A 461,373-nucleotide genomic window follows, 5' to 3' on the forward strand; every position below is an offset into this window, starting at 1 on the left:
GCCGTAGTTATAACGCTAATCAGATTTACCGTGACCCTGCATGGCGAAAAGTAGATGCAGAAGGCGCTTTACGAATTCACCCTGAAGACGCTACAAACCTGAATGTAGCTGTAGGAGATCAACTCAAATGTATCTCACAACACGGAGAAATTCAGGTAACCGTAGATTTTGATGAGGGTATGCGAAAAGGTGTAGTATCACTTCCACATGGCTATGGCATGCGTTTTCAAGGTGGCGAGCCAATAGGGCCACAATTAAATCTTCTGGTGTCTGGTGAACATTGTGATCCTTTATCTAAAACGCCGTACCATAAATATGTACCCATCCGTCTAGAAAAATGCTAGAAATAATGTAGGGCATACAAGAGATTGACGTCGCACTAAATTTGTACAGCTTTAAAATTTAAGACGAAAATTGGACGACGTTAATCTTGCTGATACCCATAAAAAACTATGGATGATAAATAGAATTGGAACAAATTTTGCTTAAACAGCACAGCACTATTGAAGAGCAAATTTCTATTTTAATTGCTCAGAAAAAGTGCCAGCAATATTTGAACTGTTCTCGATATGAGTGCAAATGATGAAACAATATCACTCTGAAAATACACCTTTGGTTCTTCAAGACCAATATGGCCGTATAAAGCGAAAGCTACGTATTTCCGTAACTGATCGCTGTAATTTTAAGTGTGTATATTGCATGCCTGAACATCCTGAATGGTTGAATAAGCAAGATCTGCTTGGTTTTGAGGCACTCTTTCAATTTTGTCATTTTATGGTGCAACATGGTGTTGAAAGTATCCGCATTACAGGCGGCGAACCATTAATGCGTCAAGGCATTGTGCATTTTGTTCGTGAGTTACAAGCTTTGAAAGCGTTAGGCCTAAAACGTGTTTCAATGACTACAAATGGGCATTACCTTGCAAAATACGCTAGGCAGTTAAAAGATGCGGGATTAGATGACCTAAATATTAGTTTAGACAGTCTTGATGCTATTCAGTTTAAAGAGCTAACCAAGAAAAAATTAGAACCCGTTCTCGAGGGTATTCAAGCTGCTAAAAATGTCGGATTACCATTCAAAATTAACTGCGTATTGATGAAAAATAAAAACGATGATCAGATCTTACCGATGGTTAAATGGTCAATCGCCAATCATATTCCTTTACGCTTTATTGAGTTTATGCCACTTGATGGCGATGCGCTTTGGTCAAGTAAAGATGTAGTGAGTGAGGCTGAAATTTTACAAGCTTTGCAACCACATTATTCAGTAGAGGTTGTCGAACAACAGCATGAGCCAGCACGCCAATATCTAATCAATAATAGTTACTCTCTTGGGATTATTTCCACAATTACTCATTCATTTTGCCATCAATGCGACCGTATACGGTTAACTGCACAAGGCGAACTCTACAACTGTTTATTTGCGCCGCAAGGTCTCAATATTAAACCGCAGCTTCAATCATTATTACGTGCACGTACGACAGCTGATCATGCAATGTATATTCAACAGTTAACAGATATGGTTATGCCGTATATTTGGCACAAAGCTAAAGGCTTTCATGCCTTACAACATCAACAAACCCGTAAAATCAGTATGCATATGCTTGGGGGATAAATGCAGCAATCTATCCAAATTAAAATCGAAGCGTTTGGCGCAATTGAAAAATTGCTTCCTCAAAACCTTTCGTTGGTTTGTCCCAATCATATTTTGGTTAAAGATGTATTAGATGAAATTGTTTCATTACATCCAGAATCTACACAAGCCATGGAAAAATGTGCATGTGCGATTGGCGATAATGTCATAACGAGACAATCTGCTTTAAGTGAGCCATGTACTTTGGTTTTATTGTCACCAGTTGCAGGAGGGTGAGTCATGCGAGATTTTGCGCGTATACAAGAGCAGGCTTTAAGTTTAGATACTTTTGATCCGATTCAATCATTTCCTGAATGTGGTGGAATCGATATTTTTATAGGTACGGTTCGTAATCACCATGAGGGTAAAGCTGTTAAAGCGTTGAAATATACGTCATATAAGCCACTTTCTGAAAAAATGATACGTGAAATTGAACTGGAAATTGAGAAAAAGTATCAGGTATCTTATGTGCGGGTCGTTCATCGAATCGGTCATCTGGATGTAGGTGAGACAGCCATTATTGCGATTGCTTATGCAGCCCATCGCCGTGAAGCTTTTCAAGCATGTGAGGAAGCGGTTGAGCGAGTGAAGCATGAAGTGCCAGTTTTTAAAGAAGAGTTCTTTACAGACGGTACGAGTCATTATGTAGAAGGTTGTTGTATTCGCAAAGATGCGCCACAAGAACACAAGCATCACCACCATCATGCCGGCCATGAACATTCACACTGAAATATGCACCACTAGGATAAATAATGAAAAACGTAGGAATGAAGCCGGAAAGTTATCGTGTTGCTGAAGCACAAGCGATTTTATATGCGCCTCCACATTGTATTGAGCTATTAAGACAAGGGAACACCGAAAAAGGCGATGCATTAAAAACCGCACGTGTTGCAGGAATCTTGGCAGCCAAACGTACCGATGAGCTGATTCCTTTGTGTCATCCACTGCCGATTTATCGTGCAGATGTTGAATATGAATTAGAACATGATTTTGTAAAGATTATTACCGTGGTCGAAACGATTGGCCCTACTGGGGTAGAAATGGAAGCCCTCACGGCTGCAAGCCTTGCAGGTTTGACCATTTACGACATGTTAAAACCACATTGTGAACCAGAAGAACTCTGGATGGATCAATGTAAACTGCTTAAGAAAAAGGGTGGTAAATCGCACTTTAAACGCGTACTTCGTCAACCCGTTTCGGCAGCGGTCATTGTGTTATCTGACACCGTTGCAGCCGGTAGAAAACCCGATACAGCCGGAAAGTCTGTGGTAGAAACTTTAACTGAAGCAGGGTTCGATCCGATTCATTATCAAATTTTGCCTGATGAAGCAGATGTTCTAAAAGATTTAGTGCTTGAGCTGAGTAAGTCATATGCTTGTATTATGACGGTGGGTGGAACCGGAATTGGTAAGCGTGACATTACGGTCGATACATTAGAGCCACTTCTTGAGCGTAAGCTAGACGGTTTAATGGAAGCTGCACGATCTTTTGGACAAAAACGCACACCATATGCGGCAATGTCACGTGGGGTAGCTGGTTTTATTGATCGCTCATTGGTGGTGACTTTACCGGGAAGCCGCGGTGGAGCAAGTGAATCAATGGCTGCTATTTTACCAGCCCTCGTTCATATTTTTGATGTGTGCCGTGATTTACCGCATCCGGGAGGATATGAGTAATGTCAGGTTGTGGTACAGAGCGTGGATTAATTAGTGTAGATGAAGCACTTGAGCTGATTGTTAAGCAGCCAAAAAAGTTGGGTTCGATTAACCAAGTTCTTCAAAACAGTCTAAGTAGATATCTCGCTAAAGAAATTTATTCAGAAATTAATCTGCCAAGCTTTTCTCAAAGTGCGGTAGATGGTTACGCACTTTGTAGCCATGCGGAAGATTTAAATAATCAAAAATTTCAGGTTACTGGTGAGATTCGAGCGGGAAGTGAAAGCCATGACAGCCTTAAAGAAGGTCAGGCTATCCGTATATTTACAGGTGGTAAAATTCCTGAAGGAACAACACATGTTGCGAGGCAAGAAATGGTATCGGTTCTTTCGACCCAAGAAATTTGCTTAACTGAGCATATACGTCACCAAGCTGATATTCGATTTACAGGTGAAGAAGTCCAGAAAGAACAATTGTTGGCACAAACAGGGCAATTCCTTAATATTGGAAGCTTAGCTGCCTTAAGTATGGCTGGTGTGCAAACTGTTGAAGTTTATCGTGCACCGAAAGTCGCTGTTTTGGTGACTGGTGATGAAGTTGCAGAAACGGCAGAAGATCTTGTCGACGGCAAAATCTTTGATGCAAATGGGCCATTATTAAAAGCTTGGTTTGAAGATTATGGCTTGGATGTTGAACTGATTCATGTGGCAGATGAGGCAGAGCAAGTCACACATTACTTTAATCAGTTAAAAGACAGCCATGATGTCATTATAACGACAGGTGGAGTCTCTGTAGGTGATTATGACTTTGTACGACCATGTGCTTTTGAGGTTGGTTTTGAACAAATCTTTTGGAAAGTAAAACAGAAACCTGGGAAACCGCTATTCTTTGCTGAATATTCAAACCCAGAAACAGATCATTGTTGTTATTTGCTCGGTTTGCCGGGTAATCCCGCTGCGGTCTATGTGTCTATGCAGGTGTATGGTAAGGTATTACTAGATACCCTACAGGGAAATCAAACAGGGCCGGAGTGGTTTAGTGCGATTTTAGATCATGATTTAAAAGAAGATGCACGTGAACGTTTTTTACGAATGTATGCTTATTTTGAAAATGGACAGCTTAAAATAAAAAGTCTGGCAAAACAGCAATCACATATGCTGAGTAATTTAATGCAGGCCAATTGTCTGGTTCGTATTCCGGCAGGTGTAAAACTAGAAGCAGGCAATATATTAAAGGGCGTATTTATTTCAAATTAATTATAAAAGATGATAAATATGACTCATTATGAAAAATGAGTGGGTTATATTTATTTAGCAATTTTTAATAATAACTTTCTCTTTTTTCATAATGAAAATTTTTTTATAAAGTGGATAAGAAGTTATTTTTATAATGAATCTTGCATAAATCGTAGTAAGTGGTTTAGGATATAAACAATAGGGCCGTTGGGCTAGGAAATATCGAGGAACGCATAAAGATGAAATGGGATGACATCGGTGATCAACCTTGTTCGGTTGCTCGTATGCTATCAGTGATTGGCGATCGATGGACGATGCTAATATTACGTAATGCTTTTATGGGAATACGACGTTTTGACGATTTTCAAAAATCATTAGGCGTAACTCGTCATGTCCTTTCAGATCGTTTAAAGCGTTTGGTTGAATATGAAATATTAGCCAAAGCCCCTTATTTTGATCGTCAAGAACGCTTTGAATACAAACTCACTGATAAGGGCTTTGAACTTTATCCAATTATTTTGTCTATGGCGAATTGGGCAGATAAATGGATGGACCAAGGCTTAGGCAAGCCACTAGAATATCGTCATAAAACTTGTGGACATAAGTTTGAACCAGTTATGGTATGTTCGGTCTGCCGTGAGCCTTTACATGCAAAACAAGTGCAAGTCTCAGCTGGACCGGGCTATTTTGCATATATTGAACAAAAACAGAAACAAGCTTAATTTTTCTCTCTATAAATTATGAAGACTCTTGTTGAATAGCATCAGCAAGAGTCTTATAAATATGTTCATGATTTGACTGTGCTACATTAAATCGTATGAATTGACCTGCATTAGAAGCTTGGCTAAAAGCATTGCCTGGCGCAAGAATAACATTATGATTAATACAATATTTCGCAATTTTTGAAGCTTCAATACCCTCTGGCAAATGACACCAAACAAAAATTCCAGCTTGAGGTTTAATCCATGGCTTTATACCCAGAGGTTCAAGTTTTGTAATCGTATCGTGCATCGCTTTTGCTAAACGAACTTTTAATAGTTCTATATGTTTACGATAAGAGCCATCTGTTAAAGCGGTAAGCAAAACTTCAGCAGAAACACCATTGTGAGAAAAACTTGTGGCAATTTTTAGGTCGGTGAGCTGATCCATCCATTCAGGTTTGGCAATAATATAGCCACAACGAATAGAAGCAGATAACGTTTTAGAAAAGCTTCCAATAAAAATTACGCGTGAAAGATTATCTAAAGCCGCGAGTCTAGGGGCTGGTGTATATTCAAAATCTGAGAAAATATCGTCTTCAACTACTATTAAGTTAGATTGCTCAATCAATTTTAAGAGTTGGTGCGCAGTAGAAAGAGAAAGCGTTGCTCCAGTTGGATTGTGAATTCCTGAGTTGGTGATATAAAGACGTGGATTATAAGTCTCAATTGCTTCTTTAAATACCTCTAAGTTAGGGCCTGTTGGTGTGTAGGGAATACCAATAACCTTGACTTGATGAACTTTAAGCAATGCATGAAAGTTAAAATAACAAGGATCATCAATCAGAACGACGTCATCGGGCTTTAATAAAAAACGGAAAACTAAATCAATTGCTTGAGTGCCAGAATCTGTTAAAAGTACTTGATGTAGATTTGCATCTATTCCTTTTGATTGGGCACGTCTTGCTAACAAATCCCGCAAAGGTGGTAAACCTAACGGGGTTGAATAACCCATTAAACAAGCGTCTGAACTCCTTGCAGCTGCCCTTAATCCTTTACGAATGCTATCTAATGGCATCCAGTCATCGGGTAACCAACCACAACCAGGCTTAAACACATCTGCTTTCGCTTCTAAAGACTGGCGCGAAATCCATAGAGGGTCTACTGATCGTTCTAACTGGGGACTTAATTCACTTAATGATAGTGGTGCGAGCGGGCCGACAATATAAAATCCCGATCCTGTTCTTGATTCAATTTTCCCTAAAGCAATTAATCTTTCATATGCTTCTACGACGGTTGAGACTGAAAAACCTAAATCATTTGCTAATTTACGAACAGAAGGTAAGCGAGCTCCAGGCATTAAAGATCGATTTTTTATTTGTTGCTCAATCTCTGAAATGACAATTTCAATTTTTGTTTTGCTCTGGTTCACGGGCTTATAATCTCAACTGTACTGGTTGTTAGTACATAACAGTTCTTTTAAATTGTACTGCTTTGTATCTGGTTTAATCACCTTAGCACAGCTTAAATTCTTCGTATAGTGACGGAGAAAATTATGAATAGGTTTATGAATGGCTGGGTAAATGGTTTTATTGGCGTGGCTATTTTTGCAGGCTCGCTACCAGCGACACGTGTAGCTGTAATGGGGTTTGAACCGGGCTTTCTAACCGCAGCACGTGCAGCAATTGCTGGTATTTTAGGACTTATTCTTATATTGGTTTTAAAACAAAAGAAACCAGCCAAACAAGATTGGTGGCCTCTTGCTATTGTTGCTATAGGGGTGGTGATTGGTTTTCCGTTATTTACCGCCCTCGCTTTGCAATATATGAATGCAGCTCATTCAATTGTTTTTGTTAGTCTTTTGCCGCTTGCAACTGCAATATTTGCTGTACTGAGAGGTGGAGAAAAGCCGAATCAATTTTTCTGGATATTTGCAGTATTAGGAAGTGCTGTTGTTTTCGCTTATATGTTTTTTATTTCTGGTGATACATCACTTGGAATAGGGGACTTTTATATGTTGATGGCGATTATTTTCTGTGGCTTTGGCTATGCAGAAGGCGGTGTACTTTCGAGAAAAATAGGCGGGTGGTAGGTCATTTGTTGGGCGCTCATTTTATCATTACCCTTCATGCTGTTTCTTACTATTTTTTATATGCCTACTTCTTTCCAGAATATATCAGCATCAGCTGTAGTTGGCCTCATTTATGTGTCTTTGTTCAGCATGCTTATTGGTTTCTTTTTTTGGTATAAAGGACTTGCCCAAGGTGGTATTGCTGCCATTAGTCAACTACAACTCTTACAGCCTTTAATGGGTCTAGCCATTGCGGCAGCCTTATTGCATGAACATGTGAGCTGGTCGATGTTGGTGGTTACAGCAGCAACCCTTTTATGCGTCGCTGCTGCTAAAAAGTTTGCTTAGCTTTATAAACAATTTGCTGGTTTAGGAATACCTGCCAAACGACTTAAATGGCGGGCAACTAAACCAGTATTAAATTGTTGCTGTAAAACGGCATTATTAATATCTGGACTTACGGTTTTCATTAAAAATTTAATCAGTGGGCGAGTTGCTGGGGAGTGCCCAAACTGTTGATAAAACTGACGCACAGCAGCTAAAACTTCGAAATGCCAATCGGTTAGTTCAAGATCAAGTGACTTGGCAAGCTCTTGTGCAACTTCAGGATTCCAAATTGTATAATCAACCAAATGACCATCTTGGTCTAATTCTAAATTCATGAAACTAGCCTAAATCTATTATTTAAGAGAAATACAGCGATTAAACGTTAAAACCAGATCTGCAAATTGATCATAGTCGAGTACATTTATCTGGGCTAAAGTATCTGTATCGAGTAAATCTTTTTCGATACTTAAGCATGAAACAGATTTAAACTGTTGAATAATTTGAGCTGAAAGCCGCGCAACAGAATCACCCATAAAAATAATTTGGTCACCTACCTGATAAAGATGACCTAACTCATCAATAATATTCGGTGTATTGTGATAAGTAGATTGCACGAGATAAAGTGTTGATGGATTCATTAAATTTACACCTTCATCTACCAATATAAGACATGGTCAAAAGACTGAATGAACTCATTATTTAACTGAATGAATTCGAGCTCTTGTTCTGTTTGCTGAACAAAAGGATTTTGTTGATTTTTGCTTTCGATAAGAATGGGGCTTAAATCATAAAATTCAAAGCTTTCGACCATATTTGATGCTACTTTGAAGGTATGATGAAACTGGTTAAAGCTCAGGTCATTTTGCAAGAGACTAAGAGCAGCATCTTTCAATAATACTTTGACTGGTGAGCCAAAGGTTGCTAAAACCATAGTAGCGGAAAGGCTTTCATTGATTTGAAGACTAGTTAAGTTGGCTTGGCTTAAAATGACGAGTACAGATTTCACACAATATACCTTTTAAAAGCAACAATCTAAGCAAACAAAGTAACTTAAAATTGAATAAGACGAGATGCTGACTGTACCGCATCAGCAAGTTCACCTAACCCGACGAGTTGAAAGTCTTTGGCAAGGTTGTAATGAGTAAGGTGATGGCGACTGGCATTTTCTGCATCGGTAATACCACGAGCGAGGGCAGCACTCACACATACAGGAAGTCGAATCGAAAGCTTTTGCCATTCATGCGTTAAATTACGCTGGTCGTCAGGAACCCATTGAAAATCATTAGCAACCTGCACGCCATCTTGGTAAAAGAATACACGAAAGTCTTCATTTTTACTTTTGAGTGCCTGAGCAAGTCCTAACGCATGCCAAGCATGAATGGAAGTAGGAGCAGAGGTAATTAGTAGTAATGTACTCATTAAGAATTCACTATGGTCATACGTCTAAATGGGCGTAGATGCATTAAGAGAAAGGTAAGTATACAATGATTTTAGTGACAGGTGGTTTAGGCTTTATCGGTTCACACATTGCTTTGAGTCTAATGGCCCAAGGGCAAGAAGTGGTAATTGTCGATAATTTGGCTAATTCGACCTTGCAAACGCTGGAACGGCTAGAGTTTATTTCTGGTATGTACGTTCCATTTGTTAAACTTGATGTACGTAATACACCTGCATTGAATAAGGTCTTCGAGCAATATTCAATTGATGCAGTTATTCATACTGCTGGGTTTAAATCAATTGAAGAATCTAATCTTAAACCTCTTGAATATTATAATGATAATGTAAGTTGCATCATGAGTTTACTGCGTGCCATGCAACGCACAGGTGTTCGTCACTTTATTCAGCTGTCAAGCCTTGCAGCTTATGGAAAATCTGGTTTGCAATTAAGCGAAACAGAAGAATTTAATTACACTTATCCTAATCCTTATATTAAGTCTCAACAGATGATTGAAGAAATTATCCGTGATACTTATAAAATTGATCATGAGTGGAAAATTGCAATCTTGCGCTTATCTAATATTGTCGGTGCATTTGAACATGGGGTGCTCGGAGAATATGTCGCACAGCTCCCTAAAAATATTGTACCGCTTGCGATGCAAGTTGCAGCCATGCAACGTGATTTAATTGAATTACAAGATCAAGCTGAAACATCAGACCATACGACTGAACGCAGTTTTCTACACGTTTTAGATGTGTGTGAAGCTGTAACTGCAAGCTTACATTGGCTACGTAATCAAACACATTGTTGTGAGGCATTCAATATTGCCCATGACCAAGTTCACTCTATTCGTCAATTACTAGATGAAATTTCACAGGTAACTCAAGCCGAAATTGCGACTCAACCTGCGATTTATAAGCATGTAGAGTTAGGTCAGGTTGGGGCAAATATAGAAAAAGCAAAAACATTATTGCAATGGACACCTAAACGCTCGTTAAAACAAATGATTGAAGATGAATGGCGCTTTTATCAAAATACATTAAATGGAAGATAAGATAATGATTCTTATTTACAATAATGGAATGCTTGAGTACGATATTAAAAATTAACTAGCCAGAGCAAATACTTGCTTCAGCCCGTAAGTTCTTTAACCAGACAACTGAGGTTTCTATGCAAACACGAATTGAACATGACACTATGGGTGAGATTGAAGTTCCAAATGAAGCATTGTGGGGAGCACAGACTCAACGCAGCTTACAGAACTTTAAAATCGGGCAAGAACGATTACCACGTGCCATGATTCGAGCAATGGGGCTAGTAAAAAAGGCTGCTGCGATAACCAATGCTGAGCTTGAACAGTTACCGCAAGATTTGAGCCAATATATTGTGGGCGCGGCTGAAGAAGTAATTGATGGTAAATGGGATTCACAGTTTCCTTTAGTTGTCTGGCAGACTGGTTCTGGTACGCAAAGTAATATGAACTGCAATGAAGTTATTGCAAATATTGCAAACCAAAAATTAGGTCAAGTGTTAGGTGCCCAAAAACCTGTACATCCAAATGACCATGTCAATCGTGCTCAATCAACGAACGACTCATTTCCAACGGCAATCCATGTTGCTGCAAGTCTGCAAATTAATGAATTACTCATTCCGGCAGTAGAACAACTTAAAGCGACTTTGCAAAAGAAATCTGATGAGTTTCAATCTATTGTTAAAATTGGCCGTACCCATTTACAAGATGCAACGCCATTAACTTTAGGTCAAGAATTCAGCGGCTATGTATCTCAGCTTGAGCATGGTGTAGTGCGCTTACAGCAAGCTTTAAGTGGTTTATATGAATTGCCACTAGGTGGTACTGCAGTAGGTACAGGGTTAAATGCACATCCTGACTATGCAGTGAAATCAGCTGCGCAACTTGCCTTGCTTACAGGCTTACCGTTTGTGACTGCTCCAAACAAATTTGAAGCACTTGCAGGACGTGATGCTGCTGTTTTTGCTTCTGGTGCATTAAAAACGCTTGCAGTGAGTTTAAATAAAATTGCCAATGATATTCGTTGGTTGGCAAGTGGACCACGTTGTGGTTTTGGTGAAATCCGTATCCCAGAAAATGAACCTGGTTCAAGCATTATGCCGGGTAAAGTCAATCCGACACAAAGTGAAGCAATGACAATGGTTGTTGCCCAAGTGCTTGGAAATGATACGACCATTAATGTGGCAGGTGCTTCAGGTAACTTTGAATTAAACGTATTTATGCCAGTGATTGCTTACAACTTATTGCAGTCTATTCAGTTGCTTGGCGATGCTTGTAATAGTTTTAATGATCACTGTGCGGTGGGAATTGAGCCTAATAAGGATAAAATTGATCACTTCTTACATAACTCTCTCATGTTGGTCACTGCTTTAAATCCAGTGATCGGTTATGAAAATTCTGCAAAAGTTGCAAAGACCGCTTATAAAGAAAATAAAACTTTAAAGCAGGTCGCTGTTGAACTTGGTTTGGTTACGGCAGAGCAATTTGATGAAGTGGTTAAACCTGAAAAAATGGTTTCACCAAATAGTAAATAATCTCTTCTGCTGGGCTTTTTTATTGTCAAATACTTCTGTAATATCCGCGAGTTGCTAAGTACAACAAAAGTCCTGAATGATCAGCGCAAAAAATCATAAGGGGAAGGCCTGCTTGAAAAAGTGGGCTTTTTTATACCTTGAAATGTTAGTGTCATATCTAGACTTTATTTTTGCTACGTTATTTTATTTTAAGTTCAAATAAATGAAAAAGACTAAATCAATAGTTGTTTTAGCAATAACAGCTTGTATGTTGTCGGGTTGTCTACAAATGTTTCCACCTACTGTAGCTGAGGTGAATCCTGGTGTTTACCAACTTCATGCTCAAAGTAATGCATTTGGTTCAAGAGAAGCTTTGAGGTCAAAGTTAATCAGGAAAGCAGAAGAAATATGTAAAGATAAAGGTTTTGATGAGTTGGATAGCAATAACAAAATCGTAAATCATCATACTGTCTATAATTCAGGACTGTTTATTCCAGTGAATACCAAAGCAGCCATTTTAAAAGTTAAGTGTAAAGATTAATTTAAATAGAAGTTAGCCCACGTGATAGTCAGTTCTGTCAGACATATGACGGTACAAGAAACCTGAATCAGTATCGACTAATGGCGGGGTTTTTTATTGTTAAGTATTTCTGTAATATTTATATATTAGTTTAGCGCTGAATGATGAGTGCTAGAAATCAAAAGAAGGGCGGATCTTTTTTCACTAGCTTCATTTCTGCTTGAGAAGAGGAAGCGAGCTTTTTTATTATTTAAGAAAAAACATAATTTTTTAGATGGAATTTAAATAGTGATGTACACAATTAGATATGTTCATCGAAACAATACTTGCTATATTGCTTCGAATATCGAAGGGAATTTTATTATTCTTGAGTCAATTGATTCAGAATTCCGTATGGGCCATCAAATTTCTTATGATGGTGAGAAGGTATTTAACCTTACTTTGAATGATGAAACTGATGCAGTCATTAAACTACAGAGTGATGAAAAAACAGCATATGAATACTTACTGTCAGTTAAATAAATTAGTTTTTTATTATGAAGTATTTCTGTAAGAACTAGGTAAGAGTAAAGGTACTTCACAGAATAAAAAAGTTAAAAAGCTTTATTTCTTTTGAAAAAGCTATGGTATGGTTAATCACGCTTTAATTATGGGCAGTTAAAATAAATGAACTGTTTTTTGAATAAAATCACCACAACCACCACGATCTTTAAGGAAGGCTGCGTGTGATTTTTTATTAAAGTGAATTAATAAGATAACCAAACCCAGCCAATAATGGCTGGGTTAATTTTTCTCTGTTCATTATTGGTTTTACAGAGAAAGATTATGAAAGAACTCAGTAGTAACTCAAAATCGGCTTTACTCGTCATTGATATGCAAAATGGCTTATTTAACGGTGAACCTAAGCCACATAATGTCAAACTTGTACTTTCAAATATTCTTAGCCTTATTGAATATTGCCGGTTGAATGATAGACCAATTATCTTTATTCGGCATGTTGGTGAGAAAGGTACGCTATTAGATCCAAACGGCCCGAACACTCAACTAATTACAGATTTACCTTTTAATCCACATAAAGATACAGTCATTGAAAAAATGTACCCTAGCAGCTTTAAAAATACTCTTTTAAAAGAAGTATTAGAGAAACTTGATATTGATGAAATCATAATGACTGGAATGAAAACTGAATATTGTATTGATACTACTGTTAGAGCTGCTTCAGAGTATGGATATAAAGTGACACTAATTTCAGATGCACATACAACAACTGATTCAGCAGCTTTAAATGCTCTGCAAATCATTGATCATCATAATCAAGTTTTAAGAAATGCTTTTGTTCAGTTAAAAACTACAGCAGAGTTTATTTCTTCAGTTTAGTTTAGAACTAGGATGAACAACTTTATTAAAAAGTCTTATTAGCTTTATATCTATTACGGCATAAGATGCCCTGCTAAAGACAAGTTATTGGTGGAGTTTATAGCGATGGCAAGAATTGAGTCTGCATCAACAAAGAGCTCTTTTCGGAGGGCTTTTTGTCAGGAGGGTGTAAGTTTCAGTAATTAATGGCGAATTAGCGTTGTATAAGCTGTCATAATTGCTAGAATACGCAACACTTCAAAATACTGTTTTTCTAAAGTTTTGATAGAATTTTGATAGGTTCTTTTTTAACTTATTAAAAACAGAAACTTACGTTTGGAAATTTTCAATGCTCTCTATTTATTTAACAGATACCGAACAACATGTGCAATTTAATGATTATCCCGGTGATCAGCCTGTTAAGTTTCTGTTAAATCTTAAAAAGATTTTCCCAAGTACAGGTGACCTGTTATTGCCAGTTTTACCTGATGATAATGATCTAGAAAATGTAACATGGGAATCAACTTCAGAAGATTTTGATGTCTTTAAAAAGCTATTAGCTGGATGGGGTGTTATTGAACTTCGTTTAAATGCAATTACGGCTTATAAAGATAAAAACTTTGCGAATGAGTTAGTGAAACAAGCTCAAGCGAAACGCAAAAAAACTGCCCAAAAAAATCATGAACTTTCTTTGGTTGCACTTGATTATATTTTTATGCACGAAGTTCACGCATTGATTGATGCAGAACTGGTCACTATTGGTGAGAAATTTTATTTACCGACCTTGCGTGAGCAATGGAAGGGTACAGTTTCAGACCCAGTGCTCAATGGAAAACTCTAATTAAACACAAAAGGTGAATTCATAAAGATTCACCTTTTTTATTTTTATAATTAAATTAATGATTTATAAATTGCTAATTGCTGGTACAAAAGTTTACAAGAAAAGAATGCGTTTTTTTTAAAGTGGCAGATACATTGCTTATATAAATACAAAATTATTGCGGGAGAGAGGTTCGAAAGAACCCGCCGAAGGAGCAACAAGCCCGGAAACTCTCAGGCAGAAGGACTGTAATAATTAAAAAATCTGGAGAGAAGCTTAGATTTATAAGAATTGAAAATAATAACTTATAAATTATAAACTCACCGAAGGGGAAGATCTAAACGTTAAAAGGTAACGTTGGGGTCGAAACTCTCAGGTACCAATGACAGATGGGCTGTACTGATGAAATGTTTTGCATTTCTGAGGAGTCTGTTATGCCACATGTTATTGTGATAGGTGCGGGAATCACAGGGGTTACCTCTGCCTATGAATTATCGCAACTAGGTTATCAAGTCACAGTGATTGATCGACATCTATATCCTGCAATGGAAACATCATTTGCCAATGGAGGGCAATTATCGGCTTGTAACGCCGAAGTATGGAACCAAAAAGCTACTGTAGTTAAGGGCTTTAAGTGGATGAGACAAAAAGATGCGCCGCTATTACTAAATCCTTCATTTAGTTTGCATAAGTATAGTTGGCTGGTTGAGTTCTTATCCCATATTAAAAACTATGAAGCTAATACGATCGAGACGGTCCGATTGGCATTACTCGCCCGTAAGCGCTTGTTTGAAGTTGCAGAAAAAGAGCAACTTCAGTTTGATTTGGAGAAACGTGGTATTCTTCATATGTATCATAGTAAGGCCGATTACGAGATCGCTAAACAAGTCAATGATGTCTTGAATAAAGGTAAATTGGAGCGTTATTCAGTTTCACTTGATGAAATGAAAACGATAGAGCCATCGTTAACGGGTGAATATTTTGGTGGCTATTACACACCAAGTGATGCAACGGGGGATATTCATAAATATTCAACCTCTTTGGCTGAAAAGACTAAACAATACGGTGTTGAGTATAAATTTGGTTTGGAAGTCACAGATATTAAGTGTCATCCAGACAAAGTGATCGTAAGTTGTCAGCCAAGCGCAGAGCATCCTTATCTTGTTGAATCCGATAACATCCAGATTAAAGGTGACGTGCTTGTGGTTTGTGGTGGTGTAGGGAGTTATCAACTCGCCGATATGATTGGTGAGCGAGTAAATGTTTATCCCGTAAAAGGTTATTCAATTACCGTGCAATTAAAAGATGAGCAAAGTGTAAAGAATGCACCGTGGGTAAGTTTACTAGATGAAAGTGCTAAAATCGTGACTTCTCGTTTAGGTAAAGATCGGTTGCGCGTGGCAGGGACTGCTGAATTTAACGGTTACAACCGCGATATACGGGCTGATCGTATTCAACCATTGGTGAATTGGGTAAACCGTAATTTCGATATTTCAACCGAGCATGTGGTGCCTTGGGCGGGTTTAAGACCTATGATGCCTAATATGCTACCTGTGGTGAAGCAGTCTAAACAACCTCGTATTTTTTATAATACAGGACATGGGCATTTAGGGTGGACTTTGTCTGCGGCGACAGCAGTTTTAGTGGGTCAGGATATTGCTCAAAAATATCCGGTCTAGAAAGTAAAAAGCCAGTGTTTAAACACTGGCTTTTATTTTACGTATTAATCATATAATCGGTAGATTCCGCTAAAGCGTTCACAGCCTTTTTGTTGGGTTTTCACATTAAGTAAAGCTTTTTGAAAATTAAACTGATATTTACAGTTGTGCTCATTGTCTAAAATTTCACTTTTTTGTTCAGGCGAACTATAGGCCATTAAGGAAATCGTTTGAGTTTCTTTACGGTTATTTGGATTGCGGTATGCGATTCCTTCAATCTTGATTTTATCCTTTGCAAGCTGATGGACTTGAATGTGAACAGGTTGTGCAGCTATACGTCCATTTTCAAACTTAAGATAATGTTGGGTAAGCGTTTGCTTAAGTGATGCATAAAAATTTAGGTCATCAGTACGTAAATCAAACTGTTGCTGAACGCATGTATTACTCTTGCATTGCTGAGTATGTTTAGACCATAACTTTTGTGTATCCTGTAAAAGCTGTAAGGGGGCATCAGTAACTAAATATGCGGAAAGATATTTATTATCGAGTTGTTTCTTCGAGTCACTAAATGTTTTTGAGCAGATTTTAAGCTCAGTTCCGGAATTGGAGCAGTCTATTGATTCTGCAAAGACAAGAGATGAACACAAACAACTCAGTGTCACGGCAAAACTTAATCTTTTCAATTGATTCATATCAGTATTAGACAGCATGATCGCTTATACTTTCAGTCTACTTTGCTAGGTGTACTATAGCGAAACAGAAAGGCTGAATACAAGATTTCTTAAGTTTTTATGGAAGGTAATAGTTATGGTTGCTCAAATTCGCATTGGACAAGGAATGGATGTGCATGCCTTTGAGGCGGGGGACTTTGTTACATTGGCTGGCATTCAAATTCCACATACACATGGCTTGAAAGCACACTCTGATGGCGATGTGGTTCTTCATGCTCTGTGTGATGCTTTGTTAGGTGCTTTGGCACTTGGAGATATTGGACAACATTTTCCTGACACCGACCCAGAATACAAAGGCGCAGACAGTCGAGTATTGTTAAAGCATGTTTACCAACTCATATTGGATCGCGGTTATCAGTTAAATAACGCTGATATTACGGTGGCTTGTGAGCGTCCCAAATTAGCTAAGCATAATTTGGAAATGCGTCAAAGCATTGCTGATGTTTTAAATGTAGATGTTAATCAAATCAGTATTAAAGCGACGACAACCGAAAAACTTGGGTTTACCGGTCGTCAAGAAGGTATTTTAGCTACAGCAACTGTTCTAGTCTCTCATCACACTAAGTGATCGACCTGTTGCAAAGACTGTTGAAGCTCTAGAGTTGCCTTACGGCCTTGTAGCTGTAAGGTAATGCTATGAATAAGACCTGTCCAAGTTTCATTAGGTTCCCAAATTTCATGGAGTAAATCTTGAGAAGTAGGCATGTCCATATTCATATAAAACTGTCTATAGACATACATGAGGCAACTAGAGCGATCGTTTTTAGTACAGTGAATCCAGACAATTTCATTCTGGACTAAATGATCAATAAGATCGAGTACTAATAAACATTGCTCGGCAGATGGAGTCTCCCAGTCAATTGGAATATGGATATAATTTAAACCGAGGTCTAAACAAATGCGATCTTCATTTTCAATATGATTTGGTGCGTTACTTAAAGCGAGATTAATGACTGTACTGCAACCATATTCTTTAATCAGTTTCAGTTGTTCGATTGAGGGTTGAGCTGAACTAAATAAGTGCTCATGAATAACAGAAAAAGTAGGGATTTGAGCTAATGATTGTTCAAGAGTGGTCATGATCGTACTCAGCAAGAGTGAGTTTGGCTTATTGTGTTCAATGTTATACACGATTATATATGAGAGATAAAATACGGCTTGCTTATATATTCGTCAGCCTAAACAAGAATATTAAAAAAATTATACTAAACAAAAGAAGTAATTTAGAAAATAAAAAAACAGCACTATAAAAGTGCTGTTTTTAAAGAAAGAAATTAAGCTTATTTCAGGTGCTCATTTAATAAAAATTCCATCAAGGCTTTTTGTGCATGTAGGCGGTTTTCAGCTTCATCCCAGACCACTGCATTTTTATGGTCTAGCATTGTTTCAGAAATTTCTTCACCACGATGGGCAGGTAAACAGTGCATGAACAAACAGTCAGGATGAGCAAGTCCCATTAATTTTTCATTGACCTGAAAAGCAGCAAAGGCTCTTTCACGAAGCTTCTGTTCTTCTTCTTGTCCCATGCTTGCCCATACATCTGTCACAATGAGGTCAGCATTCACAGCAGCGTCTTCTGCATTGTCAAAAACTTCAACACAATGACCAAATTCTGCTAGAAATTCAGGTTTAGGCTCATATCCTTTCGGCGATGCAATTTTGAGTTTAAAGCCCATCATGTGTGCAGCTTCAATATATGAGTTACACATATTATTGCCATCACCAATCCAAGCAACAGTTTTGCCTTTAATGCTACCGCGGTGTTCATTATAAGTCTGTAAATCTGCAAGTAACTGGCAAGGATGATGGTCATCTGTCAAACCGTTAATAACAGGAACTTTTGAATACGATGCAAAACGTTCAACAATGTCATGACCGAAAGTACGAATCATCACAATATCAAGCATACTTGAAATTACACGTGCTGAGTCTTCAATCGGTTCACCACGACCTAATTGTGTGTCGCGAGGCGATAAAAAGATCGCACTACCACCAAATTGATTAATGCCTGCTTCAAAAGAGATACGTGTACGCGTGCTTGATTTCTCAAAAATCATTCCCAATACTTTACCAACAAAAGGTTGGAATACCTGATTGTCATGTTGCATTTTTTTAAGTTCGCTTGCGCGTTCTAAAATGCGGTTAAGTTCTAGAGTGGATAGATCACGTAAAGTCAGGAAATGTCTTAGAGCCATGTAGCTACTCCATAATAATTGTTAGGAAATACAACAATTATCTGTTGTTGGCTGGGTGGATGTGGAAAAAAAGAAGTCTACTATACTATAAGCATTTTAAAATGCAAAAGAATTAGACTTTATGATGGCCTCTTAAGAAAACATCAACACAATAGTTAATATAATCAATTACTTCTTTTTCATTGGGTGGTAGAGGCATCCCCATAATTACGCGCCATTCTATATCGCGTAAAATTCCAAAATACATTAACGAAGAATGATTAGGAGATGTGCAAAGAATTTCTTCAGCCTGATGGGAAATTAGAAGTGCCTGAGCAATTGTGTTTTGTATATGTTGAGCGCATTTTTCATATAGATATTTGCTCAAAGTTGCATTGCATTGTGTTTGTTCAATAACCAAACGTAAAAAAGCGATATGTTCGGGTTGAATAATATGCTTATAAAAGCGAATGAGTGTTTGAATTAAATAGTTGCGTAAAGATGTTTGGGAGGGTTGAAAGGGCACAGAAATATCTTTAAAAAACATTTCACGGCGATAATCGCAAATTGCGGTAAATAAGCCATCTTTATTACCGAAATATTTATAGATAGAAGTTTTTGAACCTCCAGCATGATTAACAATGTCATCAAGAGAAACGGCATCATATCCTTTTTCCAAGAACAGCTCAGTTGCACTTAGCAATAGAGCTAAGCGACGTTCTATACCTCTGCGTGTTTGGGGTTTTTCACATACTAAATGATGTGACTCAAGGACGGAATCGTGCATAAAATTTCATAACAACGGTTAACTTTGCTTGTTTAGTATAGCAAAACTATCTTTAAGGATGGTCATCACTATTTTTTTAGATCATCTGCTGAACAATAATCAACTCATTTAAAAAATAAATGAATAGAAAATATAAGTTTAGAGTGAGTTTTGAAAGGATTTAATGATGTAACCTGATGTTCATTTTTAAATTTAATAAAAAATAAAGCGGCTAAGGATGTGTTAGCCGCTTTTTAATTTAGTTGGTAAGTTGTTTAGGCTTCAGTTTGGGTAATCTTATGTTCATCTTCTTCATCATCGTCAGCAGAATCCATTCCAAGTTCTTTTAACTTGCGAGTTAAGGTATTACGGCCCCAACCCAGTAATTCTGCTGCGTGGCGTTTACGCCCGCGAGTTTGCAGTAAGGCTGCATTAATTAAGGTACGCTCAAACATTGGTGTTGCAATGTCCAGAATCTTCATTTCACCATTTTTAAGTTTTTGAATCGCCCATTGGTTAAGTAGTTCATCCCAATGATGTAGAGAAATGCGTTCAAATGAAGGGGCAGATTGTCCAGCATCAGTATTCTTTTGCAATGGAACCTGTTTGAGTTCAGAAGGTAAATCTTCTGGATACACTTCACGCCCGGTGATCATTACAGTTAACCAGCGGCACGTGTTTTCAAGTTGTCGAACATTGCCGGGCCATGGCAACTGTTGCATATAGTCTGTTGTCTCGGTACGTAAGATTTTTGGACTCACGCCAAGTTCTTTACCAGCACGCGCAAGAAAGTGCTGAGCAAGCATTGGAATATCTTCGCTACGGTGAGCAAGTTTAGGAATGTGAATGCGGATCACATTTAAGCGATGATATAAGTCTTCACGGAAGCGACCTTCATTTACCAGCTTTTCTAAATCCTGATGCGTTGCCGCCACAATTCGAACATCAACTTTGACTGGGATGTGTCCACCTACACGATAGAACTCACCGTCAGCGAGCACACGAAGTAGTCGAGTCTGTGTTTCAAATGGCATGTCGCCAATTTCATCAAGGAATAGTGTTCCGCCATTTGCTTGTTCAAAGCGGCCTTGATGCTGGGTGTTTGCTCCTGTAAAAGCGCCTTTTTCATGACCAAATAACTCGGTTTCAATCAAGTCTTTTGGAATTGCTGCCATATTTAAAGCAATAAAAGGCTTAGCACGGCGTGGGGAGTGCTTGTGTAAAGCATGCGCAACTAGTTCTTTACCTGTACCTGATTCACCATTAATTAAAACGGTAATATGAGATTGAGATAAACGGCCGATGGCGCGGAAAACCTCCTGCATTGCCGGAGATTCACCAATAATTTCTGTTGATTGAACAGGTAAAGCTGTTTTTGTAGCTTCTTGCTGTTGTAGCTTGTTGATATGCAGGATTGCACGATTTACTAAGGCTAAAGCTTCATCAATATCAAATGGCTTTGGTAAATATTCAAAAGCACCCGTCTGATAGCTTGAAACAGCAGACTCTAAATCGGAGTGTGCAGTCATAATAATGACAGGTAAGTCAGGATGAGTGTTTTTGACTTTAGATAAGAAAGTTAATCCATCAATCCCAGGCATGCGGATGTCAGTTAAAATGACATCGGGAGCATCATGATGTAAACGTTCAAGCGCAGTTTGTGCTTCTTCAAAATTGGTAACATCAAAACCCTCTTCTTTAAAGGTCTTTTCCAATACCCATCGCATGGCGCGATCATCATCAATAACCCATATTTTATTTCGCGACACGGTCTGACTCCCAAGGTAAATATAAGCTAAAAATAGTTTTTCCAGGAACAGATTGGCATTCAATCATTCCGTTATGTTGATGCATAATATTCTGTGCAATACTCAGGCCAAGCCCAGTACCTTTTGCTCGTCCAGTAACCAATGGGTAAAACACAGACTCTAAAATACTTTCAGGAATGCCTGGTCCATTATCTTCAATGTCGACCCGAACGGTAGATCGATTCAGTACACCATTAATCGTGACAAGACGCTGTATTCGCGTACGCAGAATTAACGCCGGTTCCTGATCTATAAAAAATGCTTTGTTCTCTGTAATGGCTTGAATTGCATTTACACTAATATTGAGCATGACCTGTATTAACTGATCTCGATCGGCATTAACATCGGGTAATGACAAATCATAGTCACGTATAATTTTAATTTTCTTCTTTGTCTGGTTTGCAATAAGAGAACGTACTCGTTCTAAGGGTTCGTGTACGTTAACATTTTCATAGCTTGGTAGTTGTCTAGAACCTAACATGGTATCAGCCAAGTTAGTTAAACGATCTACCTCATTAATGATGACATCGGTGAATTCTGCATAAGTCTTATCATTTAAACTACGAGCGAGTAACTGGGTTGCTCCCCGAATACCTGCAAGTGGGTTTTTAATTTCATGTGCAACACCACGTACGAGCTGCCTAGCTACCTGATGCTGTTGAACCAGATTTTCTTCTTTTGAAATCTTTAACATGCGATCGATTGGATTAAGCTCAATCAACAGTAATGGATGGTAGCTTTTACCTGCATTTAATTGAGAAACTGTGTAATCCACATGGAGGTCTTTAAAGTTGACATTAATGACAGCTTCTCGACGCGTATAGGGTTGTCCGGTTTTTATAGTGTTCAATAAAGCTTCATGCGTATTAAAAGTATCGTCAGGGGCATGAAGCAAGTTTAAAACGGGCTGTCCTGAAGCACGGAGCAAACTAATGTCAAATAGTGCTTCGCAGGCTGAATTTAAATAAAAAATGTTCAAGTTACTATCGATTAATAAAATCGCAGTAGTTAAATTGTCTACCAATAGGCGATAGTCGATAGGGTTGTGTTGATCCATTAGCGAATCGTTCCTGTCTTAAAATAGCGCAATGGCATCTTCTTGGTTATCGGATTTTCACCGTTATAGAACATGAACGATGCAAAATATACGCCAACTTTGTTTATGGGTTATTTTAAAGTTTTAAGGTACTTAAAAACGCGCTGAAATCGTTCTTTATATCTTTTGATCAAAGCGGATGGCTCAAGTTTAGATAATAACATGATCTAAATTGGTGCAAAGGTGAGTTTTGGTGCAAATGTTGGTTGTATTTTGGTGCATTACACAAAGAGTAGGCTTTCCACCTATGCTTGAGACAAGAAAAGACATACAATACGCGCATTCAAGTGGAGCGCAGATTCATGAAGACCCCCAAAGTCGGTTTTGTTTCTTTAGGTTGTCCTAAGGCATTGGTAGATTCTGAACGAATTTTAACTCAGTTAAAGACTGAAGGTTATCAAGTTGCATCAGATTATGATGGTGCTGATTTAGTAGTTGTTAATACCTGTGGTTTTATTGAATCTGCGGTACAAGAGTCGCTAGATGCAATTGGCGAGGCCATGAGTGAAAATGGTCGAGTGATCGTTACTGGGTGCTTAGGTAAAGATGAAGACAAAATTCGTCAAATGCATCCAAACGTTTTAAAGGTTACTGGTGCAGCAGCTTATCAAGATGTAATGGAAGCTGTACATGAATATGTACCAGCACCACCTAAACATAATCCGTTTATTGATTTGGTTCCTGAACAGGGAATTCGCTTAACACCAAAGCATTATGCCTACTTAAAAATATCTGAAGGATGTAACCATCGTTGTACCTTCTGTATTATCCCGAGTATGCGTGGTGACTTGGTTTCTCGTCCAGTCGGTAGTGTATTAGAAGAAGCTGCTGCGCTTAAAAGAGCGGGTGTTAAAGAAATCTTGGTTATTTCTCAAGATACATCAGCTTATGGCGTAGACACCAAGTACAAACTTGACTTCTGGAATGGTCAGCCTGTTAAGACAAAATTCTTCGACATGTGTGAAGCTCTAGGCCAAATGGGCATCTGGGTGCGTTTACACTATGTGTATCCATATCCACATGTGGATGCGGTGATTGATTTAATGGCACAAGGTAAAATCCTGCCATATCTAGATATTCCATTCCAACACGCAAGCCCACGTATTCTTAAGTTAATGAAGCGTCCGGCTCACAGTGAAAATACACTAGAAAAAATTAAGTTGTGGCGTGAAAAATGTCCTGATCTTGTGATCCGCTCTACTTTCGTGGTCGGTTTCCCAGGTGAAACTGAAGAAGATTTCCAGCTGTTGCTTGATTGGCTCGTAGAAGCTCAACTTGATCGTGTAGGTTGCTTTACCTATTCACCAGTAGAAGGTGCAACGGCAAATGATTTGCCAGATCATGTACCAGAAGAAATTAAACAAGAGCGTTACGAGCGCTTTATGCAAGTTCAGCAACAAATTTCTGCTGCTAGATTGCAAAAACGTATTGGTCAAACGATGACTGTTTTGGTCGATAGTTTAGAAGATGAATATCCTGTTGCCGTTGCACGTTCTTATGCCGATGCTCCGGAAATTGACGGTAATGTGTTTGTAGAAGATATCGATAAGAACACTATTCAACCGGGCGATATGTTGGAAGTCGAAATTACCGATGCGGATGAATACGATTTATTTGCAAAGTTAATTAAAATTAAATCGGTTTAATCGAAATATATTAAAGAGCATTCAGTTTAAGAGGTTTTGGAGCAAAGTCATGGCGGAAACAATTAGCCCTCGTTATTCACGTATTCTATTAAAATTATCTGGTGAGGCATTGTCAGGTAATAAAGACATGGGTATTGATGCCCAAGTTTTAGATCATATGTCCCTTTCAATTGCACACTTGGTTGGCTTGGGTGTACAAGTGGGTATCGTTGTGGGTGGCGGTAATTTGTACCGTGGTAGTCAGTTGCAAAAAGATGGCCTAGTTGGTCGTGTAACAGGCGATCAAATGGGTATGCTTGCAACTGTAATGAATGGCTTAGCTATGCGTGATGCTCTAGTTCGTCGTAATATCAGAACTCGTCTTATGTCTGCATTGCCAATTGGTACAGTGGTAGAGTCTTATTCAAGTCGTGATGCTATCCGTCATTTGAGCCAAGGTGAAGTTTGTGTTTTCGTTGCGGGTACAGGAAATCCATTTTTCACAACGGATACAGCAGCATGTTTACGCGGAATTGAAATTGAAGCGAATTTGATTTTAAAAGCGACTAAAGTAGATGGCGTTTATAACAAAGATCCAAGTAAATTTGAAGATGCTGTTAAATACGATCATTTAACCTTTGATCAGGTGTTAGATGAAAAACTTGGTGTTATGGATTTGACCGCTATTTGTTTATGTCGAGACCATAATGTGCCATTGCAAGTTTTTGATATGAATAAATCAGGTGCGTTATTGTCAGTAGTAATGGGTGAAAAAGAAGGGACACGCGTTACTAAATAATGTACGTGTTACTGAAAGCTCTTTATACTAGCGCTAAATTAAATTTGTTAAATATATCTTTGAATAAATAAGTAAGGTAGATCATATGATTAACGATCTGAAAAAAGACAGCGAACAGCGTATGTTAAAAACTCTAGAGTCTTTGGAACTAGGGTTTGCTAAAGTTCGTACCGGCCGTGCACACCCATCAATCTTAAATGGTGTGATGGTTCCTTACTACGGTTCTGATGTGCCTTTAAATCAAGTAGCAAACGTGGGTATCGAAGACTCTCGTACACTTGTTGTTCAGCCATTTGAACGTACAATGGTTTCAGCTATTGATAAGGCAATCCGTGAAAGTGATCTTGGTTTAAACTCGATTACAGCAGATGCAATTCGTGTACCTTTACCAGCATTAACTGAAGAAACGCGTCGTGATATGCAAAAAGTTGCACGTAATGAAGCTGAAAATGCAAAAGTTGCGATTCGTAATATTCGCCGTGATGTATTAGGTGATATCAAAGCATTACTAAAAGAAAAAGAAATTTCTGAAGATGATGAGCGCCGTGCAGGTGATGATATTCAGAAAATTACTGACAAATATGTTGCAGAAGTAGACAAGCGTCTTGCAGCGAAAGAAGCAGAATTGATGAAGGTCTAATTTTTATGACCGATTCTGAAGAGTATCATCTTCCCAAGCATGTTGCCATCATTATGGATGGCAACAACCGCTTTGCAAAAAAAAATCAAATGCAAAAAGGTGATGGGCATCGGGAGGGTAAAAATGTTCTTGATCCTATCGTTGAACATTGCAAAAAAACTGGTATTCGTGCTCTAACTGTTTTTGCATTTTCAAGTGAAAATTGGAATCGACCGCAGTATGAAGTCGATCTGCTTATGAAGCTTCTGGAAGAAAGTATTCATGAGCAAATACCTCGCATGAAGGAATTTAATATTGCTTTGCGTTTTATCGGTGATCGTTCTCGATTATCCTCACATTTAGTTGCCTTAATGGAAGATGCAGAGCAACAGACAGCACACCATGACACTATGACCCTAACTATTGCAATTAGCTATGGTGGGATGTGGGACATTGCAAATGCAGCAAAACAGGTTGCTCAAGCAGTTTCCCGTGGTGAATTTGGTGCTGATCAAATAAATGTTGATTTGTTCGAAAAATATGTCAGTCTAAACGATCTGCCAGCTGTGGACCTATTAATCCGTACAGGCGGAGATTATCGCATATCTAATTTCTTGTTATGGCAAGCAGCTTATGCGGAACTGTATTTTACGGATACTTTATGGCCAGAATTTACAGTAAAAGAGTTCGATCATGCATTGAATGTTTTTTCAGGGCGTGAGCGTCGTTTTGGCAAAACATCTGAACAAATTCAGCAAGAGAAAATAGAGAATTTATAATGTTAGAGCGGATTGTTACCGCATTGGTACTTGTTGCAGTTGTTTTAGGCTGTATGTTTGCTACGCAATCACATTATCCAATGTTGGTTCTTATGATTGTTGCAGCAGGGGTTGCGGGGTATGAGTGGTATAAGTTAATGCCTCGCGAAACTGCAAATGCTGTTAAACCCAAAGCTTGGTGCTACGGTCTGCTTGTTGCATTTGTTTCAGGTGTTGCCCTATTTTTCCATGATATTGCATTACTTTTGTGGTCTGCTTCAATTTTGACTTGGATTGTAAGTGTATATTGGGTTAAGTCATTTCCAGAATTTGATGGCTGGTATAACGCGACCTTGTATGTGATTGGCATAATTTTAGTCTGTGCTGCGGTAACGTCAATTTTTGTAGTATGGCAGAGTTCACCATGGTGGTTAATGTATCTGTTCTTGCTCGTATGGGGCGCAGATAGTGGTGCTTACTTTGTTGGTCGCAAATTTGGAAAAAGAAAGCTAGCTCCGACCGTAAGCCCTAACAAATCAGTGGAAGGTTTGTACGGTGGTATTATTACGACCGTAGTAATAATGTTGGTTGTGCAATATCATTATCTAAATTTAACTTTAATTCAGCAAATTCTGTTTCTTATATTGTCATTAATTACAGTATTTGGTTCAGTTTTGGGTGACTTATTTGAATCCATGATTAAACGTCGTGCCGGTATTAAAGATTCTGGTCGTGTTCTACCTGGTCATGGTGGTGTTTTAGATCGTATTGATTCTTTACTTGCTGCATCCCCGATCTTTGCAACGGGGATGTATATATTAAAACTTATTGGTGTAGATTTATAGATGACACAATCTGTTTGCATATTGGGTGTAACCGGTTCCATTGGTCAAAGTACCTTAAAAATTTTAAATCAACATCCTGATAAGTATTCAGTGTTCGCAGTTTCAGCTCATAGCCGAATTTCTGAGTTGGTTGAAATTTGTAAACAGTTTCAACCAAAAGTTGTGGTTGTTCCAGAGCAAAAAGTTGTCGAATTAACAGCACTATTTGCAGATAATAAATTACAGAATATTGAAATTCTGGTTGGCCAGCAAGGTCTGGTAAGCATTGCTTCACATCCAGATGTTGATGTGGTTATGGCTGCAATTGTTGGTGCAGCAGGCTTACTGCCCACTCTGGCTGCTGTAAAAGCAGGCAAGCGAGTATTATTAGCGAATAAAGAAGCTTTGGTTATGTCTGGTGAAATCATGATGCAAGCAGCACGTGATCATCAGGCGTTGTTATTGCCAGTAGATTCCGAACACAACGCTATTTTTCAGTCATTACCTCATAATTATTTAGAAGCCGAAAGAAATGGGCAACCACAGCAGGGCGTATCTAGAATTTTATTAACAGCCTCTGGCGGCCCTTTTTTAAACCATTCTTTAGAGCGGTTAAAAGAAGTTACTCCTCAGCAAGCCTGTAAGCATCCTAATTGGTCTATGGGACAGAAAATCTCAGTTGACTCAGCTACTCTTATGAATAAAGGATTAGAGTTGATTGAGGCGTGCCATTTGTTTTCAATATCTGAACATTTTGTTACAGTTGTTGTTCACCCACAAAGTATTATTCATTCTATGGTGCAATATGTTGATGGTTCAACATTAGCACAAATGGGTAATCCAGATATGTGTACGCCAATTGCGCATGCTCTAGCATGGCCTGAGCGTTTACAGACTAATGTTCCTGCTTTAAATTTATTTGAGTATTCTCAGCTTAATTTTCAAGCGCCAGATATTCAAAAATTCCCAGCACTTGATTTGGCACGTCAAGCAATGCGTACGGGAGGATTGGCACCTACGATTTTAAATGCCGCAAATGAAGTTGCTGTTGCTGCATTTTTAAAGGAACAAATTGGATTTACAAATATTCCACAAGTGGTAGAACATACTTTGCAAAAATTGGAAAATTCAGTTGCTGAAAATATTGAGTGCATTTTAGATAAAGATGAAATAGCACGACACGTAGCACAGCAATATATATCAAGTATAGGAGGCTGAAATGAGCGCATTATTTATGATTGCAGCAGCAGCTCTTTTACTTGGTCCTTTAATTGCAATCCATGAGTTCGGTCATTATTGGGTGGCACGAAAACTAGGTGTTAAGGTTTTAGTATATTCGATTGGTTTTGGACCTACCTTACTCAAATGGACATCAAAAAAATCTGGAATCAAATATCAACTTTCAGCTTTACCATTGGGCGGCTATGTCAAAATGCTTGATGAGCGCGAAGGTAATGTTGCAGAGCAGGATTTACCTTATGCATTTAACCGCCAAAAACCATGGAAACGTATAGCAATTGTTGCAGCTGGTCCCTTAATTAACCTGATTTTTGCTGTCTTGCTTTTCTGGATCTTATTTTTACCAGCACAAGAACAACTAAACACTAGAGTTGGTAAAGTCATACCAAACTCACCAGCAGCCACTGCACAAATGCAAGTAGGTGACAAGATTATTGCGGTTGATGGAAAAGAAACGGAAACTTGGGAAAAGCTTAATTTTGCTTTGATTGATCGTGTAGGTGAAACTGGTAGTGTAAATGTTGATATAGACCGTGCGGGTACTGAGAAAAATATTGTTTTACCGATTAAAGACTTCTTAAAAAATCAGAATGAATCGGCTTTAGATGCATTAGGTTTTTTACCATATCGTCCTGTTATTCCAGCTGTTGTCACTGAATTGACTCAAGATGGAGCTGCAATTCGTCAAGGAATGAAAGTAGGCGATCGTATTGTTTCAATTAATGATCAAGCAATGAAAGACTGGTTTGATGTTGTAGAGGTAGTACAACATTCTCCAGAAAAATTACTCAATGTTGATGTTTTACGTAATGGTCAATTAGTTCATTTGCAAGTCATGCCTCAAGGAAAAAGGGACAACATGGGGCAAGTGAGTGGTGTTTTGGGTGTGAAAAGTGATGCAGGAAAAATTACAATTCCTGACGAATATAAGCAAGCAATTCAATATACTCCAATACAAGCTTTCGAGATGTCACTAGATAAAACTGGTCAAATCTCTAGCATGATATTGAGTTCAATAGTAAAAATGGTTAAGGGTTTAATTGGTTTAGAGAATCTTTCTGGACCAATTACAATCGCGAAAGTAGCAGGACAAAGTGCAGAGATGGGATGGCAGACTTTTATCTCATTTATGGCTTTAATGAGCGTAAGTCTTGGAATTTTAAATTTATTACCAATTCCAATGCTAGATGGTGGACATCTTGTTTATTACATTATTGAAGCTATTCGAGGAAAGCCTGTTTCTGAACAAATACAAATGTTTGGTCTAAAAATTGGTATGGTACTGCTCGGTAGTATGATGCTTTTGGCTTTATTTAATGATTTTATGCGTTTGTAAACGTATATGGACTTATAACTTACTGGAAAAACTGGCATGCGGCACACACATTTTTTAATGCCTTTGGCACTTGTTAGCGCTATGGCGGCGGTACAACAAGCATATGCAGCTGATGATTTCGTTGTTCGAGATATTCGTGTAGATGGGTTGGTCCGTCTTACTCCTGCAAATGTTTATACCATGTTGCCAATCAACAGTGGCGATCGCGTTAATGAACCGATGATCGCAGAAGCAATTCGAGCATTGTATGCCACTGGACTTTTTGACGATATTAAAGCATCAAAAGATAACGATACTTTAGTTTTTAATGTCGTAGAGCGCCCAATTATTTCAAAACTTGAATTTAAGGGTAACAAACTTATTCCTAAAGAGGCTTTAGAGCAAGGCCTTAAAAAAATGGGAATTGCTGAAGGCGAAGTTTTTAAGAAATCGGCTTTACAAACAATTGAAACTGAATTAGAGCAGCAATATACCCAGCAAGGTCGTTACGATGCTGATGTAACCGTTGATACGATCGCTCGTCCAAATAACCGTGTTGAACTTAAATTAAATTTTAATGAAGGTACAGCTGCTAAAGTTTTTAATATCAATATTATTGGTAATACTGTTTTTAAAGACAGCGATATTAAACAAGCCTTCGCAGTTAAAGAAAGTGGTTGGGCTTCTGTTGTAACGCGTAATGACCGTTATGCGAGAGAGAAAATGGCAGCGAGCCTTGAAGCTTTGCGCGCTATGTATCTCAATAAAGGTTATATCAATTTTCATATTAATAACTCACAGCTTAATATTAGTGAAGATAAAAAGAACATCTTTATTGAAGTTGCTGTAGAGGAAGGCAGTCAATTTAAATTTGGTCAAACCAAGTTTTTAGGTGATGCACTTTATAAACCTGAAGAATTACAAGCTTTAAAAATCTATAAAGATGGCGATACTTATTCACAAGAAAAAGTGAATGCTGTTAAGCAATTATTATTGCGTAAATACGGTAATGCTGGTTATTACTTTGCAGATGTGAATGTTGTTCCGCAAATTAATAACGAAACGGGTGTGGTTGACTTAAATTACTATGTAAACCCAGGTCAGCAAGTTACCGTACGTCGTATTAATTTTACAGGTAACAGTAAAACTGCCGATGAAGTATTACGTCGCGAAATGCGTCAAATGGAAGGTGCTTTAGCGAGTAATGAAAAAATTGATTTATCCAAGGTGCGTTTAGAGCGTACAGGATTTTTTAAAACTGTTGATGTTAAACCAGCACGTATTCCAAATTCACCAGATCAGGTGGATTTAAATGTAAATGTTGAAGAACAACATTCGGGAACTACAACATTAGCTGTAGGTTACTCACAAAGTGGTGGTATCACATTCCAAGCAGGTTTGAGCCAAACTAACTTTATGGGAACGGGTAATCGTGTTGCGATTGATTTATCTCGTTCTGAAACTCAAGATTACTATAACTTAAGTGTTACCGATCCTTACTTTACTATTGATGGTGTAAGTCGTGGTTATAACGTTTACTATCGTAAAACAAAGCTAAATGACGACTATAACGTTAATAACTACGTTACTGATAGTTTCGGTGGTAGTTTAAGTTTTGGTTATCCAATTGATGAAAATCAAAGTTTAAGTGCTTCAGTTGGTATTGATAATACTAAAGTAACCACAGGTGCCTTTGTTTCTACCTATGTCCGTGACTACTTGAAGGCAAATGGTGGTAAAGCAACAGGTTCAGAGACCTATTGTCCACTTGATAAACAAATTCCTATAAAAGATAGTGAGGGTAATATCACCCGCACTGAATGTGAGGAGGGTGGCGAAAGAACTTATGATAATGCATTTGAAGGTGAGTTCTTTACTTATAACTTAAATTTAGGTTGGTCATATAACACATTAAACCGCCCAATTTTTCCAACATCAGGTATGTCACATCGTGTAGGTCTGGAAATTGGTTTGCCGGGTAGTGATGTTGAATACCAAAAAGCAACTTATGATGCTCAGGCATTCTTCCCTATTGGTACTACAGGTTTTGTACTTCGTGGCTATGGTAAGTTGGGTTATGGTAATGATTTACCATTCTATAAAAACTTCTATGCGGGCGGTTATGGCTCTGTTCGTGGATATGATAACAGTACCTTAGGGCCAAAATATTCAAGTGTAAATTTACAAGAAGAGCAAAAAGATGACACTTCTCCAGAGGAAGTGGGTGGTAATGCTTTAGTACAATTTGGTACAGAGTTAGCTTTACCATTACCTTTCAAAGGAGATTGGACTCGTCAAGTGCGACCAGTTATTTTTGCTGAAGGCGGTCAGGTATTCGATACCAAGTGTGACGTTGGCTCTTACTCTATGATTATGAATGGTCAACAAATTCCAGATGCTAAAAAATACTGTGAAGATAACTATGGCTTCGACTTAGGTAATATGCGTTATAGCGTAGGTGTTGGCTTCACATGGATCACTATGATTGGACCATTATCTCTTAGCTATGCATTCCCTCTAAATGATAAGCCTGGTGATGAAACCAAAGAGATCCAGTTTGAAATCGGTCGTACTTTCTAAGTACGACTGGACTAAACATGAAATAAGGACACAAATTTAAATGAAAAAATTAAATATATTAATGTTAGGACTAGGTCTGACAGTTTCTGCTATGACTAACGCTGCGGGTTATGGTGTTATTGATCTTGCAAAAGTTGTTGAAAACAGTGCTTATTTGAAACAACAAAACGCAAGTTTAAATCAGTCAGTTAAACCTACAACAACTCGTCTTGAGCAGTTAGGTAAAGAATTAGAAGGTCTTCAACGTCAAGCCCAAACTCAAGGGCAAAAAATGAAAGAAGATGATATTAAAAAGCTCCAAGCGCAATATCAGACAAAACTCAATGAATTTAATTCGACTCAACAAGGTTTGCAGTCTAAAGTTCAAACTAGTTTGCAAGGAATGAACTCAACTTTTGAGACTCGCGTGAAGCAAGCAGCTGAACAATTACGAAAAGAAAATAATCTTGACTTCATTTTGAATAAAAATTCAACCGTTGCCTATGACGCTAAATATGATTTAACTGATAAAATGATACAAAAGGTTAATTCAATGAAATAAATTAATGAAAGTGCAACATTATCGTTTAGATGAATTAGCTCACCTCGTAAATGGTGAGCTAGTAGGTACGGGTAGTCTTCAGTTTCTAAACTTAGCAAGTTTAGAAAATGCTGAAACTCATCAAATTTCTTTCGTGAATGGCGAAAAGTATATTGATCAAGCAAAGGCTAGCCGTGCGGGTGCGTACATTGTTACAAGCCTTATTAAAGAACAGCTTACTGACAAACAAAATTTTATTATTGTTGATAATCCTTACTTAGCTTTTGCCATCCTTACTCATGTTTTTGATAAAAAAATCACATCGGTAGGTATAGAAAGTACCGCTCAAATTCATCCTTCGGCGATCATTTCTGAAACAGCATATATTGGTCATTACGTCGTAATTGGCGAGAATTGTATCGTAGGTGATAACACGATTATTCAGTCTCATACTCGACTGGATGATAATGTGGAAATTGGAAAAGATTGTTTTATTGATGCTCATGTCACCATTACTGGTGGATCTAAGTTATCTGATCGTGTGCGAGTTCACGCCAGTACTGTAATTGGTAGTGAAGGCTTTGGCTTTGCGCCATATCAAGGAAAGTGGCATCGCATTGCTCAATTGGGCTCAGTTATTATTGGTAATGATGTTCGTATTGGTTCAAATTGTAGTATTGATCGAGGTGCACTCGACAACACAATTTTGGAAGATGGGGTAATTATTGATAACCTTGTGCAAATCGCGCATAACGTTCATATTGGTTCAAATACAGCTATCGCTGCTAAATGCGGAATTGCTGGTAGCGTTAAAATTGGCAAAAACTGTATTCTAGCAGGGGCTTGCGGTGTATCAGGGCACCTTTCTATTACCGATAATGTGACTCTGACAGGAATGTCAATGGTCACAAAAAATATTTCTGAAGCTGGAACTTACTCTTCAGGAATTGGATTATTTGAAAATAGCCATTGGAAAAAGACAATTGTACGCTTGCGACAATTAGCAGATGTGCCATTGACCCAAATCACTAAACGACTTGATCATATACAAGCTCAAATAGAGTCTCTTGAATCAACCTTTAATTTGCGTAAATAGAATATTATGACCGAGTCAACTACACCTAAATTTGCCATCCCTGAATTACCAATGCAGATTCAAACGATTCGTCAATATTTGCCGCATCGTTACCCATTCTTATTGGTTGATCGTGTGACTGAAGTTACTGACAATAGTATTGTTGGTTATAAAAATGTTTCTATCAATGAAGAGTTCCTACAGGGACATTTCCCAGAATATCCAATTATGCCTGGTGTTCTAATTGTAGAAGCATTAGCTCAAGTTTCAGGTGTTCTTGGATTTATTATGAACAATGAAACGCCAAAACCAGGCTCTTTATTCCTCTTTGCTGGTGCGGAAAGAGTTAGATTTAAAAAACAAGTAGTTGCCGGTGACCAACTTGTATTAAAATCTGAATTAGTAATGCAAAAACGCGGTATCTACAAATATAACTGTACGGCTACCGTTGACGGTATTGTAGCAACAACCGCTGAAATTATGATTTCACACCAAAAAACAGAGCAGGCATGAGCAATCACGACTTAATTCATTCTACGGCCATTATTGATCCATCTGCAGTGATTGCTCCAGATGTCCAGATAGGACCTTATTGCGTTATCGGTCCAAATGTGACGATTGGTGCGGGTACTAAGCTACATTCACATGTCGTAGTGGGTGGTTTTACCAAAATTGGTCAAAATAATGAGATTTTCCAGTTCGCAAGTGTTGGTGAAGTTTGCCAAGACTTGAAATATCAAGGTGAAGAAACCTGGTTAGAGATTGGTGATCATAATTTAATTCGTGAGCATTGCAGTTTACATAGAGGAACTGTGCAAGATAATGCTTTAACTAAAATAGGAAGTCATAACCTATTGATGGTTAACACACATATTGCACATGATTGTATTGTTGGTGATCATAATATTTTCGCGAATAATGTCGGTGTTGCCGGACACGTACATATAGGTGATCACATCATTATTGGTGGTAATTCTGGCATTCATCAATTCTGTAAAATCGATTCTTACAGTATGGTGGGTGGAGCATCACTAATTTTAAAGGATGTACCAGCTTACGTTATGGCTTCTGGTAACCCAGCCCATGCATTTGGTATTAATATTGAAGGAATGCGTAGAAAGGGTTGGTCTAAAAATACAATTCAAGGTCTCAGAGAGGCTTATAAGTTAATTTTTAAATCAGGGCTTACCTCTGTTCAAGCTGTTGAGCAGATTAAAAATGATATTCTTCCGAATGTTCCTGAAGCTCAATTATTAATTGACTCTGTTGAACAGTCAGAACGCGGTATTGTGCGCTAAGACAATATATTAAAAAAAGACACTGCATATTGCAGTGTCTTTTTTTTGCTTAAAATTATTATTTATTAAAAAATTTGGCCTCTTCGGATTTTGGATACTGACTTAAAATTTTAGTTTTATATTGGTTTGCTGAAGCTGTATTTTTATCGACATCTTTAGCAATGCTATAGAGTTGATAAAGAGCACGAGGAGCTTTACTAGAATTTGGATATTGAGTTGCTACTACATTGTAGTTCTTTTTTGCCTCATTGTAGTTTACTGGATCAGTTGCTAAATTAAATTCAGCTAACCAAAAGTAAGCATTTCCCGTATAAACACTATTTGGGTGATTTTTAATAAAGTTTTGCATTGGAGAGATGGCTTTTTTTGCGCCACCTTGCTTATAGGCATCTAAAGCTACAGTGTAAGCAGCCTTTTCAAGCTCTACTGGGTTTGATTGATTTTGTGCTGGTGGTTGAGACGCTTCTGGTTGTGGAGGAGGAGTGGTGGAGGGGCTGCTTGTTGGAGTGGTATTTACTACTTTATTATCTGCTGTGGAGGTTTCTGTGCTTGCCGTAGCTGGAGTATCACTGTTTGCAGGATTATCTGATGGTGCACTTTCAGGATCAACTTTTTGATTAAGGAGTTCTAAGCGCTGATCTAGGTCAGTATAACGATTAGATAAATCTTTTTTCAATTGTTCAATATCGTTTGATTGCTCTTCTAATTGCCCACGTAAGGTACGTATATCATTTTCTAATTGTTGGTTTTTTTGCATTAATTCCCAGTTTAGATTACTAGGTACCGAAACATTATTAGAAGAAGTGTTACTTGGACTACCACCGCTTTGGCTTAAACCGCGAGACTCAATTGGAATGTTGGCATAGAGAGAGGTAGTGCTCATTAAGGCAATAAATAATAAAGAATGCTTCATCAATCGCATGAGTATAGGTCCATAATTTTATGTAAAAGCCAACTTGAGAAAGGAATATATAAACTATTCACTTAACTATCTAAGGTTTTAATTGGTTAATGCAATTAAAACAGCTAACAATATAAATGCAAGAATAGTTTACAATCTTCAAGCATATTTTATCCAAAATAAGATACAAGAAAGAATAAAGGAGAGAGAAGAATAGAAAGTTATGTATTTTTGCTGATGAATTAATCAATCGAAACATAAACTTGCTTAAAACTGGGAAGAAGGCTTGCAACTCTTTTAAAAATCTCTATACTTGGTCTGGCAATGGCAGCCCTGCTGGTGGCTTCGCAATTGTACTCTGTGAACCCCGCCAGGACCGGAAGGTAGCAACGGTAGCAGATCTATGATGTGCCGAAGTTTTGCTAGTGGGGCTGCCACCATTTTTATTAGTCCATTCTCCGCTGGACTGCTTTAATAATTACATCTAAATCAAATCCTCTATATTGTAAAAATCTAATCTGTTTTGCTTTAAGCTTTGGATCTTTTTCCACTTCTTCACCAAATTTTTTCACTTTGAGCTCATACGCTTGCTCTACCCAATCAATATCATGAATTTCATCTGCAATTAAATCATTTTCAAGCTGTTTAGTTTTTAAAGCTTGTTTAATGCGTTTTGGCCCTCTACCTTTACGAATTTGGCTAGCAAGCATTTGTTCAGCAACACGTTGATCACTTTGATAATTTTGTTCAGATAGCTCTTCAACGAGTTGCTTAACCTCTTCTGGGTTCTGAGCATAACGAGTCAATTTTTCAGTAAGCTCTGCTTTGGAATAATCTCGACGAGTCAATAAAGCGAAAGCATAAGAGCGTAAACGCTGGCCAGTAAGCGGGGTTCGTTGTTGAGACTGTTCTTCAGTTCTTTTGAACATATTAGGATTCCCTTGTAAAAAAACGCCCCGAAGGGCGTTTTAAGGCTTATGAATAATTAAGATTCTAATAAAAGATCAGCTTCTTCTTCATCTTCAACTTGAGCAGTATTATTACCTGTTGTTAACAGTTGTTCGCGGATATTACGTTCAATCTCTCCAGCCATTTGAGGGTTCTCTTCAAAGTGGCGAATAACATTGTTCTTACCTTGACCAATTTTATTACCTTGATATGAATACCAAGCACCTGCTTTTTGTACGATATCTTGCTGTACAGCTAAATCTACAAGTTCGCCTAGCTGGTTTGTGCCTTTACCATAGAGAATTTGGAAAAGAGCCTCTCTGAAAGGAGGAGCCATTTTGTTTTTAACAACTTTAACTCGAGTTTCAGAGCCGACGATTTCATCGCCTTCTTTTACTTGCCCAATACGGCGGATATCTAAACGTACAGAAGCGTAGAACTTCAACGCGTTACCACCAGTCGTGGTTTCAGGGCTGCCAAACATTACTCCGATCTTCATACGAATCTGGTTAATGAAAATAACCATACAGTTTGAGCGTTTAGCATTACCAGTAATTTTACGAAGTGCCTGACTCATTAAGCGAGCTTGTAAGCCCATATGAGAGTCACCCATCTCACCTTCAATTTCTGCTTTAGGGGTAAGTGCAGCGACTGAGTCGACAACAATCATATCAATTGCGCCAGAACGAACTAACATATCCGCAATTTCGAGAGCTTGTTCACCGTTATCAGGCTGTGATACAAGCAAGTTATCAATGTCTACACCGAGTTTACGTGCATATTGTGGATCTAATGCATGCTCTGCATCGATAAATGCACAAGTACCGCCAGCTTTTTGACATTGTGCAATCGCTTGTAGAGTCATTGTGGTTTTACCAGAAGATTCTGGACCATAAATCTCGACAATACGGCCTTTTGGTAAACCGCCAATCCCCAATGCAATATCTAAAGTCAAAGAGCCTGTAGATACAGCTTCAACAGCTTGAACAGTGTTGTCACCGAGACGCATCACCGTATTTTTGCCAAATTGTTTCTCAATTTGACTTAGCGCGGCTTGTAATGCTTTGCTTTTATTCTCATCCATCTCAAAAACCTCAATACTCTATGTTCATCACGTTTAACCCAAGTGGATGCATTGAATCTCAACTTGTTTCACTAGGTTAATAGTGACAGATTTTTTCTATAGCTTCTATGTGTTGTATGTGTGTGTGCGACACAACTCGACGTTTTTATTCATCATCGTATGACCAATTTTGATCATTCTCCTGTTTAAACCGAATAATTTGTCGACGATCCTTTTTACCCGGTCTATGGTCAGGTCGAGCTAGATTATGCAATTTTCGTTGGGATGCAATCAACTCCCGTCTAGCAATACTCACTTCTGTTTCTTCATAAAGTTGCTGCGCAACTGGCGCTGAGCCACGTGTATTAGAAAGCGCTTTTATCACAATAGTTTTTTTATCAAACCCTTGCTGGATAATAAGCTCCATTCCAACTCGGATTTCTTTGGAAACTTTTACACGTTCATTATTGTGATGTACTTTACCTCCTTCGATTGCTGCTTTAGCAATTGAACGAGTTTTAAAAAAACGAGCAACCCATAGCCATTTGTCAACACGCATGGTTTCTACGGCATCGTTTTCACGCAATTTTGACATCATTATCCTTTCTATCAATTTGATTCAATATAGACAGCAACTCTGTAAGTCGATCTAGTGCTTTATATTCTAAATCTTGATGCTGTCTTATATGCTTTAGACTTGAGGGCTGTAAGATAGTAAACAAGTGTTTAATACCAAATTTTTCTGCTGTTTTTAATACCGGAGTCGTATCGTCAATAAAAATTGTTTCATCTAGATTGAAGGGATGTAGTCGCTGGAGTTCTTTCCAAAAATTAATATCTTCTTTTGCATACCCTATTTGTTCGCTTGATATGATTACGTCAAAAAAATGTTCGATTGCAATATTATCGAGTTTTAAACGTAAACTGGCGCGATCAGCATTAGTCACTAGCCAACAGGTGTATCCTAGCTCTTTAAGTTGTTGCAGAAGCTCAAGACAACCCGAGCGAGCTTGGATTTTAGATTGAAATTCTTGTTGTAATTTGAGTACATCAACGCCTACTGTTTTATTCCAATAGGTTGATGAATACCAAACAAGAGTGTGCTGATGTGATTGATAAAACTGATATAGCTTTTTTTTGCTCTCGGCGAGGGGAAGTTGATGGGTCTGAGCATGTCGTTCAGGAAGACATTCATTCCAAATGAAGTCATCGAAGGCAAGATCTAATAGTGTTCCATCCATATCAAACATGACAATCTTAGACATGATTCAAAAATCTCCAAAGACTTTCAAAGCACAGTTTTTTAGTTAAAATATTCATATAACCCTTAAAAAATAATAATTTATGAGTGTTTTGTGGCGTTCAAAGAAATTCAAAGTTCAACAACGTAATTCATGCAACAAAAATTAATATGTACATAAATGTGTACATAATATTATAGCTGGCATGGACAGTAGTTAGTCTGGAATTGTACCGTGTAATTTTGCAGAAAAAAAAGAGTAATGACATGGTTTTGAGGAGAAAAGATTTTTCTTTTAGTTAAAGTAAAAAGGAATGGTTTGGATTTTATAAATTAGATATTTAAATCGTGCTGTACGTTTATGTGAACCATATTAAAGATCGTTATTTTTGCTTACATACGATACTTTTTGATAAACAATATATAAATTGAAGAATACTCAATTAGCGCTATATTGAAAATTATCCTAATAAGAATTTAGAGAAGGCAATGAAAATTGGATTTATTGGAGGAGCCAATGATGGCATAGTCATTAATGCTGCTGATGGCCTCGATACTTATAAACTGGAATGGCATTATAAAGCTGAGAAACACTGTGAAAATCAAATAAATGAAGATGAATGGCAGCCTAATTTAGGACTTAATGGTCCTGAATATGATTACTATAATTTATTAATCTTAAGAAAAAATAAAGAGGCTAAACTCTTCTATGTGCTCACCAGTATGGAGAAGGAAGAAATAGCAAATAAAATCAATGAATATTGGGAGTATTCAACCTCTGTTGGTTATGATTTTGATGACTAGGTTTTTCTTTCACAAGATATTTCATAAAGAACATGCGCTCTTAATTGGTGATGGAGAGGGACTTTCGGGTGATCGAAATTTTTCACTCTCTGCATTCCGAGTCTTGCCATTACAGCTTGAGATGGTTTATTAAGAGTAGCTGTGAACGAAACGATTTTATCTAAATTGAGTACATTAAAAGCATAGTCTAAAACTGCTTTTGCTCCTTCGGTAGCGTAACCTTGTTTCCAGAATTCTTTTGCAAGTCTCCAACCAATTTCGACACATGGACAAAAATCAAATTGCTCAGGTTGGTTGTGTAAACCAATAAACCCGATAAATTGATGGCTTTCTTTTAATTCTACTGCCCAAAAGCCCCAACCATTTTCATCAATGAGACGTGAAATTTTTTGGATTAAGTTAAGACTTTCTTGAGGTGTTAGAAGGCTTGGGAAAAATTGCATGACGTCTTGATCTAGGCCCATTTTGATAAAAGGTTCAAAGTCACTTTCTTTCCATTGTCTTAGGATTAGATGTTCAGTTTCAATCATAGAATAACTCTTTAATAAACGATAACTTTTTCATAAGAAGGTTAAAGCGGTTTCTGCACAATCTTCTGTAAAATGATTTTGGAATATAGCCCTATTCATCATAAAGAGAGGATTGATATCCCATGCACAATTTTATGTGGAGAATTTGAACTCGAAGAGTTGAAATGGCAAAGCCAAAACTATTTTGAAAGTAAAAAAGATCAAGAACAGGGGGAGTATCTTTTACACTTATTCCTCACATTAATCACTATACGATTTTAGAGTATTATTTTAGGCATTAAGTATTTGAAAAATAATATATGCCATATTGTTTTATAAAACTCTTAACTTAAGCTGATCATAAAATAACTGTGAGATAAATCACAACTTACCCTGATTTTTACAGAAAGTGCGAGTTGTTCTTGACCTGAATATAGAACTTAATTAGATTAAAAAGATAGTGCTTTCTCACTAAACGACAAAATGTTTAGCTGTTGTTTAGATGAGTTTTTAAGTCCGTAGCTTCCCAAGATACGGACTTTTTTATTTTTTAATTAAAAGTAAAATATAATATTTGTTTATTCTAATTCTAGAACTTATTTAGAATCTATGGGTTTTAAATGTGTGCTTATAAAATCATTTAATAATAAAATTTATGTAAAACATAATTTAAAAAAATCTTCATCAATCTGTAATATCTCTTGGTTAAAGTAAAAGCAGACAAACAAAAAAGAGAAAACTATAACGAATAATTAAATAATAGATAGTGTTCTTACGTGGATAGATTTAGTCGGCTCATATGGGTTGGCTTTTTTATTTAAAAAGGAGCCTTTATGAAAGTACAATATTTTGAGGGTGGGATGTATGTACATATGTGTCCGGCTTGTGGGCATTTCCACTATATTCCGGTAGAGCACCCCTTTTCTAATGGGAATCAGTGGTTCTTTAACGGTAGCCTTGAAAAACCAACATTTAATCCGAGCATAAGTATCATTGGGCGTTGTCATTACTTTATAGAAGAAGGTTTTATTGAATACTCTCTTAATTGTAAACATCATTTAGCGGGCCAGAAATTGGAATTGCCTGAACTAAAAATCAAGAATAATTTGTAATTGGATAATATATTTATTTTTTATTTGTATTTTTTTGAAGTAATATTTTTTTACGTATTTGATACTGAACCTTTATAGTTAAAAAATTTGTAAATCTCTTCTGGTTGCTGATTTATTTAAAGTCTGAAATAATTTTTATAAATAATTGTTTTATTATGTGTTTATGGATATCTGGAAATTTTTTCGAAGTTTTAATACAGTTGGTACCTATCTTGTACTTTCTACTTTTATATTATTGGTAATGATTATATATTTTTATATTGTAGATCCTTCTTGAAACTTTATAGGCAAGAATAATAATTAATCTTTAAACGTAAACCTATAAAGTTCTAAATGGAACATCGATGGCTACGCCACATGTTGCAGGTGTCGTTGCTGAAATACTGCAAAGTACCCCCACTGCGACACCACAAACCATCTCTACTAATCTTTTAAATCAAGCAAGTAGTAATGTGGTAAAAAATCCATCTGGTAGTCCAAATCGTTTGTTGTATAAATCTCCTTAATAAAAAATTTAATCTGTAGATCGTAAAAAGGTCCCGAAGGACCTTTTTTAAATTTTAGCGTGAGTACCATATTTATCAATCATGATTGAACTGGCTTCATTTAAGCCGCGTACAGTAACTTTTATGCCATTTTTTTGAAATTTATTGATAGCCGAATCAAGCATTGCTACTGAAGTTACATCCCAAATATGTGAGTGTGTAAGATCTATAATGACTTCTTTTATATCTTCCTTAAAGTTAAACCCTTGCATGAATTTTTCAGAAGAACTAAAAAATATTTGTCCTCTTAAATCATACAAACGCGTTTCACCTTCAAAGGATGTATTTACATGAATATCATTTTCAAGTTTATTGGCTAAGAATAACGCGGAAAGTAAAACACCGGTTAATACACCTAGTGCTAGGTTATGGGTAGCCACAACAACAATGACAGTTGCAATCATAACAACATTGCTACTTTTAGGATTCGATTTAAAGTGAATCAGCGACTTCCATTCAAAAGTACTGATTGACACCATAATCATGACAGCAACAAGAGCTGCCATAGGAATTACTTTTAGCCAAGCACTTAAGAATACAACTAAAATCAGTAAAAATATGCCTGCACAAAAAGTAGATAAGCGTGTACGACCACCAGATTTTACATTAATCATGGATTGACCAATCATGGCACAACCAGCCATTCCTCCCATAAAGCCTGAGGCAATATTGGCAATCCCTTGACCTTTACACTCTTGAAACTTATCGCTTGGTGTATCCGTCATTTCATCAACAATTGTTGCTGTCATCATTGACTCAAGTAAACCAACAGCAGCAAGGGCTAATGAATAGGGAAGAATAATAAGCAGTGTTTCTAAATTAAAAGGAATATCTGGAATTAAAAATATAGGTAAGGTATCTGGTAATGATCCCATATCACCAACCGTTCGAACATCAATACCTAGAAAAATGGCGAGTAGTGTAATGACGACAATACAAATAAGTGGGGAAGGAAAGAACCTTCCAATTTTGGGTATATAGGGGAATAGGTAAATAATTGCTAAACCAATTGCTACCAATAAGTAGACATGCCACGTCACGTTTACCAATTCTGGTAGTTGAGCCATAAAAATGAGTATAGCTAGGGCATTAACAAACCCAATAACGACTGATTTGGAAACAAAACGCATGAGTTTAGCGAGTTTGAAGTATCCAGCTAAAATCTGTATGCCACCGGTTAAAATAGTGGCTGCAAATAAATATTGAAGCCCATGGTCCTTTACAAGTGTAGTCATAACTAGAGCCATGGCACCTGTAGCCGCCGAAATCATAGCGGGACGCCCGCCTACAAATGAAATAATGACTGCAATACAAAAAGACGCATATAACCCAACTTTCGGGTCTACACCCGCAATAATTGAAAATGCAATTGCTTCAGGAATTAAAGCAAGACCAACAACGAGACCGGAAAGAATATCTGCACGGACATTAGAGAACCATTGTTCTCGGACATTCGTTAACATGAGGGGGATAGCCTATAGTTCTAAATTTTGAAAAGGCTAGTGAAGTGATATATCAACACAAGCGACTACACCACATCACTAAACAATGATGAGTTATTTACAATGAATAAGGGTAAATAAACTTAAGGTGGCGTAAGTGTCATGGTAATAGAGAATTTGAGGCTTTAAAAAGTGGCCGAAGAATAGCATAAGTTTTTAAGGTTGACTAACCTGAGCTTAGGAAGTTTGCATAGCAAAAACCTTATAATTGAATGCTTTTCATCATTGGGGTTATGAAATTTTTTAAGAAAGGATACTGATCTGCATTTATGGTTAATAGCGATATTGTGCTAACTTTAGAAGACCATTTCAAAAAACATTAAGATATAAAATTAATTGAGCATGTATAAAAATAGATCAAAATTAGCTTTAAGTTACTCATCTTAAAAAGACTTTGTAAGATTGTTTATCCATTTTTAATAGCTACTTTTATGCAACAGAGCCTTTCAGAAATTTAGATTTTAATAGATTCGTTATTCATCATAATACAAATCATATAGAGAACTCGTACAAACCCTTGATTAACGGTTTAAAAATTCTCGGAAAATTTTGACAATTTATAAGGTGGACATATGAATAAACATTTATTGGCTAAAATTACTTTATTAGGTGCTGCTCAGCTAGTTACGCTCAATTCAGCATTTGCTGATGTCCCTCTTACTCCATCTCAATTTGCTAAAGCGAAAACAGAAAGCTTTGACAAGAAAGTTCTTATATCTAATTTAAATAAGCCACATGCTTTGTTGTGGGGGCCTGATAATCAAATTTGGTTAACGGAGCGGGCAACAGGTAAGATTCTAAGAGTTAATCCAGAGGCGGGCAGTGTAAAAACAGTTTTTCAGGTTCCTGAGATTGTAAATGATGCTGATGGACAAAACGGTTTATTGGGTTTTGCCTTTCATCCTGACTTTAAAAATAATCCTTATATCTATGTTTCAGGTACATTTAAAAATCCGAAATCTACAGATAAAGAATTACCGAATCAAACTATTATCCGTCGATATACCTATAACAAAGCAACAGATACTCTTGAGAAACCAGTAGATTTATTGGCAGGATTACCTTCATCGAAAGACCATCAGTCGGGTCGCCTTGTCATTGGTCCAGACCAAAAGATTTACTATACGATTGGTGATCAGGGACGTAACCAGCTTGCTTATTTATTCTTACCAAATCAGGCACAACATACGCCGACTCAACAGGAACTGAGCGGAAAAGACTATCATACCTATATGGGTAAAGTATTACGCTTAAATCTGGATGGAAGTATTCCAAAAGATAATCCAAGCTTTAACGGTGTAATTAGTCATATTTATACGCTCGGTCATCGTAATCCACAGGGCTTGGCATTTACTCCAAATGGTAAACTATTGCAATCTGAACAAGGTCCAAACTCTGATGATGAAATTAATCTCATTGTTAAAGGTGGCAACTATGGCTGGCCAAATGTAGCGGGTTATAAAGATGACAGTGGTTATGCCTATGCAAATTATTCGGCAGCAACCAATAAGTCACAAATTAAAGATTTAGGGCAAAATGGAGTAAAAGTAGCGGCAGGTGTACCTGTGATGAAAGAGTCTGAATGGACTGGTAAAAACTTTGTACCGCCGTTAAAAACTTTATATACCGTCCAAGATACCTATAACTATAATGACCCAACCTGTGGGGATATGACCTACATTTGCTGGCCAACAGTTGCACCGTCATCTGCTTATGTCTATAAGGGCGGCAAAAAAGCAATTTCTGGTTGGGAAAATACATTATTGGTTCCATCTTTAAAGCGTGGTGTTATTTTCCGTATTAAGCTAGATCCAACTTACAGTGCTACTTATGATGATGCTGTGCCGATGTTTAAGAGCAACAATCGTTATCGTGACGTGATTGCAAGTCCAGATGGGAATGTTTTATATGTATTGACTGATACTTCCGGAAATGTCCAAAAAGATGATGGTTCTGTAACGAATACATTAGAAAATCCAGGATCTCTGATTAGATTTACATATAAAGCTCAGTAAAACAGGCTATTAAAAAACCGATCTATATAAGATCGGTTTTTTTCAGCTTAAGAAAAACTATTCAGTTACGACTAATACCGGTAAATGAATTTCTCCTAAAAGAGCTTGAGTCACACTTCCTAAGAAGAACTTTTTAAACCCTTTTCGACCATGAGAGCCAATGACTAACAAGTCTGCTTTGAGCTCGGTCGCTGCTTTAATAATTTCTGTGTGAATTGTTTGACCTTCAACAATTTTTGTTTCAACAGAAATTCCATGCTGGCTAAATTGTTCTTTCGCTTGGTCTAAAATACCCTGAATTGATGCTCTAGCTTTATTAAAATAATCCTGTGCTAATTCTGTACTATCAATGAATTCTACAGAAATAAAAGGATCTATAGTAAGCGCATATACTAGAGTCACTTTACTACCAAAGGCCTTAGCAAGTGCTGCTGCATGATTAACAGCAATGAGTGAAGTAGGAGAACCATCGACTGGAACCAAGATATGGTGATAACTCATATATTGCTCCTTATTGTCCTATGACAATGTATGGTGCCAAAACACCGATTTATTATCTTTATGCTTATATTATGAACAATTTTTAAAAATTTATTGTTTATTTTTAGTATGAATAGAGGCGAGAAAGTTTATTAAAGATTTTATCTTAAAGCATTGTAATGACTTTCTAGGTAGGGTTGATTCTGTTTGAGTATTGAAATGACTTGATTGGCATCTATAGCGGACTCAAACAAGAATCCTTGACCTATACTATATCCAAATTGTCGAAGTAGTTCTTCTTGTTCTGGAGTTTCAATTCCTTCTGCAATGAGCCCAAGTGACAGATTAGGGGCGAGTAGTCCAATCGCTTGTACAATGGCATAGATAGATGGGTCATGTTGCATCTTTTGTATAAAACTACAATCCACTTTTAAACTGTCAATTGGATAGTCACGAATATGGGTAAGCGATGAAAAACCTGTACCAAAGTCGTCTAGCGCAATATGTACGCCATGTTGTTTTAATTTATTGAGCGCACGGATCACATATTCTGAACCTCGGTCGCCTAGCATATGTTCAGTGACTTCTACTTCAATATAATGTGTTGGAATTTGAAATTGATTGATCTTTTTCAAAAGCTTTTCAGCATAGTTATCTCTTAAGAACTCAACTGGTGCAGCATTGAGCGAAACAGGAAGAGGTTTAATACCAAGATCTATCCATTTAGCGATGTCACGTAAAACTTGATGTTGCATAGTTTCACCGATCTTACTCGCTAAATTATAATCTTTAAAAGCCTCTGCAATTTGTGCAGGGTAACCTCTTTGAGCTGAAGTAGTATGCCATCGTAATAAAGCTTCAAAACCTACGACACGATGAGTTCTTAAATCTACTTTGGGTTGATAGTAGGGCTGGATGGTATGATGGCGAATAAGCTGGCGTGCTAAATTAAGTTGAGATGCGACTGTTTCGGTCATTTGCATCATGCATGGATCATACATACGGATACCACCACGACCACGCGCTTTTAAGTCATGCAATGCCATATCTGCACAACTTAGTAAACCTGACTGGTCTACGGCATCTTGAGGATAAATTGCACAACCAATACTCATACCACCATTTAGAACATTGCCTAAATAGGTAATAGGTTGATTTAGCTGCTGAAGTAAAATTGCGGCTAGGTCACGCACATCGCTTTCAGATTTTAGGTTATTAATAATAACCGCAAACTCATCTCCACCTAGTCTTGCGACAAAGCATCTTTCATCATCAACACAATGACTAAAGCGTTTGGATAAAACTTTTAAAAGATGATCGCCTGCGCTATGCCCTAAAGTGTCATTAATATGCTTAAAATGATCAAGATCAATTAATAGTAAACCCACACTTGTTTGACTATCTTTTGAATATGCAAGGGTCCGTTTAAGTTGAAATTTAAATGAGCGCCGATTACATAAACCGGTCAGGTCATCTCTTTCACTCATATTTCTAAGCTGATTTTCTGTCAAATGCTGTTGAGTAACGTTACGAGATACACAAAGTATTTGTCCGATTTCACCATTTTCCCGATGAATCGGGGTCAGCATATTATCCCAATATTCGGGGTCCTGATCTGGTAAACAGCTCATTCCAGCAAATCTGGCAACTTTGCCTTGAAGGGCTTTTTTTAAAGCGACGCGTCCACGTTTACGAATATGAGGTGGCAAAAGCTCAAGCCATTTCATTCCAAATTCTGTTTCATCAACAGGAACGCCTAAAGCGAGGCATCCTGATTTATTCATATGAGAAACTGTGCCATCAACATTTAATACTTTAATGCAATCAACACTGATGTCTAACATTTGATTTTGTATTTCAATATTCTTTTGCAAGTTTTGTTGTTCTTGAATATCGTGATCAATATCTAAAAAGCTGACATACCATTCACTGGCTAAAGAAGAGCCGCGATATTTGGAGGCTTGAATAGAAAGTTTGCACCATCTATATTGATTGCCACTTTGTAAAAGTCGGCATTTTAATTCTATTCTTTTTTGCAGGCGAATTGCTTCGAGCCATCTATTTTTGACTTCATCTAAATCGACAGGAGATATAAAATCTAACCATTGCTGAGGTAATGGAGAAAAAGTATCCTGCCAATATTCTGTACACTCTACATTGCAATATAATATCAAGCCATTTTCATCACTTACCCATGTCGGTAGTGGAATTTGCTCAACAATAAAATGCTTTTGGGTGTTGTTCGACATTGAAGTCATAACATGCCTAGAAAGATTGTATGGGGTTAATCTATTTATAAGTCATTATTGTAATCTTTCTGTAGTAATCTAAACAGCAATAAATAAATTTCAATTGTCTTTTTTTTGAACTAAAATTGAGGTGTTAAATATATTATATACTTAATATTTAATTTATGTTTTTGTTATTTATTGATTTTTATCTGTGTTAAGTTAAAAAAAGATTTATGCTTATTTTTGTAAAAAACTTATTAAAACAGAAGCTTATAATTGTCTTTAGAAACCTATCTTAATAAAACTAATGAAAATAAATTATAAAATGATGAGAAGTAAATTGTGATGTTTGAAATTTTAATAACTCAAATTTTAACCATAATATATAGAGAGGGGCAGGTTTTAAAAAGTCTAGATAAATACAATAACCACCATTAAGTTTACAAAAGTAATATAAAATAAAGGCTTATATTATCGTAAAATTCTTTTTATCAAAAAGGATATATATTTCCTTTTTGTGCATTTTATAGCCTACATTTTCCCCAAGATGTAGGTTTTTTTTATTCCTAATTTTTGATTTTATAATTTCAAACTATTAAAAATAAAAAAAAGCCAAATGGCTTTTTTATACAGTTTCAGGTTTTTTCAACTCTTGTTGAATGTAAAGATTCATATAGTATTGTTCAATATAATCATCTGCATAGTTGTTTGCTAAGGTTTTGGTTGCCACTTGTTCATGTTTTAAATAGCAGTTTGATTCGAGGTCTTTTTCAAGTACCCACCATTGACGGTTAATACGGCGCACTTGAAACTTGTCACTTTTGTATTTTCTTTTAGCCATTTTCAAAAATTTGCTATTCAGTTATTGAAAGAGAATTTCTACTGGAGTTAAGAGCTCAAGTCAACAGATGTGAAGTTAATTGATTATTTTATGTAGGGTATTGTTTCTATCAATGCCTTGATGAGGCATTAAAATAGAAAAAGCTCTCCTGAAGAGAGCTTAGTTCTTATTGACGAGTAAAAGATCTATTCCATTTTTAACGAGAAAGATTTTTTAAAAGTAATTTTAAACTTTCCATCATTTTTTCTAATTGCAATGGGGTGATACCTTCGAATGATTGCTCGAGTACTACGCTGGTTAGATCATTAATCTTATTGATCATTTCAGTACCTTTTTCTGTAAGTACCACGCGGGTGATTCGACCATCGGTCTGACAAGAATAAGTTTCAACTAAACCTTCATCTTTTAAACGATAGACAATTTTAGTTGTCGTCGACATTTTTGAAATAATCATGTCTGAAAGTTCAGAAACACTCGCATGGGGCTTACTGCTTAAAGCCAACATAATGCGTCTACGTGAGTTATCTAAACCATATTTTTTTAAAGCATTATCAATATTTTGTACATACTGAGCATGTACTTGAGTAATCCAATAATATGGAAAATCTTCAAGAGTAAAAGATTCTGTTGTAGGTAAAAAACGCGCATACTTCTTTGTCATTGACTTTTCCCCATACCTTGGTGGATCGCATTTCTGGTGAACTATCTTTAATAGTTGAAAAATATAGTTTCATCAAGCAAGTTATATCAGGACTTTACTTGCTGAGCAAAATTTATATAGCTAAATTTAACAATGACATGGTTTAGTTACTCTTGCCTTGATAAACATCCCTATACTTTGCACAAACTACAAATACTTTTCTTCTATAGTCAAAGTTTGTTGAAAATTAATGTGACTTGATAAGTCATAGTCATTAATTCCTTAAAATCTTTGAACAGATATACAAGATTGCATCTAGGCTTGCTTGATCGTTAATTAAACGATATTGACTTGCAAACGCATCGTAGAAAAAAAATTATGATTTGACCGTGGCATTGAACGAGATAGTTTTTGTCTCTAAAGTCATAACTATGAAAAATCAAGATATTTAAATATAAAATATTTATTAATATCAATATCTTAGTTTGTTTTTTTGTTGATGAAATTTACCATACATTTAACATGAATCATCTATTATTTAGCAAAATAAAATGGGTTTATTTAACAACTTATTGATTATTTTATATAAAATTAAAAAACTAGTTGAATGATTAGCATTATAAATTTAGCTTTTTTGTCTATAAATTATATTTTTAACAATTTTTACTCAGGCAGTAGGTCACTCATCTGTTAAATCTCAAAAACACGAAACTTTAACTGTTATGTTGATAGAAGAAGTACCTGCATAGATTATGGCGAGAGCTACTCAGAGTAAGTGATATAAGCATTATTAAAACAGATTGTTGAATAGTATTTAATTTAAAAAGGGAGAATTAATATTCTCCCTTTTTAAAATTTATGAAATGGTTACAATTTTTTCTTCTACTTTTTTCTTAACAATTGCATAGCTTATTCCTGTAACAATACTGCCGGCAGCAATTGCAGCAAGATATAACCAAGCATGATTAATTGCATTGGGAATTAAAAGAACAAATACACCGCCGTGAGGAGTAACTAACTCGCAGTGGAATAGTGCAACAAGTGCGCCAGTTACTGCACCACCTAAAATACAGGTTGGGATAACACGCATTGGGTCTTTTGCTGCAAAAGGAATTGCACCTTCTGAAATAAAACATAAACCTAGTACAAAAGCGGCTTTTCCGGCATCTTTCTCTCCTGTACTAAATTTATTTCTAGCCACGAAAGTCGCAATAGCCATACCAATAGCAGGGACCATACCACCCGCCATTGTTGCTGCCATAGGCATATAGGTATTTGTTGTCAATAATCCGACAGTAAAAGCGTAGGCTGCCTTATTGATTGGACCGCCTAAATCGATACACATCATGCTTGCTAATATAATTCCCATTAACACAGCATTTGTTGTACCCATATTATTTAGGAAGTCTTTCATGAGCTCGAAAATATGTGCTACAGGTTGTCCAACCACATAGAACATAATAAGGCCAACAAATAATGTTCCTAACAAAGGAATAATTAAAATTGGTTTAAGTGCTTCTAGACTAGTAGGAAGTTTGAGTTTTTTTGCAATAAAAAGTGCGATATAGCCCGCAAGGAAACCTGAAACGATGCCGCCTAAAAAGCCTGCTTGTAATTGAGAGGCGAGTAAGCCGCCGATTAAGCCAGGTGCGAGGCCAGGGCGATCAGCAATGGAGTAGGCAATATAACCCGATAACATAGGGACCATGAGCATAAATGCAGCGGCCCCAATTTGTTTTAATATGGCTGGTAAACTGCCTGCTTGCTCAGCAGCATTTAAGCCAAAGCATAGGGATAGGGCAATTAGAAGGCCACCAGCCACCACCATAGGTAACATATAAGAAACACCTGTTAAGAGATGTTTATATACGCCAACTTTTTCGGTTTTATCCTTGTTCTCTGCTGATGTTTGTTGCTTACCTTGATCTAAAACTTGTGCATTACTAATCGCTTCAGCAAAGGCTTTATCTGTTTGCTTTAATGCAAAACCAGTACCGCATCGGTAAACACGCTTGCCCACAAAACGGTCTGTGTTAACTTCAATATCAGTAGCAAGAATCACGATGTCCGCTTCAGCAATAGCTTGGGCTGATAAAATATTTTTTGCACCCACGGAACCTTGTGTTTCTACTTCAATCTCATAACCAAGTTTTTCTGCACCTTGTTGTAATGCTTCAGCAGCCATAAAGGTATGAGCAACACCTGTAGGACACGCAGTGATTGCAACAAATTTAGTCGCTTTATTTGGCGATGGCGTATTAGCACTCTGCCAATCTTGAGCTGGCTTTAAATGATCTAAGCCAGTTTGGAAAGCTGAATAAGCATCATTTTTAATTTCTTCAATGCTAATTAAAGATAAAGGGTGTGTACCAAAAATATTAAGATTTTTCGGACGTTGTCCAATAACAATCACTTGATCAAAGTTTTGATTTTCTTCGAATTCATCGAGCGAAATTATGTTATTTTCGTAACCCCGTTGGGATGCTACCTGTGCAAGCTTTCGAGCTAAAATCAAAGCATTGACTTGCTGTTGCGGACTATTAATGACAAATAATAAATGTTTAGCAGTTGGCATCAGATTCACTCAATGAATTGATTGTAGTTTGGGCTTTTAATTGGTTTAGCGTTTCAGCATTTGGAATACGAAAGCCAATTTGTGTTACAGCATGGCTCGCAATTGCCGTAGCCGTTTTCAATGTTTCTTCGGCAGAGAAGTTATTTATTAGGCCATGAATCATCCCTGCTAAAAGAGAGTCGCCCGCACCAACGGTACTTTTAACGATCACTTTAGGGGCTTGGGCATGTAGTGGATGTGTTTCATGTAGCCAGTTTACACCGTCTTCACCCATCGAAATAATGACATGCTCAATTTTAGCTAAGTTTTTAAAAAGCTTTTTTTGTTCAGTATAGGTTGTGGCAGGAAGCTGATAGCTTTCTACTAACTCATCGGTGTTTGGTTTAATCATCCATGGTTGGCATTCAATTGCAGCGACTAACGCTTTACCACTTGTATCAAGGGCAACTTTTTTACCATGTTTTTGAATGAGCTTAATAAGCTTTTGAAACTCATCAATACTAAAACCTTGTGGAAGACTACCAGCAATAGCAACGACTTCTACTTGCGGCAAAATCATTTCGATTTTTTGGAATAGATTCTTTTTATCTAGTTCAGATACTAAAAATCCTTTTCCATTTAAATCGGTCATACGGCCGGAATGTTCAGCAATTTTTATATTTTGGCGCGTTTCACCCTCAATATAAATAAATTCAGATTGAAATTGAACTTGCTCAAAATGTGTATCAAAAATCTGTCGATTACTAGTGCCTAGAAAACCGGAAACAATAACATCATGTCCTAAATCTTTTAAAACTTGTGCAACATTAAGCCCTTTTCCAGCAGCATGAATCTCTACAGATTCTTGGCGATTTACTTCACCTATCTGCAACTCATTGAGTTGAATGGTCACATCAATTGCAGGATTTAAAGTAATTGTTAAAATTTTAGCCATTACCATTCCTAATCTTTACAGTTCTTGTTCGGATAACTGACGTACAGCAGGGGCGCTATCACATTCAAGTGCACGCTGTGCAAGTATTTGAGCTTGGCTGTAGTTTAGTGTACGAATCTGTGCTTTTACCAAGGCAATACTATTCGGTGACATACTGAGTTCATCTACACCTAATCCCATAAGAATAGGTACAGCTTTGGGATCAGCTGCTAGTTCACCGCATATTCCTACCCATTTGCCATATTTGTGTGCAGCTTTTACTGTTTGATCAATCAATTGCAAAATACTTGGATGAAGACCATCTGCTTCAGCAGACAGGATAGGATGGCCACGGTCAATAGCTAAGGTATATTGAGTTAAGTCATTTGTTCCAATACTGAAAAAGTCCACTTCTTGAGCAAGAATAGGGGTAAGTAATGCGGCAGAAGGAACTTCTATCATAATGCCAACTTGTAAGTTCGCACACGTATATGCAGCTTTTACTTCATCAAGAATTGCTTTAGCTGCACGCCATTCTTCTACACGACCAATCATTGGGAACATGATTCTTAAAGGGCGATCATCTGCGGCTTTAAGCAAAGCAGTAAGTTGTTGACGCAATAGCTCTGGCCGTCTTAAGGTTAAGCGAATGCCTCTTAGTCCTAAAAACGGGTTTTCTTCTTCTGCAATCGGTAGGTAAGGCAGAGGTTTATCACCTCCTACATCTAAAGTGCGTACTACGAGAGGACGACCAGCAAGTGCATCTAAGACAACCCGATAATCTGCTTCTTGGGCTGCCTCATTTGGGGCGCTGCTATGAGCCATAAAAACAAGCTCTGTTCTAAGTAGGCCAATTGCTTCCGCGCCACATTCTACTGCGTGGGCTGTAGCTTGAACTTTTCCTAAATTGGCTGCAATTTCGATTTGGTGTTGATCTAGAGTAATCGCAGGTTCTTGGCAGTGGCGTTCAGCCTCTTCACGAATTTTTTGTTGAAACTCACGTTCCTGTTTTGCGTGTTCGATTTGTTGAGTAGTTGGATCTAAAACAAAAGCTCCCGTGTCTCCATTAATTAGAAGAGAGCTTTTCTGCTCAATATCTAATACTTGATCACCAGCACCAACAATGGCAGGAATACCTAAAGCACGCGCAACAATAGCACTATGGGCACTAGCACCGCCAACAGCTGTTAAAATACCAGCAACACGATCTTTATTAAGGCGAGCGACATCACTTGGCCCGACATCATACATGATCAGGATATAAGGCTCTTTAGGTTCTTCGATGATAACTTCACCACAGAGTTGAGCCAAAACTCGATCACCAATATCACGTAAGTCTGTAGCACGTTCAGCCAGTAAACGGTCTGGTAAAGCCGCTTGCTCTTTAGCTGCTGCTTCAATATGTTCATGCCAAGCAGCAGGGGCAGAAAGATTTAAGTTAATCTTTTGATAAACACCATTAATGAGATCGGGGTCATCAAGCATTTCCAAATGTGCTTGGAATATTTGCTTAATTTCAGAAGCTTCAGATTTCGCAATCACTTGGTGAATATTGTTTTTAACTGCATGAAGAGCAATATCAAGTTTTTCTTTCTCAGCTTTAACACTTAAACCCATACGTTCATATTGATAAACTTTAGGTTTAATGACATGTACTGGGCCAAAAGCTAAACCACTAGAAGCCGGAATACCTGTATTTGTACTCAATGTTTTTGGTAATGATGTTACTGTTTGAGGGGTTTTGTCTTCTTTGGTATCTGAAGAGAGTAGTGGTTCAATTTCTTCCCCTAAGCCTTGTTGTACTGCCAAAATCACTTTATCTAAGGCTTCTACTGCATCTGTTCCTGGTTCAGCAATGAAACGTAAAGTTTGGCCGCGTTTACATCCTAAAGCCAATAAGCGAGTCAAACTCTTAGCTGAAACAAAACTACCTTCATCTACTGCAACTTGAATATCGCCTTGAAAAGTTTTTGTTAAGTTCACTAAATGAGTCGCGGGTCTAGCATGTAATCCATGTGCATTGGCCAATACAACTGAACGGTTTGGCCAATCGGGAATCACTTCCGCACCAATAATTTTAGCAATTTCATTTGGTGCTTGGGTTTGATCTAGTTGTGCAACTTGTTCTGGATTAAATAAAATATCAATCAGCCGATTAAATCTTTGGCTATCTAACTGATCATTTGCAGCAACACAGACTAAAGTATTTAGTTTCTGCCCGTTTAAATCTAAGGGATGACGTGGTTTTACAATACTAATAGCTGGTTGTTGAACAAACTGATTACTAGAAACAGACCAGATCTGGTCTTGCAACTGAATGACTTGCTCTGGAGCTAGAGAACTTAAAAAACCACATTTTACGAAATTCTGTTTTTTAAGCACTTGAGTTGCTGCCCAAAACAAATCTTCAATATCTTGAGCTTCAATTTCAGTTTGAATTAAATTTTCATGTAGTGTTAAAGATAATGGTTGAGCTTGTAATAGTTCAATAATTTGTTCAGGTTGTGATGCATTTTTTACTTGTTCACTTACATCCTGCATTAACGCTCTAGTTAATATTTGTAATACTTGTAAATGTTCATCAGATTTTGCTGCAATAACAACAGCTAAATAAATCGTATTTTCCCCATCCCATATTATTCCTTCTGGAAAATGGGCTAAACGAATACCAGTTTTTAAAATAAATTCTCGTGACTGAGGAGTCCCATGGGGGATTGCAATTCTCTGACCTAAATAGGTCGCACTTTGCTGTTCTCGGTTGATAAGTCCTGTTATATAGTCAGGAGTAACCAACCCATCTTTCACTAATATATCTACTAGACACTGTAATGCATGTTGTTTATCAACAGCATGTTGATTCATATGAATATGTTGAGGCTCTAGTGCTAGCATAATTATCCTTGAACAATTTCTTTGGCTTTAGCTAAAACAGAAAAAAAGAAGCTGTTTGTATTAAAATAGGTTAGTTTAACCGTTTTTAAACAACAGCTTCAGATAAATTACCATAGCAGAACTTTAAAGCTATATCGACGTATTTACGTAAAAAATGCTCGTTTTTAATACAAAGAAGTGAATGTTGAATATATTTTACTTATCTAGTGATAACTATAAATTTAATAAGATTATTTTATAAAAGAGAAGGGAGTTTTAATAATAAAAAAAACCTCTAAACCGGATTACTGGTATAGAGGCAAAAAGTAAATGATGAATTGAAAATTAGTATTGAATTTCTTGCTCTAAAAGAGGCCAGATCTTTTGATGTGATTTTTTAAACATTAGCATGTGTCCGATTGATTTATATCCGAGTTTTAGAGGATTGAGCTCTAGCATTTTAGTAGATGCATTAGGATATAAACTTAATAATTCTTCAACGTTATGTTGAGTGGCAATTTCATCGTCACTTGCCCAAATCGAAGTAATCGGGCAAATAATTTCAGTATGAAAATCCTGAAAGACAGTTTTACCTATGGCATTTTTTACATAGCCTGGGTTGCTACAAAACTCTCTCCATTGTTGAGCAACTTTTTTAGGCAAGTTTTCACCCATCTCAATAAATTGAGTAGCGCCATAACCTTTTAAAGTACTAGAAATTGGAAAGATAACCTTAAACATGACAGGTGCCAGAAACTTGGTTTTTCCTTTTAGGCCTTTTACGTTGCCAGTAGAACCTGCTATCGCAACAACTTTTGCTACTTTGCGAAAATTAGGCACAATTCCTAACAGTTGCCCACCAGCACTATGGCCAAGAAGAGTAACTTGTTCTGCTTGTGTCTTTTCTAATAAAGCATCAATTGCACAAGGAATATCAAGTGTTCCCCAATCATTAATACTTGCTTCACTTTGCTTTAAAGGTCCATGCAATGAGTCTCCAATTCCACGGAAATCAAAACTTAATACTTCATAACCTTGTTGGCTTAACCATGTAGCAAAAGCATGATAAAAATTTTTGGTAATACCAGTGGCTGGGCAAATCAAAACAGGATTGGCCGACTTTTTTGATTGAGCTGGATAAAATTGTGCAGCAAGTTGATAACCATCTTTGCAGGTCATCCAAAATGATTCAAAAGTGTTATCCATAATATTAAGTAATGATTAGCTTGTTGATGACTTTAATTTACATGAGTTCTAAAATGATACTTGATTAAAATGTGACTATAAAGTCAGGATTTATGCTATACAGCTCATAGAAATTTAATAAAACGAATAAAAGGGAAAAAGATGGATTTACCAAAGGCTGTACAGTTGGCCATTGTATTTAGTGGCATATTTTTATGGATAGGTATGTTAACCGGGGTGTGGAAATATTGGCAAATACGCCGTTCGGAATTGAGTCGTGCACATTATTATGTGGATATTGCTCATCGAAGTAGCTTACTTTACGCAGCTGCTAGCTTAATTCTTGCTGTACTAAGTTATTTTACCGTTTTAACTGAAAATATTACTTTGTGGAGTGTGTTAGCAAATCTCTTATTTTTTAGCTTTTCAATTTTAGTTTATATCGTACATGGGTATTTACAGGACACTACAAATCAATTTAAACGACCCCATCGGTTAGGTCGTCTTAACCTGCCTTCATGGTTAATGTCTTTAATGATGGTTGCATTGATTATTGCTGAATTATTAGCAACAGCTATTTTAGTTATGGGAACAATTTTTTTATTTTTAGATATATAAAAAATGGATGATTACTCATCCATTTTTAATCTTACAGTTATTGTTGACTAAGACGTCTTTTAGCTAATTTTCGCATCTTATGATCGACAAAGGCCCACAAACAAAATATGAAAGAAACAACCATCGCATACATAAAGTATTCGGGTTTTAAATTTCCTTTAATCATACCTTGAAACAGTAAGGTCAGCATAAGAGCAAGCGGCGTTACTCCATAAACAACTGAATCTTTGCTGTTCAGAGTGTTAATGAAGACTTGTTTGTTGAAATGTAATGATAACATCTCCATCCCTCCTTGTAGTTGTGCTAAAACCTAATGTTTTAGTCAAGAATAAGTTTTAAGCTTAATGTTTTACTGCTATTTTTAATTCAATTCAAGAGAGAATAGCAATTTTTTTGAGCAGTTTTATAAAAACCTCTATATTTATAAAGGTTTAAGGTATTAAAAAGGTAAATGTTTAATATTTTTGTATGAAATACTTATTCTTTTAGAAAAGAGAAATTATTTAAGTGAAAAGTGGATTAATTTCTCTTTCCTGTCATTTTACTTTAGCTATTATACTTTTTTAAAAAAGCGTCGATTGCATGTTGAGCAATTTCTGCATCTTCAAAAGATTGAACACCTGATACACCAATAGCACCTAAAGTTTGACCTTCATAAAGAATAGGTTTTCCACCTTCTAGCATCCCTTGAGCGCTGGGCATACTTAAAAAACCAAGACGTCCACTTTTTAGAAGTTCTTCGTAAAATTTTGACGGTCTACCTGATATTGAAGAGCATTTTGCTTTTTCTAAGCATAGATGTGAACTTAAAGGAGAGGCGCCATCTAAACGTTTCATGAGTAATAGAGAGCTTGTTTCATCAACAATCGCAATGCTGACTTTAAAGTTGTGTTCAATAGCATATTTTTGAGCTTCTTCCATTAAAAACTCTGCATCTGCTAATGTTAAGTAATATTTAGTTTTCATTGTTGCTCTTCTTTCCTGAGTAAGCTAAAAATTATTTTAGTGTAATTTTACAGTAAAAATTGATTATATCTATTGTTGATTTGTCATTAAAAGCTAGTGTGGAAATAAAATGCTGGCTGGGTAAACACAGCATTTTATTCAATATATAAAATCATGTTTGGATAAAACTCGATTTCAAAAAAGCCACTAAATTAAATGTTTTTGAATTTAACTTTGTCGATAATTACGGTAATTACAAGAACAACTAAAGATGGGATCAACCATGCTAGGTTCTGTTCATTTAATGGTAAATGTTGAAGAAATTTAGGTAAATAATCACTGAAACCTGCCACTTTAAGACCATCAATAATACCGAAAATTAAAGAAATACTCGTTACTGAACCGACAATAAAAGAAGGCTTGTGCCAAAATTTCCAAAAGAAGCTCAGCATAATCACCACAATTGCAGGTGGATAGATTGCACTTAAGACAGGTACTGATATAGCAATCAGTTTAGTTAAGCCAAGATTCGAAATAATGAAAGAGAAACCAACTAAAATAAAGACTAAAAGCTTATATGGTAATTTGGTTAACTGAGCAAAGTACTCACCACACGCACAAGTTAAGCCAATTGCTGTAACCATACATGCTAAAAAGATGAGGCCAGTTAAGAATAATGAACCCATATTTCCAAAAGCATGTTGTACATATGCATGTAAAATTACTGCGCCATTTGCTGCATTTGGTGCTACTTCATGGCTACCTAAACCTAATTTGAATAAGCTTAAATAAACTAAAGTAAGACCAATACCTGAAATGAGACTGGCAATAATTGCATATTTGGTGACTAACTTTTTATCAGTTACACCGCGAGAGTAAATCGCTTGAATAATAACGATACCAAATACGAGTGCACCTAAGGTATCCATGGTGAGATAGCCGTTTACGAAACCTTCGGAAACAGGAGACGCAACGTATTGATTAATCGGAGCAGGTACGTAACCCGCAGGAATCATAACTGCTGCAATGCCTAAAATTGCTAAAGCAATAATTTTTAGCGGGGCAAGTACATGTCCTACTGTATCCAAAAGCTTGTTTGGATAAAGTGAAACTACAGTTACAAATGAAAAATAGATTGCACTATAGATTAGAAGACTGCTACTTGAGGTTCCAAAATAAGAGGAAAAACCAATTTCATAAGAAACAGTAGCTGTACGTGGAGTAGCAAATAGAGGTCCAACTGATAAATAACAAACAACAGTTAAAATCAGGCTTGCTACTCGACCTAAGGGAGAACTAATAATTTCAATGGATCCCTGCATGCGAGAGAGTGCCATAATGGTAATTACAGGTAAGCCGACAGCCGTAATCAAAAAGCCTAGTGCAGCTAACCAGACATGTTCACCAGCTTGTTGAGCGACGATGGGAGGAAAGATAATATTGCCAGCACCAATAAAAAGGGCAAAGGTCATAAAACCTAAGGCAATAATATCTCCAGTACGAAGATGTTGCATAAATTAAAAGTGAATAAAAAAGAAGGAATTTTAGAGCAAAAGTAATCATGTTCAAGCGCTAATTTATGTGAAAAAGCTTTTTTTCGGGTGGTTAAAACGATATATGGTGTTATATGCGATTGTTTGGTTAAAGTATGTGCTTGAAAAGCCATTAAAAGGACAAAAGAACTTCTTTTTAAGTTCTGACTTTTTATAAAAAATATGTAAGAATAAAAAGATAAACTTTTACTATGAATGCTGGATATTTAAGCATTTTAGGCTTTTGGTCTGACTTATATTCATCCTAAAATATTTTGAATTACCTTAGGTTTTGTAGGGACGGGCATGTTTCTTGTCTGCGAGGATAGAATTGAATGAGAGCTTCTACTGTTACCATTAAAACTGAACAAGATCTGGAAAAATTAAGAGTTTCTGGACGCTTGGCCGCGCAAGTTTTAGAAATGATAGAGGCCTATATTAAACCGGGCGTATCTACTGAATATTTAGATAACCTCTGTAATGACTATATTGTAAATAATTTAAAAGTTATTCCCGCTAATGTTGGATATCACGGTTTTACAAAAACGATATGCACTTCAGTAAATGAAGTTGTTTGCCATGGGATACCATCGCCGAATAAAATTTTAAAAGATGGCGATATTATTAATATTGATGTTGCAATTATTAAAGATGGTTATTTTGGCGATACGAGCCGCATGTATTTTGTGGGTAATGTAAACCCACAAGCAAAAAAACTGGTTGATACAACTTATGAAGCGATGGTTGCTGGTATCCATACAGTTAAGCCAGGAGCTACATTGGGTGATATTGGTTATGCTATTCAATCGGTTGCTCACCGAGAAGGCTATAGTATTGTTCGAGAATATTGTGGGCATGGGATCGGTAAGGTCTATCATGAACAACCCAATGTTTTGCACTATGGGCAGCGTGGGCAAGGTTTGGTTTTAAAGAAAGGAATGGTTTTTACCATTGAGCCTATGGTGAATGCAGGTAGGCCGCAAGTGAAAGAGTTAAATGATGGATGGACTGTCATTACTCAAGATCTTTCGTTATCTGCTCAATGGGAACATATGGTTGCAGTAACAGATACTGGCTTTGAACTATTAACACCATGGCCCGAAGGTGTGGGAAATTATCCTGCAATTTAAAAAATATAAAAAAGTTCGATAATTTATCGAACTTTTTTTATTTTAACGCTCAGAAAGATGTTCGACTAAATAGTCAATGAATACTCGAACAGCAGGTAACAACCCTCGGCGTGATGGATATACAGCATGTAATATTCCATGAGGCGCTTTCCAATCTGGCAATATCTGTAGAAGTTGCCCAGACTTCAGGAAATCTTCTGCTGCACTCTCTGGCAATAATGCGATACCGCAGTTCTGACTAGCCAATTGAGCCAACATGTGTATGTTTGTGCCCATTACAATCGGGCTCACTTTGATTTTCTTTTGTTGATTGTCAGGTCCATGCAAAATGAATTGTTGATCAAGATGTTCTTCAGATAAACTTAAAATGCGATGTTCACTGAGCTGCTCAGGGTTTTTTATATCCCCAAACTCATTTAAATATGCCTGACTTGCGAATAAACTTTGTTCTATAAGGGCAAACTGTCTAAGAACTAAACTCGGATCGTCATCTAGTTTTGAGCGAACACGTAAAGCGATATCAATCCCTTCATTAATGACATCCACTCGGCGGTTACTGACCATAAGTTGCAAACGAATTTCAGGATATTTTTTTAAGAAAGCAGGTAGGATTTTAGGAAGTTGGTTTTGAGCAATATCAACAGGCACACTAACCTTCACCACACCTCTAGGTTGAATACTTAAATGATCAACCAAATCATGAGCAGCTTGTGCAGCATTCATCATGACTTGAGCATGTCTATAAATATCCATTCCAATATCTGTAACGGCAAAATGACGAGAGCTACGTTGGATTAAGCGAACGCCTAAGTTTTCTTCTAAGCTGTACACACGACGACTTAATTTTGATTTTGGTATATCCGTTACACGCTCAGCAGCACTAAAGCCGCCATGCTCAACAACGAGAGCAAAACAATAAAAATCATCAAGATCAGTGAGCATTAAAATATCCTATTTCTGCAACAACCATGATTTTACATCATTATTTTTGCAACGATAATTCTTATACTAAATTTTTTGTAAGCAGGAGATAAATTCATTATCTAATTGCTGGAGATAAATTTGAAATTATATTGTAATTACGTTGTAATTTTAATGTGTGTGTTTTAATTGGGTTTATGGGTTGTCTATAGAACTATTAATCAATTTCTTCTACACTATAATTTTTCTCTACTTCAAATCTAATGCCTTATCAATTGATAGAACTTAACGATGCCTCTATGAATATCGAGTGTCCATTTTGCAAACAAGCGATAATTGACTGGACACAAGAGCAATACGTTCAGCCATGTGAACATACTTTATTTATTGCTATGGATTTAGGATTCGAGTTTGTTGCAGATCGATTTGAAGAGTGCATGAATCAGAGCGTGGATGAGTTACACGAAGATCCAAATATGAATATTTTTGAAGCTCTAACTACGACACCTTATGAGAATCTGATTGTTTTAAAATCTGATTTAGGTGTGGAGGGTTTATTCCGCTATGTGGGAGTGAGCGATTTTTAAAGTTGAGAGCATAAAAAAGCCAATCTATTGATTGGCTTTTTTATTATTTACGCTTCTGGAGCTGCGCTATATTGTTCAACTAATGGTTTTAATTCACCATTTTGGAACATTTCAAGCATGATATCGCTACCACCAATAAGTTCGCCATTTACCCAAAGTTGCGGGAATGTAGGCCAATTCGCAATTGCTGGTAAGATTGCACGAATATCAGGATTTTCCAAAATATTTACATATGCAAATGGACGACCAATTTGACTGAGCGCCTCTACAGCACGTGCAGAGAAACCACATTGTGGAAACTGTGGAGTGCCTTTCATGTAAAGTAAAACGGGATGCTTCGCAATTTGATCGCGGATTAACGCTTCAGTATCACGTGCTTGTTCAGTCATAAATAGATCCTCAACTAATCTAGCAGCATTATAGGGGGTGTTTACATCGCTTTGCAAACCACCTGATTACTTAAAGTTGCATTGAATCTTCATATTTTATTGTATAAACCGAAGTGATAGCGAAAAGCGGACGAAATTTTAGATAAATGATTGATGAGACTTTTCATCAGAGCCAGTTTTTGCTTATATAAACCCTTCTTAAAACCTCATACAGACAGAGTTCGTTATGACTGATATTACCCTAGCTCCAATACAACCTGATCAACCATCACACTTAATGGCTACTTATGGTCGCCAAGCGATCAGTTTTGTACGAGGCCGAGGGGCATATCTATATACTGAAGATGGTACAGAATATCTAGATGCCTTAACTGGTATTGCTGTATGTGGTTTGGGTCATGCACATCCAGTCATTGCAGAAGCTATTGCTGAACAAGCTGCAACACTTGTGCACACAAGTAATTTATTTGAAATCCCTTGGCAAACTGCTGCTGCTCAGAAGCTTGCTGAGGTTTCTGGCATGGAAGAGATCTTCTTTTCAAACAGTGGTGCTGAGTCAAATGAAGGTGCGATTAAGATTGCTCGTAAATTTGGTACCCAACAAGGTGTACGTTTGCCAAAGATTATTGTGGCAGAACAATCATTTCATGGTCGTACTTTGGCAACACTTTCAGCAACTGGTAATAAAAAAGTACAAGATGGATTTGCTCCCTTGGTGAATGATTTTATTCGTGTGCCGTTTGGTGATGTGGAAGCAATTCAGGAAGCCGCTTTACAGCATCCAGATATTGTTGCAATTTTGATTGAGCCAATTCAAGGTGAGGGTGGTATTAATACTGCTCCTCAAGGCTTTAGCTATCTTGAAGAAGTTCGCAATATTTGTAATCAGCATAACTGGCTTATGATGCTAGATGAAATTCAAACAGGTAATGGGCGTACTGGTAAATATTTTGCATATCAGCACACCAACATTGTGCCTGATGTCCTGACGACTGCGAAAGGACTCGGAAATGGCTTCCCAGTGGGTGCTGTAATGACACAAGGTAAAGCTGTTGGTTTATTGGGACCTGGTAGTCATGGTTCTACCTATGGCGGTACTGTACTAGGTTCTCGTGTGGTTTATACAGTCATTGATACAATTCAAAAAGAGAATGCTGTAGAAAATGCGGCGGTAGTAGGACGTTATATTGTTGATCAACTTCGTGCAAAATTAGCTGACAAGAATGTTCAAGTGCGTGGTTTTGGTATGATGATTGGTATTCAATTACCTAAAGACTGTGCTGAACTCGTTGCTATTGCTCGTGATCAACATAAGTTTATTATCAACGTTACAGCAGGTTCGGTAGTTCGTCTATTACCGCCTATTAATATGACTCAAGCGCAGGCCGATGACTTGTTAGAGCGTTTAGTTACTTTGATTAATAACTATCTTTAAGTTTTAGTATAAAAATGGGCACTTAATGTGCCCATTTTTTATTTCAAAGCATTACCCAGAGATATACTGCTTTAACTGTTCAATTAAGTTTTTCTGATCTTCCATTGCTGCTTTTACCAAGTCGCCAATAGAGATAAAACCAACTAATTTTTCATTGTCCAATACTGGTAAATGACGTAAGTGACGATCTGTCATTAACTGTAAACACTCTTCAACTGTGTTGTTTAAACTTACAGTAAGTACTTTAGATGTCATAATTTCAGCGACTGTAGTGCTATATGAAGAACGTTCCATAAGCGTCACTTTGCGCGTGTAGTCACGTTCAGATAAAATTCCGACAACTTTTTCACCATCGGCTACGACTAACGCACCAATTCCTTTGTCAGCCATGATTTTAATGGCTTCAAGGACAGTGGCTTCTGGAGAAATTGTAAAAATATCTTGCTCTGATTTGTTTTTGATTACTTGTGCAACGATTGTCATTTCTTCTATCCCGTGTTTTATCATTTTGTTTTAAATTAGCTTGATTTTATAAAAATGCAAAGACTTGATAGTCATTCAAATACAAGTTTTACACTCAAGCGTTCAAAAAGCATTCTAATAGTGGTTAAGAACCTAAAGAAAACTTTAGGCTTCTTGCCAGTGCGGATGTTTAAAAAAGAAATGATGCATTTGCTGAGTAGATAATTTCAACTTCCGGTGAGAAGAGTTAAACAAAGCAGGAGTGACGTTGAGTCGGGTTAATGTTGGCAATAAAGATTCATGAAAATCTTTGGGGGTAATTCTTCTTGGTTTGTAATGTGGCCAATGTTCTTTGGCGTAGCGGTGAGCTTGCAATCCATTGAGCCAGAAAGGAAAGATAAAATCTTCATTATCCGATTTAATTGCCCAACCTTGATGAAATAATCCCCAAAGAACTCCGCAGTACATCATGGTTCTTAAAATATAAATCTTAATCATCAAGTCTTTTGAAACCGGTTGTAGATTGCTTAAACTATTCATTGTCAATTTAATGGTTCTTAACTTGTCTTGCTTATTATAGAAAAAATAGATGACATTTCAGTTTAAACAGGTATCAAATCGTAAACAAATATTCCCAGCTAAAGAAAAGACCACCTGAGTAAGACAAAGCGACTAAAACTTTGGTGAAGCGCAAGACAAACGAAGTGCGTAGTGAATTATATTTATAGAAAGTTTTTACAGGCAAAAAAAACGCCACCTGAGCCAGACAAAGCGATTATAGCTTTGGTTGGTGCAAGACAAACGAAGTGCGTAGTAAATTATATTTATAGAAAGTTTTTACAGGCATAAAAAAACGCCACCTAAGTGACGTTTCTTTATGCTTGCATTGTGGCTAACTTTTGCCAATATTGTGCTTTAAGTGAGTCACGTTCAACACGGAAACCTTGATAATACAATTCTGCTAAGAATAGAGCAGCTTTACCGTGCCCAGCGCGAGCAACTTCTTCTAACTGTGTAACTGCATCTTGAAAGTTCATTTGAGAATGAATTGTGTTTACTGCAGTTGCATATACATGTTCTAAATCATGATGAGAGATACGTTGAATCATAGAAAACTCCTTATTGTAATTATGATTACTTTTTTCTAAAGGCCACTGCCTTTAAATTAATTTAACTTAGAATTATTAAACTAATATTACAAATTGATGGATTTGTCAACTATTAGTGCATATCGCTTAGTTCACTATTAGGATACATGATTAAACATTATTCACAAATAATTTTGATTAAAATCAATATGAGAATAAAAGACAAGGAGAATAAAATATGACAAATACAATCGATGGCTTTGTTTTTGATACTCCGCCTAAAGAGGAACAAATCATAGAACTGGCCCATTATCACCGTAAATTATTAGATGAAGCTATCTTTCATCAGGAAATCCATTTAGGGGATTATTGTCTTGCACAGCGCAAAAGGGTATTTGATTTTGCTGGGCATTTGGAACCGACCCAAAAAAACTGGTTTTATCAAGTCTATGATGGGGAGCTTCGAAAAATTGCCGATGAAGATGAGTTGCATCCAGCTGATGCAGAAGAGGGGTTAAGTATTTTTGCCATGTTTTTAGTCTTGGTTATTATTGCGGCAATTTTATACTTTTCTGTCATTCGTTCACTAATAAGTTAAGCATACTATCCAGTAAGGTACGATTATTAACCTTACTGGATGTTTGATCTTGTGCTTATGTGCATTGAACCCTACACTACACTAATTCGAGGTAGGTCATGCTCATATTCAAACAAAATTTTCTTAAATTAAAGTCTGAGTTAAAAGTTGATCAATGTTTTAACCTATTTGTGGTTATTGTCATTGGCTGTATTTTTGTGCTGTCATATTTAGCATTACTTCGGCCTATTAGTCCGGATCAATATCAACGAATTATCCAACTGTCTCATCAGGCGACTTATCCAAGAACTCAAGACATGGCCGAGTTGCTTATAGCTCAGTCGGAAATTCATCGGGCAGAGTATTTAAAGTTAATGCATGCTTACCAATTTGAAGGTGCTCATGTTAAGCAATATCCAGCTCTAGCTCAGGAAGATACTCAGTAAATGAGTGAATAACAGCAAATCTTGTTTTTTCAAAGGTTTTTGAGTGCTATTGCGACAGGCAAAATTTTGAATTTATGCTAAACTTTCTCTTTTTAAACGCGCTGCTTTTCAAGGAATCGGCATGCAACAACAATCGAATATGCAAAATAAATTCTTGATAGATGCTGAGATCGGTGATGACGATGTCACATTACCTAATTTACCTGCTATCGATGTTCCCATCGTTGAATCTCCTGTTAAATCACAAGAAAACATTGAAGTAGCCAAAGTTGAATCGGCTTCAACAGAAACAGCGGTTGAACAACCAAAATCTGGTTTTTTTGGCCGGATGAAAGAAGGTTTAACCAAAACTCGTCGTAATTTCGCTGATGGAATGGTCAATATCCTGATCGGTGGAAAGGAAATTGACGATGAATTACTCGAAGAAGTCGAAGAGCAATTATTGGTTGCAGACATTGGTGTTGAGGCAACTAAAACGATCATTACCAATTTAACAGAGCGAACTGCTCGTGGTGATTTGATCTATTCCCACTCTCTTTATAAAGCTTTACAAGAAGAGTTGGTTGCTTTGTTGGCTCCACGTGTTAAGCCTTTGCATATTGACCCTAACAAATCACCCTATGTGATTTTAATGGTTGGGGTAAATGGTGTTGGTAAAACCACAACTATTGGTAAATTAGCGAAACGTTTGCAAGGTGAAGGTAAAAAAGTAATGTTGGCTGCTGGTGATACATTCCGTGCCGCAGCGACAGAGCAATTACAAATCTGGGGTGAACGTAACGATATCGCTGTTGTAGCCCAAGGTCACGGAGCTGATAGTGCCTCTGTTATTTTTGATGCCTTTGAGAGTGCTCGTGCTAAAGGAATTGATGTATTAATCGCAGATACAGCAGGTCGTTTACATAATAAAAGCAACCTGATGGAAGAACTTAAAAAAGTTAAGCGCGTTATGCAAAAAATTGATGCGACTGCACCTCATGAAATTATGTTAGTAGTAGATGCAGGTACAGGGCAAAACGCGATTAATCAAGTGCAAGAGTTTGACCAAACTGTGGGTTTAACTGGTATTACAATTACCAAGTTAGATGGAACCGCGAAAGGGGGCGTGCTCTTTAATATTGCAAGCCGTACCCATGTGCCAATTCGTTTTATTGGTGTTGGTGAAAAAATTGATGATTTAAGACCATTCTCGGCTAAATCATTTGTCGCTGCGCTGTTTGAAACTGATAAATAATTGGTTGTCAGCAATAAAAAGCTTCACTAAACGGTGAAGCTTTTTTATATGTATATCTTTTTTTTATTGTTGCGAAAATAAAACGAACTGTCATATTTTTAATGCTGATTATAAAAAATGAGTTCAATACACTGTATTCATTCCCAAACAACGGCCCATGGTCAATCAAATAGGTAGGAAATAACAAAATGTCTACTTTCTTAGATAAAATTAAAAACCGTCGTACTATTTATGCAATTGGTAAAAATGTTGCATTAGATCGCACTAAAATTGAAGAGACAATTCGTGAGGCGGTTAAACATAGCCCTTCAGCTTTTAACTCGCAATCTTCACGTGTGGTGACATTATACGGTGAATCTCATGCTAAATTTTGGAATTTAGTTCGTGAAGCATTACGTAAAATTGTTCCTGCAGAAGCTTTTGCGGGTACAAACACAAAAATTGATAGCTTTGTAGCAGGTGCTGGTACGGTTTTATTTTATGAAGACCAAGCTGTTGTTAAAAATTTACAAGAGCAATTCGAATTATATGCAGATAACTTCCCTGTATGGTCTGAACATTCAAGCGCAATTGCTCAATTTGCAACTTGGACTGCGCTGTCAGAGCTTGGTTTAGGAGCATCTTTGCAGCACTATAACCCGATTGTTGATGCCGAAGCAGCTGAAGCATTTGATGTGCCTGCAACTTGGAAATTGCGTGCTCAATTAGTATTTGGTTCAGTTGAAGCACCAGCAGGCGAAAAAGCATTTATTAATGATGCTGATCGTTTCAAAACTTTCAACTAATTGAAAGTTAAAAAGAGCACCTATTTAGGTGCTCTTTTTTTTTTATGTCTTTAGAATTAATAAAAGGACTAAATAAAACGGAAATTGATGAAATTCAATTATATATTTTAAAAATAATAAATCTGAAAATTAGCCAATAACTGCACTGTCATAAAATAGTCACAATCATATTGCATATTGCTCATGATTTAATAGCTTATCAAATACAGAGAAAGAAACAGATGACTTTAAGATTAGGTGTTGCTGCAATTGGTTTATTACTCAGTGGTTCAGTATTTTCAGCAGTTACAATTACAGCACCAGAGGAAATTGTAATCCTTGCGGTAAATGGTCAAGAAGTCAATTCTGGGTTATTTCGTTCATCTAAAAATAACTATAAAGTCGATGCAGGTGAGACTAGCTTAAGCGTGCGTTACCAAGAATATTTTGAACATTTAAATGGCGAGCATGACATTGTGAAATCTGGTGTAGTCACAATTCAAACACCTGCATTGCAAGATGGGAAAACTTACAAGCTTTCGATGGTAGATGTCCCTAAGGACTTTGAAAATGCGAAGAAATATGCTGAACAACCAACAGTTGCTTTGTACAGTGCAAATAATGAATTAATTGTGAAACAAACGGGTGCAAACAATGAAGCAAAACCATGGTTTGCAACTGGCTTGTTGGGTAAAGTAACTGACTTTACGACTAAATCATCTAAACCACAGCCTGAAGCAGTGTATGCATCGGCTAAACCTACTTCTGCTCAAGTTGTTGTGCCAACTCCAACGTCTATGCCAGTAACAGGGGTAGCACAAACGAATGATCAACGGTTAGTTGAAACTTGGCAGAAAGCCTCAAAAGCTGAGCGTCAAAAATTTATGGCTTGGCTAGCTGAACAATCAAATTAATCAATTGCTATTATTTAAAATAAAGCCGATTTAATATCGGCCTTATTTTTAGAATTTTTATAAATAGCCTAAGTATATTTTATGACTAATTTAAATTTCCGTTTAGCTCAATTCGCTGATATTCCACAGCTTGTAGATTTAATTAATAAGTCTTATCGAGAACAATAAGGTAGAAGTTGGACAACTGAGCTTGAGTTTGTAAAAGGGCAACGTATTACAGAGCACCAATTAGAAGAACAGCTACAACTTTCGAATTCGACATTATTGGTAGGGGAAAGTAACTCTTCCAAAATTGTTGCATGCATTGGACTTACATTTGAAAACAATCAGGTTGAGGTTGGGACGTTCTGTACAGATCCTCATGTTCAAAATATGAGAGTGGGTCGTTCTGTTTTAGAATATGCGGAGCAATATGCATTGAAAGAAGTTCCTTGTCTGGTCAATGCCGTAATGTATGTGCTAGATGTACGTTCAGAGTTGATTGCTTATTATGAACGACGTGGATATGTGAAAACGGGTAATGAATAACCATATCCAGTTGAAGCAAATGTAGGGGTGCCAATGGTACCTATTAAATTGATTGAAATGAAAAAAGACCTCAGATGAGGTCTTTTTTGTTTAGGTTAGAAACCAGATGTAATAGCCTAAAAGCATGAGAGGCCATGCTATCAATGGACTAAATAACCATTTCCATAACCAGAAGTTTGGTACAAAACCCACTCCATAAATAAAGCCACCAGAAATACCGATCATCACCAACATGAGTTGACTATGATTGTAGTGTCCGTTTGCATCTAACATGAGTGAAGGGTAAACCAGCAAAATTGCAGCAAGAGGCAATGCCAACAGAAAGGAAAGGGCCATTGCGAATGCTTGAACTTTTCGATGATTTGATGCTGTCATTGCTTTTGCCATGATTTATTCCTCATCTAGATTTTGATGATGTTCGATATAAAGTGCACTGAGTACACCTGCAAAACATGCCATCAAAATGCCAAGGATCCATGCGAAATACCACATTTGCTTCTCCTTAATACAAGCTATGCGAGTTTGACTCGATGTGTTTGTTGGTAATGACGCCCCACATTTTGTAATAAGACCAACTGGTATAGATCAAAATGAGTGGTACAAAAATGCCAGCAGCTACAGTCATAACGCCTAAAGTAAGGTGGCTTGAGACAGCATCCCACATCGTCAAGCTAGAATTAGGATTAATGCTAGATGGCAGTAAGAACGGGAATAGTGCAAAACCTGCGGTTAAAATTGCTCCTACAATCATTAAACTTGTACCAGTGAAACTTAGACCTGCTTTTGCTTTTGAAGCTGCAATAATTGCAATGATTGCGCCTAAGATTGCAAGAACTGGAGCAACTTTAGTAATTGGATAGGTATTGTAGTTGTTCATCCAACCAGGGTTGCTATTGGTAACTACCTCTTTTGCTAAAGGGTTGAGTGCAGCATTTGGATCAATTGCTACTGCATAGCTATAACCGGGTATTTGACCAAAATACAACCAAGCTCCGATAACAAGAAAACAAGCTAAAAATAGCATTGCCATAATCTGGGTTGCTTTTGCAGAGCGTTGCTTTAAAGCATCGTCTGTACGCAACATGAGCCATGCACCGCCATGGGCACAGAGCATTGAAAGGCTGACAATACCGCAAACTAATGCAAACGGATTTAAAAGAGCAAAAAAGCTGCCAGTATATTCAGAGCGTAAAGTGTCATCTAAACCAAAAGGTAAGCCTAGAAACAAATTACCAAAGGCTACACCGAACACAAGAGCTGGTACAGCGCCTCCAATGCATAGGCCCCAATCCCATGAATTACGCCATTTGGTGTTTTCAAGTTTGGAACGATAATCAAAGCCGACTGGTCGTAAGAAAAGGGCGAATAAAACCAGTAGTAATGCCCAATACATACCAGAGAAAGCTACAGCATATACCATTGGCCATGCAGCAAATAATGCACCGCCTGCTGTAATAAACCAAACCTGATTGCCATCCCAGTGAGGAGCGATCGTGTTAATGGCCGCACGTCGTTCGTTATCGGTTTTTCCAACGAAAGGCATGAGAGCCATGGAACCCATATCGAAACCGTCAGTGAGAGCAAAGCCGATCAGAAGTACACCAACTAACACCCACCAAATGATTTTTAATAGTTCATATTCAATCATGATAAGGCCTCCCCATTAACAGCTGCTTTTGGTTCTTGCTTTTCAAAATGATATTTACCAGTGTGCAGAGAGCTTGGCCCTAGACGAGCAAACTTGATCATTAAGTACATTTCAATAATTAAAAGTGCGGTATAGAACGCTGCTAGTGCAAGAATCGAACCCCATACATCCCCACTACTTAAACTAGACGTAGATAGGTGTGTTGGTAAAATTTCACCAATAGACCAAGGTTGGCGACCACCCTCAGCTACATACCAACCAGTTTGCGCAGCGATCCAAGGAAGTGGCAGAGCAAACAATGCATATTTAAGTAGCCAAGGCTTATTTTCAGCATTTCTTTTTGCTACAGCCCAAGTTGCTAAAATGAAAAGTAATAGCATCAAGAAACCAGAGGCAACCATTGCTCGGAAAGAGAAAAATAGTGCTGTAACATTTGGAACAGTATCTTTTACAGCAGCTTTAATACTTTGCTCATTTGCATCAACTACATTTGGTGCATATTTCTTAAGAAGTAGGCCATAACCTAAATCTTTTTGATTTTTTTCAAATGAAGCTAATAACTCTGGTGAGCGATCACCTGCACGTAGTTTTTCAAGTTCAGCATAGGCAAGCATACCGTTGCGAATACGAACTTCGTGCTGCTGCATGAGATCTTTAAGCCCAGTAACTTCTTTGGTTGTTGAACGGGTTGCAATTAAACCTAATGCATATGGAATTTTAACTGCATAATCTGTCCGCATTTCTTCATGGTTCGGTATACCAAATAAAGTAAATGGAGCTGGAGCAGGGTGAGTATCCCATTCAGCTTCAATTGCAGCCAGTTTGGTTTTTTGAACATCACCTAATTCATAGCCAGATTCATCACCGAGTAAAATTACTGAAAGTGTAGATGCAAGACCGAAAATTGCAGCAATTGCAAATGAACGACGGGCGAAAGGAAGATCACGTTTTTTAAGCAAGTAGTAGCTTGAGATGGCAAGAACAAAAATTGCACCAGTTACATAACCCGCTGATACAGTGTGAACGAATTTAACCTGAGCCACAGGGTTGAAAATAAGTGCGCCGAAATCGACTAATTCCATACGCATCGTTTCAAAGTTAAATGCAGCACCTACCGGGTTTTGCATCCATCCATTCGCCACTAAAATCCAGAGTGCTGACATGTTAGAACCGAGCGCAACTAACCAAGTTACACCTAGATGTTGGACCTTAGTTAAACGGTCCCATCCAAAGAAGAACAAACCAATAAAGGTCGACTCAAGGAAGAATGCCATAAGGCCTTCAATTGCTAATGGCGCACCAAAAATATCACCTACATAATGTGAGTAATAAGCCCAGTTTGTTCCAAACTGAAATTCCATGGTTAAGCCAGTCGTTACCCCTAACGCAAAGTTAATACCAAATAATTTTCCCCAAAATTTAGTCATATCTTTGTAAATTTCTTTACCGGAAATGACATAGGTGGTTTCCATGATGGCAAGGATAAATGCCAAACCTAAAGTTAAAGGGACGAAAAGAAAGTGATACATTGCGGTCATTGCAAATTGAAACCGCGAAAGATCAACCACGCTTTCAGAAATCATCAACGTGTCTCCTTAATGTTGGAAATGTTATCGCCAGCAATATGCTCGGCGACCTGATTGTCAAAATTTTTGGGGATGGTGGGAGCATCAAACCAAATATGTTTAATCGTTAAAAGAAGCACTATTTTTATTATTAAAATAATGGTGATTTCTTTAATTAAACGACTATTAAGATTTTGAAAATTAAGGCTCATTAATTAAACCTCATTTGATATTAATTTTATTATTAATCAAAATATAATAAAAATAAACAATAAATATATTTTAAATGGATATTTAAATAATTAATTAATAAAAAACAAATATTTATTATTTAAAAAATAATACTATACTAAAATAGTTTGAATTGATTATTAATTCCTACTAAAACACTTGTAAATAAAATTATTAAGTTGATTAAAATAGTTTGTTTTAAATTTAATTCCGACTAAAATGGTTGTATATAATATTTGTTCATTTTATTTCTAACTAAAATAGTCGGAATAATAAATAATTAATTAAAAAAGAAAATAATAAAATAAGGCCGTAATAAAGCCTGCAAAAAAGCAATAATGGATTAGAAGAATTATTAAGGATTAATCGGGTGCGAAAAGATCGTTTGAGATAGAGATTTTTTTGGCTACATAATGGCTTTTATGTACTTTGACAAGAATGACTTGGGAATATAATTCGAGTTCACCATATTCTGGTTCTACTTGAACATAGTGAAGTTGACCAAATTCATCACGTACGCGTGCTTGAGCAGAAAAACCTGGTCTGGCATTACCACTGGAAATAGTCGCTAATCGCCCTAAAAGGTTATAGTTGGTATGTGTAAGCTTCGGCTTAATCACTTGGTCAAGGCAGTGAATCATGAACACAGTAAAAAAGATTGCGATTACAAGTGCTGGGACGATTAAATAGAATGGTGAAATAAAATAATGCTGTATTGCGAAGAAAGAGAGTTGTAAAAAGTAACCTGCATAACTGAAATTGATGAGTAAAAAAACGAAAATTAGAGCTTTAGAAAATTTAACATTAAGTAGTGGTGAGTTAGAAAGCCAATCCGGTGCAATTTTTTTAAGTAACTGACTTGGACGCAGTCCAATATACATACCAATGGTTTCTACCACGCTGAGCAATATCAAAGCCACTACACTTAAGTGAAATGGCATAAGATAATAATTGAAAAAGAAATCAGCCATGGCAGAAACTCTAATGTTTATAGCTTCAGTCTACGATATAGATACCGCCATCTGAATGTACTTTAAGCTCAACTTTATTTAAAAAATCACCTAAACATGGTCCTGAAATACATTCGCCTGTTTCCACAGTAAATAAAGCACCATGAGTAGAGCACTGGATGTATTCTTGGTCTTGATCGAGAAATTGATTTTCTAAATATTCAAGCTCAGTTTGTAGGTGAGGGCATAAATTCTGATAAGCATAGAATGCGCCGTCACGTTGCGTAACGAAAATAGTAGTTCCTTGTAAAGTGTCAAAAGCTCTAGCTTCACGCTCAGGAACTTCTTCCGTCATACAGATCCTTTCCATTTTAAGCACATTCCTTCTGAAAATTTTCAAGAAGTTTAGCATAATCATTTACAGCTAAACGTGGTCCGAATTGAGAGACTACTTCACTCGAAATTAAGATGGCTAACTGAGCCGCAGCATTCAAATCTTGGTGATGGTTGAGGGCATAAAGGAACGCGCCTGCAAATGCATCGCCTGCACCATTTGTATCCACTGCTTCAACATGACGTCCCGCAACATGAAAATGTTGAGTTGGGTTAGAAACTAATGCACCTTTGGCACTTTGTGTAATGACTACGGTATGATTTTTAAAACGTAATTGAGCAAGAGCATCTTCTACAGACGTTGTATTTGTATACATTAAGGCTTCTTGTTCATTACAAAATAGTAAATCTACGCCATCATCCATAAGTTCTTCCAAGCCTTCACGAGCGTATTGCACCATGGCAGGATCTGAAAGAGAGAGGGCAATTTTAACGCCATTTGCTTTTGCAATTTCTCTTGCTTGTTTTACAGCTTTACGAGCCGTTTCACTTGTAGAAAGATAACCTTCAATATAAAGCCACTTTGCTGTTTTTAATGGTTCAAAGTCGATTTGATCTTGAGAAAGTTCAGCAGTAATACCCAAATAGGTGTGCATCGTGCGTTCAGAGTCAGGGCTAATTAATACCATACAGGTACCGGTTACGCCTTCACTGATCGATTTGGGGGTAGTCTTAATGCCAGCTTCATTTAGGCCTTGTAGGTAAACTGTCCCTAAATCGTCATGACCAACACGGCAACCATAAAAAGCAGTTCCACCTAATGCACTAAAGGCCACAGTTGTGTTTGCTGCTGAACCACCACTCGCTTGACCCTTGTAGTCTTGATGCTGTTTCAACTCTGAATAAAGAGCAGATTGAGTGTCTCCATCGGACAACTGCATTGTGCCTTTTTGCAAGCCTTGTTGACTAAGAAAATCATCAGACACTTTAAATTCTTGGTCGATTAATGCATTACCAATTGCAAAAAGATCTACAGTTGCCATAAGTGTTGTCACAAAATAAAAAAATCAGGTAGCTAAGTTTACACCATTGCTTGGATTTGCTGTAGTTTGTTGAATAAAATTCAGTTAATTCAAAGATAAGTGGGGAGCTATTGTTGTTTGAGTATTCTTTAGATCAGTTTTTAGTACAAAAAATTGATGAGTTACCAGAGCAAATTATTGAATTAAGTTTAGTTTCTCAGAATGAGGGTTTTAGATTTATCAATAGATTGATAGATGAATATCAATCTGGTAAAAATTGTTTTGATCAAGAAGGAGAGGCTCTATTTGGTATTCAGCAGAATGAAAAAATAATTGCTATTGGCGGAATTAATGCTACTGAAGATATAGGAATAGGTTGCTTAAGGCGTTTTTATGTACATCCTGAATATAGACGACAGGGTGTGGGTGAATTATTACTTAGATCTGTAGAAGAGCATACTAAAAAATATTTTAATGAAATAGTTTTATATACAGACACTCATAGAGCAGCTGCTTTTTATAAGAAAATGGGGTATTCCGAGACAAATATGCCGAATAGTAATTTTTCTAAAAAAATGAAATGATATTTTTGATATTTAAAATCTAATCGTAAGTTAAGTATGCCTTTGAAACTAAATAACCTATTCATCGGAATTACTTTGTTTAGGGGCTTGGTGGGGCAAATGACTCAAATTGATGGGCTTTTTTATTTATTGCATCGCATATACATAGAATTAAGATGTTTTGTTCTGTTAGGATAAACATTCATGGCTATGTGCTTGATATCAAAGCTGTGCCTCTGAAAACTAATACTCAACAAAAACATAGTATTTTACTTGGCTTTTGTTCGCCAATCTCAAGCTGACTCAGGCTATAATGAGACTTATTCACTTATTCGATATTTTAGGAGATCACATGACTGTAGATGTCACTGAAACCATTTCTCAAACTGTTCACCCTGCGTTTCAGTTGCTACGTCAGCACCATGTAGAAGCATTAGATATTTTAGTGTCTGAATATAAGCATAAAGTCACAGGTGCGGTGCATTATCACTTGGCAACTGACTATGATGAAAATGTATTTCTTGTTGCTTTTAGAACACAACCTATGGACTCTAAAGGCACTGCGCATATTTTAGAGCATACAGCTTTGTGTGGATCTGAAAAGTTTCCGGTACGTGATCCGTTCTTTTTAATGATTCGTCGTTCTTTAAATACTTTCATGAACGCATTTACAGCAGCAGATTGGACCGCATATCCATTTGCTACTCAAAATAAAAAAGATTTCCAAAATTTACTTTCTGTTTATCTTGATGCGGCATTTGCTGCCAACTTGAATCCACTTGATTTTGCTCAAGAAGGTATTCGCATTGAACTTGAAAATGAGCAACCTGTTTATAAAGGTGTCGTTTTTAATGAAATGAAGGGTGCAATGAGTGCGCCGTCTGACCAACTTTATCATCAGTTGGCTCATCATTTATTTCCTGAAACGACCTATCATTACAATTCAGGCGGTGACCCGAAAGATATTCCTGATTTAACGTATGAGCAGTTAGTCGATTTTTATAAGGTACATTACCACCCAAGTAATGCGGTGTTTATGACTTTCGGGAATCAAACAGCTTATGAATTACAAGAGCAATTTGAAAAACTAGCTCTAAATAAGTTTTCTGCGGGTACAACTTTATATTCTAAGCCTGAAAAACGTTTAGCTGCGCCAATTGAAGTAACAGAAAATTATGGCGTTGATAGTGATGATTTAAAAGATAAAACTTATCATGTCTTATCTTGGTTATTACCCGAAGCAAATGATGTTAAATTACGTTTGGGAATGCGTTTAGTTGAAGGAATTTTATTAGAAAATTCAGCTTCACCACTGCGCCATTATTTAGAAACGTGTGGATATGCTCAATCCACTGGTCCATTAATGGGTGTAGACGACAGTAACTTTGAAATGACGTTCTATTGTGGTGTTCAAGGTTCAAACCCTGAGCATGCTGAAACCTTTAAAGATGGCGTTTTAAATATTTTAAGTGATGTCGCTGCCAAACCAATTGATAGCGATTTAGTCGATGCAATTTTACATCAAATTGAATTACATCAACGTGAAATCAATGGTGATGGTACACCATATGGTTTAAGTCTAATTCTAAATGGCTTAAGTGGCGCAATTCACCATAATGACCCAATTCAAATTTGGGATGTTGATAGCGCAATTGCACAAGTTAAAGAAGAGTTGAAAGACCCAATGTGGTTATCAAATCTAATTCAAACACATTTGCTAGACAACCCACATCGCGTACAGATGACTCTAGTTCCAGACCCAACTAAGTCTGTAAAAGAGCAAGAGGCAGAAAAAGCACGTTTAGCTGCTATTGGTGAAAAACTAACAGATGCTGATAAGGCTGAAATTATCGCTAATACCAAGGCTCTAGAGGAGCGTCAGGATACTCCAGATAACCTTGAACTATTACCAAAAGTAGGCTTGGAAGATGTACCTGCTGACTTGCATATTGTGCAGGGTCAATTGCGCGAGATTCTTTGCAATCGCATGGATACGCCATTGAATTTGTATCATGCTGGTACGAATGGTATTTACTATCAACAAGTCCTCATTCAGATTCCTGAAGATATTGTAATGTCTCCTTATTTCAATTTGCTCTCTATTTTAATGGGTGAAGTTGGAGCAGGTGAATATGATTATCTTGAACTACAAAACTTACAAACTGCTGTAAGTGGTGGTTTGGGTATGGGTGCTTCTTTACGTAGTAAAGTCGACGATAAAGATAAAATCAGTGCTTGGTTAACATTAACGACTAAATCTTTAACTCAAAAAAATGATGCAATTCATTTATTAAAGTTAGCATTTGAACAGCTTCGTTTTGATGAGAAAGAGCGCATTATTGAGTTATTGCAACAGCGTAAAACACGTTGGCAATCTCGGTTGTCTGGCGCAGGTCATAGTTATGCAATGCAAATTGCATCACGTAATATGAGTGCCTTGGCTCAACGTGACTATCAAAACACTGGTTTGGGTGCATTAAATTGGTTGGGTGAGCTTGTTGCTAAAATTACCCAAGATGATGCAGCTTATGATGAGCTGATTGCGGAATTAAAGCGCATTCATCGTAAATTGTTGCAAGCGCCTAAACAGTTCTTACTTGTATGTGAAGAACATCAGTCTGAGCGTTTGGTTGAAGAAATCCAAAATGTTTGGGATAAACTAAACGTTGATGCAACTGCAACAGAGTTAACTCACGTAGAACAAACAAATGATAATAATCATGAAGCATGGTTAATTCAGGCAAATGTTCAGTTCTGTGCTTCTGCTTATCAGGCTGTCGATGTATCGCATCCAGATGCGGCTCCCTTAATGGTCTTGGCAGCTTATTTACGTAATGGATTCTTACACAGTGCCATTCGTGAAAAAGGCGGTGCATATGGTGGCGGAGCAAGTTATGATGGGAATGCATGTTCATTCCGTTTCTATAGTTACCGTGACCCACGTTTAGCAGAAACTTTCAAAGACTTCGAAGCAAGTGTGCAATGGTTATTAAATACGGAACAACAGCCTTATCAGCTTGAAGAAGCGATTCTTGGACTCGTTGCAAGTATGGATAAACCAGGTTCACCAGCCGGTGAGGCGATTACAGCATGTTATGCATTGTTGCATGCAAGAACACCAACTTTCCGCCGTATCTTACGTGAGAGATTGTTGCATGTAACATTAGAGGATTTACAACGTGTTGCTCGTCAATATTTAGTTGAGCAAACTCCTGTAAAAGCTGTAGTTGCGCCATTTGCAAAACGCGATGAATTGCAGCAATTAGGTTTTACCATTCAACAAGTTAATTAAAATAAAAATTGGAGATGAACATGGCGTTCATACAATTTGAACGCACATCTTTACAGCTAAGCATGGGAATCGTGCTTAGCTGTTTGTGTGCGTCTGTGACATATGCTGACACCTTGGCACCTGTAACCCCTGCGACAGTAGATGCATGTGTTGCTCTTGCTTCGAATGCCGATCGTCTGGCTTGTTATGACTCTGTATTTAAACCAGCAGCTTTACCAGTTACTCAAGCTGCGGCTGTACCAGAGCCTGTTAAAAAAATTGATGCACCTGCTGTTCCACCTGAAACCTTTAAAGAGAAGGTGGTAGATACAGTGAGTAATATCAAAATAATTGGTAAAGCACCAAAACTTGAACCTACTACTTCTTTACTAGATCAACGTTGGGAGTTGTCTGAAAAAAGTAAACTAGGGGTTTGGAATATTCGTGCTTATCAACCAGTCTATTTGTTGCCTGTATTCTGGACCAGTGACAAAAATGAGTTACCACATAGTCCGAACCCAAACAATACGGTGACAGAAGATCAAAATCTGAAGTCAACAGAAAGTAAGTTTCAGATTTCTTTAAAAACTAAAGCTTGGGAAAATATTTTTGGCAACAATGGCGATTTGTGGGTAGGTTATACACAATCTTCACGTTGGCAGACATTCAATGCTGAAGAGTCTCGTCCTTTCCGCGAAACGAATTATGAACCTGAAGCAAGTTTAATGTTTAGAACGAACTATGAATTGCTTGGTCTAGATGGTCGTTTGCTTGGAGTCACTTTAAATCACCAATCAAATGGTCGTTCAGATCCATTATCTCGTAGCTGGAACCGTGTAATCTTTAATGTGGGGTTAGAGCGCGGTAACTTTGCTTTAATGCTTCGTCCGTGGGTGCGCATTGAAGAAGACAGCAAAGACGATAATAACCCGGATATGGAAAATTACATCGGTCGTGGTGATTTAACAGCATTTTATAAGTGGAAGGAAAATGACTTCTCTTTAATGCTGCGTCACTCTTTGAAAGGTGGTGATGATTCTCATGGTGCTGTTCAATTTGATTGGGCTTTTCCAATCAGTGGCAAACTGCGTGGACACTTCCAGCTGTTTAATGGTTATGGTGAAAGTTTAATTGACTATAATCATCGAGCAACTTACGCGGGATTGGGTGTTTCACTCATGAATTGGTACTAAGTCTTTACTTATAAAAATGCCGCTTTTATAGCGGCATTTTTATTATCCAATTTGAATGTTGGCTTGAGGATGTTTGAGTCGACTTTTTTTAGGAGTGGCAATTAAATAGGCCAGAGTTAATGGACCAAGTCGCCCAGCAAACATCAGTAAGCTTAGGACGAATAGACTACCGTTATGTAACTCAGGCGTGATTCCACGAGAAAGCCCCACAGTACAAGCTGCTGAAACAACCTCAAACAGCAAGTTCATAAAGTCTGTTTTAGGTTCTAAAAGCAAAATAATAAAGAATCCCATGAAAATGAGTATGCTCGTAATTGCAGTTACAGCTAAAGCTTTATAAGTGGTTTCATGTGCGACTGAATGATTAAATATTCGAATTTCATCTGTGCGCCGTAAAAATGAAATAACACTGAGCACTAAAATTACAAAGGTTCCAACTTTAATTCCACCTGCTGTACTGAGTGAACCGCCACCAATAAACATAAGCAACATCATGACTAAGGAACTGCTGTTGGTCATTGAACCTGTATCAATGGTATTAAAACCTGAAGATCTCGGAACAGTGGCTTGAAACCAAGCATTTAATGCTTGATCACCAATACTGAGCATTCCTAGGGTATGAGGATTTTGAGCTTCTAAAACCCATATTAAAATAAATGCAATAAGGTTAATAACTGCAATAGTCGTGAGAATAAGCTTGCTATTTGGAGTGAGTTTTTTCCATTTTTTATTTTGTTTAATGTCCATTAAAACCAAAAAGCCAAGGCCACCTAAGGTGTAAAGTATGCTAATGGTTATACAAATCAGGTAGTTACTTTGGAAATTTATTAAGCTATTGGAAAATAATGAAAAACCAGCATTGTTAAATGAAGAAATACTATAAAAAACTGCATAATATAGTCCACGCGCAAAGCCGTAAGTCGGTGTAAAAGCAGTAGTGAGAATAATCGTACCAATAAGCTCAAAAATAAGAGTATAAGTTACAACCCCTTTAGCTACAAAAGTAACTTTCGATAGGCTTGTTTGTCCGAGACTATCTTGTGCCATCATTTGCTGCTTAAGGCCAACTTTAGGTGACAAACTTAGTGCTGCCAATATTGCAAAAGTCATAAAACCCAATCCACCAGATTGAATCAGCAATAAAATAATAGTTTGCCCGAACAGGGTAAAAGACTCATGAATATTTAAAACAGATAGGCCGGTGATTGTGACTGCTGAGGTTGCTGTAAAGAGCGCATCCATCCAGCTCACATCACCTGTATTGGCAAACGGCAGTTTTAGTAATAACGTGCCAAAAATAATAAAGCCCAGAAACCCCAGTGCTAAGAGTGAAGGAGGGCTTAAATTTAATGTTTTATGGGGCTTGGGATATATAGACATATTCTAGATTTCTTTTCTTATATGAAGCAATTAGAAAGTTTCTTTAACTGCGGTAAATGACCTTCTAAAATAAGAATATCATGAGTTTGCAAGGTGAAACTGTCTTCGGTCTCAAACAAAATTTGCTGCTGTCTTTTTAAGAGTAACGTTTTGACTTGTGGTGCTTGCTGCATAATGCCATATAAGTTAATGCCATTAAGTTTTTCAGGAATTTCAATTTTAATAATGTAGTGGTCATCGTCCAGGGACATATAACGACTCACCATTGGATAGTTTAGGGCTTGAGCAACGCGTACCCCCATATCTTCTTCAGGATGAATAATTTTATTGATATTGAGATGCGACAAAATGGTGTGATGAGCTTTGGTTTTTGCTTTTACCCAAATCTTGTCCATACCTAAATTTTTTAAATTCAGGACACATAAGATACTTGCTTCAATATCTTCACCAATTGCTACAACAACTGCATCACAATTTTGAATATTAAGTTCATCAAGTACATGTTCGTCGGTCGCATCGGCAATGACGGCATGGGTTAAAACGTTGGCAAGATTTTCAACATTCTTTTTTACCGTATCAATGCCAATAACATCATGATTTAATTTTGTGAGCTCTTGAGCAACAGTTGCTCCGAAACTCCCTAAGCCAATGACTGCAAACTGTGCCATGTTGGTCCTTGTTTCCTGATTAGACGTTTATTTTTAAGGATATTTTCTTTGAGATAAAGAGAGGCAATGTAAATATGATGCAAATATTAAAATAATTATATGAATAAGCCGACAAATTTGTCGGCTTATTCATCAAAATCAAAGATTATTTTAAGAAACGTTTGTAGCCGACATTATTCGTAATTTCTGCATACGGATAGCTAATCTGCTCAAGAGTTTCAATTAATCCATCTGGATTTTGTTTCGCATCGGTCGCTTGTAAGCCGACTAATACACGTCCTTCTGCCGCACCGTGGTTACGGTAATGGAACAACGTAATATTATGGGTTGGGCCTAAACGAGTTAAGAAGGTTAAGAGGGCACCTGGACGTTCAGGGAACTCAACGCGGAACAATCTTTCATCGTCCAGATTTGCATGACCGCCAATCAAATAACGAATGTGTAATTTGGCAACCTCATCATCAGATAGATCATCTACCACATAATTTTGTTGCTTCAATTGTTCTAAAATTTCATGGCGCTCAGCATCGCCGCCTTTTAAGCTAATACCAACAAAGACTTGCGCTTCTTCTGTGTTGTTTGCTCGGTAGTTGAACTCGGTAATATTACGGCCCTGTAAAGCGCGACAGAAGCCTAAGAATGCGCCTTTTTCTTCTGGTAGTGTCACCGCATAAATGGCTTCACGCTGTTCACCTAACTCGGTACGCTCAGCAATATAACGTAGACGGTCAAAATTCATATTGGCGCCACATACAATCGACACAATATTTTTATTGCTGATTTTATGTTCGGTAATATATTTTTTGATGCCAGCGAGGGCCATCGCACCTGAAGGCTCAACAATACTGCGGTTTTCGTCGAAGGTATCTTTAATTGCCGCACAGATTTCATCTGTATTTACAGTCACAATCGCTGGGTCAACAATAGGACCAGAATTATCAGACTTACGTAGACGAATAATATCAAATGGCAAAGCACCGATTTGTGCAACAGCTGTACCATCTGCAAACAAGCCTACATGCGGCAAGATTACACGTTCATTTGCTTCTAAGGCTGCTTTTAAACACGCAGATTCTTCATATTCAACACCAATAATTTTCACATGAGGTGCAACTTCACCAAGGTAAGCCGCTACGCCTGAAATAAGGCCACCACCACCTACAGCAACAAACACATATTCTACATCACGCCATTGACGTAATATTTCATTTGCAATTGTACCTTGACCAGCAATGACAAGTTCATCGTCATAAGGTGGAATAAATACAAGGCCTTCAACTTCGGCACGTTGTTGCGCATATTTATTTGCTATATCGAAACTATCGCCATGTAATACAACTTGACCGCCTAAGCGCTTAACTGCTTGAACTTTAATGTCAGGAGTCGTGCTTGGCATGACAATAATCGCTGGAATTCCTAAACGTTGACCTGATAATGCTACGCCTTGAGCATGGTTACCAGCAGATGCACAAATTACCCCACGTTCGAGTTGTTCTTTAGGTAATTGGCTAATACGGTTATAGGCACCGCGTAATTTAAAAGAAAAAACAGGCTGTAAATCTTCACGTTTAAAACGAATAATATTATTTAATTTTTGACTAATTCGTGGAGCTGCTTCGAGAGGTGTTTCAATTGCAACATCATAAACCGTTGCTTGTAAAATTTGTCGTACCACACGAGACAGCATGTTCATCTTCCCTATAACAGTTTAAAATAGGAAGTTATTGTAGCAAACCCCTGTGCATTTGCGCCGATTATTGGTGCATAAATGTCAAAAAATAGTTGAGTGATGTCATGAGTCTATATGCAACCCAAGATGAAAAGAAACAAGCTGCTGCGAAAGCTGCTTTAAAACACTTACCCAAAGGTGGCATTTTGGGGGTTGGGACTGGAAGTACAGTAAACTTTCTAATTGATTTATTGCCTGAATTGCAATTAGAAGCTGCTGTGGCAAGTTCTCAAGCAACTGCCGATCGCCTTAAAAAATTAGGCATTGAAGTTGTAGATATGAATCATGTAGGTGGTTTAGATGCCTATGTTGATGGTGCAGATGAGATTGACCGTCATATGCATATGATTAAAGGCGGTGGTGCTGCATTAACACGTGAAAAAATTGTAGCTTCAATTGCTAAGAAATTTGTTTGTATTGTTGATGATTCAAAGTGGGTTGATCAACTTGGTCGTGATTTTCCACTCCCAGTTGAAGTCATTCCAATGGCTCGTTCGGCAGTTGCTCGTAAACTAGTGGCTTTAGGTGGTGATCCGGTTTATCGCGAAGGCGTCGTAACAGATAACGGTAATGTGATTTTGGATGTATTTAATCTTAATATTTTAAATGCGATTGATGTAGAAAAAACCATTAATAACATTCCAGGTGTTGTGACTAATGGTATTTTCGCTTTAAACCCAGCAACGATTGCAATTGTTGCAACAAATAACGGTATTGAAGAGCGTACAGCACAGTAATGTCTGCAAAAATGCCAGAGATTAAAATCGTTCGACACGTAAGGGCAAGAAAATTGCGCTTACGTGTTGAGCCAGCTTCAATACGCCTGACAGTTCCTTTGTTTTGTAGTAAGAATCAAATTCAACTTTTTTTAGCACAATCTGAGCAATGGTTGATCGAAACTTGGAATAAGCAACAACACGTTCAATCTAATTCGCTTGAGATTCCTTCAGAAATTTATTTTTTTAATAAAGAGCAACCATTTCAAGTTATTGTTCAAAAGCAACATCGTGTTTTCCAACTTGATTGGGAAAATAACTGTCTATTTATTAAAGATACGCAGCCATATTTGGCGTTGCAAAGTGCAGTTATTGCTTTTGCAAAACAAGAATTACCAAAGCTTTTAAACGATTTAAGTGAGCAAACTCGTCTAAATTACAGCGAATGTTCAATCCGCCGTCCCAAAACTCGTTGGGGAAGTTGTAGTAGTCAGCATAATATTATGCTGCATGCAGGTTTGGTGCTCATGCCACATGAGATTGCTCGCTATGTTGCTATTCATGAGTTAGCGCATACTAAACATTTTGATCATAGCCCTGCATTTTGGGCAGAAGTTGAAAAATACGATCCATATTTTCAAAGACACCGCAGACAACTTAAATCAAATCCGTTGCCTGCATGGTGGTATGTCTCAAATTAACTAAAACTACATTCTAATTGTGGGGTTTGTAAGTTATCTGGTGCTTTTCGGCTATCTAGACCTGCTTTGGCACTCACAATTTTATTTGCTTTAATCGATAATTGTATAAAGTTGTATTGCTGCGTTGAGTTATTTGGTTCGGCTGAACTTGAGTTCAGTAAATAACTTAAGCTTGCAGCATCTGTTTGCAATAGATTATCTGTACTATCAGCGCTTAAAGCAGAGCGATAAGTCTGTGATCCTTTAATAAGTTCGATTTGACCATTCGCACGGAAATTAAGTTGGCAACCTGTTGCAGTGTCTTCATAGTGACCTACTAAATAGTCTGTAGCTGGTAGTTTGGGGTCGGACAGATTAATGCTAGTCAAACCTTGTTTGCAAGGATATGCAGAACCGTTACAGGTCGCTGTAATACCGCTAAAACCTACAGCACGACGATAATCACCAGCCCCATCTATACGGAAAAAGTCAGTTGTATTTCCGGCAGGTACGACTCCTGAATATAGTTTCTTTTGCAGTAGATCATAGCCTGTTTGATCTAAACTGGATTGGTTTTGGGTATCTGCCAATTTTAAAGTAGCGGCTTTTAAATTGGTTGCAAAAGAATCACGTGTTGTTTTTTGATTAGCTGCGATATCTAACAGTGTATTTTTAACTGGATCAATATTATCTGGAGCAGATGTGAAAATAGGGGTAAAAGTCGTTTGATCCCCATGAAGTTTTTTCCCATCTAAAAAGCCATCTTTTAAATCGGTTGCCAAACTTTTAATGAGTTCTTGGTATGTAGTTACTCCGCTATGAAAAGTTGACCAATGTTGTAAGTAGCCAAAGCTAAGATAACTATCTACATATGTACTAGGTTTTTTAGTTGAGTACTGCAATAAAGTTAAAACCGTAAGGGGATTGGCTGGACTTAAACTTGGAATGTCGGCATCTTTGAACGCATTAAGAAGAGATCTATAAACGTCTTGAGAAGCTAAATCCACATGCAATTGCTCAATGCGTGTTGGGTCAATCGTCTCTTGAGGAAGTTGTCCTGAACGTATAACAGCGCGTTGGTAAATTGCTTCACTGCTTGGACTTACGGATAGGGTTCTGCCACTTACACTGTTCGGTGTAATAAACGCATGATAAATACCAGAGAAATTTTGGTATGTTGAAGTAATTGGATCAAATACTTGAGATGAATTTTGAGTCGTAATTTCTACACGATATAAACGATTCAATTTAGCGGTAGGAATTTTGACATTAAAGCTGTTTAAACTTGCAATTGAAGTATCTACCAAAACAGAGTTAGTGGTGTTGTCATATACTTTGAGTTGAATATTACGCATTTCTACAGGAGATTTAAGAGTAACATCAGTCGTTGCCTCTGGAGTAGGATCAATGGGTGTTGGAGTGCTTGGTGAGTTGCCACTACTACTGCCTCCACCTCCGCAACCTACAAGTAGTGCACTTAAAATTAAGGTGCTCAAGCCAAGGTAAGTGTGTAATTTTGTTTCTTTTGATTGATGAAGCATCCTAGCTCTCCAAAATTAAATCTGATATTTATTTGCTGATATTTGTTTAGTTATGACAGTTGAATAAGTGCTATCTAATTGTCGCTAAAATTAAAAAAATTAAAATTACCAAGCATGAAATGGTTTTGTAAGCTTGGACATCCTGTCATACTACTGCACAAGTATAGATTCAAAAATTGAGGTAATGCACGTGATTTCTGTCGGAATTGTTGGTGGAACGGGTTATACAGGCGTTGAACTATTACGTATTTTATTACGACATCCTAAAGCGCAGGTTCGAGTTCTTACTTCACGTACAGAAGCGGGCAAACCAGTTGCAGACATGTTCCCTAATTTACGTGGACATACTGATCTTCAATTTTCAGATTTAAATATTGATGATTTAAAAAAGTGTGATGTTGTGTTTTTTGCGACTCCTCACGGTGTTGCTATGCAACATGCAAAAGAATTGATTGCGGCTGGCACAAAAGTTATTGATTTGGCTGCTGATTTTCGTTTACAAAATCTTGAGCAGTTTGAGAAATGGTATGGCATGGAACATGCTTGCCCAGACGTTCTGGAAAACTCAGTATATGGTTTGGCTGAACTAAACCGCGAAAAAATTAAACAGGCGCAAGTGATTGGTAACCCTGGTTGCTACCCGACTACTGTTCAATTGGGTTTGGCTCCACTTTTGAAATCAGCACAAGCATTGATTGAAACAAAAAATATTATTATTGATGCGAAATCAGGTGTTTCAGGAGCAGGCCGTAAAGCAAGCTTAGGCATGATCTATAGCGAAAATGCTGATAACTTCAAGGCCTATGGGGTTGCGGGTCACCGTCACCACCCAGAAATTGTTGAAGCATTAGAAAATATTGCGGGGCAAAAAGGTGGCTTTGAAGGGCTCTTGTTTGTTCCTCATTTAGTTCCAATGATTCGCGGTATGCTCAGCACAATCTATGTCGATTTGACAGAAGCTGGAAAACAAACGGATATTCAGGCATTGTATGAGCACTTTTATGCAAATGAAAAATTTGTTGATGTGATGCCTGCTAACAGTTCGCCTGAAACACGTAGTGTGCGCGGTGCGAATGAGCTTCGTATTGCTTTATATAAGCCGCAGCCGAATAAACTTATTATTCTTGCGGTACAAGATAACCTTGTGAAGGGTGCATCTGGTCAAGCTGTACAAAATATGAACCTTATGTTCGGCTTTGATGAAGATGAAGGCTTACAAGGGATTGGTTTATTACCATAAAAAACTCTTTTTTGCTTCACACACATTTAAATTTCGATTTAAATGTGTGTCTTGACTCTGATCTTAAACACTGAGATGACGATGCAAAACTCTGGACAGACGACTTCAGCAGAAAGTTCGTTGCAAAAGAAAAAATTTTTAAATACCAATAAACCTTTGTTTATTGGTGCGGCTATTTTAATGAGTGGTTGTCTTGCGCTCGGCTACACAATTGGTCACCGTCAAGGTCTAACTGTTGTAGGTTACGATGCAGATGCAGAGCAATTAGTTGAAGTGGTGCAAAAGCAAAAAACAGCTTTGGATGCGGTTAATAAAAGCCTGAATGCTGCGGTACAAGAGCGTGATGTTGCTGTAACAAATGCAAATGATCTGTTTGAAGCCCTTAATCAGGCCAATGCTGATAAAACGCAGCAAGAAGGTATGAGTAATATCTACCGTGATATCTTGAGGCAGCGCGGTGGTCTAAGCTTGACGATTCAAAATTTGGCGATCAAACCTCTGCCTGAAAATGCTTATGAATATCAGTTAGATTTAGTGCAGGTGAGCCCAAGCAAGCGCCGTGCTTCAGGATCGATTGAGATAAGACTCATTAAAGATACAGAAGTTTTGGTTGTGCCACTTGAGGCTAAAAACTTTAACTTTACTGATTTTGAGCGTTTAACAGGTCGTTGGACGATGCCTAAAGGTTTTATACCTCAATTTATTGAGGTACGTTTAACAGGCGGTTCTGATACACCAGTTATTAAACGTTTTAGTTGGCAGCGCGGTAAACCTGTCGAAACATCTTCTGCTTTTGTGGCAGAAATTCCTCAAGCTGAAGCAAATTCACAATAGTAACATCCTATGCGAACAAATAAGCGTCAAACAAACTTAAAAGATATCAAGGCTTCTTTTCAGCAGTCTGGTTATGTCGATTGGCACTTCCATCCACGCTTAAGTGATTCGCAAAACGAAGATCATGACGGAGAGGTTGTTGTACAAACAGCACCTCCTGAACTCAAGCGTCCGCCGTTATATGCAGTCGTCTTAATGAATGACGATTACACGCCAATGGACTTTGTAATTGAAATTTTACAACAATACTTTGCAATGAATCTTGACCAAGCAACTCAAGTAATGCTAACAGTACACTATGAAGGTAAAGGTATTGCTGGGGTATATCCAAGAGACATCGCGGAAACCAAAGCAAACCTTGTTAATAATTACGCTCGATCGCAAGGTCATCCATTACTTTGCCAGATTGAGCCTAAAGCATAAGGGGGTTACATGCTCAGTCGTCAATTAGAAGTATCATTACGTTTGGCTGTTAGCATGGCTCGTCAAAAGAGACATGAGTTTCTTACAGTTGAACATTTATTATTAGCGCTACTCGACAACGATTCGGCCGTGAATGCGTTAAAGGCATGTGGGGCTGATATAGTTTCTTTACGTAAAGAATTAGAAGAATATGTAGAACAACATACTCCTAAGCTTGGCGAAAATAGCGAGCAGGCGCCTCATCCAACAGAAAGTTTCGACCGCATTTTGCAACGTGCTATTTTCCATGTGCAATCAAGTGGCGGCGATCGTACTGTTGAAGGTGCGGATGTTTTGGTCGCAATGTATTCAGAGCGTGATTCTTTTGCTGTGTATTTGCTTAAACGTCATCAAATCAATCGATTGACATTGACTCAATACTTGTCTCATGGGACACGTAAAGATGAAGTGCAAGTTGAAGAAGAAGTTGAAGATATTGAGGGTGAAACGAGTACGGGCAATGCAGGGCCATTAGAGCTTTATACGCTGAACTTAAATGTTGAAGCGCAAAAAGGCAAAACTGATCCACTTATTGGTCGTGAAAAAGAAATTGAGCGTACAGCACAAATTCTGTGCCGCCGTCGCAAAAATAATCCATTACTTGTCGGTGATCCGGGCGTTGGTAAAACCTCGATTGCTGAAGGTTTGGCATGGTTAATTGTGAATGGTAAGGCGCCTAAACCTTTGAGTCAGGCTGAAGTTTATAGTTTAGATATTGGTGCATTAGTTGCTGGGACCAAATATCGAGGTGACTTTGAAAAACGTTTAAAACAATTGCTTAATGCTTTGAAGAAAAATCCAAATGCGATTTTATTCATTGATGAAATTCATATGATCATTGGCGCGGGCTCAAGTATGGGCAGCACAATGGATGCTTCGAATCTCATCAAGCCAGCTTTGGCAAATGGTAGTTTGCGTTGTATCGGTTCAACGACGTTCCAAGAATATCGTCAGGTTTTTGAAAAAGACCATGCGTTATCACGTCGTTTCCAGAAAATTGATGTCAATGAGCCAAGTATTTCTGAAACAATTGATATTTTGCGTGGCTTAAAATCTAAATTTGAAGATTTTCACCACGTACAATATGACGATAAAGCATTGGTATCAGCTGTAGAGCTTTCTGCTAAATTCATTAATGATCGTTTCTTGCCAGACAAGGCAATTGATGTGATTGACGAAGCTGGTGCTCAGCGTCGTTTGAAGGCTGAAAGTGATGATAGTTTGATTACGGTAGAGAATATCGAAGATATCGTTTCTAAGATCGCTCGTATTCCACCAAAAACTGTTTCTAAAGACGATAAGTCAGTGCTTGAAAATCTTGAGCGTGATTTAAAACGTGTTGTGTTTGGTCAGGATGAAGCGATTACAGCGTTAGGCTCGGCAATCAAGTTGTCTCGTGCTGGATTGAAATCACCAGATAAGCCAGTAGGTAGTTTTGTTTTTGCTGGCCCAACAGGTGTGGGTAAAACTGAAGTCACTAAACAGCTGGCGAAGTTGTTAGGTGTGGAGCTGGTGCGTTTCGATATGTCTGAATATATGGAACGTCATGCAGTTTCACGTTTGATTGGTGCACCTCCGGGTTATGTGGGTTATGACCAAGGTGGGCTGTTAACTGATGCGATCCATAAGAATCCGCACTGTGTTTTATTGCTAGATGAAATTGAGAAAGCACATCCAGATGTGTTCAATCTCTTGCTGCAAATCATGGATCATGGTGCTTTAACGGATAACAACGGACGTAAGTCAGACTTTAGAAACGTTATTATTGTCCTGACTACGAATGTGGGAGCAGAGAGTATTTCTCGCGCGAGTATTGGTTTTACTGAACAAGATCATAGTTCTGATAACCAAGAAGCAATGAAACGTGCTTTCTCACCAGAGTTCCGTAACCGTCTAGATAGTGTTATTCAATTCAAGTCATTACCAACAACTGTTATTGAGTCTGTGGTTGATAAATTCTTGACAGAGTTACAAGCTCAACTAGATGACAAACAAGTTGTACTTGATGTCGATCAAAGTGCTCGTGATTGGTTGGCAACAAATGGTTATGACCGCTTGATGGGTGCACGTCCAATGCAACGCCTCATTCAAGAACACTTGAAGAAACCATTAGCTGAAATGATTTTGTTTGGTGAACTGGCAGATCATGGTGGTAATGTGGCTGTATCAGTGAAAAATGAAGATGGCAAAGCTGTTGGCTTAAAACTTGAAGTGTTTGAAGATCATCATACGGCAGAACCAGCATAACTCATGTTAATTGATAGTCTTGCTATAACCCGAATACTGAGTGTATTCGGGTTATTTATTATTACAGCAATTGCTGAAATTCTGGGTTGTTATTTCCCTTATCTGATTTTAAGAGAAGGTAAGTCGGCTTGGCTGTGGTTACCTACAGTTTTAAGTTTGGCTGTCTTTGTATGGCTGCTGACCCTACATCCAGCGGCTTCAGGGCGCATTTATGCTGCATATGGCGGTATTTATATTTTTACTGCGTTAATGTGGCTGCGCTTTGTTGATCAGGTCGGATTAACAAGATGGGATATATTAGGTGGTCTAATAGTGTTTTGTGGAGCTGGCTTAATTATTTTACAACCTCAAGGGCTGATTCGTTAAGACAATGAGTGAATCTGAAAATAAGAAGTTTTTCAAAAAAAAGACTTGTCAAAGCCCTCAACAATGCGTATTTTAGATTTAAGGAACATTTTTTTATATTTGAGATAAAGATGTTAAATCTATCTGTGAACACTAACGCATATTATTATTTTTGGCAATTTAGATAGTTGCCTGAGCGTATTCGGGCATGAGAAAGTTGCCCATCACAGTTAATACCTGATCGGCAACCCCGATCAGGTTTTTTTATGCTTTATCTTTTTGAATCGAGGAACTTAAAATGAACAACATGACTTATTCATACTTTAGCAACTTTTATTGGTTTTACTTTTGCTTGCCTTTACCAACGAATAGATCCAAAACGCTCAAATAAATGATCGGACTGAATAGATTGCAGTCCCAAGGAAAAACCAATGAATGCCCTAAATACTTTATTGACACAAAGCAATACAAAAGAAACTCCAGTTAGTTTACCTGTCCAGTTAAAAGCAAAATATCCGCTTGCACACTCTTTCGTGCGTCAAATTGCCGAACACCGTCAAACTATTCAAAATATTCTTATCGGCAAAGATCATCGGTTAATGGTAATTACAGGGCCTTGTTCCATTCATGATCCGGTTGCAGTACTTGAATACGCTGAAAGATTGCAAAAATTACAAGAAAAAGTAAAAGATCAGATTTTTATCGTGATGCGTGCATACATTGAAAAACCACGTACAACTGTGGGTTGGAAGGGTTTTATGTATGATCCAAATTTAGATGGTTCATCAAATTTACAACTTGGCTTAGAAAAGTCTCGCGAACTTTACTTACAAATTATTGAAAAGGGTTTGCCAATTGCGAGTGAAATTTTAAGTCCAATGGCAACTGGTTATTTTGATGATTTATTGGCTTGGGGTGCAATTGGCGCTCGTACAAGTGAGTCTCAAATTCATCGTGAAATCTCAAGTCACATGCCATACAGTATTGGTTTCAAGAATGGTACGGATGGTTCAATTCAGATTGCCTTAGATGCGATTCAGTCAGCACAAAATGAACATCAATTTTTAGGAATGAATCAACAAGGCTTACCTTCAGTGATTCAGAGTGCTGGTAATCCCTTACCACACTTGATTTTGCGCGGAGCGAATCATGGGCCAAATTATGATTTAGCTTCAATTCAGGCTATACGAGAAAAACACAAACAAAATCTTCCTGCATTGGTGATTGACTGTAGTCATGGCAATAGCAGTAAAGATCCGTTACGTCAGCCAGAAGTTTTACAGCAAATCGTTGCTGAACGTTTAAAAACACAAGTAAAGGGTGTCATGATTGAAAGTCATTTGGTTGATGGTAGCCAAAAGATTTCTTGTGATATGACTTATGGGCAGTCAGTAACTGATGGTTGCTTAGGATGGGAAAAAACAGAGCGACTTTTGTTAAGTGTTTCAGAGCAATTAAAAGCAAAAGAGTTAGCTCATTCAGCTTAATGTTTTGCACATTTAAAAAGGGATCTGCGAACAGATCCCTTTATTTTTTAAGAAGCATGTTTTAATTCTGATAAAAATGTTGTGATTTCATGGCCAAATTTTTTCGGCTCGGTCAATAACGGTGTATGGCCTGAACGCTCAAAGTATATTGCTTTTGCATGCTCGACACTCTGTGCAATAAGTGTCTGCCCAGTTTCTGGATAAAGCGTCGAATTACGACCAATAAAGAAAGTGGTTGGGCACTCTAATTGCTGGATAGCTTCACGATAATCTTCATTGTGATAAAGATAATTTTCCACATACCAAAATAAATAATCTAAACGCTGAATAGGTAATAAATATTTTTGTAGAAACGGTTGTTTTAGCGCTGTTTTAAAAACTAAAGGGCTAAATGGATTGCTACTTTGTAAATCAATAAAATCTACCCAAAGGCGAACCAATTCCTGTCGATCTGGAAGTGATAATTCATAAAGATATTTGGCATTTTTGTGCTTTGATAATAATTGATAGATATCATTTAGTAATTGTTTGAACTGAGTATGATGAGAACCAAATAAACCATATTCCCATGTTGAATCTACAGATATTTTGGGTGTTTGGTCGATATGTAAATAAGCTTTTAGTTGCTGTGCGAGATGAGCATGTTTCATACCGTGCATGGCCGTCGTGGCGCCCATTGAATAACCCATCAAGATAAAATTATCGAGTTTTAATTGTTCTATTAAATGAGCAACGTCTTGCCAATGGCTTGATATCGCATCTTGCTCAGGGATTGCACAATTTTTTGAACCGCCAAACCCACGCCAATCTGGAATAATAAACTCATAATCTTTACGATTTGCATAAATAAAAGGTAGCCATTGCCAACTTTGCATACCAAGACCAGATAAAACCAAAACTGGTTCACCACGACCAACACGACGTACAAATAAATTTTCCCGATCGGGCATGGTGTAATATGGCATGGCTATTCTCCGGATACGCTATGTTGGGCAAAGCGTTTTAATTGAGGGATGACTTGTTCCAACCATTTGATCCATTCACTTTCCATCGTAATTCCAAGTTCTAAGATCATTTTATGGATGTATAACACACGGTCATTTAGATCATTGCTATCTTTAAAATCTTTGTCATAAATACTTTGATAAAGTTTAAGCTTTTCCTGATGTAGACCAAGGTGTCGTAACAGCTCAGGTAATATCTGATTATTGCTCAATTGTGCTTCAGCACGCAATCTAACCATCAAGTCATCACGAAGCTGCGCAGGTTCACTTTGTTGCGTCATCCATGAAGCTAGCTCAATACGTCCCAGTTGTTCAACTTGATAGGTCTTTTTTCGACTATTTTCCATTTCATTTTCTAACGTTGAAACCCAACCTTTTTTGAGCATGTTGTTGAGTTCACGATAAATTTGCTGGTGTGTGGCATTCCAGAAAAAGCCCATTGAACGGTCAAAGCGGCGGGCAAGTTCGAACCCTGTGCTTGGTCGTTCAAGCAAGCTGGTCAATAAAACATGAGGAAGTGACATGGCAATCCGGTTTGTAAGCAAAAGTAAAGTGTGACTGATGAGATTATGCAACATGTTGCATAAAAGTCAAAATTTGATTATAAATTAATGCAACAAGTTGCATTAGCAAGCTAATTGCTAGCCAAAGGAGAAAATATGTCAGCTTATCCACATTTATTAAAGCCACTTGATTTGGGCTTTACTACTTTAAAAAACCGTGTGCTTATGGGGTCTATGCATATTGGGTTAGAAGAAGCACCGCAGGGATATGAGCGTATGGCAGCATTTTATGCTGAGCGCGCAAAAGGTGATGTTGGATTGATCGTAACTGGCGGTGTTTCTCCGAATGATGATGGTGTTGTATTTAGCCACGGTACCAAGCTCGATACAGTTGAAGAAGCTGAAAAACATAAAGTAATTACCCAAACTGTGCATGAAGCTGGCGGTAAAATCGCTATGCAGATTTTACATACTGGGCGCTATTCTTATCAGGCAAATAACGTTGCGCCTTCAGCAATTCAAGCACCAATTAACCCGATTAAGCCTAAAGCTTTAAGTTCTGCCGAAGTACAACAGACCATTGACGACTTTGCAAACTGCGCCAAACTTGCTCAGTATGCAGGTTATGATGGCGTAGAAATTATGGGCTCTGAAGGTTATTTAATTAATGAGTTTATTGCTGCACGTACTAATCATCGTGATGATGAATGGGGTGGTAGTTACGAAAATCGTATTCGTTTCCCCATTGAAATTGTAAAACGTACGCGTGCTTTGGTTGGTGAAAATTTTATTATTATTTATCGTCTATCGATGCTTGATTTAGTGGAAGGTGGTTCAAGTTTTGATGAAGTGATTCAGCTTGCAAAAGAAATTGAAAAAGCAGGTGCAACAATTATTAATACAGGCATTGGTTGGCATGAAGCACGTATTCCAACCATTGCAACGAAAGTACCTCGTGCTGCATTTACGTGGGTCACTGAAAAACTCAAAGGTGAAGTATCTATTCCTTTGATTACTTCCAACCGAATTAATACCCCAGAAATGGCTGAGCACGTGTTGGCTTCAGGTCATGCTGATATGGTGTCCATGGCGCGTCCAATGCTAGCCGATGCTGAGTTTGTTTTAAAAGCAAGCCAAGGTCGTAGCGATGAAATTAATACATGTATTGGGTGTAACCAAGCGTGTTTAGATCATATTTTTTCAATGAAAATCGCAACGTGTTTAGTGAATCCTCGCGCATGTTATGAAACTGAACTTATCTTTAAAGAAGCACAGGTTCAAAAGAATATTGCTGTTATTGGTGCGGGTCCGGCAGGTTTAAGTTTTGCAGTATATGCGGCTGATCGCGGGCATAAAGTCAAAGTTTTTGAGGCAAGTCATCAAATTGGTGGTCAGTTTAATATTGCAAAGACTGTTCCTGGAAAAGAAGAGTTTTACGAAACCTTACGTTACTTTGGCCGTCAAATTGAATTGCGACCAAATATTGAGCTTGTATTAAATCATAAAGCAACTTATGAAGAGTTGAGCCAAGCAAATTTTGATGAAATTGTGGTTGCAACAGATGTAACTCCTCGTCAATTACAATTTGATGGGATTGATCATCCTAAAGTACTGAGCTACTTACAAGTTCTAAGAGAACGTGTGCCTGTGGGGCAGCGTGTAGCGATTATTGGTGCGGGTGGTATTGGTTTTGATACGGCGGAATATCTTACTCACGAAGGTGAAAGTGGCAGCTTAAACCCAGAAAAGTTCTATGCTGAATGGGGAATTGATACTCAATATGAGCATGTTGGCGGATTAAAGCAGCCAAAAGTTGAAGATTCGGAACGAGAAATTTATTTACTGCAACGTAAAGCAGCTGCTGTAGGGGGTGATTTAGGTAAAACTACTGGCTGGATTCACCGTACAGGTCTGAAAAATCGTCAAGTCAAAATGCTTGCCGGGGTTCAATACGACAAAGTAGATGATCAAGGACTTCATATAACAGTAGATGGGCAACCAAGCGTACTTGAAGTTGATCATGTTGTGATTTGTGCGGGCCAAGAGTCTTTCACTGCAATGTATGAGCAATTAAAAGAAGACGGAAAAAATGTTCATTTAATTGGTGGAGCTAAAGAGGCCGGAGAGCTAGATGCAAAACGCGCTATACGACAAGGTGCTGAATTAGCAGCGACACTATAAATCTATATGGGCATTTCTTTGAAAAGGAAATGCCCATAATTTCATTAAGTAAATTAAAGGAAAAATAATAATGGCACTTGAAACAACAAAACAGTCTTTAGAAAAATGGCATCACATGATTCAGGCAGGTAACTTGTCTGATCTAAATGATTTATTAGCCGATGAAGTCGTTTTCCGTTCTCCTGTTGCTCATAAACCTTATGAAGGAAGGCAAGTCGTTTTTTTCATTCTGAGCAATGTTATTCAGGTATTCCAAGACTTTACTTATCATCGTGAGTTTTATACGGAAGATGGCGAAAATGTGGTACTTGAGTTCAGTGCAAATGTAAGCGGCAAGTCATTAAAAGGTATTGATATGATACGTTTTAATGAGCAAGGCAAAATTATTGATTTTGAGGTAATGATTCGTCCAATGAGTGGTTTAGCGGCACTAGCTGAACAAATGGGTGAAAGAATCACCAAGTTTCAACCGCAATAATTTTAGCAAATAGCCTAAGTAATATTATTGAGGTCATTAGAATGTGGTTAAAACTTTCAACATTAGTCTTATTGCCTGTATTATTTATACAAGGGGCAAAGGTTCGTAAGAATACACCACGTCTATTAGAGGCCATTGGCGAGCGTGAAGGTCTGTGCGGACACGGAAGACCTTTGTCATTGCTTATTTTAGGTGATTCTGCAGCGGCAGGTGTTGGAGTTGAAACACAAAAAGATGCTTTATCTGGCGTAATTATTTCTGAGTTGCAAGATGAGTATTCTTTATGCTGGAAACTTCATGCAAAAACAGGCGATACAACCAAGCAGGTTTTTCAAGCTCTACAGCATTTAGAGCAACAAAATTACGATGTGGTGGTTACGTCGATTGGTGTTAATGATGTAACAAAATTAATCTCAGCAAATCTATGGTTAAAACAACAAAAGCAATTGTTTCAGCAAATACAGACGCGTTTTCAACCTAAACTCATTATCGTATCTGGTGTGCCGCCAATGCAACATTTTCCAGCTTTGCCGAATCCATTGGCTTGGTTATTTGGAAAATATGCAGAGCAAATGAATCAGTCATTATATAAATGGTTAGAATCACAAAACCAATTTAGATTCATTCAATATGATATTGAAAGTTTTCAAGCGATGAATTTGCCTATGGCAAGTGATGGTTTTCATCCAAGCAAAGAAATTTATGCAATTTGGGGGCAGCAGGTTGCAGCATTAGTGCGGCAATCATTTAACTCATAATCAGAGGTCGTGATTGGAAATGGGCATATCTACTTTAAATAAAATTAAAGCTTTCGGTTCAGAATTGTTCGATTCGGTATTAGGTGCTGAACAGCCAAAAATCTATTATGACCCACAAGGGAAAATAAAAGATATTCTGGAGAAATTGCCCCAGCTCAAGCAAAAATATCGTCCTACGCCATGGTTGAGCAACAATCACGTTCATCTTTTGTATTTTGATATTATTAGAAAAAAAACCATTAAGCTTGAATATGACCGTATTGATCAGCTCACCATGAAAGATGGTGGCGTAACTGCGATCGCGTGGTATGGCTATAATCTTCCAAAAGCTACTCCTACAGTTGTCATCATGCATACCATTACAGGTACACCTGAAAGTATGCGTGAACTGGTGAAAGATTTACATCACTATACGGGGTGGAGAATAGCGCTTTGCTTACGCCGTGGGCATGCTGGTTTACCTATGCCTGTACCACAGATTTCTCTTTTCGGATCAACAAGTGACCTTAAAGAGCAGCTTACGCATATTCAAAATTTGTTTCCTGAATCAGATCTGTACGCTGTCGGCTCCTCTGCTGGCACAGGATTGTTAGTTCGTTATTTGGGGGAGCAAGGCACTGACACGCCATTTAAAGCTGCTTTTGCAATGTGTCCAGGCTATAACACTGAGATTGGCTTTAAAAATGTTCATCCGTTTTATAGCAAAATGATGACCAAAAAGTTATTCAAATATTTTATTCATCCTTATCAAAGTACTTGGAACAAGATTCCTTCTTTAGAAAAAGTTCTAGCGACGACTAGTCTGGAAGAGTTTGAAAAAGAATATTTTGAAATGGCTGGCTTTCAGGATTATCAAAGTTATTGTCAGGCAATTAATCCAATTTATGTATTTGAAAATGTCAAAATTCCATTAATGATTCTTAATGCTGAAGATGATCCAGTATGTTCTATTAAAAATTTAGAACCTTATAAAGAAAAGATCCAGCAAATGAGTAATATTGCAGTTGTAACCACTAAAAAGGGAAGTCATTGTGGCTTTTACGAGGGTTGGAAAAGTACCTCTTGGGCTGCCAAATTAATTTCGAATTATTTTATGGTTAATCATAAACAATGACGGTGTTGCTGTAATAAATTAAATAAAGCCCATCTATTGAATGGGCTTTATGATTTTATCAGGTCAAGATAAAAGCAATTTTGGATCTTTCAGTCCAATTTTGATTTTGGTACTAGCAACGAGGTCTTTTTCATCTGTTTGGTTAGGGTGGAAATCAAAGCGATAATAGTCAAAAAATTTAGGGACTAATGTTCTATATTGTTTGTTAGCAAAACCAAAGAAATTACGCCAAGAGTTAAAGTTTAGAAGTTGGCGATCTCGTTTCATAAGAACGAATTGATAAATTGTTGAGAAGCTTGTAATTAAAAATAGACTTAAAGTAAAGACAGTAATGCGAGGGAGATAGGCGCTCAGTCCACTTCCATATAAGTGTTGATAAAGATCAAAGGCGACAGCTTTATGTTCGGTTTCTTCAATGCTGTGCCATAACCATAAATTACGGATCGTTGAGTCAGTCATGAGTTCATTAACAGATTGCATCATGCTCACTACAAGTACTGCGGTATAGTGCTCTAAGCCAACTGTTACGAGCAAATTCCATTTTTTACTAAAAACTTTTTCAATACTTTTTAAAACGATACCAGTTGCTTTTTCCAAAGATTCGGGATCAAGGCCATGTTGCTGGGCGCTGACATGAAAGGCATGATGCTCTTTTGAATGCATTGCTTCTTGACCAATAAATGCGCTGATTTCGCGATCTAGAATTTCATTCGACTTTGCTTTAGCACGTAACGCTCGAACTGAACGAACAAAATATGATTCACCCTCAGGGAACAATGTAGATAAGCCCGTAAAATAGTGGGTAAGTGAGGGTTCGTTATTACACCAGTAACGAGGTGTATTTTCAAAGTTGTAGTCCATACGACGGACTGGAAATGAGGCGGGTACGCGATTTGATACAGTAGTCATTTTAAGCTCCAATCTTCTTTTAATTAAGGTTCCAAAAAGGAACTTGCTAAAAAACTACATCTCAGCGTGAGTAACGTCAATGCTTTTTCAGAGTGAATAAGTAGATTGTCCTAAATTGATATCTAGGAAAACTTTAAAGACAAATTAGAAAGAGAAAGGTAGAACTGATTATTGAATTGATAATTTTAATAATATTTAAAAAGCCCAAATCAACTGTTCAATTTGGGCATATTCATACGGGAACTTAGTTTTTAAGCGCTGGTGTAGCAGCAGCAATCGCAGCGGCAACAGCATCATCTTCAGTTTGAGATGGTTCTGCTGGCTTAGCTGGTTTTGACTGAGCTTTTTCAGGCTTAGGTTCTGGTTTTGGCTCTGGTTTTGGCTCAGGTTTAGGTTCTGGCTTAGGCTTCGGCTCTGCTTTAGGTTGCTCAGAAGCTGTTGTTTGTGAACTTTGATCAGATTGGGCAGGACGAGTTTCACGGCGAATTTCAGTTGTGGTATTCGCTGTTTCTTCGTGATGAACTTCAACTTGCGTTGGTTCCTGCGTTTGAGCTTCTTCAGTTTTAACGCTTTCTAAAGACTCAAATTTTGCAGGTTCAGCAGGCTTAGGTTCTGAAACAGCAGTTTCAACCTTTTCTTGCTCTTCTTCTGGTGTTTCTTTTTTGACACATGCGGTTAACAATAGTCCAGCTGCAATTGCAGCACAGATTAAAAGTTTTTTATTTGCCATTGTCCTAAACAACATTTAATTGAGGAGCTGGCATTATAACAGCAAAAGAGAATGAAAAAATCATGTGAGATGGACCTAATTTTTATTAAAAATGCTGATAGAATAACCAGTTGTTTAATGATCTTTGAATTGATGCGGTTTGACTTTGCTTTATAGGGGCAGAGTAAAGTAAAATTGCCCAACATTGTAGGCCGATTTCGGCTTGATTGTACGAGAAACTTAATGACCCATTTTATTTTTGTTACTGGTGGTGTGGTTTCATCGCTAGGTAAAGGTATTTCTGCTGCTTCAGTTGCTGCACTTTTGGAAGCCCGTGGCTTAAAAGTCACAATGGTTAAAATGGATCCTTACATTAATGTCGATCCGGGGACAATGAGTCCTTTCCAACATGGTGAAGTTTTTGTCACAGAGGATGGTGCCGAAACTGATCTAGACTTGGGTTATTACGAACGTTTCTTACGTCGTGCGAAAATGACCAAACTGAATAACTTTACCAGTGGCCGTGTATATCAAGATGTTCTAAATAAAGAACGTCGTGGTGACTACTTAGGTGGTACGGTTCAAGTTATTCCACATATTACTGACAATATTAAAGAACGTGTACTTCGCGCAGGTGAAGGTTACGACGTTGCAATCGTTGAGATTGGTGGTACTGTTGGTGATATCGAATCACTTCCATTTATGGAATCAGTCCGTCAGTTAATGGTTGAGCTTGGTCATAAACGTACCATGCTGATGCATTTAACATTGTTACCATATATCAAATCTGCGGCTGAGTTAAAAACCAAGCCAACTCAACATTCAGTGAAAGAGTTACTTTCAATTGGTATTCAGCCAGATATCTTAATCTGCCGTACTGAATATGATGTAGATGTTGATACTAAACGCAAAATTGCATTGTTCACTAACGTGGAAGCGCGTGCCGTTGTGGTATGTAAAGATGCGAAAACAATTTATCAAATTCCACGTACATTCTATGAACAAAACGTTGATGACCTCATTTGTGAACGTTTTGGATTTAATGATCTTCCGGAAGCAAACCTAGAAGATTGGGATAATGTAGTCGAAGCATTACTTAACCCAGAATACACTTTGCGTGTAGCTATGGTTGGTAAATATGTTGAATTACCAGATGCTTATAAATCTGTGAATGAAGCATTGTTACATGCAGGCATCAAAAACCGTGTGAAAGTACAGATTGACTATGTCAATGCTGAAGAGCTTGAAAGCCAAGACGTTTCTATTTTGCAAACAGCTGACGCAATTTTAGTCCCAGGTGGTTTTGGTGAGCGTGGTACTGAAGGCAAAATGAAAGCTATTCAATATGCACGTGAAAACAAAGTTCCATTCTTGGGCATTTGTTTAGGTATGCAATTGGCTGTAATCGAATATGCACGTCATGTTGCAGCTATGCCAGAAGCATCTTCTACAGAGTTTAACCGTTCTACAAAATATCCATTGATTGGTTTAATTACCGAATGGCTAGATGAGCGTGGCGAGTTACAACAACGCAGCGTAGAGTCTGACTTAGGTGGAACTATGCGTTTAGGTGCACAAAAATCTGAATTGGTTGAAGGCACAAAAACACGTGAAGTCTATGGTAAAGCAGAAATCACTGAGCGTCATCGTCACCGTTATGAAATGAATAACCGTTTCATTGAGTCGATTGAACAAGCTGGTATGAAGATTTCTGGTTACTCTTCGGCACAACATTTGGTTGAAACTGTAGAAATTCCTGAACATCCTTGGTTTATTGCTGTACAATTCCACCCGGAATTTACAAGTTCACCACGTGATGGACATCCATTATTTGCTAGTTTTATTGACGCTGCGAAAACTCAGCATCAAAAAAGTAAATAATGCGATTTTAAATAAACTGGGAAAGTTTAAATGTCACAATTAAAACCACAAGAAGTTGTACGTTTAGGCGATATACAAATGGCAAATCATTTGCCATTTGTATTATTTGGCGGAATGAACGTACTTGAATCAAAAGATTTAGCTTTCGAAATTGCAGAAACTTATGTTGATATTTGCAAACGCTTAGACATTCCTTATGTATTTAAAGCGAGTTTCGATAAAGCAAATCGTTCTAGTCTGCATTCGTTTCGCGGTCCTGGACTCGAAAAAGGTATTGAATGGTTAGGCGATATTAAAAAACATTTTAATGTTCCTATCATTACCGATGTCCATGAGCCACACCAAGCTGAAGCAGTTGCAGAAGTAGCTGATATTATTCAGTTACCGGCTTTCTTAAGTCGCCAAACTGATCTTGTTGAAGCGATGGCAAAAACACAGGCTATTATTAACATTAAGAAAGCTCAGTTTTTGGCACCTCATGAAATGCGTCATATCCTGAATAAATGTTTAGAAGCAGGAAACGATAAGCTGATTCTTTGTGAACGTGGTTCAGCATTTGGCTATAACAACCTTGTTGTAGACATGCTTGGATTTGACATCATGAAAGAAATGAATGTTCCTGTTTTCTTCGATGTAACACATGCGTTGCAAACTCCTGGTGGTCGTGCTGACTCGGCAGGTGGTCGTCGTGCTCAAATTACAACTTTAGCACGCGCTGGAATGGCAACAGGCTTGGCTGGATTGTTCTTGGAAGGTCATCCAGACCCAGAACATGCAAAATGCGATGGACCTTGTGCATTACGCATGTCGCAGCTTGAGCCATTCTTGGCACAAATAAAAGAATTGGATACTTTGGTTAAAGGATTCAAAAAGTTAGACACCCATTGAGTTTTTACTCACTTACGCTGCTTTAATCGCAGCCCATATTCATTTAACAGAGGAATTGTTCATGAGCCAAATCGTTGACATCCGTGCACGTGAAATTTTGGACTCTCGTGGTAACCCAACCATCGAAGCAGACGTAATTTTAGAATCTGGGGTTGTTGGTCGTGCATGTGCACCATCTGGTGCTTCAACTGGTTCTCGTGAAGCTCTAGAACTACGTGACGGTGATAAATCGCGTTACTTAGGTAAAGGTGTTAAAACTGCGGTTAACAACGTAAACACGATTATCCGTGACGCTTTAGTGGGCAAATCAGTATTTGAACAAAAAGACATCGATAATACGATGATCGAACTTGATGGTACTGAAAACAAAGAAAAATTGGGTGCCAATGCAACTTTGGCTGTGTCATTGGCTGCTGCACGTGCTGCTGCTGATGAAAAGAAAATTCCTCTTTTCCAATACATCGCTGATTTACGTGGTCAAACAATTTTGACTATGCCTGTGCCAATGATGAACATCATCAATGGTGGTTCGCATGCAGACAACAACGTTGATATTCAAGAGTTTATGATTGAGCCAGTAGGCTTCACTTCATTTGCTGAAGCATTACGTGCTGGTGCTGAAATCTTCCATTCTCTAAAATCAGTTTTAAACAAAAAAGGTTTAAACACTGCTGTGGGTGATGAAGGTGGTTTTGCACCAAACTTGCGTTCAAACGAAGAAGCAATCACTGTTATTCTTGAAGCTATTGGTCAAACTGGTTACAAAGCTGGTTCTGACATTATGTTGGCGCTTGACTGTGCATCTTCAGAATTCTACAAAAATGGTCAATACATCCTTGCAGGTGAAGGCAATAAAGCATTCACAAGCAACCAGTTCTCTGACTATTTAGCGGGTCTTGTAAACCAATATCCAATTATCTCAATTGAAGATGGTTTAGATGAATCAGATTGGGAAGGCTGGTCTTACTTGACATCTATCCTTGGTGACAAAATCCAATTGGTAGGTGATGACTTGTTCGTTACAAACCCTAAGATTTTACAACGTGGTATTAATGAGAAAGTAGGTAACTCTATCTTAATCAAATACAACCAAATTGGTACGTTGACTGAAACTCTGGATGCAATCTATCTTGCTAAAGAAAATGGTTATACGACTGTAATTTCTCACCGTTCTGGTGAAACAGAAGATTCAACTATTGCTGACTTAGCAGTAGGTACAGCGGCTGGCCAAATTAAGACTGGCTCACTTTGCCGTTCTGACCGTGTTTCTAAGTACAACCAATTACTTCGTATTGAAGAATTGACTAAAGCTGCTTACCGCGGTAAAGCTGAGTTTAAAGGTTTAAACTAATCTTTAAATAAAAAGTTAAAATTAGTTTTTTAACATTTTAAGGTGCTATTTCTCTATTTTTAATAGGAAATAGCACCTTTTTTAATGCTTAAAAGATGAGTTACTTTTTCACTTTCTAGTGATTCTTTTATTACACCTCAAAAATGCAAAAAACTGGTAACTACAGCATTTTCAAAAACTTCATGTCAGACATTTATAATACTCAATTCTTTTACTATCCTAGTCGACGGGTTTTTAAAGACTCAGCCCAACTATGATGTTTGCAACGAGAACACTCTTGATCAATTTTATTGAGAATTTTAGTTTCACCACATTTCATACATGAATAAAAAGTATTGATTTTAAGTACGTCAACTTTGCAATAAGCATCGGGGAATAGTGGTAATCCCCATTTTACTTCTTCATCTTCATAGTACAGTAAGCTAAGGATGCCGTCGGATTCCAGTAAAGCTATTCTCACTTGACCTAAATGTTCAACATTTTGTTGGCGCATCTCTGAGAAAAACTCATCATGTGAATATGATTGTTTCTGGAAATCTTTGTAGACTAAAAGTCCATCTTTAACCACGCAAAGCGCTTTTCCTTCTAATAGATCTTCAATTTTCTTATGCTTCACCATGGCCCAAGTTACTAGACGATAGAGAAAAAGAATAACGATAAATACGACTAAAGCATGGGCAATAGGTAAGTCCTTGGTAAACATTGGATCACCAGCAGCCGAGCCTAAACATAAAATAATTGCGAGTTCAAAAAGGGAAAGTTGGCGAACACCATGCTTACCTGATAGTCTTAAAAAACTAATAATAATGATAAACATGAGGAAGCATCGAACCAAAATTTCCAAAATAAAGGTCCAAGTCGTGTCACCTATGAAAATATTAAAAAAATCCATTTTTTTCTCCTTTTTAATAGGTATATGAACTCTTTATAAAATTCTTAGCAAATTAAGAATAAAAAAAATATACTTTTTAAGTAGTTATTGGTTAAAGATTCGAAGTTTATGTGATTTTGTATAAATTTCATTTTCAAACTATGCATTAGAATAAATATATAGCATGGGTTTTAATTGTAGATAAATAGCAAGACAGAATGATTGTTGAAGTTGTCAAATAGGATAAAAATGCTATTTATTAGAATTTTAGTTTTAAATTTATTTTTCTATATTGGCTAGGAATTACGGCACTTCATTTTTACAATATCTAATATTAATAGACATATAATTTGTTTTAATATTATTTTCATTTTATGAGGACTTTTATATCATGAGAAAATAATATCATTTTAGAAAAATTGAAAATGATACTTATATTTGGGATGTAGATAATTTAGTGGAATTAACTAAAAATTTTAAAGTAAAAGAAATTTTACTATCAGAAATAAAAGAATTAGATGAACCGTATTGGTATCCGGATTCTCATCCTACTACTCAAGATATTATTAATCATATGCTATTAATTCAAGAAGCAGATTTGGCCTATCCAATAATAATGTGTTCACAGGGTAGAATAATGGATGGTATGCATAGGGTGGGGAAAGCAAAAAATTTAGGCAAGGTTAAAATATGTGCTGTACAATTTGATAAAGATCCCCAGCCAGATTATATCAATGTTGATGAAAATGATCTTATCTATGATGATTAATTATTTAGTCTCCATAAATTTTATATTTAGAAATATAAAATTTATTAGAAAGTTTTTCTTTGTTTAGAGTTAATTGTGAAAAATTTATTTAGCTATGAATGATACAGAAGATTTTGCTTATGCTGTTTTATTTTTAATCTCAATTATTTAGGTTCTATTACGAGCAAGCCAAAATTTTAAGGAGCATGGTGGCTTAAACATCCATTAATATGCTTTACTGACAATTCGGGATATACGGAATGGCATCTAAACGTTTTTGAAAAGCACTGGCATTCAGTATATTTTCATACATTTGTTGATATGTTTTTTTGTGATCTTCAATGTTGTGATAATCAATAATTTCTTGAAGTTTATCTCTATATTCTATATGGCCGGCATGGAACATTGCTGCATAATGTCCCCACAATGCATATTGATATCGTACAGCTGCCTTCGGAATTAAATTTATTTCGTTTAAATAGCTATGGGCCGTTTTTTCATAACATTCTTTTATTTCATGAGCATCTTTTTTCATTTTTCTTAAGAAAATGCATTGCATCTCTTGTAGTTGTGAACTATCTGTTTTATTTAGAATTTTTTCGGTAACTATATATGCTCCTTTAAGGCAACCTAAGTGAATAAGTACCTTGCGTTTGGTTTTTAAAATATCTAAATTATTATCGCTAGAGGGAATTTTTTTTAATAAGTTTTTAAATTTTAAATGGGCAGTATCTGGATCTTGTCCAGCTTTTAGTGTGTATACAATATCATTATATTCAAATATATAGGGGGTAGCTGATGTATGTTGTGTCTGATTACTCTCCATATTAATTATTTTTGAAGGGCTGTCATCAGTAGGGTTATTACAAGCGCTTAAACCTAAGCTTGCTAAAGAAAATGCTAAAATTTTATGCACTACAGTTTATACCTTTATTCTCTTTTATGAGATTTATGAAGAATAATAAAATATAAAAGAAAATACTGTGTAGTTTTTTATTTCTCTTGTTCTTGAGCAGTTCCATAGTCAATATTAATTTAAAAGTTAATTTATATATTTTAAATCAATAATATAAGCATCATAGTTTGAGTTTCATTAGTCAACAGGATCTGCGTCTAGTTTGTTAGAAATCCAGAGTTTTGGATGGATAGCTATTCTAGACCTAATGCAATATCGATTAACAAGTTACATTAAACAAATAAGAATAATTATTAACTTAAAGTTGATAACAATTATCATTCGTGTTAATTTTTGTGCCGAACTTTTACTACTGTGTAACAAGGAACAAGGTAGTGGAAGGCTAAAAATATGGTACAGCACATTGGTTATTATGGAATTTTCTTATGTACAATCCGCCCTTTAGAAAAGCATTTAGAGTTCACCCTTTAGCACTTTCTATGGCTTTAACGGTCCCTTCATTTGTTTATGCAGAACAAACCGAAACAACCACTTTAGCAACGATAAAAGTACAAGCAGAACAAGAAAATCCGGCTGTTACTGAAGGCTCTGGCAGCTATACAGCAAAAAGTTCAAATACTTCTACAAAACTAAATTTATCTCTTCGTGAAACTCCTCAATCGGTCAAAGTTTTAACCCGTGAATATTTAGATGATCGAAAAATCGATTCCTTTCAAGATTTAATGAACAATATTACGGGTGTTTCGACCTCACGTACTGATGAGCGCCAAAAAGTTTATGCACGTGGTTTTGAGGTGGATTATTACTTAATAGATGGAATGCCGAGTACGATTAATTTAGGTACAGGGGACCTTGATTTAGATATTTATGATCATGTCGAAGTAGTTAAGGGGGCCAGTGGCCTAACCACAGGTGCTGGAAACCCAGCGATGGCGCTGAATATGATTCGGAAACATGCAAACTCAAAAGAACTCACTGGTAATGTCAGCACATCTTTAGGTTCATGGAACTCTTGGAGTAGTTCGGCAGATATTTCTACACCGCTTAATGCAGATGGATCATTGCGTGGCCGCATGTTCGTAAAGCATTCTGATGAAAAATCATTTATGGATTTTTATGAGAAAGAACGGAATGTATTTTATGGTGCGGTTGATTATGACTTGAGTGATAAAACAAGCATGTCGCTTGGAGCTACTTATCAAGAATTACATCGTGATGGTATTCGCTGGGGTGGGACACCGGCTTTTTATACTGATGGGACTCGTACCAATTTTTCTAGAAGCTTAACTGTAAGTGCACCTTGGACCTATTGGGATGTGAATACAACGGCAGTATTTGCAAATTTAAAGCAGAATTTATTTAATGAGGTTAATTTAAATGTTGCTTATACCTTCCGTAAAGAAGATACGGACTCTATGTTGCTATATACAGCTGGAAGAGTAGATAAGGCCACAAATACCAGTCCATTAGAAAATCCAAATGATAATCAGAAGAATAAAACTGATTATGTTTCTGTATATGGCGCAAAAGCTGCAAATGAAGAAAATAATATTGATGTTTTTATCAATGCTCCATTTACGCTTTTTAATCGTCCACAAGAAATCATTATTGGTGGATCTTGGAATAAGAATGAGAAAACAAAGGATATTTTTGGTGGATCTAACACAAACCAAGACATTGAAAAGTATTTAGGTGGACCACTTAACTATAATGATATGGCTCAAGAGTTGCTTCAGCCTATTGTTTTAAACGGCAAAAATGCACTAAATGAAACCACACAAACTGCCGCATATATTGCCGGAAAATTTCAGATTCTGGATCCTTTAAAAATTATTGCAGGGGCACGCTTATCAAATTGGAAATATGAAGCAGAAAATGATAAAGGTAATCGTGAATTTAATAATGAATTAGCACCATATATTGGGGCTATTTATGATTTTGCCCAAGATCATTCTGTATACGCGAGTTATACAGAAATTTTCAAACCTCAAGAACGTAAAGATATAAATGATCAATATATAGATCCGATTACAGGTAAGAGTTATGAGGCTGGCTTAAAGAGCGAATGGTTTGGAGGGCGTTTAAATACAGCATTATCAGTATTCCGGATCGAGCAGTCTAATTTTGCTGAACTCATACCTGACAGGTTCATTATTCGCAATGGTACACAAACTACAGAGCAGGCCTATCGAGCTGTAGATGGGGTTGAAAGTAAAGGTTTTGAGTTTGAAGCTGATGGCGAGATTAACGACAATTGGGCTATTAACTTTGGTATTGCTAATTTTGAAGCAAAAGATGCAAAAGGCACAAAGGTTAATACGACAAACTCTCGAACAACCTCGAATCTATTTGTTAAGTACAAACTTGATCAATGGAGTGCAGGACTTGGCTTAAATTATAAGAGTAAATACTATACAGGTAGCGGAAGCTCCCGTATTGAGCAAGATGCTTATGTTTTAGCAAGTGCGATGCTTGGCTATCAAGTAGATAAAAATATCAAACTTCAATTTAATATCGATAATATTTTTGATGAGAAATATTATGAAGGTATTGGTGCTAACTCAATGAATTGGGGAACACCACGAAATGCAACAGTTAGTGTTCGTTATAATTTCTGATTTAGACCCTCATAAGCAGTCGATTTATAAGAGCCCTTTAATGAGGGCTTTTCTATATTTACTCAGCATAATTTCATCATACTTAGACTGGTGTTTAGGTGCATAGATTGATTTATAAGCAATTGTACTTATAAATATTATTTCCCTTTCAAATTCCATTCATTTTTGACAAAATGAAACATGTCACAATGGTCAATTAAAGTAATATGCCCATTAATAATTTTGCAGGAATTGCGCATGTTTTTTTGTGTAATTAATATGCAATACAAACTCTTAACGAAAGTTTTTAATTAAAAATATTAATGATATGTTGTACATGTAAATATTAATAAGAAATTGATATTTAGAATTTTATAGTGATATTTTTTGTAGGAGAAATAGCACTTTTAGAAATTAATGAAAACAATAACTTAGTTGATAGTTTTTTAGGTAGAGTCTTCCGTCACTTTTGCAAATTGAATTGAAATACCAGTTTCCCATCCTTTCAAATAATCTCATATTTCATCGACGAGTTTTCATTGACTCAGCCCAGCTATGATTTTTACAGCGCGAGCACTCCTTATCGATTCTGTTTAGAATTTTGGTTTCACCACACTTCATACAAGATTAAAAAGTATTAGTTTTAAGGACCTCTGCTTTGCTATAAGCATCCGGAAATAAGGGTAAACCCATTTAATATCATCATCTTCAAAATAAAGCAGATTGAGAATATTGTCTGATTCAAGCAGGGCTGTTCTTACCTGACCTAAGTGTTCAACATTTTACTTATGCATTTCCGAAAAAACTCATCATGAGAATATGACTGTTTTTAGAAATCTTTGTAGACTACATATATAAACCGACGCTAATAAGGTCGGTTTTTTATTACCTAAAGGAAAGTGAAATGAACATTAAACAATATCTTGATGAACTAATTAAACACGAAGGTGGTTATGTAAATAACCCAGCAGGCCGTGGAGGGGCAAATAAGTACAGTATTACTGAAGCAGTAGCATGTGCTAATGGTTTCAAAGGGAATATGTGTGATCTGCCTTCAGACGTGGCGAAGGACATTAATAAAAAGTAGTACTGTACAGCTCTAGTCTTTGACCAGATAAATTTCATTTATTCTGCAGTTGCCGAAGAGCTTTTAGATACGCGTGGAAATTGCGGTACCAGCGTTGCAAAATCTCTTTTGCAACGCGCTTTGAAATTGCAGAACGCAACCCAAGCCAAGAGCAGTTTTTCTATGGTTGGATTGCTAATCGAGAGGTTATTTAAATGGCGAACTGCCCCATGAAATAAAACTTGTAAAAATGATCACGACAAGAAGCAGGTCATTAGGACGGGCTATATAAAAAATAGCTCGTTGCCAGTTAACCCACTTAAGCTTTTAAACGAATAGAAATCTAACTGACAAAAAAACTTTAGCATGTTTTATAACCGATTATACCAATGCTTATAATTAGTTACTTAAGTTTATGGATTTTTTAGGTATCCTTCTTTACTAAATAGCTTTTCACGATATTCAATTTCTAACATTTCTGTTTGCATATGCTGAGGATTAAAATCTTGATCTCTAAGATCAAGCATATCGCAGTAGTTTAAAATCAAGGATTCGTCTTAGTTGTCAGGGATATGAATATGACTGCTGGTGGTTTACATAAGAAAATTAGGGATAATTCAGGAAGTAAAGTGCTTATTGGACTTGTAATACATTTCCTTGAACATGTAAATTTTTTTGGAATTAACCGAGAAGAGCTATTATTACAAGGAGAGCTAATTGACGATAAATTAAGTGATTCAAATCAATGTGTTGCCCTTTATCACTTTGAGAGAATGATTACATATACATATAATACCTGCAAAAATCCTGTAATTGCATTGGATTTTTTTCAAAAAATGGATTCCACTGCATATGGTGTTTTAGGACATCTAGTACCTCTATCTTCAAATTTAAAACAAGCTATAGATACCTTAAAAGAATTCCAACCTTTAATTGGATGTATTGGTGATATTTCACTTCAGCTTAGGTCTGATACTGTTTACTGGAAATGGGATTGTAGGTCAGATGATCCAATTTTTAATCGCTGTGCCAATGAATACAATTTGGCTTGGTGGGTAAGTTTAATCCGTTTGGTTCGAAATGAGCAGTTTTCTGTACTTAAAGCTGTTCATTTCAAACATAGTTTAGCTAAACCAGAATTACAAAATTATTATAATGAGTTTTTTGGGTGTTCAGTCTATTTCGACCAGCCAGAGACAGCTCTGTTGTTATTACCAAAATCTTTAAATATGGCGTTAAGGACTGGAAATGCAGGATTGTATGAAAGTGTTCGAATATTTGCTTCAAAATTATTAGAACAACAAAAAGCTGAAAAAAACTTTACGCAGCAAGTTAAGTCACAAATTTATCTATTACTTCATAAAGATAAGCTTTCTCGTGAAAATGTTGCGGAACAATTAGGGGTGAATGTTAGAACTCTGAGTAGAAAATTACAGCAAGATGGGAATTTATCATATAGTACGCTACTCGATCAGGTTAGATTTGAATTGGCTATAAATTATTTAGAAGTCCATCATGAGCACTCTGTTCTATTTATTTCTAAAGCGCTTGGATTTTATACTAGTCATTCATTTATTTCTTGGTTTAAATCAAAAACAAACTTGACTCCAATGCAATATCGTAAAAATAAGAATACTGAATATCCACAATACTAATAGATATGTCCTATCTGGGAAATTAATTGACCTATAAGCGTTATTTTTTTCTTATTTGTTAAGAATATTATAAAAACGTAATTTAGTTTTACTGGCAGAATTGGTTATGGGGGAAGTCGGCTAATTTGTTCTTGAGTTGTTTTTATTAGCCTATCACCATTTTCTAATAGTAGATGATTTGCATTCAAGGAATTAGAAAGTAGGCACTATTTATAAGTAGTCTCTATAGTAACATCAAGGAAATGATATGAAATTACAAAAAATTTACCCACAGACAATCGGTTTGCTTTTACTTGGATCTTCCATTGCAGGATGTGGTGATAATGATACGGCCTATATTCCCCCTGAAGTGGAGGAATCTTGCCCAGTTGTGATGGACGAAAAACTATTTGCAGACGCCAAAACGCTAGAAAAGCTTGTTCAAGTTGGACCAAATATTGCGCAGCTTCGCTCTACTGGTAGTCAGGCTCATAATCAATTGATTGACTGGATTGAGCTTGAAGCAAAGAAAATACCTGGAATGCAAGTCTATTCAGATCGTTTTGACATTCAGAGATGGCAACCTATTGTTCTGGCTGAAGATGGTAAAGGCCGTAGTTTATTGCGTTCTGGCCAGTTATCAGTAAATGGTAGAGATATTCCTATAGCAGGTGTAGTACCTTATTCTTTAGGAACTCTTTTAGAGGGTAATACAGGACAATTAGTGTTTTTAGCAAGCAATCAACCAATTACAGCTGAACACAAAGGTAAAATTATTGTTCGTGAGATACCTACAGCTAAAGATGCGGTTTTTGCTAATATTGTAGCTCCGCCCTACGCATTTTTATTTCAATTTGCAAAATATTTAAGCCCTTTACTTGATGATCTTAAAACCCAAAGATATGACAAACCATTTTTAGCAGCCCAACTAATGAATAATGATTTAGTTGCTGCTGGAAAAGTTGGAGCTGCAGGACTTATTCTCGGATTTAGTGTCCCTCAAGATCAGGTTAAAGATTATTTTGATCCTCATAACGGGTTACATTATCGTCTTCCAGCAGTGTTCCTTGGTGCTGATGAGTTTGCTGAGGTGAAAGAATTAGCTGAGAATAATACAAGTGGGCGTATTGTTGTTCAGGCAGAGCGAGATATCGCATCTACTCGTAATTTAATAGCAACTCTACCAGGAATGAGTCCTGAGAAGGTAGTATTTGTTGCTAATACAGATGGAAATACTTGGGTACAAGAAAATGGTGTGGCTGGGATTATCGCTTTGGCACAATATTTTGCAAAAATACCATTAAAATGCCGCCCTAAAACATATGAGTTTGCATTTAATACGGCTCACCTCCATATGTCTAAGGAGGGTACGATTCGATATATGAAAGAATTGGATAAAGAATATAAAGAGAAAAAAGTTAGTTTTGTTTTTGCTATTGAGCATCTTGGAACACAAGAGATAGTTGCAAAACCAAGAAAAGATAATGGGCTGGGTCAAAAATTAGAGTTTTCTGGAAGAGCTGAACCACAAGCTTGGTTCGTGCCCGAAGACCATACCTTAATGCAAAATATTGCAATAGAAGCAGCAAAAAGACATAAATTACCTAGTGTGTTGGTTACTACTGGTCAAGATGCTCCAGACCCTGAACGCTTACCTAAACAATGCAGTTTTGGTGGTATTGGTACAGCTTCACATAGAGAATTAATTCCGACAATGGCCACAATTTCAGGTCCGTGGTCTCTATGGGCACCGTCATTTGGAAAAGAAGCAATTGATTTTAATTTAATGCGTAATCAATTGTTAGCAATAGGTGATTCTGTTTTATCACTACAAACACACTCTCGAGCTGAAATTGAAGGACCATACGCTGCTTGGAGAGTTGCACGTGATCAAGGCAAATTGGTGTGTTCACCTGAGGATAATAATGATGGCATAGAAGATGCATCTATTCAGTAATTTGGAATAGCTATTATGGAATATATTTTATAAATTAGGTTTTTAGTATTCTATAGTGCTTATGGAATTGAAAAAATCTAAAAATAGATACTACTTATTTTATACATCAGAATAAATCATTTATTTGTTATTTTAAATAGTGGTTTATTTTGATGTACTCTAATAAATATTACTAATACTAATTTAATGTAAGTATGATTTTATATAATCATCATTATTACAAGGCAATAAATAACTTATTTGTGAAAAATATTGTGAAAATCCATTTTAATTACAATCTTTTGTGATATTGATAAAAGTTATTAAATTTTTTATTCTACTTTCTAAGTGATTATAGATGTGGAATTTATAAAATATTTATGGAGGAGTTATAGATATAGCTATTCATCTGGGTGAATAGAGATGCTAGTAACTCGTCAATTAATATTTTTTAAGAATATTAAATACTTATTTAAATAAGATTATTTAAATAATCAATCGTAGTTTTCAATTCATCATAATGATGAATTTGGCTATCTGTCAAATAATAACTCATAGAAGTATTTGGATGAAAAAAGATAGTTCGCATCCCGACCTTTTTAGCACCTTCGATATCAGCTTTGGGATTGTCTCCTACAAAGATGCATTCGTTTGGAGAGCAACCTAATTCATCACATGCGTATTTAAAAATTCGTGGATCGGGCTTTCTTAAACCTATTGCTTCAGATACGATGATAGTTGAAAAGAACTCGGTTAGACCTAGAGCATGAAAGTTATTTTCCTGAAATGGGGATTTTCCATTTGAAATTAATCCTAATTTATAACCTTGTTGATATAGGTTTTGGATTATTTCAGGTACATGTTCAAACGCTACAGAAAATTTATTGAAATCGGAAATATAAGAGTTAAGAAGATCATTAACATCAAATTTCTCTATATGGAATTCTTTGATTAATTGAGCATAAACTAAGTCTTTCCAAACACTCCCATTATTGTCTAGTTTAATAAATCTTTTGATGAATGCTTTTTTGTTCTTTTGTGGTACCAGTTGGTAATAGTTAACTTGCCATTCAATAAATCTTATAAGTGACGTAGTACGATCAAGTATGGTCTGATCTAAATCAAATAAAATAGCTTTCAACATTTTTACTTTTATTAAATTTCTAGATTTATTAAGTATAGAGACTTAATTGATCAAAATATTTTTAAATTTGTAGCCTAGTCATTGAAGAGAGCAGATCTACGCAAAAGTATAGATGCTCATCCTTGGCATTTACCCCAATGGACAGTTACCTTAACTAAATACAAAATAGTAATTCAGTGGCGATGGAGGGCGTTGAACCTGTGTCTTAAAGAGTTCTCTTCTGAGGGCTTTTCTTATATTTATCCAGCACAATATCCTGATATTTAGAATCGCTTTTATGTGTATAGACTGATTTGTAGGCAATTGTACTTATAAATATTATTTCCCTTTCAAATTCCATTCATTTTTGACAAAATGAAACACGTCACAATGGTCAATTAAAGTAATATGCCCATTAATAATTTTGCTTAAATTTTTGCAGGAATTGCGCATGTTACTTGTTAATTACTATACAATACAAACTCTTAACGAAAGTTTTTAATTAAAAATCTTAATGATATGTTAGAAGTATTTCGATCCACTTCAAGCAAACTGATATTGCTACTTGTTATTGTTTTAGTAGCTATACTGCAATATCAATTTTGGTTAGGTGAGGGTGGCTATATCCCTCATCAAGCTCTCATGCAACAAATTCAGCAACAAGCTGAGGTAAATGAAGAGCTTAAAGAACGAAACCGTATTTTGGCAGCAGAGGTTTTTGACCTGAAAAATGGTACAGAAGCAATAGAAGAACATGCTCGCCTTGATCTTGGTTTGGTTAAGCCTCACGAGACATTTGTTCAAATGAGTACAATCAGTACCCATTACAAGCCTATTTATATTGACCCGAACGCTAAAGTTGATTTGGAAACGAATGAGACACCTGCATCCCCAGATATCCCAGACTAAATTATGGGCAGTTATACCAGCTGCTGGATCAGGAAGTCGATTTTCTAAAACTGAATTGAAGCAGTATCAATATATTCAGGATAGGACTGTTTTAGAACACACTATTCGCCGTATAAGTCAACTTCCGTTAAATGGTTATGTTTTGGCTATTGGTACACAAGACACCTTTGCTCAGACTCTTGCATTTCAAAATATAGATAAGGCTCATTTTTGCACTGGTGGAGCTGAGCGAGTTCATTCGGTATTGAATGCGTTAAATCATCTTTTAAATTTTGCCGATGAAAATGATTGGGTTCTTGTGCATGATGCAGCTCGACCTTGTGTAACAATTGATTGTTTAAATGCACTTGTGGCAAAGGCAATTGAATCAAATAATAGTGCTATTTTAGCAATTCCTGTTCGTGATACTTTAAAGCAAGTTAAGACAGGCGATCATATTGGTAAAACAGTAAGCCGAGACTCATTATGGCAAGCTCAAACGCCTCAAATTACTAAAATTGGTAAACTCAAAAAAGCAATTGAACATGCTTTAGAAAATAACGTCACTATTACAGATGAAGCAAGTGCACTTGAATATATGGGTGAAACTGTACGGGTCGTGATGGGGCGTTCGGATAATATAAAAATTACTTATCCCGATGATTTAGAACTTGCGCGTTTGATTCTCCAATCTCAATCTTAATTCTATTATTTTTAAATTGCTTGGATGATTAAATCGTCTAAGCAAATTTTCTACATATCTATTTATAACAACTCATATTCTTTTACATTTATAAGTTTTACGATTTATCCGGATTATACAACTATCTTAGATAATGTTCGATCATCGAACAAATTTCACTTATACCGAACAAAACCATAGTGGGATAACTAGATCAAATTATAAAAATTATCAAGAATGTTTAAAAGGGAAATCTAAGGGAAACACTCGGGATTGAGTGAAATATTTATCTATTCTTCTCGCCTCAGTGTGCCTAACTCTCTTACCTATCTCTTCTTCAATGAGCACAATGGAGTTGTCTAATGATTGACAAAAGTAAGTCCTCTCTTAGCGAGGTTCTATCGCAGATTAAAGATGGTGCCACCATCCTGATTGGTGGTTTTGGTACCGCAGGACAACCCGCTGAACTCATTGACGGACTGATTGAACTGGGTGTTAAAGGCCTGACTATTGTTAGCAATAACGCCGGTAATGGCGATTACGGTCTGGCTAAACTGCTTAAGGCTGGTTCAGTTAAAAAAGTCATCTGTTCTTTCCCGCGTCAGTCAGACTCTTATGTATTTGATGAACTGTACCGTGCCGGAAAAGTAGAGCTTGAAGTAGTGCCGCAAGGTAATCTGGCTTGTCGTATTCAGGCAGCGGGTATGGGACTTGGGGCTGTATTTACCCCAACAGGCTTTGGAACACTTTTAGCCGAAGGCAAAGAAACCCGTGAGATTGATGGGAAAGATTACGTACTTGAATATCCGATCAAGGCTGACTTTGCCTTGATTAAAGCTTACAAGGGCGATCGCTGGGGCAATCTGGTTTACCGTAAATCTGCACGTAACTTTGGCCCGATTATGGCGATGGCAGCTGATGTCACCATTGTTCAGGTCTCTGAGGTAATTGAGTTAGGTGGATTAGATCCAGAGCACATCATCACCCCAGGTATTTTTGTACAGCACGTTGTACAAGTAGCGCCAGCACAATAAGCAATAAGGAGAAATAACATGAGCTATCAAAAACTCAGCCGTGACCAGATTGCAAAACGTGTGGCACAAGACATTCCTGATGGTGCCTATGTGAACTTGGGTATTGGTTTGCCAACCAAGATCGCAAGCTATTTACCTAATGACAAAGATATTTTCCTTCATTCTGAAAATGGTTTATTGGCTTTTGGCCCACCACCAGTGGAAGGTGAAGAAGACCCTGAACTGATTAATGCAGGTAAAGAATTTGTGACCATGCTTGAAGGTGGTAGCTTTTTTCACCATGGTGACTCATTTGCCATGATGCGTGGTGGACACCTTGATATTGCGGTACTTGGTGCCTTTCAGGTTGCAGCTAATGGTGACTTGGCGAACTGGCATACCAGTGCGCCAAATGCGATTCCTGCAGTGGGTGGTGCAATGGATTTAGCTGTGGGTGCCAAGAAAGTATTTATCACCACAGACCATGTGACCAAACAAGGTGAGCCGAAGATTGTGGCTGAGCTGAGTTATCCAGTTACGGGTAAGCACTGTGTTGACCGTATTTACACCGATCTTTGCGTGATTGATGTGACCAAAGATGGTTTGAAAGTGATTGAGAAAGTAGAAGGTCTTAGCTTTGATGAGTTACAGGCTTTAACGGGTGCAACTTTGATTGATGCGACTCAAGGGTAAGGAAGTAGGAAATGACATTAAAAAATGCTTATATCATCGATGCCATCCGTACTCCGTTTGGTCGTTATGCCGGTGGCCTTGCTCCTGTTCGTGCCGATGATCTTGGCGCTGTGCCGATTAAAGCTTTAATCCAGCGTAACCCGAATGTAGATTGGGAACAGGTCGATGATGTGATCTATGGCTGTGCCAACCAAGCTGGTGAAGACAACCGTAATGTCGGTCGTATGTCGGCTTTACTTGCTGGTTTACCGTATCAGGTTCCAGCAACCACCATTAACCGCTTGTGTGGTTCATCACTCGATGCGATTGCCATTGCAGCTCGTGCTATTAAAGCGGGTGAAGCAAACTTGGTGATTGCAGGTGGTGTAGAAAGCATGAGCCGTGCACCGTATGTGTTGGGTAAGTCGGACAGTGCTTTTGGTCGTAGTCAGAAGATTGAAGACACCACCATGGGCTGGCGTTTCATTAACCCAAAACTTAAAGAATTGTATGGTGTAGACACCATGCCCCAGACTGCCGAAAACGTAGCTGAAAAGTTTAACGTTAATCGTGCAGATCAGGACCAGTTTGCCTTGGCGAGCCAACAACGCACCGCAAGCGCGCAAGCCAAAGGCTTTTTTTCTAAAGAAATCGTGGCAGTTGAAATCCCTCAGCGTAAGGGTGATGCTGTTGTGATCGATACCGATGAACAACCACGCGCTTCAACCCTTGATGGCTTAAGCAAGCTTAAACCTGTGGTTAAAGCAGATGGCACAGTCACTGCGGGTAATGCTTCAGGCATTAACGATGGTGCAGCAGCACTACTGATCGCATCTGATGAGGCAGTTCAAGCTTACAACTTAAAACCACGAGCCAAGATCATTGCTTCAACAGCAGTGGGTGTAGAACCGCGCATTATGGGTTTTGCTCCGGCACCTGCAATCAAAAAGCTTCTTAAACAAGCCAACCTGACTTTAGATCAGATGGATGTGATTGAGCTGAATGAAGCATTTGCTGCGCAAGCATTAGCAGTGACCCGTGATTTAGGTTTGCCAGATGATTCTGAAAAGGTCAATCCAAACGGTGGTGCAATTGCATTGGGTCATCCACTTGGTGCCTCAGGTGCACGCCTAGTGACTACAGCCTTAAACCAGCTTGAGCAAACAGGTGGACGTTATGCCTTATGTTCAATGTGTATTGGTGTAGGCCAAGGTATTGCACTCATTATTGAGAGAGTCTAATCATGAGCCAGTTATATGCTAGCTTGTTTTATCAAAAAGACGTCACTGACATCTTTAGTGACTCATCTTTAATCGCATATATGATTCGGGTTGAAGTTGCGCTAGCTCAAGCACAGGCACAAGTTGGCGTGATTCCTCAAAATGCTGCTCATACAATTGCCCAAGTAGCTGAGCAGGCACTAGAAAAGTTTGATTTTCCAGCGTTGGCTGTAGCAACTGGCTTAGCTGGAAATATCGCAATTCCATTTGTAAAGCAACTTACAGCAATAGTTAAAGATGTTGATGAAGATGCTTCACGCTATGTGCATTGGGGCGCAACGAGTCAAGATATTTTAGACACAGCATGTATTTTGCAATGCCGTGATGCGTTGAACATTGTGGAAGCACAACTTCAACAGTGCTACACCACTGCATTACAACAAGCTAAGCAATATCGCCATCAGGTCATGATTGGGCGTACATGGTTACAGCAAGCTTTGCCAATTACTTTAGGACATAAGCTTGCACGTTGGGCTTCTGCATTTAAACGTGATTTGGACCGTATACAAGCAATGAAACCACGTGTACTCACTGCTCAGTTAGGTGGTGCTGTGGGTTCATTAGCTTCTTTACAAGATCAAGGTTCGTTTGTGGTCAGTGCATTTGCTAAGCAGTTGAATCTGAATGTACCCACAAGCACATGGCATGGTGAGCGTGACCGTATTGTAGAAATCGCAAGTGTGCTCGGCATGATTGTTGGTAACACAGGCAAGATGGCTCGTGATTGGTCACTCATGATGCAAACAGAAATTGCTGAATTGTTTGAGCCAACTGCAAAAGGTCGTGGTGGTTCATCGACCATGCCTCATAAGCGTAATCCAGTGGCAGCAGCTTCAGTACTTGCAGCAGCAAATCGTGTGCCTGCACTTATGTCTAGCATTTATCAAAGTATGGTGCAGGAACATGAGCGTAGCTTAGGTGCGTGGCATGCAGAATGGCTGGCAATCCCTGAAATTTTTCAGCTTTGTGCTGGAGCTTTAAGTCGTACTGGTGAAGTTTTACAAGGTTTTGAAGTTAATGTTGAGCATATGCAACAGAACCTTGAATGTACCAACGGGTTGATTATGGCGGAAGCTGTGATGATGGCACTGGCTCCAAAAATTGGACGTTTAAATGCACATCATGTTGTTGAAGCAGCTTGTAAAACAGCTGTGGCTCAAAAGCAGCATTTATCTGAGGTGGTTAGTCAGTTAGATGAAGTAAAAGAACATTTTTCCCCAACAGAAATTTTGGAAATATTTAAAGCAGAAAACTATTTGGGCAACATTCAGGCTCAAATTGATGCTGTTCTGCAAGAAGCACAAGGAGGAGACATAAAGTGAAACAGCTTATAACCAATCGACAAGGTAAACAGCTCGCTGTATATACCGACGGATTAAAAGATGCTCCTGTGCTTGTGTTTTCTAATTCGTTAGGAACAGACCATGGGATGTGGCAACCACAGTTAAATGAATTAAAAAGTCATTTTAATGTCATTACATATGACACACGAGGCCATGGTGAAAGCGATGTAATTAGCGATACCACATTGCAAAATTTAGCGGAAGATGTTGTTGATATCTTAGATGCCTTAAATATTGAAAAAGCTCATTTTTGTGGAATTTCAATGGGTGGAATTACAGGGCTTTGGTTAGGTATTCATTATCCAGAGCGCTTTCACAGCATTACAGTTGCAAATTCAGCAGCCAAAATTGGGCAGGCTGATGCTTGGTTAAGTCGCGCAGAATCAGTAGAACAAAATGGTTTAGCTGAATTGGTTAAAACCACGCACACACGTTGGTTTAGCGAAAAATTCGACTATCAACATAATGTGGTTGCACAAACGACGATTCAAAGTCTCGCAAACACACCAGCACAAGGTTATGCCAATGCATGTCGTGCTTTAGCACATGCCGATTTAAGAGATGAAATTGCACAAATCCAAATTCCAGTACTGCTGGTTGCAGGGACATATGATCCGGTGACTACAGTAGCAGACGCTGAGTTTATGCAGCGTGCTATTAACAATAGCCAACTTGCAAAACTGGAAGCATCTCATCTTTCTAATATTGAACAACCACAAAGATTTACTCAGGAATTGACTAGGTTTATTCAGCAAATCTAATAGCTTAGTGATTTAAAAGGAATTGGCCTTAAGGAGGCAAATATGGCGTCTCAGGATTACGCTGCACCAAACAAAAGTATCGATGCTCAAGCACTGATTAATGATGCTCCACTCAGTAAGTATCAATGGATGATCGCAATCATCTGTTTCTTAATTATTTTTACTGATGGGATCGATACTGCTGCAATGGGTTTTATTGCTCCAGCTTTGGCTCAGGACTGGGGCGTTGACCGTTCTCAGTTAGGCCCAGTAATGAGTGCTGCACTTGGTGGAATGATTATTGGAGCTTTGGTTTCTGGCCCGACAGCTGACCGTTTTGGTCGCAAAATCGTTTTGGCCGTTTCAATGCTGATTTTTGGTGGTTTTACCTTGGCATCTGCCTATGCAACAAATCTGGATAACCTTGTTGTATTGCGCTTTTTGACAGGTATTGGGCTGGGTGCAGCTATGCCAAATGCCACAACATTATTCTCTGAATATTGTCCAACACGCATTCGTTCCCTACTGGTGACATGTATGTTCTGTGGCTACAACTTAGGTATGGCAACAGGTGGCTTTATTAGTAGTTGGCTCATTCCGACTTACGGTTGGCACAGTCTATTTTTGCTGGGTGGCTGGTCACCTCTGATTTTAATGATTTTAGTGATTTTCGTTTTACCTGAGTCTTACCGCTTTTTAATTGTTAAAGGTAAAGACCCAGAGAAAGTACGCAAAATTTTAAATCATATTGCGCCAACTCAAGTTAAAGACGTAAGCACTTTTTATGTTCCAGAAGAAAAAACTGAAACAGTGCAAAAGAAAAATGTTTTTGGAATTATGTTTTCTAAACCATATGCGAAAGGAACATTTTTGCTTTGGTTGACCTATTTCATGGGATTGGTTGTTGTTTACTTGCTTACAAGCTGGTTACCAACACTCATGCGTGAAACAGGTGCTTCAATGGAGCGTGCTGCATTTATTGGTGGGTTGTTCCAGTTCGGTGGTGTGGTGAGTGCATTATTCATTGGTTGGGCGATGGACAAATTCAACCCGAACCGAGTGATTGCTATTTTCTACTTCGCCGCAGGTCTATTTGCGATTGCTGTAGGTCAAAGCTTAGGAAATTCAACTTTACTTGCTGTATTGGTGCTTTGTGCAGGTATCGCGATTAACGGTGCGCAATCTTCAATGCCAGCTTTAAGTGCACGTTTCTATCCAACCCAATGCCGTGCAACAGGCGTGTCTTGGATGACAGGTATTGGACGTTTCGGTGCAGTATTTGGTGCTTGGATTGGTGCAGTACTACTCGGTAACGATTGGTCGTTTACTGCCATTCTCAGTTTATTACTGATTCCAGCGACTGCTGCGGCTGTTGCTGTATTTGTTAAATCACTTGTTGCGCATACCGATGCAACTTAATGGAGGTCTATCACAATGAATGATGAAGAACGCTATAAACAAGGCATTGAAGTGCGGACTGAAGTTTTAGGTGAAAAGCATGTTGGTCGGTCTTTGCAGAACTTAAATGACTTTAACCAAGATTTTCAAAATTTTATTAGTCGTTACGCATGGGGTGAGGTGTGGTCTCGTCCGGGTTTACCACGTCATACACGTAGTTTAGTGACTATCGCAATTTTATTGGCGCTTGGTCGTGAAGATGAATTACGCATGCATTTACGTGCTTGCTTCAACAATGGTGTAACCAAAGAAGATTTAAAAGAGTTGATCTTACATAGCTCACTCTATGCAGGTTTACCTGCTGCAAACGCTGCAATGCATATGGCTGAAGAAGTCTTTAAAGAATTGGGGATAGAAGTAAGCCCAGTTGCAGCGAAAGAACAGGATTAAGGAGATAAAGATGTCACAACATAGCTGGGGTGCTTACGCCCAACGTAATACAGATGATCATCCACCAGCGTATACGCCAGGTTATAAAACAAGTGTATTACGTTCGCCAAAAAATGCATTGATCTCTATTAACGAGACTTTAACTGAAGTCACTGCACCGCATTTTTCTTCAAATCTGTTTGGCCCAAAAGATAACGATTTGATTTTGAACTATGCCAAAGATGGTTTGCCAATTGGTGAGCGTGTCATTGTTCATGGCTATGTTCGTGATCAATTTGGACGTCCTGTAAAAAATGCGCTTTTAGAAGTATGGCAAGCCAATGCTTCAGGTCGTTACCGTCATCCAAACGATAAATTTATTGGCGCCATGGACCCTAACTTCGGTGGTTGTGGTCGTACCTTAACGGATGAAAATGGTTTTTATATTTTCCGTACCATTAAACCGGGTCCGTACCCATGGCGTAACCGTATTAATGAATGGCGTCCGGCACATATTCATTTCTCTTTAATTGCTGACGGTTGGGCTCAGCGCCTGATTTCACAGTTTTATTTTGAAGGTGATACTTTAATCGATTCTTGTCCGATTTTAAAAACCATTCCTTCTGAAGATCAACGTCGTGCACTAATTGCACTAGAAGATAAAAACAACTTTATCGAAGCTGATAGCCGTTGTTACCGTTTTGACATCACTTTACGTGGACGTCGAGCGACTTACTTCGAAAACGAATTGACTTAATCAGGAGCCTTAGTATGAATAACTGGAATTTTCAGGAATTAAAAGAAACAGCATCTCAAACGGGTGGTCCTTACGTTCACATTGGTTTGTTACCACAACAAGCAAATATCGAAGTTTTTGAAAACAACTTTAATAACCAGCTTGTACAAGACCAGACTCAAGGCCAGCGTATCCGTCTTGAAGGGCAAGTATTTGACGGGTTGGGTTTACCTCTACGCGATGTGCTTATCGAAATTTGGCAGGCCGATGCAAATGGTATTTACCCGAGTCAGGCTGATACACGTGAGCAAAAAGCTGACCCAGCATTTCAAGGTTGGGGCCGTACTGGTGCAGACTTTGAAACGGGTATTTGGAGTTTCAATACAATTAAACCGGGCGCAACTGCGGGGCGTAAAGGTTCAACTCAGGCACCTCATATTGCTTTAGTGATTTTCGCTCGTGGTATTAATTTAGGTCTTAATACGCGTGTTTATTTTGAAGATGAAGCAGAAGCAAATGCCAATGACCCGATTTTAAATAGCATTGAATGGGCACCACGTCGTCAAACACTTATTGCAAAGCGTTTTGAAGAAAACGGTGAAGTTGTTTACCGCTTTGATATTCGTATTCAAGGCGATGACGAAACCGTATTTTTTGATATTTAAGAAACACCCAAGGCTACACATGATCGCCCATGGATGCGTGTAGCCTTTTTCAAGGATGAATGATATGAACATGAAAACATTATTAAGCTTAAGTTTGCTTGCACTTCCATTTTTTACAGCACAGGTGAATGCTGAACCAGTCGCTTTATCTGCTCAAACACAACCTACGAGTACAGCTGTTAAAACGATTGTTCCGATTACAGCAAAAACTAAAGAACAAGCTTTGGCACAAGCTCAAGTCATTGTAAATACAGCAGATGCTGATTTGGCAGAATTCCGTATCGATTTACTCAGTTTTGCTAGTGATACAAAACAAGTAATTGCGTTAGGTCATGAATTAAAAAAGATCTTAGGCAATAAGCCAATGATTGCCACAATTCGTACTAAAAATGAAGGTGGCCAACTTGAAATTAGCGATGTGGATTATGGTAAGACCTATCAGGCTTATTTAAAAAATCCTTTCATGGATTGGTTAGATGTTGAAATGTTCCGTGATCAAAAAGTAGTTTCAGAAATCGTTCAAAAAGCACATCAAAAGAAAGTGCTGATTGTGATGTCTAATCATGACTTCCAAAAAACACCAAGCCAAGATGAAATTGAAAAGCGCTTGTTAAAACAAGATCAGATGGGCGCAGATGTTCTGAAAATTGCAGTAATGCCAAAATCTAAACAAGACGTTTTCACTCTAATGAACGCGACTTTAAAAGTAAGTCAGCAAACCACTAAACCTTTATTGACCATGTCAATGGGGCAGTTAGGGACGATTTCTCGTGTTGCGACAGCCAATATGGGTGGAAGTTATAGCTTTGGCATGATTGGTGAGGCTTCTGCACCAGGGCAAATTGATGTGACCAAGCTCAAACAGATTTTAAAAACCGTTCAACCAACAAACCCATAAATCATAAGGACATGATGAAATGAATACATTACGTTTAACTACTCTTGCATTAGGTTTGATGGTTTCAGGTGTAGCCGCGGCTCAAACTTATGTTGTTGACCGTTATCAGGACGATAGCAATAAAGGTTCTTTACGTTGGGCAATTGAGCAAGCCAATGCTAACCCAGCCGATGCGAGCGAAATCTTGATTCAGGCAGTGGGCAAAGCACCTTATGCAATCAAATTAAACAGCGCGCTTCCTGAGATTAAAGCACCGGTCAAAATCATTGGTACCCAGTGGGATAAAACTGGTGAATATATTGCGATCGATGGTTCAAACTATATTAAAGGCGAAGGTGCGAAAGCTTGCCCAGGCGCAAACCCTGAACAGTACGGAACAAATGTACGTACCATGACTTTACCGGGCTTAGTACTACGCGATGTAAATAATGTCACGTTAAAAGGTCTAGATATTCATCGTTTCTGTATTGGTGTATTGATCAACCGTTCAAGCAATAATCTCATTCAGCACAACCGTATTAGCAATAACTATGGTGGTGCGGGTGTCATGCTTACTGGTGATGATGGGCAAGGTAACCCAACTGCAACCACGACCAATAACAATAAAGTTTTAGACAACATCTTCCAAGACAATGGCGATGGTTTAGAACTAACCCGCGGTGCTGCTTTTAACCTGATTGCAAATAACCATTTTGTTTCAACTAAAGCAAACCCAGAGCCATCACAAGGTATTGAAATTTTGTGGGGTAATGACAATGCCGTAGTCGGTAATAAATTCGAAAACTATTCGGATGGCTTACAGATTAACTGGGGTAAGCGTAACTATATTGCCTACAACGAAATGACCAATAACTCGATTGGTTTTAACATGACTGGCGATGGCAACATTCTCGATAGCAACAAAGTGCATGGTAACCGTATTGGTGTTGCGATTCGCTCTGAAAAAGATGCAACTGCAAAAATTACATTGACTAAAAACCTGATTTGGGACAATGGTAAAGATATCAAGCGCTGTGAAGCGGGTGGTTCATGTGTACCGAATCAGCGTTTAGGTGCAATTGTATTTGGTGTACCTGCACTTGAGCATGAAGGATTCGTAGGTTCTCGTGGTGGTGGTGTAGTTGTTGATCCATCTAAACAACAAAAAACATGTACTCAACCAAATCAACAAGGCTGTAATGCTCAACCTAATCAGGGTATTAAAGCTCCTAAATTAACTGCGAATAAAGGTTCAGTTGCGGTAGAAGTTAATGGTTTACCAAATCAACGTTACCAAGTTGAATTTTTTGGTAATCAAAATGCGGCATCAAAAGAAGCTGAGCAATATTTAGGGGCAATAACAGTTGCTACAGATGCACAAGGAATTGCAAAAGCGAATTGGAAGCCAACTGTAAAAGTTGCCTCAATTACAGCGAATATCACTGATCGTTTTGGTGCAACTTCTGAGCTTGGTTTTACAAGTGTTAAATAACAATAAGGAAAGCGCCTCAAACTGAGGCGCAGCATAGAAATATAGAAATGATAAAAGGGACTTAAGATGCCGAATTTAATGAAACTGAGTGTATTAACAATCGCTGTATTAGGCAGCCAATTTGCGCTTGCGAATGAGCCGTGGTCACAAGACCGTCAATGGTTGCTTGGCGACTGGAATGGTGAGCGCCAGCAGCTAGAGCAACAGGGCTATAAATTTACAGCTTCTATTATGAGCCAAGCTGCCACAAATTTAGATGGTGGTTACAACGACAGCAATACTTTTGAAAATGCTGCACAACTTTCTTTAGGTGCAAACTTCGACTTAGAAAAAATTGCTGGATGGAAAGATACAACAGCGAGCCTAGTCGTGACTAAACGTGACGGGAATGCACTCACTTTAGAGCGTATTAAAGACCCGCGTTCTAGCCAATTGGGCAATGCCCAAGAGATTTATGGTCGCGGTAAAATCTGGCGTCTGTCTCAGGCATGGGTCAAAAAAGGTTTTGTTGATAACACAGTACAGGTCAAAGTGGGCCGTATGGGTATGTCAGAGGACTTTAATAGTTCTCAATGTGAGTTTCAGAACTTATTGCTTTGCGGTGGGCAGTTAGGAAAATCAATCGGTTCAATTTGGTACAACTCACCAGTTGGTGTTTGGGCTACAAATGTTAAATATCAGTTTGCGCCTGAGTGGACATTGGGATTGGGTGTTTATGAGGTAAATCCAGACAACATTAAAACCGAATCAAACAGTGATGGTTTTAATCTGGATATGAATAATGTGAAGGGAGCAACCATACCGGTTGAGCTTGCATGGAAACCAAAACTTGCTGCTTTTAATGGCTTACCGGGTGAATATAAAGTAGGGGCGTTGTACTCAACAGCAGAAGCGAATGACATTAAAACTGCTGGCAAAGTTCGTGATGGGAAACAAAGTTTCTGGATTAATGCTCAGCAACAACTTACCCATAAAGGTGAAGACCCTAAACGTGGTTTATACGTAAGCTTGAACGGTGTTGTAAATGATAAAGCAACCACCTTTGTTCAAAGTACACAACAACTTGCACTTTGGTATAAAGGGCCGTTTGATAGCCGTCCAAATGATTCGATTGGTTTTGGTATTGCCAATTATGTGGTCAATGATCGTGCTAAAGATAAGCAGATCGCAACGAATGAAAGTCGTGGATACTATAGCTATGATGCGATTGCATCTGACTATATTCCAATTCAAGACGACGAACTAAATGTCGAGTTGAACTATACCTATCAATGGTCTCCGGCCGTTATGTTACGTCCAAACATTCAATATATCCATCAACCTGCTGGTGTAAAAGCGGTCGATGATGCTTGGGTGGCTGGTCTTAGCGTAAAAGTCAATTTTTAACAATGTTGATGGCTGGTTAGACATAGTTTAACTGGCCCAAATGCTTGAACTATTGTGTTCAGTATATGTGGAGTAGGATCTATGTCTGAGTCAGATTCTAAGTTTCATATCTTATTCAAAATATGGTGTTTTCTATTAGGCCTAGTTTTATTGGCTACTGGTGTTTTTTACATCGTAGGCGGTGGAAAGCTAGTCTCGTTAGGTGGATCTTGGTATTTCCTCGTCGCAGGGCTGTTGATTACCATTTCTGCATTTAGTATTTTTCGTAAAAAGGCGCTTGGCGTCTGGATTTTTGCGGCTGTTTTCGTTGGCACCGTAATTTGGTCGCTGATTGATGCAGGTTGGGAATTCTGGCCGTTATTCTCGCGGTTAATGTTTCCTGCTGGTCTTTTTGCTGCATTGTTATTTACCTTACCTGCAATTCGACGTTACCAATTCCAAAGCGGTTTGGCATCTTCATCCTATGCGGTAGGTGGATTAGTTGTTGTTGGTATGTTGATTGCGTTCTATCAAATGTTCCAACCACATCCAACAGTAGCAAGTTCAGGTGAAAAACTACCTTTAGTGCCAGTTGATCCTGCAAAAAAACAGGTGAATTGGGAAAACTATGGTAATGATGCAGGTGGTAGTCGCTTTGTTGCTCTCGATCAAATTAACCGAGATAACGTTCATAAACTAAAAGAAGCTTGGCGTTTTAGAACCGGTGATTTTACAACGGGTAGTGGTAATGGTGCGGAAGACCAAATGACCCCACTACAAGTTGGGAATAAAGTCTTTTTATGTACACCGCATAATAATATTTTTGCGATCGATGCTGATTCAGGCAAACAGCTCTGGAAAGCTGAGGTGAACTCTAAAGCCGATGCTTGGGAGCGCTGCCGTGGTGTTGCATACTTTGATTCGACTAAGCCACTTGTACAACCAACTTTAGCTGGTGCAAATGCAGTAACCACAGTTGCAAACAATACGGCATGTCCACGCCGTTTATATACAAATACACCTGATGGTCGTTTAATTGCAGTCAATGCAGATAACGGTCAGCGCTGTGCTGATTTTGGTGTAAATGGAACAGTTGACTTGTTAGAAGGTCTTGGGGCTGGAACCAAAGCTCCACGTTTTGAAGTGACTTCTGCACCGACTATTGCTGGAACAACCATTGTGGTCGGTAGCCGTATTGCTGATAACGTTGCGGCAGATATGCCGGGTGGTGTTATCCGTGGTTATGACGTGATTACCGGTAAACTTCGCTGGGCATTTGACGCACGTAATCCAAACCCTAACTATGTTCTTAAACCGGGTGAAACTTATAAACGTAGTTCGGCAAACTCTTGGGCTGCAATGTCATATGACCCGCAAATGAATACGGTGTTCTTACCTATGGGTAGTTCATCTGTCGACATTTGGGGTGGTAACCGTAATCCATTAGATCATAAATATAACACTTCTGTTTTGGCACTTGATGCAACAACAGGTAAAGAAAAATGGGTATATCAAACTGTTCATAATGATTTATGGGACTTCGATTTACCAATGCAACCAAGTCTAGTTGATTTCCCATTGAAAGATGGTACGACTAAACCTGCTGTTGTCATTGGAACCAAATCAGGCCAATTCTTTGTGCTTGACCGTGTAACAGGTAAACCACTAACTAAAGTGATTGAACAGCCAGTTAAGCCTGCCAATATTCCGGGTGAGCAATACAGCGCAACTCAACCACGTTCAGTTGAAATGCCTCAAATTGGTAATCAGACTTTAACTGAATCAGATATGTGGGGTGCAACGCCGTTTGACCAACTCATGTGCCGTATTAACTTTAAGTCAATGCGTTACGAAGGTCTATTTACTGCACCGGGTACTGATGTTTCACTAAGCTTCCCAGGCTCTTTGGGTGGTATGAACTGGGGTAGCATTGCTTTTGATCCGACACATCGCTATATGTTCGTAAACGATATGCGTCTTGGATTATGGATTCAGTTAATGGAACAGACCCCTGAAGATATTAAGATTCAGGCGAGTGGTGGAGAAAAAGTAAATACGGGTATGGGTGCTGTGCCAATGAAAGGTACACCATATAAAGTGAATAAAAACCGCTTTATGTCGGCTCTTAGCATTCCGTGTCAAAAACCTCCATTTGGTACCATGACTGCAATTGACATGAAAACACGTCAAATCGCATGGCAAGTACCGCTAGGTACAGTACAGGATACTGGACCTATGGGTATCAAAATGGGTTTAAAAGCACCAATTGGTATGCCAACTATTGGTGGACCAATGGCAACACAAGGCGGATTGGTTTTCTTTGCAGCAACACAAGATTACTACTTACGTGCTTTTGATTCATCTACAGGTAAAGAACTGTGGAAATCACGCATGCCAGTAGGTAGCCAAGGAACCCCAATCAGCTATGTTTCACCGAAAACAGGTAAACAATATGTGGTTGTTACGGCAGGCGGTGCTCGTCAGTCTCCTGATCATGGTGATTATGTAGTCGCTTATAGCTTAGAACAGTAATTAAATAAGGCAAAAGAGAGCATTTCTCTTTTGCCTTTAACTTTAATATATTTTTTGTATTAAAGCCTGAGAGTAAGTTCTATTGTTTTATATAGATAGGTTTACCAAATAGTAAAAAAGTGCTTTAACTTATTGCAAAACCTAAAATATTCCTAAGATTGATAGCGCTTGAACAATAGATGTAGTCGAACTGTTAGATATTTTTTTACAATGTTTTACCTATAAATAAATCTTATTTGTTTATTAAGTTTTGTTTAACTTAAAGTTGTGAATTTTAATTAGAAATAAACATTATTAACTTTTTAGTCTTGAAAAGTAGGAAATTTTTGCCGAAAAAACAAGCGTAAATATATATTTATATTATATTTATATAATTTATAGCATTACGTTAGAATGATCGTCGCAGGTTATTACTACCCAGTAATAATTTGTATTTCAGGAATTTAAGCTTTTATTGGCTTAAGGCTCATCGCAAGATGGGCCTTTTTTTATGCGATTTAAACTATAATATTTGATTATTATGAAAATAGCCTAAGCAATGATGTATATCAATTAATGAAAACAATCACAAAAAATAGTCTTTAATGACAAGAAGTGTATGATTTGATAAATTAAAGCCACTTGATAATAATAGGTGATACGATGAGATTTTTGGTTCTTGCAACTTTATCTGGTTTAGCTTTGATGGGTTGTGCATCTGTTCAGCAAGCACCGAATACACAAGAAACTATTCGTTATGCTTCTAGTCCATGCTTTGGTGCATGCCCAATCTATTCTGTAGAAGTAGCACCTACGGGTTTAATTCGTTTTGAAGGCAAGCAATATACTAAAGCTATAGGCGTTAAAGAAATTCAAGGCAGTGTAAAAGACTATCAAAAACTTGCAGATGATTTAAAAACTTATCGCCCAGAAACAGGCACACAAGCGAAAACTGGTGGATGTCAGCAAACTGCAACTGATATGTCTAGCTATTACATTTCATGGATTCAACCAAATGGCACGGAAACAAAATTAAGCCATTACACAGGTTGTATCTCTCCAGCAAATAATAGATTGAATAAAGTCATGGAAAAGTTGCCTGAACAATTAGGCATTAAAGATCTAATTTAATGATGAAAGCCCCAATATTTTGGGGCTTTTTCTTGTTAAGAAGAATTATATATTTGAGAGTTTTATTTTAAGTATTTCTAAAAAAATCAGCGTATAATACATATTATAAAAACATATATTGTTGAGAGTGGTTATATGTCAAATATTGTCTATGCCTTTTTGGGTGGTTTGCTGCTCGGCATCGCAACAGTTGGATATTTATATATAAATGGTCGTGTAGCTGGAATTAGTGGATTGCTTGCTCAAATCATAAATCCCACTAAAGAGACCTTTAAAAGTTCTGCATTTTGGTTCATTGCGGGATTGGTGATTACACCGTTTATATATGGTTATTTTTATCAGCCTGAAATTGAAATTAAAGCCAACACATATGCACTTATTTTAGCAGGTCTAATTGTGGGCTTTGGAACACGGCTAGGATCTGGTTGTACAAGCGGTCATGGTATTTGTGGCATGAGCAGGTTATCAAAACGCTCGATGATAGCGACAGCAGTTTTTATGTTTGCTGGCATGTTAACTGTTTATATCATTCGTCATGTGTTGGGGTAATCCTATGAAAAATATCTTTGCTTTTATATTTGGTAGCTTGTTTTCATTGGGCTTAATGATCTCTGGCATGTCTAATCCTGAAAAAGTTTTAGGGTTTCTAGATATATTTGGACAGTGGGATATCGGCTTAATGTTTGTAATGTTAGGTGCTGTTGCTGTGGCATTTATTCCGTTTCAAAAAGCGATCAAAAATCCAAAAACACTTTTTAATGAACAAATTCAATTACCAATGAATACACAGATTGACCAAAGGTTAATTGCTGGTGCTTTTATTTTTGGTATAGGCTGGGGAATAGCAGGCATATGTCCAGCACCCGCTTTAACACTTATTGGGTTAGGATATTTTGAAGCACTTTATTTTATTGTCGCAATGTTATTAGGAATGTTGATTTACCGAATCTTAAATAAAGGAAATTAAACCTATGCAACAACCTCTAGTAAAAGATTTTTTTGATGAAAATACCAATACTTTTAGCTATGTTGTTGCAGATTTGGTTACGCGTCAATGCGCCATTATTGACAGTGTACTTGACTACGATGCAGCTTCGGCGACTACGAAAATAACCAATGCCGATTTAATTATCGATTATGTCTTGGCTCAAAACTTTAAAGTGCAATGGATTTTAGAAACCCACGTACACGCAGACCATATGACTGCTGCCCAATATTTAAAATCTAAATTGGGTGGCACAATTGCCATTAGTCAAAAAATCTCAGTAGTACAAGAAACTTTTTCTGCTATCTATAATTTTGATTTTAAAAAATTTAATAAAAATCAGCCTTTTGATTATTTATTTGAAGATCATGAGCATTTTAAAATAGGGGATATAGCAGCCTATAACATTCCTACGCCTGGGCATACACCTGCTTGCTTAAGCTATGTAATTGCTGATGCTGTTTTTGTGGGTGATACTTTATTTATGCCTGATTATGGTTCGGCTAGATGTGACTTTCCTAAAGGAAGTGCTGCCGCGCTTTATGATTCGGTACAAAAGCTTTATACACTTCCTGACCACATGCGCATGTTCTTGTGCCATGACTATAAGCCAGAAGGTCGTGATGAATATATCTGTCAAACAGACATAAAAACTCAAAAGCAAAGCAATATTCATTTAAACCGAAAAGTTTCTAAAGAGTCATTCATAAAAATGCGTCAAGAAAGAGATGCAACTTTAGCAATGCCAAAACTAATCTTGCCTTCAATACAAATTAATATGAATGCAGGAAATTTTCCAGAACCTGAAGCGAATGGCATCCGTTATTTAAAAATACCATTTAATTACTTTTAAAAATAGCCTAAGCATATCCATCCAGTCATTACCACTCAATAAAATAGCCTAAGCAAATAATAAAATTTATCCCATAAAAATAGCCTAAGTAAGATTTAAAGAACTTGTCTCAAATCCCGCGAAGTCTCTTGCAATAAAGGCAAAATGTGTTGAATTAAATATTCTTCAGTTGTTTTCATGGTTGGAGAAACAATGTTTAAAGCTGCAACAACTTTAAAGTCTTGCCCATAAATAGGTACGGCGAGTGCGTGAACGCCTAATTCATGTTCTTCACGTGAATAACACCAATCTTGTTCTCGAATCTCTTGTAGTAACTCTAAAAATTTATCGTTTTCAATATGCGTATATTTGGTTAAACGCTGTAGTGGGTATTTTTGAAGCCAGTCCAATTGTTCTTCTTGGCTTAAATGTGCCAGTAAAATTTTACCAGCTGAGGTCGCATGAGCAGGTAAGCGGTTACCCAAGTGTAGGCCGTATGGATTTACGCGGTCGGTTTGTTGGTGTGCGGCACTACGCGCAATGGTAATGGCTTCATAACCGTCAAGTACCATCACTGAATAAATAAGAGAGGTTTGGTTCGTTAATAGGTTTAATAAAGGCTGCGATACTTTTGGAAGTTGAGCAGCGCCCAAATATGCTCCTGAAAATTTCAGGACTTTTGGGGTTAAATAGTAATAGTGGCCATCTGACTCAAGATAACCTAGATATTCTAAGGTTAATAAATGACGTCTTGCTGCCGCTCGGGTAAGCCCAGTTTTTTCAGCGGCCATAGAAATGTTTAGGCGATGTTGATTGCTACTAAAGCTATCTAAAATTGCCATGCCTTTACCGATGCCAGCAATGTAATCTTCATGACGAATAGTTTTCTTGTTGTCCTGATTTTGGATTATTCGTTCATCTTTACTCATGACAGGTCCTTGTACGATGTAGGCGTTAGTAGATCAATTTGCTTTATTGAAAAAGTTTAATAATTTCATGTCGCAAAAATTGATGCCTTAAATTATCCCTTAAATCTTCATGCCAAAACATCCCCATTTTGATATTGGTCATCTCAAATGGGAGTGAATGCAAACGAATTTCCGAACTATAGGATAAATGCTGCAAAATCATTCGGGGCATAGTCAATATTGCGTTGGCTTGAGCTCCCAAAACTTGTAACGCCGTTGAATAGTTTTGACAGCGCATAAATACATTTCTTGAAATTTTTTGATGTTGGTTTAAATAAATATCTTCAAGTAAGGCACCCGTACGGCGTGACGAAACACCGATGTGTCGACCATTGATATAACTAGATAAATCGACTTCTTTAAGTTGGCTGCAAATGACAAACTCATCTGTTACCAGATGGTCAAAGGTAATTTTTGGAGATAAGTATTGTTCCAAATCAATCACGAAATCGAGCTGCTGTGTCGCCAAGTCCGTCATAATATGTTTTCGATCTAGCTTCATACTTACAAACTGCAAATCTAAATTAAGATTTTGAAAATGTTGAGCAAGTCTTGGAAGAATAATAGGCTCAATTTCATCATGCACGGCGATCTTTAAGTTTTTTAAACTGGTTGGGTCAAAGACATGTTTCTGCTGGCTAATATTTTGAATGGTTAAAAGTGCTTGCTTCACAGTAGGGTAAATCTGTTCTGCAAAAGGCGTTGCAGACATTTTATTGCCTACACGTATAAATACATCATCTTCAAGTTGTTGACGTAATCTTTGCAAGGCGTGACTTGCTGCCGATTGCGTAATATTAAGGCTGCTTGCAGCATTGGAAATACTTTTTTGCTCATAAATCGCAATAAAAAGCGGATATAAGTTGATATCTATTCGATGAAAAAAGCTTAAGTCGAGCCCATGTAAGTTATGAATATTATTCATGATGAGTTATTTAATAAAATCATTTCATTCATATTAAGTTTCAAGTTATGTTGATGTAAAGGCAAGATAATGATGTAAAGGAAAAAAATAATGTTTGAACTCTCAAAAACAGCTCAAGATTTTGTCGAGCGGACAAGAAAATTTATTCAAGAAGAAATAGAACCTGTTGAAGCCCAATTTTGGGAAGAAGTTCATGAGCTAAATCCGGATGGAAACTGGAAAAAATGGCAGTGGCCCGAACTTCTAGAAACACTGAAATCTAAAGCAAAGCAAGCTGGCCTTTGGAATATGTTTTTACCAGATGACAAACTCGGTGCAGGGCTAACTGTTCAAGAATATGCTCACATTGCCGAATTAACCGGTCGTAGTTTATTGGCACCCACCGTTTTTAACTGTAACGCACCTGACACAGGGAATATGGAATTGTTATGGCGCTATGGCAGTGAACAGCAAAAACAACAATGGCTACAGCCTTTACTGGACGGAAAAATTCGCTCGGTTTTTTGTATGACTGAACCAGACGTTGCTTCAAGTGATGCAACCAATATGCAAGCGACTGCACTCATCGATGGTAATGAAATTGTTTTAAATGGCAAAAAATGGTGGTCGTCTGGTTTAGGTGACCCAAATGCTAAAGTCATTATTTTTATGGCTCATACCCCAGATGAAAGCAAAGACCGTCATCATCAACACTCCATGGTTTTAGTGCCTATTGATACGGCGGGTGTTGAAATTCAGCGTATGTTACCAGTGTTTGGAGACTACGATGCGCCACATGGACATGGTGAAGTCCATTTTAATAATGTTCGAGTGCCTTTTGATAACTTTATTGGTGGAGCGGGCCAAGGTTTTGAAATTGCTCAAGGCCGCTTAGGGCCGGGACGTATTCACCATTGCATGCGCTGTATTGGGGCTGCTGAAAAAGCTTTAGAACTCATGATTGATAGAGGCATGTCTAGAACGGCGTTTGGCAAAGAAATTTTAAAACTCGGTGGGAACCTCGAACGGGTAGCTGATGCACGGGTAGCGATAGACCAAGCTCGGCTTTTAACCTTGTATGCAGCCTATAAAATGGATACTTTAGGGAATATGGCCGCTTTAACAGAAATATCTGCAATTAAAGTGGTGGCTCCAAGTGTTTTAGAAAAAGTAGTCGACATGGCAATTCAGTTACATGGTGGCGCGGGCGTTTCAAGAGATACACCATTAACAGGTTTCTTTGCTCAAGCACGCAGTTTACGTTTAGCTGATGGTCCAGATGAAGTACATAAAGGCATGATTGCCAAATTAGAGTTAGCCAAACGTGGTTACGGTCGTCATAAGAAAGTATAAGTTTAAAGGAAATTAGAATGTCGGTAATTGATATAGGCGGTGAAGTACGTGAAGGTGAAGAACTTGATATTGGAGCAGTTGAAAGCTGGTTAAAGAACCAAGATGTTGAGTTGGTTGGCCCAGCAATCGTGACCCAATATACAGGTGGTGCTTCAAATTGGACTTATCGTTTAAAGTATGAAAATACCGATTTAATTTTACGACGTCCTCCAAAAGGAACAAAAGCGAAGTCGGCTCATGATATGGCCCGTGAATATATGGTGCAAAAAAATCTTGCGCCTTATTATCCGGTGCTTCCTAAAATGGTGGCACTTTGTCAGGATGAAACAGTCATTGGCTGTGATTTCTATGTCATGGAACGCATTGAAGGTATTATTCCCCGTGCAAAATTGCCGCCCGAGCTTAGATTTAATGAAGAGGATGTTCACCAACTTTGTGTAAATGTGCTTGATAAGCTAATCGAGTTACATCAAGTTCCTTATGAAAACACGCCTTTAGCTGAACTGGGCAAAGGGGGAGGATATTGCCGTAGACAAGTCGAAGGTTGGGATAAGCGTTATGAAAAGGTCCGAACGCTCAACGTTCCTTCATTTAAATATGTTCGAAAATGGTTGAAAGATAATGTCCCTCAAGATTCCACGACTTGCATTATTCATAACGATTGGCGATTTGATAATGTGATTTTAGATCCAGAGCATCCAACTGAAGTGATTGGCGTGCTGGATTGGGAAATGGCAACCTTGGGTGATCCATTAATGGATTTAGGCAGTGCTTTAGCCTATTGGGTTGAACCTACGGATAATATGATTTTCAGATCGACACGCCGTCAGCCTACCCATTTGAAGGGAATGTTTTCTCGTAAAGAAGTTGTTGACTATTACCTGAAAAAAACAGGTTTGAACCCTCAAAATTGGGCTTTTTATGAGGTATTTGGCGTATTCCGTTTAGCAGTGATCGCTCAGCAAATTTACTACCGCTATTACCATAAACAAACCAGAAACCCAGCGTTTAAAGACTTCTGGATCGTCATTCATGCGTTACATATCAGAGCTTTAAAACTTATTGGGCAACAAAAAATTCAAGAATCGGAATTTGCCCAGCAATCTCTACAGAAAATAAAGGGTATTTTAAGAAAATGACCACAATTTATCTGGTAAGACATGGTCAGGCATCATTTGGTAAAAGTAACTATGATGAGTTGTCTGAAAATGGTGAAGCTCAAGCGACTTTATTAGGGCAATACTTTAAACAAATATTGAAAGAACAACCTTATGTTGTGGCCGGAACCATGCAGCGCCATCAACAAACCGCACAACTCGCATTAAATGAATGCTTTCCAGATGCGGTGATTAATCACAATAGTTTATGGAACGAGTTTAATCATCAGCAGGTTTTTGCACGTTATGAACCGCGTTTTGAACAACCGGAATTGTTAAAAGCTGACGTAGCACAAGATAATAATCCGCGTGCCTATCTTGCCAAAATATTTGAAGGCGCAATTGGACGATGGACTGATGGCGATTTTCATCATGAATATGATGAGTCATGGCCGCATTTTAAAGACAGAGTTGAAACAGCACTACAACAACTTTGTGATGAATTGGCAAAAACCAAACCTCGTTATGCAGTCGTTTTTACCTCTGGTGGTGTGATTTCTGTAGCAATTGGCAAATTACTTGAACTGAGTCCAAATCGAACTTTTGCCTTGAACTGGGCAATTACCAATACAAGTCTCACCACTTTACGTTTAGTTGGAAATGAAGCTCAGGTTTTAAGTTTAAATGAACATCATTTTATAAAAGCTGAGCGTCCAGATTTACTGACATGGATTTAAAAATAAGGATAAAAGCATGGCAAAGACAATTTTAATTACAGGTGCAAGTTCTGGGTTGGGTGCGGGTATGGCTCATGAATTTGCAGCCAAAGGCTATAACTTGGCGATTTGTGCACGCCGCTTAGACCGATTAGAGACTTTAAAAACTGAACTTGAAAATGAATATGGCATTCAGGTGATTGCAAAAAGTCTAGATGTGACTCATTACGATCAGGTTTTCGAAGTTTTTCGTGCATTTAAGCAAGAGTTTGGTTATTTGGACCGAATTATTGTCAATGCTGGAGTCGGAAATGGCCGCCGTATTGGCAAAGGCAATTTTGAAATTAATAAAGCCACCGCTGAAACCAACTTTATTTCTGCCTTAGCGCAGTGTGAAGCGGCGGTTGAAATTTTTAGAGACCAAAACGCAGGCCATTTGGTGGTGATGTCATCCATGAGTGCGATGCGTGGATTACCAAAACATTTATCGACTTATGCTGCAAGTAAAGCTGCGGTTGCTCACTTGGCTGAAGGTATTCGTGCTGAATTACTGGATACTCCAATTAAAGTTTCAACCATTTTCCCGGGTTACATTCGCACTGAAATGAATGAAGGTGCTAAACATTTGCCATTTGAAGTCGATGCTAAAACAGGGTGCAAAGCACTTGTCAAAGCTATCGAAAAACAACCCGTGAAAGCTTATGTACCACAGTGGCCATGGTTGCCAATGAGTATTGCAATGAAGGTTTTGCCTTTAAGGTTGGTCAATAAATTAGGATAAAAATTACCCCCTAAATTTTAGGGGGTAATTTTTTATATTTAGAACTTCTTGGTGTAATTGACAAATAAACGGTCTTCACCAAAGTCATTGCCATGTTTGATGTTGTAATCAATACGAATATATTGCAGGGCAACGCCTTTTAAGAATGGCTGCTGAAACGCATAGTTAACAATCACATTTGACTCAGTTTCGTGATTTTTCTCGCCATTGGCTGCCTTGAAGTCATGGCCATAAACATATTTCACCATCGCATTTAAGCCTGGTACATAGTCCTTAAAGTCGTAGCCATACATGACATGGTAAGACTTTTCATCTTCTTTAAAGAATCCGGTTGCGTTCCAGTTAATGAAATAAGTTTCAGGTAAGAAGCCATCTGGTAGTGGATAAGCTGATTCACCAATAATTTGTTGGTAGCCTAAACCAAAGGTATGGTTTCTCACTTTTACAGTTTCAAGTAGGCCGATGTTCTGCGCATCAATATCAAAAGTATTGCCATCATCTTTGGCATTGAAGTATTTAAACTTGGAAGTTAGGGCAAAAGTTGGCTGCTTCCATGTATGCTCAAGCCCTACATAATGCTTGTTATACAGATCCTCTAAATTACCAAAGTAATATTCACCCTTTAAAGACGGCGTAAATTGATAACGTAGGTCCACGTAGTTTAAGCCATCCGATTCTTTGGTAATTCCATTTGCCGTGAAGGAAAACTTTTTAAAATCTTCTTCATTTCGTGGCGAGACTTTTTCAACCCGACCAATTTCGGCATAAAGCTGATCTGAAAGTTGTGACTTAAGATTGGTTCCCCAATATGAAGTGAGTAACTGACGGCTAGCATCGACAGCAGTTACGGGTAAATCCAACCAAAGCTCACCCACACTTAAAAGTGTTTTGTCATAGCCCAGCTTTAAGGTTGCACCGTATTTTAAATAGTCAGATGCCTGAGATTGGGTTTCCTTATTAAAAGGTAAAACGGTGTCGGCGACATGTTTGTCTGAACTTAAACGTACTGCATATTGAACGGAAGCATCGGCACCAATAGTGATTGGCTTATCTGCAATTTGCAGTGGGGTGTCATGCATTTTTGACTTATAAAATAACGACGCTGCTTGCGACCAGCTACCTGTGTCTTTGAGTGCATCGTTATCAAAATCGCGGTTGATATAGGCATTTTTTAAAGTGAATTTCCATTCATCTTCAGTTTGCTGATTCGGATTTGCAGCCCATGAATTGCCACACATCAATACTAAAGTTGCTATAGCTAAAGGCTGCGGTTTAAAGCGGTGTAATAATTCCATAATCCATTTCCAAAATCTATGCGCCAGTCCTAGGCATTACGTATTGTGAAATATTTGTGTAGTACTCCCACGTTCTTAAAGGGAGTACTGTTAAATAGCGGGTGATTTCTTCAATTAATTTAATTTTTCAAGCTTCATGCTTTCACTAAAGAATTTGCAGCCTTTGAAAAGTAAAATTAAAGCCAGTACACAAGAAAACCCACCAACAATAGATAAAGATGAGCCAACCATTAAAGGATTAGCAAAAAATTTATCTGTGATGATTGCAACCAATGTTGTGCCAATACCTAGTCCAATTAAGTTACTGATCAAAAGGAAGAGAGCTGAAAGGCGTGCTCTAAATTGATTTGGCGCTAACATTTGTAAGGCTGTTGCGGAAATCACTAGAGGGAACGATGCAAAGAACATTGCTGGAATGAGTAGGCTCACTGAAAGCCAGAGTTGGTCTGTTTGGGTAAAAAACGAAATTGGAATAATAAGACCAACAATACCAATCACACCCGTAATCATCGGAGCATCTTGGCGTCCTTTTTTGATAAACCAGTCGTTTAACCAACCTGCACAAAACACCCCTAATGTATTTGCAATTAATAGAATGGTACCGAGCATATAGCCTGTTTCAGTCGGTGCAAGTTGAAACTTTCGGATATAAAATGCAGGTGTCCAACTAGTTAGGCTGTAGAGCGCCATAGCATAGAAGGTAAAACCTAAATAGTGACAGGCAAAGGTTTTCGAATGCTTTTTAATAAACTGAAGACATTGTGTGAATTTAACTTGATCAACTTGCCCGTTTTGGTTGAGCTGCTGACCTTTACGTGCTGGGTCTTTAACTGTCAGGATAAATAACAAACCAATAATGATGCCGGGTAAACCCACCACTAAAAAAGCGATTTGCCATGCCTTAAGTGCACCTAATAAAGGAACTTCAATTAAAGTCACACCTTTAAGTAAATTAATGACATAACCGCCGACTAAAAAGGCAATACCACCACCTAAAAATGCTCCAACAGAATAGATTCCAACGGCGCGACCTAGTTTGTCCTTACTGAACATATCGCTAAACATTGAATATGCAGCAGGAGATAAGGCAGCTTCGCCTACACCAACAGCCATACGACTTAAAAATAGTTGAATGAAGTTTTTACTTAAACCACACGTGGCTGTTGCCAAACTCCAGACAATAATGCCGATTGAGATAAGCTTTGGGCGTGAAAAACGGTCGGCAATATAGGCTAAAGGTAAACCCATGACGGCGTAAAACAGTGAAAAGGCAAGGCCATGTAATAGACTAAACTGGGTATCTGAAAGTTGAAGATCGGCTTTGATCGGCTCGATCATAAGTGCCAGAATTTGGCGATCAATGAATGAAAATATATAGGCCAACATACAAAGTATGACCACGTACCATGCATATGCATTGGTTTTCTTTTGTGTCCTTTCAACAGCGATATTACTTTGGTTCATACACTTAATCCTTATGTATAAAACTCTTTTAGAGAAGTTGAATCTCGGCTATCTATGTTTCTTAAAAGATAGTTTGGTGTCCCCCCAATAACTTTTGAAAAATAAATAACCTGTTTGATTGAAGAATTGCCTTACATACAAAATGCATATACAGACAAAGATAGTTAAAGAAGAGGGTTAGAATTTCTACATGATGGAAATATTATTTTCTTTTTATATGTAAAATTCCATTACTTATTAAGTATGTTTGGATACCTAATAGGTATTTAAACAGTCGGAATATTTAGAAATTATTATGATTTGTAGGAAGAAAATGATGTTTTATGATTTTAAGTTTTTGATAAATATTAATAATTTTTAAAAAAGTAAGCAGAAGGTCATATCGGTTTTCTGCTTACTCTTGCATGTTTAAAACAAGATGAATAAGAGACCTAAGTTAGCTTGAAGGCATAAGATCAAATAATTTCTTCAACTGCTTATTTAGATTGTGGAGCTCATCTTCTGAAAAAGCATTCAAAATACCAGCCAAGGTCACAACACTAATCTGATTAATCTGTTCAACCAGCTCAACACCTTTGGCAGTTAATTTCACCATTGAGATCCGTTCATCCGAAGTAGAAGAGTAGACTTCAACAATTTCATCTTCAACTAACCGATATACAGCCTTGGTTGCAGTGGTTAATTTTAACGTCGAAAGATTAGCAATATCGGTAATACTTGCTTCTCCAAGGGCATTGGTACTTAAAATAATTTTACGGCGTGTATTATCGATACCTAGTTTTTTTATTGATTTTTCAATAAGTTGAGAATACTTTCCATTAACTTGGGAAATCCAAAAAAAAGGGAAATTTTGAATACTCGACGGTTCTTTATTAGGAAGAAATTGTTCTAAATGATCAAGCATAGCTAAGCAATAACTTAGTGAAAAAAGGGTAATCCTATTATAAACAAAATTTTGCATATTTCCTTGAGTACAAATTATAAAAAATACTTGACAATTCCATTAAATTTTCCCATATTTTAATCAATAGATAAAAATACATGGAAAAGTGAATGAATATTATTAGCGAAAGCGTGCATAAAGGAAATGGCAAGCTCAAGGTGATGGTCAAAGATACGATTGATATTCAGGGTCTAAAAACCATTGCTGGCAGTCGAGCTTTATTAGATGTTGAACCTGCTCAGGATGATGCTGAGGTCGTTAAAAACATCTTAAAAGCAGATTGTGAAATTATTGCAAAAACGAATTTGCACGAATTGGCTTTTGGCATTACTGGCATTAATCACGCTTTTGGTACACCCATTAATCCAAAATATCCTGAACTTATTCCTGGTGGCTCTTCAAGTGGTTCGGCTGCGGCTATTGCAGCAAAACAAGCTGACTTTACTTTAGGTACCGACACGGGTGGCTCTATTCGTATGCCCGCTGCATGCTGTGGAGTTTTTGGTTTAAAACCGACTTTTGGTCGTGTAAGTCGAAAAGGCGTATATCCGCCGTCAAGTTCTTTAGATTGCGTTGGCCCCTTTGCAAATTCAGTCGAAATGATTGAAAAAGCCATGCAAATTATTGACCCAAGTTTTAAGCCTGCAGAATGTACTAGCGCACCAAAACTTGCTGTTTTAGATGTAAAAGCAGATGACGTTATTTGGAACTGTATTCATCAAGCGCTTCAAAAAGCGAATTTACAGACCACTTCAGAAAAAGTTGAACATTTTGACGCGGCTTATGATGCAGGCATGCAGATTATTAATTATGAAAATTGGCAAGCTTTTGGTGAGTTAACCAAAACGGGTTTAATTGGTCCGGATGTAAATAACCGCCTGTTAAAAGCTGCTGAAACTACCTTAGAGCAAGTAAAACAAGCCGAAGTTGTGAAGCAGCAGCTAACTCAGGAACTCGATGCTTTATTAGAAAAATATGATGCATTGATTTTACCAACACTTCCGCAAATTCCACCCAAAGTTGCTGAAGCTGAAAATACAGTCGCTTTTCTGAATCTGACGGCTTTAGTTCGTCCATTTAATTTATCAAGACATCCAGCCATTTCAGTGCCACTTGAAACCAGTGAAGGTTTACCTGTGGGCTTACAGATCGTATCGAAGCATCAAAACGATGAGAAATTATGCGCAATAGTTAAATTTTGTGTTGATGCAATGCAATAAATTACAAGGAGTTAGATGATGAATAAGTTATCTAAAATGGAGTTTGCTTCTCAAGATAAAGCAATTGACTTAGATGCTTTGTGTCAAGAAATTCGTGAGCGTGCCTGTACAGGCGAATTCGATAATCAGGCGTATGTGAGCCAAGACATTATCGAAAAACTTAAACAGATTGGTGTTTACCGTGCATTAGTTCCTAAACGTTTTGGCGGTGAAGAATGGTCACCACGGCAGTTTTGTGAATTGATTGAAACTTTATCTAAAGCTGACGGTTCAGTGGGTTGGGTGGCAAGTTTCGGTATGAGCCCTGCATATTTGGGAAGTTTGCCAGAAGAAACGCTTAAAGAATTGTACCAAAACGGGCCAGATGTGGTCTTTGCTGGAGGTATTTTTCCACCACAACCTGCTGAAATTACCGATGAAGGTGTAGTGGTTCGTGGACGCTGGAAATTCTCAAGTGGGTGTATGGGAGCTGACATTGTTGGCGTGGGAATTTCACCGCTTAAAAACAATGAAATGCAAGGTTTACCACGCATGGCAGTGATGCCTGCAAAAAAAGCCAAAATTGAAATGACATGGGACACCGTTGGCCTAAAAGGTACTGGAAGTCATGATTTGGTGGTCGAAGATGTATTGGTCGAAAAGAAATGGACCTTTGTACGTGGCGAACCTTCAAAACTGAGTGAGCCATTTTTTAAATATCCGTCACTCTCTTTAGCTACTCAAGTGTTAACGGTGGTGGGTATTGGCGTTGCAGCTGCTGCATTAGAAGAATTTGAAAAATTGGCACCCGGTAAAGCATCTATTACAGGTGGATCAGAAATTGCCAACCGCCCAGTGACTCAATATGAGTTTGCTCAGGCAGATGCAGAGTTTCAGGCTGCAAAGTCTTGGTTTTATCAAACCATGGATATTGTTTGGAATGAAATTATTGCTGGGCGCGAAGCAACTGCTGAACAAATTAGCGATATGCGTCTGGCATGTACCCATGCAGCTCGAGTTTGCGCCAAAGTGACTCGAAAAATGCAAATGCTCGCGGGTATGACAGCGATCTATACCAACAATCCATTTAGCCGTTTTGTAAACGACACCAACGTGGTGACTCAGCATGCCTTTATGGGCGATGCAACATTACAAAATGCAGGCTCAATCAGTTTCGGGTTAAAGCCAACCCCAGGTTATTTATAAGTTTAATTTTTAAAAGGATATTGAGATGGAAGCTAAAAAATCATTACGCGTGTTGTTCTGTATGGGTATTAACCAAAACTTTTTTGATGCAGAACCTGCTGAAGCAAAAGCGGTTTGGGCAGCCTTTGGTGAAATGTGGAATGGCATTCATGACTTACCGGGAGTTCATGTTTTTGGAAATCTCGATGATGACCAAAGTATGGTTGGTCCAAGTGCTGGCTGGCCTTGGACAACATATTTGCTTGCAGATGTTCCGGATATTGAAACCGTACATGCGGCTTGTAACTTGTTTAGAACTACGGTGGTTGGCGAAGGTCCATACAAACTTTGGAAATATTGCAAAGTTGAAGCTCGTGTTGGGCGTGAATTGATTATCCAACGTTAAGGCGACGGCAATGACTGACAAAGTGAATATTGCAGAAATCATAGAGCGGCTAGAACAGTTAGAAGCGCACAACGCTATTCGTAACTGCCTGAACTGTTATATGGAAATCTGTGACGAGCTCAATGCAAATACAGATCTTGATGAACTCATGAATCTTTTTGATCAGGACTGCATTTGGGAAGGTATTGGCGAGAAATATGCCAAATCCTTTGGCCGTTATGATTCTTGGCAGTCGATTTACGACATGTTTAAAAGCTATACCCAAAAAGAATCTCACTTTGTTATAAATGCACACTTTTTAAATTCAGAACAAATTTATGTAAATCAAAACCATGCAAATGCTTCATGGCTGATGTTGCAGACTTCAACGTTTAAAGATGGCCGTAGTCATCTGAACGCTGCAAAGCTCAACGTGAAGTTTCAAAAGCAAGCAGATGGAACATGGAAAATTAAACATTTCCAAACACAGAATATTTTCAGTCGTCCCGTATCGCATTGGCACAGTGAAGCTGAATTGCCGGTACCTTCCCAGGAATGACCCAGGACATATTTAAAAGGACTATTGATATGAACAGTATTATCCCAACGCATAACATTGGCACTGATTACGATGCTTTGGTTCAAAGTGACCGTGCCCATACTTCTCTTTATAAAGATGAACGCATTTTTGATGAAGAAATGGAAAAAATCTTTTATAGCACTTGGGTGTGGGTTGCACATGCTAGCGAAATTCCGGAAGGTGGAAGCTATAAAACCATTAACATTGGTAAACAGCCTGTTGTTGCGGTGCGTGACCGTAAAAAGAAAGTCCATGTACTTTTAAACCGTTGCCGTCACCGTGCAGCAACCGTATGCGAACATAAAAAAGGAAAAACCAATAGCTTTGTATGTCCGTACCACGGTTGGAGTTATGCGCTTGATGGTAGCTTACGTGGTGTGCCATCTCCGGAAAGCTACGGTGATTGTTTAGATAAATCTGAATTACCGTTGGTTAGTCTGCGTGTAGAAGAATATAACGGTATGATCTTCGCTTCATTTAAGGAAGACATTCAACCGCTTGAAGAGTTCCTTGGACCTGCAAAAAAGTGGATTGACCTGTTTATGAAACAAGGTGCGGGTTATCCAATTAAAGTGTTGGGTGAGCATCGTTTCCGTTTCCCGGGCAACTGGAAAATTCAGCTTGAAAATACGACCGATGCATATCACTTTCCGTTGGTACATAAGTCATTCTTAAGTTCTGTCGATGAAAAAACTGAAGAACTCTTTAACTTCGAAAACCAGCCGGGTTTTGTTGAAGATTTAGGAAATGGTCACAGTGTAATGGTGATGATTCCTGAACTGGTCGATCTAGATGAAGAATTAATGGAGCGTCCAATTCAAGAACGTTTTGAAGACTTAGCTCAAGCTTTGCGCGACGAAGGCCATGAAGAATTAGAAGTTCGCCGTATTGTGCGTGCAGTCGGTGGTTCTGGCTTTAACTTAAATTTATTCCCGAATATTGCATGCTCAATGGCTTTCTTCCGTGTTTTGCAGCCAATTTCGGTTGCTGAAACAGAAATTCATCACTCGGTGATTACGATGGACGGCGGTCCGCAAATTGCCAACCAATATCGCTTACGTTTGCATGAGCATTTCCAAGGCCCATTTGGTTTTGGTACGCCAGATGACTCTGAAGCTTGGGAACGCGTACAACACGGCGCCAATGCTGGTAATGATTTATGGATCATGTTGAACCGTGGCTTACCGGGTGAAGTCAAAACTGAAGATGGCTTAAAAAGTGATGTCAGTGCTGAAACAGGTATGCGTGCAGCCTATCAGCAGTGGAAAAAGATGATGACGGCTTAAGGAGAGAGCAATGAATATGAATCTGCAATTATTAAATGAAGTCACTGCTTTCATCTGGGCTGAAGCAGACATGTTAGACCACAGTGAATATCGTGAATGGCTCAATTTATGGAATGAAAAAGGCGTTTATATCATTCCGATTGACCCAAACCTCACTGACTACGAAAACAATCTAAATTATGCCTATGACGATAACCATATGCGTACTTTACGTGTAGAACGTCTTGAAAATGGCGAAGCGATTTCTACAGCACCTAAAGCAAATACGGTACGCAGTGTTTCTCGTGTACGAGTTATTCAAGACCAAGATAATGAAATCGTTTTACGCTGTGCTCAAAACTTACGTGAGTTCCGTAAAGAAAATTTAAAGCATTACACTGCAGATATTACTTACCATTTGGTTCGCGATTCTAATACGGGTTTTAAAATTAATCGTAAAATCATTAATTTGGTTAACTCAACAGATACCTTGGCTGGTATTAGCTACATTCTTTAGGAGCAGCAAATGAAACAAGTTGTTTTAGTGACAGGGGCTGCTTCTGGACTCGGTAATGTTATTGCTGAATATTTTGCGAGCCAAGGCCATCAAGTGATTTTGTCAGCCAGTACGCTTGAAAAGGCGGAAAAAGCCAAGGCGCAAAGCCAGCATGCACAAAATATGTTTCCTGTGAAATTAGATATTTCAGTCGAAGCAGATTTTCATGCCGTGGTGCAATTGATTGAAGAGAAATTTTCTAAACTTGATGTGTTGATTAACAATGCAACTGTCACCAAGGCAACTCCGGTATTAGAAATTACCGCAGCCGATTTTGATTGGGTGACCCAAGTTAACCAACGCGGCACCTTTCAAGCTTGTCAAATTATTGGCCAATATATGGCTAAAAAAGGCTATGGACGCATCATTAATATGGCGTCTTTAGCGGGGCAAAACGGTGGTACTGCAACGGGTGCCCACTATGCGGCAACCAAAGGTGCGATTGTGACTTTAACCAAAATTTTTGCCAAAGAGTTTGCTGCAAAAGGTGTAACAGTCAATGCGATTGCACCGGGACCGATGGAATCACCGATTGTTCATAGTGTGGTGTCAGACGAAAAAATGGAACAGTTCATCCAGAATATTCCTGTTAAAGCCTTAGGTAGCATGCAATTTATTGCTGAAACTTGTGGGCTGCTTGCGAGTCCAAATGCGGGGTTTGTGACTGGTGCAACATGGGATATTAACGGTGGTTTATTCATGCGTTAAGCACTTAGCTTACACATGAAAAGGGAGTTAAATCATGACTACACTTTATGATGTTGTCGTTAAAAATCGCCATGTTGAAGGTGGAAATATTGCAGTCATGGAATTTGAATCTGCAACTTCTGCAATATTGCCAAAAGTTGAAGCTGGTGCACATATTGACGTGCATTTACCAAATGGCATGGTGCGCCAATATTCACTTTGCCAAAATCCGAATGACGAAGGTAAGTTCCGCCTTGGAATTTTACGTGACCCTGAATCACGTGGCGGCTCAGTATCTGCTTTTGATGAAATTAAAGATGGCATGCAAATTCAGGTCAGTGAGCCAAAAAATTTATTTCCACTTTTAAAAGCCAAACACAGCGTATTGATTGGCGGTGGAATTGGGATTACGCCGTTAATCACAATGGCATATCAACTTGCCTCTGAAGGCACATCTTTTGAGCTTCACTACTGTGGTGCTAGCCCTGAAAACTGTGCTTTTGTTGATGAAATTAAAAATGGTGAGTTAGCAAAATACACAACCTTCCATTTTAAATCCGAAGGTGCAAGCCACAGAGCGTTTTTTGAATCTGCCATTAAAGGTATTGACCTTGAGAGCCATATTTACACCTGTGGTCCAGTCGGTTTCATGGACTGGGTGATTAACCTTGCCACGACTCACGACTTTCCTGAGCAGCAAATCCATAAAGAATATTTCCAAGTCGAAACCGACACCTCGGGAGATTCATTTGAGGTGGTGGCTGAGCGTAGCGGAAAAATCATTATGGTCGAAGCTGGCGAAACCATTTTGCAAGCTTTGGCTAAAGAAGGCATCGAGATTGAAATGTCTTGCGAGCAAGGCGTATGCGGAACCTGCATGTGTGATGTGATTGAGGGCGAACCTGATCATCGAGATGTTTATTTTACTGATGAAGAAAAAGCCAGCAATGAGCAAATATTGGTGTGCTGTTCGCGCTCTAAAACACCGAGGTTAGTTTTAGATATCTAATGCTCTCGCGATTTATATGGATGTAAGAGAAGGTTTAGGAGAAAGATGATGAATGTATTACAACAAATAGATGAGTTTACGGTCGATCCATTACAGTTCCGACGGGCATTAGGAAATTTTGCAACAGGCGTTACTATTATTACTGCACAAAATGCACAAGGTGAGAAAGTTGGAGTCACCGCAAATAGTTTTAACTCGGTGTCACTCGATCCACCACTTATTTTGTGGAGTATTGATAAAAAGTCTTCAAGTTTTTCGGTATTTGAAGAAGCGACACATTTTGCAGTCAATATTTTATCGGGCACCCAAATTGAGCTGTCTAATAAGTTTTCGAGACGTAATATTGATAAATTTGCAGACACAAATTTTCAACTTGGTGCTGGACGCGCACCAATTTTAGAAAATTGTTCTGCGGTGTTTGAGTGTGAACGTTATCAAGTTATTGAAGGTGGTGACCACTGGATTATTGTTGGTAAGGTGGTTCGTTTTCATGACCAAGGCCGAAGCCCGTTGGTTTACCACCAAGGCGCATATTCTTGTGTAATGCCGCATCCAAGCCTTCAAGTGAAACAAACTGAAGAAAATGGCGTAGACCAAACACATTATGGGCACTTATATAATAATGTCTGCTACTTGATGAGTCGTGCTTTTAAAGCTTATCAAACCGACTATATTCCTAAGCAAATGGCTTCTGGGTTCCGTACCAGTGAATCACGGCTCTTGCTGGTTTTGGCAAGTGGTACTGCTTCAAGTAAAGAAGATTTACCACGAGATATTGCTATGCCAATGCAAGAGGTAGAAAGATCGGCTGAAATTTTAAAATTTGAAGGATTGCTGGTCGATCACGATAATTTGTATGCACTGACCGAAAAAGGTAAACAAACGGCACAGTATTTATTTGATATTGCCGATAGCCACCAAAATGAAGTGTTTAAAAAGTATTCTGATGAGCAAAAGGATATTTTTATTACCATGCTGCGAGACTTTGCAGGAGTAGCATAAGCCTCATTAAGCTGATAAATTGAATTGATTTATCAGCTTCTTTACATCTAGCTGACTATAATCAAAAGAATTCCAAGGATAAGGAATTTTTTGGCACACAATTTGTTTATCAATAAAACATGATTGCAAATAAGCCAAGACAGTGAACTACAGCGAAAGAAAATGTTTCGCGGTAGCACGTGTATAGAGAGGTAAGGGATGAACCAATATGTAAGTGATGCATTGTTGAATTGGACACACCATATCAAGAATGTTTGCGGAAATTTTGAAACAGATTTTGACGGCACCCGTAATTTATTCATTGGAGAAGTTCAATGTTTCTTATTGGGTGATACCGAAATTGCTTTTATCAGAAATAATGCAAATAAGATTGTCCGAAAAGCCGATGAAATTGATCGAGTCAATAATCGTTTTTGCTTTTTGATTTTGCAGTATTCGGGAAAAATGCTGCTCGAGTATAAAAATGAAACGCTAAGCCTGAATGAAGGCGATATTGTATTGGTAGATCCGGTTGAAACCATTTCGATGTATCCGCAAGGGTTAGTAAGCCAGATTTCAGTACACTTGTCGCGTGAAAAATTACTTAAAGAAAATATTAGTACCGAATATTTTGGAAAGCTCATTACTCAAAATATGAGTGGTTTTTTACTCAAAAATATTTTGAAAAACATGTCTGCTGAAAATATTAAACTCTGGTATGCAACCGAAGATGGTAATGCTTTTGAAGATGCTCTAATAGCTTTAATCAAACCTACAATTAATTATAAAAATATTAATAGCTCTAATAATCTGATGGAAAAAGCCGAGCGTTATATTATAGAAAACTTAGCAAAACCCGATTTGACACCTAAATTAATTGCAGAACATATTGGGGTGTCGTTACGTCATCTCTATCGTCTGTTTCTTCAAGAAAATTTATCTATTAACAAATATATACAGCTCAAGCGCTTAGAAAAAGTCAAAGCAGATTTACTCGATAAAAGAAATAAACAAAGCTCGATTACCCAAATTGCTTTGAAATGGGGCTTTTGGGATGGCGCGCATTTTTCAAAAATCTTTAAGAAGACTTATGGTATTTCTCCTAAAGAATTTAGAGAGGGTGTGTCGGCTTAAACCTTTCATCTTTTAATGTCATTTTTAGACAAGTTCTAGGTCATTCTTAAACAAGCTAGCCCTATGTAACTGTGTTGAAATTAAATTCATTAGAGCAGGTTAGATAAGCTTAATAACTATAGAACTATTAAGTTGATCTAATTAATTTCACTCACAGGGAAGTGCAATTTTAACTGTCTGATTCAGATAGTTCAGGGATAGATGAAAAGGATGAAACCAATGCGTAAACAACGATTATTGAATGACATACAAAAAATATTGGCACTTAACTTATCAATAGCTGCTAGCTTTTGGGGATTAAATACTCAAGCTTATGCTCATGGTGGAAAGGCCGAAATGGTATCGCTTTATCAAAACATGAGTGAGCAGGGCGCCAAAGTTGTAAAAGATGATTTTACCAATACCTATATGATTACCAAGGGTTCTATGGTGGTTAGAGCCAAACCCAATTCAGATCAGGTTTTGGTGAATGGCAAACCTTTCAAACTCAGTGTGCCTTTACTAATTAAAGATGGTAAACCTGTTATTGGAAAAGACTTTTTTAATGAAGTATTCCAGTCTGGTTTAGATCAAACTTTCAAAATTGAAAATACGTTTCATCCACTCAATAGTTTAAATTCTGACGAAATTAAAAAGACATTTGATGCGATTAACCACTCGAAATATGCCTATAAAAATATGCGTTTTGCCGAGTTAAAGCTTAAAGAACCAGAAAAAGCTAAAGTTTGGGATTACTTTATTAATCACAAAGAATTTAAAGAAGATCGTATTGCCTCATTTATTTTGTTAAAGGGCAATCAAGCGATTGAAGGTGAAGTTAATCTTAACACTCAACAAGTCACCAAATGGAATGTACTTAAAGACACTCATGGAATGGTGTTGCTCGATAATTTTGAGGCCGTACAACGCGTAATTGAGACGAGTAAAGAATATCAAGATGCTTTACGCAAACGTGGCATTACCGATGTGAAGAAAGTGATTGCTACACCACTGACCGTTGGATATTTTGGTGGTAAAGATGGACTTGATAAACAACTCAATATATTAAAAGTTGTCGCTTACCTAGACACTGGAGATGGTAACTATTGGGCGCATCCTATTGAGAATTTAGTTGCTGTAGTCGATTTAGATAAAGAAAAAATTATTAAGATTGAAGAAGGCGCGATCATTCCTGTGCCAATGGCAAATCGACCTTATATGTCGAATAAGCCAGTACCAACTAAGCTAAAACCGCTCAATATTACTGAACCAGAGGGCAAAAACTTTAGCATTACAGGTCAAACCATACATTGGGGTAACTGGTGTTTGCATGTAGCGTTAGATTCTCGTGTTGGCTTACAGCTTTCAACCGTGACTTATAAAGACAAAGGCGTAAAGCGTAAAGTCATGTATGAAGGCAACTTGGGTGGAATGGTAGTTCCATATGGTGACCCTGATATTGGATGGTATTTCAAATCTTATTTAGACTCTGGCGAATATGGTATGGGAACACTTACCTCATCTATTATTCCGGGATCAGATGCACCCGACAACGCTGTTTTACTTGATGCCGTGATTGCAGACTATAAAGGCCAGCCACAAGTAATTCCAAATGCCATTGCTGTATTTGAACGTTATGCCGGACCTGAATATAAACATCACGAAATTTTTGGTAATCAAGATGCCAGTGAGGCCCGCCGTGAACTGGTGGTGCGCTGGATTAGTACAGTTGGAAACTATGATTACATGTTTGACTGGGTATTTGCCCAAAACGGTGTGATTGGGATTAATGCGGGTGCTACAGGTATTGAAGCCGTGAAAGGCGTTAAATCACGGACTATGCATGACAGTACCGCTAAAGAAGACACTAAATATGGAACTTTAATTGACCATAATATTGTGGGTACAACGCATCAACACATCTATAACTTCCGCTTAGATATGGATGTAGATGGAGAAAATAATAGCTTTATGCATATGGACCCTGTGGTGAAAGCCAATGACAAAGGTGGTGTCCGTACAAGTTCTATGCAAATTGATAGTAAAGTGATTAGTAATGAGCAAAATGCGGCTGAAAAATTTGATCCATCCACTATTCGCTTACTCACAAACTTCAATAAGGAAAATAAATTAGGTAATCCCGTTTCTTACCAGCTGATTCCGTTTGCAGGTGGAACACACCCTGTTGCGAAAGGTGCTAATTTTTCTAAAGATGAATGGTTATTTAAACGTTTGAACTTCATGGATAAGCAAATTTGGGTGACTCAGTACAATCCAGACGAGCGCTATCCTGAAGGTAAATATTCTAACCGTTCGACTCACGATACGGGGTTAGGGCAGTTTATTAGCAACAATGAAAATATTGAAAATAAAGACCTCGTGGTCTGGATGACAACAGGCACAACTCATGTGGCACGTGCAGAAGAATGGCCAATCATGCCTACAGAGTGGGTCAATACACTCATCAAACCTTGGAACTTCTTTGACAACACCCCGACTTTAAACTTGGGCGAAGAAAAGCAAAACACGCAGCACGACCATCACTAAAAATGTGCATGAGCCAGAATGGGTAAAGAATAAGTTACCCATTCCTGAGCGCTGGTAGGCCGTTCGTAAAAAGGAATTTTGTATGAAAACTCTACTTTCTCAAGTGATGAGAGGGACTCTCTTTGTCTCATTTTTTTCAACTGTACATGCTGGTGAGCTTGAAATTAAACCGACTTTTGAAGCAACTTTTGGGGCTTTTAGCAGTGGTAAAAGTTACAACGGTGAAAACCTAGATGACGAAAGAATAAATTGGCAAGAAGGCCATCTTAAATATGGTGCTAAAGGTCAATATACCTTTAAAAACAATCAGCTCTATGCAAGCTTGAGCGGTATAAGCTCGGCAACATTTGGCGATGGTGACGCAGGCCAAAATAGTAATGGTAAGGAACGCAAAACAGATGTGAATGAATGGATCATTGGCTTTAAAGACGGTACCAATAAAGATGAGTTGGCTACCTATGATTTAAGTATTGGCCGACAAAATATCATGATTGGTGATGGTTTTTTCATTGCGGGTGATGCATTAAATCTCGGCAAACCTCCAGCAGATGGCGCCTTAGACCGGGGCGGAGCATATTATCTGGCAGCACGACGCAGCTTTGATTTTACCAGTCTGCTTCAATACAAACCGCAAGAGAATACAACGCTAAAACTGGCTTATTTAAAATCGAATAATAAAGCACAATTTTCATCTGAACTCTTTGTAAGTGATCTGATGTATCAGCTTAAAGATAAGGGCGTTGGGTTTACTTACTTAAATGTATTAGACCTTGAAGATGCTGAACACGGTTCAGGGCGCGAAGATCTTAAAAACTATGCTTTACGTTTGAATTATCAACCTTTACCAGAGTTACAAGTTAAGTCTGAGTTTGTTATTCAAGATAAAAAAGATAGTCAAGAAAATGCAGGTTACGTAGGGCTGAACTATAACTTTTTATCTTCAAAATATACGCCCTCATTAGGTTACCGTTTTAGTCATTTTTCAGACCAATACGATCCCATGTTTTATGGGAATACGGTCGGTTTTGGCACATGGTTTCAGGGCGAAGTTGCCGGAAACTATGCTGGCCCATTCAATAAGAATGCAGATATTCACCAAGTTTCTTACATGATGAACTTAAAAGAAAATTTTATGTTAGGTGCTTTGGCTTATAAGTTCAAAACAGTAAATAAGTCTTTAACTAATGTAGATGGACATGAGCTGGATGTGTTCTCGGTTTGGTCCGTCAATAAAAAACTTAACGTTATTCCATTGGTTGGACTCTATAAGCCTAAACAGGATATCCAGAGTGGCGGCACTCAAAACTACGATGACAAGACCAATGTGTATGCGCAGTTGATTCTGCAATACATCTATTAATAGATCCTTTTAAATGAATTGAGAGAAATAAAAATGAGTGAAGTACTGATTTTAGCAAGCGTACAGCAATTTATGGCGCGTCAACATGGACATTTTATTGATGGAAAATTAGTTGCTGCTGAGCATTTAGATAAAGTAGATATTGTAAATCCATCGACTGAACAAGTGGTTGCTCAAATTAGTATTGGTAGTCAACACGATGTCGAAAGTGCCGTGAAAAGTGCTGAACATGCTTTTCAAAATGCTTGGGCCGAAACTACGCCGTATGAACGTGGCGTTAAACTGAACAAGTTGGCAGATTTAATTGAGCAATATGGTGAAGAACTTGCTCAGCTCGATACTTTATCTACTGGAAAACTCATCAATATTTCCCGCCATCTTGAAGTGGCACAATCTGTTATTTTCTTAAGATATTTTGCTGGTTGGGCAACCAAAATTAATGGCCAAACCATGCAACCTTCTATTCCATCAATGCAAGGTGAAAAATATACAGCCTTTACTTTAAGGCAACCGATTGGTGTAGTCGCAGGGATTGTGCCTTGGAATTTTTCACTGATGATTGGTGTTTGGAAAATTGGATCAGCTTTAACAACTGGCTGTACCATTGTGCTTAAGCCAAGTGAGTTTGCCAGCTTGTCTTTATTACGTTTAGCCGAACTTGCCATTGAGGCAGGTATTCCAGCTGGCGTGATTAATGTGGTTACGGGTAAAGGGGATACTGGACAATATTTAATTGAATCACCACTCGTTAAGAAAGTCTCATTTACAGGTTCAGTACCAACAGGCATCGCGATTGGTAAGCTCGCGATGAGCAGTGATTTAACTCGGGTAAGTCTGGAGCTGGGCGGTAAAAATGCCATAGCTGTTTTGGCTGATGCGAATATCGATGAGATTTTACCAACTTTGTTGCAAGCAACTTTTGTGCATCAAGGTCAAGTTTGCGCATCTCCAGAGCGTTTTTTTGTACACCACACAAAATATGATGAACTGGTCGAGAAACTTTCTAAAGCACTATCTCAATTCAAAATTGGGTCAGCGATGGATGAGGGAAGTATGTTTGGGCCACTGTCTAATCAGCCACACTTTCATAAAGTGAAACATTATTTAGATATGGCAAAAGCAAACAACCAGATTATTGCAGGGGGTGAGGCTTTAGATCAGACAGGATATTTTGTACAACCGACTTTAATTTCCTTCAAAAATACCGATGATCCTTTATTTTCAGAGGAAACCTTTGGACCAGTGGTCGGAGTAATGCCATTCGAAACTGATGAAGAGCTTATTCAGCTTATGAATCAGTCGCGCTTTGGTTTAACCGCAAGTATTTGGACAAATGACTTATCTAAAGCTTTACGTTTAATTCCTAAAATTGAAGCAGGCACCTTGTGGGTGAATATGCATACTTTCTTAGATCCATCAGTTCCATTTGGCGGGGTAAAAGCTTCAGGAATTGGTAGAGAGTTTTCGGATGCATTTATTGAAGATTACACCGAATTAAAATCGGTCATGATTCGGTATTAATTTAAAAAAGTAAATGCAGATATAAAAAATGGCCTTTATAGGCCATTTTTTTGAATCATTAAATTAACCTAATAAAAAATCTTTTAAGATTTTATTAAAAGCTTCTGGCTGCTCTACATTGGAAATATGAGATGCGTCTATTTCTGCAAGTTTTGACTGCGGAATCTGTTGCTGCATAAATTCACCATCTGCAACAGTTGTTACAGGATCTTGGGTTCCAGCAATCACTAATACTGGAACTTTGATGTCTTTTAACTGTTCTCGGACATCCGCTTTAGCCAAAGCCTCACAACAATTGGCATAACCCATTGCGCTGCCAGCACTTAAGTCGTTACACAGGTTGTTGACAATTGAAGCATGACTTTGGATAAAGGGATCTGTAAACCATCGCGAAGCTGCTGTGGCTGCGATCGGTTGTAAACCTTGCTCTCGTACTAATTTTGCACGGTCAAGCCATGCCTGTTCTTGTCCAATTTTAGCGGCAGTATTTGCCACAACCACATGACTAAAACGGTCAGGGTATTGAATTGCAAGCCATTGACCCGTTAAACCGCCCATAGAAATACCACAAAAAGCAGCTTTAGTAATATTTAGATGGTCAAGTAAACGGACAACGTCTTCACCTAATTGCTCTACAGTGTATGGGCCGTCAGGTGTAGATGATGAACCGTGACCACGTGTGTCATAGCAGATCACAAAAAATTGATCTTTTAACTCGTTAAACTGTTTTTGCCACATGCCATAGTTGGTGCCCAAAGAATTGGAAAACACCAAAGCAGGGGAAGACGGCTCACCAAAAGTTTGATAGTTAATTTGTGCATCGGCAGATTGAAAAGATGGCATTTATTTCTCCTTAATGTGCTTCAACACGTTCAATAATCAAAGCGATCCCTTGACCTACACCAATACACATCGAACATAAGGCATAACGGCCACCTGTTTGTTCAAGCTGGTTTAAGGCTGTAGTGACTAAGCGTGCACCTGAGGCACCAAGTGGATGACCCAAAGCAATTGCCCCACCATTTGGATTGACCTTTTCAGAATCATCTGGCAAACCTAAATCACGGGTCACTGCTAAAGCTTGTGCAGCAAAGGCTTCATTCAACTCAATCACATCCATCTGCTCTAAAGTCAGGTTGGCTTGTTTAAGTAATTTTTTAATGGCTGGTGCAGGAGCAAAACCCATAATACGTGGCTCTACACCTACAGCGGTTGAAGCAATGATCTTGGCACGCGGTTTTAAGTTGTAAGCTTGAACTGCCTCATCAGATGCGATCAGTAGTGCTGCTGCACCATCGTTAATACCCGAAGCATTACCCGCAGTGACTGTGCCATCTGCTTTAACCACAGGTTTAAGCTTGCTTAAAGCTTCAAGTGTAGTTGATGCACGTGGATGTTCATCGGTATCGATCACAACAGCGTCACCCTTACGTTGGGGGATTTCAACTGCTACGATTTCTTTAGAAAAAAAGCCTTTGGCTTGCGCGCTTGCGGTGCGTTGTTGGCTCGCCAAGGCAAACTGGTCCTGATCTGCACGATTAACGTTGAACTTTTCAGCCACGTTTTCGGCAGTCTGGGGCATGGTGTCTACACCATACAATTCTTTAAGTTTTGGGTTAATAAAACGCCAGCCCATGGTGGTGTCTTCAATCTTCTGGCTACGGCCAAAAGCACTGTCTGACTTACCCATCACATATGGTGCACGGCTCATGCTTTCTACACCGCCTGCAATCACCAAGCTTGCTTCACCCGCTTTAATGGCACGGGCAGCAATGGCAATCGCATCGAGTGATGAACCACACAAACGGTTAATGGTGGTTGCTGGAACCTGATACGGTAAACCAGCAAGCAGTGCTGACATACGACCGACATTACGGTTGTCTTCACCGGCTTGGTTGGCACAGCCATAGATCACATCATTGACCTGTTCCCAATCTACATTCGGGTTACGCTGGATTAAAGCTTTAATCGGCACAGCGCCAAGGTCATCGGCACGGACAGGTGCAAGGCCACCGGCATAACGGCCGAATGGAGTACGGATGGCATCGATGATATAAGCGTTTTTCATTCTTACATTTCCATTTTGAAATCTGTTGCTGTCATTGCCACAAATGATGGGTTTATCCATTCTTCCTTTGCATAGGCAATGCCTCACTTTTGACAGGGCAAAAGTGACAAAACCCTTTGTTACTCAGACACAACATCCCTGTTGTGCTGAGCAACGAGGCGACATCCATGTCGCCACCTCGTATCCACTAGCAGTTTGCTATCGTGACAGGTGACATGGATGTCACCCGTTGGACAGGGAGGCAAGGAAGCCTCCTCTGTTCAACATAGATTTTTGTTACTTTTCATCTTTGAAAAGTAAGGTATTGCCTATACAAAAGGCTTTTGAATATCAATGTAATTCAAGGCCATGATGCTATTTATTAAATGTAGCGACTACATCATTCAAAAACTTAAACCGTTGCATCAATCAAAGTTGCACCTGTCAAAGCCTGTAACTCTTCAAAGCTAAGACCTTCTACTTTCTCAATCACTTTCAAACCATCTTTGGTCACATCAATCACACAAAGATCAGTGTAAATACGGTCAACACAGTGCTTACCTGTAACCGGATAGCTCAGCTCAGCCACAATCTTCGGCTCACCTTGCTTGGTCACATGATCTGTGGTGATAAATACTTTCTTGGCGCCCACAGCTAAATCCATTGCACCACCCACCGCAGGAATCGCATTTGGTGCACCGGTGTGCCAGTTCGCCAAATCACCATTCGCTGCAACCTGAAATGCCCCAAGCACTGCAATATCAAGATGACCACCACGCATCATCGCAAATGAGTCACCATGGTGAAAAAAGCTGCCGCCTTCAAGCATGGTCACAAATTCTTTACCCGCATTAATCAGTTCAGGGTCTTCTTCACCTGCTGCTGGTGGTGGCCCAAAAGCCAATAAACCATTTTCAGAATGAAGAAAAATATCTTTATCGTTAGGTAGATAGCTCGCAATCTTGGTTGGCAAACCAATGCCCAAATTCACATAGGCACCATCAGGAATATCTTGTGCCACACGTTTTGCAATCTGGTCACGGCTGAGTTTCTGGTAGCTCATGTTATTTCTCCTTATTGCTTACTGTGCTGGCTGGACTTGTACAACATGCTGTACAAAAATACCTGGGGTGATGATGTGCTCTGGATCTAATCCACCTAACTCAATTACCTCAGAGACCTGAACAATGGTGACATCAGCTGCCATGGCCATGATCGGACCAAAGTTACGGGCAGATTTACGGTAAACCAGATTGCCCCAACGGTCGCCTTTGTAGGCTTTAATGAGTGCGAAATCTGCTTTAATTGGATATTCAAGTACGTAATCTTTACCATCGATCTCGCGTGTTTCTTTGCCTTCAGCTAAAAGTGTTCCAAAGCCTGTTGGGGTAAACACAGCGCCAAGTCCCATACCCGCTGCCTGAATACGGCAAGCCAGATTACCTTGGGGTACCACTTCAAGCTCTACTTTTCCGGCACGGTACAGTTCATCAAACACATAAGAGTCTGACTGACGAGGGAAAGAACAAATCACTTTTTTAACTGAACCGGCTTTCAGCAGTTTAGCCAGACCATAATCGCCATTACCGGCGTTATTGCTAACAATAGTCAGGCCTTTAACACCCAGTTCAATCAGTCCATCAATGAGTTCAGCGGGTTGTCCTGCGGTACCAAAACCACCAATCAGGATGGTGGCACCATCTTTAATCTGCGATAGAACCTCGCTAAGAGAGGACTTACTTTTGTCAATCATGTGAGAAACCTTAGAGCATGAGGTAACGTGATGTATTACTACCGCTAAAAATTTATTTAAATTCTTAATGGTAGTAATAAATGGAATAAATTTTGTGAGTCAAAAGCGAACTTTTAACTCACATACACTTTCAATTAAGCACTAGCGCGACGACGTTCAACTTCAGTTGAAGGTGCAGCAGCGGCATCTTTAACAAGTTCGATGTTAAATGTGATGTGTTTGAAAGCGTGATCTAAACCACGGCGTTGAATTTCAGCAGGGTCAGTTACATCAACTGCTGTTGCAACTAAGCCATCACGAGTTGCGAAGGCAAAATCGTCCCATAAGTACTCATCACCCTCAATGTTGAATTGAGTTGTAAGCTTACGGAAGCCCGGTGCAGACACGAAGTAATGAACGTGCGATGGGCGGTTACCATGACGGCCTAACTTGTTAAGAAGGGCTTGAGTTGTACCTTCCGGAGGGCAACCATAACCCACTGGCATAGTCGTTAATGCAACATATTTACCATCAGCATCAGTCAAAATACTACGGCGTAAGTTGAAGTCAGATTGAGACTTATCAAAGAATGAGTAATTACCCAAGCTGTTAGCATGCCATACTTCAACTTTTGCATTTTCAATGATATTGCCATTGGCATCAGTCACAGTACCTTCAATAATTAAGGTATCGATTTTGCCTGTTTCAGTGCCATCATCCATACGCGAAAAACCAACAGATTCAGGCGCACCAGCTACGTAAAGTGGGCCTTCGATAGTACGAGGTGTGCCACCAGTAACGCCAGCTTTTGCATCTGCTTCATCTGCACGTAAATCAAGATAGTGTTCTAAACCTAAGCCGGCTGCTAAAAGTCCAAGTTCGTTTGCTTGACCTGCATCTGTGAAATATTCCAAACCTTTCCATACTTCTGAAGGTTGGATGTCTAAGTCTTCGATGGCTTGAAATAAATCCCCGAGAAGGCGCACTACAATTTGTTGAACACGTGCATCGACTTCGCCTTTAGCTGTGTCGACATTCATTTGTTTTACAAGCGCATCAATTTGTTGACGGTTCATACTAAAACTCCTTAAGTATGCAATACGGTTTTGGGTGGCAGTGGGGCTGGCATTTTGTTTTGCTAGCGAATAATGACTGCCACGTTCCTTGTTACCTTTTGAATCAATGTATTTAATTTCTAAGTGTGTTTCAGACCACACACTCAAACTATTTTCTTAGATTACGAATCATCATCACGAACAGAAGAAGGGTGACGATTAAGTGCCATTACTTCGATGTTCATGTAAGGATAGAGAGGTAATCCTTGTAAAATGTTGTGCAACTCTTCATTGCTCTCAACATCAAAAATACTGATGTTTGAGTACTGGCCTGTAACTCGCCAGATGTGTCGCCATTTACCTTGACGTTGTAGATCTTGCGAATAGGCTTTTTCAACAGCCTTAATTTCATTTGCTTTGTCGGCTGGCATATCAAGTGGAATATGCACATCCATACGTACATGAAATAACATGGGAAACTCCTTATCCTGTTGCCTTAACGACGTAACTTATCGACTTTATCTTCATCAATTTCAATGCCTAAGCCCGGAGCTGTTGGCAAGTGCAATTCAAAGTTTTCGTAACGTAGCGGTTCTTTCAAAATTTCTTCGGTAAGCAATAACGGACCAAATAATTCAGTACCAAACGCTAATGTTTCAAAGGTTGCAAATGCATGAGCAGAAGCAATGCTACCTACAGGGCCTTCAAGCATGGTGCCGCCATAAAGATCAATTCCAGCCAAACCTGCAACCTTGGCCACTTCACATGCTTCGATCAGACCACCAGATTGTTCAATTTTTACCGCAAATACGTCAGCCCCATGGCTTTTTGCAATACGGTATGCGCTGTCTGGCCCAGTTAAAGCTTCATCCGCCATGATTGCGACATCAAAACGATGTGTTAAACGAGCAAGTGCTTCAGTATTTTGAATAGCACACGGCTGTTCAATTAAATCAATTCCGCCATCTTGCAGCTGTTGAATACCTTGGATACATTCCAGCTCTGACCATGCACGATTTACATCGACACGTACACTAATATCTGCACCTAGTGCTTTTTTAATTGCAATGACATGATCAACATCGTGTTGCAAAGGGCGAGCACCAATTTTGAGCTTGAACGTATTATGACGTTTCAACTCAATCATTTTTTGAGCTTCAGCAATATCTTTTTCTGTGTCGCCAGACGCAAGGGTCCAAAGTACAGGTAAACTATTACGTAGACGTCCACCTAAAACTTCGCTTAATGGCACGCCTAAACGTTTTGCCTGAATATCAAGTAGAGCAGTCTGAATGGCACATTTCGCAAAGCGGTTACCATTAATATTTTTACGAATCAGTTTTAGTGTTTGGGCAACGTTTAAATCTTTAACTGATGCGAGTAATGGTGCAAAGTAAGTATCAATATTGGCTTTGACACTTTCAGGACTTTCTTCACCATAGTTCAGTCCACCAATGGTGGTCGCTTCACCCCAACCGACAATACCATCCATGGTCGTAATTTTAACGAGCACCAAAGTCTGAGTACGCATTGTAGTTACAGACAGCTGGTGAGGACGGATAGTTGGAATATCCACAAGTATGGTTTCTATGGTTCTATACATGAAGTTTCAACTATTTCAAACTTGTTTACATACCATAGAAGAATGTAATAGCCTAAAATAGATATAGAACGGTATTTTAAGATACTAAAAAGGTATATTAATGGAATTAAGACATCTACGTTATTTTGTTACCGTTGTTGAAGAACAAAGTCTGACTAAAGCCGCAGAAAAGCTTTTTATTGCTCAGCCACCACTCACACGTCAAATCAAAAAACTAGAGGAAGAGTTAGGGATTGATTTGTTTGTGAAGGGCTCTCGTCCATTAAAAGCGACAGAAGCAGGTCTGTTTTTTTACCAACATGCTGTGCAGATTTTAACGCATACTGCTCAAGCCGCTTCTATGGCTAAAAAAATGAAGTTGGTCGATAACATTGTCAAAGTGGGCTATGTCAGCTCATTGCTTTACGGACGCTTACCACAGGTCATTTATCTATTTAGGCAGAAAAATCCAGATATCCATGTTGAACTGATTGAATGTGGCACACGAGATCAGGTCGAGGCTTTAAAGTTAGGCAAAATCGATTTAGGTTTTGGTCGACTACCCATTAGTGATCCTGCCATTAAGAGACTTTTACTCAGAAAAGAAAAATTAAAATTAGCGATTCATAAAAAGCATCCATTAAGTGAATTTCAAGATTCAGGAATTTACTTATCTCAAATCATTAATGAGACGATTTTTTCTTATCCCACTACACCTAAGCCAAATTTTTCGACCACCATTCAAGCTTTATTTACCAAGTTGGGTTTAATTCCAGCCAAACTCACCGAAGTCCGCGAAATTCATATGGCATTGGGATTAGTGGCATCGGGTGAGGGTATTTGTATTATTCCGGAAAGTGCCTGTGACATTGGAATGAAGAATCTAACTTACTTAAATATCTTAGACTTAGAAGCTTATAGTCCCATTTCTCTATCCATGCGCAACATGGACCAAAGTTCGTATATTCCTAAAATTTTAGATTGTATTGAAGAGATCTATAGCGAAGAAGAAGTGTCCAGAAATTTGAATTTATAACTTTTTAATACGATTAAGATTGAATTTTCATGTTATTTTAAAACTTTAAACCTATAGGTAATATGTAAAAGGAATTATTGAATGAGAAAAATTTTAGGACTAGCTTCTCTCATTATGTCTACTGGTGTTGTACATGCTGAACAATTAAATGAACAAGAACAAATTTCTCCATACAATGCAAATGTAACCTTCGCGAGTCAATATATATCACGTGGTTTCCAGCAAACATGGGGTAAGCCAGCTTTACAGATTGGTTTAGATTATGCAAATCCAAATGGATTATTTGTGGGTACTTGGGCATCGAATGTGAGTTCTAACTATCTTAGAGATGCTTCAGTTGAGTGGGATTTTTATGCAGGTTATATAAAAACTTTTGATAAGTTTTCGGCTGGTATGACGGTTTTTTATTACTACTATCCGGGAGCTGAAAGCACACCTGAAACGGGTAGTACCAGTTATAACTATGGCGAAATTGTGCCTCAAATTGGTTATGGACCTTTAACGCTTAAATACTTTATTACTTACACGCCAGATTATGCTGGCTATAACTCCAAGACGATGGGCGGCCCTGAGGGTAAACGTTCAAGAGGAACAACATATCTGGATTTAACTTTTACACAGCCAATAAATGACACTTGGACTTTTGGTGCCCATTATGGCTATGAAAGAATTAAAAATTTCTCGGAAGCTAATTTCCAAGATATGAAAGTCGAGCTTATTAAGGATTTAGGCGCTGGCTGGAATACGGGGGTGGCCTATACCAAAGCTTGGGATAGAAATGGGTTCTATAAGAAGTATAGTAATGGTGAACCGGATGCACCTATTTCAAATCCGATTGACTCAACATTTACAGTGTCTGTAAAAAAAATTTTTTAAGTTAAACTTATTAATATTGGTCTGATTAACTACGTTTGAAAGATATCTGTAAACTTTCAAACGTAGTTAAAATGGACTTTTTATTTATGCTTTTAAATTAATTAAGGTAGGCAAATTAAGCACTATCCTAGTGTCTTCAATAATCTCTAAACATGGGATTATCCGCAGTGAAATATAAAATTGGAAATATATAAAATTATTATTTTTTGAACTCTAATAAAATTATTATGGATACTTAATATTAATCTTCAAAGGCATTTGTGGGCTGATTATAAATAAAAACTATTATATGAAACAAAATAAGTATTGGCATTTAGATGGGGATTTTTCCATTCTTAAACTGTTTTATGTACACGTTCCAGTAGGTAGCTGTCTCGGAAAATACAAGGGATTTGTTGTGTCTAACTTTGCCTGAACTTCGTATTCCGTTTTTATACCTTCAGTAACGCAGTATACGTTCAATTTTGCAGTTTAAGGAAATATTGATGTCGAATTCTGCTGTTGTTGATTCAGTTGCTTTTGCCTTAAGACAAGCTGAACTATCACAAACTGCGATTATTCCTATTCGTGCTGAACTCGGTGGTGAACAGGCAAATGTGGATATCGCTTATGCAGTACAGGAAATCAATACTGTACGTGCACTCTCGGAAGGGCGCCGTTTAGTAGGTCGTAAAATTGGCCTCACTTCTAAAGTGGTACAAGCCCAACTCGGCGTAGATCAACCTGACTTTGGGATGTTATTTGCTGATATGGCATATGGCGATGGTGAAGTCATTCCAGCGGGTAAGTTCATTCAGCCAAAAGTTGAAGCTGAAATTGCGCTCGTACTCAAAAAGGATTTAACCCAAGTCCGACATACATATGCAGACATTATTAGTGCAACTGACTATGCCTTACCGGCTATTGAAATAGTCGATAGTCGCATTGAGAACTGGAAAATCTCATTGATTGACACGGTTGCTGACAATGCATCAAGTGCAGCTTTTGTGTTGGGTTCACGTCCAGTACAGCTTAATCAACTTGATTTAGTTAACTGCAAAATGACGATGACTCGTGGTGATGAGGTCGTTTCGCAAGGTGTTGGTAAAGCTTGTTTAGCGAATCCATTGAATGCAGCAGTTTGGTTAGCGGATGAAATGGTACGACGCGGACGTCCATTACAAGCAGGAGATATTGTCCTGACTGGGGCATTGGGTCCAATGGTGGTGGCTCATCCTGGGGATGAGTTTAAAGTTGAAATTGAAGGCTTCAATTCAGTTGTTGCATGCTTTGCTGCTGAATAAAGGATAAGGAAATGAAAAAGATAAAATGTGCCTTAATTGGTCCAGGAAATATTGGAACAGATTTGTTGTATAAATTGCAGCGTAGTGAAGTTTTAGAGCCGGTATGGATGGTTGGAATTGATCCTACTTCTGAAGGCTTAGCTCGTGCTGCAACAATGGGTTTAAAAACCACGGCTGAAGGCGTTGATGGTTTATTACCTCATGTACTTGAAGATGATATCAAAATTGCTTTTGATGCAACTTCAGCATATGTGCATGCAGAGAACAGTCGCAAGCTCAATGAGCTTGGGGTGTTAATGATTGATTTGACTCCTGCGGCAATTGGTCCATTTTGTGTGCCACCAGTGAATTTGGAAGCTTTGTTAGATGCTGGTGAAGTACCCAATGTGAATATGGTGACCTGTGGTGGGCAAGCAACTATTCCAATGGTCGCGGCAATTTCACGGGTACAAACGGTTAGCTATGCTGAAATCATTGCAACGGTTTCGACTAAATCGGTTGGGCCAGGTACGCGTAAAAATATTGATGAATTTACCCGTACAACTGCTGGAGCAATTGAAAAAGTTGGTGGTGCCAAACAAGGTAAAGCCATCATTATTATCAATCCTGCTGAACCACCATTAATGATGCGTGACACAGTACATTGTTTAGTTGAAGGAGAGCCTGACCAAGTTGCAATTACGGAATCAGTCAATGCCATGATTAAAGAGGTACAAAAGTACGTACCCGGCTACAAACTGGTAAATGGACCTGTATTTGATGGTAATCGTGTTTCTATGTTTCTTGAAGTAGAAGGCCTAGGCGATTATTTACCGAAATATGCAGGTAATCTTGACATTATGACTGCGGCAGCTGCACGTACTGCAGAAATGTTTGCAGAACGTGTTTTATCTAATCAAAAAGCTGAAGTTGTTTAAGGAGAAACCGTATGTCTAAGATTATTGTGCATGATATGACTTTACGTGATGGTATGCATCCACAACGTCATCAAACTACAGTTGAGCAAATGATTGCCATTTCAACCGCGTTAGACGAAGCGGGTGTGCCATTAATTGAAGTGACTCATGGTGATGGCTTAGGGGGGAGTTCCGTTAACTACGGTTTCGCTGCTGCAACAGATGAAGAGTATTTATCTGCTGTTGTGCCACGCATGAAAAATGCCAAGGTGTCAGCGTTGTTATTGCCTGGGATTGGAACAGTTGATCATTTAAAAATGGCATATGAGATTGGTGTTTCAACCATTCGTGTCGCAACACACTGTACAGAAGCAGATGTGTCTGAGCAGCATATTACTGCTGCACGAAAATTGGGAATGGACACAGTAGGCTTTCTAATGTTGGCACATATGGCATCGCCACAACATTTGCTAGAAGAAGCAAAAAAAATGGTGTCTTACGGTGCTAACTGTATTTATGTCACTGACTCTGCTGGGTACATGTTGCCACAAGATGTTACCGATCGGGTTGGATTACTCCGTCAAGAACTTGATAGCAGTATTGAGTTAGGTTTCCATGGTCACCATAACTTGGGTATGGGCGTTGCCAATACCGTTGCTGCGGTTGACGCTGGTGCAATTCGGGTCGACTTGGCGGCAGCTGGTCTAGGAGCTGGAGCAGGCAATACACCACTTGAGTTATTTATTGCAGTTGCAAATCGTATGCAAATAGAAACAGGCGTAGACTTGTTTAAAGTACAGGATATTGCAGAAGATCTTGTGATTCCAATGATGCTAAATCCAATTCGTGCAGATCGTGATGCAGCAACGTTAGGTTATGCAGGTGTATATTCTTCTTTCTTGTTGTTTGCAAAACGTGCTGAAGCTAAATATGGTGTCTCTGCACGTGAAATTTTATTAGAGCTTGGTCGCCGTGGTACGGTTGGGGGACAGGAGGATATGATTGAAGATCTTGCCTTGACCATGTCAAAAGCGAAAGTAATGAGCGCATAAGTTTTTTTATAAATGAAAAAGAGCACTCCACGAGAGTGCTTTTTTTCATCTAATGATTTGATCTAGATGAAATAACTTGGGTGTAAGCGTTATTTTCTATAAATGGATGGACATCATTTTTGATTGGATGTGTTTCTATTTAAATAAAAAAACGATTAGAAAATTAAAAATAGCGAATTAAAATAAAGCTATTTTAATAAAATATATATATATAACAAATACTTATTCTGGTTTTTAGGAGGTGATTAATCGTTTTTAGTGATCTGTTAAAAATCTTCATTACTGGAAAAGTAACATTTTTTTAAAGCATTGAGTTTAAAAAGAAAAATATCTTAATACTCTAGTCGAATTTTTCATAAAAATAGAGTTGAGCATGATAGGGCTTGGTTTCATGGATTGATTGAAAGGAAGTACGCAATGCGTCGTCAAACGTTATGGATCGCAATGGCTTGCGCAATAGCAACAATAGGGGTTACTGGCACACATGCTGGTTTTGTTGAAGATAGTCAGGTTCAGCTTAAATTTAAAAACTTCTATTTAGATCGTCAGTATGATGACACCCCTGCAAAAAACTGGGGGAGTTGGTCGCAAGCTGTGACATTGGATGCAAAATCGGGTTATGCACAGTTTGGGGCGTTACAACTCGGTGTTGATGTGTTAGCACAGTACGCTGTGCGTCTGGATGGTCGTGACCGTAATGCCGATTGGGTTCTGCCGTACAGTGGGATTTCTGGTACAGGCACAGGAAAACAAGAGCGCCAGTTTGGAAAAATAGGAGCAACTCTTAAAGCGAAAATCAGCCAAACTGAATTACGAATTGGTGAAATTTTACCTGTAACACCAGTAATTCATTTTGATCCATCACGTCAATTATTGACCACTTATAATGGGGTATGGCTGGAGTCAAAAGATCTTAAAAACACCAAATTAACGTTAGGTTATTTGGATAGTATCAATGCCCGTTATGAAAATCAGCCAATGGATTTTGGTCTATGGCCTAAAGCATTAAATAATGATGGTAAAACTGATGGGATGTATGTTGCGGGCATAGATTACCAATTAAATAAAAACTGGTCTGCAAGTTACTTTTATGGCGATGTGACGAATATCTATCGTCAAAATTACTTGGGTGTGAACTATAAAAACAATTATGACAAGTTAAAAGTCGATTCACACATACGTTTTTTCGACAATACAGAGTCGGGAGATGCCTTGTATGGTGATATTGATAATCAGGCATTGTCTATAGGCTCAACCTTAACTTATGGCTCACACAGCGTAGGTTTATCTTATCAGCAAATGTTTGGTGACCATGGTAGTAACCCGAGTGCAGCAACTGGTGCACCATATTTCCCATCCCTTGCAGGTTGGGTACCTCAGCCTTATTTGGATAACTGGTCAGTTGCGAGCTTTATTCGTAAAGATGAGAAATCGGTGGGTGTGGCTTATAGCTATGATTTTAGTGATCTTGGCATTAAAGGTTTAAAAACCACTGCAAAATATTGGCATGGTTGGGGCATTGATTCAGCTTATGAATCAAGTGCATTAACAGGCAAAGGCAAAGAAGATGAATTCAACTTTATTCTGAATTACGTAGTGCCAGAAGGGAAGTTAAAAGGCTTAGGTTTTCAATGGATGTATATCGATGTGAACTTCGACAATATTGCAGGCCAAGCAAGCGATTTGCAGGAACATCGTATTGCAACGACATACACCTATAAATTTTAAATACTTTTAAATATTTATTTAAATAACAAATGGTTATTAATATTTTTTTTGTATCACCTCATCGTAAACAAGTATCAGTTTAGGCGCTGTGAACAGGTAAGATGGGTGAGTAAAACATTTAAAATTTGGCCTACTAAAAGCAGCTTAATCTTGAGTTGAGCTGTATAAATTGTAAGAGGAATGACATGGGCACAGTACAAATCCCCGAATATAAAACAGATCCATTTTTTGGTTTGGAAGACAAATGGATTGAAACAGCAGCAGGCGAGCTTACTCATTATCATGAGCTTGGAGAAGGTACTCCAATTTTATTTTTACATGGTTCGGGTACTGGTGTTTCAGCAGCAGCAAACTGGTGGTTGAACTTACCACAAATTGCTGAGCAGGCACGCTGTATTGCTATTGATTCGATTGGTTATGGACAAACTGTTGTTGCAGAAGGCACAGCTTACGGTATCCGTGCATGGGTAGATCATGCAGTCCGTGTATTAGATGCTTTAGGAATTGAAAAAACCTGGTTAGTAGGTAATTCTTTAGGTGGTTGGTTAGCATTCCAGTTTATATTGGATTACCCAGAGCGTGTACTAGGTATTGTATCAATGGGAACGGGTGGTGCTAAACAGACGGCAGCACTTAAAGCACATGCTAATCCTGAATTGACAGAAGCTGGTATTCGTAAAACTTTAGAAATGTTTGTGGTCGATAAGTCTTTAGTCACAGATGAATTGGTTAAAGTTCGTTTTGACTCAGCAAAAAATGACTACGCATCAGATCGATTGATGGATGTTGTTGGTGCACGAGACCGTGACCGTTTTGAGTTCCCGCTTGATTTTGAAAAGATGAAAGAGATTCAAGTTCCTGTACTACTCATTCATGGTGTGCAAGATGTAGTTATTCCTGTATCTCGTACATGGGATATTTTGAATATTGTACCTTATGCTGATGCTCATATTTTTAGTCAATGTGGTCATTGGTCGCAAGTTGAAAGAGCACAAGAATTTAACCAGATTATTAAACAATATTTAGCAGTACATGATGTTAAATAAAATATAAAAAGTACAGGAAGGATAAATTATTATTCTTCCTGTATTTAAATTAAAAATTTTGGTTTTTTGCTGAGCCTTGTCATTTTATCTTAGACTTTTGTATTAAATAAGATAAGTTAGATCTGGTTAATATTTAAGTAAAAAACTTTACTTAATAAATCCATGAATTCTTTAACTCCAGAAGATTCTGCGTCTTTGCGATAGCTTACAAATAAATCTAAAAAAGGTAGATCGACATCAAGGGGTCTAGTGACAATATTATTTAAAGTGAGCGGCTCTATATAGCTAGGCAAGATCCCGCAACCTAATCCCATCCCTATTGAATTAATGTTAAATAAAATATTATGAGCAGTTTGCACAATATTAAATTTAATTTTATGAAGTTCAGCAAAATTAAGAATTGTATTATGTAAAATCGACGACTGTTCTGACGATGGGATAATAAAATCAATATTATTTAAAAGCTTCACTGGAATACGCTCGTACTGAGCAAGTGGGTGATCTCGAGGAAGCAATAGCATTAGAGGTTCACGTAATACAAACTGACTCTGAATTTCATCGTTATTTAAGTTATCTCTCATAAAGGCAATGTCAATTTCACCTTTCTTTAAGGCTTCCATTTGTTCGGTATTATTCATGCTCCGTAATTCAATTTTTAAGTTTGGATTTTGTATGCGTAAACTTGGAAGAACACACGGGAAAACTTTCATTTCTACTACTGGAACAAAACCAATGGTCAGTTGTTGTTTTTTAAATTTTGAAACTTGACGAGCCATAGCAATTGCTTTGTCCGCCTGAGCTAAAGTCAGACGGGCTTGTTCAAGAAATACGCTACCTTCTTCAGTGAGTTCAACTTTACGTTTAGTGCGATGTAGTAATGTAACGCCAACCTCATCCTCAAGGTCTTTAATTTGTTGACTTAATGATGGTTGAGCTGTGTAGAGGCGAAGTGCAGCTTTACTAAAGTTGAGTTCTTCAGCCACCATTACAAAGTAGCGTAAATGACGTAATTCCATATCAGTTGTGATCCCAAAATCCTATTATTAACGTTGGATAGTTAATAAAATATGCTAAATGCTTGAAAACCATAAATCCGTTTATAAAACCACTGATCAGTATCAGTCGAACTTAATTTTAATATTTAAAATCTATAATGAATAATTCATAAAAAGTCTAATTTGAAACAAATAAAATATTTCACTTAAAACAGTTAAAAAATCATTATCCATTCAAATTGAATTTTATGTTGTGCGTTTTTGGCGGCAGCAGGAGTGCTTCTCATGAATGGAAAAATTGAAGTGTGTGAAATCGATGCTTTAGTCGATGCACAAAATGGACGTATCTCGCCAACTATCTATACAGATACACAATTATACGAACTAGAGTTAGAGCGTGTTTTTGGACGTTGTTGGTTATTTCTTTGTCACGAAAGCCAGATTCCAAAATCAGGCGACTTTTTCAATACGTATATGGGTGAGGACCCAATTATTGTTACGCGTCAAAAAGACGGTTCGATTAAAGCATTATTAAATCAATGTCGTCACCGTTCTATGCGGGTTAGCTATGCTGACTGTGGTAATACGCGTGCGTTTACCTGCCCATATCATGGCTGGTCTTATGGGATTGACGGTTCTCTTAAAGATATTCCATTGGAAGGTATCGCTTTTCCACATGGGGCTTGTAAAGAACAATGGGGGTTGCAAGAGGTTCCTCGTGTTGCAAGCTATAAAGGTTTGGTTTTTGGTTGTTGGGCAGATGACACACCCGAATTACTCGACTATATGGGTGATATTGCTTGGTATCTGGATGCAATGATTGACCGCCGTGAAGGTGGTTCGGAAGTCATTGGTGGTATTCATAAATGGGAAATTAACTGTAACTGGAAATTTGCAGCAGAACAGTTTGCTTCTGATCAATACCACGCGCCGTACTCGCATGCCTCTGCAGTACAAGTTTTAGGTGGTAAACCTGATGATGCATCAAAAGCATTAGGTGCAGCACAAACGGCACGTCCAGTTTGGGAAACAGCAGAAAGTTGTGTGCAATATGGTCAACGTGGCCATGGTTCAGGTTTCTTTCTGACCGAAAAACCAGATGCCAATTTCTGGGTTGATGGTCAAGTAGCAGATTACTTCCGTGAAACCTATGAGGAAACCAAAGAGCGTTTGGGCGACACTCGTGCTTTACGTTTGGCTGGACATAACACCATGTTCCCAACTTTATCTTGGTTGAATGGTATGACGACGATGCGTATTTGGCATCCACGTGGACCAGATAAAACCGAAGTTTGGGCTTTCTGTATCACGGACAAAGCAGCACCGCAGCACATCAAAGAAGCGATGGAGTTGAATGCTTGCCGAGCATTTGGCCCAGCTGGTTTTGCTGAAGCAGACGATGGTGAAAACTGGATTGAGATCCAGAAAGTGTTACGTGGTTATAAAGCGCGAAAAAGCAAACTCATTATGGAAATGGGTCTTGGTAATGAAAAATACCGTGAAGATGGTATCCCCGGTATTACTAACCATGTTTTTTCTGAAACAGCTGCACGTGGCATGTATCGTCATTGGGCAAACCTGTTGATGCATGAAAAATGGGAAGATGTACAACGGGCAGATGAGGCTTATGAGCAAGAGCTTCTGAAAAAAGCGGCTAAAAAGGATGAGAAGGAGCTTGTGAAATGAACCAGATCATTGACTCGTTAAAACCACAGCCAGTATGGCGTTCTATTGGATTGGAACTTCACCACGACATTAGTCAGTTTCTATATGCAGAAGCACAGTTGTTAGATGATTGGAAATTCCGAGATTGGTTGGACATCTTAAGCGAAGATATTTTATATACGCTCAAAACGACGACAAATGCGCAAACACGTGATCGTCGTAAATGTATTGCACCACCATCAACATGGATTTATCACGACGACAAATTTGTACTAGAGCGCCGTGTAGCAAAGTTAGAAACAGGAATGTCGTGGTCCGAAGAACCGCCATCACGTACTCGTCATTTGATTACTAATATTCGGGTCGAAGCAACTACGCAAGCAAATGAATATCAAGTTTTTAGTAATTATTTGCTTTATCGCTCGCAAAAAGAAAAAGACGTATTGACCTATGTTGGTAAACGAGTTGATCTGATTCGAAAAGATGATAGCAGTGGTTTAGGTTGGAAAATTGCTAAACGCGATATCACCCTCGATCAAGCGACTTTGATTTCTCACAATATTACGGTGTTTTTCTAATGAATAAGATTTTCGTTTGTCAGATTGATGAGTTGGATGAAGGCGAAGCGCTGAAAGTAGATTGTAATGTAGGTGATATTGCTGCACTTGCAGTGTTCAATTTCAATGGTGAATTTTTTGCCATGAATGATAAATGCAGTCATGGTAATGCTTCTATGTCAGAAGGCTACCTAGAGGATGATGGCACGGTTGAATGTCCCCTTCATGCATCACGTTTTTGTTTGAAAACTGGCGTACCACAATGTGTACCAGCAACTGATCCGATTCAGACATTCTCTGTCGTGATTGAAGATGGTGCACTCTATGTCGAAATGGCAGGAGCGTAATGATGGGCTGGCTAGAGGGTGAAGTTGCACTAATTACTGGTGGTGGTTCGGGACTAGGGCTTGCGTTGGTTGAGCGCTTTTTGCAAGAGGGTGCGCATGTTGGTGTGTTGCAACGGTCTCAATCAAAAATAGATGAATTGATTGCACGCTATGGTGACAAAATTGTGGCGATTAATGGAGATGTGGCGAGTTTTCAGGATAACGTTCGTGCTGTGCAGGCTACAGTAGAACGTTTTGGAAAACTGGACTGTTTTATTGGTAACGCTGGTATTTGGGATCATTATGCCGACATCGTTAACATGAGTGGCGAACAGTTAGATAAAGCCTTTGATGAAATCATGAGTATTAACACGAAGGGTTATTTGCTTGGTGCAAAAGCAGCTTTAGATGAGTTACTCAAAACTGAAGGCTCGATGATTTTTACCTTATCTAACTCAGCGTTTTATTCATCTGGTGGTGGTCCAATTTATACTGCATCAAAACATGCTGGTGTAGGTTTAGTGCGTGAACTGGCCTATGAGCTGGCACCGAAAGTGCGTGTGAATGCAGTTGCTCCATCTGGCATGAATGTCAATGTGAAAGGTGCTGCATCCCTTGGGCAGGAAAATCTAGGATTACTTGATGCACGCGATCCCCAAAAAATTGGGCAAGGTATGCCATTGAGATTCTTACCAGAACCAGAAGACATGACTGGTTCTTATGTATTGCTCGCATCTCGTCAAAATAACCGTCCATTATCTGGCGTTTTTATAAATGCTGACTGTGGTTTGGGTATTCGTGGCTTACGCCAAGCGAACGCTGGTTTTTTTGATGCTTAATTTTAATCCGATATTAATGGACTAATAAGACAGCTAAAAACTGTCTTATTTCGGAGCTAATCATGACTGTTAAACTTATTTGTGCTTCTCATAGCCCGCTAATGGAATTTGCGTCTCCAGCAGAAAAACAACAAGAACAAACGGTGCGTCATACTTTTGAAAAACTGGCAGCCGAGGTCAAAGCATATGACCCAACTTTAATTATTGCTTTTGGGCCAGATCATTTTAACGGCTTCTTTTATGACCTGATGCCGAGTTTTTGCGTGGGTGTACGTGCGACGGCGGCAGGTGATTGGAATTATGGTCCGGGTGAGCTTAATGTGCCTGAAAACACAGCATTGGGTTTAATTCGACGTGTACTTGATGAAGGTGTGGATGTTGCATATTCATATCGTATGCAAGCGGATCATGGCGTAACCCAACCGCTGCATTTTTTATGTGATGGTCAACTTAATCGTTACCCAACTATTCCAATATTTATTAATGGTGCTGCTGCGCCAATGCCTACGACAAAACGAACTATTGCTTTAGGACGAGCGGTTGGGGCTTTCATTAATTCAATTAATCTAGAAAATGAACGTATATTGATTTTGGGCACAGGTGGACTTTCACACGATCCACCAACCCCTCAAATGGGCTCTGCACCACCAGAAGTTGAAGAGTTTCTCATTGCTGGGCGTAACCCAACTGTTGAAGCTCGTAATACACGTCAGGCCAAAATCATTTCAGTTGGACAGCGTTTGGCAGCAGGTGACAAGAGCGTATCTGTTCCACTTAATCCAGAGTGGGATGAACAGTTATTGGAAAAATTCAAAAATGCAGACTTTGCTGCGCTTGAAAATATGACTGAAGATGAGATTCGTCGTGAAGGTGGACGTGGTGGGCAAGAAGTTCGTACATGGATGGCTGCTTTTGCGGCATTAGAAGCTGTTGGCGATTATGAGATGACCTTACATTGCTATGAACCTATCAGTGAATGGATTGCTGGTTTTGGCATTGTATCTGCCGAGCTGAAATAAAGGATAAAACGATGAATATTCAAACTATTGTCATCATCGGTGCTGGACAGGCAGGTGCAAGTGCTATTCTGGAACTACGTAATAACAAATACGACGGAAAAATCATTTTGATTGGAGATGAATCACATCTGCCTTATGAGCGCCCCCCTTTATCTAAAGATATGATTTTAAGGCCTGAACAGACCAAAATTGAAATTCTGTCACAACAAAAATTGAAAGATTTAGGTGTCGAAGCTATTCAAGGTAATGCGGTTGTACGCATTGAGCCTGAACAATATCAAGTGATTTTGAAAAATGGTGAAAGTATTCACTATGACAAGTTATTACTCGCGACTGGTGGGGCTCCTCGTCGTCTTCCAATTTTAGATGCAGTCGGTAAACATGTTTATACCCTGCGAAATTTGGAGGATTCACAAGCCTTGGTTCCAGTCTTTCAAGCAGGAAAGCGCATTTTGCTTGTAGGCGGTGGGGTTATTGGTCTTGAATTAGCATCAAGTGCTCGTTTTAAAGATTGTCAGGTGACCTTAATTGAACAAAGCCCAATGATTATGGGACGTTCACCAGCAATTATTAGCCAATTTTTACTTGATGAACACCGCAATCGAGGGGTAGATATTCACTTAAATGTGCAAATTGCCAATGTCACCTTACGTGGGGAAGAAATAGTCGTAATATTGGAAAGTGGTGAAGAGCTGATTGCCGACGCTGTTGTTTATGGCATTGGGATTGTACCGAATGCTCAATTGGCCATAGATGCTGGTTTAGACGTCGACTTTGCCATTAAAGTGAATGAAAACTGCCAAACTTCTCATCCAGATATTTATGCTGCTGGTGATGTAGCAACTCAGTTGCGTGCAGATGGTAATTATGCCCGTATTGAAACTTGGGAAAATGCCAATAATCAAGCAGGCACTTTTGCTCGTCATGTCATGGGATTAGCGCAACCTAAAGCTAATCCATCATGGTTCTGGACAGATCAATATGATATTAACTTTCAATTCGTTGGCGATATGTCTGCAAAAGAATGGCATATACGAGGCAATATGAATCCGCAAGAAGACAAAAATGTTGGATTCACCTTATTTGGCTTAGACCAAGGTATTGTTGTAGCGGGTATTGCAGTCAATCAGGCGCGTGATGTTAGGCATTTAAAAAAATTGGTTTCTAGTTCTAGCGCCTTTGATAAAGAAAAGTTGCTAGATGTGTCTATTGAATTACGCAAATTAATTTAATTAGGGTTGTTATACTAAAAGCCTATTTAATATTGAAAATAAAAACCGTCATGATTATATGGCGGTTTTTTTTATGGGTAATCATAAATATTTTCCATGAGTGGATATTATTAATACTTAATTTGAACTGCATTATAATTTTTAACTATTAATAGATTTTATTTTTGTTGAGTGATTAATATGTTTTTTGGATTTTAAATTTTAAATTTGTAAGTTAAATAATTGAAATGTATATTTATTTTAATTTTATTATAGGTTGTTTCTATAAGACTAAAGTATTTAAGTGAAATGTAGTAAATGTTTTTTAATTTTTTTATGAAATTATAGAACTTAAGGCTAATTTAGAAATAAAAGCAGTTAAGAAATGATGGTGAATGATTTTTTAAACTAGTAGAAAAGGATTTTTCTATGGACCGTGCAGGAAATAAGCACTCTATTATTACGATCGTCATTTGTTTTTTAATTGCTGTGATTGAAGGGATTGATATTCAGGCAGCAGGTATCGCTGCTGTCGGTATTCGAGAATCTTTTGGTCTGGATAGCTCTCAACTCGGTATTTTTTTTAGTGTCGGAATATTGGGGTTATTACCCGGTGCATTAATTGGTGGACGTTATGCAGACCGCATTGGCCGTAAGATGGTGTTAATCGGGGCTGTCGCTATTTTTGCAGTATTTACCCTTTGCACCGTTTGGGTGAATAGTTTCTATATGTTGCTGTTGGTACGTTTTTTAGCAGGAGCTGGATTAGGGGCTGCAATGCCAAATTTAATTGCTCTAGTTTCAGAAGCTGTTTCTAGCGAAAATCGTGGGCGTGCTGTAGGTTTGATGTATTGTGGTATGCCAATAGGAGCCATATTGGTGTCATTACTGGCAGCCTACGATGTAAGTGGACATTGGCAAACAATTTTTTACGTTGGTGGAATCGTTCCTCTTGTTGTACTTCCACTTATGATCAAATTTTTACCGGAGTCACGGGAGTTTTTACAAACTAGATTTCAGGATAAATCTATTACACGCATAGAAAGCTCTTTTAAAAATCTATTTAGAAATAACTATGCAGGGCAGACTCTATTACTTTGGGCAAGCTATTTTTTTACCTTGATGGTTGTATACATCATGTTGAGTTGGTTGCCATCTCTCTTTATGGAGTTAGGATTCTCTCGTCAACAGGGTAGTTTAGCTCAAGTCTTTTTCCAAATGGGCGCTGCACTAGGTACGGTTGTTTTGGGTATTTTGATTGATCGCTGGAATAAAGCTTATGTCATTATATTGATGTACATAGGTATTTTAGCTGGTTTATTTAGTTTAAATGGAGCCGGTAGTCTTACTGCGATGTATGCAGCCGCAGCATTAATGGGAACATTTACAATTGGTGGGCAAGGCGTTTTATATGCATTCGGTAGCATTGTATATCCAACTGAGATTCGGGCAACTGGTGTAGGCAGTGCCGCAGCGGTTGGGCGTATTGGTGCAATGTTAGGACCTGCGATTGCTGGACAATTACTCGCAATGGGAAGCGGTGCTACAGGCGTAATTTCTGCTGCCATCCCTGGAATTATCATTTCGGCATTACTGATGCTTTTGGTGATTCGCAAATTACATCAGGCCCAATAATCTGAATACCACAATGAAAAAAGCTCATATTTAGGAGCTTTTTTCATATTTGGCATTATTTGAGTGAAATTTCAAATTTGATCATCCGAATGTTTTAGTAAGTTCATAACTATATCGAGCATATGAGTCGAATTACGGTTTTACTAATCATCTATATTGAGTAAGAAAAATGTATTCAGTTACCAAGGAAAAGCTTTGGAATCGTTCATTTATTCTGTGTGTATTGAACAATCTTTTTTTATTCATTTATTACTATGCATTACTCACAATATTGCCACTTTATATTTTAAAAGAATTATCCGGTTCAATTAGTCAGGCAGGTTTGGCGTTAACCTTATTTTTGGTTTCATCTATTATCACTCGTCCTTTTTCTGGCTTAATTATTGATCGGTTGGGTAAAAAATATGCCTTACGTGGTTCGGCATTATTATTTGCACTTCTGGCATTAAGTTATCTATGGGCAAATCAGTTATGGCTTTTATTGCTTATTCGTTGTGTGCATGGGATCTGGTTTAGCATTTTGACGACAGTAATAGTGCCTATAGTGAATGATTTTATACCTGAGCATAGAAAGGGCGAGGGTATGGGATATTTCGTAATGTCTACGAATCTGGCTGTTGTTTTTGGGCCAATGATTGCATTAGCTACGATACGGTACACCAGTTTTTATAATTTATTTGCCTTTTTAGCATTCATTGTTTGTTTAGGTTTAATTTTTTGTTTTCTTATTCCCGTTTCTTCCTTAAAAGATAAGGAGATCATCTCTGCAAAGCAGAGTATTACATTTGACGATATCTTTGAAAAAAGGGTGATGTCTATCGGCGTTATTGCTTTATTTACTGCAATGGCTTATTCAAGCATTATGAGCTTTATTAGTGTCTATAGTGAAACAAAAGGCTTATTAGCTGCGACCAGCATATTTTTTATTATATTTGCCATATCAATGATTATAGTGCGCCCTTGGGTAGGTTATTCTTATGATAAAAGAGGGGCTAATTCCGTGGTTTACCCTTCATTTATCCTTTTTTCAATAGGCTTATTTTTAGTTAGTTGGATGCAAACACAGTGGGGCTATTGGTTGGCGGCAGTACTCATAGGAATGGGATATGGATCCCTTTTCCCTATTTTTCAAACCATGGCAATACAATCGGTTGAGAAAAAGAGAATAGGGCATGCTGTTTCAACCTTTTTTACTTTATTTGATTTCGGAATGGCCATTGGTTCAGTTTTGGTAGGATTAATTATTGCCCAAATAGGCTATGAGAAAACTTATCAGTTGTGTGCATTCCTTACGATAATGACTTTAGTTTTATATCGTTGGGTATGTAATAAAGATGGAAAGACAATAATTAGGATATGACATGGAATTACGTCACTTACGCTACTTTGTTGCGGTTGCTGAAGAGCTGAATTTTACTAAGGCAGCAATGCGTATGCATACGGTGCAACCTTCTCTTAGTCAGCAGATTAAAGATTTAGAAGAAGAAGTGGGAGTTCAGCTTTTTATACGAAGTAAGCGAAAAGTTGAACTGACCAAAGCAGGAGAAGTCTTTTTTAAAGAAGCTCTAATCATTTTAGAACATACAGAAAAAGCAATTAGTTTGGCTCAACAAACTGCTAAAGTTGAACAAGAACAATTAAATATTGGTTTTGTTCCAGCGGCAGAAATGAAAATCTTCCCCTATATCATGCCCAATATAAGAGCGCATTTCCCAGAATTAACAATTGATTTTCATAGCCTTACGGATGATGAACAACTAGTAGCGCTTAGAAAAGGCGAAATAGATATCGCTTTTACTCGCTATGGAGCTGATTCAGATGAACTGGTTTCGATTCAGGTATTTCAAGAGCCACTTACCTTAATTATTCCCAAAAATTCGCCAGAGGCTCAGCAGGAACGCATTAGTATAAAAAGTTTTGAACAACATGATTTTGTGATTTGCAATGAAGAGTCATCGCCAGAACTTTATCGAATTATTCATAACTTCTTTAAAAAAACTAAGCTTAACGTCACTGTTGTACAGCACTCAACTAATATCTTACTTAACGTTAATTTAGTCGGAATGGAAATTGGTTGGAGCTTGGTACCACAGTATGTGATTCCTCTATTAGGAGATAAAATTATAGTTAAAAAGACGATAGAACCATTACCGATGATCGGTTTATATGTTTCTTATCGAAAAGATCATGTTAATAAGGCTATAGATTTGATTTTAGATGTACTTAAAAAACAATTTTATCTGGACTTTAGTTAATATAAAAAGCCATTCAAAAGAATGGCTTAAAAAAGTTTAGTTAATTAAATGCATTTTTTCAAAAAGTTCTTCACTTATACTATTCACCGTTTGGGGAATAGCAAGACCTGCTATAAAACGGTCAGGTCTTAATATCACCATAGATTGATTTGTTTGACCGAACCAAGTACGGATTTCACTATCTGCATCACCGATTGTAATGAAATCTGCATTAGAAGTTTGATTGGGTGCATCTAATTGCACGTTAGGGACGACTTGAATAAATTTTATACCTAACTTAATCCATTTTTTCATAATAGTGGGTGAGATGCCCCAAGTTGGATTGACTCCCCAAGCGAGAATGGCAAAGTTATTTCCAATGACATCATCTAATAAAATTTTGTCTTTGTTTCCAAACTGTACATGAGGCTGTATGAACATCTTTCCAACAGGTGTATTTTTTCCTGAAAATGGCGCCAATATTCCCTCATTATATTTTGGCATTGGCTTGAAACGCATTTCTAGTAAATAGCGTTTTATGGGTTGTATGTAGTTCAATACATAAGAAATACTATCGCGAACAACACCTTGCCATTTTTTCGGTGGGGCAAGTACATGACCCGCTAGAACGGATAAATTAATCATTGCTTGCGCGTGGTCTTTCCTTTCTAGTTGATAGCTATCAAGAATTTCAGGGCTTGCCACTTTTTTGATGACCAAAGCCATTTTCCAAGCAAGGTTAAATGCATCACGCATACCACTATTGTAACCTTGGCCCTGCCACACAGGCATAATATGTGCAGCATCGCCTGCCAATAAAATACGGTCTACGCGGAAACGATCTGCAATACGTGCATTATGTGTATATACACGTTGGCGTATGACTTCAATATTATCGGTATGAGGTAAAACTTTTCCTAATAGACGATTAATGTTCTCAGGTTTACTAAGTTCTTCTTGGGTCTCTCCCGGCATTACCATAAATTCAAAACGTCGGATGCCATGTGGTAAAGCTGCTGATACGTAAGGACGAACTGGATCACAGCATAAATATACATGAGGGGTAGCTAATGGATCGTTTGCAAGATCAATAACAATCCATTGGTTAGGTGCTGTTTTTCCTTCAAAATTAATATTGAGATTACGACGTACAAATGAATTTCCGCCGTCACAAGCAATAAGGTACTGTGCTTGAATAATTTCTTGTTTTTTGTCTTTTGTAGTGAGGTTTAAAGTTACGTGATCTTTGTCTTGAGTAAAACTATTTAAGTGGCGTGAAAAAAATACCTGTGTTGTTGGGTATAACGCTAAACCTTCAAGTAAAACACGGTCAACTTGAGGTTGAATAAATGCATTACGACGTGGCCAACCAAATTCGCGAGTCATCGGCTGGATATCTGCAAAGCAACGTCCTTTAGGAGTTAAAAAGCGCATTGCATGATTTGGGGTGGTATGCGGTAAAACTTGTTTAATTAATCCTAAAGATTGGATTGTTCTTAATGATTCATCGTCAATACCAATGGCTCTTGGATAATCAATAAGCTGATCTAATTGTTCAATAACAGTAACTTGTACACCTTGCTTACTTAAGTAATTTGCAATTGTTAATCCAACAGGTCCTGCCCCTAAAATTGCAACTTCCGTGGTGTGATGTTGAGTTTGATTCACAGTAAATATCCCTTACTATCAAGTTTTCTTATTAATATCAAACTTGAAAGAAGGTTGAATTTAATCAATAGTTTAATAAGTGAATTTTAAAAAGCAGGATGTATATTTAATTTTTTTTAATATATTGTATTTAAAAGAGTTTTTATATTCTTGCAATAGTTTTTTTAAATCCAATCATTGTTTTAAATTATAATTGAAGGATGTCGCTTTTAAAGCTAAAAATTTATTCATTGTAAAAATAATAAAACTTTTATTATCAAGGATTTGTCTTACTAAAAATACAAATATTATAAACTTTTATAATGCGTAACAGTTATACAATGCCAAATAAGTTGCCATGATGGAAAATAGTATTTCTGTCACAAATCACTCTAAATGGCAGACATAATCAATCACTTCATTTGTCATAATTTTAAATTTACTATTTTCAGGAACATTAAAAGATTCACCGCTAGAATAAATTGTAGCTTCTGGTTCATCGCCAATTTGAACAGTGCATTTCCCAGAAATAATTTCGATGCGCTCTGGCACATGAGTTTTAAATGTTAAAGCCTTATCTGATGGAAGAATAACTCCTAGAGTCTTTTTTGTTCCATCAGCTAGCTCAATTACATGACTAATAGAATGCCCCTCATAGTAGACATTCGCTTTTTTTGTTATAGAAACAGAATCAAATTGATTTGGCATTTTTTGTATCTCTTTATTGTACTAAATATTATTAAGATAATAATAAAAGTTCCTCTGAATCTTCAAGCTATAAAATTACATTTTAGGTAAGCAATAAAAGTAACTTTTCTCTCAAGTAGGTCACTAACGAGAAATTAGTAAATATCAATTAAATGATTCAAAAATAAAAAGCCCAAAGTGAGAGCTTTCTAATCTATGAAATACCTTTAGGGTCTTGAGCAAAAGGTAAGCTAAATAAGGCAATGGCGTGCAAGATAAACTGATGACTAAAGTCTGGTTAGTAGATTTAATACTACCTGAGCATCTTCAACGACATCTAGTCGAGGCACCTAGTTCATTTAGCAACTTTGTTAAAGGTCCATCGATTTTTTAGTTGAACTTTTTTAGAAACTATAAGGTTGAAGTTAACTTGAAATTCAAGGCCTTAATTTTGGTATGTAAAATCTTTGAAATTAAAAAGAAATAAAATAAAAACAATTAAAGATTAAAAAGATACAAAGTTAATTAGAGTCTTCATATAAATTTTATTTTTAAAAGACGATTAAGATGATTGGCCTTAAAGTTAACTTTAAGCTTGATATAAATATTCAAACCTTAATAACGAACCTATAAGCAGATTTTCAGCAGGAGAATAAAGATGGGATATGTAACCACAAAAGATGGCGTAGACATTTTCTATAAAGATTGGGGACCACAAGATGCCCAAGTTTTATTTTTTCATCACGGTTGGCCTTTAAGTTCAGATGATTGGGACACACAACTACTTTTCTTTTTGGGACAAGGTTATCGTGTTGTAGCTCATGATAGACGGGGACATGGTCGTTCGAGTCAGGTGTGGAATGGTCATGATATGGACCACTATGCAGACGATGTTGCAGAGGTGGTTAAACATCTCAACATTAAAAAAGCAATTCATATTGGTCACTCAACAGGCGGCGGCGAAGTGGTTCACTATATCGCTCGTCATGGCGAAGAAAATGTTGCAAAAGCTGTGCTTGTCAGCGCAGTACCACCATTGATGGTTCAAACTGAAAATAATCCCGAAGGTTTACCAAAAGACGTATTTGATGGCTTACAAAAACAGGTTTTGAATAACCGTGCACAATTTTACCGAGACCTTCCATCTGGGCCGTTCTATGGTTTTAACCGACCTGATGCGAAACCATCTGATGGGATAATTGCCAACTGGTGGCGTCAAGGAATGATGGGGGGAGCAAAAGCGCATTACGATGGGATTGTGGCGTTCTCACAAACTGACTTTACCGAAGATTTAAAGAAAATCACGATTCCTGTTTTAGTATTGCATGGTGATGATGACCAAGTTGTGCCTTATAAAACTTCTGGGGTGAAATCGGCAGAATTGCTTCAAAATAGCCAATTAAAAATCTACCCAGGTTTTTCTCATGGCATGTTAACCGTGAATCATGAAATTATTAATGCCGATTTATTAGCCTTTATCCGTGAATAATTAAAAATAAAAACATCCGATTGTGAAAAGAGGCATGCTGAATGCCTCTTTTTTTAGTTCATAACTTTACTAAGCACACACTTTCAGTAACAGGTTTCTATGCTTTGATAAATCAATGAACAGAATTATAAATATCAAAATGAGGTGAAAAGATGTCTAAACGCATATTACATGTCGTGACCAATGTTTCACGTTATAAAGATGTAGATGAACCCACAGGTCTATGGTTAGGTGAACTTACCCACGCCTATGATGAGTTTGAAAAACAAGGATATATTCAGGATATTGTGAGTCCGAATGGCGGAAAAACACCTATTGAACCAAAGTCACTGGGTGCGTTGGTTGCTGATAAATCGGTAAAAGCGAGAGAAGATGATCAGGCATTTATGACCTTGCTTGCCAACACCCATAAACCGTCAGATATTCATTGGGAAGATTATGACGTGATCTATTACACGGGTGGTCATGGGGTAATGTGGGATTTTCTAGACAACCCTGAACTTCAAGAAATCACCAAAAATATTTATGAAAAAGGCGGTATTGTTTCAAGTGTATGTCATGGCTACTGTGGTCTATTAAATGTAAGGCTTTCCAATGGTAAACGGCTTATAGACGGGAAGAAGTTAACTGGCTTTGCATGGAGTGAAGAAATTTTAGCAGGGGTAGCAAAAAAGGTGCCTTACAATGCCGAAGAGTTAGCAAAAGAGTATGGTGCAGACTATGAAAAGGCTTTAATTCCATTTGCACCCCATGTGGTTCAAGATGGAAATTTAATTACAGGCCAAAATCCATTTTCTGCTAAAAAAACTGCTTTAGAAATTATAGAAGCTTTAGAAAAGACCTAGGTTTTATATATTAAAAATAATCCCCAAAAGAGAAGTCAATCATGACTTACAACTTTTGGGGATTGTTCTATTTTGAAAAGCTAACTTTAAGGAACAATAACAAAATCAGGATTTGCTATGGCAAACACAGCCTCACGGTCTGCCGCAGGTGGATAAATCCAGACAGTATTAATTTCCTGCTTAATTTTTTTGGCTTCTTCACGAACAAATTGAACCTGACGGTCCCAACCTTCGCTATAGAGAGCACCCCAAGGGCCTAAATCAACACAAGTCACATACTTCGGTTGACTATATGCATGAAGTGGTAAATCAACCAATTCTGCCGCAGCATTGTAACCAGCCACACGGCCTAGGCTCATGGCATGTTGGCAAGACATCACGTTAAAATTACCGAACTCGTCGGTTGGAACTTTTACAGTATCTCCCGTCACAAAAACATTTTTTGCTTCAGGTGCATGTAAATAAGCATCCCCAATCAAACGGCCTAAATTGTCTTTTTCACCAGCAATTTGAGAGGTGAGCGAGTTAGCTCTCATGCCAGCTGTCCAAATGACGGTTTCTGTTTCAACTTTTTCGCCATTAGAAAGTGTTACCCCTGATGCATCGAGTGCTGTAACTCGTAGGCCAGCTTTGCCTTCCACACCCAGCTCGCTAAGAGCTTCACGAATAACAGCAGCAGCTTGGTCACCCATCGCTGCACCAATTTCTGTAGATGAGTCTACTAAAACTACACGCACATCAGTTTCACCTAAAATACTACGCAGTCGTTCAGGCATTTCGGTGACTGTTTCAAGTCCAGTTAAACCGCCACCAGCAACCACTACAGTATTACGTGCTGCATTTGCAGGTTTATTGGCTAAGTTTTTAAGATGTTGATCTAGTTTTTCGGCATCTTCTAGTGTACTTACGCTAAAGCCATATTCTGTAAGGCCCGGTATAGGAGGCATAAAAGTGGTACTTCCAGTTGCCAGAATAAAACGATCATAGCTTAAGGTTTGCTTGTTGCCATCGATGGTTGAAAATTCGATTGTCTGTTGGTCGACATCAATTTGATTTACCCAACCTGCTAGATATTTAATCCCAACAACGCCTAGTAACTCTGAAATATCAGGATTCATGTTTTCTAGTACAGCTTCATAAAGACGAGGGCGAATACCAACATTCGGGCTAGGGGAAACCATCACTACTTCAATATTTTGTTCTTGCGAAGCTAGGTGAATTGCTCTTTGTGCAGCAAGTGCAGCCCATAAACCAGCAAAGCCAGAACCTGCAATAATAATACGCTTACTCATTTGATTATCCTTTTGATAGGTTTTTCGGACAACAAATTCCAGCTCATCACAAAATTTAGGGTGAGCGAATCCTTTCTCTGATTGTCCGAAAAATCTGAGAAGGTGTTTAAAACGATTAGGGGAGTTTTATGTCAGGGTTTGAGGCCCTATCAGTTCGTTAGTCGGGGGTATCCCGTGATATTTTATTTTTCCGCATTTTTGCTGTTCTTCCTTCGATGCGTTCATTGATCCAGCCATTTACATCACTAAAAAATACGTCGGGTGCATAACGGCCAAAACGGTCTGCAATATCACCAAGTGTATGAGAACCTAGCGCATCTCGCATGGCTTTTTCGGCCTGTAACATCACGGCGTGCACTGCACACACACCACTGGTTGCCCAATCTGGCGGGGCATGATTAAAGACCGCACATTTCCCACGGACTTCTTGGCACTCAAAAAGCGGTTTTTCACCTTCGATTGCATTCACGATATCTAAAAAACTGATTTCATGAGCCGGTTTGGCCAGTAAATATCCACCGCGAACACCTTCTTGTGCAACAACAAGGCCTGCCTTTTCAAGTTTAGGAAAAATCTTGGCCATAAAACTCGGAGAGACTCCTTGTAATTCAGCAAGATCCTTACTACTCAAAGGTTTATCTTCATTGTTCACAAGAAAAAGAAGACAGTGAATCGCATACTCGACGCTACTAGTGATATAAGCCATTTAATTTCATAATTGATCAATTACAAACACAGACTAATGGAGTCTGTGTTTTAAGTCAATAATAAAACTAAGACAAAGTTAGTCCTAGTTTTAAGTAAACTCTGTTAAATTGTTAATTATGAATTTATCTATTTGAATAATTTAAGTTTTAATAAATAAAAAGATTTTAATAATTTATAAAAAAATTTATTTAGTTCTCTTGAGCGTAGAAATGTCTAATAGATGTTTAATGAGTTGGTTCACAACTTATAAGTAAGATAGAGAAAAGGGGGAAGAGCAAAAGCATTCTTTTACTCTCCAAATAATTTCTTCAAACTTACGAACGCCACCAATAATTTTCGACATTTGGCTCGTTTAGATTGAGTACTTCACCCATTTGTGGTGTGCTAATGCCTAAATCTTTTTGTTTAGCCAAACCGACAATACGTTCAAATGGGTCGTCCCAAGCATGAAGTGCTAAATCAAAAGTACCATTATGCACGGGTAACAAATGACGTCCTTTTAAATCGATATGTGCTTGTAAAGTTTGCTCTGGTTGCATATGAACATCGGGCCATTCAGGATCATAAGCCCCAGTTTCTAACATGGTCAGATCAAATGGACCATAACGATGTCCAATCTCTTTAAAGCCGTCAAAATATCCCGTGTCACCACTAAAAAATACACGTAGATCATTGTCAATAATCACCCATGATGCCCATAAAGTTGCATTACTGTCGCTCAAGCTTCGGCCCGAGAAATGATGAGCAGGGGTAGCAACCAGTTCTAAACCATCAATATGTGTGGTTTCCCACCAGTCGAGCTGTTGAACTTTTTCTGCTGGAACTCCCCATTTAATTAAGGCATCACCCACACCAAGCGGTGTTATGAAATGCTCAACTTTGTCTTTAAGTTGCATTACTGCGTGGTAGTCCAAGTGGTCGTAGTGGTTATGCGACAAAATCACGCCTTTAATTGGCGGTAGTTCGGCAATGCTGATAGGCGGTTGGTGAAAACGTTTTGGTCCAATCCACTGAAAAGGAGAGGCACGCTCCGAAAAAACAGGGTCGGTTAGCCAAAACTCATCGCGAAATTTTAACAATATAGTCGAGTGCCCCAGACGAAAGAGAGAGCGGTCAGGTGCACTAAGAAGTTGTTCTTTCGACAAACTTAAAACCGGAATTTGTTTATTTGGAACTGTGTCTTTCGGTTTGTTAAATAGAAACTTCCACATCAACTGAAGTGACTTACCAAAAGAAGGCTTGTGCTGGTTCGGACGTGTATTTCTAAATTTGCCGTCGTGTTGCTTTGAAGGCATTAAGGGAGAAGGCAAGTCTGTTGTGTTTGAAATAGTCATCTTGTTTTTCCTTTAGTGGAATAAACCTATATGTGCAAATAAGAACTTTAAGAGTACTTATTAATATCTATATAAATGAGTATTTACTCACTCATTAATTGGTTCAAAAATAAGGACGCCGTAGGTCCTTATCTTTTATTTATATTGAAACTGCATGCCAAAATGCTTCAAAACCCGATTTGCGATAACGCTCGGTTTGAGAAGGGTCTTGGGCAATAAAATTCAGTGTGACTTCGGCTAGCGCCCCCAAAATTGAAGCAATAAATAACGGTGGGTAGTCACGTAGTGTTCCACCATTAATATGTTCTTGAATATTTTGGGTCAGATCGCAAAAGGTTTGCATACCAATTTGTTTGCTTTGCTCGGTAATTTGCTCAGAGGTTGAAAGCTGTGCCATTACTTTGCGTTTGAGTGGAGCTTCTAAACTCCAGTCCAAATAGCTTTGCCAAATATGAGACATTTGTGTTTGCAAATCGGAGTGAGCAGGGTAATTGAGTATCATTACCTGACGCAGTTCAGCTTTTAGTGAAAGATAGAGCTGATTAAGCAACTCTTCTTTGCTACTAAAATAGGTAAATAAAGTACCTTCTGCTACACCAGCGACTTTGGCAATTTTTGAGGTCGACGCACGTTCGCCAAGCTCTGCCAATGTTTCTATAGCAGCACTTAAAATTGCATTACGTTTATCTTCACTACGAGGACGAGCCATACACAAATATATTAATTGAGTGATTACTCAATCATACATAAAAATAGCTAGAGTGCAAGAAATGTTTTGTAGAGGAGGTCAAATTTACGAACACGCCAATAAGCTCAGAATTTTAAAAAGATTATAGATTTATTTTATATTGTTAAGCTTACATTTAAGATTTTCCTTAAGTATGTAATTAAATGAAAAACAATAATTAATTAAATATTTTCTAGCCAATTTCACATTGACACCTTAAATATTGCAGATTACCATTTGCGGGCTGGCCTACATTGCCAGTCGGTTTTGACGGACCGATGATCGACCACATCAGATTATTCCTTCTGAGGAATAGTTTCATGTGTGCACACCTCGTTCCCTCCCGTAGCGGTAGGACGGGAGTGGGACACTTTCGAGTGTGCTGGATGTCGAACCCAGTCCGTCAACCCACTTCCGTTCTGCCACCATAATTTATAATGCTTTGGCAGAACTCCATACTTAAAGGAGTTGGCTTTGCACATTCATTATTTCTTGGCAGCCTTTGCCAAAAGCTATATCGACACAACTTAACCCATCTTTAAACGGTTTGATGGCCTTTAGGCTTGTCGAACTTTAAATCATTTCGTTTAAAAACTTAGCAACAATAAAACTTGAGATGTGCCAAGCACAGTCTTTATGGCTTTGTTACGCCTTTTTTCACCCTTAAAAGGGTCAAGGCTTTTTATATCTCATTTATATACAACAAAAATTTATTTTATAACGGTAAAACTATGCCACATTCAGATCTCCCATTTCGTGCTTTAAGCGTGCTTCATTCTGCAAGATATCTTTTTAATAAACATGGCTTTCACAATGTCGGGGTAGACCGAATTATTGAAGCAGCAAAAATCCCGAAAGCCACGTTTTATAATTATTTTCACTCAAAAGAACGTCTTATTGAAATGAGTCTGACCTTTCAAAAAGATGGTTTAAAAGAAGAATTACTTTCAATTATTTATGTTCAAAAAGACTTAACGCTAGTTGAAAAACTTAGGAAAATTTATTTTTTACATGCCGATTTAGAAGGGCTATATCATTTGCCGTTTAAAGCTATTTTTGAAATTGCGAAAACACATCCAAAAGCGTATCAGGTCGTAATTGACTATCGAAACTGGTTGATCAAGGAAATTTATAATCTGCTTTTAACAACTAACGCAAATGCTTCAAAACAAGATGCGCACATGTTTTTGTTTGTGATTGATGGAGCAATGGTTCAGCTTTTAGACCCGAGTAAACCAGATGAACGGGAGAGGTTGCTTGAGTATTTTTTGTTGGGGTTGGGGTGAAAGAAAAGCATTTTAATCTATGAATCTAAAATAAAATTTGTTTTATCAAGTAGTCAATGTAATTTCTATTTTTAGAAATTTAAATAAATGCATCTTTATTAGTCATATATTTTTATCTTCAATTATAAAATTTACAATGAAAGAAAATGTCACATGAAGTAGGTAGCCTTATAATGATAAGTATGTAAATTTAAAAATGAATCATATTAAAGAATGGACAATTAATATGGCTAATCAAAAAAGTGATCAACACCGGCAACAAGAGAGTGATCAAGATCGCCAAAATAAACTGCAAGATCAACAATTCGAGCAAAACCAACAGGATCAACAACAGCAACAAAACCACCAATACCAACACCATATACCAAATCAACAGCGGCAACAAAACGTGAAAGATCAGAAAGATATACAGCGGCAAAAAGATCAGCAAAACTGATAAAACTATCGCAAACGTATAAAAAAACCTCAATATCTCATTGAGGTTTTTTTATACGTATTTAAGCCTATTTCTTGTAGCAGAAAGCATCCTATAAATATCATGATTTTTTATTTAAGGAATATCCTTTACCTATGCCAAATCACTAGAGTTGAATTTGCCTATTGCTGAATTGGTCAGTCAATTATTTCAAAATATGGTGGGAGCTAGAGACGGCGAGCTTGATCATTTTGGTTTAATTCGTGAGTTAGAGAGGATGAATCATTTACCTCTTTGATTTTATAAAGCTACTACGAATGGTCGAGTAATTAAGATCTTTAATGATTTGACCATTCGTAGTGTTTTTTATTTAAATAAATGCTCAAAGTTCAGCAATATTATTTAAAACGACTTTCCCTTTTGCTCGTCCAGTATTTACATATTGGAGCGCTTCTTTAATTTGAATAAAGTCATAGGTTTGGTCAACTACGGGTTTAATTTTTCCAGCTTCGACCAATTCGGAAATTTTTGAGAGCTGCTGACCATTTGGCTGCATAAATAGAAATGAATAGGTAGCGCCACGTTTTTTTGCTTTATGTCGGATTGACCAGCTTAGAAGTGGGATAACACATTTTAGAAAACGGTTCAGATTAAATGCGTCTGTAGTTGCTTGATCGGGTGGACCTGCAAGACTGATAAGTCGCCCACCACGTTTAAGTACATTGACTGATTTCTCTAAGGCTTTTCCACCTTGCGTATCTAAAACCACGTCATAGTCTTTAAGTTCTTGCTCAAAATCTGTCGTTTTATAGTCAACAATGATGTCGGCGCCTAGCTCTCTAACCCAACGAGCGTTTTTACCACTTGTTGTAGTTGCAACAATAGCCCCTAACGATTTGGCAAGTTGAATTGCGATTGAGCCAACACCGCCTGAACCTGCATGAATCAGTACTTTTTGTCCTGGCTGAACTTTTGCCATTTCAACCAGAGCTTGCCATGCTGTTAATGTAACTAAAGGTAAAGAGGCCGCCTGCTCCATAGAAAGATTTTGAGGTTTAAGTGCAAGTGAAGACTGTTGAACCACAGTATATTCAGCAAAAGCACCGTTTAAATCTGTCTTGGCATAGACTTCATCTCCGGCTTTAAACTGAGTAACGTTCGATCCAACTTCTACGACTGTACCTGCAAAATCATTGCCTAATATGAAAGGAAACTTCAGTGGCAGAATTGCTTTAAGTTCACCCTCTAAAACTTTTAAGTCGAGAGGGTTAATACTTGCAGCATGAACTTTAACAAGTACAGCGTCTGCTGTCAGTGGTGGTTGAGATTGTTCATTGAGCTGTACGTCATCAATGTTGCCATAACGGCTAATGTAGGCTGCTTTCATTTGAAACCTCTATTTCTCGAAATTATTTTTAAAGTTTTATAGGCTTGGGTTTGTTCTAAACTTTCAAGCTGCGGTGAATTAATTTGTCAAAGATCTTTGCAGGTGCAAATCGTCTTAACGCTTTTAAGCTTTTTGCAGTTTTTCCTGCTGTGTAGCGTGGTACGACCTGTTGGCTTTGAATGACGGTTAAAATTGTATTGGCAACCACACTTGGGTCATCTGACTTATTAATTGAATTAATCATTTGTTTATGTAGCTTTTCACGCGTTTGATCGTAAAAAGAAATTTTATTATCTGCTTCGAGTAAGTTTACTCCCAAAGACGTATTGGTGTAAGCAGGTTCAATAAGTGACACACGGATGCCTTGTGATCTTAATTCGTGATCTAAAGATTCGGAGTAACCTTCAAGTGCATGTTTTGATGCAGAGTAAAGTGCGCCAAAAGGCAGAGGTAAAAGCCCAAGAATTGAACTGATATTTAAGATCAATCCTGATTTTTTCTGGCGCATATGTGGAATTACTGCACGAGTCATTCGAACCGCACCAAAAAAATTGGTATCAAAAATAACCTGTGCTTGTTGCATTGAGCTTTCTTCGGCACCAGCAGGCGCTATTGCAAACCCAGCATTATTAATTAAGACATCAATTTTTCCTTCGGTTGCTATTACTTTTTCAACGGCTTGGGCAACTGAATCATCTTGATTTACGTCTAACTCAATAAGATGGAATTTGTATTTTGATGAATCTTTTGCTTGTCGGCTTGTGCCATAAACAATAAATCCAGCCTCATGTAAAAGGTTTGCTGTTGCTAAACCAATACCAGAAGATGCACCTGTAATTAGAACTACTTTGCTGGTCATGTCATGTTCCTTACTTAAATTTTGTAGTCAATTAACGAATGAATTTCGACTTGATTTTTTAATCATAATCTAAAAATAAAATAGTTACTACTAAAAAGATAGTGACAATATTTTTTACATGCGTATAGTGGGTATTAAATCGATACTTACTCTGTTTTTATCTTTTCTCCCTTTGGAAGATCACTCATAAAAACAGATGAATCAGATCAATGAATTAAATTTGAGGATCAGAGAAATGAATTTTTTATTAAATACAGTTGCTATGAGTTTGACGGCGATATCTATTTTTAGTGCTCCCTTAACTCAGGCAGAGGTTGTGCCATCGGTTTCTTTTAATCAACCATCAATTCAGGCACATAAAGTGTCATCAAGTGCTGTTAGCAATCCGCAAGCAGGGCAACACGCCGAGCAAGATACAAATTGGAAGAATGTACCAACTCAATTTATTAGTGCAGGTGGCGTTAACTTCGCTTATCGAGAATATGGTCAACAAAACGGTGGAACACCTGTCATTTTCTTAAATCATTTGGCTGCTGTACTAGATAACTGGGACCCACGAATTATTGATGGAATTGCGGCTAAACATCATGTTGTTGTGTTTGATAATCGCGGCGTTGGTGCTTCGACTGGTGAACCAGCAAAGTCAATTGAACAAATGGCAGATGATGCGATTGCTTTCATTCAAGCAAAAGGATTTAAGCAAGTTGATTTATTCGGCTTCTCGATGGGCGGCATGATTTCACAAGAGATTGTGCTAAAACAGCCGAATTTGGTTCGAAAAATGATTTTATCGGGAACTGGCCCTGCGGGTGGTACTGGAATTAGTACCGTAGGGCGAATTTCTAATTGGGATTTAGTCCGTGGAATGGTTACCCGTCAAGACCCTAAGGTTTATCTCTTTTTCACTCGTACAGAAAATGGTAAAGCTTCTGCAAAAGCCTTTATTCAACGTATTAATGAACGTACCGAAAACCGAGATAAAGAAATCACCATTTCTGCCTATCGTGCCCAGCTCAAAGCATTAAAAAAATGGGGAAGTAAAAAACCTGCTGACCTTTCTGTGATTCAACAACCTGTTCTTGTTGCTAATGGTGATCATGACCGAATGGTGCCAACAGTAAATACTTATGATTTAGCAAAGCGTTTACCGAATAGCTCACTTGTTATCTATCCAGATGCAGGTCATGGGGGAATATTTCAGTTTAATGAAGATTTTGTAAAACAATCACTTACATTCTTAGCTAAATAAGAACTTAAATTTAGGACTATGACCATGACAACAATTACACACCAAACAGCCGAGACCCAATTCATTGAAGTAGATGGAGCAAATTTTGCCTATCGTCGATGGGGTAATGCAAATACAGAGCAACCACCGCTATTTTTTCTTCAGCATTTCCGAGGTGGTTTAGACAATTGGGACCCATTGATTACTGATGGTTTAGCACAAGGGCGTGAGGTCATTTTGTTTAACGGTCGCGGCGTTGCTTCATCTACAGGCCAGCCCCGTACTCGCATTGAAGATATGGCAGACGACGCGGCAGCAGTCATTCGTGCATTAGGCTTAAAGCAGGTTGACCTATTAGGCTTTTCACTGGGAGGGTTTCAGGCACAAGATTTAGTACGCCGACATCCTGAACTCGTCAGAAAACTAATGCTTTTAGGTACTGGACCAAGAGGTGGTAAACCACGTGGAGATGATCCAGAAGTCGCCGCTTTGGTATTGAAGCATGCAACAACTGCTGTGCCTTCTGAAGAAAACTTCCTCTTTTTATTTTTTGGCCGATCTGAAGTTGCTATTCAGGCGGGTCATGAATTTTGGCAACGTCGCCATGAGCGTAAAAACCAAGATCCAGCAAGCTCAGTTGAAGTCATGCAGGCACAGATAGAAGCTAATATGCATTTTTTACCTAAACTTGATGAACAAGATCCTTTTGCACATTTACGTGAGATTAAACAACCTACTTTCATTTTAAATGGTGTCGATGATGTGATGATTCCGACCATCAATGCATATCACATGGCACTTAACATTCCAAATGCTCAGCTATTTATTTATCCCGATGCATGACATGGTGCCCAATTTCAGTACCCTGAACGCTTCGTAAAACATGCAATACAGTTTTTAGATGAATAATGCCCATGAGTTCGGTCCATTCAATTTGATGAATCAAGAAGATAAAAATGATGAAATTTAAATTATTGCTGTGGATGCTGACCAAGCTCATGCAGCGTGCTGTAAAAAAGAATCCGAAATGTGCAGCTTATGTGAAAGATAAAAATGTCATCTTTCAGATTCAAACAGCAAGTGGTGAAGGCCGCTATTTCGAAGTGAAAAATGGCAAGATTAACTCTTACTCAGGGCTAACCAAGTCACCAAATTTTACCTTTACGTTTAAAACGGGTAGCAAAGGGTTTGCCGTGTTGTCAGCCAAAGACAGTGTAAACACTTTTTTAACTGCACTTAAAACACAAGACCTTGTCATTACCGGAAATTTTGTGGATGTGATGTGGTTTCAAAGTTTAGTGGACTTTATTCAACCCTATTCAAAACCCTCTTTAACTGTGTGAGATAAGCCATGACTCATCTGCAATTAAAAACGAATCTTTTGAATCAGCCTTTAACTTTACCGAATGGTGTCATCATTCCAAACCGCTTAGCGAAGGCTGCAACCAGTGAAACTTTAGCCAGCTATTCAAATAATCCAAACGAAAAACATGTTCGGCTATATCAGCGTTGGGCAGCATCAGGGATTGGGATGATCATAACTGGCAACATTATGATTGACCGTAAAGCCTTAGGTGAGGCTGGAAATGTGGTGGTTGAGGATGAGCGTGATTTTGCAATTTTACAGAAATGGGCAAAAACCGTGACCGAACAAGGTTCTCAATTATGGGCACAGTTAAATCATCCGGGAAAACAATCACCCAAAGGATTAAATGTACGTAACATTTCTGCATCGGCAGTGCCATTTGGTGCAGAAATGCAGTCTTTATTTGCAACACCTGATGAAGCGACACACGAAGAAATTTTAGAAATTATTCAGCGTTTTGGGCGTAGCGCTGCGATATGTAAAAAGGCTGGATTTAGTGGAGTCGAGATTCACGCTGCGCATGGTTATCTAATTAACCAGTTTTTGTCACCTTTGCACAATTTAAGAAATGACGAGTGGGGTGGTACACCAGAAAAACGTCGCCGTTTCTTGATGGAAGTTTATGCAGAGATCCGAAAACAAGTCCGTAAAGAGTTTCCTATCGCGATTAAGCTTAACTCGGCAGACTTTCAAAAAGGTGGGTTTACCGAGCAAGACTCGTTAGAAACCATTCAGGCATTAGCGAATGCAGGCATTGACCTGATTGAAATATCGGGTGGCACCTACGAATCTGGAGTAGCCAAAGCTCCACAAAAAGCATCGACAATCGTACGCGAAGCTTTCTTTATTGATTTCGCAGAAAAAGTGAGAACACTCGTAAAAATGCCGTTGATGGTAACAGGTGGATTCCGAACTGTAGAAGGTATGGATCAAGCGTTGCAGTCACATGCATGTGATGTCATTGGAATTGCAAGACTTATGGCAATTGAACCTGATGTACCCAAATTTTTACTGGCAGGAAAAAATGGTTTTCAGTCAGTGCAACCCATCAAAACAGGCATTAAGAAAATTGATAGTCTGGGGATTATGGAAGTACTTTGGTATACCCAACAACTCAAACGGATTGGGAAAGGTAAAGAGCCGAAACCTAAAGAAAGTGGTTTATGGGCATTTATTAAATCAGTTTTACTCAGTAGTTGGGGAACCTATGCAACCCAACGTAGCCGAGCAAAATAACCACTTTATTCTGACTAGGATAAATTGCCTGAAACGCTCGGGCAAAAGAGTTTGAGTCCTCAAAAGTCTAATAGAAAAGATATTTCAGCACTAAAAGTGTCAAAACTGCCAAGTAGATACTTAAATATTTACGCAATTTACTCATTCTTTTTTAAGGATATGAAATGAAAAATTACTTATGTAAATGGATCCCACCACGTGCGGATTTTCTCGGAACGATGTCTGACGATGAGAAGAAATGGATGGGACAGCATGGCGATTTTTTAAATAAACTTCTCGATCAAGGCGTTATTGTCGCCCATGGTCCCGTTATTAATGATGGGAATGGGTACGGCCTTTCGCTTTACCAGATTGCAGATGACGAGGATATCGCTAGCTTCACGTCACAAGACCCTATCGTAAAAAATGGTGTCGGCCATTATGAGCATTACGTCATGCTTCATTTGGCTTCACACGTCTAATTTCTTAAATTTATAGAAGATATTATTATGAATATTAACGGTTCAGTCGCACTTGTTACAGGTGCAAATAGAGGGCTGGGTGCAGCTTTTGTACGTGCATTACTCGCTGCTGGTGCCAGCAAAGTCTATGCGGCAGCACGTGATCCATTGAGCATAACAATTGAGTCAGGTGTAGTACCTGTTCGTTTGGATGTGACCAGTCCAGATGAGGCTGAAGAGTTAGCACGAAAACTGGGCGACGTAAATTTATTAATAAACAACGCAGGTATCGGTGGATATGGGGCTATTCTTTCTTCATCATCTATCGATTTACTTCGGGATCAGTTCGAAACAAATGCAGTTGGGCCACTGCGGGTAACTCAGGCATTTGCACCAATTCTGGCTACTCACCATAGCAGTGCTGTAATCAATGTGATCTCAGCGTTAAGTTGGGCTACTTTACCTGGAGTTACGGGTAGTTATAGTGCTTCAAAAGCAGCAGCTTGGGCTTTGAGCAATGCTATGCGACAAGAGTTAAAAGCACAGGGAACAGCGGTTTTGTCGCTGCATGTTGCTTTCATGGACACAGACATGGTTCGTGGATTAGCTGGAAATAAAACTTCACCTGATGTTATTGCACAAATGACAATAGCTGCTTTAGAGAGAGGGGAATCTGAACTCTTAGCAGATGAGATTACCCAAAACGTGCATGCTGGACTGACAGCCGAAACGCCAGTTTATCTAGGCATGCTTGAGTAAATTAATAATGAATGGATATAACAAGCTGTAATCTGTAAAAAGCACTCTAACTGAGTGCTTTTTTATATTTATATTATTCGCTTTTTAGGCGAATAGGGCGAGTGCCAATTTCAGCTCCCGTCATTTGGTCTAACACAATAGGTTTGATTTCAGTACCTTGTTCTGCATCAAGGAAAGTCACCATTTTTTCAGGCTGTTCATAAGGTTTGTATTTTCGACCCCATGCGCCAATCACAAATAAAACAGGTAAGAAGTCTTTGCCTGCTTGAGTTAATACATACTCTTCACGTGGTGGGTGTTCAGAATATTGTCTTTTTTCAAGTAAACCTTCATCTACCAACACAGATAAACGTTTTGTTAGCATTGTAGGTGCAATACCTAAACTTTTACGAAACTGATCAAAACGAGTAGATCCTACATGCGCATCTCGTAAAATCAACATGCTCCACGCATCACCGAGCACAGAAAGGCTTCGGGCGATTGGGCAGACTTCTAGATCGATATTTTTACTCATATAACATTAATCAACTGAATGGTGACTACTAAAAAAATAGTAACACAAAGTAGCGAATTAAGCGAGTTTGAATGCTTAATATACAATAATAAGTCTATGTCCTGAGTCAATTTTGAACTATGTCTGCACTAGGCTGACTTTCTAATAACTTGGATAAATTATTTTCAAGCCAAGTAGTTAAATCAAAAAGTCGTTCGGAAGCCTCTCGTCCAAAGTCTGTTAATTGATAATCTACACGAGGCGGTATTTCTGCATAATCCTGACGTACGATAAAACCATCGTGCTCAAGCGTTTTTAGGGTTTGTGCTAACATCTTTTCACTAATGCCATCAATAATTTTCTTTAACTCATTAAAACGCAGACGTTGATCTCGAAGTGCAACTAAAATCAAAACACTCCAACGGCTAGTGAGAGTTAATAAAATTTTTCGAGAGGGACAATCTGCTGCAAAAACGTATCCTTTCATCGCGCACCACCTTAATTACAAAAGTTTACATTTGTTTCTAAACTTACTTTTAGGTAAGTACTTACTTTTAGTAAGTTAAGGTACTACGATGATTGAAATATATCAACTACATTAGATGGAGATCATCATGCGTATTGCAGTTACTGGTGCATCAGGTCAACTCGGCCAATTGGTTATTTCTCAATTACTCGAACGGACTGACGCAAAAAATATTGTCGTATTAGTTCGCAGTCCAGAAAAAGCATCAGATTTAAGCTCAAAAGGGATCGACGTGCGTGCTTTTGATTATGGCCATGACGCAGATAAACTTTCGGTTCAATTGGCTGGTATTGATAAGCTTTTATTAATCTCATCGAGTGAAGTTGGTCAACGTACAGTACAACACCAAAATGTGATTAATGCGGCAAAACTTGCAGACGTAAAATTTATTGTTTACACGAGTTTATTAAACGCAGATACATCACCGCTTCTATTAGCACAAGAACATGTTGAAACTGAACAATATTTAAAAAAATCGGATATCCCATATACGCTATTACGTAATAACTGGTACAGCGAAAACTATGCAATGGGACTTGCACAAGCAGTTGAGCATGGCAAAATTTTTGGGGCAACGCATCACGGCAAAATTGCTTCTGCTTCACGCTTAGACTATGCGACTGCCGCCGCTGTGGTATTAACGCAAGAAGGGCATGAAAATAAAGTTTATGAACTAGCAGGTGATACGAGTTATACCCTTGATGATGTTGCAAAATGGGCAAGTGAAATTAGCAAAACAGAAGTAATTTACCAAGACCTACCAGAAGAGGAATATAAAGCGCTCTTGGTACAAGTGGGTATACCAGAAGGGTTTGCTGGCATCTTGGCAGATTCAGATGAAGGTGTATCTAAAGGCGGCTTGTATAGTGATAGTAAAGATCTACATCAGTTAATTGGTCGTGCCACTACAAGTATGCAAGAGACGATTAAAGAATTCTTGTCTTAAGTTAACGCTATAACTCTTATCTAAAAACAAAAAGGCTTAAATTGTTCGGATTTAGGCCTTTTGTATATTTTAATAAATACGGCTTTCATAAAGTCGGGATAGACCAAATTATTGAGTCAGTAAATAACAACCAAACCAAATGCTTTGAAGCACGATGCACACGTTTGTTTGTGATAGTTTAGTTTTTATATTTCTTTCTTTCGAAATTGGATTGGCGTCATTCCTGTCCATTTTTTGAAAGCCCGTGTGAAATTTGTAGGCTGTATATAGCCCAAATAAAGCGCAATCTCTTGTATTTCCATATCACTATTAAGTAATAAGTTTTCAGCTTCTTTTTGTTGTGCTTCTTCTAATAATTGCACATATGAAGAACCGACTTGGCTTAAGTGTCGTCTCAGTGTGCGACTAGACATATTTAAGCGATTCGCAATTTCATCAAATGTGGGGTAACCCAGTTGTGGTTTTAAATTTAACTCTGCTTTTACGGTCAGGCATATATCTTTAATTTGTTCGGAAAAGCGGAGTTGCTCAGCTTCACATTGGGCTAGAGCTTGTTTGAAAGCAATTGGATCTGCCATTTTAATAGGTAAATCTAGAAGCTGTTTTTTATACCGAATTTGATTAGTCGGTTGATTAAAATGAATAGTAGGTAATAAATGTTGATAAGCTTTGTGATAGCTGGGTTCTGACCAGTCGACCGATAGCTCAATATCAGCTAAATCATGTTCTCTTAAAAATTGACCAGCTTGAATCACGCCAATCATCAAACACTCATAAAAAAACCGTCTTAGCGTTTCTGCTTGTGCGGCTTGATTGCTGACAACAGGGTGAGTTTCTTTAATTTCAATAATTGAAAATTCATGCTCATCTAGCAGGGCAATACGATAATCTTTTAACCGCATGTTAAAGAATTGTGTTGAAACCTCAATGGCCTGCCGTAAATTGGGGCTGCTCATTAAGGCATATCCCATTGGCCCATGGGCAGTTAAACGCAGTTTTATTCCATACTCATATCCCAAGCCAGAATCTTTCGACAATATTATGCTTTCCCATGCCAGTTTAGACCATTGCATAGGGGTAATTCGGGCGTCTAATTGGTCTAAAAGTGTTAAGGGAATTTTACTTTTTTTCAAAATTTCAAGCGCAGAAAACCCTTTGTCTACCATAATTTCTAATAATAAATGAGCATAAGAAATTGGAATGCTGGCTTTGGATAGCCCATAAGGATCCTTCATATTCTTTTTTTGTTGTGGCCGAAAATGATTATCAGTATGTCTGATCTACATCTCACGCTCAAGTTAAAACTTCGGAATAATCAATTTATTCTATTTTGAGCAAGAATTATGAGCCTACCTATTCCACGAGCCTCATCTCGCGTTGTGATTACAGGTGCTTCATCGGGCATTGGTGAAGAGTTAGCAAAACAGTTCGCTTTACGAGGCTATTCCTTAGTTTTAGTCGCTCGCCGTGTCGAAAAATTAGAAGCACTGGCTGAAAAACTAAAAGCTGAATATCAAATATCTGTAGATTTATATCCATGTGATTTGGGAGATAGACAAGCTAGAGCTAAGTTTCGTCAGTATTTAGAAGGTATTGAGGTTTCAATTCTTTGTAATAACGCAGGTTTTGCGACTTTTGGACGTCTTCAAGAGTTAGATGCAGATCGAGAGCGTGAAGAAGTCGAAGTCAATAGTGTGGCAATTCACGACCTGACTTTAGCCGTGTTGCCACAAATGCTCAAACGAAAATCTGGAGCAATACTGATTGTAGGCTCTACTTCTGGTCATCAACCCACTCCGGCAAATGCCACATATGCGGCAACTAAAGCATTTGCAAACTCATTTGCAGAGTCTTTACATAGCGAACTAGGTGGTACAGGGGTGACCTGTACTTTACTTGCTCCGGGTCCTACTAAAACAAGTTTTAATGAAGTTGCTGGAATTACCAAAATTGATGGAGTCGGTGGCAATTTTGTTTGGGTGACGGCTGAAAGAGTAGCGAAAGAAGCGATTCAAGGCATGGATTGCAATCGCCGTATTGTGATTCCCGGTTTTATTGCGCAGGCGCAAACTTTTGGGGGACGTTATACCCCGCGCATCATCTTGCTCCCAATTCTGAAACAAGTATTTTCGAGATTAAAATCATGAGACAACTCATCAATGACTTACGTGTGCCTGTAGGTTTAGCCAATCTTGGCAATAAGCTTTATCACAATGCGCAGTATTTGACGGCTGTTGTTGAAGTGGATGAAAAAGCGATGGCTCGTTGGTTACCGTCTGGGATGACACTGGTTCAACCTGCCAGAGCTGATTTGTTCTGTGCTTATTTCCCAGAAAACGTCTATACAGGTGCTTACCATGAAGCGGGTTTATTTGTTCATATTAAAGTAGGCAATAAAACAGGAATCTTTTGTCCTTGGATGATTTTAGACGATGACCGCGCCATGATTATTGGACGTGAGTTGCTGGGCTATCCTAAAAAAATGGGTGAGATTAGTTGGGAAAATGACGGCAAACGTATTGTTAGCAATGCTTCACGCCGTGGTACGACACTCATTGAAATGGAAGCTAAGCTTGGTGAAGTCATTGATGATGCACCTCCAATTTTAGGATTACCACATCGTAATATCACAGGTGGATTAGGCCTTGGTTTACCACGAGAGGTTCGATTTACTCCGAAAGAACATCCACTTGAAGTCCGTCGTGTAGAAATGAACTTACGTTTTACGGGTACTGAAAATGATCCTTTACATAATATGGGGCTGGGCAAAGTCATTGAAGCAAGATTGCATCGAGTTGATTTATCAGGTGGGTTAATTCCGCCAATTCAAATACCTCGTCTACGCACGCCGTTATTTTTATTGCGCCAATTTAATCCTCGCGTTTTATAGCTGGAGAATAAAGATGAATACGTTCTTTAAGTCAAAACAAACACAAGATTTTTCTAAAATCTCGGCTTCAATTGATATTCCTGTAAGAACAATGGATTTTAATTTTCCAGATGAAATTCCTGAGTTCTGGTTTAATAACAATGCCTTACTCACAATGTTATTGACTGCATTATCGGGCGCATTTCCAGATGGCGAACGTCAATTTATTCATAGTGTACGTAATTATCAGGCAAAAATCGAAGATCCTGTTCTGCTTAAACAAGTTCGTGCTTTTATTGGTCAAGAAGCACATCACGGTAAAGAACACGACGCGCTCAATGCGGTCATGCTGAAAAAAGGCTATCCCGTAGATCGAATTTATAAGCGCTTTAAAAAGATGAATCGCTTAATGCAAGAGCAATTCTCTACAGCTCATCAGCTTGCATGCACCGTATGTATGGAACACCTCACAGCAATTCTAGCTGACTATTTTATTAGTACCGCGCCCCAAGATTTAGAGTTGTTTAATACTCATGTCAGAAAAATCTGGGCATGGCACGCGATTGAGGAAACAGAACATAAGGCTGTAGCTTTTGATGTATATCAGTCTTTGGTCAATAGACCTTATTTCTTGCGATGGGTGATGATAGAAACCACGCTTTCTTTTCTTGTCATTACCACCAGAGGAACGGCAGAACTGTTACGAGCTTCTGGAAAACAACTAGATTTAAAAGAACTCTATGAAGGTCTTCGTTATTTGTTTGGAGGACAAGGTCTAGTCAGACGTATTGGTAAAAATTATCGCGATTTTTTCTCCGCAGATTTTCATCCTTGGCAGCATGACAATCGGGAGATGATGAACTTATTAAAAAAACAATATTTCAATGAAGAGCTGTTGAAATAATCAAAAGTTGATGCTTATTCAGCACCTACAGAACAAACAATTTTAGGAATAATTACCATGGCACAGTCTACATTTACAAATTCTTCGCTACAGCAACCATTAAAATTGGCATGTGGCATAACCATACCAAACCGTATTGCAAAGTCGGCCATGAGTGAACAATTGGCAGATCGACACGGTTCTCCCACCACAGACTTACAGCAACTTTATGCAGCATGGGCAAGAGGTGGAACTGGGTTGTTAGTTACGGGTAATGTGATGATTGACCATCGTGCTTTTGTTGAGCCACGAAATGTCGTTTTGCAAGATGAGCAATTTTTACAAGCCAATAAGTTATGGGCTCAGGCTGCTAAGGCCAATGGCAGCAAAATTATTATGCAGATTAACCATCCGGGTCGTGTTGCGGTTTTGCCACTTTTGAAAAAGCCGATCGCGCCCTCAGCAGTCGGGCTTGATTTACCTGCTATGAATATTATTCGTATTCCACGAGCGATGACTGAAGCAGATATTTTAGAGCAAATTAAACGCTTTGCTACAACCGCAGAGCTTGCTGTTAAAGCAGGGTTTGATGGCGTACAGGTTCATGCCGCACATGGTTATTTACTCTCGCAATTTTTGTCACCACTCTCAAATGTTCGAAACGATGGGTGGGGAGGAAGTCCTGAAAATCGACAACGTATGTTGATTGAAACTGTACGAGCTGTTCGCCAAGCGATTGGCAAACATAAAATACTAAGCGTAAAACTCAACTCAGCCGATTTTCAAAAGGGCGGTTTAAGTCAGGAAGAGTCTTTAAAAATTGCATTAGCTTTAGAAGCAGAAGGGATCGACCTATTAGAGATTTCAGGTGGGAATTATGAATCTCCTGCCCAGTTAGGCTATGCGCCTGATCGTTCTGCTCAACGTGATGCATATTTTATTGACTATGCCACCGCACTTCGTAAGCAAAGCAAATTACCCCTGATGTTAACAGGCGGACTGCGTGATGTAGATTTTATGAATCACATTGTTGCAAATGGTACGGTTGATTTAGTTGGGTTGGCTCGGCCTTTTGCAATACAGCCCGATTTAGCCAAACAACTGCTAGCCGGAAAATCAGTATTAAAACCAGCAAAAATTCCAGCGGTTGGATATAAACCAGTAGATGCTTATTTGCAACTCGGTTGGCACGCAGCGCAATTTCGCCGTATTAGCAGTGGGCAACAACCGAAAGCAATTAAGGGATTAATCCGTACATTGATTGCCTTTGGTCCACGTATGGGTTTTAACATTTTGACTCAAGATTAGTGGTAAAAGCTTTTGATATAAGGAGTTGTTATCATGAATAGTTTAATCAGACAAAACCATGTCATTGTTCCGCGGCGTCCTGTATTTAATTTTAATGAAACACCATGTCATTGGATTTATGATGATCCAATCGTTTCACAAATATTAAATTCAATTAACCCGATTACACCTGCACCAGAACGTTGGTTTTGTCAGACGTTTAGAGATGCATTGCCTTATATTAAAGATGAAAAACTTAAAGAGGCAGCAATTGCTTTTATTAAACAAGAGGGCGCTCATAGTTATGGGCATACTCTAGGAACACGGCACATAGAGGCGTTAGGGATTGATTTAAGTCGTTATACCAAGATGACGAATTGGATATTTAATGACATGATTGGCCCGAAACCATTAGGCTATGAATTGAAGCATCCGCGCTTAAAGTCGATGTGGCTAACGACCCGATTAGCAATGGTGGCTGCTGCCGAACATCTAACAGGAGTGTTAGGACATTGGGTTCTCAATGCAGAGGGACTACAACAAGCACCTGTCGATGTAGAAATGTTACGTTTATTGCAATGGCACGGAGCTGAAGAAGTAGAGCACCGTGAAGTAGCCGATGCAATGTTTAGATATTTTAGCAATAGCAATATACTTCGGGTTGGGGCGGCTGCTTTCACATTCCCGCTATTTATTGTTTTGGCTTATGTTGCTGTCGAAAATCTAGTAAAACAAGATGTGCAATTACCACATCGTTTTCGTTTTAAAGATTATTTCCGAGCAGCTCGACAAGACCGTGTGCCTAAGGTTGACGATATAATACGTGCCTGTTTGCGGTACTTTAATCCTCATCATAATCCTTTAAATGAGGGATCGACTGAGCAAGCATTGGTATTTTTAAATGATGGTAATTACAAACAAGCCACTTAACTGGCTGTTGTAAAAGTAAATTGTTAAGCCAATATTTAAGGTTTTTCTTAATTGTGTAATTAAATGAAAAATTAATTCTGCCAATATGGTGGCGAGCCGTAGACCTCAGCAAAATAATCAATAATTACCCGAATATTTAAAGGCGGATGACGCACATTAGGATAAATTGCTGCGATGTGCTGGGGTTGCGATTTAATAGATGCTTCATATTCCGGTAAAAGTTTTATTAATTTGCCATCCTTTAAAGCCTCACCAATTAACCAGTCAGGAAATAAAACTATTCCCATCCCATTGAGTGCAGCCGTCATTAAGCTCTCAGCATTATTTGAAGCGAGTAAAGGCACAATTGGATAATGTATCCACTCCTCATTTGGCTTTCTAATTAACCAACGGTTAGGTCCTTCAAACCCTTTATAGACTAAACGTTTATGTTCATTGAGTGCTTTGGGATGATCAAGCGCGCCGTATTTAGCAATGTAAGCAGGAGAGGCTGCCAAATGATATTTTTGTGTGCCGAAAATACGTGCATGAAATGATGAGTCTGTCAGGGTTCCAATACGAAAAATTAAATCGGTACTATCCCGAAGTGGGTCTATAAATTCATCTGTCTGAATCAGTTCTATTAAAAGCCTTGGATAACGCTCTGATAAACCCGCTAACCAAGGCGCAATATGCCTTTGACCAAAAAATACGGGTGCATTAATTCTGACCAGTCCAGTGGGTTCTACAGTTTTATCCTGCAATGCCTTTTGAGCTTCATCAAATTGCTCTGTAATTCTTTTGGCATACTCAAAAAATAATTTACCCGATTCGGTCGGTGTGATTGCTCGTGTATTTCGATAAAAAAGTTGCTGCCCCAATGCATCTTCTAACTGTTGAATGGTCCGAGAAATCATCGATGCCGACACATCTTCTTTTCTCGCCACCATAGAGAAGTTTTGAGCATTGTATACACTGATAAAAAAGCGAAGGGTACGAATATCAATCGAATTAGTTAAATTCATCTGTGCAATTTTTGCAAAAGTGATTCATGAATTATGCTGTTTTTCTGCTGAATTGACTACTCTAAGATTCATTGCCTAAATAAAATGAGGCAATATTTGATGCAAATTCTATTACTGTTCCTAACCATTTTGGGAGGAATGGGTCTATCCGTAGAAGCTGGGCTTTTAGGGCCATTAGGTACAGAAGTTGGGGAGTTGTGGGCCACTTTTAGTATTTTTGGAGTAGGGGCAGCACTTACTTTTTTATTGATGTTGTTTTTTAGTCCACGTAACAGTCCTTCATTTTTTACTCTTCCATCTTGGCAGTTATTGGGAGGCGTTATTGGTCCCATCTACGTCATTATTCTCACCATTACCGCGCCGATTATTGGTATTGCCATGACAATGATTGGAATTTTGGCTGGTCAAGTTTTTAAGAGTCTGATTATTGATCATTATGGATTACTCGGAACTTCGCATAGAAAAGTAGATCGAAAACGTGTGCTTGCGCTTGTTTTTATTGTGGTCGCACTTTCATTAGTCGCAAAAGCATAAGAGGGTAATATGGCGATATTCATGATTTTACTAGCAGTCATCGGCGGTGCTCTTTTAAGTGTTCAAGCCGCAATTAATGGTCAGCTTGGCAGTAAAGTTGGCGTATTTCGTAGTGCATTTTTGACGTTTTCGGTAGGAGCTTTAATTACAGCATTGCTTATATTTTATTTCGAACCAAAACAAACATTAACACTGCTAGATGTACCTAAATGGCAATTGCTCGGAGCAATGTGTGGCGTTCCCTATATTGTAATTATGGTTTTAGCTGTGCAAAGAATAGGGGCGGCAGTTGCTACGGTTGCGGTGATTTTTGGGCAACTTCTCATGAGTATGTTGATTGATAATTTTGGTTGGTTTGGCAATGAAATTCTGCCTTTTTCAACATATAGATTGGGCGCACTTATCTGTTTGGCAATTGCTCTTTATTTTATCTATTCAAGCAGTAAAACAATTCAAATTAAACCTAACAGCTAACTTGCTTATAAAACATAAGGGTTTTATTAAGCCAATATTTAAGGTTTTTCTTAATTGTGTAATTAAATGAAAAACAATAATTAATTAAATAATTTCTAGCCAATTTCACATTGACACCTTAAATATTGAAGATTACCATTTGCAGGCTGGCCACATTGCCAGTCGGTTGTCGCAGACCGCATAATAACTCCCGCATCAGAGCTTTTCCTTCTGAGGAATAGCCTTGTGTGGTGTACCACTCGTTCCCTCCCGTAGCGGTAGGACGGGAGAGGGACACCTTCGGGTGTGCTAGTTTGAGTTATTACTAGTCTGCGAACCCTCTTCCGTTCTGCCACCATAATTTAAAATGTCTGGCAGAACTCCCAATAGAAGGAGTTGGCTTTGCACATTCATTTTTTCTTGGCAGTCTTTGCCAAAAGCTATATCGACACAACTTAAACTTTTAAAACAGTTTGATCGCCATTGGGCTTTTCAGACTTTAATTCGTCACGACTAAAAACTTAGCAACAATAAAACTTGAGATGTGCCAAGCATAGTCTTTACGGCTTTGCTGTGCCTTTTTTTCTCCCAAAAAAGTATCTCTTTTAGAAACAACAAGAATTTATAACGGTAAAACTATGCCAACTTTAGAAACATCTTCCAAAAAACTACAGGTAATTCACACCGCAATAGAGCTGTTTAATATCTATGGATTCCACAATACGGGCGTGGACTTAATTGCCAAAGAATCCAAAATTCCTAAAGCTACTTTTTATAACTACTTTCACTCAAAAGAGCAGCTTATTGAAAGGTGCGTATCTTTTCAAAAAAGCCGATTGAAAGAAGAAGTGCTGGCAATTATTTACTCAAGCCGTTACCGAACCTCAAGCGATAAACTCAAAGAGATTATTGTTTTACATGTCAATTTTAATAGCTTGTACTATCTATTGCTTAAAGCTATTTTTGAAATTAAACAGATTTACTCTCAGGCCTACCACATGGCAATTGAATATAGAAAATGGTTACTTCGAGAGCTTTTTGATCTGGTTTTTAGTTTGGAAAACTGCTCGTTAAAACCAAGTGCTGATATGGTTTTAAACTTAATTGATGGCTTGATGTTCCAGATTTTAAGCTCAAATCGTTTGGATGAAAGGGATGTGGTGGTGGAAAGGTTTTTTGGGGGGAAGTGATGATGTTAAGGATGGGTTAGCTGTGTTGCATTGTCGGTATGGGTTTATTGGGTATAATTAGTCAATTTCATATACTTAGCTTAAGAATATTACAATGGATGCTAGTGGTTTATTTACCGTATTAGGAATTTTTATTGCAATTATTACTTTGATTTCTGAAGAAAGAAGACAAGATTTTTTCTTAAGGGCTTCAATTAAATATTGGCTATTTTTTATAATTTTGAATCTTATAGCGCTAGGCTTAATTTATTCAAGTGTTATCATTTCTGTCTTACAGATAGAACCATTTGAATACATATGGGGATTTGATGAAAAAACTGCAGTTTTGAGCTGTGTCATTTTAATGGGATGTCTTTTTAATTATAAATTGTTTGGTAAAAAATTGCCCTCTACGCAATATAAAAATTGGGTTGATAATTCATATAGCCTGCTAAGAGTAAAAAAATATCATGTTTTGAGTTATCTACTTGAAAAGTATCTTGAACAATTTCTAAATATAATAAATAAGAGAACGAATTATGAAAAGTTTATTAGCATTATTTATAAACATTCAAGGTTAAGTACTCATGAACTGTTACAGTTTCCGGCAATACAGGTTAGCAAGGGGCGTAAGTTAAAGTTTTTAATTTTGGAAAAATTTTTATCAATTCTACCAGAGGAAATTGGAAATAAATCAAAAATATTTAAGTCAATTGAAAGATTGCTAAAATCATCAAGTTTCTTAGATTATTTGATTGAAATACATCCAGTCATTCCAGTTAAATTAACTTCAAGCCCATCTTTTTTGTGTGTAGATGAGTTCACAGATAATTTCTTTAAGGGTCTTATTGCTAATAAACATAGTCAGCTATATCGTGAGCTTAAAGATAATCAGCATTATATGTCTGCAACAGGATATCGTATAGAACCTGAAAACTTTATTTTGAATTATTATTTTTCAGATCCTAATAATGCAATAAAAGCAAATATATGGAAACCAGTAGGTGATTATATTTGTGATTTTATTAAGCAGCAGAAAGGTAAAGATAACTATTATAATAGTTATTGCGAGTCTTACATTTATACCGACGAACTCTGGGAGTGTCCAATTTTTGTGGGAATACAATTCTTTGATGTAATGGTGAAAAGTGCAATTTATAAAAAAATTGATGATAAAATGTGGTTGAAATATTACGAAATCTTTCTTGATGAAATTTTAAAAAATCTTGATAGAACTGAAAACTCTGAGAATTGGCAAGAATTTCCATTGAAATTTGATTATCTAATATACAACTTAGTATCGAATTGTTCTGACTGGGTTAATGCTGCAAATTATCTATACAATGATGAAGTTAAGAGCATTATGGCTGTTCAGTCAGCAAGTGAATGTTTAGGGATGATGATAAGAAAATTACTTTTATCTGATAAGTTTGATGAGAGTAAAAAAGTATACTATTTAGAAATTATTTTGAAGTTAATGAAAGAATTAGATTCTAAAGGTCATGTAAAATTATCTAAAGAAATATATTCTTCAGTGATTGGTGTAACTATGTTTAGTTCAGCGGATCCAGATTTATCGTGGCTGAAAAATATTTATCGTGATGTTGATCACGTCTTAAGGTTGTCAGGCTCAACTTTTGATAATGAAATAAAAAAAGTACCTTAAGGTACTTTTTTTATTTTAGATATATCGATTGGCTTTGTATATTCTTCTGGGAGATATACTATGGCTACCTGTTTATAAGGACTTATTCCATAGCATTTATTATTGCCACATAAGATTGGGTGCATCAAAGTTTTTTTACCATTTCTAGTAATATATCCTAGGTTCTCTATTGGTTGAGTTGAAGTCAGAATATCTAAAACTTCTTTTTCAACGGCTTTAACCCCTTGAGAATAGTGGTATAAAATTAAACCCAAAGTAAAAATTAGCATAAGTATGTAAAAAATACACAAGCCCCAAAAGCTGTTTAAAAAACCTTTTATTTCATTTTTAATTTTAGAAATTTTTGACTTTGTAAAAACTTCTGCTTTACCTAAGAAATCTTTAAAATGTATTTTTTCTTTTTTATATTTTATATACCAAATAAATATAAGAACTAAAAACAAAAATATAATTAATTCACCACCCACTATTATTAATTTTGATAATGTTTCTAAAAGAAGTAAGGCAGTATTTAAATATCCAAATAACATTACTTCTGGATAGTCCAAGCTTAAAGAAAAAATTTCAATATTTAAAGGTTCACAATAACCTGCATAGCGGGCGAATTGACAGGCATATACTAATGCGGGTAAGTAGATAAGAAAAAAAGATATACGTTTTAAAAACTGTTCCATTATTTTTCCATTAAATTTTCTATGAAATGATTATGATTCAAGAGTGGGGTTGTAAATTTCTGGTATTTATTAAAATTTTTTCCCGATCTTTCTCAGCATTCACAATATGCATTTTCTTATGGCAGTTTGGGCAAAGTGCAACAGTATTTTCGACGGTGTCTGGTCCACCATGTGCCAACCATTCAATATGGTGAGTTTCCAGATAGGGCTCACCATTTTGGTCTTCAAAAGGGGCAGGCTGTTCACAGAGTTGACAAATGCCATTTGCTAAACGTTTTGCAAGCTGGGCAATGGCATCTGAACGAATAAAGTATTTCGTCTTTGTATTACGGTAGCTGACTTGCGTTTGTGCGGTAGCATGGGCATCTGCTATCAATTGCTCAATCGATTTCTTCTTATACTTACGCTGCTTTTTCTGACTAGTTCGCTCTATGGTCTCTACGCTAATCGCCATATTTGAATCAGATAATTTAACCGGGAATATCCAGACTAACCGATCTTGTTTATTGGCATCAGGTTGAACTTTTTGATATGGATCTGCTACGAGAGTAACAGGACCTTGATAGATATATTCTTTATCGACAAACACTTCAAAAAGATGGACAGAAACACCATTACTATTACTTTCAGCAAGTGTTCTATTTTGACTTATTAATCCCTGGTCACCGAGCTGGCCCATGCCGGTGTAATGCAGCTCATCACCGATCCATCTATCTTCGTAGATGGACTCGACATGGTTTGAGACAATGATAAGGGTATTGGTCTTTTTGGATCTACGCATTCCGCCCTGAGGTGAGCAAAGGAAGTAATCACGTAATCCAGCATTATCTAAAATGGTACCTGGTTTTAATTGTCTAAAATCTTTCAACATGCTGTAGTCTTATTATCAAGTAAGTATTTCACGATGGGGATATCAGCAGCAGCCCAGTCGAGCTGTTCTAATTCATCGATAGTGCACCATTGTACATCCTGGTGCTCACTTAAAGCCAATTCTTCAATAGTCTTAGTCACGCACATAAAAGTGGCCAGCTCAATATTAAAGTTGGGGTAGCCGTGCTCTACAGTTAATAGATACTCTGTTACTTCTATATCAAGATTAAGCTCTTCTTTAATTTCTCGAATGAGCGCTTGCTCGAGTGTTTCTTCAGCTTCTACTTTGCCACCCGGGAATTCATACTTATTCGATAAATAGGGATACTTATGCTCACCTTTAAGGGCGCATAAAATTTTATCCTGGTGCCAGATGACTGCAGCAACGACGTCTAGAGATTTCATTTTTGTCTCGTGTAATTATCAAAATTCAAATCGAGTTCTATTAAATTTAATCAATGATCGTTAATGGTCTTCTATTAAATTTAAATAAAAACTTCCATTGGCGTAATTCAGGACACTCGATAGGATAGTAATCATTCATAATATCGAGGAAATTTTGATTAAATCCAGCTTCTTTAAAAAGCTTTAGTTTTGAGTTAAAAGACTGTTCTCCATAATGTTCTTTAGTCGCTTGAGTCCCGTAAGCAGGTAACCATTCATAAAACTCTAGCAGGATTTTTACTCGTTGATTAGTCTTCATCCCACATTTAAGTGTTCTCTCATAATTTTTATAATAATTCAAAAGTTTGGCCTGAATCCAATTTCCATTAAAGAAAAGGTGGCCCTCAAATGAACCAGATTCGAAACTACCTTCGATAATGGTATTGTTGTGTGTCCCTTTAAAAGATGTAGCTGGTAAATAAGTACTAAAGCTCATATTATTTATGTTATTCAATGATTTATTTAATCCTAGCACTTATAAAAATATGAGTAAACGTAACTATAGGTAAAATATGATAAAAAGATATTTAATTAGTGGGCTATTTGCTATAAGTCTCAGCATGAATATCCATGCAAATGAGGAGACTCTAAGTGCTCAAACCACTAAACCAGGACCAAAAGATCTAACAGCAGAGGCACGTATAAAACTATATAAAAATGGTTCGTTCGAGGTAGTTCTTACAAAGAGTAGTGGTGATCCAGTGCAAGATGACAAAATTTTAAAAATGATTAGAGCTGCAAACTTTAAGAAATTTCAGGAAAAGCTAAATCTTAGATATAAGAATTTGGATTACCCAGTTTACTTCAGTCAACCATTTATAATTACACCTGGTACAGACAAAGTTAAAACCGAAGAATAAATCTATTTTTTGCGTTATAGTGGGCGAAGTCCAAGAAAATTGCACTATTGTCCTAAGAGAAAGCTCATAAAGATATGGGCTTTTTTATTACACATTGCTTAAAATATATACAGAAACCTCGCTAAAACGAGTTGGAAGGCTACAAACGCGAATGATACTTTAAGTTTCACTCTTCCCAATAAGTGAGGTGAGCAATGAAATTGTTAGCTTTGTTCAGTATGGGAGTTGCAGCGAGTTATTGGTATGAAACTATAAAAAATAGCAAGCCAGCTCTTCTGAAACCAACTTTTGATGAAATAGTAAAAAACTTTGTATTAGCAGAATTTAATGCCTAATACATACCGTTAATTTTAATTAAATAAAAAGCTCATCGGAAGGTGGGTTTTTTTTATTGTTATGGATTTTAGAATTGTCTTTTAGAATAAATACTCAAACTCACTTGTTTATTTAGTTGTGTTGAACTAACAATGCTAAAAAACAGGGGGGTAAAGAATGAAATCAAGAATTGACTACATTCCGAATGAGGACCAAGAAGAAGAATCTTTGCTTACAGCAAAGATTGATTCGGAAATTGAAAAATTAAGGAAAAGAAGTGATGAGCGACTGCTATCCTATATTGATGAGGAGAAAAATATTAACTTTAAAATTCAGATAGAATCTGCAATAAAGAGTTGATATAAAATTTTTATCAATTATTTTGATACTCGATCAATAAAAAATTCTGAATTTTAACCATTACTCATATTTATACAATGCGTTTAAACTTGCTGAATAGATTACAACATTACATAAGGCCCCACTAACTATCGACTATTAGTGGGGCTTTTTATTTTTAAATTATTTCGAATTATAAAAAATCATGGATTAAAAAATGTGACTTAAGTTGCCTTATGAATTATTTTTGTGGATTGCTTTGGCAGATAGTTTCATAGTTTTACATGGGTTGCTTTTTGTTCAATCAATCTTACATATAGCAACGTTATATCCATCATACTTTCTTAAAAATCTGACTAACGGACAAAGTCAGAATAAGAAGGAGAGATAACAATGTCACAATTTTTAATTATTGCTGAGAAGGTTTATAAAAAATTTGAGGATGCAAAATTGTTCTCTGAAAATATTATCGAGCAGTTGAATAATTTAGTAAGTATTATCCGACAAGAGATAAAAGGAACACCTTACAAACTTAAGTATAATTTTATTAACTTTGAAGAGTGTCTCAACAAGCCTTTAAGTGAATGTATGATTAAGCTGGATATCAGTTTAATGCCTTCGTATAAGAATAAGTGTGAATATATTATGTGGTTGGCAAGCTTTATTGAAAGAATAACAACAGGCGGTCAGCGAAAATTCCCTCCTTTGAAAAAGCATAAGCCACATACGGTTTTACAAGACATGGGGAGTGAAGAAGTTAAAGCGCATAAGGTAGATCTCGGAAAAATGATTACGAACTATTTTGATTCACCGGAATTTAAGAAAGTTTTGGAAAAAAATTAAAAAATCCGAAAGTATGGAAAAGATAGGGGTAGTACCGCACTTCTATACTTGATGGAGTGGATCATAACCGCATCTAATGGCGTTTTTTTACAGTTAGAAATTTAGGTCGTAATTTGCACAAGCAGATGAGCCTTACAAAATTTTCTCAGTATTTGAATTTGGAGATATTTTTTCGAAGGATAAAAGTATTCCCAAAGTATTAACACCTCTACTACATCACTTTTTAATTGGCGTGGGTGTGGATCCAATTCATGCGAAAGAAGCTCTTACTAACCATTTTCGGTACTTGGATAATCCTCAAGAAACGCCATGCTTCGGTTAATTTTATTATTTAAATTAATTTGGCTGGGCATTCTATCATCAGGATGCACAGCCCATACGATTAATAGCAATCTAAGTGTTTCAATCTGCGTTAAAGCAATATAAAGAAAGCCCTGAACAATCAGGGCCTTCCAATATAAACTTAACGTGCGTCTTAAAACTTAGAAAGAGATTGTTTCACCATCTAAAGGAATCAATACTTTATCTTGAATACCTTTTTCTTTTATATATTCAGAGAGCTGGGCACGTGATACAGACATATGGTTAATTGCATCCATATGTACAGCAACAATTTTAGCCTTAGGTGCTTTTTGAGTAGCGTGATAAGTATCTTCTTTACCCATGATAATGGATTCTTTATATCCGTCCATCAATGCATTACCTGTATTTAATACAATCACTTCTGGTTTAAATTTCTCTATAGCTTGATCGACCTCGGGACGCCAAATAGTATCACCAGCAACATAAATTGTTTCATGACCAACTGCTTCAAAAACCATACCCATGGCTTCACCTAAAGCGGCTCCTAGCTTAGTATTGCGATACATCTCATCAGTACCATGTTGGCCACCAATTTTAGTTATTTTGACCCCTTCAAATGTCGTCTGAGTTAAGATACGTACATCCTTAAAACCTTGAGACCGAATGGTCTTTTGATCATCTTTATTTTGTACAAAAACAGGCATGTTCTTTGGTATAGCTGCTTGTGCAGCATCATCCCAATGATCTAAATGAGTATGTGTAACGATAATGGCGTCAACACCTTCTAAAATCGTTTCAGGTTTAATAGGCAAATCTACCAAGGGATTACGCAAATAACTCCGGTAAGTATTTGGGAATCCTTCATAAAAACCTTTTTTTGCAAACATTGGATCAACTAAGAAAGTGGTATCTGCATACGTAATTTTTACCGTTGCATTACGAATTTCTTGCAAGTGAGTTATCTTCGAAGTGTCTCTTTGGGTACTGTCATTCGCATATAAACTGAATGAAGCCGTTGCTAAAGTAATAGCGAGTAGAGAACTATTTAAGATTTTTTTCATATCTAATTCCAGATAATTTACTGATATTGGAATTATGAGGAAAGATAAAAATATAGAAAATTGTCCTTAAGGACAACTATCGAAACTATTAGGACAAAATGCTATATTTATACTTTTCACGGTTGAAGAATTTGTATGGAAATACCAGTCATTGGGCTATTTGTTTATCCCAATATAAATCCATTCCATTTTTCTATTCCCCATATTATTTTCAATATAAAAATTGAGGATAAGAGCTTATTTAAGCTAAAAATATTTTCGATTGATGGACAACCTGTAAAAACTGAACAATCAATGGTAATTATTCCTGATGGAGGAATAGAACTAATCCCTGAATTTGATCTTATCGTTATTCCTGGTTGGGATGATTTTAACCATAAGCCAGAACCTTCTCTTATTGAAAGCCTTCAACAAGCGTATCAAAAAGGGAATAAACTTGTTGGTCTTTGCTATGGCACTTATGCACTAGCGTATGCTGGTTTGTTAAACAATAAAAAAGCCACTACGCACTGGTTGGCTGAACAAGATTTTAACGAAAGATTTCCTGATATTAAACTCGATTCAGATGCTCTTTATATAGAAGACCAGAGAATTATTACATCTGCTGGTACAGGAGCAGCTCTTGACTGTTGTCTATATTTAGTTCGTGAAATATATAACGCACAAATTGCGAATAAAGTATCTAGAGTCATGGTCATTCCTCCACATCGAGAAGGGGGACAGGCCCAATTCATTGAACAACCTGTGGCGAATTCAAGTCAAGATGCGCAAATTAATGTCTTGCTCGATTTTCTAAGAAAAAATTTAGCTCAGCAGCATAGTATTGAAGCATTAGCTGAACAATCACATATGACACGTAGGACATTTACAAGGCATTTTAAAAAAGCGACTGGAATGACTTTGGTAGAATGGATCAATGCAGAAAGAATTAGGTATAGCTGTGAATTATTGGAAACAACGAAACTGCCTATTGAACAAATAACCGAGCTCTCTGGTTTCAATAATACGGTTATGTTTAGGAAAAAGTTTCGTGAAAAATATGGCACAAGTCCTCAAGCTTGGAGGAAAGCTTTTGGCAGTATTGAGGAAAAATAATTAATCTCTCAATAATGAATTCATATTTCCCTTAATTTTTTAAGATATCCTATAAATTATTCATAATCTGCAATAGTTGCGCCTTACACCATACTATTTGGTGTTCATGGGACTTTTGCTGATCCCAATATAAATTCATTTGGTATCCAGCTATATCAATGGGGAGTGGATGCACCTTAATTTGAGGATAATTATCTTTAAAATAAGCAATTTGGCATTGAGGAATCGTGAGTAAATGGTCCGTTTGTGTAATTAATCGGATTGCAGTTTCATATTGTTGGCAGCGGAAACTAATTGTTCTTTTGATCCCTTGTTTAGATAAGAAAAAATCTTCGAAGACACGACCTGTGGGACGAGAGGACACAGTAATGTGCTTGGCATCTAAATAAATTCCTTTGGTGAGATCAGTAGAGGATAATAAAGGATGCTGCTTGCGACTTATTACCACAAACTGATCTTTAGTACAGCATTCATAACCAATGCTCTCTTCAACAGAATGTTGAACATCAATCGCAAAATCGATTTTACCCGTAGAAAGCTCATGTCTTAAGTTTTTACGATCAATGCGTACGCTATTTAACTGCAAATTAGGATTAAATTGAGTTAAGTGTTGAATAATAGAGGGTAAAAAAATCCCTTCATATTCATCATTCATAGCGATGGTGAGATGCTTTAAATCTCGTGCTGGCACAAAGTCATAAGTGCTTTGAATTGCTTGATGCATCAGTTGCAATGATTGTTCAATTTTAGGCCATAAACGTTTGGCTAAAGGTGATGGAACAACACCATGCCCATCTCGAATAAAGAGTGGGTCATTAAAATGATCGCGTAAACGAGCCAACGCATGGCTAACAGCAGGTTGACTTAAAAAAAGTTGTTCACTCGCACGTGTTAGATTTTTTTCTTTATAAATTGTGACAAACACCCGAAATAGATTGAGATCAATACGAGCGAGAGAGGCGACATTATTATTCATTTCATTCATGGTTTGTTATTCAAACAATTCATTTTATTCATTGTAGCAAGTTAGGTATGGTCAGGAAATAGCACAACAAATAGAGTGATTAAAACCGTGAATTTTGAACTTAGCGCTCGTGGTAAACAATATTTAGAAAAAGTTAAGCAATTCATGGCAACTGAAATTGAGCCTATTGAAGATGAGTTTTGGGCTGAGGTTCGACGGACTTGCGACCATGAGGATTGGACTACATGGAAATGGCCGACTGCTTTGGAAACATTAAAAAATAAGGCAAAGGAAGCTGGTTTGTGGAATATGTTCTTACCTGATGACACATTAGGCGCGGGTTTGAATATTCAAGAATATGCTCATATCGCAGAACAAACAGGTCGTAGTTTTTTAGCTCCTACCGTTTTTAACTGTAATGCTCCTGATACTGGCAACATGGAAGTTTTATGGCGTTATGGGAATGAAGAGCAGAAAAAACAATGGTTAGCACCATTATTAAAAGGCGAAATTCGTTCAGTTTTTTGTATGACCGAGCCTGAAGTTGCATCAAGTGATGCTACCAATATGCAAACTACAGCAGTTATTGAGGGTGATGAAATCGTTCTCAATGGTCGAAAATGGTGGTCATCAGGTTTAGGTGATCCGAACGCTAAAATATTGATTGTGATGGCACGTACACCCGATGAAAATAAAGGTCAACACCAACAGCATTCGATGGTTTTAGTACCTATCGATACGGCTGGAATCAAGATTGAAAGAATGCTTCCAGTTTTTAATGAAACTGAGGCACCTCATGGTCACGGTGAAATTAGTTTTAATAATGTACGTGTACCCGTGAGTAATTTCATTAGCGAAGCTGGACAAGGTTTTGCAATTGCACAAGGGCGTTTAGGGCCAGGGCGAATACACCATTGTATGCGCTGTGTGGGAGCATCGGAACGTGCCCTAGAGTTGGCAATTGATCGTGGCATGAGCCGTACGGCTTTTGGTCAACCAATTTTAGAATTAGGCGGCAATAAAGAGCGTATTGCAGATGCCCGAATTGCGATTGATCAAGCTCGATTATTGACTTTGTATGCAGCTTGGAAAATGGATACTGTGGGAAATGTTGCGGCTATGACTGAAATTTCAGCCATTAAAGTAGTTGCCCCTAATGTAATGCAACAAGTCATGGACATGGCAATTCAAATTCACGGTGGTATGGGAATATCAAATGATACGCCATTGGTTCGTTTTTTTGCTCTTGCGCGAACTTTACGTTTAGCGGATGGTCCAGATGAAGTTCATAAACGCGTCATTAGTAAAATAGAGTTAAAAAAGCGGGGATATAGCCACCATCGAGCAGAGGGGAAGTAACCATGTCTGTGATTGATGTTGGTGGTCAGGTACGTCAGGGTGAAGAACTCAACATAACTGCTATACAAGACTGGCTGTTTCAACAAGGTATTTGTTTAAAAGGTACACCAAAAATAACTCAATATTCGGGTGGGGCCTCTAATTGGACTTATCGGATTGAATGCGATAATCACGATTTGATTTTACGTCGCCCACCATCAGGCACAAAAGCAAAATCTGCTCATGATATGGTGCGGGAATATCGGGTGCAAAAAGCACTTAAGCCACTTTATCCTATGGTTCCCGAAATGGTGGCATTGTGTACAGATCACACCGTCATTGGTTGTGATTTTTATGTGATGGAACGTATCGAAGGCATAATTCTTCGCGCTGATCTGCCCCAAGATCTAAGTTTAAGTAGAGATCAGCTCAAAGTTCTCTGTACAAATATGCTGGATTCTCTAATTGCCTTACATCAACTCCCTTATCAAGGTACTGATTTAGAAATGCTAGGTAAAGGCGAGGGTTATTGTCGTCGCCAAGTTGAAGGATGGGATAAGCGTTATGAAAAAGCATTAACACCCGATGTACCAAATTTTAGTGCCATAAGACAATGGCTCCATGCGCATATCCCGCAAGACAGTAAAACGTGTGTCATTCATAACGATTGGCGTTTTGATAACCTTATTTTAGATCGACAACAACCTACTTCTATTATTGGGGTTTTGGATTGGGAAATGACGACTCTGGGCGATCCACTTATGGATTTAGGGTGTGCTTTGGCTTATTGGGTACAAGATGACGATAACGCAACATTGAAATCTATGCGTCGTCAGCCAACCTATTTACAAGGTATGTTTTTACGTCAGGAAGTCGTGGACTATTATTTGCAAAAAACAGGTTTACAAACCAACAATTGGACGTTTTACGAGGTATTTGGCTTATTTCGTTTAGCCGCTATTCTTCAGCAGATTTACTATCGTTATTACCATAAAGAAACTCAAAATCCTGAATTTAAAAATTTTGGGATTTTTGTCGAAAATTTATATGAGCGTTGTTTACAACTGACTTTACAAAACCCATGAACATAAGGAAATGATATGGCTACAAATTTATTCGATTTGACTGGAAAAATAGCCTTAGTTACAGGTGCAAGTCGTGGTATTGGTGAGGAAATTGCCAAACTTTTAGCTGAACAAGGCGCACATGTGATTGTATCTAGTCGCAAGGTTGAAGATTGCCAACGCGTTGCTAATGAAATTATTGCAGCAAATGGTAAAGCGGAAGCAGTTGCTTGTCATGTGGGTAAACTAGAAGATATTGCAGAAATTTTTGAATATATTCGTAAAGAACATGGTCGTTTAGATATTTTAGTCAACAATGCAGCTGCCAATCCTTATTTTGGGCATATTTTGGATACGGATATTGCGGCCTATAACAAAACGGTTGAAGTCAACATTCGTGGATATTTCTTTATGTCTGTCGAGGCGGGCAAATTAATGAAAGAACAGGGCGGCGGTGCAATTGTGAATACCGCATCTGTGAATGCCCTACAACCCGGAGACCAACAAGGTATTTATTCTATTACCAAAGCTGCGGTGGTGAATATGACCAAAGCATTTGCAAAAGAATGCGGACCATTAGGCATTCGAGTGAATGCTTTATTGCCGGGTCTTACCAAGACCAAATTTGCATCGGCACTATTTGAAAATGAAGATATTTATACAAGCTGGATGAGTTCAATTCCATTACGCCGTCACGCAGAACCACGTGAAATGGCGGGCACCGTACTGTATCTTGTGTCCGATGCTGCAAGTTACACCAATGGTGAATGTATTGTGGTTGATGGCGGTTTAACTATTTAGGGAGGAATAGCAATGTACGAACATTATTCAGGTCAAGTGGTCTTAATCACAGGTGCGGCGAGTGGATTTGGTGCATTGCTGGCAGAGCAACTGGCAAAGTATGGTGCAAAATTAGTGTTGGGTGACTTGAATATTGAAGGGTTAAATACTGTAGTTGAACCGCTACGCCAAGCAGGAGTGGAGGTGGTTGCGCAAGTGTGTGATGTCAGCTGTGAAGCAGATGTACAGGCTTTGGTGCAAAGTGCAGTTACTCAGTTTGGTAGAATCGATGTCGGGATCAATAATGCAGGTATGAGTCCGCCTATGAAAAGCTTTATTGATACCGATGAAGCAGATCTGGATTTGAGTTTTGCCGTCAATGCCAAAGGTGTGTTCTTTGGAATGAAGCATCAAATTCGTCAGATGTTGCAACAAGGTGGTGGCATTATTCTGAACGTTGCTTCTGTTGCAGGTTTAGGCGCGGCTCCCAAATTGGCTGCCTATGCTGCGGCAAAGCATGCTGTGGTGGGATTAACAAAAACAGCAGCGATTGAATATGCAAATAAAGGCATTCGAGTTAATGCAATTTGTCCATTTTATACAACCACCCCAATGGTGGTCGACAGTGAACTCAAAGAGAAACAAGACTTTTTAGCGCAGGCCTCGCCAATGAAGCGTCTTGGCCATCCAAGCGAAGTGGTGGCAATGATGCTGATGATGTGTGCCAAAGAAAACTCATATCTCACAGGTCAAGCCATTGCAATTGATGGCGGCGTGACAGCTTATTAAAACCTTTATTAAATACATCTTATTCATTTATTTAGGAAAAAATCATGACAATTAATTTAAACAATCGAGTGGCTATTGTTACAGGTGCTGGCGCTGGTCTAGGGCGGGAACATGCGCTGTTACTGGCTCGTTTGGGTGCAAAAGTGGTCGTGAATGATCTGGGTAGTGATGTAAACGGAAAGGGCGGCTCAACCATGGCGGCCCAAAAAGTCGTGGATGAAATTATTGCAGCGGGTGGCGAGGCGATGGCAAATGGCGCTTCAGTCACTGATATTGAACAAGTTCAACAGATGGTAGATGAAACAATTGCCCGCTGGGGTCGTGTGGATATTTTAGTTAATAACGCAGGAATTCTCCGAGATAAAACCTTTAGTAAAATGTCATTAGAAGATTTCCGTACAGTAATTGATGTGCATCTCATGGGGGCCGTAAATTGCACTAAAGCTGTATGGGATATCATGCGTGAGCAAAAATATGGTCGTATTGTCATGACCACTTCATCCTCAGGTTTGTACGGCAATTTTGGGCAGTCAAACTATAGTGCTGCAAAAATGGCCTTGGTTGGGTTAATGCAGACGCTTGCTTTAGAAGGTGAAAAATCTAATGTTCGGGTGAACTGTCTAGCACCAACAGCAGCAACTCGTATGCTTGAGGGATTGTTACCCGAAGAAGCACTCAAAGCCCTTGCACCAAGTGCTGTCAGTCCTGCAATTGCGACTTTGGTTAGCGAAGATGCACCTACCCGTATGATTCTTTGCGCTGGCGCAGGTAGTTTTGAGGTAGCACACATCACCCTCACACAAGGGATTTATTTAGGTACAGATGAACAAGTTCCACATGTTTTAGCACAACGTTTAGCTGATGTTTCGGACCGAACAGATGAGTTTGTGCCTGTCAGAGGAGGCGCTCAGGGTGAGCTTGAGCTGAAAAAGGCTTCATTAATGGCAGGAGAATAATTTTGACAAAAAATACATTAAGCATCGAGCAACTCTTTGAGTTACAAGGCAAGGCACTCGGTAGCTCAGACTGGATTGCAATAGAGCAAACCATGATCAATACCTTTGCTGATGTAACACTGGATCGTCAATTTATTCATGTGGATGAAGAAGCTGCTCGTCAAACTCCCTTTGGTGGCACGATTGCACATGGTTTTTTAACGCTATCTTTACTTTCAGCTATGGCCGCCCAAGTCATTCCGACTGTACAAGGGCAGCAATCTGCCGTGAATTATGGCATCAATAATTTGCGTTTTATCAGCCCTGTACATAGCGGTAAGCGTGTGCGCGGACATTTTCACTTAAAAAATGTTTCCGAAAAAAATAAGGGAGTTTATCAATTGATCATGGAAGTCACGATTGAAATTGAAAACCAAGCCAAGCCAGCACTTGTTACAGAGTGGCTTACACTTGTGAACGTATAGGAATAAACCATGAGCAATGAATTAATTCTCTCTCGCCGTGATGTCGATTTTTTGCTATTCGATTGGCTAAAAGTCGAAGAACTTAGTCAACGCAATTCTTTTGCAGGACAGGACCGTTTTGAATATACGTCTGTTTTAAACGTTTACGAGGCTTTGGCAACCGATTTATTTGCTCCTCATAATAAAAAAAATGACAGTAACGAACCTGTTTTTGATGGTGAGCGTGTGACTGTCAATCCTGAAGTCGGGGTCGCGCTTAAGGCCTTTGCTGATGCGGGTTTGATGAGTGCAGCTTTTCCATCAGATTGGAATGGTATGAACTTACCCAATACCATTGAGCGTGCCGGTATGGCATATCTACTCGGTGCCAATTCAGGAACAGCAGGCTATGCCTTTTTAACCATTGGTAATGCAAATTTATTAATGGCCCATGGTGAACCTGAAAAAGTGAAACCCTATGTCAACGCCATGATGGAAGGTAAATGCTTCGGAACGATGTGTTTATCTGAACCACAAGCAGGTTCAAGTCTTGCTGATATCCGTACACGTGCGATTAAAACAAAAGATGGTCGTTATCGCTTGTTTGGAAACAAAATGTGGATTTCAGGCGGCGAGCACGATATCTCTGACAATATTGTTCATTTAGTTTTGGCAAAAATTCCAGATGAAAATGGACAATTACCAGCAGGTGTGCAAGGCATTTCTCTGTTTACCGTACCGCGTAAATTACTCGATGAAAATGGGCAGCCAAGCGAACGCAACGATGTAGTATTGGCTGGAATTAACCATAAAATGGGCTATCGGGGAACAGTCAACTGCGTGCTGAATTTTGGGGAAGGTCGTTTCACACCCGAAGGAGAAGCAGGTGCAATTGGCGAGCTAGTCGGCGAAGCTGGTAAAGGGCTGGCCTATATGTTCCATATGATGAATGAAGCCCGAATTTCGGTTGGACTTGGGGCGGCAGCATTGGGATATACAGGTTATCTGCATGCTTTAGATTATGCAAAAACCCGAGTACAAGGTCGCTCTCGTAGCGAACGTAATCCGAGTTCTCCACAAATCCCGCTCATTCAACATGCAGATGTCCGCCGTATGCTCTTGGCGCAAAAAGCATATGTCTCAGGTGCGTTGGCACTGTGCCTATATGCAGCCCGATTAACCGATGATATCCACTCACTTGAAGATGCCGAGCAGCGTAATCAAGCCAATCAATTACTTGATTTATTAACGCCGGTGGTGAAAAGCTGGTCTTCTGAATGGGGGCTTGTAGCAAATGATTTAGCAATTCAAGTTCATGGTGGCTACGGTTATACCCGTGAATATAACGTTGAACAGTTTTATCGGGACAATCGACTCAATCCAATCCATGAAGGAACATTTGGTATTCAGGCACTTGATTTATTAGGACGTAAAACTCGTCTTAATCAGGGGCTGTCGATGAAACTATTACATGAAAAAATCATGAATACGATTGCACACGCCAAAGCAGAGCCTTCTTTAAAAGATCATGCAGATCACTTAGCTCAAAAGTGGCAACTCATCCAGAATGTAACAGAGAAATTACATGCCTTAACCGATGTAGAACTCCAACTGGCAAATGCCGCCAATTATCTGGAAGCCTTTGGGCATCTTGTGGTGGGGTGGTTATGGCTTGATCAAGCAGTAGTTATTCATAAACTCATGCCAAATTCAACAGACCCTGATTTTCTGCGTGGGAAGCTTGCAGCTTGTGATTATTTCTTTGGTTGGGAAATGCCAAAAATTATAAGTTGGTTAGCGGTACTTGATCCGGTAGAGACAACTCCACTCACTATGCCAGAAGAATGGTTCTAGTAAGAACCATTCCTTAAACGTGCCGTTGAATAGGCAGGAGAAGGATCTAAGTTTATTGAAGATGCGTTATGTCGCGGTATCAATGGGAGATGTGGAATCAGCCAGTTTATTTGAAGTTGCCTAATAAGAACCACCATGTAGAAACAAACTTCGGGCGTTCGGTATAAGAGCGCCCTAATAAGTAAAAATAAAAATCTAGGACGGATTAAAAGATGAAAAAGAAAACTTTAGTCATGGTAATGGCTTCATTTTGTACGAGCCCAATCTATGCAGCAGCATTTGATCGAACAGGACAATCAATTTCTGCATTTCTACAACCTGATAATTATTTTGAGGCAAGTTTATCTGTTTCAGACACTTCGTTAGAAGGACAAGAAGCGGGTACAAACCCAACGCGTAATGCTATTTCTGATATTGCAAATTCTGATTATCGTCCCAGTGCAGCTTTGAAATTACAGTTAGCCCCGCAGTTTTCATTTGGCTTTCTTTATGATCAGCCATTTACATCCGACTCAGAATATTATGGAAAGAACAGCTTTGTTGCTACCCCGAACGATACGGTTTTAGTACCAGGCATTAATTCTGCAACACTTGCCCAAAAGACAGGTGGACAAGTCGTAACAGGGAACACCAAATCGAATTTTGTTATGCAAAATTTTAGTCTAATTTTTGGTTATCAACCGAATAAAAACTGGAATTTTTATGCAGGTCCTGTTTATCAAACTTTTAAAAGTAACATCAATTTAAGAGGTCAGGTTTTCAGTTTATATAATGGCTATGACTTTGATGCCAAAGAAGTTGGAGATTGGGGATGGTTGGCAGGATTTGGTTATCAAATTCCCGAAAAAGCCATTAAAGCATCATTGACCTATCGTTCAGAAATTCTGCATGAAGTGACTGCCAATGAAAATGCGCCCATGGTTGATATGTTAAGTACGCAACAAGGTCGTGATTTTCTTGATCAGCATTTGGCGTATATGGTTTCTATTGGACAACTCACTGAATCACGTAAAGAAGTATTCAATCGTATTGTTGCGGGCTTACCCGAAGCAGGAACGTCAGGTCCAACTAAATTTAGAGCACCAGAGTCAGTGAATTTGGAATTTCAGACCGGATTACGCAAAGGCACTTTATTGTTTGGTAACGTGCGTTGGGTTAACTGGAATGATTTTGAGTTTAAACCATATCGTTTTGGCGAAATCTCAGAAGTTGTTGGGGTTTTATCAACACCAAGTCGTCCAAATGGTTTTAATCTGGTTCGCTATTATGACGATCAATGGTCTGCCAATCTTGGAATTGGGCAACGTCTAAGTGATAAATGGTCAGGTTCAGTTTCTGTTGGTTGGGATTCGGGTGCAGGAGAACGTGTGTCCACAGGCGGGCCAGCTAAAGGTTATTACAATGTTGGTCTTGGTGCGCAATATAGTCCAACTTCAAAATACTTTATTTCAGGTGGAATGAAGTATCTATGGCTCGGTGATGCCAAAGGCCAGCTTGGTGCTCAGGCAGGCAGTGAATATTATGTCGGTGAATATAAAAATAACTATTCAATTGGTTATGGTTTGAAAATTGGTTATAAATTTTAACTTAACAATAATGACATAGATGACACAGAAGAAAATCGAAATTCCTCTCTATCATAAAGGACGATAAGATGACAAATCAGATCTGGTTAGATGAATATAAGCAATGGAATATTGAAAGTATGATTACTTTGCCTGATGAACAAACTTCACTTCTCGATTTTTGGGACAACAGTTTTAATAAGTTTCAGCAAAGAAATGCGTTCATATTTGCAGATAAATCTTTTTCTTATGCTGAAATCGATTTATATAGCCGACAAGTAGCAACATTCTTGCAAAGTTTAGGGTTAGAAAAAGGTACACGTGTTGCTGTAATGATGCCCAATATTATTCAATACCCGATTATTTCACTTGCCGTGATTCGCGCAGGTTACATTCTGGTCAATATTAATCCACTCTATACCGCACGTGAATTAAAGCATCAATTAAATGATGCAGGCGCAAAAGTCTTATTTATATTGGAACAGTTTTTACCTGTTTATGAGGCTGTCAAAGAGCAGGTGTCGGTTGAGCAGATTATTACCACCACAATGACTGAAATGTTAGTCGAACAACCTGCTGAATTAGACACATCAGATTCAAAAAACTATAGTTTTAAGCAAATCTTATTGAAAGTAGATGCCCAAGACTATATACGTCCTGAACTTGTTCTTGATGATACTGTGCTTTTGCAATATACGGGTGGAACAACAGGTGTATCAAAAGGTGCGGAATTAACCCATAAAAATATTGTCGCCAATTTATTACAAAATAATGTGGTTTTTAAAAGCTACTTTGGTGACCGAGATGCTCTTGAAGATGAAATAGCGATCTGTGCTTTACCGCTTTATCATATTTTTGGTTTTACTGTCTGTTTATTGCATAGCGCAATGAATAAAGGTTATGCCACTGTTTTAGTTCCAAACCCGCGTGATTTAGACGCTCTCGTGCATTGTTTTGAAAAGTATCGCCCTACGGTTTTTCCTGCTGTAAATACTTTATTTAATGCGCTACTTAATCATGAAGGCTTTAATAAATTGGACCATAGCCGTTTGGAAATTACCACAGGCGGCGGTATGGCAATTTTAAAATCTACCGCCGATGGATGGGAAAAACTGACAGGACGTATTATCCGTGAAGGATATGGCTTATCAGAAACCTCACCAGTTGCTACTTTTAACCCGCCCATCTCTAATCTTTTTAGTGGCACGATCGGTATTCCTGTACCGAGTACGGATATTGCTATTTTGAATGATGAAGGTAATCAGTTAGCACCCGGTGAAACTGGAGAAATTGCAATTCGTGGCCCGCAGGTCATGAAAGGTTATTGGAATTTACCTGAAGAAACTAAAGCAGTCATGACGGATGATGGTTTCTTTAGAACGGGTGATATTGGTTTCATGAATGAAAAAGGCTATACCAAAATTATTGACCGTAAGAAAGACATGATTTTAGTTTCAGGTTTTAATGTTTTTCCAAATGAAATTGAAGAGGTTCTAGCTCAACACCCAAAAATTTTGGAAGTCGCTGTGGTTGGCATTGCAGATGAAAAATCGGGTGAAGTGCCTAAAGCCTTTATTGTTAAAAAAGATGACTCTTTATCGGTTGAAGAAATCCAGACTTATGCAAAAGAAAACCTGACAGGCTACAAACAACCACGCTATATTCAATTTATTAATGAATTACCCAAGTCGAATGTGGGTAAAATTTTAAGAAAAGAACTAAAGGTTTAATAAGAATTTTTAATTTTTTAATTAAAAACATAAGCGTATGGAACTAGAAGCTCCATAAATAAATGGAAAAAAAGGAATGAGATTATGGGTTCAGGATTAATTACCGTATTTTTACCAATTGCACTTGCAATTATTATGGCTGGTTTAGGTCTAGAGCTGACCGTAAATGACTTCAAACGCGTACGACAACACCCAAAAGCGGTCTTTATCGCATTATTTTGCCAACTCGTTATTTTAGTCAGTATTGCTTTTATTATTTGTAAGGTTCTTGCTTTACCACCAATGCTTGCTGTTGGATTAATGCTCCTTTCTGCGTCACCGGGCGGGCCAACTGCTAATTTATTTAGTTATCTCTATAAAGGTGATATCGCTTTAAATATTACTTTAACGGCTATAAATTCGGTGATTGCTGCCTTTACACTTCCATTAATTGTGAATTTTGCAATACAACACTTTATGGAAAATGGACAAAATGTAGGTTTGCAATTCTCTAAAATCATACAAGTTTTCCTCATTATTTTAGTGCCCGTGGGTATTGGGATGTTAGTCCGTCATTTTTCACCGCATATGGCTGAAAAGCTTAATAAACCTGTGCGTATTTTTGCTATCGTTTTTCTCGTATCCATCATCATATTGGCAATTGCGCGAGATTACCAAAATCTGATGACGTATATTGGGCAAATTGGATTGGCAACTTTGCTGTTCTGCGTATGTAGTTTAATGGTTGGCTATTTTGTTCCACGATTATTCGGTGTAAATAGCTTTCAGGCAAAAGCTTGTGCGTTTGAAATTGGGATTCATAACAGTACCTTAGCCATGACCATTGCGTTTACAGTAATGGCAAGCAATATGGCCGCTATGCCAGCAGCAGTTTATTCATTATTTATGTACATTGTTGCAGCAATTTTTGGCACATTGTTAAATCGTCTAGAAAAGAAAGAGATGGCACAAATATCAACTACTACCTAAAACGAACTTAATATCTTGCAGATAAAGATATTTAACTACCACCAGATGATTATGATTTGAATTAAAAGAGGAGGCTAGTACCTCCTTTTTTAGTCTCAAAATTTAAAATATTTATGGCTGAGTAAGCGCAGTCACAATAAAAAGACAGCTTTAGAATGCTGTTATAAAAGCAAATTGTTAAGCCAATATTTAAGGTTTTTCTTAATTGTGTAATTAAATGAAAAACAATAATTAATTAAATAATTTCTAGCCAATTTCACATTGACACCTTAATTTTTGAAGATTACCATTTGCGGGCTGGCCACATTGCCAGGCAGTTTTGACAGACTGCTCATGAACTTCCACATCAGAGTTATTCCTTCTGAGGAATACCTTTGTGTGGGGAAACACTCGTTCCCTCCCGTAGCGGTAGGACGGGAGAGGGACACCTTCGGGTGTGCTAGTTTAAGTTCATGCTAGTCTGTCAACCCTCTTTCGTTCTGCCACCATAATTTCTAATGTTTCGGCAGAACTCCAAATAAAAAGGAGTTGGCTTTGTACATTCATCATTTCTTGGCAGCCATTGCCAAATTTTATAACGACACAACTTAATCACTTTAAAGCAGTTTGATTGCCATTAGGCTTATCGGACTTTAAATCGTCACGACCAAAAAACTTAGCAACAATAAAACTTGAGATGTGCCAAGCGCAGTCTTTATGGCTTTGCTATGCCTTTTTTTCTCCCAAAAAGGGTAATGGCTTTTTAATCTCTTTTAGAAACAACAAGAATTTATAACGGTAAAACTATGCCAACTTTAGAAACATCTTCCAAAAAATTACAGGTTATTCATACCGCAATAGAGCTGTTCAATCTCTATGGATTTCACAATACGGGCGTAGACTTAATCGCCAAAGAATCCAAAATTCCTAAAGCCACTTTTTACAACTACTTTCACTCAAAAGAACGCCTTATTGAAACGTGCGTATCCTTTCAAAAAAAACGACTGAAAGAAGAAGTGCTGGCAATTATTTACTCAAGCCGTTACCGAACCTCAACCGATAAACTCAAAGAGATTATTGTTTTACATGGCAATTGAATATAGAAAATGGTTACTTCGAGAGCTTTTTGATTTAGTCTTTAGTTTGGAAACTCATGCGTTAAAACCAAGTGCTGATATGGTTTTAAACTTAATTGATGGCCTGATGTTCCTGATTTTAAGCTCAAATAGTTTGGAGGATAGGGATGTGGTGGTGGGGAGGTTTTGGGGAATGTTTGATAATGATTAATTCTAAATTTTACTAATTAAAGGTAAAATGGTGAGTTTTATACAACAGAAGCAAGAGAACATTATATGACTAATTGGGTTTCTGAAATCAGAGCATAATTTAATTTTTTAAGTAAAGTTATAACTGTAGATCATGAAAACTAAAGAAATAATGAGGTAATTTTAATGCAAGATGTGAGAGTAGGCTTATTAATACTTGAAAATAAAGAAATCGAAAATATTGCTGAAGTCTATTCTTTTGAACAAATTAGAGAAATACTTGTTTTTGCTCTATCTGATAGTACTCCAGAATATTGGACAATATTAGCTCTAAACTTGTTGAATAAAAAACCTGAGTATATTTCTGATGAAATAATATTAATACTTAAAGAAATAGTAGGCATGCCAAAAAAATATACACAAAAAACTAGACATGAGGCATTAAAAATATTTAAAAACTAGCATGGAAATATTAATTAGGGAGGCTATGTGAATTGAATTTTTCAAAGAATATAGTGGTTAATGTAAAATAGAAATGACTATGTATAGATTGGATATACCGCAGTGCAAATTATGATTGAGCCATCAGTTCTTAGAACCAGATCTCCATTTTTTATTATTACTAAAAATTTCTTTATTTTTATATGGGATTTTTGATCCTGACTTTCACTTGGCGCAATAGATGATGTAACAGGTGCATGTCAAGGGTATTATTATGTACTACCGACAAAATTTATGAGAATGGCTTTTCTTTCGTCTACAAATTAAATTCCATAAATGCGAAAGCGTTTTTTTGTAAAAAGTTAAATACAGAATTGTCTGTATGTTTTGCTATACTAAATAATTTTTGGCGGAGCTTTTCTTTTATAGAGTTTTAAATTTTTTAATTTCAGAATAAAAGTAAATATAGATTAGATAAATTATTGACTGTTAGAATTTAAAAATATAGTTTGTCTTTTTTTATTTCAACGAACTAAGAAATTATGAATAAATATCTACTATTAATACTTGCAACATCCACTCTTTCTTTGACGGGTTGCGCACAAATGATTCCAGCTCAAGCTACTAAACTTGAAAATGGAAATTATATGATTCAGACCACTTCTAATATTTTGGGTTCTAATGAAGCAATGGAAAACAAAGTAAACAAAAAGGCTGAAACTGTTTGTGATGGTAAAGGCTTTAGTGAAATAAATAATAATCATCAAACCCATAGCCAACAGATATATACAGCTCAAGTAATTACAACAGGCACCTATAAGACCTTCAATAAGACTATTAAATGTAATTAATCACTTTTATAGATAGCAATTGAACCCACTTCAGTGGGTTTTTTAATAGTTGATTTTAATTTGCCGAACGCTTTACGGCACAGGAAACCCGCTTTGATTTAGTCTTGGTAGTTTTTCTTTTTTTGAACATTCTTGTTCACAGTTGAGAAATTTTAAGATTTTTAAATCTATCATAGTGTTAATATAAGCAAGTTTAATATTAATTAACTGTAATATGGATTATATGAATAAATTGCATAAGAATGAATCTCCGGAAATGATTCTAGCTTTTGAGAAAGCTATAAGTACATTTAAATATTTTTGGCGAGAACTCTATTGGGAATATCGACGAATTGTTCCTGCTCTAGAGCTGGCTTATGTGAAATGTGCATTTATCCAAGAAAACCCTGAGGATAAAAATCAACCTTTGATTGAGTATATGTGGATTGATTAAGTTGATTTTGATGGGAGTACAATTTCAGGAACTTTGTTAAACGAACCTTATATTATTGATAATGTGCAAGCTGGTGAGACCGTAAAGCTTCAATTTGAGTCCATAGTTGATTGGATGTTTTTATCTAATGGCACTGTTCATGGTGGGTTTACGATTCAAGAATATCGTAAAACTTTAGATGCAGTAAATCGTAAAGAATATGATGAGGCATGGGGGATTGATTTTGGCAATCCTGATGAAATTTTTCTAGTTTATGATCAGAAAAATTGTCCCGAAAATCTCGCTGAACATCCCATGTGTAAGAATATTTTGGATCAGTTCATAGACGTTATAAATGCAACCCCTAAAATGATTACTGAAAAAGATGAAAGTGGTAATCAATTGCTACATCGTGAGGTTGTAGCGGGTAATTATTTATTTGTCCAAGAACTTTTAAGGTTGAATACTAATAAGTTAGAAGTGAATAATCAATCAATGACTCCTTTAGATTTGGCTCATAAGATGGGGTGGACCAATATAGTAAATTTACTTAATTAGCATTGACCTAAACCCTCTAATGGAGGGTTTTTTAATGGGTGAAATTTATGAAAAATAAAATCTGCTTTCAAGTACTAATACGGTATATGTTATCAAGGATAAAATTCATCAATGATCTTGAGAATTGACCCAAAAAATTTAAGTTCATCTAATAAAGGTCAGCTTTTCTATTACATATTGCTTTAAGTATATACAGAAACCTCGCTAAAACGAGTTGGAACGCTACAAAGGTGGATGATAAGTTAAATTCCACTCTTCCCAATAAGTGAGGTGAGCAATGAAATTGTTAGCTTTGTTCAGTATGGGAGTTGCAGTGAGTTATTGGTATAAAACTATAAAAAATAGCAAGCCAGCTCTTCTGAAACCAACTTTTGATGAAATAGTAAAAAACTTTGTATTAGCAGAATTTAAAGCCTAATACATACCGTTAATTTTAATTAAATAAAAAGCTCATCGGAAGGTGGGCTTTTTTGTACATAGGAGATATGTGACTTAGCATAAACGTATTTTCATACTTTTATTCTGTATCTTTTTTATTTAACTCCTCAAACATTTTATATTGCTCTTCAAATATTTTTTCATGGTTCTTCACGGTCTGTAAATACTTAACACACTCAGGGCACTTTTCTAAAATTAATGATTGTTCAAGTCTTATAATTATTTCTTTGTTTAGTGAGTGGGAGTTGCTCTTTGCTGCATTTGTAAGTTTTTCGCGAAGTTCTATAGGTAAGCGCAAGCTATATTGAGGCGATATAGGTTCGCCATCATTGATATTTGTCATAGTTATTCCATCCCTGTAATAGATTTTTGTTATAAAGTAAGACTTAAAGATAATTGTAGGACAATTTGAACTAAAAAACAGTACATAGTACTTTTTACTGAATAAAAGATTTCTTAAATGCTGATTTTTTTGAGCTGAATATCTGAAATTGGATGTAACTAAACACGAGTATTAAATATAGAAATGAATTCCAAGGGGTAGGTTATGAAAAAAATTCTATTAAGTTATTTGATTGTTTTAAGTGGCGTTGGGTGTGCAACCAATGAACCTCAAGAAACCCCATTAGAAGTAAAGCCTAAAGATACCTATTGCAATCCCAGTGATGCTAAAAAGCTCATAGGGCAATCTCTTCCGAGTGAGGCAGAGTTAAAGAAAATAACTAATGCAGGCGTTGTGCGGATTTCTCGTAAAGGTGAACCTGTAAGGTCAGACTTACATTATGATCGACTGAGTGTTGTGATTGATAACGAATCGAAGATCATCTATTCAAACTGTAGTTAAGTTGATAAATAAAATCAAAGTATTCATTTAAATTTCATAAATGTGATAGCATTTTTTTTGGGATATATCTGAATACAGAATAGTCTGTACATTAGGTCCTGCTAAATATCGATTATTGGTGGGGCTTTTTATTTTTTATTTGGTATATTTGAGATTCAACATCTTGAGTAATTATTATGACGATTAGAATTGATTTAGTTCAAGGCAGGACAAGCTATCATGATCGTTATGATAGAAATCCTGATTTACTGTTTATCAGTTTACAGACTTACGAAGATATCTTGCATGACCCAAACACCGATTTAAGCAAAAACTTTAATAATTTTTATGGTTGTGAAGTCATTACAGTGAACTCTTTAAATATTGATTATATATTTTTTGAGAAAACCGATTTGGATGCTGCACTTGAAAAGTATATAAGCCAAAGAACCCAATTGATAACTATTCCAAAGCATTTGCCCTCACATAGTACATCAGCTCCTACAAACTCCAAACTACGGTCTATTGAAGATGATTTTACTTTAGAAAATTTACAAATTGAAGAGAAGATAATTGTTGCTTACCGGCAATCTCAAGAAAGTAAAAAATTAGATTTTTAAGAGCCGAAAGGCTCTTTTTTAATGGAAATAATGTACGTCTTCTATGTCCTATATCTTAATTATAAGTACCAGTATTGAACATGTTTTTGCAGAGAAAGCCTCGCTAAATATCGATTATTGGCAGGGCTTTCTATCTTTTAACTCATGATATATTGGTATCAATTGAATAATTAATAAAGTTAATAAGTATGAAAAGATATATTTTTATAGGGCTCGTGATGAGTGTGCTTTCAGCTTGTTCAAATAATGTATTAAACCCTGAAACTCCTAAACAAGTTCAAGCGCAGCCACCAGAGAAACAAGTTAAGCCTCCAGTCCTTGGCACAAGTAAAGAATGGGACTCATCTTTTGACTGTGATCCAATTAAAGTTAAAAATCTTATAGGTAAAACTGGCTTAACCGAAAAACAGGTTCTATCGATGACCAATGCTCGAATTTATCGAAGTGCTTATCCAGGAGAAGCGGTTACTGAAGACTTCCGCCCAGATCGAGTCACTATAGTAATTGATCCAAAAACAAAACGAATAGTAGCTAGTGCGTGTGGCTAACTTAAACAAAAAATAATCGTTCATAATATTTTGTTTTATAAATTGTAATTTTCTAATTTTTCCTTAGAAATATTATATTTAATGGTGAGGTGTTCAAGAAAATCTTAAAGATATGCTGCTCATGATTAAATTTTGGTTGGTTTTTATATAAAGAATATATCGTTATATTTTAACCTTATTTCTGATTAGAAGGTAAAAGTGAAAAAAATATTAGCGCTAACAATTTTAATTTCATCATCTTGTATATTTGCTGCATCAAATGAGGGAGTTGAGCAGGACATCCGTAGTTATTCTTTATTGCATGGTGTTAGCACAGCAGAAGCAAATAAAGCATTGTTTTTAGAAGCTAACCGAGACTCTGCACTTGATGCTATTGAAAAAGAATTTAAAGGCCGTATAGCTGGTATTTATGTTGAAAACTCACCTACATATAAAATTGTGGTTAGGGTCAAAGGGTATGGCCAGAATGAAAAGCGAAATATAGTAGTAGGAAATGCAATTTCTAAAAGTGATTTGCCTATTGATATTCAATATGGGGCAAAAGAAACAAGAGAAATTGCTAAAGGTCAGATAAATAAAGCACAAAAACTAGTAAAAAATTATTTTAATACCATTCAAACTGTTAGCTACAATGAAAAAAATGGGAATATTGTGGTTGAAGTTAAAGGAAAAAGTACTGCTGAAAATTTAAAGAAGGTTGATCAGGTCAAAGCAGCCTGGAATAACCCGAATCTACCATTAGAAATTCATTTAGTTAATTGGTCTATTAAACCACTATAGTTTGTATAATTGATTTTCCTAAACATTGACAAAAATACATGCTAGAACTTAAAGACTTGAAGAAAAAACGGAACATTGCTTTATTGACTGTAATTTTTCTTATTTTTAGTGGGTGTATTTAATTATTAATAATAAGGGAAATGTTCAAAGATTTGAATCAGTTATATATAGATAAAACTATAAGTGAGAAATTTGGAGAAATTAAAAGTTATAGCATTCGAAGTTTTGGATCGGACCCTTATTCTAGTCCTGAAAGACCATTTTACTCTTATTTTGAAATAACAGAATTTAAACAGCAGGCAATGACCTTAAATAGCATGATTAGTTATACTAAAAATTAATTTTTTGTGAAATTTAATATAAATATGAAATTCTTACCTTTTCTATTGATCTGTTGTGCTTTTACTGGTTGTGCAGTGTTTAGTCAAAAAAAACCACAAGAGACTACTGAGTGTATAAGCTATAGAAGCATGATGACTGCTCCAATGGTGCCGCGAGCTTTGGAAGAGCTTAAAGAAAAATGTATTAAATCTAAAGCACATTAAATTTAATTGCCAAGATGAACTAAAAAACTTAGCTATAAAGCTCCCAAACACGGGGCTTTTTCTTTTGATGGGATGAAAAATTAAACTGACTTAAAGGTCGTCGTGATATGGTATAAAAGCACCTCCAATAATAAGGATTATATATGTCAGACAATTCAACAAAATGGCTTTGTGTGGGTGGTGTTCTAAGTGGTGAGTGGAGAGAGCAGCAATTAGAAGCATTTGATGTTGATCCCAATGATTTAAATACTCATAGTTATGAAGCAATGAAACTCATTAATCCTGTTACCAAGGCAGAACAAGATTTCTATGTATATACTGAGCTACAAGAACACGCATATGACAGGGCAATAAATTTTGCCTTATCCAAAAATCAATAAGATCAAGAGAGCACTTAGGTGCTCTTTTTTATCTGAAGACATGACCTGTTAAATAATTTCTTAATTCCCAAGGACTCGCTTCTCAAGCATATCCATAAAAGTTTTTAAAATAATATTGTGGTTTTTGCCTTTGTGAGTAATTAAGCAAATTGGGGTGCTGTAATGCATTTTTTCCTTTGAAACAGCTTGCATAAAACCATCTTCAACCCATTTCTTTGCGTAGTGGTCGGGTAAAAAGCCTAGAAATTTTCCGGTTAAAATCAGAAATGCAATTCCTTCACGGTCACTTGCAGTCGCTTTACAGTCTAAAAGCTGGTGCAACTTTGCTGCTTCTGGAGTGATGGCGTAATTGGGGAGTACGGCTTGCCAGGTTTTTAACTCATCTAAATCCATCTTACTACATTGGCCAAACAAGGGATGGTTTTTACCACAATATAAAAATGAGCTTTCACTATATAAATCAAAATAATCTAGACCAGACAAAGGGGTAACAAGAGGAATTGCTCCAGCATGTAAACGGTTGTCTAGCACACGGCATTCAATATCTGAAAGCGTACTCATACTAATGTTAATAATCACTTCAGAATGTTCTTCGGCAAGTTGTGCCAGCGTATTGGTAATATAGCCACTTGGCATGGTCACAAGGTTATTAATAATACCTATATTAAATTCGCCCTTTAGACGGTTATGCATTTGATTAACTTTAGAGCGAAAGTCTTCGATAGATGCGGTGAGCACTTCTATATATTCTAAAATTTCCCGTCCTTCATCAGTCAATGCAAAGCCTGCGCGTCCACGCTGGCATAGCCGAATGCCCAGACGATTTTCTAAATCACTCATATGCAGACTAATGGCAGAACGGCTAATGCCAAGAATACTTTCGGCAGATGTAAAACTATGGCAGTCACAAACTGTTTTAAATATTTTAAGTAATTTAATATCAAAATCAGTCACTTGATTTAATTTTTTTGGTTTCATTTAGTTTTGTTTTTTTAAATCTAAACTCAAGACAATTTGAATTTATCAAAACTATATCGCTCTGTACACTCAAAAAATAACCTCAAAACAAGAAGAGTGATTATGTTTGATATTGACAAATTAACTGATGGTGATTCTGCATCTGAAACCGTTCAATCAAATGCTCAGATGAGCTTAAATTATCAAGCGCATTGGATGCCATTTTCTGCAAATCGTAATTTCCATAAAGATCCGCGCATGATTGTTGGCGCTAAAGGATCTTATTTAATTGATAGCGCAGGCCGTGAAGTCTACGACTCATTATCAGGTCTGTGGACTTGTGGTGCTGGGCATACGCTTCCTGAAATTCAGCAAGCTGTAAGTACTCAGTTGGCAAAGCTGGATTATTCACCGGCATTTCAGTTCGGCCATCCATTGTCGTTTCAATTAGCTGAACGAATTATTCAACATATGCCTGAAAAATTGCAGCATGTGTTCTTTACCGACTCAGGTTCAGAGTCTGCCGACACCGCAATTAAAATGGCGCGTGCCTATTGGCGCATTAAAGGCAAACCAAGCAAAACCAAGCTGATTGGGCGCGCACGTGGCTACCATGGTGTAAACGTTGCGGGAACGAGTCTTGGCGGTATTGGCGGTAACCGTAAAATGTTTGGTCAGCTCATGGATGTAGACCATTTACCGCATACCTTACAGCCAGATTTAAGTTTTACCAAAGGCTGTGCTGAAACTGGTGGTGTAGAGCTTGCAAATGAAATGCTTAAGTTAATTGAGCTGCACGATGCATCTAATATTGCTGCCGTTATTGTAGAGCCAGTTTCTGGTTCGGCAGGTTGTATTGTGCCGCCGACTGGTTATTTAAAACGCTTGAGAGAAATCTGCGATCAACACGATATCTTGCTGATTTTCGATGAAGTTATTACTGGTTTTGGGCGGATTGGGAAATGGACAGCTTCAGAATATTTTGATGTCACGCCAGATATTTTAAATTTTGCCAAACAAATTACCAATGGTGCTATTCCACTTGGTGGTGTGGTCGCAAGCCATGAAATTTATGACGCCTTTATGCAGCAAGATTTACCAGAACATGCTGTCGAGTTTACCCACGGCTATACCTATTCGGCGCATCCAGTAGCTTGTGCTGCTGCTTTAGCAACGCTTGATGTTTTAGAAAAGAAAAATTTAATTCATCAATCGGCTGCTCTAGCTCCAAGCTTTGAAAAACTTTTACATGAGTTAAAAGGCGCTCCAAACATTCTTGATATACGCAACTGTGGGCTGATTGGCGCTGTGCAATTAGCACCGCGTGATGGCGATGCGACGATTCGTGGTTTTGAAATTGGTATGCAACTTTGGAAAGCAGGTTTCTATGTACGTTTTGGCGGCGACACGCTTCAGTTTGGCCCAATGTTTAATAGCACAGAGGCTGAGTTGCAACGACTCATGAATGCCGTTGGTGAGGCAATTTATCAAGTCAAATAACACTGATCGACTTAAAACTTAATTGGACAAGATGAATAGACACAAGGAATAAAGATGAACACTTTAGAGAATTTTGACAGCAACGCGATTGCCAACACAGACACAGATTCAAGTCAGCAAGCCGTTAAAGTAGTAGGGCATTTTATTGATGGTGGCCTCGTAACCAAAACTACCAAGAAACAGCCAGTTTATAACCCAGCGACTGGTGAAATCACCAAAGAAGTTGCGCTTGCAGATGCAGAGCTGGTCAACCAAGTGGTTCAAATTGCAGAGCAAGCTTTTCCAGCATGGCGTGATACACCAGTGATTAAACGCGCACGTGTGATGTTTAAATTTAAGCAATTACTTGAAGAAAATGCTGACAAGCTTTGCCAGCTGATTGGCGAGGAACACGGGAAAATTTGTCACGATGCAAAAGGTGAATTACAGCGCGGCATTGAAAATGTTGAATATGCATGTGGCGCGCCTGAGTTTTTAAAAGGTGAATATTCAAAAAATGTCGGACCTGATATTGATTCATGGAGCGAGTTTCAACCATTAGGTGTGGTTGCTGGGATTACGCCTTTTAACTTTCCAGCAATGGTTCCGTTGTGGATGTTCCCAATGGCGATTGTTTGCGGTAACTGTTTTATTTTAAAGCCTTCAGAAAAAGCGCCTTCTGCTGCTCTATTTTTAGCGGAGCTATTAAAACAAGCAGGGTTGCCTGATGGTGTTTTCAATGTTGTAAATGGTGATAAAGACGCTGTTGATGCGTTATTGCATCATCCAAAAATTCAAGCGGTTAGTTTTGTCGGATCAACCCCAATTGCAGAGTACATTTACCGTACAGCAACCGCGAGTGGTAAGCGTTGTCAAGCATTAGGCGGAGCCAAAAATCACGCCATTATTATGCCAGATGCAGATATTGATAACGTCGTAACTTCTTTATTAGGCGCGGCTTTTGGTTCATCGGGCGAACGTTGTATGGCGTTATCAGTTGCTGTTGCAATTGGCGATGAAGTTGCAGATGTTGTCATTGAAAAATTAAAACAAGAAATGAAGCAGTTGAAGTTTGGTCACTATGCAGATGAGCGTAATGACTTCGGACCGCTCATTACGCAAGCACATAAAGATAAAGTACAAGCTTTTATTCAAAGTGCAGAGCAACAAGGTGCTAAAATTGTGGTGGATGGTCGTGATGCAAAGCCGACAGGTTACGAAAAAGGTTTTTTTGTTGGGCCAACTTTAATTGATCAAGTTTCACCAGACATGACAAGTTACCAGCAAGAAATATTTGGTCCTGTTTTACAGGTCATTCGTGTACAAACCATGCAAGATGCAATGCAGCTGATTAACGACCATGAATATGGTAATGGAACGTGTATTTACACTCGTGATGGTGAAGCAGCACGCTATTTTACCAGCAATATTCAAGTCGGGATGGTCGGGGTCAATGTGCCATTACCTGTGCCGGTTGCATACCACAGTTTTGGTGGATGGAAACGTTCATTGTTTGGTGATCTATATGCCTATGGTCCAGATGGTGTACGTTTTTATACGCGCCGTAAAACCATTACGCAACGTTGGCCTTCGACGCAAGTCCGTGAATCCAAACAATTCGCTATGCCTACATTAAATTGATGAATAAAAGGGAAAACTCTGATTTTCCCTTTTTTGTTTCGTACCAGTTGGAGAAGTACATTTTTAGACGGTTTTAAAATAAGTTTGTCAATTTGAAGGAATCGAATATGAACAATGATAAAACAACAAAATTAGGTGAAGGACTTTCTAATCGACATGTCACCATGATCAGTATTGGTGGCGTTATTGGTGCGGGTTTATTTGTAGGCTCTTCTGCGGCAATTGCAAAAGCAGGCCCAGCTGCCGTACTCGCTTATATAATTACAAGTATTTTAGTTTTTCTGGTCATGCGCATGCTGGGCGAAATGGCCGTAGCACAACCCGATACAGGTTCATTTTCTACATATGCCCGTAAGGCAATTGGTCCTTGGGCTGGGTTTACCATCGGATGGTTATATTGGTGGTTTTGGGTACTGGTTATTCCAATTGAAGCGATTGCTGGAGCTGAAATTTTGCATGCTTGGTTCCCACAAATTTCCAGTGCAGTTTATGCGTTCGCCTTTATTATTTTACTCAGCTTAGCCAATTTTTTTAGTACCAAAAGTTTTGGTGAGTTTGAGTTTTGGTTTGCACTGATTAAAGTCATTGCGATTGTAGTATTTATTATTATCGGGGCAATGGCTGTATTTGGAATGTGGCCTTTAGCAAAAAATGTCAGTGGTGTTGGTAACCTATTTTCAAATGGTGGTTTTATGCCACATGGAATGGGTGGTGTTTTATCAGCAATTTTAATCTCGGCATTTTCATTTTTTGGAATAGAAATTCTTTCTATTGCAGCGGCAGAATCTAAAAATCCCGAAGAAAAAATTAAACGTGCGACCAATTTGGTGCTCTACCGAATTATTTTATTCTTTGTTGTTTCTATTTTTCTTGCAGTTGCTTTGGTCGATTGGCGTTCGCCAGACTTGCAAAAATTTGGCACCTTCCAGTTTGTGTTAATGAGCCTGAATGTTCCTGAGACTAAACTGATTATGGATGCTGTCGTTTTTATTGCAGTTGCAAGCTGTATGAATGCCGCAGTTTACACCTCGTCTCGCATGTTATTTGCTTTAGGTACACGTCAGGAAGCCCCGAAAGTTGTGACAAAAATTAATGGCGCGGGCGTACCGACTTCGGCTGTATTTTTATCTACGTTGATTGGTGTAGTGTGCTGTGCTGTAAACTACATGTTCCCAGGACAAGTCTTTGGGTTCTTGCTCTCAACCACAGGCTCAATTGCATTACTGGTGTATTTGGTGATTGCATTTTCACAATTATGTTTAAGACATAAATGGGAAAAAGAGGGTACAGCTGTATCTTTTAAAATGTGGTTGTTCCCATGGTTAACTTGGTTTGTGATTTTAGTCATTATGACCGTTTTAGGTTATATGTTTTTATCACCAGCCTATAGTTATGAAACCACTTTATCTTTGGGAGTAACTTTAGTGGTGTTCGTTTGCGGGTTGTTCGTCACGCGAAAGCGTAAAGCAACCAGAGCGGTTGCCATGAATTTGGATTAAATTTAGTTTTCACTTTAGCCATAAATTTACTATTTAGTAAATATAAAAAGAGACCATTTACGGTCTCTTTTTTCTCATGATCCAAGATCTAGACTGTCTATTTTTTAGTTGTATCCACAGAAACTAAAACAGATAAACCAGGACGCAATAACTTAATATCCGGTTGGTTCTCAACGAGTTTAATGCGTAACGGAAGGCGCTGAACGATTTTGGTAAAGTTCCCAGTCGCATTGGTTGCCGAGATTGGAGAGAAAAATGCGCCCGTAGATGGTGAAAAGCTATCTACCACACCTTTTAATTCAACGTTATAAGCATCGACATAGACATTAACAGGTTGCCCGATTTTGATTTGTTTTAACTCAATTTCTCGAAAGTTTGCTTCTACGTAGACTTGATTTAAAGGTACGACAACCATTAATGGATTACCAGCGCCAACAAAGTTACCGACGTTGGCAGACTTCTGACCAATCATGCCATAAATAGGTGCTCGTACTTCTGTATAGCTCAAATTTAGTTTTGCTTTATCAAGGGCAGCCTGTGCCTGTTTAAGGGCAGCTTGTTTGGCTTGTACCTGAATCTTGTATTGGTTTAATTGATATTGTGCATCGATTACTTTTTCTTTGCTGCTGTCTAAGTCGGCATATTGCTCAGTCAATGTGGTTTTTGACTGTTGCGTAATTAATCTCGACTCGGCACCAAGTGCCTGTAATTGCTCATAACGGGCTGTATTATCTTTTGTGAGTTTGATTCCAGCTTCTACTTTTCTAAGCTGAGCTTCTGTTTCCCGAATAACAGTCGGTTGTCTATCAACTGCCAGCATTGCTTCGCTTAAGTCCGCTTGTGCTTTTGCATAATTAGATTCAGCTTCAGCCAAAGCAGCCTGATAATCACGTGCATCAATGCGTACTAAAAGTTGTCCTTTTTTTACCGTTTGATGATCTTTAATATAAATTTCTTCAATATTGCCAGACACTTTAGGGGCAATGGTTGAGTACTCTACATCCACACGCGCATCGTCTGTTTCAACAATCGAAGACGGTAAAAATATAAGTTTTAAAACCCATAAAATGGATGCTAAAACGATGATGAATGCGATAACCATAACCCAATGCTTTTTGAGATATTGCACCTTTGTTAACTTGGGTGGTTCGGTGTTGGTGGTATCTTGGGCTTCGAGAGTACTCATAAAGATTTTCCTGAGTTATGACTATTCATTAACTTAATGAGAGCAATACGTGGTGGATAAGTTCTAACGGGCAAAATCAGCATAACGATCAATAAAAACGCAGCCAATCCCGCTAAAATCAGATATTGATCGCTAATGACTAAAACAGATTGCTGCGCTTGAATCGCAGAATTTAGGGCTGATAACCCACCTGAAACACGTTCTGCGCCATTTTCAGTCAGTACAGGTGGGGTAAGAGGGTTAATAACAGGGCCTTGAATATTTTGGAAAACATGTTGGGCTGTATTTTCAATCAGTCGTGTTGAATGGTATTCACCGCGTACTCGGTTTACCCAATCTAAAATACAAACGCCAAGTACGCCACTAATAGCACGTGGGGTATTAATCATTGGTGAAGCGTAAATCGCCATGGTTGGATGTACGCTGTTTGTACCCATCATGAGCAACGAGAGCACTACACAGGTTTGCCCTAAACATGAAATCGCGTGCCAAAAATAAAATTGATCTTGATTCCATGTGGTGTCGAGTTGACTTGCACCTAAACAGCCTGCGATTACTAGAAGCAAACCAAAGCCATGCACATAGCGGCTGTCGACCCAAGCTTGATTTAAAAGCTTAACGACAATGAGAATATAGATGAATTGCAATGCCGCAATTTGTAAACCAATCCACATGGTTTGGGTAGGTTTATAGCCGTGTACAGCGCTCAGATAATTGAGTGGTAATGTACTTGTCGACATCCCAATAATCACAAAGCAAAACAGTGCAAAGATAGCGTAAGCAAAATTTCGTATTTCGAGCATTTGCGGTTTAATTAATGGGGATGGAGAACGCCATTCATGTATGAAAAATAAAGGTAATGTGATGGTACTGATTAAAGCCAATACACAAATTAATTTAGAGTAGAACCAATCTAGATGATTGCCATGTAATAACATGGTGCTCAGGCTTGCTAAGCTTATAATGGCTAAAATAGCGCCTGTCCAATCGTAAGTCTTTATTCTTGAATAATTTAAAGGGTCTTGAGGAATACCAAAATAAACCAGCGCTGCACTTAAGGCACAAAACGGGATGGTTTGAAAGAAAATCATCTTCCAGCCAATCACATCTAAATAAAAGGCAGAAAGCGCAGCACTTAAGTTGGGAAAGAAAGTCGCAGTTAATGCGTAGCAGGCTAAGCCCCATAGACGAATATCTGGCCCCAAAAATCTAAGCGCACATGCCATAAGCAAAGGAATGGTTAACCCATTAGCAAGACCTTGTAAGGCGCGTAATAAATAAAATATTTCGATATTTGGACTAAAAGGAATTAAAACACTAGAGAAGAGGCAAAGCCCTATGGCAAAAAGAAGAACTCTTCGCATAGAAAAAATGACCGCCCAACTGGTGGAAAGTATCATTCCAATAATCATGGCACTGGCATAAATACTGTTGACCCAATAACCCGAGTCAACACTAATTCCCATAGCTCCACGTATGTCGGCTAAGGTAATGCTGGTGATGCGGTTATTAAATTCAACAGTCATTGCAGCAAATATTGCACCTGCTAAACCGATGAGGGGGCGTTTATTCATCTTTTACCTTAAATCTTAAACATCAATTCATTGCACGGAGTAGATATTTACTGTACTGTACCGATCGGTACTCTACTCTCTAATTAAATTTCCGTCAATTCTCGATTTTGAACTTTTCGATGAGTTACACTACAAACGAAGTCGCTAAAATTGTTATAAGGTCACTATGTCTGTTTCAACTAAAGCTAATGAAAAAGATCAAAAAATTCTGGATGCAGCAACAAAATTTTTTCTTACTCATGGTTTTAGTGGCACCACAACAGATATGATTCAAAAAGAGGCGGGTGTTTCAAAAGCAACCATGTATGGTTGTTATAAAAATAAAGAAGTGATGTTTGCTGCCGTGATTGAACGACAATGCGCGAACATGCAAGAGCAAATTATATTAGTCGAGACAAAAGCTGAAAACCTACGTTCTGCTTTAACTGAAATTGGAAAAACTTATCTGTGTTTTATATTATCGCATTCAGGTTTGGCTTTTTTTAGAGTATGTATTGCAGAAGCAGTCAGGTTTCCAGAGTTATCTGAAAAATTCTTTCAAGTTGGCCCAGAACGTCTTGCTAATATTATTGCGGGTTATCTTGAAAAATCAGCCAAAAATGGTGAAATTGAATTAGAGTCTTCTGCTGATATCGCTGCGAATATATTTTTAGCGTTACTACGAAGTGATGCACATCTTAAGTGTCTTACACATCCTAATTACATCATATCGGATAGTGAAATTAGTTCTTGGGTTGAATATGCAGTTGGTTTATTTATGAAAAATATCAATTACAATGAGAAGTTAAAATAATTTTATAAGTACTTCTAGTCTCAAAATTGGTAAGAATAGTTTCTATTTTTTACTTATTTGAGAATAAAACAACTTGATATTTAATCTATATGGATTATTCTTTTTCTCTAAAGGTTAATGCATAAGAATGGGGATATTTTCTTAAGTTAACACCATTAATTTTAACTTGTACTGTGGAATCTAATGAGTAAACAAACTAAAGAAAAATTGATAGAAGCAGCCATCATTCTTTTTTCACAAAATAATATTGAAACGCTATCAGTACAAAGAATTAATGAAACTGCTGGAGTTGCAAATAAGTCAGCTCTTTATTACCACTTTAAATCAAAATGGGGACTCGTGGAGGCTGCATTAGATCATGTTATGCAGCCTTATGTTATTGATAGTTTAGAGTTATTAAATGCTATTCCACCCGATAATGTACAAGTTTCTGATGTTGTAGATGCTTTAATGAAACCTATGATAAAAATACTTTTACAGCATAATGGCATTCATTACATAAAATTTTTCTCTAAAACGATTAGTGCCGGAGATGAAGGGCGCGTTATTGTTGCAAAAACTTTAGTACCTATTTCCAATAAAGCCGTAGGTCTATTACAACAAGCTTTACCAGATGCAGACCCAAATGCGATTTCACTTAAAGTACTTTTTACTTTTAACATCATTTTAAATGTGATTAGTGATGTTGGAATTGAGCATTTTTGGCCAACAGAGGTTAAAGATCATAAACTAATCGCCAAATATCTAAAAGATTATATTGAAGGTGGAATTCGTTTTAAAGTAGATCATTTTTATTCATAAGCCTCAAAAAATTCCTATCTTTCACTGAGTAAGCATCGCTTCATCTCACCCTACATTTTTTATAGAACCCGTTTAGATAGTACGGTTTGAACTCTACTCTCTTGTGTAATCAGAATTGATAAAACTTTTTCTCTAGTATTGATATTTTAATAAATGTTAATAAGTATTTGATTTTATTTAAAAAAATAATTTTATTCATTGTTGGTAAAAATAGCTTGATATTTAATCTAGTTGGATTATTATTTTAATCTAAATGGATTAGATCTCGAAAAAAATCGAGATTAAGAAATATAACAAAAAATCAAGTTTGTATCGCTTGGTCAACATGGAAAAGTATTATGGAAAAATTTAATCAGTTAAGGATTGCAATATTATTGACGGTTATTGGCTCTGTGGGTTTGAGCGCGTGCAATGATAGTGATGATTCTACTCAGGTAAATAAACCAACAAACCCAGGAACTGAGTTAACAGATTGCATGTGGCAAGATTCTGTAACAAGTAAACAGCATACGGGAGAAGACCCGTTAAATTATGCGTTTCCTGATTCTAATGTAACGTATTGGTCATCAGAATTTACGGTTCCAGAAGGTGCAAAAGTAATGATTGATGGGGATTATCCTTATTCGCGTCACTTTTCATTGGTGAGCTATACAGCAAAAGGTGAGCGAGTTAATTCCCTATTAGATGCAGCCATTTTACCAAATCAAGGTTCAATCAACCCGTTTGTAGTCGGGAATAACCGTCTTGGCAAAGAGCGTAGTTACTCAGCACAATTGCAATTAGGAGATTTACCAAGTAATCCTCTAAATAATACGTTGTATGCCCCAAAAACAGGTGATGGCAAAGTTGCCATTTTATATCGTGTATATGTACCCAACAAAAATATGGATATTAAAGGAAATGTGAGTTTCCCTCGATTTAAAGTACAACTTGCAAATGGGGAAGTTAAAAAAGGCCAAGATGTTTGTAATGTTCTACAAGTAAAAAAAGCACCTATTGATCGTATATCGGCAGTACCATTAAAAAATACTGTAGATGCATTTAACCAAAATAGATATGAGGGTTTTCCTGCACAACAGGAACCGAAATGGTACAAAGCTTTTAGTGCTTTAGATAGCTTCAAATGTATTTATAAATTCGATCCTATTACAAAACAGCCTATCGATAAATGTGAAGGTTTGGCTGTCACACCAAAACTTGGTTTTTGGGCTACACCTGACAATGAATATGTTTATGCGACAGTAAGTAGACGATTAGGTAAAGTGATCGAACTTCGAGGTAAAGTTCCAACTACAGCGAAAACTTTTAATAATGATCCGTTTGTTCAAAAAACAGATGTACGTTATTGGTCAATTTGTACAAATGAAGTGATTTCAACCGCGACAAATTATTGTCTCTATGACGAAAATATTCAAAAAGTAGATAAAGACGGTTTCTATACCATTGTTGCTTCGTTACCAGAAGATCGACCAGCGAATGCACGAGAAGAGTGTGGCGTATATTTCCTTGAGCTAAGTCCTCGTGGTTCAGGCTATACAGCTGAAGATGGTAAAGCTTTCGGTCACTCAGACTTTGGTTTATTTATTATGCGTAATTTATTACCTGATAGCGCTTTTGCTCACGCCGTTCAGAAGGTGAAAGTACCGGGTGAAGAAAAAGCAGTAATGGGTGATTATTTGCCAGACATTCGATACACCTCTAAAGATGCTTTTGAAACAAAGGATTGTTCTTAAAATCTAGATATAAAGAAAATCAACCAATCTTTTAATGAAAGATTGGTTTTTTCTTTAGTACCTAAGAAGTTTTAAATCAATAAAAATATTCCCAATCTTTATGGGATAAACAGCATATAAAATATTAAGGAAATTTTATGAAAATCAAAGTACTAACGGCTTCATTGTTATGCACTTTATCATTTAACACATTTGCAGAAACTAAAGTAGAAAAGGCCGTTATTGACTCCAATGCCTCTTATGGTAGTAAGTACAATCTACAAGATGCTGATGAGTTTAAAAATGCTGAAAAGGGTTTTATCGCTAAACCTACTGGCCAAATAAAAAATGAGCAAGGAGATGTGATTTGGGATTTTGATGCATTTAATTTTATTAAAGATCAAGCTCCTAATACTGTAAATCCAAGCCTGTGGAGACAAGCAAAATTAAATAATAATGTTGGTTTGTTTAAGGTGACGGACCGTGTTTGGCAAGTTCGGGGTTTTGATCTGGCAAACATGACCATTATTCAGGGTAATACAGGCTGGATCATTGTTGACACTTTAACCTCTAAAGAAACTGCTGAAGCGGCTATTAAATTTGCAAGACAGCATTTAGGTAACCAGAAAATTTCAGCGATTGTTTTTACGCATAGCCATGTTGATCATTTTGGTGGTGCTCTCGGCGTTATCTCTGCTGAAGAATTGAAGCAAAGCAAGATACCCATTGTAGCTCCTGAAGGATTTATGGAAGAAGCGACTAGTGAGAACATTATGGCTGGGCCAGCCATGAGTCGCCGAGCAACTTATATGTATGGTACATTTTTACCTAAAAATACAGAAGGTTTGGTTGATAATGGTTTAGGTAAAGCGGTAGCAGTCGGACAAATCGGAATTTTAGAACCTAATCAGTTGATTACGCAGAAAGAACAAAAATTAAATATCGATGGTTTGGATTTTGTATTCTATAACGTTCCAAGTTCAGAAGCGCCGTCAGAATTAACTTTTTCCATTCCGTCACTTAAGCTTTATAACGGCGCAGAGATTCTCTCCCATACACTACATAATCTTTACACTCTAAGGGGTGCTAAAGTACGCGATACGTTAAAGTGGGTCGGTTATCTTAACCAAGCTTTAGTGCAAACCCAAAACTCAGAAGTTTTTATTGCCCAACATCACTGGCCAGTTTGGGGGCAACAAAATATTCAAGACTTTATTAAGACACAAAGAGATGTCTATAAATTCATTCATGATCAAACTGTTCGTTCTATGAACTCTGGTTTAAATGGTGCTGAAATCGCAGAGAAGATTAAACTGCCACCAGAGTTAGACCAAAAGCTATATGCTCACGGCTATTATGGAACCTTAAAACATAATACAAAGGCTGTATATCAATACTACATGGGTTGGTTTGATGCCAACCCGTCAAATTTAGACCCTTTACCGCCTAAAGATGCTGCAAAGAAATATATTGAACTGGCAGGTGGAGAGGCGAATGCTTTAAAAAATGCTCAGCAAGCTTATGACAAGGCTGAATACAGATGGACTGCGGAAGTTCTAAAACATTTAGTATTTAATAACCCAAAGAATTTTCAAGCTAAAGAATTGCTGGCAAAAACTTATCGACAATTAGGATATTCAGCGGAAGCTTCGACTTGGCGTAATTTCTATTTATCGGGTGCACAAGAATTACAAGGCGTTACTCCAGTTAAGAATACTTCGGATTTATTAGGTTTATTTATTCATACGCCGACTGAAAAATTTCTTGAAGCGATGGCAACCAATCTGGATGTTGAAAATTTAAAAAATGAAAATCAGTGTATGAACTTAGTCTTGACCGATACACAAGAAAATTTTTCATTACGGATTGAAAACTCGGTCATGCTCTTTGATAAATATGACAGCGATAATCTACCTACAAACTGTCCAACGTTGAAGCTGACTAAACTTTTATATTTAAAGTTAATTACAGGTGAAGTGAGTGGTTCGAAAGTTTTATTTTCTAAGGACAGCGAAATAGAGGGCAATCCGTTAAAAATTGGAAAGTTCTTTTCTTTATTTAAAAAGTCTACCAATATTTTTCCAATTGTGACTCGTCCAGAAAACTGAAACGATCAAAGATAGACCCATAGGAAATTCAAGCTAAAGCATCCTTTAGCAATGATTTCAACCTAGCAGCACTTGATAGAACCCAACCATCAAGTGCTGCATTTTTAACTTTATATAAACCAAATTATTCGATGTGCTGGTGTAAATTTGGAGGTTCTAACTTCTAGTCTCTTTAAAAAGTGAGCGTTACGTGAGAAGAGTAATTTTAGCTGCTACATTAAGTTTTACCGTACTAGCTATGCAAGGTTGTCTTTCTTTGCCTCATAAAGTTGATGAAAAATCTGCTGAAAAGAAAAACGAGTATTTTTCAGAAATTGTTAAATTCAAAGGTTTAAGCCAAACGCAAATTTATGATGCTTCTAAAAACTGGCGAAACAATGTTGTGGATTATGTTTCAAGTCGAAAGATTATTCAGGCAGATGACAATAATAAAATACTGACAATTAAAGGACATGCAGGGCTAAAATTTGATAACTGTATGGACTGTCTAAGCAGAAATATGATTAAGGTAGCGGATGATTCCTTTAATTATATTCTGAAAATAGAAGTTAAAGATCATCAAGCTAAGCTTACTTTTAGCAATATTGAACCTCGTGACAATCGTAATAATCATTTTTATAAAGATAAAAATGCAGCCATAAAAAATCAATTAAAGAACATTGTGGAAGGCTATAAATTTCATATCTTACATCCGAATGCTCAGCCTGTAGGCGCGAGTCCAATGTAGTTTTCTTAGATTGGCTTATAAAAAATAAAATATAGTTAAAAAGTCAGATAGGCCTGTGAGAGATAAATGTCTAACGAAAATAGGCATTTATCTTTGCTAAGTAGATGATGTATATCTCTTTAATATAAAAAAAATAAATATTGCATATAAATATCTTGAATAAATATTGATTTCCTGTATGCTTAATTTAACTAGAAAAAAGACTTGTAGTAAATCTTCTTTAAGTATCGCAGTTTTAGTCATAATCCTTCGTTTTTTTCAGATATTAAGCTCAATTCGTTATTATTTTTTCAAGTTATATTTGTCATTTTAAAATGGCTCAAATTATTAAAATTAAAGGATATATTATGTCTAATACAGCTAATGGTACAGTAAAGTGGTTTAACGAAACTAAAGGTTTCGGTTTTATTCAACAAGAATCTGGTCCAGATGTGTTTGCTCATTTTAAAGAAATTGCTTCTTCTGGCTTCAAAACTTTATATGAAGGTCAGAAAGTAACGTTTAATATCGCTCAAGGCCAAAAAGGTCCAAGTGCTGTGAATATTATTCCTGAGTAATAAGCGACAAAAAAAGCCCTGAATATTCAGGGCTTTTTTTATTTATTGTGAATCAGCTTTCACCTGACGATGAATTAATCTTAATTCTAAATTTTCCAAGCTAACGACCTGATCATTTGAATCAACCAGCTTTAATTTAAGTAAATCATTCGTATTTTTGTGGAAAACTTTAACCACATCTTGATTAGCTTCAATAAAGTTGCTGCCAGATTCAAGCATTGCAAGTAATACAATATTTAAGCTTCTACCTTTTGGCGTGAGTAAATACTCTTTGCGCTCTCTAACGCCGATTTCCTTATAAATAGATAATTCAAATATTTCTAATTGAATAAGATGTTTTAGTCGATTAGATAAAATTTGCTTTGATATGCCTGTATTTTCTAAAAATTCATTAAATTTAGTTATCCCATAAAAAGCTTCTCTTAATAAGAGGATGGTCCACGTGTCATTCAATATTTCAGCAATTTGAAAAATTCCGCACACATCTGCCGAGAATTTATTATTTGGAATAATTTGATTTGACATTCAGTGAAGCTCCAATTAGCATGAGTCTACAATTTAGACCTAGGGTTAATTCAGGTAGCATTATGCCATTTATAAATATACAAACAATAGAAGGCTTACTAGATAAAGAAAGTAAGGCTGAGCTTTTTAAACGAATAGCAGATTTATTTGTAGAGATTGAAGGAAAGGGAAATGCTGCTTTTCGGGAGCATGTCTGGATACGAATTGATGAGTATCCTCCTGAACAGTGGCAATTAGGCCACTTACGACCAACAAAAGAGATGATTGAAATAATATCTAAAGCTAACTAACTATTATTCTTCCAGTGGTGTTCGGTGTAGAAATACCGACATAACAAACCTGAATTATTTTTAGGATAATTCAGGTTATAAAAAATTAATCTGCTAAATGCTTGTCTATTTTTATACGCTCTTTATATCCACCGACGGCGAAACGCCAAAAAAGCGTTTATATTCTCTAGAAAATTGCGACAAACTTTCATAGCCTACTTGCATGCTTGTAGATGAAATATCGCATTCTTCAGTGATTAATAAACGCCGTGCTTCGGTCAGTCTCATTCTTTTTTGATATTGTAAGGGGCTCATTGAAGTAATATCACGAAAATGCTGATGAAAACTTGAAGCGCTCATACCCATTGTGCTTGCAAGCTCTTCAATGCTAAATGATTTTGCAAAATTTGTTTTCAACCATTCAATGGCTTTCACAATTCGATGACCTGTAGTTCCTGCCGCTACAATTCGTTTAAGCCGATCACCTTGTGGACTCATCAATAAACGATAAAAAATTTCCTTAATAATAAGTGGAGACAAGATTGGGATGTCTTGTGGCGTGTCTAGTAGTTTTAATAACCGTATAAAAGCATCATTCAGTTCCGAATTTACGACCCCAACAGCCATTCCTTTTTTTTCAGTATTTGTATCTTTAAAAGGAATATGGGCTTCAAGCATGATTTGGGCAAGCACATAAGGGTCTAGTCGTAGCACTATAGAAAGATAAGGTTGTTCAACTGAAGCCTCAAGAACTTGAGCAATTACAGGCAGGTCAATTGCAGTAAAAAGGAAATGATTTGAATCATAGGTATAAGCTTCTTCGCTAAGAATCACCTGTTTTTTCCCTTGAGCAACCATACAGAGACTAGCATCCATCATGCTGCTATTTGGTTGGGTCAGTGTTTCAGCACGAAATAAAGTCAGTCCCATAATAGGCGTTTCGAATGTACCTTTTTCACGGGTCCATTGATCGATAAGTTGAGCCAGTGTTTCATTATTGCCTAGAGACATATTCGCCATTCAGATTTCACCTATTGCCATCTGTGTTTTTATTGTAGGCATTTCAAATAAGAAAAATAGAGAGAATTGCAACAATTCGGAGGATTAGGCAAATCTGTGAGAGGAATAGAACAACACCTTACACCTTTCATTTTTATACTGATGAACATGGCAAAAAAAGTCGATTGATTAAAGCCTGTTGATTCACCGTTTCCACAACGTATTCACGGCTTTTCAAAATCTCTAGCCATCAATGAATGTTCAACGAACAAATCGTCTTTATTTACACTAAGCATGAGAGAAAAAATATGACAATTGAAGTTTTAGGTTATGCCGCGCTGTCATCAGAAACTCCTTTAGTTCCGTTTAAGTTTGAACGTAGAACTCCACGTGAAGATGATGTTGTCATTCAAATCGAATATTGTGGTGTCTGCCATTCCGATTTACATCAAGCTAAAAACGATTGGGGATTCAGTGCTTATCCGTTAGTGCCGGGTCATGAAATTGTAGGTCGTGTCACCTCGATCGGTGCCAAAGTCACAAAATATAAAGTTGGCGATCTCGTAGGAATTGGCTGTATGGTCGATTCATGCCGTACTTGTTCTGCTTGCCATTCAGGACTAGAACAATATTGTGAAGAAGGTAACACTCAGACTTATGGCGCTGTAGATCGTCATGACCAACGACCGACCTACGGCGGATATTCTCAAACAATTACTTGTAGCGAAGATTTTGTATTAAAAGTACCTGAAAATTTGGATGCTCAAGCTGTACCGCCGTTACTTTGTGCGGGGATTACCACATGGTCACCACTTCGCCATTGGAATATTGGTAAGGGCAGTAAAGTAGCAGTCGTTGGTTTAGGTGGCTTGGGACATATGGCCATTAAACTTGCAAATGCTCTAGGTGCAGAAGTGACATTATTCACTCGCTCAGCTAACAAAGAACAAGATGCAAAACAACTCGGAGCACATCATGTTGTGTTATCAACTGATGAAAATCAAATGCAGTCAGTCGTAAATCAGTTTGATTTAATTATTGATACTGTGCCTTATAACCATGACTTGAAGCCTTATATTCCAACTTTAGCTTTAAATGGAACAATTGTGTTGGTTGGATATTTGGGTGAAATTAGCGCAAATTCAGTACCTATGATTTTGGGTAGAAAATCAATTGCTGGCTCGGTGATTGGCGGGATTAAAGAAACACAAGAGCTACTCGATTTCTGTGGAGAACATAACATCGTTTCTGAGGTCGAGATGATTGATATGCAAAATATCAATGAAGCTTTTGAGCGTATGTTAAAGAGTGATGTGAAGTATCGTTTTGTGATTGATATGAAAACATTATCGGAAGATTAATCTGGTTTGATCTGGGCTGTGCATTCTGACAGTAGGGTGCACAGCTCAGAAAACTCTCTAAACAAGACAATATTATTAAGCTGATATTTAAGAATTTCCTTAATTATGTAATTAAATGAAAAACAATAATTAATTAAATATTTTCTAGCCAATTTCACATTGACACCTTAAATATTGAAGATTACCATTTGCGGACTGGCCTACATTGCCAGGTGGTTTTGACAGACCACATAGGACCGCATCAGACTTATTCCTTTCTGAGGGATAGTCTCATGTGCACACCTCGTTCCCTCCCGTAGCGGTAGGACGGGAGTGGGACACCTTCGGGTGTGCTGGAGTCCTACCAGTCTGTCAACCCACTTCCGTTCTGCCACCATAATTTCTAATGTTTTGGCAGAACTCCCAATAAGAAGGAGTTGGCTATGCACATTCATCATTTCTTGGCAGTCTTTGCCAAAGTCTATATCGACACAACTTAAACTTTTTAAAAAGGTTTGATCGCCGTTAGGTTTTTCAGGCTTTAAATCATTGTCACTCAAAACTTAATCAACAATAAAACTTGAGATGTGCCAAGCACAGTCTTTATGGCTTTGCTATGCCTTTTTTCACCTTTAAAAAAAAGTGGAAGGCTTTTATATCTCATTTATATACAACAATAATTTATTTTAAAACGGTAAAACTATGCCACATTCAGATCTCCCATTTCGTGCTTTAGGCGCGCTACATACCTCTCGGAAGCTTTTTAATAATTATGGCTTTCATAAGGTCGGAGTAGACCGAATTATTGAAGCAGCAAAGATGCCGAAAGCCACGTTTTATAATTACTTTCACTCAAAAGAACGCCTCATTGAAATGAGCTTAACCTTTCAAAAAGATGGATTAAAAGAAGAGGTGCTTTCAATCATCTACGTTCAGAAAGATTTAACCGTAATTGAAAAACTTCGCAAAATTTACTTTTTACATGCAGATTTAGAAGGGCTTTATCATTTGCCATTTAAGGCCATTTTTGAAATTGCAAAAACGCATCCCAAGGCTTATCAGGTTGTAGTTAACTATCGAAACTGGTTAATCAATGAAATTTATAATTTACTTTTAACGGTAAATAGTACGGCCTCAAAACCTGATGCGCACATGTTTTTATTTGTGATTGATGGGGCGATGGTTCAGCTTTTAGATTCAAATAGTGTGGATGACAGGGAAAGGTTGCTGGATTATTTTTTGGTGCAGATTGCGTAATTCTTTGATTATATTGCTGTAGTGATATTGCTCTTTTCTTGATCGAGTGCGGGTTCAAATAAAAAACGCTAATGATTTGAATGAAATTATGTTATTTTCCGACCTACATTGATGAGAATAAGTTTTCATGTATCGGTTTGGGACCATAATTGGCTTGCTAGCAATATTGCTACAGAACTTTGTGTTCTGGCAAAGCCTATTACCCAATGAAATGCATCAGCAAGCGGTGTGTGAGCAAATTGTAGAAGTGATGAATCATTCAAAAATGAGCTCGGAACTACATTCTTCTCATCATCTTAAAAACGATTCAAATAAAAAGCTTCTAGATAAAAGCACTCACCACGATTCAAACACAGGTTGTCATTTTTGTTATTTGTATAGCCACATCGCCACAATTGATGGTTTCAAATTATCTCTGTTTGAAATTGGAGTGACTGTTCGCTTAATTATATTGGCAACCCTCACTTATATATTATTTTATTTACGGCGTTTATTTCTCTCGCCCCAAGGCCGTGCTCCACCTCAACAACTTTGTTTTGCTTAATTGGTTAATGGGTACAGATAAGTCCCTCATTCATTACTAAACAGAGTTTGTCATGTCTAAATTTTTACTCAATCCACTTGCGTGGAGTATTTTGTTTGCTCAATTTTCGATGTCGGCAATGGCACAAAGCCAACCTAATGGTCAAACGACTGAATTAGAGAAAATAACAATTAAGGCTGAAGATGTTGCCGAGACTTCTATTTCTTCAACAGCGTTAACTCAATTTGACCATAGCTTATTGAGCGTTCCATTTACCAAGTCCCATGTGTCGGAACAAGATATTAAGAACAATAATATTCAGCGGGTGAGTGATGCATTATCACGAGTGAATGGCGTGGTTTATCAGGATAGTTATGGTGGAGGTTTTTGGGATAACTACTCATTTCGTGGCTTTAGCACCGACCCCAATATGGGAATCAGCTATTTACGTAATGGTCTGAGTTCTTTAAGTGGCATCCATACTCCAAGAGACATGGTCAATATCCAAGCAATTGATTTCTTAAAAGGTCCAATGGCTGCCATGTATGGGCAAGGTGCTATTGGTGGCATTATGAACATTACAACTAAACAACCCGAGTGGACGCAAAAAAATGAGGTGAGCTTAAGTGGCAGTACCTTAGAAGAATATCGGGCTTCTCTAGACAGTACAGGTGCATTAAGCGATGCCGTGGCTTATAGACTTGGGCTGGCTTATGAAAATAACCAAAGTTTTAGAGATCAGGTCGATAGTCAGCATTACTTTGTTGCTCCACAGCTTGCATGGAAAATATCGGATCAAACACAGCTCAATCTCGACACTGAGTTTTCCGAACACCAAGGTGTTTTTGATCGTGGTGTACCTATGGTTAATGGGCGGTTTGTTGTCAACAAAAAGACCTTTTTAGGCGAACCATCGGATGGTGACATTAAGGTTAAAGATCAGATGTATCAGTTACGTTTGAATCATCAATTCAATGAAAACTGGAATAACACGACTGCTCTTAGCTATAACCATGGGGAGCGGGCAGGAACCTCAACTGAAATTTCAAGCATTGCCGCAGACGGACAAACCGCAAACCGTTTTAGACGTTACCGTCAATTTGAAACAGATACATTTCAGCTTCAGTCAATTCTGCGCGGGAAGTTTAATACAGGAGTGGTAAAGCACGAACTTGTTGCAAATGTCGAAGCTGGACACTACACCATAGATCAAATTCAGCTACGTAATGCCGTGGGTACATCAAGCCCGATTAATATTTATCATCCAGTGTATGGGCAAAATATTTTAGCGTTGGCTAGAACAACAAAAAATACGAAAGAAACTCAAAATATGTTGGGAGTGAATTTACAAGATCAGATCTTTTTAAATCCTCAATGGAATGTACTGATTGGGGGACGTTTTAATCGTCTGGAACAACAAATTGATGACTATAAAACAGGACTTTCAGATCAACAGGACTTTACGCCGTTTAGTCCACGTGTGGGTGTGAACTACCAGCCTACGACCAAGCTTTCCTTCTATAGCAACTGGGGTAAATCTTTCGAGTTAAATACGGGACTCAATAAAGACAATCAACTTTATGACCCAGAGAAAACCCAAAGTTGGGAAATTGGAGCAAAATACGAATATCTACCGCAAAGCTGGTTTGGACTGACCTATTTTGACTTAGATAAACAACATCTATTGACTGAAGGTATTACCGATACGTATGTAGATAGTGGTCGTGTACAGAGCCATGGTGTAGAAGTCGAATTAAAACATCAATTCAATGATCATCTTCGTGTGGGAGCCAATTATACTTTTACAAAGGCATCGGTCATTGAAAGCGAAGTTGATACAAAAGGTGCTCGTCTTAAAAATATTCCCAAGCACACAGCAAATTTAAATGCGGACTACCAGTTTGAACTATTGGGAAGAGAAGCAGGTTTGGTAGGAACGATCAACTATTTTGGCAAACGCAGTGCGAACTACATAGATAATGGAACCAGTTTGCCAGAATTTACGGTGGTGAATGTTGGGGGCTATGTACAAGTTCGTCCTGATCTGCGGGCGCAATTGAACATTGATAACGTGTTCGATAAGGACTATTACGTTTCGAGTTATACCGATGAATGGGTACAACCCGGAGAGCCACTAAAGGCCACTTTATCTTTGACTTGGAACTTTTAATTCAAAAAGGAGTTAGGTAAATTTTGAGCCTAACTCCTAACTAAAATAAAGATTTATGGTTTAGAAGGAATGTATTTTCGCATTGCAAGGATGAATAGCGTAAATAATATGCTAAAACCAAAAACAGGTAAGCTTAGCCCTAACACTAGACTCACCGATATTAACGATAATTTTTGTGGGCCAGTTGCACGCTTCCAAATAAATAAGCTTTGCCCAAGAAAGTGGGTTGTCATGAGTTTTAAATTTGAGTTTTTAAACACAGCCTTATATGCATAAATAATCATGATACAAAGCGTAAGCGCATAAAGTGCGAGAACCAACTGATTTATCCAACCAAATAACATACCAATATGAGCATCAACTCCCCAACGAGTGAGTTTTGCCACCAGTGAGTAGTCTTTAAAAGCAATTTGATCGATGACTTTATGTTGTTCCATATCAATTGCGATGCTATCTGCTTGAGTTGGCCATTTACGTTGAATTTCGGCCACTGTCCAAGCTTGATTTCCACTAGTGGGTGGTTTGATTTGTATTTGTGCCGCCTCAATGCCATGTGCTCTAGCTATTGAAAGAGCGGTATCGTACTCACCTGACACAATATTTAAATTAAGATTTTCACTGTGTGGCATCTCGTGATGTTCATGATGCATCACTGTAGGTAAATTATCTGTTTGAAGAGAAGTTGCTAATGTTGGGGTTTGCCAGTTGAGCCATTGGCGAGCAACCCGAATATTGTCTCCAGCCCACTCGGACCATGTAAGACCCGTAATTGCAATGAATAATAAGAGCGGAAATAAAATTAAACCAAGCGTGCTATGCCATCTCAATAATTTATTTTTTTGTGTTTGCCTGATTTTTAGATTTTGACGACGTTTCCACCAATTATACAGTCCAGTTAAAGTCAAAATGGCTAACCAACTTGCTGCCAGTTCACTGTAAAAGCGACCCCATTTTCCAAGTAATAAGTTGCTATGTAATTGGTCGAGAGTAGTTCGAAACGGTAGAACTCCACTGGTCCCATAGACAGCTAGGTGGCCTTTGGCTTTAAGCGTAAAGGGATCAATGAAAACAGCTTCACTTGTAAAATGATGGATCGGGTCTGAGAAAATGACACGAGTTGTTTGATCAGTGCTTGGGGCTGGTCTAACTTCAATTACCTGTGCAGACTTGGGCATTACTTGCTTTGCGGCTTCAATTTGCTGACTGAGCTTATATTGCGCTTGGTTCAATGGCTCAACGTATAGAACATCTTTATAAATTGCTTGTTCAAGTTGAGGTGTAATTGCATAGAGTAAGCCGGTGAATGCAGCGACCAATATAAATGGTGCAATGAAAATACCAGCATAAATATGAATTAAACGATAAAGACTACGCCAGAAGGATGAATGGGTCAGCATCAGAAGATAATGTCTATCAGGTGTTGGGCGGATTATAACGACTTATTTCTCTTAATGTTGATTGAGCTGTAACTGCTATTAAATTATTTAATTAGCTCTTATGTAGATAAATTGGCCTAACAATTAAGCAGTTTTTATTGCTTGGTAAATTTTATGCCTTTTTTTAATTACTATTTAAGACCTTATTTGATAACTCTACAACTTATAATTCAAACTGTTTTGCTTCTTTATTAGTATTGAAAAAAACCGCTTATATTAAAATAAGCGGTTTTTTTAGAATAAAGTTTTATTGCAGTCCAAAACTAGTGATGGCCTTGTGAAACGCCACCATTCCCATCAGGAAGACTAATTCGAATATTTTGCATCATGCCTTGATCTTCATGATCCAAAATATGGCAGTGCAATACAAAGTCACCGATGTAGCGTTGGTACTTGGTTCGAACAATGACTTTATAACTGGTTCCTTGTGCGTTTTTAACCCAGATTGTATCTTTCCATGTACCTTTTAGCCCACGATATTGTGGGTCGGGAGCAGCCGTTTTGTCATAGTCATCAACGGCATTTATACCGCTTACATCTTTACCGTTAGGGTCATATACTGCCACCACTTGAAATGGGTTTACATGAATATGAAAAGGGTGGCTGGCTAATTTAGAAGTGAGTATCCATTCATCAGTTTTACCTAACTCGAGCGTACGGTCAATTCGGTCTGGTTTGTATGGTTTTCCATTCACCTGAAACTGAGTTGGGCTAACAGATGTATCAATATTAAATTCTAAAAATTGTCTGTTCGATGTTGCTGGTAGGTCCTGATGAGGAACAAAGTGGCTGAGCTTTAGATTTTGTTGTAAATCTTGAAGAACTGCGGGACGCATATCTGGGGCAATATTTCGGTATGCATTATTGCTTAAAGCCGTTGTTAAAGACTGCGTATCAGAGCTGGCTTTATTGACTTGAACTATACCGAGTAAGTGCTTCTGTGAAAATGTACGATCCACGTTAGCAGAAGCCGAAGCCGCTTCATCAATTAAACAATAACGACCTTCTTGAGGGAATTGAATTAATGCATCGTAACGATAACCCGGTTGAAAGACGGTAACTGTTTTGTCCATAACTTGTTTGAGGGTTAGACCGTCGGCTGCGATGATGTGTTGACTTACAATAGGTCCTGTACAACTTTCACTTAATAATTTCTTTTCACCCATTGGTGTCAAATTGAGTTTGGATGGAATATTTTGCATTTGACGAACGCTCAGGTTGATACTGTCGCGGACACCTGCATGTACCATTCGCCAACGCTCAACTTGTCCTGCAACCGCTTGAGTGATGAAGGGTTGAACTTCTCCATTGATGCTCGTATATCGTCCTGATTTCCCCCAATCGCCAGGGCCAAAACCTTGATAATCTCTAATTTCACCAATTTGATTGTTTTGGCAAATATAGTTGCCATTTTGATCGGTTTCGATTTTTCCGTTAGCATCGTAGCAAGCATATTGGATTTGCTGAAAAACCAGAGTTCTTTCTTTGAAACCATAAGTGAGTAAATCTAAATCACCTGACTTATTTGGGGTAGGCTGGCGATATCCGCGAATAATTAACGCACCCGCCATGCCACTTGCAACTTGGATAGCAGTTGAACCATGTCGATGTGGATGGTACCAAAATGTTCCGGCTGGATGATCGGGTGGAATGTTGTATTCATATTGAAAATTAACACCCGGATTAATCGAAATTAAAACGTTATCACTATTTCCTGCTGGGTTAATCCATAAACCGTGAGTGTGCATGTTGGTGCCATCAAAACAATGCGGTTTATTCACATCAAAATGATCGCCAGTACAACTTGGATCTTTAGGAAATTTTTTGTGAGTAATCGGGTCTATATCAAGTTGATTATCTAAATTTGCCCGTACAGTTTCTCCGGGAAATACTTCAATCTTCGGAGCAATATAAGGCGTATTGGGCTGCGTATTTGTACCTTGATAACTACGTAAAAGGACTTCGTCATAACGATTTGTCGCTGGGTTCCAAAGTCTGTTCCTCGTTTTTTTAACTTCCCAAGTAAACAATGCTTCATTTGAAGATTGCATTTGCGGTGCATTTGTTAATGACTCTGTAGGATTCGGTGCAGCAAGTAATGCGACATGATTACGCGCAACAGCCATATGAGGTGGGTCTTCTAATACACGTTCAGCAGAATCATTTGCTGATGCAGACCAACTAAGCAAAGTTAGAGGCGTGCATAATATTAAATGAGCTATTTTCATAATGAATATAGGCCTGAAAAAATCAGGCCTCTCCCTTAAATTATTATTTTGAAGTTTCTAAGCGAACCTGAGAAATACTCAAGCCTTGAGAGCTTACTTTTTCTTTAACTTGATCAAGCGTTAAATCAGTAGCAACAAACTGAACTTCTAAGTCTTCAGCAGGCATGCCTAATTGCTTAACCTGATCACTAACTTGATAAACCAATTGACCAATATGACCTGGGTGCCCGCCGTGGTCATGATCTAACACACCGAAGTAGTTAATTGTGGCAACATAAATTTTTTGGTCAGGTTTATTTTTTGGAGATAGATAAATCTTATAGGTTAGATTTGGATTACCAATCATTTGAACATTATCTAAAATTAAATAGGTTTGTCCCGATGAGAGCGTTGTTTGAGAAAGTTGACTAGAGTTTTTTAAGAAAGTCGTAGTTTGAGGGGCTAAGGCTACTTTTTGGGTTATACCCATAAGTTTAATGCTTTTATTACTGCTCACTGGCTTATGATTCATTTTAAATAAGTTTGCTTTTCCTGCACTTTGACTACTCATAACAGTTGCTTCAACTTTACAAGCATTTTCATTGGTATATCGCACTGGAATTTTACCAGGGGTGAATACGTCAGCAATGGTCATGGTGACTTTGTTGCCGTTTTCATCTGCAAATGTATATCGAGTGTCATACCAACTATCGGGCATACCTAAATTTTTCTTGGCCCATTCAAGTGTAATCGGTTGCCCATTCGCTTTTTTATTTAGCCAGCATTGCCACAAGCGGTCGATATTTGCATGGTGCATATAAAATACGGGGTCTAAGCCTGCAATCGGCACAAAGCCCATATCAGGTAATACACAGTTTTTACCTACAGCACAGTGCATTACACCATGAGGTTGAGATTGTAACTGGTTAGAGAAATCTTGGAAGTTATCCCATTTAAATGCTTGAGCCGCGCTGGCATTATCTGGATCTATGGCACTGATATTTGTATTTAAACCTGGGGTACGGAACTGATCATATAAAGTACCAGCCTGTTTACCGCGGACCAATTTAGGCAGTGCTAAACCTTGACCATTAGCAGCTTTTTCTTGGTAATAGTCCCAATAAGGAAGTGAATAATCTTGCCCAACATATTTACGTACTGTTCGCTCATAAAAATAGAGCATCATACGGTGCCAAGGTAAGAAATTTAGATTGCCATGTTGACATGTACCCCAGACTTCATCAGTAAAGCCATCATTTGGGACTGGTGAATTTTGAATATGCTTATAGTAACTGTCACATACTGCTTTACTATATATCTGTAAGCACTGTGGCATACGGTATTGATTAACATAATAATCTTTGTCTGTTGCATGTGTACCTGTGCCAAAATAGCCATGTGTATTGGCCCAGTAATTAAAGCTTGTACGAAACTCCGGTGATAAGGGGGGAGCATTATTATTTGCTCGCATTTTTTCCAACCCTTTTTGTAATGCACTTACTTTGGCTGGATCTTTTGCAAACTCCGTCGCACTCATTCGTAGTGAGTCAGCATGAGTTGTTAAGCTCATGCTAAATAATAGAGTACCTAAAATATAATAATTTCTCTTCATGTTTTTAAATCCTTGCCATGTTTAATGTTCTTATATTTGATTATTTGTAATGTATGAATTTACCCTTGGTTTGGATAATTCTTAACCTAATCTAGCATATAAAATAGTTTTTATTAAAGTTTTATGTTTAATATTAATAATGAAAAAATTTAATTTTAAATCCTGTAATTTTTTAGAAAAACTTAATTATTTGATATTTTATTTTTATTGAAATTTAAAAGATAGTTAAAATAAAATTAATTATATTTTTGTTTAATATGTTTTGTTTTTTTAATTTTACGCTTATGAAGTCTCATTATTTTTTCTGAATTAAATTTTTTAAATATTAAAGCTGAAAATATTTGATTAACTTTAAATATTAAAAAATAAGTGATTTCAGTTGAATAGTTGTAAAGCAAATTCTAAATATTTTGGAAATGATTATTCATCCTTTGAGTTTTAAAAAGATAGATCACAATTACATGATTATTAAGTTTATTTTGTAATTCTGGCATTTTTATTGCTTAATTACTCTTATCTTCAGCACAACACTTGATTTGACAGCCGTATTACTTATGCTTCAAATATTCTTGATCACTTATAGTGTGTTTTTCACATGAAAAATGCACCAAATAGACGCGTCTTTTTATTTTGCACTGTATTTGTGCGTTGGGTGCTGTAATGAAGTTATTGCTTTCAATACTCACTTTACTCATTCTATGTGGATGTTCTTCATCTGAACAAAAGCGAAAAACACAAGAAAAGTTAGCAGCCCATTCGATATGTGTGTTTGATAGTACAAATACGAGAGTCTGTGTAGATAAATCAGCCCAAAGAATTGTGTCTTTGTTTGAGTCGGGCTTAGATGGCCTATATATGCTGGGGCAAGGTCATAAAGTAATTGGCATACCGGCCGAAGTATACATTCAACCATTATTATTTAATGCCTATTCAAAAATAGATCAACGGATTGCCAATAGAGAGCTTGCTACACCTTCGCAAGGGGCAAATGCCACCAATATTGAAAGTCTTGTGCTGTTAAAACCAGATCTGGTGATTTTGGGGAGCGGACAAACCCAAACAATTGAACTGTTAAGGCAGTTTGGCATTGCTGTATATGTGATGGAGTCCGGCACTTACCAGCAAGTGAAAGAAGAACTTTCTGAAATCGCTGTGCTTAGTGGTGCTCAAAAGCGTGCTCACGAAATTTTAAGCTTTTCTGATGAAGTTGTGGCAGAAGTCGCAGCAAAAACAGCACGTCAGCCAAATAAGCAATCGATTTATTATGCATGGTCAGGAGGGCGGATTTTTTCTACCTCTGGTCGCAAGTCTATTACCAATGACTTTATTGAGCTGGCGGGTGCTTTCAATATTGTTCAGACCGATGCAAATCAACCCAATGTGAACCCCGAGACATTAATTGAGTGGAACCCTGACAATATTGTGCTTTGGAATACCAACCCAAAACTGATTTATGAACGAAAAGAATTACAAGGTTTAAGCGCCGTACAAAACCGGAAGGTCTTTAATTTGAGTCCCGCATTTATATATAACCCGCATACCATCAAAATTATTATTACGGCGATTTATTTGAATCACAGTATTTATCCTGAACAGTCCGATTTACCTGTAAGTGCTTTACAACAGCGTATTTTAACTAAGTTGTATGGTGAGCGCCTTGCAAAAGCGTTGGTGCAATGAATATGGAAAAGCTGAAATATTATTGGTTTTACCCGTTACCCGTCGTGATGATTTTTATCTCGCTGCTCATTGGGCCAACTCAGACATTGAATGCATGGGACTATTTTCGGTGGGGTGTGCAAGCAGTCTTTGGTACACCATATTTTGATGCTGAACAATTTAGACTAATGCAAAATATTCTTGTGAGTGTCAGACTACCCAGAATTTTACTGACCTTTATGGTGGGGGCTGCATTAGCAACAGCCGGTAATGGCTTACAGGCATTGTTTCGTAACCCCTTAGTTGACTCTTATGTACTAGGTATTTCATCTGGTGCGGCATTCGGTGCAGCTTTGGCACTTTCTTTAAGTTGGCTTTCGCCAAATCTATCAGCCTTTATTTTTGGTGTTTGCGCCGTTGCCTTAACGTATTTATTTGCACATCAAAAACATGAAAGCCAGACGTCTTTAGTGATGGTGATTTTATCGGGCATGATTGTTTCGGGGCTGTTTTTGGCAGGACTTACAGTTATTCAATACTTAAGTGATCCATTTAAACTGCAAGCCATTGTGCAATGGACCATGGGCAACTTGCATCAAGCTTCTTGGCAAAAGGTTCAATACGCCGTGCTACCGATTAGCATTGGTCTTGCCGGATTATTTGCTATGCGTTGGCGCCTAAATTTAATGGCACTGGGTGCTGAAGAGGCACAGGCTGTAGGTGTTAACCCAAGGTGGGAACAGCTTCTTTTAATTGCTCTGGTGACTGTTTGTACATCAACTTCTGTGGCTGCGGCGGGTATTATTAGTCTGTATGGGCTATTTATGCCGCATATTGTGAGAATGTTGGTTGGGCCAGATCACCGCTACAGTATTCCTGCCAATATGGTGTTGGGTGGTAGTTTTCTACTCATGATTGATAACTTTTCTCGGGTTTTACTTACTTTTGAAATACCGATTGGTATTTTTACCATGTTACTTGGTGCGCCATTTTTCTTATTATTAATGAAAACACAGAGGACTCATTGGGCATGATTCAAATTGATCAGTTAAATTATGCCTATGGGCACAAACAGGTCCTTAAAAATATTCATCTGGAGTTTCCTGAAAATCAGTTTTCAGTCATTTTAGGGCGCAATGGTTGTGGGAAATCGACACTTTTTAAGTTGATGGCTGGCTTAGAACCCGTAAAAGATGGATTGATCCGTTACTCAGAAAAGCCATTATCGGACTTTAAAGGTAAAGATCGGGCTGCATTACTTGGCTTTTTACCGCAATTTCACAAAACCGTATTTCCATTTTTGGTTAAAGATGTGGTGATTACGGGACGTGCTGCTTTTAGCAGATATAGACCTTCAAAATCAGATTGGGAACGTGTTGACCAAGCTTTGCTTGATTTAGACATTGAGCATTTACGTGATCGTCCTTATACGGAGCTATCTGGTGGTGAAAGGCAATTGGTCATGATTGCGCGTATTTTAGTACAAGCACCAAAAGTCATTTTGCTCGATGAGCCAACCAATCATCTTGATGTTTATTATCAATCTTATTTAATGAAAAAATTGCGTCAGTTGTCGCGGCAAAATTTTACGGTGATTGCGATTATGCATGATCCAAACTTGGCTTTTTTATTTGCAGATCATTTGTTTTTCATGCGCGAACATGAGGTAGTTAAGCCTGAGTCAAAAACTCGAATCACCGATCCGAAGTTTTTAAAAAGTGTCTATGATGTCGAGTTCCATGAAGCCATGATTCAAGACAAAACCATTGTTATCCCTGATCATTCTTGGCTGTAAAAAATATGACACTTCACTATCAGCTAGCCGACAAATCAGACTATGCATCTGCGGTAGAGTTTGCACTTTATACAAGACAGCTTTTATTCCCAGAAATCTATCATGGGCAAGTTCCCAAAGATTTAAAAAATTTTGGGCAATATTATGTCAATGACTCATTGGGCTGCTTCATTACGGTAAAAGATAAAAACCGTATTATTGGCACCATTGCATATCGGGCGTATGACCATCGTTTTGATTTAAATTTGCCACCAAATACGGTTGAGGTCGTCAAGTTGTTTGTATTGCCTGAATACCGCCGTAATGGCATTGCAACTCAGCTATGCAACATGTTGTTTAGCCATGCAAAAAAGAATGGAATTGCCACTTTGTATTTGCACACTCATCCATTTTTGCCAGCGGCTGAAGAGTTTTGGACTCTACAAGGCTTTGAAGTCATTAATCGAGAATGGATCGAGACGTATGACACCATTCACATGAGTAAATCTTTATAGCGTTTCATTCTGAGTATGAAATCTTTTTAGAAAGTGGGTAGGCGGATAGCCCATAATTTTACTGAACATTGCTGTAAAAGCAGCCGAGTGTTCATAGCCCAAACTAAATGCAATTTCAGTAATCGAGATATTATTTTTCAAGGCATTTAAAGCATAGATGATGCAGACTCGATTACGCCATGCCTGAAATGACATGCCCGTTTCAGACTTAAACCAGCGATGAAAAGTCCGTTCACTTTTATTGTGATCATGTCCCCACCAGTGATTGCACTGTTGTGATTGGTGTTGAGCAAAAATATGTCGATGGTCTTCGCATTGATAGCACCGACGACATTGCAAAGGCATTTCACAAAGATGCTGTGATGTAAGGCTTTACGAATGGTAAATTATTAGGTGAATTAATAAAAAATTTATACGCATTTTCACCACAGGTGGCAGCTGCAGCAGCCTTAAAAGATTTAAAAAATATTTTAAGGCATAACTATTAATCTAATAGTAATATTCTATGTAATGGATATTTTATTCTATCTAGCAGGTTTCCAAAAGAAAATCTCTAAACCAGCGTTGTATAGAATCATGGTGTGTGCGTTCATGCCATGCCATTAATTTATTATAACCACCAACTTCAATAGGTGGTTTTTTGGAAATAATACCTGAATCTTTCTCTAATAAATGATGTGGAGCAACAGCAATCCAATCACTATTTTTAAGAATTTCTGGTAACAATAAAAAGCTTGTAATAGACATTACAACATTTCTCTTTTTCCCAATTTTCTCCAATGCAACATCTGTAGCTCCAGCGAAACCACCTCCATCGTAAGAGACTAATACATGATTGAGAGAGCAAAATGTATCTATATCAAGCTCTTGATTAGCTAATGGATGATTTTCTCGCATCATACAAACATAGTTTTCTTTATGGATTATCCGTGAACGAAGGTTCAAGGGAACTGTTGGTTCACCCACTATAATAAGATCAAGTTCTCCATTCATCAGCATAGCTTCGACATTCCGACCATGAATAGACATCAGAGCTATTTTGACTTTCGGTGCAATCTTATTTAAAGCTAATGTAAAAGGTACACCTACACAATGCATACCGTTATCAGTCGCAGCAATTCTGAAAGTTGTTTCTAGTTCCGCTGGATTAAAGATAGGCGGTTGTATTAATTGCTCAATTTCACTTAATATTTTCTTTAAAGGTTCCGCTAAAGCAAGAGCTCTATCTGTTGGAACCATACCATATGATGCTCGAACAAATAATGGATCATCAAAACGATCTCTTAGCCGGTTAAGCATGCTACTAACAGCAGGTTGTGTTAAAGCTAACTTATCAGCTGCACGTGTAACATTCTTTTCATCTAGTAATGCATCTAGTGCTTTAAGTAAATTTAAATCGAGATTATTGATATTAACCATATTTATAGTAAGTATATAGTTTGATAATTATATTTATAACAAAGCATTTCCTAATATGCAAAGCCCTTATCTAAAAGCGCTAGTACTATGATAAAAACACCATCAAAATTTATAGGTGAATGCTCATTACCTATGAGTAAACTTGCATTAGGTACAGTTCAGATTGGTTATGACAGTAGGATCAGCTTTGATCAAGCAAAAGAAATTATAAATGCCGCATATTATGAGGGTGTTCGATACTTTGATAGCGCACCGATGTATGGATTTGGACGTGCTGAATATACATTAAGTACTATTCTACGTGAGTTAGAGATCAGAAATAATGTCCTTGTCAGTACCAAAGTTGGACGTGTTTTAAATACGCGGGGGGGATATTGTAAAGATCCATTGTGGTATTTAAAAAATTCTGGTTATAAATATGATTACACTTATGATGGCGTGATGTCCTCTTTTGAGGATAGTCTAAAAAGAACTGGATTAGATCATATAGATTTATTATTGGTACATGATCTTGGCAGTATATGGCATGGAGAGAGGGCTCATCAATATTGGAAGCAATTTTGTGAAAGTGGCTTCAGGGCTTTAGATGAACTGCGTAAGAGCAGAGATGTATCCGCAATTGGATTAGGTGTGAATGAAACTGAAATTGTCTTAAAAGTAGCAAAAGAATTTGAAATCGACTGCGCCTTGATTGCCGGTCAATACACTTTGTTAGATCATAAACATTCTTATAAAGATTTAGAAAAACTATCAGAATCTAATATAGCTGTTTTTGCTGCGGGAATCTTTAATTCCGGAATTCTTGCCTCAGGCACTATAGAGCAAGCCCGATATAATTATGGAAAAGTACCAATAGATATTTTATTAAAAGTTAAAGAAATTGAATCTATATGTTTGAAATATAATGTTTCTCTCCCAACAGCAGCTTTACAATTTACAGCAAGTCATCCCGCGATCACTTCGTTAGTTTTCGGGGCTAAAAGTGAAAATGAAGTCATGCAGAATGTTAGTTCTTATACACAGCAAGTTCCCTACGAGTTTTGGAATGAACTGAAATACAAAAATATCATCAGTACTTCTGTCCCATTGCCAGTTTCAGATTGAGAAGTAAATTACCTAGCAATAGTATTAGATATTAATTTGATTAATACAGTTTATATAATTCTATAATTATATTTATTTCTATGGTTGCACTACTATTTTCATAACAGCTGAGCACACATTCTCTTCTAAAGCCGAATGCTGTTGTCCACGACTGAATTATCATACTGAAGTAGGAAATCCAAGATGTCTAAACCAACTTATGTAACTGAATACAATGCAATTGTTGAAGTATTAAATAAATATAATGAAGGTGGAAAACAAGCTGATAGCAGCATTATGAAACCTGCTTTCAGTGAGCACGCAACTATCTTTGGTGTAGATGCTGACAATAAGCTTATTGGTGGTCCCATCCAAGGGTTATTCGATGTTATTGATCGTGATTTTAGCCCATCACCAAATGCGCAAGGTGTGATCGTAAATATTGATATCGTTGGAACTGCTGCAAGTGCACGTATTGATACTAATGATATTTCAGGATTTTGCTTTACAGACTTCTTTAACTTATTGAAAGTAGAAGGTAAGTGGACTGTTATTAGTAAAATTTATCATACCCATTCAACCAATTAATATTTGGAGTGGGGCATGAATTATTTAGAAAGCAAAGTAATCATTATTACTGGAGCCTCTTCAGGTATTGGCAAAGCTTCTGCCAAAATGTTGGCGGCTGAAGGAGCTAAAGTTATAGCGGTTGCAAGAAATCAAGAACGTCTTAATGAACTAGTTAATGAAGTAACAAAGCATGGTGATCAAATCACAGGCTTTGTAGCAGATGTTACCAACCTTGATGACGTTAAAAAGCTTGCTCAATTTGCTAAAGATACTTACGGCTCTGTTGATATTCTAATTAACAATGCTGGACTTATGCTTTTTTCATATTGGAGCGATTTAGCAATTGATGATTGGAACAAAATGATTAATACCAATATCAAAGGCTATTTGAATGCAATAGCAGGCGTATTACCAATTATGCTTGAGCAAAAGTCTGGACAAATCTTGAATATGGATTCAGTTGCTGGGCATCAAGTAGATCCAGCAGCGGGGATCTATTGTGCAACAAAGTTTTTTGTACAAGCGATGACTGAGTCAATGCGTAAAGATTTGGGTGTTAACCATGGTATCCGAGTTAATACAGTTAGTCCTGGTGTTATTAATACAGGCTGGGCAGACAAAGTCACTGATCCTGAAGGTCGTAAGGCAGCACAAGAGCTCAACAAAATTGCTATAGATCCAGATGATGTAGCACGTGCTGTAGTCTATGCACTTAATCAACCTGAAAATGTCACTGTGAATGATTTAATCATTTCTCCAACGCGTCAAAATTGGTAACCACTATTTATCTTTCGCTTTTCCTATTCTTACAAGATGTGAGGTGGAGAAGCGATGCTTTTTACTCAGGGTTGGATATTAATCACTTTATCATGAAGGTGTATCTATGAATATTCTTGTTGTTGGTGCAAATGGAAGAGTGGGTTCTCATTTGGTCAATACATTGGCAGAAATGGGGCATTCTGTTTATGCGGGAGCTCGCAAAGATTCATTGAGTTTTACGAATCCTTCTATTCAATTTTTTGAATTGGATTTGCTAGCTGATTTGCAAAAAATCATTCAACGTTTTGAATCTGTAAATATAGATGTAATTTACTTCACTGCAGGCTCTAGAGGAAAAAATCTTCTTCAAGTTGATGCTTTTGGTGCAGTGAAAGTGATGCAAGCTGCGAAAGCTGTGGGTATTCGTCGATTTATAATGTTGAGCTCAGTTTTTGCACTACAACCAGAACGCTGGGGTGAGTCATTCTTAGAGAATATCACTGATTATAATATTGCAAAATTTTTCGCAGATCATTGGTTAGTTCATCAAAGTAATTTGGATTTTACTATCCTTCAACCGGGTGCATTGCAAGAAAAATTAGGTAGTGGCCGAATCAAAATTAATGTCTCTGAGCCTCTTAGTAACAGTATTGATAATGTCGTTGAAACACTTGCAGGTATTTTAAGTGCTCCAAATACGATTGGTCAGGTAATTACGATGGCTGATGGTGACATTCCAATTATAGATGCGCTCAATCAAGTCTCCTCGTAAAGTTTTACGTTTCTGTTTAATGCTTTTAAAGCAAAGATGAAGTTCAAAGATTTTTTAAATTGAAGATGAATATGATGAATCCGAAATACTCTCCCTTATTCCAACCCTATACTTTAAATAATGGGGTAACGATTAAAAATAGATTAGTCGTTGCTCCAATGACACATTTTGCTTCTAATGATGACGGAAGTCTGAGCCAAGAAGAGCGTGCTTTTATTCAAGGACGTGCAGAAAACTTTGGCTTATTCATTAGTGCAGCGACCTTAGTTTCACCTGAGGGTAAAGCATTTGTAGGTCAGCCTGAGGCCATTAGCGATAAAGATTTACCTAGTTTAAAAGCAGTTGCTAATTTGATTAAATCTCAAGGTGCAAAAGCAATTTTACAAATCCATCATGGAGGTAAGCTCAGCATTAATGAATTGTTGAATGGTGCAGAAATGGTTGCTCCATCAGAAGATCTACAATCTGGATCACGTGAACTCACAGATTCTGAAATCAATAATTTAATCGAAGCATTTGCAAATGCTGCTGATTTAGCTATTCAAGTGGGTTTCGATGGTGTTGAGATTCATGGTGCAAATGGGTATTTAATTCAACAATTTAACTCAGCACAATCAAACCGTCGCACAGACGAATGGGGTGGCAGTATTGAAAAACGTATGCGTTTTTCATTGTCGATTGTAGATGCTGTACATGCTGTCAAAATGAAACATGGATTTAATGATTTCATAATTGGGTATCGGTTTTCACCAGAAGAACCAGGAGAGCAAGGTTTAACAATGGCAGATACATTTGCTCTAATTGACGCCTTAGTAGAAAAGCCAATTCAATATTTACACGTATCTCTTTGGGATTTTTATAAAAAAGCACGTAGGGGGGCAGATGTAAGCTTAACTCGTATGCAACTTCTACATGAGAGAATTGCAGGTAAGCTTCCATTAATTGGTGTCGGAAGTTTATTTAGTGCAGATCAGATATTAGATGCATATGAAACTAAATGGGCTGAATTTATTGCAGTTGGTAAAGCAGTAATGATGAATCCTGATCTTGCAACATTAATTGCGAATGGACGCGAGAGCGAAATTGTTTTAGCAATAGATCCTCATAAAGCAGATCGTTATCGTATTCCTAATAATCTGTGGCAACAAAATATGAGCCGTTTATCCTATTTACCTCCACTTAAAGATGACTCTGAGTGGAAAACAGTTGATATTTAAATATTGAGCATAATATGGCAATTCAATCTGTACCTTTAGAAAAAGCATATCGCTTATTGAACCATGGACCAACTGTATTGGTGTCTGCAAAACATCAAAGTACTGAAAATGTGATGGCTGCTTCATGGGCTTGTGCTTTGGAGTTTTCTCCAGCGAAAGTCACTGTTGTTCTAGATAAAATGGCTTTTACACGTTCTTTAGTTGAACAAAGTGGATGGTTTGCTTTACAAGTTCCTGTTGTACAGCAAGTTCAAATGGTTGTAGATGTTGGAAGTGAAAGTCTAAAAGACCACCCAAATAAATTGAATGAATTTGGTGTAAGACTATTTTATCAAGATGGTTTTCAAACTCCTTTAGTCGAAGGGTGTGTAGCTTGGCTACTCTGTAAACTAATTCCAGAGTCACACAATCAAGAAGCTCATGATCTTTTCATTGGAGAGGTTGTTAGTGCTTGGGCTGATGATCGTGTCTTTAAAGATGGTCACTGGCAATTTGATGATGTACCGACAGAATTGAAAACTTTACATTATATTGCTGGTGGACAATTTTATGTTATAGGCCAAGGACTTAAGGTAAATGAAGGACCTTAGTCTAGCTTTAATTTTACTGTATTGGGGATTTTCAATGAACCAATACAGTAAATATTTTAATCATGTTAAGTTTAGGGATATGAGAGATATTGAAAATAAAATAAAGAAAGCACCAATTATTTTGTTAAATAAATAAAAGAATTTTGGTTTTTTTATTAGCACTTTAATTTTTTCACCTCCCCAAATGTAGATTAGCATCCAAGAAAATTCACAAATAACAAAAGTAAAAATCAGTATTGAATACTGAGAGAGCAGAGGTGAATTACGATTAATAAATTGAGGGAAAAATGAAATAATAAAAAGTATTGTTTTAGGATTGCAAATAGCTATAAAAAAACCGTTAATAAAGAAATTACCATGCGTTTTAAATGAGGATATTTTGTCATTATTTAATTTTTTCGAGTTGTGATTTAAAAGTTTTATTCCAATTAAAAACAGATAGATAATTCCAAATACATTAATTAATTTTATAAATATATTTTGTAAATTACTTAAAAATAAGAGTGTAAGGCAACATGCTGTAATTGATATTAATACTCCTAGTAAACATCCTGCAGTTGATATTAAAGTTTCCTTTAATGTCTGATTAATTTTCGTATTCAATACGAATACCATGTTAGGACCTGGTATTGCTGATAGGACAGAAATAGTGGATAGAAACAAGAGCCAAGTATATAAGGTCATAGTGGTTCATTAAATTTTAAATTATAGCTTTTAAATAAAAATATAATAAACAATATTTTTTTATTAAATGGATAAAAAAATATTATATGCATATATGATTTTGATAATCATTAGTGTTTATTTAATTTGTTTTATTACAATGACTTATGTTGTATATAGGAATAATTTGTTAATTTGAAAAAATATTTTTGTTTCTAAATACGCTTTTTTTTATATAGCATTAATTTGTTTAAAGGATGTGAGTAAATAAGATCAAAAAGATTCTTATTATCTTAAATTCCTATTCAGGTATAAAGGATTATACGAGTAAAGACAGAATCTAAAGTTTTAGATTTTTAACTCGGAAAACCTTTCTATTTTAAATTTTTATTTAAGACAAAAGTCAATTTAATAGAGGTTCCTATGAGTTTAGCACCATTCCATTTAGCTATCCCAGTTTATGATTTGCCCGCTGCAAGAAATTTTTATGGTGAAGTCTTTGGTTTAGAAGAAGGAAGATCTAGTGATCACTGGGTTGATTTTAATTTCTTCGGACATCAATTAGTTATTCATGAGCATCCTAAAATGGATTATCAAGAAAAAGTTGTTTCTAATTCTGTGGATGGTCATGATGTACCTGCTCCGCATTTCGGAATCATTCTAAGTTGGGAAGATTGGGAAACTTTAGCTGAAAGATTAAAGTCGTTAGGTACAAAGTTTGTGATTGAACCCTATGTACGTTTCAAAGGTAAAGTTGGCGAACAAGGAACTATGTTTTTATTTGATCCGTGTGGTAATGCGCTTGAATTTAAAGCATTTAAAGATATGACTCAGCTTTTTGCAAAATAAAGTAATGAGGGATACGAATATTATTTGTATCCCTTTTTTGAGGACATGTAGAAACAAGGATGATTTATGAAAAGTATTTCTTTGGTATGGCAAATATTAATTGGTCTTCTTTTAGGTATTTTAGTCGGGTGGTATTTTAATGTAAATCCAACTCATCAAGTTTGGGTAAGCACTGAAATATTAAAACCGTTAGGCGATATTTTTATTAATATGATGAAAATGGTCGTTGTACCTATTGTATTGTGTTGCATGATCTTAGGCATCGCAGGAGGAGGCGATAATAAGTCTTTTGGAAAAATGGGTGCGGGTTCTCTCCTTTATTTCTTTACAATAACAAGCCTTGCGATTGTTTGGGGTTTATTATTGGCCAATTTTTTTCAACCTGGGGTTGGAACAGATATATCTGGGATGGCACACTCAGCTGTAGTACTACATACGGATACGAACAAAGGCGCTCTACAGATTATAAAAAATATCGTGCCGGAAAACATTGTGGTAGCCCTATATGAAGGCAAACTACTATCAATTCTATTTTTTGCGATTCTTTTTGGTTTAGCATTAAACAAAATTCCTGAAGAAAAAAGCCAACCTGTAATAAGAGTTTTACAGGGAATATCTGATGCATTGTTCAAGCTTGTAAGTTTAGTCATGGCTTATGCACCGATTGGTGTGTTTGGTATGATCGGCGCGACAGTTGCGACTTTTGGCTTCAGTTCTTTATTACCATTATTGAAATTAATTGGAGTCGTTTATCTAGCCTTAGCTTTATTTGCTATTTTTGTTCTAGGTGCTGTGTGTTTGTATATAAGAGAAAACTTATTTCACCTTATTAAATATTTTAAAGATGAACTCATTCTAGCTTTCTCAACTGGTGCGTCTGCTGCTGTCATGCCGCAATTAATGCAGAAACTCGAAAACTATGGTGTTCCACGCCGTATTGTAAGTTTTGTAGTACCTATGGGATATGCATTTAATTTAGATGGAGCATCAATTTTCCTAGGTGTGGCTACAATTTTCGTCGCTCAATTATATGGAATAGATTTGACTATCTCTCAACAAGCATTATTGGTCGTGACTATGGTCTTAACATCTAAAGGGGCAGCAGGAGTTCCTGGTTTTGCAATTTTGATTTTATCTGCGACCTTAGCAACAGCTGGTTTACCATTAGAAGGTGTTGCGTTAATTGCTGGTATTTTTAGAATTATTGAAAGTGGTACTACAACATTAAATGTTCTTGGAAATGCTATTGCACCACTAGTTGTAGCAAAGTGGAAGACGAAGCGATTAGAGTCTTTTAATACTGTACCTGAAAATTAAAACCAAAGATAAGTATCGCACTAAGAGATACTTATCTATATAAATTTAAGAAGTGTATAATTTCTGCAAGGATTGGTTTTATCATTTAATGGAATGCAGATAGTATGTTTCATGAGCTCAAAACCCTTATAGCAATCAAAAAATATGGTTCATTTAGTGCTACAGGCCATAATGTAGGGCTTACACAAGCAGCTGTCAGTGCACAAATCAAATCTTTAGAATCTTATTTGGGGATTAAGCTCTTTGAAAGAAACGGAAAAACTGTTCAATTTAATAGTGAGGGTTTACGCGTACTTGCGTTAGCTGAACAAGTTTTTGATCTTGTCGAGAAGATGAAACAACCTGAATGTATGGCAGATTTCACTGGTGAGATTAGGATAGGGGCAATTGCTTCAATTCAATCCAATATTTTGCCAGAAATACTTGAAGAACTATTCAAATACTTTCCTAAAGCAAAAATTAAACTTATACCAGGTGTCTCATTTAATTTGTTCCATCAGCTTGGAAAAAATGAGATAGATCTAGCGATTATCATTAAGCCTAATTTTGAAGTTTCCGATGATTATTGCCATTATACTTTAAAAAAAGAGCCTATTCTTCTTATTACCCCAATTGATATTCACGAAAAACACCCTGTTGAAATTTTAAAAAATAATCCGTTTATACGTTATGACTATTCCTCATTTGGGGGGAAGGTTGTAGCAAACTATTTAAATAGAAATCAAATCAAAACGAATGACATTATTGAAGTAGATGAAATTGAAGCAATTATTAGAATGGTAGAAAAAAACTTAGGCGTAGCTTTAATTCCAGATATTGGAATGAATAAATTGAAAGAAAAAAATATCAATATAATTGATTTAAAACAACCAGATCTTTATCGAGAAATTATTATTATTCATAAAAAAAATACTGAAAATTCAATTATATCAAGTATTGTTTCAAAAATAGTCGAAGGTGTGGCTATTCGTGAAAAGTAATTAAGTACATTCATTTCTCAACAACAAAGGATATGTGCTATTGATAGGAAAAGACAAACATCCGACATTAAGTCGGATTTTTTATTGCGTAAACTTAATAGATATAGATTGTAACAATCTCGAAATATGTGTCAAAAATCTCACATCAAATGTCATTCAGCGGGCTTTGGAAAAAGTTTGAAAATTAGACTTGAAATATATAGTGGCTTTATGCCACTATATATTCATCGAAGGTCATCAGACAAAAAGAGGATGATATGGCTATCCAGCTTTTAGATGCGGCAAGAAATGAAATTCCAGTGAAATTCACGCAGTTTTCTGGTGGAGAGCGTCATGTTCAAATTGATGAGACAACCTTAGGTTTACTATCTGGCACAGTATTGGTTCGTGCACAAATGACCACAAGCCACGATGTGATGGACTATTTACTACTTGAAAATATATTGCTGAATCAGGGTTTAACCGTTGACCTAGAAATTCCGTATTTTCCATACGCACGTCAGGACCGTATTTGTGCAGTAGGCCAAGCATTCTCACTCGATGTGATGACGAAGCTACTTAACATCAATGCGGACAAAAAAGCCGGCAAACAAGGCAAAGTAACTGTTTGGGATTGCCATAGTAAAGTAACAACAGCATTACTCGCTGCCAATACTTCTTTTAGTGAAGTTGTAAATGTCAGTTCAGTCGACATCATCGCAAAGAGTGAAGTGCTGAGTGCATTGTTAAAAGATGAAAAAACAATACTGATTTGCCCAGACAAAGGGGCGAAAGCACGTACACAAATGGTTGCAGACGCTTTTAATCTTGAGCGTAAACAACCAATCACTATTGTTCAGTGTGATAAAAAACGTGATCCAGTGACTGGCAAAATTTTAGGTACACATGTACATGCGACTGATTTATCTGGCCTAACAGCGGTCATTACCGATGACATTTGCGATGGTGGTGCAACATTTATTGGTATTGCCAAAGAACTCCGTCACCTCAATTGCCATAAGGTCGTTCTATATGTGACCCACGGTATTTTTAGTAAAGGATTAGAGGTTTTTGATGGACTGCTTGACCAACTGTTTACCTCGGACAGCTTTCCACAACAGCCAACAGACAAAATTTCAGTAATTGCTTTTGTAGCAAAATAAAGAGAATAAAGATGACTATTAAACTTAATCCATTAAACGCTATCGATTTTTATAAAGCTGATCACAGACGTCAGTATCCAGTAGGTACAGAGTACGTGTACGCAAACTTTACACCGCGTTCATCTCGACTCGCAAAAATGCTGCCTGATTTTGACGATAAAGTTGTGTTCTTTGGTCTTCAGGGTTTTATCAAACACTTTTTAATCGATACGTGGAATGAAGGTTTTTTCAAGCAACCTAAAGACAAAGTGGTAGCTGCTTATAAACGCCGTATGGATAGTTCATTAGGTGAAGGCGCAGTACCGGTTGATCATATTGAAGCATTACACGACTTGGGTTATTTACCATTACGTATTAAAGCATTGCCAGAAGGTAGCCGCGTCAATATGCGTGTACCTGTGCTCACTGTAGTTAATACCGACCCACGTTTCTTTTGGTTAACCAACTATATTGAAACTGTGTTAAGTGCTGAGCTTTGGAAAAGCTGTACTACCTCAACGATTGCCTACGAGTACAAACGCTTATTAACGCAATATGCCGTAAAAACTGGCGCACCTCTCGATTTTGTACCTGTGCAAGGACACGATTTTAGTAGCCGTGGCATGAGCGGAATTTATGATGCGGCGCAATCAGGTGTCGGTCATTTAACCAGTTTTATTGGAACAGACTCGGTTGCTTCAATTGACTACGCAGAGGAATATTACAATGCCACAGGTGTGATTGGAGTATCTGTGCCAGCGACCGAACACAGTGTGATGTGTATGGGCACAGAAGACAGTGAGCTAGACACATTTAAGCGTTTAATCTGTGAGCTTTATCCGTCTGGTGTTGTCAGTGTTGTATCTGATACTTGGGATTTTTGGCGAGTCATTACAGAATTTACGGTGGCTTTAAAACCTGAAATTCTGGCAAGACAACCTAATGCTTTAGGCTTGGCTAAATTGGTTTTCCGTCCAGACTCTGGCGACCCTGTCAAAATTATTTGTGGTGATCCAGATGCCGAAGTCGGCAGCCCAGCGTATAAAGGCGCGGTTGAATGTTTATGGGAAGTGTTTGGCGGTACAACAACTGACCAAGGCTATAACGTACTGAATGAACGTGTTGGTTTAATTTATGGTGACTCGATTACACTAGACCGTGCGCAGCGCATTTTGGAAGGACTTGAAGCCAAAGGTTTTGCATCAAACAACTTGGTGTTTGGTATAGGCAGCTTTACTTATAATTACTTAACTCGCGATACCTTTGGGTTTGCTGTGAAAGCGACTTGGGGACAAGTGAATGGCGTAGGTCGAGAGCTGTTTAAAGACCCGATTACTGACTCTGGCGTAAAAAAATCTGCGAAAGGTCTATTACGCATCGAAGAAAATGAAACTGGTTTTATCTTGTTTGATGAGCAAACAGCAGAACAAGAACAAGGCGGAGCACTAAAAACAGTCTTTGAAAATGGTAAACTCCAGTGTGAGTGTACGTTGGATCAAATTCGTGATCGTTTATCCATCGCATAACTGAGTTTAGATGAGTCGTTACATGGGTATCGGCTCATCGTTTTTATTGAGAGGCTGAACGTGACTATTCAAACTGAACAAGAATTCCTTGCCAGTTATGATCGCCGAGATTATGACGCACCTTTACTCACCGTCGATATGGCTATTTTCTCGGTATTTAATGGTCAGTTACAGGTATTACTCATTAAGCGACCAAATTTTCCAGCCAAAGATCAATGGGCTTTACCGGGTGGTTTTGCCGATTTAACCCATGATCAAGACTTGATGGCAACGGCCTATCGTAAGCTGGTCGAAAAAACAGGGATTGCTTCACCTTACTTGGAACAAGTTGCCTCTGTCGGTAATGCCAAACGTGACCCGCGTGGTTGGGCTGTGACCATTTTGTATTTTGCTTTAATCGATTTTAATGCCTACCAACATCAGGCGTTGGCTGAATACAGCGAATGGGTGCCTGTAGCAAGAGCACAAGATTTCGCTTTGGCGTTTGATCATAATGAATTGCTTAACTTGGCATTGGAGCGTTTAACTAATAAAACCCGCTATACCGCATTGCCAGCCAGTCTGATGCCCGAGTTGTTTACACTGACTGAGCTACAAACCATTTATGAAATTATTCTTGGGCAATCTTTAGATAAAAAAGCGTTTAGACGCCGTATGATAGAAGCTGGCGCAGTTGAAGAAACCAACCACAGTAAAATTGTGGGAAAACGACCAGCTCAGCTTTACCGCTATGCACTCGATTCTTTTGATTTTATATTTCCTCGTTCACTCGAATTACCAAGAAATAAAGAGGGTGAAGATAAGCAAAACAATGAGCTTTCTGACTAGCGCATCTTGATGCACTTTGATTTATAATGCCGCGCTTATGATTAATGTCATGTTTTGATCAGCACTTTGCCTATGTCACACGCTTCTTCCTGCTTCCAACAAAACCAGTTTTTTGTGTTGGTGGAATATCTCACTTCACTGCATGAAATTTATCCTGTTAAACATGAGTTTGCAGGATATCCTGCTGCAATGACATTGGCAGATCGCGTACATTCAGATCATGATATTGCGCCGCTTGAAGCGAGCAAAAGTTACCCTGACTCAATTGATAAAGTCTTACACTTTTCTGGTAAGGCCCGAGACATACAAGACTTTGAGCATTTTTTAGAGCAAGCTAAAGCAGCCAATATTCAAAACTTGTTATTGCTTACAGGCGATAAACTTAAAGAGCATCATAATGGGCGAGATGGGCAGCCTCGTAGTCGATACCTTGAGTCTGTAAATGCCGTAATGGCTGCCAAGCAACATGGCAGTTTTCGCATTGGGGTTGCTTTTAATTCATTTAAATATGTCGAAGCTGAGCGTGATGCCCAGTATTTAAAACTGCATAAGAAGATTAAAGCAGGTGCTGACTTTATCATTACCCAATTGGGCTATGACATTGAAGCCTTAAAGCAAGCCAAATCATTTTTAACGAAGCATGCTTATTCACAGCAAATACTGGCTTGTGTGATGCCTCTGACTTTAGGTCGTGCCAATTTTATGGTGAAGCATAAAGTGGCAGGTATTGTGATTACTGCGCACATGCTAAAAGTCTTGGCAGATGAAAAACAGGCAGGGCATACAGACCGTGTTTATTTGCGCTGTGCTTTACAGATTTTGATATGTAAACACTTAGGGTTTGCAGGGATTCATTTATCTGCCTGCCATAAGCCTGAAGAGCAAATGCTGCTTGAAAGTTATATTGAGCAATACAGACATCTGAAGCTTGACGCCTTAGAAGAGATTTGGAATTCACTTTGGCAAGTCACTACAGGCAAAGAGTTTGCGCCTGAAATTGCTAGTTTTTCTCGCCAGCCATCATCTAAACAATTAATTAAATATCGCCAACTACATGTGATGCATGAGGCACTGTTTGAATCAAAAATTGCTAAAGGCGTTGGACGCTTTATTTTTAAAGCATCTTTTTGGGAAAATGCTTTAGTCGCCAAAGTATTACTTAAAACAGAAGTGCTGAGTAAACATAGCCTAGTGGGCTGCGAAAGCTGTGGTCAGTGTCGTTTGGGTGACACTTTATATATTTGCCCTGAAACGTGCCCAAAAGGTTTAGCCAACGGGCCTTGTGGTGGAACAACTTTAGACCGCTGTGAATTTGGTGACCGTGAGTGTATTCATTCAATCAAAGCAAGACTTGCAAAAGCGGTTGAACAAACTGAGGTATTAAAAGAGAAACTCATTCCAACCGTACCTCTTGAAGTACGTGGCACGAGTTCTTGGAAAAATTGGTATTTAGCGACTGAGGCTTAAGATTTGTATTACCCCTTGATTTGATTTTATTTCAAAATTAATTGATATGCTAAAGCACGGCAATAATTTAAAAATAACAACTAGTTGTCTTAATTATGTCCAATCAAAGTGATCACCTAGGAGTATACTTAAAGCAAATCTTTTGCGTTAAAAGAAAGGCTGTCTCAATGAAAAAGTTGGTTGCTGTACTTACTGTAATTGTTGTTTTAACTGGATGCGTTTACGACCCTGTTAATTACGACAAAATACACGACCAAGAGTTCCAAGATCACCTCAGGCAAAACGGTTAGTAATAAAAAGCAATGCTACATCGAAATCTGCGAATGTAATTATCTCCAAGAGCAATTGTTTTTTGGTTGGATTACTAATAGCGTTTCACTATAAAGGTTCTGGTTTTGCTGTGTATCCTATTTTCTGGATGCATAACTCATTCGATCAATAACAATTTAAGTGTAGGTATTTGCGTGAAAGCCCTCTAGGGAGGGCTTTGGCTACTTTTTGATTTGAGGATTTGGTGGAGCAGGTGGTCGTTGAGGGATAATATTTCCACCACGTATATTTGTTGTAGCTGGAGGCGGAGGTGGAGGTGGGATATTCGTTGATCTAGTCATATCATTCTCTAAATTTTAACTATTAGATAGATACAACCCAATATACCTGTAAGAATTAATAGTGCATAGGTACACGACATAATTTTTAATAACCAACGCTGTCTATAAATATTATTATCGCGAATAACAGTAGAACATTGAGAATACTGCTCTACAAGATAAAGTGTGTATTGATCATTTACATATTCTTGTTTTTCAGTTTCAAAATTTGGATCTTGAATTGTGCTTTGACTATGTTGTATATAATGATTCTCTAGTACATTTCTATAGTTTTCCATATCACTTGAGGTATTTGTCCAACTATCTAACTTGATGTGTGAGAGGCAGTAAAATCCATACAAAGTAAAAATCAATAACACTATCATTACTTCCCATAAAAAAACAAAGAACGTAAGGAGCATTTCAGAATTAAGAATTAGAGTGTCAAACATTGTGATATTTGCGGTAATACATCCAGTTATCAAAACTGCATAAATTGCCATTCGGGCATATAATTTTTCTTTAAAATCTATTTGAAAATAATATTCAGCTTTATAGATTTCCAATCTTTTTTCTAAATTCATTTTGAAAGACTAAGCTATTGATATTTATTTTATTCTAATGAAGTTTTAGTAAGAAATCATGAAATCGATTAAATTGTTTAAATTTCTTTTCTAAATAGCTAAATAATTATTGTTAATATCAATAATTAAAAATTAAAATTTGGAGGGGATATGACAATTCTTCAAAATGCAATTGATTCAATAGCACTTGGTATTGAAGATTATGAAGAAGCTGTTCATGATTCTAGACGTTTGATTTCATGTACACGCAATATATTTGCAGGAATACTTTTACTTTTTAAACATAAGCTTAGTGAATTAAGCCCAGAAAATTCTGATGAAGTACTGATTAAGCAAAAGGTTATACCCAGCCAGAGAACTGGTGAAATTAGTTGGGTTGGAGAAGGTAATAAAACAGTAGATGTTCAGGGTATAGAAGATCGTTTTAAAGGACTTGGTATAAAAGTAGATTGGACACGATTAAAGAAAATTCAGAAATATAGAAATGATATTGAACACTACTATACAACTAATTCATCATCTGCTGTACAACAGATGATTTCTGATTCTTTTTTAGTTATTGTGAACTTTATTTCAGAATATCTAAATGGAGATCCAAGAGATTTACTGGGTGAAGAAATTTTTAATGTGATGAAAGAAATTGATGAAGTTTATGAACAAGACAAGAAGCTATGTGTAGCTAAATTCCAAACACTCAAATATTTTCATCCTACTATTCCCACTGTATTAACTGATACAAGTTGTTTTGAATGTGGATCTGGTTTTCTAAATCCTTTAAAAGATAATACTTATGCAGAAGAAACACGTTATCAATGTAGATCTTGTAATGCTGAATTTGACTATGAAAAATTAGTAAATGTTGCATTTGAAAATGAGTTTAGTTTATCTACTAGAGATATCATGAATGGTGAAGAAGATATTAGCTGCAATTGCCCTGAATGCGGAGGGTATTTTCTATATCAAGAGGGAGTTTGTGTGGCATGTGGTTACGAAAATAATTTAATTTGTGAGCTGTGCGATGATAAAATTCATCCCTCAGAGGTTGAAGTATTTGAAGGCCGTTGTTCATATTGTAATTATAAGTGGGAAAAAATAATGGCTGAGTAAAATAAAGAGGCACTTTTTTGTTGTTTGCGTTAAATAGGTAGACGATGACCGCACTTTTAGAAAAGGATTTCAGCCCATCTGAGTTTACATTGTTTTCTGAAATATTATGGAAACTTGGCTCAGGAAAAGGGCAATATAATTTACGTGAAAATATCATTGCAGATATTGCTACCTTATTACGGGCTGATTTTGCCGCATCGTATATTTGGGACTCAACGCATAACTTATCGAAAGAAGGTGTGATATGGAAAATCGACCCAAAAGCGATGGAAGACTATGAGTGTATTTGGCAATTTGATGACCCTATTACTGCACAGCTTCATAAACTCCAGAAACCGACATTTGTAAACGAAGTCATGCCTCTCGTAGACCTTAAAAAAACCAGTTATTACAATGAGTTTTTAAAAACCTATGGTTTGTATCACGGCATAAATATTTATTTTGTCCGAAATGGTATGGATATTGGCGATTTACGTATTTGGCGTGCAAAAGACGCTGACATGTTTGGGGAGCGTGAAAAAAGAATATTAAGCCTACTTGAACCTTATTTTACTCAAGCCTTACCCACTGATTTATCAACACAATATGGTCTGACTCCACGTGAACAAGAAGTGGTTCATTTGGTCTCTAAAGGTTTGAGTGATAAAGAGGTGGCAAGTTTACTTGGTATTGGTTTTACCACTTTAAGAACCCATCTGAATAATTCTATGAGAAAAATAGGCTGCAATAATCGCACTGAAATGGCTTTGCTCATTCAACATTAAAGCAAAACAATCCTCAATTTTGAGGATACGAATGAATGAGCAATTTGTACTAAGTTCTTAAAATCGCAACTTAAATGGATTTTAAGTCATCATGTCAAATGCAGTTGAAAAAAATAATTGGATTGAATCACAAGGTTTAGTAAATGCTTCAGTTGATGTCATCACTAAATTGATTCATGAAAGAAAAATATCTTGCGAAGAGCTCGTCCATCATTACTTCGCCACTATTGAAAAACAGCAATCTTTAAATGCATTTATTAGTACAGATAAAGCTTCAGCAATTCAACAAGCTCAATATTGGGATAAATATCTACTTAGCGGAAAACCATGTCCAGCTTTGATGGGCATTTTAATTGCGGTTAAAGACAATATTCATGTTGAAGGTTTCCCTAACAGTGCAGGCACACCAGCTTTAGCCTACTTTAAGCCTCAAAGCTCTGCACCGATTATTCAAAAGCTCATTGATCACGGCGCGATCATTGTTGGTAAAACCAATATGCACGAATTGGCCTTTGGGGTAACAGGTTATAATACTGCTATGCATATAGAGGGTGTTGTAGGTACACGAAATGCCGTAAACCCATTACATATTGCTGGCGGGTCTTCTTCAGGTAGTGCTGTGGCTGTTGCCGCGGGAATGGTTCCGATTGCAATTGGTACAGATACTGGTGCTTCTATTCGATTGCCAAGCGCTCTAAATGGTTGTGTCGGCTTTCGTCCAACGGTAGGAAGATATTCACAAGACAGTATTACCCCAATTTCACATACACGGGATACTGCCGGCCCTATGGCACATACAGTATCTGACATTATCTTAATTGATCAGCTCATTACTCAAGAGCCAAGAAAAAAACCATTACTACCTCATCAAATTAGGCTCGGTATCAATCCATATTTTTGGAATCATTTAGATGAAGACGTTCATCAACAAGCTCATATTGCACTTGAGCTTTTAAAAGATGCGGGAGTCGAAATTGTTACTGTCGATATGCCGAATTTAAAACAACTTAATCACGCTATTTCATTTCCCGTGGTCATCTATGAGGGTAAATATGACCTTATTCAATATTTAAAACATCATCATATAGACCTGACCTTAGAGTCGGTGATCAATCAGATCTCAAGCCCAGATGTACAGGCACTTTTTAAACAGAATATCCTTCCCCAATTAATTCAAGATCAGACTGGTCAACTTGTTCCTGTTTTACCTTTGTATAAAAAAGCCATCAGTGAAGCTCGTCCACAATTGCTGGAGCTCTATCAAAACACATTTAAAGCGCATAATTTACATGCTTTATTGTTCCCAACATCAGCCATCGTTGCACCGCTAGTAAACGAGCAAGTCAGTTCAATTGAAAATTTCCAAACACTGATTCGAAATACAGACCCCGGCAGTAATATCGGATTACCTGGACTGAGTTTACCCATTGGAAAGGGGGCGAAATCGCAACTACCAATTGGGTTGGAGATCGATGGCTTACCTCATCAGGATAGTGAAATACTTGCGATTGGCGTGACTTTAGAAGAAATTTTTAGGGTTTTAAATAAGTAAAAAATAAACTGATAATTCTCTATTTTTTAAATAAAAAAGAGTTAAAAGTAACTCTTTTTTAAGATTAATTTTATTTGTTAATAATGCTTAGTTTCTTGAAAGGATGTTGGCTTAGAATTTCTCTGCTATTCCACTTAATATAGTTAATCATAAATTTATTAAAATACATCTTTAATAAGTTTTGTTTAACTATTTTGATAAATAAGAACATTTATATTTTATGTTTATATAAATATTATAAAACTTATCGATAACCCTTTTTAAAATTACACATTACCTTAATTAATTCTACATAAGTACTACAAATTGAAGGCTGATTTTTAATATTAGTACGATGAATTTTCCTGTCAATTAATCACTTTAATAAGAAAAATAACTACATTAAGTTATTGATTAAAATTAATAATTTAAATTTTTAGATAATGGGTTGTAAATGGAAATTTCAAAAAATATAAAATTACATAATTTTTAAACATATTTTTTATAGCATGCAATCTATTGGCGCAAATAGAAAAAATATATGTCAAAACGGTCAATGATATTTAATCGATTTAAGAATCATAATTTGCACCAAATTTTACGCTTTCACGATTCATTGAATAAACCAAGTGAAAAATTACGTAAAAAAGACGCTAATAGTTTATTGGTGTAAATAAAAAATCAAATATTACAAATAAACGGAATGAATATGGATAACGTAGCTCAGCTAGAAACTGATACTAATTTCCAAAGTCGAAAAAAGATAACTTGGGGTGTTTTTAGTGTCCTGCTGTTATTTTTAGTCGCGGGCATTATATATTATTTTTTTGTATACCGATTTTATCAATCTACTGATAATGCTTATGTGCAAGCTGATGTCACTTGGGTAATGCCAAAGATTTCAGGCGAAGTGATGGAGTTATTAATTAACGATAATCAGTTTGTAAAGAAAGGGGAAACTTTAGCTGTATTAGATCACCGCGATTATCAAGCCCGTTATGATCAGGCTAGCTCTGCTGTGAGCTTAAAAGAAGCAGCGCTAGGCGTACAACAACAAAATGAAAAGTCTGCCAAGTCTTCCATTACTGAAGCAAATAGTGGCGTTGTTGCGGCACAAGCAGACTTATCTCGCTTAAGAAAAGATTTTGAACGTTATCAAGATTTATTAAAAGATGGGGTAATTACCCGCCAAAATTTTGAAGGGGTTCAATCTCAGTACTTAACGGCTCAAGCACAATTAAGCAAGGCTCAAGCCGCCGTAAATGCAGCAGAAGCTCAGTTGGGTAGTTTACAGGCCAGTAGAGCGCAACTTTTGGCAGATATTCAAAGTGCCAATGCAAACTTAAATCTTTATCAAATTGATTTGGCTTCATCAAAAGTGGTGAGTCCAGTCGCAGGGAAAATAGGAAGCCTTGCGATCCAGAAAGGTTCGCGTGTTTCTCCGCAAACCCGCTTAATGGCGATTATTCCTGAAAATAGTTTGTATGTACAAGCGAACTTCAAAGAAACTCAAATTGAAAAAATGCATATTGGTCAGAAAGTTAAATTAAAACTTGATGCTTACCCAAGCCTGACTTACAGCGGAACAATTGAAAGCTTTTCTCCAGCCTCTGGTGCAACTTTCTCACTCATGCCACCAGACAATGCCACAGGCAACTTTAACAAGGTTGTGCAACGTATTCCTGTACGTATTGCCATAGATTCAAGTCCGCATATTGATCTTATAAAACCTGGAATGTCGGTTAGCGCTACGGTTGACCTAAGAACGTAATAATAAAATTTTTAGGTAATAAGAAATGAATAAGCATATTGACGCTGAGTGGAAGTTTCCCGCAAAGACGGCTTGGGCAATTTTTGCTGCCATGATTTTTGGCAACTTCATGGCGATTCTTGATATTCAGATTGTGGCGAGTTCTCTAAACGAAGTTCAAGCCGGCATGAGTGCAAGCCGCTATGAAGTGACTTGGGTGCAAACTGTTTATTTGATTGCCGAAATTATCGCGATTCCAATGTCGAGTATTGTCTCACGCGTGCTTTCAACACGGGTGTATTACACCATCTGTGCAATTGGCTTCACCATCAGCTCTTTACTTTGTGCGTTGGCATGGAACTTAGAGAGTTTACTGGTTTTCCGTGGCATTCAAGGCTTTATGGGCGGCGGGATGATTCCAACCTCCATGACGGCGTTGTACTTACTTTTTCCCGAAGCAAAACGTTCATTGCCTTTGGTTATGTTTGGAATGATCAGTACTTTAGGTCCAGCCATCGGCCCAACTATTGGCGGCTGGTTAACCAATAACTTCTCATGGCACTGGATGTTCCTGATTAATATTATTCCGGGCATTATCATTGCCACGGTCATCTACTCAGGTCCAAATATCGACCGTGCGAATCATTCACTCATCAAAAGCATGGACTGGTTCAGCCTCATTGGCATGGCGATGTTTTTGGGCGGGCTTGAATATTTCCTTGATGAAGGTGCACGGCACGACTGGCTTGCAGATCCAGGCGTTCGGATTGCTTTCATGGTCTGTGTTGTGGGCGGCATGATCTTCTTCTCTAGAAGTTTTACCCAGCCTAAGCCTTTGCTCGATTTATCCGTATTTAAGAATAAGAACTTTACATTAAGTGCCATCACGACTTTTGTGATTGGTATGGCGCTTTATGGCTTGGGTTACATGATTCCAGTGTTTCTTGGGCAAGTCCGTGAAATGAACAGTAGCCAGATTGGTCACGTCATGATGGTGACAGGCATTGTCATGTCCTGCTTTGCGCCATTTCTTGCGTGGCTCATTCCCAATTTTGATACCCGCAAAACTGTATTTGTCGGAATGATTCTGGCTGGTTTTGGTGTGTGGCTCAATTCACATTTGAACATTCACAGCGATTATGACTTTATGTTCTGGCCGCAAATCTATCGTGGCATTGGTCTGATGATCTGCTTGATTGTGGTTTCGCATTTAGCCATGAGCACCTTACCACTGAGTAAAGTTGCCGACGCCAGCGGTATTTATAACCTGATGCGCAATATTGGCGGAGCGGTTGGACTAGCGCTGATTAACTCATCATTAGACTGGCTGACTGCGCTTCATGTTACCCAGATTAATCAGTCGATGACCCCGCAGAATTGGATCTTTACAGAAAGACTCGATCAGCTCACGGCGCAATATCAGGAAGTCGGCTCAAATGCACAGCAAATAGCGCTCAGCGTGATCTATCGTGACATTCATTTTCAAGCGCTTACATCTAGTTTTAATGATTTATTACGCATGCTCGCAATCATCATGTTTGTGACCGCCTTTTTAACCATCTTTATGGATCGGGGGAAGAAAATGAATATGTAGCTATTTAGAAATAAAAGGCAGCTTTCAAAGAATGAAAAACAATAGGGCATATCAAAACGTATCCCTTCATAGAAAAAGAACATTTTTATGAGTTTTCTCATATCGGTAGATGAGATCGGGAAACTCGCAAATTAGAGGTGGAAGGTTAAAGGATTATGATTAATACAACGTATAAATTGATTTCAAAATTGAACCTGAAAAATAGTACCTATGGTCAATATTTTGAAAAAGAGCAAATCGATACTGAGCGATTAAAAGTGATGTATTCCATTTACGAACAGTATTATGAAAATACGAGATTTTCTATTTTCGTAGATGATTTTAAAAATAAAAGTGGTGCGATCTTAATTTTTGACTCGGAAACAGATGAGATTGTGGGGTTCTCAACCGTTGTTGTGCAGCACTTCTATTTAAACGGTAAAGACTACACTGTGTTATTTAGCGGTGATACTGTCATTTTGAAGAAGTTTTGGGGTACACGTAGTCTGCAAAGTACCATGCTCAAACTCATGATCAAGCTTCGAATCAAATATCCATTTAACGAACTCTATTGGCTACTCATTTCTAAAGGCTATAAAACCTACCTCTTACTCGCCAATAACTACTATGTGTATTACCCAAACATTAAAGATGAAAACCAGCATCTCTCGGAAGTAGTCGAGCACTACTGTGAGAAATTCTTTGGGGAATACTACGACCGTCAAGCTGGCTTACTCAACTTTGGTGATGACTATCAACCATTAAAAGGTGAAGTCGCACCGATTACTGCCGAAATGAGACAAAAGAACCCAAATATTCATTTCTTTGAGCAGATGAATCCAACATGGAGTGCGGGTACAGAATTACCGTGTATTGGTCGATTAGGCTGGAAAGATCTTGCACGTTTCCCAGTAAAGCTCATCACCAAACCCACGAGTAAAGGAAAATTTGAAGCCTGTGTAACACATAAAACAAAACGTAGAGAGGCCATCCAATGAAATCTAATGAATGGCTAACTTTGGGTTCGCATCTGATTTTAAAAAAATGGTGTGATGCATCCGATCGTAATTTTCAAAAACAGTTTAATGCGTTAGAAGCGACACAACGTCAAATCCTGCATTCGATCTTACAGACCTCTACATTTGCTAAAGATAAGAAAGTTCAAAACTATGAGCAGTTTGTAAAATCATTTCCTGCGACACGTTATGGCGCATGGCGAGAAGACATTCAACGTTATCGTGAGCAAAAGCTTTCACTATCTAGCAGTAAGCTGGTTCGTTTCCAACCAACCAGTGGCTCGAGTGAACAAATCAAGTTTATTCCATACACCAAGCTGTTTTTAGATGAGCTTGACCATGCGATTGCGCCGTGGATGGCGAGTTTATACCGTAAATGTCCGGAGCTGAGTTCGGGAACGCATTACTGGTCGGTGTCATGGTTACCTGAAAGCCAGCGTGAAGTTTTAAAAGATAAAAACTTAAATGATGATAGTGCGCTACTGGGTGTAGGTAAGCGAATTTTATCTAAGTTTACCCAAGCGGTTCCAAGTAATGTTGCATTTGCAGCCAATGCTGATGATGCACTCTTTGCCACGATTTGCTATTTGGTGGCAAACCGTAACTTAGCCATGATCTCGGTGTGGAGTCCAACTTTTGCGCTGCAATTGCTTGAGCGTTTGGAGTTACTACAACAAGACGTGATTGAAGTTTTACAAAGTGGTTCATGAGGCAATCGTCAGGCTTCATTAAAAGAAGTGACCGCACCGCATAGTCCTGAAAGCGCTCAAGCCCTAATTGACAGTTCAAACGGCGAACAGATCGACTTCAAGCAGCTATGGCCAAAGTTAAGTTTAGTGTCGAGTTGGGATACAGCAGGTTCAAAAGCTTGGGCCGAAAAATTACAAGAGAAATTACCCAGTGTTCAGTTTGAAGGAAAAGGTCTATGGGCGACGGAAGGCGTAGTGACTATTCCCTATAACGACCAATACCCACTGGCGTATCAAAGTCACTTCTATGAATTTGAATATTTAGAGGATGACAAACAAGGTCAAATCATTCCATCGTGGGAACTGGAAGAAGGTGATGTGGTGAGTCCACTCATTACCTCAGGCAATGGCTTGCTTCGTTACTGTATGGATGATTGCTTACGCGTGACTGGCTTTATAGAGCAAATCCCATGTTTTGAGTTCCAAGGCCGCCGTTTTGGTGTAGATCTGGTCGGTGAGAAACTCGCACCTGAAACAGCTCAGCAATTATTGTCGCAGTTAAATGAAACCCAATCGAAAGCAATTTCTTTACTAGCGATTGATACCGAGCAACACGTTAAGCCGTTTTATTGTGTGCTGTTTGAAGGTGAAATTCATCACAGCATTAGCAATGAATATATCGACAGTATCTTGCGTCAAAACTTCCATTATGAACTTGCGCGGAACTTGGGACAGCTCGACCAGCCTCAAATTCGCCAAGCAAATAATGGTTGGAATGCCTACAAAAAATTGGTCATGTTTGACGGCATTATCGAAGGCAATATCAAGCCTGAACCACTCAAAAAAGTCACCCTCAATAGTTTGGAACAACTATGAAAGGGATGAAGCAATTTAATACTCGGGTTTTAACACTTCGACACGCCTTGTATCTTGGCGTGTTGCTTGTGTCGAATACACATGCCATGACTCTAGACGAGGCATTGTCTGCCAGCTTAAGACATGAAAGTCAGCTTGAAGTCAGCCGTTTAAGCGTGAACCAGTCAACCGCTATGCTTGAACAAGCGAAACAGCGTGATGGGCTTAAAGTCAATTTAGTCGGGCAACTTGACTATGAAAGAATAGATACGCCTTCACAAGTCCTGTTTCCAACTGAAGGAAACCGTAAAGGTCGAAGTTTACAATTGCAGGCAGATTATCCGATTTATACCTCTGGACGACACCGTTTAGGAATAGATGTTGCCGAAAGTCAGCTTTCTGCGCAAAACCAAGGTTTGTCAGACCAGAGATCGGAAACTATCTTAAATACTGTGATGGTTTATACCGACGTATTAAAAAAGAAAGCGATTTTAGAACTTAGACAAAAGACCATGGCGAATCTGCAACGGTCTTTATATGAATCTAAGCGCCGTTTTGACGTGGGTATGATTACCCGCGCGGACTTGGCTCAGGTTTTGGCACAAGTTGCCCAAGGACAAGCCGATATTACACAAGCTCAATCTAACTTAACCGTAAGCGAAGCACAGTTTTATCAAGTGACAGGTGTAACGCCTGAAAACCTTGCTGCAATTAAGAAACTACCCGCTATTCCCGCTAACTTAGATGAAATTTTGGCTCAAACCAAAAATCATCCAGCTTTAATGCGTAGCAAATACGAAAAGCAGGCTGCCGAGAAACAATATGCTTTAACTAAACGTGAACTCTGGCCAACAGTCATGCTCACCAGTCGTGCCGGAAAGCAAGATGAAGCAAGCTATATTGGTTCTGAAAGTAATAACTATATGGTTGGGGTGCAGCTCAATGTACCGCTCTATGATGATGGCTTAAATCGGGCCAATGTCAAAAAAGCACAGGCCGATATAGATTTGGCGAACCAAAAAACGCGAAGTCTTGAACTAGATTTGAATAAGCGTACACGCACGAGCTATGCGCAGCTTCAAACCATTCGACAAAATAAAGAAGCACTGGCAAATGCCATAGAGGCCGCGTCGATTGCTTTTGTCTACACACGTAAAGAGTTTGATGTCGGCACCAAAACCACGTTTGATTTGCTCAATACCGAGCAGAAGCTACTCGATGTACAAACCCAGAAAACAGTGAATGACCAAGACGAAGTCGTGTTTGTCTATCAGCTACTCGACCAAATGGGGCGTTTAAATAACTTAGTGCCCGTACAGACCGCACAACAGGTGAATAATGAATGAAAACAAATCCACCACTTGCTGATAATACCCTGATTACCCGAGAAGCAACTCTGGCAGACGATCAGGCTTTAAGAGACTTGATCGCCGTACCCATGACCACCAAAGGCATACAAATTAGCTTTCAGCGTGAACCCAGTTATTTTAGAGCGTCTGACATTGTGTATCGACATAAATTGCATGTCGTGATTGAAGACACTGAGAGTCAGAAGCATGTCGCTTGTTATAGCAATGGTCATCGCCCATGTTATGTCGATCGGAACGTACAAAACTTACGATACGCTGGTGATTTGCGGGTAGACCACAACTATCGCGGCAAATCACTGGTTAAGGTTTTGGCAAAGCATGTAAAACAGACCATGCATGAACCGAACTATAGCCAAATGATTATTTTTGATGATAACCACGCGGCGCGCGCTGCCATTCAAACAGGCAAAACGGGGATGCCCGATTATTATGATGAAGGGCTCATCGAGACATTAAGTCTGACCGACACGGGTGCAAAAAGAAAAATCACGGCTTTCTTAAAGCAAGCTTCTAAGCAAAGTGACATACAAGAAATTCAGTCCTGTGTAGCCGAAGCTAAACATGTAGAAGCCATGAATCAGTTTGTTGCCGACATGGCAGAGTTTTATAACTTTATTCCAGCTTATAACTTTGAAGAACTCGCCCAAGGGCATCAGTATTTTTCAGGGATAAAACTTTCAGACTTTTTGCTTTATTTTAAAGGTGAAAAACTGGTGGGCATGTTTGGCTTATGGGATCAGCATAGCATTAAGCAAACCAAAATTTTACATTACAGCTCGGTCATTGGAATTTTTAGACCCGTTTATAACTTGTTGACACCAATTACTAAGGGCATGCGTTTGCCTAAACTGGGTGACTCTATCAAGTACCATATGCTACATACGCTTATGTGCCATCCACAAGATTTGGCTTTGCATCATAAAATGCTCGAAGATGCCTATAACAAGTCAAAACAGCAGGGTGTTGGTGTGGTGAGCTTTACGCTTTCACATAAAGACCCGCGCTATCAGCTAAACCAGTTTTATAAAGGTGAGCGTTTAACAGGAATGCATGGTTTTATTAGTTATGAAGGCGACCCACGACCACATTTTGATAAAAACTTGATTCCATATTTAGAAGTCGGGCGTATTTAACTTTGAGAGAGATTCGCCGTAGATCATAAATGAGCAAATATATGCGCAAAATGGTGAATGTTAGCTAGAGCAAGAATCTTTTTTCATGGTAATTTTGATTACGTTACAAAATCAAATTGATCGTCTTATATTTTATAAACTTAGCTAATTCGACCTTTTCATTCCAACCTATCTTGGGCTGTTGAAACAATTAACATGGTTTGAAGGTAATAATCTACTCGTGAGTGATTATTGTCCTTATGTGAGTTATGCGCATTAAAGGCTGCATCATGAAGTTTCACGATTCGAGCGATCGGATTCAAACTACAACGAATTAAATATTCTTCGCGTGTTTCAGTTTCCCGTTTAGTTAATGCATCAACGGCATCACGGACTTCTTTTCCGAACAAACTTTCGATTTTGTCTAGGGTAAGAGGTGTGTCTTCAACGCTATCGTGTAGAAGGGCTGTAACAATATAGACTTCTGAAAATCGATGCTCAATTAATGAATTGACTACACCTTTAATATGGTAATCAAAGTAATCATGAGGACCATACTTTTGACCTTGATGCGATTCTTTTGACAATTTCTCTGCTAATTCAACTTTATTTTGAGTCATTTTTTGCTCTTATCACTTTAAGTATATGACGCGGCCTAATTTGGGAGTTTGGTCGCTTAAGTAATAATTTTATACTGAATACTCAAATAGGCATATATAAAAAGCAGCCCCGAAATGAGACTGCTCATTTTTAAATGAATTCATAAGTTTTAAATATTTGATAAAGTGAATGAGCTATTACCGCCTGTTAAAGCGACGTTCGTACCATTGATTAATAGAACAGGTTTATTTCCACCAATATTAGTTACGGCTAGGCTACCAAACCACCAATTGTTATGTCCAACATAGTGACCTTGAGCGAGATATACGGGAATGGAAGCCGACGAAGTTTGCAAATTAACGCCAAAGTAAAAGTTAAGCTTGCTAGGCGTGTCGCCACTACTTTGACTATCAGCAAACATGTGACTACCTTTTTGTAATAGTTCAACATATTTATCAGCAACCTGCGAAGAGCCGCTACGGTTACAGTCTAAAGTGATAGTCCAAACATTTCCTTTTTTAGTAATGGAGGGTGGCGGATCACAGGTTTCGCCGTCTGTATATACAACAGAACCATCAATATATGTGATATTGGTTAATAGCCCAGTATCATCAGTAATAACAACAGTGTTGGATGAAGTTGACATGATTAAATCCTCTTAAATTATGTTTTACCCAATCGCTTTATTTTATTGTTTATAAAAGTAATCGCGCTGGATGCTTTGTCTGGTATTTTAAATACCATTGGTTATAAAGCGTTTAAAGTATGATTTATTTGTATGCCTTAGGGTTATATTTTGTCTTTATTAAAATACCATTTGAGTTGGGTGGTTAATATATTATTTATTCAAAATTAAATTGTTTTTGATACAAATTATTTTTTATTGGGGTTTTTTCACTATATTGTTTTTTGATGTGGAAATGGTTTTATTTTTTATCAAGAAAGATAACTTTTAATTGAAATGTGATTAATATTGATAATTGAAGCACTAATTAAAAATAACATTATTGTTTTTTGTATTGTAAGTATTTGAGATTGTTAATATTTATATTTTTATTTAGTCTGATTAAATTTATGGAGCTATTATTAAGTTGCATTAATATTTTAATTTAAATGTGGTTTTTATAGGTTCTAATTGGGTGGTGCTATAATAAATATTAATCATTAAAAATAATAGATATTTTATACATAATAATTATTTAGATAGAAATATTTATAAATATTAGTGCTATGAAAATAAAATCCATTAATTTTAAAATTTTATTAATTACGTTGTTAATATATAGGAGGTAATTGTAGATCCTTTAAATAGTGCAGATTATCTTTTACTTGCTTTCATAAACTCATAAAAGAAAAGAGTTGTCCAATATTTAAGCCAAACTAGGCCTTAAGTTTTGAAATTTTAAACTTTAACTTAATGATATAAAACTTGATTGTAAATATTACTTAAGAATCTCCTTAATTATCTAATTAAATGAAAAATAATAACTATTTAAATAATTTCTAGCCAATTTCACATTGACACCTTAAATATTGAAGATTACCATTTGCGGGCTGGCCTACATTGCCAGTCGGTTGTCGCAGACCGTTTTAAGACCACATCAGGATTATTTCTTCTGAGGAATAGTTTTGTGTGCACATCTCGTTCCCTCCCGTAGCGGTAGGACGGGAGAGGGACACCCTCGGGTGTGCTGGATGTCTTAACCAGTCTGCGAACCCTCTTCCGTTCTGCCACCATAATTCTAATGTTTTGGCAGAACTCCCAATAAAAAGGAGTTGGCTTTGCACATCCATCATTTATTGGCAGCCTTTGCCAAAAGCTATAACGACACAGCTTAAAACCATTAAAGCAGCTTGATCGCCGTAAGGCTTTTTCAGGCTTTAGCTTGTTATTACTTAAAACTTAGACAATTAAAACTTGAGATGTGCCAAGCATAGTCTTTAAGGCTTTGCTATGCCTTTTTTTTCTCCCAAAAGGCAGCGGTTTTTATATCTCATTTATATACAACAATAATTTTATAACGGTAAAAATATGCCACATTTATTTCTCCCAACACGTGCATTAAAAGTTGTAAATAAATCAATTGAGTTATTTCACTACGACGGGTTTCATCTGGTCGGCGTCGACAGAATTGTGAAAGAGTGTGAAGTTACCAAAGCGACTTTTTATAACTACTTTCATTCTAAAGAACGGTTGATCGAAATTTGCCTGATTGTGCAAAAAGAACGCTTAAAAGAAAAAGTGGTTTCAGTGGTCGAATACGACCGCAGCACAAACGCAATGGATAAACTCAAAAAACTCTATCTTTTACATGCAGACCTAGACGGGCTGTATTACCTGTTATTTAAAGCTATTTTTGAAACAAAACTGACTCATCCAAAAGCCTACATAACCGCCGTGCGATATAGAATATGGCTCACCAACGAAATATATAGCCTGCTTAGAGCACTTAACGCCGATGTTTCTTTTACTGATGCCAAATTATTTTTATATCTAATCGAAGGCGCTGTTATTCAGCGTTTAAGTTCGGATGAGGTGGATGAAAGGGTGTTAGAGGTGTTTTTGAGGGGGATGGGGTGAGAGAAAACGCTATAAAATTCTGTTCTGTGATTTTATAATATTAACTATTGACCAAATTTAATTTTGATCAATAGTTAATGCAATTTCTAAACACTATTAATGCTATCTAATAAAGTGCTGGAATAATTTAACTATCTAAACGTATTGTTGAACTGCGATTTTCAAGTTTAATATTTTTATCCTTAATATCAAAAATATCTTTCAAATATAGAGCGGTACTTGCTTTACCGCCAAAGTATGATGCTCCTAAGATCAGACCGACATATACTACACATGAAAGAATTTTATAAAATGAATATGTATTATTATCTATGCGTTTACTTAAAATTAAATCTTGAAGGAAAAAAACTTCAAATATTATTAAACCTAAATAAACTAATACAGCAAAAATAAGTATTGTTATTGCAGTTGATTTGATTTTCTCAATTGTTTTTTCTTTAAAAACATATTCTAAATATACCTGGTCATTTACTATAGTTTGTTTCATAAAGAAATAACTAAAATTTAAGTCTGAAAAAAGCTTATTGAAATTCCATAAATTATTAATTCTTTTATTAAACAAACTATAGTGATATCTCTTAGTTCCCAAAAATTGATTAGTGATATATTGGAATTGAATAGGTTGCAATGAATTTTCATCTTTGTTGAATTTTTCACATGCATCCAAGTAATTATCCAACTCTATCTTATCTTTTTCGAAATTTTTCTTTTTTAGTTCAATACGAAATCTTGGTGAAAAAAACCATTTAACAACTGTCCCTAAAATACCAAGCCCTACTAAAGCTTCTAATATTATTTTAAACCACTCCATATGTAACCTCCAATTTATTAATAGGTCTTTATCTAAACAAAAAAGTTAAAAAGTATCCAGATAGAAAGGTCAGTATTGCGTCACAATTTGACGCGTATAGTTTGAGTACATAACTTTTCTTTTACTTTTTAAAATACATAAAAGGCTTGTTTGGGGGCTGATATAAGATATCTACAGAGCAGCCCATTTATCACTTAATTTTTATATCCAAATTCTTTTCCAAAAATGAATCACTTTTAGTTTTCCAGACATTAGCAGGGACTGGATGTTTGGCACCATGAATAAGTTCTAAAGTATTCGGAATACCTTTATTGTCGAGTAATTGATGAAGCTGAGTACTTTGTTTTGGGTCAACAATTGGGTCTTTAGTGCTAACAAATATAAGAGTAGGTGGATATTGTGATGAAATCGGTAACGATGATCTAGCCGCTGATGCAGTTTCTATATTTTTTGCAGCAGTAATGGATTCATTTATTTCTTTCATTACATTCAACGGTAGCGTTCTAGTGTTAGAACGCCACTGAGCATACATACCTTTAAAATCATAAAAGCCCGATACCAGAATCAAAGCGTTTATCTTTCCAGAGTCAGCCACGACATTTGCTATAGACGCGCCACAACTAATACCAATCACCGCAACTTTATTAGGGTCAACATGAGGTTGTGAGCGAGCAAAATTAATGGCTTGTATAAGATTATTTTGTGAAGCTTTACCACAAAAATCTGATTTTCCAGAGGACTCACCATATCCACTCATAGATACAGCAACACTGAAAAAGTTCTTTTTACTATATTCATTTAACAAGCCAGAGCGTACAAAGGCTTTAGCACCTTGTTTATCTTTTTGAATGCCATGTAAAAAGATAATTGCTGGATACTTTTTATTAGCTAAGAGTTCTGGTTCTTTCCAATAAATTTCAGTTATTTGATTATTTGCTGTTAAAAGTTGATGCTGCGCTTGTTTGGTATAAATATAAGGAAGAATAGATATACGAAAAAAGACATAGAAGCCAATAACTAAAATTAAAGGGAAGATGTAAAACAAGATCTTTTTCTTATTAAGAGGCATATAGAACTCTATTGTAGTTATTTATAAGTATGCGTGATTCTCTAACTATTGAAATTTAAAATCAATATATAAGTTTATTAATTGTTTTTGCTAAATTGGATTCCCTCCGAATGCGGAAAGGCTTCGATAGATTTTTGATTTATGTCGAAAATGAGATCTTAAATTTGTCATGAGGACACCTGTAAATTAGCAGGGAATATCGCCTATGGATTGCTATTTAAGAAGTAAGGATTGAGCAGCTATATTTTTTAGGTATTTCGGTACTCTAGATATAGTAAGTTTATTAATAGCTAACAATAAATCTTGATCAATGCTATTGAAGCCATATGTGTGACAAATATTCGTACAAAGATAGTTGAATAATTGAGCCGTAACTTCAGCATCTGCTTCTGCACGATGAGCTGTGCCATTAAACTTAATATTGAATAAGTCTGCCATTGCCCCAAGTCGATAACTGGGTTGATGAGGTAAAATACGGCGAGCAAGTTTCAAAGAACAAATAAGTCCATTGTGTGATGGATTTAACTCCTGTCGAATACTTTCTGCTTTTAGGAATTTCTCATCAAATCCTGCATTGTGAGCAAGTAAAGGATCTGTTCCAATAAAGTCCAATAGAGAAGGAATGACTTCTTCCACTAAAGGAGCATGATTAACCATATCTTGAGTAATACCAGTCAACTTTGTGATGTAGTATGGAATATTTACACCACAGTTTATTAATGAAACAAAACGTTCTGTGATTTCACCTTCTACAATACGTAAAGCCGCAACTTCTGTAATACGATCGCCAGCCTCAGGGCTGACTCCTGTGGTCTCGAAATCAAGTACAATGATTGGCGAAACATTCATAAAACGCTTTCTCTATTAGAAATTAGGTATTAAAAGCACAATACTTTTCATCATAATAGCTTTAAGTCAAAGATAGCACTAAGTTAACTTATCTTAATATTGAAATTATATTAGTAAGTGATATGTTTAGCTGTTAGGTTATGCCGAGCACAGCCCATTTACACGGGCTTATAAAGAGTGGCCGGGTAAAACGCCACAACAAGCCCGAGAGGAAATGAATAACTGAGGGTAGAACCTCTTAAAATAAGATGTGCATATGTTTTGAGTGTTTATTCATCGTTTAACGTACATTCAAAATTACTTGGGTTTTCTTTACATCTCACTTTTTTCAAAAAGTTCATCATTTTAGGGTCATAGATACCTGCCTTGGTTAGCTGTATCCGTGCTTCGCGCATCATTTTCATATAATTTAATTGTTCGTTTTTAGGAATATCCATCCAATATTTTGCAGGAATATCACTTTCATATTTAGCAATAATGCGAAAGGTTCTATTTAATTGACTGGCTACCCAAGTTCGCGACTTTTGCCCAAAACCTGCTGGAAACTGATCTTTACGAATAATGAAGTTTGCCGAAATTTGAGTTAAAGGGAAACGAATGATAGCTCCTTTCTCACCTAAACCTTTGTGTAGTTCAAAAGGTTTAAATGCAACAATAGGAGCAGGGACAATATCAATTTCATGGTTATTAAATTTCGCACCCGCATTGGTGACGTCTACAGATACAGCCTGACCACCGACATGTTGAACAAGCTTTGGTTGGGCTTCATCATATTTAAATACACCTATTTTTTTACCGGCAGCTTTAGCGAGTGTATTGATACTTCTATCATTTACAAATAAATATGCAGGCCCAATTGTTCCTAAGCCTGCAATTTCGTAAGGACCTACAACCATGTTTTTTGCGGCCATTGGTGAGGACAACAGCTTATAGGCATTAATTGCCGTTTTCATATTTGTTAATGCGCCAACTGCATCTAAAGATCCTGTATATTTATTAAACTGACGACCACGTAAGCCACTAATAATAGCGCCATCACATTTTCCAACTTTTAAATCTTCAGCCGCAACTCGTTCATCAACATATGCTTTTAAAGATAGATCAGCTCCCCAATTTTTGGCCTCAAGTGCATAATCTTTGGCTAAAGCGAAAGCATCTCCCGATTTACCAATTGGGTCAAACACACAGACGACTTGTTGTTTTGCATAAAGAGTTGTTGTTAAACATGTACTTGTAATAAATAAAATAATTTTAAAACGATCCATATTTAGTTATCCATTATTTAAATTATAAAATTTATTTTATAAATCTGGGTCAGATTAGATATGACATTTAAACAAAAATTTTAAGGGAAAAAGTCAAAAGACAGCTTAGGGTTAGCAAGTCATTTAATTATTTTTTAGAATATTTTTTGTCCGCTTTACGGACAAAAATCTCATAAAGCGGTATTTTCTCTATTCTTTTTATATCCTTAAATAAACTTAAAAATTAGTTTATCCATTACCGAATGGAGATTAATTTATGGAAATCTTAAAAACAAAAATTGCAATTATGGGCTCAAGACTAACGGGCCTATCAAACAGTGAGATAGAGATTCTAGCGAGTAGTGCAAAGCATCGCATTGGACTATCTAAAGGTATCAATGATAAGCAAACCGTAGTCGATGGATAGACCTAAGTGCTCAAAGACTGGATGTAAACATATCAACAAGAAGATTGGAAAACGATTATTAGAATTTAAATTATTTTTTGGAGTTAAATATGAGATTTAAAAAAGGATTTTTAGCACTCAGCCTAGGTTTGCTCTTTATAAACTTGGGATGTACAGACAATGATAGTGCCGACAATATTGGTGCTGAAAGTATTTATATTAATGGAAAAATTTATACCGCTAAAGATAAAGACTCTTTTCAGCAAGCAATCGCCGTTGCCCATGATGGAACCATTATAAAAGTGGGTAGTAACGAAGAAATTAAAAAAATTGCAGATAGCAAGACACAAGTTTTTGACCTTGATAACAAGGTTTTAATGCCAGGTTTAATTGATAGTCATATTCATGCTTTAGCTTCTGGTGTAGAGGCTGTATTAGCAACCATGGATAGTGACGATATAACAATAGATATTTCCAAGGTGGAAGCAAAACTTAGACAATCGAGTCTGGATGGTACGGGTGTTGCTGGAGATGTTCTATTTTTAAATGGTCTATCGTCAGAATATTGGGAATTAGCTGACCAACTCTCCAATGTATTTAACAATAATGAATGGAAAGATCGCCCAATTGCCTTAGTGGGTAGCGACCATCATACAGCATGGGCAAACCAAGCACTTTTAAAAAAAGCAGGTATAGACGCAAACTTCATTCAGCAATTAAGCCCAGATGATCAGCAAAATATTGCACATAATGAAAAATTTGAGCCAACTGGATTTGTGGTCGATTCAGGCTGGGATATGGTGAGTGATAAAATTCCATCTGTATCACATGATCTGCTTTATAAAGGCTCTAAAGAAGCAATCAAATACTATAACAGTTTAGGCATCACGGCATGGATGGATATTGCTGCGAATGCCAGTCCCAATAAGGGAATTACCAATATTAAAAATACAGAGGAAACATTAGGGATGATTCCAATGTATAAAGAATTATCTCAGAAAGGAGAGTTAACGGCGCGAGTTTCTGGGTTACATGTAATTAACTCAAAAAGTACGCCTCAAGTTTTTAACATCATTGAGTCAATCAATAGTAAATATAAAAACATAGATAACTTTAATTTAATTGGTGTAAAGGTATTTGCGGATGGAGTGTTAGAGTTTCCCGCCCAATCGGCTGCACTACTTGGCCGATATTCTAATAGTAACAAGCAAGGGACTTTATTATTTGATCCAAATACCTTTAAGTTAGTTGTGGATGAAGCTGACAAGCGAAATATGCTGGTTCATATCCATGCCGTTGGGGATAGAGCTGTACAGGAATCTTTAAATGCAATTGAATATGCTCGTTCAAAACGTCAGAGCAATGTCCCACATAGTATTACTCATCTCCAGCTCGTAGACCCTAAAGACTATAAGCGCTTTAAACAAAACAATGTGATTGCTTCTATGCAACTAGCATGGGCCTACGAAGACAGTTTTAACAAAGAACTGGTAAAACCTTATATTGATGCAGCTTCTTATAAGGGGATGTATCCTGCACATTCGTTGTTGGTTAACGGCGCGACAATTGCAGGCGCAAGCGATGCACCAGTTTCAACCGCCAATCCTTTTGTTGCCATGGCTACAGCAATTACAAGAAAAGGAATTGAAGGAGATATTTTAAACCCAGCGGAAGCGATTGATCGAGATACCGTATTTAAGGCTTATACGATTAATTCGGCTAAGGCACTTTATTTAGATAAACGCATCGGCACGCTCGAACCGGGCAAAAAAGCCGATATGATTTTAGTAGATCGAGATATTTTTAAAGTTTCACCTGAACAGTTGGCTGAAACAAAGGTGGTATGGACTATTTTTAATGGGAAGAAAGTCTATCAACAGTAATCAGGCTATTTAGGTTTTAAGTGGGCTGAGGAGAAATCAGCTCACTCACTGGGCAGCTTTATAAAGCAGTATTGCTAAAATTCGCTTCATATTACAAATATAGTAATGAGCAAAAATTTGCGCAAAATTTAGATATTTAAATGGAAATGCGCAAATATATTCACAAAATCTCTTTTTTATAGTATTTTTGAGAAAATATTTGCTCATTTACTGCCATGAAAAAATTAACAATACAAGCCTTACTAGATAAAAACTGGGTAGATATAGCAGACCTAAAACTGCTAGAACCTAAGTTGGGTTCAACGAGTGGCAGTGAATTAGAATATGAATTGGATTATGCAATTCAATATTTAGACAGACGAGATGAGCATGCCTGTAGTCTATCACTTCCTGTACAAATTCTTGTAAAACATGAATCGAGCACATGGTTTGGTTTTTTAGATGATATCGTGCCTTCTGGTGCTGCACGACGTTATTGGGTGAATTATCTAGATTTACAACGGTTAACCCATGCCGAGCAAGATAGTATTTTATTAGAAAAAGGGGGAATTGCTCCTGTTGGTAATTTACGGATTAAAGAAGCACTTCCACCTATAAATCCAGAATCAACCTTACATTTACGTTATTTTAGCAAGGAAGATGTTGCTGAGCGTAATATTGATTTTTTGGAGTACGCTCAGCAAATGGGTGCCATTAGTGGTGGTGCAACTGGCGCAGGCGGGGAAGCTCCCAAATTACTTATCCGAGTTTCACCAGAACAAAAAGTCTGGATTGATACTTATCAAGAAAATTTTGATCAACCAGATCAGCATTATTTAGTGAAATTTCCGAGAAATAAACGTAGCGAGATTGATTGTGACATTCTCAGAGCCGAATATTATTACTATCAGGTACTCAATGAATTAGGTTTCAATACGATTGAAACAACACAAATGAAGCTCATTGAAGGTACAAAGTATCCTTCTTTGTGGCTACCAAGGTTTGATACAGAATGGCGTAATCAACAATGGCATCGCCATGGCTTAGAATCTGTTTATTCGGTGCTAAATAAATCTTCTGGTAGTCACCTTAACCATTTTGAAGTGATTGAAGATCTATGTAGATTACTGAGTAGCATTGATTCAGATTTTGATGCTTCACAATTCATTTGTGAGTGGTTACAAAGAGACTTACTGAATATTATTTTCGGTAATTCAGACAATCATGGTCGCAATACATCATTTCTAAAAAAATCTGGAAAAATTTCTCTTTCTCCTATTTACGATTTTGCCCCCATGAAAGCCGATCCAGAAGTAGTGATAAGGTCGACCACTTGGGGAAGTCCGTATGAAGAAGGGGGGGAATATCGTTGGGCTCAAATTACCCAAAAACTTGCGCCTAGGTGTGATCCCAATTTATCTCTAGACAAGTTAAAGACTTTGGCACGTAATCTAGTTGGGCTAAAACAACGATTGGTTGATAAAGGAGTCCCAAAACAAATTATTGAAATGCCAGCACTGTCATTTGATTACATAGAAGCTAAATTGAAAAGATGGGAACTGCTATGAATATAAAAAATCAGACCCAAGACCGTCAGCAAGTTCTTATCGATTTATATAAACAATATTTATTGAGTGAGATTACGCTGGGACAATTGCTGTCGCATTTGCGAAAGAATGTACTGGGTTTGTCGCAAGAACAATATGCTGCTTTGGTGGGTATAAGCCGTCGGACTTTAACTGATATTGAGCAGGACAAAGGTAAACTTACTCAATCAGTGTTAGATAAGGTGTTTAAGCCACTGGGTCTAAAAGCAGGTCTTGTACCTACGCATGAACATATTGTTGGCAAAATTATAAAGCCATCCGAGTAAGAAACTAAAGTATTCTTGATCGACATTCTCTAGTCTGGAAGCGCGATGAAATTTTATTGCTGTGAAATTTATAATACACAGCAATAAAGTCAGATTATTACAGTTCTAGGTATTTTTTCAAATAGTGACCTGTTAAAGATTTTTCTGCTGAGAGCAGGTTACCGACTGTTCCAGAGAACACTAATTCACCACCTTTGTCACCAGCCAATGGGCCAATATCAATAATCCAATCGGCTTGACTAATAATGTCTAAATTATGTTCAATAACAATGATCGTGTTGCCTTTTTCAACTAAGTTATTTAATAAACCAATCAATTTTTCAGTATCAGAAGGGTGTAAACCTGTACTTGGTTCATCTAACACAAAAATATTATCTGTTTCATTGAGTTGTTTTGTGAGTTTTAATCTTTGACGCTCACCACCAGAGAACGTATTTAAGCGTTGACCAATTGCAATATAGTCTAACCCCAAGCTCACCAAAGAATTAAATTGCTGCTGTAAATTGTGATCTTCAAAAAAGTTACTTGCTTCTGTGACTGTCATTTTTAGAATTTCAGCAATATTTTTACCTTTATAAAGATATTTTAATACCTCAGGTGCATATCCTGAGCCATGACAAAGGTCGCACGTCATTTCAACATCATCTAAAAATGCGAGTTCAATTCTCTCAATACCTGATCCTTTACATTGAGGGCAAGCACCTTCACTATTAAAACTAAAGAGCTTGGCACTCACTTTATTGGCTTTTGCAAATAGTTGACGAATCGGATCAAGCAGGTCTAGATAGGTCAGTAAGTTTGATCGAATACTTGCAGTAATTGCAGATTGATCAATGACTTTTGTTTCAGGATATTGTTGCGGTAAGACTTTACTGATTAATGTACTTTTTCCGGAACCTGCAACTCCTGTAATAACGGTGAGGCAGTTCTTTGGAATGTCGACATTAATATTTTTCAGATTAAATAAATGGGCATTTTTAATTGAAATCCATTCACAACGAATACGTGGTGCTTTCTTATATACGTTTGGTCTTCTAAAAAACTGGCCTGTTAAACCTGATGAGTTCTTTAACTCTTCGAAGGTCCCTTGGTAAATAATTTGACCGCCGTGGATACCAGAAAGAGGGCCCATATCAATTACATGGTCAGCTGTTCTAATAAGATCAGGGTCATGTTCAACCAGTAAAACACTATTTCCTTTATCTCTAATCTTTTGAATGATTTTAATAATATTATCTAAATCTTTTGGGTGAAGACCAATACTTGGCTCGTCAAAGATGTAGAGCAGGTCAACTAAACTATTACCCAAATGTTTAACCATCTTGATTCGTTGTGACTCACCACCCGATAATGTATTGCTCACACGATTAAGATTTAAATAACTGAGACCAACCAAGTTTAAGTTGCTCAACTTATTAATAATTTCATGCAGAACAGTTTCAAATTTTTCACTTTTTATCGATTCTATAAACTCTAAAAGCATTGATACAGATAGGGCTGTACATTCAGCAATATTTTTACCGTTAATCTTACAAGATAAAGATTTTTGATTAAGTCGTTGTCCTTTACATAAAGAACATTCCTTGGTTGTAATAATCTCCTCAAGTTTATTACGATAACGATTTCTTTCCTGCGCTTCACCTTTTAAAAAGTTACGTTCAAATCTGGTAACCAGTCCTTCATAAAGTGCTGTTTTTCTCCATTTACTTGTTGGATTTAAAGGCTTGTGCTGAGGGGCATGCAAAAACAAGTCCCATTCTTTTTCACTATAGTCTTTTAATTTTTTATCTAAATCGAAATAACCTGAATCTGCATATCGTGTCCAACGCCATGCAGTAGGTTGATAGGTAGGGAAGTTGATAGCACCTTCTTCATTTAAGGATTTATCTAAATATAATATTTTATAAATATCAATTGTTTGTTCTAAGCCAATGCCTTCACATTGTGGACACATGCCATTGGGATGATTAAAAGAAAAAACATTGGAATATCCAACAAATGGTTCACCCATACGTGAAAATAATAAGCGAAGATTGGCGTAAATATCAGTAATTGTTGCAACGGTTGAGCGGATGTTACCCGTTAAACGCTTTTGATTAATAATGACCGGTACATTTAAATTCTCAATTTTATCAACATCAGCGACCCCAAAATGCTGTAAACGATTGCGTACAAAGCTATCTTGAGTTTCATTAATTTGTCTTTGAGCTTCTGCACCAATAGTCTCAAATACTAAAGATGATTTACCAGAACCAGACACTCCAGTAAAAACGACGATTTCATGTTTAGGAATCTTCAACGAAATATTTTTAAGATTATTTTGTCTGGCTCCGTAAATATTTATTGTTCTTTTAGTCATGTGTAATCACTTGAAATTAAAGATTTATGGTAAAGGTAAAACAAAATATATGAAAAGGATGTATGTGTTTATTAAGTAAATAGTTTAAATATTAAACTGATAAGCGTTTTCATACGATACTAACCAATGGAATAAGAGGGAAAGATTCACGAGCTTTATAATCACGAATACGATGTATAAATCTATTGTTGTCAGATGTGGGTATACATCATATTTTTGGTAATTCATTAGAGAGCTATAGAAAGGTTCTTATTGAACTATGCTTCATAAGAGTAGATCGATAGGGTTATGTGGATTTAAAAAACTTAGAGAGTTGTATAAGCTTGTTGAGATGCAAATTGAGTGGCAGCGTTATCTATTATTATCTTAAATTTAGTAAGCAAAGAAGTCACTGTAGTGAAGAATAAACGGCGTAGCAGCAACGTAGAGTAGCCAGAGCCTCCTAAAAAGATCTTAAGAATAGACTAAATTTTTCTAGGAGAGTGGTGGCAGTCCACCACTAATTAAAAGGTGTCTACAAGATCAGTAGCTATTCAATAAGTGTAGTTTACTATTTGGTATAAAATATTATGCTGAGGCTAGGCTTCTGATAGCTACGATTTCTGTTTGGCTTTTTGGCGTAAGACATACAAATATAAGCTTTCTACTTTTTCACGTGCCCATGGTGTTGTACGTAAGAATCGTAATGATGACTTAACACTTGGATCTATGCAAAAACATCTAATTTCAATTTTACGACTTAAGCCTTCAAAGCCACCGTAGTAATCCAATAATTCATCCAAAATGTCAGCAAGTTTTTTGCCGTGTAGAGGGTCATTGGAGGCGTTCATAATAGATCAACCATATTTTGGGAGACCATCATTATAACCTGAGCTAGTTGAAAAATGAGAGGGTTAGGTTGATCTAAACAAGCCATAGAGATTTGCTTAAATTTGTTGTGAAGCAAATTGAGTAGAGGTTTGATTTACACATAACACATATTTAGTTCGAACATACATCTGATCAAACTATTGTGGATTCAGTGAAGGTCAAATGTAGCCTTAGTAACAACATAGAGTAGCGAAGCGTTATATATGGTATAGTTCCTCACATATCTTATTTAACATAATATACATTATACGAACAATTATATAATTCCTTATGAAGTCTTTAGTTCTATCAAGCTTTAGCTACATTTTCTTCTTACTGTTGCCTTACCATCACCACTAGTATGATAAAAATATTGTTGTTCATTGATGACAACATCACTGGAATAAAGATTTCCTTATTCAAATAGCACTTATAAAACTCAACTAAAAATGATGATGTTGCTCATCAAGTTTAACTGCCTGCGAACATAGCACCATTTGCTCAAGCCCATGATCGAATTTCTCTGATTGCAAAATTAGACAAATATTCTGTGCCTTTATCTCCAGCACGCGCATCTACCTTGAGTAATTTGCCCTTAAATATGTTGTATTTGAATACTATTATGCTTTTCTCTAGCCTATATTTCTACTTGATGTAATTTAATCTTAAAAATATCGCGTATGTTTATACTGTGAAAAGAATTTTAAGAACCCTGAAAAGTTAAAATAACCTTTTGTGCCTCAATATATTTAAAATGTGTGATGAATTTCAACTTATTGGTGGCGTGATAATTGTATTTAATAAATAAAGTGAATTTATTTTTTAATTTATAAATAAAAAGTTAAATAAATCACATTTTAAATAAAATTAGTATCTTTTTTCTCTGTAATTATCTTGCAATGTAAATACTAAAATCACAAAAAAATAAATTACATATTTATTAAATGTTTAATTGTATATTATTAATTATTTTAATTTTATTCTGTTTGTGAGTTGAAGTTAATCTTATAAATTTACATAAATATCAATAACTTAATTTGAGTTTAGTAATTTTTGAAGTATTGTAATTATTATGTTTCTTAATATGTTTTTAAAATTCTAACTATTGCATTATTTAAAACGGTTAATGTGATTTTCATCACGTCAAAATTAATATTTTTTCTTCATTTAAACTTAATGATTGTTTTTAAATTAAAAATATTGTATCAAATAGATATAAACTATTTTATAAATAGGCATATAAAATGAAAAATAATATTTTAAAACTTCTTATTCTGATGGTGTTTTCCACTTCCCCACTATTTTGTTATGCAAATAACACAATAATGATAAGAGGAAATATTGTTGAAGATACATGTTCAACAGAACATAGCGAGATAGAATGTGTTGAGGTAAATAATTTAAATATTAAACTTGATAGTGAATATTTAAACAAAAATAGTCTTTCTAACTTAGCTCAACATACTGAGAAAATGGACACTAGCATTGAAAGCATAGGTTCTAATCACAAAATCGTGGTTATCAACTATCATTAACTTATTAGGCATAGGATTTGAGGCTATTGCTACAATAAGCTTAATTAAAGAGTGATTTGTCGAACTCATCGCATATTTTGATGAAATAATAGATAAATCACTCTTTTTATATAAAAAAGTGACTTTTTTTATGTTTTTTCTGTATACATATGCATAATTTATTCTATATAATTGTATTGTAAGAATTTAAGCTTCTTTTTCACATAAATTGTTTAATTCCTTTCTATTTACATAGTGTTCTTATGTAACTTGCTTATCTCTGCGGTTTCGCTTTTTGAAAAAATATTAATAAACAGATATATAGACTGTAAAAGGTAGCTTTCAAGCATTTGTTTCTAGTGTGATTTAATTAAAATTATGAAAAAATAATGTGATGTAGTTTGCATTTTGTTTAAGAAGTGTTAATATCGCCGCATTACTTTTCAAGATGTCAAACACTGGAAAAGTAAGGAAATAAACTTTTATCCAGACTTTTGAGAAAACACTATGAAAAAACTTGCTTTGATCGCTGCTCTTTCGGTTGTAGGGATTGCGAATGCTCAAGCTGCTGATGGTACAATTACAATTAATGGTTTAGTTACAGACAAAACTTGTGACATCGTTACCCCAGCTGGTAAAGACTTCACAGTTACTCTTCCAACTGTTTCTAAACAAACTTTAGCTGTTGCTGGGGATGTTGCTGGTCGTACTCCTTTCCAAATCAACTTAGCTAACTGTTCACAAGGTAAAGTAGCTACTTACTTCGAACCAGGTGCAACTGTTGACTTTAATACTGGTCGTTTACTTAACCAAGACGCTACTGGTGCTAAAAACGTTAACGTTCAACTTTTAGGTAACAACAACAACTTCATCCCAGTACTTGCTGCGGGTGCAAATGGTGCTCAAGCTAACTCTCAATGGGTTGACGTAGCTGAAGGCGCAAGTGCTGACCTTAACTACTATGCTGAATATTATGCAACTGGCGCTTCTACTGCTGGTAAAGTAACTACTTCTGTTCAATACACAATTATCTATCAATAATTAGTTGATAGCGGGGTTTCTGTGTTCGCATGGAAGCCCTGTTTTGTGTAACACCTTCCCGAATCTTTCTTGGTTGAGAATTCTGAAATGAAATTGAACAGTTATAATTTTTTGTTAGGTTTGGCATTTGCTTCAGCGGTTGTCGCACCTGCTACTCAAGCAGAAATTGTAATTCATGGCACCCGTGTAATTTATCCGTCGGATGCTAGAGAAGTTACGCTACAAGTTAGCAATAACGGTTCAAAGCCAGCACTTGTCCAAGCTTGGATTGACGAAGGTGACCCAAAAAGTACACCGGACCAATCAAAAGTTCCTTTTATGATTGCTCCTCCAATTTCTCGTGTTGAAGCAACGAAAAGTCAGACACTTCGTATTACCGCTTTGCCAAATGCTTCTCAATTAAATCAGAAGCAAGAAACGGTTTTGTGGTTGAATATTTTAGATATTCCACCTAGACCTACTTCAAAAAGTGAAGATACGACACCTGATAATTTCCTGCAACTTGCTATTCGTTCAAGAATTAAATTCTTCTATCGTCCTTCATCGATTAAAGAAGATGCGAATTTAGCATCAGATAAGCTTCAATGGATTAAATCTGGTCAAAATTTAACGGTAAAAAATCCTACCCCTTTTCATATCACACTGACTTCTGTTTACCAAAAGGCAGGTGATAAAAAAGTTGATTTACTACCTCAAGGTCTAATGATTAAGCCTTTTTCTGAAGCGTCAGTTCAGCTTAAAAATGGCAATCTTCAAGATATGAGTTTTATTAATGTCAATGACTACGGTGGTCGAATTGAACACCCAATAAAACTTTAGTAATCAGATTTATCTTTTTAATAAATTTAAGCATCTATATGTGTAGGCGGACTTAGCTATGCCAAAAAAAAGGCAAGAATCTTATAAATTATTAAAACGCCATATTTGTTACTACTTGGCTTCTGGCGTTGTCACAATGACAATGCCTGTATTCGTGCATGCTGAAGAAACAGCTACGAGTGCTCCCGTAGAGGCTGAATTCGATTCTGCTTTTTTAATTGGGGATGCACAAAAAGTCGATATTTCTCGTTTTAAATACGGCAACCCTGTTTTACCTGGTGAATATAACGTTGACCTATATGTAAATGGTCAATGGTTTGGTAAACGTCGTATGGTCTTTAAAGCATTAGACCCTAATAAAAATGCTGTAACTTGCTTTACTGGCATGAACCTCCTTGAGTACGGCGTTAAACAAGACGTTTTGTCAAAGCATACTACCCTTCAAAAAGAAAATAATAGTTGTTATAAAATTGAAGAGTGGGTTGAAAATGCATTTTATGAGTTTGATACCTCTCGTTTACGTGTAGATATTTCGATTCCGCAAGTTGCTTTGCAAAAAAATGCGCAAGGCTATGTCGATCCAAGTGTATGGGATCGAGGCATTAATGCTGGTTTTCTATCTTATAGTGGTAGTGCCTATAAAACATTTAGTCAGTCTGGTGACCGAAGCGAAACAACAAACGCATTTATGGGCGTTACAGCTGGACTAAATGTAGCAGGTTGGCAATTACGTCATAATGGCCAATGGCAATGGCAAGATACCCCTGCTGAAAATCAATCTAAATCTGATTATCAAGAAACAAGCACATATTTACAAAGAGCCTTTCCTAAATACCGCGGTGTTTTAACGCTAGGTGATAGTTTTACAAACGGCGAAGTATTTGACTCTATTGGTTATCGTGGTATTGATTTCTCAAGTGATGATCGAATGTTACCAAATAGTATGTTGGGCTATGCCCCTCGTATTCGTGGTAATGCAAAAACCAATGCAAAAGTTGAAGTTCGTCAACAAGGCCAACTTATCTATCAAACAACTGTTGCACCAGGTAACTTTGAAATTAACGACCTTTACCCTACTGGTTTTGGTGGCGAGATTGAAGTTTCTATTATTGAAGCAAATGGCCAAATACAAAAATTCTCGGTTCCGTATGCTTCAGTTGTACAAATGTTGCGTCCGGGTGTAAACCGTTACTCTTTAACTGTGGGTCAGTTCCGCGATCAAGACATTGATATTAATCCTTGGGTTGTTCAGGGTAAATATCAGCAAGGGATTAACAACTATTTAACAGGTTATACAGGCATCCAAGCAACGGAAAACTATGCCGCTGTGTTATTAGGTGCTGCTTTTGCTACACCAATTGGTGCTGTTGCGTTAGATGTTACCCACTCTGAAGCCGACTTTGAAAAGCAGTCATCACAATCTGGGCAAAGTTTCCGTTTAAGTTATAGTAAGTTAATTACTCCAACCAACACAAACTTAACACTGGCAGCATATCGTTACTCAACAGAAAACTTCTATAAATTACGCGATGCTTTGCTTATTCGCGATTTAGAAGAAAAAGGTGTCAATACCTATGCTGCTGCGGGTCATCAGCGCAGTGAATTCCAAATTACTTTAAACCAAGGGCTACCTGAAGGTTGGGGTAATTTCTATGTAGTTGGCTCATGGGTTGACTACTGGAACCGTAGCGAAAGTACTAAACAGTACCAAATTGGTTATAGCAATAACTACCATGGTTTAACCTATGGTTTATCTGCAATTAATCGTAAGATTGAGTACGGTTCAAATGATACGTCGCATGATACTGAATATTTAATGACGCTTTCATTCCCAATTAACTTCAAGAAGAACTCAGTCAACGTCAATGTCACTGCTTCTGAAGATAACCGTACTGTTGGCGCAAGCGGAATGGTTGGTGATCGCTTTAGTTATGGTGCCTCAGTATCGCATCAGGACTATGCAAATCCATCATTTAACGCAAATGGTCGTTATCGTACTAACTATGCAACTGTTGGTGGGTCTTATAGTATTGCTGATTCTTACCAACAAGCAATGGTTAGCTTAAGTGGTAGTGTGGTTGCGCATTCAGAAGGTATTTTATTTGGACCTGAGCAAGGCCAAACTATGGTACTTGTTCATGCACCTGATGCAGCTGGAGCAAAAGTTAATAATACCGTTGGTTTAAGTGTGAATAAGGCAGGTTATGCGGTTATTCCGTATGTGACTCCTTATCGCCTTAATGACATTACCCTTGACCCACAAGAGATGTCGAGCCAAGTAGAGCTTGAAGAAACAAGTCAACGTATTGCACCTTTTGCTGGCGCAATTGCTAAAGTAGATTTTACGACCAAGACAGGTTATGCAGTCTACATTAATAGTAAAACAGCTGATGGCAACAGTTTACCGTTTGCAGCTCAAGTCTTTAATCAGAAAGATGAAGCTGTTGGTATTGTTGCACAAGGTAGTATGATTTACTTACGTACTCCACTTGCTCAAGATCGTCTCTATGTAAAATGGGGTGATGAAAGTAATGAACGTTGTTCGGTTGAGTACAACATCAGTAATCAGTTGCAAAATAAACAACAAAGCATGGTAATGACTGAGGCTGTCTGCAAATGAAAAGAATATTATTAACAGGTTTCTTATTTACGGCTGGCCTTGGTGTATATGGTGAAGCTAATGCTGCGTGCCGCATATATGACTATGTAGCAAATGATGTTCGGATGGCCGTAGGACGTGTTGTTGTACGCCCTAGTGATCAAGTCGGTGCAATTTTAAGAAAGGCAACTTTCCCTATTAATCGTACTTCTACAGAAGCACGTTCTTGTGATAGCAGAGACACAGTAATTGCTGCATTAACCCAAGGGTACCCTTTAAGCTCTTTGGGCAATAGCATCTATACGACTAATATTCCGGGGATTGGTATTCGTTTATACCGTGAAGCTGAGAATAATGCCAATTTCTCGGGTTATTACCCGTATGAACGTGGTGGAATCTCAGGTACCCGTTATTTGGGGGCTGGTTATTTTGTAGTGGAAATCATTAAAATTGCTCCACAAACAGGTTCTGGAACGTTAGTACCAGGTAGATATAGTAGCTATTATGTCCGTGGCTTTCCTAATCAACCTTTCTTAACAAGTACTGTTGATGCTAATGCAATTACCATTGCATCATCTTCATGTGAAATCCAAGGTAACATCAACAAAGTTGTACAGCTCCCAACAGTTACAAAGGCTGGTTTCAAAGGCGTTGGTTCCACTCAAGGTGAACAAACCTTTGATATGAACATCTTATGTAATGGTGGTATCAACCCAACGGGTTATGAAGAGAAAAACCTGATTAGCTTAACTTACGACTTTACCCAAGACGGCACAAATAATCAGGTACTGGCAAATACTGCTGCCGCATCTGAAAAAGCAAATGGTGTGGGCGTACAATTACTGTGGAATTATCAAAATAAAAATCAAGTCATCAAAAAAGGTGACAAATTAGCCTTAGGTACATTGTCTTCTAACCAGACACTTCAATATAACGTACCAATGACTGCTCGCTACTACCAAACAGCAGCAAATGTGACTGCTGGTAAAGTACGTGCAATGGCTACTGTAACTATTGAATATGATTAATCATATTCAATAGTTTATAAAGCCAATAATTTCAAATATTTAAAAATTAATAATAACTTTTACTTTATCAATACTTTCTAAAAATTTAATACTTAACTCCATAGGAATATTTTATGAAAAAAATAGGCATAGTTGCTGTTAGTGCAGTGACATTATGTTGGGCTATGTATGAAGTATCCTCAGACAATACTAATACAACACTGAGTAAAGAAACTAGTCAAAAAGTAGCATCTAAAAGCATTTCATCAACTGCAAAGAATGAAAAATTAGCGCCTCAGATGCTCTTGACCCAAACGAACTCCCTTAATTCTTCTGCCCCAGTTTGCCAATACAATTTTGACGCGACTCAAGAAGATTTCGATCTATGGAATAATCAACACCCTGAATATTTTCCTATGAATATATTCCCATTAATAAGTGGGCAAAAATTTAGCTTTAAAGTAGAGCCTAGGCCAGAAAGTGAGTATGGCAATTTAGATTATATAGCTAGAAGTAAAGCTAGTCTTAATTCGACTAATGACATTGGAGATTTAACATTACCTCACACAGGTATTATTGCATTTGAAATGGAGCTTAAAGTGCCAACAATAGCACTTGGCAACTCATCATTTGGTAACTCTTCTTATATTTCTAACATTGGTTTTATGGGCGTAACAAATAATGGTTACACAGTTAGATCCAACTATGGGTTTGATATGGGGACTTATGATCCAGATTTTGGTGAGAATCCCCCTAGATTAAGCTATTCTGTAGCTTACCGACTTAGTGATAATAATGGGCCTGATAATCCTTACTTCAAAAGTCAGAATATGACAAATAATACAAAGGAATACCAACGTTTGGGTATCTACATTAACCAGAATACTAGGCAGGTCGGTTTCATTTTTAATGGGGTTGATCAGGGTTATAAATCTATTTTACCTGCTCCACTTGAAAATATAAGTTTTTCTGTTTTAAGTGGTATATCAATTTATTCTGAACAATCATTCACACAAGAGTTGTCGAATGAACTCATTACTGACCGTAATGCTTTACAGTTTAGCTATCCTCAGGGTACAACTGACATGTGCGGTAATGCCATTTAAGATATAAAATCATAAGTTGTAAAAAAGGGCTGAATCACAGCCCTTTTTCTTTTATTTAGAAATGAATGACAGTACGAATTGATTTACCTTCATGCATTAAATCAAAAGCCGTATTAATGTCTTGTAAAGGCATGGTATGAGTCACAAAAGGTTCAAGTTGAATCTCACCTTTCATAGCATCTTCAACCATTTTTGGAAGTTGCGAACGGCCTTTAACACCACCAAATGCAGTACCTAACCATTTACGACCTGTAACCAACTGGAATGGACGAGTCGAAATTTCTTGACCTGCACCAGCAACACCAATAATAACTGATTGTCCCCAACCACGATGTGCACACTCTAGAGCCGAGCGCATAACATTGACGTTACCAATACATTCAAATGAATGATCTACCCCCCAGCCTGTCATTTCTACAATGACTTGTTGAATTGGTTTATCGTAATCTTTAGGGTTTAAGAAATCTGTAGCACCAAACTGCTTAGCAAGTTCAAATTTATCTGGGTTTGTATCTACCACAATAATTCGTCCTGCTTTCGCTTGACGTGCACCTTGTACAACAGCCAAACCAATACCACCTAAGCCAAATACAGCAACAGAGTCACCTTCTTGTACTTTAGCTGTGTTATGCACGGCGCCAATACCCGTAGTTACGCCACATCCAAGTAAACAAACTTGTTCGTGATTCGCTTCAGGATTGATTTTAGCTAAAGATACTTCTGCAACTACCGTATATTCACTAAATGTTGAACAACCCATGTAATGGTAAATCGGTTCACCATTATATGAAAAACGTGTGGTTCCATCTGGCATTACACCTTTACCTTGAGTAGCACGTACTGCAACACACAAGTTGGTTTTTCCAGATTTACAGAACAAGCATTCTTTACATTCCGCGGTATAAAGTGGAATAACATGATCACCCGGTTGAACGCTCGTTACGCCCTCACCGACTTCAACCACAACACCTGCACCTTCATGACCTAAAATTGCAGGGAAAACGCCCTCAGAGTCATCGCCGGACAATGTAAAAGCATCGGTATGACATACCCCTGTATGGGTAATTTTTATTAGAACTTCACCCGCTTGAGGTGGTGCAACATCAACTTCAACAATTTCTAAAGGTTTTCCTGGGGCAAAGGCGACAGCTGCACGAGATTTCATCTTTGGGTTTCCTTTAAATCATTCGGTATTTATAGTCGAGCAAAATAGATTATGTAACAGTAATACAAGAGATTAATTTTGCTTAAATTAAAATTGGCTTTCATTACAATCCATCACAGCATAGCCAGTCAGGTAAGTCTAAGCAAGCCTATGTTTCAAAAAGAAGAAAACCTCTTACTTGAAGAGGTTTTCTATCAAATCACTTATCTTATAAACGGTTTATGTTTACTTAAAGGTAAATATCTGGTGGATATGGTGTGTTATCACTAATTGGTGAATAAAGCGTATTTTCAACAAAGAAGCCATTTGGGGCTTGAGTGGTATCGATCGTAATCGAATCAAACATGACTTGTGGATATGCCCAGATAAATTGCTTCATTAACCCAAGAGAAACATTATTTTTCATGTCACCAAAAATTCGTTGCCAGATGGGTGTTCGATAAGGTTTGGTTTTATCAAAGCCATAAATATAGGCAATAGATGCATCAGGAACGAATCCGGATAGATAAACGACTTTATTTGCAGGATAGCCCAGACCCTGTATAGGTATTTGAGAAACTGCCTGATGTGCTAAGTCTAAGCGAGCTTCTAATAGCCAGTCATAAGCTTCAGTCATCATGTAATCAAAATTAGGATATGAATAGTGCGTGCTTGGATAATTAATATAAGTTGCTAGTGTCTGAATTGGAGACTGAATAGAAGGAAAGAAAATAAGTGGGCTAACTTTGGCTGTTGAATATTTTGCTTTGATAACGGTACGAATGTTTTGACAGGTTTGTCCTAATTTATTTCTAAGCCATGTTTTAAACTCATCATAGGGAGTTCCTGTTTTATTCATTGCTTCATAAATTGTACCTAAATCTGGTGCATATAAACCTGTATCTGCATTAAAGGCCAGTTTTGTTGGATAGTCATACACACAAGGTAGATTCGTGTCAGTGTTGTACCACCACCAAGGTTCACCAATCTGCATGTTTACATCACATCCCCCGACAACCATTGCATCTGCAAACTCAATAAAGACTTTATGTAGATATGCCAAAGCATTTTGGTCACTTAAACTAAAAAAATAGCTCGGTGGTTGGTAGCCTGTTTTACCCAAATTACTATTCCAGTCACGCTGTGCCCAATACTCATTGGCCCCCAAGGAATACATTTCAAAGCTGACCCCAAAGATGGGTTGCATACTAGCGTTATGCAAAGCCTGAGCATATTTCTCATGCCATTTACGAGTACATGAGTTAACAACAGCCTCGCCCGTCACCAACGTATCTGGTATTTGCCATTTATTAATATCGCTTTTCCATTTCATTTCAGGATAATGCGACATTCCACAATAATGGTTAACCAAACCTTGATATCCCAAAGTGACGATATTGTTGACTAGGCGCTGCGGGTTTAAATCGTAATGGTCGTCATAGCTGGTACAGATACCATAATTGTGCTGAGGTACAACAACACGGCTCAAATTTAACTTCGCATTTGTTCCTATAACAACCGAGTTAGTCAGTCGAATATAACCATCTTGGGGCTGACTTAAAGGTGTAGCTGATTGGCCATTATATTGGCTGGTAAAACCAGAAAATGAAATTCGCTGAATATTGGTGACGGGAAAGCTATCTGTCGCAGAAAAACCAGCTTTTACCGTATCCCAGTTAATATGGATATGCGCCGTGCGAGATGAAGGGTTATTTGCGTAGTTAAACAAGACAACATATGCAATTTTATCTATGCCATTGTCATTATAGTACACCGTTAAAGTCGGTGTTAAACTCGCATTGTTAAGTACAGGCATAGAAGCCGACAATTCAATATCGAAGTCCCAAATTACCCCTGCATAGCTGTATTTGGTTTCATAAGCTAAAAATTTATGATCTTTAGAGTCATAAGAGTCCCACGTAATTCCTACCAAATCATTTGCCATGCGCGACCTAAAAGATGCTTCAAAACCATTTCCATAATTAGTAATGGCAAAAGACATGGTTTGCGGGCCGTCTATTCTCCAATAAATAGGGCTAAATCGATCAATAAGTGTATTTTGAGTGATTGGATGAGGTGATGAATTAGAATTATTTTGCACATTTTGTCGATTAGTTATCATGTCGTCATTCTCTTAATGTATTAAGAAGTTTTATATTAAATAATAATTCTTATTTTATTGTTCAGATAAGTAACAATGACGTTTAAATTATTTACAGTTAATATTTTTTATAAAGCTCAAAATAAACTTAAACAAGAATTCTTAATATTATCCTAAAATATTTTTGCCCTAAGGAGATAATAAATGTCAAATTTTATGCAGCCTATAAATTTTAGGGTGTTGTTTGTATTTACTCCTCTTGTGTTTGCACTAACAGGTTGTAGTGAAACTTTACATTCCCAAAGAACCATACCAATAAAGACATCTTCAGAAAGTATCGTTTATCCCGAAGTTGATACCGTTTTAGGGGAAAAGTTACAGCCTAATGAGGAAGTGGTAGCCCAGAACATAGCTCAAGTCATTGAAAAGTCAATTCGTGAACAATATACGGCGGGAAATGCTTTACGTGATGCCCATCCTAAAGCACATGGATGTGTTCGAGCTGAATTTCATGTCTCAAAAAATATACCTGCTCAGTTCGCTAAAGGCGTTTTTATACCAGACCAAAGTTATCAAGCATGGATTCGCTTTTCCAATGCTTCTAATGACGCCTCTAGTGCTGACATTGACAAAGATGCACGTGGCATAGCGATAAAACTTTTAGGTGTCGCTGGAGAGAAAATTTTAGAAAGTGAAAAGCAAGCAACTACTCAAGATTTTATTATGATTAATCACCCTGTCTTTTTTGCGAATGATGCTAAACGATACCTTTCTTTTATGCATGATGTGAATAGCCACAATATGATTAGAAAACTTCATATTCCGTTTGCCTTAGGTTTTAAAGGAACAATGAATGCACTCGGAGCACGTAATTCACAAATTGCAAACCCACTCTATGCGCGTTACTGGTCTATGGTTCCCTATCAGTTAGGCCTAGGTAATGATCGACAAGCGGTTAAATATTCAGTACGTGCTTGCTCAGTGACAGCAAATAATCTACCTAAAAATCCTAGTCATGATTTTTTAAGAGAAGCTTTAAAAAATACTTTACAGCAAACAGATGCCTGTATGGAGTTCCTTATTCAGCCCCGAACTTCAAGTAAAATGTTAGTAGAAGATTCGATGACAGAATGGGATGAGAAAGTGGCTCCTTTTTATCAAGTAGCGACTATTCATATTCCAAAGCAGAATTTTGATACGCCCGAGCAAAATAAGTTCTGTGAAAATTTGTCTTTTACGCCGTGGCATGCCTTACCTGCACATAAGCCACTAGGTGCAGTAAACCGAATGCGTAAAGTCATTTATGAAAATATAAGCAGGGTTCGACATGATATGAATTCCGCACCTAGACAAGAGCCTTAAATACCTTATTCCTCTCGGTTTAACATTTAAGTAATCTTGTCTTACTAGGAGCAATTTTTTTATTTAATGACTCCTTTACTGGTGTCTATGGTGATTCGATCAATGAAATCTGCCAGCCATAAAATAAAGTCATCTTCATTTTTATGTTTTGGAATCAAGCTTATATCTACTCTAATGAGTAATTCAATTTGCACACTAACAACAGCCCCTTCGAAGTTCACAAAGTTATATAAAAATTTTAATTCTGTACCGGCAATCGCTTTTTCAATTTCTATAATTAAATTATTTAAGTCTTTAAAGTAATTGCTTGAATGTTTGTTTTTAATATTTTTATTAATTTTTTCTGCTAATAATAAGTATTTTGGCAATTTTATCTCCTTATTAATTATTTATAAAATATAAGTATAAAATTGTAGTTATAAAAATAAATTTCTAATTTTTATTAAGATTGTTGCTGTTTTTAATTTTAATTGATAAATTGTGAATATCATAACTATTTATTGTTCTAATAATGTGATCTGGTTTTAATTTTTTTATTCCGATTAAATTGGTAGGTATTTTAACAGCCAGCTAAAAATTTATATTTTAAAAGCTCTATATTATTTTAAATATTGAAAATTTTAAAAATCGCTATTAAAAAACCGCCCCAGAAGGCGGTTGCTGAATTTACAGCGATATATAGAAGTGTAGTGGACGATCACTTCTATATTTTTTTAAACTTATTTTTCTTCTTTTATAATTTTTGTAAAGGCATCTGACTTGAAATAATTAATAATCATCTCTCCATCATCACTTGTAGACATCTCTCCATCATCACTTGTAGATGAGGACACTTTAGGAGGTTCTTCATAGCTAAACTTAAAATCTGGAGGAATAAATTGTGAGATCGGGGGAAGCTTGGCCTCTCCTCCTGTTGTAATTCTTTCAATAAAACCTGCGAGCCAAAGAATATATTCATCTTTATTTTTATGGTTGGGCATGAGGCTCACATCCAACTTAATCGCACAGTCTTCTAATGGCTTGGTTAAGCACTCATCAAAATCTATAAAATTATATTTAAGTTTAAACTTGGTTCCTTTAATTTCCTTCACGAAGTACACCAACCAAATGATTTAAGGTCTCTGCTGAGCTTTCTGAAAATAAATTTTTGTCCTCAATCTTTTTGTACACATTCTCAGCGATGATTAAATATTGTGGCATCTCTATTTTCTCCCTTTTATTGTCGAGCTACTCACTCAGCCTTTTAAGGAAGTATGATAGATATTATGTTTTCCAATGTAATTGTTATGCTTCTAATTGTAATTAATGTATTTTTGTGAAAATCGTAAGCATAACCATCCGTAAAAATTAAAGATAACGCAAACTAAATCTCATTTTTATAAGAAAATTTATTCTAATCAAAAAATATGTTTAGCTCATCTAAACTTGGAAGCTGGTTATAAGATTCATCTGCCTCTATTGTGTTCGCCCAGTTTGACTTTGAAAATACGCAAAAATTAAGTTTTTTTAGCACAACAATGTCTTTATCTAATAAGCCTAATGATATCCACATAAAATGTGTATTTCCAACTAGGTTGGGTACTGGCGATCCACATTTACTACAAAATGAAGATGTGAAACCTGTTTCCTTTTTATAAGTACGAATAAGTTCTAAACCTGATAACCATTTAAATTTGTCTTTGCCGACCAAAGTAGCCGCGTTTGATCCCGTTCCCGATTGTTTTCGGCAGAGACTACAGTGGCAGTGATAGATAGTCTCTATCTCGTTGGTAATTGAAAATTTGACTTCATGACATAGACAAGAACCCACATGACTCATCTCGAGCATCCTTAAAAAATAATATTGAATATAGCATTAGGTTTAAAACGGTTAAATTTAACTTTATATTTTTAAAAGGCTATTTTTTCTTAGAAATACCTATAAAAATAAGGAATTGCTAGCGTTGAGGCTTGGCACAATGCATTTATAAGGTTTAATATGAATTTTGACATATAAATTGAATATAAGAATGCTCTGATAGGTTTAACTTGGATGCAGATTAAATGCTTACATGATCAATCAGCTATACCAGCAGTACAGTACTATGGCTTCAAGTGCTTGGGGCTTTACTGATTTACCCTCTTATACAGATACATACGATCCTAATGAGAATGATACAGTGACGAATAGCTTTAATTGGTTAAATGATGAGCAAGCTACAGAAAAAACAGAACAAGGATTAACTGCTTTTGTGGCATTAGATGATGCCTTTATTAGTATAGCTTCTCGTATGTATCTGATTCGAAATGCAAAAGAAAAGATAGACTTACAATATTATATTTGGACCAATGATTTTGTTGGAAACTTAATGCTGCATGAGTTACTAACGGCGGCAGATCGTGGCGTAAAAATCCGCTTACTCATCGATGATCAAAATGGAGTAAAGCTTGATGGAGTTCTAAGAAGCCTTCTCCACCATCCTAATTTTGAAATTCGATTATTTAATCCATATAAATTTAGATATTTAAGAATTTTAGACTATATTTTTCGTTTCAAAAAAGTAAACCATCGCATGCATAATAAATTAATTATTGCAGATGGAGCGATTGCCGTAACAGGTGGTCGAAATATCAGTAGTGAATATTTTGATGCAAGTAGTAAGTTTCAATTTACTGACCTAGATATTTTATTTTATGGACATACGGTACAGCATGCCCAGACTGTCTTTAATGATTTCTGGCAAAGCGAGCTAAGCCAAGATGCTACTGAGCTTATCGGAACTTGTGCTGTCCACCACTTACAATCGTTACGACAGCACTATCATGATTTAATTCATGATAGTGAAAATCATACTCAAACCGAAGATAAGCTTTACGATGCTCAAAGCTATTTAAAAGAACTTTTAGAGCACTATCCCATTCAATGGTCAAAAGCGTATTTTGTTGCAGATTCACCTAAAAAAATCTTAGGAATAGTCTCTAAGGAAGAGATGCTTTATGGGCAAGTCATGAAGATTATGGGTGAACCAAAGCAGCATATAGAATTAGCTTCCGCTTATTTTGTTCCTACACAACAGGGCGCGGATTATTTAAAACAGCTAAAGGTGCAAGGAGTTAAAGTCAGGGTTTTAACCAATTCTTTTGCTGCAAATGATGTGGCGATTGTGCATGCATTTTATAGTCAATATCGAGTTGAAATGCTCAAAAGTGGTGTAGAACTATTTGAGTTTAAGCCATTTTTAGAACGTAGACGTAGAACATGGTATGAGGTTGTGACTGGAAGCGTCATTCCCGCTAAAGGCAAAAATAAATCGAGTTTACACGCCAAATTTTTTGATGTAGACGGTAAAGTATTTATTGGTTCATTTAATTTTGATCCACGTTCGACGTATTTAAATACTGAGGTTGGGCTTGTGATCGAATCGAGTCAATTACAGGCTCAAGTTTCGGTGATGCTTGACCAGCATTTACCACAAGTTGCATACCAACTTAAGTTAAATAATGAAGGAAAAATCATTTGGCTAGACTATCAATCGAATGGCCAAGTCGTGGAATATGAAAACGACCCGGATACGAGTCTGTTCCAACGCACAATGATTAAAGCCGTTTCATATTTGCCAGTTGAATGGATGATGTAAGAGAGCTTCAATTTTATTTATAAGATACCAATCTCTTTAAAGAATTTTTGATAAGCCTCTGCTTTTTTCTCTAATGCCAATGGATAAGCTCTTGAAGAGGATGGTAAGCGGTATAAATTAATATCTCGCCCTACAAAGCGAATTGATGTAGATGTTCCTATAAGTGGTTTTTCAGTATGCTCTGGTAAAACAGAAATTAAGGTATCAGTCGCTTTATCACCTGTAGTCATGATGGTCTGACATAACGGAATCTGTTGAAGTAGAGCAGAAAGATCTGTCGGCGTTACTATTTCAAGAAACTTATCTGCGGCATTCCCCTTCAATCGCTTAATTTGGTAAGCCGTGTCAAAGATTGCAATACCTGTTTCAATCAAGAAGTTTCGAATACGTTCTTCATTAAAATTTTTCTGATTTTCACTTAAAAAGTAGGTTTTGTTTTGGAAAAAAATTAAGCCAAAAATTCGCCACATGTCATTTTGGAAATTTGGATAGTAAAAATCCATCTTCCATTTATTACGCGGTGGTGGAAAACTACCTAACATGAGTAAACGGGCATTTTCGGGTAAAAATGGTTCAAGTGGATGTGTTTCTATCTCAATTATCATAAAAAATCAGTATTTACTTAAAAATTTTATAAATAAATTAACCTATTTTCGAGTTAATCACGAGTCAAGAAATGCAATTTCTCTTCATTAAATCGTTAAGGGAGATTACTAAAGCGATCATTCTTGAGGAATGCTTATTTTAAAAATGCTATGTGAATGTTGATTGAGATAATCGACCTGACCTTTATGGGCAATAACAAGGGCTTGTACAACTGAAAGACCTAAGCCAGTACCGCCTAACTCTTTATTTCTTGATTGTTCTAACCTAAAGAAAGGATTAAATAAATCTTTGCGATGTTCCGCTGAAATGCCCGGCCCTTCATCTTCTATTTCAAGAATCCAGTTAGATTGGTCTTGTCTTGCTGAAACAAGTAGCTTCCCCGGATTTGCATAACGTGTGGCATTATCAAATAGTGCAATTAAAACTTGTTCTATACGCCTTTGATCACACTTAACTTCTGATGCTTGAATGTCAAAAATGACTTCAAGCTGAGCTTTTTCTAATTTTTCTTGAAACATATGCACGACTTTGTGGGCAGTTTCATTAAAATGAATCGTTTCGAGATGAAGTCTAAGCTGCTGGTTTTCAAAAAGGCTTAATGTACGTAAGTCTTCAACTAGATTTGACAGACCTTCAACTTGATTAAGTAAGTTCTTAAATAAAATGGGATCTGCTTCAAAAACACCATCAATAATCCCCTGTAACCTGCCCTGCAAAATAGTGACTGGAGTTCGTAACTCATGTGCAATTGCAGCATTCCAGACATGAGCATTTTCAACTGAGGTTTCGAGCTTTTGAGCCATGTCATTAAAATTGTCCATCAACTCTGCAATTTCAGAAGAATGATGCGTCGGTTTTTCTACTCGTGCAGTTAAATCCCCATGACTAATTTTTTTTGCTGCATCTGCTAATAGATTAATAGGCACAATAAAACGTTGAGCAAGCTTTATGCCTAAAATAATTGATAATGCTGTGCCAAACAGAAGCACAGCAAATAACCATATGCCATCTAAATAGTGGAAAAACTCATCACTTTCTTTGAGTTTTTCAAGAGAAATAAGACCCACTTCAATTGCAATATAATAGGTGCCGTAGCCTAAAATGAGTGAACTTAATGTAACACTTAGACTGGTAAAGCTCAGTGCAATAATAAGTTGTTTACTAATGCCTGTTTTATTTTTCATGTGGATTGTCCAGCCTATAACCTACACCACGAACATTAATGAGCATATTGCGTAAGCCCAGATCTTCTATTTTCTTTCGTAGCTTACTAACGTGGCTATCGACCGTGCGTTCTAATGCATCTCGATCTGGTAAGCACTGATTCATCAGTTCAGAGCGGGTAAAAACTTTATGAGGATGAGGCACCATCAACAACAAAATTTTGTACTCAGTCAGAGTTAAATTAAGTGCTTGTTGTTTGTCATCCGAGTAAATATAGGCTGTATGAATTTCTGTATTCACTTCAATATTTTTATAAATCAGATTTCGGTTAGGCGTTTGCTGATTTTGTTGAGTACGTCGTAGTACCGCTTGCACACGTGCGACCACTTCATTTGGGTTAAATGGTTTTACCACAAAGTCATCCGCACCAATTCGTAAAGCCATGACTTTATCGATTTCTTGATCTAAAGCAGTCAGCATAATTACAGGTGTAGCTGCTTTTTGCCGAATTTTATTGAGGACTTCCCACCCACTCAATTCGGGCATTTTTATATCGAGTATGACCAGATCAATGGGCTGCGTTGCATGTATTTCAATCGCCTGCTTACCATTCATGGCCCGAACAACACGCATGCCTTCGCGCTTAAGATAATGTTCAATAATATCGCCAATATCATATTCATCTTCTACGACAAGAATAAGCTTATCCTGACAGTTGAATGTAAAGGTTGACTCGAACATATGAATAAAACGCGAGAAAAATTTGATTCATCATACGCATATTTTTTGATAAATCTCCACACTTTTTCCACATATTCGTGATTTTCGTTACACACACATCAAAAATAATGTCAGCATCTAGAAGTCCATTAGGTGTTATAAAAGTGCAAAAGCATTTTTTAGTTCCATTCGTTTTATCTTTCAGCCTTGTGTTGCATGGTTGTGGGACAGAACAAGCAAGTGATCAAACACAGGTATTTACAGCTAAAGTTACCGTTATTTCAGTTCAACCGCAGCCGATTAATTTTAGCGAAAACTTACCTGCACGCGTTCAAGCTTTCAGGACTGCCGAAATTCGCCCTCAAGTTGGTGGCATTATCGAAAAAGTTTTATTTGCTCAAGGTAGTGAAGTTAAAGCTGGGCAACCGCTATATAAAATAAACTCAGAGACATTTGAGGCAGATGTAAATAGTAATCGAGCTGGGCTAAATAAAGCGGAAGCGGAAGTAAGTCGTTTAAAAATACAACTCGAACGCTATCAGCAACTCTTACCAAGTAACGCAATTAGTAAGCAAGAAGTAAGTAACGCCGAAGCGCAATATCGACAAGCAATTGCAGATGTTGCCCAAATGAAAGCTTTGTTGGCTCGCCAAAATCTTAATTTACGGTACGCGACAGTACGAGCACCCATTTCAGGACGTATTGGTAAATCGTTTGTGACTGAAGGTGCATTAGTTAGCCAAGGTGATAGCAATACTATGGCTACAATTCAACAAATTGACCGTGTGTATGTCGATGTAAAACAGTCTATTGGTGAATATGAGCGTTTACAGGCAGCTTTACAAAGTGGAGAGCTATCTGCCAACAACCAAAAAGATGTGCAGATTCTAAATAGTTTAGGACAACCCTATAACGTCTCGGCAAAAATGCTTTTTGAAGACATTAATGTTGACCCTGAAACTGGCGATGTCACCATCCGTATTGAAGTAAATAACTCTGAAAGAAAATTACTTCCGGGTATGTATGTGCGCGTCACTATTGAACGTGCTTCGGTTCCTCAGGCTTTACTCGTTCCAGAACAAGCAATTCAGCGCAATATGAACGGCGACCCGCAAGTCTACGTGGTAAATGCCAAAGGTGGTGCAGACGTTCGCCCTGTAGAATTGGGGCAACAATATGAGCAGTTTTATCTCATCAATAAAGGGCTTAAAGCAGGCGACAAAGTTGTTGTTGAAGGTATAGAACGTATTCAGCCAAACCAGAAGCTGGCGATTTCCGTATGGAAAGCAGCTTCAGCAGAAAATACGGCGAAGCAAGGAGACACGAAATGATGTCTCAATTCTTTATTCGCCGTCCTATTTTTGCATGGGTCATTGCGATTTTTATTATTTTATTTGGTGTACTCAGTATTCCAAAGTTACCTATTGCCCGCTTTCCGAGTGTCGCACCACCTGAAGTCAACATTACAGCAAGTTATCCGGGCGCTACTCCCAAAACTATTAATGATAGCGTCATTACCCTCATTGAACGGGAAATGTCGGGAGTAAAAAACCTACTCTACTATAGTGCGACAACCGATTCATCTGGTACTGCTGAAATTACCGCGACTTTTAAACCCGGTACCGATGTCGATATGGCTCAAGTCGATGTACAGAATAAAATTAAAGCGGTTGAAGCGCGCTTACCGCAAGTGGTTCGTCAACAAGGTTTATCTGTAGAAGCATCTTCATCAGGCTTTTTAATGCTTGTAGGCTTAAATTCACCTAATCACCGCTATTCAGAAGTAGATTTGAGCGACTATCTGGTTCGTAATGTGGTTGAAGAGCTTAAACGTGTTGAAGGTGTTGGAAAAATTCAGTCCTTCGGTGCTGAGAAAGCAATGCGGATTTGGGTAGATCCCAACAAGTTAGTCTCTTATGGATTATCAATAAGCGATGTAAACAATGCGATTCGCAACAATAATATTGATATTGCACCGGGTCGGCTTGGCGATAGGCCTTTAATTAACGGTCAATTAATTACAATACCTTTGTCAGCTCAAGGACAGCTTGAAAATGTTGAGCAGTTCAAAAATATTAGTCTAAAGAGCAACATTAGTGGTGCCAACATTAAGCTGTCCGATGTAGCCGATGTAGAAATGGGTGCTCAGTCATATAACTTTGCCATTTTAGAAAATGGTAACCCTGCAACTGCTGCGGCGGTTCAACTTAGCCCTGGTGCAAATGCGGTAAAAACAGCCGAAGGTGTCAAACAGAAACTCGAAGAATTAAAAGTAAATTTACCCGAAGGTATGCAGTTTAGTGTTCCATACGATACTGCGCCTTTTGTTAAAATTTCGATAGAAAAAGTAATTCATACATTAATTGAAGCCATGGTTTTGGTTTTTATTGTGATGTATCTATTTCTTCATAATATTCGCTATACCTTAATTCCTGCGATTGTGGCTCCAATTGCCCTGCTTGGTACCTTTACCATCATGCTTTTGACGGGTTACTCAATTAATGTGCTAACCATGTTTGGTATGGTGCTTGCGATCGGGATTATTGTTGATGATGCGATTGTGGTCGTTGAGAATGTTGAACGGATTATGGCAACTGAAGGTTTAGCGCCTAAAGAAGCGACTTCAAAAGCCATGACTGAGATTACCAGCCCGATTATTGGTATTACTTTGGTGTTGGCAGCAGTGTTTTTACCCATGGCTTTGGCGAGCGGTTCGGTCGGCATTATTTATCGCCAGTTTACTATTACCATGTCGGTTTCAATTTTATTCTCGGCATTTTTAGCACTCACTCTCACACCTGCCCTTTGCGCAACCTTATTAAAACCGATTGATGCACATCATCAAAAGAAAGGGTTTTATGCGTGGTTTGATCGTAGCTTTGATAAAGTCACAAAAAAATATGAAGTTCTTCTACTTAAAGTCGTTAAACATACTATTCCGACTTTAATCATTTTTGTGGTGATTACGGGACTAACTTTTGCAGGAATGAAATATTGGCCAACTGCTTTTATGCCTGAAGAAGATCAGGGCTGGTTTTTGACTTCATTCCAGTTACCTTCGGATGCAACAGCTGAACGAACTCAAAAAATCGTCAAAGAATTTGAAGACCATTTAAACGAGCGGTCAGATGTAAAAAGTAATATTTCAATTATGGGCTGGGGATTTAGTGGCGCTGGACAAAACGTAGCACTCGCTTTTACAACCTTAAAAGATTTTAGTGAACGTGATAAATCCACGACCGACTATACTAACTTCATTAATGCAGAAATGGCGAACAGTAAGGAAGGTACAACGATGTCGGTACTTCCTCCTGCCATTGATGAATTAGGTACATCTTCAGGCTTTAGCTTGCGCTTACAAGACAAAGCAAATTTAGGAATGCCTGCCTTAATTTCTGCACAAGAAAAACTTATGGAAATGGCTGCTCAAAACAAAAAGTTTTATATGGTTTATCCTGAAGGTTTGCCCGAAGGTGACAATATTAGCTTAAAAATAGACCGTGAGAAGTTAAGTGCTCTAGGTGTAAGCTTTGCTTCCGTTTCAGATATTATTTCGACTTCAATGGGGTCAATGTATATCAATGATTTTCCGAACCAAGGACGAATGCAGCAAGTTATTGTTCAAGCCAATGCAAAATCACGAATGCACTTAAAAGATATTTTAAGTTTGAAGGTTGCGGGCGCAAATGGACAACTGGTTTCTCTATCTGAAGTGGTAACTCCTCAGTGGAATAAGTTGCCGCAGCAATATAATCGCTACAATGGCCGTCCTTCATTAAGTATCGCTGGTGTTCCTAACATGGGTGTATCTTCTGGCGATGCGATGCGAGAAATGGAAAAACTGATTGCCAAGCTTCCTCAAGGAATCGGTTATGAGTGGACAGGTATTTCTTTACAGGAAAAACAGTCTGAATCTCAAATGGTATTTCTTATTGCCTTATCAATGTTGGTCGTGTTTTTAGTGTTAGCTGCACTTTATGAAAGTTGGTCAATTCCGTTATCAGTTATGCTGGTTGTTCCTTTAGGAATCTTTGGTGCTATTTTGGCCATTATTCTAAGAGGAATGCCAAATGATATTTTCTTCAAAATTGGTCTAATTACCATTATTGGTCTATCTGCCAAAAATGCGATCTTAATTGTTGAGTTCGCAAAAATGCTCAAAGAAGAAGGAATGAGTTTAGTTGAAGCAGCCGTTGCAGCAGCGAAGTTACGCTTACGCCCAATTCTAATGACTTCCCTAGCCTTCACTTGTGGTGTGATTCCATTGGTGATTGCAAGTGGGGCGAGTTCAGAAACTCAACATGCGCTAGGTACAGGTGTATTTGGAGGGATGATATCTGCCACCATTCTGGCAATCTTTTTTGTTCCAGTATTCTTTATATTTGTGTTGGGAGCAGCAGAAAAATTCTTCTCTAAGAAGAAAATTAGCTCTTAGTTAAATGCATTGAGGCGAAACTTATCTGTGTTTCGCCTCAATAACCTAGAAATATAAAACTTTACTAGAAAAGTAAGAATCGATTAAGAGTTAAGGACTTTAAAGACCTTGCCTGTTCTTGGATGAGCAAAGGTATTATCTTGATCTAAATTAATGACTTTATCAGAAATCACAATTTTAGAAAGTGGCAACCAGTTTTGCTCTATTCCAGCTTCGACAAAGCTTTTCTCATCAATATTTTCATAAATTTGTTCAACCACAATTTCCATACCACACATACTTTTGGCATTTACTTCTTTTAAAATATGGCGCTTTGACATTCTAGTCTGCATTTTTATTATTCGCATCGATAATAATAAAGACTCCTCTGATAAAATATGTAAATTTTAATAATGAAAGTGTTTTTTTATTTTAATCATGCTTTTGCAATAATTAAATGAATAGTTGAGTGATTATTTAATTTAAATATTATATTTAAGTTAATCTATTCAAAATAATTATTACTTTTTATTTTTAATAAAAATTAAAGGGTTCATTATCTGAACCCCTTTTTATTTAACGCTAAACCTTTACAGTGTTATCAAGCTGACCATCATCTTGATTTTTAGCACTGTCTTTACTAATCACTGAGTCAGTATCGCTATCTGTGTTAAAACTCTTACTATTTTTTTGCTTTTTCTTGTACACACACATCCCAATCGCAATACCTGTTCCCAATACTATAATTGACTTTAACATTTCGCACCTCTTCGATTAACGGAGTATTTTTTGAAAAATCAACTTAAATTAATAGCACATAATTTGTTATTTAACGGCTTTCATTTGCTCCGCTTTTGTAAGGTATTTAATTTTTATGTTAATTGAATAGTGTAATAGTTAAAAAAATAAATTTTGATACAAAGTAAAAAGCCTATTCTGTTGTTGAATAGGCTTTTACTGTATTTCAGGATTAAGCAGTATTATGAATTGCTTTAAAACAATCTTATTATCTTTAAATACACTACAAATGTATTTAATGCTGAACTTTTAGTCAAGATGGGATTGAAGGGTTTTACCAATAATTAGTAATTATTATGATGGAAATCACGTTTATATAATTTGGATAAGAAAAAACCCATTTCTACTTCTCATGAAGAAATGGGTAATGTGAAAACCACAAAAGACCTGAAATACTAAATGTTCTTACATTCAGTAAGGTTGAGTTTAGTGAATTTACCGAATGGTTGACAATTAAACCATTTGTATTTTTTTTAGTCATTTCAGCCAATCAAAAAATGCAAATAATTAGTTATGTTCAATATGTTTAGCTCTAAAACTATTCACCCAGAATCCGATAAAGTACGTTTATCCAATTCGTAAAACATAGTTTTTCAATGAGTTCGCTTGAGTAGGCTCGCTGTTGCATGCGATGAATAAGTTTATGTAAGCCCATAACATCTTCAAGCTCAGTCCCGATGAGTGCGCCGTCAAAATCGGAACCAAAAGCTACATGTTCTTCACCAAGTCGATCTAACAAATAATCAAGATGGTCTAAAATTACATCTATAGATGTATTTGCATTACGTTGTCCATCTGATCGTAAAAAAGCAACATCGAAATTCACCCCGACGATACCTTTACTTTCTCGAATAGCTTTAAGCTGCTGGTCAGTTAAATTACGGGCTTGAGGACATAAAGCATGTGCATTAGAGTGTGTTGCTACGATTGGCTGTTGCAATAGATCTACAGTATCCCAAAAAGCCTGTTCATTCATATGGGAAACATCAATCACCATTTTTTTATCAGCACATCGCTTTATAAAGGCTTTGCCGTCTTGGGTAAGACCAGCTCCTGTGTCGGGTGAGTGAGGAAACTTAGCATTCAAACCATGTCCAAACAGACTGGGCCTATTCCAAAGTGGGCCGATACTACGCAGACCTCTGTCATAAAACACATCAAGTAAATCGGAGTTTTGCTGTAAAGCTTCTGCACCTTCCATATGCAGCACAATTCCCAGTTTCTGTGTGTTTACACAGCTCTGAATATCCTGAACAGATGTGCAAATTTGAATGTCCGTAGAACGTTGCGCGAGTTGGTGTGCTATATCGAGTTGCTCTAAGCAAATCTGTTCAATTTGCTGTTGCGTAAAATCAGTAGCATCTTGATCAAAAAGTTTATTGGAATGATGCTGTTGCACATAGCTAAATGGAGGTAAAAAAATGGCAAACATTCCACCAACAAAGCCTGCTTGCTGGCAGCGTTTTAAGTCAAGATGACCTGCTAAACGTTCGTGCAGAAAAGCATGTACAGGATCTGCATGATCACTTAGCCATAAACGCGTTAATGCATCATTATGTCCATCAAAAACTGGAATATGGCTAGGCTTCATGGGATTCCCGCTGCTTGCTATTTATCTGTAATCGTGTGGACTGGAATATTTTGTGAAGCACTTAAAGATTTAGAATTTCTACTGTTCCGAAACACAAGTTGTTGTAGTGGAGCTGCTACATGACTTTCTGTACGTGCTTGTTCAATCATTTGATGATACGGCGATTTCCCACATACAGGATCGGCATTAGCAGCATCGCCGGTCAACATATAGGCCTGACAGCGGCATCCGCCAAAGTCACGATCTTTATCGGGGCAACTGCGGCAGCCTTCAGGCATCCATGCATCGCCACGGAAATGATTAAATCCAGTTGATTTGTACCAGATATCTGACAATGTATGTTCACGGACGTTTGGAAACGAAATTGGTAATTGCCGTGCTGCATGGCAAGGCAGCGCCATACCATCTGGAGCAACTGTAAAGAAGATTTTACCCCAGCCATTCATACAGGCTTTTGGTCTTTCTTCATAATAATCAGGCACTACAAAAATGAGTTTGCAGGGATGATTTTGTGCTTTTAATTTTTCTCGATATTCATTGGTAATCCGTTCGGCACGTATCAGTTGTTCTTGTGTTGGTAGCAAACCTTGGCGGTTTAAAAAAGCCCAACCGTAAAACTGACAAATTGCTAACTCGACTGTATCTGCATTTAGCTCTAGGCAAAGTTCAATAATTTGTTCAATCTGGTCAATGTTATGCCGATGGATTACAAAATTGAGCACCATCGGATAATCATATTTTTTAACCAGTCGGCACATTTCATACTTTTGTTCAAAAGCATACTTTGAACCTGCTAAGGCATCATTTACCACAGGGTCACTAGCTTGAAAGCTCACTTGAATGTGATCTAGCCCTGCTTGCTTTAGATCGGCAATGCGTTGTTCGGTGAGTCCCATGCCTGAGGTAATGAGGTTAGTATAAAACCCTTGTTGATGAGCATGTGCAACCAGTTGTTCTAAATCTTGGCGTACCAGTGGTTCACCACCAGAAAAACCAAGTTGAACGGCGCCCATTTGACGTGCTTGATCAAAAACATCAAACCACTCTTGGGTGGTCAGTTCATTTTTATGCTGAGCGTAGTCCAATGGGTTTGAGCAATATGGGCATTGTAGCGGGCAACGATACGTTAATTCCGCTAATAACCATAAAGGTAGGCCAACACCTTCTGTCATACTAAATCAATCCAGTGTTGCTGTTTTGCGACCAGCATGTAATCTATTACATCTTGATCAATCTCAGCAATATCACCAAATTTTTGCTTTAACTGCGCAATAATTGCAGAAACATTTTGCTGACCATCAATATATTGTCCGATTGCCCCTGCACTTTCATTTAACTTGATCATGCCTTCAGGATATAAAATCACAAAACCATTTTGAGCCGGTTCGAACTGAAAACGGTAACCTTGTCGCCACGTCGGCACAAGGTTTAAATCAAACTGCTCTTTATTCATTTAAATAATCCTTTATGCCAAACCCGTTTGCTAGTTACAGTGTGATACGGTGCTTCATTGTGAACATATGCCAGCGTTAAAGCATCTAAAATGCTCCATAAAATATCCAGCTTAAACTGCAATATTTCAAGCATTCGTTCTTGTTGCTCATGAGTCGTAAATGAATCAAGCGTAATCGTTAAGCCATGTTCAACGTCACGGCGTGCCTGACTTAAACGTGAACGGAAATACTCATAGCCTTTATCATCAATCCAGGGATAGTGCTGTGGCCACGACTCTAGACGTGATTGATGAATTTTTGGGGCGAAAAGTTCAGTTAAAGAACTACTTGCTGCTTCCCGCCATGAAGCACGACGTGCGAAGTTCACATAGGCATCTACGGCAAAACGAACACCTGGTAATACCAGTTCTTCAGAAATCACTTGTTCACGACTCAAGCCCACAGCTTCGGCTAACCGTAACCATGCTTCACGGCCACCGCCATCAGGATATTCACCATCTTGATCGATCATGCGTTGAATCCATTCTTGACGGACGCGCTGGTCTGGGCAATTCGCCATAATGGCTGCATCTTTAAGCGGAATATTAATTTGATAGTAATAGCGGTTTGCAACCCAAGCCTGAATTTGTTGTTGAGTTGCGCGACCTTCATACATCATCACATGAAATGGATGATAGATATGATAATACTGACCTTTATCGATAATAGCTTGTTTAAACTGCTCAGTCGTTAAAGCTTCAGGTGTTTGAGTCATGGTTCACCTTAGAGTTCAATCTGCATGCCATCATAGGCAACTTCTACATTGTTTGCTTTAAGCTCAGCAAACTGGCTAGAGTTTTCATTTAAAATTGGATTGGTATTGTTAATGTGAATGAGCACTTTTTTTGGCGTACTCAGTTGATTTAAATAGGATAGCGAACCGCCTTCACCACTAATGTATAAATGCCCCATTTCACGTCCAGTTTTTTTACCAACCCCTGTTTGTTGCATTTCATCATCTGTCCAAAGCGTTCCATCAATCATGACGCAGTCTGAACTCTGCATAATCTGCATGATTTGATCATCAATTTTTCCAAGACCCGGCGCATAGAACAACTGTTTTTGTGTTTTATGGTCTTTGATAATTAAGGCAATGTTGTCGCCGTCATGTGGGTCATTTCGATGTGGCGAATACGGAGGTGCAGCACTTTTAATGATGAGTGGAATAAATTCTAAACTTTCAAAACCATCAATTTTAAAAGCTTGTTTAGGGTTAATCTCGTGATATTGAAGACCACCATTCCAGTGTTTTAGCATGTTAAAAACTGGAAAGCCGCTCGTTAAATCTTGGTGGACCATTTCTGTACACCATACATTCATTGGACAACCTTCACGTAAGGTCAAAAGCCCAGTCGTATGGTCTAACTGACTGTCCATTAAAATAACGCTCGTTATTCCTGTATCACGCAATTTACGAGCTGGTTGGGCTGCTTTAAATTCGAAAAGCTGCTGACGAATATCAGGTGATGCGTTTAATAAAATCCAGTCTACGCCGTTTTCTGAAACCGCAATTGATGATTGAGTACGGGGTTTGGCATTAATCGTACCTGTACGGACACCATGACAATTCGGGCAATTACAATTCCACTGCGGAAACCCGCCTCCGGCAGCTGAACCTAAAACATAAATATACATAAAATTAATATCTTATTAGAAAGAGATAAGCCCTAGAACAAGACTAGGGCTTATGACATATTTGGATGAAGCTGATTAACGTGCTTCGAAGTACATTGTAACTTCAAAACCAATGCGTAAATCAGTAAAAGCAGGTTTAGTCCATTGCATAAATTATCTCCGGTTAATATTAATCTTATGAAATTAATCACTTGATTAAATTTGATAAGGCAATTAAAAATTTATTCTAAATAAAAAATTGGGATTTGTAGACAGCCTCTAGCTAAGATATTGTTCGATAATTGTGTTTTTTGTCCAAATTTTAATATTTCGAACATATTCAAATAAACTTCTAAAAAGACACAACAGTTTAAAATACTGTTGTGTCTACTGTTTTACCCAGACAAATTCATTAAATGTTGTTGTGCAATATAAAGTTGCTGTCCACGTTTAGGCTGGCATTGCACCCATGTACCATCTGCTTGTAATTCCCAAGCTTGACGATTGTCTTTTAGATAATTATTTAAACCATCTTCTATGATTTGTTTCCTTAATTTTTTATCTTCAATAGGGAAACACGTTTCTATACGAGAGAACAAGTTACGACCCATCCAGTCAGCACTCGCACAATAAACTTTTGTATTACCATCATTATAAAAATAATAAACGCGAGTATGTTCTAAATAACGACCAACAATTGAGCGTACACGAATATTTTCGGATAAACCCGCAACTTGTGGTCTTAAGCAGCAAATCGAACGAATAATTAAATCAATTTCTACGCCTGCTTGTGATGCCTTATAAAGTGCACTGATTAGCTGTGGTTCAGTGAGTGCATTCACTTTAATTATAATGTGGGCTTTTTTGCCTGCGAGGCTATTTTTAGTTTCTTGATCAATTAACTCAAGCAATTGTGAATGTAAGGTAAAAGGTGCATGGAATAGTTTTTTAAGCTTTGCCATTTTGCCCATACCCGTGAGTTCTTGGAAAATTTTATGCACATCTTCACAGATTTCAACATCACTCGTAAGTAAACCAAAATCTGTATAAATCTTGGCATTCACGGCATGGTAATTGCCTGTACCTAGGTGTGCATATCTTTTGATTTTATCTTGTTCACGACGAACAACTAAAATCATCTTGGCGTGAGTTTTATAACCCACAATTCCATAAACGACGACAGCACCAGCTTCTTGTAGTACGTTAGCAACTTCAATATTGGACTCTTCGTCAAAGCGTGCGCGTAACTCAATAACAGCAGTAACTTCTTTTCCGTTGCGAGCAGCTTCTGCAAGAAGTTGAACTATTTCAGAATTTGCACCACTCCGATACAGCGTTTGTTTAATTGCCAATACATTTGGATCTTGTGCCGCTTCTCTAAGAAACTTAATAACAGGTGCAAAAGAGTCAAATGGATGATGTAGTAAAACATCCCCTGCTTTTAATACACTAAAAATCGGTTTCTTATTATAAAGAAGCTGAGGTAAAACCTGTTGGTAGGGTTTATAGCGTAGATCTGGAAAATCAAAATTCGAAATAAAACGGGCTAAATTGACAGGACCATCTACGTAATAAAGATGTTCAGCATCTAAATCAAATTGTTCCAATAAATAATTTGCAATGTCGGCAGGACATTTTTTGCCTACTTCGAGACGGACAGCTTGCCCAAAGCGACGTGAAGATAACTCACCTTTTAAAGCTTCCGCTAAATCTTCTACATCTTCAGACACGGTTAAATCAGCATTTCGTGTTACGCGAAATTGATAACACCCCGTTGCTTTCATACCAGGGAATAAATCTGAAATATGTTGATGGATAATGGCTGATAAAAGAATGTAATGCTCGGCACCACCGGAAATATGTTCCGGAATTTTAACAAGTCTTGGTAATGAACGTGGGGCTGGCACAATGCCTAAATCAATCTGACGGCCAAAAGCATCTTTGCCTTCTAAGGTAACAATAAAATTAAGACTTTTATTGACCAATCGTGGAAATGGGTGTGCTGGATCAAGACTAATTGGAGTAATGACAGGTTGTACTTCTTTAAAAAAGTATTCTTTAATCCATTCTTTATGTTTTTCTAATATGTCAGCATGTTGAATAAAATGAATACCATAGCCTTGTAGTTGCGGCAACAATGTATAATTTAAAATTTTATATTGTTCTTCAACTGCCTCATGCACATTTTTTGAAATTTGTTTTAATACTTCTACTAATGGCAGTCCTTCTGGCCCAGTTGCTTGACTCATTAGGCTAATTTGTTGAATTAGACTTGCTACACGAATTTCAAAAAACTCATCCAGATTGCGTGAAAAAATAATTAAAAAATTTAAGCGTTCAAGCAAAGGATGTTCAATATCTTTTGCTTGAGCAAGCACTCGCTTATGGAACTCTAATAAGGACAGTTCTCTATTAATATAAGTTTCTAAATTATGCTGGGTTGAGCTAGATAAAGTGGGCAATGATGTCATTATTGACTCTTATACTTGGAAAAAAGTTAAAATGAATAAAAAAGAGAAATTTAAAAACCGATTTTACTCACCTATATTTTGTAGATGTTTTATTGCAAATTAATGAATTATTTATGAAAAAATTTAAAATCAGCATTTATTTTAAGCACTTTATTTATTTACTTCCTTACTAGAAGCTTATAAATAATTTTAGCACTAATTTTTTAAAATCACTCTATCTGTAGTTATATTCATTTTTCATCAAATATTCACACTAAAAGCGTATTTTTTTATCCGTCTTAATTGATCAAATGATAAAAAAATGACAAATTTAACAACACTATTTAAAGTAACAACACTTTCTCTGACAATAACGTTATTAGCTGGATGTAATGACGATGATAATGACACAGCACCCGCCCAAAGAAGCAATCAGACCGTAAATATTTTAGCTTTTAATGACTTTCACGGAAATCTTGAACCACCTAAGCGTTATGTCGAAGCACCAAATCCAAATGATGCTGCTCAATCTGTTCGTATTCCTGTTGGTGGGGTAAGTTACTTTGCTGATGCAATTAAAAAACTTAAAGCAGAAAATCCAAATAATGCTGTGGTTTCGGCAGGCGATTTAATTAGTGCTTCCCCACTGACCTCTTCTTTATTTTTAGATGAACCGACAATTGAAGTAATGAATGATATTCAAATTGACTTTAATGCTGTGGGTAATCATGAATTTGACCGTGGTACAGATGAATTACGCCGCTTAAAGAACGGTGGATGTCAGCAATATACTAGCACTGCACCTTGCCAAATTAGTAAAAACTTTAGCGGTGCAAAATTTGATTTTCTTGCAGCTAACGTAGCAATGAAAAATGATGTGAGCAAAACAATCTTTCCTGCCTATAAAGTCAAAACTTACGGCGGTATTCCAGTTGCATTTATTGGTTTAACCCTTAAAGCAACGCCGAGTATTGTTTCGGCAGCTGGCATTAAAGATGTGGAATTCCGTGATGAAGCAGATACGGTAAATGCCTTGATTCCTGAGTTACAAAAACAAGGAATTGAAGCAATTGTTGTAGTAGTTCATGAAGGTGCCGCACCAGGTACTAAGTTTAATGAAAAAACATGTGATGGCTTAAGCGGCCCGATCTTAGGTATTTTAGATAAATTAAATCCGGCAGTTGATATTGTTGTTTCGGGGCATACGCATCAATCTTATATTTGTGACTATGCTACAAAAAATCCGGCAAAACCGTTCTTGCTTACCTCAGCTGGACAATATGGCACGCTTATTACTGACATCAAGGTTGAGCTTGATGGTAAAACTGGTGATGTGATTAAAAAGGATGCTAAACAGGTTCCTATACAAAGTGAAGCATACACATCTGGAACAACCACAGTAAGCCTTACAGATCTCTATCAAAAATTTAGCAAAACGCCAAGCATTGAGGCTATTTTAGATAAGTACCGCCAAGCTGTGACCAACATTTCAAGTCGTGTGGTTGGAACTGCAACAGCGGTTGTAAGTCGTACTCAAGTCGAAAGTGGTGAAAGTCCGCTCGGTATTATGATTGCAGATGCTCAGCAAGCGTTTGCCTTAAAAGCAAGTAATCAAGGCTCTGACTTTACACTCATGAACCCAGGTGGTGTACGTGCCGACCTACTGATTAACAGTAGTAACCGGATTACCTTTGGCGATGTTTTTGCGGTTCAACCCTTTGGTAACTCTATTGTGACTTTGAGCTTGACTGGCAAACAGATTAGAGATGTACTTGAACAGCAGTGGTCTGGTGCAAATGCAAATTCAGCGAGAATTTTACAGCCATCTAAAGAATTAACCTATCAATATGCGGCAAATACTTCTGTTTCACCGCGAGCAAGTAACATTATGGTTGCTGGTTCACCGTTGGTTGACAGTAAAGTATACCGTGTGACGGTAAATAGCTTTTTGGCAGATGGCAGTGACAATTTTACAGTATTAAAAGAAGGTCAAAACCGTGTAGGTGGTGGTCAAGATATTGATGCTCTTGAAAGCTATATTGAAGAAAACTCAAAGAATTCGCCGTTAATTATTCCAGCTACAACTCGAATTAAAGTAATTAAATAATAAGGCACGTCGAATAAAGGACAGCAAAAGCTGTCCTTTATTTTGCTCTATATAAAGATTTTATTCAGTATAAAGGTTAAGCTCAATACTGCTAATGTCTGCTCCAGTATTTGCAAAAATAATTTCCATAACTTCATGGAGTAATTCATTAACTTTCTCATGCTCAAAGTTAGAGGCTTCTGATGTTTTAAGACAAATCAGATTACAGCTCATTTTATCTTTTCTAATTTTGTAGATACTTTTGCTTTTCCCTAAGAATACCCTTTTGATGAGTTTACGATTTTCAAATTCAGATAAAATTCTATAGATCGTTCCTAACGTTATTTTATATTCATTTTTAATTTGAGCATAAATATTGTCTGCGCTTAAACCTTGTGGATTCTGATTTAAGATTTCAAAAACATGTATTCTCGATTTTTTTATCGGTAGTCCGTTTAATAATGATTTTGAAGTTGTCGTCATGATTAATTAGCCTTAATGTTTAGAAGTATAAGATTTATTAAAATTATTTTGTCTACACTTGCTTGAAAATTATGGGTATTTGTTAAAAAAAGCAAAGCCTATTCCCCTATGAATAGGCTTTGAGCTTAGCTTTACCTTAGAAACTATAAGTCGCTTTTACAAAGTAATTGCGACCATAGAGTTTGGTATTAAAGGTTTTATTTTTATCTTCAAGATCAACATCAGTCAGGTTTTTTACACCATAATCCAATGTTAAACGTGGTGAAAGTGGTGACGTAAATGTCACGTCGTAAGTTGTATAAGCTGGTAACTCTTTAGTTGCTGAGTACATTTGTTTACCCACATAACTTACGCCAGCATTTACACGGAAATCTTCAACTGGCGCCCAAGAAATTGAACCATTAGCGAGCCACTCTGGTCGTTCAGTTAAATCTTTACCTGTAGTTTTGTTTTTTGCGTCTAAGTAAGTTGCATTTGCTTTCACACCTAAATTATCGGTGAAGTCATAACCACCAGTAAGTTCAACTCCTTTGAGTTCCGCACGGCTTACATTGGTCCAAATTTTTCTAAAATCGCCTTCTAAACGAGGGTCTCCATCACTTAGGGTAATCGCTTCAATCAGGTTCTTCACATCATTTTGGAAAACGGTAACTCCAGCATTCCAATTTGGTCGAGTCACAATTAAAGAAGCTTCATAGTTGGTGCTTTCTTCAGGATCTAAGTTAGGGTTACCTCGAATATGGCAACTACCACCACATGAGATCATTGAATAATTGATATCTAACTGTGCTGGAGATGGAACCTTATATGCCTGTCCTACACCACCTTTAAGGATGACACCTTCTGCTAACTCATATGTTAAATAGGCTTTGCCTGTTGATTTGCCATCAAAGTCATCAAAATCGTCATAACGACCACCTAAAGTTAATGTCAGTGCATCGTTAATGTGGGTATCGTTTTGAACAAATACACCGTAGCTCTTCTGCTGGTTTTTTCCAGTGCCGATATAACTCACAACATCGGTAATTTTCTGGTCTTTATAATCAAAACCTGCTGTGGTGTTATTCATCAGCCAATCAAAGTTAGCAAAAGCACGTCCAATTAAATTTTCTTGCTTATATTGACGACTTTGCGGTGCATCATACTCGCTGTCGTAATCATAAATTTTGGCTGTTTCTTTACCAATATAAGCTTCTGTTTTACCCCATCCCCATTTTCCGCGGTGCGCAATCCCCACATTGGTACGTTTCATTTCTGATTCTTGAATGGAAGTTGCGGCATCTTGGGTCAGTGGTCGTTTATCGTTGTTATAACCCAAATCTAGGTCTAAAGTTTGTTGGTCGTTGATATCCCAACTTAAAGTACCGTTTACGTTTTTCGTATCTTTCTCTACAAAGTACGCGCCATCTGGATCTGGTTTACCATTTCGATACCATGCATCACGGTTATATGCGTCACCGGCCAAAGTAAAACTTAGATTGTCAGTTAAACCGCCATATAAATTAAATCCGTAACGAAATTGATCTTTACCATTTCCACGGTCGGCTCGATTATATTGCCCAAAGATCGAACCATGAAGCTGCCCATCTTCGGCTTTTTTGGTAATGATATTGATTACACCACCCATGGCATCTGCACCATAAAGTGATGACATTGGCCCACGAATGACTTCAACACGTTCGATACTATTTAAAGGAATTGCACTCCAGTCAAAGTCATTACCTCGCCACATTGCGCCGTTCGATGACATGCGTTTGCCATTGAGTAAGATGAGTGTGTAGTTACCCGATGTGTTGAGCATTCCTCGTATAACAATCTTATCTTGCCCACTATTGTAGTTATAAACCCCAGCTTGTTTTTGTAAAACATCAGCAAGACTAAGTGCTGCACTACGCTCAATCTCTTCACTCGTGATCACACTAATCGATGCGGGTGCTTTATCAACATCTTGTTCTTTTAATGCTGCTGAAACCACAATAGTTTTAAGTTTTTGAACTGGTTCGGTATTGCCCTGCTGTTCACTATCTGTATTTGCTTGAACGGCGAACGGAAGCAGTGTTGAGATGGCGACCACCAGCGCCTTTTTAGTTAACGTCATTTCTCGGCCCTTGTTTTGGATAATGATTACCATGTGATAATTATTATCATTTATGATGTGCCGAGCATCATATACGCATGACTTTTACTGATCAAGATAAAAATAATTATTAGTTATATAATGATAATCATTATTGTTTGTGCTGTAAAAAAGCGTTACCATTACACGTTCGTGTGCCTAAAAACCTATTTAAAACAAGCTTAAAGTAGACATAACAATGCTCTCTCGATTTTTTATATATCACCCTATCTTTGTTTCTGTCATTGCAATCACTATTCTTATTTTTGGTTTTTTTGCCACTTTAGCAATGCCTGTTGAACGGTATCCAAACCTTGCTCCGCCCAGTGTCACTGTTGTTGCAAACTACCGTGGTGCAGCTGCTGACACTGTAGAAGAAAGCGTGACCCAAATTTTAGAACAACAAATCAAAGGTCTGGATAATTTGCTTTACTTTACGTCCTATAGTGAATCATCGGGAACGAGCAGCATTGATATTCACTTTAAAATTGGAACAGATATTGATAAAGCACAGTTACAAGTACAAAACCGAATTAATGCTGCGTTAAACCGGTTGCCTGAGGAAGTTCAAAGACAAGGCGTAAATATATGGAAAACCACGGGTGATATGCTGCTTATTGTTGGGCTATATGATGAAACAGGAAAAGCCAGCAATATTGAATTATCTGATTATATGGTGAATCACTTTGAACAACCTTTAAGCCAACTCCAAGGAATTGGTGAGGTTGATGTTTTTGGTTCGAGTTATGCCATGCGAATTTGGTTAAATCCAAATCAGCTTAGAAATTACCAACTTGTGCCGAGTGATATTGAACAGGCGCTCGAAGATTATAATACCCAAATTGCTGCTGGTTCGATTGGTGCAATGCCTTCCGCTTCTGACCAGAATATTTATGCAAAAGTAAAAGCAGGTTCACGTTTAAAAACAATAGATGATTTTAAGTCGGTAGTAGTTAAAGCGAATATTGATGGAAGCCTTGTTTATTTAAAAGATGTTGCGAGAGTCGAATTAGGTGCAGAAAATTATGAAAGCATTAATACGCTTAATGGTTATCCATCGGCAGGCCTAGGTATTTCTTTAAGTCCTGATGCCAATGCAATTGAGACTTCTGCCCTCATTAAAGAAAAAATGGCTCAGCTTAGCCAGCATTTACCAGCCGGATATAAAATTGTCTATCCAAGAGATAATACCCCATTTATTGAAGAGTCAATTAAGCAGGTCATTATCACTTTGCTTGAAGCGATTGTATTGGTAGTGATCGTTATGTACCTCTTTTTACAAAATTGGCGTGCGACTCTTATTCCAACCATTACGGTTCCTATTGTAATTAGTGGCACATTTGTTGTGTTGTATTTGTTTGGAATGAGTATTAACACCCTTACCCTATTTGCACTGGTTTTAGCGATTGGGTTGCTGGTGGATGACACGATTGTCGTGGTCGAAAATGTTGAACGACTTATGCATGAACAACAGCTGAGTGTACGTGAAGCTTGTTTAATGTCCATGCAAGAGATTAGCGGTGCATTGGTTGGTATTACACTGGTATTAACTGCGGTATTTATCCCAATGGCTTTTTTTAGTGGTTCGACGGGTATGATTTACCGTCAGTTTTCTATTACCTTAGCGGCAGCCATGTTGTTATCGCTATTTGTTGCAATGACTATTACACCAGCAATGTGCGCAGTTTTATTAAAAAAGCACAATAAAAAGCCAAAATGGGGACAAGCACTTGAGCTTGCTCTTCAAAAAGTTAGATCAACTTTTAGTTTTTTATCCGTTCGCCTAATTCAGTTCAAAGTCTTTTCCAGCCTGTTAGTTGTGAGCATAGCGGTTATTTTATTTATGATTTACCGCGGCTTGCCTACAAGCTTTATTCCTAATGAAGATCAAGGACTACTCGCTGTTCCCTATAGTTTGCATAATAGTGCTTCAATGAGTCAGACCGAAGAAGTTGGAAAGCTCGTCAATAATTATTTTTTTGAACATGAAGCCAAAAATATTAATACCGTACTTGTGGTGAATGGACAAAATTTTTCAGGGAGCGGTCCAAATCTAGGCATGGCGTTTATTTCGCTTAAACATTGGAATGAGCGTAAAGGTGAAGCCAATACGGCAAGTGCTATTCGTGAACGTGCTCAAACTTATTTGCAAAAAAACTTGCCAGCTAAAGTCATGGTAGGAATGCCACCAAGTGTATCTGGTTTAGGTCAGTCTGATGCTTTGGAACTTTGGCTTAGAGATGTAAATGGTCAAGGGCGCGATGAATTAATCAAACAATATAAAGCCTTAGAAAAAGAGGCGCGGAACTATTCAGCATTTGAAAATCTAAGTCCCCTTGTGAGTGAAGATAAAGCCGAAGTATTTATTCAACTCGATCAAAATAAGGCAAAAATGCTTGGAATTGATCAGCAAGCGATACGTTCAACACTATCGACTGCTTGGGGTGGAAACTATGTTGGTGATTTTGTTGAAAGAGGTCGAATTAAAAGAATTATTATGCAAGGTGACTCTGAATTTCGCTCTAAACCCGAAGACTTAGCTTACTGGCATGTGCGAAACAATACAGGAGGAATGCTTTCCCTCGCCCATTTTGCTCAAAGTCAGTGGACTGGTGGACCGGAAGCTTTAACTCGGTTTATGGGATTAGCTGCTATACAACTTGAAGCGAATGTTAGTCCAGGCTTTAGTTCAGGACAAGCCATGCAAGAACTTACGGATATGGTTGCTAAACAATCTGGTGTAGATGTTGCGTGGAGTGGCCTCTCGTTACAAGAGCAGCAGTCTAATCGGCAGGCTATCTTTTTATATGTCATTTCTATTTTGTTTATTTTCTTATGTTTGGCAGCCTTATATGAAAGTTGGAAAGTACCATTCATCATTTTATTAGGTCTACCTTTAGGAATTACGGGCACTATTATTTTTGCCAAGATCTTTAACTTACCTAATGATGTTTATTTTCAAATTGCCCTATTAACGGGTATTGGCTTGTCTTGTAAGAATGCAATTCTAATTGTGGAGTTTGCGACTCAAGCACTCAAACAAGGAAAAAGTAAAATCGACGCAGCAAGTGAAGCGTTAAAGTTGCGTTTACGCCCAATTTTGATGACCTCCCTTGCTTTTGGTGCGGGTGTTATTCCTTTAATCTTTGCAACAGGTGCAGGCGCTGCTAGCCGTTATGAAATTGGCATGAGCGTATTTGGAAGTGTTGTGTTTGGTACTTTACTTGTACCGCTATTTACGGTGTTTTTCTTTGTTATGATTCATAGTGTGCCAAGTTTTCAGTGGTCAATGAGCAAACTCAGGTTTACTCGAACTTTGAAATTTAGCCGCCGTATTAAAAAAGATAATACCTCTTTCTAATTGTTAAAATAAAAAAATGGCAGATATTAAATCTGCCATTTTTTATTGTTTAGATTTAGGCTACAAGCTTATCAATCCAAACTTCCAATGTTGGTTGTTCGGCTAAATCTTCAAAGCTGACCTGTGCACCATAAGCTTGCCATTTACCTACGAGTGTCATGAGGCGTACTGAATCAAGCCCAAGCATGAGTAAATCATCATTTAACTGAATGTCTGATACAGGAATCTGTAGCTGTTCACTCACCGCTAAGACAATACCTTCTTGAGTTAATGGCGATGCGGCTTGTTCAAGTTCCCAAGCACGAGTGACTTGTTGAGTTGTCATGACTTGCCCACATCGTGTACTTGCATATTTCAAAGCCATATCGTGCTCTTCACGACTAAAGTCAGCAAGTGCATCACCACATAAAAATGGTTGAATGTTTAGCATAAAGGCTTCTGCCGCACTCATGAGACAACCAATATGAGCATAAACACCACAAATAATGAGCTGATCGCGGTTTGACTCAAGCATAAGTTGCTCGAGTGGAGAAAACTTAAATGCGCTATAACGCCATTTTGTTAAAACGGTATCATTTTTCTGAGGCGTAATTTCCGGCAATATTTGGGTAATATTTGGATCATCTTTTAGACCAGTTCCCCAGAAATCAGTTAATAATTGGCGATGTTCTGGCGTCTGGTTACCAGGTTGTGCGGTATAGACCACAGGGATATTAAACTTGTGTGCAGTTTCAATCAGTTCTTTGGTATTTTTAATCAATTCTGGAATGGGTTCTTGAGTCTGATCATAAAAATCTAAAAAATATTGCTGCATATCATGCACTAATAAAACAGCGCGGTTGGTATGCAACTGCCAATGTGTTTTATTCGCCGTAAATTCGTGTGCTTGGGGCATGCTGTAACTGGCAATTTTTGGAATACTCATCAAATTTTTCCTTTTTTATCTTTAAGCAAGAACATTGGTTTTAGTTTCAAGTTGTTGACGCAATCGTTTTTTGTCGATTTTTCCAAAGGCTGTATATGGAAATTGCTCGATAAATTCCACGCGATCTGGAATTTTGTAGGTCGCAAGGCCATAGTCTTTAAGGTGTTGGCGTACTGACATCGCAAGACGAATTGGACTTGGATCATCGCTTTGAGATTGCCATGCAACAAAGGCACAGCTTTTTTCACCCATGACCTCATCTGGCATAGCAATCAATGCCGCTAAACGAATTTGCGAATGGGTTAGTAGAGCTTGTTCAACCTCTTCGGTCGCAATCTTTTCCCCAGCACGATTAATTTGTTCTTTAGAACGGCCTTCGACAACAATGCAGCCATCTTCACGAATACGAACTAAATCGCCAGTACGATAAAAACCATCAGGAGTAAAAGAGCGCTCATTGTGCTCTGGTGCTTGGTAATAACCGCGAATGGTATATGGGCCTCGTGTAAGCAAATGCCCCACTTGCCCAGCTTCTACTGGTTGATCGTTATCATCTAGCACTAAAATTTCATCATCTTCAGAAATTTTTAAACCTTGTGTATGGATGATTTGGTCTTTCGTCATATCAAAACGGGTGTAGTTCACAAGCCCTTCAGCCATTCCAAAGACTTGTTGCAGATTGACCTTAAACTCATCAATTAAACGTGAAGCAACTGCATCAGGTAATCGCGCTCCGCCAACTTGTAAGCAACGCAATGTCGATAAGATTGGGTCTTGATCTTTTGCAGCTTTATCCATCCAAGGTCGAACTAATGCGGGAACTAGGCAGGCATCAGTAACACTATGTTTTTTTATTAATGGAAATGCCGTGTCAGGACTTGGATCAGTTCCTAAAACAACGGCACCACCTGCATAAAAAACACCTAAAGAACCAGCTGAGCTCATTGAAAAGTTATGGGCCGCAGGTAAAACCATGAGTAAGCGTGATGACTGGTCCAGATGGCAAATTTTAGCGCTCTCACGAACACTGTATAGGTAGTCGTCATGGGTACGTGGAATAAGCTTAGGAACCCCGGTACTTCCACCAGAAAGTTGTAAAAAAGCAACCTGATCTGCCGTAGTCGGCGAGATGGCTTCATCCAAAATATTGGTTTCTTTTAATAGGTCTTGAATGGCAACAAAGTTACCTGCATTTCCAAGTACAAATACATGTCGTAAGCAAGAAGCTGTTTGCTTAAGCTTTTCGGCAAGCTCTCGGTAGTCAAATTTTTGTGCACCAAAATCAGCACAGAAATAAGCTTTTGCTTGAGTTTGTTTGAAAAAACTACTGAGTTCAGCGTAGCGATGTGCAGGTAAAGACATCACAGGTAGTGCACCAAGTCGAATAAGTGCAAAAAATAAAACGTAAAACTGATAGTGATTTGGCATCTGTACAACTGCCTTGTCACCTGCTCTTAGTCCATGTTGATATAAGTGGCTTGTACAGCAATCGACTAAATAATCGAACTCAGAGTAACTAACGGCTTTGTCACCATCATAGATTGCAATATTTTTCGGGTACTTTTGCGCACTTTCACGCAAGAAGTCACTCAAGTTTTGTCCAAGCCAATAACCCTTTTTACGGTAAATCTCAGCGAAATCTGCTGGATATGGCACGGCACCATCCAAATAAACCTGTGTTGTCATATGTTTAATCCCTGAATTGGCAGTTGGTTTGGTGAAATCTGAAATCCATCCAGCACAGTACGGAATTTTGCGGCAGTTTCAGCATGTTCAGCTTGCGGACGAGAAGCTTCCACAATGCCTGCACCAGCAAATAAACGCGCAATATTTTGATAAATTCGGGCACAACGGACCGTCACCGACCATTCACCATTACCTTGTTCATCTGCCCAGCCCATCGTTCCTGCAAATAATTCACGGTTAAATGGTTCAAGTTGCTGGATTAATTCTTTAGCAATTGAACTAGGTTCTCCACAAATTGCAGGTGTTGGGTGAAGGCGCTCAATTAAGTCGAAAACATGAGTATCAGCTTGTTTTAACTCACCAGTAATATGCGATGCTAAATGCCAAAGACGTTTGGTACGAATAAGAGAAGGTAGTTTAGGAACATGTAATTGCTTACAAAAAGGTGTGAGTTCATCTGCAATCATTTCAATCACAAGTGCATGTTCATGTTGATCTTTTTGTGAGGCAAGCAATGCTCTAGCATTGTTTTGGTCTATAGTCGGGTCATCATCACGAGCCAATGTGCCCGCAACGGGTTTACTCCAGATTTTTGTATTTTGCTTTGCAATTAATAGTTCTGGACTTGCACCAACAAACCAACCTTCACTTTGAGGATGTCTCGCAACAGCGTAGTTATAACCTTCAGGATTATGCTTGGCTAAATTGAAAAATAAGTCTGAGACTGGAATATTTTGTTCATATTCAAGTTGTAAAATGCGGGCTAGAACGGCTTTATCCAGTTTCTTTGCCTGCATTTGCTGAACAAGATATTCAACTTGCTGCTGATAATGTTCACCTAACGGGAAATAATCGGCCTTGTTTAATCTTAAAGAACTAAGATCGAGATCAGATTGTGCATAGAGGACCTTCTGACATATTTTTGCATTTTGCATGAGCATTAAATTGACATCTGCTGCCGAGCAAAACGGCAGTCCGCCCATAATCTTGACGTCTTTATAACCGTCGGTAATCGCTTGCTGTAATTGAATTCGAGCTTCTTGTAGCCAATCTTTTAAAAGGCTATTTTTAGCGACCTGAATGTCTTGTAATTTCTGATGACTATTGATTGTGTATTCTGGCGTGGTAAAAATAAAACCAGCATCATGTCCACACTTTAGAACCTCTTGAGCAAGTGCAACGTGGCTTTCAGTAAAATTTTCTCGTTGGATAAAATACGGATGCTGTGCCGACATCTCGTGACTCCTTATACCGTTATTTTGTTGTAATGAATGAGTGTTTAAACGCCTAAAGTGGCTCCCCCATCAACCACAATTTCTTGCATGGTAATTTGTGCTGCTTGATCGGAAAGTAAAAAGCTGACTGTATTTGCAATGTCTTCAGGCTGGGCTAATTTTCTTAAAGGAATGCCTGTTCGATATTGACTTAAATCGCCATCAATTACCGCTGGTGGCAGCGCATTGTCCGTCCATAACTGCTGCTGCATTTGAGTTAAAGTTGAGCCAGGTGAAACAATGTTGAGTCGTACCTGATGAGGTGCGATTTCAAGCGCAAGATTACGACAGTAGTGGCTGAGCGCGGCTTTACTAGTTGCATACATGCCAAGTTGTATCCGTGGCATACGTGAACTATTTGAGCTAATCGTGACAATACTTCCCTGTTTTTTCTCACAAAAATGTTTGGCAAGTTGTTGACTAATCGCAATAGGAGCCATGACATTTACCGCAAAAAGTGTTTCCCAGTCTTCTGTTTTTGCTTCAAGCATAGAACGCATAATCAAGACACCTGCTGCGTTCACTAAACCTGTAATGTTGTGCTTTTCTAAAAGATCGGCAATAAGCTTCTGAGTGGCTTGTTGCTGTGTAATGTCCTGTGAAATGCCTTGCCAACGTAAACATTCATCTGATGTCAGGTTTTTGCTGATTTCCCATTGTTCTGGGTTTTCCTGCTGATCAATACCGATCACTTGATACCCTTGTTGCAATAATTGCTTTGCAATAGCAGCTCCGATACCTCTTGCAGCACCTGTGACTACGATGGTAGAGCTCATGTTCTTACTCCAGTCTGATTTGATCACTAAATTGCGCAACATAATTGCAAATAATTATCATTATTATCAAGAGCGATAAATATCAAACATAAGATTACAATCTAAATTAAGTTATTTATTAACCATATTTTTAACTTAAATTATTGTTTTTAATTGATATTAATAAAACTCATCTTTTTTTATTGATTATAATGATAATTGTTTTCATTTACTAATGAGAATCATTCTGATAATTTGACCGCGCTTTCTTGTCGAGATGGACTCAAAATGAAGCCATTTTCTCATCCTTTACATCCACTATTTCAACAATCAAATGTTGGATGCGAAACTTGGTGGAATACCGTTAAAAAATTAGGTAATCCCCTTGTTACTGTGCAAACAAATAATAAAACTTCTTGCACTTTTGTTTGGCGCAAGCCCAAGCACGAAGAGTGTTGCTTCGTTTATATCGATGTCTATTCACAAAGCCCATCTATTTATCAAAAGTGGAATCGTTTTAGCCATATAGCTGGAACAGATGTGTACTTTTTTGAAATAGAACTCCCTGTGGCTTGGGCTGGTAGTTATGTTGTAGTTACAGCTAGTGAGGAAGCACCACAAATAAACTGTTCGGCAACGCGACGTTCATGGTGGCAAACCCAGCTTAAACAGAATGCTCAGATTGATTCATTAAGTCATCAGCAGTTTTATAGCGGACACTTGGCTCGTTACCTCAATCAAGTTCAACTCGAAAATACGAAACAATTACCCACCACCCTTTGTCCTATTACAAAGACATTTCAGTGGTCAAGCGTGTTATGTCAACAAGACTATTTAGTTGATGTTTTTATTAGTGGTCGGGCAGTTCAAAAAACATTACCTCTCGTTATTTTTCTTGATGGCCAAGTCTGGAGTCGAGAGCTTTCGATTCTTTCCGAAATTCGAGATTTAACCGATTTAAAAAAACTCCGTCCAGCTGCATACGTATTTATCCATAGTTTAAACAGCCAACAACGTCGACAAGATTATGGTTGCCATGATGTATTTAGTCAGGCGCTTATAAGTGAATTATTAGAAATTCTTTTAGAACAATATTCATTTATTTCAACAACGAACATTACCTTATGTGGTCAAAGTTTAGGTGGTTTATGTGCTTTGCATAGCGCACTACTTTTCCCAAAAGTTTTTACATCGCTGATTTTGCAGTCTGGCTCTTACTGGTGGTCAGATTTTTCTAACAGCGCGTTGGGACGAAACCATACGGGTAACTTTTTAGAACTACTAAATTTATCTCATCCATTACCAAAAACAACTCAAATTTATATCAGTGCAGGCACCTATGAAACCGATATGCGGGACGATGCCCACCAGCTTTATCAACAATTGCAATCATTCAATCAAGTGAGTTTTCAAACTTTTTCAGGCGGCCACGATGCGGTGAACTGGCGTGCAGACTTGCTTAAGGCATTGCAAAAAATTCTTTCACTATAACCATTTGTTTCATCAAGGATAACAATATCATGAGCAACTTACAGGAAAACTATATTAATCCTTTCGATAATGAAAGTTTGTCTTTTCAGGTTTTAAAAAATCAGCAAGGTGAATTCAGTTTATGGCCAGCCCAACATCAGGTGCCATCAGGTTGGGACGTTCAACATGGTCCAGATACGCGGGCTTCGTGTATTGCGTATGTAGAAAAGCACTGGGTTGCAATTAACCCCTTTCAGCAATCGTAAAGGAGTATTGTCATGAATCAGGCATTAAATAATGAATTTACTTCCGATATTTCACAACCAGCTCGTTTTGAATTGGCCTCTACCCAGCTCGGTATTTTTCTTGCCGATCATTTAAGTTCTATTGAAGATTTATATACGATTGCACACTGCTTAGAGTTACCAAAATCTATTGATATTTCAGTGTTTAAGCAAGCAATTCAAATGGGTTTAAATGAAGCTGACACTGTGATTGCTTCATATTCATCGGATCCGGCACAGCCCTTTATTGAACTTAATAAGCAAATGCAGATTCGAATCGAAGAATTTGATTTTTGCCATTTAACCCCTCAAAAAGCTCAGCAACGCTTATGGGATTGGATGCCTTCTGACCGCCAATGCGCGAAATCGCTTAAAGCTGGTGAATCTCAACTCTTCCGTCAAGTACTGTTTACTACACACGACAAAGTGTATTGGTATCAACGCTATCATCACATCATGCTTGATGGTTTTAGCATGATTAACCTCACAAAACGAATTGTTGAGTTATATCAACAATTACAAGCAGGAAAAGACCTTAGTTCTTCACCTTTTATTGATGTTAATGATGTCATCTTAGAGCGTCAGGCTTATGAAAATAGCCATCAATTTAAGATAGACCAAGCTTTTTGGAAGGCTTACTGTGAAGACTTGCCTAGTCCTATTAGTTTAAGTACACACCACTTAGCCTCGAAAACAACAGCCCAATTTGTTAAGCATCAGCTGCGTTTTTCTACAGGAATTTTAGAGCAAATTCAGGCTTTAGCTGCGCAATCTAAATTAGCTTTGAATGACATGATGATGTCATTGTCATTACATTATATTTACAAAATGACAGATAAAGCCGAGTTGGTTAATGGCATTCCATTTATGCGCCGCTTAGGCTCAAAGGCAATTCGCTCAACATTACCGACCGTAAATGTACTGCCTGTGAAGTTTAATGTGGCTGAAAAAGACAGTTGGGTTAGTTTGGCTCAACATGTTCAAAAACAATTACAACAAGTTCGACCACATCAAAAATATGATGCTGAACAAATTTTAAGAGATTTAAACAGTATCGACATTCATGAACGGATGTATGGGCCTATTTTAAACTATAAAGCTTTTGATCAAGACTTGGTGTTAGATGGTGAAAAGGTCAAAACACATCATATCTCAACAGGACCAATTGATGATTTTGAGTTTTCTTTTATTATTCAAGATCATGAACTCATTATCGAATTACGTGCAGATGCGCAGCGTTATACTCAAGATGAGTTACTCATGCATGGTCAGCGTATAACGCTGCTATTAGAGCAGACTTTATTACAACCAGAGCACCCATGTAGCAGTTTTAATATTACTACACCACAAGAACTTAGTGCGCTCACAAAAAGTGGCATAGGCCCTCGTGTTAACCATCCTGAACAATATAATAATGTTCTAGATATCTTCTATGAACAAGTTCAAAAGTATCCGGAACGTATTGCAATTATTAGTGGTGAACGTCCGTATCTACAACAACTTAGTTTTTCTGAACTTGCAATTCAGGTGAACCAACTTACCCGTTTTTTACAGAAAAATGGTGCAAAGAAATACACGGTTATTGCTGGTGCTATTCCCCGTTCTATCGATTCAGTTGTTGTGATGCTATCGGTGTTAAATTCGGGTGCAAGCTTCTTACCACTCGATTTAGATTATCCAATCGATCGTATGCAAATGATGTGTGAAGATGCCAACCCATTGTTTGTTCTTACAACGCAGGCTCTTTCAACCCAATTGCCTCAAAATATTCAGCAAGTACATCTTGACCATATGGATATTCAAAAACAGATTCAAAAACAAGAAACAAGTGATATTCCTACCCAGAGTCGTAATTTCGATTTTCAGGATGTGGCTTATGTGATTTTTACATCAGGCAGTACAGGGCGTCCAAAAGGTGTTATGAACACACATGGTTCGCTACTCAACCTGATTTTATCGCATAAACCTACAATTTATTGGCCTGTACTTAATGCTGTAGAGCAGCGTTTTCCTGATCGTCCATTACGCGCAGCACATACTCACTCTTTCTCATTTGACTCTTCTTGGTTGCAAGTTTTCTGGATGTTATGGGGACAAGAGCTACATATTTTTGATGAAAACATGCGCCGCGATGCATTTGGCTTAGTTCAGGAAATTCAACAACGACAAATCGATACATTAGATTTACCACCGTCTTTTTGCGCGCAAATGATTACCAATGGCTTATTTGCGGATGGTAAGCATCACCCAAGCCTGATTTTAATTGGTGGTGAAGCTGCGCCTTTAGCTTTATGGCAACAGCTTAATGCTCAGCCAGATCTTTTTGCACATAACTTATATGGCCCAACAGAGTATACGGTTGATACTTTCCGTGCAGAATTAAAGCACACATCACGTCCGGTAATTGGTAACCCTATTGGTAATACACAGGCCTATGTGCTTGATCGACATTTACAGCGATGTGCCACTGGTGTGATTGGTGAGCTTTATATTTCTGGCTTTGGTATTGCCAATGGTTATTTAGGTCGTGCTGACTTAAGTGCTGCTCGTTTTGTTGCCAATCCATTTGAACATGGACAGCGCATGTACCGTACAGGTGATTTAGTGCGTTGGAATACGGCTGGCAAGCTTGAGTTTATGGGACGCTGCGATGACCAGATTAAAATTCGTGGTTATCGGGTTGAAATTGGTGAAGTAGAAAATGCGCTTTCCGTTTTACCTAATATTGAAAGTGTTGTCGTCATTGCAGAGCCAATTAATAACAGCCACCGTTTGCTCGGTTACTGTGTGGTCAAAGACATTGAACTTGATGAAAAAATAAGTGAGCAGTTAAGTCAGCAGTATTTAAGTCAGTTACGTCAAAACCTACCTGAATATATGGTGCCTTCAGCCCTCACAGTCATGGCTGAATTTCCCCGAAATGTAAGTGGTAAGGTTGATAAAAAGGCCCTACCGCGTCCGAAGGTTCGCAGTCATAGTCGTATGGCAGAAACACCAGAACAGAAGCTTTTATGTCAGATTGTCGCATCTGTGCTGAAACTAGATTCTATTGGGATTGATGACGACTTCTTTATGACAGGTGGCGATAGCATTTCTGCCATCATGGTGTGTACTCAACTACGGCAGCATGGTTACAGCTTAAGACCAAGTGATGTATTCCAATTCAAAACAGTTGCTGCTCTGGTACCGCATCTGACACGTTTAGATGAGCAACAAACGGCCATTTCAAAACCGTTATTTTCAGCAGACCTAGAACAAAAGGTTCAAGAAAAATATGGTAAAAACAGCACTATTTTACCTTTGCTTCCTTTGCAAAAAGGCATGCTGTTCTTATCTCAAGTAGAAAATCAATCGAATTATAATGCCTTTACTCGTCTTAGCTTAAATGGAGACATTGATCCGGTACGTTTACAGCAAGCGCTGATTACCGTATTAAAACGTCACCCTCAATTAGGTGGACATTTTGATAGCGAATTAGCTGAAGAACCTGTTTTTATCTATTCATTACACGCTACTCAAGCTTGGCCAGTTCAGTTTTGTTCGGTCACTCCCGATTTGCTTGAGCAAACCATTCAAGAGGTATTACAACAACCGATTCACCTTGACCAACCCTATGGCTTAATTCGTGCAACTTTAATTCAACATGCTCCTGAACAATCAGAACTATTGATTATGGTGCATCACCTGCTAACTGATGGCTGGTCAACTCCACTGTTCTTACAAGACTTTATTAAAGCCTATCAGCAAACTAACCAACAACTGCCAGTGCTTAAACATAGCTATGAAACGGTGATTAAAGCCTTATCTGGACGTGACCATGAAACGTCAAAAGTAATATGGCAACGTGATTTAGCAGATTTGCAGCCACTTATTTTATTTAATCAACCACAGCAAGCCGTACAGGAAACTTCCTATCGTTTAAGTGCTGAGTTGGGTGCGAAACTTCAACACAAATTACGCCAACAAGGCATCACGCTAAATGTCTTCATGCAAATGATTTGGGCAATGACTTTAAATATTTATGCTCATCGTGAGGATATTGTGTTTGGCACACCTGTTTCTGGGCGTTCAGCACCTATCAATGGCTTAGAGCAGCAGATTGGATTGTTTTTAAATACGATTCCAGTACGCGTACAGTTGAACATGCAGCAAACACTTTGGGAACAATTAGCTCAGTTACAACAATTGCATGTTGAACATTTAGAACACGATGGTTTAGGACTGGGTGCAATTCAGCAATTAATGGCTCAAGGCAATCTTTTTGATAGTTTGTTAGTCGTAGAAAACTACCCTGATAACCAATATTTACAGCAAAAACTTGGCGATGCGGCTATTTCTAAGCTCACAAATCGCGGTTATAGCCATTATCCGCTTGCTTTGTTAGTCATACCTGATCATCAAATTGAGCTATTACTCGAACAGCGTGGTGTAATCGATCAGCCTGAACATTTCCTAGAGCGAATGGTTCAATTTATTGAAATTGCATTAAATGAACCAGAGGCTTCTCTAGGTCACTATCGCTTACAACTGGCCGAAGAGCGCGATTTAATCCAAAGAACGAATCAAACTCAATATTATGTTCGTCCAACAACATTACAGCAATTACTCAGAGAGCAAGCTCGAATTACTCCTGAACAAACGGCGTTATGTGATGAAACTCAGCAGCTCAGTTTTAGTGAAGTCCGATTACAAGTTTGTGCTTTAGCACAGCAATTGCAACTTGCAGGTGTACAGGCTGGAGATATTGTTGCCGTTGCCCTACCAAGGTCGGTCAAACTGAGTATTGCTATTTTAGCGGTGGTTGAAGCAGGTGCAGCGTACTTGCCACTCGATTTGCAACACCCGACTGAACGTATCAAGTTTATGTTGCAAGATGCAAAATCTAAAATTTTGATTGGTGAACAAAAAGATCTAACCGCTATTGCTCAACCATCAATAGCCACCTTTGCTTTCGATCAACTGTTTGATGAAACCAAAGTTGATTTAAGCAGCTATAAAACTACAGTCATTACCCCACAACATCCGGCATATTTAATTTATACCTCAGGTACAACAGGCCAGCCAAAAGGTGTCATGGTTTCTCACCAAGCCATTGTGAACCGTATTTTATGGATGCAATCAGAGTATCCACTCTCAGCCAACGATACGATTTTGCAAAAAACACCATGTACGTTTGACGTTTCTGTATGGGAATTTTTCTGGTCATATTTGGTGGGCGCTCGATTAGCTATGGCACCTGTGGATGCACACCGTGACCCGTTGGCATTATTAAATCTGATTCAAAAATATCAGGTAACCACATTACATTTTGTACCATCAATGTTGGCTGTTTTTGAAAATGCTGCTACTGAAATTTTGTCTCTTGCTCAGCGCCAAAGTTTACCAATCCGCCGAGTGTTCTGTAGTGGTGAGGCTTTACCAACGGCTTTAGCAAAATCATTTACTGAGCACTTTAGCTGTGAGCTACATAACTTATATGGCCCAACGGAAGCTGCGGTAGATGTGAGTTATATGGATGCAACGTTGGGATTACATCCTGAAGAAAGTAGCGTTGCAATTGGTTATCCGGTCTGGAATACCCAGCTTTATATTTTAGATCAATACTTACGCCCTGTTCCTGTTGGGGTGGACGGTGAACTTTATTTGGCAGGCCATCAATTGGCAATGGGGTATTTGCATCGTGCAGACTTAACAGCAACTCGTTTTGTGGCAAACCCGTTTGCTGCAGGTCAAAGAATGTATCGCACTGGAGATATTGCCCGTTGGAATCCAGATGGCAGTATTCAATATATAGGCCGTGCAGATGATCAGTTAAAAATACGTGGTCAACGTATTGAACTGGGTGAAATTGAGCAACAGCTACGTTTAGCCAGTGGGTTAGATGATGTGATTGTCCACCCTATTGTTTCTGAGCAAAATAAAGCTGATGTTCAGTTGGTTGCTTACTTGCAAACAACAGCACCTGTGGACATTGAGCAGTTAAAGAAACAATTAGCTAAACAGCTTCCCGCATATATGGTGCCAACGCACTATATGTTAGTTGAGCAATTCCCATTAAGTCACAATGGCAAGCTGGACCGTAAAGCATTACCACGACCACAACTTGATACTTCAAATACAGAAAAACAGTATGCCTCAACTGCCTTTGAACATGAGCTCACAGGTATTTTCCAAAAAATCTTAAATACAGAACAAAATATTGGCATAAACGAAGATTTCTTTGCCATTGGTGGACATTCCATTTTGGTCATGAAGCTTGCAATTGAAATCCGAAAAGTATTTAAGCGGACCATTCCAATTGGTCAGTTAATGAGTCATGTGACTATTCAGCGTTTAGCGGCTTTGCTTCTTACACAAGAACGTTTGGAAGAAGTTGAACAAACTGGTATGCAACCTGTTTTACCAATCCGTTCTGGCTCTGGGTATCCATTGTTCTGTTTCTTCCCAGGTTCTGGTTCGGCATGGCAATACACTGTGCTGAATCGTTATCTACATCCTGACTTACCAATTATCGGGCTGCAGTCACCTCGACCAGATGGACTTTTGGCAAATAGCGTTGATATGGATGAGTTGGTTGGAAAACAACTTAAGATTATTCGTAAGCAACAACCAACAGGACCTTATACTTTATTAGGTTATTCACTGGGCGGCACTGTAGCTTATGCGGTTGCAGCAAAGTTAACTGAACAAGGTGAAAAAGTTGATTTTCTCGGCTTGTTAGACACGTACCCTGCCGAAATTCATCAGTGGTTAGATTTATCTGTAGAAGAAATGAATGCTGAAGCTGAACAGGAACAACTTCAATTCTTCAATGATATTCTGGCCGATGCAGATACGGCGCTAAACGAAGAAACACGCCGTTTACAAGAGGATATTTTTGCGAACTATCGTGATGCAGTACGTTTATTAAAACCTTATAAGATGCCACGTTTTAACGGTGAACTACATTTAGTTGTTGCTGAAAAAGATTTACTTCCATATATCCAACCAGAACAACAATGGTCTCCTTTAGTTAAAAAGCTCAATATTGTTCGCCTAAGCGATGCAGACCATACGGATATATTATCCCCGCAGCAGCTTGAAACACTTGGCCCGATTTTAAACCGCATGATTTGTCAGGCACGCGGTTTAGAGGAGCACACGCCATGAGTTTTAAATCAATATTGACCGATTTTAGTCTTTTAAAACGTAATGTTCATTTCCGACATGTATTTATTGCCCGCACGCTCTCATTACTAACCATTGGCATGCTCGTGGTTGCCATTCCCAAACAAGTCTATGACTTAACTGGTAGTTCGTTAAATGTTGCTGTTGCAATGGCCTTTGAAGGCGTTGCCATGTTTATTGGTCTGTTACTCGGTGGTTTGTTGTCAGATCGCAAAGATCGAAAATGGCTAATTTTATTGGCTCGTAGTGTTTGTGGTTTAGGTTTTGCTGGCCTAGCCATTAATGCCATGTTTGAGCAACCTTCTCTGTATGCTATTTATTTCCTCTCGGCATGGGATGGTTTCTTTGGTGCTTTGGGTGTGACCGCCATGATGGCGATCATGCCTGTGATTGTCGGACGTGAAAATATTGTACAAGCCCGTGCAATTAGTATGGTATCCGTACGACTTGCTACCGTTATTTCACCAGCAATCGGCGGTATTTTAATTGCGTTCAGTGGCGTTGCAACCGTGTATTGGGTCTCAACAGTGGGTACCTTACTTACCGTATTTTTATTGATGGGACTACCTGCTCTTAAGCCACAACATGCAGCTAATGGTGAGAGTCCTCTTCGCCAATTAGTCCAAGGGTTTAAATTCGTTTTTAAAAACAAAGTGGTTGGCAGCACGATTTTAATTGGGACATTGCTTAGCTTTAGCAGTGCTATTCGTATTATTTTTCCGCAAATGGCAGATGAAATCTTTCACGGAGGTGCATTTGAGCTCGGTCTTATGTATTCGGCCGTACCTTTAGGTTCAACCCTAGGTGCCTTACTCAGTGGATGGACAACACGGTTACTGCGACCAGGTTTAGTCATGCTCTATACTTGTTTAGGCGTCTTTAGTTGCATGATTATGATTGGGCTTTCACCTTGGTTAATCTTGACTTTGCCAATTTTATGTGTTTTTGGATATTTGATGTCGATTGCTAACTTGCTTCAATACAGCATTGTGCAAGGACATACGCCTGATGAATATTTAGGGCGTATTAATGCAATCTGGCTTGCTCAAGATGCTTTGGGAGATTCGATTGCCACAACAACTTTAGGACTTTTAACGCGGTTTTTACCAATATCAGGAAGCATTCTCTTCTTCGGCATATTAAGTTTTGCGGTAGGATTTATGTTCTTATTCAATTCTCAAGATATGCGTGAAACAGGCTTCCAAGATCCTAAGTTACAAGAAAATTAAGCCATAATTTAAAAGAAGGCAATTCGTTGCCTTCTTTTGTTTCAAGCAGATATATTCGCTTTAAAAACCCAAGTCAAAATACAGTCTTGTTCCACTTTCCAGCCGCCTTTATAATGATCTAAGAGTTGATGGCGATTTCGTATTTCTGATGTAAAAACTAAAAATAATTTTTGGTTTTCAAAATCAATATCCACTACAGAAGCTTCTAAAAAATCGATGTATTGTTTAGCAATAGGATATACAACTTTATATAAGCTTTCTTTAACAGAAAAGATTAAGCTTACAAATTGAGAAAAATCAAAAAACTCAGAGGCTTTAATCTTCCAAAGTTCAAGTTCAGAAGGCGTTAAAATAAGATGTGCACTCTCTTGAGCAAATTCTGAGGTCACCCAATGCTCGATATCAATTCCTAAATAACCGGCTTTGTCGGATAGCGCAACGATCAATTTATTTTGTGAATGACTAATGCTACCCAAAACATGGGGTGGCCAGACGGGCAAATGCTCTCGCATAGACGTTAGTGGCTGATCTAAACCGAAATGATGTTTTAAAACAGCTTGAGCCAATATCCTGCCACATAAGTACTCATTTTTACGTTCGACACGCGCTTGAGCAATTTTTAGTGGATGCTCTAATTGTTGATCTATATGCAAATGCGTTGTTTGCGATAAATCTAACCCATAACAATAGAACGGCATTTTAAATAAAATTGGTTTAGAAATTTCGAAAATCAACCCACAAAGAGACTCAGGAATATATAAATAATCACTTACAGCATTTGACATCAAATAAAGAATTTTTAACGAGTTATCTCCTATCTTATCGCATGGCAACACGTCGATAAATAATTATATTTATCATTTGATAATAATTATTATTTACTTATACTATTGGATAAATTTTCCCCTTAATTTATTTAAAAATATTGATCATGAAACTTATAGGACTTTTTTTGACCCTGTTGGGAGCGGTCAGTGTCTATTGTAGTCATAGCAACCAAAACCTGTTATCTCAACATCTCCCCACTCTATTTAAGTATTTAGGCCTATTGTTTTTAGTCGTTGGATTAATTGCACTCTTTGCCAGCTTACCCAAAGTTGTTGCCGCTTTTTGTTGGTTCATGCTTATCATTTTTGCGTGGTCGTTCCTTCCTTTTATGGCGCTTTTTAAACGGAAACTGGTTTCATGAAAGCTAAAATTCAGTCTCCTATTCAGCCAGACTGGTGGAGTAAAACCTTTGCTGGTGGTGTTCTAGGGTTAAGCCTTGCCATTGCTTTTGGCAACCTGATTGTTTTATTAGGCCAACCTTATGTTGCCATGGATTTATTGGTGCAAGTTGGTATGTGGAGTGTTCCTTGGCTTTGGATGCCTATTATGTTTGGCAGTTATTTTTTTACGACTGGACGAAAAGCGCTTATCTATTTATTGATTGCCAATGCCCTAGCGTATAGCTGTATTTTTGTCTTACGGGGTTAAACATGAAAGTACGTTCAGACATCATGAAATTAGCAAAAAGCATGCATACTTGGGTGGGTGTATGTGCTGGGATTTTGCTTTTTATTTGTTTCTTTGCTGGTGGCCTCAGCATGTTTCAGCACCATATTAGTAAGTGGGCTACGCCAACGCAGCAAGTTTTACCTAAAGTCTCACCCGACCAATATAATGAGCTTATTCAGAAAGTACAGGCTGCTTATCCTGCTGCACAAAAGAACTTCACACTAAATTTATCGTCGAATGAATTTCACTATGCGCCCATTACGTGGAGTGAACATGAACGTGGAGATGGTTTTAATACTGCTCAGACCACGTGGATGGCAAGCTTAGACAAAAAAGGTCAGTTAATTGTTGCTCAAGAAAACTTATCTAAAGCAGGTTGGCTCATCGAACAGTTACATGAAACAGCAGGTATACCGGGCATGGTCGGCCATCATGGATTGGGTCTCTACGTGATGGGTGTGGTTTCAATTTTATATTTTCTTGCCTTACTTTCAGGGGTGATCATACTTTTACCGACCTTGGTAAAGGACTATTTTGTCATTCGCTCTGGTAAGAATAAAAAGCGCTTTTGGTTAGATGCGCATAACGTGATTGGAATTACGAGCTTACCGTTCCACATCATTATTAGTATTAGCGTTATTGTGTTTGCTTTTCATGACTTTTTTTATGATGCGATTGGACAACTTGCACTCAAAGGACAGCCTGTTTTTCAGCGTTCTCCCCCAGCGCTTATTCAACCAAAACAAACACAAATTGATGTACAGCAAATATTAGCTCAAGCCAAAAAAGTTGCGCCTGAATATTCAGTTGACTATATCCAGTTCAGTGGCCTAGATAAACCCGAAAAAGCCAATGCACGTATTGCCCTCTATAGTTCAGATCAGATGTTGCGCGGTGCGAATCAAGACTTTATGCGTATGAACCCTTACGCGGTTGAGCACTTTAATCATAAAGGCATTAATACGCAGACTGATGCTGGTAATAAGTTAATCAATGCAATGTTTAGCCTACATTTTGGGAGTTTTGGTGGCACAGGTGTACGTTGGATCTATTTTGTTTTAGGTGTTGGTGGTGCTTTCTTATTTTATACGGGCAACATTCTTTGGGTTGAAACTCGTGCACGTAAGCAAAAGCGTGCTGAAGACCCTGTTCCTGTTCAACGTAAAGATGTAGTGTTCCTTGCGAACTTAACCATTGGTGCGTGCTTAGGATGTGTTTTAGCAGTAGTGGGCACAATGTTGGCCAGTCGTTGGCTCTTTGCAGCACTCAATATTGAAAGCATGAATCACCTCTTTATGTATGGTTATTATGCAATTTTCCTACTGACTTTGATTTACACCTTTATCATTGGCTATGCAAAAGCTTTACCGCAACTGCTATTAACCTTAGTCTTTGTCTTATTTGCGATTCCTTTTACGTCTCTTGTGGCCCACTTAATTCCACAAAGTGGTTTATGGGTACATGGCGGAGAAATTTTGCTGGTTGATTTCTTGGCTGTCATTTTTGCTTTCGCTTTCTGGCGTTTTTATCAACAAGCCCAAGATCGCCGAAAATCTGCTCCAACTGGCAGTTTATGGGCTAGCTAACAACCATAAATCGACAAGACTGAAATAATGTGTGAAATATGAAAAATTATAAAATCCACATTGTTTCGGTCAGTTGTTTAATTTCTTGAATATCATGACTCACATAAATCATGGGAGTTTTTATTTCCTGTTTTACTTTTTGAAAAAAAGGAATAATTTCAGCTTTATGTGCGGCATCTAGTGCCGATAAAGGTTCATCAAGTAATAACAGCTTAGGTGAATATAACAATGCACGTCCGAGCGCAACTCGCTGTTTTTCACCACCTGAGAGCTTGATTGGCATACGTTCTAGCAAGTGTTCTAACTTTAATAATTCAATAATGTAATCAGCTTCAAAATGACGTTCTTGTTGTGCAAGATGTTTAAGACCAAATAATAAGTTTTGCTTTACCGTTTTATGCGGAAAAAGCTGTGCATCTTGAAAAACCAGTCCAACATGGCGTTTTTGCGTGCTGAGATTAATTTTTTGATCGGAATCAAACCATGTTTGGTTTTGTATTTTAATGAGTCCACTACGTGGAGTGTTCAGGCCAGCAATCGCATGTAAAATTGATGTTTTACCAGAACCAGAGGCACCAAATAAGCCAATAACAGAAGCATCTGACTGGAAACTAGGTTCAATAAGAAATTGACCCATTTGTAGCTGAAAACGGCAATCAATCAACATAACTCTACCGCCCTAAGCGCTTTTTTTGATAGCGATGAAACCACTGTGCAAACCATAGCGCTAAAAATGCCACACTTAAAGATAAGACAATTAACCTTTGAATCGCAGTCTCAGTATCGGGCTGTTGCATCAGGCTATACATGGCTAAAGGTAAGGTTCTTGTTTCATCAGAGATATTGCCAACAAAAGTAATGGTGGCACCAAACTCACCTAAACTACGACAAAAACATAAAATGGCACCAATTAAAATGCCGCTACTGGCAAGTGGTAACGTGACATGAAAAAATGCCCCAAAAGATGACGCACCTAATGTCTTTGCTGCCATTTCTAAACGTTGATCGACCAGCTCAATTGCGAGTCGAATTGATTGCACTAAAAGTGGAAAACCCATCACTGCCGAAGCAAGAACTGCCCCTTTCCAGTTAAATGCGAACTCTAATCCTAAAGGCGCTAAGTATTGCCCAATAATGCCGCGGTTTCCAAACACTTGTAATAGCAAATAACCCGGCACAACCGGGGGCAGTACCAATGGTAAAAATACCAATGTTTCAATGAATGACTTACCCCAAAACTCTTTACGCGCCAAAAACCATCCCACACAAATTGCAGGAATAAGGCTGATAATCAGACAACTTGCTGCAACCTTACAAGAAAGTTGCAGAACGCTGAGCTCTTCTGGGGTTAAAGAAAACATCATGGTTTTGCTTGAGCCAACACGCTAAAGCCATATTTTTTAAAAACGACTTTGGCTTGATTGCTTTGTAAAAATTGATAGAACTTTGCTGAGTTCGAATTCTTTTTGACAAGCCCTACAGGATAAATAATTGGCGAATGGGTATTTTCTGGAAATACGCCCACCACAGTTACGTCTTTACTAATGGCAGCATCTGTTGCATAAACAATACCAACCTGACATTCACCACGCGCCACAAAGTTTAGAGCTGCTCGCACATCTTCTGTTTCAACTAATTTTGGCTCAATACGGCTCCACCAACCTAAATTAGTAAATGCTTGTTTAGCATATTTACCTACAGGCACACTTTTGGTATCCCCTGTACAAATCTTCCCTGTAAACACTTTATTCGGATCGGTAGTTTTATCCAATTTAACCTTTAATGATTGTCCTTTTGGTGTAATTAGTACTAATCGATTACCTAATAAATTTATACGGTCATTTGCTGCAACTAATTTTTTATTTTGCAGATAATCCATCCACTGTGTATCAGCAGAGATAAATACATCGGCTGGTGCTCCAGCTTCAATTTGTTTAGCTAATGTCGATGAGCCTGCATATGAAGTCTTAACTTCTACTTTATTCTGTTTTTCGTAAATTTTTTCTAAATCGTTAATCGCGTTGGTCAAGCTTGCTGCTGCATAAACAGTAACCGATTCGGCCTTTACAGAGAGACTGATTGACAACCCAAGACTTATAATTGAACTGACTATAGCGATTTTTTTTATCTGTACAGGACTTACCATTGTTTTTCCTTTTTTTATCGATTTATACATCGATATATATCCTAGAATATAGCGATATACGTAGATGATGAAAAGCAGAAATCAGTTAAATATAGAGGGCCTAAATGCAGGTAGATGGTGCATTTCTCATTTTAGACTTCATTTTGGTGCAATATGCTGAAAGTGTATCTATCGAGATACCCTATTTTAAAACCTATTTTCTTTCAGTGTCGGTTAATAGCTTGATTAGTTTTATGGTCATCACCATGCCAAGAAGCACATAGCGATGACCATAAAGATCTGTAAACAGATCAGTCGTTTATGCCAGCCACTTTTTTAGATACACAATAAAAAACGCCTATTCCCGACCATCTTTTACGATAGTACAGAATAGACGCCATTGTCTGTGTAACTGAAAATTGCAGTAGTGCTTTTTCAGCGTGCACTTTTTATTAAGCAAAAGCTATACCAAATTAAAAGATTCGGTCACTATAAAATCTTTTAATTTAATTTTTTAAATAGCTACTCATAATTTGATAATCATGTTCTAAGGCTTGTCGAGCATTGATTTCCATTTGGCGATAGTGTTGTAAGACTTTCTGGCCCAAAGCTGTGACCGCTGCCCCACCACCATGTGTTCCCCCCGTTTGAGTTTCAACTAAAGCTGTTTCGAAGCACTGATTCATGGTGTCTACCAACTGCCATGCACGGCGGTAACTCATATTCATAGATTTAGCCGCTTGAGAAATTGAACCAGTTTTCTCAATTGCTTCAAGTAAGTCTGCCTTACCCGGACCAAATGCGATGTTCTGCTCTAAAAGAATTCTAATCTGTAATTTTAAGTTTTGTTCTTTCATAGGCTTAATTCACAAGATTTGATTTTATTCTGGTTAAGATTATATGGAAGTTTAACAAGATAGGACATATACATTTTTAAAATGCGATTACATCTTAAAAATAGTCTTATTAAAAAATCAAAACTGCACAAAGTGGATAAAGATCTGGAAAAAACGGATAGAGCTAAAGGTCTAATCGCGGTTCAATCAGTTAAAAGCTGAATGAATAAAGGATTGAGCAAATGACCTCATCTAATTTAAAACAATGGAATGATTTTGTAGATGGATGTATCGACTTCCGTCCTAAAGATGGCGTGTTTCGTATCGCACGCAATATGTTTACCGAGCCTGAGCTGTTTGATTTGGAAATGGAATTCATTTTTGAAAAGGTTTGGATTTATGCATGTCACGAAAGTGAAATTCCAAACAATCATGATTTCCTCACTGTTCAAATTGGTCGTCAGCCGATTATTGTGAGCCGTGATGGTAAAGGTGAATTACACGCCATGGTCAATGCTTGTGAGCACCGCGGCGCGACATTAACACGCGTTGCTAAAGGCAACCAATCTACATTTACTTGCCCATTCCACGCATGGTGCTACAAGTCAGATGGCCGTTTGGTCAAAGTAAAAGCACCGAGTGAATATTGCGAAGATTTCGATAAATCAAGCCGAGGCTTAAAGCAAGGTCGTATTGCTAGCTATCGTGGATTTGTATTTGTAAGCCTTGATACTCAAGCAACAGATTCGCTAGAAGACTTTTTGGGCGATGCAAAACTGTTTCTTGATTTAATGGTTAACCAGTCACCAACGGGTGAACTCGAAGTATTACAAGGCAAGTCATCTTACACCTTTGCAGGTAACTGGAAACTACAAAATGAAAATGGCTTAGATGGCTACCATGTAAGTACCGTTCACTATAACTATGTCTCTACGGTCCAACACCGTCAACAAGTCAATGCATCAAAAGGTGCTGAACTTGATACGCTTGACTATAGCAAGTTAGGTGCGGGTGATTCCGAGACTGATGATGGCTGGTTCAGCTTTAAAAATGGTCATAGTGTGCTGTTTAGCGATATGCCGAATCCAACAGTTCGTCCGGGTTACAGCACAGTTATGCCGTATATGGTTGAAAAATATGGCGACAAATATGCTGAATGGGCAATGCATCGTTTAAGAAACTTAAACTTGTACCCTAGCCTGTTTTTTATGGATCAAATTAGTTCGCAACTTCGTATTATTCGCCCTGTTGCGTGGAATAAAACCGAAGTTATTAGCCAGTGCATTGGGGTTAAAGGTGAATCTGCTGAAGCACGCCGTAACCGTATTCGTCAGTTTGAAGATTTCTTTAACGTGTCGGGTTTAGGGACACCAGATGATTTAGTTGAGTTCCGTGAACAGCAAAAAGGCTTTCAAGCACGACTTGAACGCTGGAGCGATATTTCTCGTGGTTGTCAGTCTTGGGAATATGGAGCGACCAAAAACTCACAAGACTTAGGCATTCAACCTGTCATTACTGGCCGTGAGTTTACCCATGAAGGGCTCTATGTAAATCAACATGGACACTGGCAACGTCTAATGCTCGATGGCTTAAACAAGAAAGCGCTGAAAATGCAGGATATTACTTTCGAAAACAATGCCGTAATGGATGAGGTGTAACCATGTCACAAGAACTATATTTTGCTGTATCTCAGTTTTTGTACAAAAAAGCAGAACTTTGTGATGCTTATGACTGGGATGCCTATTTAGAACTTTACGATGAAGATAGTGAATATCATATTCCGCAATGGTTTGATGACCATAACTATGTTCAAGATCCGAATCAGGGCTTGTCTTATATTTATTACGCAGACCGCACTGGACTCGAAGACCGTGTATTCCGTATTCGTACAGGAAAAGCAGCTTCGGCAACGCCATTACCACGTACTTTACACAGCATGAATAACATTCGAGTTAGAACACTTGATGATGGTCTAATTGAAGCAAAAGTTGCATGGCAAACACTGTATAACCGTCAAGGTTTAGAAGGCTGTTTTTACGGACACGCTACTTATCTTTTACGTCAAACAGCTGATGATTTCCGCATTCGTCGTCAGCACAGCATTTTGCTGAATGACAAGATTGATTCCGTTTTAGACTTCTATCACGTTTAAGGGGAATGAAAATGGGACATTCAGTTGCACTTAACTTTGCCGATGGCAAAACCTTTTTCATTTCGGTAAATAACGACGAATTGCTGCTTGATGCAGCGGTTCGTCAAGGAATTAACCTGCCATTAGACTGCCGTGAAGGTGTTTGTGGTACCTGTCAGGGTCAGTGTGAAACCGGTATTTATGAACAAGAATATGTCGATGAAGATGCATTAAGTGAGCGTGATTTGGCTGAGCGTAAAATGTTAGCTTGCCAGACGCGTGTGAAATCGGATGCAGCTTTTTATTTCGATCATGATTCAGCTATTTGCAATGCTGGCGATACTTTAAAAATTGAAACCAAAGTGACTGCGGTTGAGCTGGTTTCTGAGACAACAGCAATTTTGCATCTTGATGCAAGCAGTCATGCTGAGCAACTTCAGTTTTTGCCGGGTCAATATGCTCGTTTGCAAATTCCAGATACTGAAGATTGGCGTTCTTATTCTTTTGCAAACAGACCAAACGCAACCAATCAATTGCAATTCTTAATTCGTCTATTACCAGACGGTGTGATGAGTAATTACCTGCGTGATCGCTGTCAGGTTGGACAAAGCCTATTCATCGAAGCGCCACTTGGTAGTTTCTATTTACGCGAAGTACAGCGACCATTGGTTTTTGTTGCTGGTGGAACAGGATTATCAGCTTTCTTGGGAATGCTTGATAACTTGGTTGATCAACCAAACTCACCTGCAGTTCAGTTGTATTACGGCGTAAATAATGAAACCGATTTATGTGAACAACAGCGTTTACACGCCTACGCAGAACAGCTTCCAAACTTTAGTTATCACCCAATTGTGACTAAAGCAACCGAGGCTTGGCAAGGTAAAGCGGGTTATATTCATGAGCACTTAAATAAAGATCAATTGGCTGAACAAGCTTTTGATATGTATTTATGTGGCCCACCGCCAATGATTGAAGCCGTAAAAAATTGGTTAGATGAACAAGCTCTGCAAAACTACCGGATCTACAGCGAGAAGTTTTTACAGAGCAATACATCACGTTGAAAATATAAATAGCTTAAGTGCAAATAATTTAAAAACCACTAAACCTGAAATGATTCAATATACTCTGTAAGGGGGTATATTGAATTTTTATTTAAAAAATTAAAAAACCTTTATATTCAACAGTATAAAATAATAAATTCCGACAAAATAAATTGACCAGTTCACTCGGATTTGCTATAAATTTGATAGATCTTAAGGAATAAGATCACGATGAGATTAACTTATAGCGCCTTTTATATCCCTCTATTCTATTTCTCGAATTTATTAAATTGATGAACTAGATCCGAACTAAAAATTTGAGAAAATCACATTAATTAGCGGTTAAATTGGTCTGTATTTTGCTTATATCTCATTGTAATTTGCGAGTAACTTAATTTTTTAAGTGCCGTATTTACTTGCTGCACAGTGAAGTTTTAGAGCTTCTGCAACACAAGTAAATATAGGAGTGAGCCAAAAGGGATAAATATGAACCAAGCCAACTCCCCAGAACTCAGTGGACGTCATTTTCAAAATGAGTCTATCTTTACCAATCATAATTTGGTGTTTGATCATCACGATTTAAGCGAAACCTGCCGAAATGTTGGGCAAATTTTTAAACCGCATGACCTTAAAATCTCTCAACAGAAGCGAGATTTCAGTGCAACCATGCACCATGTTAAAACAGGTGCATTGTCGATTAGTCGCTTGGAATATGGTGCGGATGTCATTATTGAACCAGATCATCTTGATAACTTTTACTTAATTCAAATTCCAACTCAAGGTTATGCAGAAATCGAGTTTGGTTCGCAAAAGTTTATTTCTTATTCTCAAGTTGCTTCTCTTATTTCCCCTCAGCAATCTTTACGTATGCGCTGGCACGCGAACTCACCGCAGCTCATTCTAAAAGTTTCAAAGGATGATTTTACTTATCATTGCCGTCAGCACATTGCCGATTCAGATAACAACTTACTCATTTTTGACCCAAAATTAGACTTTTCTACACAAAGTGGAGCCTATTTTTTACAGCTCGTTAGAACCTTGATGGATGCCTTAGCATGCGAGCAACATTCACTTCATCATCCTCTAGCCTTTAAACAATTTGAGTCAAATCTGTTTAATGCACCGATTTATGGTCAACCTAATAATGCATTACATAAAATTGATCATTATAAAGAAAAAACAGTCTCTCCTTATTTCGTGAAGCGTACAGAAGCCTATATTAAAGAACATTTACATGAACCGCTTAATGTCGAAATTTTGGCTGAACATGCAGGCGTGAGTGTAAGAACCTTATTTACTGGTTTTAAAAATTATTTGGGGACGACACCAATGTCTTATCTAAAAGAATTACGTTTTGAACAAGCTCATTTAGAGCTTATGCATAATGAAAATCTATCAGTAACAGATGTCGCATTTAAATGGGGATTTACCCATTTAGGCCGTTTTTCACAAGAATATAAACGTCGTTATGGTGAATTACCTTCTTCTACTCGCCGCTCGGGTCAAAGTGAAGGCTCAGGCTTAATTACTTCAATTTTTTCTTAAACTAAAAATAGATAAAAGCCCTTTATATTATATTGATATAAAAGGCTTTATTTATGACTTAGAAATGATGGACATAGCGAACTTGTAGTCGTGTGCCTTCTGGGCGGTTTTCAGCATCTTGCTCAAAATAAGCATTTGCAACCAGATGATCATTTTTAGAAAAACTATACATCGCACCCGGGCCAATTGCCCAGACTTGCTCACGTCTACCTTTGACTTTTTCACCATCAACTTCAGTATCTGTGACTTGTTTTAGCCAATAGCCATTTAGTCCTAAACGGAACTGTTCGGTAATGGCATAGTCTGTTGCGAAGTTTGCATGAATTGCTTGCCCTGCCTGCATATCATTTGCTCCAGCAAACGCATAGCTTGGGTCATCATTTTTAAAGTTATAGAGATAATGGATACGCGTTGAAGCTGTCCACTTTGGGTTAAACCAATATGTTGCAGCCCAATAAGGATCAAATGAAACGGCGTTATTACTTGGATTAATATCTTTTTGTTGATCGTATTCGCCAGTAGGTAAATTTACCTGAAACTCAAAACGATGTACAAACTTTGGCCCTTGTGCTCCCATGACTGGATCGAACTGAATAAACGGCCCGATCATAATGTCCCCAAAGCCACTTTGGGCTTTAATTGCAGCATTATTCAAGCCATCATCCATGTCCATTTTACTGACAAAAGGAACCAGAAAATTTATGCCTAGACTGGCTTTATCTTTTACTCGGACATTCGATAAATAACTAATCTGCTCAACCAGTACTTGATAATTTAAATCTGTTTTAGGTAAACCGAGTTTTTGTCCATTGGCATCGACCAATTTATTGCTATCATAATTTTGAAAATAGGTTTGAGCATACCAGCCGGGTCCTGCGGGTAATCCGCCATCGAGAAAGCTGGTCATACCTAAGTTTACGGTCGGTAAATCATATGCATGTGTAACCAAAGGCAAGCCCAACAATGTCCCTGCTAAAAAGCCATGTTTAATTAAAGTGCTTTTCATCTTCTTATTTCCTATAAAAAAATCACGACCGGATTGATCGTGATTGTGGTGAATTAATGAGCTAATTCTGGATGCTCTGCGGCAATCCGATACTTTCCTGCATGAAATACCAAAGGTTCGCCTTGACGTTGTTGGTACTGTTCAATTTGTCCAATAAAAATCAGATGATCTCCGCCTTCATACTGATTTACATTGCGGCAAACCAAAGTTGCGAGTGCATCGGTCAAAATTGGAACGCCCGCATTGCATTGTTGATGTGAAATACCTGCAAATTTATCTTCAGCACCTCGAGCGAAATGCCCTGAAAGCTGATGATGCTCTTGTGCCAACATGTGAATGGCAAAATATTCAGCTTCTACAAAATCAGACAAACTTGGTGCCGTTTTTGAAAGGCTCCACAAAATTAATGGTGGGTCTAAAGACAGTGAGGAAAACGAATTGGCTGTCATTCCTATCTTCCGACCATCTTTACCGCGGGTTGTAATCACTGTAACGCCCGTTGCGAATTGCCCAAGTAAATTACGGATTTCTCTTGGGTTTTCAGCATTAATCGCTTGTAAGCCTTGAGTTTCAATTGTGTCCATTTCTAAATCTCCCTTTAATGTTTTGCCCTTAAGCCACTTTTGCTGCGGTTTTTGAGGCCATGAATGCCTGAGCCTGATTTGCATCAAACCACCAAGGAGCAAAAGCACGTGGGTCATCAAAGTTATTGGCCATAATTGAAGCAATGCTCTGGTTTTGGCTTGCAGCTGCTAATAGCTCAACAACATGCGGTTGTGGCGGTACGAGCAAGCTATTGGTCCAAGCCACTACTTTTTCTGCATAAGCCCAATAACGTTCAAAAGTTTGAACCATCCATTGTTCGCTAAAACCTTGATTATCATTGGCTAAAATGGCATCGAAATAGATCTTGCTACATTTGGCAGCATTGTTTGAGCCTTGACCAGTAATTGGGTCATTCACTACTAAGGCATCTGCCATACCAAAAATTTGCTTGCCAGAGGGTAATGTCAAAATTGGTTTGCGTACGGTCGGTGGGAAACGCCCTGCCAAATATCCACCTGCATCGGTTAATTCAACATTTGCGCAACGTTCATATTCCCATGGCACAAATTTCTTGAGTAAGTCCAAACTGCATTGCAGATGCTGTTCAGGTGTTTTGACATCTTGCCAGCAGTCCATTGGCCCGTTTGGAATACCTTCAAACACCATAATGTCGCAAGGTCCATTAACGGTAAGTGCCGGAAATGAAAAGTATTCACCAACTTCGGGAATAATGTTAAAAGTCACACGTGAGTAAGGTGAAATCGGCTTCATGTTTTTGACATAGGTCAATGCCAAAGCGCGCTGTGGTTTATCAAAAACACTACGTGCATCATCACGCTCAAACTGTTTAACAACTTCACCTTTACCAGCTGCTAGCAGTACAAGTTCATACTCATTTGCGAGTTGTTCTAATTCTTCAATGCCTACATCTTGAATGACTAATTGACCACCACGGCGTTCAAATTCTTCCATCCAATATGGCATTTTGACGCGTTGATCGACCGATTGAGCATAGCGTTCAAGACGAGCACTCCATTCAAATGCTTTACCACCATTTTCAGGGTTAACTAAAGCCAGCCCAATGCCTTCCACTGCTGGACATTGTTCTTCCCAAAAATTTAAACCTAAGTCACGTTCAGTTTGTAAAGCGGTATGAAACATACACTGGCTTGACATGACTTTACCTTGACGGATTTCATCGGCAGTTCGGTTGGTGATCATGGTCACGTCATAACCTGTATCTAGTAAACCCAAACCAAGCTGTAAACCAGACTGTCCTGCTCCAACAATTGCAATACGGCGCATAATCTTCTCCATAATTTTCTAAATGTGTTAAAACGCTGTGCTATTCAGCTAAACGTGGAATAGCGGGCTGTGATCCTTCAGGGCCCATTACTGAATATCCGCCGTCGACCGCATAATCTGCTCCAGTGACGAAACTCGCAGCGGGTGACAATAAAAACAAAACAACATTGGCGACTTCTTCTGGGTGACCCAATCGGCCTAGTAAGTGATAATCGGCTGCCACGCTATCGGCTTTTTCACGGTTATTGCCACTGACTTCTGCAATCACACGAGACCATGTCCAACCCGGTGAAACTGAATTGACGCGAATGCCATCGGCAGCAAAATCCATTGCCATGCTTTGTGTGAGTTGACGTATTGCGGCTTTAGACACTGGATATAGCCAGCGGCCTGTTTGAGCCACTTTGGCCGAGATTGAAGTGAAGTTAACGATTGAACCTTGCTGCTTTTTTAGGTCATTGTAAAAAGCACGGCTCAACTCAACGGTAGAGACCAAATTAATATCGAGTGCTTGTAACCAGTCCTGACGTGAAGATTTAAAACCGTCATCTAGATATGTACATGCCAGATTTACCAAGTAACTCACTTCGCCTAAATGCTGGTGAATATCTGCCACAGCTTGTTGAATAGCCGCATCACTGGTTAAATCGGTTTGAATAAACATCACATCATGGTTAAAGCTTTCAGCAATTGCCTTACCTTTGGCATCAATATCTAAAATAGCGACATGAGCACCCGCACTTACCAAAGCTTGTACAACGGCTTTACCAATGAGTGTTGCGCCGCCGCTCACCACAGCGACTTTTCCTTTTAAATCTATATTCATTGCAGATACTCCTTAATTGACTGGCTTGCCTTCACTACTTGACCAAGATGGCATCAAGGTATTTGAAGGAAGATCTTCATCAAGAAGTTTTCGCGCTGTCTCGACACCTGCAACGGGTAAGCCTGTTGGATCTAATAAGCCAATTTGAACGAGCACCGATGCTTGGTCCCAGTAAATATGCTCATGGCACAGCTTTGAGCCTCTGAATTGAATTACACCCAACATTGGAATTTCGACATATTTACCAGTCGGTTTTACACCCGGTAATAACCAGTCAATTTCTGCATCGTGTGTAAAGCTCATAATGAACTCGTCTACCACTTGCGTTGAGCCAACGGTACGAGAGATTGAAGTGATCTTCATATCTTTCGGGTTTTGATGAACAAAATGGTACTGATAAAAACGGGCAAGCTGGCTTTGCCCCACACCGCCAGTCAACGTTGGAATATGGTTCACATAAGGTTCTGCGACCATCGTTGCCATGGTTGCTGGCACGTCACGCGTATCAAACTCATGACGAATATGCTCTTCCCATAACGCAACTAGGTCATATTTCGGCCCAATCGTGTCATGTAGTGCTGTTACTGTACGCTCGTGGGCAAAGCGCGCTGAAGGTTTGTGATAATGATTGCTTTTTGGACGTGCAAATGCATGATCAACAGCTTCGTAAACATAAGCTTGTACATTTGAATATTGGCTGGCTGCATCGACAATCGCTTGCCTAGCATCTGGCGGTGTAAATTGGTCTAGTTCGGCAATATGTAAAACCAAACGTCCTTTTACATTGGCTAACTCATCTAACGCTTTTTCGATGCCTACGCCGTAATAACCTACGGCACATGCCACTTCAGAAAGTCGACAGCCTGCCAGATAAGCAAGCTTTCCGCCTAAGCAATAGCCCACTACAGCAAGGCCTGTAGTTGTGTCGCATTCTGGTCGTGTCTTTAAAAAAGTTAAGCTGTCTTGAATATCTTCAACACCGAGGTTTTCGTCATATTGCTGATAAAGTTCAAAAGCTTTTTGAAAATCTTCTGGTGTATAACTCAGTTCAATATTAGGTGCTACACGCCAAAATAAATCAGGAACTAAAACGGTATAGCCTTCTTCTGCAAGAAAATCTGCCTTTTCCCGCATGGCTGCATTAACACCAAAAATTTCCTGACAAAGTACGACGCCCGGCCCTTTTCCTGTTTCTGGTGTCGCTAGATACGCACTGAACCGTTTTCCAGATGCAGTTTTAATTTGAACGGTTTGACCAGCCATAGTGTCAACTCCTGACATTGTTATGGCTTTATCTTCTATCCGAATATTTTTTTAGACTGTCCAAAAGCTGCAATCACTATCCAATCTGTGCGCAATTATGAAAAAAGATAGCAATGGATAAAACATATAAAAGAATAAAGTTAATGAATTTCAATATTTTAATATAAAAAATAAAAATGCTGCTTTTTATCTAATTTGGAAAAAATGGATGAAGATTAGGACTTATTGGATAGTGACTACTGGCTAAAAATAGTTCAATCAAAGTCATGTAATTAGTTTGATTACATAAGAAAAGCTCAGTCATTTTTCTAAATTAAGGCGCTTTATTTATGCATCGACCAAAGCCAATTTATGGACACAACAAAACGTTAATGCTCATCAATATTTTATGTTGTAGTGCATTTTCTACTCAGGCTTATTCAGCGGATGAAGAATGGAAATTTACATTAAAAAATGCATATATAGATAGAAACTATGACAATTCCGCTGTGAAAGACACGGGTAGCTGGTCGCAATCAGTTTCTCTATTTTACACCTCAAATATGCATGACACGCCGTTAGAAATTGGCGGAACCCCGATTCAAATTGGCGCAAATGCTTCAGCACAATATGCGGTTCGCTTAAGCCAAGATAAACATGTTGCAGATACGGTATTACCTTTTGATAAAGAGACTCAGTCCCAAGCACCCGATTATTTAAAATATGGTGCGACATTAAAGTTAGGCTATAACAAGACGCTACTGAGCATTGGTGAATTATGGCTAGATTTACCCGTAACCACTGTAGATGCAAGTCGTCAGCTACTGACCTCTTATTGGGGAACCAACCTTAAGTCTCAATTGAGCGATAAGCTTTTTGCTGAAATTGGCCGTATTGAAAAAGTATCACCACGAAATGAAGAAGATTTTCATCGATTTTCTTTTACCTCAAAAGGCGTGACTGGCTACTCTGATGGCCTTAACTACATAGACCTGCGCTATCAAATCACTCCTACTTTGAAAGGCGAATATTACTTCGGAAATATGGAGGATTTATATAATAAACATTATGTGGGAATGGACCACATATGGAAGAACTCTAATTTTTCAGTTAATTCAAAATTCAAATATTTCAATGCAAAAGATAGTGGAAATCTTTTCGACATCGATGCGCAAAATGTAGGTTTATTAGAAACGCTCAAAGTAAAAAATCACAGCTTTGGTTTAGGTTATCAACAAATTATTGGCGAGTCTGCCTACCCGCTACCTGATGGTTTCTTGCCTGAAACTTATTTTATTAACTGGAACACGACCGGTTTCTTCAAACAAGATGAAAAGTCCTATCACTTCATCTATGGCTATGACTTTAAAGATTATGTACCCGGTTTAAATACAACTTTGAAGTATGTATATGGCGATCACTTTAAAACAGCAGATGGTTTAAAAAACAAAGAAAGTGAAGCAAACGTTATTGTCAATTATGCCCTTCAACAGCCTTTTCTCAAAGGTCTAGCTCTTCAGTACATCTTTATCAATTATGACATTAAGCATGGAAGCGATTTTTCAGAAAACCGTTTCTTTGTTAATTACAACAGAAAATTTTAATGAGTTAAGGAATACATATGAAAACGATAGATGCAAATTCGGTAATCAACCGCGAAAAACTGTCCCCCTTACAGTGGATGGTTTTTATCCTAGGATTTTTTGTCTTCTTTTGTGATGGCTTAGACACAGGAATTATTGGTTTTATTGCTCCCTCATTACTGGATGACTGGGGAATTACCAAACCTCAGCTTGCGCCTGTTTTAAGTGCCGCTTTAGTTGGTATGTCAATCGGTGCCATTATTTCAGGCCCTATGTCCGATAAGTTTGGGCGTAAAGGCGTCATTGTTTTTACGAGCCTTTTGTTTTCAATATTTACCATTTTGTGTGGCTTTGCTGACTCGACCCAAGATTTAATGATTTATCGCTTTATTACAGGTGTGGGTTTAGGGGCAGCCATGCCAAACATCAGTACCATTGTCTCTGAATATATGCCTGTAAAACGTAAAGCATTCCTAACAGGATTAGCAGGTTGCGGTTTTATGCTTGGTATTTCTTGTGGTGGTGTGTTGTCAGCTTATCTATTAGTAAGTTATGGCTGGGCCAAGGTCATTATTATTGGTGGAAGTATTCCCCTAATTTTAGTGGTTGCCTTATTACTTAAATTACCTGAATCAACTCAATACTTAATTACGCGCCAACAACAAGATAAAGCACAACGAATTTTAGAAGATATTCAAGGGCATCCATTCCAAGAACCAGTAAAACTTGTCTTAGCCCAAACAGAAACAGCATCAGAGGAAAACCCGGTTAAAATCGTTTTAGGAAAATACCTTTGGGGTTCAAGCATGCTTTGGCTGTGCTGCTTTACGAGTCTCTTAGTGTTTTATCTTTTAACAAGCTGGATGCCAACAATTTTAAAAACAGCTGGTTTTACGACGCAACAATTTAGTTTAATTGCAGCTATTTTCCCTTTTGGTGGTGTGATTGGTGCAACCATTATGGGTTGGTACATGGATAAACTGAACCCAACCACAGTGATTAAATACTCTTATTTAATTGCTTTTGGGCTATTCATTGTCGCAGGCTTAGTCAGTTCAAATATTTTCTTATTGGGTATTACCATTTTCTTAATTGGTGCATTACTTGCTGGTGCTCAATCTTCTTTACTACCACTTGCAGCTATTTTCTATCCAGCCGTGTGCCGCGCGGTTGGCGTTTCGTGGATGCATGGTATTGGTCGTATCGGTGCAATTTTAGGCGCTTTTTTTGGCTCACTCATTTTCACTTTTAACTTAAGTTTAAGCGGTATTTTCTTTATTCTTGCATTACCGACCTTCATTTCATTTATTGCCCTTAGTCTTAAAGTCATTTATGAAAAATCGAAAAGTAAGCAAGTATTGAATCTTGAAAATAGTATTTAAAATATAGAGATAAATAAAAAACCTGATTGGGTTAATTCAATCAGGTTTTTTATTGCTTAAAAGATGAAATACTTAAAAAATTTTGCCCTTCGTTTCACTTGGTTTTTCACCAAACTCTTCGCGATATTCTTGAGAAAAACGACTTAAATGATTAAACCCCCAGTCATAAGCAAGCTTAGAAATAGATACTTTTCTATCAGCGCCAGTTGTACTCAAAATCTTATAAATTTGTTGTAGACGATACTTTTTCAGATAGGACATTGGACTTGTACCGTAGTACTGCTGAAACTCATCGTACAACTTGGATTTTGAAACCCCGGCTAGGCGTTGCAAATCTTCTGCACAGATTTCTTCATGGGCATGTTCAATAATGAAATTCCGCACCTTTCGGATATAGGCTGGTTCATCCTGATGCGAAAGTAACTTTAAACTTTCGGAATAATTATTTTCTTGAGATAAAAGTAAGGCTTTAATTACAAAATTTTCATAGTCTTCAGACAGCATCTGTAAACCATAAAAATTGCTATATTGAGATTTTAACTGTAAAAAATTCTGAATATTTTTCCACCATGCACCAATCAGTTGCTCCGAGTCCAGATGCATTTCTGGATTAAAAATGATGGGTGCATCTATCGGTTTATTCAGTAGATCTGCAAGAACAATTTGCATGCTTCGCTCAGGAATAACCACTTGAAATTTTCGACAATCTTTATCAATAATCAAATCTTGCTGATCGTTATTTGAAACAATAAGTCCTCTGTTTTCATCAGATTGATAATGAGCACCACGAATGTTGAGAGCTTGTCTTCCTTGTATCGGTAAGCTAATGCTATAAGCTTTTAGATTAGAGATGTTAATGGCAACATTTGCACCATAACTGATGGTGCCAATTGCCATTTTTTTATTAGGCAGGCGCATTCCATCATAGTGAAAATCGAGAGTGTCTTTGTAAATTGTGTCTAGACGGTGTTCACCACAAATTGTGGACATCAAATTCTGCGCAAATTCAGCTTTGCGTGAATAATGATTGAGTTCCGTCTGTTGGCTGAGTGATATCATATCCTTTTCACCTAGCTAAATAACTTATTGCTTAAAAAGCAACTTGTATGCCAATTAATATCCTTTAATTGACGAGTTTTCCTGAAAATATCTAATCAAGAAAGAGAGTAAAGATTACTTTCTCATACTCTATTAGATTTTAAAATTGGAAATAAGTTAAATACCTTTAAAGTATAATTTCATACCTTAAAAAACTTATTTTATTAGATTTTTATAAGCAACTATAGTTGAGATAAATCATCGTTTTGAACACTAAACTTACATATCTTTTTATTCACAAAAAACCGCCTATTAAAAAATAAGCGGCTTTTATAAAGCTCTAAATTATTGTGCGGTATAACCACCATCCATAACCACAGCCTGACCCGTTACCCCACCTGCTTTGTCACTAGCAAGGAAAATTGCATAATCAGCAATTTCTTCAACAGATAACAAACGTTTTTGAGGAACCATTGCCAGAATTACATCTTCAAGTGCGCTGTCTAGACTCACATTACGGGTTTTAGCCAAATCTGCAATTTGACCGCGAACCAATGGAGTGTCGACATAACCTGGGCAGAGTGCATTGACTGTAATACCATCTCTTGCACATTCTAATGCGGCAACTTTTGTCAGACCAATTAAACCATGTTTAGCACTGTTATAACCTGCTTTCCCAGCGAAACCAATCAAGCCATTAATTGAAGCCATATTAATAATACGACCCGATTTTTGAGCTTTCATAATTGGAAAAACATGTTTAATGCCAATAAATGAACCAGTGAGCATGACCTGAACTAACTTTTGAAAAACAGCGGTTGGAAACTCTTCAATAGGTGCAACGTGTTGAAAACCAGCATTATTAATTAAGATATCTACAGTGCCAAAGGTCTGTTGAGTGAGTTCAATTGCTTGTTTATAAGCATCTTCATCGGTTACATCACATGGTGCAGATAACGCATCAAAGCCTTGTTCTGTTAGCAGCTTTGCCGTTTCTTGGCACTTTTCAGCATTCATATCAGAAATGACAACTTTTGCACCTTCTTGAGCAAATTTCTTAGCAATCTCTAGACCGATCCCGCTTGCAGAGCCCGTAATAAAGGCTACTTTTCCGTCTAAAAGTTTAGTCATCTATTTACTCCTAAATATTTTTAACTTGTTGGTTTAAACAATACCAGTCACTGTAAAGACCGTAATCACCACAAATACCGCTAACGTTTTAATTACTGTGACTGCAAAAATATCCTTATACGACTGTTTATGGGTTAAACCTGTAACAGCAAGTAAGGTAATGACAGCACCATTATGCGGAAGTGTATCCATACCGCCCGATGCCATTGCAACCACACGGTGCATGACTTCTGGTGGAATACCTGCTGCTAAAATCGCGGCGTTATAGTGTTCAGCCATCGCACTTAGAGCGATACTCATACCACCAGAAGCTGAACCGGTAATACCCGCTAAAACTGTCGTGGTTACCGCACCATTTACCAATGGATTTGTGAAGGTACTGCTCATTGCATGACTAATCAGGGCAAAGCCCGGTAATGACGCAATAATTGCACCGAAACCATATTCAGAAGCTGTATTCATCACTGCTAAAAGCGAGCCACCAATACTGGCATTAATGCCCTCTTTAAAGTTGGTCACTACACGTTGGTAGTCAAATAAAATTGCAGCAATAATTCCGACAATAAGTGCTAAACCAACAGCCCAGATTGCCCCCGTTTTTGCAACATCAACCGTGTAATCGGCTAAACCTACAGTGGCAAAATCAAAGCCATTTGGATACCACTCTTTAATTGCTTTAGACAAATATTTGTTCATTACCGCAACAAGAATGAGAGGTACAAATGCTAAAAACTGACGAGCTGTGCTTCCATTATCTTGCATAGATATATCGGCTTCAGCTTCTTGAGATGGTGTATTGTCTACTCCAAAACCAGAAAAGCCTTCACCCGCTTTTGCAGCAGCACGACGGCGCCATTCCAAATAGGCTAAACCTGCACATAAAACAAAAATAGCGCCAATAATCCCTAAAAATGGTGCGGCATAAATATTGGTACCAAAGAATGTGGTTGGAATAACATTCTGGATTTGCGGCGTACCTGGCAATGCATCCATGGTAAATGTGAATGCACCAAGCGCGATTGTGCCTGGAATTAAACGTTTTGGAATGTTAGCTTGTCTAAAAAGCTGGTTGGCAAAAGGATAAATTGCAAATACTGCAACAAATAAGCTGACACCGCTATACGTTAAAATTGCACCTAATAACACAACGGTTAAAATCGCTTTTTTTGCCCCAATCCATCTCACAATAGTTCGAGCGATAGATTCGGCAATTCCAGACATTTCAACGACTTTACCGAAAATTGCCCCGAGCAAAAATACAAGAAAGTAATCTTTGATAAAGTTCACCATTTTGGGCATAAAAACACCCGAATAAAACGGTAAAACATTGGCTGGGTTAATGAGTAAAACCGCGAGTAAGGCACAAATTGGTGCCATAAGAATGACAGAAAAGCCCTTGTAAGCTGTGTACATTAACAGCCCAAGTGAAAGTAGAATTACAAATAATTCCCACATATATTCTTTCTCCATAAAGAATAAATATTTTAGAAATTCCATATCTATTTGATTAATTTTAAATTTATTAGATTTATTTCGATGTCCTGCAAAATAAATGCAAAATTTCTGCAAAACAGTTAAATCTAATAATCATTTTACTGACATCAATGACAACATCTATTTTGAAGCTTTCTATAAAGATTTCTTTTTTAAGATGTTGTAATTTTCATGTAAATAACCATCTAGACATTACATCTATTGGAATCATTTTTGTACTGATATTTGATAGGAATTACAAAAGCATAAAAATATTAATTTTCTAGTTTTTATATGCTCATTCCATCAAAAAAGCCCTCCGTAGAGAGCTTTTAAAGACGCGGGTTCAACTCCCGCCATCGCAACTGAACTATTAGTTTCTATTTAGCAAATGATAACGGTCCATTGGCGGTAAATGCCAAGGATGGGTATCTATACGCTTATGTAGCTCAGCTCTTTTATCTTTCTCAATGAATGACCAAGCAACAAAGCCACCATCATTGAAATAGTCATGGATTGCTGCGGCCATGTGTGGATTAATTCCCCTTACAGCAGGTCCAAATTGTCTCCACCATCCGCTTAACCAAGCTAGGTATATAGCCATCGCCCTAACATTGGTGTCTAGTCCTGTATTACCGTTTTTATTACTCATAAGAGCAATGAGATGATGAACGTATTCAACAGCTACAGGAATCTGATCAAAAGGAATTTCATCTATACCTTGTACACAAAAACGCTGGTGCACTAACTTGTAGGCATCAGAAAAGTTCAAGTTTTTAGTTTTTGCCACTAGTAAATGAATGGCATCGTTGAGAGATACACGTTCAGATTTATGAGTTTTATGTTTTGGTTGAACTTCCCGATCTAGAATATCTAAAACCCATTTACGGAATTCTTTAGCAATCGCAGTTTTTGCGAACATAGCAATAAGGTGACAACCTCGAAGTGAAAAAACTCTTATAGATTGCAAACCACCATTTGTTTTCATTTCTACTAACCGAGTCATATTTGTAGAAAACTCTTCAATATTTCGATTAAACAGTTTAATTACAGCCGTTTCAGGATTTGCGTATCTTAAGGCTAACCCAATTTGGGTTGCCCCTATCCATAGCTGTCCATCATCTATAGAAATTGGGTGTAAGTTCACTTCATTAAAGGTTAATGCTAGACTTGTCATATCTGATCTCCTAACCGAGTTGGATAGAAGCCCCTAGTCCGCCAAGATTCAGGGGCTTCATTGTTTTTCTATTTAATGATTTTAGGCTGATCTTTTAGCCACTCTTCGATAATGAGATTTAATTGGGCTGTTAATGAACGTCTGCTTTGTTCAGCATTCTTTTTCAGCTCTTCAATCAATTCGCAAGGCATACGAACATTTAATTGTTTATCGTTTCTAGCCATATAGTGTTCCGTATTGTGATATCACGGTGATAATACTATTACGGTGCTAATATTGAAGTCAAGCACGGTACTAGCATATTCTTATAAAAATTTTTGGACTTCACTTTGATGGCTAGAACAGATCCTCAATTTAATTTACGTGTTCCACAAGAACTCAAACAACAAGTTGAAGATGCGGCTAAAGAAAGCGGTAGATCAATAAATGCTGAAGCAGTACATCGTCTAGAAGAGAGTTTTTTACGGTCCACTAATTTTAGCAACAATCAAGCTGATGTCAGAATAATCCCCTTAAAAGATGGTAAAAAGCGTGTCATTTATGGGAAATTGTTGAATACACTTGATTTAGATTACACACAGGAACTTTCAAGTCTTCGTGATGATATCCATCTATCTCTGGAAGTTTTAAGTAACTCTTCTTTCTGGAATTCATTGAAGTTTTTTAATAAAGACATTCTGGTTTATAAAGGCAACAATCATATTGATGTTGTAGATAATGGAAAAAAAAGTCTTGGTTGGCTGATTGTTGAAGATCATTATGTACAAAAGTATAAGGAATAATGGGAAATCATTTAAATGTACAATATAATTTAAGACTTTCTTATAGCTTGAAGTAAAAGATTGCTTAATCTTCTAAAGAATTAAATCATTCTATGAATGCAGATATTTTAGCTCCGTTGGAGGAAAGCTTTGAGGGAAAAATTAAAAATTTAGGATATGTGCCTAATGAAGAGCTAATGAAATAGTTAGCAAAAATATTGGATGGGTTTAGCGTGGTAGTTAATAAGTGATACATAATATAAAAAACAAATTTGAAGATTTTCTCTATAACAACAAACAAATAGGATTAGTCTTTATCTTATTATTAATAATATTATTAATCTCACCTATTTCTGTTTATGGAATGATATTTTTCAACCCCATTTCACAAGAGGAGGTAAATTATTATTCAAAGTTTGGGGCATGGTTTACTACTTTAGGTGCAATTTTTACAGTAATTAATACTATTGTAGTTATTTACTTAATGATTTGGTTACATAGGAAAGAAACGAGTATAAGTCTTTTGTCACAAATAACTGAACTAAGAGAGAATATTGTTGAAATTCAATACACTATAAGCTCTGAAATTGAATATTTTAATGTTCGTCAATACGATATCTATGAAACTTTACATGAACAAAAATATCAAAGGGGGTTTCATTTTTACGGTCATGATGAATTATATGAACAAGAAATTATTAATCTTAATGAAATTACTAAAAAAACTGAATATTTATACGCAAATATTTTATCCTTCAAAGAGCAGTTTAATAATTTTTCTCGCATAGATTTTATTAATTATCAAAATAAATCAAAAATTATAAGTTTAATTAATGAAACAATTGTATTGAATAAGCCTTCCACAGAATATAAAAAAAGCTTTATTGTTGGAAGTAGAGAGGATGCTGAGCCAGAAGATATGATTGAAGTAGCAAAAATAAATTCATTGAAATACATTGATAAAATGCTTGAAATATTAGAAAAAAAAGCACCCTAGGGTGCTTTTTTTTGAGAATAAATAAATTTATCAAATAAAAAATTATTATTATCCATATTGTTTTTGAAAAATTTAAATCGTTGTTTCATATATTGATGATTAATATCCCAATAAATTATATCAAAAGAATTATTATTCAATTCACTCATACTTTTTACTATTATATTAATTTTCAAATTAAGCTTATCTTTACTTTTTATGAAACTTTGAAAATCACTTATACTCCCACTTTCTACATGTTCAATAGCAATATTTCTTGCAAATCCATTTTCACAGCAAAGGCCCAACTCAATAATTTGATATTCCTTCATATTAGCTACATTTTCAATTTTGACGTGAAAAAAAGGTTGTAATTTCTTTTGTTCATTAAGTGCTGTTTCTTCATATTGCGCTTTCATCTCTGAGAGCTGATCTTCTTGTATTTCAGTTGTTTTTTTCATTTCTTCAACTTGAGCAGTTAAAGCTTGAGTATTGTGGCTCAACTCTTCTGCTTGCAGAACTAAGGCTTGTTGACTTTGATAGTAACCAACTACTACCCAAAGAAAAGCAAGTGGTGATGATACACCTGCTATAAAATCTCCAATTTCATTTAATGTAGAGGGTATTGGTTTCTTGATTAATAAATAAACAATTATTAAAATCCAGATAAAAGTAAGTATCCATCCAATTTTTACAACATTTTTAACCATAGTCTTACGTTCATAAGGTTTTTATAAACTTATAATCTATCAATAATTATAAAAAATATGAATGAGCAGATTATGTGCGCAAACTATGAACCTATATCTAAAGACCGGGTACACATACTAGATCTCTTTCAACCCACTTTCGAATATAAAGCGGATGTTTATCCGGGTTACGACTGCCCTCTTATATTTTCCAAAGATGGCCATATTGAATGGCGACAAGTAAAGTTCGGTATGATCCCGCCTTGGAACCATGATTTGAAGTTCTCTAAGTACACATACAATGCCAGAACTGAAACTGTAGATAAAAAGCCAAGTTTTAGGCATGCATGGGCTAAAAGCCAGTTTGCTTTAATCCCAGTCGAAAAAATTTATGAGCCTAGGTATGTGAATGGCAAAGCTGAAAGATGGGGAATTTATCGAGAGGACGGCTTACCTTTTACAGTTGCTGCTATTTATGATTCAACTGTGATTGATGGCCAACAAATTAGATCTATGTCGATGCTGACTATTAATGCAGATAATCACCCTTTTATGTCACAGTTTCATAAGCCAGAAGATGAAAAGAGATCTATCATCGTAATTCCTGAAGAATACAGAAACGATTGGCTTAACTGTAAAAAAGAAGATGCCGATCAATTTTTCTTTGAAATGCCCTTAGGTGAATTTACTGCTGATTTCTTCCCTAGACCTTAATTTATATAAAATTTAAATACTTAATTCAGTATAATAATTTTAAATTCATGATTATATTAGAGTATTATTGTGTTAAATCAATTTTTAGTTTTGAGATAATTCGTGGATATTCTAATTGTAGGGAATGGTTTTGATCTATCCCATTTTTTACCAACTAAATATGACCATTTTATGGAAGCAATGAAATCCATTGAAGGCTTTCAAGGTTCATCTGGAATGGAATTTGATGATATTTATAAAATTTTATATGTAAAAGAAGCATATTTTTTCAATAAAACAAAAGAACTATATAAATATGACTTAATTAAATTAGATAAAGACCAAGTTCAGACATTTAAAGTAATGCTTCAGCAAAATATTTGGTATAAATATTTCTTAAATCACGTTAATGATATTCAAACTTGGATTGACTTTGAGCAAAAAATCGAAGAAGCACTTATACATGCAGTAAAGGCAATAAATATTGTTAATGAAAAACATTCAACTACTAGATTTTTTAACTCACCAATTTTCACTACACCCCGAGACAATCCAAACTCTTACTTTTTCACTGAGTTTCAATTTAATATACTTACATGTTTAACTTTTATTATACCAAATCCTCAGAATGCATCTGCTTCTGTTCGAGTGGGGTCATTAAATAGTAATTACTTTAAATCACCCGTTAGTGAAATCTATGGCTTAGATAGTTCTAAATTTATTTCTTTCTTACAAAAAGAACTCGATAAATTTATAGAGATATTTAATCTATATTTAGAGTTAATAATTAATAACTTAGTTCCTATTCAAATGTTTAAAAAAGATAAATTAAAAGAGATAGATAAAGTTTATTCATTTAATTACACAAATACATTTGAAAAATTTTATAATAATGAAATAAATATAAATTATCTGCATGGAAAATTTGGTTCTAATCAAAATTTAGTTCTTGGAATTTCAGATCTCAATGATGCATCTCTTAAAAGATTAAAAGCATATGGTTTTACAAAATATCATCAGAAATTATTAAATGAAACTGATTATACATTTTTACATGAAATTATTACAAAATATAATGATGATTTAAAGGATCATGAAAATGCTCTTATAAATTTTAGGTCAAGTATCACTGATCACGCTCTTAGATCTCATGCAACTCAAACTTTGGATCAAGTAAAGAATCGACTTTCAAATATAAATTTGAATTTTTATATTTGGGGACATTCATTAGATGTTTCAGATGAAAGTTATATTAAAGAAATTTTTTCTTTTAATGAACATATGGATAATAATGTTCATGTAACTGTATATCATTTCAATAAGGTAGCAAAATTTGATCTATTAGCAAACTTAATTTATATTTTAGGGAAGGAAAAAGTAGAATATTGGATGAAGAATAAATGGTTAACTTTTAAACCTAATCCAGAAATTATTTAAAATTTTATTGAAGAATAATATCTTTAAATTTAGAAAGAGGATGTCTCAATTAAAAAAATGGGGCTATAACCTCTTTTCACTTGAAGAAATTCCGACCAAATGCACAATGAAGCGCGACAAGTTACGACTAGTTATTATTTATCCACAACTTTTTAAATTTGAAATTTAACTAAACTCTAGCATATCATCTTGAATATGTTACAAATTCAAGTTAGGGGATATTCTATGAGCGAAATTGCACCATCCATTATCCAGATAAAACCATATCTACAAAGTAGTATTGTTTTATCTGAAGCCCTATCAATCAAGCAAGTTATACCAACTACTCATATGCTTGTCCCCTATGCTCTAGAGAAGATTTCGGCAGGTTTTCCCAGCCCAGCACAAGATTACATCGACAAAGCTCTCGATATGAACGAGCACTTAATAAAAAATGAAACTGCTACGTTTATTGTCAAAGTTGCTTCGCTTTCTATGTTGAATGCAGGAATCGAAATTGATGACGAGCTGATTGTCGATCGTAGTCTTGATGCCAAACACGGCGATATTGTAGTCGCACTAATCGATAATGATTTTACGGTTAAGCGTCTGATGATTGATGAATCGGGTCAGTGGCTTAAAGCAGAAAACCCTGAGTATAAAAATATTTATCTGGCAGATGGACAGGAACTAATTATCTGGGGCGTTGTCACTCATATCATTAAAATGACAAGAAAAAGATCATGAAACATGAGAATAAAGTCTTTTTTCTCATCGATGTGAATAACATGTACGTTTCATGTGAGAGAGTCTTTGACCCAAGTTTGAATAATAAGCCTGTGATTGTTCTCAGCAATAACGATGGGTGTGCCGTTGCTCGCAGCAATGAATCAAAAGCGCTAGGCATTAAAATGGGCGTTCCACTATTCCAGATCAAAGATATAGTTCAGCAAAACAAGGTAATTGTACTTTCAAGCAACTATGCAATGTATGCAGAAATGTCGAGACGTTTCCATAAGATTCTGAGCTCTTACGTAACCGCAGAAGATGTTGAACCTTATTCGATTGATGAATGCTTTGTTGATTTCACAGCTTATGAGAAGAACTTTGATTTAGAGAAAGTTGGCCAAGAGATGCGTAAACAAATTTGGAAGTGGCTTGGCTTACCAGTCTGTATTGGTATCGGCAGAAGTAAAACAGAATCTAAGATTGCAAATTATATTGCTAAAAAGAATTCTGGCTTTAACAGTGTGTGCGATCTCGTAAATATGGATCCATGCAATAAAGAATATTACTTCGCTCAAATAGACGTTTCAGAAGTTTGGGGCGTGGGCCGTAAGCACTCAAAAAAGTTGCAAAGCATGGGAATTAATACGGTGCTTGATTTAGCTTGTGCTGAGCCTCGAGAGATGCAAAAGAAATTTTCTATCGTCATGGCTCGCACGATCTACGAACTCCAAGGCATCTCATGCATTGAGATCGAACATACTCCCCCATCAAAAAAACAAATTGTTGCCAGCCGGTCTTTCGGTGGTCGCGTAACTGAATTAACAGATCTAAAAGAAGCTATCTCAATGTATGCGCAAGATGCATGTAAGAGGCTACGTGATGAAGAGCTTTTATGCGGATGTATGATTGCTTTTGTGCAGTCAAATCCTTTTGATCCCAATGTGCCCTTTTACAATAAATCTATTACAGGATCTTTTTCAGAACCGACTGACTGCGCATTAGATTTTGTCAAAGCAGCGACAAGGATGTTAAATGAAATCTATAAGGAAGGAATTAAATATAAAAAATGTGGTGTAGTGCTGACATGTTTAGAGCCAAAATCTGGCCATACTTATGACTTATTAACTGACTTTAAACATATAGAGAAAAAGGAATGTTTGATGCAAGCTATGGATGGTATCCATAGCAAGTTTGGAAAGAAGAAATTAGGTGTCGGCCCATGTTTTGTTCCCAATCGAAACTGGTCGATGTCACGAGACAAACTTAGTAGAAATCCATTTAAGTGGGATGAATTACTAATTATAAAAAATTAAAATATAATTATTTTTTTAATACGTTTATGACTACATGGAAATTCTGAAAAAAACGTCTTTTTGGTTCTTTGTAACTGCAATTGTCTACTGTGTAGCAATGCTAATTTTTATTTCTTTAAAAACTTTCCTCTTCGAAAGTGCAGAAATGATTTCTGCTTTTGGATCAATTCTAGGAGCTTTAGCAGCTTTTTTTGCAGCGTTTACGGCCCTATATGTTTTTAATGGCTGGAGAGTAACCGAGGATCATAGAACACAAAATACACATATAAATAGTGCAGTAAATTCATTCTTTAATTTGCAAAACTCTTTAAAGTCAACCTTAGATCAAACTATTGAAATTAGTAACCTTTGTTCTCAACAAATTTTAGATTTTAAAGATAGAACACAGATACTCATAATAACAAGTAAAATACAAACCGAAATTTCGTTTTTTCTTCGAGAATTTAAAATTCACTTGCAAATGTTTTCAACAATCAGCAATACAATAAGTTTATGTGAGGAATATGAGAGAGTCATAGATGATCTAGAAAATGCAATATCGAAAAAGTATGGATTCCTAATTGAGGCGACACGAGATAAAACACCAAGCGAAATATCAGATGCCTATAAAATTTACTCAGCCTATATAGCTGGAGATCTAGTTGTGCATTTACATAATAAGATAATTTTAGATATTACTAAGAGATCAAAAGCTACAGACTAATCTAAATATGAGCTGTGCATCCTGATAGCAGAATGCACAGTAAAACCAGATACTTCATATGAATATTCTGTTACCGATCCAGTCATAGAAAAATTTTTCCTGATCGAACTTGGTCGATGTCGAGAGATAAATTGAGTAGAAATCCTTTATTATTGATCGTATGAGCTGTGCATTCTGTTTTCAGGATGCGCAGCAAAACCAAAATTTCATAATGAAATGCGGTTAGCGATCCAACCGTAAAAGAATTGCTCTTGGCTTGGATTTCACTCACAGATTTTGATATAGCCATGGCTTTATCTTATAAGACTAAAATTGCTATTTTCTAGATCTGTCAACCAATTTTTATTGCTAAAATTTTAGTTTGTCAACTCAATATACTTTTTATAAAAAACAAAATAAATTTGGAAAGCACCTTAGATAATTACTCTTTCGAACATCTAATAAATTACTAAAGCCCTCTCTTGAGGGCTTTCCCCTATTTCTATCCATAATCAACTTTAGCAGCACATTCATTACCTTTTGCAATCATATCAACCGCCCAAAGGATAATAACTTTACTCCAAATAATAAAAACCCGCATATATTTGCGGGTTTTTGAACTAAAAATTACTTTTCGTCGATCACCATAAAACTTCCAGCAGCTGAACCTGAATTAATAAGAATTGTATAATTATCACACTCATATTTTTGATCAACGAATTCACCGTATTTTCCATCAACACCTTTTTTTATTTTCCAATTAGATTTAGGTAATCCATATAACTCTGTAAGAATTTTTCTTAACTTAATGTGGTTAATATCATCAAAATTAAAATTCACGCTATAACCAGAAATAAGATAATTGCGTTTATAATACTGAATGTAACTAAAAGATTGAACTGGTGTTCCTAATAGCCAATATTTCTCAACTTTAGGACCAATAAGAGCTTCCCCAAACTTACTATTATTCTTATTCCAAACTTTATTATCTATTTCTACCTTATATTTTTCTAATTTCCTAACATCATGCCCAAGACCAACGTCAGCAATTACGATTTGATCTTTAGGTACTTCACAAACAGAAGCCCAAACAGCAATAGGAAAATAAAAGGCAATTAATAAAATTCTTTTCATAATATTCCAATAATTTACTTCAAAAAAGAGATTATGATATTTCAACATAATTTGCTCAACAAAAGATTCTACTATGGGCAGAACTTCCACCATTTTTAATTAAATTTTTGCCGTTTGGAAATGGTTAAGATAGGCATATGAGAATCATTAAAAATGCTGTGCATCCTGATAAAAAAATGCACAGCAAAATCAGAGCCTTCATAGTGAAATACGGTTAGCGATCCAACCGTAAAAGAATTGCTCTTGAGTTGGATTGCGTTCACAAATTTCAATATAGCGTTGGCCCTGCATAATATTTAGTACACGCACCAGGACTTTCTCGCCTTCTTTACCTCTTTTAGATAGATAAGTTTTGAGTGCATTTAGTGTGGCTGGACCATAAATTCCATCTATAGATAAATCTGGCCAACCTGCTTTACCTTGATTGTTGAGCAAGTTCAAAGCACGTTGTAGAAGTGGTTTTGCAAATCCGGTACCACAGTTCACGCCAGTATCTAAAAGCTCTTCAGCAACAGCTGATGAAATAGAATTCACCTGGTCAAAACGTGGAGCTGTCCAGTACTGTTTTTTATAAACGGCTTTTGCGGTTTCAAGGGGTAAGTCTTTCATATTGCCTTTAAAACCATTTGCTCGAGCAACTGCTTCAGTAATGCCGTATTTGGTTGCACCTCCTCGATCCGCTGGGTTATTTACATAACCACCTTCGCGTTTGATGAGATCATCAAGATATTGTTCAATATTCATTTCACTTTCCTTTTGACATAAAAAAGCCACCCGTAGGTGGCGCAGTTTTTTTTTAAGTTGGTTCATGCTTTTATAGAAGCAATTATTACATCCAACTTCCATATTAAGATTGGGATAGAAAACAAAAGAATAAATGCAACTATTGTTTGCCATAAGCCATACTTTTCAATAGATACTTTCATAAGCTCCACTATTGGTTTAAAATGCTCCATATAGATATATCTTCTCCTTAATCTAGCTTTGGTTAAGTTGATAAAAAAAACCTCAGTGCGCCAACACTGGGGTTTTTGCTTTTTGATCATAGAAAACTTAGCTATGAGTTTCCTCCGGCCCGGTTTTCATGTAATAAAAAACCGCCCGAAGGCGGCTGTTGAAAGAAATTTGTTACTTATATAGTTTTTTACAAAGCTACACCGCAAATATCCTTCGCTCCAGTAGGATAAGTAAACTGCATTTTGGACTTATCTGTAACCAATTGGAGCCCAACTGTTTTACCAGTCAAAGCAGAGTTAGCAAAGTGGTCTTGGTTAATTGCTCCCATGAAGCTTATATATTTTAATTTATTTTCCATAGTAAGATTTAAGTAGCCGTAATTTACACCATTAACAATATAGCCAATCTGTTTAGTATTTTGATTTACATAAATTCCTACTCTAACCTTCCCATCAGCTGGAACTTGTACTGGATTACTGGTTCTATTAGCACTTAAGTATGTTAAATGACCATTTCCATCTGATTTATATGTAGCACCTAAAGAAGCGATTGAGTCTCCATTTATAACACCTGAATAGTTATTACCTTTTGCAAACATTAAATTTAATGTAAATTCCACTTTAGATTGTGAGGATCCAGTAATAACAAAACCATACTCATACATCTGAGAAGTACTGCCAAGATTAACCTTGAGATTATTCACATCAAAAATGAACTCCTGAGCAAAAATATCTGAAGTAGTAATAGGTTTATCTACTATGGCAACATTGTCTGGCGTATTAGAAGTATATTGAGTTTTAAACTGGATATATTTTTTAGAAGCTAAAAGCTTGTCGACATTTTTATTTGAATAATAATTTATAACGTCATAACCAGACTGATTAGTATTATTTATATTAGCAACTTGCTCTGTATAACGGTAATTACTTGAGTTAGCTGCGTTTGCTGCTTCAAAAGCTTGTAGGTCTTGTAAGGTCGCATCAAAGGTATATGAGCACTCGGCAAAAGCACTACTTACTCCACTGAAACCCATTACTGTTGCTAAAATTATCTTTTTCACGGCGTTATCCTGTTTTTTATTTTGAACATTTAGTATAAACAAGTCTCTAAATCATTTGATTAATTCCGACAGATGACAAAAATATAAGTCAGCTATTTAATAATACCGCCCGAAGGCGGTTAACTATTTTCGATGTCTTTTCTGGCTTTCTTAAATTCTTTAATCACTTCAACGATCGTTTTACCTTCCTGTTTATCTATGAAATTAAAGATCCACCGGACCAAAGCCCAACCTGGTAATCCGCAAACAAAGAAGAAGCCCCCTAAGGTAATCATCCCCCAAATATCGGTAACCCATTCATGAAGCCCCCATTTCACGATAATGAATGAACCACCAGCTAAACTTGATACGACGGTACAAATGAGCCCAACGGCCCATTCTTGAGGTGAACGCGGCATACGTGTCATCAAAACAACTGCTGCAACTAATGCGACAGCTAAAGTCACCATAATTGCTGCGCCATAAAATTTTAAAAGTGCTGTTAAACCGCTAGTTGAAACCGGTTCCATTTATTTCTCCAGAAAATTTAGACAATAAAAAAGCCCTGATCTTTAATAGATTCAGGGCCTGTAAGTACAACTATCAAGTTAGATATCTTTTATTCCAGCACTATAAAGAATTGAATAACTTCGATTAGCAGTTAGATATTTCCCAGTTGAGTAAAGCCCAACTGTTAACTTGTCAACCTGTCTATTGTGAATATAACCATACACACCTGCAAATGATGGCGTTGTTACACCAGAATTTAATGCATCATCATTCCACCCCCCATTATTGACTGGTGATAGTTGTGTAAAAACATTTGGTACACGTGGATAGATATACGGTAATGTTAACTCAGTTCCAGCAACTCGATACTGAGCACCATCACCAGTATTTACCGTGATTGCACCACTGACTTCTGGCATTCTCAGCTTTGTACTGGCCTGTAGGTTTGCTGTGTAAAGAAGCTTTGTTCTCCTAGGCACTGAAACATCTTCAATTGAAATATAATCAGATGGAATTTGTGTAGTTGTTGCAATATTCGAATATCCAAATCTCAAAAGATTTGTCAGAGATGTTGCATTTAAGACACGCACACCATCTATTTTAATATTTACCTTTTTAGTAATAATAATACCGTTTGAAACAACCACCTGAATTAATGTATCAATTGCTTTCGGAGAGCACTCAACAGTTAGATTTTTAATATTGATATGCAGGTCTTCTGTTAAATCCTGTGTGAGAGCGATATATATAATACCTCGTGCAGCACCGTCACCAATCGTATCAATGATTACATCTTCTAAATCCCATGTACCACCAATTGAGTGGCTTGAGTAAATAGCCCATCCTGAAGCCTCCGTTGAAGTACCCGTGACACGAGAATTAGCGATTTTTGTATTCTTACCAGCCATGTGAGCGGCATCTAACTGGCAATCAATGTACTGTACATCATCACAATTGCCATGCATGTCTGCGGCACCTACTGCTGCCGCTCCAAAATTTTGCAAAGAAGCACCCATGACACGCCAGTTTCGTACTGGAACATTACACACTCCACTACTACTACCAAAAGCAATACCATGACGTGAGGCATTGAAATTACCGCCAAATATACGCCCCTTCTGACAATTAGCTAATACAAGTCCATATTGCAGGCCATTTGGCGTCACATCAGCTAAACAAGAAGTTGCATTCCCGTACATGGTAGTGTTGTAGCAGCGATCAAGCATAATGTTCTGATACATACCACCTGCACTTTTAGGGTGAGAAATAACACAATCCCTACCAAAAGTGATAATCACTGCTGGATTTGGGTTTGTCTCATCAACATTTATATTTAGCTTGGAAAGATCTACAGTAATTGATGATATTTTATAAATATCTACTATAGAGGAGTCATAAGCTTCATAAAACTTTCCAAGTACTGTAACCGTATCTCCACTCACACGTGCAACTTCAACAAATTCACCAGCTTTGTAATAGGCTAGCTCAGGGTTAAAGCTTCCATTGTCTGGGTTATGAATACAAATTAAATCACCACGCTTGATTTGACCTAAGTGTGAAACAGTAAGAGTATTAGCCCCTTTAATAATGTTTGCTAACGGCTTGTTAATTAAAGCTGAAGTGCCTGAAAAATTTAACCGCCCATTAGGACCAAAATTCATTTTTGCAGTTAAATCAAAGTTAATAGCCTGATCTTTTGTGACAACCACTGCATTATTAATGAAGTACTCACCATCAGTAACTCTAAGACTATTGTTTGCTAGAGCTTCTTCAAGACTCAAAGAAACATCACCGGATGTTCCATCTATATAGTCACTCAAAGAAGCAATTTCTTTATTCTTTATCGTTTGAGCATCATTTATTTCATGCTGGTTTTTGGTGCCATCTATAACGTCAATTGCATTTACTGTAGCCATTTTTGTTCCTTTAAAGGTTTTAATATATAAAAAAGCACCCTTCAAGAGTGCTTATAACGTTAAACAGTTTGTAAAATTTTCCCTCCATTAATCAATTTTGTAGTGAGTGGTGCTACTCCGACAATCGCGGTACCACCCGCTCCCGGCTGGCCTTCCGTTGTGCCATGGTAATTCCAATTCCAAGTTCCATCATTGGTTGACTTAGTACCACGTTGCCCCCAACCACCACCATCACCGGATAAAGGAGATCCATATCGGTCATTTTGAGTGCGGTATCCCTTACCCGGCATCACAGCCTCAGCATCAGTGACTTTTACAACCATCAAATACCCACCATTCAAATACCAGCGCCAGTCCTGGGTATCATTGTAGATAGGCTCTCCTGTCATAACACGGCCAAATGGTGCCCCAGCTCCACCCGGAATACCTTGTACCCCATAGCTCAACTCAGTGTAGATCCCACTTGGAGTAGCACCACCACCAGAACCGCCACGGGCCAACGTACCTCCATCGATAATCAGATTCAATTTGCTGTGCCGGTTCATTAAACCGGGTGCTCCCTTGAATCCATCACGGCGCGTTTTAGTAAAGTTGTAATCTGGGTCACTTGACCAGGCACCAAAAGCAAGATGAGGCAAACCGCCATCACCACCACGACCTACTACTGAACCTTTAATTGTAAGATTTACAGTAAGACCAGCAGGAAACTCCCCAGTATCAATGGCAGGAAATTCAGGAGCAGCTGGAACAATAAACTCCTGTTTTGCCGGACTTGAGTTATGGTCAAACTTATAAACCATTCGTGTTTCTGGCCGAAGTGAACTGGAACTCGAAACCAAGGCACCAGCTTCAACAATAAAGCTAATTTCTCCTGTTGTTGGTAAGTCACCTCTTTGCATCTGATATAGCCGCGCAAGATTAATATCAAGCTGGTCATATCGAATGTAAATTGGTGAATCATCAACGGGCACGTCAATAAAGTCTTTATCGTTGAGGTAATAACGAACATCGTAATTTACTGCTGTAACGGTATTTGAGAACTTATCAACCGGATCTTTTTTAGCGACAAGGTAAGGTAATGAGTCTTTGGTATCGTCATTAACAACTGTATAGATCGTATTAACAAAATCATCAGAACTTAGCTTTAAAGCACCATTTGGCAAACGTCCTAGAACTACTTTGTTCTTAGTAGATCCAGCAGTAATAGGAAGTAGATCAACGGTACCATCTCCCATTTGCAAATAAATCACGTAGCTCTTCCCAGCTATGAAATCGACATCATGGCTTAGAGTGAGAATTAAACCCTCTTGTTTAACCACATCACCACTTTGATGGATGCCATTACGATAATCAGCTACAGCAATACGGTCCCTTAAAACTAGTAATTCCGATTCAGGAGCAGCATCAAAGGTAATGGATTTGCGCTGAAAGCGGAGCTTATTCCAGAGTCGGTACGCATTAAAACGGGCTTGCCATTTATTGCGCACACCTACCGATTTCACTTCTTTGGGGTTCTTGGCTCCTTTATCCGGCAAATAAATATTGATACGACTATCATCGGCCGGATCCGTATATTCATAGACCAACCCATCATAGTCATCCATCATGCCAAGCGTTAGATCATGCTTATAACTATCCGGAATGATATTCCTGAAGTTAAACAGCAATACCGAATTATCCGTTGGCCGTTCAAAATAGATCTTTAGCTTGTTGTTCTGACGATAAGCAGTACAAAAAACAGCATCACAAAGGTTGGTGACCAGCTCTTCAAATGAAAGATTGGTGTCATCAATGGTGGTACAGAACTCGGCCGCTAAAGGTGTACCGAAGTAATCGACAATATCGTTATAAGTACGATAGATGTTTTCAATATCAATCTCGTCGATCGTACGGCGGCCTATCTTGTCATCGAGCGCCATCGATAAAAGAGCATCAGCAAAACTAGAAGTTGGAAACAACTCTGTCGTCATTGCTCCATTTTTATAGGTTGGCAACATGCGCTGAAGATCAAAATTGATCTTTCGCGACTTAACAGATAAAGCTCCAGTCGTTGCATATGTACGTGCACGAAAAACCGTTTCATGTTCATACATCGTGCTTTGCAATGGAAATGCGCCGTATAAAGCTTGCCACTTCACTTCATCAACAACGGTTGTCACTGCTGGGGTTGGTGTTAATCGTCGAGCACGTACACTACAGCGTCCCTGAAATGTGACCATATCCAGCGACGCACCAACTGTTTGGCGTGACTTTGCAGAGCCTTTTAGAATGATCTGCTTTAGCATTGGATTACCAATAGCTGCGCCAGACTCATTCACTGGAGTTACTTCAACTTCAATCGTGACATTTACAGCCGCCTGATTACCTCCTGAAGAGACTGTATAAAGCCCATTATTCGCGACAAAATTAAAGATGACACGATTACGTTCAATGTTGTCTAGGATAAACGGGCCAATCCACTTCTCGCCAATAGATGAAAGCTTTGGAGAGGCAGCAGCTGTTTGCTGGTTAGTGAGTTCTTTTACCTTTAGCCAGTTCGGATTAACTGCTGCTGGGTTAGACAAAGCCATCCGATCGTCTGCTACAGATAAGACGCTGTAAGTACCGTTTAAATCGTATGTTTGTCCGTTAAAAGTAAACGTAGCATTGGTGATTTCAACTCGGTCATTGCTGACAAACTTAGTCGTTAAATCGGTATTGTTAGCAGCTGCTCGAAGGATCTCATTTGGATAAGCAAATTGAAGATAATTGGTGCCTTCCAGACTTTGAGTGTCAGCTGGTCGTAAGATCTGGCCATTCACTGAGTTTTGATGCTGGACAGTTAAAGGCGGCGTAGTAATTTCGCTACCAAGGGAAAAATAAGGCTGTCCAGATATGATATCGACACCTGGTCGAAAGACCTCTACCGACGCACCTGCAATATCAACAATATTGGTTTCACCATCGTAAGCGCCTTTGATGTGATAGTGACCACGCCCAATACAGCCAACAAGATGTTCAACTTCGACGTTGTTTTCATAGACCTTATAAGGAACTGCAATTAAATCAGGCGTATCCCAAGCTGCACCATAAATATCAGCAATACGTCCATTCACTCGCATTTTGTTTTCGCGGTTTGAAAGTTCGTTATTTGCTGATGAGGATTGGTTGTTATTCTGAGTGGTTTGGGCAATTGACGGCGCGGGCATTAAAAATGCAATCGCCACACTTAAGACAATGGAAACGATAGCAGCAATAAGCGCAGGCATACCTTTCGGGTTTTCAATCACAATGAAAGTGCCCGGCAAGAAATCAAGCTGCTTTAAGTCGTGAGCATTCTTAGGTGTAACTTCATTGGCAAAAGAGATCTCCGCATGATCCATATTGCTTGAAGTGTGAAAAATACGGACATGCTCAGGCAAGTATTCATATTTTGAAGTAAGCCATTGCCCGATAGTTTCGGCTTGCTCAATTGTCTTTTCTTCAGACAAAGGATCCTGTTTATAAATAATCTTAATCATAGTAACTGACCCGACTAAACCCCATTGCTTTAATGACGTCTTCAGCTAAATAAGTGACTCCGCTCTCCATTAGGTGTAAAACCTTCTGCCCACGAAAAAGCCCCACATGCGGGGGCTTATTTCGTTGTCTTGGATGGAAGGCGACTATGCAGCCTTCCTTGGGCATGGGCAGTGGATTTAAGAGCTTTAATCGTGAGACTTTAAACTCGATATGGCCTTTAGGTTGCATGAACAAATCTAAAGCTTCGCTCCGGTCTACTCCATATAGATCTAAAGCGGCTTCATGCGCAAAGTGAACACAGTTGTATTGCTCTTCATCGTATTGCTTATCAAGTAAATGATCATGACTTTTCATACAGCCCCCTTCAGTCCACTAAACCGATCCAGTGAAAAAATGTCACCAGTTTTGGAAGTATTTAAACGAGGTGATTCAGCCTTGAATGTCACAGCTTTATGGTTCATTGAAACACCTGCAAGTTGGAGGCCTAGCAGATAATGAATTGGTGCATTTAAGTTGTCTGAACTGTACAGGCGATAATTGACAGTAGGCTTCACATCTGCAAATTGGCCTTCTAAAACTCGCTCAAACTCATCCGGCAATATATCGCCAAGACCCGAAACTGAGACAGTTAATGTCTGGTCCAGATCACCTAACATTCCAGATCTTTGAATAGACATCGGTAGATATTCATAAAACACCTGTCCGGCTCCTTCTTTATGTTGAACATAGACACCACGATCATCATTACGAACAACTCGATAAGTGTTTAGAAATGATGGATGTGATAGCTCAATACACTCCAATTGATAGATATCAACTTTACGATTGAGGAAGAACTTGGCGTATTCGTTATCCATTAGACCTCCCAATCTTTAATCAATGCTGCATCAGCTGTTAGATTCGGCTGGTTTTGAATGACTTCCATCTGTGCGGTTACCCGGTAAAGATTTCCATTCACTTCATTAGTTTTGAAAGACTCGGGAATGAAGTTACATTGGTATTGTTGGCGCGTGCCCTGATCAATGACGAGATCCGCATAAAATGAAGCTGGTTTGTTTTGGTAAAGTCGCCAAAAAGCCATCATTTTATTGAAATCGGTTTTACTTAAATTCCAGTTCACATCAACAATGTGGCTATTACGTTTTACATCAATGTAATAGCGTCCACGCCCTCCATCCATTTGCTGACGCTTTACATCATCACCTGGTGTTACGCCATAGCCATTTGTTTGAGGATTTAGCTTTAACTTGTACATAACTTTCCTTCAGGCAATAAAAAACCCACTAGATGAGTGGGTTAAACTTAACTTTAATATTAAGGAGTTTTCGATACATTAAACTTCTAACAGCTTGATGTTATTTAAGCTCTTATTAATTCTTTCTTTTTTCTCTACAGATATATCGAGAATAAATAGCAGAAAATCTTTTAACACTTCAATTTGTGCTTTTGTGAAAAAATTCAATAATTTCGAAATTTCCTCAAAAGTATCTGATGTACTAATACGAAAAAGCCAAGAGGAAAAACTATTTGAAGATAAAACTTCGGTATCTTTTAATACGCAATTCATAATAGCTGGGGTATAAAATAAAAAACCTTGGGGTTTTAAAAATCCAAAACCCGTATGATAATTATTTAAATATGAAACAGGTATTTCAAAAGGATTACTGTACCTATTATACATTTTCCTCTTTTCTTTAATTGCATTTACAGCCTCTTCAAAGTCCTCTCTAAACCATCCACCCGTTTCTAGAAGGTGCAGCTCATGCTTTATCCACTCTTCCTCAGTTAAGTTTAAATCGGTGCGATTTTTATCGAAATACCAGTAACTTGTATCCGCATAATCTTCCTCTGGCAGAGTATAGGCCTTCCCCAAAGTAACATTTTTAAACTCTAACTCAATTCGCTTTTTTAGATTTTCGATATTCATTTTATTGCCCTAGAGCCCCGAGGTAGCTTTTACAATCATTAGCAGTTGCTTTAGCCATTTTTGCTTGAATTAAGTGTTCCTGATCTTGTGGAGACCAGCATGCATTCTCTGCATCTCTAGAAGCACCTAGCTCAGTATATGCATTATACCGAGTGAGCAATTGACTAGAATTCATTCCAGCACTACAACCGCCTAGCCCATTAGTAACATCTTTTGCGTAGACAACACGACTTCTTATAGGTTGCCAAGATTCTCTTGAACAAACCCAACAATCACCATTACCGTTAGTAATACCACTTGGACACTTATTATCGGCATTTTTTTCTAACTCCTGAACGACAGGTTCAGCCTGTACTACATCATTTAAAATATTCTGAGTTGCTCCATTAGTTGCAACTTGAGCATCTAAACTTCCTGAATCAGCGTTAGAAATTACTTTTCCAGCTAAGGTTTCTAGAGGAAGAGTTTTTTCTGATGAATAAATTCCACCCTCTATAGTCCCTGTAAAACGCTGATAGCCCGTTTCTAAAAATCTGCAAGTAAAGTAACTTCCAGAGCGTGAAACATGCTCCCAGTCAATGGTAGGTCTAAAATTTGATACTTCAAAATACCATTGTTGGATATTTTTACAAACTGCATTAATAGAATCACCACGTGTAGTTTCTTTAACGCCATTAGATCTATAGATAAAAATACCTATTTCAGTAATAGGTGGCTCTCCAGCAATTGATTTCGGCTTATAACGAATCTGATTATTCCCTGCATCCATCACCCAATCAACAGCACCAAGTAACTGATCAACCGCAATACTTAAGGCAATTCCAGCAACTCCCCCTCTCAAAACTTCAGCCACTTGCTTAGCATTCGGTGTTACTAATGCTGCTGAAACTCTAGTGTCTTTTACCGTATCAATTAATGTTGATGCACCCATGACAGTTGAATTAGTAATAGACCATCCACCTAATGGTGCAGCTGCCGAACTCATCACTCGTGCTGATGCTGTTAAATTGTAATTAGATAGAGTTGGTGCTGCTAATTCAGTCGTTTGTAATAGATTCATCTGCATATTAGATTCAGACGTTTCATTTTGGTTGTTATCACCACACCCCGAAAGCCCCAACAATATTGCAAATAAAAACAGTTTTTTCATTTATTTCCCCTTATTTTATAATAGTTTATTTTAATTTCTAATAAAAAACCAGAATGAAATAATAAAGCCCTCTAAAGGGCTTTATATTATCGATTTCGTCTTGCAGTTGTGTTCTCAGTCAAAGAGCGGCTAATTAGAGAGTTTGGATTTTTAATATCCTCACTTACTAATTTCGGTACCGCTTTTGGAAGTTGTTTATCAAGTTCTTCCCTTACGATAATCCGGACAGTTTTCTCATCCAATTGTTCTGCTTCAACAGTTGCCCCATTAACCTGATTCACTACTTCAATTTTGAAATTGATAGTTGGAGAAGATTGCTCAAAAGAAGGCATAAACTCAGCTTGAGGGCGTGGAGATTGCCTTGAGGTAAAGTCCTGCACGTCTTCAAGATTTGAGCGATCCTGAACTAAACCATTTGATGAGAAGTAAACCTTTCCATCATGAAATAGATCTGAGTTTGCAGAGGTAGTTGGATTGGCAGCACTAGCATTGCCTTTATAAATAATCTGATCATCTTGATAAGACTGATTAAAGATGTTCGAGATATCTCTACTTTGGCTAAATGCCCGTGAACTCTGATTAGCCCGATTCATGACATTTTCAAAACTGGTATTGTATTGAGCATGGTTCGAAATAAATGAATCTGGACTTGTGGCCCGTCTCATTTGTTCAACTTTCTCAACTCCTCCCCATTTTTTAATATCATCCTGAGACCAGACAATCTCGCCCTTGTGCACAGCTCCAGCAATATCATACTTCTTACCTTTCCCTGTATAACCACCATCAGCAAAGCCTTTGGAAGGATCCAGAAGAATAGGACTTGAATTACCACGTTCTCTGAAGATCGAAACTTCCTTCAGCAATTCTTTCTGAGCATTCTGAACTGTGCTGTTTGAAACAGAACTATTTAGAATTTTCGAGTTAGAAAAATTAGATACGTTCGATTTATTAGCAATATAGGATTTACTACTTTGAATCGATTTATCCAGAACTTTGCTAAAGCTTGAATTGTTCCCGGCATACTTGTTAGTAATGCTTTGAACATCTCCCGATCTTGAATCCGCATCTTTGCTTGGCTTGAGAGCATTAACGATAATCTGATTCTCTCGAGTAGGTTGATTAAAGATATTCGAGATATTTTGATTTTCATTAAAAGCTTTTGAGCTTAGGAATGAACGTTTAAAGACATTTTCTGCTGAAGTGTTGTTAGTGGCATGGTTATTAATAAATGCTTCAGGGCCTGAGCTCTTACGCATATTCTCAACCAAACCAACACCACCCCAGCGTTTAATATCTTCTTGCGACCAGACCACCTCTCCTTTATGGACAATACCTGCAGGTTCGTATTTACCACCAGATCCGGTGAAACCACCATCAGCAAAGCCTTGATCTTTAATTGCCCGGATATTCGCAATAATGCTGGCACCCTGTGCAACCGCCCCAGCAATTAAAGATAAGTTATACGGAAAACCAACTTTTGCAGCTGCTGCAATATTTTGCTGAATGGCAATACCGGCAGCAGCAATTGCATAAGCTTTATCCGCAGCAAACATGAGCTTGTAAGCTTTAGATTGCTCACCAAACATAGAACCAAACATCGATGTGACAGAACCCATCATTTGCCCACCAAGAGCAATTTGAGTGTTCAGTCGATCCTGTTGATATTTGTCTTCAATGTCCTTAGCGTTCTGAGCATATTCATTACCAATTTGATTGCGTTGCTCTTGAGCAGCTTGAATGATTGCAGTCTTCTGGTTTTCGTAATCCTGAAGCTGAATTAATCCAGCTTCCATCTGTGCATTCAGACCATCTAAACCGCTTTGCTCATTTAAATCAGCAGCAGCAAACTGACTATCAGCAAGATCATTTGCAGCACCCAGGCGACTAAACCGTTCCTGATCCTGTCTGTAGAACTCACTGGTACCATTCATATCAGCCTGAATACCACCCCAGTTCTGAACAGCGTTATTTACTTTGTCGCGTGTCTCTTTGTCCTGTGTAGCTTTAGATAACGCAATAAGTTTTTGACGCTCTTCTATGGAAAGTTTTGAGTTCTTAAGGATCTCCTCTCTTTCAAGTCTATAGCGTTCCTGCATAGCTTGAGTTTCAGAAAGCAGAGATAATCGGGCTTGAAATGATCGTTGCTCTTGAGCCAATTTCATAAGCGCGTTTTCTTGCTGATATTGCTGTTCCAGCAACTCCACAGCTTGCTTTTGTTCCGATTTACTTAATTCAACATCATGAGCCGCGTTAAACTTTTTGCGATCAAAATTTTCTTTAAGTAATTCAGCCTCGGTTTTCTGGAACTCCTTATAGTCCTCTAGTTTGCTTCTAGTAGCTTGTTTGGCAATCGCAATATCATTATCAGCACGGCGTTGTAATTCAGCCTTGATTTCAGCAGTACGTTCTGGCGTAAAGCCTGCTTTATCTACATCCTCTAATCTAACCGTTAAATTATTCTGGATCCGCTGCACTTCACTAGCCACTTCATTCTCAAGTGAACGCTGAGCATCTAACTGACGATCAAGTTGTGATTGGATATCACCTGATGCCTTATCACTCCCTTTACTTGCTCCGCTCTTAACCTTGCTTTGCATACTTGGTGACTGATGAAGAAGTTTAAGTGTTACACCATCTTCAAAGATCACTTCACTGACATAACCACCACCCTTGCTGTCATACCGCGTCTTAATGTCTTTAACAGCAACATTGGTAGTGATCGGTGTACCTTCAGGCATTGAAAAATCAATACCCTTATGAAATGAAGAAGCCCCTTTAGTAGGGGCTTTTCGTGGACCGTAATTTGAACTGATCTTGTAGGATGACAATGGTTTGCCACCTGCTTGCAATCGGGCCAGATGTTCATTAGAAACTTTCTGGCCAGACATGGAACCACCATAACGAACATCAAGATGAGGGCCTGTACCAATACCAGATTTTCCTGACACACCGACTAGGCGTTTAGAGAGTTTTTGCTGTTTAGATAGCTCATTCGTAGTTTCCTTTAATGCTTTATTCTTCGCATCAATCACATTCTTGTTTTGTTCTTCAATAGATAGTACTTGCAAGCCTTTTTGAGCTATTTGGTAGGTATATTCAACCCCCTCCTTTCGAGCCCAATTTGCACTTTTAAGTAGCTCCTCTGCTTGTTTCTCTGTAAATCCCTTTGCTAATGCAAATTTCATAAAATATGCATCATATTCACGATCATAAAGAGAATCAGCATATTTCTTTTGTGCATTTTTAGCTGCTAATGCCGCTCTCTCATTTTCATTTAAGGACTTGGTATTTTTATCAACTCCGACAATGGCATTTTCAGCCTTATTGCCTGCAAGTGTTACTTCGACACCAAATAAGCTATATGTTTGTTTAGTCTTGGCAGCAGTTTCAGCTGCTTCATCATAGGCATTTACTTGTTTAAGCAATGCATCCCGTAAATCGGACGGAATCTTTTCGCTCTTTAATTGCTCAATCGCTTCAGTATAAGAAATGGTACCAAGTCGTGCTTTATTTGAAATTTCAGCAACTTTAGCATTGCCCACTGCATAGTTCTGGATATTGATTAATGCTGACCCGACCGCTAATTCATGCCGTTCTAAAGCCTTGTTTTGATCTTCAATTGTCGCTGCTAAATCACCTAATTTTTCCTTACGTTGTTCATCATTAAGGGCTTTAATCTCTTCCTTAGTCAACTTTGCAGCTTCGGCTTGCTCTTTTAGCTTTGCAGTGGCTTCAGCAGATTTATTTGAGAAATACATATAAGTAGCAGCCAAAGCAGTCACGCCTAATGTGATTGCCCCAATTGGACCACCAATTAACCCCCATGCACCGCTTACTAATCCTGCCATTGAAGCACTTTTGCCTTGTGCTAACGTAACTGCCTTCGTTGCATTCTCAACATTATTGGCTGCAAGAACATATCTGGCGCTTGCTGCACTTGCACCATATTTAGCTTGAGTTTCAGCATTTGTTGCTCGTACATTAACTAAATGCGCTTCCGCTTCAGCCAGTGCTGCTTTTGCATTTTCTAAGGACTTTTGCTTTTGCAATTGTGATGCAGCATTGTCAGCTACTAATGAACCTACTTTGGTATTTAAAGCCGATACTTGTGTTGCGATTGCTTTGGTTAATAATGCAGTGCCTCCCAAAATAGCTACATAAGAGATTGATTCTAAATTCTCGGCTAGAACCTTAATTGAACCAGATAAGACTTGAGCCGCTCCGCTTCCTTGGCTAGCTTCCCCGACAAATTTAGTAATCTCATTATTAAGAAGAGTTAATGACTGGCTGATCGTAATATCCGTTTTACCAAATAATGCATCTACATCAGACTCTACATTTCTAAGAGCTTTTACAATTTCCTGTGAAGTGATTTTTCCTTCAGCAGCAACTGAACGCAACTCACCTACAGTGATACCCATGCCCTGAGCAATAGCCTTAGCTAATGCAGGGGTTTGCTCCATGACAGAGTTCAGTTCTTCTCCACGCAATGTACCGCTTGCGAGTGCTTGTCCAAACTGCATCAATGAAGCATCTGCTGCTTCTGCAGTTGCTCCACTAATAGCCACTGCTTTTGATACTGTTTCAGTTAAACGCGCAGTGTCGTCCATTGTTAGATTTAAAGTTTTGGAATTGTCACTAAAGCGCTGGTACACCTGTAAAACTGAATCCCAAGTTGAATAAGTTTTTTGAGCAATCTGGAAAGTATCTTCAGTTGCTTTATTCAGTTCAGCCTGACTGTTAGTAACTAACTTCAGTCTGTTTTGTAGCCCTGTATAGGCATCAATTTTAGTAATGGCAGCATTGACCGTAGCCAAGCCTGCCATATATCCAGCTAAAGCTTTAATTGAGGTACCGAATGAATTAGCCGCTTTATCCTGTTTATCCAGCTCATTGGTTGTGGCTTTAATTTCTTGAGCAAATTTATGATTTTGGTGAGTTGCTTGCTTAGTCACTTCAACCGATTTTTGAACTGAAGTATTTGAATTGTTAACTGTAGTATTAAAGTTTTGAACAATATTATTGGTAATAGTAAGCTGTTTCTCCATATCTTTTGATGTTTTAGATGCGGAATCACCTCGAGCAGTAAATTTTGACAATTCTTCTGCCAAGGCTTTGACATTACGTTCAGCATTTTGCGAATCAATAACAATGACCAGACGAGATTCTTGTGCCATTTTCACTTTCCTCTAGGCAATAAAAAAGCCCACAAGAGGTGAGCTATGAATTTTGGGTAATAAAAAACCCACTCAGTGAGTGGGTTGTTAAAGTTGATTCTATTGGTGGTTAGGGTACCTTGTTTTTATGACATTGCTTTATTTTCATGGTATCTGAGTATGCTGGCTACCTTTTGAAATAGATAACCCCCAAGGAATCCATTAAACATAATTCCAATACCTGTAATAACCATAATGCCAGACCATACAGTCTCAGTACCATAATAAGTTCGCGGTACTTCTACTCGCCCAAATGCCAATATAAAAATAAATCCAGCAATAAACCCTAGAGCAATTAATATCCATCCAATAGCATTGCAGACTTCACTTTCTTTCATGCCTTGATTTTCTGTACTCATATCAATCTACTCACTTAACAGGGGTTTTATTTAGCAACTGATCAACCAATTCATTAATCTTCGTTTCAGTACTACGCCACTTATTTGGAGCTAAACCGCCATTACCACGCAATCTAAAAGATGCTTCGGAAACTTGTCTTCCATTTTGCAAAAGATTGAATTGAGCAGCAACCATATATGGAGCCATATCCCAAGAACGAGTAGCTGTATAGTTTAAAGTAGTCTGACAAAGGCTTAAGTTATCAGTATCTTTATAAGTTTTCGCATCAATTTTATAACGCTCGAAACTACGCTCAACGATTTGATTAAAATCCTTGATGATAACTTTCGGGTTATCGACAATACAAACTTGTCGAATAGACTCTGGATTAAATCCAGTAGCATTATTAACTTGAATTGATGTACACCCCACAAACACTATACTTAATAAACTAACAGCCAATAATTTCTTCATGCATTTTTCACCATTTGTTATAAAGTGAACCAACTTTAACAAACTGGTTACTAAATGTCACATAAACAAAAACTACCCCAAGAGTCATATATTTTAATTAATAGTAACTTATTAAGTGGCATTAAAATTAATTGTTAGATTTCTTGCCATCTTTCTAATAATAGTATTTTCAGGCAAAGTAAACGGAGTTGATTTTTTTATCGCTTGTTCGATACTTAACTTAAACTCCTTAGGTATCTCATTCAAAAAAATTATTTGGTCTACTTCACCTTTCTCCGTTAATAGAACTCTAACTCTTGCAATTGTTCCCGCGGATTTAGGAGGTACATCCCAAGCATTTAATATTTTCTTCTGATAAGTATCTTTATACTTTTTTACTATCATTAGGGCATCATCTTGCTCCTGAGCACTTACAATCTCATTAGAAATATTCTTATTTACAAAACTATCTAAATCTTGACTATAAAGATTAGTACAGGCAAGTGAACTCAAAACCAATCCCAATAAAATAGTTTTTTTCATGAAAATATCCATTTTAATAATGAGTAAAATTTAACATTTCAGAAAATGAAAAACCACCAGAAGGTGGCTTATTTATTCGTATTAGTTATTCCTACTTGGTCAACTATGAAATCTGCAATATCTTGTGTTGTCATATCTTTAACAAAATACAAATACACAATAATTAGAAATAAAAAACCTAGTGTCCAAGATGCATATTTACTCATTAGAATCCTTTAATAAAATTTTCAAGTTTAGAAAATAAATTATTAAAGTCTTAAGTGATAAAAATCAACCGCAATTAACGACAAAAGCTTTTTTGTAGAAATTAATTACAGCCTCAAAATCTCTTAATAGAATTTCCTCTGTGTAGAGATTCGGTGAAAGCTTGAGTAGAGCTGGCATATATTGCTTTTTGTAGACTTCAGGATATGTCTTGCATAAAATTTCCTGCTTCTGATCCAGTGGTACGTTTCGATTCTCTAGAGCAGCTAGCATCTTCCCTATTTGTTTGTCCGCACTCATGAATTGCGCTTCAACTGAAGGAGGTAGCGCTTTATGTTCAGCTTGTTTAGTACAGCTAACTAAAACCACCAAAGAAATCGATAACCCCAATGTATATAAAAGTTTTTACTAACATATTAATTTTCAATATAAACCATTGTTAATATTATATATTTCCTTAAATAAAAATACATTAATTAAAATAGCCATCACGGAGATAGCTATTTTTTACTTTTTGGACTTGGTAGAAATCTTCTTATGGACTTCTTCAATAAATAAATTGTCTAAAGCAAAAATACAGTCATTAAAGATATGAGCATCAACTGGCAAATCATTATGTTCAGCATAAACATTGATAGCCTGCTGATCTAAGTATAAAGGTACACTTTGCTCATATCGTCTAGATCTAATAATTGTGCTAAAGGCAGCAAGAATTGAGTCTGCCGCATAAGAATATTCTGGTGGATCTGGTATATATCCACCTAAGAATTTGATTTGTTCGATTTCGTGCGGCGTTTTCGACGCATACGATTTCTGGTACTTGTAGAGTTCGATGACTTTCCCAAAATCGTAGCCTTGTCCTTATCGGCTTCTTCCTGAATCTTTTGAGCCTGCTCTTTAACGAATGACCAGATCAATAGGCCAATGTCACCAAGATTAAGAAGCTTAGAAGCATTTTCTGGTGTATACGGTTTTTCAGATTCTACTGTTTCGCCATCTTCCACTTCAGCGAAAACAACCCCTTTCCAGTCTTCGATTAAATGAGCGCCAGCCGCATCTAATAAAAGCTCATGATAGAGCTTGCTGTTTACGTCTTTCACCATTACATCATAGCCTTTGGATGTAATTTGATTACCAGCCTTCTCTAATGAAACTTGAAACGGTTTATAGCCGATACCACGAATTTTAAACTCTGCTTGTCCACCTGCAGTTTCAAACGTACACCACTTCGATACTTCTGAACTTCGTACAATTCCAACTTTTAAAGCCATAACTACCTCGAATATTTAGGAATAAAAAAGCCCATGGGATTCCATAGGCTCTAAGGTTTATTAATTTGAATTACACAAGAGCACGCACAATTGTTGGAGCTGTCCGTACTTGAGCAAAGTTGATATCTAAAGTGATGATGTCATCACCACCACCATCTGGGTGATTTGCTTCCATAACTTCTAGCTGCGGGAAGTTAAACGAGTATTTACTTCCTTTACTGTCTTTAATATCAAAGGCCAGTGTAAATACATCACGGGTTTTGATTGCATCAATCCAGCCTGCTGCTGTGGCCGAAAACATGAATGAAGCATTCGCTTCAATATCCATCATCTTCTCTAAGTAAAACTCTGGAGTGTATTTCCCTGAACCAATACAGCGGATCGCTTCAAGGTTGTTATTAATAGAAATGGTCAGTGATTGAAGACATGCTTTCCCTTGAATTGACTGGCCGTTTACAAGCAAGTTTTCCACGTTTGGCATGCTGACTAAAGGGCGACTGGATGCAGCTATTGGATTGGTAACCGGATTGACTTGCTGGCGTGTAAATGAATTACCAACCAAGCCAAAGTTACCTGTAATCTTTCCTGTGGTCTGAATGGTAATTTCACCCGTATTTACCTGAACACCACGATAAATAAAGACCTGACCAACATCTTCAAAGACTTTAACCAGGGTAAATGATTTACGTACGGTGCCGCCAAAGCTGAGGGCATTTGCTGCCCAGTTATTAAATGCAAGAGCACTTAAGAATAAGTCGAATGTTCCTACAGATAATTCAAATTCTAACTGCCCTGCAACTTCGGCTTCAGTAACGACCCCACCTTGTCGGAAGCGTGAGTTAACAACTTCACTACTTTCTTCTGTTGAGACGTTTTCAGATAATCCATCACTTACACGGCGAACCGTGTACCAGATTGGGTTTGCTGGAGTAGTTCCTAAAACTGCTTCTTCACAAGCATATAATCGAATTTTTGCGCCTGAACTCATTTATAGTTCTCCAAAATTTAGGTATAAAAAAACCCGCTTCATCAGCGGGTTGTTTAAAAAATGGGTGTAAAAAAACCGCTAATTCAGCAGTCCTTTAAAGAGTTTTATCAGAGTTTGGGGATTCAGGCGGTTCTATACCATTTAGTGCCGCAGCTACTGCTTCAGATAAGTTCGTAGGCTGAAATTCAACAGGTGTTTCACTCAACGGTTCTTCATGTTCTAGTTCAGGTTCTTCATGCAAACGGATATCAATCCAGCGACCTTCAGGGATATCAATTGGATTCTCCAAATCAGCAATAATAGCTGCTTGTTCAATATCGAACTTACGCTTGTAAGTCTTTATAGAAATATCGCCATACTCTAAAGTTTCATACATTACTGCAACAACTGTGTTGCCATTCGCATCTTTTGGAACTTCCACATACCAACCTTCCTGAGCAAAGCCTAGAGATCCTTTCAGCAAGTAATTTCCTACATCAACCTTTTCAAATTCGACAGGCTGTTTATTTGCTTCATCATTTAGCTCAATTGATTCAGCAAATAGCTTAACAATTGGAGAGGCTGATTTCACAAAACCATTAGCATCAATAGTGGTATTAGCAGTAGTCCGATATTCACCCCATTGGGTCCACACATTATCGGCTGTTCTTGATCTAAAATAATGCCTTTGATTAATGATATTTTTCCATTCTTGTCGTGCAAAAAAAGAAATTGGATTATATTCATTTATTTGTACATATCCAGCAGTAGCACCAGGTGGGGCATTGGGATTACTTGCATTACTTGCCGAAAAGTTACCAGTGTTAATCATAGAGTCCATATCACTGGAAGCACTCAATGCTGAGGCTATACCAATGCCAAAGTCTCCCACCGTTACAACTCGCCCTAAAGTTTTATCAAAACTTCCTACTGTTAAAGTACCAGTTGCAGCAGTGCCTAGACCTGCCACCTGAGTCCAGTCTGGCGTTAAGTTTGGAATACCGGAGGCAAAAGGCAACATAAACTGCCGCTTGCCTTGAGAAGAGTTATAGACAAAAGGCCGATGATCCCAACTAAATCTAAATAAAAGATTTGCCATTATGCTGTTACTCCATCAATCACTTGGAATACTAAAGTTTCAGTATGTTGAACAACACCACCAACTACCGCTTTAATATCCATCTGACATAAACCCAAAGGCCATGTAGCAGTACTGGCTCCTGATTTCACGCTAAGCCATCCTTTCTGAGTCGTCTGGCTTAAAGCAGCACAGGTTAGAGTAGCCACTGCTGCACCGGTATCTAATGTTTTAACTTGAGAGGTAAATGCATAGCCCGTCAAGTCAATCGCACGGCGTACATCATTGGCTGGAAATTGCAACGCATCATCCATATCAACCAGCTGCAAATTCAAGTTGAAGGTGTCACCACGCTTAAAAACAAAATTGCTCATAAGTGATTCCTGTAAAAATAAAAAACCACCGATGAGGTGGTAGTGGATAAGACATAAAAAAACCGCTCTAAGGCGGTTTAAATATAATTTGAGTTTAAATTTTCTCTTGGATGAGCTTTTTGCAACGCTCTCTTTCTACTTCCGAAAACTTCTCTAGGGATTCATAACTATTAAATTCTTTCTTTACTGGCACTTTGTAAATATTTTCAACTAATTCATGTGCAACCTTCTTCTCATTATTTGTGAGCTTATCAAAAGGAATGTCTTTATTTATTTCATCTTTTGAAAGTCCTGATTGACGTAAAGTCATCATGATGAACGCCATATCACCAATAATGTTGCAATTATCTTCTCTTTCGACTTTGGCATTAGCATCAAAAGTAAAGAATAGAAAAACCAGTGGAATTAGTTTTAGAAATTTCATACGTATATTAATTCACCTTATAGCCAATCGTGACATTATACTGAATGAAGTCAGCATCTTGCCCGATAAAAATTGATTGTCCTTGTAAACATTCAAGATGATCAGCGGTGAAATATTCAAAATGCTGAAGTAAAGAATCGCTTAGCTCAGTTAAACCTTTCACACCACTGTGATGACGTGCAAAGCACTGGACCATGATATTACCGGTACGGCGAGTACAAGGATTATCAGCAATTCCAGAAATAAAGCTGGCTCCACCTGCTATAGTTAAACGACACCACAAGCCTTCCTTCGGAACTTCAAAGCCTGCTGCATTTGGATACTGAATTCTTTCTTGTGAAATACCGTCAAAACTCATCATATGGTCGATAATAGCTTGCCTTGTCTGCTCTAAAGTCATTGCCATCTTAACCACCATACTTTTGACTAATATAAGTAAATGTAGTGTTGTAAATACCTTGCGGTGCTTGATCAGACCAACCATTCTCTAAACGTTCGGCATATGGCTTATTGTTCTGTATGTAGACCAAATTGCCCAACTTAAATTTAACAGCTTGAATTGCGGCATCTTGAATAGCATTAGTTTCAGGTCCACGCACACCATAATCACCAGATCCAATCGAAACAATATGTGAAGCACGATAAGCCCCCGTATCAACAGGACTTGAATTAACTAATGACTGCACAGTATCCATGGCGATTTTCTTTACCTTATCCTCTGCTGTTTTAGCCACATCAAAACTAAAATCAGTTGGCTTTTTCCCCTTCCATCCCATCGTTTACCTCGCTTTCTTCATACATTTTAAAAAGGTCTTTAGCGATCGCTTGAATTGAATATGCTTCAAATTCTGAACTAGGCTCTTTTTCTCCCATGAGCTTTTTAACCTTCTGCCAAACATGAACCGCTTCATGCAAAAGCAGTCCATAGACTTCTATGGACTTTCTTTCAGAAGTATCGCCCAACTGAACAACTGCATAAGCACCATTGGAATAGAAATCAACTTGTGCGGCTGCGTCTTCAATAGACAAGAACTTATCAACGTTATTCATATCTTCGAATAACAGATCCATGTGAAGCTGATTTCTAGCAAGTGTGTATTGCACATGCTGAAATGGCGAGATATGCCATAAAGGAACGTAATCTGTGCTAACCATGAATAACCTATTAACTTAGCAAAGGCGTTTCAGTCGCCTCTCTGCCATCAAATGCAATATGAATAAAAATGCCATCCACATATTCGAGATGGCATTCGCAGTGAAAAAATGAATGAGGTTTTAAATCATCATCAGGTACTACCTGAAAGCTGTCATAGACCTCATGTGCAGTCCACGTCATATTTACTCCAATAAAAAACCCACCGAAGTGGGTTCATTTTACTTAAACTTTTTCAAACTTATTTTCTTTGTGTATATTGCTAATGGAGACAACTTTTTAATTATAGCTTCTGTTGGTTTGTTATATGCATTTAAATCGATTCTAGATTGAATATTAAAATGCATATATTCTTTGGGGTCCTTAGCTTTCAAGGCGTTATTTCTAAGTAAAACATAAGTATCTGTAGATACCATATTATAATTAGTAAATAACATGTCTAATTCTTTTTCATGAAGGCAATTTTCTATGAAAAGTGCACTGCGCATATTAATTTGAGTGAGATTATTTAATCTTTCAATTTTTTCTTCAATTAATTTTAAATCTTTTTGTGTCTCATATCTCAAGAGTGAAATAATTGTCATTTCCTCCAAAATATTCTTAAGGAGTTCTTTTACTTCATTTGCGACGACTTCTTTTCCTTTTTGCTTATGCCAAACATGATAAACAAATAATGCAATTCCAAGTGGAATTATTATTTGAATGAATTTTATTACCAAATCCCAATTTACAATACAAGCTTCCATATATCCCCCTATTTTAGAAAGGATATTAGACCAAGTATTTAAACCATCCTCAACTGACATTTCCAAATTGTGCTAGCTGGATCCTGCTGAATATGAATTACCTGGAATGAGCCCAACGCTGTTAGCCACTCATCATCAATTTTGGGGGCGATTGTCAATTCATTTTGAAGCACGGTAGCCTTCTTATCTGTGGCCAGTACTCCAAGTGTTTGGACCTCATATTGACTGTATGAGCCAAACAGAACGCCACGACCAGAATAGCTTTCTTTAACTTCAACATGAGTTTCAGTCTTAGGATCCCAATTCTTTTTAGATACTCGTTCACACGTAAAGGTATGAACGGCGTCTGCTAAATCTTCACTAAATGCTTCAGCAATTTCTGTCTGAATTTCGTCACGTAAGCCCATTAGATTTTCCTAACAAAAATTACAGATCGCCGTTTGCAGTAAGGTTTGATTAAATCAAGAATGAATTGCTCACTCGCACTAAGTTTTACTGATCCGTCCTGGTATTCCTTTTCAGTTTCTACCGTATCTGCCTTAACTTTCTTTCGTTTTAGAGCCTGTTCTTGCCCTTGGTATATTTCTCCCTTCATGATGCCTTTTATAACTTCATAGGAAGCCGTTTTTAAGGCTTTAGGAACCGCTGTTACATCTTCATAAGGCTTAACATTACGCGCTAACAAGTAAGCTTCTGACTTTTCGAGATAGTCAGCTTTATCACTGGCAGATAAAGCATCAAAGCCTGCTACACGTTCAATTGCTTCTTGTTCAGTGATAAAGCTCATGGATTATTCCTTTGGATCTTGTGGAATTAAAGCAATCAATTCTGGCTTTAATGCCGACTGTTTAAACTCGATGCCCTTGTCAGTTAGAAAAGCCTTAATTTGGTCGACCTTCCAGTTTTCATAATCACCGGGTGTAGGTCCATCTAATGGATCAGGTATTCCTTTACCAGCTTCTAATTCAGCAATACGTGCTTTCATTGCATCAGGATCATTCTGAAAGGCAATAAACTCACCTTTTAAGGTTGCCAGTTGTTCTTCGAGTTCAGTTACTTTTGCTTGTGCCATTTGACGTTCTCTCATGCGGTTAAATGCGGATAGGCCCATTGATTTATCTCCAAAAGAAAAGGCGGATAATTCCGCCCGTCTTTATTTAACTTTGTGCTTGAACGCCACAATACGAATCTGCTTTGGATCGTAGACGCGTTCCCAGTTGGCATCAGATGAAAGACCTGCATTATTTGGCGCAACACCCATTGCACCAGCCCATTTGATACCACGAGGATGCAAAACAAAGTGACGGCGGTTAATGAGAATGTCAGAGCCCGCGAGACTATCCCGGTCAGTCTCAACCCCTACGGGTGCACCGATATCCTGAAAACCGATAGCGCCTTGCCCGAACAGGAATGATGTGAATACATCACCATCAACTGGCATACCGTCATCGACAATCACACGGCGATCCATGAAGGTTTTATAGAGCACCACACCATCTGCATCACGTACGGTTTCAATCAAGCCCTGTTTGGCTAGTGCAGCCATGGTTGCCGAATGCATGGCAATAGCCGTTAATTTATCGACGGCATCCCCCAGCTTGTATGAGGCATCGATAAATGAAACACCATCAATAACTGCCGCGGCTCCAGTACCAGCAGAGATGTCATGTGTATTGCTTGCCATACTTGCAGAACCAAACACACCTTTAAGCGTATTCACGGTAAAGCCTTGAAACTCACGTGCCCAGTAATCAGCAACCAGGTCACCAACTGCGCCAAGTGGATCGTCACCAGATAAAGCTTTTGCCAGATCATTGGCACCCCATGCCTTACCACGTGCATGCAAAATAGCAATATCCTGACCCGCTGCAATGTTGTTTACGGTTAGAGGTGTTGCATCTGAAAGTACTTCAGACTCACCGTCTAAATCGTTCCAGAACGGGATATTTACGGTGGAACCGCCTTGTGTACCGAATGCAACTTCAACATCCAGCTCCCCTACAATTCCCGACTGCCATAAAGCAGATTTCTTTGCAGTTTTATTTAAAACGTACTGAGTGAATAACTCGGGTACGATTACATCAGCAATTTTTGTCTCAGCCATTAGGCTTTACTCCTTAAAGATTAATACCGTGTTTTGCAGCTAACTCTTTAGCTAGTTGCGGATTTTCATTTCGTAATTGGGCAAGTTTGGTTAGGTTCACCGAACCGTCTGGTTTGGTAATATCGACCTGTCCTTTTGTATTGGTACTACCTGGTGAACCTGTTCCATTTGCTTTAGGCCAGAAATAAGGCTTTTGCTCACGCAAGGTTTCGACCCATTCTTTTGGTGATAGCGCCGTCTTACCGTCTTTCCCAATGATTACTTCGCCTTGTGTATCGACTGCTACGGCCTTACCGTTTTCATCGAGTACAAATTTAGAATGGGCAAGAAATGCGATATCTGCTGTTGCTTCCGGCAAAGCCTCCAGCTCAAGAGCAGCCTGTACAATCTGGCTTTGAACAACCGACTGCTTGAACTTGTTGGCATAAGCTTCAGCTTTATCAGCCCGTTCTTTTTCGGCATTGAGTAACTTGTCATGCTGTTCACGCATCTTTTCGGTACGTTTCTGGATGACTTCACTCACCTTACCTTCAGCAATTAATTTTGCATCTTCATCCTGCTCCAGTTGGGCAAACAGTTTTTTGACTGTTTCCGGATCAATACCTTCATACTGTTTCTGAAGCTTCTGGAGTTCCTGCTTTGCTGTCTTGGCGGCATCACGCTCGCTTTGAAGTGCAGATTTAAGTCCTTTTGGATCTTCGTAGCCATCCAGATCAAGGCGAAACTTCCCGTCTTCCTCGACATACAAGCCACGATGTTCTTCTTTAACGTCGTCCAGTGAATCAACAATAAATGGCAGTGACATGTTCAAACCTCTCGTTTGATTAAGTTGAGCCTTATCTCAAGGCAATAAAAAACCGCCCGAAGGCGGTACGTTGTAAGAGTGCAATTATTTCAGCGCCAAAATAATCGCGATAACAATGATTCCTAAGGCTAAGCCCAAATTGGTAATTGCCTGCATTAGTCCTGCACGGTCAGCACCTTTCTCGCTCATTTTTCCATCTACCTTTAATTTAGACATAAAAAAACCACCTCTTGGTGGTGTGCTATTAAGTACATCTCAATGCTTTGGATCAAAATCTAATTTGTATTGAGCTTGCTTAACCAAGTCATCTAATTTACTTAATATTTTTGGTTTAACTTGCTTACCACCCACACTCAAGATACGCCCAGCATTTGATAGTGTTTCAGTCCACTGTTCAGCAAGCAAAGTTAGCTTTCCAATTTCTAGTTGAACACCTGCAAAGGTATCTCGAGCAATTTTTTCTTGTTCAATATAGTATTTTCTAATTTCATGCCCTTTATCATTGCGTTCCATCATCCCTAAATGTTTAGTCATATCTACCGATATAATATATTCAATAACTGTTTGGCCTGTTTTTGAAAGCTCGTCTTTTTTGACGACCTTTATATAATCAAAATTTTCTTCAAATTTACATTGATAGATTCGCCGCTTAATCCAATGTGAAAAATCGGATTTAACCTCTAACATCTCATGTAAATCCCGAGCATTAACACCAAGTTGAACTTCTCCATTTAAATCAAACTCAACAAATGGTGTCTGATTTTCAATTTTCATAATTTCATTCATATCGCTTACCTCGTTACCTTATAAAAAAAGCCGCATAGACATGTGGTAACGAGACACATCTACACGGCTAAACTTTTCAAAAAGAACTGGCAAGCACACTGAATATGAAAAGCGTGCTTTTTGAACCGTGGTTCTAGCCAATATTGAGTTACCTAAATTTCAGGCATAAAAAAACCACCTCGAAAGGTGGTTTAGAATTTCTTAACAATTGGCACGTATTTGTTATGAAAACAAGACATTTGCACAACTATTCATTGTGGTAAAAATTAGCCCAAAACTGTTTCTGCTGTCAAGACTTTAAACTATGACTTAATCAAACTACATTCGAGCAATGTCGAATAACCTATTCCACCTTTATGCCAGTCATGACCATTAGCTAATTCAAATATAGGTATGTAGACGTCTCGCCCTACCAACTGTCTGGCATCTTCAGCACCGAACTTAAAATGGTCATGAATTCCATGTCCCATAGATGGACCAAGTTTTCGGATAGACTCGCCAAACTCTGACCACCAGTGATTAAGCCAAAGCATGTGACGAGCTATAGAATCCACCTGCTTAGATTCATATTGCTGTTTCTTATCTGCTTGGCTATATAAGGCTATTAAGTGATGCACGTACTCAACGGCGACTGGAATCACATCGTACGGGATTTCGTCGATGCTTTTAACATTGAACCGTTGATGAACTAATTTATATGCTTCGCTATAGTTTAAATGCCTAGTTTTAGACACAAGCATATTTACAGAGCTGGTGAGTGGTTCACGTTCTGATTTATGAGTTTTGGACAGAATATCTTTTCGATGGAAGTAACAATCTTCTAATTGCTCAAACACTTCCCATGCTTGGTCTGTGTCTAGCATCTTGGCATGACGTGCAGCACCACGTTCTGTCCAGAGTGTTAATGCTCGTGCATTTGGACTGACTATCTTTAAGCTAGTTAGTGCTTTTTTAAAATTTCTTAATTCTTCACCAACTAATTTAAAAAAATGTTTACCTTCAACAAAACGTTCCAAATTTCTTATATGGTTTTGTTGGATACGAATATTTTCAGTTCCATATAAGTCTGCCAGCATTTCAGTAGTGACCACTGGAATAGCCTTATAGTTAATAACGGAAATTTCTTGATCATTTATATTTGCAACAATGTTCATAGCAAGCCACCTTGTGGTACATGACAGCGCCCTACTGCTCTGTCTTTTATCTTGCTACAATTATGTGCTCATTTTGGGCACAAAATCAATATTTACTGATCTAATATTTTTTTTAGCAGCTCAACAGTTTGAGTAACTTCAACTTGTCTATGTTGTGCATGCATAAATAGTTCACTTGTTATACCTGTAGGTATAGGCCTATCCCCATCTAACCAATGATTAATCCTACGTCTATCGACACCTAAAAACTCAGCAAGTTGAATTTTATAACCATTGCCATATAAGGCCTTACCAACACTTTCAAGTTGTTCAGGTGTGAGACTACGGTTGCCATTTGAGTCAGACATAGGGACGAAACTTCCAAAATATAAACAGGCTATGAAAATATAGGCAAAACTATAAATTTATAGCCTATTTTATGCATAAATGTATAAAAAATTAGAGAAAATATACATAAACGTATAAAAAAATTAGGTAAAGACTGTTTTTTCTATATATTTTTAGAGAAAACATTTATATCTGTTTATATTTTGAGGGTACGAAGCACTTAAGATGCTCCACAAATAAACTTGATAATTACAAATGATTTGAATGAACAAATTGTAAGGGTGAATTCATGATCTTAGATCGACAGTTACAGCTAGAACTATTAAATAAAATGAGTACGACATATCCTGAATACTATGATTTTAGAGATGAATATGAATACGGTACTGATGCATATAACAAAGTTGTAGCTAATCTAACATACCTAATTCAACATGATTTGATAGAAGAAAGGAGCCTATTATTTTCACGTTCTATGAGTGGAAAGAAACAACCCCAAATTCATCTCCCAACTATCAATCACAATGGGATGGATTTTCTGGCTGATGACGGTGGTTTATCTGCAATACTTGGTGTGGTTACTATTAAATTTGAAGCAAATCAGTTAAAAGCAATCCTAGAAGCTAAAATTATGGCTTCGGATCTGTCTCCTGAACGTAAGCAATCAATGATTGATGTGCTGCGAGAGCTTCCTGCCGAGAGTATAAAACACCTGACAACGAAAATTGTGGATACGGGTTATGACAATCTTGAGTCTCTAATGAACTTAATTCAAAGCACCCTTTTTTAGCTATTTGCTTAAACTTTAAGAATCCAATTGGCTGAGTATAATCACCTACAGGAACATAAAACTCTTTGCAATCTAATTGAATATTTTCAAAATAAATTTGTGTTGAGTTTGGATATAATCGATTTTCGATAAAAACAATATTTTCAATTTTCATAAATACCTCAGGAATCAATATGTCGCGAAATATACTTATTATCATTGTAATTTTATTGCTAATTTGGATAACTAATTCTGGAAATATGCCTTCCTTAGTAGACCTCGGCCATAAAATTGCTGAAAACCTATTTCCTCCAGTAAAACATTAAAAAAAAGCACCGTGAGGTGCTTTTAACTATGAGTCATAACAATTTTTTTGGCTATATCAACTAAATGTTCAAAATATGCTTTTCTATTTTTATCAGTCTTTTGAAAAACGGCTGACTGTAGGAGGCTTCTCTTACTATCATCCAACTTAAGAAATACATTAGTAAAAACCTTTTCATCAAAATTAGTTTTGCTTATATATTTTGAAGCTAACGTTTTTTGTAAATCTAGCTCTTCAGAGTCTTTAAGTAGTTTCAAGAACTCCTTTTCTTTTATTAAGAGATCTACATACTCTTTTTCTGCTTTTCTTAATTCTAAATATTGTTTCCGAGTTACATAAAGAGATAACACAAGAGCAAAAGCAGAAAAGACAGTTATCATGATTGAGAGAATTCCATGATTATTTTCGAGAAAGTTTAAAATTTCTTGCATTTCGACACCTCCCTACTACTTTTGCCCAAAAATTTTGAATGCTTGTTTTTCATAGACATGTCTATTATATCTTTCTAGTGCATGAGGTACAAATATGGTAATTAATGCCATAATCGACCACAGTTGAATATCAAAAACAAGCTTAGGATTACTCACGGTAGCACCATATAAAACAGAGAAAATTATTCCTATAAAAATACAAAGAATTGCAATAATAGAATTAGTCGAAGAAGCTCCGATAGTCATCGCATAAATAGCTATTGTTATTGTATAAGAGCTGTTAGATATCTTATCAATCAATAACCATTCAATAAATAATGGCAATAGGGGCAATAACATATGTACAAGTATACATATTATAAATGCTGTCCAATGTTCATCAATTCCAGAAATTTTTTTAGCCATATTTAAAGTACAAGCTTATTTTAGCGAAATAATAGCTTTTTACCTTAAATCAAACAAGATAATTCATTCTTCTTTAAATCTTAACTATTAGAAATTTAAATAAAATTCTCTTATTTTTTAAGCTATATTAATCCTCAACTCTTTCGATTGAATGAAAATAAAAAGATAGGAGTTGCAGTCCTTTGCTTCTGACTATTTTGAATAATAAACTGTTATTTAATTTCAAACGGCTAGATAACTTTAAAAGCCCTCTCATCTAACCTCCTTAACTTCTCTAAGCTATATAAACGGCCTTCAGGATCAAAGAACTTATCAAAATCAAATTTGCCTTCTTTAAAAAGCTTAAAACGCTTTGGCCCTAGCCACTCCTTTTGAAAGAAATCATCTGTTTTCTTAAAGAACTCTTTGAATGTGGTGTTTGCATCCAATTGCCCTATTAATTGACTTCTTTCATCTTTTGGAATGTCTTTAACTCGCCGTTCATCCATCACAAATGGACGCTCACCAACAAGTTGACCGTCTTTTTCAACTGGTACCAGAATACTTCGGCAATTTGGATGCAACGGCGGTACACGTTTGGCAGTGTCGTTAATTTCCCATACGGTACCATCCAAAGAAGCACAAAGTTTTGACGTTCTACCATCAAGTGTTGCAACCAGTTTTACGTACTCAAAACCAAGCTGTTTAAATGTATCTAAATACGTTTGATTGGCTACATGGCTTCGTAGAGTTCTTACAGTACGATCAATATCAGACTTAGAACCAGTTAATAGACCATCCTCAAAATTAAGACGCTTGGTACCACGAATACGCTGAACAATCTCCTGATTCGTTTTGCCTGAGCTAATTCCATCGCGAATGGCATATTCAACTTTTTGGCGAGCAGTCTCGGCAATCTTAGATAGAAGATCATCAACTAATGCACCACCAACTAAGGGTATTTTCTTGGCTGCTGAATAAAGTTTCTCACCATTCGGCTTTTTAATCTTTCCACCGTACAGCTTCGCCATGTAATTCGCCTCATATACAGCTAATGCTGTCGCTGAAACAGCAAATACTTCAGGCAATGCAGTATTTATTGCCACAAACCACTGAGAGATTAAATCACGAATCTCTTTGAGATTGGCGGTAGTGTATTGTCCACCAGCAAGCGCTAATTTTTCAGAATTATTTAGCTCCTCCAGCAAGTCCCGAAGCTTTGCCAGCATTACTGTCGACTCATCATTAAAGATTGTTAATAATTCATTAACTGATTGAGAAGATGCCCGATATAAATACGCCTGATGTTGTGTAAGTACTTCAATCAAAGATTTTTCAATATTAGAAGCCATTTATCACCTCTAAATTGGAGCGTTATCCCGCTCACTTTCAACTCGCTTCAGCTCTTCCTGAAAATCATGAGCAGGTAACTTGCCTGTGGCGATATATTCCCAATATGTCTGGAATGAGTTCTTCCCTGCTAGAGCACCTTCGTAAAGTTGTTTAGCAAGATTGATATCGTATTGCTGAATGACAAATTCAGGATCTACTGTAAATACATATTTGGAAGGATCCAGTTTTAGCCACTGAGCTGCGTACTTAATAGCTTGTTCGATCGCCTGAGCTGCACACATCACAATACTATGTAGACTCGCATGCTGGTCATCCTGACGTGCGCGGCGGGCCTCACCAGATTCCTGTGTATTGGTATCGATGACCTTTGCCCCTGCTTCAAGTGCTGAATTCTTCTGGGCATCCATTTCACTTTTAGTCAGCTCAATGCCATCGCCAGAGATTTCCAGATAATCACACTGTGCATCCTTAGGCAAACTCCAGACAGCCATAACACCAGTGACACTAATATCTTCGTCTCCATCAAGTCCGCTAATCCAAGGCTGAGGATGGGCTGTGTGATGAAGTGATTGAAAGTAGTCCGCACTGAGCTGGTAATACTTCAGGGCTGCTTTTGCCATGGTGAGTAATGGTACCGTACCAACTTGGGGTGAATTATCAGTGGTACCGCAGAAAACAAACGGCGTGAATGAAAGCTGGTTACCTCCAAGATCCGGAGTTTTATCTTCTTCAGTAGAACCATCAAACAAACGGACTGCTAAGGCTCCATCAATCATGGATAAAACACGATGGACGGTCTTGGTATCATGACCAAACTCATCTTCACCGTTTTCAAATTGCTCCTCGAGCACTAATAGTTTGAGATCCTTACGGCCACCAATGCTGTTTTCCTTCCAGTTAATAATAGATAAGGCATCATATAAGGCGAAGTATGGAACGCCGTTAGCATCTACATCTACCAGCAATCCACAGCGACCATATTCCAGTAACTCTAGGCAAATTCGGATAAAAAGCTGTTTAAGCCCAAATCCGTCATTGGTTGCATTCTCTATCAAGCCTTTTAATAGAGTACTTTCAATCACAATATTCGGCTCAAGCTTTGAGACTAAACCAATCATCGTGCGTAATGAATCTTGAACCCATAATGGATACTGAGCACGACTGAGATAAGCTTTATAAATCTCTCCAGTCTTATCACCCTGCTTCTCTGCTTCGATCATCCCTGCTGATTTAGGAAGATATTTGGTTTGTGCCTGTTTAATCTGCTCTTCACCAGCAACGGCGTCACGCATAACCAACCAGCTTTTTTGTGCAGCACTATACTGCGGATGTTTATCCGTAACTGCCATAAAAACACCAATAAAAAAGCACCTGAATAGGTGCGTTGTTTAAGCCATACCCCGAATCCGCCTGACCTGAACAATCCGTTTAATAATCGGGAACCGTTTCGCTAATGGATAGCCACCTGCATCACCTACGTGGTCCAAACCTGATTTCTTGTCAGGCATTCCAACGTCATCATAAATCTGCTGTTCCAGTGTCTCGGTAAACCGTGGGCACTTATAAGTATTAACCTTTAACGTCCGTTCTCCATCACCATTCAAGATCAAAGCATTCACGGCATTTAAACGGTCTTTAATGGTCGGGTTAGTATTATTCACCTCTACCCGTAAACCATGCTGCCTTAAAATGGCATGATCTGATTCACTGCTATTTTTTGATGAAGTAGATTGCCCCGCAGCATCAGGAATAATCGTAATTTCATGATCAGGGAAACGTTCAATAATCAGTTTGGCCATAGTTGGCGTATCACGAACTCCTACCAGCTCATTCAGCGCCAGAGGTTTACCGTCACGGATCACATACACCACGGCGGCCATTTTCAGAACGTTAAAGTCCATACCGATAATTAAAGGTTCATTCGGCTTAATCTCTTCATCGGTATGGTTGAGCCTACGGTCAAAATCAGGATAAACAGCACCGCTGGTTAAGTTAACGAACTGCCCACGTAAATATGCCTCAATGAGCTGAGGCGGATAGGATTCCCGTAAAGATGCAATATAGTCATCTGGTAGATTGGCCTCATTGTCATAGGTTGAAGCCTGAATCATTCCATAGAGCTTTCGTTTGGCCTCTGATTTATTCGCCTCTTTAACGAATTGCTCGTAGGTAAATTTAAAACCTTCCGGTGTAGTCGCTACATCAATACCATTCAACAAACCTGCCTGTTTAAAGCGCATACGTGCGATGATCTTACGCCATGCTTGCTGAGCTTTGTGGGTAGCCATAACATCGAGCTCATCAATCAGTGCATGACCAATCTTAAAACCGACAATTGTTGCCGGCTTCTCCATAGACCGGCAGATAATCGTGCTTCGATACTGACGACCATAATAAAGATCGACCTCTTTATTAGACTCATAGATTTTGGTCTTTAACCCCCAATCAAAAGCAACCTCATCAACTGTCGGATAAAAGATATCCCGAATCTGAGGATATGTCGGTGCAAAGTAGCCCAGCCTAACTTTGGGAAACTCCCAAGCCTTATGACATAAAGAACCACAACCCACCCAAGTTTTTCCACCACCAAATCCTGATATAAATGCCCTGAATTTGTTTTCCATTTGAAGAAATCTAGCCTGAGGCACATTCAGCGTCGGATTGATGTTCGGCATCTTTTTTACTCGCATCTACAACTTGAATAGTTACCTTGACTGGTGTTGGATCATCTGCGCCTTCACCATCGCCTGTCCTGATCTTTTCAACCTCAAGCTGCTTTAACTCAATATTTAGGAGTGTTAAGTCATGGCCCTGCATTTCTTCCCGAACCTGTTTAATCACACCTTGCTTCATTAGCCGGTTGCTCTTCCAGCCTTCATAGATCTTCTGAAGTTCTTTAATGCGATAGGCTTTATTAGCAAGTGGAATGTCATAAATATTCTTTTGGAAATCCGCTCTGGTTTTATTAAACAAAGTCACCAGTTTCTTGCTTAGGTTTTTCCCCGTTGCTTTTGTTGGGTCATATAAAGCCACCTGCTGACGTTCAATTTCGATGTTAAATTCTTGCTTTACAGCATCTGCCACCTGTTGAGGGGTTTCAAAGCAGGCAAGAGACTGAACTATAAAGATTTTTACAGGCTCTCTTAGTGTTGCCATACTTGCCCCTTCGTAAAGCTACGTAAAGCAAAACAGGCAAAAAAAAGAGCCTTATGGCTCAATTGATTACGCAGTTTCCGCAGCATTTGGAAATATCTAAATTTGAAACAAACGGCGGATTCTTCGCAACCTCAACAAGACGTTTTACGCTCTTACTTGCTCCCCACCGTTTGGTTACACCAATAAACTCTTCGACATCGTGACCAGCTAAATAGTGCTTAGGTAAACCAGTTGAACTACTAAAGAGCATTTCACCATCTTCGTCACGTTCTACACCTATATGGTAAAGCTCGTGCTCAAGCAAAGCGCAGAATTCACTATCATTAGCTTTATCGCAAAATGTGGCATCGATCGTAATCAGGTAAGTTGGTACAAATCCGAACCAGTCCCGCATCTGTTGCTCTTGTCTAGCTTTACGCCAGCCACCTACATTAAACATAACCTTTTCACACTGCCCAAGAACCATGGCTTGTTTGCTTTTAAATGCTGATGAAGCCCAAGCAAATGCCAAGAACTCTTCATTATCATGAAGCAGCTCAGCAATATGATCATGGTCTGGATTGTGAAGTGGTCCACCAAGTGTAAGAAAATTGGCAACAACCCATTCCTTTAATTCTGGTGCAGGTTTTAAACGAATTGCTTCATTCTCTTCGGCTTTATCAATCAAGTCCTGTGGAGGAAATGGTCTGATCTGCTCCATTTTCAATTCTCGCTAATTCGCTTTTTATCCAGTTGATTGCATAACCTGATTCAATTTGATGAGGTTCTAGGCGTTCAAATAAATAACCTCTATCGATAGCAAGATCATACTTACACAATACATTTGCTATCTTTCTACCACCGCGACCAACTGCCCAAGGGCTACCAGCAATTTCTATAAGTACATTCAACTTCACAATATAAAAATCGAACCGCCAATTTTTAGTTGAATCAAATTGAAATTTTCTTCGGTATCCAATTCGATGTTCTTCTAGTTCTTGAAATAGGACTTCTTCAGCTTCCAGATACTTTTCTTTAGCCTTAGGCAATGGTCTGCTTTTAGATTTTATTTTAAGTTCTTTTTTTCTTGTAAGCCAAAAGTATTCTTTATTGTCCATTTTTTCATCCATAAAAAACCTCCCGAAGGAGGTCAAGTTTATATTTTTAAATCTATTTTAGAGTTTTTGTTTTTTCCCACTCAATTTTCAATAATTTTCGGATTTCTGCTCGGAAATTATTATAATCGCTATCAATTAATCCTCGTATATTTTCACTATTATCAATTGCTAAACATTTTGGGAACTGAACTCTGATAATTTCATGAATATTACTCATTAATTGGAGAATTATTTGCTCATTAAGACCTTTAGGATTAAGTAAAAACTCAATTTTCAAAGATATTCTTGTAATATTTATACTCTCTTGAGCTGAATTTTCTAGAAACAATTCATTGTCAACTTTTACTCTTGATCTAATCTCTTGTCTTTTCTTTATATACAAACTACTCATTTTAGACAAACTTTCTAAATAGAGAGTTGAGGTATCACGTAAGTCGTTTAACCAAACCTGCCTGCTCTGAAACACCAACTCCTTTCTTTTTAGCTCTTCTTGCATTGCTAAAGATTCTTTGTTGGATTTGATCAGCTCATTTGTATTAACTTTAGCCGCTTCGATACTTGCAATAATTTGCTCGACAGTAATTTCAAATGATTTAGTTGTTAAATCAAAACTCTTTTTACCATACCACCATGCTAGGAAAACCCCCACTAAGGCAAGAATAATCCCTACCAAAGCAGCAATAACAAATGAATAAATTGCCGTTGTATCTGTAGATGCAAAAACAAATCTGGTGTTTTCATTTGTTTGAATAATTTTTTGAGGAAGCATTTGCATATTTTAGTATGTAATTAAAAAAGTAAATTAATTATATGCTGGATATTGAGTTTTTAAAGTAAAAAGCCCCGCTAATAATAGATATTTAGCGGGGCTTTTTTGCATCGTAATAAGTCCGGCAAACGATAAAACTAGTTTTTAGGTGCTCTTAAGATATCTAATAGTAATTTTGACTTTTCATGTAGATGTGAGCCTAAAGTATTTAATCATCTTTAAGGATAATCGTATCTCACCACAAGTGCAGTTCTATCGCCCAAAAGGTAGGTACTATTACCTAAATTATGAACCTCTAATTTTTTATGAGGTGGTAGGAGTTGAACAAGGAAATATCCTTCACTATTTTGATGATAGATATTTATGGTAGCTCCTGTTCTTTCTTGTACCTCTACTAATTCTTCTTCGGTACCATCTTCGTATCTAACTCGTACTTTACCCATTATTATCCCCTTAATTATTGGAAATATATTTATATCATAGAATGCAAAAAAGCCCATCTATTGATGAGCTTTTAAAATATAGCCACATTCGTGGTATCAAAATTAATTGCATTTGCAAACGCATTTCAATAAGAATCGATAAATCACATTCGTGATATTAAGTAAATTACTTACACTTCGACCACTATAACGCAAAAATAGCATTTACCCTGTACAGGGTCAAGTTCTGAAGTCCTAAACGATTCAATTATCTCAAACACCTAAGATTTTTTTAACTACAAGAGCATCATCCAAATATCCAACAATATAGTGAGGTTGGAAATACTGAGTTTTTGCCCTTAAATTCTGAATCTCTGGTTTAACATTATATGGAGGGTTCGTTAATAAATAAGCCGAAACAAAGTCATCCGTATCATAAAAGTTAAACCAATCTCCTTTTAATGAAGAGGGTTTAGCACGATCTTTGAAATAATCATAAAATACAGGGATGCCTAAAGGAGAGCCTAAAGTTACTAACCGAGAAATCTTATAAGAGGAATTTAAATGTTGTAGAGCATCCAAACAGACAGCACTACCAAGGGAATGCCCCACTAATACAATTTCTTCTTCCTTTGGATCCTCTTTTATCTTAGCCAGCAGCCTTTCTCTAACTTGTGATCTATATTGTTCATTGCCAAGAAAAAGATTTGCCTCTTTAGCAAATATCTTAAGCACCCATGTATGAAGCTTTTTAAATCTACTCGTAATCTTGATTAGTGCCTTCGCACCTTTATCTATAAAGGAATATGGAGCTAAAGTACTTTTTAAATTAACAGGAATTCCTTCAATAGGTAATGTATCCATCTCATCAGTACTATCTCCCTCCATCGAATCAGCAATATTAATTAAAATATCCTGCTCATCTAATGACATATCATTAAAGTTTTTTTCGAAAGCATGGAATCCACTGGTCTGTAAATCAAACCATACTTTATTTGAAGTCGGAATATTTAAGTATTCCTTTACCAGATCTCCATAGTAAATAAACTCAAATTTTGTTGTGGCTGGAACGTTCGGTATATGTGCCTGAAATACTCCCTCTAAGAAGGCCTCTATCCATATTTTTTTCAATGTTTCAGGATCCTTATCAGTCTGGTTGATCCCATGTACCATTATTATTTTCATGACTTTATCCTTTTAATTATATTGAAATTTTATTATATTCTTTTAAATATTAAGTGCAAACATAAGCCAGTTCAAAGCATAATATTTATATTGAACTCATCTAAAATAGTTTGAATGAAATCTCTAGAAGTCGTTGCCGCAGTCATCCAACACCAGGATAAAATTTTATGTGCACTTAAAGGTGAGCATAAGTACCCCTATTTATCGAATAAGTATGAATTCCCAGGCGGCAAAGTCGAAGCTGAAGAAACACTCGAGCAAGCACTCATTCGAGAAATTAAAGAAGAGCTCAACCTGGATATTGAAGTAATAGAGTATCTATTAACTGTAGAGCACGCCTACCCCAACTTTAATATCGAGTTGGCCACTTTTATGTGCGTGACTAAGACTATTGAAGAATTGGCTTTAAGTGAGCACCAGGATGTACAATGGTGCACTATCGATGAATTAGAACAGCTCGACTGGGCTGCGGCTGATATCCCCATCGTGAAATACTTACTTGATAATAAGACTGCAGCATGTTGAAAGATTTTAGACAATTAAAACCAGGTACCATTTTAGATAATGCTGGATTACGTGATTACTTCCTTTGCTCACCTCAGGGCGGAATGCGTCGCTCTAAAAAGACCAATACCCTTATCATTGTTTCCAACCATGTCGAGTCCATCTATGAAGATCGATGGATTGGTGATGAGCTGCATTACACCGGGATGGGCCAGCTCGGTGACCAAGGATTAATAAGTCAAAATAGAACATTAGCTGAAAGCCAAACTAACGGCGTGTCTGTCCATCTTTTTGAAGTTTTTGTCGATAAAGAATATATCTACCAAGGTCCTGTTACTCTCGTAGCAGATCCATATCAAAAGATCCAACCTGATGCTAATAAACAAGATCGGTTAGTCTGGATATTCCCGGTTAAATTGTCTGATTCAAATACGGCGATTAGCGTAGAGACCATAGAGCGAACTAGTCAGAAAAAGCAACGCAAGTATAAGAAGAAATCAATTGAGCAATTGATGGCAGATGCTCACGCTACAGCACAAACGCAAGTTAGCTACCGTAATACCAAATCAAAATACTTTATCCGTTCCGACGCAATTGCCCAGCTTGCTAAGCGTTTAGCGAATGGCATTTGTCAGCTCTGTGAACAGCCTGCCCCTTTTAAAGACCAAAATGGTGAGCCCTACCTTGAAACTCACCATATTGAATGGTTAGCGCACGGTGGACCAGACACCGTCGAAAATACGGTAGCGCTTTGCCCGAATTGCCATAAGAAAATGCATGTCGTAAATGCTGAGGCTGATCGCTCAAAACTTAAAGGAATAAATCAACCTTGATTTATTCCCACTCAATAAAAGTCTAATCAGAGTAAGTCTTATATTAAGGTTTCATAGACTAAAAACCGATATGATTATAAAACACTCAATTGCAAGAATCATTGCTATTGCAAAAAACCGATGACTATTATGGGTTAATTTCTTAAAAAATAAACTTAATGAACGAATAGCAATTACAGTATAGGTACTAGCGACAATAGAGGTTATAACAATAAAGCCACCAACTAATCCCCTTAAACTCATAAAATTTGAAACCCATATGGAAAAAATTAATACAAAAGCAAGAGTAACAATTAAAATAAGATTAAATTTTAGCCAATACGATGCCTTCTTACCATCAAGAATTCCAGATAAAATGATAGAAAATACAATAGTTAAACAAATAATAAAAAACCAATGAATAAATTTTTCATCAAAATTAAATTTATAATTTTTTTCTATGACATGAAATATTAGCATCACCGAAGCAAACAATGGAAAAAGTGTAACTTGTGCGCACACTTCCCTTGTTACTTCTGCATCGAACTCTTCAGAAATAACATTAGCAGTCAATTTATTATTTAATTGACTAACTGGCGTATTTACATTGTTACTTTTTAATGTAAATGACCTAACGTTTTCTATTTCATCATCATTTTTTTTCAACTTATAAAATGGCTTTGTCTCATTTTTCACTCTTTCCCAGTCATGCTTTAAAAGTAATGAAATTTTAAATTGAAGCTGCTTTTTCAAATTAATGATATCATTTTGGTTTGACTCTAAAAGCTTATCTAACAATTCTAGTATATTACGATCATACCTATCTATTATATTTATTCTTGAAATAAACTGTGCTCTAATCTCAAGTTTTTTCTCATCATTTAAAGTTTTTACATCAAGCGAGCTTACCTCTTCCAACCACTTGCGTAGATATGTACGCCATTCTTTACGTTCTTTCGTAATACACTCAATTTCTATCACTCTTTCATCTTTTCTTAATTTAAGAAAAGAAATGATCCAACCAATAAAAATCGTAATAGCACTACCAAATGCGGCCCAAGAGAACGAAGAAATATCCAAATTCACACCTAATTTCAATAAATTTAATAATTTAACTTTATGTCTATTCTAAATATTCAAAATTTCTATATTTTTCAAATACTTTATATAACCCCTTACTCTTCAAATAGCTATCTGCAATTTTTTCTTCAATAAAGGATAATGAAACAAAGTTGTTTTTGAATATTTCATCATAAGTTTTTAGAAAAACAAAATAGTTCTTCGATATATCAAATATTAATTTATCTAATTCCTCCTCCTTAATTTTATATTTTACAATCTCAGAATTATTAATTTTAGTATGCAACATTCCTGTAGAAGAGTAAGAGAATGGTGAATTATCAAAATGTAAAAGACCTGAAGATTCTAAATATTTAGCTTGGATATAACTTAAATCAAAAGCCTCATTCACTACTTCACCAAAAAAACTAACACCATTGTCTATCTTTTTTAATATAAGTATTAGTTTTTTTTCATCAATTGAAGAAAATAAATCAATAGAAGGTAAAAAATTATTAACAATTCGAATAAAAGCTAATAGTTCAATATGAGCTTTAGTTAGTTTATCTATTACAGTGACGGCCTGATTACATATTAAATTATCAAAATCATTTGAAGTCTTAGATATCCTATTCTGAATTAGCTCAATTAATATTTCTGTATGTGCTTTATCTCCATTTCTAGCAATTTTTGTCACAACATCATTCAAAAGAAACTGAACGTCAGGATCTGAAAATTTATCAATTAGAATTGTCTCAACATTCTCTTCAATTTCTTTTTTTAATCTTTTAGCAAAAATTTCTATATTTTGTTCTGCCTGTTGTGCAGCAGCATCCCTTAATCGTGGAAAATTTGACTCAAAGAGTCCTAAACAATAGATCTCAACTTCCTTTGGCTTCAATCCCTGTTCAATAGTCAAATTCTGAATTACATCTGCTTGTACAGCTGTGGAATTATTTTCAGCAGCTTGTTTTTTATTTATCCACATTATCGTTTCCATCTTTATTAATAGTTATATTACCAATACTGTCAGCTTGAATTCCTATAGAGCGATTTGAAATATTTTGACTCTTATGAGCGATAGTTTCTTTATCTTTAGGAATTTTAAAGCTCATTAAGAAAGCTATAACTGTAGTTACTAGTGTTCCCGAAGAATCAAACCCTGGTTCTGATAGTGCCCACAAAGTTGCTAAAAGCATACTTATACCTGAAGCAAGAATAATAATTAATCTAAACATTACAAACTCACAAAAAATATTTATATATTAACTTGTAAAACATTTTTAAAAATCTAAATCTTCCCAAATGTCAACTGTTCTATGTTCTTGCTCATCTAAACAAAAAATGCATAAGTATTTATTTTTCTTCCTTTTATATTGTACAGTTCCTACACAATAATCAATATGTTTCGTATCGAAAAACTCAGATTTCATCATTATGGATATACAATTTTTGCAAAAGAAACTTTCTCGTTCCTTATCAAAATCAAAGCAATCTTTAACCATTTCTGAAGAACATGACGATATTGCACCAGCTAATTCATAATGTGTCTGAAGCATTTCAAAAATTTCTCCAGGCTCACCATCAATTAATTTATGCCCCCCATCTGAATGGGCTGACTTATATCGATACCGATGCTGTATCCAATGTAACCCGTTAAAATTCAATTCCTTGTGTGCAGTTATGATACTTTTAAAAATTAGCTCTGGGCTTATATCCGATTTTTTATCAACCGTATGCATAAACATATTACGTAAGCTTCTAATTTCTTGAAACCATGGTGCAAAACTATTACTAAGTTTTTTATCAGAAAAAGTTTCATAAACCCTAATTAAATCCTGCGCATCTATGGTATGAAATTGTGAAAAGGACATGTCTCCATTTTTATCTAATTTTGGAAGATTTTTTGCAGTATTAGCTATCAATAGGTAGGGAGATATTTCAGCAATTAAACCTTTAAGCCGAAACTCTACAGATTGTATAACAAGAATAAATGCTGAAATAAGTTTAGGTCTAGCAAAATCCCAATACTTATAACAATTATCTTCTTCTTCCTTTGAAGTCTCACAAGCATCTGAATAGTAAATATAATCATATGCAAGATTAGCTACTTTTTCCCATGCTTCCTGAACCATGTGATCAGCAGTTATATAAAAATCTTCTTTTGTGGGAATATCCAATATCATCTTAAATTTAACTAATCTATTGAAAAGCTCACTTTCGTGAGCTTTGTAATTAAAAACTGATTCTTCGGAATTTTATCGCTTAATACTTCTTTCTTCATATGATATATGAGGAGCTGGTACTTCAGGCGGAACTGGAGGTTGAGGAGAATTTTGGGAGTTCATTATGATCTACTCTGTTTGATAGGAATGTTATTAATTTCGCTTTCACCAATTTCAGGAGCTGGCTTCTCAGGAGGAACTGGTATAGGTTGGGTAGACATTTTATTATCAAAATTTATTTAAGATAAAAGTAATTATAAATGCTAAAAAAATTAAAGAACAACATAAAATTTCTGCAAACGCCTTTTTTAGATAAGCTGCTTTCTCATTATTAATTTTTTTATAACTTGCAACAACTTCATCAATTCTGTCTGATAGCCCCATATAGACTGTTTCTTTTTCATTCTCTTGCACATATTCTTTAATTCCTGTTTTAGGAATTTCACCCAATTTGTTGATTTTTAAGCATAAGAATAACCATCTTAAAACTGGAAAAATTGCAATAACGAATATTATTAATAGTATTAGAGATGCATAATACATTACACCTCTTGTTTCTATCGGTTGCGTTTCAGTTAGGTAAGTACGACACAATACTGTAGTCACCGTTAAGAATAAAGTAATAAATGTCAGATACTTGGATGCTTTATTCTCCAACTCCTTATAGTTATCACGTAAAATATCCAGATGATATTTTTTGTATTCGTATAAAAACTTATACTTTTCTGAATCATATTCTTTATCTTTTTTATCAATACTTTCCACTATTAGCTCCAGACACCTTACTAAGATAATATTTTATCTAAAGATACACTATAAACCCATATCGACAATGCAACGCTGCCAAACCGCACTTAACGTCTTGTCTGGCATCATTTTGAGTACGATCTTCATTGGCCATCTCAGGCCATGACTGACCACGGAAGTAACGATCAATAATCGCATCCATCCATTCATCCATAACTTCACTCTGCCCCATTAAATCTAAAATTAAACGCTGTACTGCACGGGCTTCATTGTCATCAATCTGGCACTGGGCTTTAGATTTAGTTTTACGGAATGGATCTGATTCACTCACAAAGTAATTGGCGATGATTTCTCTTTGTTTCTTCTTACCTAATCGTTTTAAATGGCGCTGCTTTTCAACTTGTACCATCGCTGATGCAATTGGGTTGCTATATGCGCCTGAAGGGATACCGGTAAAACTCTTTTGATCTAGCCATGCACCGAACTGATATAACCAACCTTCCAAATCGAACCGAGACCAATCCACTGAGTGCATTACATGCTTCTTATCGATCATTAGTGTCATTCATTTCCCCCAACCATTTTCTCTATCTGCTGAACCGCTAAACCTGACTTCACTTGCTCTGTACTGAACCGTAAAACTGTAAAACCCATCATTGCCGCCGAGTTATATTTCTCCATATCCCCGATATAACCTTTGCCTCTTGTGTGACGGCCACCGCCTGCCATCCAAATCCCGCCCTCAACCTCTACCAAAATCTTTGTACCGTTAATTAGAAAATCGGCTCTCCATTTACGTTTCGGATGGAATTTATATTCCTGCTCAAAACTGATCTTGCATGCTCTCAAGTGCGTGGCCAGTACCGCCTCACCTTCACTTGGTTCCCGTGTTTGCTTTGCTGAACGACGTTTCTTTGTCTTCACTGGAAATAATTCACGGTATTCAGCTAAACTCATGCTAGACATCCAAACCCCTTTCAAAAGCGTAGATCTCACTATGTAAGAGCGCTACGTTGACATGGTAGAGGTCTGTCATGCTGCCCCCTGCAATGAGCCTTTGAAGCCAACTTGCTTGAGATACGGTTCCCATTGTTTGGCCTGAGCTGGATCACTGAGTTTCACGGCGATACGCGCTGCAAGTTGATCGTAGCTTTCCCCTGCAGCTGCAAACTGACTTGCGAACTCAGGATGTTGTGAGAGTTTTTGAGCGAAGGTATGAACCTGTTTGTCGCTGAGTTTTTCTTGAGCGCTCGGCGCGCCTCGTACTGACGACCCTGAATTCCGGAAACCTGTCTGTTCACGTGCTTGGTATTTTCCACATGCGTTGATTAACCAATCTGCAAAGTGGTAATGCATGAGCTCATCACAAAGATTCTTCTCTGCGTTGTAGAGTTCAAATGCTCGAAGCTCCCGATCAAACCAAGTCGCGTTTTTGATCTGCTCGTAAGTTTCCTGATCAGTTGCCAAGCGAATTTCTTCACCAAGTTTTTTCAAACTCAACCATGTTTTTTTATTTTTAGATTCTTCTGATAGATTCTTTAAAAGATTCCGTGTCCCAACGTTGGGACCCTTTACCGGAATTGTTGGGACTCTTTCATGAAATTGTTGGAACTGTTCCACTGTTGGGACTGTTCCAACGTTGGTACTCTTTCCATCTAAATTTTCACCTTCTAACGGTCCCATTGTTGGGACTGTATCTTCACGACCAACTACACCGTTCAAGCGGTAAACGACCACCTGTTTTGTCTGACCTTTGCGCTCTCCAGTATCAGTAATTAATCCATCATCGGAGAGCTCGGCAAGTATCTTCATTACAGTTTTTCTGTCAATTTTGCAGTCTGCGGCTAAGCGTTTAGCGCTTGGATAACAGGTATGATCCTCACTTGCGCGATCAGCCATAGATAGCAAAACAACCAGTTTTAAGGCAGGTAATGAACCGCCTTTCTTTGTCGGGATATGAACTTTCCAAGCCCAATTAGTGGCATCTAGACTCATTTATCCTCCTCGTCTGGTTCATCGTATTTGGTACCTTTCGATGAATTGCATGACTTACACATTGTTTGGAGGTTTTCTATTGACGAGCCACCGCCTAAAATCTCTGGTTTAATATGATCAAGTGTTAAATTCTTCTGAACGCCACACGTAACGCACTTAAACCCGTCTCGTTCGTAAACCTCAAGGCGAAGTTTCATACCGATTTTCTTTTTCATATATTTTTGTGAGTGTTTTTCAGTTTTCCGCCCAAAAAGATCTCGGCCATATTGCGCCTTGTGAACAACTTCTAAAATCATGTTTGCGCATAAGTTGCATAAAATAACCTCAGGGTTAATTTTGCTGTAATAATCGACTGCGTACTCTTCTTCGCAATATTGGCAAATTACAAAATCTTCTTTCATGTTTTAGCTCCTATAAAATGAGCTTTAATTACAACATGAAAAGAATTGGGTACGAACTTACTCATATTTCTGCTCCCGCCATTTCAATATTTGCAATGCCCAATTGAGAGGTATAAATTGGTAAAAGGATTGATATAAAAAGAATGAACAAAAATGAATAAAGATACTGAACAACATCAAGATTCTAAGACGTGCAAAGAACTTAAAAATAAACAAACCAATTACGTTGAAGTCATTATCAAAGTTCATCCAGATTCTGTAGATAAGTTGATTACGCTTATTAAGAAAACTGACGCAGATATTCAGGGCATTGAAGTTCGAAATGGTTAAATAACTACTCATGACACCTCCGCCCGCGCTAATTCTTCTGCATTTAATCGACGCTTTAATTGGTTTTCTGCAACGGTGGCATGACGTATATACCTCACTCCAGATGTCCAAACTTTTCCGTTGATGTCAGTCATAGAGACATGATCACCAAGAAAGTCACTTTTTATTTCTATGATGCAGAAAATACTATCGCTACCAAGCGGCCCTATAATGTGGTTTTGAATAACCACCATGTCACCTACTACAAATTCTTGTGAGTTGAGTTCGATTGGTTGTTCTGCTAAATTAGTTTGCATATTCATGGGTTCCTAAATTTGTGAATTGAAACCACTCCTGTTCGCGCAGGTAGTGGTTTTTTAATATCCAAATTCTTCTAAGCGTGGAGCTATAGAAGCATGTTGGAAATCATTTACTTCCGATGCCCTATTCATAGAAAGCCGAGCAAGATAAAAAATTGAATCCACAAACTGCTTGTCATAACACTCATAGTTTTCTGGAATGATTTTTAGCCCAAGTAAATCCAACAATGTGCAACAGTTTTCAATTTCAGTTAAGTCATTGCTTTTCTTTTCATTTTTGATTCTTGATAAGGCGGTTGGATCTAGTCCTAAATCACTTGCTAAATCTTTATTGCTTGTAGATGCAAGGCGCTGCAATACAAGAGCAATTGAATTTCTAGACCTTGCGCTCAGGTTTTCACATACTTTGCTCATGGTGACTCCTAGACTGCACTAGTCTTTCTAAGAAAAAAGTCAAATATGCTTTTGTGGGTTAGTTTCTTGTTGCTTGCATCTACCATTTTTTGAATGGTTTCCATGCTTGGTTTTTTTCGACCATGGATAAGATGAGACTCCATATATCTATAAGAAATTTTTGTGGTTTCACAAAATTGGATGCGTTGATCTTTATCAAGACCACGCCAGAAATCATAAAGAGTTACCATGGATACACCTAAAGGGTAAATTAAATATAAATATACCCTCTAGGTAAATATTATTCAACCTATCAGGGTATTTATTTTTTCTACCTGTAGGGTATTTTTGAAATATGACTTATAGGTGTTCTTGTAATGGCTGAACTAAAGACAATTCATGAAATTAGATTTCTTAATGCAAAGAGACTAATGGAAGAATCCGGTCTCAAACGTAAAGAGTTTGCTGAGAAGATTGATATGTCATATAGCTTGCTGAGTCAGTATTTAGGTAAAAACCCGACCAAAAATATTGGGGATGACACAGCTATAAAAATTGAAGATGCATTTAGTAAACCGCGTGGTTATCTTGATCAGTCTGACTTGTCTAACTTAACCACTCAAAAAAATGTGGATGTTGTTGCATTTAAAAAATTTGATATAGAAGCATTTAAGAAAAAATACAATATTCCCGATAATGAAGACGCTATTAAGTTTGTAGAGACCCCACTTAAGTCATTCCCACGTCAAAAAAGATATGTTCCTGTTAAGGCCTATTCAAAAATGGGGATGGATGGCTATTTCACGGATATGGGCTATGAAGGAAATGGTGGGGATGGTTATATACCTACTCACGCAGCTGGTGAAAAAGCATATGGTATCAAAGGAACTGGTGACTCCATGTTCCCTGCTATCCGCAATGGTTGGTATGTAGTATGTGATCCCGATGCAGAGCTGGTACCTATGGAATTTGTTCAGGTTTGCCTTAAAGACGGACGATGCACAATTAAAGAGTTTATTGGTATACAAAACGATGTATTAAGCTTAATAGCAGTGAATGGTGGTGAACGTCTCACATTTAATATGGATGAGGTTGAAAGCATTACAGCTATCACAGACATTGTGCCACCTAGTCAACACAAGCATGATCACCCCAATGGCTACTAAAATGATTGAAGGATTTTTCGACTCTAAATTTCAAGAAAATCAACATGTCAATAATTTGTGTCGTAATAACTTATAATCGATTATTTAAGTTTTAAATTTCAAGGAAAACCGATGATCGCTACACTTAATAAATCCAAAACTACACTAACGATTAATCGTCAAGAATTTAAACTAGCATTAGGCAAAATTGGTGCAGGAATTGATAAACAAATTGCCTCTCTTAAAAAAGCCAAGCAGAGCTATGACGCTGCGGAAATGGCACGCGAGGTTATTAACGAAGCCAATATTTTTGAAGCCATTATTGAAGGCTTTAATGAAGCAGAAGAAACTAATCTAAAGTTAGGTGATATAACCAATCTTGAAGTAGCTCAAGAATGGATTGATGAGTTTTTGGAGAAGTATAGTACTTAAAATCAAAAAACCTCGAAATCGAGGGAATTAAAAAACTGTGAACCCGACACATTATTTTTAGAAAGGGAATCAAAATATGAAAAAAATCGAAGTTAATTCCCGTAATATCAGCCATGTTTTTTACCAACATTTTTTATTGACGGTAGTGCTCAGAACAGGTGAAAGGTTTATTTACAGACTACTTGAAGCAAATACATTCAAAGAATTTATTGATTCAAAAGATAAAGATAAATTTTATAGAAGCCATCTCGAAGCCAATAAAGAACTTAAGCGAATTCAGCTTTTTGTGTAATTGAAACCGTGACCCGACACGGCACTTTAGAACGGTTCGGGAATTAATTCTAGAGGGATAAGAATGAGTCAGATTTTACAATATTTACCATTTGGCAATTATAGAAAATACCTTAGACCAGCTGTTGACGGTTGTATGGGACTTATGACTCATGTAGCCGAACTTACATGGTCAGATGGAATTAATCGAGAGTCCTACGTAAAGTTCTATAGTGAAAATAAAAAACGAGCCTTATTAAATGAGGCTATTGGGTACCTTTTAATAAGTGGTTTAGGACTACCACAACCAGAATTAGCTGGCTTTCTTGCATTTAATATATCTGAAGAATCTACTCCTGAAATATGGTCTCAAGTATCGGAAGTCGATAGATATAGAGGTGTAACGTATGCATGGGTATGTACCAATACAAATGGTATTAATAGAAGACTAGAGCTAGACCAAGCTCAAACGCCTGAAATAAAAGATTATTTGACCGCACATATTATAGAGTCACTAAAAAAATGGGAAAAACTTCCTCATCTAATTATGTGTGATGACTGGCTAGCAAATGATGACCGTAATCTTGGCAATCTATTGGAACTTCCAAATAGAACTTTCACATTGATAGACCATGGAGGAATTCTTTATGGTGACAATTGGTCACCATGGGACATTATGAGAAGTGCATTGATAAATGGAAATTTTCAAAAAATGTATATGAATATTCTAAAACAGAGATTCAGTGGTTTATTTTGGAAAGAAAGTTTATTGGATGAATTAGAAAAAGCAAAAAATGAGCATTCAGCTGCATTTAATTCTGTTAAAGAAGAGATTTATCAATTAATAAATGATTTCCTGGGAGATGAGAAAATTAATGTAGGCATTCCACCAAATCCTATACAAAATGTAAGCAATATATTGCAAGACACACTTGCCCAGAATGCTGTACAAGTTGGAAATATTGAAGCAAAATGCGACATATGGCTTTCTGCAACGCATAGCAATGTTGCTTAATGGGTAACATTATGAATTTTAAAAAATTTGAAGAAAAATTTGTACAAAATCAAAATACTGAAGAGCTTATTCAAGCTTCATGGTCACAAGTTAGATTTACACCAGATTTGGTTACAAATGAGCAATTAGCTATAGGTGTACTAATTAATTTTGATGGAATAGTTCATACAAAATTTATTGAAGACTTTTCTAGAGTTGAATGTGCTTATGGTAGTGAAATTGTCGGGTATATAAAATCATGTATTGAGCTGTTTGAAGACTTTCTTCACAGTAATTATGAATCTTCTTTTTCTTCTCAACTTATCTTAGAAAAACGTGGGTTAATTCAAGGAGAATCTATTAATAATCTTCTTGATGAGCTTCTAGAACGAGCTGCACCTCTATCACTACCTCATTCAAATAGAAGCAAGTATAAAAAACAATTTCATACCATTAAGACTGTTAAATTTCATTCGGAAGTTAAAAGTTATATTAAGCAAAAAATAGGCGAAATTTATAAAGAAATTTTTACCGAAAATGAAACTGTATTAGTAGGCGATCCTTCAATTGGTTATAGAAGACTACCTGTAGCGATTAATATTGAAAAAAATAATAAAATTGGAGATCTCTTTTCTACTGTTTATGCCACACCCGAAACTATAGAAATCAACTGTTTAAAGGCATTAGAAAACTTAAGAACCGTTAAAAAATATACTAAAAATAATAGTGATTTTAGACTTTTTATGTTATCACCAGATGACTACAACTTGGATCTTATGAGTAGATCAGAAAAGGCTAAACGGCAAGATATTATAGGAAACTTTAAATGGGGCTTGCGTTCCGAAGGAATTGACCTCATTGAAGAACAATCCATTAATAAAGTTTCTGAGGAATTAATAGATTGGTCTGGAATTGATAATCAGCATAATTTAGAAGAAGTATAAATTTTACCCCTTGTATCCAACCCACCACCACGGTGGGTTTTCTTTTGCTTATTGAACATTAATTTACCAAAAGAGTAAAAATTAATTTTTATAATTTTACCTAACAGGTATTTACTTTATTTTACCTAATAGGTATATTTTATTCATCAAGGCAACAAAAAAGCACACCGACTCTCTGACCTTTCGATGTGCTTTGCAAACTTTGCGAGATAAGTATGAAACAAAATCCTATTCCTAGTCAAACAACTTCACGCCTGTATCAACACCCAACTGTTGAAGAACAGCGCCCTTCTCGTTTAGCTACCATTAAAGCGAATGTCATCGATTTCATTAAGTTTATTGCCCTTTCATTCATCCTTTGGGTCATTGCTGTAACTGCAGCAGCTTGGATGATGGGAGGCTGATCATGAATGCTCAATTCAAACCACATCCAGATGGTATTAAAGCCTATATCGGCCATGACCGCTTAACGGGTCTTTACTCTGTACGTATCGACTGGACTGTTTATGCAGCTAATGCAAACGGCAGTGTGCTTTACACCGTAAAAGGTAAAGTAAAGACACCTTTAAATGTTGAAGAGTTTAAGGCTAAGCGCCCTAAGGTTTATACAGCCTTAATGAATGAGATTAGCTTTCAGCGCAAAAAAGCATTAGCAACTGCTCTAGAACTTAGCAACATCCCTTCATATGACCGCAAAGCTTACAAGAAGAAGCGCGGCTTTACGGGCAGCCGATAGGAGATTATGAATATGTCAGTTTTCTTTAAAAAAGCAGAACGTAAAAACGCAAAACTACGCTTAGCAATAGCGGGTCCAACTGGTTCAGGTAAAACATTTACGGCTTTGATTTTAGCTAAGGGTATTGGCGGGCGTATTGCTGTCGCTGATACGGAAAATAGTAGCGCTGAACTATATGAAGATTTAGTTGAGTTTGAGCATGCAAATATTCAACCTCCTTACACACCTGAAAAGTTTATTGAAGTTATTAAAGCTGCTGAAAAGGCTAACTTCGACACTTTAATTTTAGACAGCATTACACATGAATGGTCTGGCGTAGGTGGATGCTTAGAAATTGTTGATCAATTAGCTTCTACCACATTCAAAGGTAATTCTTGGGGCGCATGGAGTCAGGTAACTCCACGCCATCGAAAATTCATTGATGCAATGTTGCAGTCAAGCATAAATATCATTGTAACCATGCGCTCAAAAATGGAAACGATTCAAACCAACGACAACGGCAAAAAGAAAGTTGAAAAAGTTGGAATGAAGGCAGAACAGCGTGATGGCATTGAATATGAATTTACCACTGTACTTGATTTAACTCATGACAATATTGCTGTGGCTACTAAAGACCGTTCACGTTTGTTTTTAGATCCAAGACAACTTGGTGAAAATGACGGAGTTTTATTAAAACAGTGGCTCCTTTCAGGTTCTGCTAATGCATGTATCAATGGCAATCAATATTTAGAACTTGAGCATTTAATGCTGCAAGCTGGTATCGATATTGAAAAGTTCTGCAAAAAGCGGAGTCTCAATAGCCTTCATGATGTGAAACAACAAGTGTTTGAAGAGACATGTGAAGGCATTAAGAAAATCATTCAACAAAATCTACAGGCTCAGCAAGCCAATGAAAAACAACTCATTGAGCAGCAAGAAAAGACCTTAGAAAGTGACTATCAAATAGCGCTTAAGCACATAGAGGCAGCTCAGTCACCTAATGATCTGGACTACTCTGTAAATTATTTCAAAGGCACTAAATACGAGCAAAACATACTTAATGTATGCACTGCTAAATCAGATATGGAAGGATGGACAACATGAATAATTTAATTAGTGCAGCTGAAGCATTTACAGCCTTACAAGTTGGAAAAACTGTCTTATGCCGTCCTATCGGAGACATTCTGGATTTCGCAGAATTGGATCAATTCCCTGCCACAATTTTTGCTAAATCAGGTTATGAATTCTGCATTAAAGTTGAAACTGTTCAATTAGCTGGATTCACCTTTACTAAGCCTTACGCTTTAGATGAACTACAGCAAGGCCAAGAAATCTTTGTCGTAAGTAATACTGGAAGTATTGTTAAAGGTGCTTTCATTCCTAATTACGAAGAACTCGTTAGTGCCGTTAAGAATGGTTTTGTTCAACGTGATGCTGCAAATGCAGAATTACAAATGAAAGCTTTTCAAAAAGCTTTAGGACTTGAATGTGAAATCATATTTAAAGAAGCGGATTTCACTTCATTCATGAAAGCAGATGCAAAACTAAAGAAATCAAATTTAGTACGTATTGTTGAAGCTTTAGAGCAGCAAGAAGCTGAGCAGTTGAATAGCCAAAGTTCAACATCAAATGATGTTGAAAAAAAGACATTACCTGAAGCAGAGCAAAGAAACGATAGTATCGAAGATGATTATCAAAAAACCTTAGATACCCTTCTACAACGAGTCAGTGAGTCAAAGACACCTGCAGAAGTAAACGCTGTTTATCGCTATACACGTGCGTGGACTGATAAGCAAATGGAACCTTTACTTCAAGCTACGCATAAACGTTTAACCGAACTTGCAGAAGTAAAGCCTATAGATAGTGAGCCACCGTCGTTGTTGGTTCAAATCCAGACCGCATCCGACCTTACCACTTTAGATGCTTTGGAAATTGATGTTTCAGGAAGAGATCCACTAATTCAACCAAAGCTCATGGGAGCTGTTAAAAAGCGTCGCTTTGAATTAGAAAATGCCGCTTCCAACGAACCAGATTATTTACTGGAGGATTAACAATGAGCTTCCGTTACTCCTCTACTGCCCGAACACTCATTGTGTTCGGCAACCTGATGAATCATTACTACGACAATGTGAACCCGTCTCAAATCGACAACTTGGTGGATGAGGCGAAATTTAAAGAAGCGACTTGGAGAAAGTAAGGAAGACCTATGGCTTGTCTAATCAAAGTATCTGAGTTTATTAAACGGGTTTATGGCGGCAAAGATGCAACCCCTCCAGCCCCTCAAACCATTACTCGTAGTTGCCGGCGTGGTGAATTACCGGCTGAACAAATCGGCAGGATCTGGTACATAGACTGGGAGATTTACCGAAAACGTACCGGTAATGAACTTGTTGACCGCGTTTTAAGAGGTTGAAATGGCAAGGCCTCGTAATACAAAGAACAAAGACTTACCAGCTAACCTTTATCGTGGTGAAGGTAGTGCATGGCGCTATCGACATCCGGTAACTGGTAAGTTTCATTCAATGGGTTCTGATAAATCAAAAGCGATCATAGCAGCACGGAAACTTAATGAATTACTCATCCCGTCAGATGATCTGATTGGTAAAGTTATGGGTGGAGTGTTTTTTGGTGAATTTGCAAATGAGTACTTAGCAAATAAACGACGTAAAGATGGTAAACCAGTAGCCAGCACAACAATTGAAAGTTATAGATCTTATCTGGAACGATGCAAACTTAAATGGGGTGATTTACGAATAGACCAGATCACTCTGTTTATGGCCAATCAACTTCTAGACGATATGACGGCATCATCCAGCAATGGATGTCGTGGGGTTTTAATTGATCTGTTTAATGTGGCTGTCAGCAAAGGATTATGTCCAGATAATCCTATTGAAGCCACGATGCCTAAACATTCAAAGCGCCAACGAAGAAGACATACGTTAGAAGGCTTGGAACTTGTTCGTAAGCACTCTCCTGCATGGCTTCAAAATGCGATTGATTTGGCCTTGTTAACCACACAGAGACGAGTCGATATCCTGAAAATGAAGTGGACTGATATTGTTGATGGTTATTTGCACGTTGCTCAGGAGAAAACCACTGATAACCCAGAAGATGAGTTTGAGATTTCTGAAGGTGCCGGTTATGTGAGAATTAAAATTGATAATGAACTTCAACAAGTTTTAAATCGTTGTAAAGATAATGTGGTTAGTCCTTTTATTATTCACCGCGTACCAATTAAACAAGGCAAAAAGCGAAAATATGAGAAAGAACACTGGACCCAAATTGATAATCAGTATTTATCTTCAAACTTTTTAAAAGCAGTTAAGAAGTCAAATGCATATCCCAACTTAACAGGTAGACAATTACCGACCTTTCATGAAATTAGAGCTCTAGCTATTTTCTTGCATAAAAAAGCGGGTAAATCTGCTCAGGCATTAGCTGGACATACTAGCAAGAAAATGACTGAACATTATGAAGCTGGTCATGAAATTATATGGAATGATGTGGACGTAGGTATTAAATTACCATTTGCCGAAATGACATAAGATTGGGCTGCAAAACCCTTTCTTAAGTTATTGTTTTCTAATAATTCTATATGTTCGAAAAGTTCTATAATAATTAAAATAAAAAATATAATAAAATTCTTTAAAATCAATAGCTTTAAAATAAATGCTATATATAATTTCTCCCTAAAGAATAAATATTTTAGAAATTCCATATCTATTTGATTAATTTTAAGTTTATTAAATCTATTTCCATGTCCTGCAAAATTTCTGCAAAACGGTTAAATCTAATAATCATTTTACTGACATAAATGACAACATCTGTTTTGAAGTTTTCTATAAAGATTTCTTTTTAAGATGTTGTAATTTTCATGTAAATAGCAACGTAAACATTACAACTATTGCAGTTATTTTTGTACTGATGTTTGATTAGAATTACAAATTAATAAAATTATTGATTTTGAAAAAAATAAGTTAAGGAAGACAAGATTATGTACTCAAACTATGAAATTTCGACTAGAAATGCACTATCACTTTTTGATGTTAAAGTCGATCAATTTGCACTTATACGTATGGTATCCTAACGATATTTTTTAAGTAAAATATCGACGATATTCGTTTGGGTAATTTCCATAATGTTCTAAAAAACGACGACGTAAAGTCGCTTCAGCATTAAATCCACATCTCTCTGCAATACGTTTTATAGGAAGATCAGTATCAACTAACATACGTCGAGCAGCTTCAAGACGCAATTGTTGAACTGCTTTCGCGGGTGTAATTCCTGTATCTTTTAAAAAGTGACGTACAAAGCTTCGTTCACTCATGCAGCTATATGTGGCTAAAGCATTTACAGATAAATCGGCAGTTAAGTTATCAGTTATCCAAGCATACAATTCAGAAAATCGTTCGGTTTCATTTTGAAAAAATAATGTAGTACTGAATTGCGCCTGTCCTCCTGGTCTTTTGAGAAACACAACCAAAGTACGTGCTACCTCAAGTGCCAACTTATATCCCAAATCATCGCTAATCAATGCTAATGCTAAATCAATACCAGCACTTACCCCAGCAGATGTCCAAACTGAACCATCTTGAATAAAAATTGGATTATTTTCGACAATGACCAGAGGGTATTTTTGGGCAAACTCGCCACATACACTCCAATGTGTTACAGCACGACGTCCATCAAGTATCCCACATGCAGCCAGAAGAAATGCACCACTACAAACTGCGGCAACTCTTCTTGAATATTTAGAACGATTTTTTAACCATTCCGTCAACAATCTATCGTTCACTGCAGAATAGATACCAGCTCCCCCAATTGCAATGAGTGTGTCTGTTAATACATCTTCATTAGGTAATGGCTCTGCCAATAGTGGTAATGCTGTTGATGTTTTTACTATTCCAGGTTGTGAAGCAACCACATGTAGATTGTAAAGTGGCGGATCCCCTCTTTGTTCCATCAACTCATTAGCCGTACTAAATACTTGCAAAGGCCCACTAAGATCTAGCAAATTAACTTCTGGAAAAATGATGAAGTGTATATTGCGTTGTAACATCAATTGCACCTATCTTGGCGGGAAATGGCTCATTTTTGGCCTAAATGCTATTTTTAGAAGATGTAAATTAATCCTATAACTGACACTACCTGATACTTTCAAGGATGAAAACCAACAATTGTAGTGTCAATTGAGACGTGTATAAATAAGTTCAAAATGCCTTCTTAGACTTGTACTTATTAAATTAGCATACGTCAAAATTGAACGTGTGATGATTTAATTAGAATAAGTATATCAAGGTCAAACATAAGGTATTAATTAAATGAAAAATAGTCACTTATCAAAAACTCCTCATGAACATCCTTTAAAGTTTATAGAGGCTTTTAATTCAGGAGACCCAAATCGAGTAGATTCAATGTATGAACCCGATGCAATTATTATAGACAAACAAGGACATTTTGTAACAGGTAAAGAAAGGTTTGACGTAAATGCTAGCTTCCTGAAACTAGGCCTACCTATTGAGGAAGAAGTAAAGCAAGTATATATCACCGGAGATATTGCCATGCTTATTGTTGATTGGAGAATCAAAGGAAAAACCTCGAATAATGAAGATATTGATTTTAGTGGAAGAGCAGTTGATGTACTTCGTAAAGGGACCGATGGTTATTGGCGATTTTTAATTGATAATCCATGGGGTACTTCAGACGAATAGCTTTCTGACTTAAAAATCAATGGTGGTAAACATTGGACCTATCAATAGCTTTACCACTTTTTTTTTAGCGACACTAAACTTGCAAAAACAATAAAAGATCTAGAGCATTGAAATCAAAATAAAAGTAATAAAGCCTAAATAATATTGAGTAAGAAACAACAATTTCAATATTTGGCGTGAAATGAGCATATTTTGGCTTAATTACCTTTTTAAAAAATATTATATTTCATGCGTTAAATGTAGATTTGAATTAATAAATATTTAATTTTCATAAATCACTAGGAACAAGGTCGATAGCTTCTGTCGAATATACATTGCTAATTTATGAGGAAAAGCAGATGAATAATTGCCTGACTCAGACTAATTTGATGAAGATACGAGCAAATAGTTTAAAAGGTTATATATCAGCAATGCGGGAGCTTATGATTGATCCCTATTCATTGTTAGATCAATATAAGCTTACTATCGACTTACTTGAAAATGATGAAATATTAATATCACAACAAACTGTAATTCAATTATTAGAAGCTAGCGCATCTTTAACAAATTGCCCTGATTTAGGGTTAAGAATATCAACACATCAGGATATTAGTATTTTAGGAATACTGAGTATAATGTTACAAAATGCATCCTCCATGAGAAAAGCAATAGATTATGCAGCACATTTTCTATATCTATATGGTCAAGGTTTTTCATTATCATACAATGATCAAAGTCCTCTAGTACACAATGCCTTTGAGGTGGTTTTTGAAGCGAGT

449 protein-coding genes, 1 other RNA gene, 16 pseudogenes and 1 riboswitch (2 of these 467 only partly in view) are annotated in these 461,373 nt (G+C 37.6%); of the genes and pseudogenes, 261 read left to right on the plus strand and 205 right to left on the minus strand.

Annotation, left to right across the window (positions count from 1 at the left end; translation table 11 throughout):
* The 7 genes from F936_RS08290 to F936_RS08320 form a co-directional block, all read left to right on the plus strand.
* A protein-coding gene (locus F936_RS08290) for a molybdopterin-dependent oxidoreductase (RefSeq protein ID WP_005046601.1) crosses the window boundary here: on the plus strand, nt 1-344 show its 3' end. Its footprint begins 1,930 nt before the window's first position; the window shows 344 of its 2,274 coding nt (coding positions 1,931-2,274); the start codon falls outside the window, past its left edge; it ends in the stop codon at nt 342-344.
* 229 nt (nt 345-573) lie between these two features.
* Nucleotides 574-1,614, plus strand: coding sequence for a GTP 3',8-cyclase MoaA (gene moaA, locus F936_RS08295; protein ID WP_080595395.1), 1,041 nt, complete (start codon nt 574-576; stop codon nt 1,612-1,614).
* Nucleotides 1,615-1,869, plus strand: a complete 255-nt coding sequence (locus F936_RS08300) for a MoaD/ThiS family protein (protein ID WP_003652232.1) — start codon at nt 1,615-1,617, stop codon at nt 1,867-1,869.
* A gap of 3 nt (nt 1,870-1,872) precedes the next feature.
* Nucleotides 1,873-2,361, plus strand: a complete 489-nt coding sequence (locus F936_RS08305; protein ID WP_004643135.1) for a molybdenum cofactor biosynthesis protein MoaE — start codon at nt 1,873-1,875, stop codon at nt 2,359-2,361.
* Between the two features lie 23 nt (nt 2,362-2,384).
* Entirely contained in the window at nt 2,385-3,308 is a 924-nt protein-coding gene (moaCB, locus tag F936_RS08310) for a bifunctional molybdenum cofactor biosynthesis protein MoaC/MoaB (RefSeq protein ID WP_003652229.1), read from the plus strand.
* On the plus strand, nt 3,308-4,543 hold the full coding sequence (locus F936_RS08315; RefSeq protein WP_005046604.1) for a molybdopterin molybdotransferase MoeA: 1,236 nt from the start codon (nt 3,308-3,310) through the stop codon (nt 4,541-4,543). The genes moaCB and F936_RS08315 overlap by 1 nt, the downstream gene beginning before the upstream one ends.
* A gap of 218 nt (nt 4,544-4,761) precedes the next feature.
* The gene (locus F936_RS08320; RefSeq protein ID WP_003652226.1) at nt 4,762-5,244 is read left to right on the plus strand and encodes a winged helix-turn-helix transcriptional regulator; all 483 of its coding nucleotides are present in this window, start codon (nt 4,762-4,764) and stop codon (nt 5,242-5,244) included.
* Nucleotides 5,245-5,260: 16 nt separating this feature from the next.
* Here F936_RS08320 and F936_RS08325 read toward each other — a convergent pair whose 3' ends face one another.
* Nucleotides 5,261-6,652 carry an aminotransferase-like domain-containing protein gene (locus F936_RS08325; protein WP_005046605.1) on the minus strand — a complete coding sequence of 464 codons (1,392 nt, stop codon included), beginning with the start codon at nt 6,650-6,652 and terminating at the stop codon, nt 5,261-5,263.
* 123 nt (nt 6,653-6,775) lie between these two features.
* Here F936_RS08325 and F936_RS08330 point away from each other — a divergent pair.
* Nucleotides 6,776-7,639, plus strand: a pseudogene (locus F936_RS08330) (DMT family transporter).
* Nucleotides 7,640-7,641: 2 nt separating this feature from the next.
* Here F936_RS08330 and F936_RS08335 read toward each other — a convergent pair.
* The 4 genes from F936_RS08335 to tusD are packed head-to-tail and all read right to left on the minus strand — an operon-like array spanning nt 7,642 to nt 9,037.
* Nucleotides 7,642-7,953, minus strand: a complete 312-nt coding sequence (locus F936_RS08335) for a TusE/DsrC/DsvC family sulfur relay protein (protein ID WP_005046608.1) — start codon at nt 7,951-7,953, stop codon at nt 7,642-7,644.
* A gap of 18 nt (nt 7,954-7,971) precedes the next feature.
* Nucleotides 7,972-8,256 carry a hypothetical protein gene (locus tag F936_RS08340; protein WP_005046609.1) on the minus strand — a complete coding sequence of 95 codons (285 nt, stop codon included), beginning with the start codon at nt 8,254-8,256 and terminating at the stop codon, nt 7,972-7,974.
* Between the two features lie 17 nt (nt 8,257-8,273).
* Nucleotides 8,274-8,624, minus strand: a complete 351-nt coding sequence (locus F936_RS08345) for a hypothetical protein (protein ID WP_003652218.1) — start codon at nt 8,622-8,624, stop codon at nt 8,274-8,276.
* Between the two features lie 44 nt (nt 8,625-8,668).
* Nucleotides 8,669-9,037, minus strand: coding sequence for a sulfurtransferase complex subunit TusD (gene tusD / locus F936_RS08350; RefSeq protein ID WP_003652216.1), 369 nt, complete (start codon nt 9,035-9,037; stop codon nt 8,669-8,671).
* A gap of 65 nt (nt 9,038-9,102) precedes the next feature.
* On the opposite strand from tusD, the gene F936_RS08355 reads away from it, so the two are divergent.
* The 7 genes from F936_RS08355 (at nt 9,103) to F936_RS08385 (ending at nt 15,975) form a co-directional block, all read left to right on the plus strand.
* Entirely contained in the window at nt 9,103-10,110 is a 1,008-nt protein-coding gene (locus tag F936_RS08355; RefSeq protein ID WP_003652214.1) for an NAD-dependent epimerase/dehydratase family protein, read from the plus strand.
* A gap of 116 nt (nt 10,111-10,226) precedes the next feature.
* A complete protein-coding gene (gene fumC / locus F936_RS08360) occupies nt 10,227-11,621 on the plus strand; it encodes a class II fumarate hydratase (RefSeq protein ID WP_005046611.1) in 1,395 nt (464 codons plus the stop codon).
* Nucleotides 11,622-11,823: 202 nt separating this feature from the next.
* Entirely contained in the window at nt 11,824-12,141 is a 318-nt protein-coding gene (locus F936_RS08365; protein ID WP_005046612.1) for a hypothetical protein, read from the plus strand.
* 270 nt (nt 12,142-12,411) lie between these two features.
* The gene (locus F936_RS19395) at nt 12,412-12,642 is read left to right on the plus strand and encodes a hypothetical protein (protein WP_005046613.1); all 231 of its coding nucleotides are present in this window, start codon (nt 12,412-12,414) and stop codon (nt 12,640-12,642) included.
* 303 nt (nt 12,643-12,945) lie between these two features.
* Nucleotides 12,946-13,497, plus strand: coding sequence for a cysteine hydrolase family protein (locus F936_RS08375; RefSeq protein ID WP_005046615.1), 552 nt, complete (start codon nt 12,946-12,948; stop codon nt 13,495-13,497).
* Nucleotides 13,498-13,825: 328 nt separating this feature from the next.
* Complete coding sequence (locus F936_RS08380) at nt 13,826-14,317, plus strand: hypothetical protein (RefSeq protein ID WP_003652204.1); 492 nt, start codon at nt 13,826-13,828, stop codon at nt 14,315-14,317.
* Between the two features lie 150 nt (nt 14,318-14,467).
* A riboswitch (glycine riboswitch) is annotated at nt 14,468-14,555 on the plus strand.
* A 175-nt stretch (nt 14,556-14,730) separates the two neighbouring features.
* The gene (locus F936_RS08385; RefSeq protein WP_005046618.1) at nt 14,731-15,975 is read left to right on the plus strand and encodes a D-amino acid dehydrogenase; all 1,245 of its coding nucleotides are present in this window, start codon (nt 14,731-14,733) and stop codon (nt 15,973-15,975) included.
* A 44-nt stretch (nt 15,976-16,019) separates the two neighbouring features.
* Here F936_RS08385 and F936_RS08390 read toward each other — a convergent pair whose 3' ends face one another.
* Entirely contained in the window at nt 16,020-16,664 is a 645-nt protein-coding gene (locus F936_RS08390) for an A1S_1983 family putative colistin resistance protein (protein WP_005046620.1), read from the minus strand.
* A 97-nt stretch (nt 16,665-16,761) separates the two neighbouring features.
* On the opposite strand from F936_RS08390, the gene ispF reads away from it, so the two are divergent.
* On the plus strand, nt 16,762-17,253 hold the full coding sequence (gene ispF / locus F936_RS08395) for a 2-C-methyl-D-erythritol 2,4-cyclodiphosphate synthase (RefSeq protein ID WP_003652198.1): 492 nt from the start codon (nt 16,762-16,764) through the stop codon (nt 17,251-17,253).
* Here ispF and F936_RS08400 read toward each other — a convergent pair.
* The 5 genes from F936_RS08400 to glnL all read right to left on the minus strand — a co-directional run bounded on the left by F936_RS08400 (nt 17,241) and on the right by glnL (nt 22,490).
* On the minus strand, nt 17,241-17,765 hold the full coding sequence (locus F936_RS08400; protein ID WP_004643117.1) for a protein tyrosine phosphatase family protein: 525 nt from the start codon (nt 17,763-17,765) through the stop codon (nt 17,241-17,243). The two genes, ispF and F936_RS08400, sit on opposite strands and share 13 nt — an antisense overlap.
* A gap of 200 nt (nt 17,766-17,965) precedes the next feature.
* Entirely contained in the window at nt 17,966-18,880 is a 915-nt protein-coding gene (gene argF, locus F936_RS08405) for an ornithine carbamoyltransferase (RefSeq protein WP_004643115.1), read from the minus strand.
* Nucleotides 18,881-18,992: 112 nt separating this feature from the next.
* Entirely contained in the window at nt 18,993-19,646 is a 654-nt protein-coding gene (locus F936_RS08410) for a TetR/AcrR family transcriptional regulator (protein WP_005046622.1), read from the minus strand.
* A gap of 254 nt (nt 19,647-19,900) precedes the next feature.
* Nucleotides 19,901-21,394 carry a nitrogen regulation protein NR(I) gene (glnG, locus tag F936_RS08415; RefSeq protein WP_005046624.1) on the minus strand — a complete coding sequence of 498 codons (1,494 nt, stop codon included), beginning with the start codon at nt 21,392-21,394 and terminating at the stop codon, nt 19,901-19,903.
* Nucleotides 21,381-22,490, minus strand: a complete 1,110-nt coding sequence (gene glnL, locus F936_RS08420) for a nitrogen regulation protein NR(II) (protein WP_005046625.1) — start codon at nt 22,488-22,490, stop codon at nt 21,381-21,383. Before glnL ends, glnG begins: the two co-directional genes overlap by 14 nt.
* Before the next feature lie 341 nt (nt 22,491-22,831).
* Here glnL and rimO point away from each other — a divergent pair, with 341 nt between their 5' ends.
* The 12 genes from rimO (at nt 22,832) to lpxA (ending at nt 35,181) form a co-directional block, all read left to right on the plus strand.
* The gene (gene rimO / locus F936_RS08425; RefSeq protein WP_005046627.1) at nt 22,832-24,175 is read left to right on the plus strand and encodes a 30S ribosomal protein S12 methylthiotransferase RimO; all 1,344 of its coding nucleotides are present in this window, start codon (nt 22,832-22,834) and stop codon (nt 24,173-24,175) included.
* 49 nt (nt 24,176-24,224) lie between these two features.
* On the plus strand, nt 24,225-24,953 hold the full coding sequence (gene pyrH, locus F936_RS08430; RefSeq protein ID WP_003652185.1) for a UMP kinase: 729 nt from the start codon (nt 24,225-24,227) through the stop codon (nt 24,951-24,953).
* A gap of 85 nt (nt 24,954-25,038) precedes the next feature.
* A complete protein-coding gene (gene frr / locus F936_RS08435; RefSeq protein ID WP_005046629.1) occupies nt 25,039-25,593 on the plus strand; it encodes a ribosome recycling factor in 555 nt (184 codons plus the stop codon).
* Nucleotides 25,594-25,598: 5 nt separating this feature from the next.
* Nucleotides 25,599-26,351, plus strand: coding sequence for a polyprenyl diphosphate synthase (gene uppS, locus F936_RS08440; protein ID WP_003652183.1), 753 nt, complete (start codon nt 25,599-25,601; stop codon nt 26,349-26,351).
* Nucleotides 26,351-27,175, plus strand: a complete 825-nt coding sequence (locus tag F936_RS08445) for a phosphatidate cytidylyltransferase (RefSeq protein ID WP_005046631.1) — start codon at nt 26,351-26,353, stop codon at nt 27,173-27,175. The genes uppS and F936_RS08445 overlap by 1 nt, the downstream gene beginning before the upstream one ends.
* A complete protein-coding gene (ispC, locus tag F936_RS08450) occupies nt 27,176-28,372 on the plus strand; it encodes a 1-deoxy-D-xylulose-5-phosphate reductoisomerase (protein WP_005046632.1) in 1,197 nt (398 codons plus the stop codon).
* Nucleotide 28,373: 1 nt separating this feature from the next.
* The gene (gene rseP, locus F936_RS08455; RefSeq protein WP_005046633.1) at nt 28,374-29,729 is read left to right on the plus strand and encodes an RIP metalloprotease RseP; all 1,356 of its coding nucleotides are present in this window, start codon (nt 28,374-28,376) and stop codon (nt 29,727-29,729) included.
* Between the two features lie 36 nt (nt 29,730-29,765).
* A complete protein-coding gene (gene bamA / locus F936_RS08460) occupies nt 29,766-32,288 on the plus strand; it encodes an outer membrane protein assembly factor BamA (RefSeq protein WP_005046634.1) in 2,523 nt (840 codons plus the stop codon).
* 40 nt (nt 32,289-32,328) lie between these two features.
* On the plus strand, nt 32,329-32,829 hold the full coding sequence (locus F936_RS08465) for an OmpH/Skp family outer membrane protein (protein WP_003652178.1): 501 nt from the start codon (nt 32,329-32,331) through the stop codon (nt 32,827-32,829).
* Between the two features lie 4 nt (nt 32,830-32,833).
* Complete coding sequence (gene lpxD, locus F936_RS08470) at nt 32,834-33,904, plus strand: UDP-3-O-(3-hydroxymyristoyl)glucosamine N-acyltransferase (protein ID WP_005046635.1); 1,071 nt, start codon at nt 32,834-32,836, stop codon at nt 33,902-33,904.
* Nucleotides 33,905-33,910: 6 nt separating this feature from the next.
* Entirely contained in the window at nt 33,911-34,396 is a 486-nt protein-coding gene (gene fabZ / locus F936_RS08475; RefSeq protein ID WP_003652176.1) for a 3-hydroxyacyl-ACP dehydratase FabZ, read from the plus strand.
* Nucleotides 34,393-35,181: an acyl-ACP--UDP-N-acetylglucosamine O-acyltransferase gene (gene lpxA / locus F936_RS08480; RefSeq protein ID WP_003652175.1), complete on the plus strand. Its 789-nt coding sequence runs from the start codon at nt 34,393-34,395 to the stop codon at nt 35,179-35,181. Before fabZ ends, lpxA begins: the two co-directional genes overlap by 4 nt.
* A gap of 58 nt (nt 35,182-35,239) precedes the next feature.
* Here the strand turns inward: lpxA and F936_RS08485 are convergent, their stop codons facing one another.
* Complete coding sequence (locus tag F936_RS08485; RefSeq protein WP_005046636.1) at nt 35,240-36,103, minus strand: YbgF trimerization domain-containing protein; 864 nt, start codon at nt 36,101-36,103, stop codon at nt 35,240-35,242.
* A 313-nt stretch (nt 36,104-36,416) separates the two neighbouring features.
* Here F936_RS08485 and ffs point away from each other — a divergent pair.
* Nucleotides 36,417-36,513, plus strand: an RNA gene (ffs, locus tag F936_RS18740) — signal recognition particle sRNA small type.
* Between the two features lie 15 nt (nt 36,514-36,528).
* On the opposite strand, the gene F936_RS08490 is transcribed toward ffs, so the two are convergent.
* The 4 genes from F936_RS08490 to F936_RS08505 form a co-directional block, all read right to left on the minus strand.
* On the minus strand, nt 36,529-37,011 hold the full coding sequence (locus tag F936_RS08490) for a regulatory protein RecX (protein WP_005046637.1): 483 nt from the start codon (nt 37,009-37,011) through the stop codon (nt 36,529-36,531).
* A gap of 56 nt (nt 37,012-37,067) precedes the next feature.
* Nucleotides 37,068-38,114 carry a recombinase RecA gene (gene recA, locus F936_RS08495; RefSeq protein ID WP_003652168.1) on the minus strand — a complete coding sequence of 349 codons (1,047 nt, stop codon included), beginning with the start codon at nt 38,112-38,114 and terminating at the stop codon, nt 37,068-37,070.
* A gap of 145 nt (nt 38,115-38,259) precedes the next feature.
* On the minus strand, nt 38,260-38,688 hold the full coding sequence (locus F936_RS08500) for an RNA-binding S4 domain-containing protein (protein WP_005046638.1): 429 nt from the start codon (nt 38,686-38,688) through the stop codon (nt 38,260-38,262).
* Entirely contained in the window at nt 38,672-39,358 is a 687-nt protein-coding gene (locus F936_RS08505) for an HAD-IA family hydrolase (RefSeq protein WP_005046639.1), read from the minus strand. The genes F936_RS08500 and F936_RS08505 overlap by 17 nt, the downstream gene beginning before the upstream one ends.
* Before the next feature lie 464 nt (nt 39,359-39,822).
* Between F936_RS08505 and F936_RS08510 the strand changes: the two genes are divergently transcribed.
* The gene (locus F936_RS08510) at nt 39,823-40,137 is read left to right on the plus strand and encodes a hypothetical protein (RefSeq protein WP_003652162.1); all 315 of its coding nucleotides are present in this window, start codon (nt 39,823-39,825) and stop codon (nt 40,135-40,137) included.
* Here F936_RS08510 and F936_RS08515 read toward each other — a convergent pair.
* Entirely contained in the window at nt 40,134-40,667 is a 534-nt protein-coding gene (locus F936_RS08515; protein ID WP_005046640.1) for a GNAT family N-acetyltransferase, read from the minus strand. The two genes, F936_RS08510 and F936_RS08515, sit on opposite strands and share 4 nt — an antisense overlap.
* A gap of 75 nt (nt 40,668-40,742) precedes the next feature.
* Between F936_RS08515 and F936_RS19515 the strand changes: the two are divergent.
* The 4 genes and pseudogenes from F936_RS19515 to F936_RS18745 all read left to right on the plus strand — a co-directional run.
* Nucleotides 40,743-40,948: pseudogene (locus F936_RS19515) on the plus strand (alpha/beta hydrolase); the annotation flags it as partial.
* Between the two features lie 531 nt (nt 40,949-41,479).
* Complete coding sequence (locus F936_RS08525) at nt 41,480-41,758, plus strand: ubiquitination-like system serine protease family protein (RefSeq protein ID WP_004643097.1); 279 nt, start codon at nt 41,480-41,482, stop codon at nt 41,756-41,758.
* Nucleotides 41,759-41,921: 163 nt separating this feature from the next.
* Entirely contained in the window at nt 41,922-42,035 is a 114-nt protein-coding gene (locus tag F936_RS19520) for a hypothetical protein (RefSeq protein ID WP_227505633.1), read from the plus strand.
* A gap of 46 nt (nt 42,036-42,081) precedes the next feature.
* Nucleotides 42,082-42,264, plus strand: a pseudogene (locus tag F936_RS18745) (S8 family serine peptidase); the annotation flags it as partial.
* Between the two features lie 47 nt (nt 42,265-42,311).
* Here F936_RS18745 and F936_RS08530 read toward each other — a convergent pair.
* On the minus strand, nt 42,312-43,766 hold the full coding sequence (locus F936_RS08530; RefSeq protein WP_005046642.1) for a SulP family inorganic anion transporter: 1,455 nt from the start codon (nt 43,764-43,766) through the stop codon (nt 42,312-42,314).
* Nucleotides 43,767-44,377: 611 nt separating this feature from the next.
* Here F936_RS08530 and F936_RS08535 point away from each other — a divergent pair.
* Nucleotides 44,378-45,820, plus strand: a complete 1,443-nt coding sequence (locus F936_RS08535; RefSeq protein WP_005046643.1) for a glucose/sorbosone family PQQ-dependent dehydrogenase — start codon at nt 44,378-44,380, stop codon at nt 45,818-45,820.
* Nucleotides 45,821-45,877: 57 nt separating this feature from the next.
* Here F936_RS08535 and F936_RS08540 read toward each other — a convergent pair whose 3' ends face one another.
* The 8 genes from F936_RS08540 to F936_RS08575 all read right to left on the minus strand — a co-directional run bounded on the left by F936_RS08540 (nt 45,878) and on the right by F936_RS08575 (nt 57,577).
* Nucleotides 45,878-46,321, minus strand: coding sequence for a universal stress protein (locus F936_RS08540; protein ID WP_005046644.1), 444 nt, complete (start codon nt 46,319-46,321; stop codon nt 45,878-45,880).
* A 140-nt stretch (nt 46,322-46,461) separates the two neighbouring features.
* On the minus strand, nt 46,462-48,558 hold the full coding sequence (locus F936_RS08545; RefSeq protein ID WP_005046645.1) for a sensor domain-containing protein: 2,097 nt from the start codon (nt 48,556-48,558) through the stop codon (nt 46,462-46,464).
* Nucleotides 48,559-49,156: 598 nt separating this feature from the next.
* Nucleotides 49,157-49,372, minus strand: a complete 216-nt coding sequence (locus F936_RS08550; RefSeq protein WP_003652142.1) for a hypothetical protein — start codon at nt 49,370-49,372, stop codon at nt 49,157-49,159.
* 196 nt (nt 49,373-49,568) lie between these two features.
* On the minus strand, nt 49,569-50,033 hold the full coding sequence (locus F936_RS08555; protein WP_002121027.1) for a MarR family winged helix-turn-helix transcriptional regulator: 465 nt from the start codon (nt 50,031-50,033) through the stop codon (nt 49,569-49,571).
* An 835-nt stretch (nt 50,034-50,868) separates the two neighbouring features.
* Nucleotides 50,869-52,587, minus strand: a complete 1,719-nt coding sequence (locus F936_RS08560; RefSeq protein WP_005046646.1) for a fructose-specific PTS transporter subunit EIIC — start codon at nt 52,585-52,587, stop codon at nt 50,869-50,871.
* Nucleotides 52,574-53,521, minus strand: a complete 948-nt coding sequence (gene pfkB / locus F936_RS08565; RefSeq protein WP_005046649.1) for a 1-phosphofructokinase — start codon at nt 53,519-53,521, stop codon at nt 52,574-52,576. Before pfkB ends, F936_RS08560 begins: the two co-directional genes overlap by 14 nt.
* 15 nt (nt 53,522-53,536) lie before the next feature.
* Nucleotides 53,537-56,392 carry a phosphoenolpyruvate--protein phosphotransferase gene (ptsP, locus tag F936_RS08570; protein ID WP_005046651.1) on the minus strand — a complete coding sequence of 952 codons (2,856 nt, stop codon included), beginning with the start codon at nt 56,390-56,392 and terminating at the stop codon, nt 53,537-53,539.
* Nucleotides 56,393-56,716: 324 nt separating this feature from the next.
* Nucleotides 56,717-57,577, minus strand: a complete 861-nt coding sequence (locus F936_RS08575; protein WP_005046653.1) for an alpha/beta hydrolase family protein — start codon at nt 57,575-57,577, stop codon at nt 56,717-56,719.
* 141 nt (nt 57,578-57,718) lie between these two features.
* On the opposite strand from F936_RS08575, the gene F936_RS08580 reads away from it, so the two are divergent.
* A complete protein-coding gene (locus tag F936_RS08580; RefSeq protein WP_005040049.1) occupies nt 57,719-58,174 on the plus strand; it encodes a hypothetical protein in 456 nt (151 codons plus the stop codon).
* Between the two features lie 37 nt (nt 58,175-58,211).
* Here the strand turns inward: F936_RS08580 and F936_RS08585 are convergent, their stop codons facing one another.
* From F936_RS08585 to brnQ, 3 genes are all read right to left on the minus strand, one after another.
* Complete coding sequence (locus F936_RS08585) at nt 58,212-58,454, minus strand: hypothetical protein (protein WP_004643085.1); 243 nt, start codon at nt 58,452-58,454, stop codon at nt 58,212-58,214.
* Nucleotides 58,455-58,720: 266 nt separating this feature from the next.
* Entirely contained in the window at nt 58,721-59,140 is a 420-nt protein-coding gene (locus F936_RS08590) for a GlcG/HbpS family heme-binding protein (protein WP_004643084.1), read from the minus strand.
* Between the two features lie 191 nt (nt 59,141-59,331).
* Complete coding sequence (gene brnQ, locus F936_RS08595) at nt 59,332-60,633, minus strand: branched-chain amino acid transport system II carrier protein (RefSeq protein ID WP_005046654.1); 1,302 nt, start codon at nt 60,631-60,633, stop codon at nt 59,332-59,334.
* A 353-nt stretch (nt 60,634-60,986) separates the two neighbouring features.
* Between brnQ and map the strand changes: the two genes are divergently transcribed.
* The gene (gene map / locus F936_RS08600; protein WP_003652125.1) at nt 60,987-61,781 is read left to right on the plus strand and encodes a type I methionyl aminopeptidase; all 795 of its coding nucleotides are present in this window, start codon (nt 60,987-60,989) and stop codon (nt 61,779-61,781) included.
* A gap of 42 nt (nt 61,782-61,823) precedes the next feature.
* On the opposite strand, the gene F936_RS08605 is transcribed toward map, so the two are convergent.
* The gene (locus F936_RS08605; RefSeq protein WP_005046655.1) at nt 61,824-62,723 is read right to left on the minus strand and encodes a LysR family transcriptional regulator; all 900 of its coding nucleotides are present in this window, start codon (nt 62,721-62,723) and stop codon (nt 61,824-61,826) included.
* A gap of 242 nt (nt 62,724-62,965) precedes the next feature.
* Between F936_RS08605 and F936_RS08610 the strand changes: the two genes are divergently transcribed.
* On the plus strand, nt 62,966-63,289 hold the full coding sequence (locus F936_RS08610; RefSeq protein ID WP_005046656.1) for a hypothetical protein: 324 nt from the start codon (nt 62,966-62,968) through the stop codon (nt 63,287-63,289).
* Nucleotides 63,290-63,336: 47 nt separating this feature from the next.
* Here the strand turns inward: F936_RS08610 and grxD are convergent, their stop codons facing one another.
* Complete coding sequence (gene grxD, locus F936_RS08615) at nt 63,337-63,678, minus strand: Grx4 family monothiol glutaredoxin (protein ID WP_004643080.1); 342 nt, start codon at nt 63,676-63,678, stop codon at nt 63,337-63,339.
* A gap of 226 nt (nt 63,679-63,904) precedes the next feature.
* Between grxD and F936_RS08620 the strand changes: the two genes are divergently transcribed.
* The gene (locus F936_RS08620; RefSeq protein ID WP_005046657.1) at nt 63,905-65,113 is read left to right on the plus strand and encodes an aspartate aminotransferase family protein; all 1,209 of its coding nucleotides are present in this window, start codon (nt 63,905-63,907) and stop codon (nt 65,111-65,113) included.
* A 51-nt stretch (nt 65,114-65,164) separates the two neighbouring features.
* Here F936_RS08620 and F936_RS08625 read toward each other — a convergent pair whose 3' ends face one another.
* The 3 genes from F936_RS08625 to F936_RS08635 all read right to left on the minus strand — a co-directional run bounded on the left by F936_RS08625 (nt 65,165) and on the right by F936_RS08635 (nt 66,684).
* Complete coding sequence (locus tag F936_RS08625; RefSeq protein ID WP_003652114.1) at nt 65,165-65,596, minus strand: CBS domain-containing protein; 432 nt, start codon at nt 65,594-65,596, stop codon at nt 65,165-65,167.
* A gap of 144 nt (nt 65,597-65,740) precedes the next feature.
* The gene (locus F936_RS08630; protein ID WP_005040064.1) at nt 65,741-66,115 is read right to left on the minus strand and encodes a DUF2750 domain-containing protein; all 375 of its coding nucleotides are present in this window, start codon (nt 66,113-66,115) and stop codon (nt 65,741-65,743) included.
* Between the two features lie 335 nt (nt 66,116-66,450).
* Nucleotides 66,451-66,684, minus strand: coding sequence for an SEL1-like repeat protein (locus F936_RS08635; protein WP_003652111.1), 234 nt, complete (start codon nt 66,682-66,684; stop codon nt 66,451-66,453).
* Between the two features lie 217 nt (nt 66,685-66,901).
* Here F936_RS08635 and F936_RS08640 point away from each other — a divergent pair, with 217 nt between their 5' ends.
* From F936_RS08640 to F936_RS08665, 6 genes and pseudogenes are all read left to right on the plus strand, one after another.
* Nucleotides 66,902-67,261, plus strand: a complete 360-nt coding sequence (locus tag F936_RS08640; protein WP_005046658.1) for a hypothetical protein — start codon at nt 66,902-66,904, stop codon at nt 67,259-67,261.
* A 98-nt stretch (nt 67,262-67,359) separates the two neighbouring features.
* The gene (locus F936_RS08645) at nt 67,360-67,686 is read left to right on the plus strand and encodes a hypothetical protein (RefSeq protein WP_003652108.1); all 327 of its coding nucleotides are present in this window, start codon (nt 67,360-67,362) and stop codon (nt 67,684-67,686) included.
* A 121-nt stretch (nt 67,687-67,807) separates the two neighbouring features.
* Nucleotides 67,808-68,920, plus strand: a complete 1,113-nt coding sequence (gene ftsY, locus F936_RS08650; RefSeq protein WP_005046659.1) for a signal recognition particle-docking protein FtsY — start codon at nt 67,808-67,810, stop codon at nt 68,918-68,920.
* Between the two features lie 188 nt (nt 68,921-69,108).
* Nucleotides 69,109-69,705 (plus strand): nitroreductase family protein, encoded by a 597-nt coding sequence (locus F936_RS08655; protein ID WP_004643073.1) that lies wholly within the window; start codon nt 69,109-69,111, stop codon nt 69,703-69,705.
* Nucleotides 69,706-69,926: 221 nt separating this feature from the next.
* Complete coding sequence (locus F936_RS08660; RefSeq protein ID WP_003652104.1) at nt 69,927-70,598, plus strand: YccT family protein; 672 nt, start codon at nt 69,927-69,929, stop codon at nt 70,596-70,598.
* 81 nt (nt 70,599-70,679) lie between these two features.
* Nucleotides 70,680-71,204, plus strand: a pseudogene (locus F936_RS08665) (GNAT family N-acetyltransferase).
* A gap of 12 nt (nt 71,205-71,216) precedes the next feature.
* Here F936_RS08665 and F936_RS08670 read toward each other — a convergent pair.
* The 8 genes from F936_RS08670 to F936_RS08705 all read right to left on the minus strand — a co-directional run bounded on the left by F936_RS08670 (nt 71,217) and on the right by F936_RS08705 (nt 76,896).
* Nucleotides 71,217-71,516 carry a cyd operon YbgE family protein gene (locus F936_RS08670; RefSeq protein ID WP_080547604.1) on the minus strand — a complete coding sequence of 100 codons (300 nt, stop codon included), beginning with the start codon at nt 71,514-71,516 and terminating at the stop codon, nt 71,217-71,219.
* Nucleotides 71,517-71,618 (minus strand): cytochrome bd-I oxidase subunit CydX, encoded by a 102-nt coding sequence (gene cydX / locus F936_RS18750; RefSeq protein ID WP_000270276.1) that lies wholly within the window; start codon nt 71,616-71,618, stop codon nt 71,517-71,519. It abuts the gene before it with no gap.
* A 10-nt stretch (nt 71,619-71,628) separates the two neighbouring features.
* Nucleotides 71,629-72,774, minus strand: coding sequence for a cytochrome d ubiquinol oxidase subunit II (cydB, locus tag F936_RS08680; protein ID WP_003652099.1), 1,146 nt, complete (start codon nt 72,772-72,774; stop codon nt 71,629-71,631).
* The gene (locus F936_RS08685) at nt 72,771-74,357 is read right to left on the minus strand and encodes a cytochrome ubiquinol oxidase subunit I (RefSeq protein ID WP_005046665.1); all 1,587 of its coding nucleotides are present in this window, start codon (nt 74,355-74,357) and stop codon (nt 72,771-72,773) included. The genes cydB and F936_RS08685 overlap by 4 nt, the downstream gene beginning before the upstream one ends.
* Complete coding sequence (gene cydP / locus F936_RS08690) at nt 74,357-74,551, minus strand: cytochrome oxidase putative small subunit CydP (protein WP_003652097.1); 195 nt, start codon at nt 74,549-74,551, stop codon at nt 74,357-74,359. Before cydP ends, F936_RS08685 begins: the two co-directional genes overlap by 1 nt.
* A gap of 381 nt (nt 74,552-74,932) precedes the next feature.
* Nucleotides 74,933-75,541: an OB-fold-containig protein gene (locus tag F936_RS08695; RefSeq protein WP_003652096.1), complete on the minus strand. Its 609-nt coding sequence runs from the start codon at nt 75,539-75,541 to the stop codon at nt 74,933-74,935.
* A gap of 25 nt (nt 75,542-75,566) precedes the next feature.
* Nucleotides 75,567-75,875: a Rieske (2Fe-2S) protein gene (locus F936_RS08700; RefSeq protein WP_003652095.1), complete on the minus strand. Its 309-nt coding sequence runs from the start codon at nt 75,873-75,875 to the stop codon at nt 75,567-75,569.
* Nucleotides 75,876-75,891: 16 nt separating this feature from the next.
* Nucleotides 75,892-76,896 (minus strand): adenosine kinase, encoded by a 1,005-nt coding sequence (locus F936_RS08705; protein ID WP_005046667.1) that lies wholly within the window; start codon nt 76,894-76,896, stop codon nt 75,892-75,894.
* Between the two features lie 113 nt (nt 76,897-77,009).
* On the opposite strand from F936_RS08705, the gene F936_RS08710 reads away from it, so the two are divergent.
* From F936_RS08710 to F936_RS08720, 3 genes are all read left to right on the plus strand, one after another.
* Nucleotides 77,010-77,459 (plus strand): GNAT family N-acetyltransferase, encoded by a 450-nt coding sequence (locus F936_RS08710; RefSeq protein WP_005046669.1) that lies wholly within the window; start codon nt 77,010-77,012, stop codon nt 77,457-77,459.
* Nucleotides 77,460-77,790: 331 nt separating this feature from the next.
* Nucleotides 77,791-80,730, plus strand: a complete 2,940-nt coding sequence (locus tag F936_RS08715) for an insulinase family protein (RefSeq protein WP_005046671.1) — start codon at nt 77,791-77,793, stop codon at nt 80,728-80,730.
* Between the two features lie 20 nt (nt 80,731-80,750).
* Entirely contained in the window at nt 80,751-81,902 is a 1,152-nt protein-coding gene (locus tag F936_RS08720) for a phospholipase A (RefSeq protein ID WP_005046672.1), read from the plus strand.
* Nucleotides 81,903-81,944: 42 nt separating this feature from the next.
* On the opposite strand, the gene F936_RS08725 is transcribed toward F936_RS08720, so the two are convergent.
* The 3 genes from F936_RS08725 to ilvA form a co-directional block, all read right to left on the minus strand.
* Nucleotides 81,945-83,282: a TrkH family potassium uptake protein gene (locus F936_RS08725; RefSeq protein ID WP_005046673.1), complete on the minus strand. Its 1,338-nt coding sequence runs from the start codon at nt 83,280-83,282 to the stop codon at nt 81,945-81,947.
* Between the two features lie 17 nt (nt 83,283-83,299).
* Nucleotides 83,300-83,950: a potassium channel family protein gene (locus F936_RS08730; protein ID WP_003652089.1), complete on the minus strand. Its 651-nt coding sequence runs from the start codon at nt 83,948-83,950 to the stop codon at nt 83,300-83,302.
* 145 nt (nt 83,951-84,095) lie between these two features.
* Nucleotides 84,096-85,643 (minus strand): threonine ammonia-lyase, biosynthetic, encoded by a 1,548-nt coding sequence (gene ilvA / locus F936_RS08735; RefSeq protein ID WP_171061263.1) that lies wholly within the window; start codon nt 85,641-85,643, stop codon nt 84,096-84,098.
* Between the two features lie 101 nt (nt 85,644-85,744).
* Between ilvA and rpiA the strand changes: the two genes are divergently transcribed.
* Complete coding sequence (gene rpiA / locus F936_RS08740; RefSeq protein WP_003652085.1) at nt 85,745-86,416, plus strand: ribose-5-phosphate isomerase RpiA; 672 nt, start codon at nt 85,745-85,747, stop codon at nt 86,414-86,416.
* Nucleotides 86,416-87,096, plus strand: coding sequence for a YgjP family zinc-dependent metalloprotease (locus tag F936_RS08745; RefSeq protein WP_005046677.1), 681 nt, complete (start codon nt 86,416-86,418; stop codon nt 87,094-87,096). The genes rpiA and F936_RS08745 overlap by 1 nt, the downstream gene beginning before the upstream one ends.
* Here the strand turns inward: F936_RS08745 and F936_RS08750 are convergent.
* Nucleotides 87,093-88,616 (minus strand): hypothetical protein, encoded by a 1,524-nt coding sequence (locus F936_RS08750; protein WP_005046681.1) that lies wholly within the window; start codon nt 88,614-88,616, stop codon nt 87,093-87,095. The genes F936_RS08745 and F936_RS08750 overlap by 4 nt on opposite strands.
* 184 nt (nt 88,617-88,800) lie before the next feature.
* Between F936_RS08750 and argC the strand changes: the two genes are divergently transcribed.
* The 6 genes from argC to F936_RS08780 all read left to right on the plus strand — a co-directional run bounded on the left by argC (nt 88,801) and on the right by F936_RS08780 (nt 95,231).
* Entirely contained in the window at nt 88,801-89,856 is a 1,056-nt protein-coding gene (argC, locus tag F936_RS08755; RefSeq protein ID WP_017388248.1) for an N-acetyl-gamma-glutamyl-phosphate reductase, read from the plus strand.
* 75 nt (nt 89,857-89,931) lie between these two features.
* Nucleotides 89,932-90,690, plus strand: coding sequence for a DUF6776 family protein (locus F936_RS08760; protein WP_080595394.1), 759 nt, complete (start codon nt 89,932-89,934; stop codon nt 90,688-90,690).
* Nucleotides 90,691-90,699: 9 nt separating this feature from the next.
* Nucleotides 90,700-91,113, plus strand: coding sequence for an ATP-dependent Clp protease adapter ClpS (gene clpS / locus F936_RS08765; RefSeq protein WP_002121129.1), 414 nt, complete (start codon nt 90,700-90,702; stop codon nt 91,111-91,113).
* Nucleotides 91,114-91,122: 9 nt separating this feature from the next.
* A complete protein-coding gene (gene clpA / locus F936_RS08770; RefSeq protein ID WP_005046687.1) occupies nt 91,123-93,399 on the plus strand; it encodes an ATP-dependent Clp protease ATP-binding subunit ClpA in 2,277 nt (758 codons plus the stop codon).
* Nucleotides 93,400-93,402: 3 nt separating this feature from the next.
* The gene (locus tag F936_RS08775) at nt 93,403-93,765 is read left to right on the plus strand and encodes a YnfA family protein (protein WP_005046688.1); all 363 of its coding nucleotides are present in this window, start codon (nt 93,403-93,405) and stop codon (nt 93,763-93,765) included.
* Nucleotides 93,766-94,175: 410 nt separating this feature from the next.
* On the plus strand, nt 94,176-95,231 hold the full coding sequence (locus tag F936_RS08780; RefSeq protein WP_005046690.1) for a 3-deoxy-7-phosphoheptulonate synthase: 1,056 nt from the start codon (nt 94,176-94,178) through the stop codon (nt 95,229-95,231).
* A 47-nt stretch (nt 95,232-95,278) separates the two neighbouring features.
* Here F936_RS08780 and F936_RS08785 read toward each other — a convergent pair whose 3' ends face one another.
* Entirely contained in the window at nt 95,279-96,196 is a 918-nt protein-coding gene (locus F936_RS08785; RefSeq protein ID WP_004643050.1) for an alpha/beta fold hydrolase, read from the minus strand.
* A gap of 2 nt (nt 96,197-96,198) precedes the next feature.
* On the minus strand, nt 96,199-96,759 hold the full coding sequence (locus tag F936_RS08790) for a PadR family transcriptional regulator (protein WP_005046691.1): 561 nt from the start codon (nt 96,757-96,759) through the stop codon (nt 96,199-96,201).
* Nucleotides 96,760-96,894: 135 nt separating this feature from the next.
* On the opposite strand from F936_RS08790, the gene F936_RS08795 reads away from it, so the two are divergent.
* The 4 genes from F936_RS08795 (at nt 96,895) to F936_RS08810 (ending at nt 101,269) form a co-directional block, all read left to right on the plus strand.
* Nucleotides 96,895-98,919 (plus strand): NADPH-dependent 2,4-dienoyl-CoA reductase, encoded by a 2,025-nt coding sequence (locus F936_RS08795; RefSeq protein ID WP_005046692.1) that lies wholly within the window; start codon nt 96,895-96,897, stop codon nt 98,917-98,919.
* A 70-nt stretch (nt 98,920-98,989) separates the two neighbouring features.
* A complete protein-coding gene (locus tag F936_RS08800; RefSeq protein ID WP_005046694.1) occupies nt 98,990-99,397 on the plus strand; it encodes a nuclear transport factor 2 family protein in 408 nt (135 codons plus the stop codon).
* 41 nt (nt 99,398-99,438) lie between these two features.
* Nucleotides 99,439-100,155, plus strand: coding sequence for an SGNH/GDSL hydrolase family protein (locus tag F936_RS08805; protein WP_005046697.1), 717 nt, complete (start codon nt 99,439-99,441; stop codon nt 100,153-100,155).
* 19 nt (nt 100,156-100,174) lie between these two features.
* Entirely contained in the window at nt 100,175-101,269 is a 1,095-nt protein-coding gene (locus F936_RS08810; RefSeq protein WP_005046701.1) for a YheT family hydrolase, read from the plus strand.
* A gap of 63 nt (nt 101,270-101,332) precedes the next feature.
* Here F936_RS08810 and F936_RS08815 read toward each other — a convergent pair whose 3' ends face one another.
* Both F936_RS08815 and F936_RS08820 read right to left on the minus strand, forming a co-directional pair.
* Entirely contained in the window at nt 101,333-102,178 is an 846-nt protein-coding gene (locus tag F936_RS08815) for a metal-dependent hydrolase (protein WP_005046702.1), read from the minus strand.
* Nucleotides 102,179-102,422: 244 nt separating this feature from the next.
* Complete coding sequence (locus F936_RS08820) at nt 102,423-102,908, minus strand: hypothetical protein (RefSeq protein ID WP_005046705.1); 486 nt, start codon at nt 102,906-102,908, stop codon at nt 102,423-102,425.
* Between the two features lie 222 nt (nt 102,909-103,130).
* On the opposite strand from F936_RS08820, the gene F936_RS08825 reads away from it, so the two are divergent.
* The 3 genes from F936_RS08825 to eno all read left to right on the plus strand — a co-directional run bounded on the left by F936_RS08825 (nt 103,131) and on the right by eno (nt 107,007).
* Entirely contained in the window at nt 103,131-104,768 is a 1,638-nt protein-coding gene (locus F936_RS08825; protein WP_005046707.1) for a CTP synthase, read from the plus strand.
* 30 nt (nt 104,769-104,798) lie between these two features.
* On the plus strand, nt 104,799-105,656 hold the full coding sequence (gene kdsA, locus F936_RS08830) for a 3-deoxy-8-phosphooctulonate synthase (RefSeq protein ID WP_003652054.1): 858 nt from the start codon (nt 104,799-104,801) through the stop codon (nt 105,654-105,656).
* Between the two features lie 61 nt (nt 105,657-105,717).
* Nucleotides 105,718-107,007: a phosphopyruvate hydratase gene (gene eno, locus F936_RS08835; protein ID WP_004643039.1), complete on the plus strand. Its 1,290-nt coding sequence runs from the start codon at nt 105,718-105,720 to the stop codon at nt 107,005-107,007.
* A 214-nt stretch (nt 107,008-107,221) separates the two neighbouring features.
* Here eno and F936_RS08840 read toward each other — a convergent pair whose 3' ends face one another.
* Complete coding sequence (locus F936_RS08840) at nt 107,222-107,899, minus strand: DUF421 domain-containing protein (protein WP_005046711.1); 678 nt, start codon at nt 107,897-107,899, stop codon at nt 107,222-107,224.
* A 436-nt stretch (nt 107,900-108,335) separates the two neighbouring features.
* Between F936_RS08840 and F936_RS08845 the strand changes: the two genes are divergently transcribed.
* Nucleotides 108,336-108,647: a hypothetical protein gene (locus F936_RS08845; RefSeq protein ID WP_005046713.1), complete on the plus strand. Its 312-nt coding sequence runs from the start codon at nt 108,336-108,338 to the stop codon at nt 108,645-108,647.
* Nucleotides 108,648-108,861: 214 nt separating this feature from the next.
* Here F936_RS08845 and F936_RS08850 read toward each other — a convergent pair whose 3' ends face one another.
* Nucleotides 108,862-109,542, minus strand: coding sequence for a hypothetical protein (locus F936_RS08850; protein WP_005046715.1), 681 nt, complete (start codon nt 109,540-109,542; stop codon nt 108,862-108,864).
* Nucleotides 109,543-109,967: 425 nt separating this feature from the next.
* Here F936_RS08850 and F936_RS08855 point away from each other — a divergent pair, with 425 nt between their 5' ends.
* Nucleotides 109,968-112,160 carry a TonB-dependent siderophore receptor gene (locus F936_RS08855; RefSeq protein WP_005046717.1) on the plus strand — a complete coding sequence of 731 codons (2,193 nt, stop codon included), beginning with the start codon at nt 109,968-109,970 and terminating at the stop codon, nt 112,158-112,160.
* A gap of 501 nt (nt 112,161-112,661) precedes the next feature.
* On the opposite strand, the pseudogene F936_RS18755 reads toward F936_RS08855, so the two are convergent.
* Nucleotides 112,662-112,989 (minus strand): annotated as a pseudogene (locus F936_RS18755) (DUF421 domain-containing protein); the annotation flags it as partial.
* Between the two features lie 54 nt (nt 112,990-113,043).
* On the opposite strand from F936_RS18755, the pseudogene F936_RS19400 reads away from it, so the two are divergent.
* The 3 genes and pseudogenes from F936_RS19400 (at nt 113,044) to F936_RS08870 (ending at nt 116,796) form a co-directional block, all read left to right on the plus strand.
* Nucleotides 113,044-113,420 (plus strand): annotated as a pseudogene (locus F936_RS19400) (glycosyl hydrolase 108 family protein).
* A 363-nt stretch (nt 113,421-113,783) separates the two neighbouring features.
* Nucleotides 113,784-114,860 (plus strand): AraC family transcriptional regulator, encoded by a 1,077-nt coding sequence (locus F936_RS08865; RefSeq protein ID WP_005046722.1) that lies wholly within the window; start codon nt 113,784-113,786, stop codon nt 114,858-114,860.
* Nucleotides 114,861-115,107: 247 nt separating this feature from the next.
* Nucleotides 115,108-116,796 (plus strand): hypothetical protein, encoded by a 1,689-nt coding sequence (locus F936_RS08870; protein WP_004643030.1) that lies wholly within the window; start codon nt 115,108-115,110, stop codon nt 116,794-116,796.
* A 451-nt stretch (nt 116,797-117,247) separates the two neighbouring features.
* Here the strand turns inward: F936_RS08870 and F936_RS08875 are convergent, their stop codons facing one another.
* Nucleotides 117,248-117,919: an HAD family hydrolase gene (locus F936_RS08875; RefSeq protein ID WP_005046724.1), complete on the minus strand. Its 672-nt coding sequence runs from the start codon at nt 117,917-117,919 to the stop codon at nt 117,248-117,250.
* A gap of 498 nt (nt 117,920-118,417) precedes the next feature.
* Between F936_RS08875 and ftsB the strand changes: the two genes are divergently transcribed.
* From ftsB to F936_RS08970, 19 genes are all read left to right on the plus strand, one after another.
* Nucleotides 118,418-118,807, plus strand: coding sequence for a cell division protein FtsB (gene ftsB / locus F936_RS08880; RefSeq protein ID WP_004643028.1), 390 nt, complete (start codon nt 118,418-118,420; stop codon nt 118,805-118,807).
* The gene (ispD, locus tag F936_RS08885) at nt 118,773-119,489 is read left to right on the plus strand and encodes a 2-C-methyl-D-erythritol 4-phosphate cytidylyltransferase (protein ID WP_005046726.1); all 717 of its coding nucleotides are present in this window, start codon (nt 118,773-118,775) and stop codon (nt 119,487-119,489) included. Before ftsB ends, ispD begins: the two co-directional genes overlap by 35 nt.
* 341 nt (nt 119,490-119,830) lie before the next feature.
* On the plus strand, nt 119,831-120,502 hold the full coding sequence (locus F936_RS08890) for a 3-oxoacid CoA-transferase subunit A (RefSeq protein WP_005046728.1): 672 nt from the start codon (nt 119,831-119,833) through the stop codon (nt 120,500-120,502).
* Between the two features lie 18 nt (nt 120,503-120,520).
* On the plus strand, nt 120,521-121,174 hold the full coding sequence (locus F936_RS08895; RefSeq protein ID WP_005046730.1) for a 3-oxoacid CoA-transferase subunit B: 654 nt from the start codon (nt 120,521-120,523) through the stop codon (nt 121,172-121,174).
* Nucleotides 121,175-121,185: 11 nt separating this feature from the next.
* Entirely contained in the window at nt 121,186-122,394 is a 1,209-nt protein-coding gene (gene pcaF, locus F936_RS08900) for a 3-oxoadipyl-CoA thiolase (RefSeq protein WP_005046733.1), read from the plus strand.
* A gap of 2 nt (nt 122,395-122,396) precedes the next feature.
* Nucleotides 122,397-123,755 carry a 3-carboxy-cis,cis-muconate cycloisomerase gene (gene pcaB / locus F936_RS08905; RefSeq protein WP_005046735.1) on the plus strand — a complete coding sequence of 453 codons (1,359 nt, stop codon included), beginning with the start codon at nt 122,397-122,399 and terminating at the stop codon, nt 123,753-123,755.
* Complete coding sequence (gene pcaD, locus F936_RS08910) at nt 123,752-124,537, plus strand: 3-oxoadipate enol-lactonase (RefSeq protein ID WP_005046739.1); 786 nt, start codon at nt 123,752-123,754, stop codon at nt 124,535-124,537. Before pcaB ends, pcaD (F936_RS08910) begins: the two co-directional genes overlap by 4 nt.
* A gap of 42 nt (nt 124,538-124,579) precedes the next feature.
* Nucleotides 124,580-125,935 carry a 4-hydroxybenzoate transporter PcaK gene (locus F936_RS08915; protein ID WP_005046741.1) on the plus strand — a complete coding sequence of 452 codons (1,356 nt, stop codon included), beginning with the start codon at nt 124,580-124,582 and terminating at the stop codon, nt 125,933-125,935.
* A 15-nt stretch (nt 125,936-125,950) separates the two neighbouring features.
* On the plus strand, nt 125,951-126,364 hold the full coding sequence (pcaC, locus tag F936_RS08920) for a 4-carboxymuconolactone decarboxylase (protein ID WP_005040148.1): 414 nt from the start codon (nt 125,951-125,953) through the stop codon (nt 126,362-126,364).
* Nucleotides 126,365-126,374: 10 nt separating this feature from the next.
* Nucleotides 126,375-127,100, plus strand: coding sequence for a protocatechuate 3,4-dioxygenase subunit beta (pcaH, locus tag F936_RS08925; RefSeq protein ID WP_003652026.1), 726 nt, complete (start codon nt 126,375-126,377; stop codon nt 127,098-127,100).
* Nucleotides 127,101-127,114: 14 nt separating this feature from the next.
* On the plus strand, nt 127,115-127,744 hold the full coding sequence (gene pcaG, locus F936_RS08930) for a protocatechuate 3,4-dioxygenase subunit alpha (RefSeq protein ID WP_003652024.1): 630 nt from the start codon (nt 127,115-127,117) through the stop codon (nt 127,742-127,744).
* A gap of 70 nt (nt 127,745-127,814) precedes the next feature.
* Nucleotides 127,815-128,642 (plus strand): type I 3-dehydroquinate dehydratase, encoded by an 828-nt coding sequence (gene aroD / locus F936_RS08935; RefSeq protein ID WP_080595335.1) that lies wholly within the window; start codon nt 127,815-127,817, stop codon nt 128,640-128,642.
* A gap of 19 nt (nt 128,643-128,661) precedes the next feature.
* On the plus strand, nt 128,662-130,113 hold the full coding sequence (locus F936_RS08940) for a NosD domain-containing protein (protein ID WP_005046743.1): 1,452 nt from the start codon (nt 128,662-128,664) through the stop codon (nt 130,111-130,113).
* 66 nt (nt 130,114-130,179) lie between these two features.
* Nucleotides 130,180-131,499 carry a carbohydrate porin gene (locus tag F936_RS08945; RefSeq protein WP_005046744.1) on the plus strand — a complete coding sequence of 440 codons (1,320 nt, stop codon included), beginning with the start codon at nt 130,180-130,182 and terminating at the stop codon, nt 131,497-131,499.
* Between the two features lie 81 nt (nt 131,500-131,580).
* Nucleotides 131,581-134,010, plus strand: a complete 2,430-nt coding sequence (locus tag F936_RS08950; RefSeq protein ID WP_005046746.1) for a glucose/quinate/shikimate family membrane-bound PQQ-dependent dehydrogenase — start codon at nt 131,581-131,583, stop codon at nt 134,008-134,010.
* 651 nt (nt 134,011-134,661) lie between these two features.
* Nucleotides 134,662-135,120: a DUF6438 domain-containing protein gene (locus tag F936_RS08955; RefSeq protein WP_016802115.1), complete on the plus strand. Its 459-nt coding sequence runs from the start codon at nt 134,662-134,664 to the stop codon at nt 135,118-135,120.
* 135 nt (nt 135,121-135,255) lie between these two features.
* Nucleotides 135,256-135,669 (plus strand): YeeE/YedE family protein, encoded by a 414-nt coding sequence (locus tag F936_RS08960; protein WP_004643011.1) that lies wholly within the window; start codon nt 135,256-135,258, stop codon nt 135,667-135,669.
* A 4-nt stretch (nt 135,670-135,673) separates the two neighbouring features.
* Nucleotides 135,674-136,087 carry a DUF6691 family protein gene (locus F936_RS08965; protein WP_016802114.1) on the plus strand — a complete coding sequence of 138 codons (414 nt, stop codon included), beginning with the start codon at nt 135,674-135,676 and terminating at the stop codon, nt 136,085-136,087.
* Nucleotides 136,088-136,091: 4 nt separating this feature from the next.
* Entirely contained in the window at nt 136,092-136,958 is an 867-nt protein-coding gene (locus F936_RS08970; RefSeq protein ID WP_005046750.1) for an MBL fold metallo-hydrolase, read from the plus strand.
* Between the two features lie 95 nt (nt 136,959-137,053).
* On the opposite strand, the gene pcaU is transcribed toward F936_RS08970, so the two are convergent.
* Nucleotides 137,054-137,866, minus strand: coding sequence for an IclR family transcriptional regulator PcaU (gene pcaU / locus F936_RS08975; protein ID WP_003652006.1), 813 nt, complete (start codon nt 137,864-137,866; stop codon nt 137,054-137,056).
* A 43-nt stretch (nt 137,867-137,909) separates the two neighbouring features.
* Complete coding sequence (locus tag F936_RS08980) at nt 137,910-138,830, minus strand: LysR family transcriptional regulator (RefSeq protein WP_005046753.1); 921 nt, start codon at nt 138,828-138,830, stop codon at nt 137,910-137,912.
* A 90-nt stretch (nt 138,831-138,920) separates the two neighbouring features.
* Here F936_RS08980 and F936_RS08985 point away from each other — a divergent pair, with 90 nt between their 5' ends.
* Genes F936_RS08985 through F936_RS09000 form a run of 4 tightly spaced genes read left to right on the plus strand, consistent with a single transcriptional unit; the run spans nt 138,921 to nt 142,756 of the window.
* Nucleotides 138,921-140,162, plus strand: coding sequence for an acyl-CoA dehydrogenase family protein (locus tag F936_RS08985; RefSeq protein ID WP_005046754.1), 1,242 nt, complete (start codon nt 138,921-138,923; stop codon nt 140,160-140,162).
* 17 nt (nt 140,163-140,179) lie between these two features.
* Nucleotides 140,180-141,301 (plus strand): phosphotransferase family protein, encoded by a 1,122-nt coding sequence (locus tag F936_RS08990; RefSeq protein WP_005046755.1) that lies wholly within the window; start codon nt 140,180-140,182, stop codon nt 141,299-141,301.
* Entirely contained in the window at nt 141,298-141,996 is a 699-nt protein-coding gene (locus F936_RS08995) for a histidine phosphatase family protein (protein ID WP_003651998.1), read from the plus strand. Before F936_RS08990 ends, F936_RS08995 begins: the two co-directional genes overlap by 4 nt.
* A 16-nt stretch (nt 141,997-142,012) precedes the next feature.
* Nucleotides 142,013-142,756, plus strand: coding sequence for an SDR family oxidoreductase (locus F936_RS09000; protein WP_005046757.1), 744 nt, complete (start codon nt 142,013-142,015; stop codon nt 142,754-142,756).
* A gap of 38 nt (nt 142,757-142,794) precedes the next feature.
* On the opposite strand, the gene F936_RS09005 is transcribed toward F936_RS09000, so the two are convergent.
* The 3 genes from F936_RS09005 to F936_RS09015 all read right to left on the minus strand — a co-directional run bounded on the left by F936_RS09005 (nt 142,795) and on the right by F936_RS09015 (nt 146,419).
* Entirely contained in the window at nt 142,795-144,051 is a 1,257-nt protein-coding gene (locus tag F936_RS09005) for an OprD family outer membrane porin (RefSeq protein WP_005046759.1), read from the minus strand.
* 114 nt (nt 144,052-144,165) lie between these two features.
* Nucleotides 144,166-145,515 carry a spinster family MFS transporter gene (locus tag F936_RS09010; protein ID WP_004643000.1) on the minus strand — a complete coding sequence of 450 codons (1,350 nt, stop codon included), beginning with the start codon at nt 145,513-145,515 and terminating at the stop codon, nt 144,166-144,168.
* 436 nt (nt 145,516-145,951) lie between these two features.
* Complete coding sequence (locus F936_RS09015; RefSeq protein ID WP_017389882.1) at nt 145,952-146,419, minus strand: MarR family winged helix-turn-helix transcriptional regulator; 468 nt, start codon at nt 146,417-146,419, stop codon at nt 145,952-145,954.
* A gap of 149 nt (nt 146,420-146,568) precedes the next feature.
* On the opposite strand from F936_RS09015, the gene F936_RS09020 reads away from it, so the two are divergent.
* The 13 genes from F936_RS09020 (at nt 146,569) to F936_RS09080 (ending at nt 160,846) form a co-directional block, all read left to right on the plus strand.
* Nucleotides 146,569-147,678 (plus strand): amidase, encoded by a 1,110-nt coding sequence (locus tag F936_RS09020; protein WP_005046765.1) that lies wholly within the window; start codon nt 146,569-146,571, stop codon nt 147,676-147,678.
* A gap of 36 nt (nt 147,679-147,714) precedes the next feature.
* Nucleotides 147,715-148,863, plus strand: a complete 1,149-nt coding sequence (locus tag F936_RS09025) for an acyl-CoA dehydrogenase family protein (RefSeq protein ID WP_080547682.1) — start codon at nt 147,715-147,717, stop codon at nt 148,861-148,863.
* 25 nt (nt 148,864-148,888) lie between these two features.
* A complete protein-coding gene (locus F936_RS09030) occupies nt 148,889-149,248 on the plus strand; it encodes a hypothetical protein (RefSeq protein WP_000387554.1) in 360 nt (119 codons plus the stop codon).
* 10 nt (nt 149,249-149,258) lie between these two features.
* The gene (locus tag F936_RS09035; RefSeq protein WP_005046769.1) at nt 149,259-149,786 is read left to right on the plus strand and encodes a nuclear transport factor 2 family protein; all 528 of its coding nucleotides are present in this window, start codon (nt 149,259-149,261) and stop codon (nt 149,784-149,786) included.
* 29 nt (nt 149,787-149,815) lie between these two features.
* Nucleotides 149,816-151,093 carry an aromatic ring-hydroxylating oxygenase subunit alpha gene (locus F936_RS09040; protein ID WP_005046772.1) on the plus strand — a complete coding sequence of 426 codons (1,278 nt, stop codon included), beginning with the start codon at nt 149,816-149,818 and terminating at the stop codon, nt 151,091-151,093.
* Between the two features lie 10 nt (nt 151,094-151,103).
* Nucleotides 151,104-151,589: an aromatic-ring-hydroxylating dioxygenase subunit beta gene (locus tag F936_RS09045; protein ID WP_005046777.1), complete on the plus strand. Its 486-nt coding sequence runs from the start codon at nt 151,104-151,106 to the stop codon at nt 151,587-151,589.
* 9 nt (nt 151,590-151,598) lie between these two features.
* Nucleotides 151,599-152,336 carry an SDR family NAD(P)-dependent oxidoreductase gene (locus F936_RS09050; protein WP_005046779.1) on the plus strand — a complete coding sequence of 246 codons (738 nt, stop codon included), beginning with the start codon at nt 151,599-151,601 and terminating at the stop codon, nt 152,334-152,336.
* 34 nt (nt 152,337-152,370) lie between these two features.
* Nucleotides 152,371-153,324: a PDR/VanB family oxidoreductase gene (locus F936_RS09055; protein ID WP_005046783.1), complete on the plus strand. Its 954-nt coding sequence runs from the start codon at nt 152,371-152,373 to the stop codon at nt 153,322-153,324.
* Between the two features lie 45 nt (nt 153,325-153,369).
* Complete coding sequence (locus F936_RS09060; RefSeq protein ID WP_080595298.1) at nt 153,370-154,326, plus strand: p-hydroxyphenylacetate 3-hydroxylase reductase component; 957 nt, start codon at nt 153,370-153,372, stop codon at nt 154,324-154,326.
* A gap of 198 nt (nt 154,327-154,524) precedes the next feature.
* Entirely contained in the window at nt 154,525-155,439 is a 915-nt protein-coding gene (feaR, locus tag F936_RS09065; RefSeq protein ID WP_005046790.1) for a transcriptional regulator FeaR, read from the plus strand.
* Between the two features lie 210 nt (nt 155,440-155,649).
* Nucleotides 155,650-157,965, plus strand: a complete 2,316-nt coding sequence (gene tynA, locus F936_RS09070) for a primary-amine oxidase (RefSeq protein WP_080595299.1) — start codon at nt 155,650-155,652, stop codon at nt 157,963-157,965.
* Between the two features lie 82 nt (nt 157,966-158,047).
* Nucleotides 158,048-159,325, plus strand: coding sequence for a hypothetical protein (locus tag F936_RS09075; RefSeq protein ID WP_005046794.1), 1,278 nt, complete (start codon nt 158,048-158,050; stop codon nt 159,323-159,325).
* A gap of 33 nt (nt 159,326-159,358) precedes the next feature.
* On the plus strand, nt 159,359-160,846 hold the full coding sequence (locus F936_RS09080) for an NAD-dependent phenylacetaldehyde dehydrogenase (RefSeq protein WP_005046796.1): 1,488 nt from the start codon (nt 159,359-159,361) through the stop codon (nt 160,844-160,846).
* Between the two features lie 63 nt (nt 160,847-160,909).
* On the opposite strand, the gene pcaD (F936_RS09085) is transcribed toward F936_RS09080, so the two are convergent.
* From pcaD (F936_RS09085) to F936_RS09115, 7 genes are all read right to left on the minus strand, one after another.
* Complete coding sequence (gene pcaD, locus F936_RS09085; protein WP_005046799.1) at nt 160,910-161,689, minus strand: 3-oxoadipate enol-lactonase; 780 nt, start codon at nt 161,687-161,689, stop codon at nt 160,910-160,912.
* Nucleotides 161,690-161,699: 10 nt separating this feature from the next.
* Nucleotides 161,700-162,914 carry a 3-oxoadipyl-CoA thiolase gene (gene pcaF / locus F936_RS09090; protein ID WP_005046802.1) on the minus strand — a complete coding sequence of 405 codons (1,215 nt, stop codon included), beginning with the start codon at nt 162,912-162,914 and terminating at the stop codon, nt 161,700-161,702.
* A gap of 391 nt (nt 162,915-163,305) precedes the next feature.
* Nucleotides 163,306-163,956, minus strand: coding sequence for a 3-oxoacid CoA-transferase subunit B (locus F936_RS09095; protein WP_003651961.1), 651 nt, complete (start codon nt 163,954-163,956; stop codon nt 163,306-163,308).
* An 18-nt stretch (nt 163,957-163,974) separates the two neighbouring features.
* On the minus strand, nt 163,975-164,646 hold the full coding sequence (locus tag F936_RS09100) for a 3-oxoacid CoA-transferase subunit A (protein ID WP_005046804.1): 672 nt from the start codon (nt 164,644-164,646) through the stop codon (nt 163,975-163,977).
* Nucleotides 164,647-164,780: 134 nt separating this feature from the next.
* Entirely contained in the window at nt 164,781-165,701 is a 921-nt protein-coding gene (gene catA, locus F936_RS09105) for a catechol 1,2-dioxygenase (protein WP_005046806.1), read from the minus strand.
* Between the two features lie 161 nt (nt 165,702-165,862).
* Complete coding sequence (gene catC / locus F936_RS09110; protein WP_003651954.1) at nt 165,863-166,153, minus strand: muconolactone Delta-isomerase; 291 nt, start codon at nt 166,151-166,153, stop codon at nt 165,863-165,865.
* A gap of 23 nt (nt 166,154-166,176) precedes the next feature.
* Nucleotides 166,177-167,283 (minus strand): muconate/chloromuconate family cycloisomerase, encoded by a 1,107-nt coding sequence (locus F936_RS09115; protein WP_005046808.1) that lies wholly within the window; start codon nt 167,281-167,283, stop codon nt 166,177-166,179.
* A gap of 100 nt (nt 167,284-167,383) precedes the next feature.
* On the opposite strand from F936_RS09115, the gene F936_RS09120 reads away from it, so the two are divergent.
* The 7 genes from F936_RS09120 to F936_RS09150 all read left to right on the plus strand — a co-directional run bounded on the left by F936_RS09120 (nt 167,384) and on the right by F936_RS09150 (nt 175,179).
* Nucleotides 167,384-168,298 carry a LysR family transcriptional regulator gene (locus tag F936_RS09120; protein ID WP_003651950.1) on the plus strand — a complete coding sequence of 305 codons (915 nt, stop codon included), beginning with the start codon at nt 167,384-167,386 and terminating at the stop codon, nt 168,296-168,298.
* A gap of 81 nt (nt 168,299-168,379) precedes the next feature.
* Nucleotides 168,380-169,174: a TorF family putative porin gene (locus tag F936_RS09125; RefSeq protein WP_005046811.1), complete on the plus strand. Its 795-nt coding sequence runs from the start codon at nt 168,380-168,382 to the stop codon at nt 169,172-169,174.
* A gap of 485 nt (nt 169,175-169,659) precedes the next feature.
* A complete protein-coding gene (locus F936_RS09130) occupies nt 169,660-170,457 on the plus strand; it encodes a fumarylacetoacetate hydrolase family protein (RefSeq protein WP_005046815.1) in 798 nt (265 codons plus the stop codon).
* An 11-nt stretch (nt 170,458-170,468) separates the two neighbouring features.
* The gene (locus F936_RS09135; protein ID WP_005046818.1) at nt 170,469-171,374 is read left to right on the plus strand and encodes an acetaldehyde dehydrogenase (acetylating); all 906 of its coding nucleotides are present in this window, start codon (nt 170,469-170,471) and stop codon (nt 171,372-171,374) included.
* An 11-nt stretch (nt 171,375-171,385) separates the two neighbouring features.
* The gene (gene dmpG, locus F936_RS09140; protein ID WP_005046820.1) at nt 171,386-172,405 is read left to right on the plus strand and encodes a 4-hydroxy-2-oxovalerate aldolase; all 1,020 of its coding nucleotides are present in this window, start codon (nt 171,386-171,388) and stop codon (nt 172,403-172,405) included.
* Nucleotides 172,406-172,822: 417 nt separating this feature from the next.
* The gene (locus F936_RS09145) at nt 172,823-174,133 is read left to right on the plus strand and encodes an OprD family outer membrane porin (RefSeq protein WP_005046823.1); all 1,311 of its coding nucleotides are present in this window, start codon (nt 172,823-172,825) and stop codon (nt 174,131-174,133) included.
* A gap of 185 nt (nt 174,134-174,318) precedes the next feature.
* Nucleotides 174,319-175,179, plus strand: coding sequence for an alpha/beta fold hydrolase (locus F936_RS09150; RefSeq protein ID WP_005046825.1), 861 nt, complete (start codon nt 174,319-174,321; stop codon nt 175,177-175,179).
* Between the two features lie 116 nt (nt 175,180-175,295).
* On the opposite strand, the gene hcaR is transcribed toward F936_RS09150, so the two are convergent.
* On the minus strand, nt 175,296-176,195 hold the full coding sequence (gene hcaR, locus F936_RS09155; protein WP_005046827.1) for a DNA-binding transcriptional regulator HcaR: 900 nt from the start codon (nt 176,193-176,195) through the stop codon (nt 175,296-175,298).
* Between the two features lie 264 nt (nt 176,196-176,459).
* Here hcaR and hcaE point away from each other — a divergent pair, with 264 nt between their 5' ends.
* The 9 genes from hcaE (at nt 176,460) to F936_RS09200 (ending at nt 185,681) form a co-directional block, all read left to right on the plus strand.
* Entirely contained in the window at nt 176,460-177,860 is a 1,401-nt protein-coding gene (hcaE, locus tag F936_RS09160; RefSeq protein ID WP_005046828.1) for a 3-phenylpropionate/cinnamic acid dioxygenase subunit alpha, read from the plus strand.
* Nucleotides 177,857-178,417: a 3-phenylpropionate/cinnamic acid dioxygenase subunit beta gene (gene hcaF, locus F936_RS09165; protein ID WP_005046829.1), complete on the plus strand. Its 561-nt coding sequence runs from the start codon at nt 177,857-177,859 to the stop codon at nt 178,415-178,417. Before hcaE ends, hcaF begins: the two co-directional genes overlap by 4 nt.
* The gene (hcaC, locus tag F936_RS09170) at nt 178,417-178,743 is read left to right on the plus strand and encodes a 3-phenylpropionate/cinnamic acid dioxygenase ferredoxin subunit (protein WP_005046830.1); all 327 of its coding nucleotides are present in this window, start codon (nt 178,417-178,419) and stop codon (nt 178,741-178,743) included. The genes hcaF and hcaC overlap by 1 nt, the downstream gene beginning before the upstream one ends.
* A gap of 2 nt (nt 178,744-178,745) precedes the next feature.
* The gene (gene hcaB / locus F936_RS09175) at nt 178,746-179,561 is read left to right on the plus strand and encodes a 3-phenylpropionate-dihydrodiol/cinnamic acid-dihydrodiol dehydrogenase (RefSeq protein WP_005046831.1); all 816 of its coding nucleotides are present in this window, start codon (nt 178,746-178,748) and stop codon (nt 179,559-179,561) included.
* Between the two features lie 62 nt (nt 179,562-179,623).
* Nucleotides 179,624-180,580 (plus strand): 3-carboxyethylcatechol 2,3-dioxygenase, encoded by a 957-nt coding sequence (locus F936_RS09180; RefSeq protein ID WP_005046834.1) that lies wholly within the window; start codon nt 179,624-179,626, stop codon nt 180,578-180,580.
* 11 nt (nt 180,581-180,591) lie between these two features.
* Complete coding sequence (hcaD, locus tag F936_RS09185; RefSeq protein WP_005046837.1) at nt 180,592-181,812, plus strand: 3-phenylpropionate/cinnamic acid dioxygenase ferredoxin--NAD(+) reductase subunit; 1,221 nt, start codon at nt 180,592-180,594, stop codon at nt 181,810-181,812.
* Nucleotides 181,813-182,220: 408 nt separating this feature from the next.
* The gene (mhpT, locus tag F936_RS09190) at nt 182,221-183,426 is read left to right on the plus strand and encodes a 3-(3-hydroxy-phenyl)propionate transporter MhpT (RefSeq protein WP_005046840.1); all 1,206 of its coding nucleotides are present in this window, start codon (nt 182,221-182,223) and stop codon (nt 183,424-183,426) included.
* A gap of 169 nt (nt 183,427-183,595) precedes the next feature.
* Nucleotides 183,596-184,786, plus strand: a complete 1,191-nt coding sequence (locus tag F936_RS09195) for an MFS transporter (RefSeq protein ID WP_005046842.1) — start codon at nt 183,596-183,598, stop codon at nt 184,784-184,786.
* Between the two features lies 1 nt (nt 184,787).
* Complete coding sequence (locus F936_RS09200) at nt 184,788-185,681, plus strand: LysR substrate-binding domain-containing protein (RefSeq protein WP_005046845.1); 894 nt, start codon at nt 184,788-184,790, stop codon at nt 185,679-185,681.
* Between the two features lie 36 nt (nt 185,682-185,717).
* On the opposite strand, the gene F936_RS09205 is transcribed toward F936_RS09200, so the two are convergent.
* Together F936_RS09205 and F936_RS09210 are read right to left on the minus strand one after the other, a co-directional pair.
* Nucleotides 185,718-187,328 (minus strand): bifunctional 3-(3-hydroxy-phenyl)propionate/3-hydroxycinnamic acid hydroxylase, encoded by a 1,611-nt coding sequence (locus tag F936_RS09205; protein WP_005046847.1) that lies wholly within the window; start codon nt 187,326-187,328, stop codon nt 185,718-185,720.
* 366 nt (nt 187,329-187,694) lie between these two features.
* Nucleotides 187,695-188,015: a pyrimidine/purine nucleoside phosphorylase gene (locus tag F936_RS09210; protein ID WP_005046848.1), complete on the minus strand. Its 321-nt coding sequence runs from the start codon at nt 188,013-188,015 to the stop codon at nt 187,695-187,697.
* A gap of 637 nt (nt 188,016-188,652) precedes the next feature.
* Between F936_RS09210 and F936_RS09215 the strand changes: the two genes are divergently transcribed.
* On the plus strand, nt 188,653-189,483 hold the full coding sequence (locus tag F936_RS09215) for an alpha/beta fold hydrolase (RefSeq protein ID WP_005046849.1): 831 nt from the start codon (nt 188,653-188,655) through the stop codon (nt 189,481-189,483).
* Between the two features lie 152 nt (nt 189,484-189,635).
* Nucleotides 189,636-190,328: a type 1 glutamine amidotransferase domain-containing protein gene (locus tag F936_RS09220; protein ID WP_005046850.1), complete on the plus strand. Its 693-nt coding sequence runs from the start codon at nt 189,636-189,638 to the stop codon at nt 190,326-190,328.
* A gap of 86 nt (nt 190,329-190,414) precedes the next feature.
* Here the strand turns inward: F936_RS09220 and F936_RS09225 are convergent, their stop codons facing one another.
* The 4 genes from F936_RS09225 to F936_RS09240 all read right to left on the minus strand — a co-directional run bounded on the left by F936_RS09225 (nt 190,415) and on the right by F936_RS09240 (nt 194,371).
* Complete coding sequence (locus F936_RS09225) at nt 190,415-191,620, minus strand: NAD(P)/FAD-dependent oxidoreductase (RefSeq protein WP_005046851.1); 1,206 nt, start codon at nt 191,618-191,620, stop codon at nt 190,415-190,417.
* Nucleotides 191,621-191,777: 157 nt separating this feature from the next.
* Complete coding sequence (locus tag F936_RS09230; protein WP_005046852.1) at nt 191,778-192,326, minus strand: RrF2 family transcriptional regulator; 549 nt, start codon at nt 192,324-192,326, stop codon at nt 191,778-191,780.
* A gap of 316 nt (nt 192,327-192,642) precedes the next feature.
* Nucleotides 192,643-193,662 carry an MBL fold metallo-hydrolase gene (locus F936_RS09235; RefSeq protein WP_005046853.1) on the minus strand — a complete coding sequence of 340 codons (1,020 nt, stop codon included), beginning with the start codon at nt 193,660-193,662 and terminating at the stop codon, nt 192,643-192,645.
* Between the two features lie 139 nt (nt 193,663-193,801).
* On the minus strand, nt 193,802-194,371 hold the full coding sequence (locus tag F936_RS09240) for a TetR/AcrR family transcriptional regulator (RefSeq protein WP_005040257.1): 570 nt from the start codon (nt 194,369-194,371) through the stop codon (nt 193,802-193,804).
* A 749-nt stretch (nt 194,372-195,120) separates the two neighbouring features.
* On the opposite strand from F936_RS09240, the gene F936_RS09245 reads away from it, so the two are divergent.
* The 3 genes and pseudogenes from F936_RS09245 to F936_RS18765 all read left to right on the plus strand — a co-directional run.
* Entirely contained in the window at nt 195,121-195,675 is a 555-nt protein-coding gene (locus F936_RS09245) for a TetR/AcrR family transcriptional regulator (protein WP_005046854.1), read from the plus strand.
* A 226-nt stretch (nt 195,676-195,901) separates the two neighbouring features.
* Entirely contained in the window at nt 195,902-196,111 is a 210-nt protein-coding gene (locus F936_RS09250) for a hypothetical protein (RefSeq protein WP_005046856.1), read from the plus strand.
* A gap of 130 nt (nt 196,112-196,241) precedes the next feature.
* A pseudogene (locus tag F936_RS18765) lies at nt 196,242-196,388 on the plus strand (NAD(P)-dependent oxidoreductase); the annotation flags it as partial.
* Between the two features lie 84 nt (nt 196,389-196,472).
* Here the strand turns inward: F936_RS18765 and F936_RS09255 are convergent.
* Nucleotides 196,473-197,477, minus strand: a complete 1,005-nt coding sequence (locus F936_RS09255; protein WP_005046858.1) for an NADP-dependent oxidoreductase — start codon at nt 197,475-197,477, stop codon at nt 196,473-196,475.
* A 55-nt stretch (nt 197,478-197,532) separates the two neighbouring features.
* Nucleotides 197,533-198,336 (minus strand): oxidoreductase, encoded by an 804-nt coding sequence (locus F936_RS09260; protein ID WP_005046860.1) that lies wholly within the window; start codon nt 198,334-198,336, stop codon nt 197,533-197,535.
* 235 nt (nt 198,337-198,571) lie between these two features.
* On the opposite strand from F936_RS09260, the gene F936_RS09265 reads away from it, so the two are divergent.
* The 6 genes and pseudogenes from F936_RS09265 to F936_RS09290 all read left to right on the plus strand — a co-directional run bounded on the left by F936_RS09265 (nt 198,572) and on the right by F936_RS09290 (nt 203,365).
* Complete coding sequence (locus F936_RS09265) at nt 198,572-199,585, plus strand: alpha/beta fold hydrolase (RefSeq protein WP_005046861.1); 1,014 nt, start codon at nt 198,572-198,574, stop codon at nt 199,583-199,585.
* 24 nt (nt 199,586-199,609) lie between these two features.
* Nucleotides 199,610-200,473, plus strand: a pseudogene (locus tag F936_RS09270) (alpha/beta fold hydrolase).
* Nucleotides 200,474-200,520: 47 nt separating this feature from the next.
* Nucleotides 200,521-200,907, plus strand: coding sequence for a hypothetical protein (locus F936_RS09275; RefSeq protein ID WP_005046868.1), 387 nt, complete (start codon nt 200,521-200,523; stop codon nt 200,905-200,907).
* 8 nt (nt 200,908-200,915) lie between these two features.
* Nucleotides 200,916-202,166, plus strand: a complete 1,251-nt coding sequence (locus F936_RS09280; RefSeq protein WP_005046869.1) for an NADH:flavin oxidoreductase/NADH oxidase family protein — start codon at nt 200,916-200,918, stop codon at nt 202,164-202,166.
* A 164-nt stretch (nt 202,167-202,330) separates the two neighbouring features.
* Nucleotides 202,331-202,627 (plus strand): YciI family protein, encoded by a 297-nt coding sequence (locus tag F936_RS09285; RefSeq protein ID WP_003651927.1) that lies wholly within the window; start codon nt 202,331-202,333, stop codon nt 202,625-202,627.
* A gap of 27 nt (nt 202,628-202,654) precedes the next feature.
* A complete protein-coding gene (locus tag F936_RS09290; RefSeq protein WP_003651926.1) occupies nt 202,655-203,365 on the plus strand; it encodes an SDR family oxidoreductase in 711 nt (236 codons plus the stop codon).
* A 73-nt stretch (nt 203,366-203,438) separates the two neighbouring features.
* Here F936_RS09290 and F936_RS09295 read toward each other — a convergent pair whose 3' ends face one another.
* Nucleotides 203,439-203,879 (minus strand): winged helix-turn-helix transcriptional regulator, encoded by a 441-nt coding sequence (locus F936_RS09295; RefSeq protein ID WP_003651925.1) that lies wholly within the window; start codon nt 203,877-203,879, stop codon nt 203,439-203,441.
* Nucleotides 203,880-203,985: 106 nt separating this feature from the next.
* A complete protein-coding gene (locus tag F936_RS09300; protein WP_003651924.1) occupies nt 203,986-204,345 on the minus strand; it encodes a winged helix-turn-helix transcriptional regulator in 360 nt (119 codons plus the stop codon).
* Nucleotides 204,346-204,472: 127 nt separating this feature from the next.
* Between F936_RS09300 and F936_RS09305 the strand changes: the two genes are divergently transcribed.
* Nucleotides 204,473-205,330 carry an SDR family oxidoreductase gene (locus F936_RS09305; protein WP_003651923.1) on the plus strand — a complete coding sequence of 286 codons (858 nt, stop codon included), beginning with the start codon at nt 204,473-204,475 and terminating at the stop codon, nt 205,328-205,330.
* Between the two features lie 185 nt (nt 205,331-205,515).
* On the opposite strand, the gene F936_RS09310 is transcribed toward F936_RS09305, so the two are convergent.
* Nucleotides 205,516-206,565 carry an AraC family transcriptional regulator gene (locus F936_RS09310; RefSeq protein WP_005046870.1) on the minus strand — a complete coding sequence of 350 codons (1,050 nt, stop codon included), beginning with the start codon at nt 206,563-206,565 and terminating at the stop codon, nt 205,516-205,518.
* A 108-nt stretch (nt 206,566-206,673) separates the two neighbouring features.
* On the opposite strand from F936_RS09310, the gene F936_RS09315 reads away from it, so the two are divergent.
* Genes F936_RS09315 through F936_RS09335 form a run of 5 tightly spaced genes read left to right on the plus strand, consistent with a single transcriptional unit; the run spans nt 206,674 to nt 211,299 of the window.
* Nucleotides 206,674-207,477, plus strand: coding sequence for an SDR family NAD(P)-dependent oxidoreductase (locus F936_RS09315; RefSeq protein ID WP_005046871.1), 804 nt, complete (start codon nt 206,674-206,676; stop codon nt 207,475-207,477).
* Nucleotides 207,474-208,220: an acetoacetate decarboxylase family protein gene (locus tag F936_RS09320; protein ID WP_005046873.1), complete on the plus strand. Its 747-nt coding sequence runs from the start codon at nt 207,474-207,476 to the stop codon at nt 208,218-208,220. The genes F936_RS09315 and F936_RS09320 overlap by 4 nt, the downstream gene beginning before the upstream one ends.
* Nucleotides 208,221-208,233: 13 nt before the next feature.
* Complete coding sequence (locus F936_RS09325; RefSeq protein WP_005046876.1) at nt 208,234-209,103, plus strand: metal-dependent hydrolase; 870 nt, start codon at nt 208,234-208,236, stop codon at nt 209,101-209,103.
* Nucleotides 209,104-209,160: 57 nt separating this feature from the next.
* Nucleotides 209,161-210,390, plus strand: coding sequence for an NADH:flavin oxidoreductase/NADH oxidase family protein (locus F936_RS09330; RefSeq protein ID WP_005046877.1), 1,230 nt, complete (start codon nt 209,161-209,163; stop codon nt 210,388-210,390).
* 33 nt (nt 210,391-210,423) lie between these two features.
* Complete coding sequence (locus F936_RS09335; RefSeq protein WP_005046878.1) at nt 210,424-211,299, plus strand: metal-dependent hydrolase; 876 nt, start codon at nt 210,424-210,426, stop codon at nt 211,297-211,299.
* Nucleotides 211,300-211,370: 71 nt separating this feature from the next.
* Here F936_RS09335 and F936_RS09340 read toward each other — a convergent pair whose 3' ends face one another.
* Entirely contained in the window at nt 211,371-212,303 is a 933-nt protein-coding gene (locus F936_RS09340) for a LysR family transcriptional regulator (protein ID WP_005046879.1), read from the minus strand.
* 99 nt (nt 212,304-212,402) lie between these two features.
* Here F936_RS09340 and F936_RS09345 point away from each other — a divergent pair, with 99 nt between their 5' ends.
* The 4 genes from F936_RS09345 to F936_RS09360 all read left to right on the plus strand — a co-directional run bounded on the left by F936_RS09345 (nt 212,403) and on the right by F936_RS09360 (nt 216,125).
* Nucleotides 212,403-212,837: a DMT family transporter gene (locus tag F936_RS09345; protein WP_005046880.1), complete on the plus strand. Its 435-nt coding sequence runs from the start codon at nt 212,403-212,405 to the stop codon at nt 212,835-212,837.
* Between the two features lie 9 nt (nt 212,838-212,846).
* On the plus strand, nt 212,847-213,311 hold the full coding sequence (locus tag F936_RS09350; protein WP_005040330.1) for a DMT family transporter: 465 nt from the start codon (nt 212,847-212,849) through the stop codon (nt 213,309-213,311).
* Nucleotides 213,312-213,928: 617 nt separating this feature from the next.
* A complete protein-coding gene (locus F936_RS19445; RefSeq protein ID WP_005046881.1) occupies nt 213,929-214,480 on the plus strand; it encodes a TetR/AcrR family transcriptional regulator in 552 nt (183 codons plus the stop codon).
* A gap of 94 nt (nt 214,481-214,574) precedes the next feature.
* Nucleotides 214,575-216,125, plus strand: coding sequence for a hypothetical protein (locus tag F936_RS09360; protein ID WP_005046883.1), 1,551 nt, complete (start codon nt 214,575-214,577; stop codon nt 216,123-216,125).
* Here the strand turns inward: F936_RS09360 and F936_RS09365 are convergent.
* Genes F936_RS09365 through F936_RS09380 form a run of 4 tightly spaced genes read right to left on the minus strand, consistent with a single transcriptional unit; the run spans nt 216,122 to nt 218,549 of the window.
* Entirely contained in the window at nt 216,122-216,799 is a 678-nt protein-coding gene (locus F936_RS09365) for a hypothetical protein (protein ID WP_005046885.1), read from the minus strand. The two genes, F936_RS09360 and F936_RS09365, sit on opposite strands and share 4 nt — an antisense overlap.
* A 37-nt stretch (nt 216,800-216,836) precedes the next feature.
* On the minus strand, nt 216,837-217,670 hold the full coding sequence (locus F936_RS09370; protein ID WP_005046888.1) for an HNH endonuclease: 834 nt from the start codon (nt 217,668-217,670) through the stop codon (nt 216,837-216,839).
* Nucleotides 217,664-218,074, minus strand: a complete 411-nt coding sequence (locus F936_RS09375; protein ID WP_005046891.1) for a (deoxy)nucleoside triphosphate pyrophosphohydrolase — start codon at nt 218,072-218,074, stop codon at nt 217,664-217,666. Before F936_RS09375 ends, F936_RS09370 begins: the two co-directional genes overlap by 7 nt.
* Nucleotides 218,075-218,120: 46 nt before the next feature.
* On the minus strand, nt 218,121-218,549 hold the full coding sequence (locus F936_RS09380; RefSeq protein WP_005046892.1) for a hypothetical protein: 429 nt from the start codon (nt 218,547-218,549) through the stop codon (nt 218,121-218,123).
* Between the two features lie 76 nt (nt 218,550-218,625).
* On the opposite strand from F936_RS09380, the gene F936_RS09385 reads away from it, so the two are divergent.
* The 4 genes from F936_RS09385 to F936_RS09395 all read left to right on the plus strand — a co-directional run bounded on the left by F936_RS09385 (nt 218,626) and on the right by F936_RS09395 (nt 220,470).
* A complete protein-coding gene (locus F936_RS09385; RefSeq protein WP_005046900.1) occupies nt 218,626-218,973 on the plus strand; it encodes a TonB C-terminal domain-containing protein in 348 nt (115 codons plus the stop codon).
* Between the two features lie 194 nt (nt 218,974-219,167).
* Nucleotides 219,168-219,308, plus strand: a complete 141-nt coding sequence (locus F936_RS18775) for a hypothetical protein (RefSeq protein WP_005040355.1) — start codon at nt 219,168-219,170, stop codon at nt 219,306-219,308.
* 157 nt (nt 219,309-219,465) lie between these two features.
* Nucleotides 219,466-219,648 carry a hypothetical protein gene (locus F936_RS09390; RefSeq protein WP_005046901.1) on the plus strand — a complete coding sequence of 61 codons (183 nt, stop codon included), beginning with the start codon at nt 219,466-219,468 and terminating at the stop codon, nt 219,646-219,648.
* A 372-nt stretch (nt 219,649-220,020) separates the two neighbouring features.
* Nucleotides 220,021-220,470 carry a hypothetical protein gene (locus F936_RS09395; RefSeq protein ID WP_005046902.1) on the plus strand — a complete coding sequence of 150 codons (450 nt, stop codon included), beginning with the start codon at nt 220,021-220,023 and terminating at the stop codon, nt 220,468-220,470.
* Nucleotides 220,471-220,952: 482 nt separating this feature from the next.
* Here the strand turns inward: F936_RS09395 and F936_RS09400 are convergent, their stop codons facing one another.
* Complete coding sequence (locus F936_RS09400; RefSeq protein WP_005046903.1) at nt 220,953-221,834, minus strand: MBL fold metallo-hydrolase; 882 nt, start codon at nt 221,832-221,834, stop codon at nt 220,953-220,955.
* A gap of 135 nt (nt 221,835-221,969) precedes the next feature.
* Between F936_RS09400 and F936_RS09405 the strand changes: the two genes are divergently transcribed.
* The gene (locus F936_RS09405) at nt 221,970-222,929 is read left to right on the plus strand and encodes a GlxA family transcriptional regulator (RefSeq protein WP_003651906.1); all 960 of its coding nucleotides are present in this window, start codon (nt 221,970-221,972) and stop codon (nt 222,927-222,929) included.
* Between the two features lie 49 nt (nt 222,930-222,978).
* On the opposite strand, the gene F936_RS09410 is transcribed toward F936_RS09405, so the two are convergent.
* Complete coding sequence (locus tag F936_RS09410; RefSeq protein ID WP_005046906.1) at nt 222,979-223,914, minus strand: LysR family transcriptional regulator; 936 nt, start codon at nt 223,912-223,914, stop codon at nt 222,979-222,981.
* 87 nt (nt 223,915-224,001) lie between these two features.
* Here F936_RS09410 and F936_RS09415 point away from each other — a divergent pair, with 87 nt between their 5' ends.
* The 15 genes and pseudogenes from F936_RS09415 (at nt 224,002) to F936_RS18790 (ending at nt 239,305) form a co-directional block, all read left to right on the plus strand.
* Nucleotides 224,002-225,252 carry an acyl-CoA dehydrogenase family protein gene (locus F936_RS09415; protein WP_005046908.1) on the plus strand — a complete coding sequence of 417 codons (1,251 nt, stop codon included), beginning with the start codon at nt 224,002-224,004 and terminating at the stop codon, nt 225,250-225,252.
* A 2-nt stretch (nt 225,253-225,254) separates the two neighbouring features.
* Entirely contained in the window at nt 225,255-226,316 is a 1,062-nt protein-coding gene (locus F936_RS09420; protein WP_004642923.1) for a phosphotransferase family protein, read from the plus strand.
* A gap of 15 nt (nt 226,317-226,331) precedes the next feature.
* Nucleotides 226,332-227,096, plus strand: coding sequence for an SDR family oxidoreductase (locus F936_RS09425; RefSeq protein ID WP_004642922.1), 765 nt, complete (start codon nt 226,332-226,334; stop codon nt 227,094-227,096).
* Nucleotides 227,097-227,108: 12 nt separating this feature from the next.
* Nucleotides 227,109-227,864, plus strand: coding sequence for an SDR family NAD(P)-dependent oxidoreductase (locus F936_RS09430; RefSeq protein ID WP_003651898.1), 756 nt, complete (start codon nt 227,109-227,111; stop codon nt 227,862-227,864).
* Between the two features lie 44 nt (nt 227,865-227,908).
* On the plus strand, nt 227,909-228,820 hold the full coding sequence (locus tag F936_RS09435; protein ID WP_005046910.1) for an SDR family NAD(P)-dependent oxidoreductase: 912 nt from the start codon (nt 227,909-227,911) through the stop codon (nt 228,818-228,820).
* Between the two features lie 2 nt (nt 228,821-228,822).
* The gene (locus tag F936_RS09440; RefSeq protein ID WP_005046911.1) at nt 228,823-229,284 is read left to right on the plus strand and encodes a MaoC family dehydratase; all 462 of its coding nucleotides are present in this window, start codon (nt 228,823-228,825) and stop codon (nt 229,282-229,284) included.
* 9 nt (nt 229,285-229,293) lie between these two features.
* On the plus strand, nt 229,294-231,117 hold the full coding sequence (locus tag F936_RS09445) for an acyl-CoA dehydrogenase (RefSeq protein ID WP_005046912.1): 1,824 nt from the start codon (nt 229,294-229,296) through the stop codon (nt 231,115-231,117).
* A 212-nt stretch (nt 231,118-231,329) separates the two neighbouring features.
* Nucleotides 231,330-232,703, plus strand: coding sequence for a hypothetical protein (locus F936_RS09450; protein WP_005046913.1), 1,374 nt, complete (start codon nt 231,330-231,332; stop codon nt 232,701-232,703).
* A gap of 68 nt (nt 232,704-232,771) precedes the next feature.
* Nucleotides 232,772-234,412, plus strand: a complete 1,641-nt coding sequence (locus F936_RS09455) for a long-chain-fatty-acid--CoA ligase (protein WP_005046914.1) — start codon at nt 232,772-232,774, stop codon at nt 234,410-234,412.
* Nucleotides 234,413-234,496: 84 nt separating this feature from the next.
* Nucleotides 234,497-235,381, plus strand: coding sequence for a bile acid:sodium symporter family protein (locus F936_RS09460; RefSeq protein ID WP_005046915.1), 885 nt, complete (start codon nt 234,497-234,499; stop codon nt 235,379-235,381).
* 785 nt (nt 235,382-236,166) lie between these two features.
* Nucleotides 236,167-236,647 (plus strand): annotated as a pseudogene (locus F936_RS09465) (TetR/AcrR family transcriptional regulator).
* 164 nt (nt 236,648-236,811) lie between these two features.
* On the plus strand, nt 236,812-237,087 hold the full coding sequence (locus tag F936_RS09470) for a hypothetical protein (protein WP_005046926.1): 276 nt from the start codon (nt 236,812-236,814) through the stop codon (nt 237,085-237,087).
* A gap of 521 nt (nt 237,088-237,608) precedes the next feature.
* Nucleotides 237,609-237,917: a hypothetical protein gene (locus F936_RS09475; protein ID WP_005046928.1), complete on the plus strand. Its 309-nt coding sequence runs from the start codon at nt 237,609-237,611 to the stop codon at nt 237,915-237,917.
* A gap of 256 nt (nt 237,918-238,173) precedes the next feature.
* A pseudogene (locus tag F936_RS09480) lies at nt 238,174-238,887 on the plus strand (YegJ family protein).
* Nucleotides 238,888-239,164: 277 nt separating this feature from the next.
* The gene (locus F936_RS18790) at nt 239,165-239,305 is read left to right on the plus strand and encodes a hypothetical protein (protein ID WP_005046937.1); all 141 of its coding nucleotides are present in this window, start codon (nt 239,165-239,167) and stop codon (nt 239,303-239,305) included.
* Between the two features lie 99 nt (nt 239,306-239,404).
* Here F936_RS18790 and F936_RS09485 read toward each other — a convergent pair whose 3' ends face one another.
* Nucleotides 239,405-239,668 (minus strand): Arc family DNA-binding protein, encoded by a 264-nt coding sequence (locus tag F936_RS09485; protein WP_005046939.1) that lies wholly within the window; start codon nt 239,666-239,668, stop codon nt 239,405-239,407.
* Nucleotides 239,669-239,872: 204 nt separating this feature from the next.
* On the opposite strand from F936_RS09485, the gene F936_RS09490 reads away from it, so the two are divergent.
* The 6 genes and pseudogenes from F936_RS09490 to F936_RS09510 all read left to right on the plus strand — a co-directional run bounded on the left by F936_RS09490 (nt 239,873) and on the right by F936_RS09510 (nt 243,021).
* Nucleotides 239,873-240,169 carry a hypothetical protein gene (locus tag F936_RS09490; protein ID WP_003651887.1) on the plus strand — a complete coding sequence of 99 codons (297 nt, stop codon included), beginning with the start codon at nt 239,873-239,875 and terminating at the stop codon, nt 240,167-240,169.
* Nucleotides 240,170-240,345: 176 nt separating this feature from the next.
* Entirely contained in the window at nt 240,346-240,768 is a 423-nt protein-coding gene (locus F936_RS09495) for a hypothetical protein (RefSeq protein ID WP_005046942.1), read from the plus strand.
* 188 nt (nt 240,769-240,956) lie between these two features.
* Nucleotides 240,957-241,316 carry an I78 family peptidase inhibitor gene (locus F936_RS09500; RefSeq protein WP_026055641.1) on the plus strand — a complete coding sequence of 120 codons (360 nt, stop codon included), beginning with the start codon at nt 240,957-240,959 and terminating at the stop codon, nt 241,314-241,316.
* A 198-nt stretch (nt 241,317-241,514) separates the two neighbouring features.
* Complete coding sequence (locus F936_RS09505) at nt 241,515-242,096, plus strand: hypothetical protein (protein WP_005046944.1); 582 nt, start codon at nt 241,515-241,517, stop codon at nt 242,094-242,096.
* 38 nt (nt 242,097-242,134) lie between these two features.
* A pseudogene (locus F936_RS19220) lies at nt 242,135-242,368 on the plus strand (hypothetical protein); the annotation flags it as partial.
* A 416-nt stretch (nt 242,369-242,784) separates the two neighbouring features.
* Nucleotides 242,785-243,021, plus strand: coding sequence for a hypothetical protein (locus tag F936_RS09510; RefSeq protein ID WP_004642900.1), 237 nt, complete (start codon nt 242,785-242,787; stop codon nt 243,019-243,021).
* A 60-nt stretch (nt 243,022-243,081) separates the two neighbouring features.
* Here the strand turns inward: F936_RS09510 and F936_RS09515 are convergent, their stop codons facing one another.
* Nucleotides 243,082-243,999 (minus strand): LysR family transcriptional regulator, encoded by a 918-nt coding sequence (locus tag F936_RS09515; protein WP_005046946.1) that lies wholly within the window; start codon nt 243,997-243,999, stop codon nt 243,082-243,084.
* A gap of 96 nt (nt 244,000-244,095) precedes the next feature.
* On the opposite strand from F936_RS09515, the gene aptA reads away from it, so the two are divergent.
* The 3 genes from aptA to F936_RS09530 all read left to right on the plus strand — a co-directional run bounded on the left by aptA (nt 244,096) and on the right by F936_RS09530 (nt 248,597).
* Nucleotides 244,096-245,478 carry an omega-aminotransferase AptA gene (gene aptA / locus F936_RS09520; RefSeq protein ID WP_100224327.1) on the plus strand — a complete coding sequence of 461 codons (1,383 nt, stop codon included), beginning with the start codon at nt 244,096-244,098 and terminating at the stop codon, nt 245,476-245,478.
* Between the two features lie 54 nt (nt 245,479-245,532).
* Entirely contained in the window at nt 245,533-247,098 is a 1,566-nt protein-coding gene (locus F936_RS09525) for a CoA-acylating methylmalonate-semialdehyde dehydrogenase (protein WP_005046948.1), read from the plus strand.
* Nucleotides 247,099-247,205: 107 nt separating this feature from the next.
* Nucleotides 247,206-248,597 (plus strand): amino acid permease, encoded by a 1,392-nt coding sequence (locus F936_RS09530; protein WP_005046949.1) that lies wholly within the window; start codon nt 247,206-247,208, stop codon nt 248,595-248,597.
* 97 nt (nt 248,598-248,694) lie between these two features.
* On the opposite strand, the gene F936_RS09535 is transcribed toward F936_RS09530, so the two are convergent.
* Complete coding sequence (locus F936_RS09535) at nt 248,695-249,783, minus strand: HlyD family secretion protein (protein ID WP_005046950.1); 1,089 nt, start codon at nt 249,781-249,783, stop codon at nt 248,695-248,697.
* A complete protein-coding gene (locus tag F936_RS09540; RefSeq protein ID WP_005046951.1) occupies nt 249,780-251,357 on the minus strand; it encodes an MFS transporter in 1,578 nt (525 codons plus the stop codon). The genes F936_RS09535 and F936_RS09540 overlap by 4 nt, the downstream gene beginning before the upstream one ends.
* Before the next feature lie 166 nt (nt 251,358-251,523).
* On the opposite strand from F936_RS09540, the gene F936_RS09545 reads away from it, so the two are divergent.
* The 6 genes from F936_RS09545 to F936_RS09570 all read left to right on the plus strand — a co-directional run bounded on the left by F936_RS09545 (nt 251,524) and on the right by F936_RS09570 (nt 258,055).
* Nucleotides 251,524-252,150, plus strand: a complete 627-nt coding sequence (locus F936_RS09545; protein ID WP_005046952.1) for a TetR/AcrR family transcriptional regulator — start codon at nt 251,524-251,526, stop codon at nt 252,148-252,150.
* Between the two features lie 183 nt (nt 252,151-252,333).
* On the plus strand, nt 252,334-252,951 hold the full coding sequence (locus F936_RS09550) for a TetR/AcrR family transcriptional regulator (protein WP_003651867.1): 618 nt from the start codon (nt 252,334-252,336) through the stop codon (nt 252,949-252,951).
* Nucleotides 252,952-253,289: 338 nt separating this feature from the next.
* A complete protein-coding gene (locus F936_RS09555) occupies nt 253,290-254,684 on the plus strand; it encodes a hypothetical protein (protein WP_005046955.1) in 1,395 nt (464 codons plus the stop codon).
* A gap of 137 nt (nt 254,685-254,821) precedes the next feature.
* Nucleotides 254,822-256,771, plus strand: coding sequence for an alkyl/aryl-sulfatase (locus F936_RS09560; protein ID WP_005046957.1), 1,950 nt, complete (start codon nt 254,822-254,824; stop codon nt 256,769-256,771).
* 190 nt (nt 256,772-256,961) lie between these two features.
* Nucleotides 256,962-257,498, plus strand: a complete 537-nt coding sequence (locus F936_RS09565; RefSeq protein ID WP_005046959.1) for a DUF4468 domain-containing protein — start codon at nt 256,962-256,964, stop codon at nt 257,496-257,498.
* A gap of 347 nt (nt 257,499-257,845) precedes the next feature.
* Nucleotides 257,846-258,055: a cold-shock protein gene (locus F936_RS09570; protein WP_003651862.1), complete on the plus strand. Its 210-nt coding sequence runs from the start codon at nt 257,846-257,848 to the stop codon at nt 258,053-258,055.
* Nucleotides 258,056-258,097: 42 nt separating this feature from the next.
* Here the strand turns inward: F936_RS09570 and F936_RS09575 are convergent, their stop codons facing one another.
* A complete protein-coding gene (locus F936_RS09575) occupies nt 258,098-258,580 on the minus strand; it encodes a winged helix-turn-helix transcriptional regulator (RefSeq protein ID WP_004642884.1) in 483 nt (160 codons plus the stop codon).
* Nucleotides 258,581-258,642: 62 nt separating this feature from the next.
* On the opposite strand from F936_RS09575, the gene F936_RS09580 reads away from it, so the two are divergent.
* Nucleotides 258,643-258,870: a tautomerase family protein gene (locus F936_RS09580; protein WP_004642882.1), complete on the plus strand. Its 228-nt coding sequence runs from the start codon at nt 258,643-258,645 to the stop codon at nt 258,868-258,870.
* Between the two features lie 111 nt (nt 258,871-258,981).
* On the opposite strand, the gene F936_RS09585 is transcribed toward F936_RS09580, so the two are convergent.
* Nucleotides 258,982-259,869 carry an AraC family transcriptional regulator gene (locus tag F936_RS09585; protein WP_004642881.1) on the minus strand — a complete coding sequence of 296 codons (888 nt, stop codon included), beginning with the start codon at nt 259,867-259,869 and terminating at the stop codon, nt 258,982-258,984.
* A 287-nt stretch (nt 259,870-260,156) separates the two neighbouring features.
* Between F936_RS09585 and F936_RS09590 the strand changes: the two genes are divergently transcribed.
* The 4 genes from F936_RS09590 (at nt 260,157) to F936_RS09610 (ending at nt 265,138) form a co-directional block, all read left to right on the plus strand.
* Nucleotides 260,157-261,209: an NAD(P)-dependent alcohol dehydrogenase gene (locus tag F936_RS09590; protein ID WP_005046962.1), complete on the plus strand. Its 1,053-nt coding sequence runs from the start codon at nt 260,157-260,159 to the stop codon at nt 261,207-261,209.
* A 681-nt stretch (nt 261,210-261,890) separates the two neighbouring features.
* Entirely contained in the window at nt 261,891-262,445 is a 555-nt protein-coding gene (locus F936_RS09600; RefSeq protein WP_005046964.1) for a TetR/AcrR family transcriptional regulator, read from the plus strand.
* Nucleotides 262,446-262,572: 127 nt separating this feature from the next.
* On the plus strand, nt 262,573-262,989 hold the full coding sequence (locus F936_RS09605; protein ID WP_004642877.1) for a DUF2946 domain-containing protein: 417 nt from the start codon (nt 262,573-262,575) through the stop codon (nt 262,987-262,989).
* Nucleotides 262,990-263,041: 52 nt separating this feature from the next.
* Nucleotides 263,042-265,138, plus strand: a complete 2,097-nt coding sequence (locus F936_RS09610) for a TonB-dependent receptor (RefSeq protein WP_005046965.1) — start codon at nt 263,042-263,044, stop codon at nt 265,136-265,138.
* A 53-nt stretch (nt 265,139-265,191) separates the two neighbouring features.
* Here the strand turns inward: F936_RS09610 and F936_RS09615 are convergent, their stop codons facing one another.
* The 3 genes from F936_RS09615 to F936_RS09625 all read right to left on the minus strand — a co-directional run bounded on the left by F936_RS09615 (nt 265,192) and on the right by F936_RS09625 (nt 270,393).
* The gene (locus tag F936_RS09615) at nt 265,192-266,535 is read right to left on the minus strand and encodes a PepSY-associated TM helix domain-containing protein (protein WP_005046966.1); all 1,344 of its coding nucleotides are present in this window, start codon (nt 266,533-266,535) and stop codon (nt 265,192-265,194) included.
* Between the two features lie 302 nt (nt 266,536-266,837).
* Nucleotides 266,838-268,802 (minus strand): multicopper oxidase family protein, encoded by a 1,965-nt coding sequence (locus F936_RS09620; protein ID WP_005046967.1) that lies wholly within the window; start codon nt 268,800-268,802, stop codon nt 266,838-266,840.
* A gap of 43 nt (nt 268,803-268,845) precedes the next feature.
* Nucleotides 268,846-270,393 (minus strand): tyrosinase family protein, encoded by a 1,548-nt coding sequence (locus F936_RS09625; RefSeq protein ID WP_005046968.1) that lies wholly within the window; start codon nt 270,391-270,393, stop codon nt 268,846-268,848.
* Nucleotides 270,394-271,053: 660 nt separating this feature from the next.
* Between F936_RS09625 and F936_RS09630 the strand changes: the two genes are divergently transcribed.
* The 4 genes from F936_RS09630 to F936_RS09645 are packed head-to-tail and all read left to right on the plus strand — an operon-like array spanning nt 271,054 to nt 274,341.
* Entirely contained in the window at nt 271,054-272,073 is a 1,020-nt protein-coding gene (locus F936_RS09630; RefSeq protein WP_005046970.1) for an ABC transporter substrate-binding protein, read from the plus strand.
* Nucleotides 272,074-272,075: 2 nt separating this feature from the next.
* Entirely contained in the window at nt 272,076-273,086 is a 1,011-nt protein-coding gene (locus tag F936_RS09635; RefSeq protein WP_080595302.1) for a FecCD family ABC transporter permease, read from the plus strand.
* On the plus strand, nt 273,083-273,847 hold the full coding sequence (locus F936_RS09640; RefSeq protein WP_005046977.1) for an ABC transporter ATP-binding protein: 765 nt from the start codon (nt 273,083-273,085) through the stop codon (nt 273,845-273,847). The genes F936_RS09635 and F936_RS09640 overlap by 4 nt, the downstream gene beginning before the upstream one ends.
* A gap of 5 nt (nt 273,848-273,852) precedes the next feature.
* A complete protein-coding gene (locus F936_RS09645; RefSeq protein WP_005046980.1) occupies nt 273,853-274,341 on the plus strand; it encodes a GNAT family N-acetyltransferase in 489 nt (162 codons plus the stop codon).
* On the opposite strand, the pseudogene F936_RS09650 reads toward F936_RS09645, so the two are convergent.
* Together F936_RS09650 and F936_RS09655 are read right to left on the minus strand one after the other, a co-directional pair.
* Nucleotides 274,336-274,599, minus strand: a pseudogene (locus F936_RS09650) (helix-turn-helix domain-containing protein); the annotation flags it as partial. The gene F936_RS09645 and the pseudogene F936_RS09650 sit on opposite strands and share 6 nt — an antisense overlap.
* A 270-nt stretch (nt 274,600-274,869) precedes the next feature.
* On the minus strand, nt 274,870-275,760 hold the full coding sequence (locus tag F936_RS09655; protein ID WP_005046997.1) for a LysR family transcriptional regulator: 891 nt from the start codon (nt 275,758-275,760) through the stop codon (nt 274,870-274,872).
* Between the two features lie 87 nt (nt 275,761-275,847).
* Here F936_RS09655 and F936_RS09660 point away from each other — a divergent pair, with 87 nt between their 5' ends.
* The 6 genes from F936_RS09660 to F936_RS09685 all read left to right on the plus strand — a co-directional run bounded on the left by F936_RS09660 (nt 275,848) and on the right by F936_RS09685 (nt 280,751).
* Nucleotides 275,848-276,864: an aldo/keto reductase gene (locus F936_RS09660; RefSeq protein ID WP_016802293.1), complete on the plus strand. Its 1,017-nt coding sequence runs from the start codon at nt 275,848-275,850 to the stop codon at nt 276,862-276,864.
* 183 nt (nt 276,865-277,047) lie between these two features.
* Entirely contained in the window at nt 277,048-277,431 is a 384-nt protein-coding gene (locus F936_RS09665; protein ID WP_005047006.1) for a nuclear transport factor 2 family protein, read from the plus strand.
* Nucleotides 277,432-277,446: 15 nt separating this feature from the next.
* Entirely contained in the window at nt 277,447-278,190 is a 744-nt protein-coding gene (locus tag F936_RS09670; RefSeq protein ID WP_005047008.1) for an SDR family oxidoreductase, read from the plus strand.
* Nucleotides 278,191-278,296: 106 nt separating this feature from the next.
* The gene (locus F936_RS09675; RefSeq protein WP_005047009.1) at nt 278,297-278,944 is read left to right on the plus strand and encodes an SDR family oxidoreductase; all 648 of its coding nucleotides are present in this window, start codon (nt 278,297-278,299) and stop codon (nt 278,942-278,944) included.
* 71 nt (nt 278,945-279,015) lie between these two features.
* On the plus strand, nt 279,016-280,161 hold the full coding sequence (locus F936_RS09680) for an NADH-dependent flavin oxidoreductase (protein ID WP_005047011.1): 1,146 nt from the start codon (nt 279,016-279,018) through the stop codon (nt 280,159-280,161).
* A gap of 14 nt (nt 280,162-280,175) precedes the next feature.
* Nucleotides 280,176-280,751, plus strand: coding sequence for a flavin reductase family protein (locus F936_RS09685; protein WP_005047013.1), 576 nt, complete (start codon nt 280,176-280,178; stop codon nt 280,749-280,751).
* A gap of 60 nt (nt 280,752-280,811) precedes the next feature.
* Here the strand turns inward: F936_RS09685 and F936_RS09690 are convergent, their stop codons facing one another.
* On the minus strand, nt 280,812-281,435 hold the full coding sequence (locus F936_RS09690) for a LysE family translocator (protein ID WP_017389661.1): 624 nt from the start codon (nt 281,433-281,435) through the stop codon (nt 280,812-280,814).
* Between the two features lie 402 nt (nt 281,436-281,837).
* Here F936_RS09690 and F936_RS09695 point away from each other — a divergent pair, with 402 nt between their 5' ends.
* The 7 genes from F936_RS09695 to F936_RS09725 all read left to right on the plus strand — a co-directional run bounded on the left by F936_RS09695 (nt 281,838) and on the right by F936_RS09725 (nt 289,502).
* Entirely contained in the window at nt 281,838-282,263 is a 426-nt protein-coding gene (locus F936_RS09695; RefSeq protein WP_003650523.1) for a VOC family protein, read from the plus strand.
* 66 nt (nt 282,264-282,329) lie between these two features.
* Nucleotides 282,330-283,580: a cation:dicarboxylate symporter family transporter gene (locus tag F936_RS09700; protein ID WP_005040497.1), complete on the plus strand. Its 1,251-nt coding sequence runs from the start codon at nt 282,330-282,332 to the stop codon at nt 283,578-283,580.
* Nucleotides 283,581-283,684: 104 nt separating this feature from the next.
* Nucleotides 283,685-284,560: a LysR family transcriptional regulator gene (locus F936_RS09705; protein ID WP_005047016.1), complete on the plus strand. Its 876-nt coding sequence runs from the start codon at nt 283,685-283,687 to the stop codon at nt 284,558-284,560.
* Nucleotides 284,561-284,817: 257 nt separating this feature from the next.
* Entirely contained in the window at nt 284,818-285,702 is an 885-nt protein-coding gene (locus F936_RS09710; protein ID WP_005047018.1) for a phosphoribosyltransferase family protein, read from the plus strand.
* Between the two features lie 11 nt (nt 285,703-285,713).
* On the plus strand, nt 285,714-287,207 hold the full coding sequence (locus F936_RS09715) for a nicotinate phosphoribosyltransferase (protein WP_005047020.1): 1,494 nt from the start codon (nt 285,714-285,716) through the stop codon (nt 287,205-287,207).
* A gap of 60 nt (nt 287,208-287,267) precedes the next feature.
* The gene (gene ntrR, locus F936_RS09720) at nt 287,268-288,035 is read left to right on the plus strand and encodes an ADPR responsive transcriptional repressor NtrR (protein WP_005047022.1); all 768 of its coding nucleotides are present in this window, start codon (nt 287,268-287,270) and stop codon (nt 288,033-288,035) included.
* Between the two features lie 72 nt (nt 288,036-288,107).
* The gene (locus F936_RS09725; protein WP_005047033.1) at nt 288,108-289,502 is read left to right on the plus strand and encodes a methylenetetrahydrofolate reductase C-terminal domain-containing protein; all 1,395 of its coding nucleotides are present in this window, start codon (nt 288,108-288,110) and stop codon (nt 289,500-289,502) included.
* A gap of 619 nt (nt 289,503-290,121) precedes the next feature.
* Here F936_RS09725 and F936_RS09730 read toward each other — a convergent pair.
* On the minus strand, nt 290,122-290,676 hold the full coding sequence (locus F936_RS09730; protein WP_005047040.1) for a hypothetical protein: 555 nt from the start codon (nt 290,674-290,676) through the stop codon (nt 290,122-290,124).
* Between the two features lie 150 nt (nt 290,677-290,826).
* Between F936_RS09730 and F936_RS09735 the strand changes: the two genes are divergently transcribed.
* The 9 genes and pseudogenes from F936_RS09735 (at nt 290,827) to F936_RS09775 (ending at nt 302,464) form a co-directional block, all read left to right on the plus strand.
* Nucleotides 290,827-291,783, plus strand: a complete 957-nt coding sequence (locus F936_RS09735) for a hypothetical protein (RefSeq protein WP_005047041.1) — start codon at nt 290,827-290,829, stop codon at nt 291,781-291,783.
* A gap of 44 nt (nt 291,784-291,827) precedes the next feature.
* Complete coding sequence (locus F936_RS09740) at nt 291,828-292,547, plus strand: response regulator transcription factor (protein ID WP_005047042.1); 720 nt, start codon at nt 291,828-291,830, stop codon at nt 292,545-292,547.
* 91 nt (nt 292,548-292,638) lie between these two features.
* Nucleotides 292,639-294,099: an indoleacetamide hydrolase gene (gene iaaH, locus F936_RS09745; RefSeq protein ID WP_005047043.1), complete on the plus strand. Its 1,461-nt coding sequence runs from the start codon at nt 292,639-292,641 to the stop codon at nt 294,097-294,099.
* A 688-nt stretch (nt 294,100-294,787) separates the two neighbouring features.
* On the plus strand, nt 294,788-295,849 hold the full coding sequence (locus F936_RS09750) for an HlyD family secretion protein (RefSeq protein ID WP_005047044.1): 1,062 nt from the start codon (nt 294,788-294,790) through the stop codon (nt 295,847-295,849).
* A gap of 25 nt (nt 295,850-295,874) precedes the next feature.
* Entirely contained in the window at nt 295,875-297,422 is a 1,548-nt protein-coding gene (locus F936_RS09755) for a DHA2 family efflux MFS transporter permease subunit (RefSeq protein WP_005047045.1), read from the plus strand.
* Between the two features lie 188 nt (nt 297,423-297,610).
* Nucleotides 297,611-298,399 (plus strand): hypothetical protein, encoded by a 789-nt coding sequence (locus F936_RS09760; RefSeq protein ID WP_171061254.1) that lies wholly within the window; start codon nt 297,611-297,613, stop codon nt 298,397-298,399.
* A pseudogene (locus F936_RS09765) lies at nt 298,396-299,982 on the plus strand (GH3 family domain-containing protein). Before F936_RS09760 ends, F936_RS09765 begins: the two are co-directional and overlap by 4 nt.
* On the plus strand, nt 299,979-301,307 hold the full coding sequence (locus F936_RS09770) for a TolC family protein (protein WP_005047061.1): 1,329 nt from the start codon (nt 299,979-299,981) through the stop codon (nt 301,305-301,307). The pseudogene F936_RS09765 and the gene F936_RS09770 overlap by 4 nt, the downstream one beginning before the upstream one ends.
* Nucleotides 301,304-302,464, plus strand: a complete 1,161-nt coding sequence (locus tag F936_RS09775) for a hypothetical protein (protein WP_005047064.1) — start codon at nt 301,304-301,306, stop codon at nt 302,462-302,464. The genes F936_RS09770 and F936_RS09775 overlap by 4 nt, the downstream gene beginning before the upstream one ends.
* Before the next feature lie 158 nt (nt 302,465-302,622).
* Here the strand turns inward: F936_RS09775 and F936_RS09780 are convergent, their stop codons facing one another.
* Both F936_RS09780 and F936_RS09785 read right to left on the minus strand, forming a co-directional pair.
* On the minus strand, nt 302,623-303,063 hold the full coding sequence (locus F936_RS09780) for an HD domain-containing protein (RefSeq protein ID WP_005047067.1): 441 nt from the start codon (nt 303,061-303,063) through the stop codon (nt 302,623-302,625).
* A gap of 149 nt (nt 303,064-303,212) precedes the next feature.
* Nucleotides 303,213-303,689, minus strand: a complete 477-nt coding sequence (locus tag F936_RS09785) for a hypothetical protein (protein ID WP_005047069.1) — start codon at nt 303,687-303,689, stop codon at nt 303,213-303,215.
* A gap of 1,386 nt (nt 303,690-305,075) precedes the next feature.
* Here F936_RS09785 and F936_RS09790 point away from each other — a divergent pair.
* Nucleotides 305,076-305,624, plus strand: coding sequence for a TetR/AcrR family transcriptional regulator (locus F936_RS09790; protein ID WP_005047071.1), 549 nt, complete (start codon nt 305,076-305,078; stop codon nt 305,622-305,624).
* A gap of 127 nt (nt 305,625-305,751) precedes the next feature.
* Here the strand turns inward: F936_RS09790 and F936_RS09795 are convergent, their stop codons facing one another.
* The 3 genes from F936_RS09795 to F936_RS09805 all read right to left on the minus strand — a co-directional run bounded on the left by F936_RS09795 (nt 305,752) and on the right by F936_RS09805 (nt 308,353).
* On the minus strand, nt 305,752-306,435 hold the full coding sequence (locus F936_RS09795) for a hypothetical protein (protein WP_005047072.1): 684 nt from the start codon (nt 306,433-306,435) through the stop codon (nt 305,752-305,754).
* A 190-nt stretch (nt 306,436-306,625) separates the two neighbouring features.
* Nucleotides 306,626-307,504, minus strand: coding sequence for an alpha/beta hydrolase family protein (locus F936_RS09800; protein ID WP_005047074.1), 879 nt, complete (start codon nt 307,502-307,504; stop codon nt 306,626-306,628).
* Nucleotides 307,505-307,717: 213 nt separating this feature from the next.
* Complete coding sequence (locus F936_RS09805; RefSeq protein WP_005047075.1) at nt 307,718-308,353, minus strand: 3'-5' exonuclease; 636 nt, start codon at nt 308,351-308,353, stop codon at nt 307,718-307,720.
* 130 nt (nt 308,354-308,483) lie between these two features.
* Between F936_RS09805 and F936_RS19530 the strand changes: the two are divergent.
* Nucleotides 308,484-308,579, plus strand: a pseudogene (locus F936_RS19530) (hypothetical protein); the annotation flags it as partial.
* Nucleotides 308,580-308,622: 43 nt separating this feature from the next.
* Here F936_RS19530 and adeT1 read toward each other — a convergent pair.
* A complete protein-coding gene (adeT1, locus tag F936_RS09810; RefSeq protein WP_005047079.1) occupies nt 308,623-309,618 on the minus strand; it encodes a putative multidrug efflux protein AdeT1 in 996 nt (331 codons plus the stop codon).
* A 495-nt stretch (nt 309,619-310,113) separates the two neighbouring features.
* On the opposite strand from adeT1, the gene F936_RS09815 reads away from it, so the two are divergent.
* The 3 genes from F936_RS09815 to F936_RS09825 all read left to right on the plus strand — a co-directional run bounded on the left by F936_RS09815 (nt 310,114) and on the right by F936_RS09825 (nt 313,738).
* Nucleotides 310,114-311,886, plus strand: a complete 1,773-nt coding sequence (locus F936_RS09815) for an amidohydrolase (protein WP_005047085.1) — start codon at nt 310,114-310,116, stop codon at nt 311,884-311,886.
* Between the two features lie 215 nt (nt 311,887-312,101).
* Nucleotides 312,102-313,433, plus strand: coding sequence for a type II toxin-antitoxin system HipA family toxin (locus F936_RS09820; protein WP_005047094.1), 1,332 nt, complete (start codon nt 312,102-312,104; stop codon nt 313,431-313,433).
* Nucleotides 313,430-313,738, plus strand: coding sequence for a helix-turn-helix domain-containing protein (locus F936_RS09825; RefSeq protein ID WP_005040627.1), 309 nt, complete (start codon nt 313,430-313,432; stop codon nt 313,736-313,738). Before F936_RS09820 ends, F936_RS09825 begins: the two co-directional genes overlap by 4 nt.
* A gap of 97 nt (nt 313,739-313,835) precedes the next feature.
* Here F936_RS09825 and F936_RS09830 read toward each other — a convergent pair whose 3' ends face one another.
* Together F936_RS09830 and F936_RS09835 are read right to left on the minus strand one after the other, a co-directional pair.
* Nucleotides 313,836-316,097 carry an ATP-binding cassette domain-containing protein gene (locus F936_RS09830; protein WP_005047096.1) on the minus strand — a complete coding sequence of 754 codons (2,262 nt, stop codon included), beginning with the start codon at nt 316,095-316,097 and terminating at the stop codon, nt 313,836-313,838.
* Nucleotides 316,098-316,690: 593 nt separating this feature from the next.
* A complete protein-coding gene (locus tag F936_RS09835; RefSeq protein ID WP_003651786.1) occupies nt 316,691-316,927 on the minus strand; it encodes a VF530 family protein in 237 nt (78 codons plus the stop codon).
* Between the two features lie 1,263 nt (nt 316,928-318,190).
* Between F936_RS09835 and F936_RS09840 the strand changes: the two genes are divergently transcribed.
* The 6 genes from F936_RS09840 (at nt 318,191) to F936_RS09865 (ending at nt 325,032) form a co-directional block, all read left to right on the plus strand.
* Complete coding sequence (locus F936_RS09840) at nt 318,191-318,481, plus strand: hypothetical protein (protein ID WP_003651779.1); 291 nt, start codon at nt 318,191-318,193, stop codon at nt 318,479-318,481.
* A 486-nt stretch (nt 318,482-318,967) separates the two neighbouring features.
* Nucleotides 318,968-319,501: a fimbrial protein gene (locus F936_RS09845; RefSeq protein WP_003651778.1), complete on the plus strand. Its 534-nt coding sequence runs from the start codon at nt 318,968-318,970 to the stop codon at nt 319,499-319,501.
* An 87-nt stretch (nt 319,502-319,588) separates the two neighbouring features.
* Nucleotides 319,589-320,320 carry a fimbrial biogenesis chaperone gene (locus F936_RS09850; RefSeq protein ID WP_005040701.1) on the plus strand — a complete coding sequence of 244 codons (732 nt, stop codon included), beginning with the start codon at nt 319,589-319,591 and terminating at the stop codon, nt 320,318-320,320.
* Between the two features lie 58 nt (nt 320,321-320,378).
* Nucleotides 320,379-322,940, plus strand: a complete 2,562-nt coding sequence (locus tag F936_RS09855; RefSeq protein ID WP_005047099.1) for a fimbria/pilus outer membrane usher protein — start codon at nt 320,379-320,381, stop codon at nt 322,938-322,940.
* Complete coding sequence (locus tag F936_RS09860) at nt 322,937-323,947, plus strand: fimbrial protein (protein WP_005047103.1); 1,011 nt, start codon at nt 322,937-322,939, stop codon at nt 323,945-323,947. Before F936_RS09855 ends, F936_RS09860 begins: the two co-directional genes overlap by 4 nt.
* Before the next feature lie 113 nt (nt 323,948-324,060).
* Entirely contained in the window at nt 324,061-325,032 is a 972-nt protein-coding gene (locus F936_RS09865; RefSeq protein WP_005047105.1) for a DUF4882 family protein, read from the plus strand.
* Nucleotides 325,033-325,087: 55 nt separating this feature from the next.
* Here the strand turns inward: F936_RS09865 and F936_RS09870 are convergent, their stop codons facing one another.
* Complete coding sequence (locus tag F936_RS09870) at nt 325,088-326,197, minus strand: S-(hydroxymethyl)glutathione dehydrogenase/class III alcohol dehydrogenase (RefSeq protein WP_005047107.1); 1,110 nt, start codon at nt 326,195-326,197, stop codon at nt 325,088-325,090.
* Between the two features lie 229 nt (nt 326,198-326,426).
* Nucleotides 326,427-328,298, minus strand: a complete 1,872-nt coding sequence (locus F936_RS09875; RefSeq protein ID WP_005047112.1) for a non-contractile tail sheath protein — start codon at nt 328,296-328,298, stop codon at nt 326,427-326,429.
* A gap of 183 nt (nt 328,299-328,481) precedes the next feature.
* Between F936_RS09875 and F936_RS09880 the strand changes: the two genes are divergently transcribed.
* Nucleotides 328,482-329,639: a catalase family protein gene (locus F936_RS09880; protein ID WP_005047115.1), complete on the plus strand. Its 1,158-nt coding sequence runs from the start codon at nt 328,482-328,484 to the stop codon at nt 329,637-329,639.
* Nucleotides 329,640-329,698: 59 nt separating this feature from the next.
* Here F936_RS09880 and F936_RS09885 read toward each other — a convergent pair whose 3' ends face one another.
* From F936_RS09885 to F936_RS09895, 3 genes and pseudogenes are all read right to left on the minus strand, one after another.
* Nucleotides 329,699-330,007, minus strand: coding sequence for a hypothetical protein (locus tag F936_RS09885; RefSeq protein WP_005047117.1), 309 nt, complete (start codon nt 330,005-330,007; stop codon nt 329,699-329,701).
* Nucleotides 330,008-330,358: 351 nt separating this feature from the next.
* Nucleotides 330,359-330,839 (minus strand): annotated as a pseudogene (locus F936_RS09890) (hypothetical protein).
* Between the two features lie 193 nt (nt 330,840-331,032).
* The gene (locus tag F936_RS09895) at nt 331,033-331,467 is read right to left on the minus strand and encodes a GFA family protein (RefSeq protein ID WP_080595303.1); all 435 of its coding nucleotides are present in this window, start codon (nt 331,465-331,467) and stop codon (nt 331,033-331,035) included.
* 223 nt (nt 331,468-331,690) lie between these two features.
* Between F936_RS09895 and F936_RS09900 the strand changes: the two genes are divergently transcribed.
* Nucleotides 331,691-333,256 carry a phospholipase D family protein gene (locus F936_RS09900; RefSeq protein WP_017389898.1) on the plus strand — a complete coding sequence of 522 codons (1,566 nt, stop codon included), beginning with the start codon at nt 331,691-331,693 and terminating at the stop codon, nt 333,254-333,256.
* 17 nt (nt 333,257-333,273) lie between these two features.
* Here F936_RS09900 and F936_RS09905 read toward each other — a convergent pair whose 3' ends face one another.
* The 3 genes from F936_RS09905 to adeR form a co-directional block, all read right to left on the minus strand.
* Entirely contained in the window at nt 333,274-333,861 is a 588-nt protein-coding gene (locus F936_RS09905) for a uracil-DNA glycosylase family protein (RefSeq protein ID WP_005047126.1), read from the minus strand.
* A gap of 117 nt (nt 333,862-333,978) precedes the next feature.
* Nucleotides 333,979-335,046: a two-component sensor histidine kinase AdeS gene (adeS, locus tag F936_RS09910; protein WP_005047131.1), complete on the minus strand. Its 1,068-nt coding sequence runs from the start codon at nt 335,044-335,046 to the stop codon at nt 333,979-333,981.
* A complete protein-coding gene (gene adeR, locus F936_RS09915; protein ID WP_005047133.1) occupies nt 335,036-335,767 on the minus strand; it encodes an efflux system response regulator transcription factor AdeR in 732 nt (243 codons plus the stop codon). Before adeR ends, adeS begins: the two co-directional genes overlap by 11 nt.
* A 143-nt stretch (nt 335,768-335,910) precedes the next feature.
* Here adeR and F936_RS09920 point away from each other — a divergent pair, with 143 nt between their 5' ends.
* Entirely contained in the window at nt 335,911-337,077 is a 1,167-nt protein-coding gene (locus tag F936_RS09920; protein ID WP_016801797.1) for an efflux RND transporter periplasmic adaptor subunit, read from the plus strand.
* Entirely contained in the window at nt 337,074-340,181 is a 3,108-nt protein-coding gene (locus tag F936_RS09925) for an efflux RND transporter permease subunit (protein ID WP_005047139.1), read from the plus strand. Before F936_RS09920 ends, F936_RS09925 begins: the two co-directional genes overlap by 4 nt.
* 83 nt (nt 340,182-340,264) lie before the next feature.
* On the opposite strand, the gene F936_RS09930 is transcribed toward F936_RS09925, so the two are convergent.
* The 9 genes from F936_RS09930 to ppk1 all read right to left on the minus strand — a co-directional run bounded on the left by F936_RS09930 (nt 340,265) and on the right by ppk1 (nt 348,127).
* Entirely contained in the window at nt 340,265-340,501 is a 237-nt protein-coding gene (locus F936_RS09930; protein WP_005040740.1) for a hypothetical protein, read from the minus strand.
* Nucleotides 340,502-340,742: 241 nt separating this feature from the next.
* Nucleotides 340,743-340,919, minus strand: coding sequence for a hypothetical protein (locus tag F936_RS18810; RefSeq protein ID WP_005047146.1), 177 nt, complete (start codon nt 340,917-340,919; stop codon nt 340,743-340,745).
* Nucleotides 340,920-341,496: 577 nt separating this feature from the next.
* The gene (locus F936_RS09935) at nt 341,497-342,549 is read right to left on the minus strand and encodes a dipeptidase (protein ID WP_005047150.1); all 1,053 of its coding nucleotides are present in this window, start codon (nt 342,547-342,549) and stop codon (nt 341,497-341,499) included.
* 17 nt (nt 342,550-342,566) lie between these two features.
* On the minus strand, nt 342,567-343,721 hold the full coding sequence (gene pqqE / locus F936_RS09940; protein ID WP_003651749.1) for a pyrroloquinoline quinone biosynthesis protein PqqE: 1,155 nt from the start codon (nt 343,719-343,721) through the stop codon (nt 342,567-342,569).
* Entirely contained in the window at nt 343,718-344,002 is a 285-nt protein-coding gene (gene pqqD / locus F936_RS09945) for a pyrroloquinoline quinone biosynthesis peptide chaperone PqqD (RefSeq protein WP_003651748.1), read from the minus strand. Before pqqD ends, pqqE begins: the two co-directional genes overlap by 4 nt.
* Entirely contained in the window at nt 343,999-344,757 is a 759-nt protein-coding gene (pqqC, locus tag F936_RS09950; RefSeq protein ID WP_005047152.1) for a pyrroloquinoline-quinone synthase PqqC, read from the minus strand. The genes pqqD and pqqC overlap by 4 nt, the downstream gene beginning before the upstream one ends.
* An 8-nt stretch (nt 344,758-344,765) precedes the next feature.
* Nucleotides 344,766-345,677 carry a pyrroloquinoline quinone biosynthesis protein PqqB gene (gene pqqB, locus F936_RS09955; RefSeq protein WP_005047154.1) on the minus strand — a complete coding sequence of 304 codons (912 nt, stop codon included), beginning with the start codon at nt 345,675-345,677 and terminating at the stop codon, nt 344,766-344,768.
* A 75-nt stretch (nt 345,678-345,752) separates the two neighbouring features.
* On the minus strand, nt 345,753-345,827 hold the full coding sequence (pqqA, locus tag F936_RS18815) for a pyrroloquinoline quinone precursor peptide PqqA (RefSeq protein ID WP_001982218.1): 75 nt from the start codon (nt 345,825-345,827) through the stop codon (nt 345,753-345,755).
* A 224-nt stretch (nt 345,828-346,051) separates the two neighbouring features.
* Nucleotides 346,052-348,127, minus strand: a complete 2,076-nt coding sequence (gene ppk1, locus F936_RS09960; protein WP_005047155.1) for a polyphosphate kinase 1 — start codon at nt 348,125-348,127, stop codon at nt 346,052-346,054.
* A gap of 301 nt (nt 348,128-348,428) precedes the next feature.
* On the opposite strand from ppk1, the gene F936_RS09965 reads away from it, so the two are divergent.
* Nucleotides 348,429-350,213 (plus strand): bifunctional metallophosphatase/5'-nucleotidase, encoded by a 1,785-nt coding sequence (locus tag F936_RS09965; RefSeq protein WP_005047157.1) that lies wholly within the window; start codon nt 348,429-348,431, stop codon nt 350,211-350,213.
* A gap of 60 nt (nt 350,214-350,273) precedes the next feature.
* On the opposite strand, the gene F936_RS09970 is transcribed toward F936_RS09965, so the two are convergent.
* Together F936_RS09970 and F936_RS09975 are read right to left on the minus strand one after the other, a co-directional pair.
* Nucleotides 350,274-350,675 (minus strand): transcriptional repressor, encoded by a 402-nt coding sequence (locus F936_RS09970; protein ID WP_004642804.1) that lies wholly within the window; start codon nt 350,673-350,675, stop codon nt 350,274-350,276.
* Between the two features lie 136 nt (nt 350,676-350,811).
* Complete coding sequence (locus tag F936_RS09975; protein ID WP_005047158.1) at nt 350,812-352,773, minus strand: TonB-dependent receptor plug domain-containing protein; 1,962 nt, start codon at nt 352,771-352,773, stop codon at nt 350,812-350,814.
* A gap of 217 nt (nt 352,774-352,990) precedes the next feature.
* On the opposite strand from F936_RS09975, the gene F936_RS09980 reads away from it, so the two are divergent.
* On the plus strand, nt 352,991-356,152 hold the full coding sequence (locus tag F936_RS09980; protein WP_005047160.1) for a multidrug efflux RND transporter permease subunit: 3,162 nt from the start codon (nt 352,991-352,993) through the stop codon (nt 356,150-356,152).
* A 55-nt stretch (nt 356,153-356,207) separates the two neighbouring features.
* Here F936_RS09980 and F936_RS19535 read toward each other — a convergent pair whose 3' ends face one another.
* From F936_RS19535 to F936_RS10000, 5 genes and pseudogenes are all read right to left on the minus strand, one after another.
* Nucleotides 356,208-356,396 (minus strand): phosphopantetheine-binding protein, encoded by a 189-nt coding sequence (locus F936_RS19535; protein WP_371864194.1) that lies wholly within the window; start codon nt 356,394-356,396, stop codon nt 356,208-356,210.
* 30 nt (nt 356,397-356,426) lie between these two features.
* Nucleotides 356,427-357,077 (minus strand): annotated as a pseudogene (locus tag F936_RS09985) (isochorismatase family protein); the annotation flags it as partial.
* A gap of 21 nt (nt 357,078-357,098) precedes the next feature.
* Nucleotides 357,099-358,763, minus strand: coding sequence for a (2,3-dihydroxybenzoyl)adenylate synthase (locus F936_RS09990; protein ID WP_005047164.1), 1,665 nt, complete (start codon nt 358,761-358,763; stop codon nt 357,099-357,101).
* On the minus strand, nt 358,760-359,998 hold the full coding sequence (locus F936_RS09995; protein ID WP_005047167.1) for an isochorismate synthase: 1,239 nt from the start codon (nt 359,996-359,998) through the stop codon (nt 358,760-358,762). Before F936_RS09995 ends, F936_RS09990 begins: the two co-directional genes overlap by 4 nt.
* A 44-nt stretch (nt 359,999-360,042) precedes the next feature.
* Nucleotides 360,043-360,813 (minus strand): SDR family oxidoreductase, encoded by a 771-nt coding sequence (locus F936_RS10000; RefSeq protein ID WP_005047170.1) that lies wholly within the window; start codon nt 360,811-360,813, stop codon nt 360,043-360,045.
* Nucleotides 360,814-361,080: 267 nt separating this feature from the next.
* Here F936_RS10000 and fes point away from each other — a divergent pair, with 267 nt between their 5' ends.
* Genes fes through entS form a run of 4 tightly spaced genes read left to right on the plus strand, consistent with a single transcriptional unit; the run spans nt 361,081 to nt 370,942 of the window.
* Entirely contained in the window at nt 361,081-362,283 is a 1,203-nt protein-coding gene (gene fes / locus F936_RS10005; protein ID WP_005047172.1) for an enterochelin esterase, read from the plus strand.
* Between the two features lie 29 nt (nt 362,284-362,312).
* Entirely contained in the window at nt 362,313-362,528 is a 216-nt protein-coding gene (locus F936_RS10010) for an MbtH family protein (RefSeq protein WP_005047173.1), read from the plus strand.
* 12 nt (nt 362,529-362,540) lie between these two features.
* A complete protein-coding gene (locus tag F936_RS10015) occupies nt 362,541-369,695 on the plus strand; it encodes a non-ribosomal peptide synthetase (protein ID WP_005047174.1) in 7,155 nt (2,384 codons plus the stop codon).
* Complete coding sequence (gene entS / locus F936_RS10020; protein WP_005047175.1) at nt 369,692-370,942, plus strand: enterobactin transporter EntS; 1,251 nt, start codon at nt 369,692-369,694, stop codon at nt 370,940-370,942. The genes F936_RS10015 and entS overlap by 4 nt, the downstream gene beginning before the upstream one ends.
* 41 nt (nt 370,943-370,983) lie before the next feature.
* Here the strand turns inward: entS and F936_RS10025 are convergent, their stop codons facing one another.
* The gene (locus F936_RS10025; protein ID WP_005047176.1) at nt 370,984-371,727 is read right to left on the minus strand and encodes a 4'-phosphopantetheinyl transferase family protein; all 744 of its coding nucleotides are present in this window, start codon (nt 371,725-371,727) and stop codon (nt 370,984-370,986) included.
* Between the two features lie 400 nt (nt 371,728-372,127).
* Between F936_RS10025 and F936_RS10035 the strand changes: the two genes are divergently transcribed.
* Nucleotides 372,128-372,418, plus strand: a complete 291-nt coding sequence (locus F936_RS10035; protein ID WP_005047177.1) for a hypothetical protein — start codon at nt 372,128-372,130, stop codon at nt 372,416-372,418.
* Nucleotides 372,419-372,420: 2 nt separating this feature from the next.
* Entirely contained in the window at nt 372,421-374,025 is a 1,605-nt protein-coding gene (locus F936_RS10040; protein WP_005047178.1) for a PepSY-associated TM helix domain-containing protein, read from the plus strand.
* A gap of 46 nt (nt 374,026-374,071) precedes the next feature.
* Here the strand turns inward: F936_RS10040 and F936_RS10045 are convergent, their stop codons facing one another.
* The 4 genes from F936_RS10045 to F936_RS10060 all read right to left on the minus strand — a co-directional run bounded on the left by F936_RS10045 (nt 374,072) and on the right by F936_RS10060 (nt 377,007).
* Nucleotides 374,072-374,692, minus strand: coding sequence for an ATP-binding cassette domain-containing protein (locus tag F936_RS10045; RefSeq protein ID WP_004642789.1), 621 nt, complete (start codon nt 374,690-374,692; stop codon nt 374,072-374,074).
* Between the two features lie 4 nt (nt 374,693-374,696).
* A complete protein-coding gene (modB, locus tag F936_RS10050; protein WP_003651719.1) occupies nt 374,697-375,389 on the minus strand; it encodes a molybdate ABC transporter permease subunit in 693 nt (230 codons plus the stop codon).
* Nucleotides 375,386-376,171 (minus strand): molybdate ABC transporter substrate-binding protein, encoded by a 786-nt coding sequence (gene modA / locus F936_RS10055; RefSeq protein WP_005047180.1) that lies wholly within the window; start codon nt 376,169-376,171, stop codon nt 375,386-375,388. Before modA ends, modB begins: the two co-directional genes overlap by 4 nt.
* A 485-nt stretch (nt 376,172-376,656) precedes the next feature.
* Nucleotides 376,657-377,007 (minus strand): winged helix-turn-helix domain-containing protein, encoded by a 351-nt coding sequence (locus F936_RS10060; RefSeq protein ID WP_005047181.1) that lies wholly within the window; start codon nt 377,005-377,007, stop codon nt 376,657-376,659.
* A gap of 221 nt (nt 377,008-377,228) precedes the next feature.
* On the opposite strand from F936_RS10060, the gene antA reads away from it, so the two are divergent.
* The 4 genes from antA (at nt 377,229) to F936_RS10080 (ending at nt 381,702) form a co-directional block, all read left to right on the plus strand.
* The gene (antA, locus tag F936_RS10065) at nt 377,229-378,644 is read left to right on the plus strand and encodes an anthranilate 1,2-dioxygenase large subunit (RefSeq protein WP_005047182.1); all 1,416 of its coding nucleotides are present in this window, start codon (nt 377,229-377,231) and stop codon (nt 378,642-378,644) included.
* Between the two features lie 2 nt (nt 378,645-378,646).
* The gene (gene antB / locus F936_RS10070; protein WP_005047183.1) at nt 378,647-379,138 is read left to right on the plus strand and encodes an anthranilate 1,2-dioxygenase small subunit; all 492 of its coding nucleotides are present in this window, start codon (nt 378,647-378,649) and stop codon (nt 379,136-379,138) included.
* A 5-nt stretch (nt 379,139-379,143) separates the two neighbouring features.
* Entirely contained in the window at nt 379,144-380,178 is a 1,035-nt protein-coding gene (gene antC, locus F936_RS10075; RefSeq protein WP_080595304.1) for an anthranilate 1,2-dioxygenase electron transfer component AntC, read from the plus strand.
* Nucleotides 380,179-380,643: 465 nt separating this feature from the next.
* Nucleotides 380,644-381,702 (plus strand): AraC family transcriptional regulator, encoded by a 1,059-nt coding sequence (locus F936_RS10080; protein ID WP_005047186.1) that lies wholly within the window; start codon nt 380,644-380,646, stop codon nt 381,700-381,702.
* Between the two features lie 58 nt (nt 381,703-381,760).
* Here F936_RS10080 and F936_RS10085 read toward each other — a convergent pair whose 3' ends face one another.
* From F936_RS10085 to F936_RS10105, 5 genes are read right to left on the minus strand one after another with little or no spacing between them, the layout of a single operon-like run.
* Nucleotides 381,761-382,708 (minus strand): SphA family protein, encoded by a 948-nt coding sequence (locus tag F936_RS10085; protein WP_005047188.1) that lies wholly within the window; start codon nt 382,706-382,708, stop codon nt 381,761-381,763.
* Between the two features lie 53 nt (nt 382,709-382,761).
* Complete coding sequence (locus F936_RS10090) at nt 382,762-383,292, minus strand: flavin reductase family protein (RefSeq protein ID WP_005047189.1); 531 nt, start codon at nt 383,290-383,292, stop codon at nt 382,762-382,764.
* Between the two features lie 28 nt (nt 383,293-383,320).
* Nucleotides 383,321-384,559 (minus strand): styrene monooxygenase/indole monooxygenase family protein, encoded by a 1,239-nt coding sequence (locus F936_RS10095; protein WP_005047190.1) that lies wholly within the window; start codon nt 384,557-384,559, stop codon nt 383,321-383,323.
* A 40-nt stretch (nt 384,560-384,599) separates the two neighbouring features.
* Nucleotides 384,600-385,385, minus strand: a complete 786-nt coding sequence (locus F936_RS10100) for an SDR family oxidoreductase (RefSeq protein WP_005047192.1) — start codon at nt 385,383-385,385, stop codon at nt 384,600-384,602.
* 12 nt (nt 385,386-385,397) lie between these two features.
* Entirely contained in the window at nt 385,398-386,648 is a 1,251-nt protein-coding gene (locus F936_RS10105) for a dienelactone hydrolase family protein (RefSeq protein WP_005047194.1), read from the minus strand.
* A gap of 371 nt (nt 386,649-387,019) precedes the next feature.
* Between F936_RS10105 and F936_RS10110 the strand changes: the two genes are divergently transcribed.
* Nucleotides 387,020-388,231, plus strand: coding sequence for an OprD family outer membrane porin (locus F936_RS10110; protein ID WP_407640860.1), 1,212 nt, complete (start codon nt 387,020-387,022; stop codon nt 388,229-388,231).
* A gap of 17 nt (nt 388,232-388,248) precedes the next feature.
* Nucleotides 388,249-389,592, plus strand: a complete 1,344-nt coding sequence (locus tag F936_RS10115; protein ID WP_005047197.1) for an MFS transporter — start codon at nt 388,249-388,251, stop codon at nt 389,590-389,592.
* 72 nt (nt 389,593-389,664) lie between these two features.
* Here the strand turns inward: F936_RS10115 and F936_RS10120 are convergent, their stop codons facing one another.
* From F936_RS10120 to F936_RS10140, 5 genes are all read right to left on the minus strand, one after another.
* Entirely contained in the window at nt 389,665-390,651 is a 987-nt protein-coding gene (locus F936_RS10120) for an AraC family transcriptional regulator (RefSeq protein WP_005047199.1), read from the minus strand.
* Between the two features lie 324 nt (nt 390,652-390,975).
* Nucleotides 390,976-391,761 (minus strand): 3-hydroxybutyrate dehydrogenase, encoded by a 786-nt coding sequence (locus F936_RS10125; RefSeq protein WP_005047201.1) that lies wholly within the window; start codon nt 391,759-391,761, stop codon nt 390,976-390,978.
* 33 nt (nt 391,762-391,794) lie between these two features.
* Nucleotides 391,795-393,216 (minus strand): GntP family permease, encoded by a 1,422-nt coding sequence (locus F936_RS10130; RefSeq protein ID WP_005047202.1) that lies wholly within the window; start codon nt 393,214-393,216, stop codon nt 391,795-391,797.
* Between the two features lie 391 nt (nt 393,217-393,607).
* Nucleotides 393,608-394,411 carry a BRO-N domain-containing protein gene (locus F936_RS10135; protein ID WP_005047205.1) on the minus strand — a complete coding sequence of 268 codons (804 nt, stop codon included), beginning with the start codon at nt 394,409-394,411 and terminating at the stop codon, nt 393,608-393,610.
* Between the two features lie 68 nt (nt 394,412-394,479).
* Nucleotides 394,480-394,635, minus strand: a complete 156-nt coding sequence (locus F936_RS10140) for an Arc family DNA-binding protein (protein WP_005047206.1) — start codon at nt 394,633-394,635, stop codon at nt 394,480-394,482.
* Nucleotides 394,636-394,743: 108 nt separating this feature from the next.
* Here F936_RS10140 and F936_RS10145 point away from each other — a divergent pair, with 108 nt between their 5' ends.
* Entirely contained in the window at nt 394,744-395,193 is a 450-nt protein-coding gene (locus F936_RS10145) for an Arc family DNA-binding protein (protein ID WP_005047207.1), read from the plus strand.
* A gap of 226 nt (nt 395,194-395,419) precedes the next feature.
* Entirely contained in the window at nt 395,420-396,169 is a 750-nt protein-coding gene (locus F936_RS10150; RefSeq protein ID WP_017389906.1) for a hypothetical protein, read from the plus strand.
* Here the strand turns inward: F936_RS10150 and F936_RS10155 are convergent.
* Entirely contained in the window at nt 396,166-396,858 is a 693-nt protein-coding gene (locus tag F936_RS10155) for a hypothetical protein (protein WP_005047209.1), read from the minus strand. The two genes, F936_RS10150 and F936_RS10155, sit on opposite strands and share 4 nt — an antisense overlap.
* Before the next feature lie 72 nt (nt 396,859-396,930).
* Between F936_RS10155 and F936_RS10160 the strand changes: the two genes are divergently transcribed.
* From F936_RS10160 to F936_RS10180, 5 genes are all read left to right on the plus strand, one after another.
* A complete protein-coding gene (locus F936_RS10160) occupies nt 396,931-397,551 on the plus strand; it encodes an SOS response-associated peptidase family protein (RefSeq protein WP_005047211.1) in 621 nt (206 codons plus the stop codon).
* Nucleotides 397,552-397,653: 102 nt separating this feature from the next.
* The gene (locus tag F936_RS10165; RefSeq protein WP_005047212.1) at nt 397,654-398,967 is read left to right on the plus strand and encodes an AbiH family protein; all 1,314 of its coding nucleotides are present in this window, start codon (nt 397,654-397,656) and stop codon (nt 398,965-398,967) included.
* Nucleotides 398,968-399,192: 225 nt separating this feature from the next.
* Nucleotides 399,193-399,693: a LexA family protein gene (locus tag F936_RS10170; RefSeq protein WP_005047213.1), complete on the plus strand. Its 501-nt coding sequence runs from the start codon at nt 399,193-399,195 to the stop codon at nt 399,691-399,693.
* On the plus strand, nt 399,690-400,988 hold the full coding sequence (locus tag F936_RS10175) for a Y-family DNA polymerase (protein ID WP_005047215.1): 1,299 nt from the start codon (nt 399,690-399,692) through the stop codon (nt 400,986-400,988). The genes F936_RS10170 and F936_RS10175 overlap by 4 nt, the downstream gene beginning before the upstream one ends.
* 34 nt (nt 400,989-401,022) lie before the next feature.
* Nucleotides 401,023-401,691, plus strand: coding sequence for a hypothetical protein (locus F936_RS10180; RefSeq protein WP_005047217.1), 669 nt, complete (start codon nt 401,023-401,025; stop codon nt 401,689-401,691).
* 606 nt (nt 401,692-402,297) lie between these two features.
* On the opposite strand, the gene F936_RS10185 is transcribed toward F936_RS10180, so the two are convergent.
* The 35 genes from F936_RS10185 to F936_RS10350 all read right to left on the minus strand — a co-directional run bounded on the left by F936_RS10185 (nt 402,298) and on the right by F936_RS10350 (nt 431,768).
* Nucleotides 402,298-402,852, minus strand: a complete 555-nt coding sequence (locus F936_RS10185; RefSeq protein WP_005047218.1) for a hypothetical protein — start codon at nt 402,850-402,852, stop codon at nt 402,298-402,300.
* Nucleotides 402,853-403,002: 150 nt separating this feature from the next.
* Nucleotides 403,003-403,548, minus strand: coding sequence for a glycoside hydrolase family 108 protein (locus F936_RS10190; RefSeq protein ID WP_005047220.1), 546 nt, complete (start codon nt 403,546-403,548; stop codon nt 403,003-403,005).
* Nucleotides 403,549-403,948: 400 nt separating this feature from the next.
* Nucleotides 403,949-404,821, minus strand: coding sequence for a DUF4882 family protein (locus F936_RS10200; protein ID WP_005047223.1), 873 nt, complete (start codon nt 404,819-404,821; stop codon nt 403,949-403,951).
* Between the two features lie 119 nt (nt 404,822-404,940).
* Nucleotides 404,941-405,330, minus strand: a complete 390-nt coding sequence (locus tag F936_RS10205; RefSeq protein ID WP_005047225.1) for a hypothetical protein — start codon at nt 405,328-405,330, stop codon at nt 404,941-404,943.
* A 78-nt stretch (nt 405,331-405,408) separates the two neighbouring features.
* Entirely contained in the window at nt 405,409-407,226 is a 1,818-nt protein-coding gene (locus tag F936_RS10210; protein WP_005047227.1) for a phage tailspike polysaccharide lyase family protein, read from the minus strand.
* Between the two features lie 59 nt (nt 407,227-407,285).
* Nucleotides 407,286-410,726, minus strand: a complete 3,441-nt coding sequence (locus tag F936_RS10215) for a host specificity factor TipJ family phage tail protein (RefSeq protein WP_005047228.1) — start codon at nt 410,724-410,726, stop codon at nt 407,286-407,288.
* On the minus strand, nt 410,719-411,081 hold the full coding sequence (locus F936_RS10220) for a hypothetical protein (RefSeq protein ID WP_005047230.1): 363 nt from the start codon (nt 411,079-411,081) through the stop codon (nt 410,719-410,721). Before F936_RS10220 ends, F936_RS10215 begins: the two co-directional genes overlap by 8 nt.
* Nucleotides 411,078-411,584 (minus strand): DUF1833 family protein, encoded by a 507-nt coding sequence (locus F936_RS10225; RefSeq protein ID WP_005047232.1) that lies wholly within the window; start codon nt 411,582-411,584, stop codon nt 411,078-411,080. Before F936_RS10225 ends, F936_RS10220 begins: the two co-directional genes overlap by 4 nt.
* Nucleotides 411,584-411,982 (minus strand): hypothetical protein, encoded by a 399-nt coding sequence (locus F936_RS10230; protein ID WP_005042466.1) that lies wholly within the window; start codon nt 411,980-411,982, stop codon nt 411,584-411,586. Before F936_RS10230 ends, F936_RS10225 begins: the two co-directional genes overlap by 1 nt.
* A gap of 78 nt (nt 411,983-412,060) precedes the next feature.
* On the minus strand, nt 412,061-412,654 hold the full coding sequence (locus F936_RS10235) for a DUF6714 family protein (RefSeq protein WP_005047233.1): 594 nt from the start codon (nt 412,652-412,654) through the stop codon (nt 412,061-412,063).
* Nucleotide 412,655: 1 nt separating this feature from the next.
* Complete coding sequence (locus F936_RS10240; RefSeq protein ID WP_005047234.1) at nt 412,656-413,804, minus strand: putative periplasmic lipoprotein; 1,149 nt, start codon at nt 413,802-413,804, stop codon at nt 412,656-412,658.
* Nucleotides 413,805-413,890: 86 nt separating this feature from the next.
* Complete coding sequence (locus F936_RS10245) at nt 413,891-418,630, minus strand: tape measure protein (protein ID WP_456318627.1); 4,740 nt, start codon at nt 418,628-418,630, stop codon at nt 413,891-413,893.
* A 476-nt stretch (nt 418,631-419,106) separates the two neighbouring features.
* Entirely contained in the window at nt 419,107-419,379 is a 273-nt protein-coding gene (locus F936_RS10250) for a hypothetical protein (RefSeq protein ID WP_005047238.1), read from the minus strand.
* A gap of 10 nt (nt 419,380-419,389) precedes the next feature.
* Nucleotides 419,390-419,833, minus strand: a complete 444-nt coding sequence (locus F936_RS10255) for an Sbal_3080 family lipoprotein (protein ID WP_005047239.1) — start codon at nt 419,831-419,833, stop codon at nt 419,390-419,392.
* Between the two features lie 111 nt (nt 419,834-419,944).
* Complete coding sequence (locus F936_RS10260; RefSeq protein ID WP_005047240.1) at nt 419,945-420,355, minus strand: cell envelope integrity TolA family protein; 411 nt, start codon at nt 420,353-420,355, stop codon at nt 419,945-419,947.
* A 270-nt stretch (nt 420,356-420,625) separates the two neighbouring features.
* Nucleotides 420,626-420,949 carry a hypothetical protein gene (locus F936_RS10265; protein WP_016801913.1) on the minus strand — a complete coding sequence of 108 codons (324 nt, stop codon included), beginning with the start codon at nt 420,947-420,949 and terminating at the stop codon, nt 420,626-420,628.
* Between the two features lie 371 nt (nt 420,950-421,320).
* Entirely contained in the window at nt 421,321-421,830 is a 510-nt protein-coding gene (locus tag F936_RS10270; RefSeq protein WP_005047242.1) for a hypothetical protein, read from the minus strand.
* 70 nt (nt 421,831-421,900) lie between these two features.
* On the minus strand, nt 421,901-422,818 hold the full coding sequence (locus F936_RS10275; protein ID WP_005047243.1) for a phage tail tube protein: 918 nt from the start codon (nt 422,816-422,818) through the stop codon (nt 421,901-421,903).
* A gap of 94 nt (nt 422,819-422,912) precedes the next feature.
* Nucleotides 422,913-423,896, minus strand: coding sequence for a phage tail fiber protein (locus tag F936_RS10280; RefSeq protein WP_005047244.1), 984 nt, complete (start codon nt 423,894-423,896; stop codon nt 422,913-422,915).
* Nucleotides 423,896-424,249 (minus strand): hypothetical protein, encoded by a 354-nt coding sequence (locus F936_RS10285; RefSeq protein WP_005047245.1) that lies wholly within the window; start codon nt 424,247-424,249, stop codon nt 423,896-423,898. The genes F936_RS10280 and F936_RS10285 overlap by 1 nt, the downstream gene beginning before the upstream one ends.
* A 94-nt stretch (nt 424,250-424,343) precedes the next feature.
* On the minus strand, nt 424,344-424,562 hold the full coding sequence (locus F936_RS10290) for a hypothetical protein (protein WP_228127749.1): 219 nt from the start codon (nt 424,560-424,562) through the stop codon (nt 424,344-424,346).
* Nucleotides 424,563-424,680: 118 nt separating this feature from the next.
* Entirely contained in the window at nt 424,681-425,079 is a 399-nt protein-coding gene (locus tag F936_RS10295) for a hypothetical protein (RefSeq protein ID WP_016801912.1), read from the minus strand.
* A gap of 1 nt (nt 425,080) precedes the next feature.
* On the minus strand, nt 425,081-425,449 hold the full coding sequence (locus tag F936_RS10300; protein WP_005047247.1) for an HK97 gp10 family phage protein: 369 nt from the start codon (nt 425,447-425,449) through the stop codon (nt 425,081-425,083).
* Nucleotides 425,421-425,828, minus strand: a complete 408-nt coding sequence (locus F936_RS10305) for a hypothetical protein (protein ID WP_005047248.1) — start codon at nt 425,826-425,828, stop codon at nt 425,421-425,423. Before F936_RS10305 ends, F936_RS10300 begins: the two co-directional genes overlap by 29 nt.
* Nucleotides 425,829-425,838: 10 nt before the next feature.
* Nucleotides 425,839-426,009 (minus strand): hypothetical protein, encoded by a 171-nt coding sequence (locus F936_RS19325; RefSeq protein ID WP_005047250.1) that lies wholly within the window; start codon nt 426,007-426,009, stop codon nt 425,839-425,841.
* A 38-nt stretch (nt 426,010-426,047) separates the two neighbouring features.
* Entirely contained in the window at nt 426,048-426,632 is a 585-nt protein-coding gene (locus tag F936_RS10310; protein ID WP_016801911.1) for a hypothetical protein, read from the minus strand.
* Nucleotides 426,611-426,979, minus strand: coding sequence for a hypothetical protein (locus tag F936_RS10315; RefSeq protein ID WP_005047252.1), 369 nt, complete (start codon nt 426,977-426,979; stop codon nt 426,611-426,613). Before F936_RS10315 ends, F936_RS10310 begins: the two co-directional genes overlap by 22 nt.
* Complete coding sequence (locus F936_RS10320; RefSeq protein ID WP_005047253.1) at nt 426,979-427,359, minus strand: hypothetical protein; 381 nt, start codon at nt 427,357-427,359, stop codon at nt 426,979-426,981. The genes F936_RS10315 and F936_RS10320 overlap by 1 nt, the downstream gene beginning before the upstream one ends.
* A 3-nt stretch (nt 427,360-427,362) precedes the next feature.
* Nucleotides 427,363-427,683: a hypothetical protein gene (locus F936_RS10325; protein WP_005047255.1), complete on the minus strand. Its 321-nt coding sequence runs from the start codon at nt 427,681-427,683 to the stop codon at nt 427,363-427,365.
* Nucleotides 427,684-427,725: 42 nt separating this feature from the next.
* Complete coding sequence (locus F936_RS10330) at nt 427,726-428,676, minus strand: major capsid protein (RefSeq protein WP_005047256.1); 951 nt, start codon at nt 428,674-428,676, stop codon at nt 427,726-427,728.
* Between the two features lie 13 nt (nt 428,677-428,689).
* Entirely contained in the window at nt 428,690-429,481 is a 792-nt protein-coding gene (locus F936_RS10335) for a hypothetical protein (protein WP_005047258.1), read from the minus strand.
* 84 nt (nt 429,482-429,565) lie between these two features.
* On the minus strand, nt 429,566-429,697 hold the full coding sequence (locus F936_RS19630) for a hypothetical protein (RefSeq protein ID WP_005047260.1): 132 nt from the start codon (nt 429,695-429,697) through the stop codon (nt 429,566-429,568).
* Between the two features lie 39 nt (nt 429,698-429,736).
* Nucleotides 429,737-430,267, minus strand: a complete 531-nt coding sequence (locus F936_RS10340; protein WP_005047261.1) for a phage antirepressor Ant — start codon at nt 430,265-430,267, stop codon at nt 429,737-429,739.
* Nucleotides 430,268-430,569: 302 nt separating this feature from the next.
* Nucleotides 430,570-431,421, minus strand: coding sequence for an ORF6N domain-containing protein (locus F936_RS10345; RefSeq protein ID WP_005047262.1), 852 nt, complete (start codon nt 431,419-431,421; stop codon nt 430,570-430,572).
* 92 nt (nt 431,422-431,513) lie between these two features.
* Complete coding sequence (locus F936_RS10350; protein ID WP_005047264.1) at nt 431,514-431,768, minus strand: helix-turn-helix domain-containing protein; 255 nt, start codon at nt 431,766-431,768, stop codon at nt 431,514-431,516.
* Nucleotides 431,769-432,037: 269 nt separating this feature from the next.
* Between F936_RS10350 and F936_RS19230 the strand changes: the two genes are divergently transcribed.
* Entirely contained in the window at nt 432,038-432,538 is a 501-nt protein-coding gene (locus F936_RS19230; RefSeq protein ID WP_005047266.1) for a hypothetical protein, read from the plus strand.
* Between the two features lie 327 nt (nt 432,539-432,865).
* On the opposite strand, the gene F936_RS10360 is transcribed toward F936_RS19230, so the two are convergent.
* The 11 genes from F936_RS10360 to F936_RS10410 form a co-directional block, all read right to left on the minus strand.
* Nucleotides 432,866-433,273, minus strand: a complete 408-nt coding sequence (locus tag F936_RS10360) for a hypothetical protein (protein ID WP_005047271.1) — start codon at nt 433,271-433,273, stop codon at nt 432,866-432,868.
* 15 nt (nt 433,274-433,288) lie between these two features.
* A complete protein-coding gene (locus tag F936_RS10365; protein ID WP_005047273.1) occupies nt 433,289-433,678 on the minus strand; it encodes a hypothetical protein in 390 nt (129 codons plus the stop codon).
* A gap of 230 nt (nt 433,679-433,908) precedes the next feature.
* On the minus strand, nt 433,909-435,009 hold the full coding sequence (locus F936_RS10370; protein ID WP_005047274.1) for a minor capsid protein: 1,101 nt from the start codon (nt 435,007-435,009) through the stop codon (nt 433,909-433,911).
* A gap of 9 nt (nt 435,010-435,018) precedes the next feature.
* Nucleotides 435,019-436,359 (minus strand): DUF4055 domain-containing protein, encoded by a 1,341-nt coding sequence (locus F936_RS10375; protein ID WP_005047276.1) that lies wholly within the window; start codon nt 436,357-436,359, stop codon nt 435,019-435,021.
* Between the two features lie 39 nt (nt 436,360-436,398).
* Entirely contained in the window at nt 436,399-437,685 is a 1,287-nt protein-coding gene (locus tag F936_RS10380) for a terminase large subunit domain-containing protein (RefSeq protein WP_005047277.1), read from the minus strand.
* On the minus strand, nt 437,645-438,166 hold the full coding sequence (locus tag F936_RS10385) for a DUF2280 domain-containing protein (RefSeq protein ID WP_005047278.1): 522 nt from the start codon (nt 438,164-438,166) through the stop codon (nt 437,645-437,647). Before F936_RS10385 ends, F936_RS10380 begins: the two co-directional genes overlap by 41 nt.
* A 58-nt stretch (nt 438,167-438,224) precedes the next feature.
* Nucleotides 438,225-438,866, minus strand: a complete 642-nt coding sequence (locus F936_RS10390) for a putative metallopeptidase (protein ID WP_005047280.1) — start codon at nt 438,864-438,866, stop codon at nt 438,225-438,227.
* Nucleotides 438,826-439,263, minus strand: a complete 438-nt coding sequence (locus tag F936_RS10395; protein ID WP_026055627.1) for a hypothetical protein — start codon at nt 439,261-439,263, stop codon at nt 438,826-438,828. Before F936_RS10395 ends, F936_RS10390 begins: the two co-directional genes overlap by 41 nt.
* Before the next feature lie 52 nt (nt 439,264-439,315).
* Nucleotides 439,316-440,038 (minus strand): hypothetical protein, encoded by a 723-nt coding sequence (locus F936_RS10400; RefSeq protein WP_005047283.1) that lies wholly within the window; start codon nt 440,036-440,038, stop codon nt 439,316-439,318.
* A 212-nt stretch (nt 440,039-440,250) separates the two neighbouring features.
* Nucleotides 440,251-440,475: a ubiquitin family protein gene (locus F936_RS10405; RefSeq protein WP_005047284.1), complete on the minus strand. Its 225-nt coding sequence runs from the start codon at nt 440,473-440,475 to the stop codon at nt 440,251-440,253.
* A gap of 252 nt (nt 440,476-440,727) precedes the next feature.
* Nucleotides 440,728-441,639, minus strand: coding sequence for an esterase/lipase family protein (locus F936_RS10410; RefSeq protein ID WP_005047285.1), 912 nt, complete (start codon nt 441,637-441,639; stop codon nt 440,728-440,730).
* A 114-nt stretch (nt 441,640-441,753) separates the two neighbouring features.
* Here F936_RS10410 and F936_RS10415 point away from each other — a divergent pair, with 114 nt between their 5' ends.
* Together F936_RS10415 and F936_RS10420 are read left to right on the plus strand one after the other, a co-directional pair.
* Nucleotides 441,754-442,164 (plus strand): (deoxy)nucleoside triphosphate pyrophosphohydrolase, encoded by a 411-nt coding sequence (locus F936_RS10415; RefSeq protein WP_005047286.1) that lies wholly within the window; start codon nt 441,754-441,756, stop codon nt 442,162-442,164.
* The gene (locus F936_RS10420) at nt 442,158-442,976 is read left to right on the plus strand and encodes an HNH endonuclease (protein WP_005047289.1); all 819 of its coding nucleotides are present in this window, start codon (nt 442,158-442,160) and stop codon (nt 442,974-442,976) included. Before F936_RS10415 ends, F936_RS10420 begins: the two co-directional genes overlap by 7 nt.
* A gap of 51 nt (nt 442,977-443,027) precedes the next feature.
* Here F936_RS10420 and F936_RS10425 read toward each other — a convergent pair whose 3' ends face one another.
* The 9 genes from F936_RS10425 to F936_RS10465 all read right to left on the minus strand — a co-directional run bounded on the left by F936_RS10425 (nt 443,028) and on the right by F936_RS10465 (nt 449,382).
* Nucleotides 443,028-444,041: a hypothetical protein gene (locus F936_RS10425; RefSeq protein WP_016802211.1), complete on the minus strand. Its 1,014-nt coding sequence runs from the start codon at nt 444,039-444,041 to the stop codon at nt 443,028-443,030.
* A 37-nt stretch (nt 444,042-444,078) separates the two neighbouring features.
* On the minus strand, nt 444,079-445,002 hold the full coding sequence (locus F936_RS10430; RefSeq protein ID WP_005047293.1) for an LPO_1073/Vpar_1526 family protein: 924 nt from the start codon (nt 445,000-445,002) through the stop codon (nt 444,079-444,081).
* Nucleotides 444,989-445,252: a hypothetical protein gene (locus tag F936_RS10435; protein ID WP_005047294.1), complete on the minus strand. Its 264-nt coding sequence runs from the start codon at nt 445,250-445,252 to the stop codon at nt 444,989-444,991. The genes F936_RS10430 and F936_RS10435 overlap by 14 nt, the downstream gene beginning before the upstream one ends.
* A gap of 45 nt (nt 445,253-445,297) precedes the next feature.
* A complete protein-coding gene (locus tag F936_RS10440) occupies nt 445,298-446,200 on the minus strand; it encodes a hypothetical protein (protein ID WP_005047295.1) in 903 nt (300 codons plus the stop codon).
* Nucleotides 446,201-446,467: 267 nt separating this feature from the next.
* Nucleotides 446,468-447,004, minus strand: a complete 537-nt coding sequence (locus F936_RS10445; RefSeq protein WP_005047296.1) for a hypothetical protein — start codon at nt 447,002-447,004, stop codon at nt 446,468-446,470.
* Between the two features lie 37 nt (nt 447,005-447,041).
* A complete protein-coding gene (locus F936_RS10450; RefSeq protein WP_005047297.1) occupies nt 447,042-447,551 on the minus strand; it encodes a P-loop NTPase family protein in 510 nt (169 codons plus the stop codon).
* Nucleotides 447,548-447,952: a DUF559 domain-containing protein gene (locus F936_RS10455; RefSeq protein WP_005047298.1), complete on the minus strand. Its 405-nt coding sequence runs from the start codon at nt 447,950-447,952 to the stop codon at nt 447,548-447,550. The genes F936_RS10450 and F936_RS10455 overlap by 4 nt, the downstream gene beginning before the upstream one ends.
* Nucleotides 447,953-448,018: 66 nt before the next feature.
* A complete protein-coding gene (locus F936_RS10460; protein WP_005047299.1) occupies nt 448,019-448,981 on the minus strand; it encodes a helix-turn-helix domain-containing protein in 963 nt (320 codons plus the stop codon).
* On the minus strand, nt 448,978-449,382 hold the full coding sequence (locus tag F936_RS10465) for an HNH endonuclease (RefSeq protein WP_005047300.1): 405 nt from the start codon (nt 449,380-449,382) through the stop codon (nt 448,978-448,980). The genes F936_RS10460 and F936_RS10465 overlap by 4 nt, the downstream gene beginning before the upstream one ends.
* 153 nt (nt 449,383-449,535) lie before the next feature.
* On the opposite strand from F936_RS10465, the gene F936_RS19330 reads away from it, so the two are divergent.
* On the plus strand, nt 449,536-449,712 hold the full coding sequence (locus F936_RS19330) for a hypothetical protein (RefSeq protein WP_005047301.1): 177 nt from the start codon (nt 449,536-449,538) through the stop codon (nt 449,710-449,712).
* A gap of 8 nt (nt 449,713-449,720) precedes the next feature.
* On the opposite strand, the gene F936_RS10470 is transcribed toward F936_RS19330, so the two are convergent.
* From F936_RS10470 to F936_RS19540, 3 genes are read right to left on the minus strand one after another with little or no spacing between them, the layout of a single operon-like run.
* Entirely contained in the window at nt 449,721-450,008 is a 288-nt protein-coding gene (locus F936_RS10470) for a hypothetical protein (RefSeq protein WP_005047303.1), read from the minus strand.
* A 60-nt stretch (nt 450,009-450,068) separates the two neighbouring features.
* The gene (locus tag F936_RS10475; protein WP_005047304.1) at nt 450,069-450,425 is read right to left on the minus strand and encodes a hypothetical protein; all 357 of its coding nucleotides are present in this window, start codon (nt 450,423-450,425) and stop codon (nt 450,069-450,071) included.
* An 8-nt stretch (nt 450,426-450,433) separates the two neighbouring features.
* A complete protein-coding gene (locus F936_RS19540) occupies nt 450,434-450,655 on the minus strand; it encodes a hypothetical protein (RefSeq protein ID WP_005047306.1) in 222 nt (73 codons plus the stop codon).
* 126 nt (nt 450,656-450,781) lie between these two features.
* On the opposite strand from F936_RS19540, the gene F936_RS10485 reads away from it, so the two are divergent.
* The 12 genes from F936_RS10485 to F936_RS10535 all read left to right on the plus strand — a co-directional run bounded on the left by F936_RS10485 (nt 450,782) and on the right by F936_RS10535 (nt 458,449).
* Nucleotides 450,782-451,570 (plus strand): LexA family transcriptional regulator, encoded by a 789-nt coding sequence (locus tag F936_RS10485; RefSeq protein ID WP_005047308.1) that lies wholly within the window; start codon nt 450,782-450,784, stop codon nt 451,568-451,570.
* Between the two features lie 111 nt (nt 451,571-451,681).
* The gene (locus F936_RS10490) at nt 451,682-451,981 is read left to right on the plus strand and encodes a hypothetical protein (protein WP_005047310.1); all 300 of its coding nucleotides are present in this window, start codon (nt 451,682-451,684) and stop codon (nt 451,979-451,981) included.
* A gap of 76 nt (nt 451,982-452,057) precedes the next feature.
* A complete protein-coding gene (locus F936_RS10495) occupies nt 452,058-452,273 on the plus strand; it encodes a KTSC domain-containing protein (RefSeq protein ID WP_005047311.1) in 216 nt (71 codons plus the stop codon).
* A 63-nt stretch (nt 452,274-452,336) separates the two neighbouring features.
* Nucleotides 452,337-453,266 (plus strand): hypothetical protein, encoded by a 930-nt coding sequence (locus F936_RS10500; RefSeq protein ID WP_005047312.1) that lies wholly within the window; start codon nt 452,337-452,339, stop codon nt 453,264-453,266.
* Between the two features lie 11 nt (nt 453,267-453,277).
* Nucleotides 453,278-454,189: a hypothetical protein gene (locus F936_RS10505; protein WP_026055639.1), complete on the plus strand. Its 912-nt coding sequence runs from the start codon at nt 453,278-453,280 to the stop codon at nt 454,187-454,189.
* 215 nt (nt 454,190-454,404) lie between these two features.
* Complete coding sequence (locus F936_RS10510; protein ID WP_005047314.1) at nt 454,405-454,593, plus strand: hypothetical protein; 189 nt, start codon at nt 454,405-454,407, stop codon at nt 454,591-454,593.
* Between the two features lie 2 nt (nt 454,594-454,595).
* Nucleotides 454,596-454,925, plus strand: coding sequence for a hypothetical protein (locus F936_RS10515; protein WP_005047316.1), 330 nt, complete (start codon nt 454,596-454,598; stop codon nt 454,923-454,925).
* A 12-nt stretch (nt 454,926-454,937) separates the two neighbouring features.
* On the plus strand, nt 454,938-456,008 hold the full coding sequence (locus tag F936_RS10520; protein ID WP_005047317.1) for an ATP-binding protein: 1,071 nt from the start codon (nt 454,938-454,940) through the stop codon (nt 456,006-456,008).
* Nucleotides 456,005-456,955: a hypothetical protein gene (locus tag F936_RS10525; RefSeq protein ID WP_005047318.1), complete on the plus strand. Its 951-nt coding sequence runs from the start codon at nt 456,005-456,007 to the stop codon at nt 456,953-456,955. Before F936_RS10520 ends, F936_RS10525 begins: the two co-directional genes overlap by 4 nt.
* A gap of 2 nt (nt 456,956-456,957) precedes the next feature.
* Nucleotides 456,958-457,101 carry a hypothetical protein gene (locus F936_RS19335; protein ID WP_005047320.1) on the plus strand — a complete coding sequence of 48 codons (144 nt, stop codon included), beginning with the start codon at nt 456,958-456,960 and terminating at the stop codon, nt 457,099-457,101.
* 9 nt (nt 457,102-457,110) lie between these two features.
* Nucleotides 457,111-457,317: a hypothetical protein gene (locus F936_RS10530; protein ID WP_005047321.1), complete on the plus strand. Its 207-nt coding sequence runs from the start codon at nt 457,111-457,113 to the stop codon at nt 457,315-457,317.
* 1 nt (nt 457,318) lies between these two features.
* Nucleotides 457,319-458,449, plus strand: a complete 1,131-nt coding sequence (locus F936_RS10535) for a phage integrase Arm DNA-binding domain-containing protein (RefSeq protein ID WP_005047322.1) — start codon at nt 457,319-457,321, stop codon at nt 458,447-458,449.
* Nucleotides 458,450-459,000: 551 nt separating this feature from the next.
* Here the strand turns inward: F936_RS10535 and F936_RS10540 are convergent.
* Nucleotides 459,001-459,963, minus strand: coding sequence for a GlxA family transcriptional regulator (locus F936_RS10540; protein ID WP_005047327.1), 963 nt, complete (start codon nt 459,961-459,963; stop codon nt 459,001-459,003).
* A 262-nt stretch (nt 459,964-460,225) separates the two neighbouring features.
* On the opposite strand from F936_RS10540, the gene F936_RS10545 reads away from it, so the two are divergent.
* Both F936_RS10545 and F936_RS10550 read left to right on the plus strand, forming a co-directional pair.
* Nucleotides 460,226-460,615: a YybH family protein gene (locus F936_RS10545; protein WP_005047328.1), complete on the plus strand. Its 390-nt coding sequence runs from the start codon at nt 460,226-460,228 to the stop codon at nt 460,613-460,615.
* A 338-nt stretch (nt 460,616-460,953) separates the two neighbouring features.
* On the plus strand, nt 460,954-461,373 hold the beginning of the coding sequence (locus tag F936_RS10550; protein WP_005047329.1) for an AraC family transcriptional regulator. It continues 621 nt past the right edge of the window; 420 of the gene's 1,041 nt are visible here — the first part of the coding sequence; the start codon lies at nt 460,954-460,956; its stop codon lies off the right edge, out of view.

This window comes from Acinetobacter calcoaceticus DSM 30006 = CIP 81.8, assembly GCF_000368965.1.
Classification (GTDB): Bacteria; Pseudomonadota; Gammaproteobacteria; order Pseudomonadales; family Moraxellaceae; genus Acinetobacter; species Acinetobacter calcoaceticus.

Coding starts and splice junctions, on each gene's coding strand:
- F936_RS09795 (WP_005047072.1), bottom strand. CDS start 306,435: ATGGAGTGGTTTAAAATAATATTAGAAGCTTTAGTAGGGCTTGGTATT.
- F936_RS10430 (WP_005047293.1), bottom strand. CDS start 445,002: ATGTGGATAAATAAAAAACAAGCTGCTGAAAATAATTCCACAGCTGTA.
- F936_RS09670 (WP_005047008.1), top strand. CDS start 277,447: ATGAATTATTTAGAAAGCAAAGTAATCATTATTACTGGAGCCTCTTCA.
- F936_RS09425 (WP_004642922.1), top strand. CDS start 226,332: ATGGCTACAAATTTATTCGATTTGACTGGAAAAATAGCCTTAGTTACA.
- F936_RS10420 (WP_005047289.1), top strand. CDS start 442,158: ATGTTGAAAGATTTTAGACAATTAAAACCAGGTACCATTTTAGATAAT.
- F936_RS09710 (WP_005047018.1), top strand. CDS start 284,818: ATGGCTATCCAGCTTTTAGATGCGGCAAGAAATGAAATTCCAGTGAAA.
- antB (WP_005047183.1), top strand. CDS start 378,647: ATGTCACAAGAACTATATTTTGCTGTATCTCAGTTTTTGTACAAAAAA.
- F936_RS09025 (WP_080547682.1), top strand. CDS start 147,715: ATGGAGTTTGCTTCTCAAGATAAAGCAATTGACTTAGATGCTTTGTGT.
- F936_RS09585 (WP_004642881.1), bottom strand. CDS start 259,869: ATGGCGAATATGTCTCTAGGCAATAATGAAACACTGGCTCAACTTATC.
- F936_RS08700 (WP_003652095.1), bottom strand. CDS start 75,875: ATGACGGAAGAAGTTCCTGAGCGTGAAGCTAGAGCTTTTGACACTTTA.
- F936_RS09215 (WP_005046849.1), top strand. CDS start 188,653: ATGGGATATGTAACCACAAAAGATGGCGTAGACATTTTCTATAAAGAT.
- F936_RS09365 (WP_005046885.1), bottom strand. CDS start 216,799: ATGGAACAGTTTTTAAAACGTATATCTTTTTTTCTTATCTACTTACCC.
- F936_RS10210 (WP_005047227.1), bottom strand. CDS start 407,226: ATGGCTACAGTAAATGCAATTGACGTTATAGATGGCACCAAAAACCAG.
- F936_RS09925 (WP_005047139.1), top strand. CDS start 337,074: ATGATGTCTCAATTCTTTATTCGCCGTCCTATTTTTGCATGGGTCATT.
- F936_RS08945 (WP_005046744.1), top strand. CDS start 130,180: ATGCCGAATTTAATGAAACTGAGTGTATTAACAATCGCTGTATTAGGC.
- F936_RS09510 (WP_004642900.1), top strand. CDS start 242,785: ATGTCAGACAATTCAACAAAATGGCTTTGTGTGGGTGGTGTTCTAAGT.
- F936_RS08620 (WP_005046657.1), top strand. CDS start 63,905: ATGACTGATATTACCCTAGCTCCAATACAACCTGATCAACCATCACAC.
- F936_RS10450 (WP_005047297.1), bottom strand. CDS start 447,551: ATGACACTAATGATCGATAAGAAGCATGTAATGCACTCAGTGGATTGG.
- F936_RS09640 (WP_005046977.1), top strand. CDS start 273,083: ATGATTCAAATTGATCAGTTAAATTATGCCTATGGGCACAAACAGGTC.
- pcaB (WP_005046735.1), top strand. CDS start 122,397: ATGAGCCAGTTATATGCTAGCTTGTTTTATCAAAAAGACGTCACTGAC.
- F936_RS08895 (WP_005046730.1), top strand. CDS start 120,521: ATGAGCTATCAAAAACTCAGCCGTGACCAGATTGCAAAACGTGTGGCA.
- F936_RS08655 (WP_004643073.1), top strand. CDS start 69,109: ATGTCTACTTTCTTAGATAAAATTAAAAACCGTCGTACTATTTATGCA.
- F936_RS09050 (WP_005046779.1), top strand. CDS start 151,599: ATGAAACAAGTTGTTTTAGTGACAGGGGCTGCTTCTGGACTCGGTAAT.
- F936_RS10095 (WP_005047190.1), bottom strand. CDS start 384,559: ATGCGCCGTATTGCAATTGTTGGAGCAGGACAGTCTGGTTTACAGCTT.
- F936_RS10370 (WP_005047274.1), bottom strand. CDS start 435,009: ATGGCTTCTAATATTGAAAAATCTTTGATTGAAGTACTTACACAACAT.
- F936_RS09130 (WP_005046815.1), top strand. CDS start 169,660: ATGTCGAATTCTGCTGTTGTTGATTCAGTTGCTTTTGCCTTAAGACAA.
- pqqC (WP_005047152.1), bottom strand. CDS start 344,757: ATGACTCAAACACCTGAAGCTTTAACGACTGAGCAGTTTAAACAAGCT.
- F936_RS09770 (WP_005047061.1), top strand. CDS start 299,979: ATGAAAGGGATGAAGCAATTTAATACTCGGGTTTTAACACTTCGACAC.
- F936_RS09800 (WP_005047074.1), bottom strand. CDS start 307,504: ATGCCTCTTAATAAGAAAAAGATCTTGTTTTACATCTTCCCTTTAATT.
- F936_RS09690 (WP_017389661.1), bottom strand. CDS start 281,435: ATGACCTTATATACTTGGCTCTTGTTTCTATCCACTATTTCTGTCCTA.
- F936_RS09580 (WP_004642882.1), top strand. CDS start 258,643: ATGCCATTTATAAATATACAAACAATAGAAGGCTTACTAGATAAAGAA.
- hcaB (WP_005046831.1), top strand. CDS start 178,746: ATGGGCTGGCTAGAGGGTGAAGTTGCACTAATTACTGGTGGTGGTTCG.
- F936_RS09290 (WP_003651926.1), top strand. CDS start 202,655: ATGAATATTAACGGTTCAGTCGCACTTGTTACAGGTGCAAATAGAGGG.
- F936_RS09755 (WP_005047045.1), top strand. CDS start 295,875: ATGAATAAGCATATTGACGCTGAGTGGAAGTTTCCCGCAAAGACGGCT.
- F936_RS09750 (WP_005047044.1), top strand. CDS start 294,788: ATGGATAACGTAGCTCAGCTAGAAACTGATACTAATTTCCAAAGTCGA.
- F936_RS09715 (WP_005047020.1), top strand. CDS start 285,714: ATGACTATTAAACTTAATCCATTAAACGCTATCGATTTTTATAAAGCT.
- F936_RS10435 (WP_005047294.1), bottom strand. CDS start 445,252: ATGTTTAGATTAATTATTATTCTTGCTTCAGGTATAAGTATGCTTTTA.
- F936_RS09835 (WP_003651786.1), bottom strand. CDS start 316,927: ATGAACGCCTCCAATGACCCTCTACACGGCAAAAAACTTGCTGACATT.
- F936_RS08610 (WP_005046656.1), top strand. CDS start 62,966: ATGCCTTATCAATTGATAGAACTTAACGATGCCTCTATGAATATCGAG.
- F936_RS09530 (WP_005046949.1), top strand. CDS start 247,206: ATGAACAATGATAAAACAACAAAATTAGGTGAAGGACTTTCTAATCGA.
- F936_RS10395 (WP_026055627.1), bottom strand. CDS start 439,263: ATGGACAATAAAGAATACTTTTGGCTTACAAGAAAAAAAGAACTTAAA.
- pcaG (WP_003652024.1), top strand. CDS start 127,115: ATGAATAACTGGAATTTTCAGGAATTAAAAGAAACAGCATCTCAAACG.
- cydX (WP_000270276.1), bottom strand. CDS start 71,618: ATGTGGTATTTCGCATGGATCCTTGGCATTTTGATGGCATGTTTTGCA.
- F936_RS10105 (WP_005047194.1), bottom strand. CDS start 386,648: ATGGCTGGTCAAACCGTTCAAATTAAAACTGCATCTGGAAAACGGTTC.
- F936_RS10465 (WP_005047300.1), bottom strand. CDS start 449,382: ATGAAAGAAGATTTTGTAATTTGCCAATATTGCGAAGAAGAGTACGCA.
- hcaR (WP_005046827.1), bottom strand. CDS start 176,195: ATGGAATTACGTCATTTACGCTACTTTGTAATGGTGGCTGAAGAACTC.
- F936_RS09255 (WP_005046858.1), bottom strand. CDS start 197,477: ATGAAAGCAGCCTACATTAGCCGTTATGGCAACATTGATGACGTACAG.
- F936_RS10410 (WP_005047285.1), bottom strand. CDS start 441,639: ATGAAAATAATAATGGTACATGGGATCAACCAGACTGATAAGGATCCT.
- F936_RS08590 (WP_004643084.1), bottom strand. CDS start 59,140: ATGAAAACTAAATATTACTTAACATTAGCAGATGCAGAGTTTTTAATG.
- argC (WP_017388248.1), top strand. CDS start 88,801: ATGCACGTGATTTCTGTCGGAATTGTTGGTGGAACGGGTTATACAGGC.
- F936_RS08965 (WP_016802114.1), top strand. CDS start 135,674: ATGAAAAATATCTTTGCTTTTATATTTGGTAGCTTGTTTTCATTGGGC.
- F936_RS08995 (WP_003651998.1), top strand. CDS start 141,298: ATGACCACAATTTATCTGGTAAGACATGGTCAGGCATCATTTGGTAAA.
- F936_RS08625 (WP_003652114.1), bottom strand. CDS start 65,596: ATGACAATCGTTGCACAAGTAATCAAAAACAAATCAGAGCAAGATATT.
- F936_RS08865 (WP_005046722.1), top strand. CDS start 113,784: ATGACTGCTGGTGGTTTACATAAGAAAATTAGGGATAATTCAGGAAGT.
- F936_RS09590 (WP_005046962.1), top strand. CDS start 260,157: ATGACAATTGAAGTTTTAGGTTATGCCGCGCTGTCATCAGAAACTCCT.
- F936_RS10350 (WP_005047264.1), bottom strand. CDS start 431,768: ATGTCTGACTCAAATGGCAACCGTAGTCTCACACCTGAACAACTTGAA.
- F936_RS08985 (WP_005046754.1), top strand. CDS start 138,921: ATGTTTGAACTCTCAAAAACAGCTCAAGATTTTGTCGAGCGGACAAGA.
- F936_RS09680 (WP_005047011.1), top strand. CDS start 279,016: ATGATGAATCCGAAATACTCTCCCTTATTCCAACCCTATACTTTAAAT.
- F936_RS09635 (WP_080595302.1), top strand. CDS start 272,076: ATGGAAAAGCTGAAATATTATTGGTTTTACCCGTTACCCGTCGTGATG.
- bamA (WP_005046634.1), top strand. CDS start 29,766: ATGCGGCACACACATTTTTTAATGCCTTTGGCACTTGTTAGCGCTATG.
- F936_RS10345 (WP_005047262.1), bottom strand. CDS start 431,421: ATGAACATTGTTGCAAATATAAATGATCAAGAAATTTCCGTTATTAAC.
- F936_RS08875 (WP_005046724.1), bottom strand. CDS start 117,919: ATGTTGAAAGCTATTTTATTTGATTTAGATCAGACCATACTTGATCGT.
- F936_RS09630 (WP_005046970.1), top strand. CDS start 271,054: ATGAAGTTATTGCTTTCAATACTCACTTTACTCATTCTATGTGGATGT.
- F936_RS09120 (WP_003651950.1), top strand. CDS start 167,384: ATGGAATTAAGACATCTACGTTATTTTGTTACCGTTGTTGAAGAACAA.
- F936_RS09485 (WP_005046939.1), bottom strand. CDS start 239,668: ATGACAAATATCAATGATGGCGAACCTATATCGCCTCAATATAGCTTG.
- F936_RS10215 (WP_005047228.1), bottom strand. CDS start 410,726: ATGATTAAGATTATTTATAAACAGGATCCTTTGTCTGAAGAAAAGACA.
- F936_RS10060 (WP_005047181.1), bottom strand. CDS start 377,007: ATGAAAGAACAAAACTTAAAATTACAGATTAGAATTCTTTTAGAGCAG.
- hcaC (WP_005046830.1), top strand. CDS start 178,417: ATGAATAAGATTTTCGTTTGTCAGATTGATGAGTTGGATGAAGGCGAA.
- F936_RS10335 (WP_005047258.1), bottom strand. CDS start 429,481: ATGTCACTGCCATTTATTGTTGATTCACTGGACGACGTTAAAGAAGAA.
- F936_RS09320 (WP_005046873.1), top strand. CDS start 207,474: ATGAGACAACTCATCAATGACTTACGTGTGCCTGTAGGTTTAGCCAAT.
- F936_RS09705 (WP_005047016.1), top strand. CDS start 283,685: ATGTTTCATGAGCTCAAAACCCTTATAGCAATCAAAAAATATGGTTCA.
- F936_RS09935 (WP_005047150.1), bottom strand. CDS start 342,549: ATGAAGCCTAGCCATATTCCAGTTTTTGATGGACATAATGATGCATTA.
- pcaF (WP_005046733.1), top strand. CDS start 121,186: ATGACATTAAAAAATGCTTATATCATCGATGCCATCCGTACTCCGTTT.
- F936_RS09845 (WP_003651778.1), top strand. CDS start 318,968: ATGAAAAAACTTGCTTTGATCGCTGCTCTTTCGGTTGTAGGGATTGCG.
- F936_RS08355 (WP_003652214.1), top strand. CDS start 9,103: ATGATTTTAGTGACAGGTGGTTTAGGCTTTATCGGTTCACACATTGCT.
- ptsP (WP_005046651.1), bottom strand. CDS start 56,392: ATGCTAGCACTAGAGCCTCAACATATTCATATGAATCAACATGCTGTT.
- F936_RS10130 (WP_005047202.1), bottom strand. CDS start 393,216: ATGTGGGAATTATTTGTAATTCTACTTTCACTTGGGCTGTTAATGTAC.
- F936_RS09775 (WP_005047064.1), top strand. CDS start 301,304: ATGAAAACAAATCCACCACTTGCTGATAATACCCTGATTACCCGAGAA.
- F936_RS10320 (WP_005047253.1), bottom strand. CDS start 427,359: ATGAGCTTTATCACTGAACAAGAAGCAATTGAACGTGTAGCAGGCTTT.
- F936_RS10250 (WP_005047238.1), bottom strand. CDS start 419,379: ATGAGTACAGAAAATCAAGGCATGAAAGAAAGTGAAGTCTGCAATGCT.
- F936_RS08750 (WP_005046681.1), bottom strand. CDS start 88,616: ATGCTTCATCAATCAAAAGAAACAAAATTACACACTTACCTTGGCTTG.
- cydP (WP_003652097.1), bottom strand. CDS start 74,551: ATGAGCCTTAATTTTCAAAATCTTAATAGTCGTTTAATTAAAGAAATC.
- F936_RS10260 (WP_005047240.1), bottom strand. CDS start 420,355: ATGAAAAAAACTATTTTATTGGGATTGGTTTTGAGTTCACTTGCCTGT.
- F936_RS09540 (WP_005046951.1), bottom strand. CDS start 251,357: ATGAATAAACGCCCCCTCATCGGTTTAGCAGGTGCAATATTTGCTGCA.
- F936_RS09665 (WP_005047006.1), top strand. CDS start 277,048: ATGTCTAAACCAACTTATGTAACTGAATACAATGCAATTGTTGAAGTA.
- F936_RS09625 (WP_005046968.1), bottom strand. CDS start 270,393: ATGAAGAGAAATTATTATATTTTAGGTACTCTATTATTTAGCATGAGC.
- F936_RS09230 (WP_005046852.1), bottom strand. CDS start 192,326: ATGGCTTATATCACTAGTAGCGTCGAGTATGCGATTCACTGTCTTCTT.
- pcaF (WP_005046802.1), bottom strand. CDS start 162,914: ATGAAAAACGCTTATATCATCGATGCCATCCGTACTCCATTCGGCCGT.
- tynA (WP_080595299.1), top strand. CDS start 155,650: ATGAAACCAATGCGTAAACAACGATTATTGAATGACATACAAAAAATA.
- F936_RS09300 (WP_003651924.1), bottom strand. CDS start 204,345: ATGAAAGGATACGTTTTTGCAGCAGATTGTCCCTCTCGAAAAATTTTA.
- ispD (WP_005046726.1), top strand. CDS start 118,773: ATGAGACACCTGCATCCCCAGATATCCCAGACTAAATTATGGGCAGTT.
- F936_RS09855 (WP_005047099.1), top strand. CDS start 320,379: ATGCCAAAAAAAAGGCAAGAATCTTATAAATTATTAAAACGCCATATT.
- F936_RS08385 (WP_005046618.1), top strand. CDS start 14,731: ATGCCACATGTTATTGTGATAGGTGCGGGAATCACAGGGGTTACCTCT.
- F936_RS09905 (WP_005047126.1), bottom strand. CDS start 333,861: ATGATAATTGAGATAGAAACACATCCACTTGAACCATTTTTACCCGAA.
- F936_RS10400 (WP_005047283.1), bottom strand. CDS start 440,038: ATGCAAATGCTTCCTCAAAAAATTATTCAAACAAATGAAAACACCAGA.
- F936_RS09880 (WP_005047115.1), top strand. CDS start 328,482: ATGTCAAATTTTATGCAGCCTATAAATTTTAGGGTGTTGTTTGTATTT.
- F936_RS09875 (WP_005047112.1), bottom strand. CDS start 328,298: ATGATAACTAATCGACAAAATGTGCAAAATAATTCTAATTCATCACCT.
- F936_RS09280 (WP_005046869.1), top strand. CDS start 200,916: ATGACTCATCTGCAATTAAAAACGAATCTTTTGAATCAGCCTTTAACT.
- F936_RS09455 (WP_005046914.1), top strand. CDS start 232,772: ATGACAAATCAGATCTGGTTAGATGAATATAAGCAATGGAATATTGAA.
- F936_RS09335 (WP_005046878.1), top strand. CDS start 210,424: ATGAATAGTTTAATCAGACAAAACCATGTCATTGTTCCGCGGCGTCCT.
- F936_RS09395 (WP_005046902.1), top strand. CDS start 220,021: ATGTCACAATTTTTAATTATTGCTGAGAAGGTTTATAAAAAATTTGAG.
- F936_RS10085 (WP_005047188.1), bottom strand. CDS start 382,708: ATGAAAAGCACTTTAATTAAACATGGCTTTTTAGCAGGGACATTGTTG.
- F936_RS08535 (WP_005046643.1), top strand. CDS start 44,378: ATGAATAAACATTTATTGGCTAAAATTACTTTATTAGGTGCTGCTCAG.
- F936_RS08705 (WP_005046667.1), bottom strand. CDS start 76,896: ATGGCAACTGTAGATCTTTTTGCAATTGGTAATGCATTAATCGACCAA.
- F936_RS09100 (WP_005046804.1), bottom strand. CDS start 164,646: ATGATTGACAAAAGTAAGTCCTCTCTTAGCGAGGTTCTATCGCAGATT.
- F936_RS09475 (WP_005046928.1), top strand. CDS start 237,609: ATGAATAAATATCTACTATTAATACTTGCAACATCCACTCTTTCTTTG.
- F936_RS09135 (WP_005046818.1), top strand. CDS start 170,469: ATGAAAAAGATAAAATGTGCCTTAATTGGTCCAGGAAATATTGGAACA.
- F936_RS09375 (WP_005046891.1), bottom strand. CDS start 218,074: ATGAAATCTCTAGACGTCGTTGCTGCAGTCATCTGGCACCAGGATAAA.
- F936_RS08785 (WP_004643050.1), bottom strand. CDS start 96,196: ATGCCATATTACACCATGCCCGATCGGGAAAATTTATTTGTACGTCGT.
- F936_RS09115 (WP_005046808.1), bottom strand. CDS start 167,283: ATGTATAGAACCATAGAAACCATACTTGTGGATATTCCAACTATCCGT.
- F936_RS08300 (WP_003652232.1), top strand. CDS start 1,615: ATGCAGCAATCTATCCAAATTAAAATCGAAGCGTTTGGCGCAATTGAA.
- F936_RS09645 (WP_005046980.1), top strand. CDS start 273,853: ATGACACTTCACTATCAGCTAGCCGACAAATCAGACTATGCATCTGCG.
- argF (WP_004643115.1), bottom strand. CDS start 18,880: ATGGCTCTAAGACATTTCCTGACTTTACGTGATCTATCCACTCTAGAA.
- adeT1 (WP_005047079.1), bottom strand. CDS start 309,618: ATGGATCGTTTTAAAATTATTTTATTTATTACAAGTACATGTTTAACA.
- F936_RS08745 (WP_005046677.1), top strand. CDS start 86,416: ATGTCTGCAAAAATGCCAGAGATTAAAATCGTTCGACACGTAAGGGCA.
- F936_RS09850 (WP_005040701.1), top strand. CDS start 319,589: ATGAAATTGAACAGTTATAATTTTTTGTTAGGTTTGGCATTTGCTTCA.
- clpA (WP_005046687.1), top strand. CDS start 91,123: ATGCTCAGTCGTCAATTAGAAGTATCATTACGTTTGGCTGTTAGCATG.
- F936_RS19540 (WP_005047306.1), bottom strand. CDS start 450,655: ATGGTAACTCTTTATGATTTCTGGCGTGGTCTTGATAAAGATCAACGC.
- F936_RS08870 (WP_004643030.1), top strand. CDS start 115,108: ATGAAATTACAAAAAATTTACCCACAGACAATCGGTTTGCTTTTACTT.
- F936_RS09655 (WP_005046997.1), bottom strand. CDS start 275,760: ATGGTTAATATCAATAATCTCGATTTAAATTTACTTAAAGCACTAGAT.
- F936_RS09975 (WP_005047158.1), bottom strand. CDS start 352,773: ATGACGTTAACTAAAAAGGCGCTGGTGGTCGCCATCTCAACACTGCTT.
- feaR (WP_005046790.1), top strand. CDS start 154,525: ATGAACCAATATGTAAGTGATGCATTGTTGAATTGGACACACCATATC.
- F936_RS09095 (WP_003651961.1), bottom strand. CDS start 163,956: ATGAGCTACCAGAAACTCAGCCGTGACCAGATTGCAAAACGTGTGGCA.
- lpxA (WP_003652175.1), top strand. CDS start 34,393: ATGAGCAATCACGACTTAATTCATTCTACGGCCATTATTGATCCATCT.
- F936_RS08575 (WP_005046653.1), bottom strand. CDS start 57,577: ATGGATAACACTTTTGAATCATTTTGGATGACCTGCAAAGATGGTTAT.
- F936_RS09060 (WP_080595298.1), top strand. CDS start 153,370: ATGATGAATGTATTACAACAAATAGATGAGTTTACGGTCGATCCATTA.
- F936_RS08760 (WP_080595394.1), top strand. CDS start 89,932: ATGACGATGCAAAACTCTGGACAGACGACTTCAGCAGAAAGTTCGTTG.
- fumC (WP_005046611.1), top strand. CDS start 10,227: ATGCAAACACGAATTGAACATGACACTATGGGTGAGATTGAAGTTCCA.
- moaCB (WP_003652229.1), top strand. CDS start 2,385: ATGAAAAACGTAGGAATGAAGCCGGAAAGTTATCGTGTTGCTGAAGCA.
- F936_RS10045 (WP_004642789.1), bottom strand. CDS start 374,692: ATGTTGATTGATTGCCGTTTTCAGCTACAAATGGGTCAATTTCTTATT.
- F936_RS09675 (WP_005047009.1), top strand. CDS start 278,297: ATGAATATTCTTGTTGTTGGTGCAAATGGAAGAGTGGGTTCTCATTTG.
- F936_RS08305 (WP_004643135.1), top strand. CDS start 1,873: ATGCGAGATTTTGCGCGTATACAAGAGCAGGCTTTAAGTTTAGATACT.
- F936_RS08340 (WP_005046609.1), bottom strand. CDS start 8,256: ATGAATCCATCAACACTTTATCTCGTGCAATCTACTTATCACAATACA.
- aroD (WP_080595335.1), top strand. CDS start 127,815: ATGAAAACATTATTAAGCTTAAGTTTGCTTGCACTTCCATTTTTTACA.
- F936_RS09980 (WP_005047160.1), top strand. CDS start 352,991: ATGCTCTCTCGATTTTTTATATATCACCCTATCTTTGTTTCTGTCATT.
- F936_RS10220 (WP_005047230.1), bottom strand. CDS start 411,081: ATGAAAAGTCATGATCATTTACTTGATAAGCAATACGATGAAGAGCAA.
- F936_RS09555 (WP_005046955.1), top strand. CDS start 253,290: ATGGAAAAATTTAATCAGTTAAGGATTGCAATATTATTGACGGTTATT.
- F936_RS10235 (WP_005047233.1), bottom strand. CDS start 412,654: ATGAATATCGAAAATCTAAAAAAGCGAATTGAGTTAGAGTTTAAAAAT.
- F936_RS09815 (WP_005047085.1), top strand. CDS start 310,114: ATGAGATTTAAAAAAGGATTTTTAGCACTCAGCCTAGGTTTGCTCTTT.
- lpxD (WP_005046635.1), top strand. CDS start 32,834: ATGAAAGTGCAACATTATCGTTTAGATGAATTAGCTCACCTCGTAAAT.
- mhpT (WP_005046840.1), top strand. CDS start 182,221: ATGGACCGTGCAGGAAATAAGCACTCTATTATTACGATCGTCATTTGT.
- F936_RS09045 (WP_005046777.1), top strand. CDS start 151,104: ATGAATATGAATCTGCAATTATTAAATGAAGTCACTGCTTTCATCTGG.
- F936_RS09000 (WP_005046757.1), top strand. CDS start 142,013: ATGGCAAAGACAATTTTAATTACAGGTGCAAGTTCTGGGTTGGGTGCG.
- F936_RS08540 (WP_005046644.1), bottom strand. CDS start 46,321: ATGAGTTATCACCATATCTTGGTTCCAGTCGATGGTTCTCCTACTTCA.
- F936_RS08915 (WP_005046741.1), top strand. CDS start 124,580: ATGGCGTCTCAGGATTACGCTGCACCAAACAAAAGTATCGATGCTCAA.
- F936_RS08715 (WP_005046671.1), top strand. CDS start 77,791: ATGACTGTAGATGTCACTGAAACCATTTCTCAAACTGTTCACCCTGCG.
- F936_RS09075 (WP_005046794.1), top strand. CDS start 158,048: ATGAAAACTCTACTTTCTCAAGTGATGAGAGGGACTCTCTTTGTCTCA.
- pcaD (WP_005046799.1), bottom strand. CDS start 161,689: ATGCCATCTTTTCAATCTGCCGATGCACAAATTAACTATCAAACTTTT.
- pqqE (WP_003651749.1), bottom strand. CDS start 343,721: ATGACAGAAGGTGTTGGCCTACCTTTATGGTTATTAGCGGAATTAACG.
- F936_RS09010 (WP_004643000.1), bottom strand. CDS start 145,515: ATGAACCAAAGTAATATCGCTGTTGAAAGGACACAAAAGAAAACCAAT.
- F936_RS10520 (WP_005047317.1), top strand. CDS start 454,938: ATGTCAGTTTTCTTTAAAAAAGCAGAACGTAAAAACGCAAAACTACGC.
- F936_RS09740 (WP_005047042.1), top strand. CDS start 291,828: ATGACCGCACTTTTAGAAAAGGATTTCAGCCCATCTGAGTTTACATTG.
- entS (WP_005047175.1), top strand. CDS start 369,692: ATGAGTTTTAAATCAATATTGACCGATTTTAGTCTTTTAAAACGTAAT.
- F936_RS10295 (WP_016801912.1), bottom strand. CDS start 425,079: ATGGCAATGACTTTAGAGCAGACAAGGCAAGCTATTATCGACCATATG.
- F936_RS10275 (WP_005047243.1), bottom strand. CDS start 422,818: ATGAGTTCAGGCGCAAAAATTCGATTATATGCTTGTGAAGAAGCAGTT.
- F936_RS09250 (WP_005046856.1), top strand. CDS start 195,902: ATGGCTAATCAAAAAAGTGATCAACACCGGCAACAAGAGAGTGATCAA.
- F936_RS10080 (WP_005047186.1), top strand. CDS start 380,644: ATGAACCAAGCCAACTCCCCAGAACTCAGTGGACGTCATTTTCAAAAT.
- F936_RS09275 (WP_005046868.1), top strand. CDS start 200,521: ATGATGAAATTTAAATTATTGCTGTGGATGCTGACCAAGCTCATGCAG.
- F936_RS09560 (WP_005046957.1), top strand. CDS start 254,822: ATGAAAATCAAAGTACTAACGGCTTCATTGTTATGCACTTTATCATTT.
- F936_RS09490 (WP_003651887.1), top strand. CDS start 239,873: ATGAAAAAAATTCTATTAAGTTATTTGATTGTTTTAAGTGGCGTTGGG.
- F936_RS09380 (WP_005046892.1), bottom strand. CDS start 218,549: ATGAGCTTTAGTACTTATTTACCAGCTACATCTTTTAAAGGGACACAC.
- F936_RS09235 (WP_005046853.1), bottom strand. CDS start 193,662: ATGACTATTTCAAACACAACAGACTTGCCTTCTCCCTTAATGCCTTCA.
- iaaH (WP_005047043.1), top strand. CDS start 292,639: ATGTCAAATGCAGTTGAAAAAAATAATTGGATTGAATCACAAGGTTTA.
- recA (WP_003652168.1), bottom strand. CDS start 38,114: ATGGATGAGAATAAAAGCAAAGCATTACAAGCCGCGCTAAGTCAAATT.
- F936_RS09410 (WP_005046906.1), bottom strand. CDS start 223,914: ATGAATGAAATGAATAATAATGTCGCCTCTCTCGCTCGTATTGATCTC.
- F936_RS10245 (WP_456318627.1), bottom strand. CDS start 418,630: ATGGCAGGCTTGGCTACGGTCAATGCTGCCATTACTAAAATTGATGCC.
- F936_RS08950 (WP_005046746.1), top strand. CDS start 131,581: ATGTCTGAGTCAGATTCTAAGTTTCATATCTTATTCAAAATATGGTGT.
- F936_RS09125 (WP_005046811.1), top strand. CDS start 168,380: ATGAGAAAAATTTTAGGACTAGCTTCTCTCATTATGTCTACTGGTGTT.
- F936_RS08585 (WP_004643085.1), bottom strand. CDS start 58,454: ATGTTATCATTACATTTCAACAAACAAGTCTTCATTAACACTCTGAAC.
- F936_RS09825 (WP_005040627.1), top strand. CDS start 313,430: ATGAATATAAAAAATCAGACCCAAGACCGTCAGCAAGTTCTTATCGAT.
- F936_RS10230 (WP_005042466.1), bottom strand. CDS start 411,982: ATGTACAAGTTAAAGCTAAATCCTCAAACAAATGGCTATGGCGTAACA.
- F936_RS08725 (WP_005046673.1), bottom strand. CDS start 83,282: ATGTCTATATATCCCAAGCCCCATAAAACATTAAATTTAAGCCCTCCT.
- F936_RS09305 (WP_003651923.1), top strand. CDS start 204,473: ATGCGTATTGCAGTTACTGGTGCATCAGGTCAACTCGGCCAATTGGTT.
- F936_RS09995 (WP_005047167.1), bottom strand. CDS start 359,998: ATGTCGGCACAGCATCCGTATTTTATCCAACGAGAAAATTTTACTGAA.
- F936_RS08550 (WP_003652142.1), bottom strand. CDS start 49,372: ATGGCTAAAAGAAAATACAAAAGTGACAAGTTTCAAGTGCGCCGTATT.
- F936_RS10475 (WP_005047304.1), bottom strand. CDS start 450,425: ATGAGCAAAGTATGTGAAAACCTGAGCGCAAGGTCTAGAAATTCAATT.
- F936_RS09970 (WP_004642804.1), bottom strand. CDS start 350,675: ATGACGACAACTTCAAAATCATTATTAAACGGACTACCGATAAAAAAA.
- F936_RS08660 (WP_003652104.1), top strand. CDS start 69,927: ATGACTTTAAGATTAGGTGTTGCTGCAATTGGTTTATTACTCAGTGGT.
- F936_RS09820 (WP_005047094.1), top strand. CDS start 312,102: ATGAAAAAATTAACAATACAAGCCTTACTAGATAAAAACTGGGTAGAT.
- F936_RS08970 (WP_005046750.1), top strand. CDS start 136,092: ATGCAACAACCTCTAGTAAAAGATTTTTTTGATGAAAATACCAATACT.
- F936_RS09495 (WP_005046942.1), top strand. CDS start 240,346: ATGACGATTAGAATTGATTTAGTTCAAGGCAGGACAAGCTATCATGAT.
- F936_RS08730 (WP_003652089.1), bottom strand. CDS start 83,950: ATGGCACAGTTTGCAGTCATTGGCTTAGGGAGTTTCGGAGCAACTGTT.
- F936_RS10310 (WP_016801911.1), bottom strand. CDS start 426,632: ATGTCAGTTGAGGATGGTTTAAATACTTGGTCTAATATCCTTTCTAAA.
- F936_RS08855 (WP_005046717.1), top strand. CDS start 109,968: ATGTACAATCCGCCCTTTAGAAAAGCATTTAGAGTTCACCCTTTAGCA.
- F936_RS08605 (WP_005046655.1), bottom strand. CDS start 62,723: ATGCTCACTGATCTTGATGATTTTTATTGTTTTGCTCTCGTTGTTGAG.
- F936_RS08320 (WP_003652226.1), top strand. CDS start 4,762: ATGAAATGGGATGACATCGGTGATCAACCTTGTTCGGTTGCTCGTATG.
- rimO (WP_005046627.1), top strand. CDS start 22,832: ATGAAGACCCCCAAAGTCGGTTTTGTTTCTTTAGGTTGTCCTAAGGCA.
- F936_RS10365 (WP_005047273.1), bottom strand. CDS start 433,678: ATGGCTAAAAAAATTTCTGGAATTGATGAACATTGGACAGCATTTATA.
- F936_RS09660 (WP_016802293.1), top strand. CDS start 275,848: ATGATAAAAACACCATCAAAATTTATAGGTGAATGCTCATTACCTATG.
- rpiA (WP_003652085.1), top strand. CDS start 85,745: ATGAGTCTATATGCAACCCAAGATGAAAAGAAACAAGCTGCTGCGAAA.
- F936_RS10440 (WP_005047295.1), bottom strand. CDS start 446,200: ATGATATTGGATATTCCCACAAAAGAAGATTTTTATATAACTGCTGAT.
- F936_RS09700 (WP_005040497.1), top strand. CDS start 282,330: ATGAAAAGTATTTCTTTGGTATGGCAAATATTAATTGGTCTTCTTTTA.
- F936_RS10155 (WP_005047209.1), bottom strand. CDS start 396,858: ATGGTTAAAAATGTTGTAAAAATTGGATGGATACTTACTTTTATCTGG.
- F936_RS10535 (WP_005047322.1), top strand. CDS start 457,319: ATGGCAAGGCCTCGTAATACAAAGAACAAAGACTTACCAGCTAACCTT.
- F936_RS09035 (WP_005046769.1), top strand. CDS start 149,259: ATGACTGACAAAGTGAATATTGCAGAAATCATAGAGCGGCTAGAACAG.
- F936_RS09400 (WP_005046903.1), bottom strand. CDS start 221,834: ATGAAAAAAATCTTAAATAGTTCTCTACTCGCTATTACTTTAGCAACG.
- F936_RS09860 (WP_005047103.1), top strand. CDS start 322,937: ATGAAAAGAATATTATTAACAGGTTTCTTATTTACGGCTGGCCTTGGT.
- F936_RS08400 (WP_004643117.1), bottom strand. CDS start 17,765: ATGACCACTCTTGAACAATCATTAGCTCAAATCCCTACTTTTTCTGTT.
- ftsB (WP_004643028.1), top strand. CDS start 118,418: ATGTTAGAAGTATTTCGATCCACTTCAAGCAAACTGATATTGCTACTT.
- pcaH (WP_003652026.1), top strand. CDS start 126,375: ATGTCACAACATAGCTGGGGTGCTTACGCCCAACGTAATACAGATGAT.
- F936_RS08375 (WP_005046615.1), top strand. CDS start 12,946: ATGAAAGAACTCAGTAGTAACTCAAAATCGGCTTTACTCGTCATTGAT.
- F936_RS10125 (WP_005047201.1), bottom strand. CDS start 391,761: ATGACTAAACTTTTAGACGGAAAAGTAGCCTTTATTACGGGCTCTGCA.
- F936_RS08555 (WP_002121027.1), bottom strand. CDS start 50,033: ATGACAAAGAAGTATGCGCGTTTTTTACCTACAACAGAATCTTTTACT.
- F936_RS08825 (WP_005046707.1), top strand. CDS start 103,131: ATGACCCATTTTATTTTTGTTACTGGTGGTGTGGTTTCATCGCTAGGT.
- adeR (WP_005047133.1), bottom strand. CDS start 335,767: ATGTTCGAGTCAACCTTTACATTCAACTGTCAGGATAAGCTTATTCTT.
- F936_RS19230 (WP_005047266.1), top strand. CDS start 432,038: ATGATCTTAGATCGACAGTTACAGCTAGAACTATTAAATAAAATGAGT.
- hcaE (WP_005046828.1), top strand. CDS start 176,460: ATGAATGGAAAAATTGAAGTGTGTGAAATCGATGCTTTAGTCGATGCA.
- F936_RS10390 (WP_005047280.1), bottom strand. CDS start 438,866: ATGGAGCAGATCAGACCATTTCCTCCACAGGACTTGATTGATAAAGCC.
- F936_RS10040 (WP_005047178.1), top strand. CDS start 372,421: ATGAAAGTACGTTCAGACATCATGAAATTAGCAAAAAGCATGCATACT.
- F936_RS08365 (WP_005046612.1), top strand. CDS start 11,824: ATGAAAAAGACTAAATCAATAGTTGTTTTAGCAATAACAGCTTGTATG.
- F936_RS08800 (WP_005046694.1), top strand. CDS start 98,990: ATGGCACTTGAAACAACAAAACAGTCTTTAGAAAAATGGCATCACATG.
- F936_RS09550 (WP_003651867.1), top strand. CDS start 252,334: ATGAGTAAACAAACTAAAGAAAAATTGATAGAAGCAGCCATCATTCTT.
- F936_RS08445 (WP_005046631.1), top strand. CDS start 26,351: ATGTTAGAGCGGATTGTTACCGCATTGGTACTTGTTGCAGTTGTTTTA.
- modB (WP_003651719.1), bottom strand. CDS start 375,389: ATGATGTTTTCTTTAACCCCAGAAGAGCTCAGCGTTCTGCAACTTTCT.
- F936_RS08720 (WP_005046672.1), top strand. CDS start 80,751: ATGGCGTTCATACAATTTGAACGCACATCTTTACAGCTAAGCATGGGA.
- F936_RS10385 (WP_005047278.1), bottom strand. CDS start 438,166: ATGGCAACACTAAGAGAGCCTGTAAAAATCTTTATAGTTCAGTCTCTT.
- F936_RS19630 (WP_005047260.1), bottom strand. CDS start 429,697: ATGTCTAAATTAAAGGTAGATGGAAAAATGAGCGAGAAAGGTGCTGAC.
- F936_RS09390 (WP_005046901.1), top strand. CDS start 219,466: ATGAAATCAAGAATTGACTACATTCCGAATGAGGACCAAGAAGAAGAA.
- F936_RS09840 (WP_003651779.1), top strand. CDS start 318,191: ATGAAAAATAATATTTTAAAACTTCTTATTCTGATGGTGTTTTCCACT.
- F936_RS09240 (WP_005040257.1), bottom strand. CDS start 194,371: ATGGCTCGTCCTCGTAGTGAAGATAAACGTAATGCAATTTTAAGTGCT.
- F936_RS08510 (WP_003652162.1), top strand. CDS start 39,823: ATGAAAATTGGATTTATTGGAGGAGCCAATGATGGCATAGTCATTAAT.
- rseP (WP_005046633.1), top strand. CDS start 28,374: ATGAGCGCATTATTTATGATTGCAGCAGCAGCTCTTTTACTTGGTCCT.
- pfkB (WP_005046649.1), bottom strand. CDS start 53,521: ATGGCTAAAATTTTAACAATTACTTTAAATCCTGCAATTGATGTGACC.
- F936_RS19445 (WP_005046881.1), top strand. CDS start 213,929: ATGCCAACTTTAGAAACATCTTCCAAAAAACTACAGGTAATTCACACC.
- F936_RS10500 (WP_005047312.1), top strand. CDS start 452,337: ATGAGTCAGATTTTACAATATTTACCATTTGGCAATTATAGAAAATAC.
- pyrH (WP_003652185.1), top strand. CDS start 24,225: ATGGCGGAAACAATTAGCCCTCGTTATTCACGTATTCTATTAAAATTA.
- F936_RS08645 (WP_003652108.1), top strand. CDS start 67,360: ATGCTCATATTCAAACAAAATTTTCTTAAATTAAAGTCTGAGTTAAAA.
- F936_RS10175 (WP_005047215.1), top strand. CDS start 399,690: ATGAAACATGAGAATAAAGTCTTTTTTCTCATCGATGTGAATAACATG.
- F936_RS09345 (WP_005046880.1), top strand. CDS start 212,403: ATGCAAATTCTATTACTGTTCCTAACCATTTTGGGAGGAATGGGTCTA.
- F936_RS09420 (WP_004642923.1), top strand. CDS start 225,255: ATGTCTGTGATTGATGTTGGTGGTCAGGTACGTCAGGGTGAAGAACTC.
- F936_RS09450 (WP_005046913.1), top strand. CDS start 231,330: ATGAAAAAGAAAACTTTAGTCATGGTAATGGCTTCATTTTGTACGAGC.
- F936_RS08525 (WP_004643097.1), top strand. CDS start 41,480: ATGAAAGTACAATATTTTGAGGGTGGGATGTATGTACATATGTGTCCG.
- F936_RS09805 (WP_005047075.1), bottom strand. CDS start 308,353: ATGAATGTTTCGCCAATCATTGTACTTGATTTCGAGACCACAGGAGTC.
- F936_RS10135 (WP_005047205.1), bottom strand. CDS start 394,411: ATGACAAGTCTAGCATTAACCTTTAATGAAGTGAACTTACACCCAATT.
- F936_RS19520 (WP_227505633.1), top strand. CDS start 41,922: ATGGATATCTGGAAATTTTTTCGAAGTTTTAATACAGTTGGTACCTAT.
- F936_RS09605 (WP_004642877.1), top strand. CDS start 262,573: ATGTATCGGTTTGGGACCATAATTGGCTTGCTAGCAATATTGCTACAG.
- F936_RS08990 (WP_005046755.1), top strand. CDS start 140,180: ATGTCGGTAATTGATATAGGCGGTGAAGTACGTGAAGGTGAAGAACTT.
- F936_RS08490 (WP_005046637.1), bottom strand. CDS start 37,011: ATGTTCAAAAGAACTGAAGAACAGTCTCAACAACGAACCCCGCTTACT.
- F936_RS10340 (WP_005047261.1), bottom strand. CDS start 430,267: ATGAATGAAATTATGAAAATTGAAAATCAGACACCATTTGTTGAGTTT.
- F936_RS09830 (WP_005047096.1), bottom strand. CDS start 316,097: ATGACTAAAAGAACAATAAATATTTACGGAGCCAGACAAAATAATCTT.
- F936_RS09350 (WP_005040330.1), top strand. CDS start 212,847: ATGGCGATATTCATGATTTTACTAGCAGTCATCGGCGGTGCTCTTTTA.
- F936_RS10300 (WP_005047247.1), bottom strand. CDS start 425,449: ATGGGATGGAAGGGGAAAAAGCCAACTGATTTTAGTTTTGATGTGGCT.
- F936_RS08810 (WP_005046701.1), top strand. CDS start 100,175: ATGGGCATATCTACTTTAAATAAAATTAAAGCTTTCGGTTCAGAATTG.
- F936_RS09965 (WP_005047157.1), top strand. CDS start 348,429: ATGACAAATTTAACAACACTATTTAAAGTAACAACACTTTCTCTGACA.
- F936_RS09695 (WP_003650523.1), top strand. CDS start 281,838: ATGAGTTTAGCACCATTCCATTTAGCTATCCCAGTTTATGATTTGCCC.
- F936_RS10100 (WP_005047192.1), bottom strand. CDS start 385,385: ATGAATATAGATTTAAAAGGAAAAGTCGCTGTGGTGAGCGGCGGCGCA.
- F936_RS08780 (WP_005046690.1), top strand. CDS start 94,176: ATGAATGCCCTAAATACTTTATTGACACAAAGCAATACAAAAGAAACT.
- F936_RS08410 (WP_005046622.1), bottom strand. CDS start 19,646: ATGCACGATTCCGTCCTTGAGTCACATCATTTAGTATGTGAAAAACCC.
- F936_RS10170 (WP_005047213.1), top strand. CDS start 399,193: ATGAGCGAAATTGCACCATCCATTATCCAGATAAAACCATATCTACAA.
- F936_RS09725 (WP_005047033.1), top strand. CDS start 288,108: ATGTCACACGCTTCTTCCTGCTTCCAACAAAACCAGTTTTTTGTGTTG.
- F936_RS08380 (WP_003652204.1), top strand. CDS start 13,826: ATGCTCTCTATTTATTTAACAGATACCGAACAACATGTGCAATTTAAT.
- F936_RS09610 (WP_005046965.1), top strand. CDS start 263,042: ATGTCTAAATTTTTACTCAATCCACTTGCGTGGAGTATTTTGTTTGCT.
- F936_RS09900 (WP_017389898.1), top strand. CDS start 331,691: ATGATCAATCAGCTATACCAGCAGTACAGTACTATGGCTTCAAGTGCT.
- F936_RS10360 (WP_005047271.1), bottom strand. CDS start 433,273: ATGCAAGAAATTTTAAACTTTCTCGAAAATAATCATGGAATTCTCTCA.
- F936_RS10090 (WP_005047189.1), bottom strand. CDS start 383,292: ATGGACACAATTGAAACTCAAGGCTTACAAGCGATTAATGCTGAAAAC.
- F936_RS19395 (WP_005046613.1), top strand. CDS start 12,412: ATGTACACAATTAGATATGTTCATCGAAACAATACTTGCTATATTGCT.
- antA (WP_005047182.1), top strand. CDS start 377,229: ATGACCTCATCTAATTTAAAACAATGGAATGATTTTGTAGATGGATGT.
- F936_RS10325 (WP_005047255.1), bottom strand. CDS start 427,683: ATGGGCCTATCCGCATTTAACCGCATGAGAGAACGTCAAATGGCACAA.
- F936_RS09210 (WP_005046848.1), bottom strand. CDS start 188,015: ATGCCAAATCAATTTGATTCTGTTTCTATAACAAAAAAAGCGAATGTC.
- pqqD (WP_003651748.1), bottom strand. CDS start 344,002: ATGAATAAAGAGCAGTTTGATTTAAACCTTGTGCCGACGTGGCGACAA.
- F936_RS08685 (WP_005046665.1), bottom strand. CDS start 74,357: ATGATTTCTGAAAGCGTGGTTGATCTTTCGCGGTTTCAATTTGCAATG.
- F936_RS08465 (WP_003652178.1), top strand. CDS start 32,329: ATGAAAAAATTAAATATATTAATGTTAGGACTAGGTCTGACAGTTTCT.
- F936_RS09180 (WP_005046834.1), top strand. CDS start 179,624: ATGACTGTTAAACTTATTTGTGCTTCTCATAGCCCGCTAATGGAATTT.
- F936_RS09895 (WP_080595303.1), bottom strand. CDS start 331,467: ATGCTCGAGATGAGTCATGTGGGTTCTTGTCTATGTCATGAAGTCAAA.
- fes (WP_005047172.1), top strand. CDS start 361,081: ATGAAGCCATTTTCTCATCCTTTACATCCACTATTTCAACAATCAAAT.
- F936_RS08505 (WP_005046639.1), bottom strand. CDS start 39,358: ATGTCTAAGATTGTCATGTTTGATATGGATGGAACACTATTAGATCTT.
- F936_RS10290 (WP_228127749.1), bottom strand. CDS start 424,562: ATGATGACTTTACGTCAATCAGGACTTTCAAAAGATGAAATAAATAAA.
- F936_RS09930 (WP_005040740.1), bottom strand. CDS start 340,501: ATGTCAAAGCGCCATATTTTAAAAGAAGTAAATGCCAAAAGTATGTGT.
- kdsA (WP_003652054.1), top strand. CDS start 104,799: ATGTCACAATTAAAACCACAAGAAGTTGTACGTTTAGGCGATATACAA.
- F936_RS10495 (WP_005047311.1), top strand. CDS start 452,058: ATGAAAAAAATCGAAGTTAATTCCCGTAATATCAGCCATGTTTTTTAC.
- F936_RS08695 (WP_003652096.1), bottom strand. CDS start 75,541: ATGGCTGATTTCTTTTTCAATTATTATCTTATGCCATTTCACTTAAGT.
- map (WP_003652125.1), top strand. CDS start 60,987: ATGAGAGCTTCTACTGTTACCATTAAAACTGAACAAGATCTGGAAAAA.
- F936_RS08840 (WP_005046711.1), bottom strand. CDS start 107,899: ATGGATTTTTTTAATATTTTCATAGGTGACACGACTTGGACCTTTATT.
- F936_RS10115 (WP_005047197.1), top strand. CDS start 388,249: ATGAAAACGATAGATGCAAATTCGGTAATCAACCGCGAAAAACTGTCC.
- ispF (WP_003652198.1), top strand. CDS start 16,762: ATGGTTGCTCAAATTCGCATTGGACAAGGAATGGATGTGCATGCCTTT.
- F936_RS09780 (WP_005047067.1), bottom strand. CDS start 303,063: ATGACTCAAAATAAAGTTGAATTAGCAGAGAAATTGTCAAAAGAATCG.
- uppS (WP_003652183.1), top strand. CDS start 25,599: ATGACCGATTCTGAAGAGTATCATCTTCCCAAGCATGTTGCCATCATT.
- F936_RS08500 (WP_005046638.1), bottom strand. CDS start 38,688: ATGTCAAAATTGCGTGAAAACGATGCCGTAGAAACCATGCGTGTTGAC.
- F936_RS09040 (WP_005046772.1), top strand. CDS start 149,816: ATGAACAGTATTATCCCAACGCATAACATTGGCACTGATTACGATGCT.
- F936_RS09615 (WP_005046966.1), bottom strand. CDS start 266,535: ATGCTGACCCATTCATCCTTCTGGCGTAGTCTTTATCGTTTAATTCAT.
- F936_RS18810 (WP_005047146.1), bottom strand. CDS start 340,919: ATGTTAAAGTCAATTATAGTATTGGGAACAGGTATTGCGATTGGGATG.
- F936_RS08635 (WP_003652111.1), bottom strand. CDS start 66,684: ATGATTCAACGTATCTCTCATCATGATTTAGAACATGTATATGCAACT.
- F936_RS09430 (WP_003651898.1), top strand. CDS start 227,109: ATGTACGAACATTATTCAGGTCAAGTGGTCTTAATCACAGGTGCGGCG.
- F936_RS08515 (WP_005046640.1), bottom strand. CDS start 40,667: ATGATTGAAACTGAACATCTAATCCTAAGACAATGGAAAGAAAGTGAC.
- F936_RS10270 (WP_005047242.1), bottom strand. CDS start 421,830: ATGGCTTTAAAAGTTGGAATTGTACGAAGTTCAGAAGTATCGAAGTGG.
- F936_RS10525 (WP_005047318.1), top strand. CDS start 456,005: ATGAATAATTTAATTAGTGCAGCTGAAGCATTTACAGCCTTACAAGTT.
- eno (WP_004643039.1), top strand. CDS start 105,718: ATGAGCCAAATCGTTGACATCCGTGCACGTGAAATTTTGGACTCTCGT.
- F936_RS10380 (WP_005047277.1), bottom strand. CDS start 437,685: ATGCCGAACATCAATCCGACGCTGAATGTGCCTCAGGCTAGATTTCTT.
- F936_RS19325 (WP_005047250.1), bottom strand. CDS start 426,009: ATGACGTGGACTGCACATGAGGTCTATGACAGCTTTCAGGTAGTACCT.
- F936_RS08940 (WP_005046743.1), top strand. CDS start 128,662: ATGAATACATTACGTTTAACTACTCTTGCATTAGGTTTGATGGTTTCA.
- glnL (WP_005046625.1), bottom strand. CDS start 22,490: ATGGATCAACACAACCCTATCGACTATCGCCTATTGGTAGACAATTTA.
- F936_RS10035 (WP_005047177.1), top strand. CDS start 372,128: ATGAAAGCTAAAATTCAGTCTCCTATTCAGCCAGACTGGTGGAGTAAA.
- F936_RS10110 (WP_407640860.1), top strand. CDS start 387,020: ATGCTCATCAATATTTTATGTTGTAGTGCATTTTCTACTCAGGCTTAT.
- F936_RS09020 (WP_005046765.1), top strand. CDS start 146,569: ATGAATATTATTAGCGAAAGCGTGCATAAAGGAAATGGCAAGCTCAAG.
- F936_RS10285 (WP_005047245.1), bottom strand. CDS start 424,249: ATGAGCAATTTTGTTTTTAAGCGTGGTGACACCTTCAACTTGAATTTG.
- F936_RS09015 (WP_017389882.1), bottom strand. CDS start 146,419: ATGCTTGATCATTTAGAACAATTTCTTCCTAATAAAGAACCGTCGAGT.
- F936_RS09265 (WP_005046861.1), top strand. CDS start 198,572: ATGAATTTTTTATTAAATACAGTTGCTATGAGTTTGACGGCGATATCT.
- F936_RS09445 (WP_005046912.1), top strand. CDS start 229,294: ATGAGCAATGAATTAATTCTCTCTCGCCGTGATGTCGATTTTTTGCTA.
- F936_RS10375 (WP_005047276.1), bottom strand. CDS start 436,359: ATGGCAGTTACGGATAAACATCCGCAGTATAGTGCTGCACAAAAAAGC.
- F936_RS09735 (WP_005047041.1), top strand. CDS start 290,827: ATGACAATTCTTCAAAATGCAATTGATTCAATAGCACTTGGTATTGAA.
- adeS (WP_005047131.1), bottom strand. CDS start 335,046: ATGAAAAATAAAACAGGCATTAGTAAACAACTTATTATTGCACTGAGC.
- F936_RS09080 (WP_005046796.1), top strand. CDS start 159,359: ATGAGTGAAGTACTGATTTTAGCAAGCGTACAGCAATTTATGGCGCGT.
- pqqB (WP_005047154.1), bottom strand. CDS start 345,677: ATGTATATTTATGTTTTAGGTTCAGCTGCCGGAGGCGGGTTTCCGCAG.
- F936_RS09865 (WP_005047105.1), top strand. CDS start 324,061: ATGAAAAAAATAGGCATAGTTGCTGTTAGTGCAGTGACATTATGTTGG.
- F936_RS09195 (WP_005046842.1), top strand. CDS start 183,596: ATGTATTCAGTTACCAAGGAAAAGCTTTGGAATCGTTCATTTATTCTG.
- F936_RS09055 (WP_005046783.1), top strand. CDS start 152,371: ATGACTACACTTTATGATGTTGTCGTTAAAAATCGCCATGTTGAAGGT.
- brnQ (WP_005046654.1), bottom strand. CDS start 60,633: ATGCAACATCTTCGTACTGGAGATATTATTGCCTTAGGTTTTATGACC.
- F936_RS09340 (WP_005046879.1), bottom strand. CDS start 212,303: ATGAATTTAACTAATTCGATTGATATTCGTACCCTTCGCTTTTTTATC.
- F936_RS10190 (WP_005047220.1), bottom strand. CDS start 403,548: ATGAATATTGAACAATATCTTGATGATCTCATCAAACGCGAAGGTGGT.
- F936_RS08485 (WP_005046636.1), bottom strand. CDS start 36,103: ATGCGATTGATGAAGCATTCTTTATTATTTATTGCCTTAATGAGCACT.
- F936_RS10145 (WP_005047207.1), top strand. CDS start 394,744: ATGGCTAGAACAGATCCTCAATTTAATTTACGTGTTCCACAAGAACTC.
- F936_RS09260 (WP_005046860.1), bottom strand. CDS start 198,336: ATGACCAGCAAAGTAGTTCTAATTACAGGTGCATCTTCTGGTATTGGT.
- F936_RS10460 (WP_005047299.1), bottom strand. CDS start 448,981: ATGAGTCTAGATGCCACTAATTGGGCTTGGAAAGTTCATATCCCGACA.
- F936_RS09870 (WP_005047107.1), bottom strand. CDS start 326,197: ATGAAATCTCGTGCAGCTGTCGCCTTTGCCCCAGGAAAACCTTTAGAA.
- F936_RS10120 (WP_005047199.1), bottom strand. CDS start 390,651: ATGATATCACTCAGCCAACAGACGGAACTCAATCATTATTCACGCAAA.
- F936_RS08580 (WP_005040049.1), top strand. CDS start 57,719: ATGGATTTACCAAAGGCTGTACAGTTGGCCATTGTATTTAGTGGCATA.
- F936_RS09030 (WP_000387554.1), top strand. CDS start 148,889: ATGGAAGCTAAAAAATCATTACGCGTGTTGTTCTGTATGGGTATTAAC.
- F936_RS09600 (WP_005046964.1), top strand. CDS start 261,891: ATGCCACATTCAGATCTCCCATTTCGTGCTTTAGGCGCGCTACATACC.
- ftsY (WP_005046659.1), top strand. CDS start 67,808: ATGCAACAACAATCGAATATGCAAAATAAATTCTTGATAGATGCTGAG.
- F936_RS10530 (WP_005047321.1), top strand. CDS start 457,111: ATGGCTTGTCTAATCAAAGTATCTGAGTTTATTAAACGGGTTTATGGC.
- F936_RS10405 (WP_005047284.1), bottom strand. CDS start 440,475: ATGGGTAAAGTACGAGTTAGATACGAAGATGGTACCGAAGAAGAATTA.
- cydB (WP_003652099.1), bottom strand. CDS start 72,774: ATGATTGAATATGAACTATTAAAAATCATTTGGTGGGTGTTAGTTGGT.
- F936_RS10280 (WP_005047244.1), bottom strand. CDS start 423,896: ATGGCAAATCTTTTATTTAGATTTAGTTGGGATCATCGGCCTTTTGTC.
- F936_RS19330 (WP_005047301.1), top strand. CDS start 449,536: ATGAATAAAGATACTGAACAACATCAAGATTCTAAGACGTGCAAAGAA.
- F936_RS08775 (WP_005046688.1), top strand. CDS start 93,403: ATGTTAATTGATAGTCTTGCTATAACCCGAATACTGAGTGTATTCGGG.
- F936_RS10545 (WP_005047328.1), top strand. CDS start 460,226: ATGAAAAATAGTCACTTATCAAAAACTCCTCATGAACATCCTTTAAAG.
- F936_RS09370 (WP_005046888.1), bottom strand. CDS start 217,670: ATGTTGAAAGATTTTAGACAATTAAAACCAGGTACCATTTTAGATAAT.
- F936_RS09545 (WP_005046952.1), top strand. CDS start 251,524: ATGTCTGTTTCAACTAAAGCTAATGAAAAAGATCAAAAAATTCTGGAT.
- F936_RS09200 (WP_005046845.1), top strand. CDS start 184,788: ATGGAATTACGTCACTTACGCTACTTTGTTGCGGTTGCTGAAGAGCTG.
- ppk1 (WP_005047155.1), bottom strand. CDS start 348,127: ATGACATCATTGCCCACTTTATCTAGCTCAACCCAGCATAATTTAGAA.
- F936_RS10000 (WP_005047170.1), bottom strand. CDS start 360,813: ATGAGCTCTACCATCGTAGTCACAGGTGCTGCAAGAGGTATCGGAGCT.
- F936_RS08890 (WP_005046728.1), top strand. CDS start 119,831: ATGATTGACAAAAGTAAGTCCTCTCTTAGCGAGGTTCTATCGCAGATT.
- F936_RS09785 (WP_005047069.1), bottom strand. CDS start 303,689: ATGTCAACTTCATCCAACACTGTTGTTATTACTGATGATACTGGGCTA.
- F936_RS10315 (WP_005047252.1), bottom strand. CDS start 426,979: ATGGGCTTACGTGACGAAATTCAGACAGAAATTGCTGAAGCATTTAGT.
- F936_RS10455 (WP_005047298.1), bottom strand. CDS start 447,952: ATGTCTAGCATGAGTTTAGCTGAATACCGTGAATTATTTCCAGTGAAG.
- F936_RS09385 (WP_005046900.1), top strand. CDS start 218,626: ATGATAAAAAGATATTTAATTAGTGGGCTATTTGCTATAAGTCTCAGC.
- F936_RS09145 (WP_005046823.1), top strand. CDS start 172,823: ATGCGTCGTCAAACGTTATGGATCGCAATGGCTTGCGCAATAGCAACA.
- F936_RS09325 (WP_005046876.1), top strand. CDS start 208,234: ATGAATACGTTCTTTAAGTCAAAACAAACACAAGATTTTTCTAAAATC.
- pcaU (WP_003652006.1), bottom strand. CDS start 137,866: ATGAGTAAAGATGAACGAATAATCCAAAATCAGGACAACAAGAAAACT.
- F936_RS08960 (WP_004643011.1), top strand. CDS start 135,256: ATGTCAAATATTGTCTATGCCTTTTTGGGTGGTTTGCTGCTCGGCATC.
- F936_RS08630 (WP_005040064.1), bottom strand. CDS start 66,115: ATGAATAGTTTAAGCAATCTACAACCGGTTTCAAAAGACTTGATGATT.
- hcaF (WP_005046829.1), top strand. CDS start 177,857: ATGAACCAGATCATTGACTCGTTAAAACCACAGCCAGTATGGCGTTCT.
- clpS (WP_002121129.1), top strand. CDS start 90,700: ATGCGAACAAATAAGCGTCAAACAAACTTAAAAGATATCAAGGCTTCT.
- hcaD (WP_005046837.1), top strand. CDS start 180,592: ATGAATATTCAAACTATTGTCATCATCGGTGCTGGACAGGCAGGTGCA.
- F936_RS10025 (WP_005047176.1), bottom strand. CDS start 371,727: ATGTCAAATGCTGTAAGTGATTATTTATATATTCCTGAGTCTCTTTGT.
- F936_RS09405 (WP_003651906.1), top strand. CDS start 221,970: ATGGAAATACCAGTCATTGGGCTATTTGTTTATCCCAATATAAATCCA.
- grxD (WP_004643080.1), bottom strand. CDS start 63,678: ATGACTGAACAAGCACGTGATACTGAAGCGTTAATCCGCGATCAAATT.
- F936_RS10540 (WP_005047327.1), bottom strand. CDS start 459,963: ATGTTACAACGCAATATACACTTCATCATTTTTCCAGAAGTTAATTTG.
- F936_RS09285 (WP_003651927.1), top strand. CDS start 202,331: ATGAAAAATTACTTATGTAAATGGATCCCACCACGTGCGGATTTTCTC.
- F936_RS10415 (WP_005047286.1), top strand. CDS start 441,754: ATGAAATCTCTAGAAGTCGTTGCCGCAGTCATCCAACACCAGGATAAA.
- F936_RS09435 (WP_005046910.1), top strand. CDS start 227,909: ATGACAATTAATTTAAACAATCGAGTGGCTATTGTTACAGGTGCTGGC.
- F936_RS08820 (WP_005046705.1), bottom strand. CDS start 102,908: ATGGCAAATAAAAAACTTTTAATCTGTGCTGCAATTGCAGCTGGACTA.
- F936_RS10160 (WP_005047211.1), top strand. CDS start 396,931: ATGTGCGCAAACTATGAACCTATATCTAAAGACCGGGTACACATACTA.
- F936_RS09990 (WP_005047164.1), bottom strand. CDS start 358,763: ATGACAACACAGGTTTATTTGGATGGTGCCGTGCCATATCCAGCAGAT.
- pcaC (WP_005040148.1), top strand. CDS start 125,951: ATGAATGATGAAGAACGCTATAAACAAGGCATTGAAGTGCGGACTGAA.
- frr (WP_005046629.1), top strand. CDS start 25,039: ATGATTAACGATCTGAAAAAAGACAGCGAACAGCGTATGTTAAAAACT.
- F936_RS10490 (WP_005047310.1), top strand. CDS start 451,682: ATGATCGCTACACTTAATAAATCCAAAACTACACTAACGATTAATCGT.
- F936_RS08795 (WP_005046692.1), top strand. CDS start 96,895: ATGTCAGCTTATCCACATTTATTAAAGCCACTTGATTTGGGCTTTACT.
- F936_RS09295 (WP_003651925.1), bottom strand. CDS start 203,879: ATGAGTAAAAATATCGATCTAGAAGTCTGCCCAATCGCCCGAAGCCTT.
- F936_RS10505 (WP_026055639.1), top strand. CDS start 453,278: ATGAATTTTAAAAAATTTGAAGAAAAATTTGTACAAAATCAAAATACT.
- F936_RS10205 (WP_005047225.1), bottom strand. CDS start 405,330: ATGGAACCGGTTTCAACTAGCGGTTTAACAGCACTTTTAAAATTTTAT.
- F936_RS09310 (WP_005046870.1), bottom strand. CDS start 206,565: ATGAAGGATCCTTATGGGCTATCCAAAGCCAGCATTCCAATTTCTTAT.
- F936_RS09220 (WP_005046850.1), top strand. CDS start 189,636: ATGTCTAAACGCATATTACATGTCGTGACCAATGTTTCACGTTATAAA.
- ispC (WP_005046632.1), top strand. CDS start 27,176: ATGACACAATCTGTTTGCATATTGGGTGTAACCGGTTCCATTGGTCAA.
- antC (WP_080595304.1), top strand. CDS start 379,144: ATGAAAATGGGACATTCAGTTGCACTTAACTTTGCCGATGGCAAAACC.
- F936_RS09150 (WP_005046825.1), top strand. CDS start 174,319: ATGGGCACAGTACAAATCCCCGAATATAAAACAGATCCATTTTTTGGT.
- F936_RS10255 (WP_005047239.1), bottom strand. CDS start 419,833: ATGAAGAAATTATTGGCTGTTAGTTTATTAAGTATAGTGTTTGTGGGG.
- F936_RS09525 (WP_005046948.1), top strand. CDS start 245,533: ATGAACACTTTAGAGAATTTTGACAGCAACGCGATTGCCAACACAGAC.
- F936_RS10485 (WP_005047308.1), top strand. CDS start 450,782: ATGGCTGAACTAAAGACAATTCATGAAATTAGATTTCTTAATGCAAAG.
- F936_RS08530 (WP_005046642.1), bottom strand. CDS start 43,766: ATGTTAACGAATGTCCGAGAACAATGGTTCTCTAATGTCCGTGCAGAT.
- F936_RS09790 (WP_005047071.1), top strand. CDS start 305,076: ATGCCACATTTATTTCTCCCAACACGTGCATTAAAAGTTGTAAATAAA.
- F936_RS09570 (WP_003651862.1), top strand. CDS start 257,846: ATGTCTAATACAGCTAATGGTACAGTAAAGTGGTTTAACGAAACTAAA.
- F936_RS09685 (WP_005047013.1), top strand. CDS start 280,176: ATGGCAATTCAATCTGTACCTTTAGAAAAAGCATATCGCTTATTGAAC.
- F936_RS08640 (WP_005046658.1), top strand. CDS start 66,902: ATGACAAATACAATCGATGGCTTTGTTTTTGATACTCCGCCTAAAGAG.
- fabZ (WP_003652176.1), top strand. CDS start 33,911: ATGACCGAGTCAACTACACCTAAATTTGCCATCCCTGAATTACCAATG.
- F936_RS10015 (WP_005047174.1), top strand. CDS start 362,541: ATGAATCAGGCATTAAATAATGAATTTACTTCCGATATTTCACAACCA.
- F936_RS09330 (WP_005046877.1), top strand. CDS start 209,161: ATGGCACAGTCTACATTTACAAATTCTTCGCTACAGCAACCATTAAAA.
- F936_RS09620 (WP_005046967.1), bottom strand. CDS start 268,802: ATGAAAATAGCTCATTTAATATTATGCACGCCTCTAACTTTGCTTAGT.
- F936_RS09460 (WP_005046915.1), top strand. CDS start 234,497: ATGGGTTCAGGATTAATTACCGTATTTTTACCAATTGCACTTGCAATT.
- F936_RS10185 (WP_005047218.1), bottom strand. CDS start 402,852: ATGTTGAAATATCATAATCTCTTTTTTGAAGTAAATTATTGGAATATT.
- F936_RS10510 (WP_005047314.1), top strand. CDS start 454,405: ATGAAACAAAATCCTATTCCTAGTCAAACAACTTCACGCCTGTATCAA.
- dmpG (WP_005046820.1), top strand. CDS start 171,386: ATGTCTAAGATTATTGTGCATGATATGACTTTACGTGATGGTATGCAT.
- F936_RS10330 (WP_005047256.1), bottom strand. CDS start 428,676: ATGGCTGAGACAAAAATTGCTGATGTAATCGTACCCGAGTTATTCACT.
- F936_RS10225 (WP_005047232.1), bottom strand. CDS start 411,584: ATGGATAACGAATACGCCAAGTTCTTCCTCAATCGTAAAGTTGATATC.
- F936_RS08315 (WP_005046604.1), top strand. CDS start 3,308: ATGTCAGGTTGTGGTACAGAGCGTGGATTAATTAGTGTAGATGAAGCA.
- F936_RS10470 (WP_005047303.1), bottom strand. CDS start 450,008: ATGCAAACTAATTTAGCAGAACAACCAATCGAACTCAACTCACAAGAA.
- tusD (WP_003652216.1), bottom strand. CDS start 9,037: ATGAGTACATTACTACTAATTACCTCTGCTCCTACTTCCATTCATGCT.
- catA (WP_005046806.1), bottom strand. CDS start 165,701: ATGAACCGTCAACAAATTGATGCGCTTGTAAAACAAATGAATGTCGAC.
- F936_RS09470 (WP_005046926.1), top strand. CDS start 236,812: ATGCAAGATGTGAGAGTAGGCTTATTAATACTTGAAAATAAAGAAATC.
- F936_RS09500 (WP_026055641.1), top strand. CDS start 240,957: ATGAAAAGATATATTTTTATAGGGCTCGTGATGAGTGTGCTTTCAGCT.
- catC (WP_003651954.1), bottom strand. CDS start 166,153: ATGTTATTTCATGTACGTATGGATGTGCATATTCCACTTGATATGCCA.
- F936_RS18775 (WP_005040355.1), top strand. CDS start 219,168: ATGAAATTGTTAGCTTTGTTCAGTATGGGAGTTGCAGCGAGTTATTGG.
- F936_RS10305 (WP_005047248.1), bottom strand. CDS start 425,828: ATGGTTAGCACAGATTACGTTCCTTTATGGCATATCTCGCCATTTCAG.
- F936_RS19335 (WP_005047320.1), top strand. CDS start 456,958: ATGAGCTTCCGTTACTCCTCTACTGCCCGAACACTCATTGTGTTCGGC.
- F936_RS10240 (WP_005047234.1), bottom strand. CDS start 413,804: ATGAAAAAACTGTTTTTATTTGCAATATTGTTGGGGCTTTCGGGGTGT.
- modA (WP_005047180.1), bottom strand. CDS start 376,171: ATGGTAAGTCCTGTACAGATAAAAAAAATCGCTATAGTCAGTTCAATT.
- F936_RS09315 (WP_005046871.1), top strand. CDS start 206,674: ATGAGCCTACCTATTCCACGAGCCTCATCTCGCGTTGTGATTACAGGT.
- F936_RS08560 (WP_005046646.1), bottom strand. CDS start 52,587: ATGCCAACTGCTAAACATTTATTATTTGTCATTAATAGTCCGCAACAG.
- F936_RS09515 (WP_005046946.1), bottom strand. CDS start 243,999: ATGAAACCAAAAAAATTAAATCAAGTGACTGATTTTGATATTAAATTA.
- F936_RS08545 (WP_005046645.1), bottom strand. CDS start 48,558: ATGACTTCAATGTCGAACAACACCCAAAAGCATTTTATTGTTGAGCAA.
- F936_RS08980 (WP_005046753.1), bottom strand. CDS start 138,830: ATGAATAATATTCATAACTTACATGGGCTCGACTTAAGCTTTTTTCAT.
- F936_RS08805 (WP_005046697.1), top strand. CDS start 99,439: ATGTGGTTAAAACTTTCAACATTAGTCTTATTGCCTGTATTATTTATA.
- F936_RS10515 (WP_005047316.1), top strand. CDS start 454,596: ATGAATGCTCAATTCAAACCACATCCAGATGGTATTAAAGCCTATATC.
- F936_RS09730 (WP_005047040.1), bottom strand. CDS start 290,676: ATGAATTTAGAAAAAAGATTGGAAATCTATAAAGCTGAATATTATTTT.
- F936_RS08390 (WP_005046620.1), bottom strand. CDS start 16,664: ATGCTGTCTAATACTGATATGAATCAATTGAAAAGATTAAGTTTTGCC.
- F936_RS10180 (WP_005047217.1), top strand. CDS start 401,023: ATGGAAATTCTGAAAAAAACGTCTTTTTGGTTCTTTGTAACTGCAATT.
- ilvA (WP_171061263.1), bottom strand. CDS start 85,643: ATGAACATGCTGTCTCGTGTGGTACGACAAATTTTACAAGCAACGGTT.
- F936_RS09575 (WP_004642884.1), bottom strand. CDS start 258,580: ATGTCAAATCAAATTATTCCAAATAATAAATTCTCGGCAGATGTGTGC.
- F936_RS08815 (WP_005046702.1), bottom strand. CDS start 102,178: ATGACTACTGTATCAAATCGCGTACCCGCCTCATTTCCAGTCCGTCGT.
- F936_RS09535 (WP_005046950.1), bottom strand. CDS start 249,783: ATGAGTACTCTCGAAGCCCAAGATACCACCAACACCGAACCACCCAAG.
- F936_RS10140 (WP_005047206.1), bottom strand. CDS start 394,635: ATGGCTAGAAACGATAAACAATTAAATGTTCGTATGCCTTGCGAATTG.
- F936_RS09245 (WP_005046854.1), top strand. CDS start 195,121: ATGCCACATTCAGATCTCCCATTTCGTGCTTTAAGCGTGCTTCATTCT.
- F936_RS09005 (WP_005046759.1), bottom strand. CDS start 144,051: ATGGAATTATTACACCGCTTTAAACCGCAGCCTTTAGCTATAGCAACT.
- F936_RS09225 (WP_005046851.1), bottom strand. CDS start 191,620: ATGAGTAAGCGTATTATTATTGCAGGTTCTGGCTTTGCTGGTTTATGG.
- F936_RS09360 (WP_005046883.1), top strand. CDS start 214,575: ATGGATGCTAGTGGTTTATTTACCGTATTAGGAATTTTTATTGCAATT.
- F936_RS18790 (WP_005046937.1), top strand. CDS start 239,165: ATGAAATTGTTAGCTTTGTTCAGTATGGGAGTTGCAGTGAGTTATTGG.
- F936_RS08335 (WP_005046608.1), bottom strand. CDS start 7,953: ATGAATTTAGAATTAGACCAAGATGGTCATTTGGTTGATTATACAATT.
- F936_RS08790 (WP_005046691.1), bottom strand. CDS start 96,759: ATGTCACTTCCTCATGTTTTATTGACCAGCTTGCTTGAACGACCAAGC.
- F936_RS10010 (WP_005047173.1), top strand. CDS start 362,313: ATGAGCAACTTACAGGAAAACTATATTAATCCTTTCGATAATGAAAGT.